Here is a 455,837-nt window from a genome sequence, read left to right on the forward strand (position 1 = left end):
TCCAGCGTTTCCCACTGGGTGACGCGGGTACGGCTTTCATCGCCGGTATACTGATTCACGTGATATTTCCCCGTTTCGGCGTCGTACCAGGTATCAATGCCGACCACGATGCACTGTACGCCAAAACGATCCGCCAGGCGGGTAATCAGCGTCGGATCCGCCAGCGCAGGGGAGTTGATGGATATTTTGTCTGCGCCAAAGGAGAGGATCTGCGCGGCGTCTTCCGCCGATTTAATCCCACCCGCCACGCAAAAAGGAATGTCGATCACTTCCGCGACGCGTGTCACCCAGCTCTTGTCGACAACGCGTCCGTCGCTGGAGGCTGTGATATCATAGAACACCAGTTCGTCGGCGCCTTCGTCCGCATAACGCTTCGCCAGCGGTACAATGTCGCCGATGATTTCATGGTTGCGGAACTGCACGCCTTTCACTACCTGGCCATCACGAACGTCGAGGCACGGGATTATGCGTTTTGCCAGCATTGGATAGCCTCCTTCACGGTAAATTTCCCTTCCAGCAGCGCGCGTCCAACAATCACGCCGCTGACACCGGTGCCGCGCAGGGCGGCCACGTCTTCAATGCCGCCAATTCCGCCAGAGGACTGAAACGCCACCTGCGGATATTTCGCGCACACTTCACGGTATAACGAGACGTTAGACCCTGCCAGCGTACCGTCACGAGAAATATCGGTGCACAGCACGTGCTTCAGGCCGACGGGCAGATAAGTTTCAACCAGCTCTTCCAGCGAAACGCCGGAATCTTCCTGCCAGCCGCTGACCGCCACCTGCTTATTGCCTGCGTCATCAATACGCACGTCGAGCGCCAGCACCAGCGCGTCCGCGCCAAAGCGCTCAAACCAGCCTTTCACCACCTCCGGTGACTTCACTGCGGTTGAGCCGACCACTACGCGGGCAACCCCCGCCGCCAGCAGGGCGGCAACGTCTTCTTCGCTACGCACACCGCCGCCAACCTGGACGGGAACGTTAACGCCCGCCACCAGCGTTTTGATCAGCGGGATCTGGCGTTTTGCCGGATCTTTCGCCCCGGTTAAGTCAACCAGGTGAAGTACCTCCGCGCCCTGCGCCGCGTAATCCTGCAAACGTGGTAACGGATCGTTGCCATAGTCGCGCTGTTTTGCGTAGTCGCCCTGGTGGAGACGTACCACGGTGCCGTCGATTAAATCTAATGCCGGAATAATCATCACATCTCCAGGAAGTTTTTCAGTAACTGCGCGCCTGCAGCACCCGAACGCTCAGGGTGAAATTGTACGCCGTAGAAGTTGTCTTTTTGCACCGCGGCGGTAAACGGTTCGCCGTAATTGCACTGTGCGATAGTCCACGGGTTCACCGGCATGGCATAGCTGTGCACGAAGTAAAAGTACGCGCCGTCCTCAATCCCCTGGAACAGCCGGTTTCCGGCCTGCGGATAAACCCTATTCCAGCCCATATGCGGCAGCGGCAGTCCGAAATCGGTCATTTTCGGCACGTCCTGCTCAATAATTCCCAGCAGATCCACGCCCTGCGTCTCGTCGCTGCGACGTCCCAGAATTTGCATCCCCAGGCATATGCCCAGCACCGGTTGCGTACAGGCTTTGATCAGCTCGATAAGTTCGCGCTCGCGCAGCTGGTCCATCGCCGCCTGGGCGGTGCCGACGCCGGGCAAAAACAGTTTGTCCGCCATCAGCACCACGTCCGGGTCGCGGCTGACCTGCGGGTTGTATCCATGCCGCGCCACGGCGGATTTCACCGAATGGAGGTTGGCGCAGCCGGTATCCAGAATCACTACGTTCATCACAACACTCCTTTGGAGGAGGGGAGCGTATCACCTTCCACGCGGATAGCCTGGCGCAGCGTGCGGCCAAAGGCTTTAAACAGGCTTTCCACACGATGATGGTCGTTTTTGCCCTTGGTTTTCAGGTGCAACGTCACGCCCATGGTGTAAGAGAGCGAGCGGAAGAAGTGTTCAATCATCTCGGTGCTCAGATCCCCCACGCGCTGATAAGCGAATTCGGCTTTATATTCCAGGTGCGGACGCCCGGAAATATCCAGCGCGCAGCGTGCCAGGCATTCATCCATCGGCAGGACAAAACCAAAACGGCAGATCCCGCGCTTGTCGCCGAGCGCCAGCTTTAATGCTTCACCCAACGCCAGGCCGGTGTCTTCAACGGTGTGGTGATCGTCAATATAGAGATCGCCCTTGACCAATATCTCCATGCGAAAACCACCGTGGGTGGCGATCTGGTCCAGCATGTGGTCGAAAAAGCCGACGCCGGTGTTGATTTTGCTGTCGCCTTCACGATCCAGCCACACCTTCACATCAATCTGCGTCTCTTTGGTCTTACGTTCCACGTGGGCGTAACGGTCGCGTTTCGTCAACTGCTCACCGATCATGGCCCAGTTTAGGGTTTCCCGGTTGTAGCGTAAGCCGCGAATGCCCATGTTGTCGGCAAGCTGAAGATCGGTTTCCCGGTCGCCGATAACATAGCTGTTGGCGCTGTCCATTGCCTGACTGGCAAGATAACGCTCAACCAGCCGGGTTTTCGGCTTCCGGCAGTCGCACGCGTCGGCTGGCAGGTGCGGACAAATCAGCACCTCGTCAAACTGCACGCCCTGCGAGGTGAAAATCTGCATCATCAGGTTATGTGGACCCTCGAAGTCGGCCTGAGGGAAACTCTGGGTTCCCAGACCGTCCTGGTTGGTGATCATCACCAGCGTATAGCCCGCTTTTTGCAGTTTCAGCAGGACCGGCACCACCTCTGGCTCAAAGGCCAGTTTGTCGAAGCGATCCACCTGAAAATCGCTGGGCGGTTCGGTGATCAGGGTTCCGTCACGATCGATAAAGAGATACTTCTGGCTCATACTTGCTCCGCACGTAAAGCGTCAATGACGCGCTGGCTTTCTTCCCGTGTTCCAACCGTAATGCGCAGACAGCCGCTTAATGAAGGTTGTTTGTTCTGGTCTCGTAAGATAATGCCCTGATCCCACAAAGATTTAAATACGCGGCTGGAGGCCGTAAAACGCGCGAGAATATAGTTGGTTTGCGAATCGAACACCTGCTCCACGCAGGCGATATCGCGCAGGGCATTAACCAGGTACTGACGCTCCAGCAGAATCTGCGCCACGCGCTCGCGCATCGCGTTTATTCCCTGCGGACTAAGCGCCTGAGCGGCAATGTCGGCGACCGGCGTTGAAAGCGGGTACGGGGCGATCACTTTCAACAGCAGGTTGATGACCTCTTCATTGGCCAGCGTAAAGCCGCAGCGCAGTCCGGCCAGCGCGAACGCTTTCGACAGGGTGCGCAGAATGACAAGGTGAGGGTACTCAGACAGCCAGCCTGCCAGCGTCGCCTGTGGGCAAAACTCAATATAGGCTTCGTCGGCGACGACAATCGCTTTGCCACGCGTCAGTTCCAGCAGCGTGCGCAAGTCCTGCGGATGGATCAACTGGCCGGTCGGATTATTTGGGCTGCACACGTAAACCACTTTAACACCGTCGAGTTTGTCCGAAATGCCCTGCATATCGAGCTGCCAGTCGGCAAGCGACGGTACGGTACGGCATTCGACGCCGATTGTCTCCGCGCTGACGCTATACATACCGTAGGTCGGCGGACAGTAGAGGATCGCGTCTTTACCCGGCTCGCAGAAGGCGCGAATTAACAGTTCAATGCCTTCGTCCGCCCCGCGGCTAACCAGCACCTGTTCTGGCTTAACGCCCGCGTACTGGGCGTAGTTTTCAATCACCGCTTTGGGCTGGCATTCCGGATAGCGGTTGAGCGTTTGCTGCGTCAGTTGAAACTCGACTGCCGTCGGGAATTCGTTGGCATTTAACCAGACATCACCGTTGCCACCCAGGCGACGGGCAGACTGATACGGCGTAAGATTGCGGACATTATCACGGGCTAACTCGCTGACGCTAAAACGGTTTTCAGTGCTCATGCTTGCTCCTTAAGGGCGTTGACGCGCAGGGTGACGGCATTTTTGTGAGCGGTCAGGCGTTCTGCCGCCGCCAGCGTTTCGATGGTGGACGCCAGAGCGGAAAAGCCCGCTTTCGACAGCTCCTGCACCGTCATACGCTTCTGAAAATCCGCCAGTCCAAGGCTGGAACAGGTCGCGGTATAACCGTAGGTTGGCAGCACGTGATTGGTGCCAGAAGCGTAATCCCCGGCTGACTCTGGCGACCAGTCGCCAAGGAAAACCGAACCGGCGCTGGTGATATCATCCACCAGATCGCGGGCGTTACGTGTCTGCACGATAAGGTGCTCCGGACCATACTGATTCGAAATCTCGACACACTGGGCCAGATCGCGGGTGACAATCAGGCGGCTGGCGCTGAGCGCCTGGCGTGCGGTTTCCGCGCGCGGCAGTTCCGCCAACTGGCGTTCTACCGCGTCGGCAACGCGTCTGGCGATGTCTGCGTCCGGGGTCAGTAAAATTACCTGTGAATCCGGGCCGTGTTCCGCCTGCGAAAGCAGGTCGGAGGCGACAAAATCCGGCGTTGCGCCGCTATCGGCAATCACCAGCACTTCAGACGGACCGGCAGGCATATCGATCGCCGCGCCATCCAGACGCTGGCTGACCTGCCGCTTCGCTTCCGTGACAAACGCATTACCCGGACCGAAAATTTTATCCACCTTTGGCACCGACTCGCTGCCAAACGCCAGCGCGGCAATGGCCTGCGCGCCGCCGACGTTGAATATTTCCTGCACCCCACACAGTTGCGCCGCATACAGAATTTCGTCGGCGATCGGCGGCGGCGAGCAGAGCACCACTTTTTTGCAGCCCGCAATGCGCGCCGGCGTTGCCAGCATCAGTACGGTTGAAAACAGCGGCGCGGACCCGCCCGGAATATATAAGCCGACTGAGGCGACCGGGCGCGTGACCTGCTGGCAACGTACGCCGGGTTGGGTTTCCACATCCACGGTCTGCAGTTGCTGCGCAGTGTGGAACGTCTCAATATTTTTCACCGCGACTGCCATCGCCTGTTTTAAATCGTCGCCCAGTCGGGCGCCGGCAGCGGCAATTTCATCAGCGGACACGTTCAGCGCGCCAACGTCGGTTTTATCAAATTTCGCGCTGTATTCACGCAGGGCAGCGTCACCGCGCGCCTTTACGTTATCCAGGATCTCGCTCACGGTGCGGGTAATACTGTCCGACGCGGAGATCGCCGGGCGCATCAGTAAGTTGCGCTGTTCTTCAACGCTGCATGCGTTCCAGTCAATGATTGTGCTAAAGCTCATGGCCATCACTCCATCATCTTCTCAATCGGCAGCACCAGGATCGAACTGGCGCCAAGCGCTTTCAGTTTTTCCATGGTTTCCCAGAACAGCGTTTCGCTGCTGACCATGTGCATAGCCACGCGCTGCTGGTCGCCTGCCAGCGGCAGAATCGTTGGGCGCTCTGCGCCCGGCAGCAGGGCGATCACTTCTTCCAGGCGTTCGCTTGGCGCGTGCATCATGATGTATTTCGATTCGCGTGCCTGAATCACGCCCTGAATACGGGTGAGCAGCTTGTCGATTAACTGCTGTTTGGCGTCGGCCATGTCGCCGTCGCGTTGGATCAGGCAGGCTTTTGAGCGGTAAATGACTTCCACTTCGCGCAGTCCGTTAGCTTCCAGCGTGGCGCCGGTAGAGACCAGGTCGCAAATGGCATCGGCGAGGCCCGCGCGCGGCGCGACTTCCACAGAACCGTTTAACAGACAGGATTTAAAGGAGACGCCTTTCTGGTCGAGATAACGCTTCAGCAGGTGCGGGTAAGAGGTGGCGATGCGTTTACCGTCGAGAGCGGCCGGGCCGTCCCAGGCTTCGTCAACCGGGGTCGCCAGGGAAAGGCGGCAGCCGCCAAAGTCGAGGCGACGGAGGGTAAAGTAACGCGGATCCTCACCCTGAGCGCGGCGGTTGAGCAGTTCCTCTTCCAGCACGTTCTCGCCAATAATGCCAAGATCGACCACGCCATCCATCACCAGACCCGGGATATCGTCGTCACGCACGCGCAGAATATCGATCGGCATATTCTCGGCCATCGCAATCAGACGCTGGGTGTGTAAGTTAATTTTAATGCCGCAGCGTGCCAGCAGTTCGCGTGAATCATCACTCAAACGGCCTGATTTCTGAATAGCTATGCGTAAACGGGTGTTATCTAACATTCTTATTTCCTCTTTATCCTGTCTGAACCGGTCTGAAACGCGCGCCAAAAAAAAGCCCCCGGAAGATGATCTTCCGGGGGCTTTCTCATGCGTTCATGCACCACTGGAAGATCTGAATGTCTCCCAGCACACATCGCCTGAAAGACTAGTCAGGATGATGGTGATGATGGTGGTGTTTAAACTGAACGCGTGTCATAAAATTCTCGATGAATGCTTATTCATTTGATGTCTTTTAACCTAAACCACTTTGGCGTGATAAAGCAAGCGCTTTTTTACATTCCTATTTATAGTATGAATTGTCAGTCTGAATACGCAGGCGTAGCCTTATATAAATAGTGCCGGAGTCAGGAGAAAACGGATGAAAAAGGTCGCAATTGTCGGTTTAGGATGGTTGGGCATGCCGCTGGCAATGTCGCTGACGGCCAGAGGCTGGCAGGTGAAGGGGAGCAAAACCACCCTGGATGGGGTGGAAGCGGCCAGAATGAGCGGTATTGAAGGGTATCCACTGCGTCTGGAGCCCGAGCTGGTCTGCGAGGCGGACGATCTGGAGGCGTTGATGGACGTCGACGCGCTGGTGATCACGTTACCGGCTCGTCGTAGCGGTCCTGGAGAAGAATTCTATTTACAGGCAATGCAGGAACTGGTCGACAGCGCGCTGGCCTGGCGCATTCCGCGCATTATCTTTACCAGTTCGACCTCGGTGTATGGCGATACATCGGGAACGGTGAAAGAAAACACGCCGCGTCATCCGGTCACAGCCAGCGGGCGAGTATTGAAGGAGCTGGAGGACTGGCTGCATCATCTGCCGGGCACCTCAGTGGATATTCTGCGCCTGGCGGGGCTGGTCGGACCCGGGCGGCATCCGGGGCGTTTCTTCGCCGGAAAAACCGCGCCAAATGGCGAACACGGCGTCAATCTCGTCCATCTTGAAGATGTCATTGCCGCCATCACGCTTCTGCTTCAGGCGCCGAAAGGGGGGCACATCTATAATATCTGTGCCCCCGTCCACCCTGCGCGAAAAGTGTTTTATCCGCAAATGGCGCGACTGCTGGGCACCGAGCCGCCGCAATTCCTGGACTCGCCGGACAACGGTAAAGGCAAAATTATTGACGGTAGCCGGATCTGCAATGAGCTAGGATTTGAATATCAGTATCCCGACCCGCTGCTGATGCCGATGGAGTAATGCATATCGCCAGCGGTCTTTTGCCATCCATCGCAAGGGGGCGTGTATGAAACCACTGCTGGACGTGCTGATCATTCTTGATGCGCTGGAAAAAGAGGGCAGTTTTGCCGCAGCGTCGGCGCGGTTATATAAGACGCCGTCGGCGCTCAGCTATACCGTTCACCGCCTCGAAAGCGACCTGAATATTCAGATTCTCGATCGCAGCGGCCATCGCGCCCGCTTCACCCGCACCGGACAGATGCTGCTGGAAAAAGGGCGTGAAGTGCTGCATACCGTGCGGGAGCTGGAAAAACAGGCGGTGAAACTGCACGAAGGCTGGGAAAATGAGCTGGTCATTGGCGTAGACGACACTTTTCCGTTTTCCCTGCTTGCCCCGCTGATCGAGTTATTTTATCAACATCACAGCGTCACGCGGCTGAAATTTGTTAACGGGGTGCTGGGCGGCTCGTGGGATGCGCTGACCCAGGGACGGGCGGATATTATTGTCGGCGCCATGCATCAACCGCCGTCATCCAGCGAATTTGGCTATACGCGTCTTGGCGATCTGGAACACGTTTTCGCGGTTGCGCCTCATCATCCGCTTTCGGAAGAAAGCGAACCGCTGAGCCGCGGCACCATCAGACGCCACCGGGCGATTGTGGTCGGTGACGGCGCACATCCCGCCTGTTCAACGGCAACGCAGCTACTGGACGATCAGGACGCGATAACCGTTTTCGATTTTAAAACCAAACTGGAGCTGCAAATCAGCGGCCTGGGTTGCGGTTATCTGCCGCGCTATCTGGCCCAGCGATTCCTTGAAAGCGGCGCGCTCATCGAAAAGAAAGTGGACGCGCAGGTACTGTCTGAACCTGTGTGGGTTGGCTGGAATGTGCGCACCGCCGGGCTGGCCAGCGCCTGGTGGCGGGACGAGATTTTAGCAAATAGTGCTATCGCTGGTGTTTACACAAGCGGCGAGTCCAGCAAATCAAGCAGTTAAGAAAAAATTTTTTATGACAAGGCTCTCATTCTCTTGTCATTTCGCCTCAATTTAAGGCACAATGCGCCGCTTGCAAAAAATGACATTAACCGACGTTTTACTACGCGTCGGTTATTTTTTTGCATCAAACCAATCATTCATACCAAGAGGCCGGGCTTCGTACCGGATAGATATTTACTAAAAACCGACAGTTGTTGTCGCTGAGGAATCCAGAAAATGGGGCAATTTTTTGCTTACGCGACGGCATTCGCCGTAAAGGGGAATGACCATGTCGCATAACGTTACTCCAAACACCTCTCGCGTGGAATTACGTAAAACCCTTACGTTGATTCCGGTTGTAATGATGGGTCTTGCCTATATGCAGCCGATGACGCTGTTCGATACATTCGGTATCGTTTCGGGCCTCACTGACGGTCACGTGGCAACGGCGTATGCCTTTGCGCTGGTCGCGATTCTTTTTACAGCGTTGAGCTACGGTAAACTGGTTCGCCGTTTCCCGTCCGCTGGCTCGGCGTACACCTATGCCCAGAAATCCATTAGCCCGACCGTTGGCTTTATGGTGGGTTGGTCATCTCTGCTGGACTACCTGTTCATGCCGATGATCAACATCCTGTTGGCAAAAATCTATTTCGAAGCGCTGGTGCCGTCAGTACCGTCATGGATCTTTGTTGTCGCGCTGGTGGCCTTTATGACCATCTCTAACCTGCGCAGCATCAAAACGGTAGCGAACTTCAATACCTTGATCGTGATCCTGCAGATGGGCATCGTGGCGGTGATTGTCGGCCTGATTATCTACGGTGTTTCCCACGGTGAAGGCGCGGGTACGCTGGTAAGCTCACGTCCGTTCTGGTCTGAAGGCGCGCACGTGGTGCCGATGATCACTGGCGCGACCATTCTGTGCTTCTCGTTCCTCGGCTTTGACGGCATCTCTTCGCTGTCTGAAGAGACCAAAGACGCAGAGCGCGTGATCCCGAAGGCGATCTTCCTGACCGCGCTGATTGGCGGCCTGATCTTCATTGGCGCCTCTTACTTCCTGCAGCTGTACTTCCCGGATATCTCCCGCTTCAAAGATCCGGATGCGTCTCAGCCGGAAATCATGCTGTACGTGGCGGGTAAAACCTTCCAGTGGGGCGTGCTGATCTTCTCCAGCGTAACCGTACTGGCCTCCGGTATGGCGGCGCACGCGGGCGTGTCTCGTCTGATGTACGTCATGGGCCGTGACGGCGTGTTCCCGACGCGCTTCTTTGGCTACGTACACCCGAAATGGCGTACCCCGGCATGGAACGTGCTGCTGGTCGGCGCCATCGCGCTGCTGGCGATCAATTTTGACCTGGTGACGGCGACGGCGCTGATCAACTTCGGCGCGCTGGTGGCGTTTACCTTTGTGAACCTGTCTGTGATTTCACAGTTCTGGATCCGCGAAAAACGTAACAAGACGCTGAAAGACCACTTCAATTACCTGATTCTGCCGACCTGCGGCGCGCTGACCGTGGGTGCTCTGTGGATTAACCTGGAAGAAAGCTCGATGGTTCTGGGGCTGATCTGGGCCGGCATTGGTCTGGTGTATCTGGCTTGCGTGACCAAAAGCTTCCGCAACCCGGTTCCGCAATACGAAGATATCGCTTAATCGTGTAATCCAATCAAACCGGAGACCTGTTCTCCGGTTTTTTTATGCCTGCGTTTTATTTCCTGTCTGGCTTAATAACCTTTCGTTCTAATTTAGAGAATTTGGTTATTGGTTATGAACAACCGCGTCATGAATAATTTCCTGACAAATGTTCTTCAGGCTAATTAATTTATGCTTTCAATGATAATAAGCGGACTGTTCTGCGGTGCGCTGCTGGGTTTTGTCATGCAGCGCGGACGGTTCTGTCTGACCGGCGGATTCCGCGATATGTACATCGCAAAAAACAACCGTATGTTTTATGCCTTGCTGATTGCGATCTGCGTTCAGAGCGTGGGCGTGTTTACGCTGATCCAGACCGGGGTTGTCAGCTATGACGCGGGGACGTTTCCGTGGCTCGGCACCGTGGTGGGCGGCTACATTTTTGGCATTGGTATTGTCTATGCGGGCGGTTGCGCCACCGGTACATGGTATCGCGCGGGCGAGGGGTTGATCGGCAGCTGGATTGCGCTGTTTACCTATATGGTAATGAGTGCGGTAATGCGTTCACCGCACGCCAGCGGACTTAACCAGACGCTGAAAACCTACAGCACTGAACACAATTCGATTGCCGACACGCTCAACCTTTCCGTGTGGCCGTTGATTGCCTTATTGCTGGTGCTGACGCTGTGGGTGGTGGCGAAAGAGCTGAAAAAGCCGAAGCTGAAGGTAGCGACGCTACCGCCGCGCCGTCGCGGGTTGGCGCACATTCTGTTTGAAAAGCGCTGGCATCCGTTTGTCACCGCAGTCCTTATCGGGCTGATCGCGCTGCTGGCATGGCCGCTGAGCGAAGCGACCGGCAGGATGTTTGGCCTGGGCATTACCTCGCCGACCGCCAATATTTTGCAATTCCTGGTGGCAGGCGACAGCAAATTCCTTAACTGGGGCGTGTTCCTGGTGCTCGGTATCTTTCTTGGCTCGTTTATTGCCGCAAAAGCCAGCCGGGAATTTCGCGTACGCGCTGCCGATGCGCCAACCACGCTACGCAGCGGGTTTGGCGGTATCCTGATGGGCGTTGGCGCCAGCATCGCCGGAGGATGCTCGATCGGTAACGGCCTGGTGATGACGGCGATGATGACCTGGCAGGGCTGGATTGGTCTGGCCTTTATGATCCTTGGAGTGTGGACCGCATCCTGGATAGTGTATGTACGACCGCAGCGTAAAGCCCGACTGGCGACCGCTGCGGCGAATTAAACGTAAGGATAAATGATGGCGATTAAAAAACTGGACGTGGTAACGCAGGTTTGCCCGTTCCCCCTGATTGAAGCAAAAGCGGCGCTGGCGGAAATGGCGAGCGGCGACGAACTGGTGATCGAGTTTGACTGCACCCAGGCCACGGAAGCCATCCCGCAGTGGGCGGCGGAAGAGGGGCATACTATTACCGATTACCAACAGGTTGGCGATGCCGCCTGGAGCATCACCGTACAGAAAGCGTGACCCATGCTTCCCTCTGCGTTCGCGCAGAGGGAAACCTTCAGACGATCTCTTGCGCGTACTGCCACAACGACTTCAGTAACGCCTGCTTCTCACTATCATTCGCATATTCCTGATACAGCATCTGTAACTCTTCGGCATAGCATTGCAAAAATTCCGGCGTAAAGACCTGGCGACGATGATCAAGCCAGCGTTGCTGCTCCGCTTCATCCAGCGTGCCGGGGAAATTGCGCGCGCGGTAATTGAACAGCAGCTTCTTAATACGCGGGTCGACAAAGGTGATGTCCAGCGCAGGTAAATTTTGTGGGTCCGTTTCCAGCACAATCTTCATGGCCGCGCGATCGGCATCGCTGAAGAAGCCATTGTACAACTGGGTATCGACGTTATCGGAAACTGCGAACGGTTCCGCTTCGGCAAAAATAGCCACCACTTTGTCACGCACCTGCGGGTTGTCGCGCAGCACTTTCAGGTTATCGAGGCAGTGCTGACGATTAATCCCTAACCGGTCGGCATCTTCCGGACGCAGCGTATTCGCCTGCGCCAGCACCGGACATTTATTGATGTGCACCAGTTTCACCGGCACGGCGGCGTTATCGCCGAGATCGGCTTTGGCGGTGTACAGCCGCTCACGAAGGGCGTCGCTGTCGAGTTCGAGGAGCGGTGAAATATCCCCCGCCAGATCCACCATAATCACTGCGTTGCGGTTCTCGGGATGCCATGCCAGCGGCGCGACCCAACTGGTGTTGCCGCGCCATGCGCCAAACATACCAGAGACATGCACCAGTGGTTTCATTTGCGGCACATCGATCAGCGCCGCCAGCTTGTGCTTGCTGCGGTGCGTGTAGAGGTAGTCAAACAATCGCGGCTGCCGCGCCTTCACTAACTGCGCCATCGCTATCGTCGCATACACGTCCGCCATGGCGTCGTGGGCGTTGCTGTGCTCAATCCCGTTTGCTTTTGTCAGGTGTTCCAGGCGAAAGCTCGGCAGGCCTTCCTCGTTTTCCGGCCAGACGATCCCTTCCGGGCGCAGGGCGTAACAGGCGCGCATCACGTCCAGCAAATCCCAGCGCGAATTATCATGCTGCCAGCTCCAGGCGTAGGGATCGTAGAAATTGCGGTACAGGACGTTACGCGTGACTTCGTCGTCGAAGCGCACGTTGTTATAGCCAATAATGCAGGTTTTTGGCACGGTGAACAGCGCGTGGATGCGGGCGGCAAACGCCGCCTCGTTTTCGCCTTTCTCCCGCGCTTCCTGTGGCGTAATACCCGTAACCATCACGGCCCCTGGCTGCGGCAGATAGTCGTCTGCAGGCTTGCAGTAAAACACCTCAGGTTCGCCGATAACGTTAAACTCGCTGTCTGTGCGAAGAGCGGCAAATTGCGCGGGTCTGTCGAGCGCCGGATGCGTGCCGAAGGTTTCGTAGTCGTGAAAGAGAAAGGTGGGTTGCTGCTGACCGTCATTCATAAAAAAATGTATTCCGTGGCTGAAAGTTGCGCGCTGCCTGAACGCAACAGAGTAGCAAAATTCGGCGGAGCGATCAGCCAGAGCTGTTGTCAGGAGGCGAATAAAATGGCGGGAGGTAAAAATGCGGACCCCGCCTGAGTGGAAAAATGTGTCTTACGTCACATTTTCTTGCAATTAATCCCTGTTCGTTTATCAGATTTTCCGTAAAAAGGACGGCTCTTTTGTCACACCTGAGGATATGCTGTTGAAACGCCGTCTGTTTATTGCCGCTTCGCTACTCGCTACGCACCTTTCTTCCGCGCTTGCGTCAAGCACTGTCGACTTCGCGCCGCAGCCACCTGCGGTAGAGGCCGCTTCATGGGTGCTGATGGACTACACCACCGGGCAAATCCTTACCGCCGGAAATGAACATCAGCAGCGCAACCCGGCGAGTCTGACCAAGCTGATGACTGGCTACGTGGTTGACCGGGCCATCGACAGCAAGCGCATTTCTCCTGACGACATGGTTACGGTTGGGCGCGACGCATGGGCCAAAGATAACCCGGTGTTTGTCGGCTCCTCGCTGATGTTTCTCAAACAAGGTGAACGCGTCTCGGTGCGCGATCTCAGCCGTGGTTTGATTGTTGATTCCGGTAATGACGCCTGCGTTGCGCTGGCGGACTATGTGGCTGGCGGGCAGCCGCAGTTCGTGGCGATGATGAACAGCTATGTCAGGAAGCTGCATTTGCAGGACACCCATTTCGAGACGGTTCACGGCCTGGATGCGCCGGGACAACACAGCTCCGCGTACGATCTGGCCGTGCTTTCACGGGCGATCATTCACGGCGAACCTGAGTTTTATCACATGTACAGCGAGAAAAGCCTGACCTGGAACGGCATCACCCAGTACAACCGCAACGGTCTGCTGTGGGATAAATCGCTGAACGTCGACGGCCTGAAAACCGGACATACTTCTGGCGCGGGCTTTAACCTGATTGCTTCCGCGGTGGATGGCAAGCGGCGTCTTATTGCGGTCATTATGGGGGCAGAAAGCCCGAAGGGGCGGGAGGAACAGGCGCGTAAACTGCTGCATTGGGGACAGCAGAATTTCGATACGGTGCAGATCCTGCGCAGCGGTAAGCAGGTAGGCGCTGAGCGGATCTGGTATGGCGATAAAGAGAAGATTGCGCTGGGCACCGAGCAGGATTTCTGGATGGCCTTACCAAAAGCGGAAATTCCTCACATCAAAGCGAAATATGTGTTGGATAAAGCAGAGCTTGAAGCGCCGCTCACCGCCCATCAGCGGGTCGGGGAAATCGAGCTGTATGATCGCGACAAGCTGATTGCCCACTGGCCTTTGGTGACGCTGGAAGCGGTTGACAAGGGCGGCCTGTTCTCGCGACTGAGCGACTACTTCCACCATAAAGCCTGACAGGAGACTGGCAGGAGTTCGCCTCTGCTCACATAATAATCACAAATAACTTGTGGCTGTTATTTCGACTTCGTTACACTGTATATAAATACAGTGTAACAATGGAGGCAACATGAACTACGAGATCAGACAAGTCGATAAGCGAACCGTAGCGGGTTTCCACCTGGTGGGACCCTGGGAACAAACGGTGAAGCAGGGCTTTGAGCAACTGATGATGTGGGTGGACGGCAAACAGATCGTAACGGATGAATGGATCGCCGTGTATTTTGACAATCCGGACGACGTTCCCGCAGAGAAACTGCGCTGCAGTACGGTGGTGTCCGTCCCGACCGATTTCGTTATCCCGGAAAACAGCGAAGGCGTTACGCTGAGCGAAATCGAGGGCGGGCAATACGCTACGGCGGTTGCCCGTGTAACGGACACGGATTTCGCCACGCCGTGGTATCAGTTCTTCAATAGTTTGTTGCAGGACAAAGCGTATGAGATGGCCTGCAAACCGTGCTTTGAAGTCTATCTTAACGATGGCTGCAAAGACGGCTACTGGGACATTGAGATGTATATCGCCATACAACCTGCCGTCAAATAAGCGCGAAAACCTGGCGGACTGGCGCTAAGTGAGACTACGCTTAGCGAGATGTCCTGTCCGCTACGGTGAAATTTTCAGTGTAAAAGCAGGTACAATCCGTTTATTGTTTTTCTGACGGAGTGCATGAGTGCGTGCCGACAAGTCGCTGAGTCCCTTCGAAATCCGCCTGTATCGCCATTACCGTGTCGTGCATGGCATCCGTATTGCGCTGGCCTTTATCCTGACCTTTCTCCTCGTCCGGTTGTTTAACATTCCGGAAGGCACCTGGCCTTTGATCACGCTGGTGGTGATCATGGGGCCGATCTCCTTTTGGGGAAACGTGGTTCCCCGCGCCTTCGAGCGAATTGGCGGCACAATTCTTGGTTCGGTACTCGGGCTGGTGGCGCTGCGTCTTGAGCTGTTTTCCTTACCGCTGATGCTGTTATGGTGCGCAGCGGCGATGTTTCTCTGCGGCTGGCTGGCGCTGGGGAAAAAACCGTATCAGGCGCTGTTGATCGGCATTACGCTTGCCGTGGTGGTTGGCGCGCCAGCCGGGGATATGGAGACCGCGCTGTGGCGCGGCGGCGATGTCATTCTCGGCTCGCTTCTGGCGATGTTGTTTACCGGCATCTGGCCGCAGCGGGCCTTCATTCACTGGCGTATCCAGTTGGCGCACTGCGTGACAGCATACAACCGGGTTTATCAGGCGGCGCTGTCGCCCAATCTGCTGGAACGTCCGAGGCTGGAGAAGCACCTGCAACAGCTGCTGAGCGATGTGGTGAAAATGCGCGGGCTTATCACGCCGGCCAGCAAAGAGACGCGCATTCAGAAATCGATTTTCGAAGCCATTCAGACCGTGAATCGCAATCTGGTCTGCATGCTGGAGCTGCAAATCAACGCCCTGTGGGCAACGCGCGCGAGCCACTTTGTGATGCTCAACGCCCACACGTTGCGGGAAACTCAGCAGATGACGCAGCAGGCGCTGCTGACCATCACCCACGCACTGTTTGAAGGGAACCCGCAGCCGATCCTTGCCAATACCGAAAAACTGAATGATACCGTTAATGAACTGCGGACGCTTATCCGCCAGCATGATGAGCGCAATGTAGCGGAAACGCCGATCCACGGTTATGTGTGGTTGAGTCTGGAAACCGCACGCCAGCTGGAGCTGCTTTCACATCTTATCTGCCGGGCGCTGCGCAAATAATCAGCAGATGAGGAGAATGAACCGGGTGCTGCTTCGATTCAGCAACGAATAAGGGTATGATGAAAACAAGGACGTCGCCATTGTCATTTATGGCTACGAAAAGTAATGTAAGCCCTATAGTTTAAACGAATCCGAATCTCACATTATCAGGGGTGTAAAAATGGAAACTACCAAGCCATCTTTCCAGGACGTGCTGGAATTTGTCCGTCTGTTCCGTCGCAAAAATAAACTGCAACGTGAAATCCAGGACGTTGAGAAAAAGATCCGTGACAACCAGAAACGCGTTCTGCTGTTGGACAACCTGAGCGACTACATCAAGCCAGGTATGAGCGTTGAAGCCATTCAGGGCATCATCGCCAGCATGAAAAGCGACTATGAAGATCGCGTTGATGACTACATCATCAAAAATGCTGAAATCTCTAAAGAGCGCCGCGATATTTCTAAAAAGCTGAAAGCGATGGGCGAACTCAAAAACGGCGAAGCGAAAGCAGAGTAACGTCTTGACGCAGTGAGGATCGTCTGGTCCTCACTGACATGTCACGCCACCGCGCACCATCCGTAGCAAATGCTGTTCCGGCCAGTGTTCAGCTAATCTCTTTTTCTTCAGCAGCCACGTCACGTATTCGACGTCATGTTTATGCCTGTCGAGCATCAACCCGACTACGCTGCCGCTGTGTGCGACGTTCACGCCATACAAATCACACTCTTCCATGAGCGACAATAGCGCGTCAAAGTCGGGCTTCGGCAGCAGCGCCTGGCTGGCGATGGCGCTCAACGTTGCCGCTTCGCCCATCCGGTACGGATTTTGCTCCACACAGGCTTGCTGAACCTTCTCCCAGGCTCTTTTCAACGCTGGCGCGCCAGCGTCCAGCCCCGCCTGACGTGGGATACGGTGATAATCCGCCGTGCGCAGCGTCTGCGGGCTTTCCAGTACAAGGAGGTCCAGTTCCGGTTGGCATTCACAACCGATGCGCACTGACGCATCGTTATGATCAAACAGGGTTAACTGGTGAAAAACGGTACTGTCGGTGGGTTCCAGCGACACGCAAAGCTGCGCAAGGGTGGTCTCGTCCAGTGCGCGCCCCAGATAGCGCGCAGTCGCTACGGCAGTGGCGGCGATGTCTGCTGTACTGCTTGCCATCCCCTTGGCGATGGGGATCGTGGAATGAATATCAATGCGAATGTCCTGACTGAGTTCGTCCGGGTATTGCCAGTGCGCAAGCAGGGTATTCACCATGGCCCGTGACAGAGGGCGCTCATCCGCCAGCGGCGAACCGGCGCTGATTTCAACGGTGCTGTACCAGTCAACAGGGCAGGAGACTAGTTTCTCGCTGCCCATAATCCAGCCCTGAATGAGTTCTCCGCACGAAGCGGGGCATTGCGCAACAGCCACATTTTCACCTTTCTGCTCTGTCATCCCCGGCGCATAGTGTCATGGCGATTGCGCTATTACCATGATTTACCGCAATGTGCGCGGCGCGCCTCAGGCGGAAACCGCCAGCGTGGACGTTTCGGCGAGGGCAATCCGCATGACGTCCTGCGCTATCATCAACTCTTCGTTGGTATTGATGACCGCGACCTTTACCAGCGCATTTTCAGCCTGAATGAATGTGGCGTTGCGCTGGTTTTTCTCCTCATCAATATTCAGACCGAGGAAGTGAAGGTTGTGACAAATCGCCGCCCGGGCGCGCGCCGAGTTTTCGCCAATACCGCCGGTAAACACCAGCGCATCCAGACCGCCCATCTGCATAATATAGCTGCCGATGGTCGCACGAATACGTTCGGCGAATAACGTGAGCGCCAGTGCCGCCCGTTGATTTCCGCTGTCGGCGGCTTGCTCAACGTCGCGGTAATCGTGGGATACGCCGGAAACGCCAAGCAGACCGGATTCATTATTCAGCAACTGGTTAAGCTGCTGCGGCGTTTTGCCTTCCCGCTGGGCTATCCAGGGCAAAATGGACGGATCAATATCGCCGCTGCGGGTTCCCATCATCACACCGGACTGCGGGGTAAAGCCCATCGACGTATTGACCGACTTACCGCCTTTGATGGCGCAGAGGCTGCTGCCGTTGCCAAGATGACAACACACCACCCGCAGGGCGCTGAGCGGCACGCCGAGTTTCTCAGCCAGCGCGGCGCTGACATACTTGTGGCTGGTCCCGTGAAAGCCGTAGCGGCGGATACCAAACTCTTCATAGTAGCGCCACGGAAGCGGATAAATATAAGCGGATTCGTCCAGCGTTTGATGAAAGGCGGTATCAAAAACGGCTACCGCAGGTACGTTCGGTAGCAACTGGCGAAACACATTAATACCCAGCACATTGACCGGATTGTGCAGCGGCGCCAGTTCAGCCAGTCGTTCAATTTCCGCGATGGAATCATCCGTGATCCGCACGGCGTCTTTAAAGGCTTCACCGCCGTGCGCCACGCGATGGCCTACGCCATCGATATCCTCAATGCTGCGGATCACGGCGTGGCTGATTAACATTTCCAGTAACAGGGTCACCGCGTCGCGGTGGTCGGCCACCGGCGCAGTCTGCTGCCATTTTTGCTCTTTCGCCTTCAGCGTGATCCGGGCATCGGGCATACCGATGCGTTCAATTAATCCCTGACACAACAGGTCGCCCTGCGGCATATCCAGCAACTGGAATTTGAGCGACGAACTTCCCGCGTTAATCGCCATTATTTTGTGAGACATGAAAGTTCCTTTTGATTCAGAAAGGCAAACAGTTCATCAAGTCCGCTGTTGTTTACGGCACTGGTGACAAATACCGCTTGCGCGCCCGCCAGCGTCAGCCACTGCGTGACGCGGGTGATGCGCTGCGGGTTAGCTAAATCGGCTTTAGTAAGAATGCCGATCACCGGGCGGTTCATCGGTCCGGTAAATCCGGGCGAGAAGGGTGACCATCCCGCATCGCTGTTCAGCACCAGGGCGATGACGTCAGCCTCGCAGGCGCTGGCCAGCAGTGCGCTGTACAGACAGCGGTTTTCCAGGTATTCCCCGGGCGTGTCGATGGTCTCTGCGGACCAGACAATAGCCTGGGTTTTCTGGTACTGAAGCGCTTCCCCTCGTAACGCCTGGGTGAGGGATGTTTTCCCGCACTGACTCGGGCCGATTAACATCATGCGTTTCATAACGTCAGGTCCGGGTGATCGGGCAGGCCGTGAAGCGCATCAGTTCGCCGAGGGTGCGCGTCACCTGTTTCAGCGCATATTCAACCGCTGAAACGTCGCCGGTTATCACGACTGCCCCGGTAAAGCGGTCAAGAAAACCAATCTCCACCGCCCCGGATTTGGTGGCGATATCGCAGGCGATAATGGATGCTTCGCTGGGTGTTATCGTGAGAATGCCGATGGCGGAAACGCCATCCTGTAATCCCAGCTTTTTGAACAGATCTTTACCAGGGTTTGCAATCAAATGCGCCAGCGTGACCTGTTTACCCGGCACGTACTCCTGGATCATGCGTTCTGTGGTCGGCTGTCTTTCCATCATCCCTCCACCATCTGACGCCACATGGCTTCATGCGGCCGCGGGATAACCGAGCGGTAAACCAGCAGTCCTTTTTCCCCCGCGCTTTCGCTGGCTACCGTCACCGCGTTGTTCACATCAGAAACGTCGCCCGCCACCACCATGTAACATTTACCGCCGATGCCGAACGCCATATGGACGCGAACCAGCGTCACGTTTGAGGCTTTCACCGCGCGGTCGGCGGCGCTGATGCAGGCCGCGACGCTCCAGGTTTCGACAATGCCGACAGCCTGACGGCGATCGACGCTGTTGAGGCCGCTAATGGCAGGCAGCACGCTGGCATGAATGTTTGGCAACACCAGGCTGTCTACCAGCATTTCGCCTGCGAGCGATGTCCCGGTTTCGATAGCCTGCTGTACCGCTCCGACATCGCCACCGAGCATCAGCAGAAATTTACCCGGACAAATCGTTTTGCTGACCAGCAGATCCACGCTGGCGCTTTTCAGCATTGCGTCGCCGGTTTCCATTCCTTTGGCAATGCTGGTGAGTTCTAAAATACCTATGGCCTGAGACATGGTTAACCTCTTACAACGATGATGGCCTGCTCTGTGATTTCAGAGACAATACCGTCCATACTGGCGTGAATGCGGGCGCCTGGCGCGCCTTGCGGAACATCGGCAACGCACTGGCCGCGCGTTACGCGTTCGCCTTTTTGCACGCAAGGCACCGCGCTGGCGCCGATATGCTGACGCAGCAAAAGCGTGGTTTTTTCTGTGACCGGTTCGTCTTCACGTAGCGGCGCTTCCCGATACCAGGACGTCAGCCCGAGTTTGGCGATGAGGCGTTTCACCGGCACCAGGCGATACTTCGCCATTTCATCCGCCGGATTAAGCGGACCTTCATACCGCTGGTTTTGCGCGCGCAGTTCGCGCTTGAGCATCCGGTTAATGCGCATCGGTGAAATACCAACCGGACAGGCCACGCTTTCGCAGACATTACATTCCGAGCAGGTCAGGGCGCTGAGCAGTAACTGCGGCGTCGCCGCCTGGTGAAAATTCACGGCGCGCACCAGCAGATGTGGAGACAGTTCATGACCAATGAGGTGTCTCGGACAGAGATCGGTGCATAAGCGACACTGTTCGCACACGGTTCTCGCTACCGACAAGACGGTGCGCTCGTCCTGCATACGACGCTGAATCAGCGGATGGGTTTTCGGCAAAACCAGCAGGCCGCCAGTAGTTTTGGTTACCGGCGTGTCCAGCGAGGTCAGCAGGCCGCCCATCATCGGCCCGCCATTAATAAAACCCGGGTCGTCAATTGTGGCGCCGCCCGCCAGCGCCAGCACGTCGCGCAGCGACATGCCGATGGGGACGGTCAGCGTTTGCGGATGGGCCACTGCGCCGTTAACGGTGAGCGTGCGGCGCGTCACCGGGTACTGCTGTTCTACCGCACGGGCAATATTCAACACGGTCTGAACGTTATTAACCACCACCCCGACGCTGACGGGCAGCGCCGCCGGAGGTACGCGTCGACCCGTCGCCATCCAGATGGTCAGCACCTCATCCCCTGCCGGATAAACGTCCGGCAATATGTGTAAACGCATCGCCGGAGGTAAAAGCGGGCGTAGAGCCGCAATAGCAGGCTGGTACTTCTCTTTCAGGGCGATAATTCCTTCCCGCGCGCCCGTCGCTTTCATCGCGTACTGCACCCCGCGCACCAGACGAGCCGCCTGCTGCGCCATTAACTGCTGGTCAACTTTCAGCATCGGTTCGCATTCCGCGGCGTTCACCAGGAAAATTTCTACCTGCGCCTGAAGCTTAACGTGCGTTGGAAAGCCCGCGCCGCCTGCGCCAACGATTCCCGCTGCGCGCACGCGTTCGCGAACAGTATGCGCATCCACTTCATTCATGTCGGCCATCTGCGCGGTGTTCATAGCATCTCCTCAAGCAGTGCCTGAATGGCGCGGGCATCGGCTGCTTTCGGGTTTGTTTTCAGCGTGACGTCTGCCAGCGCGGCCTGCACCATTGCCGGGATCCGCCGGGCCCAGTTCTGTTTCTCTTCTTTCAGCGCATCGGCGAGAGAAGGGATCGCGCACGCTTTTTTTAACTGCTCAATGTGCTGCGCCAGCGCATTGATGCAGGCGGCGTCATTGGCGCTGTCCGGACAGAGATGGCAGGCTCTGGCAAAGCGCGCGTAGCGTTTCGCCGCCCGCGGATCGTGGGCGTTAAACCGGATGACCGCGGTAAGCAGGAGCGCATTCGCTAATCCATGCGGCAGGTGGAACTGCCCGCCAAACTGATGTGCGATGGCGTGGTTAAGGCCCAGTCCCGCCTGGCTAAAGGCCATGCCGGCAAGCGTTGAGGCGTTATGCATTTTGCCGCGCGTGGCAAGGCAGTCCCCTTTACGCACCGCGACCGGCAGATACCGGAAAACGCTCTGCGCCGCTTTTTCGGCCAGCGCATCGGTGAAGTCGCTGGCACGCGTTGAAACATAGGCTTCCAGCGCGTGGGTCAGGACATCCATGCCGGTATTGGCGGTAATTGCTGGCGGTACGCTGACCACCAGTACCGGGTCGAGGATCGCCATATCCGGATAGAGCGCATTGTCAAACAGCGGATACTTAATGCCCTTGTCCGGATCGCCGATCACGCAGGCGCTGGTCACTTCCGAACCGGTGCCGCTGGTGGTCGGGATCGCCACGCAGGTTTCTATTTCGATGTCGAACTGACGGCTGAACCAGACAATGGCCTTGGCGGCATCCAGCGCCGAGCCGCCGCCGAAACCAATCACAATGTCTGGACGCAACGACTGCATATGGGCGATGCCCTGCGCCACGGTGGCGATGGTGGGATCGGGGGTGATCTCACTGAACACGCTAATACGGTTGTTCGCCGGTATCGCGTCGCGCAGAGCTTCAATCAGCGGCGAACGCGCCAGAAAACCGTCACAGATAATCCAGATGTGCTTATGGGTAAATCGACCGAGCACCTTCAGGCTTCCCGGCCCGCTGTATAAACGCGTTTGCAGCGAAAAGGTTTTCATCACCACCTCATTAGCGGATTGAGAAGCCATTGGTGAGTACGCACCGACGAGAACGAGCGAAGGTGCGCGCCGAAGTCGTGCCTTCGCCGGTTGGCGTGGCAATCGTGAAGGTGGTGAACCCTTCGCCACCGACGCCAATCCCCGCGTAGGACGGGCCATTTTTCACGAAAATGGAGGTCTGCAGCGTCCGCGCGGCGAGATTCAGTCGCGACACGTTTTGCGAGTGCATAATGGCGGTGTGGTGCAGTCCTTCTTCCACTTTCAGAGCCAGCGATAATGCGGCGTCAAAATCCTTAACCTTTACGATCGGCAGCATCGGCATCAATTGTTCGCAGGTGACCCAACTGTCATCCGCGCTAACGACGCCTGTCAGCAGTCGCGGCGCTTTAGCCGGAACGGCGATACCGGCGGCTTCCAGCATCGCCGACGGGCTCTTGCCGACCAGTTTTTTATTGGCAACGCCTTCCGGCAGGCAGACAGCGCGCAGTTTTTCGATCTCTGACGGACTGAGCAGCAGCGCGCCAAAACTCTGCATCTGCTGAATAAGCTGTTCAGCGACCGACTCAACCACGATCAGGCTTTTCTCGGCAATGCAGGGAAGGTTGTAGTCAAACGAGGCGCCGTTGATGATATCTTCCGCGGCTTTAACAATATCCGCGGTTTCATCCACGATGCACGGCGGGTTGCCCGCACCGGCGCCGATGACTTTTTTCCCGCTCTTCATGCCCATTGCCACAATGCCAGGACCGCCGGTGATCGCCAGGACGGCGATCTTAGGGTGCGCCATCATTTGCTGAGTGGCTTCAAAGGTCGGTTCGGCAACGGTAACCACCAGGTTGCGAATACCGCAGCTGCGAAACACGATCTCTTCAATCATGGCGATCAGCTTCAACGATACGGTTTTTGCGCCGGGATGTGGGCTGAAGTAGACGCTGTTGCCCGCCGCCAGCATACTGATGCTGTTGTTGATAATAGTTTCGGTTGGATTCGTGCTTGGGGCGACGGAACCGATCACGCCAAATGGCGAGTATTCGAACAGCACCATGCCGCCGTCGCCAGTGAGCGCGGTGGTGGTGAGATCTTCAATCCCCGGCGTATTTTCCAGCGCCGCTTTGTTTTTAAGGAATTTATCTTCTTTATTACCCATCCCCGTCTCTGCGGCGCTTTCTGCCGCCAGGTCCGCAAGATGCGGCGTAAGCTCTTCCCGTATCGCGCTAATAATGGCGCTGCGCGTTTTCAGCGGAGACTGCTGATAACGTAAAAAGGCCTGGTGGGCGGCGTCGATGGCTTCACCCACGGACTGAAAAATACCGTTGCCCTTTATGTCGGTTTTCGCAGGCGTCAGTTGTTCAGTCAGAATGGTCCGGATGAGGGTTTCCAGTTCAGAAGTATTCATTGATGTGTTCTCACGTTAATTGCCGCAATTGCAGCCTGTGCAATGTCCATGTCCTGTTCAACGCTGCCTCCGCTGATCCCAAGACCCCCAATAAGTTTTCCGTCACGCCATAGCGGAAAACCGCCGCCAAAGGTGACCACTTTTCCCTGCATATGCGTTTCCAGTCCGTAAAGCGGCGCGCCGGGCTGGACTGCGGCGGCAAGCGCGTGCGTTGCGCTTTTCATCGCGACCGCTGTCCAGGCCTTTTTCGGCGCCAGTTCATTGCTCACCAGCAATGCATCCGGCATCCGCCACGTCACGGTTTCGGTCCCGTTGGCATCGACTATGCTAATCACCACCGGGACGTTGATTTCTTCTGCCCGCGCCACGGCGGCGCGGGTTAACTGATGAAGATCGCCAAACGAAAGCGACATAACATGTTCCTTTTGGGCAGGCGGCTGAGCCGACGCCAGATAGCGCTTCGTCACCTCCTGGATAATTTTTGTCTGATGCGCGTCGTGATCTTCGGCGCGGGCCAGCGCGTATAAACAATCCGACAGGCGATTGATGTAGCGCATCAGCACGTGCCTGACGGTGAATGCTGCGGAAAGCTCAACCAGACGACGTTCCGCCCGGCGCGCCAGCGTGCGCGCGAAGTGAAGTCGGCTGGCGGCTTCGCAACGGCCGGGCAAAATAAAACTGCGCAGCGGCGCGACACGTCCCATCGCGGTGTCGATGGCGGCTTCCAGCGCGGCGATTTCTTCCGTGCTGATGTAGCGCTGCTGCGCAGGCGGTTCATCACTTTCGCTTGCCAGCTCCGCGCTGAACCAGAATATTTGTTGCTGGATTGCCTCCAGCAGGGCGCGGTGCTGTACGCTCTGGCTGGCGCAAATGCACAGGCTGAGCGCGGCGTTAAGCTCGTCTAAGGTGCCGTATGCCTCCACGCGCGGGTGTGTTTTACTGACACGTTGCCCGGTAAACAGCGCGGTAGTGCCTGCGTCGCCAGTACGGGTATAAATCGCCATGCCGTCTCCTTAACGCGAAAGCGTGTCGACAATGCCGACGACGGCGAGGTCAATGGCCTCGTTCGGGCCGGAAAAAACATGTCTGGCGCTGGAACCGCTGCTCAGCAGCACCAGTTCGCCAACCCCTGCGCCAACGGAGTCAACGGCAACTTCATCTCCCGCCGTTGGATTCGCAGGCAGTTCGCCGTCGGCGCTTACCCGGCGCACCAGCAGAAGTTTTTTCCCGACCAGAGAAGGCGATTTTTGCGTGGATACCACCGCGCCTGTTACGCGTGCCAGATGCATGGTTCACTCCTGCTTAATGAATTGGATGTTGCGAGAGCTCGCGGCATCGCGAGCCAGCGCGGTGACAACACATTTTCGACACAGCACGAATACGCCACCGGAGAAGCGGACGACATCGGCATAGCTGACCAGCCGGGTCGGATGCAGCACGATGCGCACACCTTGCTCGTCACAGAACGTCAGCGGTAATCGGGCGAGTTTTTTCACCGGCAGGGCAGGCAATAGCGCCCGGCGTAGCGAGAGTCGCACCTGCAGACCAAACGCCAGCGCGTCGTGAAGGATGACGGCTGCGCTATCCGTTGCGTCGTTTTCGGCAATCTTCTCCAGCAGGGGCAGGTCGACCTGCAAAACATGCAGAGAGGAATACCGGGAAAACAGCGTTCGGGAAGGCGTTTCCCGCAGTTGCGCGACGCTCAACGTCAGCGTGCTTTCGGCACGACGCTGCAGGCGGGTGACCACCTCCTCGACGATTCGCTGCAACAGCTCGCCGTTCATCGCGGCGTAACCAGCGTGGCGTACGCGTTGGGGCTGTCGGCCCCGGCGGCGTTGGCTTCGTCGGTATCGATATGCATTTCCAGACGCATATCGGGCGACACGCGAATCGCGACGTTATCGAAAATGAGCCGACGCTCACTGCCTTCGATCGCCACGCAGACGTTGTCGCCATGTGCGACGCGCAGGATCAGCGCATCCAGCGGCGACATGTGAATATGACGCTGGGCGACAATAACGCCGGCAGCGAGCTCAATCTCGGCGAAGGGGCTCACAAGGCGGATACCCGGAGTGCCGTTGAGGTTTCCGGACATCCGCAGTGGTGCGGCGATCCCCAGCGTTCTTGCGTCTGTTCGCGATATTTCAACCTGACTGGTGCGGCGAAGTGGTCCCAGTAGACGCACATTCTTAATCTGACCTTTAGGACCCACCAGCGTGACGGTCTGTTCAGCGGCGTACTGCCCCGGTTGCAGCAGCGCTTTCTTCTCGCTTATCGGCTGTCCCGGAAAAAGACGGGCATAGTCTTCGGCGCTCAGATGAATATGACGATTAGACACGCCCAACGGAATTGGGCGCTCCCGCATCTCATCCAGCACTTTGCTGACCGTCGTCTCCAGAAGGTGTTTATCCATTACGCTTAACCTCGTTTACCTGAATGCAGGCAGAGCGACCGGGGTTCGCCTTTCTGACGCGGACAGGCCGGGTCGAGGCACAAATTGCAACTGATGATTCCGTCGTCAGATGCGGTTACCGGTGCAGACTCTTCTGCAACAACGTCAGTTTCGGGTTCCTCGATGATCGCTGGCGCGGGGGCAGGTGCGGCTACCGTCGCACGGGCAAGAATGCCCTCGCCAGGTCTGGCGATAACTTTGTGCGCCACCAGACCATCGCGCTGTTCGGCAAAGCTGGCACCGGTGATAATGGCGGACTGAACCGAGGCCACATCACCGGTGATTTTGATCACCGTCCAGCCTGAACCGTTGGTTTTCTCAAGGCCAACCAGCGTGATGGAAGCGGCTTTCGCCATGACATCCGCGCAACTGATGGCTAATGCCAGACCACTAACTTCAAGTAATCCCAGTGATTGCTTCACGCTGTGCTCCTTTTCGGCAGTGCTTAGGCAGACTTCGGTAAAATGGCCTCAACGTCGCTGTGCGGACGCGGGATAACGTGGCAGGATTTGACCTCGCCGACGGCGCTTGCTGCTGCGCTGCCTGCGTCAACCGCCGCTTTAACCGCGCCAACGTCGCCGCGCACCATGACAGTCACGAGGCCGGAGCCGATTTTCTCGTAGCCGACCAGTTGTACGTTGGCGGATTTCACCATCGCATCTGCGGCTTCAATGGCGCCGACCAACCCTTTTGTTTCAACCAGCCCTAATGCGTTATTCATACTGCGATTCTCCTGTGGATTAAGCATTGAGATCCCGGAAGGGGATCCCTTTGACTAACCTTGCCGCGTTGTTTCCAGTACTTCGCCGGTCAAGGCTGTTTTGGCGATACGTCAGCGTAAACAGCGGCGCTGAAGTGGGTAAATTCTTGTAATGCACCACCAGTTTTTCCCGGTCGCAGGCGATGCCGACGAGCAGTGGCGACAGGCATGCCGCCTGCCAGGCGCTGTGGACGACGTCTCCGACACTCTGGGGCTGAATGACAAACGGAATGCCTTCTTCTTCAATACCGAGCAGCACCTCTTGCCAGACGGTAAGACAGTCGCCGATGGGGGCGATCACAATGGCTGGCGTGCTGATGTTACTGTCCACGGGCGAACTCCTTATGCCAGGAAAGGATCAGGCCCGTGGCGACGGCATTTCGCGGACCTTCAGTTCCGCGAATGTTGCCGCGCCCGGCGACTAACCGGTAATGCGCCAGCGCATCAGTTACCAGTTGCGGTACCTCGAAGTCCAGAGACGATCCGCCCACCAGCACCACAAATGGAATATCGCGAATGTTGCCGGTAGGGCTGACCTGACGCAGCGCACGAAGGGCGTTGGTGACAAAAACACGCTCTTTAGCGCTGCGGCGAATCGCACGCACTTTTTCCAGGGCCAGTTCACCCGGCAGCGGCACCAGTTCGTCGGGTTTGACAACGCAAACGCGGGCAAACACGGCTGGAGGGAGCGGGGAAGGGAAGAACTGGACGCTGCCATCTTCGTGACGCAGATGGAACAGGCTTTCCACTTTCGCCAGCGGATATTTTTTGATCTCTTCCGCCAGGTAACGGTCTTCGAGTCCAAGCTCTCTGGCAATGATCATCGTCACCATATCGCCTGCGCCGGCGAGGTGGGTGGCGATAATTTCCCCTTTCGGATTAATGATCGAAGCGTCGGTAGATCCCGCGCCTAAATCGAGAATGGCCAGCGGACGAGTGGTGCCTGGCGTGGTTAACGCGCCAAGAATGGCGGCTTCGGCTTCTGCGCCGCCAACCTGAACGTCAACGTTTAGCTTTCCTTTGATCTCCCGGGCGATCATCGCCATTTGCAGACGGTCGGATTTCACCATAGAGGCAATGCCAACGGCCTGTTCCAGCGAAAACTCGCCGGCCAGTCCGCCCGTGACGCTAACCGGCACGGAGGTGTCGACGGCGAGCAAATCCTGAATGAAAATTTCGTTGCTGGGTTTGTTGGTCAGTTCCGCCATGGTCTGGCGAACGTGTTCAAGCATACCGCCAATATTGGTGCCAGCTTCACCGGTGACGTTATCCAGTTTCGGGCAGTCGCCAACCGCTTTCATAATGGCGTCAGCCCCTGCGGCGACGTCAACGCGCACTGTACGGCCTTGCGAATGCAGCTCAATATTCCCGGCGGGAATGGCGCGTGCCTTCACGTCTCCCGAGGGGGTTTTAACGACGACGGCGGAGCGGTTGCCAATCAGGGCGCGCGCCATCGGTACAATGTTTTTAGTTTCGTCCGCGTTCAGGTTGAAGACGGTGGCAATGCCGTACGGGTTAGACAGGGTTTCGATGACTTTGCCCGGTACGGCGACTTCGATAGCCGCCAGCATGCCGAGTGGAATTCGGTCGATGTACAGCACTTCGTCAACGATAGGCAGCGGTTTTTCCAGTCGGTTACTGACCAGTACGCCATCATCCTGCTGTAAAATGACGCCGGTTAACTGATAGCCCGCGCGAACAGCGGCGTTGATCATGGTGGCGACATCGGCGAAGTCGAATGCCGACGATACCACCAGAATGTAAGGTGCATCTGCCGCGCGTGTCAGAAGCTCTTCCGGCGTGATAGTCATACCCACCCCCAGACCAACGCCGCCTGGCGTCTTGGGGTTATGACCGATCATAGTGGACTCGGTGATGATGGTTTCCGTAATGGTTTCCATCGCCACATCGCCAATCACCGGCGTGGCTTCGTTTATGCGAATGAGCGAAATATCGCTGACAGTGATGCCGGCGTTTTTGGCCGCAAGCGTAAGCGCCTCCTGAATGCCAAACACATTACGTAATGTGCCTTTTATTCCGGTGGTTTCCGCCAGCGCACTGCCGGTAATGGTCAGCGTGCCAGTATCATCGAGGGTCGCCAGAGCGACTTCTGTTGATGAGTTGCCGATATCAATGCCAGCTATATATCGCATCGCGTTTCCTTAACGTTAATCGTCGCCTTTCAGTTTTTTACGCTCGACGTACAGCGTCGCGGCCTCGCGCACAAAGGCGGCGCAGATCTTCGCCTGATAGCGGTTTTCGAGATCGTCCGCGATGGCCATCAGCTCATCTTTCGTTGAGCGGTAAGGACGCAGTGCGTTGTAAATCTCAAGAATGCGATCGTCAGGTACGGCGGTCAGTTCGGCAGCGCGTTCAAAGTTCATCGCCAGGCGGTCGCGTCCGGCATCCCGGGCGATAGCGGCCTGAATACGCAGCGTTTCCGGTGTGATACGCATATCCTGGGCGGTGACTTTATTGCTGAGGACGTTTTCCAGGGTGAAATCATCCAGCGTTTTATTGGTGGCCGTTTTCACCCATTCCGGATGTTTGTTCGCCAGCGGGTAATCGGTCACTTTAACGGTCTGAGTTGAATGGCTTACCGCCGCCGCCGGGGCAGGCGCGTCGCCCTGCAGGCTGTTCATGCGGCTCAACACGTCCCGAACCATCGATTCAATTGCATCGGTATTCATAAAGGGATCCTTATTAAAGCGCCACGCGCAGTTCCTGCGGGTTTTTGCCTGTTACGACGTACTTCGTCTCTTTAATATGCAGAATGGCCGACTTCGCCTGATACTTCGGACGCGCCATCTGGTCGTTCAGCGTCGGCACCGGTTGCGGCGATTCACGCTTGGCATAGCGCGCGGCGTTTTTACCGATCTGCCGGTAGGTCGCCAGCGTCAACAGCGGCGCCTGCGGGAACAGCTCCAGGTTAGAAAGCGGCGGCAACCCCTGCTGGTGGATCACGGTGGTGCCTTTCGACTGAATGCCGATAGAGATACCGGAGCCGCTCAGTCTGTTGCCTTCGACCGCGACAAACGCCACGTCGGAGGATTTAAAGCAGCGAATCACGCGCGCTTTGATGCCTTCTTCTTCAATGCCGGCAATCACTTCGCGCAGGATGCTCTTATGCGGCAAGCCAACAATGTTGACTGTCTGAGAGAGACCGAACGCCGGACCGACCGCAATGACCACTTCGTCCTGTTGCGTGCCCTGTTTCGCCTCGCCGATTTCGGTCAGAAAGCTGTCTCCTGTTGGAGCGGCAGAAGCGGCAGCGCTACCCGGCGCGCGAAAGGAGACCGGCTTATCGCTGGTCTGCATTTCAGACAGCACGTCTTCGATAATCTGGCGCAGCAGTTTTTCATTGATTTCCATTGTTCACCCCTTAGCCAAGCTCGTTGGGATCAAGTGCGCCAGGGATGTTTTTAATCTCTTCCCAGCGTTCGCCCTGCAGGCGATAACCTGTTGCCGGACCGGCATAATCGTTGACGTCATTGACCGCAGAGAGCACTTGTCCGTCGCCGACGATGATGGCGGAGGTGTGCAGATAGTCCCCGGTTAACTTCGCTTTCTGGATGTTAAGCATGTCCTGCGCCACGTCGGTAAAGCCGCCCTGAGCCAGCGCTTTCACGACTTCCAGACCATTTCGGTTCTTATTGATGATCTCCTGAGCGAACTTAATGTCTTCAACGATGTTACGTTCCGGCATATCCTTCGAGCCGTGCGCGTAGGTGGCGGCTTCCACTTCTTCATCGGTGATCGGCGGCAGGCCCATCCCGGCGAATACTGCCTGCAGCGCGCGCGCCGCTTTGTTACGAATGGCGATAACGTCTTCTTCGCGGACCGGACGCAGACCGCCGTCGACCTTCAGGTCACGTTGAATAACGTTGTAGTCATCGAAGTCCTCTGCGTCTTCGTTGGAGCCGGCAAACATGTTGTCGTAGTTCGGCACCGCGGAATAACCGGACGAGATAAAGTCCGTTCCCGGCAGAAACTGCATCAGCAGGCGGGCGGTCCGGCGCATATCGGAGTGGGTAAAGGTCTGGTCATTACTGGAGGCGCATTCCAGATCCAGTGACGAACAGATCAGGTTTTCAGCCAGTACCGCACGGATCCCGGAAGGAACGGCGGACGGAACGCCGATGCAGCTCACCGAACCGTTTTGCAGTCCCTGAACGCCAGCCGCTTTGGTGATGTAAATGCAGCGCGCTTCGAGATAAAGCATGGATTTCCCTTCCGCGTAGCCCATCTGCACTTCTGAGCCGGAACCGGAGGTGAAGCGCATTTTCAGTCCGCGAGAGGCATAAGAGGAAGCGAGAAACCCTTTCGACCACGGCGTATCGTCACCGTCGGTAAATACCGGTTCGGTACCATAAACAGAGATGGTTTCGGCGTAGCAGGTGTGGCCCAGCATACCGAGCTTTAACTCTGTGGCTTCTTCCAGTGAACACTGGGTGAGAACCCCAGGACGCCCCACCTGCGAACCTACGAGCAGAGCGATAGCGTTGAACGGCGCATAGCGCGCGACGGCAACGGTGGTTTCCTGTTCGTCAAAACCGCGCCATGCCCCTTCGGCGGCGTCAGCGGCGATCTGTACCGGGTTATCTTTAACGTTGGTGACGTGGGCCTGCTGAGACGGCGTGCGACGGGCGCGCATTTTCTGCATTGCCATCATCATCTCAACCACGTTCATGTGGGAGACCACTTCGACAATTTTCGCTGGGGTCATTGCGGTGGTGAGCGGCACAATATCGCTGCGCTTCACGTTTGGATCGCACAGCATATTGGCGAGCTTGACGGAGTCCATCGCCATCACCTCTTCCGCGCGCGCCAGGTTAATGCCGTAGCGGGCAATGAAGTGGTCGATCAGGTCAAACTCGCTGACGGATTTGCCATCCAGTTCGGTTACTGCGCCGTTAACGATTTTAATCGAGGGTTTCGGATCGTTCGGGCTTTCCATCGCAATGAAGCCTTCTTCGATCCACTCCTTAACGAACCCGTCCTGGTTAACAGGGCGTTTCGCCAGTGCTTCAAATCTTTTCGATCTCATGAATGAGCCTCACGGATATCAGATATAGGACGGGCGATCGTTTTTCGGTTCGCTACCGAGTGTCGCCAGCACGGTTTTGCCGATTTCACGCGCGGAGATAACCGCCTGACGCACCGCGCCGGAGTCGCCGGAAATCACCAGAATCGCTTCGTTACTGAAGCTGGTGCCATGCGCTGGCGAGCTGTACGCGACAACGTCGACATTGGCGGATTTCAGGGCGGTATCCGCCATCAGTACGCCGACCGATGCCGGCGCGCCGACAATCACGCCGCAGGCGCGGCCAACAGGAGCGCCGAAGGCTTTTTCCAGCGCATAGCTGGCGCGGGCGGTATACTGAAGCTCGATGTGCCCGGCCTCGTTGCCATAGACATCGCCAAAAGTGCGGTCGAGTTCTTTTAATGCGACTTCGATCCCCCGCTTGACGTCAGAAACGTCATTCCCGCCCAAAATGATCAGCGAACCGTGACCGGCGCCGCCTTTGGTGTCGCGCGGCAGTTCAATGCTGACCACTTCGGTGTTGGTGGCTTTTACCGCTTCGTCTGCCGCCATAATGTGCGGACCCGCGCCGGTACGCGCCCCCAGAATGCCGATGGAGCGATAGCGCTTTTCAAGCTTCATTGCTTCAAGTAGAGCGCTGTCGACGTTAGCGATAACCAGACCGACGGTGTCGCCAATCGCGGTGCCTACAAATTCCGTTAAACTGCAGCTTTTCTCTGCCATAGCCGTCTCTCGTTTTGGATGGGGTGTATCAGGGGTACCCGTTTGCGCAGGCGTCGCCACACGGGCGATTACCTGTGCCATGATCTGTTCAACCAGTTCATTGCTGCTCATGGGTTAATTCCCTTCGGTAAGATTTTTTCAACATCGGTATGCGGGCGCGGAATCACGTGTACGGCTTTCACTTCTCCCACGTTGCCTGCCGCGGCAGCACCGGCATCGGTCGCCGCTTTTACGGCGCCGACGTCACCGCGAACGATGACGGTTACCAGGCCTGAGCCAATTTTTTCGTAGCCGACCAGCATGACATTGGCCGATTTCACCATGGCGTCTGCGGCCTCTATGGCGGCAGTCAAGCCTTTGGTTTCTACCATTCCTAATGCTTCTTGTTGCATAAAGACCTCGCGTGGGTTGTCCCGATATTCATGACTATAAAAAGAAGCGAAGAAAAAGAATGGCTGACTTGACAGTATGCGTGGAAAAATAGTTGGCGCTGAATGTGATTAATTTGGTGTGAATTGTTTTATGTGACTGTTTTTAAAGGGTGTTGATATTTTTATGAATAGTAAAAATTGGTTTTTGTGATTCCATTTTTACATTTTCAGGCGTGACATAAATAATTTATTTTGTTATGGGCGGGAAAGGGAAGTGTGACCTTTATAGAAAAAAGGAAACCTGCAAATAACGAATTTTTATTATCTTTAAGTTTGCGGTTTAAATGCCTGACTGCGTGGTTAATGCCTGTTTGTGAATAATGCAATGGCAAAAATTTGTTATCTCAACACGATTTTTCAGAGCCCCGGCAGGTTCAGTTTGCCAACAATTTTCAGCCAGCCGTTTTTATAGTAAGTGTCGTTGTACTCTACGGCCAGCAAGGGTCCGCTGGTCAGACACGAACGCTTCTAAGAAGGTGTCACAATGAATGATTCACTGAAAGCGCAATGTATTGCCGAGTTTTTGGGCACCGGGCTGTTTCTGTTTTTTGGCATCGGCTGTCTTAGCGCTCTGAAAGTCGCTGGCGCCAGCCTCGGTCTCTGGGAAATTTGCATCATTTGGGGTCTGGGTATTTCCCTGGCGGTGTACCTGACAGCGGGGATCTCCGGGGCGCATCTCAACCCGGCGATTACCGTCGCGCTCTGGCTTTTTGCCTGTTTTCCGGGGCGCAAAGTGTTGCCTTACACCGTTGCCCAAGTGGCAGGGGCGTTTGGCGGCGCAGTATTGGCCTATCTGCTGTATGGCAGTTTGTTCACCGAGTATGAAACCGCCCACAACATGGTGCGCGGTAGCGTCGACAGTCTGTACCTGGCCAGTATTTTCAGTACTTATCCGGCGGCTGCGCTGAACGTGTGGCAGGCGGCTGGCGTCGAAGTGGTTATCACCTCGATTCTGATGGGACTGATTATGGCGTTGACGGACGACGGCAACGGTGTGCCAAAAGGGCCGTTGGCGCCGCTGCTTATTGGGATCCTGGTTGCCGTTATCGGCGCGTCCACCGGGCCGCTGACTGGCTTTGCGATGAATCCAGCCCGTGATTTTGGCCCTAAGCTGTTCACCTGGATGGCTGGCTGGGGGGATATTGCGATGACCGGCGGGCGGGATATTCCTTACTTTATTGTGCCGATTATTGCGCCGGTGATTGGCGCATGCGGCGGCGCAGCCATTTATCGCTTTTTCATTGGCAAAAATTTGCCCTGCAATGCCTGTAAAATTGAGGAAACGAACGCCTCTTCCTGAGCAACAAGGTTATTATCACGAAATCAATAACGATTTCGTGATCTGCTTTCCCGAACTGACTAAAAAGTCTCCCCAGCCCGGGAGACTTTTGTTATTGTCATTTGGCTTTCAGTCATTAACTAAGGACAGCCGATGACAAAAAGTAAATGTAAAAAATATGTTTTAATTATAACAATGGATTAACTGAGGGATTTTATCATGATTTCTGCGAGTACCCTGAACTCAGAACTCATTAATAAAATCGCACAGGATTTTGCGCAAGCCACAAGCCTGGCCGTTGTGGTTGTCAATATTCACGGTGATGAGATTTCTGAGCTATTTAATTTCACGCCTTTTTGTCAGCTGATGCGTCAACATCCTCAGCACAGCACCCGCTGCCGGATGAGCGATCGCTGCGGAGGGCTGGAAGCCTCGAAATCGGATCAGCCCTGTATCTACCGTTGCCATGCCGGGTTAACCGATTTTTCTATCCCCCTGGTTATCGCCGGGCATCTGGTTGGGTTCGTATTGTGTGGTCAGGTGCGTCTGCGTAACGATGAGGGGGTTGATTTGGTCGATATTCTCAACGTTGACGACCGCTGGCAGGCCGACCCGGAACTGCTCAATGAATTTCGCAACGTCCCGGAAATGGACTACTCGCGAGTGATGGCATCTGCGGATTTGTTGAAGCTAATTGTCGAAAACTGTCTGAAAAAACAGCTGAATTTTGTGGTAATCAAAGACAGCGAACAGAGCGCGGAACCGTCGCGTCCGGCGCGTGCGCCCAGCCCGCATGACAGCAAAATGAAAAAAGCGCTGCGCTATATTGATGCCCATTTGTCCGACGATTTACGCCTTGAAGATGTGGCTTCACACGTCTACCTCAGCCCGTACTATTTCAGCAAGTTGTTCAAAAAATATCAGGGGATCGGCTTTAACGCATGGGTGAATCAACAGCGTATGGCCAGCGCGCGGGAACTGCTTTGCCACAGTGACTGGAGCATTGCCAGTATTGCCCGCAATTTAGGTTTTTCTCAAACCAGTTATTTCTGCAAAGTATTTCGTCAGACTTATCAGGTGACGCCGCAGGCATATCGGCAGCAGGCCGCAGAAAATTTACCGGTAGAATCAGCGTAAATAGCAATATTTTGCTATTGCCGATTTTTGATATTTCCCGTGAACGAGGCATTATTCGTGGTTTATTTTATTTGGCGCAGCAATAAATTGTCATAGCGCAATAAAATATCAAAATTTGCAGCGTAAACTTCGCCAGTTTTTATTTTTGTGATGAGATACAGTTTCATTGTGAAGGGTTTTCATTATTCTTCTGCGTGTCTTTTCAGAAAGAAGCGTGTTAATCCGGCATTGTTTTGCCGTTGAGGGTTGCAATACCCGCGCGAAAAAGAATGCGTTAAAAAAGAGTTTAAGATGATGAGCAGATGCCAGTCTGTTCATCATTGAAGCCGACAGGTTAGACACATTTGTGTCAGGGAAGGGGGTGAAAATCCCCCGCAGCCCCCGCTGCTGTGATGCTGACGACCCCGTAAAGACCACTGATCGCAAGATTGGGAAGGACGGGAGAGGATGACGCTAAGCCAGAAGACCTGCCTGTCGGATACATTCAACAACTTCGGTGGGAAGTGGGTTGCTTTAAAACAGACAGTCGAAAGACTGGATGTCAGTACATCCCTACCACCCTGAACAGGATCAGGGTCATGGCGGCACAGCAGTATGCGTTTGTTCTGGCAGGTACCGGGAGTGGCTGTGGAAAAACCACAGTTACGTTGGGTCTGCTTAGCGCGCTAAAACAACGAGGGCTTCGCGTCCAGCCCTGTAAAGTCGGCCCTGACTACCTGGATACTGCCTGGCATACGGCGGTCTGCGGTACACCTTCCCGTAATCTCGACAGCTTTATGCTTCCCGAACCCGTCCTCAATGCGCTGTTTTGCGAGCAGATGCAGGGGGCGGATATCGCCGTTATCGAAGGAGTGATGGGACTCTACGACGGATACGGCACCGATCCCGGCTATTGCAGTACCGCGGCGATGGCGAAACAGCTGGGGTGTCCGGTGATCCTGCTGGTGGATGGCAAGGCCGTTTCGACCTCCATTGCCGCGACGGTAATGGGATTTCAGCAATTCGACCCGACGCTTAACCTCGCGGGCGTGATGGTGAATCGCGTCAACAGCGAAGCGCATTTTCACTTGCTTAAAACGGCGATTGAGCGCTATTGCGCAGTGCCCGTGCTGGGTTATGTGCCGCACGTTGAGGGCGTTACGCTGCCGGAGCGCCATCTTGGACTGGTGACTGCCCGCGAGTCGGTGGTGACACAGCAACCCTGGCTGGATTTTGCCGCTACGCTGGAGCAGACGCTCAATATCGACCACCTTTTAGCGCTAAGCGAAATAGCAACCTTACCACAGGGCGCATGGCCGGAATTGCCCGCACAGGACGCCGGAAAGGGACTCACGCTGGCGATGGCCGACGACGAAGCGTTTAATTTTTACTATCCCGATAACGTGACGTTGCTGGAGCGTACCGGCGTGAAGATCGTCCGCTTCAGCCCGCTGCATGACCGGGTTTTACCCGACTGTCAGATGGTCTGGCTGGGTGGCGGTTATCCTGAACTGCATGCCAGCGCGCTGGCGGCTAACGGCACGATGCTGGGGAGTCTGCGCGAAGCGCACCAGCGTGGCGTCGCCATTTATGCCGAGTGCGGCGGGTTAATGTACCTCGGTACGCAACTGGAGGACGCCGGTGGATTCGTGCATTACATGGCGGATATCCTTCCCGGTTACAGCAAAATGGGGGAACGGTTGACCCGCTTTGGCTACTGCGAAGCGCAGGCGCTGCAGCCAACCCTGCTGGCGGCGGAAGGTGAAATCCTGCGCGGCCATGAATTTCACTACTCCGATTTTTTCCCGCAAATTTCCGCCGTGATGGCCTGTCGCAAGGTGCGCGACGGTAAAACGCTGCAGCAGTGGTCCGGCGGCTGGCAGGCAGGTAATACTTTCGCCAGTTATCTGCATGTCCATTTTGCCCAACGTCCGCTCATGCTGACCCGCTGGCTGCAGGCGGCGAGGGAGGCGTTATGACACTGCTTGCGTGGTGTGTCGCCTGGCTCCTCGACGTTATGATTGGCGACCCGCAGCACTGGCCGCACCCGGTGCGCTGGATAGGCAACCTGATTACCGTCGTACAGCGGACGGTTCGTCGTCATTGCCACATCGAGCGTGCGCTGCGCATCGGTGGCGGCGTGATGTGGCTGGTGGTGGTGGGGGTGACGTGGGCAGTGGCCTGGGGCGCGTTGACCGCCGCCCGGCTGATCCATCCGTGGCTGGGCGGGTTGGTGGAGGTGTGGATGATTTTCACCGTGCTGGCCGGTCGCTGTCTGGCCAATGCCGCCAGAGACGTGGAGCGCCCGCTGCGCGCGGGGGATCTCGCCGCCAGCCGGGAAAAATTGTCGTGGATTGTCGGTCGTGACACCTCGCAGCTGGCTCCACAACAAATAAACCGGGCGGTGGTGGAAACCGTCGCAGAAAATACCGTCGACGGCATTATTGCGCCGCTGTTCTTTCTTATGCTGGGCGGCGCGCCGCTGGCGATGGCCTATAAAGCGGTCAACACCCTGGACTCGATGGTGGGCTACAAGCACGAAAAGTACCGGGCGATCGGCATGGTCAGCGCCCGTCTTGATGACCTCGCAAACTTCTTTCCCGCCCGGTTGAGCTGGCTGCTGCTGAGCGCCGCGGCATTTTTGTGCCGCAACGACGGCGCGCGCGCCCTGCGTATTGGTTGGCGCGATCGCTATAACCACAGCAGCCCCAACTGCGCGTGGGCGGAAGCGCCCGTGGCCGGCGCGCTGGGCATTCGCCTCGGCGGTCCAAATGACTATTTTGGCGAGCGCGTTGAAAAGCCGTGGATTGGCGACGCGCAGCGCGAGATTACCGTAAATGACATTCCCCAAACGATTCGACTGATGTGGGTTGCGTCCACGCTGGCTCTGGCGCTGTTTATGTTGACGCGCTGGCTGGTGGTTGGCATGGCCTGAGGATTAAACAATGCATTACATCCAACAACCGATGGCGATAGAGGCCAAAAGCTTCGACATCATTGGCGAGATCATCCATGAAACGCGCCCGGAATACCGCTTCGCCAGCCCACTGCATGAGGCCATTATCAAGCGTGTCATCCACACCACCGCCGATTTTGACTGGCTCGATATTCTCTGGTTTTCCGATGATGCACTCTCCCGACTTTGTGCGGCGCTGCGTCGTCCGTCAGTGATCTACACCGATACCACGATGGCGCTGTCGGGGATCAACAAAACGCTACTGGCGAAATTCGGCGGTGAGTGCCGTTGCTACATCAGCGATCCGCGGGTGGTGGCGCAGGCGAAAGCACAGGGGATCACTCGCTCAATGGCGGCCGTGGATATTGCCGTGACGGAAGAGAGCGAGAAAGTGTTTGTTTTCGGCAATGCCCCCACCGCGTTATTTCGTCTGCTTGAACATGATGCGGCGGTGAACGGGGTGGTCGGCGTACCGGTTGGATTCGTCGGAGCGGCGGAATCAAAAGAGGCGCTGACGCGCAGCCCATTACCCGCGATTGCCGCCCTCGGTCGTAAAGGCGGCAGCAACGTCGCAGCGGCAATTATCAACGCCATCCTTTATCACCTTGAGGGGGCGCGATGAGCGATCAGACGTTTGATGCTCCCGTCTGGCACAACGGTAAAGCGCTGCGAAAAGGTTATACCACCGGTTCGTGCGCCACGGCGGCGGCAAAAGTCGCGGCGCTGATGGTGCTGCGCCAGCATTTGATCCATCAGATTTCCATCGTTACGCCGTCCGGCGTCACGCTGTGCCTCAATGTGGAATCACCGCACATTGAAGGCCAGCAGGCGATTGCCGCGATCCGCAAAGACGGCGGGGATGATGTCGACGCTACACACGGCATGTTGATTTTCGCCCGCGTGACGCTGAACGACAGCGGTGAAATAACGCTGCTGGGCGGGGAGGGGGTTGGCACCGTTACGCGTAAAGGTATTGGTCTGCCGATTGGCAGCGCCGCTATTAACCGCACGCCACGCCATACCATTGAATCGGCGGTGCGAGAGGCGATAGGCCCGGCGCGCGGCGCGGAAATTGAAATATTCGCGCCGGAAGGCGAAGTGCGGGCGCAAAAAACCTACAACTCGCGGTTGGGGATCGTTGGCGGCATTTCCATTATCGGCACCACCGGCATCGTGACGCCAATGTCGGAGGAAAGCTGGAAGCGATCACTGTCGCTGGAGCTGGAGATTAAGCGCGCCGAGGGGCTTGAACGGGTGGTGCTGGTGCCGGGCAATCATGGCGAGCGCTTCGTGCGCGAGCAAATGGGGATTGACAGCAAAGTGGTGGTCACCATGAGTAACTTCGTCGGTTACATGATTGAAGAAGCGGTGCGGCTCGGTTTCCGCCACATCGTTCTGGTCGGTCATCCGGGGAAGCTAATCAAAATCGCCGCCGGGATCTTCCATACCCATAGCCATATTGCCGATGCGCGAATGGAAACGCTGGTGGCGCACCTGGCGCTGCTCGGCGCACCGCTGGCGCTGTTGAGAGAGGTCAGCGACTGCGACACTACCGAGGCGGCGATGGAACATATCGACGCGTATGGCTATCAGCGCATTTATGACCATCTTGCGGAACGCATCTGCCTGCGCGTGAAGCAGATGCTGCGCTTTACCAAAACCCCGCCGACCTGCGACGCCATTATGTTCTCGTTCGATAACCAGGTACTGGGAAGCAACCGTCCTCTCGGGGCGATAGCTCAGGAGTTGCAATGTTAACGGTGGCAGGAATGGGGCCTGCGGGCTTGCATCTGATGACGCCTGCCGCGCGGGACGCGGTGGCGAATGCCGACGTGCTGGTGGGGGGTAAACGTCATTTGCAGCAGTTTCCGGCGTTTCAGGGGGCAAGGTTTACGCTCGGCGCCAATATTCCGGCGCTGCTGGCATGGATTGAGACGCAGCAGGATAAAAATGTGGTGGTCCTCGCCTCTGGCGATCCGTTGTTTTATGGCATCGGTACGCGGCTGGTCGCGCACTTTGGCATTGAGCGGGTACGCATTATTCCCGGGATCAGCGCCGTGCAGTATCTCTGCGCCCGGTCAGGTATCGACATGAACGACATGTGGTTAACCAGCAGCCACGGGCGCAGCGTCTGTTTCGATACGCTGGCGGCGCATCGCAAAGTGGCGATGGTCACCGACGCGCAGTGCGGGCCGCGGGATATCGCCGCGCAGCTGGTGGCGCGCGGCAAAGGCGATAGCTGGATGGTGATTGGCGAGAACCTGGCGATGGACAATGAACGGATCCACTGGCTGCGCGCCAGTGAGGTTCAGGCCGACTACGAGATGAATGCGGTGGTGATCTTAGATGAAAGATGAGCTTTTTCTGCGCGGCGGAAACGTGCCGATGACCAAAGAGGCGGTACGGGCGATTGCGCTGGCAAAACTGGAGCTACACCGGGCCAGTCACCTGATTGATATTGGCGCGGGAACGGGCAGCGTCTCTATAGAGGCGGCGTTACGCTATCCCTCTTTGCACGTGACGGCCATCGAACGTAACCCGGCGGCGCTACGGCTGCTGGACGAGAATCGTCAACATTTTGCCTGTCCGAATATCGATATCCTGCCGGGGGAAGCCCCCATGATGTTGACCGAAAAAGCCGACGCGGTGTTTATGGGCGGCAGCGGCGGCCATTTGACCGGGCTTATTGACTGGTCGCTGCGTCAGTTGCACCCGCGCGGACGTCTGGTAATGACCTTCATCTTGCAGGAAAACCTCAACGCCGCGCTGGCGCATTTGCAGCAGTTGGACATACACGACGTTGACTGCCTGCAACTGCAAGTGTCGTCCCTGACCGCGCTCGGCAGAGGCCATTTTTTCAAACCGAACAACCCTGTGTTTGTCATCGCCTGTCAGAAGGAAGAACGCTATGTCTGAGACATTTGATCCCCGCTGTGTGTGGTTCGTTGGTGCCGGTCCGGGCGACCGCGAGCTGATTACTCTCAAGGGCTACCGCTTACTGCAACAGGCGCAGGTGGTGATTTATGCCGGTTCGCTGATCAACACCGAACTGCTTGAGTATTGTCCTGAGGGAGCCGAGTGCCATGACAGCGCGGCGTTGCACCTTGAGCAGATCCTCGATCTCATGGAAGCGGGCGTGAAGGCCGGGAAAACGGTGGTACGTCTGCAAACCGGGGACGTTTCGTTATATGGCTCGGTGCGTGAGCAGGGTGAGGAACTGACCAAACGCGATATTCCCTGGCAAGTGGTGCCGGGCGTCAGCGCGTTTCTTGGCGCGGCGGCGGAACTGGGCGTTGAGTACACCGTGCCGGAGGTGTCCCAGAGTCTGATCATCACCCGGCTTGAAGGACGTACGCCAGTGCCGGAGCGGGAGCAGCTTGAGTCCTTCGCCAGCCACCGTACCTCAATGGCGATTTATCTTTCGGTACAGCGCATTCATCGGGTGGCGGAACGGCTGATTGACGGCGGCTACCCGGCGACCACCCCTGTGGCGGTGATTTACAAAGCCACCTGGCCGGAAAGTCAGACCGTGCGCGGCACCTTAGCGGACATCGCAGACCGCGTGCGTGACGCCGGGATCCGCAAAACGGCGCTGATTCTGGTCGGGGATTTCCTGGGTGAGGAGTACCACTACTCAAAACTGTATGCGGCGGACTTTAGCCATGAATACCGTAAAGCCTGAATCCATTGCCCTGTTTTGCCTGACGCCCGGCGGGGTGCAACTGGCGAAACGGCTGGCGGCGATGCTGCCGCTGACCTGTTTTACCAGCGAGAAGCTGCTTGAGGACGGTTTTTTGCCGTTTGACGGCGGTTTCGCCCAGGCGGCGTGTGACGCGTTTAGTCATTATTCAGCGCTGATTTTTATTGGCGCGACCGGCATTGCGGTCCGCGTACTGGCGCCGCTTGTGAACGACAAGTTCAGCGATCCGGCGGTGGTGGTTATTGACGAACGCGGCCAGCACGTTATCAGCCTTCTTTCCGGCCATGCGGGCGGAGCAAATGCGCTGACCCGCTATCTGGCGGGGATGCTGGGCGCGGATCCGGTGATTACCACGGCGACCGACGTTAATGACATGGCGGCGCTGGATACCCTCGCTTTTCAACTTAACGCGCGCATGAATGATTTCCGCGCGGCGGTCAAAGTGGTCAACCAGATGCTGGTGAGCAATCAGCGGGTCGGTTTGTGGTGGGATACCGAACTGGACGAAGACGTGCGCCACTGCGACCGCCGCGGATTTATCACCGTGACCGATCTCAGGCAGTTACCCGAGCTGGATGCGATGGTGTGTATCACCTTGCGTGACGAACTGCCTGATATTCCAGTGCGTCACTGGAAGCTGGTGCCGCAGCGTGTGGTGGCCGGAATCGGCTGTCGTCGGGATACGCCGTTTCCGCTGCTGGCGGCGCTGCTGGCGCGTCAGCTCGCCGCGCAGCGTTTTGACCCGCTCGCCCTGAAAGCCATTGGCAGCGTGTCGCTAAAAAAAGATGAAGAAGGGTTGATTCAGCTCGCGTCATGCTGGCGCGTGCCGTTTGAAACCTTTAGCGCTGACGTGTTGCGTGAACATGAGCACCGCTTTCCGGCATCGTCGTTTGTTCGCCAGACGGTCGGCGTCGGAAGTGTGTCGGGGCCGGCAGCCTGGCTGCTGAGTCATGGGCAGTTGTTAGGCGAAACCCTGCGGGAACAGGGCGTCACTATTACTTTAGGAGTTTCACACTGATGTTAAGCGTAATTGGAATCGGCCCTGGCTCACAAGCCATGATGACCATGGAGGCGGTGGAGGCGTTGCAGGCGGCGGAGATCGTCGTGGGCTACAAAACCTACACCCATCTGGTGAAAGCTTTTACCGGCGACAAGCAGGTCATCAAAACCGGAATGTGCAAGGAGATTGAACGCTGCCAGGCGGCGATTGAGCTGGCGCAGGCCGGACATAATGTGGCGCTGATCAGTAGCGGCGACGCGGGCATTTATGGCATGGCGGGACTGGTGCTGGAACTGGTCAGCAAGCAGCAACTGGACGTAGAGGTGCGTCTGATCCCAGGGATGACCGCCAGCATTGCCGCTGCTTCGCTGCTTGGCGCGCCGCTGATGCATGATTTCTGCCACATCAGTCTGAGCGACTTGCTTACGCCGTGGGAGGTGATTGAAAAGCGCATCGTCGCCGCCGGGGAAGCTGACTTTGTTATTTGCTTCTATAACCCACGCAGCCGGGGCCGTGAGGGGCATCTGGCGCGGGCGTTTGAACTGCTTTCCGCCAGCAAAAGCGCGCAAACGCCGGTCGGGGTCGTGAAGTCAGCGGGCCGCAAAAAACAGGAGAAATGGTTGACCACGCTCGGTGAAATGGATTTTACGCCGGTGGACATGACCAGCCTGGTGATTGTGGGCAACAAAGCCACCTATGTGCGGGAGGGGCTGATGATCACGCCAAGGGGCTACGCACTGTGAGTGGCGGCGAGGTGCTGGTGGTAGGGGGAACCAGTGACGCCCGGGCGATCTGCCAGCAACTGGATGCCGCCAACGTGGCGTACACCCTGTCAGTGGCGACACCGACCGGGAAACAGTTGGCGGGGGATATCAAAGGTCAGGTGCGCTGCGGACGGCTGGAGCAGGAACAGATGGTCAACTGGCTGAAGGAAAACGGCACGCGCTGGGTGATAGACGCTTCTCATCCGTATGCCGAAATAGTGAGCCGCAACATCATGCGCGCCTGCGAGCAGGCTGGCGTCTTGCTGAGTCGGTATCAGCGTCCCGAACAGCTCCGTGACTTAACGCATCCGCTGCTTTACACCGTAAACAGTATCGCCGACGCCTGTGAAGTGGCAGGACGGTTGGGCGAGCGCGTTTTGCTGACGACCGGCAGTAAAGATTTGGCGAACTGGCGTGCGGGGTTACCGGAGAAAACCCTGCTTGCCCGGGTACTGCCGGTGCCTGAAGTGATAGCGCAATGCGCAGAACTTGGCTTTGGCGTCGGGGAAATATTCGCGCTTTGTGGCCCATTCAGCGCAGAGTTTAACGCCGCATTTTACCGCCAGTGTCAGGCTGACGTCGTGATAACCAAAGCCTCAGGCGCTGAGGGGGGGTATCAGGAAAAAGTTCAACCCTGTCTGGATGCAGGGATCCCTTGCATCGTCATTACCCGCCCGGCGCCGCTGGTGACGGGAGAAGAATTACTGGAAAGTCAGGCCGCATTTGCTCAGCGTCTGTCACGCTGGCTGGCCGCTGCTAAAGGAGTCATACAATGAAAAAAGCGCTTCTGGTGGTCAGCTTTGGCACCAGCTATCACGATACCTGCGAGAAAAACATTGTCTCCTGCGAACGCGATCTTGCCGCAAGTTGTCCCGATCGGGATCTGTTTCGCGCGTTTACCTCGGGATTGATTATTCGCAAATTGCGCCAGCGGGACGGCATCGACATCGACACGCCGTTGCAGGCGCTGCAAAAGCTTGCCGAACAGGGCTATCAGGACGTGGCGATTCAGTCGCTGCACATTATTAACGGCGACGAATACGAGAAAATTGTTCGCGAAGTGCAGACGATGCGGCCACTGTTTTCCCGTCTGACGCTGGGGGTGCCGCTGCTGAGCAGTCATGACGACTACACGCAGTTGATGTGCGCCTTGCAGCAGCAGATGCCCACGCTGGGCGAGGGTGAAAAGGTGGTATTTATGGGCCACGGCGCCAGTCATCATGCCTTTGCCGCCTATGCCTGCCTTGACCATATGATGACCGCGCAGGGCTTTCCGGCCCGCGTCGGCGCGGTAGAAAGCTATCCGGAAGTGGGGGTGCTGATCGACAGTCTGCGTAAAGAAGGCATCCGTGCCGTTCATCTCATGCCGCTGATGCTGGTGGCGGGGGACCATGCGATTAACGACATGGCTTCTGACGAAGAGGATTCATGGAAAACCCTGTTCAATGCGGCCGGTATCCCGGCGACACCGTGGCTGAGTGGACTTGGCGAAAATCCGGCGGTACGTGCGATGTTTGTCGCGCATCTGCACCAGGCGCTGAACATGGCGATGGAGGCGGCAGCATGAGCGGAAAACTTTACGCGCTGAGCACCGGGCCGGGCGCCGCGGATCTGATTACCGTTCGCGCCGCCCGTATTCTGGGGTCGCTGGATATCCTCTATGCTCCGGCGGGGCGGAAGGGCGGTGACAGCCTGGCGCTTTCCATTGTTCGCGAATATGTCGGCGCGAAAACTGAAATCCGCTGTTGTCACTTTCCCATGAGCGCGGACAGCGCGGAAAAAGAGGCGGTCTGGGACGACGTCGCCGCTGAGCTGGTTCAGGCGGTGACCGCCGGAAAACAGGTGGGTTTCATTACCCTTGGCGACGCTATGCTGTTCAGCACCTGGGTCTTTTTGCTCCAGCGCATCGGCTGCCCGGACTGGCTCGACATTGTTCCCGGCGTCACGTCATTCGCCGCCATCGCCGCGCGGTCGAAAACCCCGCTGGCGATGGAGCAGCAGTCGCTGGCGGTAGTTTCGTGCACGGCGCCGGAAGCGGACATTCTCCGCGCCTTACATCAGCATGACAGCCTGGTACTGATGAAGGTATATGGTCGCTTCGCACGCATTAAGGCGCTACTGAAGCAGGCCGGGTTGCTGGAGTGCGCGCTGATGATGTCGGAAGCCACCCTGCCTGGCGAACAGTGTTGGCGATATCTCAATGAGGTTAACGACGACCAGCCGTTGCCTTATTTCTCGACCATTCTGGTCAACAAACAGTGGGAGAATGCACAATGAAACGTGAACAACAGCTGAAAAAGCTGTCATTCAGTGGTCTGGCTGCGGCGCTATTGCTGATGCTCGTGCCCGAGCAAGCGTTCGCGATGCACATTATGGAAGGCTTTTTACCGCCGATGTGGGCGCTCGCCTGGTGGCTGCTGTTTTTACCATGTCTGTGGTACGGGCTGGTGCGCCTGCGTCAGATTGTGATGGAAGACAGCCATCAGAAGGTTCTGTTGGCGCTGTGCGGCGCGTTTATTTTTGTGCTGTCCGCACTGAAGATCCCCTCTGTGACAGGCAGTTGTTCTCATCCTACCGGCGTCGGGCTGGCGGTGATCCTCTTTGGTCCGGGGGTGGTAGCCGTGCTTGGCGCCATTGTGCTGCTGTTCCAGGCGCTGCTGCTGGCGCACGGCGGCCTGACGACGCTCGGCGCAAACGGCATGTCGATGGCGGTGATTGGCCCGGTTGTTGGCTATCTGGTGTGGAAAATGGCCTGTCGCGCCGGGCTGCGTCGTGATGTCTGCGTCTTTCTTTGCGCCATGCTGGCGGATCTGGTGACGTATTTTGTCACGTCGGTCCAGCTTGGCGTGGCTTTCCCGGATCAGCAGGTGGGGGCCACCGGATCGGTCATTAAATTCATGGGGATCTTCTGCCTGACGCAAATCCCGATTGCTATCGCTGAAGGGCTGTTGACCGTCATGATTTATGACCAGTTGACGAAACGGCAACTCATAACCGCACAAGGACATTAAGATGAAAAAGACGCTGATACTGCTGGCGATGGTCGTTGCCCTCGTTATTCTGCCGTTTTTTATCAACCACGGCGGAGAATACGGCGGCTCGGATGGCGAAGCGGAAAGCCAGATTCAGGTCGTCGCGCCGCACTATGAGCCGTGGTTCCAGCCGCTGTACGAGCCGGCCAGCGGTGAAATTGAAAGCCTGCTGTTTACGTTGCAGGGGTCACTTGGCGCGGCGGTGATTTTTTATATTCTTGGTTATACCAAAGGCAGACAACGCCGTGATGACCGGGCTTGACAGACTAAGCTACCAAAGCCGTTGGCTTCATATAGCACCGGAGCGTAAGTTTGTGCTCTGGTTGCTGATGATGGTGCTGGCCTTTACCCTGCCGCCCTGGGGGCAGGGTATTGAACTGGCGCTGATAGCCGGTTTAACCTGCTGGCTGCTGCGTATTTCGTTTGGTCGTTGGTGTCGCTGGATGGCGCTGCCGTTTGGTTTTTTAGCGGTGGGTGTGATTACCATTCTCCTCAGCATTAGCCGCGATCCGCAGACGTTGCTGGCGGCGTTTCCGGTTGGCGACTTCTGGCTTGGGGTCAGCGCCCAGGGCTTACAGACGGCGAATGAGACGTTCTGGCGCAGCCTGGCTGCGCTGGCCGCTACCTTCTGGCTGGTGCTGAATCTGCCGTTTCCCCAGTTGATCACGTTACTCAGGCGGGCGCATGTCCCCCGCCTGCTGACCGAGCAGATCCTGCTGACCTGGCGCTTCATTTTTATTCTGTTAGACGAAGCGCTGGCGATTCATCGCGCGCAAACGCTGCGTTTTGGTTATAAAAGTTTGCCAAAAGGCTACCGTTCGCTGGCGATGCTGGTGGGGTTACTGTTTACCCGGGTGCTGATTCGTTATCAGCAAATGACTGCGACGCTGGATATCAAACTGTATCAGGGTGATTTTCACCTGTAAGGAATCACATGCTTGCCACCGCCGATCTCTGGTTTCGCTACCAGGAAACGCAGGTACTTAAAGGACTGACGCTGGATTTTTCAGCACACGCTGTCACCGGGCTGGTGGGGGCGAACGGTTGCGGGAAATCGACGTTATTCATGAACCTGAGCGGCCTGCTGCGGCCGCAGCAGGGGGCGGTACTTTGGCAGGGGAAACCGCTGGACTACAGCAAACGCGGCCTGCTGGCGCTGCGTCAGCAGGTGGCGACAGTGTTTCAGGACCCCGATCAACAAATCTTTTATACCGATATCGACAGCGATATCGCCTTCAGCCTGCGTAATCTTGGCGTCGCGGAAGATGAGATCGCCCGCCGGGTTGATGATGCGCTAACGTTGGTGGATGCCCGGCATTTTCGCCAGCAGCCGATCCAGTGTTTAAGCCACGGGCAGAAGAAGCGCGTGGCAATCGCCGGAGCACTGGTGCTGCGCGCGAAATATCTGTTGCTGGATGAGCCGACGGCGGGGCTGGATCCCTCTGGTCGTCGCCAGATGATCGCCATCATTAAACGTATCGTGGCGCAGGGGAATCATGTGGTGATTTCGAGTCATGATATCGATCTCATTTATGAAGTTAGCGATGCCGTCTATGTGCTTAACCGTGGTGAAGTGCTGGCGTACGGTGCGCCGGGCGACGTTTTTGCCCAAAGCGCGTTAATTGAACTCGCCGGATTAACCCCGCCCTGGCTGGTCAAACTGCACGCGCAGTTGGGGCTGCCGCTGTGCAAAACCGAAGATGAATTTTTTAGCCGCATGCGGCAACACACTTTTCATTCCATCAAGGAGGCGTCATGACGCAGGCGATTATGTTGCAGGGGACGGCGTCTGACGTCGGTAAAAGCGTGCTGGTAGCGGGACTGTGCCGCATCTTTTATCAGGACGGTCTGCGCGCCGCGCCGTTTAAATCGCAGAATATGGCGCTAAATTCCGGCATCACGCCGGACGGTAAAGAGATGGGCCGCGCACAAATTTTCCAGGCGGAAGCTGCTGGCATTTCCCCTGATGTACGGATGAACCCGGTGCTGTTAAAACCGACCAGCGATCGCAAGGCCCAGATAGTGTTGATGGGGCAGGTGGCGACTGACATGGATGCCGTAAGCTATCACGACTATAAACCGCGCCTGCGCGAGCAGATCCTCTCGGTGTATACCAGTCTGGCGCAGGAATTTGACGTCCTGGTGTTGGAAGGCGCGGGCAGTCCGGCGGAAATTAATCTCCGTGACCGGGATATCGTCAATATGGGCATGGCGGAGATGGCGAAGTGCCCGGTGATCCTTGTTGCGGATATCGACCGGGGCGGGGTTTTCGCCTCAATCTTTGGCACGCTGGCGCTGCTGCGCGAACATGAGCGCGCGCGGGTGAAAGGGGTGATCATTAATAAATTTCGCGGCGATGTGGCGCTACTTTATTCCGGCATTGAGCAGATCGAAAACCTGACCGGCGTCCCTGTGCTGGGCGTGATGCCATGGCTGGATGTCGATCTGGAAGATGAGGACGGTGTGGCGCTGCAAAAAGGAAAGTATCTGCGTACCGACAGACGCGACATCAACATTGCGGTGATTCAGGTACCGCACATCTCCAATTTTACCGATTTTAATGCGCTGGCGGCGCAGCCGGACGTCAGAGTGCGCTACGTTCGTCAGCCGGAGGAACTGGCTGATGCTGACTTGCTGATCCTGCCTGGCAGCAAAAACACGCTCGGCGATTTAGTGTGGTTACGGGAAAGCGGCATGGCGCACGCGGTGATGCAGGCGCACCGGAGAAATGTACCGGTCTTCGGGATCTGCGGCGGTTACCAGATGCTTGGGGAAAGCATTATTGACGAGGTGGAGTCGGGGCTGGGCACCCTTCCGGGGCTGGGACTGCTTGGCACTGTGACCCATTTTGCCTGGCATAAAACCACCACCCAGGTGGACGCGACACTGTCGGCCTCGCTGCCCGGGTGGCTGTCAGCAGCGGCGGGGCTGCCGCTGCGCGGTTATGAAATTCATATGGGCGAAACGACGCTGACCGGAGACAGCCAGCCGGTGATGCAACTGCATAAGAACGGGGAGCACGTGGCGGATGGCGCAGTAACCGCTGACGGGCTGGCGTTTGGCACATACCTGCACGGCCTTTTTGACAGCGATGATTTTACCCGCGCGCTGATTAATGGGTTGCGTATGCGTAAAGGGCTGGAACCGCTGGATTCCACCTTTCAGTACGCGCAATATAAATCGCAGCAGTTTGATCTGCTGGCGGATGCGATGCGGCAACACATCGATATTGAGAAAATCTATACCATCATGCAAAACCATCAGGAGCCCGTATGATTCTCGTCACCGGCGGCGCGCGCAGCGGGAAAAGCCGTCATGCGGAAGCCTTGATCGCCGAATGCCCCCACGTATTGTACATCGCCACCTCGCAAATCGTTGACGAGGAGATGGCGACTCGCATTCAGCATCATCGCGACGGGCGTCCAGCGCACTGGCGTACGGCCGAACGCTGGCAGCGTCTGGATGAGCTGATTGGCGCAGATAACGCGCCTGACGACGCTATTTTGCTGGAGTGCATTACGACCATGGTCACCAATCTGCTTTTTGCCTGTGGCGGCGACAGCGATCCCGACGGCTGGGATTATGCCGCGCTGGAAAAGGCGATTGACGCGGAGATCCAGACGCTCATTAGCGCCTGTCAGCGCTCACCTGCAACGGTTGTGCTGGTGACGAACGAAGTGGGGATGGGGATCGTTCCGGAAAACCGGCTGGCGCGCCATTTTCGGGATATTGCCGGGCGCGTTAATCAGCGTCTTGCGGCTGCGGCGGATGAAGTCTGGCTGGTGGTATCAGGCATTGGAGTCAAAATTAAATGAGTAAGTTGTTCTGGGCGATGCTCTCTTTTATCACCCGTTTACCGGTTCCGGCGCGCTGGTCGTCAGGGCTGGAGTTTGAGCACTATTCGCGCGGGATTATCACCTTCCCGGTCATTGGCCTGTTGCTTGGGGGACTGAGCGGTGCGGTGTTTTTGCTGTTTGAGAAATGGTGCGGTATTCCGTTGGCGGCGCTGTTCAGCGTGTTAGCGCTGGCGTTGATGACCGGCGGCTTTCATCTTGACGGTCTGGCGGATACCTGTGACGGCGTTTTCTCCGCGCGCAGCCGCGAGCGGATGCTGGAAATCATGCGTGACAGCCGCCTCGGCACCCACGGCGGGCTGGCGCTGATTTTTGTTCTGCTGGCGAAAGTGCTGGTGGTCAGTGAGCTGGCGCTACGGGGCACGCCGATGCTGGCGGCGCTGGCGGCTGCCTGTGCGGTGGGACGAGGTTCAGCCGTTCTGCTGATGTACCGCCACCGCTATGCCCGGGAAGAAGGCTTGGGGAATGTGTTTATCGGCCACGTCACCGGGACCCAGACCTGTATCACTCTCGGCCTGTCAGTGATTTTTGCCGCTGTTCTGCTCCCGGGAATGCACGGCGTTGGGGCAATGATTGTGGCTGCCGCGGCTATTTTCCTGCTTGGACAACTGTTGAAACGCACGCTGGGCGGGCAAACCGGCGACACGCTTGGGGCAGCCATCGAACTGGGTGAGCTGGTCTTCCTGCTGGCTCTGCTGTGAGTCAGCCAACATAACGAGAACCCTTATGCAGACGTTAACCTCTTTACTTCACCACATTCCGCCGACAGACCGTGATGCAATGGCGCGTGCCCAGCAGCATATCGATGGCCTGCTTAAGCCGCCGGGCAGCCTTGGTCGCCTGGAGGCCCTCGCTGTGCAACTGGCGGGGATGCCAGGCCTTAAGGGCGTACCGCACGTCGCGGATAAAGCGATGCTGGTGATGTGTGCCGATCATGGTGTCTGGGACGAAGGGGTAGCGGTTTCGCCAAAAGCGGTGACCGCTATTCAGGCGGCTAATATGACGCGGGGTACCACGGGCGTGTGTGTGCTGGCGGCGCAGGCAGGGGCGAAGGTACATGTGATTGACGTGGGTATTGACGCCGACCCGATCCCCGGCGTGGTAAATATGCGCGTGGCGCGCGGATGCGGCAACATCGCCAGCGGCCCGGCAATGAGTCGCGGCCAGGCAGAGGAACTGTTGTTGGAGGTGATTCGTTACACCCGGGAGCTGGCGCAAAACGGCGTGACCTTATTTGGCGTCGGCGAACTGGGAATGGCAAACACCACGCCTGCCGCGGCGATTGTCAGCGTGATAACAGGTAGCGAGGCCGAAGCTGTGGTGGGCATTGGCGCGAATTTGCCGCTTTCGCGCATTGGCAATAAGGTGGCGGTGGTTCGCCGCGCCATTGCCGTTAATCAGCCCGATCCGCGAGATGGCATCGACGTATTAGCCAAAGTCGGCGGCTTTGACCTTGTCGGCATGGCGGGAGTGATGCTGGGGGCGGCGTCCTGTGGATTACCGGTGCTGCTGGACGGCTTCCTTTCCTATTCCGCCGCGCTGGCTGTTTGCCAGATCGCCCCACAGAGTAAGCCCTATCTGATCCCTTCGCATTTTTCGGCTGAAAAGGGGGCGCGGATAGCACTGGGGCATCTGGAGCTGGAACCTTATCTTAATATGGGAATGCGGCTGGGCGAAGGCAGCGGCGCGGCGCTGGCGATGCCGATTGTCGAAGCTGCCTGCGCGATGTACAGCAATATGGGACAGTTAGCTGCCAGCAATATTGTTTTACCCGACGGCAGATAATCTGCTCTGCGCCAGCATTGACGTTCTCCGGCCTGAACATCTGTGGTGTCAGGCCTTTCTAATGTCGATCAACAAAACACTCCCGCGAGCCATATCGCAAAGATTCTGTACTTTTGTATCGGGGCGCTGGCCGTGCGGGATCGCCAGGAATTAGATAATACAGTTATAAAAGCTATAATTTCCCGATATCTGTCGTGATTGAGGAAAGGGAAATGAGACCTCGAGTGAAAGGCTTCTGTTCGTTATTACTGCTGCTGGTCGGGCAGAGCGCGCTGGCGGTGACTTATCCGTTGCCGCCGGAAGGCAGCAGACTGGTGGGCACACCGCTGACGATAACGGTGCCGGAGAATAATACCCAACCGTTGGAGGCGTTTGCCGCTCAGTATGGGCAGGGCTTAAGCAACATGCTGGAAGCGAATCCGGATGTTGACGTCTTCCTGCCGACGTCTGGCTCTACGCTGGTGGTGCCGCAGCAGCTCATTCTGCCCGCCACGGTGCGTCAGGGGATTGTGGTTAACGTTGCGGAAATGCGGCTGTACTATTATCCGCAGGACAGCAATACGGTTGAAGTCCTTCCGATTGGCATTGGTCAGGCGGGACGTGAGACGCCGCGTAATTGGGTGACCACCGTGCAGCGTAAGCAGGAAGCGCCGAGCTGGACGCCGACGGCGAATACCCGGCGCGAATACGCAAAGCGAGGGGAAACGCTGCCAGCGTTCGTGCCAGCCGGGCCGGACAATCCGATGGGGCTGTATGCGATCTATATCGGTAAGCTGTATGCCATTCATGGCACAAATGCGAATTTCGGTATTGGTCTGCGCGTGAGTCAGGGCTGCATTCGCTTACGTAATGACGATATTAAGTATCTGTTTGATAATGTTCCGGTTGGCACACGGGTACAAATTATCGATCAGCCGATAAAAATGACGGCTGAACCGGATGGAAGCCGTTGGGTTGAGGTGCATGAACCGCTTTCGCGTAATCGTGTGGAATTCGAGTCTGACAAAAAAGTTCCGCTGCCTGTCACCCCTGCCATGCGCACCTTTATGGCGGGCGAGGGCGTGGATGTACATCGGGTCAGCGAGACGCTTGAACGCCGCTCAGGTATGCCGGTGAAGATCACTCACGAACACGTCGGTATCTGAAGCTAAACAGACGAAAACGGAAAAAGCAAAAAGCCCGCTAAAAAGCGGGCTTTTTTAAATTTGGCTCCTCTGACTGGACTCGAACCAGTGACATACGGATTAACAGTCCGCCGTTCTACCGACTGAACTACAGAGGAATCGTGTGAACGGGGCGCATATTAGCGACGCTGAATGTTAATGTCAAAGCCTGAATACGCTTTTGCGTTTGTTTGCCGAAATATTCTTCATTTCGCTGTTTATTCCGCCGCGACCGGCGTTTTTGTCGCCTTTTCGCGTTCCGGACGTGGGTATTTCCATAGCCAGCGACCGCTGACCATACGCCAGTAAAACAGCGCTGCGCGTACTGCCCAGTCAAAAAACATCCCCATCCACACACCGACCACGCCCCAGCCCAATACGATCCCAAGCGTATAGCCCGCCACAACGCGACAGCCCCACATTCCCAGCATCGATACCCACATAGCAAAGCGTGCGTCGCGTGCTCCTTTAAATCCGGAGGGTAACACCCACGATGCTGCCCAGATAGGCATAAACGCCGCGTTGAGCCAGATAAGAACCACGACAACGTCTTTGACGTCCTGATCGTGGGTATAAAATGATGCCATAAGTCCAGCAAACGGGGCGCTCAGCCAGGCGATGGCGGTTAAGCCAATGGTTGAAAGCCAGAACACGTGGCGCAACTGGATTTCCGCCTGCGCGATCTGACCATTTCCCAGACGTCTGCCGGTAATAATCGTCGATGCTGACCCCAGCGCGTTACCGGGCAGGTTGATCAGCGCGGCAATAGAAAAGGCAATAAAATTACCCGCGATGACGCTGGTGCCCATGCCAGCAACAAACATTTGCGTTAGCAGTTTGCCGCCGTTAAACAACACTGACTCAATGCTGGCAGGGATGCCAATCCCCATCACTTCCCAGATAATGGCGAAGTTAAGCGGTTTGAAATAGCTTTTGAGCGGAATGCGTAGCGCAGGATTAAAGCCAATCATCAGCACCCAGATAATGGCCGCCGCGCCAATATAGCGTGAGATCGTTAATCCGAGCCCCGCACCGACAAAGCCAAGACCTTGCCATGAAAAAATACCGTAAATAAGGATGCTGCTGATAATGATATTGAGGATGTTCATCCCGCCATTAATCAGCAGTGGGATTTTTGTGTTGCCCGCGCCGCGTAGCGCGCCGCTGCCAATGAGGGCAATGGCAGCGGCAGGGTAGCTGAGGACGGTTAATTCAAGGTACGTCAGCGCCAGCGCTTTAACTTCCGTTGTCGCCTCTCCGGCGACGACATTGATAATCTGCTCGCCAAAATAGTGAATCACCGCCGCCAGTATCACCGCGAACAGCGTCATGATGACCAGCGACTGCCTGGCTGCTGCCCGGGCGCGTCGGCGGTCGCGCTTACCGAGGCTAAACGCCACTACAACCGTCGTACCCAGGTCGATAGCCGCGAAAAACGCCATAATGACCATATTGAAACTGTCGGCAAGGCCGACGCCCGCCATGGCTTCTTTACCCAGCCAGCTAACGAGGAACGTACTGAGTACGCCCATGAGCAGTACGCAGGTATTTTCAAGAAAAATGGGGACGGCAAGCGGGGTAATTTCTCGCCAAAAAAGCACCTTATAACTCTTGCGTTTAGCGTACCAGGGCGTGCGGGCGACGGCCTGGCGTAGAGCAGTGGAGACGTTCAAAATTGACCTTAGAGAAGAAAGTTGAAACCACATTTCAAATGATGAGGGAGAAAGTAAAAAGCTGCAAAGTTTTTTCCCTGGAAAATGGCCGTAATTGCAACAAATTGTTGAGAGAAACGGCAACTGAACGTTGTTGTTGGAAATGGGGTTTGACAAAAGATTTTTCGCCGTTAAGATAAGCCTCCACAACGATTCCTCTGTAGTTCAGTCGGTAGAACGGCGGACTGTTAATCCGTATGTCACTGGTTCGAGTCCAGTCAGAGGAGCCAGATTTAAAGAAGCCCGCTTTTTAGCGGGCTTTTTGCTTTTCAGATTCAGAAGAAAATCAACGGAACGGTGGTTCGTTGAAGGTACGCAGCTTGCGTGAGTGCAGGCGGTCGCCTTCCGCGCGCAACAGGTCAATGGCGCGAATGCCGATTTGCAGGTGCTCTGAGATCGCGCCCTCATAGAAACGGTTCGCCTGGCCGGGCAGTTTGATCTCGCCATGCAGCGGTTTATCTGACACGCACAGCAGCGTTCCATACGGCACCCGGAAGCGATAACCCTGTGCGGCGATGGTCGCGCTTTCCATATCAATCGCGACTGCGCGGCTCAGGTTAAATCGCAGCGCCGAGGCTGAATAACGCAGCTCCCAGTTGCGATCGGAAGTGGTGACCACGGTACCGGTACGCAGCCGCTGTTTCACCTCTTCACCCGGCATACCGCTGACCAGCTTCGTGGCGTCATACAGCGCGCGCTGGACTTCCGCGATGCTTGGGATTGGAATATCCGGGGGCAGTACCGCATCCAGCACCTGATCGTCGCGCAGGTAAGCATGCGCGAGCACATAATCGCCTATAGCCTGACTTTCGCGCAGACCACCGCAGTGGCCAATCATCAACCAGACGTCAGGGCGCAGCACCGCCAGGTGATCGCAAATGGTCTTGGCGTTTGACGGACCCACCCCAATATTCACCAGCGTAATGCCTTGCCCATCGGCGGTGATAAGGTGCCAGGCGGGCATCTGATGCTTTTTCCACGCCAGATCCGAAATCGCTTCTTCGGGCGCTTCTGTTTCTGCCGTAATCCAGATACCGCCCGCGCAGGAAAGAGCAATATAAGGACTGTCCGGATCGAGGATCTGACTGCATCCCCATCGGACAAACTCATCAACATAACGGGTGTAGTTGGTGAACAAGACAAACGGCTGAAAATGCTCCACCGGGGTACCCGTATAATGGCGTAGCCGCGCGAGGGAAAAATCGACCCGGCGCGCATCAAAATGCGACAGCGGCGAAAATTCTGCCGGATGATAAATACCGTCTGCCGTTTCATCACCAATCTGCGCCAGCTCAGTGGTGGGGAAGTGTCGGGTTAACCCGGCGCTCATGGAACGGTCCAGCGTCAGCTCGGATCCGTCAATCACGTAGGGGTAGGGGATCTCATGCTGTGAAGGCTCTACGGTGATATGCGCGTCGTAATCCTGATAAAGCAGTGTAAGCTGTTCTTCAAGATAGCGACGAAACAGCGTCGGGCGAGTGACGGTAGTTGAGTAACATCCCGCGTGAGTGAAGCGACCATAGGCGCGCGTTTTTGGCGGGTTGGTGGCATTACCGTCCCAGCTCACGGAAAGCGACGGATAAACAAAAAGACCTTTATTGCGGGCGGTGATATCGGGAAGCTCCCCGGTTTCAATGTACTGGCCAATGGCACTGCGCAACGCCTGAACCGACTGCTCATATAGCGCGTCAAGTTTTTCCAACGCTTGCGCTGGCGTCAGGCTGGAGCCCTTACTCTTCATCTGTGTCTCCTTGTTTTACAGGTGTACTGCTTACCCGATAGTATGTCAGGCGTTTATGAAACAAAAGTGAGAGTTTTTGAGAGGATGCGAGAGCCGAATGGCCCTCGCAATACGATCAGGCGTGTTGCTTATCTTTCATAAATAATGCGGTGAGGGCTGAAATCAGGCAACCTGCCAGTAAATAGAGGGCGACACTGTGCCAGCTCCCACCAAAGAAGGCGACCAGCGCAGCGGCGATGAAAGGCGTAAAGCCGCCGCCCACCACGCTCGCCACCTGGTAACCGACTCCCGCCCCGCTGTAGCGATAACCTGCGCCAAACATGCCGGTAAACATCGGCTGCTGTACGCAAACCACCATGTCATGCGCGATGTTGGCAAGCATGATGGAAAAGAACACGATCCAGAACAGAGATTGCGCTTCAAGCGCCATAAAGAAGGGAAACGCGCTGAGCGTCCCTATCAACGCTCCGGTAATATAGACGCGACGACGACCAAAACGATCGGCCATCCAGGCGAACAGAGGGATGGTCAGGCAGCTTAATCCACCGACCAGCAGGCCGATATTCAAAAAAAGCTCACGTGGCAGACCGAGATTCTGCGTCGAATAGTTCAGCGCAAACGCGGTAACGATATACATCGTCAGAAGCTCACACAGGCGCAGAGCGATAATTTTCAAAAACGCGCCAGGATGTTGTGCGAGCGCTTCGAGAACCGGCAGCCGCTTTTTCGCCTCGGGCGCTTGTTCTCTTTGTTGCTCAAATTCGGCGGATTCTTCCATTCCGTTTCGCACCCACAGCGCGCCCAGCACCAGAACGATGCTGAACAGGAAGGGAATACGCCAGCCCCAACTCAGAAACTGCTCATCGGTAGTCAGATAGCTGATTAACGACACCAGCCCCGTCGAGAGCAACAGACCGACGCCGTATCCCACTTGTACGCCACTGCTGTAAAACGCTTTTTTGTGTTCTGGCGCACTTTCAACGGAGAGTAACGCCGCGCCGCCCCATTCGCCTCCCACGGCAAAGCCCTGAATCGCGCGCAGCACGACCAGCATAACTGGCGCCCACCAGCCGATAGTGGCGAATGAAGGCAGGATACCGATTAGCGCAGTGGCAATCCCCATCATCCAGACGGTGAGCATCAGCATCCGTTTGCGCCCCAGACGATCGCCGAAGTGGCCGAAAATCACCCCACCAAGCGGGCGGAACAGGAACCCGACGCCAAAGGTCGCAAAGGCAGCGAGCGTACCCATCGCCGGACTGACCTGAGGGAAAAATTCGCTATTAAAGACCAGCGCGGCGGTGATGCCATAAAGCAGAAAGTCATACCAGTCGACAACCGCGCCGGCAAAACTGCCCAGCGCAGCGCGCCGGGCACGATGAAGTGAAGGTGTTTGCTCCTGCGCGGAAGCGGAGATGAGGGTGGAATCCATAGTAATCCTGTCAGTACTGTTTTTATTATTAGTATGGGAATCAAGGTCACACACATTGCGGCCGACGTATAAGTGGCTGTTATGAGACTACCGCGACAGGCTGAAAGAGAAAACGATTTTTATTCTTGTTTGGCGAAGAACAGGAAAATATAGGCTTTATGGCGAGAAGGAAAGCAAAAAGCCCGCTAAAAGCGGGCTTTTTTAAATTTGGCTCCTCTGACTGGACTCGAACCAGTGACATACGGATTAACAGTCCGCCGTTCTACCGACTGAACTACAGAGGAATCGTGTGAACGGGGCGCATATTAACGAGGGTGCCCGATGTTGTCAAAGGGGGAAATACGATTGTGCGTTTGTTTGTCGACAAAACCAGCAAAGCGGCGAACTTCTGATCGTTGATCTTTGCCCTTTTCTGGTGCAGTGCTACCCCGAATGGGGCAGATCAAAAAGTGCTGACGGCACAGGGCCATAAGCGGAACAATCATAAGCGCTTATTTTTTGGGAGGTTAAGACGCGCGAAAACCTTGATAAGAAACTGGCAAGTATCTTGCAGTTCTCTCCTGACATCACTGCCAGCATAGGTTCTGGCATTCCCGACAGGAGGCAAAATGAACTTCAGACGACTGAAATATTTCGTGAAAATTGTCGATATTGGTAGCCTGACCCAGGCCGCTGAAGTATTGCACATCGCCCAGCCTGCTTTGAGTCAACAGGTCGCCACGCTGGAGGGTGAACTGAACCAACAGTTATTGATACGCACCAAGCGGGGTGTAACCCCGACCGAAGCGGGGAAGATCCTTTATACTCATGCCCGCGCGATCCTGCGTCAATGCGAGCAGGCGCAACTGGCGGTCTATAACGTGGGCCAGACCCTGACGGGGCAGGTGTCGATTGGACTGGCGCCGGGAACGGCGGCCTCGTCGGTGACCATGCCGCTGCTCCAGGCCGTACGCGCGGAACTGCCTGAAGTACTGGTTTATTTACATGAAAACAGCGGCGCAGTGCTCAACGATAAGTTACTCAGCGGTCATCTTGATATGGCTGTATTGTATGAGCGTTCACCGCTGGCGGGTATTTCCAGCCAGCCACTGCTGAAAGAAGATCTGTTTCTGGTCGGCACCCGAGATTGCCCTGGCCCGAGTGTCGACCTCACCGCCGTCGCTCAGATGAATCTGTTCCTGCCGCGCGACTACAGTGCCGTGCGTTTGCGGGTCGATGAGGCTTTTTCACTGCGTCGCTTAACCGCGAAGGTCATCGGAGAGATAGAATCGATCGCCACCCTGACCGCCGCGATTGCCAGTGGAATGGGGGTCACCGTATTGCCGGAATCCGCTGCACGTTCATTATGCGGTGCGGCAAATGGCTGGATGGCGCGGATCACAGCGCCGTCCATGAATCTGTCCTTGTCGCTGAATATATCGGCACGAGGCAGTTTGTCGCCACAGGCGCAGGCGGTGAAAGAGATCCTGCTGTCATTGGTCAGTAGCCCGGCACTGGCAAATCGCGAGCTGCAACTGGTCAGTTAGGCCTTATTCCCTGACGGAATAAGTTGCGGGTTTTTATTATTTGTTATGCCGGACGTCAGACTTTAACAATAGCGTAATGTCTGATGTTTCCGGAGCAACACGTGAATTTCCAGCAGCTAAAAATTATTCGGGAGGCGGCCCGTCGGGATTTCAACCTGACCGACGTTGCCAATATGCTGTATACCTCGCAGTCAGGCGTCAGCCGACATATTCGGGAACTGGAGGATGAGTTAGGCATCGAAATCTTTATCCGCAGGGGAAAGCGTCTTCTAGGCATGACCGAACCGGGTAAGGCGCTGTTAGCGATCGCTGAGCGGATCCTTAATGAAGCCAGTAACGTCCGGCGTCTGGCGGATCTGTTTACCAACGACACGTCCGGTGTGCTTACTGTCGCCACAACCCATACCCAGGCGCGCTATAGTCTGCCAGACGTGATCAAAGCGTTCCGCGATATTTTTCCGGAAGTTCGTCTGGAGTTGATTCAGGGCACGCCACAGGAAATTGAAACCTTACTGCACAATGGTGAGGCGGACATTGGTATCGCCAGCGAGCGGCTGAGTAACGATCCGCTATTGGTCGCATTTCCGTGGTTTCGCTGGTATCACAGTCTGCTCGTGCCTGTCGAACATCCGCTGACGCAGTCCTCTCCGCTCACGCTTGAAGCCATCGCACAGTGGCCGTTGATTACTTACCGTCAGGGCATTACCGGGCGTTCGCGTATTGATGAGGCGTTCGCACGTAAGGGGCTGCTGACGGATATCGTGCTTAGCGCGCAGGATTCCGACGTAATTAAAACCTACGTCGCACTGGGGCTGGGCATTGGTCTCGTGGCGGAACAGTCCAGCGGCGAGCGGGAAGAGGGGACGTTGGTGCGCCTGGATACCCGGCATCTCTTCGACGCGAATACCGTTTGGCTGGGGTTGAAACGTGGGCAGTTACAGCGCAATTACGTCTGGCGATTTATTGAGTTATGTAACGCGGGCCTGTCGGTTGAGGAGATTAAACGGCAGGTGATGGAACCGGACGAGGTAGTGATTGATTACCAGATATAAAGCAAAAAGCCCGCTAAAAAGCGGGCTTTTTTAAATCTGGCTCCTCTGACTGGACTCGAACCAGTGACATACGGATTAACAGTCCGCCGTTCTACCGACTGAACTACAGAGGAATCGTGTGAACGAGGCGCATAATACTGGCCGCACTACAGCGTGTCAACTGTAAAATTAACACGCTTTTTCAATTGGTTAATTAATCTTCAAATCAATGAATTAATGAACCTGCGAAGGTGGAGGCGCGTCCTCTTCCTGGCTGTCGCGTAGCCGTTGCAGCGGGTCCTGCTGATAGAACTGGCAAAACCGTTGCCAAAGTGCAGGGAAGCGTGGGGCGAAAAGCTCCGGCGCGCTGAAAAAGTACTCCGACAAAACAGCAAAACACTCGGCGGGATCGCTCGCTGCGTAAGCGTCGATGCTTGATGCTGTTTCGCCCACCAGATCAATTTCATCCTGAATATTGTTCATTGCCGCGTGCAGGTCATGCTCCCAACTGGCCACTTCGCGCAGTGGGATGAGCGGAATGCCACTGGCGCGATCGCCATTACGCATGTCCAGCTTGTGCGCCACTTCGTGAATGATCAGATTGAAACCGGAAGCATCGAATGAGTCTTGAATATCCAGCCAGTTCAGAATAATCGGCCCTTGCTGCCAGCTTTGTCCAGACTGCACGACCCGCTGGTTATGCACCAGACCAATGTCGTCTTCCCATTCATCATCGACGACAAACGGAGCAGGGTAGATGAGCACCTCATGGAAACCATCGAGCCATTCGATGCCCAATTCCAGTACCGGAAGACAAAAAAGCAGGGCAATACGCGCGCTTTTCAATGCGTCGAGTTCGAATCCCTGAAGTGCGACCAGCCTTTTTTGCTGTAAGAATCGTTCCGCCAGCGCGATCAGTCTGGCCTGTTCCTGCGCGGTTAGGGTCATCAGCAAGGGGATAGCGAGGGCTTCCTCCCACTGAGCGGACGCATTTTGCGCGTTATCTTGTGCTTTCCAGGGCCACTTTATCATCGTTTTGCTCGCAAACTCGTCACTTGAACAAAATTGAAGGGACAGGGTCTGTTAAAATGCCAAATTACCTGGCATCATGGCAACCATCAAAACGGAGAGATGCCGGAGCGGCTGAACGGACCGGTCTCGAAAACCGGAGTAGGGGCAACTCTACCGGGGGTTCAAATCCCCCTCTCTCCGCCACTATTCAAGCACTTACCCCACCCGCTGTCAGTGACGCAACTCTCGTTGAGCAAAATGAATTGACGAACTAACGTTTTTTACGCCTTGATGTGCGTCATGTTTTTCTACCGTGTCTGGACAATTTCGGACATATCAAAGACGTGAGACTGGTATAGCAGGCAACAAAAAGCCCGCCAGAGGCGGGCTTGGGCGAGGCGGTGGGATTAGAACTGATACACTAAGCCCACTGCAACGATATCATCGGTTGCGATACCGTTATCCGCGTAGAAATTATCGTCTTCGTCCAGCAGGTTGATTTTGTAGTCAACGTAGGTGGACATGTTTTTGTTGAAGTAGTAAGTCATACCCACGTCAACATATTTCACCAGATCTTTGTCGACATAGCGCCAGTGACCACGATGAATATCCTGGCCGCCTAAGTCGACGCCTTTAGATTGCAGGTACGCGATAGACGGACGTAGACCGAAGTCGAACTGATACTGTGCGACAACTTCGACGTTTTGGGTCTTGTTAGCGATGCCGCCTTCAAAATCTTCACCACTTCCGTAAGAAGTCATATTGCGGGTTTCTGCATACATGGCTGCCAGATAAACGTTGTTAGCATCGTATTTCGCGCCAACGGTCCAGGCTTCAGCCGTTTCGCCGCCAGCATATTTGTTAGCCTGACTGCGATCGCCATAACCGCGACGAACCTGATTATCGGTACGATCGGAAGTAGAGTAAGCAGCCCCCAGGCTCAGCCCGAAGTCAAAGTCGTAAGACGCGGACATACCGAAACCGTCGCCATTCTCACGTGCCAGTTTACGATCGCCGCCATTACCTGTGCCTTCACCTGAACCCGGGTTTTCATTGTTACCCTGATACTGCAGCGCAAAATTCAGACCGTCTACCTGTCCAAAGAAACCGTTATTACGGTAGGTGGCAACGCCGTTGGTACGACCGGTCATGTAGACATCGGTCTGCGTCCAGGTATCACCGCCGAACTCCGGCAGCATATCGGTCCATGCTTCAACGTCGTAAACCACACCGTAATTGCGACCGTAGTCGAAGGTGCCATTCTGACCGAAGCCTAAACCCGCGAAACCCAGACGGGTCCAGGAGTTAGCGCCTTCGCCTTCAGTGGTATTTGCCTGGATATTGTATTCCCACTGACCGAAGCCCGTTAACATGTCGTTAATCTGCGTTTCGCCTTTGAAGCCTAAACGCGCATAAGACATATCGCCGTCGTTACCCGTGTCATCAGAGAAATAGTGCAGACCATCAACTTTGCCGTACAGGTCCAGTTTATTACCGTCTTTATTATAGATTTCCGCTGCATTTGCTGCGCCCGCAACCAATAATGCCGGGACAAGCATTGCCAATACTTTTCTTTTCATTATGTATTCCCTTATGATAATAACCATCATGAATAAGTGCTTTTTTCACGAAAGCACATTTGGATACTATTCTAAAGAGTTCATTTTATTTTAAATATTACATGTAACAAATGTATTTAAAATATTTCAATATGTGTCTATTAGGGAATTTAAAATTCATGATATATGAGTCGATTACAATGTATTCATGATTGTTATCTATTTATATCAGATAGTTATTGGTTTTTGAGGTTGATTTTTACAATGAATATTTTATGCCTTCTCAAACACGATGTTTCAGGGGGTAAGCATAAAAAAAACCGACATAAATGCCGGTTGTAAATGAGGGGGGTAAATAAACGATAAAAAGGCTAATAACCTAATGATAATGCCATGTTTGATCTAAAGTGAAAAGGGAGGGGATAAAACACAATTATTATTATTGTCATCAATGTATTCACTCGGAATAAACCTGACAAAAGCGGTAAAATAGGGTTGATATGCGAGATTTTCAGGCGCAAGGGTAATTTGCGCCGGATCAAAACATATGCAAAATAAATGGTTGGTTTTTAGACAATCACCTCCACACCCGCATAATGTGACTATACTCACAAACAGTTAAGTGAAATTTTTTCTGCATCAGATCACAAAACTGGAGATTTCTTTGAGTCGTCTGGAAGTAAACGCAAGCCGTAGCCTGGGGGGCAAACTGGCGCTGTGGGTATTTTATGTCTTTTGCCTCTATTTCATCTGGGCAATGTTGCATTATGTATGGGTTATCAGTCATGTCGAATCTGCTCCGGTTGCCGGATTCGACAGCAGCCCCGGTTCAACCAGCGGGAAATGGCTGGGGGCGTTGCTCGGCTTTGTGGTGCTAAGCGTCGTGGGTGCCATTCTCGGCGCTATCGCCTGGTATACGCGCCCACGCACCTCGTCAGAGTGAACGCGGCGCTAAAAATTGCTACTGTAGCGGTTTCAAACGCACGGGAGGCAATGTGGATCTTCAGCACTGGCAGTCACAATTTGAAGCGTGGTTAGCCAACCACCATAACCAACAGGACGCCGCCCACGATATCTTCCATTTCCGCCGGGTCTGGGCGACTTCTCGTCAGCTCAGTCGTGGGCTGGCTGTGGATGAACTCGTGGTACTGACGGCTTGTTATTTCCATGACATTGTCAGTCTTGCTAAAAATCATCCTGAACGCCACCGCTCGTCTGTCCTTGCTGCCGCTAAAGCGCGCCGTATTCTTATTCATGACTTTCCCGGCTTCCCGGCAGCACGGTTAGCGGCGGTTTGTCACGCCATTGAAGCTCATAGCTTCAGCGCCAATATAGCCCCCGTTACCCTGGAAGCGAAAATCGTACAGGACGCCGACCGGCTTGAAGCGCTGGGGGCGATTGGCCTGGCGCGTGTCTTCGCCGTTTCGGGATCGTTAGGCGCGGCGCTATTCGATGCGGAAGATCCGCTTGCCCGGCGGCGAGCGCTCAACGATAAACAGTTCGCGCTCGATCACTTCCAGACCAAACTGCTGGCGCTGCCCAACACCATGCAAACCGCCCGGGGGAGGGAACTGGCGCGACACAACGCAGATTTCCTGGTGACCTACATGGCGAAGCTCAGCGCCGAGCTGAAAGGCGAGTATGCGTCGCTGGACGCCACGGTGATTGCTGCGTTTAGCCCCAACCACGCGTGACGCCAAATTTATGTTACTCTCACATCACTCTTTTTTGGCCGGTTAAAGATATGCAGCACACTCTCTCAGTAGCGGACTCGCTGATTCCTGCGACAGACAATAGCGCGGAGTCGATACAGGCGATGCTGGCGAAGTTAATGGAAATCTATGATGTCAAAACGCTGGTGGCGCAGCTGAACGGGGTTGGCGAACACCACTGGAGCCCGGCCATCTTAAAGCGTGCGGTGGCGAACGCCTCGGTCTGGCACCGGCTGAGTGAACGTGAAGCGGCGCATCTGCGTACGTTGCTTCCCGCGCCGCCAGCGCATCATCCCCATTATGCTTTTCGCTTTATCGATCTTTTTGCGGGCATAGGCGGGATCCGCCGCGGGTTTGAAGCGATCGGCGGGCAGTGTGTTTTTACCAGCGAATGGAATAAACATGCGGTACGCACGTATAAAGCTAACTACTACTGCGACCCGGACAGCCATCACTTTAATGAAGATATCCGCGATGTCACGCTGAGCCACCGCGAAGGCGTGAATGACGCTCAGGCGGCAGAGCACATTCGCCAGCATGTGCCGGAACACGATGTACTCCTGGCGGGCTTCCCCTGTCAGCCGTTTTCTCTGGCTGGCGTGTCGAAGAAGAATGCGCTCGGTCGCGCTCACGGTTTCGCCTGCGATACGCAGGGCACGCTGTTCTTTGATGTCGTGCGCATCATTGACGCGCGGCGTCCGCCGATCTTTGTGCTGGAAAACGTGAAAAACCTGAAAAGCCACGATCAGGGTAAAACGTTCCGCATCATTATGCAGACGCTTGACGAGCTGGGTTATGACGTGGCGGATGCAGAGGACAATGGCCCTGACGATCCGAAGATCATTGATGGCAAACATTTTCTGCCTCAGCACCGCGAACGCATTGTGCTGGTTGGGTTTCGCCGCGATCTCAACCTCAAGGGCGATTTTACCCTGCGGGACATCACCACGCGTTATCCGCAGCGGCGTATCACCCTTGGCGAACTTCTTGAACCTGTCGTTGAGGCGAAATATGTTCTGACGCCTGTGCTGTGGAAGTATCTCTACCGCTATGCGAAAAAACATCAGGCGAAGGGGAACGGTTTTGGTTATGGCATGGTATACCCGGCCAACCCGGACAGCGTCACGCGAACGCTGTCCGCTCGTTACTACAAAGACGGCGCGGAAATTCTGATCGATCGCGGCTGGGATATGGCGAAAGGCGAAGCCCATTTCGACGATCCGCAAAACCAGCAGCATCGTCCGCGTCGCTTAACGCCCAGAGAGTGCGCACGGCTGATGGGCTTTGAATCGCCGCAGGGATACCAGTTCCGCATTCCGGTTTCCGACACCCAGGCCTATCGTCAGTTTGGCAACTCGGTCATCGTGCCGGCCTTTGCCGCGGTGGCGAGTCTGCTGGAGGAGAAAATCAAAGCCGCTGTCGCCCTGCGTCAGCAAGGGATGGCCAGTGGCGGACGTTCACGATAAGGCCACGCGCAGTAAAAACATGCGGGCCATAGCGACCCGCGATACCGCTATTGAAAAACGTCTTGCCGCGCTGCTGACGGAACAGGGGATCGCCTATCGCGTGCAGGATGCCGGGCTGCCGGGGCGGCCTGACTTTGTGATCGACGATTATCGCTGCGTCATTTTCACCCACGGCTGCTTCTGGCATCAGCACCACTGCTATCTGTTTAAGGTGCCGGCGACGCGGACCGCGTTCTGGCTGGAAAAAATTGGCAAAAACGTAGAGCGCGATCGTCGTGATGTTCAGCGTCTAAAGGCGCTCGGCTGGCGGGTATTGGTGGTCTGGGAGTGCGCCCTGCGCGGGCGGGAAAAACTCAGCGACGCCGCTCTGTCCGAACGTCTTGAAGAGTGGATCTGCGGGGATGGCGCCCCCGCGCAGATCGACACGCAGGGAATACACCTACTGTAGCGTTTTATCTTTTACCGTCGTCGCCACAACCGGTTTAGCCGGGAACAGATACTTACCCAGCGTTACCAGCACGACCGCAAAGACGATAACCCCCAGCGCCAGCCATTCAATCGGCGCCAGACGTTCGCCGCCAAGTCCGGTGCCCAGCAATACCGCCACTACCGGGTTCACATAGGCATAGCTGGTTGCCAGCGCCGGGCTGACGTTGCGGATAAGATACATGTAGGCGTTAATCGCGATGATTGACCCAAACACCGCCAGGTAACCGACGGCGAAGAAGCCGGAAAGCGAGGGCAGCGCGGTAAGCTTTTCACCACTAAGAAACGACGCGCACATCAGCACCACGCCAGCGGCCAGCATTTCAATGGCGCCCGCCATCATGCCCACCGGTAGCGTAATACGCGAGCCGTAAACGGAGCCGAACGCCCAGCTAATGGAGCCAATCAAAATCAACATCGCCCCCCACGGATTACCGCTTAAATTGCCGCCGCTGTTAAGCATGACAATCCCCGCCAGACCAATCGCAATCCCCATCCACTCGAGCTTACGGGTCCTGATGCCGAAGAAATGGCTGAAACACAGGGTGAACAACGGGACTGTCGCCACGACTACGGCGGCGATACCCGAAGGGACATTCTGATGTTCAGCCACGGTAACCAGTCCGTTGCCGACGGCTAACAGGAGAATGCCAATCAGCGCGGCGTTGAGCAGGGGCCGTAGCGGCGGGAGTTGATGTCCCCGAAGCAGTAAAAAGGCGGTTAACAGCACGCCAGCGGCCAGGAAGCGCACGCCGGCCATCATCAGCGGCGGCCAGCTCTCCACGCCGATACGGATAACGAAATACGTGGAACCCCAAATGATATACAGGGCGAATAACGCACTGAAAAGCGGTAACAACTGCCGAAAACGCATAATCCCTCACGGGCGAAAGAGTCAGAATCAATAGAGTAAACGCGAAAATACCTGCCTGGCGAGCACTATACTCGCAGCATGTTGTTAAATAAATGTTGACGAGCAACATCTGTTTCCGCTCTGCGTGTTTTACTCCATACTTAATGCTTCAAGAAGAAAAATCGAGGGACTTATTTTGGCAGGAAGTAGTTTACTGACGTTACTTGATGATATCGCCACGCTGCTTGACGATATCTCTATGATGGGAAAACTGGCCGCAAAAAAAACCGCGGGCGTACTGGGCGACGATCTGTCGCTTAACGCCCAGCAGGTCACTGGCGTCAGAGCGAACCGCGAGCTGCCGGTGGTCTGGAGCGTGGCGAAAGGGTCATTTATCAACAAAGTGATTCTGGTGCCGCTGGCGCTGCTGATCAGCGCCTTCATCCCCTGGGCGATCACCCCTTTGCTGATGATCGGCGGCGCTTTCCTGTGCTTTGAAGGGGTAGAGAAGGTGCTTCATACTCTTGAGTCACGCAAACACAAGGAAGATCCGGCTGAGCGTAAGAAGCGGCTGGAAGCGTTGGCGGCGCAGGATCCACTGGCCTTTGAGAAGGATAAAATCAAAGGTGCGATCCGAACCGATTTTATCCTGTCGGCTGAAATTGTAGCGATTACGCTTGGGATCGTGGCTGACGCGCCGTTGCTGAATCAGGTGCTGGTACTTTCCGGCATCGCGTTAGTGGTGACGGTGGGCGTTTATGGCCTGGTGGGGATCATCGTTAAGCTGGACGATATGGGCTACTGGCTGGCAGAAAAATCCAGCGCGCTGGCGCGGGCGGTCGGGAAAGGGCTGCTGATTGTCGCGCCGTGGCTGATGAAATCGCTGTCGGTGATTGGCACGCTGGCCATGTTCCTGGTCGGGGGCGGCATTGTGGTGCATGGCGTCGCGCCGTTGCATCACGCCATCGAACATTTTGCCAGCCAGCAGAGTGCCGCGATAGCGTTAATGTTGCCAACGTTGGCGAACCTGGTGCTGGGCTTTATTATCGGCGCCATTGTGGTTGCGTTGGTGAAGATGGTGGCAAAAGTGCGTGGCGTCGCGCACTAATTATCTTCTGTCCAACCAGGCAAAACTCGCCATTCTCGTCTAAGGTGAAAAAGTTTCACATGATACAGGAGGCAGGTATGCACTTTTTGGTCAGTGATGAAGTTACCGTGAAAGGGGGCGGACCACGCATGATTGTCACCGGGTATTCCAGCGGAATGGTGGAGTGTCGGTGGTATGACGGCTTCGGCGTTAAGCGGGAGGCATTCCATGAGAATGAGCTGGTTCCCGGTGACGCAAGGCGCCAGCGTGAAAATGCCAGATAATAAAACGCCCGGTGAATGCCGGGCGTTTTATTAGGCAGAAAAAAAAGCATCGCGTCAGCGATACGTAACGTACTGAATTATGCCAGGATTAGGAAAGCAATTGCGAGTAGGGAGTGGTCAGCGTGCCGCACGAAACAACGATCGAAAACTGGGGCTGGCTGAAAATGTTAGCGCGGCGATTCGGGCCCGGTCACGTCGTCAACCTCTGTTTTCTGATCGTGATGATTTTTTCCACTCTGCTGACCTGGCGGGAAGTGGTCGTGCTGGAAGAAGCCTATATTTCCAGCCAGCGCAATCACCTGGAGAATGTCGCCAACGGGCTGGATAAGCAACTGCAGTATAACGTCGATAAACTGCTTTTTCTGCGTAACGGTATGCAGGAAGCGCTGGCAATGCCGCTTGACTTTCCCGCGCTCCGGGACGCCGTCTCCCGTTTCGAACAGCAAAGGGATTCGCGATTCTGGCAGCTTGAACTGGATAAGCGTCGAACCTTGCCGCTGAACGGCGTGTCTGACTCTTTTGTTAACCAAACCCACATTCTTTCCCGTGACAGCGACACGCTGGATAATGAGCTGACCGCCGCGCTGGAGGTGGGGTATTTGTTGCGTTTAGCCCAGACCCGTTCTTCACTGACGCAGCAGGCGATGTACGTCTCCCGCGCCGGGTTTTATGTTTCCACCCAACCCTCCGCCCTCTCCAGCGAAATTACCGCCCGTTATTATGATTATGTCATCCAGCCGTGGTTTAAAGAGCAGTCGCAGCGGCAGAACCGGATGCGCGGGGTACGCTGGTACACCGGCCAGACCACGCAGTTGCGCGATGAGCTGCAACGGGTCACCGTCAGCGTTCCGCTGGATAACGGTCAGTACTGGTATGGCGTGCTGGCGATGACGATCCCCGTCTCCTCGGTGGAACGGTTTATGGAAGACGCCATCGACAAGGATGTGGAAGGGGAATACCAGCTGTATGACAGTAAATTGAAGATGCTGGCGGCATCGACGCCGGCATTGCGCAACATCAACACCTTTGACGCGCGTGAGCAGGCGACGCTTGCCCACGAGATTGAACAGGACACCGAAGGCGGCTTGCGAATGGGAAGTCGCTACATCAGCTGGCAGCGGCTGGACCACTTCGACGGCGTGCTGGTCCGCGTTCATACGCTCAGTGAAGGGGTGCAGGGAGACTTCGGCAGTATCAGTATTGCGCTGGCCCTGCTGTGGGCGCTGTTTACCAGTATGTTAATCATCTCGTGGATTGTCATCCGCCACATGGTGAGCAACATGTTTGTGTTGCAAAGCTCGCTACAGTGGCAGGCCTGGCACGACACGCTAACCCGTTTGTACAACCGTGGCGCATTGTTTGAAAAAGCCCGCCAACTGGTACAGCGCTGCCGGGCGCAAAAGCAGTCGCTGTCGGTGATTCAAATCGATCTTGATCACTTTAAAAGCATTAACGACCGCTTTGGCCACCAGGCGGGCGATCGGGTGCTGGCTCACGCCGCGAGCTTAATCAGCGGCACTCTGCGGGCGAACGACGTCGCCGGGCGCGTCGGGGGAGAGGAGTTCTGTGTGGTACTCCCGGACACGACGCTGGCGCAGGCGGAACGTATCGCAGAGCGGATCCGCCTGCGCCTGAATGAAAAAGAGCTACTGATAGCGAAAAGCACCACGCTGCGGATCAGCGCCTCGCTGGGGGTGAGTGGCACGCAGGAAACCCATGAATACGATTTTGAACAGCTGCAGTCGCTGGCCGATCGCAGGTTATACCTGGCGAAACAGGCTGGCCGCAACCGGGTTTGTGCGAGCGAGAGGGGCTAGTCAGGGGTAAACAGATGCGACATGCCTTCACTCCAGCCTGCCGGACCTTCTGAACGGGTGCGGTAGACGTAGGGCGAAGCCTGATCGGGTAACACCACCCCTTCGCGGCTCAGTCCTTTCACCACCACGGCGTAATTCATGACCTTAAGCAGCGGCGCATCGTTTGGGCCATCGCCCAGGCCGACAGTAACAGGGCGTTGCCCCCACTGGCGCTGATAACGTGCGATTAACCCGTTTGCCGCCTGATCTTTTCCCGCGCTGGCGTCAAGTACGTGCCAGAAGCGTGCGCCGTGAACAAACTGCAACCCCAACGCGTTTAGCTGTTGGCTGAACGCCGCCATGCGCGCATCGCTGTCACGCCAGATCAGAGTGACAGAGGCTTCATGCAGGCGGCTTAAGCTGACCTGGGCGTGGGGCAGGCCTGTCCATTCGCTAATGGTCGCCTCATCGACATCGTCGAAGGTTGTGAATTTATACTGTCCTTTTTCGCGAAGCTTATTGAGCACCGCGCTAACTTCATCGTGCGGCACGCCGCTCATCAGACGCGGAGAGTCAGATTCAGTTTGCCAGCGACTGTCATATTCGATGACGGCGCCGTTTTCGGCAATCAGCGGAAGGCCGTGCAGATTGAGTGATTTCTGGATGTAAAGCATTTCTGCGGCGGTTTTGCTGCTACATAGAATGACGGGAATCTCGTGCTCACGCAGACGGGCGAGCCAGCCAGCGGCAGGTTGCCAGTCATAGGTTTGATTGTCCAGTAACGTGCCATCCAGATCGGTAAAAACCAGCACCGGATCGTTCAGTGAAAGCATAATGATTTCCCGTGTTGTAAAAAGCTATTACCAGGAAAAATCCTAAAGCCAGGAGGCGTAGTCCACGCTGAAGACGGGATCGGTCCCGTCGCCATGAGGCCTGCAGCCGTGTTCACCTTAACCATTAGTAGTATTAATCATTCATCGCAAAAATATTTGCTTGTCATACAAAAAAATTGCAGATAAGGTTTAACGCACATCAGATTTCCTGGTGTAACGAATTTTCAAGTGCTTCTTGCATAAGCAAGTTTCATCCCGACCCAACTGGGTCGGGATTTTTTTCCTCTGCGGGTTAGCGGTTGATTTCCGTCACGCTGAAATCGTGTATATCCAGCTCAAAGGCTTCCGCTAATTCATGCCAGGTATGGTATTCACGCCCATCAACGCTGACCTTTTCCGGATCGCTTCCACTGCGATGAATTTCGCTCTCACTGATTTCATTGATTGCGGCCAGCAGCGCGTCGACATCGACGCTGACTTCGCGTTTCGCGGTATCGCTGTAGTCTTTTGCGGTCTTCATCATTAACCTCTCCCGTTAGCGTGCTTCAGCCTAAGTATAGACCGTTGAGAAAAGCCGCAATCGCGCCGGGTGAACGCTGCCAGGAATGGATTTTTGTTCTACACTGGCACAAAGCCACAGGAGGAGAAAAATGAACGTAAATGATCGGGTTACAGTCAAGACGGATGGCGGTCCTCGTCGTCCTGGCGTGGTACTGGCGGTAGAGGAGTTTAACGAAGGCACAATGTACCTGGTATCGCTGGAAGACTACCCGCTCGGCATCTGGTTCTTCAATGAGTCGGGGCACCAGGACGGCATTTTTGTGGAAAAGGCGGAATAGGGCGGCAACGGGGTTGTTATCCCGGCTGGTGGACGCCCCACCAGTCGGGAGGTCTTAGCGCATGTTAACAAATATGCCGTTGGTCACGTTATCGGTCAGGCGAACAACATGATAGATAACTTGTTTGTTATGCGTTTTTATCTTTCGTTTTATATTCCCCTTATGGGAGGAGACGGTTTTCGCTTTGATGTTCATCCGATCCGAAATTTGAATCGTTCCTTGTCCTTCCATCCACATGCGTAACATGCTTGATTCCGTTCGACTCAACGATAACGTTGGTAAATTTATTACGCTGGCAGTATCGGTCTCTTTTTTCAGAATATCGCCAAGAAGATCGTCCAGTGATTGGGGTTTTATAGATTTAGAACTGATCAATAAGTTTTTTCTGACTAATAAATATTCATCAAAATGGACATTAGCAATGGCCATGAAAACAATAAATAACGTATTGGGATGCTGATTAATGATTTGCTTTATATGTTGACTGTCGTCAGGATCGTGGATGAAACAGTCCTCATTAATAAACACCACAGAAGGTCGGTGGGTCTCACACGCGATGTCGAGTTCGTCAACGGTCTCGATGTCGTTGATTTCCCTTTTTTTCACCCCTCTGCTTACAAGATACCCGGTCAAACCCAGCCGGGTGTAACTGCATAAATCCATAATAATCGTTGACATGGCATACCCTCACTCAATGCGTAACGATAATTCCCCTTACCCGAATATCTCATCACAACTTAACGGAACGTAACTTTCACCCAACGAGACGCTAATGCGATTTCCAGGCGGACTTACTATCCCGTAAAGTTACGTATAATTTGCCTGGAATTGTCTTAAAGTAAAGTAAATGTTGCGTTATGTGAGTGAGATAAAAACAAATAACGCGCGTCAGAGTTATCCTGGTAGATGTTTTTGACTGGTCAATTTAGGATAATCCTTAGAATAACTGGATAAACATTATGGAATATTATTTGCGGGTAATTCACTAACGATATCAGCTAATAAATTGAAAATTTCACTAAATAAATGTTCGCAAAAAGGGGCGATAAGCGGCATTAAGGCCGCAATTAATGTCATACCGACCGTCAACGTTAACGGGAAACCAATAACAAATACTGATAGCTGAGGCGCCATTCGATTCAATAATCCTAGCGCCAGGTTCAGCGTTAATAACATCGTGATCACCGGCAGCGCCAGCATTAAGCCGTTCAGAAAGATCAGACCGCCCGCTCTGGCAAGCGCCAGAAACGCATTGCTGTTAACCGGATTGCCGCCGATGGGCAGGGTATGGAACGTATCGACCAGCAGTGAAATCAGCCACAGATGACCGTTAAACGTTAAAAACAGCAGCATCGCCAGCATATCAATGATGCGGGCCAGCACCGGCATGTTGAGATGACTGCCTGGATCGACAAAGGTGGCGAAGGACAAACCCATTTGCAGACCAATGATCTCCCCGGCAGTCCGCACCGCCGCGAAGGCAAACTGCATGGTAAAGCCCAGCGCGATGCCGATCAGAATTTGTTGCATCGCTATCCATAAGGCGTCAAACGAAAAAATCGGCACGTTATGCGTTGGAAGCGACGGCGCGATCACCACGGTAATGAGGAGCCCCAGTCCCAGCTTAATCCGTTTTGGGATCGCGCGTTCGCTGAGTATGGGGGCGGTAGAGATCAGCGCCAGCACGCGCAGCAGCGGCCAAAAATACAGGTTAAGCCACTGAAGCCATTGATCGCTGGTTACCTGCAGCATCCCTGTTATCCGATGATATATGGCAGGTTAGTGAACAGCGTACGCACGTAATCCAGCAGCAGATTCAGCATCCAGGGGCCAGCGATAATGATGGCGGCAAACACCGCCACAATTTTCGGAATAAACGACAGCGTCATTTCGTTAATCTGCGTGGCGGCCTGCAATATGCTGATGATCAGACCCGTCACCAGCGCGACCAGCAGCAGCGGGGCAGCAAGCGCCAGGGCAACCTTCATCGCCTCGGTGCCAATCATCATGACCGATTCAGGTGTCATTTCTGGCCTCTAACTGTAAAAGCTTTGCGCAAGCGAGCCGACCAGCAGTTGCCAGCCGTCGACCAGCACAAACAACATGAGTTTAAACGGCAGGGCGATAGTAGCAGGCGGAACCATCATCATCCCGAGCGCCATCAGCACGCTGGCGATAACCAGATCGATGATCAAAAATGGAATGAAAATGGTAAAGCCGATCTGAAAAGCGGTTTTCAGCTCGCTGGTGACATAAGCGGGCAGCAGAATACGCATCGGAACCGCTTCCGGTCCCTGTAACGGCCCGCTGTTCGCCAGACGCGCAAACAGGGCGAGATCGGCTTCGCGGGTCTGGCGCATCATAAACTCGCGCAGCGGCTGCGCCCCTTTTTCCAGCGCTTCCTGCATGGATATTTTTTCTTCGCTGAACGGCTGATAGGCGTCAACGTAGATTTTATCGATCACTGGCGACATGATGAAAAAGGTCAGAAACAGCGCCAGCCCGAGCAGAACCTGGTTGGGTGGGGCAGACGGCGTGCCGAGCGCGTTACGCAGCAGGCCGAAAACGATGATGATGCGGGTAAAGCTGGTCATCATCAGCAAAATCGCCGGAATAAAGGTCAGTGAGGTGATAAACACCAGCGTCTGAACGGAAAGCGACCAGCTCTGGCCGCCGCCGGGCAACGGCTGAGTGACCAGACCGGGCAGTTGCGCCAGCGCGGCTGGGCTGAAAAGCCATAAACCGGCAAGTGTAAGGGACAACAAACGGCGCATCAGGATCTCCCGGAACGCTTTAACAAATTCGCCATCAGGCTGTGAAAGTTTTCAGGCGTGGAAGAGGTCTCTTCAGGCACGACGGGGGACGGCGGCAGGGTGTGCAGCACGTTGATGTGTGATGCGGTGACGCCGAGCACCAGACGCGCGTCCTCTACATCGACAATCACCACCCGCTCACGGGGACCCAGTGAGGTGCTGGCTGACACTTTCAGCCCGCGCGTGTTGCCGCTTTTGGGCGCAAGGCCCAGACGTTTAATGACCCAGGCGGCCGCCAGAATCAGCACAATAATTCCCAGCAACGCGCCGCTGACCTGAAGCAAAGGGGAGCCGGGAACCGCGGAGGGCTGTTGAACGGAAGCCTGGGTTTGCATGTTTAGCGGCTCAGGCGACGCATACGTTCAGACGGCGTAATGATGTCGGTAATGCGCACGCCGTACTTGTCGGCAACGACCACAACTTCGCCTTGGGCGATCAGATAACCGTTGATCAGAATGTCCAGCGGCTCGCCTGCCAGACCGTCCAGCGCGACCACGGAACCTTGCGTCAGGCGCAACAGTTCTTTGATGGTCATACGTGTGCGGCCTAATTCCACGGTCAGTTTAACCGGGATATCCATAATCAGATCGATATCCTGCAGCGTGCCGCTGACGTCGCCACCGCCTAGCTGCTGGAATACCGCGTCCGCCGGGCTTTTCGCCGTCGTCGTTTTTTGCTCGTTTAACGCGTCAGCCCACAGATCGTCCAATGCGCCAGTGTTCTCATCAGACGGATTATTCATGTCACTCATTTGGGCTGTTCCTCATTCAGCGAATTCAAAATCGGGTTAATCAGATGTTCTACGCGTAACGCGTACTGACCGTTAACGGTGCCATACTGGCTGGTCAGGACAGGCACACCGTCCACATGAGCAATAATGCGGTCTGGTTTTTCAATCGGCAGCACATCGCCGGGTTGCAGTTTTAAAATCTGCGAAAGACGCAGCGGAATGTCGGCGAAATTCGCTACCAGCTCCAGCTCGGAATGCTGAACCTGACGCACCAGGTTGTCGCGCCAGTTCTGATCCTCATGGCGGGAGTTTTCCAGCGGCGGGTTGACCAACAGTTCGCGCAGCGGTTCGATCATGCTGAACGGCAGGCAGATGTTGAATTCGCCGGTCAGGTTGCCAATTTCGACGTGGAACGGCGTGTTCACCACGATATCGTTCGGTGAGGTGGTGATATTGGTAAACTTCACCTGCATCTCGGAACGCACATACTCGACTTCCAGCGGATTAATCGCTTTCCACGCGTCGCTGTAGCCTTCAAGCGCCAGCTTCAGCATGCGGTTGATCACCCGCTGCTCGGTATGCGTGAACTCACGGCCTTCCACTTTGGTCGGGAAACGACCGTCGCCGCCGAACAGGTTATCGACGGCGATAAACACCAGACTCGGCGAAAAAACCACCAGACCCGTTCCACGCAGCGGCTTCAGGTGGATCAGGTTGAGGTTGGTGGGCACCGGCAGGTTGCGCGCAAATTCATGGTACGGCTGAATGCGGATCGCCCCGACGGTAATATCCGGGCTACGTCGCAGCAGGTTAAACAGCCCCATCCGGAACTGGCGCGCGAAACGCTCGTTGATGATCTCCAGCGCCTGAAGACGCTCGCGTACCACGCGACGCTGGGTATTCGGATCGTAGGGACGAATATCGCTTTCACCCGCGATCCCCGCTTTCGGTTCGTCTTTCGTTTCGCTGTCACCGTTGAGCAGCGCATCGATTTCAGCCTGAGAGAGAATACTGTCGCCCATGTCGTTACCGCAGAATGAAAGCTGTGTACAGCACGTCGGTCACGTCCTGTTTAGGTTGTCCGGCAACAAGCGGAGGGGAAAGCGTCTCTTTAATCGCCGCGATCAGCTTTTGTTTACCGTCTTCGGTAGACAGCACTGCGGCATCCTGACGTGAGAACAGCAGCAGCAGGCGGCTACGGACTTCCGGTAAATATTCGTTAAGACGCGCGCGCGTCGCCTCATCTTTCAGACGCAGCGTCACGCCGATATACAACACGCGATCGGCATCACCGAGATTCACCGTAAAGGTGTCGAGGGCAAAAAAGACCGGCGCAGGCGGAGGCGGCGGTTCGTTCGCCGCGGTTGTCGGCTTCTGCTGCATACGCCAATAGCTATAACCCGCAGTGGCGCAGGCGGCGAGGGTAATGATTACCAGCAGTGGGATCCAAATTGAGCGCTTGCTCTTTTTGTTAAGTGCGGAATCAGTCATCTGATACGGGCTTCCTGTTTCGGTACAGCTTATGGGCTGATTATCCCGTGTCCTGACCACGGCAAAGCGTGGAAAAGACGCGGATAATCGTGCTACCTCTGGCGTTAGGCGAAGATATCGACGGCGCCATTACCGCGCGCGGCAGACTGCAGCGAGGCCGGAACCGCCAGTTCGCTCTCATCATCGCCCAGCGCCAGCGCCTGTCCCGGTGTACGAGATGCATGCTGCTGCGAGGAAGAGTGCTGCTGACCGGCGAAGCTTTCGCTGCTGATGTTGCTTTGGCCCAGTTGAATCCCGCTTTCCGCCAGTTGGGTGCGCAGAACCGGCAGGGCGGCTTCCAGCGCGGCGCGAACGTGGCTGTGCGCGGAAACCATCTGCAACTGCGCGTGGTTATCATCCAGCTTAAGCGAGATCTGCACCTGGCCCAGATCTTCAGGATGCAAACGTAACTCCGCGCTCAGCTGACCCTGGCGGGTGAACAGCGTGATGTGCTGGCTCAGCGATTGCTGCCATTCGTGGCTGCCGAGCGGGGCGCTCAGCACTGGCGCGGGGCTGCCAGGCTGCGCTGTTTGCGGGGTGGATGGCGCGTTGGCGCTCATTGCCAGACCCGGCGCGACGGGCGTCGGCGTGCTCTCTGCGTCAACATGAGCCGTTGCGCCACCTGTTATGACTGGCGCGGCAACCGCCTGGCTTTTGGCGTTATCCGCCGCTATGCCCGGTATTGCAGCCTCTTTTTTAGCGTCTTTTAGCGTATCGCCATCGAAAGGAGTGGCGCGCTCTTGCGACAGAGAACGGGGATCTACCCGCAGGGATGTCCCTGGTGCGCTGAGCTGCGCATCTGTCGGGGCGGTGGTGAATCCGGGCTGGCCGGGCAGCATCGCGAACAGCGCGCTCAGGCTGGCGAGATCGTCGTCGCTGAGTGCGCTTTTCTTCTCACCTTTTTGTTCTGCCTGACTCAGGACGGCCAGCGCGCTGGTTTTCTGTGACGGCGACAGGGCCGAAAACAGCGCTCCGGCGTCGTTTAGCCCTTTGAGCGACTCATCGGTTTGCGCATCTTTGGCGGCGAGGAGCGCCGTCAACTTATCGCGCGGCAACGCGTCGCCGTCCTGCGCCAGCAGCGCTTTCTGCAGTTTGCCGCCCGCAGCCCGCAGGTCGGCAAGCGTAAGCGGCGCGCCCTGACCCTGCGTGTCGCCAGCGCCAAGCGCGCCCGCCAGCAGAGCCAGGAAATCCTGCGCAGAATCCGCCGCTTTCCCGGACGGCAAGCCGGTGGTCAGATCGGTGTCGGTGGTGACCAGTTGGGGCAAGGTGATCATTCGGGTTTCCTCATTGCTGCACGCTGAGCAAATTCATCCATTTTTTTCTGATCCAGGCGGTTTTCAGCCAGTAGCGCCGCCGCGTTTTGTCTGTCCTGCAACGTCTGCCAGGCCTGCAGGCGTTGCTTTTTTTCCCGCCAGTTGTTCAGCGCCACGTCGACCTTTTGCGTCCATTGCGTTAACTGCTGACGGTGCTGTTCAACGGCTTTTTCCAGCGTCTGAATAAACTGCTGATAGTTGATCCAGCGATTACTGGCGATCCCCTGGCTCATGTCGTTATTCAGGTTGCTGCGATACTCATTCTGGTAGTCAATCAGCATCTTGAGTTGTTCTTCCGCCTGCTGAAATCCGCGACGCATTTCCCCTAACAGTTGGGCAGCGTCATCGACCTCTTTTTCAGCGAGATCTTTGAGTGTTGCCAGTGCACCGTGTTCTGCCATGACGCATCTCCTCCTGCGTTATCATCCCGCCGGGAAAAGTAGATCCAGCGCCTGCAGGGAATCCTCCCAGTCGGCCCGTTCAAAAATACCTTGCTGAAGAAACGCCTCCAGCTGTGGCCAGAGTGCGATCGCTTTGTCGAGCATCGGGTCGCTGCCCTTAGCATAAGCCCCGACGCTAACGAGATCGCGGTTACGCTGGAAGCTCGACAATAACTGCTTAAACTGGCGTACTTTGGCGTAATGCTGCTCGCTAATCAGCGCCGTCATGGCGCGGCTGATGGAGGCTTCGATATCGATAGCAGGGTAGTGTCCGGCTTCCGCCAGCCGCCGCGACAGCACAATGTGTCCGTCAAGGATTGCACGCGCCGAGTCGGCAATCGGATCCTGCTGGTCGTCGCCTTCGGTCAGTACCGTATAAAACGCAGTGATCGAACCGCCGCCGTGGATACCATTGCCCGCGCGTTCCACCAGCGCAGGCAACTTGGCGAATACCGATGGCGGATAGCCTTTGGTCGCGGGCGGTTCGCCTATAGCCAGCGCGATTTCACGCTGCGCCATCGCATAACGGGTCAGGGAGTCCATGATCAGCAGAACATGCTGACCCCGGTCGCGAAAGTCCTCTGCGATCCGGGTGGCATAGGCGGCGCCCTGCATCCGCAGTAGCGGCGACACGTCCGCCGGCGCGGCAATGACCACCGAACGCGCGCGTCCGTCTGCGCCAAGAATGTTTTCGATAAAATCTTTTACTTCGCGGCCACGTTCGCCGATCAGCCCGACCACGATCACATCGGCGCGGGTATAGCGCGCCATCATGCCGAGCAGCACGCTTTTACCGACGCCGGAACCGGCAAACAGGCCCATACGTTGGCCGCGTCCGACGGTTAACAGCGCGTTGATAGGACGCACGCCGGTATCCAGAACATGCTCAATCGGCGTGCGCTGTAGCGGGTTAAACGGCGCGGTGATCAGCGCGCCGGTTTCGGTGGTGTCGGGGGAGGGCAGACCATCGAGCGGCTTACCGCTGCCGTCCAGCACGCGACCCAGCAGCGGCGGACCAAGCGGTAACTGTTTGCCGCTCTGCAGTCCCTCTCCGGCAATGTTCCTGGCGTAAACGCGCGCGCCGGGCAAAATGCCTTCGACCTCTTCAAGCGGCATCAGAAACAGGCGCTGGCCGTTAAAGCCGACGACTTCACTTTCCACTTCATGGGTTTCGGTCCCTTCCTGACGTTCAATGACGCAGGTGGCGCCCAGCGGAAGCTGCAGACCGGTCGCCTCCAGCACCAGTCCGGTGGCGCGCGTCAGCCGGCCATAACGGCGCACTGCCGGAAGCTGCGCCATTTTGGCTTCGAAATTATCCAGCGTCGTCAGCCAGCGGGTGAGACGGGTCGTCATCAGACAACTCCCGGCGCAGCCAGGCGGCAAAGTTCCTGCCAGCGGGTGGCGACGCTGGCGTCCAGATCGCCTTCATCCGCAGAAACCTTGCAGCCGCCATGATGCAGCGTCGGATCGCCGCGCAGTCGCCAGCCGTGGAGGCTGAGGGTTGCGCCGAGCATCTCTTCCACGCGCTGTAAATCATCCGGATGCACGCGAAGCTGCGGTTTGCCGCTGAACAACGGTTCCTGTTGCAACAGGTGTTGAATTTGTTTAATCAACGCCGAGTTGTCTACGGCTGGCGTCTGTCCGATCACCTGGCGGGCGGCTTCCAGCGCCATCTGCATCAGACGTGACGCAATGACGCTATCCAGCGCATCCAGCGTATTCTGAAACTCATTGACCAGTTGTTGCATCCGCGCGTGAAGGGGCGCCTGCTGACTGCGTGCCTGCGCCTGGCCCTGTTCCAGACCTTGCGCCAGACCCTCCTGGTAGCCCTGCTCATGACCCGCTTTGCGGCCTTCCGCAAGACCGGCGTTATACCCCTGTTCGTGCGCCTGGATCTTCAGTTGCGCCAGCTGCTGTTCAAGCTGTTGTTCCGCGCTCAGTTCCGGTTCGCCGCCGTCTTCAGACGGCAGTGCTTCGCAGTGATCCACGGGCGTAAACTCCGCCAGCGGCGGGGCGAGGTCGTCTGGCGTCCAGACTTTCCACGGCAGCGCATCAGACATAGGTATCCTCGCCGCTGCCGATCACCATTTCGCCGGTTTCCGCCAGACGACGCACAATAAGCAGAATCGCTTTCTGTTCGTTCTCCACCTGCGACAGACGCACCGGACCACGGTTGGCCAGGTCGTCGCGCAGGATGTCGGCGGCGCGCTGGGACATGTTGCGCAGGAACTTCTCGCGCAGCGGCTGCTCCGCTCCTTTCAGGGCGATCAGCAGCGACTCGGAATCCACTTCCTGCAGCAGGCGCTGAATGCTGCGGTCGTCCACATCCACCAGGTTTTCGAACAGGAACATCTCGTCGATAATTTTTTGCGCCAGCTCGCCGTCGAATTCACGCACGGCGGTAATGACAGCCTCTTCCTGCTGCGTTTTCATCAGGTTGATGATTTCCGCCGCCGTTCTTACGCCGCCCATTTTGCTGCGTTTGAGGTTCTGGCCGTCGAGCAGACCATTGAGCACTTCGGTCAATTCCGCCAGCGCGGCAGGCTGGACGCCGCTGAAGGTGGCGATACGCAACATCACATCGTGGCGCAGGCGTTCGTCGAACAGCGCCAGAATGTCGGCGGCCTGGCCGCGTTTGAGGTGCACGAGAATGGTGGCGATAATCTGCGGGTGTTCGTCGCGGATAAGATCGGCGGCGCTTTGCGGCTCCATAAAGTTGAGCGTCTCAATGCCGCTGGCGGTATCGCGGGTTTCGAGAATATCTTCCAGCAGGCTCGCGGCGCGCTCTTCGCCCAGCGCTTTGACCAGCACGGAGCGCAGGTACTCGTTGGCGTTAATGTTGAGCGCCGCAAACTGCTCGGCCTCTTGCTCAAATTCCGCCAGCACTTCCGTAAGCTGCTGATTGGAGATTTGGCGAACGTTCGCCATCGCCGCGCTCAGGGTCTGTACTTCCCGTTGGGAGAGGTGCTTGAACACCTCAGCCGCGCGATCTTCGCCAATGGTCATCAGCAGGATGACGCTTTTATCGGTACCGGTAAGGGCATTACTCATGATCGTTACTCATCCACTGACGAATGACCAGCGCCACCACGCGCGGATCGTTATCTGACATTTCGCGAATACGTTGACTCATCACTTCCGCGCCCAGACGCTGGTTCGCGCGACGCTGCTGAGTCTGTTCATCCTTGCTGAGACGAACTTCAACGGCTTCCTGCGTTTCCTGACGCAGTTGTTCACGTTCCTGAGCGGCTTTGGCCTCCTCAGCGCGACGCGTCAACTGTGGACGCACCGCTTTACGCCAGAGGATCCAGGCAACCAGCAGCACCAGCAGCCAGCGACCCGCCGACATTAACTGTTCGATAAAGGCCTGTTGTTTCCAGAACGGCAGCTCGGCGCTGTCGTCATCGGTGGCGGTAAACGGTGAGTTAACGACGTTCAGGGTGTCGCCGCGTTTATCCGAGAAGCCCATTGCCTCGCGAGTCAGATCTTCCAGCTGTTTCATCTGTTCAGCGGTGAGCGGCAGCGGCTTGCCATCCGGCAGGGTTTTGTAATTCACGACCACCGCCACGGAAAGACGCTGGATGTCGCCGACGTTCATTTTGGTATGGCGAATGGTGCGGTCGACTTCGTAGTTACTGGTTTCGTTACGCTGGATGCTGCGCGGCCCGGCGTTGGAATTGGTGGTCGTCTGCTGGGCGTTTTGCCCGTTTTGCGCATTCTGCTGATTAGCCGGCGGTGTGGTAATTGGCGCGGCGTTCGCTGGCGCAGGCTGGTTGGACAGCGCGCCCGGTACGCCGCCTGGCAGACCGGAACCGATTTGTTCGCTTTCATTCACCTGACGTGAACGCAGCACCGCCTGCGACGCGTCGCCGTTCGGACGGTACTGCTCTTCCGTCTGTTCTTTATTGGCGAAGTCCAGTTGCGCGGTCACCTGTGCGTGAACATTACCGTTACCGACGATCGGCGAGAGGATCGATTCGATGCGGCGCTGAATACGGCCTTCCACGTCGCTGGCGTATTTCAATTGCGCGTCGTTGAGGTCGCGTCCGCTGGTGTTCGACTGGGTAAGCAAATGCCCGCCCTGATCGACCAGCGTTACATTACCCGGCGGCAGCCCGGCGACAGCGCTGGAAACCAGATGCACCACCGCGCTGATTTGCCCTTCGTCCAGGGCGCGGCCCGGTTCCAGATTCACCGTGACGGAGGCGGAAGGGGATTTTTGTTCACGCACGAACAGCGACGGTTTGGGCATCGCCAGATGCACGCGGGCGCGCTTGACCGGACCGAGGGTTTCGATGGTGCGCGCCAGTTCGCCTTCCAGCGCGCGCTGGTAGTTCACCTGCTCGCTGAACTGGCTGATGCCGAATTTTTCCTGATCCAACAGTTCAAAGCCTACCGCGCCGCCTTTCGGCAGCCCCTGCTGAGCCAGACGCAGGCGCAATTCATGCACTTTATCCGCCGGAACTTCGATCGCGCCGCTGCCTTCCGTAAAACGGTAGGGGATATTCATCTGGGTTAGCTGGGTGACGATCGCGCCGCCGTCCTGATCGGACAAATTGCTGAACAACGTGCGATAGTCCGGCGACTTCGCCCAGAGCACCATCGCCACGATAATCGCGACGGCGGCGGAGCCAGCGACAATCAAAGGAATTTTAGGGTTCGCGCGCAGGCGATTAAGCCACTCGAGAGGTTTAGGTTGGGTTGCAGCCGATGCAGTCGCGTTCATCTCGCACCTCGTGACTGTTCGTGGACGGCTTTATTTGCAAAGTGGAACAAGACTCACTCCCGGGTCAGCAAAATCGAAAAATTGACGGTCTCATTATTTGTGCTTTCGTTTTTTTCTATGCGGCAAAAACCGTGGTTTTTTAGCGTTATTTAACGCCTTTATCTTATTGACAAACTGGTAATCTCTGCTGCGTAAAAAATCATCCAGAGGATTATCATGTCAGCGATACAGGGGATTGAAGGGGTCATCAGCCAACTGCAGGCGACCGCGATGGGCGCGCGTGCGCAGGAGGCTTCGCCGCAGTCGACCGTCAGTTTTGCCGGCCAACTCCACGCGGCGCTGGACCGCATCAGCGACAGGCAAACCGCCGCACGCGTTCAGGCCGAAAAATTCACCCTCGGCGAGCCGGGCATCGCGCTGAACGATGTGATGACCGATATGCAAAAGGCGTCCGTGTCCATGCAGATGGGCATTCAGGTGCGTAACAAGCTGGTGGCGGCGTATCAGGAAGTCATGTCGATGCAGGTGTAGGTTTGATGCCTGAGGGTGAGAGGTGTCAGGCCGGACGGTGACGCTTGCGCCGCCATCCGGCAACGTTTTATTTCTGAATTAAATAACGGATTGTGGGACCGTCCTGCTGAATGTCCAGTACCGTGTAGCCATGGTTACGCGCATCCAGCGGGATGTTATTGATCGATTGCGGACAGTCGCTCACCACTTCCAGAATTTCCCCTTTTTTTAACTGCGGCATCGCCTCAAGCGTGGCGACGGCAGGGTAGGGGCAGGGTTCACCAACCATATCAAGACGGTAATCAGGTACGATATTTTTCATGCGGTTTCCTTAGCGGGGGTTAACCCGGCGCGACGGAAGAAACGTTTTTCCCAACCGATAATCAGCATCAGCGCGGTAAACAGCAGCAGATAAGTCACCAACAGACCGCCAAGCGGACCAAAGGTTGTGAGCAGATTAATTTTGTCCCAGTTGGTTGCCAGCGCCGGGGCGAAGTCATCCCAGTAGTACGCCAGAATTGTAGAGCCGATGACATTACCCAGCCCAACCCACCAGTAGTGCACCTGGCCTTCCACGGCGCGGTACATCCAGCCGGTTTCGCAACCGCCGGCCAGCACGATGCCAAAACCGAACAGCAGCCCGCCGATCACGGCGTTCGGGCCAGCCCACATGATCTTCGCTTCCACGCCCAACTGCACGTAGCTGAATATCCCGATAGCGCTTACCGCCATCCCAAAGATGATCGCTTTCGCCATATGGGTACGTCCGGTGATCCACAGATCGCGAAACGCCGAAGTAAAGCAAATCTGCGCGCGTTCAATCAGCAGCCCAAATCCCACGCCGAACAGCATCGCCAGACCCAGCTTCGGTTGGTTCATCGCCGTTAACAGCGCCCAGCCAATCATGCCGATAAACACCAGCATCCCTAAGCGGAAGCGGCGACGCGCCTGATCCGGCTTTTGCGTCAGCGGCGAGGCGGCGGAGACTTTTTGCATTTTGACCGGAATGCGGAAGATTGGCAGTAGCGTAAAGCGAGCGCCGAACCAGGAGCCGATGGCGGTCGCCAATGCAAAGAACCAGGCATGAAGAGAGAACTGCGGGATGCCGGTAAAGAAGGCCGCCAGATTACAGCCCATCGCCAGACGCGCGCCGAAACCGGCGATCATCCCGCCAATGATTGCCTGCATGATGCGCACCCGGCTGCGTGGAATACGCAGCTTAACGTTGTTGGCCCACAGCGCGGCGGCGAAGCAGCCACCGAACATGCCGAGGATCATCATTCCGTCGATGCGCGTCAGCGGAGAACCGTCGAGATGAATCAGCTTGTAATAGCCCCATTCTTCGGCATGGACGCCAAACAGTTGCAGGATTTGTCCGCCCCAGCGGGTAAATTCGCCGGTGACGGCCCAGAAGGTGCCGGTGATGCCAAAATAGTAAGTGGAGAGAATACCCGCCGCGATGACCGCGGGAACGGGCGCCCAGAATTTAATTAACCAGGCGTGTTTGAAATGTTGCCATGACATGTGTTTTGCCTCTGAACTCAGAAGGTATGAAACAAGAGTGCGGATAGTACACCACAACCGTTTTTTTGCCTGGTACTATTAAGCGGTAATACCGACTGGATCAAACTTCGCCGTTCTGTGGGAAAGGCTGGCGACATCAGGGCTTTAATGCCACAATCCCCTTTTCTTCGCATGCAGGATGAATGATGAAAAAAGTAGCAATCATTGGGGCGTTACTGATGTTAGCGGGATGCGCCGAGGTGGAAAATTACCATAACGTGGTGAAAACGCCCGCGCCGGCCGGACTGGAAGGGTACTGGCAGACGAAAGGCCCGCAGCGCAGTCTGGTGAGTCCGGAAGCGATTGGCAGCCTGGTGATTACCCACGCCGGGGATACCCTCGACTGCCGTCAATGGCAGCGCGTGATTGCGCTACCGGGTAAACTGACGATGTTATCGGGTGAGTTAACCAACGTGACGGTAAACCGCGATCTTTACGCGATCGAGCGCGAAGGCAGCACGTTAGAATATGATGGAATGACCCTGCAGCGCGTCACGCGTCCCACCGCAGAGTGCGCCGCCGCGCTGGAAAAATCGCCGCTGCCGACCCCGCTGCCCTGAACACTCCCCCGACAGGTCGCCCTGCCGGGGTATTTTTATATCGCTTCTTCTATCACCCACACGCTCACGCTGCCGCCGTTGCAGTAAAAGGTCGCTACGCCATTTGCGTCGGTTGTCACGGTTTCCTGACGATTTCCTAAAAAGTCGCGCCAGGTTTTGTTGCCGTAGTTTTCACCCAGCGTGAGCGTTTTTTCGCCGTCGTCGCCGTTCGACAGCACCACCACACAGCCGGGATCCTCTTCAGTGCCGCTGCGGCTGAAAGCGATACAGTTTGGATGGTCGAAGTAGAGTGTCTGCACGCCGTGGGCGAAACGCTGGCGCGCCAGAATAAGCTGATCGAGCTGATTAATGATCGGCATGTCGATGGGGTAGGTTCCGCCGTCGTTGCCGGTATCTTCGTAATGCGCGCCGTAGAGATCGGGATAAAAAACGGAAGGGACGCCGTTTTCCCGCAGCAGGATCAACGCATAGGCCAGCGGTTTAAACCACGGCTCGACCGGGGCTTCCAGCGCCTGCAACGGCTGGGTATCGTGGTTGGCAACCAGCGTAACGGCATGAAAAGGATCGGCCTCCACCAGCGTACCGGTAAAGATCTGGCTCATATCATAGTCGCTCCCCTGACGGGACGCTTCATGAAATTTCATTTGCAGCGGGGCGTCAAACAGCATCGTCTTGCCGTCAACCTGATTGATGTAGTTTTGCAGCGTATCAACGTCGTGCGACCAGTATTCCGCCACGATAAACAGCGGCTTCGGCGCGACCTCCTGTACGTGCTCAATCCACTCTTTATAAAACCAGGCCGGAATATGTTTTACCGCGTCCAGCCGGAAACCGTCGCAGTGGGTTTGTTCCATCACCCAGCGCGCCCAATATTTGATCTCCTCGGTCACGGCATGATTGCGGAAGTCGATATTTTCGCCCATCAGATAATCAAAATTGCCCATTTCGTCATCGACCTGGTCGTTCCAGCCGTCGCCGGTATAGTCGTTGACGATTTTGAAAATCCCGTCCTCGGTGGGGTTTTCAATGTGGTCGATACCGCTGAAACATTTAAAGTCCCAGATAAACTGCGAATATTGCCCGGCGCGGGCAGGGAAGGTGTAGCGGGTCCAGCCTTCGCATTCGATGATTTCGTCATCTATTTGCGTGCGGTCGTCTTCATTCACCCGCTGAACGCGAATCGACTCTTTTTCGTCTGCGCCCATTTTATGGTTCACCACCACGTCGAGCAGAACCGCAATTTCGTTCTTTTGCAGCGCGTCGATGGCCGCCAGCAGCTGCGTCTTGTCGCCATATTTGGTGGCGATCGATCCTTTTTGATCGAACTCGCCGAGATCAAATAAATCGTAACAGTCATAACCGACGGAATAGCCGCCCGATGCGCCTTTATACGCCGGGGGAAGCCAGACCATGTTTATCCCGATATCGTTAAGGCCGTCCGCGCGCGCTGCGACTTCCTGCCAGAGTTTGCCACCGTCGGGGTAATACCAGTGGAAGAACTGCAAAAGGGTAGGATTTTTCATCTTCCGTGCTCCAGAAATCAAAAGACAACTTCTGGAGTATGGAAGATATTTTTAAACGTGGCGGGAATTATTGCGGCGCGCTGGGAGCGTCCGGCACCAGAAGCATGCCGGAAAGGCGACCGTAAGCATTGTTGAGGGACTGCTGTCGCGTGCTCTGGCCAATCAGACCGCTCAGCTCATCGAGTCTTTTTTGCAGCAAAACCTTGAGGTGCTGTTCGTTATCCAGCGTTTGTTTAATGTATCCGGCAACAATATCCTGAATACTGCGCGTAATGTCCGGTGGAGTTTGCGTTTCAACGACCGTTTCAATACTTTGCAGATAGGTGACTTCCTGTTCCAGTAAAAGGTCCCATTCACCTCGCTGCGCAAGTTCGAGCAGCGACTGGCTTAGCAGCGCAATGCGCTGCCAACGGTTGATAAACTCCACGGCTGAGGTCATTAACGAGACTCCTGGGATGATGCTTTCGGTGAAATCTGTTTCCAGGCATCCGCGATGTTGCCGAGTAACCCTTCCACTTCTTCGATGGCCTGACTGTCATTGCGCAGATTAGCGAGCAGTAAGCGGCGGATCATATAGTCATAGAGATCGGAAAGATTGGCGGCGATGTCACCGCCATTCTCCAGGTCCAGACCAGCCTTCAGCCCGTTATCGATGATATTGATGGCTTTGCTGAGCGCTTCGCCCTTGGCGACAAGGTCGCCTTGCTCGAGAAAAAGACGAGCGCGTACCAGGGCGCTGTTAGCCCCATCAAACAACATTTCTATCAGCTGGTGCGGATTCGCACTCATTACGCCGCTTTCCACGCTAACTTGCGCGTAGGCTTTGGTACCGCTCGCGGTATACATGTTTACCTCGTGTTATCAGGAGCTGCTCATCGCAGTAAATTGCTGGCTCAGGTAGCTGCTGGTGCTATTGAGCTTGCTCATCATGGTGTCCAGTTGCGTAAACTGTGCCTGGTAGCGGGCGATGGTATCGTCGATGCTGTTGCTCACGGCTAAATATTGTTTCGTCAGCTTTTTCAGCGTGGCGTTAATGTTGTCCTGTGCGCTATCGATAATGCCATCATCGGCAAGATAATCTTTTACCTGAGCGGCAATTTTCGTTGTAATACCTGTTTCTTTGCCGTCGCCGACCAGCAGTTCGCGGGTACCTGCCGTGTTTTCATCCAGCGCTTTCTTGAGCTTGGTTTCATCAATCTTGAGTTTACCGGTCGCGCCATCTGAGGTAATGCCAATCTCATTCAGGGTCTTAAACGCTCCCGTGCTGCCTGCATTGGCGAACTGAGCGCGAATACCCGTCTGGATGGTGCGGACCACGCTGTCACCCAACAGGGCACCGTTGTTTTTATCCTGCTCTTCCGCGCCCGGATCGACTTCCGTATATTTGGTCAGCGTAGAAAAGGTATCCAGCAGCGAGTTGTAGGCGTCTACCCAACCTTTGATCGCCTCTGTTGCTTTGCTGTTGTCTTTGGTCACCGTCAAACGCGCATCGGTTACTTCTTTCGTCAATGTCAGCGTGACGCCCTGCGGCGCATCGGTGATCGTGTTGCTCGGACGCTCAATATCAATACCGTTGACGGTGAGCTGTGCATTCTGAGCGCTTACCAACTGCTTCATTTTTCCGCTGCCGGCGGTGCTGTCATACGCTAATAAATCGTTTAGCTTGCTGTCTCCTTCAACCGAAATGGTCATTTTATTTTCGGTTCCGGAGTCAGCGGTGAGCACCAACTGATAATCGCCTTCTTTCACTTTAACGATGCTGGCAGAAATACCGCTGTCCGCATCATTAATGGCGTCACGAATCCCTTCCAGCGAGGTTTGATCTTTCGAAAGCTTAATTTCCAGCGGCTCTTTGCGTCCGGCCTGCTCAATTTTAATGGTACGGCTTTCGGCAGAAGTATCACCCAGCGCATCTTTTGTTGAACTGATATCAACGGTGGTACTTAAGGACTGCGCCTGCGCCAGCTGTTTCACGGTGACGGTATAAGTGCCTGCGGCAGCGCCGGCCGTGGTTGAAGCTGTTAAATCTTCCGTGCTGCTGGTAATCGTTGTGCTTTTGAAAAGATCGGCGCTGTTCAGCGTGGTGTTCGCTGTCTGGAATTTTTCCAGCGCACTTTTCAGCGTGCCATAAGCGGTCAGACGCGCGGTATTGGCACTCTGCTGTTGAGTGATCGGGTTTAAGCGCTTTTTCTCAGCAGTGGTCAGGTTCGTCAGCAATGTGTCCAGCGGTAAGTTTGAGCCTACGCCCAGGGATGTAAACGAAGCCATGCCTTATTCCTTTTGATTGCAAACAGTAGTTACACGCGTTATCGGCAATCCTGAGGCAAAGTTTAATAATAGTTTTCGAAAAATAATGCGCGGAATAATGGCGTATAAAGAGGGTATTTCAGTGGCTAAGAAAAAATCCCGATTCACTAAAAATTTTCTAAAGTTCGAAATTCAGGTGCCGATACAAGGGTTACGGTGAGAAACCGTGGGCAACAGCCCAATAACATCAAGTTGTAATTGATAAGGAAAAGATCATGGCACAAGTCATTAATACAAACAGCCTGTCGCTGTTGACCCAGAATAACCTTAACAAATCTCAGTCCTCCCTGAGCTCCGCGATTGAACGTCTGTCCTCTGGTCTGCGCATCAACAGCGCGAAAGACGACGCAGCGGGTCAGGCGATCGCTAACCGCTTTACGTCCAACATCAAAGGCCTGACTCAGGCTTCCCGTAACGCCAACGACGGTATCTCCATTGCGCAGACCACCGAGGGTGCGCTGAACGAAATCAACAACAACCTGCAGCGTGTACGTGAACTGACCGTTCAGGCAACTAACGGTACTAACTCCGACAGCGACCTGACCTCCATCCAGAACGAAATCACTCAACGTCTGAGCGAAATCGACCGCGTGTCCGGTCAGACTCAGTTTAACGGCGTGAAAGTGCTGGCTCAGGACAACACCCTGAAAATCCAGGTAGGCGCGAACGACGGCGAAACTATCTCCATCGATCTGAAGAAAATCGACACTCAGAGCTTGGGTGTAGCAGACTTCCGTGTAAACGGCGCAGAGAAAGCGACGGCAAGCGATCTGGTGTCCAAGTTTGGTGCGACCGGTACTGATAACTACACCGCTATGGTTAGTGACGGTGCAACCTCAACATCTTCCGATAAGATTACTGTTGATGTAAAAACTCAGACAGTACAGGTTGACGGCGCAGCATTATACGTTAGCGCAAAAGACGGTGCTCTAACTGATAAAGCAACTGTAACTAATACTGCTGTCAGTGACTACAGCTCCGCCGCTGGTGGAGCACAAAATGATCGTGCGGAAGATTTGGCTGCATTGGGCGCAAGCGCGAAAGTCGGCGATAAATTTACCTATGACGGTCTGGAATTTACTAAACAGTCGTCTACTGATGCCGGCACTCAGTTCGGTAATGGTACATATAGTGCAGTAGTAGACGGGAAAACGGTAACTTTTACGATTACTGACAAAGATGCTAATGCAGATACTGCTAAGGTGATGACCTCAAGCAATATCTATACCTCTCAGAATGGCACGTTTACCACTAATTCAACTACAGCAAATAAAGCAGCAACAGTCGCTGATTTGCAACAAGCGAATGCAACCAAAACAGGTAGCACTTTGAAAGTTAGCGGTGCAACTTATAACGTTGATGTTGACGGAGTTGTTACTAATGATGCTGACGATAAAGTGATGTACCTGACTACCGACACCAACGGTAGCGCGAAACTGGTTAACGAAGATGTCGCGAAAGCGAGCACCAGCACTGAAGATCCGCTGGCTGTTATCGATAAAGCGCTGGCACAGGTTGACGCGCTGCGTTCTGACCTGGGTGCGGTACAAAACCGTTTCGATTCCACCATCACTAACCTCGGCAACACTGTAAACAACCTGACTTCTGCTCGTAGCCGTATCGAAGACGCTGACTACGCGACTGAAGTGTCCAACATGTCACGTGCGCAGATCCTGCAGCAGGCGGGTACCTCTGTTCTGGCGCAGGCGAACCAGGTTCCGCAGAACGTTCTGTCTCTGCTGCGTTAATTTACGCGTCCTTCTCAAACCCCGCTACGGCGGGGTTTTTTCTCTCTGGCTGTCCCGGTAACCCCTAAATAACCCCTCATTTCACCCATTATTCATCCAATTAAAACCCCTGCAGAAACGGATAATCATGCCGATAACTCATTTAACGCAGGGCTGTTTATCGTGAATTCACTGTATACCGCTGAAGGTGTAATGGATAAACACTCGCTGTGGCAGCGTTATGTACCGCTGGTGCGTCACGAAGCGTTGCGCCTGCAGGTGCGTTTGCCCGCGAGCGTGGAACTGGACGATCTGCTACAGGCGGGCGGCATCGGGTTATTGAATGCAGTTGACCGATATGACGCTCTGCAAGGAACGGCATTTACCACTTACGCAGTGCAGCGTATTCGTGGCGCAATGCTGGATGAACTACGCAGCCGTGACTGGGTGCCGCGTAGCGTCCGGCGTAACGCCCGCGAAGTGGCGCAGGCGATGGGGCAACTGGAGCAGGAATTAGGACGCAACGCGACGGAAACGGAAGTGGCGGAGCGTCTGGGGATCCCTGTCGAAGAATACCGTCAGATGTTGCTTGATACCAATAATAGCCAGCTTTTCTCGTACGACGAATGGCGGGAAGAACATGGCGACAGTATTGAGTTGGTGACTGAAGAGCATCAGCAGGAAAACCCGTTACAGCAGCTCCTCGAGAGCAATTTGCGCCAGCGCGTGATGGATGCCATTGAAGCCCTTCCGGAGCGTGAACAACTGGTTCTGACACTCTATTACCAGGAAGAGCTGAATCTCAAAGAGATTGGCGCGGTTCTGGAAGTCGGGGAGTCGCGGGTGAGCCAGTTGCACAGTCAGGCTATCAAACGGTTACGCACTAAGCTGGGTAAGTTATAGGAGGCGACCATACTGCCTCTGCAAAATGCCGCACAACCTACTGACTACCAGGAGTTCTCATGACGGTGCAGCAATCTAAAAGACGGCCATTAAGCCGCTACCTCAAAGACTTTAAACACAGCCAGACGCATTGCGCCCATTGCCACAAATTACTCGACCGCATCACGCTGGTGCGTAAAGGGCAAATCGTCAATAAAATCGCCATATCCCGACTGGACACGCTGATGGACGAGGCTGCCTGGGAGCAAGAGCGGAAAGAGTGGGTCGCGCTGTGCCGCTTCTGCGGCGATCTGCACTGCAAAGCGCAGAGCGACTTCTTTGACATCATCGGTTTTAAGCAGTTTTTATTTGAACAAACTGAGATGAGCCACGGCACTGTGCGCGAATACGTTGTTCGCTTGCGCCGCCTCGGCAATCACCTTAGCGAGCAGAAGATTTCTCATGATCTGCTGCAGGATGGTTTTCTTGATGAAAATCTGGCGCCGTGGCTGCCGGAAACCAGTACCAACAACTACCGCATTGCGCTGCGCAAGTATGAACAGTACAAAGCGCAGGTCCACCCCGGGCAGATGCAGAAATCCTCCTTCAGAGCGACTTCTGATATATATTAAAAATGAATAAGATGTAGCAGAGTGGATTATGGCGTGACGCGTAATCGCTCTACACTACGGTCATTCATAATAACATTCGGGGTAAGTATGAAATTAGCACTTCTGGGTCGTCAGGCGCTGATGGGCGTGATGGCTGTTGCACTGGTCGCTGGGATGAGCGCAAAAACGTTTGCGGATGAAGGATTGCTTAAGAAGGTCAAAGATCGCGGAACCCTGCTGGTGGGGCTGGAAGGCACTTATCCGCCGTTCAGCTATCAGGGTGACGACGGTAAATTAACCGGCTTTGAAGTGGAATTTGCCGAAGAGCTGGCGAAACATCTTGGGGTGAAAGCCTCACTGAAACCGACCAAATGGGACGGGATGCTGGCCTCGCTGGATTCAAAACGCATTGACGTGGTGATCAATCAGGTGACCATCTCTGACGAGCGTAAGAAGAAATACGATTTCTCTACCCCGTATACGGTGTCTGGTATTCAGGCGCTGGTGAAAAAGGGCAATGAAGGGGCGATCAAGACCGCGGCCGATCTGAAAGATAAGAAAGTCGGCGTCGGCCTGGGCACCAACTACGAAGAGTGGCTGCGTCAGAACGTACAGGGCGTGGATATCCGCACCTACGATGACGATCCGACCAAATACCAGGATCTGCGCGTAGGGCGTATTGATGCGATCCTCGTCGACCGTCTGGCCGCGCTGGATCTGGTGAAGAAAACCAAAGACTCGCTGGCGGTGACTGGCGAAGCGTTCTCCCGTCAGGAAGCGGGCGTTGCGGTACGTAAAGGCAACGAAGATCTGCTGAAAGCGGTAGACGCTGCTATCGCTGAGATGCAAAAAGACGGTACGCTGAAGGCGCTTTCTGAGAAGTGGTTTGGCGCTGACGTGACGAAATAATCAGCTAAATAGCAAAAAAAGGCGCTTTAATCAGCGCCTTTTTTATTTCATCCGCCTGAACGTGCATAATAAAAAGAACATCACAACAACAAAAAACGGAGGCTTTATGCCACTGCACAACCTGACGCGCTTCCCACGCCTGGAATTTATCGGCGCGCCCACGCCGCTCGAATACCTCCCACGTTTATCTGATCATCTTGGACGCGACATTTTTATAAAGCGGGACGACGTCACGCCAATGGCGATGGGCGGCAATAAGCTGCGTAAACTGGAGTTTCTAGCCGCTGACGCGCTGCGCGAAGGGGCGGATACGCTAATTACCGCTGGCGCTATTCAGTCCAACCATGTGCGTCAGACGGCGGCGGTGGCGGCGAAGCTCGGTCTGCATTGCGTCGCGCTGCTGGAGAACCCGATCGGCACCACGGCGGAAAACTATCTGAGCAACGGCAACCGGCTACTGCTGGATCTGTTCAACGTGCAAATCGAAATGTGCGACGCGTTAACCGATCCGGACGCCCAGCTACAGGAATTAGCCACCCGGCTCGAAGCGCAGGGCTTCCGGCCTTACGTTATCCCGGTGGGCGGTTCAAACGCCCTCGGCGCGTTAGGTTACGTTGAAAGCGCGCTGGAGATCGCCCAGCAGTGTGAAGGGGCGGTACAGCTCTCTTCGGTGGTGGTGGCTTCCGGCAGCGCTGGCACTCATGCCGGTCTGGCGGTGGGCCTTGAACAACTGATGCCAGAAGTGGAGCTGATTGGCGTCACGGTATCGCGTAGCGTCGCCGAACAAAAACCAAAGGTGGCGGCGCTGCAGCAGACCCTTGCCAAAACCCTGGAACTGACCGCGTCGGCAGACATTGCGCTGTGGGATGACTATTTTGCGCCCGGTTATGGCATGCCGAATGAAGAGGGGATGGAAGCGGTAAAACTGCTGGCGCGCCTGGAAGGCATTCTTCTCGATCCGGTGTATACCGGGAAAGCGATGGCCGGGCTAATCGACGGCATCAGCCAGAAGCGTTTTAAAGACGAAGGTCCCGTTCTCTTTATTCATACCGGCGGTGCGCCTGCGCTCTTTGCCTACCATCCCCACGTGTAATATCGGATAAGCTTATGCAAGAAAGTATCCAACTGGTTATTGATTCCCTGCCGTATTTGCTTAAAGGCGCGGTGTTCACGCTGCAGTTAAGCATCGGCGGGATGTTTTTCGGCCTGCTGCTGGGATTTATCCTTGCGCTGATGCGCCTGTCGCCGCTGCTGCCGCTTCGCTGGCTGGCGCGGTTTTATATCTCTATTTTTCGCGGTACGCCGCTTATCGCCCAACTGTTTATGATCTACTACGGCCTGCCGCAGTTCGGTATTGAACTGGATCCGATCCCGGCGGCGATGATCGGTCTGTCGCTTAATACCGCCGCCTATGCCGCGGAAACCCTGCGGGCGGCGATCTCGTCCATTGATAAAGGTCAGTGGGAAGCGGCGGCCAGTATTGGCATGACGCCGTGGCAAACGATGCGGCGCGCGATTTTGCCGCAAGCTTCGCGGGTGGCGCTGCCGCCGCTCAGCAACAGCTTTATCAGTCTGGTGAAAGACACCTCGCTGGCGGCGACCATTCAGGTGCCGGAGCTGTTCCGTCAGGCGCAACTGATCACCTCGCGCACGCTGGAAGTGTTCACCATGTATCTGGCGGCCTCGCTTATCTACTGGGTGATGGCGACCGTGCTGTCAACGTTACAGAACTACTTTGAAAATCAACTCAACCGCCAGGAGAGAGAGCCGAAATGAGCGCGATCGAAGTGAAAAACCTGGTCAAAAAGTTTCATGGTCAGACCGTCCTGCACGGTATCGATCTGGAGGTTAAACCCGGCGAAGTGGTCGCCATCATCGGCCCCAGCGGGTCGGGTAAAACCACGCTGTTGCGCAGTATAAACCTGCTTGAACAGCCGGAGGCCGGGACAATCAAAGTGGGCGAGATCACCATTGATACCGCACGCTCGTTGAATCAGCAAAAATCGCTGATTCGCCAGCTACGACAGCATGTCGGCTTCGTGTTTCAGAATTTCAATTTGTTTCCTCACCGGACGGTGCTGGAAAACATTATTGAAGGGCCGGTTATTGTGAAAGGCGAACCTAAAGACGCCGCAACGGCGCTGGCGCGGGAACTGCTGGCGAAGGTGGGCCTCGCTGGCAAAGAGACCAGCTATCCGCGACGTCTCTCCGGCGGTCAGCAGCAGCGTGTGGCCATTGCCCGGGCGCTGGCGATGCGCCCGGAGGTGATCCTGTTTGATGAGCCGACCTCGGCGCTCGATCCCGAACTGGTGGGTGAGGTGCTTAACACCATTCGCCAGCTGGCGCAGGAAAAACGCACAATGGTCATCGTCACCCATGAAATGAGTTTTGCCCGCGACGTGGCGGACCGGGCGATATTTATGGATCAAGGGCGAATAGTAGAGCAAGGGCCGGCGAAATCGTTATTCAGCGAACCGCAGCAGCCGAGAACGCGTCAGTTCCTTGAGAAGTTTCTCCTGCAATAATTCTCTCGCCAGGCACGCAATGATTCACGCCGGTCGGCGCGTGCCATTTTGCATAATTATTTATGGTTATTGCATGACGGGATTCTTATTTCTTTCGCCCTGTTCTGAATAACACTTTACGGTTCAAGTAATTTGCGTTCTGACCGATATTTCATTAATGAAACATGTCATTATGTGTTAGCTTATTTCATACATTAATAATGATTATCAATCACAAGAGCCCAGCGACTGAGTATGCAGGATACCGATTTCTTTACCTGGCGGCGGACGATGCTGTTACGCTTCCAGGAAATGACCCGCGCAGAAGACGTTTACAACGAATTACAGCTTCAGACGCAACGCCTGGAATTTGATTATTACGCGCTGTGTGTCAGACATCCCGTTCCGTTTACCCGGCCCAAAATTACCCTTCATACCACTTACCCGGCGGCGTGGGTTTCGCACTATCAGTCCGAGAACTATTTCGCCATCGATCCGGTGCTCAAGGCGGAGAACTTCATCCAAGGGCATCTGCCGTGGAATGACGCCTTATTCAGTCATGCCCAGACGATGTGGGACGCGGCGCGCGCGCATGGTCTGCGCAAAGGCGTTACACAGTGCTTAATGCTGCCCAACCGGGCGCTGGGTTTTCTCTCCGTTTCTCGTGCAAGCCTGCGCCACACGCCTTTCGACACCGATGAAGTAGAACTTAAGCTACAACTGCTGGTGCGGGAAAGCCTGACGGCGCTGACTCGTCTGGAGGATGACATGGTGATGGCGCCGGAAATGCGCTTTAGCAAGCGGGAAAAAGAGATCCTGAAATGGACCGCAGAAGGCAAAACGTCGGCTGAAATCGCGATGATCCTGTCGATATCGGAGAATACCGTCAACTTTCACCAGAAGAATATGCAGAAGAAATTCAACGCCCCCAATAAAACGCAGATTGCCTGCTATGCCGCCGCGACGGGGCTCATCTGAAACGTTGAGCGTTCTGCGTGTCAGACGATAAACCGGCTGAAAGCTGTGCTCTCAGCCGGTTTTGTTTTACTGGCGGTAAGCTTGTTTAATCTGCTTAACCGTACTGGAAAATACGGCGGCCTGGGTTTCGTCTTCGACCAGTGCGATCTGTTTTTCCATCTTAAGAATCACACGGCCCGCATCGGCCTGGCCCATCGCCTGGAGCATCAGCGTTAACAGCGCCTTCAGGCAGGTGACTTCGGTAGCCAGTTCTTGATTATTTTCGGCAGTGGAAAAATCAGGCGTACTCATTTATTTTCCTCGTTATGTCTCAGTAAAAATGTGCGATGGTAAATGGTGAGGCCGCGGAGTATACCATAAGCCAGGCAAAAAATAGCAGCGGTTGTTTTTTGATCAAAAAAAAGGGGTTGGGGTTAATTTAAACCACAACCTCAGCCGCGTATATTTACGCGCATTATTGTTTATTAGGCGTATTTGACCCGTTAATTATTGTTACAAACTTGCTGTGTAATTAGCATCTTTTTGCGCCGTATCGTTTTCTGTCGCCATTCTGAAACGACTTTCCGAAATAAGACATGTAACAGATTGTTAGTACATGGAGTTTCCACTCCACGTACACACTAATTTCCAAAAACGAGAGCAAAATCGGTCGCGGAGCGTTTTTTACGTTTCAAAGTTGAGATAAAACCCGCTAATATAGGGATGTTTTATTATCAGTAGCGTTATCCCTATTCTGGAGAAATTCCTTTGATCAACGTTCTTCTTGTTGATGACCACGAACTGGTGCGCGCAGGGATACGACGCATTCTTGAAGATATTAAGGGTATAAAAGTCGTCGGTGAGGCGAACTGCGGTGAGGATGCCGTCAAATGGTGCCGCACAAACACCGTCGACGTCGTGTTGATGGACATGAACATGCCCGGTATTGGCGGTCTGGAAGCCACGCGTAAAATTGCGCGTTCAACGGCTGATATAAAAGTCATCATGTTAACCGTCCATACGGAAAACCCGTTACCTGCGAAAGTGATGCAGGCGGGAGCCGCTGGCTATCTCAGCAAAGGCGCGGCGCCGCAGGAAGTGGTTAATGCAATTCGTTCGGTGTACACCGGTCAACGCTACATTGCTTCAGACATTGCCCAGCAGATGGCGTTGAGTCAGATTGAGCCGGAAAAAACGGAAACGCCCTTTGCCAGTTTGTCTGAACGGGAATTGCAGATTATGCTGATGATCACCAAAGGTCAGAAGGTTAATGAGATTTCAGAGCAGCTGAATCTCAGTCCTAAAACGGTGAACAGCTATCGCTATCGTATGTTCAGTAAATTAAACATTCATGGTGATGTCGAGCTGACTCACCTGGCAATTCGCCATGGCCTGTGTAATGCGGAGACGTTAACAAGCCAGTGAGTGTTCAGTTTGATTCAAAAGCATTTTTAAAAACCGTCACCAGCCAGCCCGGCGTGTACCGGATGTATGATGCCGGTGGTACGGTAATTTATGTGGGAAAAGCGAAAGACCTGAAAAAACGGCTTTCCAGCTATTTCCGCAGCAATCTGGCGTCGCGTAAAACGGAAGCGCTGGTGGCGCTCATCCAGCAAATAGACGTGACGGTGACCCACACCGAAACGGAAGCGCTGCTGCTTGAGCACAACTACATCAAGCTTTATCAGCCGCGTTACAACGTACTGCTGCGCGACGACAAATCCTATCCCTTTATTTTCCTCAGCGGCGACACGCATCCCCGACTGGCGATGCACCGTGGCGCCAAACACGCCAAAGGCGAGTATTTTGGACCTTTCCCGAATGGCTATGCGGTACGTGAAACGCTGGCGCTGCTGCAGAAAATCTTTCCGATTCGTCAGTGTGAAAACAGCGTATACCGCAACCGCTCGCGTCCCTGCCTGCAGTATCAGATTGGTCGCTGCCTCGGCCCCTGCGTCGAAGGGCTGGTGAGTGAAGAAGAATATGCGCAGCAGGTGGAGTACGTGCGCCTGTTTTTATCCGGCAAAGACGATCAGGTGCTGACGCAATTGATCGCACGGATGGAAAAAGCCAGCGAGAATCTTGCCTTTGAAGAAGCCGCGCGCATTCGCGATCAGATCCAGGCTGTGCGCCGCGTGACGGAAAAACAGTTCGTCTCGAATACCGGGGACGATCTTGACGTCATCGGCGTGGCGTTCGACGCCGGTATGGCTTGTGTGCATGTGCTTTTCATCCGGCAAGGAAAGGTGCTGGGTAGCCGCAGTTATTTCCCGAAAGTCCCTGGCGGTACGGAACTGGGCGAAGTCGTGGAAACCTTCGTCGGCCAGTTCTATTTACAGGGTAGTCAGATGCGTACCTTGCCGGGCGAGATCCTGCTTGATTTTAACCTTAGCGATAAAACGCTGTTGGCCGACTCGCTATCTGAACTGGCGGGGCGTCGTATTCATGTACAGACGCGCCCCCGAGGCGATCGCGCGCGCTACCTCAAGCTGGCGCGCACAAATGCCGCGACCGCGTTGACCACCCGGTTGTCTCAGCAGTCGACCATTAACCAGCGTCTGACCGCGCTGGCGACGGTGCTGAACCTTCCAGCTATCAAGCGCATGGAGTGTTTCGACATCAGCCATACGATGGGCGAGCAGACGATGGCCTCCTGCGTGGTGTTCGATACCAACGGGCCGCTGCGCGCGGAGTATCGCCGTTACAACATTACCGGTATCACGCCGGGTGATGATTATGCGGCGATGAATCAGGTGTTACGTCGCCGCTACGGGAAGGCTATCGAAGAGAGTAAGATTCCGGACGTGATCCTGATCGATGGCGGCAAAGGACAACTGGGCCAGGCGAAAGCGGTTTTTGCCGGGCTGGACGTGACCTGGGATAAAAATCACCCGCTACTGCTGGGCGTGGCGAAAGGCGCTGACCGTAAAGCCGGACTGGAAACCCTGTTCTTTGAGCCGGAAGGCGAGGGCTTTAGCCTGCCGCCGGACTCGCCAGCGCTGCATGTGATCCAGCATATTCGCGACGAATCGCACGATCATGCCATCGGCGGACACCGTAAAAAACGGGCGAAGGTGAAAAATACCAGCACGCTGGAGACGATTGAAGGCGTGGGGCCAAAACGTCGCCAGGTTTTGTTGAAATATATGGGCGGTTTACAAGGATTACGTAATGCCAGCGTAGAAGAAATTGCAAAAGTGCCGGGTATTTCGCAAGGTCTGGCAGAAAAGATCTTCTGGTCGTTGAAACATTGAGGTCTCTGTAGCAACATAGGGGTAATTTCTCTGACAACAGATAGTTACCCGTCACTATGCAATTTAATATCCCAACGTTGCTAACGCTGTTCCGTGTCATCCTCATTCCATTCTTTGTCGTGGTGTTTTATCTGCCGTTTAGCTGGTCGCCCTTCGTGGCGGCGCTGATCTTTGTGGTGGCTGCCGTCACCGACTGGTTTGACGGCTTCCTGGCGCGCCGCTGGAACCAGAGCACCCGGTTTGGCGCTTTTCTCGACCCGGTGGCGGATAAAGTGCTGGTTGCCATCGCGATGGTGCTGGTGACCGAACACTATCACAGCTGGTGGGTGACGCTGCCTGCGGCAATCATGATCGCGCGCGAAATTATTATTTCTGCGCTGCGTGAATGGATGGCTGAACTGGGTAAACGCAGTAGCGTGGCGGTTTCATGGATTGGTAAAGTTAAAACCACCTCGCAAATGGCGGCCCTGGCGTGGCTGCTGTGGCGACCCAATATTTGGGTCGAGTATGCGGGCATTGCGCTGTTTTTCGTCGCGGCAGTCCTGACGTTGTGGTCAATGTTTCAGTATCTGAACGCTGCGCGCGGGGATTTGCTTGATCAGTGATCGTTTCGCCGCAAATTTCAGCAAACGAGCGGAAGTGGCGAAAAATATCGTTGACTCATTGCGTCAGGTAAGTAGAATGCAACGCATCGAACGGCAGCACGGTTTGCCAGACGATAGCAAAATCAAGTGATTAACAACGTACTTGATTATGCGGGAATAGCTCAGTTGGTAGAGCACGACCTTGCCAAGGTCGGGGTCGCGAGTTCGAGTCTCGTTTCCCGCTCCAGATTAACGGCACCGGCGATAGCGGGTGCGGGTCGAAAGACAAAGAATTAAGGCGCGTTAGCAAAGCGGTTATGTAGCGGATTGCAAATCCGTCTAGTCCGGTTCGACTCCGGAACGCGCCTCCACTTTTTCCCGAGCCCGGATGGTGGAATCGGTAGACACAAGGGATTTAAAATCCCTCGGCGTTCGCGCTGTGCGGGTTCAAGTCCCGCTCCGGGTACCATGGGAACAGAAGAATAATCAAAGCAATAAGCAGTGTCGTGAAACCGCCCTTCAGGCGGTTTTTTTATTTCTACGGCATGGCTGACACGTGCTGAACATTTCCTCCTGCGTAGAAATAACGTCTCATAATGTATTCCGCCTGATTATGACGGAACACAAGATTACGGCGACATTATCCTTTTCGTTTCAGTAAACCGTATGGACAGATAGCAATCACGCACAGATGAGCTAAATGACAATATTTAGGATGATTTTCATCATTGCCTGGGCATAAGCTATTTGTTTTCATCGCATTCCATAATTCTTTATTGTAGCGTGTCACATTATAGACGGTAATGGGATAGGGTTTGTGGTCTATTAATACACCGTCCTGAAACGGCTCAATAATGCTGCCGCTGGATAAAAATATATCTGCCTGATACCAGATCGTTAATTTTAAATTTTTCAGACTACAAATGCATGAGAAACACATACCCGTTGTCGGGCTGACAACGGTGTCAATGACAGTCCATTCCATACTCACCTTCACGTCAATATTAAATACATTTTTTAAGGCCAGATTTAGCCTAGTAGAAAATGCAAGTGACGCATAACTTATTGAAAATGATCAACTTTTTAATTAACCTACTGAAGGTGTTGTTTTTTAATAAATTATTAAGTTTGTATGATGTTTTTATTTACATTATATTACATTTTAGTCTTATAGATGCATAGCTATTATTGATCGCGAGCAATTGTTATACATTTCAATTATTAAAAAATGCTAATGCATACTGCCTGACTGCAATGCTTACGGATTATTCTTCACTCCCGCGCGGAACGTGACAGATTACGCCAGTAAATTGTGTCAGAAGCGTTTTCTTTTCTTGCGCGCGCAGGGTGTATCCGCCGCTCCTTTCAACCTGTAAGATAGCCACAGTTAAGCATTCAACGAGGACAAGCATGATGAAAACGGGACCGTTAAACGAAAGCGAACTGGAGTGGCTGGACGATATATTGACCCAATACAACACCGATCATGCCATACTGGACGTCGCAGAGCTGGATGGGCTGATCACCGCTGTTCTCAGTTCGCCGCGCGAAATTGAGCCAGATGAGTGGCTGGTTGCCGTGTGGGGCGGTGCGCAATATGTGCCGCGCTGGTCTTCAGAAAAAGAGATGACGCGTTTTATGAATCTCGCTTTCCAGCACATGGCGGATACCGCTGACCGACTCAATGCGTTTCCAGAGCAGTTCGAGCCGCTGTTTGGCCTGCGGGAAGTCGATGGCCATGAGCTCACCATCGTAGAAGAATGGTGCTTCGGTTATATGCGGGGCGTGGCGCTGTCTGACTGGTCAGCGTTGCCTGACACGCTGAAACCGGCCCTGGATGCCATTGCGCTTCACGGTACGGAAGAGAATTTCAGCAAAGTCGAGAAACTTAGCCCGGAAGCGTTTGAAGAGAGTGTCGATGCCATTCGCCTTGCGGCGCTGGATCTTCATGCTTACTGGATGGCGCATCCGCAGGAAACGCCGGTGCAGGTGAAAGCAGAGGTGAAACCAGGACGTAACGATCCATGTCCGTGCGGCAGCGGCAAAAAATATAAGCAGTGCTGCCTGCATTAAAATTTACGGCCTGGCGACGTTTCGCCCGTCAGGCCGTTTGTCGTCTCTCTGACCGACCTATCCCACCTCAGGCAACAGCCCGGCGGCAATACAGAACTGCACCCCGATGACGGCAATACCGCAGAGAAACACCAGGGCCAGCGCAGGACGCCCGCCCGACACGCGGTAGTCAGCTTGCGGATTTTGTTTTCTGCTCTGCCATGCGAGCAGCGAGGGCACGATCAGCGCCAGCACCGCCAGTGCGACGCCGGCATAACCCAGCGCCATCACAAAACCACGCGGATAGAAGAGGGCGAATGCCAGCGGAGGCAGAAAGGTAATCGCCCCGGTTTGCAGTCGGCCTGACGCCGTATTGCGGCGCTGGAACAGATCCGCCAGATAATCAAACAACCCGAGGGCCACCCCGAGGAACGAGGTCGCCAGCGCCAGATCAGCAAACAGATGCACAGCCAGCTCAACGTGCGCCGAGGCCACCACTTCCCGCAGGGCCTGCAGCAGGCCGTTCAAACCCGCATGATCCGCCAGCAGCCCCATAAACGTTGTCGAGTCGATGCTGCCAAGCGTGGCCAGTTGCCAGAAAATGTAGGCCACCAACGGAATCGCGCTGCCGATAATAAATACCCGCCGCAATTTACGAGTATTGCCGTTCATATAGCTGACAATGCTGGGAACGCTGCCGTGAAACCCGAAGGAGGTAAAGATCACCGGAATGGCGGAAAGGGCAAGGCCCTGTTCCAGCGGCAGGGTTAACAGGTTAACTTTGTGAATATGGGGCATCAGCAGCGCCAGCATGACGACCAGGAAAATGATTTTGGCGCTGAAGAGAAAACGGTTAAACAGATCGACCAGCGAGGTGCCGACACATACCACGCCACCGGCAACAAAGGTGAACAGCAAGACACCCGCGGTGGGGGACATTTGCTTTCCGCTCCAGTCGCTGATACTGGCTGCCAACAGTTCGCCAGCGCCGCTAATGTACGCTGCAGTGAGGGCATACATCAAAAACATCATACTGAAGCCAGTCGCCCACTGACCGTATCGGCCAAGATAACGCTTCGCCAGCGATCCGAGGCCGGTATCCGCCGGAACGTGTTGATAAACTTCAAGCAGTAGCAGCGCGGTATAACACATTAAGGCCCACAGACCCATCAGCAGCGCAAAAGTCACGCCAAAACCGACGCCAGCGGCCGCCAGCGGCATGGCCAGCATCCCGGCGCCAATCGTGGTGCCAGCCACGATAAAAACACTTCCCAGAGTTCTATTTTTCACGCTTTACACTGTCCTGCAGATAAACAACGGTAAGATCTGCGGCGCAGGGTAAGGCAAAACGTTATTTTCGTCAAATCACCGTTACAATCTGTGTAAACATAATTATACATCCATTCCCGCATTGAATCTGCGCTAGCGCAAGGCGAAGAACGCGCGTGCCGCTTAGGCTATCCGTTTTGATTCAGGAGGACATATGACATCCATTCATGGGCACGAAGTGTTGAATATGATGATAGAGTCGGGCGAACCGTATTCAACGGCAAGTCTGGAAGCGGCGATAAAAAATCGCTTCGGCGAACAGGCGCGTTTTCATACCTGTTCCGCGTCAGATATGACCGCGGGGGAACTGGTGGCGTTTCTGGCAGCGAAAGGAAAATTTGTTGCCCAGGATGACGGCTTTTCCACTCATGAAAGTAAGATCTGCCGTCATTAACAGAACGGTGAGGATAACCTCACCGTCAGACATTAATTTGCGGTATCAAGAGTCGAAAGTTCTTTATCAATAAAATACAACCCTTCGCCGCTTTTGCCCGCCAGGGTTAATTTATCAATAACGGATTTAAACAGTTTTTCTTCTTCATGCTGTTCAGCGACGTACCATTGCAGGAAATTAAAGGTCGGATAATCCTGGCTGGTCATTGCGGCATGAGCCAGTTCATTTATTTTCTGCGTAATTAATTGTTCGTGCTCATACGTGGCGTGGAATAATTCGTCCAGCGATGCGTACTCCGCAAAAGGCGAGGAGACGGTATTAATGCGCGGCAGGCTGCCGGTATCGGTCAGATAGTCGAACAGGCGCTGCATATGGGTCATCTCTTCCTGCGCATGGCGACGCAGAAACGCGGCGGCGCCTTCAAAACTGTGGTAACTACACCAGGCGCTCATCTGCTGATAGAGCAGCGAAGAATATAACTCCAGATTCATTTGCTCATTGAGTTTATCGATCATTTCTGTTTTCAGCATGGTTACGCTCCACAAAGGTGAGAATTATTTTGATGTGGCGTCACTATAATTTGTTATTTAAATATTTGCAAAAGGTAAAATAATAAATTTAATTATTAAAAATACGAATGGGAATAAAACGCATTTACGCTATATGCCCGATATAATAGGGATAAAGGCCAGCGGTACCCTGGCCGTTATTTTAATAAGTAGGGGAACGCGTTTGTGACAAGGCGACACCCTGGCACTGGTATGAAAGGATAACCTGACTGTTAATACAGAGCGAACCTGCAAATACACGACAGGTTTTAACCGGCTGCCCGAAGCGTACGGCATTGGCATAGCCTGTCTGTTGACACGCTTTCGTCGCGGTGCCGTGGGCGATATACTCATCGGTTACCGCATTTTGTAACATGGCTTCACCGTAGCTCAGACGTACCACACCCGTGGTCGCGCTGACCTCGCTCACCTCAGCGTGCCTGTTTATCGTACATCCTGTCAGTGCCGTCAATGAAAGGGCAAGTAAAAGCGTCTTCATGGTTTCACTCTGATAGATCGGGGATAGGCTATCCTACTCTATGCCCGCGAATTTCAATGGCCGGAATAGCTTACAGATCCGCTATCACTAATTTCTACGGCCAGGGTTGCGCCTTTCGTTCTGCAAAAATGTGAAGCTTACTCTGTTTTTTAAAATCGTTTTTCACAAAATTTGAAAGTGCGTTTGGGAAGTAGTACTGTTCCTGAAACGTCATTGACTCATGGCGGGACAACCCGCACGCATTTCAGGAGAAGACAGAATGAAAATTGCACTCATGATGGAAAACAGCCAGGCCAGCAAAAACGCCATCATTCATAACGAGCTTAAAGCGGTTGCGGATGAAAAAGGCTTTCCGGTATTCAACGTTGGTATGAGCGATGAAAACGATCATCATCTGACCTACATCCATCTGGGTATCATGGCCAGCATTCTGCTGAATGCCAAAGCAGTTGACTTTGTCGTGACTGGCTGTGGTACCGGTCAGGGCGCGCTGATGTCGCTGAACATCCATCCGGGCGTGGTGTGCGGTTACTGCATCGATCCGGCTGACGCCTTCCTGTTTGCGCAAATCAACAACGGTAATGCGCTGTCTCTGCCGTTTGCTAAAGGATTTGGCTGGGGCGCAGAACTGAACGTACGCTTCATTTTCGAGAAAGCCTTTACCGGTCGTAACGGGGAAGGATACCCGCCGGAGCGTAAAGAGCCGCAGGTACGTAACGCAGGTATTCTGAACCAGGTGAAAGCGGCAGTTGTGAAAGACAACTACCTCGACACCTTGCGGGCGATCGACCCGGAACTGGTCAAAACCGCCGTGTCTGGCCCGCGCTTCCAGCAGTGCTTCTTTGAGAACTGCCAGAACAAAGAGATCGAAGCCTTTGTTCGCGAAATCCTGGGCTAATCACCGCGACGAAACCGGATGGCCCTGCGCCGTCCGGTAACTACCCTGATTTCTTTGCCGACACCGCACTTCCCGCATCGTTCGCCAGCCTCAACGTATCCACCATCCCCACCAGACAGATCGCCGCAATCGTCACAAACGCCAGGCGAAAGCTGATGCCGGGCGTCGCGCTTATTTCCAGCCATTCGCTGATGCTTGCGCCGATCCGGATCCCAATTGCGCCCAGCGAAATGCCCAACCCAACGGCCAACTGAGTGGCGGTACTGAATAGCGTATTGGCATAACTCATCTGTTCAGCAGGAACGTCCGCAAAGGCGAGGGTGCTGATGCCGGTGAACTGTACCGAACGGAATACGCCGCCAAGGTAAAGCACCAGTAATAGCAACCAGACGGGGGTGTCGGGCGTCAGGCACGCACAGGCGAGCAGCGCCAGCACATTGAGCGCGCCATTAATCAACAACAGCTTTTTAAAGCCAAGCCAGCGGATCAGCGGAGTGGTGGCGGGTTTGATCGTTAAATTACCGACAAAAACCGCCAGTACCAGCGAGCCCGCCTGAAAAGCATTCATGCCAAAACCAACCTGAAACATCAGCGGCAGCAAAAACGGAACGGCGCTAATCGAGGCGCGAAACAAAGAGCCACCGTACATCGTGACGCGAAACGTCGGCACCTGCATAGCGTCCAGACGAATCATCGGATGTGCGGCTTGCTGAAAATGACGCAGTGAATACGCCAGGGTGATCCCGCCCAGTAGCAGCAGCGTGAGGGGCAAGCCCGGCGCAAATTGCTGCGCGCCCATCAGTTCCATCGCGTAAACCAGACTGACCATCGCAATGGCGGTAGCCATAAAACCCGGCACATCGAAAGGACGGCGAACCTCCTCTTTTATGTCGGGGATAAAACGCAGCGCCAGCGTCATTGCCAGCAGCCCTGCCGGTACGTTAATAAAGAAAATCCATCGCCAACTGGCATAGCTGGTAATAAATCCACCCAGCGGCGGGCCGATGATGGGCGCGACCAGGGCGGGCCAGGTTAAGGTGGCGATGGCGGTAATGAGCTGATGCTTCGGCGTGGTGCGCAGTACGGCCAGACGTCCGACGGGCACCATCAGCGCGCCGCCGACGCCCTGAAAAATACGCATCGCCAGAAAGCCTTCCAGCGTGGTGGCAAGGCCGCAAAGCACTGAGGCCAGCGTAAAAATGGCCAGGGCAAGGGTAAACACTTTGCGCGCGCCAAAGCGGTCGGCTATCCAGCCGCTGGCGGGTATCAGTACCGCCAGGGTTATCAGATACGCGCTGATACCGATATTCAGATCCACGGCCTGAACACCGAAAGTACTGGCCATATCCGGCAGGGCAGTCACGATCACCGTGCCGTCAATGAACTCCATAAAAAATGCGCCAGCAACAAGCAAAGCGGCAGGAGAGATGCCCCGTTTGCTTTCTGTGACCCAATCGTCTCGCATGTGGTCCTTGCCTTCAAAAAAATTTTAAATTTTTACTGGAACTGAACGTGATACAGGCCTTTGAAAAGACAGCAATAAGGGCAAATTTGGAAAGAAAATGTTAATTTAATTATGTGATGCGCATCACATAATGGTTGATTTTTGTGATGAGTGTCATATTATACGCGCATAGGCAATAACACCTGCATAACAATACCTTTGGAGTCATGCCATGAAACTGCGTAAAATCCTCAAAAGCATGTTTGAAAATTATTGCAAAACATTCAAAGACGTACCGCCTGGCGCGATGTTCTGATAAAAAACCTGCTTCGGCAGGTTTTTTTATGCCCGCGATCCGGGTACCCGTATGACTATCGTTTCTGCGACGTAATCGGTACTATGGCGGCCTTTCTTTTTTCAGGAGCCCAAGCAATGTCCCAACCGATGAATGCCGATCAGGAACTGGTATCTGATGTTGTCGCCTGCCAACTGGTGATCAAACAAATCCTTGATGTACTTGATGTGATCGCGCCCGTTGAAGTACGTGAAAAAATGTCCAGCCAGCTAAAGAATATCGATTTCACCACGCATCCGGCGGCAGCCGACCCTATCACTCTGCGCGCCATTCAAAAGGCAATCGCGCTCATTGAGCTCAAATTCACGCCGCAGGGCGAAGCACATTAAAATAAACCGTTGTTTCAGAATTTAGAAATGTTTTTTGCGATGCCTCCTGTTTATGGGAGGCATCCGGGAACACGGACTTGCGTAATGGCCTGCGGGGAAGGAAACGGCAGGCCAGTGCGGGGATATTAATGCTGCTGATAATTCACCACGTTAAGGACATGCTGGTCGGTCTGGGCTGGACATAGTCCCGCGCGTTTCGCGTTGCGCACTTCCTCAAAGATGGTCTGCAATAACAATCCGTCCTGCTGCTGTTCTTTCTCCAGATCGTGCAGGAAAGTGAGCGTCTGTGCGTCGTTCAACGCCTGCGCTTCATCGGCCAGACGCGACAGCGTACTGGCGCGCTGTTGGTACTCTTCGAGTGTTTTTTGAAACAATTCTTCCAGGGAATGCAAATCACTGCCCGGCACGTCAACCGCCTTCACGATCGGGTTCGCGCCGGCGTTTTTCATAAAATTAAACATCCGCATCATATGGGTGACGTTACTTTGCGCCTGGGTGCGAAGAAATGTTGCCGTTCCCATCAAACTTTGCTCTGAGCACCATTCGCTCAAATGGAGATAAAAATTCGAGGCGTAAAACTCAAGGTTCATTTGGGTGTTGAGTTTGTGAGCCATGCCTGCTGCAGCCATAACAATATCCTTATTTACTGAAAGAGACGGTGTGCGGGATAAACGGCACACTTAACTGTTAGCAGAATAAAACCCCTTCTGCCGGTCCATGAGTGATCGTAGTATCAATTCAGTTGCTGATCGAAATAAGCATAGCGCCGAATGCAAATTAAGAAAATCCTTAATGCTGTATGTTTATAAATTTTTACATGTTGCTGAAAGCAATGTCCGAATGCCTAAAATATTACCCCGCGTGATTAAAATGTATCCTTTTTATTATCAATGGTTTAAATTTTGAATGTATTTTTGAAATGACGTTTCAGATCACAAAAGAGATCCCTCGGCCATGGTAGGATCGGATTATTGATAATTCTTTTTTACGTTGGCGCATTAATTTACGAATGACACTGTTTAGTCAGAAATTATCGGCTCGCCATTTTTGCGCCAGATCAGTTTCACTAAAAACTATTTTATTTTACCGAATGATAACGTCGTTATTTCGGTTCATTTGGCATCATTGGCATGAGGTTGTGGAAATGAAAAAAGTTGCTGTCCTGTTGGCGCCTGGCTTTGAAGAAGCGGAAGCGATTGTCACCATTGATATTTTACGCCGTCTGCACATTGAGGTGGACACGCTGGCCTGCGCGGAGTCGCGGGCGGTGGTAAGCTATCACGATGTTCCGATGGTGGCGGATCAAACCCTGGCAGAAAGTCTGGAAACACTCTATGACGCCGTGGTGCTGCCGGGTGGACCGCAGGGTAGCGTCAATCTGGCGGCCAGTCCCCAGGTTGTGGCGTTCATCGCTCGCCATGACGCGGCGGGTAAATTGATCTGCCCGATTTGTTCGGCGGCGGCACGAGTGTTGGGTGGCAATGGGTTACTGAAAGGACGTCGCTACGTCTGTTCCGGCGATCTCTACGAGACAGTCACCGATGGCGTGTATGTCGACGCCCCGGTAGTGGAAGACGGAAATCTGCTGAGCGGAAAAGGGCTGGGACACATCTTCGACTTTGCGCTGGCGCTGTCGGCCCGTTTACTCGGCGATGACGCGCCGGTACGCGACCACGCCGACCATATTTATTATCGCTGGTAATTTTCGTGTCCCCAAATATGCCGTATTTGGGGACTAGGATTTGCTGGCTGGCGTTATGGATTAATTGGCTATCTTGTTTTTTATTTGTCAGACAATACTCCCCATTCTTATGTCATTTTCCGCTGAATTTATGTACGCAATTACTGTAATTCTGCGGTGTGATGCCGCTCTCCTATGGAGAATCAATTTCCCGCTACAACTATTCCAGAACCGGCATTTACCAGGCGAATAAATGGTAATGCCTTGTTTTACGTCTGAATTACAAAGAATCGTTCGATTTTACCCTACATAAAATGACGCTAAAGCTGGAGTTAACCATGCACAAATTCACTAAAGCGCTGGCGGCCATCGGTCTGGCTGCCGTTATGTCACAATCCGCTATTGCTGAAACCATGAAGTTAGGTTTTCTGGTCAAACAACCCGAAGAGCCCTGGTTTCAGACAGAATGGAAATTTGCCGATAAGGCCGGGAAAGATCTGGGCTTTGAGGTAATAAAAATAGCGGTCCCGGACGGGGAAAAAACCCTGAATGCGATCGACAGTCTGGCGGCCAGCGGCGCGAAAGGGTTCGTCATTTGCACGCCTGACCCGAAACTCGGTTCGGCGATTGTCGCCAAGGCGCGCGGGTATGACATGAAAGTCATTGCCGTCGATGACCAGTTCGTTAATGCCAAAGGTAAACCCATGGACAGCGTCCCGCTGGTGATGATGGCGGCGACCAAAATCGGCGAGCGTCAGGGCCAGGAACTGTTTAAAGAGATGCAGAAACGCGGCTGGGACGTCAAAGAGACCGCGGTGATGGCGATTACCGCCAACGAGCTGGATACGGCGCGCCGTCGTACCTCCGGATCCATGGAAGCGCTGAAAGTCGCCGGCTTCCCGGAAAAACAAATTTATCAGGTGCCCACCAAATCAAACGATATCCCGGGCGCGTTTGACGCCGCCAACTCAATGCTGGTGCAGCATCCGGAAGTCAAACACTGGTTGATCGTCGGCATGAACGATAACACGGTGCTCGGCGGCGTCCGGGCGACAGAAGGCCAGGGCTTTAAGGCGCCGGACGTTATCGGTATCGGCATTAACGGGGTTGATGCGGTAAGCGAGCTGTCGAAAGCGCAGGCCACCGGCTTTTACGGTTCGCTACTGCCAAGCCCGGACGTTCACGGCTATAAGTCCAGCGAAATGCTTTACAACTGGGTGACTAAAGATGCAGAACCGCCAAAATTCACTGAGGTCACAGACGTGGTGCTGATCACCCGCGACAACTTCAAAGAAGAACTGGCGAAAAAAGGCCTGGGCGGTAAATAACCTGACAGACAGCGAATGCCGGACAAGGCGCAGCGGCCCTCCGGCATTCGCTGTGAACGAGGAGTCGTTATGCAACAGTCTACCCCGTATCTCTCATTTCGCGGCATCGGTAAAACGTTCCCCGGCGTCAGGGCGCTCTCGGACATCAGTTTTGACTGCCATGCCGGTCAGGTGCATGCGTTGATGGGAGAAAATGGCGCCGGGAAATCCACTCTCCTGAAAATTCTCAGCGGCAACTATGCGCCTACCACGGGCTCTTTGGCGATTCGCGGTCAGGAGATGTCGTTTTCTGACACCACCGCCGCACTGAACGCCGGTGTCGCGATTATTTACCAGGAATTGCATCTCGTCCCGGAAATGACCGTGGCGGAGAACATTTATCTCGGCCAGCTTCCGCACAAGGGCGGAATCGTAAACCGCAGCCTGCTTAACGACGAAGCGGGGCTGCAACTGAAGCATCTTGGAATGGATATTGATCCCGATACCCCGCTGAAATACTTGTCCATCGGCCAGTGGCAAATGGTGGAGATTGCCAAAGCGCTGGCGCGCAACGCCAAAATTATCGCCTTTGATGAGCCGACCAGTTCGCTTTCAGCGAGGGAGATTGAGAATTTGTTTCGGGTGATCCGCGAACTGCGCAAAGAAGGCCGCGTCATTTTGTACGTTTCACACCGCATGGAAGAAATTTTTGCCCTTAGCGACGCCATTACTGTGTTTAAGGATGGACGCTATGTCACCACCTTCACCGATATGACGCAGGTGAACCATGACATGCTGGTTCAGGCGATGGTGGGGCGCGATCTCGGCGATATCTATGGTTGGCAACCGCGGCAGTATGGTGCGGAGCGTCTGCGTTTGCATGAGGTAAAAGCGCCTGGCGTGCGTATGCCAGTCAGCCTGACGGTGCGCAGCGGAGAAATCGTCGGTCTGTTTGGTCTGGTCGGCGCAGGCCGAAGCGAACTGATGAAAGGGCTGTTTGGCGGCACGCGGATCAGTAACGGGCAGGTGTATATCGACGGTCAACAGATTGATATTCGCAAACCCGCGAACGCCATTGCCGCCGGTATGATGCTGTGCCCCGAGGACCGCAAAGCCGAAGGAATCATTCCAGTGCATTCCGTTCGTGACAATATCAATATCAGCGCCCGCCGCAAGCATGTGCTTGGCGGCTGCCTGATCAATAACGGCTGGGAGGAAACCAACGCCGATCACCACATTCGTTCCCTGAACATCAAAACGCCTGGCGCGGAGCAACTGATCATGAACCTTTCCGGCGGGAACCAGCAGAAGGCGATTCTGGGGCGCTGGCTGTCGGAGGAGATGAAGGTCATTTTGCTCGACGAGCCGACGCGCGGCATTGATGTTGGCGCGAAGCACGAAATTTACAACGTAATCTATGCCCTGGCCGCCCGCGGCGTCGCGGTGCTTTTCGCCTCCAGCGATCTGCCGGAAGTGCTCGGTGTCGCAGACCGCATCATCGTCATGCGGGAAGGGGAAATTGCCGGGGAACTGCTTCATGAACAGGCGGATGAGCGCCAGGCGCTGAGCCTCGCTATGCCTAAAGTCAGCCAGGCAGTCGCCTGAGAAAGGAGAGAAAGATGTCTTCCGTAACAACGTCTGGTTCTGGCGCGCCGAAGTCGCCGTCGTCGTTTAGTCTGGGTCGCATCTGGGATCAGTATGGCATGCTGGTGGTCTTCGCCGTTCTGTTCCTCGCCTGCGCGATTTTTGTGCCTAACTTTGCCACCTTCATCAACATGAAAGGGCTGGGGCTGGCTATCTCTATGTCGGGGATGGTGGCATGCGGCATGTTATTCTGCCTGGCGTCAGGGGATTTTGACCTCTCTGTCGCCTCGGTGATCGCCTGTGCCGGGGTAACCACGGCAGTGGTGATCAACATGAGCGAAAGCCTGTGGATTGGCGTCGGCGCGGGGTTGCTGCTTGGCGTGCTGTGCGGGCTGGTTAATGGCTTTGTAATCGCCAGGCTGAAGATTAACGCGCTGATTACCACGCTGGCGACGATGCAGATTGTCCGCGGGCTGGCCTATATCATCTCTGACGGTAAAGCCGTAGGGATTGAGGATGAACGCTTTTTCACCCTCGGCTACGCCAACTGGTTCGGCCTACCGGCCCCCATCTGGCTGACGGTCGCCTGCCTGATCATTTTTGGTTTACTGCTGAATAAAACCACCTTTGGACGCAATACGCTGGCGATTGGGGGAAATGAAGAGGCGGCGCGTCTGGCAGGGGTACCGGTCGTTCGGACCAAAATCATCATCTTCGTGCTGTCGGGGCTGGTGTCTGCGGCGGCCGGGATTATCCTCGCGTCGCGCATGACCAGCGGACAGCCAATGACCTCTATCGGTTACGAGCTGATCGTCATTTCCGCCTGCGTGTTAGGCGGCGTTTCCCTCAAAGGCGGCATCGGAAAAATCTCATATGTGGTCGCCGGAGTCCTTATTTTAGGCACCGTTGAGAACGCCATGAACCTGCTGAATATTTCGCCTTTCGCCCAGTACGTGGTACGCGGCTTAATCCTGCTGGCAGCAGTGATCTTCGACCGTTACAAGCAAAAAGCGAAGCGCACCGTTTGATAAAAATATCCTCAACTTTTTAGTCTAGTTCCTCCCTTTTGCCAGCCGCTACCCCGGCTGGCAACTGTCTTTCTAAATGGCGAGCAGGGTCACACTGTCTATACTTACATGACTATGGGGCGCGATCCGCGCGTTGCCGGAAATAATGATAAGGAGGAGAACCGGGTGGCAGAACCGTTAACCGCAATCCCTGAACAATCCGCTCTCTACGCTTACTTTTTTGATCTTGATGGCACCCTGGCGGAGATCAAACCGCATCCTGACCAGGTCGTTGTGCCACCAACGATTCTTCAGATGCTTCACCGTCTTGCCGAGAACAGCGCTGGAGCATTGGCACTGGTTTCAGGGCGTTCCATGGCGGAACTTGATGCGCTGGCGAAACCCTGGCGTTTTCCGCTGGCGGGGGTCCACGGCGCCGAGCGGCGCGACATTCATGGCCGGACGCATATCGTTCATCTTCCGCAAGCCATAGAGCGTGAGGTGAGCCTGCAACTGCATACCGCGCTGGCGAATCTGCCAGGCACTGAACTCGAGACCAAAGGCATGGCCTTTGCGCTGCACTATCGTCAGGCACCAGAGCATGAGGCGACCCTTCAGGCGATAGCGAGCCGCATTACCCAGACCTGGCCGCAACTGGCCATTCAGCAGGGTAAATGCGTTGTAGAGATAAAACCGAAGGGGACCAACAAAGGAGAGGCGATCTCTGCGTTTATGCAGGAAGCGCCGTTTGCCGGGCGAATCCCGGTATTTTTGGGAGATGACTTGACCGATGAAACAGGATTTGCCGTGGTGAACAACGCGGGGGGTATGTCAATCAAAGTGGGTGAGGGAGAAACCCTGGCGAAATGGCGTCTCGCAAGCGTTCCCGACGTATGGCGTTGGATCGAAACTATTCACACTTCACAACAACAAGAAAAAAACACGAATGACAGGAGAGATGGCTATGAGTCGTTTAGTCGTAGTATCTAATCGAATTGCTCCCCCGGACAATAAAACCAGCGCAGGCGGACTGGCCGTCGGCGTGCTGGGCGCGCTGAAAGCCGCAGGAGGATTATGGTTCGGTTGGAGTGGCGAACTGGGGAACGAGGATCAGCCGTTAAAAAAGGTGACCCGGGGCAACATTACCTGGGCGTCGTTTAATCTGAGCGAGCAGGATCATGAAGAGTATTACAACCAGTTTTCCAATGCCGTGTTATGGCCGGCCTTTCACTACCGTCTGGATCTGGTGAATTTCCAGCGTTCGGCGTGGGAAGGTTATCAGCGGGTCAATGCGCTGTTAGCGGACAAGCTGCTGCCGCTGCTAAAAGAGGATGACATCATCTGGATCCACGATTATCACCTGCTGCCGTTCGCCAGCGAGCTGCGTAAGCGTGGGGTAAATAATCGCATCGGCTTCTTCCTGCATATTCCGTTCCCGACGCCAGAAATTTTTAACGCGCTGCCGTGTTCAGAAGAGCTACTGGAACAACTGTGCGACTTCGATCTGTTGGGATTCCAGACGGAAAATGACCGACTGGCGTTCCTGGACAGCTTGTCCAGCCTGACGAGAGTCGCGACCCGTGAAAGCCGAAGCCACATCGCGTGGGGCAAAAGCTTCCGTACCGAGGTGTATCCTATCGGCATCGAGCCAGATGAGATCGCTCAGCAGGCCTCGGGTCCGCTGCCGCCGAAACTGGCGCAGCTTAAGGCTGAACTCAAAAATCTGAAGAATATTTTTTCTGTCGAGCGCCTCGACTACTCGAAAGGGTTGCCGGAGCGTTTTCAGGCTTATGAAGCGCTGCTGGAGAAATACCCGCAGCACCACGGCAAAATTCGCTATACCCAGATAGCCCCCACCTCCCGTGGCGATGTTCAGGCCTATCAGGACATCCGTCATCAGCTTGAGACCGAAGCAGGACGCATCAACGGTAAATATGGTCAACTGGGCTGGACGCCGCTGTTCTACCTGAATCAGCATTTTGATCGCAAGCTGTTGATGAAAGTCTTTCGCTACTCTGACGTAGGGCTGGTGACGCCGCTGCGTGATGGTATGAACCTGGTGGCGAAAGAGTTCGTGGCCGCGCAGGACCCGGCGAACCCCGGCGTGCTGGTGCTTTCACAATTCGCCGGCGCGGCGAACGAGTTGACGTCTGCGCTGATCGTCAATCCTTACGATCGTGACGAAGTGGCCGCGGCGCTGGATCGCGCGTTAACGATGCCGCTGGCGGAGCGCATATCCCGCCACGCGGAAATGCTGGAGGTGATTGTTAAAAATGACATTAACCACTGGCAGGAGCGCTTTATCTGCGATTTAAAGCAGATCGCGCCGCGCAGTGCTGACAGCCTGCAGCAGAACAAAGTGGCGACCTTCCCGAAACTGGCCTGATGGCGGCTGCGAGGCGGTTATTCGCCATCCAGCGGGACGAGCAGGACGTCCACCAGGCTTGAACTGACAACGCTTTTCGCCGAGCAGGACGCTCGCGAAAAGAAACTTTGATTATGATTGCCGCAAACCACCAGATCGACGTCGTGTTTGCGGCACACGTCCAGAATATGCTCGCTCAGTTCGCCGTAAGTGATAAAAGTTTGGGCGATCGGGTAACCGGCATCTTTTCCTAACTTTTTCAGAAAATCATGGGTTTCTTCATGCATCACGGCGCGTAAATCTTCCAGCATCGGCGCAGCGAACTGATTATACAGTTCCGGATCGGAGGCAAGGGTGATAAGGCTGATACGCGCATTGACGGGTTGGGCAATCGAAACCGCTTTTGCCAGAAGCTGCTGGCTTTCCGGGGTGACCGCGACGGCAACCAGGATGTGACGGTAACTCATAACTCGCTCCTTATTGCAAGAATATGAGAGGGTTCTTCAGCATTACTCCGAAATGAGGACAACTGCAATGCTTTACGATGACAATAATGTGAAGGCAATCATAATTATTCATTAAGTTTTCTTATAAATATTCTGAAGGAATAACCAAAATTATGTCCGAAATGGGATGACTTAAATCAAATTTCGCGCGCATCAATTTTTCCTCTTAACAAATTTACGAAAGTTATTAATTTCTTTATAGGCATAAATAGCACGCATTGATAAAAATTAGAAAACAATTAACTCATTGTTTATAAACGATAAAAATATCCATCCCTTTATGGTGAAATTAATGGAAATCGAGTATTTTCTCACCGTTATTTTAACTTCTGTGTCGTAATATTTTTGTCTGTATCCGGCTCTTTTTTTAATGACCCTGGAAACAAAAAGGGGTTTTGCTGGCTAATTATTCATCAAAATAAAAGCTCAACTGATGGATTTATGTTATCGAATAAGTTAATTTATGTGATGTGCATCACATATTTTCCAAATTCGCAGCGTGGCTTTGTTGTATGTCTTGGGAGTGACGAGTACAGTTGCGTCGATTTAGGAAAAATCTTAGGCATTTGTAAGAAATCATGTTCGTCTGTAAGCGCCTGACAAGGTTGTCATGACGTTCGCAGCGTGCATATTTCTGTCTGAGATCTGCTATGTATTTGACCTATTTGCTTTTATTTACCGGGATTTCCCGGCGACATCACGGGGTGCGGTTACGCCGCATAAAAAATAAAGTTGGTTATTCTGGATGGGAATAATGCATACATCCGAGTTGCTGAAACACATTTATGACATCAATTTGTCATATTTACTCCTTGCACAGCGTCTGATCGTTCAGGACAAAGCGTCCGCCATGTTTCGTCTCGGGATCACGGAAGAGATGGCGACCTCGCTGGGTGCCCTGACCTTGCCACAGATGGTCAAACTGGCGGAAACAAACCAACTGGTATGTCACTTCCGCTTCGACAATCATCAGACCATCACCCGGCTGACTCAGGACTCACGGGTAGACGATCTCCAGCAAATTCATACCGGTATCATGTTGTCCACGCGTCTGTTGAGTGATGTCGAACAGGCTGATGAAACCGCACGGAAAAAAAGGGCCTGACGATGAGTGAAAAAAGCATTGTTCAGGAAGCTCGCGATATCCAGTTAGCGATGGAATTGATCACTCTGGGCGCCCGTTTGCAAATGCTGGAAAGCGAGACGCAGTTAAGTCGCGGCCGCCTCATCAAATTGTACAAAGAACTCCGCGGTAGCCCCCCGCCTAAAGGCATGCTGCCGTTTTCTACTGACTGGTTTATGACCTGGGAGCAAAATATTCATGCTTCCATGTTCTGTAATGCCTGGCAGTTTTTACTCAAAACCGGTCTGTGCAGCGGTGTGGATGCGGTGATCAAGGCCTACCGGTTGTACCTCGAACAGTGTCCGCAAGGGGAAGACGGTCCGCTGTTGGCGCTGACCCGCGCCTGGACGCTGGTGCGTTTCGTCGAAAGCGGATTGCTGCAACTGTCGAGCTGTAGCTGTTGCGGCGGGAATTTTATTACCCATGCGCATCAGCCTGCCGGGAGTTTTGCCTGCAGTTTGTGCCAGCCGCCTTCCCGCGCGGTAAAAAGACGTAAACTTTCCCAGGATGCTGCCGATATTATTCCACAACTGCTGGATGAACAGGTCGAACAGGCTGTTTAACCGATACGGTGTGGACAAGACACTCCAGCAGCGGTAAGCGATTACCGCTGCTTTTTTTTGCCTCGCCGACGCGTTAACGCCCCCCGACTGCGCATCCTGTCATAGTCAACAGCGGAAGGATGATGTCGTGCTTATCTTATTAGGTTACCTGGTTGTTATCGGTACAGTTTTCGGCGGTTATATGATGACCGGCGGGCACCTTGGGGCACTCTATCAACCGGCTGAATTTGTGATCATCGGCGGCGCGGGGGTCGGGGCGTTTATTGTCGGCAACAACGGTAAAGCGATTAAGGGAACGCTGAAGGCGCTGCCGCTGCTGTTTCGCCGATCCAAATACACCAAAGCGATGTACATGGATCTGCTGGCGCTGCTCTACCGCCTGATGGCTAAGTCACGCCAGCAGGGGATGTTCTCCCTTGAGCGTGACATTGAGAACCCGAAAGAGAGTGAAATTTTTACCAGCTATCCGCGCATTCTTGCCGATGCGGTCATGCTGGATTTTATTGTCGATTACCTGCGTCTGATTATTAGCGGCAATATGAATACTTTCGAAATTGAAGCGCTGATGGACGAGGAGATCGAAACCCACGAAAGCGAAGCGGAAGTTCCGGCGAACAGCCTGGCGCTGATGGGCGATTCGCTACCGGCGTTTGGTATCGTCGCCGCGGTGATGGGGGTGGTTCACGCGCTGGCTTCCGCCGACAGGCCCGCTGCCGAACTGGGGGCGCTGATCGCCCACGCGATGGTCGGCACCTTCCTCGGTATTTTACTTGCCTATGGTTTCATCTCGCCGCTGGCCAGCGTGCTGCGTCAGAAAAGCGCCGAGACCACCAAGATGATGCAGTGCGTCAAGATTACGCTGCTTTCAAATCTGAATGGCTATGCCCCACCGATCGCCGTCGAATTTGGCCGCAAAACCCTCTATTCCAGCGAGCGCCCGTCATTCATTGAACTGGAAGAGCACGTGCGGGCGGTCAGAAACCCTAATCAGCAGACGACGACTGAGGACGCATGAAGAATCAGTCCCATCCTATCGTCGTCGTCAAACGACGCAAACATAAAGGGCACGGCGGCGGCGCTCACGGTTCGTGGAAGATTGCCTACGCTGATTTTATGACAGCCATGATGGCCTTTTTTCTGGTGATGTGGCTCATTTCCATCTCCAGCCCTAAAGAACTGATTCAAATTGCCGAATATTTCCGTACGCCGCTGGCGACGGCGATCACCGGCGGCAACCGGATCGCCAACAGCCAGAGCCCGATTCCCGGCGGTGGTGATGACTTCACCCAACAACAGGGAGAAGTGAATAAACAGCCTGACATCGAGGCATTACGGAAGCGGATGGAGCAAAACCGGTTGAGCAAACTGCGTGGCGACCTCGATCAGCTGATTGAATCCGACCCGAAACTGCGGGCGTTGCGTCCGCATCTGAAGATCGATCTGGTGCAGGAAGGGCTGCGTATTCAGATTATCGACAGTCAGAATCGCCCGATGTTTAAAACCGGCAGTGCCGAGGTCGAGCCGTATATGCGCGACATTCTGCGGGCGATCGCGCCCGTGCTGAACGGGATTCCAAACCGAATCAGCTTGTCCGGGCATACGGATGATTTTCCCTATGCCAACGGGGAGAAAGGCTACAGCAACTGGGAATTGTCCGCCGACCGCGCGAATGCGTCGCGGCGTGAACTGGTGCAGGGCGGTCTGGATGATGGAAAAGTGTTACGGGTGGTGGGGATGGCCGCCACGATGCGCCTGAGCGATCGCGGCCCCGATGACGCCATTAACCGCCGGATCAGCCTGCTGGTACTGAATAAACAGGCTGAACAGTCAATTTTGCATGAAAACGCTGAAAGCCAGAACGAGCCGGTAAGTGTATTACAACAGCCTGCGGCGGCACCGCAGGTAAGCGTTCCCACATCGCCACCAGCCAATCCGAGGTGATAGCGTGAGCATGGATATTAGCGATTTTTATCAGACCTTTTTTGATGAAGCTGACGAGTTGTTGGCTGACATGGAGCAACACCTGCTTGACCTTGCGCCCGACGCGCCGGACGCCGAGCAGTTGAATGCCATTTTCCGCGCCGCGCATTCCATTAAAGGCGGCGCCGGAACCTTCGGCTTCACCATTTTGCAGGAAACGACTCATCTGATGGAGAACCTGCTGGATGAAGCGCGCCGTGGTGAAATGCAGCTCAACACCGACATTATCAACCTGTTTTTGGAAACGAAAGATATTATGCAGGAACAGCTCGACGCCTATAAAAGCTCCCAGGAGCCGGATGCCGCTAGCTTCGAATATATCTGCAATGCATTGCGCCAGCTGGCGCTGGAAGCGAAGGGCGAAACCGCGCCTGCGGTGGTGGCAAACGCCCGGCTGAGCGTCGTGGACACAACGCCTGATGAGGGCGGCGCGCCGACAGTAGAAGAAAAATTGCGCATTAATCTGTCCCGCCTGAAAGCCAGTGAGATTGATCTGCTGGAGGAAGAACTGGGCAATTTGAGCACCTTAACCGACGTGGTGAAAGGCGCCGATTCGCTTGCCGCCACCCTGGACGGCGGTGTCGCCGAAGAGGATGTGGTGGCAGTGCTGTGCTTTGTGATCGAAGCCGATCAGATTTCCTTCGAAAAAGTCGTCGCGCCGAACGCCCCTGCGGTCGCGGCTGAACCGCCCGCCGCTGTTGCGCAGCCTGTCGCTGTGGTCCCGGCCGTTAAATCGCCCGCTGCCGACGCGCATGCCGGACGTGCGGAGCGCGAAAAGCCCGCGCGCGCCAGCGAATCGACCAGCATTCGCGTGGCAGTGGAGAAGGTCGATCAGCTCATCAACCTGGTGGGTGAACTGGTGATCACTCAGTCGATGCTGGCCCAACGTTCGAACGAACTTGACCCGGTTAATCATGGCGATCTCATCACCAGCATGGGGCAGTTACAACGTAACGCCCGCGATTTGCAGGAGTCGGTGATGTCGATTCGCATGATGCCGATGGAATACGTTTTCAGCCGCTTCCCGCGTCTGGTGCGGGATCTGGCGGGCAAGCTCGGCAAACAAGTGGAACTGACGCTGGTGGGCAGCTCCACCGAACTCGATAAAAGTCTGATTGAACGCATTATCGATCCGCTGACGCATCTGGTGCGCAATAGTCTCGACCACGGCATCGAGCTGCCGGAAAAACGCCTTGAGGCCGGTAAAAATGCGGTCGGAAATCTGATCCTGTCCGCAGAACATCAGGGCGGCAACATTTGCATTGAAGTGACCGACGACGGCGCGGGGTTAAACCGCGAGCGGATCCTCGCAAAAGCGATCGCCCAGGGGATGGCGGTAAACGAAAATATGACCGATGACGAAGTCGGTATGCTGATTTTTGCCCCTGGCTTCTCTACCGCCGAACAGGTGACTGACGTTTCCGGTCGCGGCGTGGGCATGGATGTGGTGAAACGTAACATCCAGGAGATGGGCGGCCATGTGGAGATCCAGTCGAAACAGGGCGCCGGTACCACCATCCGTATTTTGCTGCCGCTGACGCTGGCGATTCTCGACGGCATGTCCGTTCGCGTCGCTGATGAAGTCTTTATTTTGCCGCTGAATGCGGTAATGGAATCGCTGCAACCGCGCGAGGACGATCTGCATCCGCTGGCCGGTGGCGAGCGCGTGCTGGAAGTGCGTGGAGAATACCTGCCGCTGGTGGAACTGTGGAAAGTCTTCGACGTTGAAGGGGCGAAAACGGAGGCCACCCAGGGCATTGTGGTGATCCTGCAAAGCGGCGGTCGCCGTTACGCGCTGCTGGTTGATCAACTGATTGGTCAGCACCAGGTGGTGGTAAAGAACCTGGAAAGCAACTATCGCAAAGTGCCGGGGATTTCCGCCGCGACGATCCTCGGCGATGGTAGCGTCGCGCTGATTGTGGATGTCTCTGCCCTGCAGAGTTTAAATCGCGAACAACGTATGGCGATCACCGCCGCCTGATTGAGTGAGAAAGGAAAAATATGACCGGTATGACTAATGTAACCAAACTGGCCGGCGAGCCGTCAGGTCAGGAGTTCCTGGTGTTTACGCTGGGAGACGAAGAATACGGTATTGATATTCTGAAAGTGCAGGAAATCCGCGGCTATGATCAGGTTACCCGGATAGCCAACACCCCTGCGTTTATCAAAGGAGTGACCAACCTGCGCGGTGTGATCGTGCCAATCGTCGATCTGCGCGTGAAGTTCTGCGAGGGTGACGTTGAGTACAACGATAACACGGTCGTGATCGTGCTTAACCTGGGGCAGCGCGTGGTCGGCATTGTCGTTGATGGCGTTTCCGACGTGCTGTCGCTGACCGCGGAACAGATTCGTCCTGCGCCGGAGTTTGCCGTCACCTTGTCAACGGAATACCTGACGGGACTGGGCGCGCTGGGCGAACGTATGCTGATTCTGGTGAATATTGAAAAACTGCTGAACAGTGACGAAATGGCGCTGCTGGATATTGCCGCTTCGCATATGGCGTAAGGCGCGCAGGCCCGGCGGCGATGCCGCTTCCGGGCCTGCGTATCAACGGTATCCGTCAGCATAAACCGTTACGCGTTAACTTCCTGCTCTGCCACTTCTTTTTCGCTTTCCGTCAGTAATCCTTCATCCTGCGCCAGCATCGCGGTGGCAATGCCGTTACCTAACACATTGATGGCGGAACGCCCCATGTCGAGGAAATGGTCGATACCCATCAGTAACAAAATGCCCGCCACCGGGATATTGAAGCTCGGAATGGTTGCCGCCAGCACTACCAGCGCCGAACGCGGAACGCCGGCAATCCCTTTTGAGGCCAGCATCAGGGTCAGCATCAGCACGCTGATCTCAGCCAACGACAGGTGAATATTGTACGCCTGGGCGATAAACATCGACGCAAACGAGCAGTACACCATCGAACCGACCAGATTAAAGGAATACCCGATCGGCAAAACGAAAGAAACAATATTGCGCGAGCAGCCGAATTTGGTCAGCAACTCCAGGGTTTTCGGGTAAGCGGCTTCAGAACTGCTGGTGGTAAAGGCGACCAGCACAGGTTCCTTCAGCAGACTGACCAGCCGGAACACCTCTTTTTTCAGCACCAGATAACCCGCGGCCAACAGCACCAGGCAGGTCATCAGAATGGCGACGTAATAGCCGCCGATAAACGAGGCGTAGTTGAGTAAAATCCCCACTCCTTCGGTGGCGATCACCGAAGAAATCGCGGCAAATATCGCCAGTGGAGCCACATACATCACGTAGCCCGTCACCTTCAGCATAATATGCGAAACCACATCCAGCGCGGCAACCAGTGGGGTGTTGAGTTTCTCGCCCAGCGACGCGCCGCCGATACCAAAGAACATTGAGAACACCACGATCTGCAAAATTTCATTATTCGCCATCGCTTCGGCAATGCTGGTGGGGATCGTATGTGACAGAAAGCCTTTCAGGCTCATACCGCCCACCGCCAGACCGGTTTCCACCGCGTCTTTTGGAATGGTCAGGTTCAGGCCGCTGCCGGGCTGTTCAAGGGTAACAATAAACAGCCCTACCAGAATCGACAGTATCGAGGAGCTGATAAACCAGATCATCGCCTTACCGCCCACGCGCCCGATGGTGGCGGTCTCGCCCAGACGCATAATGCCAACGGTCAGCGTACTGAAGACTAACGGCGCAATGACCATTTTTATCAGGCGCAAAAAGATATCGGTAAGAAGGGTGATGTTCTCTGCCCAGGCGGTAATCACGCTTTCGGATGTCCAGGAGTGAATAACCGCGCCTGACACAATGCCTGCCAGCATGAAAATCACGATGAATATCGTGAGTTTATTTGCATTTGCCACTGAAAATCCCTCGGGCTGAATTTAACAATTTGTTATCAGCGATATATTTGTTTTGTGAATTTATTGGTGAAGATTTATTTACTACCTAAATTGGCGTATTCCCGCCCGGCTTACAACTATTTTTTATTAATTACGCATTTTGTTGTGTTCTTCGAAGGGTGTTTTCGTGACCTGGATCGCATAAGAATGAATATATCCTTCGACGGAGCAGGGTAAATGAGATGTAATGAAAGTTAATGGACTGATATATATGCTGTTTTTACGTCAATCACCCCTCTGTATGAACAAGCGTAACGCCAGTGGTTGTTTTCCGCGCCGTAAACTAAATTTCTGATTATCGGTTTGTTTTCTGAACGTGTGCGAACTTTCTCGCTACGTCGGTGCTGGCTTTCGTCAACGTGACGGTATTTCGGAGGTGGAGTCATGAACACATTTTCTCGGTTCCTGGGTATAGCTGGCATTTTTCTTGTTCCCTTGCCTTCGACGATGGCGGTAACCAGCAGCGGCACGGTCGGGGTGTCACTGACGTTAACCAATGGCTGCCTGATAAACGGCTCGCCCAGTCAGAACGGTATCAACTTTGGTACGTTGAATTTCGGGACGCATCCCGCCACCTTTTCTGAACTGACCACCCAGCTCACCGGCGCCGCAGGGGGCAACAGTTTTGGTATCCAGTGCACCACCACCGACTACACCGTACAGATTACCGGTAATACCAATTCTTCCGCGCCGGGCTCGGTGGTCGGTACGCCGGGAACGCCAGCCCGTTATCTGGTGAACGCCGCGAATACCACTCAGGGCGTGGCGTACAGCCTCTACAGCGACAGCGGCTTCAATAACGTGATCGCTAACAATACTCCTATTCCTAAAGTCTCCACTACAGCCGGGGTCGATAACTATACGATCTTCGGTCGGATCCAGGGCGGTGGTAACAGCGTGACCGTGGTTCCCGGTACGTACACGGACACCATCAACGTCAGCGTTATTTACTGATACGTCTCTTTAAATGAGAACACGGTTCAGGCGCTTCCTGTGGGGAGGCGGGGGAAAGCGACGACTTTTTTTGACGGTTCTCGCGCTGATGGCTTTCCCGGCCTATGCCATTACCACGCAATCCTTTCAGGTGAATGCCACCATCGTGCCGGGCTGTTCGGTTACCACGGGGAGCGGAGCGGCGATGGGGAATCTGAACTTTGGCAGCTACAGCGGCGTGGAGAACCGCCAGGTGAACGCCCAGTTTGTGCCAAACGCCGCGCTGGCGCTGGCCTGTACGCCAGGCGTGGCGCTGAGCATGACGGTGGATGGCGGACGCTATTACGGTACGGTGCGTAATATGCAGCGTGACGGCGGGACGCAGCGCGTGGGGTACCGTTTGTACCGTACCGCCTCGCTGGCGGCGAACAGTGAGATTGGCGTCAACCAGCCGGTCTCTGTCACCTATACCAACAGTAACAATATTGCGCTACCGCTGTTTGGCGTCGCGTTTTTAACGGGTTTTAGCCCGGCAGGTAATTATTCAGATCAGCTTACGGTGACCTTGTCATGGTAGCGAAGGGAGAAGTGAAATGAAGGTGCGAACGTCGTTCGGACTGTTGTCGGTACTCACGGCAGCACTGGCCTCACCCGGGGCCAACAGCGCCGCCACAATACTGCTGTGGCCCATCGATCCCTGGCTGGCGGCGGAGAATAATGCCACCGAACTGTGGATCCAGAATCAGGGCGACACGCCCACGACGATGCAGGTACGCATTGTGCGCTGGCAGCAGGAAAATGGATATGAACGCTATAAGGCCCAGCAGGAGGTGGTCGCCAGCCCGCCGATTGTCCGTATCGAAAAAGGCAGTAAGCAGCTCATTCGACTGATTAAACAGACGACCGTTCCTGCCGGTGTGGAGCAGGCTTACCGGATCATCGTGGACGAGATCCCCCAGCCGGACCCCGTCAGTACACCCCAGATGGGACTGAAGGTGCAGATGCGCTATTCGCTACCGCTGTTTGTTTACGGACAGGGGGTGCAGACCTGGGCACAAGGGGAACATCACGCGCAGGTGAAGCCTTCGCAACTGCACTGGCGGGTGGTGCGCAGCGAAGGGCAACCACAGCTGGAAGTGCGCAATGACAGTGACGTGCATGTCCGGCTGAGCAAAGTGTCACTGCAACAGGGCGGGTCTCAACACACGATGGCCGAGGGGCTGCTCGGGTATGTGTTGCCGGGGAGTTTCCGCCGCTGGCCGTTACCCACTGGCGCAACCCGTCCGGACCGATTAACCGCGGCAATCAACGCGCAGGACGGCAAATGGTTGTCTGGTCCCGCCAACTAAGCGGCGTGTTTGTGACGGCCATACTGACCACCAGCGGGCTTTGCCGCGCCGGGAGCGGCGATGATGTATTGCCGCCGCCACCGGATGCGCGCGCGCTCGATCGGCAAACGGTTTTTCATCTGGCGCTGGTTGTTAACCATTACGAGACGCAAAAGGTGGTGGCGGTAACCCGGCGCGGCGGCGACTTCTTTGTCGCCAGCGCCGATCTGCAACAGGCTGGCCTGCCTGCCGAACAGCTGGCGGCGGGGGAGGTGAATCTCTCCCGGATGACGCAGGTGAAAGTGGATTACGACAGCAGCGGTCAGCGACTGCTGCTCAGCGTGCCGCGCGAATGGTTACCGGTACGCAGCACGCCGTTTGGCGGTGAATCCCCGACGTCTGTGGCGAGAAACGGCAGCGGGGCGTTGCTGAATTACGACGTATACGCCAGCAGTACCCAGGATGGCGACAGCCAGGCCTCCGTCTGGCATGAGCTGCGCTTTTTTAACGATGCGGGTTCGCTCTCTTCAACCGGGTACGTGCGACAAAATCTGGCGGGGGACGATGACTGGCAGGATGGCTATGTGCGTTACGATACGGTTTTTACCGCAACCCATGAGGAAAATGCGACCCAGTGGCAGGTGGGGGATGTGATTACTGACGCCCTGAGCTGGAGCAACAGCGTCCGCGTCGGCGGGATCTCCTGGGGACGCGACTTCTCGCTGCGTCCGGATCTGGTGACCTGGCCGCTACCGGCATTCTCCGGTGAAGCCGCGGTGCCGACCGCTGTGGATCTATTCATCAACGGTTATCGCGCGGGGTCGACTGAGCTGCAGCCCGGGCCGTTTACGCTGACGAACCTTCCTTATATAAACGGTGCGGGAGACGCGGTGCTGGTCACCCGTGACGCGCTTGGCAGACAGGTCAGCACCACCTTACCGTTTTATGTCGCCAGCAATTTGTTGAAATCGGGCGTCAGCGACGGCGCCGTTACGCTCGGCAGCCTGCGGCGCAACTACGGCATTGATAATTTTGATTACGGCCCGGCGGTGGGCAGCGCGAGCTATCGCTATGGCTTCAATGACGCTCTGACGCTCGAAGGTCATGGCGAAGGCGCCGAAGAACTGGCGCTGGGCGGGGTGGGCGCACTGGTGAAAGTGGGCCGCTTTGGCGTTGTGAACGGCGCATGGACGGAAAGCAAAATGCGCGGTCACCACGGTAATCAGCTTAACTGGGGGTATCAGTACAGTACCGCAGCCTTTAGCGTCGCCACGCAACATTCCCGCCGCGAGCGCGGTTTCGGCAACCTGGCGTTATATGACCAGACCGCGCTGGTGGATGACGACAACCGCCCGCTGGCCTCTTTAAGTCAGCGCAGCGATCAGTATTCGTTAACCGTTAATATGGGAACCTTCGGCAATATTGGCGCGGCGTGGATTGGCATCCGCAGCTTCGACGCGCAAAAAACGGAGCTGCTCAATCTCTCCTGGAGCCGCAATTTATGGGGAAGCAGCAGTATCTATCTGGCTGCCAGTCGTGACAACCAGCAGGGTGACTGGACGCTGGCAATGTCGGTGCAAATTCCACTGGGCGATCGCGACAGCGTGGCGCTGAGCGCCGAGAAAACGCCGGATGCCGGGCAGACGCAGCGTATCAACTATAACCACTCGATGCCGACGGACGGCGGGTTCAACTGGAATCTGGCGTGGGCGCGACAGACCCAGGCGCGAAACTACCAGCAGGCGACGCTGGGCTGGCGCAATAATAACGTTGAATTACAGGGGGGCGCTTACGGCGAAAGCAACGCCATGACCTGGTGGGGAGAGGCGATGGGATCGCTGGTGTTGATGGAAAATCAGCTGTTCGCCGCCAATAAAATCAACGATGCATTTGTGGTGGTCAGTACTGACGGTCAGCCTGAAGTGCCGGTGAACTATGAGAACCAACCGGTCGGCAAAACCAATGAGAACGGCTTTTTGCTGATAAGCGGCGTATCCGCTTATTATCCTGCGAGCTACAGCATTAATACCCTCAACCTGCCCGCGGATACCCGCCTGAAGGAGACCGAGCGCAAAGTCGCGCTACGTCGTCAGAGCGGTTATCTGGTCGATTTCCCAATGGAACAGGAGCGGGTGGCCAGCGTGATTTTGCACGACGCAGAGGGGCAGCCGCTGCCGCTGGCAAGCCAGGTGCTGCGCGACAACAGTGCGCCTGCGGTGGTGGGATATGAGGGTATCGTCTGGCTGGAAAATCTTGCCGAGGTGAACCGACTCCGGGCGATAACCCCGGCCGGAGAGCATTGCACGGCCATATTCACTCTTGCGCCTAATCCCGGGCATAAGCTGCAAACCTACGGGCCGCTGGTCTGCCGTAAGGGGGCGCCATGATGGGACGGGCGTTGTGGGGGATCCTGTTTCTGCTGGTTACGCCGGGGGCCTGGGCCGCCTGTGCCGTCACCACCACCAGCGGCGCGTTTGGCAGCGTGTCATCTTTTACCGTGAACAGCAGCGAGCAGGCCACCAGCGCTAATCTCGTGGTCCAGTGCGACGTGGTGTTGGGATTGTTGAACAACGATACCATCACTCTGACCTATACTGGCGCGACGCTTTCGGTCAGCAACAGAGCGGCTCTCAGGCGAAGCGATAACGCAGCGGTGACGGATGCCATTCCGGTACGCATGTGCGCGCAGTCCGGTTGCGCCAGCAACAGTGAGATCCCGATTGGCGGCAGCTACACCTGGAGCGGCAGTTCATTGCTGGCGCTGTTAGGCTCTTCACGCTTTACCCTGCCGCTTTACTTCCGCACCCTTACGGGCCAGAACGTTAGCGCCGGGCCGTATCAGGTGACGCTTAACTTCAGCGTCTATTTTAATGTCTGCCAGGTGGGGGCGCTTGGCTTATGCGTTACCGCGCAAACCGGCACGGTGGCGGCTAACCTGCAGGTAAACCTGACCGTCACCAATGACTGTATTACCCTTACTGCGCCGAACGTGAACTTTGGCAGCGCGCCGCTGGTGAACAATTTTCCCGCCGTCTCGCAGGCGGTGGCGATCACCTGTACCAAAGGCAGCGCCTACACGGTAGGCATCAATAATGGCAGCTATGCCAACGGCAATGTACGCAACATGGCAAGCGGTAATAACCGTCTGAGCTATGAAATTTATAAGGCAGGCACCACCAGCCGCTGGGGAAGCGTCGGCGGCGATCGCTGGGCCAGCAGCGCGTCGTCTTCTCTTAGCAGCGACGGCCTGCTGCGCACCTACAACTACACCGCCAGAGTGTTAACCACGCAGACCACACCGCCCGCCGGGACCTACACCGACACGGTGGTTGTGGATATCGCCTTCTGATCTGTTTTTCCCTTTCGCAAACGTAAAGTTCTCAACCGGGTTGCCGATAACGTTGATAACTCGTTTTAAGGAAGGTGCCTTATGTTTAACCGTATCCGCGTTGTCACAATGCTGATGATGGTGCTTGGGGTTTTCGCACTGCTACAGCTTGTATCCGGGGGGCTGCTGTTTTCATCTTTACAGCAGAACCAGACCAGTTTTGTTATCTCAAACGATCTGCGCCAGCAGCAAAGCGAACTGACCTCAACATGGGATCTGATGCTGCAAACGCGTATTAACCTTAGCCGCTCTTCCGCTCGCATGATGATGGATGCGGCGAACCAGCAAAGCAGCGCCAAAACCGAATTGCTGAAGAATGCGAAAAATACCCTCGCGCAGGCCGCGGTGCACTATAAGGCATTTAAAGCGATCAGTCCGCTGCCTGACATGGAAGAAGCCAGTCTTGAGGTGGAGGCGAAGTACCAGGCCTACTTTGCGGCGTTAACCGAACTGGTGCAGTTTCTGGAAAGCGGCAACATGGACGCCTACTTTGCCCAGCCGACTCAGGGAATGCAAAACGCGCTCGGCGAAGCGCTGGGCAAGTATGCCAGCGTCAGCGAAAAACTTTACCGCCAGGCCTTTAATGAAAGCGCCCGCGATTATCAGTTCGCCCAGTGGCAGCTTGCCATTCTCGCGGTCGTGCTGGCGCTGATTCTGGTGGTGGTGTGGTACGGCATCCGTCACACCTTGTTGAATCCGCTGGGGCGCGTCATTGCGCATATCCGTGATATCGCCAGCGGCAATTTAACCACTACCCTGACCGTGGCTGGACGCAATGAGATTGGCGAACTGGCCGACAGCGTCGATCACATGCAGCGTTCGCTGGTTGAAACCGTCACGCAGGTGCGGGAAGGGTCCGACGCCATCTATGCTGGCACCAGCGAGATTGCCACTGGCAATACCGACCTCTCTTCGCGAACCGAACAGCAGGCTTCGGCGCTGGAAGAGACCGCCGCCAGCATGGAACAACTGACCGCCACCGTGAAACAGAACGCCGACAATGCCCGCCAGGCGTCGCAACTGGCGCAGAGCGCCTCGGAAACGGCCCAGCACGGCGGCAAAGTGGTGGATAACGTTGTTAAAACGATGCACGACATTGCCGACAGTTCGAAGAAAATCGCCGACATCATTAGCGTGATCGACGGTATTGCGTTCCAGACCAATATCCTGGCGCTGAACGCGGCGGTTGAAGCGGCGCGCGCCGGTGAGCAAGGCCGTGGGTTTGCCGTGGTTGCCGGAGAGGTGCGTAATCTCGCCAGCCGCAGCGCGCAGGCGGCAAAAGAAATCAAAGCGCTGATCGAAGATTCAGTGGCGCGTGTGGATACCGGCTCGGTGCTGGTCGAAAGCGCGGGTGACACGATGAATGACATTGTTAACGCGGTGACCCGGGTGACTGACATCATGGGGGAAATCGCCTCGGCGTCCGACGAGCAAAGCCGCGGTATCGATCAGGTGGCGCTGGCGGTGTCGGAAATGGATCGCGTGACGCAGCAAAACGCCGCACTGGTACAGGAGTCCGCCGCTGCCGCCGCCGCGCTGGAAGACCAGGCCAGTCGCTTAACCAGAGCGGTGTCGGCGTTTCGTCTCGCCGCTCGCCCATATACCACGCAAAAAACCGAAGAACGCGCCTCTGCGCCGTCGCCTCGCGAGCCGCAGAAGGCATCGCCCGGCGCTGAACCCGACACCCACTGGGAAACATTTTGACGGCAAATAAACACGTTGTAACACACCAAGAATCGGCGCCGCAGCAGGCGGCGCCCGTTGTATCCTGAATGTGATTGAGAAGGCGCTATGACATCATCTCTGCCCAACGGGCAAACGTCATTATTGTTACAGATGACACAGCGCCTCGCGCTGTCCGACGCGCACTTTCGTCGAATATGTCAGTTAATCTATCAGCGCGCGGGGATCGTGCTGGCGGACCATAAGCGGGATATGGTTTATAACCGCCTGGTTCGCCGTCTGCGTACGCTGGGGCTGGATGATTTTGGTCGCTATCTCAGCATGCTGGAAGCGAATCAAAACAGCGCGGAATGGCAGGCTTTTATCAACTCGTTGACCACCAACCTGACCGCCTTTTTTCGCGAAGGTCATCACTTTCCGGTGCTGGCTGAGCACGCCCGCCGTCGCAATGGCGAATACCGGGTGTGGAGCGCGGCGGCGTCAACCGGTGAAGAACCTTACAGTATCGCCATTACGCTGGCCGATACGTTAGGCACAGCGCCAGGGCGCTGGCGGGTCTTTGCCAGTGATATCGACACCGAAGTGCTGGAAAAAGCCCGCAGCGGCATCTATCGGCTTGATGAGTTAAAAACCCTGTCGCCACAGCAACTGCAGCGCTATTTCATGCGCGGCACCGGCCCCCATGAAGGGTTGGTGCGCGTGCGCCAGGAGCTGGCAAGTCACGTGGAGTTCGCCGGGATAAACCTGCTTGACAAACAGTACAACGTACCGGGGCCGTTTGATGCGATTTTCTGCCGCAATGTGATGATCTATTTCGATAAAACGACGCAGCAGGACATTCTGCGCCGTTTTGTTCCCCTCCTTAAGCCTGACGGCCTGCTGTTCGCCGGGCATTCAGAGAACTTTAGCAACCTCGTGCGCGACTTTAGCCTGCGCGGACAGACGGTGTATGCGCTGAGTAAGGATAAAGCATGAGTAAAATCAGGGTGTTATCGGTTGATGATTCCGCGCTAATGCGCCAAATCATGACTGAAATTATCAACAGCCATAGCGATATGGAGATGGTGGCAACCGCACCCGATCCGCTCGTTGCCCGTGATTTAATCAAAAAATACAACCCGGACGTTTTGACGCTGGACGTCGAAATGCCGCGGATGGACGGCCTCGATTTTCTTGAAAAATTGATGCGCTTGCGTCCGATGCCGGTGGTGATGGTGTCATCGCTGACGGGGAAAGGCTCCGAAGTGACGTTGCGCGCGCTGGAGCTGGGGGCCATTGATTTTGTCACCAAGCCCCAGTTAGGGATCCGCGAAGGGATGCTGGCCTACAGCGAGATGATTGCCGAAAAAGTGCGCACCGCGTCGCGCGCGCGGTTGGGCGCGCATAAGCCACTGGCCGCGCCAGCGACCCTGAAAGCCGGGCCGTTGCTCAGTTCAGAAAAGCTGATCGCCATTGGCGCGTCGACGGGCGGCACCGAAGCGATTCGTCACGTGTTGCAGCCGCTGCCGCTTTCCTGCCCGGCAGTGATTATTACGCAGCATATGCCGCCGGGTTTTACCCGTTCGTTTGCCGAGCGTCTGAACAAACTGTGTCAGATCAGCGTGAAAGAAGCGGAGGACGGCGAGCGCGTGCTGCCAGGACATGCCTACATCGCGCCCGGCGATAAGCACATGGAGCTGGCGCGCAGCGGGGCAAACTATCAAATCAAAATTCATGACGGGCCGCCGGTTAACCGGCACCGGCCGTCTGTGGATGTGCTGTTTCATTCGGTGGCGAAACACGCGGGGCGCAACGCCGTGGGGGTGATCCTGACGGGGATGGGCAACGACGGCGCCGCCGGAATGCTGGCGATGCACCAGGCGGGCGCCTGGACGATTGCGCAGAATGAAGCAAGTTGTGTGGTGTTCGGCATGCCGCGCGAGGCCATCAATATGGGTGGCGTGAGCGAAGTGGTCGATCTCAGCCAGGTAAGCCAGCAGATGCTGGCGAAAATCAGTGCCGGACAGGCAATACGTATTTGACTCAGGAGTAATTTTTTATGGCGGACAAAGAGCTTAAGTTTCTGGTTGTGGATGACTTTTCCACCATGCGTCGCATCGTGCGTAACCTGCTTAAGGAACTGGGATTTAACAACGTCGAAGAGGCCGAAGACGGCGTGGACGCATTGAATAAACTGCAGATGGGCGGCTTTGGTTTTGTCATTTCTGACTGGAACATGCCGAATATGGACGGTCTGGAACTGTTGAAAACCATTCGCGCAGACGGCGGCATGTCTTCATTGCCGGTACTAATGGTGACGGCGGAAGCGAAGAAAGAGAACATTATCGCCGCGGCGCAGGCCGGTGCCAGCGGCTACGTGGTGAAGCCGTTTACCGCCGCGACATTGGAAGAGAAACTCAACAAAATCTTTGAGAAACTGGGCATGTAAGGGGCGGACAATGATGCAACCAACCATGAAACCCGTAGATGAACACTCTGCCGGGGATATTATTGCGCGCATTGGCAGCCTGACCCGTATGCTGCGCGACAGCCTGCGGGAGCTGGGTCTGGACCAGGCCATCGCCGAAGCGGCAGAAGCCATTCCGGACGCCCGCGACCGTCTGGACTATGTGGTGCAGATGACCGCCCAGGCCGCCGAGCGCGCGCTGAACAGCGTCGAAGCTTCACAGCCGCACCAGGACGAAATGGAGAAAGGGGCGAAAGCGTTAAGCAAGCGCTGGGACGCGTGGTTTGAAAACCCGATCGAGCTGGCAGACGCCCGGGAACTGGTGACCGACACGCGCAAATACCTGAGCGATGTGCCGGAACACACCAGCTTCACTAATGCGCAGTTGCTCGACATTATGATGGCGCAAGATTTCCAGGATCTGACCGGTCAGGTGATCAAGCGCATGATGGATGTCATCCAGGAAATTGAACGTCAACTGTTGATGGTGCTGCTGGAGAATATTCCGGAGCAGGGCGCGCGACCGAAGCGTGAAAACGACAGTCTGCTCAACGGTCCGCAGGTGGATACGACCCGGGCGGGCGTGGTCGCCAGCCAGGATCAAGTAGACGACCTGCTGGACAGCCTCGGTTTTTAACCAGGTCGCCCGATGGCGTCACGCCATCGGGCTTAATGACAGATTAGCTGCGACTGCATTGCTATCCGCTTATCCTCCTTAACGGCATAAACCCGACCTTTTTTGCCGTTTACTCTGCCCATTGGCGGCAGGCGCTTCTGGCATCATTCTCGCTCATAAGCCCATCCAGGATCTGATGCGTGTCTGAAGAGAACGACGACAAAACAGAAGCCCCCACACCCCACCGACTGGAAAAAGCGCGGGAGGAAGGGCAAATCCCCCGATCCCGGGAGCTGACTTCTCTGCTGATTTTGTTAGTGGGGGTCTGCATTCTCTGGATTGGCGGCGCGTCGTTGGCAAGGCGCCTGTCGGGAATGCTGTCGGCGGGGCTGCGATTTGATCACAGCATGGTCAACGACCCCAATCTGATCCTCGGGCAAATCATCCTGTTAATAAAAGAAGCGATGATCGCGCTGCTGCCGCTTATCACCGGCGTGGTGCTGGTGGCGCTGATCTCGCCGGTGCTACTCGGCGGGCTGGTGTTCAGCGGCAAATCGCTACAGCCGAAATTTTCCAAACTTAACCCGCTGCCGGGCATTAAGCGTATGTTCTCCGCGCAGACCGGCGCGGAGTTGCTGAAGGCGATACTGAAATCGTCGCTGGTGGGCGGCGTGACAGCGCTTTATTTGTGGCATAAGTGGCCGGAGATGATGCGCCTGATGGCGGAATCGCCGATTACGGCGATGGGTAACGCGCTGGATCTCGTCGGACTCTGCGCATTGCTGGTGGTGCTCGGTGTGATCCCGATGGTCGCCTTTGACGTGATCTTTCAGATCTTCAGTCACCTGAAAAAGCTGCGCATGTCGCGTCAGGACATCCGCGATGAATTCAAACAGAACGAAGGCGACCCGCACGTGAAAGGGCGTATCCGTCAGATGCAGCGAGCGGCGGCGCGCCAGCGCATGATGAGCGACGTACCCAAAGCGGATGTCATTGTCACCAACCCCACCCACTATTCGGTGGCGTTACAGTATGACGAAAACAAAATGAGCGCGCCGAAAGTGGTCGCCAAAGGGGCGGGACTGGTGGCGCTGCGCATTCGCGAGATTGGCGCGGAAAACAAAATCCCCACGCTTGAAGCGCCGCCGCTGGCGCGCGCGCTCTATCGCCATGCTGAAATTGGTCAGCAAATACCCGGTCAACTGTACGCCGCCGTGGCGGAAGTGCTGGCCTGGGTCTGGCAGCTTAAACGCTGGCGTCTTGCTGGCGGGGAACGTCCACCACAACCTGCAAATCTTCCGGTGCCTGAGTCACTGGATTTTATGAACGAGAAGACTACCGATGGCTAATCTGGTCGCGATGTTGCGCCTGCCCAACAACATGAAAACCACGCAATGGCAGATCCTTGCCGGGCCGATCCTCATCCTGTTAATTCTGTCGATGATGGTACTGCCGCTACCCGCGTTTATCCTCGATCTGCTGTTTACCTTTAACATTGCGCTGTCGATCATGGTGTTACTGGTGGCGATGTTTACCCAGCGTACGCTGGAGTTCGCCGCCTTCCCGACCATCCTGCTGTTCACTACCTTACTGCGTCTGGCGCTGAACGTGGCGTCCACCCGTATCATTCTGATGGAAGGACACACCGGCGCGGCGGCGGCAGGGAAGGTGGTCGAAGCGTTCGGGCATTTCCTGGTGGGGGGCAATTTCGCCATTGGGATCGTGGTGTTCGTCATTCTGGTCATCATCAACTTTATGGTGATTACCAAGGGCGCCGGGCGTATCGCTGAGGTTGGCGCGCGCTTCGTGCTAGACGGCATGCCGGGTAAACAGATGGCGATTGACGCCGACCTCAACGCCGGACTGATTGGCGAAGATGAAGCGAAAAAACGTCGCGCCGAAGTGACCCAGGAAGCGGACTTCTATGGTTCTATGGACGGGGCGAGTAAATTCGTTCGCGGCGATGCCATCGCCGGTATTTTGATCATGGTGATCAACGTGGTCGGCGGTCTGCTGGTCGGTGTGTTGCAGCATGGCATGAGCATGGGCGATGCGGCGGAAAGTTATACGTTGCTGACTATCGGTGACGGCCTGGTGGCGCAGATCCCGGCGCTGGTCATTTCGACCGCTGCGGGCGTGATCGTCACCCGCGTCAGTACCGATCAGGACGTGGGCGAGCAGATGGTGGGGCAGCTTTTCAGCAACCCCAGCGTCATGCTGCTCAGCGCAGGGGTTCTGGGCCTGCTCGGGCTGGTGCCGGGCATGCCAAACCTCGTTTTCCTGTTGTTTACGGCGGCGCTGTTGGGGCTGGCCTGGTGGATCCGTGGCCGGGAACAAAAAGCGCCCAGCGAACCGCAACCCGTAAAAATGCCGGAAAACAATTCGGTGGTGGAAGCGACGTGGAACGACGTCCAGCTTGAAGATTCGCTCGGTATGGAGGTGGGCTACCGCCTGATTCCGATGGTCGATTTCCAGCAGGATGGCGAGTTGCTCGGGCGCATCCGCAGTATCCGCAAGAAATTCGCCCAGGACATGGGCTTCCTGCCGCCAGTGGTGCACATTCGCGACAATATGGATCTGCAACCGGCGCACTATCGTATTCTGATGAAAGGGGTGGAGATTGGCAGCGGCGACGCGTATCCGGGGCGCTGGCTGGCAATCAACCCGGGAACGGCCGCGGGTACGCTGCCAGGCGAGCAAACCGTGGATCCGGCGTTTGGCCTGGATGCAATCTGGATCGAAAGCGCGCTGAAAGAACAGGCGCAGATCCAGGGCTTTACGGTGGTGGAAGCCAGTACCGTCGTGGCGACGCACCTCAACCATTTGATCGGCAAATATGCCGCCGAACTGTTTGGCCGTCAGGAAGCGCAGCAGTTGTTGGATCGCGTCTCCCAGGAGATGCCGAAACTGACTGAAGATTTGGTCCCCGGCGTGGTCACCCTGACCACGCTGCATAAAGTGCTGCAGAATCTGCTGGATGAAAAAGTGCCGATCCGCGATATGCGCACCATTCTTGAAACGCTGGCGGAACATGCGCCGCTGCAAAATGATCCCCATGAACTTACCGCCGTGGTGCGCGTGGCGCTGGGGCGCGCAATTACACAGCAGTGGTTCCCCGGTAGCGATGAAGTCAGCGTTATTGGCCTGGATACGGCGCTCGAACGCTTGTTGTTGCAGGCGTTGCAGGGCGGCGGCGGTCTGGAGCCTGGGCTGGCCGATCGCCTGCTGGCGCAAACGCAAGAGGCGCTGTCTCGTCAGGAGATGCTTGGCGCGCCGCCAGTGTTGTTGGTCAACCATGCGCTGCGCCCATTGCTGTCGCGCTTTCTGCGTCGCAGTCTGCCGCAGCTGGTTGTCCTGTCGAACATGGAGCTTTCCGACAATCGTAACATTCGCATGACCGCAACCATTGGAGGTAAATAATGCGCAGACTTCTTTGGCTGTTGCTGTTCCCGCTGGCGGCGCAGGCCGCCGGGGAAGGCGCATGGCAGGCCAGCAGCATCGGCATTACTTTAAACCATCGCGGTGAATCCGCCTCCTCGGCGCCGCTTTCCGCTGGTCAGCCGGTGTCCGGGCTGATGACCCTGGTGGCCTGGCGTTATGAGCTGAATGGCCCGACGCCCGCCGGTTTGCGGGTGCGCTTATGCTCCCAGTCGCGCTGCGTCGAGCTTGATGGACAAAGTGGGACAACCACCGCTTTTAGCAACGTGCCTGCCGTGGAGCCGCTGCGTTTTATCTGGGAAGTACCCGGTGGCGGCCGTCTGATTCCCGCCCTAAAAGTACAGCGCAATCAGGTAATTGTGAACTACCGCTAACGGTTATTTCCTCATCAGGCGGCAACGTAATGTGCTGCCTGACTCGCATTTTTGACCCCCTCTTTTGATTCAAAAGAAACGCTGTTTTATAAATCGGTGACACGCGTTGCCGGTCTCTTTGCGTTTTTGCCATTTCGCCAGGACAGGTGGCAAAAACGAAAAGGTATCCCGCCTGGTAAGCTTTTACTGTAGCCGTGTAAGTACTCCCTCTGGCGTAGCCACAGGTCGGAGTCCCCCAACTGATTGCAGGGTTAACGGCAATGAAAACACGTAAAATTGGATTGGCGAATTATTTAGCCTACGGTTCAGGCGATTTTTTAGGTGCAGGCACCACGGCGCTCACAGCCGCCTGGTTACTGTATTTTTATACGACGTTTTGCGGTCTTTCGCCCATCGAGGCGACGTTTATCTTTGCGGCGGCGAGGGTGCTGGACGCAGTCGTCAGCCCACTGATGGGCTTTCTGACGGACAACTTCGGCTCAACCTGGCTGGGTAAACACTTTGGCCGCCGTAAATTCTTTATTTTGCTGGGGATCCCATGTGTCTTTAGCTACTCATTAATGTGGGTGGGGGATATGGGGTTCTGGTACTACCTGCTGACCTACCTGATTTTCGATATCGTCTACACCATGATCCTGGTGCCATATGAAACGCTGGTGCCGGAAATGACCGATGATTTCAAACAGAAAACCAAATTTTCCGGCGCGCGTATTTCCATGGCGCAGATGTCCGCGATCCTCGCTTCCTTCCTGCCGGGTATCCTGTTGACCGCGTTTGGCAAAGACAACCCCATCTCCTTTTTCTACGCCAGCCTGGTGTTCTCGGTGCTGTGCGCCCTGATGCTGACGTTCGTCTGGTTCTTCACCTGGGAGCGTCCACGCGAGGAATGGACGGAAGCAGCGCTACGCGCGGAAGAAGAGAAAAAGAGCCTGACGTTCAGCCAGAGCATGCGCCGCCTGTTTGTTGAGCTGAGCTCTACGTTGCGGATTAAAATTTTCCGCCAGCATCTCGGCATGTATCTGGGCGGCTACATCGCGCAGGATGTTTTCAACGCGGTCTTTACCTATTACGTGGTGTTCGTCCTGATGCAGGAAGCGTCGATGGCGTCAAACCTGCTTGGCACCATGGCGATTTTCCAGTTTATCGCGGTTATCGGCATGATCCCGCTGTGCATCCGCTTCGGACCTGCGCCTTCTTACCGGATGGTGGTGGTGCTGTTTGGTCTTAGCTCACTCTCTTATGCCCTGCTGTATTACGCCGGATTAAGCGATATTTATTCCCTGTTGCTGCTGGTGTCCGCCATTGCTGGTCTGGGGCGTGGGGGGATTAACTATGTGCCGTGGAACACCTACACCTACATTGCCGATGTGGATGAAGTGATTACCGGTCAGCGTCGTGAAGGGATCTTCGCCGGGATCATGACCCTGACGCGCAAAGCCTCGCAAGCTGGAGCGGTCATGCTGGTGGGGATTGTCATGCAAACGTCTGGTTTCGTTTCCGGGCAAAGCACCCAGCCGGAGGCGGTCAGCCACACCATACTGTTAATCCTCAGCTGCGGTACGCTGCTGGTGCTGGCCTGCGGTTTCCTGGTCTCTCTGCGTTTCAAACTGAATTTGCAAACCCACAGCACGCTACGCGAAGAAACAGCGAAAATGCGTGAGTCGGGCCGGGCGATGCCGGAGAACATCACGCCGCAGGCGCGCGCCACCGTCGAGATGCTGTCGGGTCTGCCGTATGAATCACTTTGGGGTAACAACAATATTGGTTACCTGAATCGTAATAAACCTGCTGCACCCTCGCTCAAGCGGGCAGCAACGTTGAATTCGACTTATAACAGAGGTTAGAAATATGAAAGTTTGGCCCGTCAAACATAGCGCGTTACTACGACAGCCGGAGCGTTTTATCTCCCGGGAAGAGCTGAAGGGTTTGATTCAGACGGTGACGAACAATCTGGTCAACATCAAGGACGAGACTGGCCAATTCCTGCTACGCCTGGATGACGGACGTGTGATTGACACAAAAGGGTGGGCAGGATGGGAATGGACGCACGGCGTCGGTCTGTATGGAATGTATCAGTATTATCAGCAGACCGGTGATGAGTCGATGCGCGACATTATCGACAATTGGTTCGCCGACCGCTTTGCGGAAGGCGCCACCACCAAGAACGTAAACACCATGGCGCCGTTCTTAACGCTGGCGTATCGCTATGAGGAGACGCGTAATCCGGCGTACCTGCCCTGGCTGGACAGCTGGGCGGAATGGGCGATGAATGAAATGCCGCGTACCGACCATGGCGGAATGCAGCATATCACGCTGGCGGAAGAGAACCACCAGCAGATGTGGGACGATACGCTGATGATGACGGTGTTACCGCTGGCGAAAATTGGCAAGTTGCTCAACCGGCCGGAATATGTCGAAGAGGCAACCTATCAGTTCCTGCTACACGTCCAAAACCTGATGGACAGGGAAACCGGCCTGTGGTTCCACGGCTGGAATTATGACGGGCACCATAACTTTGCCAACGCCCGCTGGGCGCGCGGCAACAGCTGGTTGACCATTGTGATCCCGGATTTCCTGGAACTGGTCGATCTGCCGGAAAACAATGCGGTGCGTCGTTATCTGGTGCAGGTTCTGAAGGCGCAAATCGCCGCGCTGGCAAAATGCCAGGATGAAAGCGGACTGTGGCATACGTTGCTGGACGATCCGCAGTCCTACCTGGAAGCGTCTGCGACAGCGGGTTTTGCCTACGGCATACTGAAAGCGGTACGTAAACGTTATGTTGGCGCGGAATATGCCGGGGTTGCGGAAAAAGCCATTCGCGGCATTGTGCAGAATATCTCGCCGGAAGGGGAGTTGTTGCAGACCTCCTTCGGGACCGGAATGGGCAGCAATCTCGATTTCTATCGTGCGATCCCGCTCACCTCTATGCCGTATGGCCAGGCGATGGCGATGCTGTGCCTGACGGAATATCTGCGGAAATATTTCTGATTCAGAAGTAAAAACAAAACCCGGCGATAGCCGGGTTTATTCTGCTGGTAACCTTTTATTTTGCCAGTGTCATTCTCGTAAGGAATTACATCCGCTCTACGGTTTCGATACCCAGCGTATCGAGACCCAGCTTCAGGGTTTTAGCGGTCAGCAGCGCCAGTTTTAGCCGGCTGTTGCGCACATCGTCGTTCTCTGCGCTCAGAATCGGGCAATGTTCGTAGAAACCGGAGAACAGACCTGCGACATCATACAGATACGCGCACATGACGTGTGGCGTCCCTTCACGCGCGACAACGGTCAGCGTCTCTTCAAACTGCAACAGACGCGCGGCCAGCTGCGCTTCGCGATCTTCGCTAAGCACCACTCTCGCGCTGGCAAGGGCGCGCTCATCCAGACCAGATTTACGGAACACCGACAGTACGCGGGTATAGGCATACTGCATATACGGCGCAGTGTTACCCTCAAAGGCCAGCATGTTGTCCCAGTCAAAGATATAGTCGGTGGTGCGGTTTTTCGACAGATCGGCGTATTTCACCGCACCGATACCGACGGCGTTCGCCAGTTTCTCCAGCTCGTCGGCGGGCATATCCGGGTTCTTTTCCGCCACCAGACGGCGGGCGCGCTCAAGCGCTTCATCCAACAGATCGGCCAGCTTGACGGTGCCGCCAGCGCGGGTTTTGAACGGCTTGCCGTCTTTACCCAACATCATACCGAACATGTGGTGCTCCAGCGGGACGGAATCCGGAACGTAGCCCGCTTTACGGACGATAGTCCATGCCTGCATCAGATGCTGATGCTGACGGGAGTCGATGTAATACAGCACGCGGTCAGCATGCAGGGTCTCATAACGGTATTTGGCGCAGGCGATATCCGTGGTGGTGTACAAATAACCGCCATCTTTCTTCTGAATGATAACCCCCATCGGTTCGCCTTCCTTGTTTTTATACTCATCAAGGAATACCACGGTGGCGCCTTCGCTTTCGACGGCCAGACCTTTGGCTTTCAGATCGGCCACGATGCCCGGCAGCATGGGGTTGTACAGGCTTTCACCCATCACATCATCGCGGGTCAGCGTGACGTTCAGGCGATCGTAGGTGATCTGGTTCTGCGACATGGTGATGTCGACCAGCTTGCGCCACATTTGCAGGAAATAGTCGTCGCCGCCCTGCAGTTTTACCACGTAGCTGCGCGCGCGCTCGGCAAAGGCTTCATCTTCGTCGTAGTGTTTTTTGGCTTCGCGATAAAAACCTTCGAGGTCCGCCAGCGCCATTTCACCGGCGTTTTCCTGTTGCTGTTTTTCCAGATAAGCGATCAGCATCCCGAACTGAGTGCCCCAGTCGCCTACGTGGTTCGCACGAATCACATGATGACCAAGAAACTCAAGGGTACGCACCGCGGCGTCGCCGATGATGGTGGAACGCAGGTGGCCGACATGCATCTCTTTCGCGACATTTGGCGCGGAGTAATCGACCACCACGGTCTGTTTCTCCGGCTTCGCTACGCCGAGGCGATCTGAGGTCAGCGCTTGCTCCACGCTTTCAGCGAGAAACGCGGGGTCGAGGAAAATATTAATAAAGCCCGGGCCAGCGATTTCAACCTTACTGGCGATACCGCTGAGATCCAGATGAGTCAGCACCTGCTCGGCCAGTTGTCGCGGCGCCATGCCCAGTTTTTTCGCCACCGCCATCATGCCGTTGGCCTGATAGTCGCCGAACTGTACTTTTGCTGACTGACGAACCTGCGGTTCGCAATCCGCAGGCGCGCCTGCGGCAATCATGGCCTGACTGACTTTTTCTGAGAGAAGAGCCTGAATATTCACCTGAATACCTTACGTTGATGAAGCGGGTTGAAATTTACCGCCGCAGTTTAAGAATCAAGGGCGGGAGTATACTGCAAATGGCCCCTTGCGTCAGCACTGCGCGGCCTGAACAACGTGCAGAAAATAAGCGATAAAAGCGTGCATAACCATGCATTCGGCAAATCCCGCAATCTGCGGTTGGTTGTGTCGGACCAACAGAGTAAATTAGCGGCTTTGAAACCTGTTAAGAGCTGACATTATGGCGAACTGGCAAACCCTCGACGAACTGCATGATATTTCCGCCGACCTCCCGCGATTCACGCGGGCGTTCACGGAACTTTCCACTCGCCTCGGTCTGGATATTACGCCGCTTGATGCCGACCATATCTCTTTGCGTTGTCATCAAAACGCCACTGCGGAACGCTGGCGGCGAGGCTTTGAACAATGCGGCAAACTGTTGTCGGAAAATATCATCAATGGCCGACCGATTTGTCTGTTTAAACTGGATGAGCCCGTCTGCGTCGCGCACTGGGCATTTAGCGTTGTTGAGCTGCCCTGGCCGGGCGATAAGCGCTATCCCCACGAAGGATGGGAGCATATCGAAATCGTTTTGCCGGGAGAGCCGGATACCCTGAACGCGCGTGCGTTGGCGCTGCTCGCCGATGACGGACTGAGCCAGCCGGGGATTGTCGTTAAAACCAGTTCACCGAAAGGCGCGCATGAGCGTCTACCGAATCCGACTCTGGCGGTTACCGACGGTCACGTCACCGTTAAATTCCACCCGTGGTCAATTGAAGCGATCGTGGCAAGCGAACAGCAGGAGTGACAATGGCATTACTTGAGATCTGTTGTTACAGCATGGAATGCGCGCGCATCGCGCAGCAAAACGGCGCGGATCGTATTGAGCTTTGCGCCGCGCCGAAAGAAGGGGGCTTAACGCCTTCGCTGGGCGTGCTGAGTACGGTTCGCCAGCAGGTGACGATCCCTGTTCATCCTATCATCCGTCCGCGCGGCGGCGATTTTTGTTATTCCGCAGGGGAGTTCGCCGCCATGCTTGAAGACGTGCGACAGGTGAGGGAGATGGGATTCCCGGGGCTGGTGATCGGTGTGCTGGATGCGGACGGCCACGTCGACATGCCGCGCATGCAGCAAATTATGCAGGCGGCAGGGCCGCTGGCCGTGACATTTCATCGCGCCTTCGACATGTGTGCTAATCCATTAAAAGCACTTAACAATCTCGCGGAACTGGGCGTCGCCAGAGTGCTGACTTCGGGACAAAAATCAGATGCGGCGCAAGGTTTATCAATAATTTTGGAACTTATTGCCCACGCCGATGTTCCAATCATTATGGCCGGAGCTGGGGTTCGTGCAGCAAATCTGCAGCGCTTCCTCGATGCCGGGGTACGGGAAGTACACAGCTCAGCCGGAACGACACAGCCCTCGCCGATGCGTTATCGCAACCCAGGGTTGTCAATGTCAGCCGATAAGCAGGCGGACGAATACTCCCGCTATGTGGTTGACGGCGCCGCGGTTGCTGAAATGAAAGGAATCATTGCTCGCCATCAGGCCAAATGATTTTTACCGTTGCATCATGTCGCCCAATATGATGCTTGCTCGTACCAGGCCCCTGCCATTAACAGGGGCCTTTTTTTCTCCTGCATATTTCAGGCTGCCGCTGTGTTGGCCGCCTTGCTGCAACCTGAACTATTTTGGCGAAAACATGCTACGAGTAGGCCGGGTAAGGCGTAGACGCCACCCGGCAAAATACTACGGCTTCGTGGCAATCAACACCGCACGCATCGGCGCCGGATAGCCTTCCACGGTTTTGCTGTGGTCGGTTGGGTCGAGGAACTGCTCCAGCGATTCGGTGATCATCCAGTCGGTGCGGCGCTGCTCTTCTGTGGTGGTGACGCAGACGTCAGCGATGCGCACGTCGACAAAACCACACTTCTCTAACCAGTTTTTCAACGCCAGCGCAGACGGAATAAAGTAGACGTTGCGCATCTGCGCGTAGCGATCACCCGGTACCAGCACGGTGTTCTCGTCACCGTCGACCACCAGCGTTTCCAGCACCAGTTCACCGTCTTTCACCAGCTGATCTTTTAACTGCCAGAGATGCTCCAGCGGCGAGCGGCGATGATACAGCACGCCCATGGAAAAGACGGTATCGAAGGCGTTAAGCGCGGGCAACTGTTCAATACCGAGCGGCAGCAAGTGGGCGCGCTGATCGTTGCCCAGCAGTTTACGAACCGCTTCGAACTGGCACAGGAACAGCTGCGTCGGGTCAATGCCGACTGCCAGATGCGCGCCTGCGCCAATCATGCGCCACATGTGATAACCGCTGCCGCAGCCCACGTCGAGAATAGTCCGCCCGGTCAGGTCGGACAGGTGCGGCAGAACGCGATCCCATTTCCAGTCTGAACGCCACTCGGTGTCAATGTTCACGCCATACAAAGAGAATGGACCTTTGCGCCATGGCATCAGGTTGCGCAGCAGGGTATCGATACGCTTGAGCTGGCCCGGGGAAAGCGGTGTTTCGCTTTCTGCCGTAACGCTGTGCAGCAGATCCAGCCGGTCAGGCGTCAGGGCCGGAAGAAACGCCACCGCGTTGGCCCATTGCTTATACAGGCCGTGTTGTTCGCGCTGCCAGGCGGCAATCTGCGCGGGCAAGGTTTCCAGCCAGTGGGAAAGCGCGTTTTTGGCAATCAGTTGATAAAAGTTACCAAAGTCGATCATGCCGGAACCTCAGCTTTCAGCGCCACCAGGGAACCAAAGTTAAAGCACTGGAACCAGAGTTCACTGTGTTCGAAACCCGCCTGGCGCAGACGCGCCTTATGGGTTTCGACCGAGTCGGTGAGCATCACGTTTTCCAGCATGCTGCGCTTCTGGCTGATCTCCAGCTCGCTGTAGCCATTCGCGCGCTTAAAGTCATGGTGCATGTTAAACAGCAACTCGCCGACTTTCGCATCTTCGAAGCTGAATTTTTCCGACAGCACCAGCGCGCCGCCCGGCATCAGCCCCTGGTAAATCTTATCCAACAACGCCTGGCGCTCAACTGGCGCAAGGAACTGCAGGGTAAAATTCAGTACCACCATTGAGGCATTTTCGATGGCGATGGTGCGGATGTCGCCCTCCACCACGTCCACAGGCGTCGGCGCTTTATACGCGTCAATATGACGGCGACAGCGTTCAATCATTGCCGGAGAGTTGTCGACGGCGATGATTTTGCAATTTTGATGTTGAATATTACGCCGCACAGAGAGCGTCGCCGCGCCAAGAGAGCAGCCCAGGTCGTAAACCTGCGTGTCAGGCTGCACAAAACGTTCGGCGAGCATGCCAATCATCGAAATGATATTGGAATAGCCGGGAACGGAGCGCTGGATCATATCCGGGAAGACTTCAGCTACCCGTTCATCAAAGGTCCAGTCGCCCAGACTGGCGATTGGCGCAGAAAAAAGCGTGTCGCGGTGAGACATAACGTAAAAATCCGGGAAAAATAAAGGGGCGTATTGTGCGCTAATGCAGGGAGAAAACCAACTCCCACGGCATATACCACAGGTTCGCCAGCACCATTAGCAACAGCGCGCACCAGGTGGCGCTCATGCCTGACCGACGCCAGCGGAACAGCCGCTGATGGAAACCGTAGTAATGCATCAGCCGACCGGCAAGCAGAATGATGCCGCACAGGTGCACCATCCACGTTTCTGCGCCGTTCATTTCCATAAACAGCAGGAGCACCATCGCGATCGGAATATATTCTACCGCATTGCCATGGATACGAATGGCGCTCTGCAGTTCGCTAAAACCACCGTCGCCATAGGCAACGCGGTACTGCATTCGCAGACGGACGACATCAAATGAAAACTTAATTAACAGCAACGCACCTAATACGGCATATAGCGCGCTTACCATACAATGTCCCTTTTTGGCAGATGGCACGCCCTTATGATAGGGGGCAATTTCAGAAAAGAGAAGATTGCTGTGGGATGGAGGGTGCTGATCCGATCACTGGCAACACCGCGCGCAAATCTTCCCACAGGGTGTCGACCAGCTCCGGCGCCTGCGCGATATCCGGGGTGTGCAAAAAAAGATACGGCGTGGTGGTTTGCTCCCAGCGTGGCAGTTTCGTCAGCCAGTCGGCGAAAAACGATTGATTCTGCGCCATATCATCGCTGCCGATGAATCTCACCATCGGAGTGTTTGCCGTCACCAGCGCATGAACCGGCACTTTCGGCTTCTTGCGTTGGGCGTCGCGTATGGCTTCGGTGTGCGGGCGCGCCGCGTGGACCGGTCGGCTGTCGAGAATAACCCGGTTAACGCCGCGCTGATGCAGACCGCTGTTCAGCAACTGTTCCGCGTCGCCTTTGGCGAAAAATTCCGGATGACGAACCTCCACGCCGTAAGTGAAGCCCTTTGGCAGCGCGTCGAGAAACGACCAGAGGGCAGGAAGGTCCTGCGGGCCAAAGGTCGCGGGAAGCTGCAGCCAGTACTGCCCGATGCGCGTCTCCAGCGGGGACAGGCGGCTAAAAAACGCATGCGCCAGATCATCACAGTGGCGAAGAGCCGCCTGATGCGAAATGGTCGCCGGAAACTTAAAGCAGAAGCGAAAATCATCCGTGGTTTGCGCGTACCAGCGTTCGACAATCTCCGCCCTGGGAAGCGCGTACAGGGTGGTATTGCCCTCCACGCAATTAAAGTGGCGGGCATACTCTTCCAGACCGTTGATCCCCAGCCGCACCCACTTGGGGTGCGACCATTGCGGCAGGCCGATGTATATCATAAGGCGCGAACGATCTCGTCCACGCTACGCACACGGGCGATACGCGGGAAGATGTGGGTCATGCTGCCCTGATGCTGTTCGGCGTTGGCCGCGCTGCAGGCGTCTTCGGCGATGATCAGGCTGAAACCCAGTTCCCAGGCGTTGCGGGCAGTTGATTCTACGCCGATATTGGTGGAGATACCGCACAGCACGACAGTGTCGATACCCCGACGGCGCAGTTGCAGTTCAAGGTCGGTCCCGTAAAAAGCGCCCCACTGGCGTTTGGTCACTTCCAGATCGCTTTCGGCTTTACCCAGCGCCTGCGGGTACGTCCACCAGTTTTCCGGCAGCGGGTGCGCGGGCGCCACGGCGTCAACGGGCTGTTTAAGCGCTTCGGCATAATCGTCGGACCAGCCAACGCGAACCATCACCACCGGCGAACCGTTGGCGCGAAACGCCTCCGCCAGGCGGGCAGCGCGCGTCACGACGTCAGTGGCGGAATGCGGGCCGCCAGCGAAGGGTAAAATCCCTTCCTGCAGGTCAATGACCACCAGGGCGGTGGTTTTAGCGTTCAGTTGCAGCATGATAACTCCCGTCGAAATTCAAAATTCCGTTACACCTTAATCGCGATTGCCCGTGTGACGGACGACAATTTTTGTTATTTTTTGTGAGAATACGCAATACCCGCGTACGAAACACGCGTACAGTCTGTAGCGGACTTATCGTCAGGCGGAATTTCCAGTATAATAGCCGCCTTTTTTCATCCAGTTGTGACATACAGTTAAAGCTGCGACAAAACAGCCTGCGGCTTATTAAGGGATATCTCATGCGTACAGAATATTGCGGACAGCTCCGTCAGTCCCACGTGGGGCAGCAGGTGACTCTGTGTGGTTGGGTCAACCGTCGTCGTGATCTTGGCAGCCTGATCTTTATCGATATGCGCGATCGTGAAGGCATCGTGCAGGTCTTTTTCGACCCGGATCGTGCGGACGCATTAAAGCTGGCCTCTGAACTGCGTAATGAGTTCTGCATTCAGGTGACGGGCACCGTGCGTGCGCGTGACGAGAAAAACATCAACAGCGAGATGGCCACCGGCGAGATTGAAGTGCTGGCCTCCGATCTGACTATCATCAACCGCGCAGAATCGCTGCCGCTTGATTCAAACCACGTCAACACAGAAGAAGCGCGTCTGAAGTACCGTTATCTGGATCTGCGCCGTCCGGAAATGGCGCAGCGTCTGAAGACCCGCGCGAAAATCACCAGTCTGGTGCGCCGCTTTATGGACGATCACGGCTTCCTCGATATTGAGACGCCGATGCTGACCAAAGCCACGCCGGAAGGCGCGCGCGACTACCTGGTCCCGTCCCGCGTGCATAAAGGCAAATTCTACGCGCTGCCGCAGTCGCCGCAGTTGTTTAAGCAGTTGCTGATGATGTCCGGCTTTGACCGCTATTACCAGATCGTGAAATGCTTCCGCGACGAAGACCTGCGCGCTGACCGTCAGCCGGAATTTACCCAGATCGATGTGGAAACCTCCTTCATGACCGCCGAACAGGTGCGTGAAGTGATGGAAGCATTGGTACGTAGCCTGTGGCTGGACGTGAAAGGCGTGGATCTGGGCGATTTCCCCATTATGACCTTTGCGGAAGCCGAGCGCCGCTACGGTTCCGACAAGCCGGATCTGCGCAACCCGATGGAGCTGGTGGACGTTGCCGATCTGCTGAAGTCCGTCGAATTCGCGGTATTCTCCGGCCCGGCGAACGATCCGAAAGGGCGCGTAGCCGCGCTGCGCGTACCCGGCGGCGCGGCGCTGAGCCGTAAGCAGATCGACGACTACGGTAACTTCATCAAGATCTATGGCGCAAAAGGTCTGGCCTACATTAAGGTCAATGAGCGCGCGAAGGGACTTGAAGGCATCAACAGCCCGGTCGCGAAATTCCTCAACGCGGAAATTGTTGACGCGATCCTCGAGCGCACCGCCGCTCAGGATGGCGATATGATCTTCTTCGGCGCGGACAACAAGAAAGTGGTGGCCGATGCGCTGGGCGCGCTGCGTCTGAAGCTGGGTAAAGATCTGAATCTCACCGACGAAAGCAAGTGGGCGCCGCTGTGGGTGATCGACTTCCCGATGTTTGAAGACGACGGTGAAGGCGGTCTGACCGCAATGCACCACCCGTTCACCTCGCCGAAAGACATGTCCGCCGCTGAGCTAAAAGCCGCGCCGGAAAATGCGGTCGCCAATGCCTACGACATGGTCATTAACGGTTACGAAGTGGGCGGCGGTTCCGTACGTATTCATAACGGTGAAATGCAGCAGACCGTGTTTGGCATTCTGGGGATTAACGAACAGGAACAGCGTGAGAAGTTCGGCTTCCTGCTGGATGCGCTGAAATACGGCACGCCGCCACATGCGGGTCTGGCATTTGGTCTGGATCGTTTGACCATGCTGCTGACCGGTACCGATAATATTCGTGACGTTATTGCCTTCCCGAAAACGACCGCCGCAGCCTGTCTGATGACCGAAGCGCCGAGCTTCGCGAACCCGGCAGCGCTGGCTGAGCTGGGTATCGACGTGGTCAAAAAGGCTGAGAAAAACTGATATGGCATACAAACAGCCTGTCTCGGTGTTAGTCGTAATCTATGCAAAAGACACCGGGAAAGTGCTGATGTTGCAGCGACGCGACGACCCGGATTTCTGGCAGTCGGTAACCGGAAGCCTTGAAGACGGTGAAACCGCGTCGCAAGCCGCCGTGCGTGAAGTAAAGGAAGAGGTCGCCATTGACGTTGCCGCTGAGCAACTGACCTTAATCGACTGTCAGCGCACGGTGGAGTTTGAGATTTTTTCACATTTACGTCATCGCTATGCGCCGGGCGTGGCGCGCAATACAGAATCCTGGTTCTGCCTTGCGTTGCCGCATGAGCGGCAGATTGTGTTCACCGAACACCTGACCTACCAGTGGCTTGATGCGCCCGCGGCGGCGGCGCTCACCAAGTCGTGGAGCAACCGGCAGGCGATTGAAGAATTTGTAATTAACATCGCCTGAAAAGGCATGCTTTTTGAGGAAATATTTATGGCAGGTCATAGTAAATGGGCCAACACCAGACATCGTAAAGCGGCGCAGGATGCTAAGCGCGGTAAAATCTTCACCAAAATCATTCGTGAACTGGTGACGGCTGCCAAACTGGGCGGTGGCGATCCGGACGCTAACCCACGTCTGCGCGCAGCGGTTGATAAAGCGCTGTCCAATAACATGACCCGTGACACCCTGAACCGCGCGATTGCCCGCGGTGTGGGCGGTGATGATGATGCCAACATGGAAACCATCATCTATGAAGGTTACGGTCCTGGCGGTACGGCAATCATGGTGGAATGCCTGTCTGACAACCGTAATCGTACTGTTGCGGAAGTGCGTCATGCGTTCAGCAAATGCGGCGGTAACCTGGGTACCGACGGTTCCGTGGCCTATCTGTTCAGCAAAAAAGGCGTGATCTCCTTTGAGCAGGGCGATGAAGACACCATTATGGAAGCGGCGCTGGAAGCGGGTGCGGAAGATGTGGTGACCTTCGACGACGGCGCGATTGACGTCTACACCGCGTGGGAAGATATGGGTAAAGTGCGTGACGCGCTGGAAGCCGTTGGTCTGAAAGCAGACAGCGCGGAAGTGTCTATGATCCCGTCAACCAAAGCGGACATGGATGCGGAAACCGCGCCAAAACTGCTGCGTCTGATCGACATGCTTGAAGATTGTGACGACGTGCAGGAAGTTTACCACAACGGTGAAATCTCTGATGAGGTTGCAGCTACCTTAGAATGATGTGGCTTAATCCCGTTACCACCGGAGGCGCGTGATGTCCATCATACTGGGTATTGACCCGGGCTCTCGCGTGACCGGCTATGGCGTAATTCGCCAGGTCGGCAGACAGCTGACCTATCTCGGTAGCGGCTGCATCCGTACGAAAGTGGACGACCTTCCGTCGCGCCTGAAGCTGATATACGCGGGCGTGACGGAAATCATCACCCAGTTTCAGCCAGACTACTTCGCTATTGAGCAGGTGTTTATGGCGAAGAATGCGGATTCCGCGCTCAAGCTGGGGCAGGCGCGCGGCGTGGCGATTGTCGCAGCGGTCAACCAGGCGCTGCCGGTATTTGAGTATGCGGCGCGCCAGGTGAAGCAGACCGTGGTGGGCATCGGTAGCGCTGAGAAAAGCCAGGTGCAGCATATGGTGCGCACCTTGCTGAAACTCCCGGCCAATCCACAGGCCGATGCGGCGGATGCGCTGGCAATTGCCATCACTCACTGCCACGTCAGTCAGAATGCGATGCAAATGAGCGAGTCGCGTCTCAATCTTGCGCGAGGTCGCTTGCGATAATGACAAATGAGGCTGGATATCTATCCAGCCTTTTTTTATGATACAGCTTTATTTTTCGGCCCCAACGCAGGAGCGTAATGTGATAGGCAGACTCAGAGGCATTATTCTGGAAAAACAACCCCCGCTGGTGTTGCTTGAAGTGGGCGGCGTCGGTTACGAAGTGCATATGCCGATGACCTGTTTTTATGAGCTCCCGGAATCCGGAAAAGAAGCGACGGTCTTTACCCATTTTGTGGTGCGCGAAGACGCGCAACTGCTGTACGGTTTCAACAACAAGCAAGAGCGTACTCTGTTCAAAGAGTTGATTAAAACCAACGGCGTGGGGCCAAAACTGGCGCTGGCAATTCTCTCCGGGATGTCCGCACAGCAGTTCGTTAACGCCGTCGAGCGTGAAGATCCCGCCGCGCTGGTGAAGCTGCCCGGCATTGGCAAAAAAACCGCCGAACGCCTGATCGTCGAAATGAAGGACCGTTTCAAAGGTCTGCACGGCGATCTGTTTACCCCTGCGGCCGATCTGGTGCTGACCTCTCCGGCCAGCCCGGCGGTGGAAGACGCCGAGCAGGAAGCGGTTGCGGCGCTGGTGGCGCTGGGCTATAAACCTCAGGAAGCCAGCCGTATGGTGAGTAAAGTCGCTCGCCCGGACGCCAGCAGTGAAACACTGATCCGCGAAGCCCTGCGCGCCGCGTTATGAGGTAAAGGATGATAGAAGCAGATCGCCTGATTTCGGCAGGCGCCACCATTGCAGAAGAGGTGGCCGATCGTGCCATTCGCCCGAAATTACTGGATGAATATATCGGTCAACCGCAGGTGCGTTCGCAAATGGAGATATTTATCCAGGCGGCGAAACTGCGCGGCGACGCGCTTGACCATCTGCTGATTTTTGGACCGCCGGGGCTTGGCAAAACCACGCTTGCGAATATCGTGGCAAATGAAATGGGCGTGAACCTGCGTACCACATCAGGCCCGGTGTTGGAGAAAGCCGGTGACCTGGCGGCGATGCTCACCAACCTGGAACCGCATGACGTACTGTTTATCGATGAGATCCATCGACTGTCGCCGGTGGTGGAAGAGGTGCTGTACCCGGCGATGGAAGACTATCAGCTGGACATTATGATCGGTGAAGGACCTGCAGCGCGCTCTATCAAAATCGATTTACCGCCGTTTACGCTGATTGGCGCGACGACCCGCGCCGGATCGTTGACTTCGCCGCTGCGCGACCGCTTTGGTATCGTCCAGCGCCTTGAGTTTTATCAGGTGCCCGATCTTCAGCATATTGTGGGCCGCAGCGCTCGCTTTATGGGGCTTGAGATGAGCGATGACGGGGCGCTGGAAGTCGCGCGACGCGCGCGCGGTACGCCGCGTATTGCCAACCGCTTGCTCAGACGCGTCCGTGATTTCGCCGAAGTGAAGCATGATGGCACGATTTCAGCGGATATTGCCGCCCAGGCGCTGGACATGCTGAATGTCGATGCGGAAGGGTTTGATTATATGGACCGCAAGCTGTTGCTGGCGGTGATTGATAAGTTCTTTGGCGGTCCGGTCGGTCTCGATAACCTGGCGGCGGCAATCGGTGAAGAGCGCGAAACCATTGAAGATGTGCTGGAGCCGTATTTAATTCAGCAGGGCTTTTTGCAACGTACGCCACGCGGAAGAATGGCGACGGTGCGGGCCTGGAACCATTTTGGAATCACCCCGCCGGAAATGCCTTAAATCTGCTGAGTGACGCCTGATGGCGTCACCCTTATCAGGTCTGGAACGGCGAAATAAAGCCTGTGCTTTTGTGCGGTGTTTTTCCTGAAGATGGCGGGAGCTTACTGCGCCCGTTGTCGACCCCCGGTCGGGGGTTCTCATCCCCCCGGAGTGTGCAATATGCGAAAAAAAAGCCCGTACTTTCGTACGCGCTCTTTCTCAAATATGGCGGTGAGGGGGGATTGACTCGCTTCGCTCGCCCTGCGGGCAGCCCGTTCGCTGCGCGTCCGGTCTGTCCAACGGGCTGCGCCCGTTGTCGACCCCGGTCGGGGGTTCTCATCCCCCCGGAATGTGCAATATGCGAAAAAAAAGCCCATACTTTCGTACGGGCTCTTTCTCAAATATGGCGGTGAGGGGGGGATTCGAACCCCCGATACGTTGCCGTATACACACTTTCCAGGCGTGCTCCTTCAGCCACTCGGACACCTCACCAAATTGTCGCTCCGCGTTACCGGAACGGGCGCTAATTTAGGGAAATACCGCGCCTGCGTCAATCAACTTTTCGCAAAAACCGTGCGTTTACACAAACTTCCACCAACATGCAGCTTAATTGAGCGGAAACTGCTTTTTTTGCCAGCGTCCGGGAATTTGCTATGCTGAACGTCCTTTTGAAAACGATGATAATAAGTGCGCCCGATGCCGCACAACAACCCGCAGGAGTCAGTATGGATATCATTTTTTATCACCCTACGTTTGATACCCCCTGGTGGATCACCGCACTGGAAAACGCTATCCCAAACGCAAAAGTGAGGGCATGGAAACCGGGCGATAACGATCCGGCGGACTACGCCCTGGTCTGGCATCCGCCTGTCGAAATGCTTGAAGGTCGCAGACTGAAGGCGGTATTTGCACTCGGTGCGGGAGTGGACTCGATACTCAGCAAACTCAAAGCCCATCCCAACATGCTTGACCCGGCAATCCCGCTATTTCGCCTGGAAGATACCGGAATGGGCCTGCAAATGCAGGAATATGCGGTCAGTCAGGTGCTGCACTGGTTCCGACGTTTTGACGATTACCAGGCGCTAAAAAATCAGCGCCAGTGGCAACCGCTACCGGAATACAGCCGCGAGGAATTTACCGTCGGCATCATGGGGGCGGGCGTGCTGGGGGCGAAAGTCGCCGAAAGCCTGCAGGTCTGGGGATTTCCGCTACGCTGCTGGAGCCGCAGCCGCAAATCCTGGCCAGGCGTGGAGAGCTTTGCCGGAACAGAAGAGCTCGGCGCGTTTCTCAGCCAGACGCGCGTGTTAATCAACCTGTTGCCCAATACCGCAGAAACGGTCGGCATTATTAATGGCGAACTGCTGGATCAATTGCAGGACGGCGCTTATGTACTTAACCTCGCGCGGGGCGTGCATGTCAATGAAGACGATTTGTTAGACGCGCTGAACCGCGAAAAATTGAAAGGCGCCATGCTCGATGTGTTCAGTCGTGAACCGCTACCTGCCGATAGCCCGCTATGGGCGCATCCCCGGGTGGCAATGACGCCGCATGTGGCTGCAGTGACACGTCCGGCGGAAGCCGTCGCGTATATCTCGCGCACTATTCAGCACCTCGAAAATGGCGAAGCGGTCAGCGGACAGGTCGATCGCACGCGAGGTTATTAACGCCAGCCCGGCTTGCGCCGGGTTAACGCTAATAAACGTGGGCGATTCCTGCTATCCTTGTCGAAAAATGACTACAGGAGAGAGACATGTATCCCGTTGACCTGCATATGCATACCGTTGCCAGCACCCATGCCTACAGTACCCTCAGTGATTATATCGCGCAGGCGAAACGCCAGGGGCTGAAGCTGTTTGCGATCACCGATCATGGCCCGGATATGGCGGATGCGCCGCACCACTGGCATTTTATCAACATGCGTATCTGGCCGCGGCTGGTGGATGGGGTAGGGATCCTGCGAGGCATTGAAGCGAATATCAAGAATGTCGACGGTGAAATTGACTGCACCGGCCCCATGCTCACTTCACTGGATCTGATCATCGCCGGGTTTCATGAGCCGGTTTTTGCGCCACATGATGAAGCCACGCATACCCAGGCAATGATCAACACCATGGCCAGCGGCGTGGTGCATATCATTAGTCACCCGGGTAACCCGAAATATCCGGTCGATATCACCGCCATCGCCGAAGCCGCGGCAAAGTATCAGGTGGCGCTGGAAATTAACAACTCCTCCTTCCTGCACTCCCGGAAGGGCAGCGAAGCCAACTGTCGCGCCGTGGCTGCTGCGGTACGCGATGCCGGAGGTTGGGTTGCGCTGGGGTCCGATTCCCATACCGCTTTTACCATGGGCGACTTCGGTGAGTGCCGTAAGATCCTGGATGATGTGGGCTTCCCTGAAGAGCGCATTTTAAACGTGACGCCGAGACGGTTGCTGAATTTCCTTGAGACCCGCGGAATGGCGCCCATTCCAGAGTTTGCAGACCTTTAATCACCACTGACTGGACGATTTTGATGAACGAGTTTTCTATCCTGTGCCGCGTGCTGGGATCGTTGTATTACCGCCAACCCCAGGATCCGTTGCTGGTTCCGCTTTTTACCCTTATTCGCGAGGGCAAGCTGTCGTCTAACTGGCCGCTTGAGCAGGACGAACTGTTAAGCCGTTTGCAGAAGAGTTGCGACATGTCGCAGCTGGCGGCGGATTATAACGCGCTGTTTGTCGGCTCGGAGTGTTCGGTGCCGCCATACCGTAGCGCATGGGTGGAAGGGGCAACGGAAGCGGAAGTGCGCGCATTTTTGTCTGCGCGCGGGATGCCGCTTGCCGATACGCCCGCCGATCATATTGGAACTCTGCTGCTGGCGGCCTCATGGCTGGAAGATCAATCAGCGGAAGATGAAAGCGAAGCGCTGGAAACCTTGTTCGCTGATTACATCCTGCCGTGGTGCGGCACTTTTCTGGGGAAAGTGGAAGCCCATGCGGTTACCCCGTTTTGGCGGACAATGGCGCCCCTTACCCGTGACGCTATCGGTGCGATGTGGGATGAATTAGAGGAAGAGTCTGACGAGTAATGTGATCTAAATCACTTGGTTTTGTAACATATGAATCTCGTTGCATGATTTGTGTGCGCGATCTCATTCATCATGTCGTTTTCTGCTATGATGCGCGGCATGAACATACTTCTCTGTATTGCAATTACGACGGGCATCCTCTCCGGGATTTGGGGATGGGTGGCCGTTTCTCTTGGTTTACTGAGCTGGGCCGGTTTTTTGGGCTGTACAGCCTATTTTGCCTGCCCGCAGGGCGGACTGAAAGGCCTCGTTATCTCGGCCTCAACGCTGTTAAGCGGGGTGGTGTGGGCGTTGATCATTATTCACGGCAGCGCACTGACGCCGCATCTTGAGATCGTTGGCTACGTCATGACTGGCGTCGTGGCGTTTCTGATGTGCATCCAGGCGAGGCAAGTGCTGTTATCGTTTGTGCCGGGTACCTTTATTGGCGCTTGCGCCACGTTTGCCGGACAGGGCGACTGGCGACTGGTATTGCCCTCGCTGGCGGTGGGGCTGCTGTTTGGCTTCGCGATGAAAAACAGTGGATTGTGGCTGGCTTCGCGCCGCGAAAGGCAGAATGTGCAAACGGTCATCAGTAAATGAGCAGCGCCTGATGGCGCTGCGCTGTCATCCATCAGTGAAATGTTCATCATGACTCTGGCGGTACCGACATATGTCGATATTTCACCAGAATATCATTCTGCCTCTCCGCTTTATTCTGCAAATCCCAAAGCCCACGGTCGATGCCATCGTTTATCAGGAAAATGACGCCGGTCTCTATAGCTGACATCAGACACAGCATCACCGGTTCATTGGAGGTATAGCCGATTTCGCCCTCCAGCAACCGCTGATAGTCAATGAAGCGGAATACGCCCGCCTGGACTTCATAAGACAAAATCGTCTTGCTGGTATTAACAGAAGAGAGGATCTCGCCGGTGCTGACGTTAACCACCCGCAGATTCACGGCAATCTGATCCAACTGATACTGCGTATCGGCGCCAATACCAAAATAGCGCGCCCCCGCGCCGCCCGACTTCACGTTACTCTCATAGCCGATAATCGAACCTTCAACCATAATATTCGCGGCGGTTAACGACTGAAGCGGGATCCGGTTATTGATCGCGACGGTACCGTTTTCCTGTGCGGCGCGAATGATCTTGCGTTCGTTAAGCAGATTCTGCAGCCCCTGGCGCTCAAGCGGGATAAACCAGCGGGAATCCTTTAAGGCCGTTACCAGCATTGCAGTGGCGCTCTGGGGGACCGCGGTGGAAAAGTTACTGGCCGGGTAGGGTTTAAACTGACCGGTTTCATCCTGAATGTTATAGACCGAGACGTAAATTTTGCCGGTGGGCACAGGTAAATGCGTTAAGTCCTTATAGCTCTGCGCACGGGGCATTAATGTCGGCTTCGCCGCTTCTTTGGGCGGCGCGGTTAAACACCCGCTGAGCAATGTCACGGCGATCAAAATTATTAAGCGCTGCATGATGAATTCCTTACGCGGCTAATGCCTAGAAGTCGGTGGATTGCGACTGTAAACCTGACACTTCGATGGTCGAGGTTTTGCCTGTTTTTCGGTCCGTGACGTTTAGCTGCAATTGCCCATCCCGGTTGGCGATATCCACAATAAAATCGTTGGTCACCATTCTTCCGGGCTTACCGGTATTGATATTGGTAAGTAAGCCACCTAAAATTTGCGACTGAATTGCCTGCGTGAAATTATCCAGCGCGGACGGCGTTTCTATTCCGAAATCATCATCATAACTTGGGTCTTTGTATGAATTCTGCGCCTGTGCGCTGTTCAGTAAAAAAGAACCGTTATTAGGGTTTCCACCAAAATTGGGATTACGGAATTGAAATGTCATATTTCCGGCCCAACTTAAGGGTGAAATAAGCATGAGTGCAACTACTGCATGTTTGACAGACATGACAGCCTCCGGACAAGAAAGTTATTTAGAATTCATCGTGTGTTAAATCGCTGGTGCTCAATAGCGTTTTATCTATTTGCCGACGGTTTAACGCTTCTTCCGTTTGCGCAAGGGCAAAGACCACCGTTTTTTCAAAATCTCTTTTCGTTGGAAATAAAAAAGTCTGAAAAATAACGTCCTGATTAACCGTTATGGTGATCCAGCTTCCCCAGCGCGCGCTGGGACGCTCGTTAATGGTTAAATTGCCTGTATACTCGCTTTCCCATTTTTCGCTGAATGCGCGATAAAAATCGTGCCCGACAGACGAAACGGTATGGTCCGTGATCAGGCCGGGCACTTCCACTTCAACAGCCTGTAGGTTCGCGTTAGCAAGCAAAAGTTGTGCGATAATCAGCCAGCTTATTGCGCGTTTCATGGGCTAGCGCCTGAGGTTATCGTTTGCCCACGACACCGCCTGAGTCCGGTTTTTAACAGCTATCTTTTTGAAAAGATTATAAAGATGCGTTTTCACCGTGTTTTCACTGATGAACAATGAGCGGGCGATTTCGATATTAGAAGCGCCAATTCGCAGCTTGTTGAGGATCTCTTTTTCACGATGCGTTAGCAGCGTTGACTCGGTACCGTTATAGCGGTAATGACCGGAATGGGTAATGAGGTAACTGGCCAGTTTCTGCGAAAAATAGCATTCGCCCCGAAGAATACATTGCAGACCGTGCACCACGCGTTCTTGATCGTCGGAGATGTAAAACACACCGTTAATATGCGGCCAGCTTTCGATATCCCGGAAAGGATATTCGTCAGGCGTGTTTAATAAGAGCGTTTTTATCGCGTTGTTTTTCCTGCTTAAATTATCCTGCCAATAGTGAATAAGCTTCTTATCCGCTTCCATCATATCCACTAACACAATACCGTTAGACGAAATATCTTCCAGAGAACGCTGTATATTATGCAGTTTCCCGTTTATCGCCAGCGACTGCTTTAAATGTTGCAATAAAGCTGTTGCCTGCAGGGACGGTTTGGTTATTAACAATAATGTAGGACTATGAATACTATGGACTTCATTAAACATGATGAAACCCCACTTTTATTAGTCGCACATCTGACAGCTGCCTGATAAAAATTGAAGGCACCAGAAGTACTGACAGATGTTGCACTGCTGTGTGTAGAAAAAGAGTAGAATCAGCCCGAATGGGACAAAATAGTAATACCAATGAATGACTGCTGGATTTCAATCTAGCTATTACAAATCTTAAAGCAAGTGTTAAACGTGTAACAGGATGTAAAATTATATATTAATTTATGATCTACTGCTGAATTATACGTTCAGAATTGAGAGGAAAGTTGTACAGGGGAAAATAATTGCACACATTTAAAAAATCATACAAATTAGCTTAATCCGTTGTTTTTTAGTGATATGAACTCGGATATGACGGATTGTTTCTTTCTGCGTCAATTCCAATTTGACGATCGCGCTTGCCGATTAACGTAAACCACAGAAAAACGGCGGGCCTGTAACGACTTGTTCAGCTTTTTCTGTGCCTAACGGTTTACAACGCCAGTAATGGGATCACCAGAGCGATGAATGCCAGCACCATTCAGGGTGCCGAAATGAAGCAAAAAATAATCTACGAAGCAAAACACCCGACGCAATGCGAATTCATACTTTGGTGTGAGCGAGGATAACAAAATACAACTGGTGGGTGAGTTATTTAAAATGTTTCCCCGGACATACTCTTCATCGTAACGCGGCGTTAACAAATTAGGTTTGGCGTTAACAATAATCCCTGCGGGTATTATTGAATTGATATAACGCCAGGTCCAGGGTGATAACATGAAGAAGACAGTCTTATTTGCGATATTAACAATGCTGGGCGCGCCTGGGATTGCCACCGCGACCAGTTATGACTTAGCTGGTTCGGAATATAACTTTGCGGTGAATGAATTAAGCAAATCTTCATTTAATCAGGCTGCCATAATTGGTCAGGTCGGTACGGAGAACAATGCAAAGATACGCCAGCAGGGATCTAAACTTTTATCGGTTATTTCGCAAGAAGGCGGAAATAACCGCGCAAAGGTGGAACAGTCCGGAGCGTATAACATTGCTTATATCGATCAGACGGGACAGGGCAATGATGCCAGTATTTCGCAAAATCAATACGGCAATAGCGCGATGATTATCCAGAAAGGCTCGGGTAATAAAGCGAATATTACGCAATACGGTACGCAGAAATCAGCAGTTGTTGTGCAGAGACAGTCGCATATGGCTATTCGCGTGACTCAACGCTAATACCTGAGCGACAATTAAATCAATCCGATGGGGGTTTACCATGAAACTTGTACAAGTGGCAGCATTTGCAGCAATCGTCGTTTCTGGCAGTGCGCTGGCGGGTTCCGTTCCACAATGGGGTGGCGGCGGTAATCACGGCGGCGGCAACGGTAACAGCTCTGGCCCGGAATCGACCCTGAGCATATATCAGTCCGGGGTGAATAACGCTGCGCTTGCTCTGCAAAGCGATGCGCGTAAATCGGATACCACCATTCATCAAAATGGCGTTGCTAACGGCGCCGACGTCGGCCAGGGGGCTGACAACAGCACCATCGATCTGACCCAGAGTGGATTCCGTAACAACGCGACCATCGATCAGTGGAACGCCAAAAACTCGGATATTACTGTCAGCCAGTATGGTGGGCAGAACGCTGCGCTGGTGAACCAGACGGCGTCTGATTCCAGCGTGCTGGTGTCACAGGCTGGCTTTGGCAACAACGCGACGGCCAACCAATACTGATTCAGCCAGTCGCTGAACAATAAACAGGGCGTAAGCCCTGTTTTTTTTGCGAGGTCTCTATGCAAACGGTTCTTCTTCTGGCCGCCTTGTCCAGCCAGATCACCTTTTCCACCCATCAACAGGGCGAGATGTACACCATTATTCCGCAGGTCACATTGACGCAACCCTGTCTCTGCCAGATACAAATTCTGACCCTTCGGGAAGGCCTCGCCGGGCGAAGCCAGTCAACGCAAAAAAAGACGCTTTCTTTACCAGCTAATCAAGCCATTGATTTGACGAAACTGAGCTTAACTATTTCACCACAGGACACCGTTAAAATAGTTGTTACTGTTTCTGACGGACAGTCACTGCATTTATCACAACAATGGCCGCCCTCTGCGACATCGTCATAAATTGCTGATTATTTGTACATTTTTGAGTGGCGGAGGTGAATTTGCTGGACTATGAATAGAGTAACGCAGATGGCGTTACTCCCGTACCCGGCAATCGCAGCAGTAAGGGAAAACATAACCCTCAAGGATGAATGATCATTGAGGAAATCACAATGCAGCTTTCTGTCACTGTACTAAAAACCGTTTTAACTCTTAGTCTCTTTTCTCTCTTTTCCGCCGTCGCGATCGCTGATGCAGACCACCAGGGGGGCGTCATACGTTTTACCGGTCAGATTGTCGAGCCGCCATGCGAGGTGGATCGCGTTCAACACCGCTTTGCGCTGTCCTGCAATCGCGGAGGGCAAATCCACACTCAGTACTATTCACCACAGGAATTGATCAACGCCCCTCACCATTTTAAACAGATCGCGTCTGTCAACATGCAGTACATTGATAAAAACAAAACGCTCGCGGTGATGAACATCAATTACCGTTAACAATGACAACGGAATCTCTGCACGAAAAAGGCGATTTCACTGGGTGGCCTGCTGTACACTTGAAAAAGAACGTTCTGCAAGGAGAACCTATGGAATCGCGTATTCATGTTATTCACGGCGATATCACCACCGTCGCTGTTGATGTGATCGTTAACGCCGCTAACGCGTCGCTGATGGGCGGCGGCGGGGTTGATGGGGCCATTCACCGTGCAGCCGGTCCGGAACTGCTGGAGGCCTGCATGAAGGTCCGGCAACAGCAGGGCGATTGTCCAACCGGACACGCGGTCATTACCGCTGCAGGACGTCTACCGGCGAAGGCGGTGATACATACGGTCGGCCCGGTCTGGCGCGGCGGTGAGCATAATGAAGCGCAACTGCTGCATGACGCTTACTTCAACAGTCTGAATCTGGCGCTGGCGAATGGGTATCAGTCGATTGCCTTTCCGGCCATCAGCACTGGCGTCTATGGCTATCCGCGGGCGGCGGCGGCAGAAATTGCGGTGAACACAGTTTCAGACTTCATCACCCGTCGCGCTTCACCGGAGCAGATATACTTTGTCTGTTATGACGAAGAAACTACCCGACTTTACCAGCGTTTACTCACCCAACAAGGCGACGAATGAGTTGACCCGGCTCGCGCATGCCATTATCCCTGTATGTGAGCGTCATCCGGGGAAGTGCGGCATCCTGGCGCTGGACGACAGCCTTGATGCGTTTGCGGCCCGTTATCGGCTGGCCGAAATGGCGGAGCGCACGCTCGATATCCAGTATTACATCTGGGAAAATGATATGTCAGGGCGACTCCTGTTCGCAGTCCTGCTGGCGGCGGCGAGACGCGGGGTTCACGTCCGCCTGCTGCTGGACGATAACAACACGCCTGGCCTTGACGATACGCTGCAACTGCTTGACGGCCATCCGAATATTGAAGTCCGCCTGTTTAATCCTTTCTCCTTTCGCATGCTGCGGGCGCTGGGCTATCTGACCGATTTCGCCAGACTTAACCGCCGGATGCATAATAAAAGCTTCACCGTGGATGGCGTTGTGACGCTGGTCGGCGGGCGTAACGTTGGCGATGCCTATTTTGGTGCCGGGCAGGAACCGCTGTTTTCCGATCTCGACGTAATGGCTATTGGCCCGGTGGTGCAGGATGTTGCCGATGATTTCGAGCGCTACTGGCGCTGCGGATCGGTTTCGACGCTCAAGTCTGTGCTTTCGCTTTCCGAGCAAGAGATCACTGAACGGATAGAGCTTCCGGAATCCTGGTATAACGATGAGATCACGCGCCGTTATCTGCATAAGCTGGAAACCAGCCAGTTTATGTCGCAGCTTGAACACGCCTCGCTCCCGCTGATTTGGGCGAAAACCCGGCTGCTTAGCGATGATCCGGCAAAAGGAGAGGGAAAAGCGCAGCGTCACTCGCTGTTGCCGCAGCGATTATTCGACGTGATGGGATCGCCCGAGGAGCGGATTGACATTATATCCGCCTATTTTGTGCCGACCCGGGCGGGTGTCGCCCAACTGCTGCAACTGGTGAGAAAAGGCGTCAGGATAGCGATTCTGACGAACTCGCTGGCGGCCAATGATGTTGCCGTGGTCCATGCCGGTTACGCCCGCTGGCGGAAAAAACTGTTGCGCTATGGCGTCGAATTGTACGAACTCAAGCCTACGCGGGAGCACGAAACGGTGGTGCACGATCGGGGGTTGACCGGTAATTCCGGCTCCAGCCTGCACGCTAAAACCTTCAGTATTGACGGGCGCAACGTGTTCATCGGCTCTCTCAATTTTGACCCGCGCTCGACGCTGCTGAATACCGAGATGGGGTTTGTTATCGAAAGCGAGTCGCTGGCGACCCTGATTCATAAACGCTTTACTGAAAGCCAGCGCAACGCCGCCTGGCAGTTGCGCCTCGATCGCTGGGGGCGCATTAACTGGGTCGACCACCAGAACGACCGGGAAGTCGTGCTAAAAAAAGAACCCGCAACCGGGTTCTGGAAGCGGGTTCTGGTGCGACTGGCGACCATTTTGCCTGTCGAATGGCTGCTGTAACCGGGCGGGTTTTAATTCGCCACGCTGGCGTTTTTACTCTGTTTTACCGCAGGCTTACCCGAAAAAAGGAACTTCAGCAGCGGTATGCGTAAATGAATTTCGTAGAGCGCCAGCGCAATACCTATCACAAATACCAGACCGCAAAGGAACCCGAGCAGATTGGAGGTGATATGCGGGGTAATATACGCGCCAAAGAACAGGGTCAACGGATGATGCACCAGATAGATAAACAACGAAGCATTAACAAAGTAAGTCACACGGGCGGATTGAAAATTGAGTAAGCGATGCCCTAATGAAAACACCACGTTAACCATCCACAGTCCCATCACCATGGTGATCACGTACTCCGTTTCGTACATCCAGGCGTCGCCGCTGCCGTAGCGCTGGTTCAACAGATAGGCCGCGAAGGCGAAGGCTGCGCCCAGCGTGCAGCCCCGAGACGGCCTGGTGAACAGCGCTTTGAGTTCCGGCGAAATAAACGTCAGCGCGCCGAGGAGAAAGAAAGGCACATAAAATAGCGTTTGCATGACGACGAAATTGAACATGCCATCACTGAGAATCGACGGATAAACACTAAAAATCGTTCGTCTGATTGCCGCATAACCGACTCCGGTGAATAAAAAGATCAGCGTCAGTTTTGACATCGAAAGGGTGGTGAGGCGATTTTTATTCGCCGCTGTCCATTTATTGCGCAGCAGGCTAAATAGCCACAGGCTTACGGTTGTTAATATTATCAGAACCAGTAAAAACCACAGGTGGGAAATTAACTCCCAGGCCAGCGTATTATATTTGTCATACAAAGAGAGCGAGTGCCAATTTTCCGCTTTCCCTTTCACATATTGCAACATAATAAATTGCGGCAGCGTCAGCAACGGAATAGCGGTCAGCATGGGAATGCCGACCCGCTCAACGCGCACTTTCCACCAGCGTTTAAGCGGATAACGCAAAAATAACATGTATGAAAAATACCCTGAAATAACGAAAAAAACCTGCATACGGAATGCATGGATAAAATCGTTAAACACGGTGAGCCACCATGACGAGTCGGCGCTGTTCACGTGCCAGGTGTGGCTGGAATAGATTAACGAGATATGGAAAGGGATACCCAACAACATCAGCCAGGCGCGGATGGAGTCAAGAAAATATTCACGCTGCGCGGGTACGGAATTCATAGAGGTTTCGTATTCTCAGATTCTCAGACTAATCGCCTTATCCCTAAGACGAATAATAGTTACATTCGGGGGCAACCCTACACGAAGGACAGCAGCCTGTCTCCAGGATAAGCACGCAAAGTGAAAAAGGCTCAGACGGATGCTTAAAGCATGAGCCAGCGTGCTGAACAATACAGGGATTCAGTTGTCCTAATGCCTGATTATCCATTAAAATAGATCGGATCGATATAAGCACACAAAGGGGGAAGTGCTTACTTATTATGAAACATAAACCACAAATGATGAAAATGCGTTGGTTGGGTGCAGCCGTCATGTTCGCGTTGTCCACCACGTCTGGTTGGGCTTTCACCATCGATGACGTCGCAAAACAAGCGCAATCCTTAGCCGGTAAAGGCTATGAGGCGCCAAAAAGCAACTTGCCCTCCGTTTTCCGCGATATGAAATACGCGGACTATCAGCAGATCCAGTTTAATCGCGATAAAGCCTACTGGAGCAATATCAAGACCCCATTCAAGCTCGAGTTCTACCACCAGGGTATGTACTTCGACACCCCAGTCAAAATCAACGAAGTGACCGCGACGACGGTTAAAAGAATCAAATACAGCCCGGATTACTTCAATTTTGGCAACGTACAGCATGACAAAGACACGGTAAAGGATCTCGGATTCGCCGGTTTTAAAGTGCTGTACCCGATCAACAGCAAAGACAAAAACGATGAAATCGTCAGCATGCTTGGCGCGAGCTATTTCCGCGTACTGGGCGCCGGACAGGTTTATGGCCTGTCTGCCCGTGGGCTGGCGATTGATACCGCGCTGCCTTCAGGCGAAGAATTTCCCCGTTTCCGTGAGTTCTGGATCGAACGTCCAAAACCGACGGACAAACGCCTGACCATTTACGCGCTGCTGGACTCCCCGCGTGCGACCGGCGCCTATCGTTTTGTCATCATTCCTGGGCGCGACACCGTGGTCGACGTCCAGTCAAAAGTATATCTGCGCGACAAAGTCGGCAAACTGGGCGTTGCGCCGTTAACCAGTATGTTCCTGTTTGGGCCGAACCAGCCGTCGCCGACCACCAACTACCGCCCGGAACTGCATGATTCTAACGGATTGTCGATCCACGCGGGTAACGGCGAATGGATCTGGCGTCCGCTGAACAACCCTAAACATCTGGCGGTGAGCAGCTTCGCGATGGAGAACCCGCAGGGCTTTGGCCTGCTGCAGCGCGGTCGCCAGTTCTCCCGTTTTGAAGATCTCGACGACCGCTACGATCTGCGTCCGAGCGCCTGGATTACGCCGAAAGGCGAATGGGGCAAAGGGAAAATTGAGCTGGTTGAAATTCCGACCAACGATGAAACCAACGATAACATCGTGGCGTACTGGACTCCGGATCAACTGCCTGAAGCGGGCAAAGAGATGAACTTCAAATACACCCTGACGTTCAGCCGCGATGAAGACAAACTTCATGCGCCGGATAACGCGTGGGTGCAGCAGACGCGCCGTTCTACCGGCGACGTCAAACAGTCGAATCTCATTCGCCAGCCTGACGGCACCATCGCGTTTATCGTGGATTTTGCCGGCACCGACATGAAAAAGCTGCCGCAGGATACCCCGGTTACCGCGCAAACCAGCATCGGCGACAACGGCGAGATCGTAGAAAATACCGTGCGTTATAACCCGGTCACCAAGGGGTGGCGTCTGACGCTGCGCGTAAAAGTGAAAGACGCGAAGAAAACCACGGAAATGCGTGCGGCGTTGGTCAACGCCGACCAGACGCTGAGTGAAACCTGGAGCTACCAGTTACCTGCCAATGAATAAGACAACTGAGTACATTGATGCAATGCCGCTCTCGGACATCGAGAAAGCGGCGCTGCCGAACACTGACATCCGCGCAGTGCATGAAGCGCTGGATGCCGAGCATCGCCGTTACTCGCGAGAAGACGATTCACCGCAGGGGTCTGTGAAAGCGCGCCTGGAGCAGGCCTGGCCGAATTCGCTGCCGGAAGGGCAACTGATCAAAGACGATGAAGGACGCGATCAGCTCCAGGCCATGCCGAAAGCCAAACGTTCGTCTATGTTTCCCGACCCGTGGCGCACTAACCCGGTTGGACGCTTCTGGGATCGTCTGCGTGGCCGTGACGTCACGCCGCGCTACCTTTCTCGTCTGACCAACGAGGAGCAGGAAAGCGAGCAGAAATGGCGTACCGTCGGTACGATTCGTCGCTACATTTTGCTACTGCTGACCCTGGCGCAGACCGTCGTCGCCACCTGGTATATGAAGACCATTCTTCCTTATCAGGGCTGGGCGCTGATCAATCCGATGGATATGGTCGGGCAGGACCTGTGGGTTTCCTTTATGCAGCTGCTGCCGTATGTGCTGCAAACCGGGATCCTGATCCTGTTCGCGGTGCTGTTCTGTTGGGTATCTGCGGGTTTCTGGACCGCGCTGATGGGGTTCCTGCAACTGTTAATTGGCCGCGATAAGTACAGTATTTCCGCGTCCACAGTTGGCGATGAGCCGCTGAACCCTGAACACCGTACCGCGCTGATTATGCCGATCTGTAACGAAGACGTGGACCGCGTCTTTGCCGGTCTGCGGGCGACGTGGGAGTCGGTAAAGGCGACCGGCAACGCGGCGCATTTCGATGTTTACATTCTGAGCGACAGCTACAACCCCGATATCTGCGTGGCAGAGCAAAAGGCGTGGATGGAGCTGATTGCCGAAGTGCAGGGCGAAGGGCAGATCTTCTATCGTCGCCGTCGTCGTCGTGTGAAGCGTAAAAGCGGTAACATTGACGACTTCTGCCGTCGCTGGGGAAGCCAGTACAGCTATATGGTGGTGCTGGATGCTGACTCGGTCATGACCGGGGAGTGTCTCAGCGGGCTGGTGCGTCTGATGGAAGCGAACCCGAATGCCGGGATCATCCAGTCATCGCCGAAAGCCTCCGGAATGGATACCCTGTACGCCCGCTGCCAGCAGTTTGCGACGCGCGTCTACGGACCGCTGTTTACCGCCGGTCTGCACTTCTGGCAACTGGGGGAATCGCACTACTGGGGCCACAATGCCATTATTCGCGTGAAGCCGTTTATCGAGCATTGCGCGCTGGCGCCGTTGCCGGGCGAAGGGTCGTTTGCGGGCTCCATTCTGTCTCACGACTTCGTGGAAGCGGCGCTAATGCGTCGTGCAGGCTGGGGCGTGTGGATCGCCTACGATTTACCCGGTTCGTATGAAGAGCTGCCGCCGAACCTGCTTGACGAACTGAAACGTGACCGCCGCTGGTGTCACGGCAACCTGATGAACTTCCGTCTGTTCCTGGTAAAAGGGATGCACCCGGTGCATCGCGCCGTGTTCCTGACCGGGGTGATGTCGTATCTGTCGGCGCCGCTGTGGTTTATGTTCCTGGCGCTGTCAACGGCCCTTCAGGTGGTGCACGCGTTGACGGAACCGCAATACTTCCTGCAACCGCGTCAGCTGTTCCCGGTGTGGCCGCAGTGGCGTCCGGAACTGGCGATTGCGCTGTTTGCCTCCACGATGGTGCTGCTGTTCTTACCGAAGCTGCTGAGTATTCTGCTTATCTGGTGTAAAGGCACCAAAGAATACGGCGGGTTTATTCGGGTCACGCTGTCGCTGCTGCTTGAGGTGCTGTTTTCGGTGCTGCTGGCGCCGGTGCGTATGCTGTTCCATACCGTGTTTGTGGTCAGCGCCTTCCTGGGATGGGAAGTGGTCTGGAACTCGCCGCAGCGTGATGATGACTCTACCCCGTGGGGCGAGGCGTTTATGCGCCACGGTTCGCAACTGCTGCTCGGTCTGGTCTGGGCGGTGGGCATGGCGTGGCTGGATCTGCGCTTCCTGTTCTGGCTGGCGCCGATTGTGTTCTCGCTGATCCTGTCGCCGTTCGTGTCGGTGATATCCAGCCGTTCGACGGTCGGTCTGCGCACCAAACGCTGGAAGCTGTTCCTGATCCCCGAAGAGTATTCACCGCCGCAGGTGCTGGTCGATACCGATAAGTACCTGGTGATGAACCGTAACCGTTCGCTGGATGATGGCTTTATGCATGCGGTGTTTAACCCGTCGTTTAACGCCCTCGCCACCGCTATGGCGACCGCGCGTCACCGCGCCAGCCAGGTGCTGGAGATCGCCCGTGACCGCCACGTTGAGCAGGCGCTGAACGAAACGCCGGAAAAACTCAACCGTGACCGCCGTCTGGTGCTGTTGAGCGATCCGGTGACGATGGCGCGCCTGCATTATCGGGTGTGGAATTCACCTGAGCGATATTCCTCTTGGGTAAATTATTATCAGGGGATTACGCTTAACCCGCAGGCGCTACGTAAACCGTAATGCGCTGTTGCCGGATGCTGCTTCGCGTATCCGGCATCATGCAGTGTTAAATACCGGCTTGCGCCGGTATTTTTTTCCACGAAGAATAAGGGTGGGGAGGGAGATTATGCGCGTCATTGCGGTGGCTATGATGGTGATGCTGTTGTCTGGATGCGGTAGCGTCATCAGCCGGACCATCCCCGGACAGGGGCACGGTAACCAGTACTATCCGGGTGTTCAATGGGACGTGCGGGATTCAGCCTGGCGCTACCTTACCATACTCGATCTGCCGTTCTCGCTGGTGTTTGACACCCTGCTGCTCCCGCTCGACATGCATCACGGTCCCTATGACTAATTAACGCGCGTTCCACTCATCGGCCGCAGCCTGACCTTCTTCGGTATCCAGCGGCGGTTCAAGCTGAAACTCACCCTCATCCCATTCGTGAAGCGTATTTTCTTCCAGCCATTCCTGACGGATTTCAATCTCATCATAATCGCCGTCAAAAACACTTTGCGCGGCTTCACCGCTGAGCAACGGCAGACATTCCCCTTCTTCGCCTTCGTCGGCAAAAAATTCAACCTGCCACATGATGTCGCCATCCTGAAGCACATATTTTTGCACGTTGAACTGTTGGACACTGGCGTCATCTTGTTCCAGGCCTGGATTGTCAGCCAGAAACTCTTCACGGGCGGCGTCAATGGCTTCTTCCAGCGTTGCGTACATAGTCATCATGTTTCTCCCTTTAATGCGATGAAGTATTCAGGGAAAGAATAGCTGATTCTGGGATTTTGCAAGGATGAATCCTGAAAAATCATCCAGTCACGCGCGACACGGCGCGACGGCGCAAACTGTACCAGGAATAAACGGCATTAAACAGCACCACGCCCGCCGTGACCAGAAAGACAGCGCGAAAACCGTAGCTGGCGGAGATCGCCGCGCCCATTAATGGCCCGGTCACGTTTCCGATATCACGAAATGACTGATTGTAGCTGAAGATGCGCCCGGCGATTTGATTGGTCGAATTATAGACAAGCAACGTTTGTACTGCGGGTAACAGCGCGCCGTCTGCGGCGCCGAGTAAAAAGCGCAGGATCGCTAACTGCCACGGCGTCTGTACGAACGACATTGGGATCAGCAGCAAAACGGAGATAATTAACGCGACGATCAGGATTTTTTCCGGACCGATACGGTCGCCCAGTTTACCCAGGCGCGGAGCGCTGAGCAGAGCCGCAACGCCTGGCACCGAGGCGATCATCCCGCTGATAAACGCGATATTACTGACGTTGCCCGCCAGTTCGCGTACGTATAGCGTCAGAATTGGCGCAATTGAGCCGGTCGCGACCTGAATAATCAGCGTGGTGACGAACAGGCTGAGCACCAGTCTGGGATTCTTCAGCGAGGCGACAACCTCACGAACGTGAAGCATCTCTTTCCTGCTGACGGGCGTGAAGTTTTCACGAATAAAAAACAGCGTCAGTAGAAAGCAGACCAGCAGGACGCTGGCGGTGATAAAAAACACCGGACGCAGGCCATACTGATCGGCAAGGAGACCGCCCGCCAGCGGGCCGAGCAGCGCGCCGCTGACGCCGCCGGTTGACAGCGTGCCCAGCGCCCAACCGCTTTTGTTGCGCGGCACCTGGGTGGCAATCAGCGCGTTGGCGTTAGGAATAAACCCGCCAAGCAGACCCAGAAGGGCGCGCAGTGCCAAAAACTGCCAGATATTTTGCGCCATGCCCATCAGCAGCATGACGATCGCCATGCCCAGCGCAGAACGCAGCAGCATCATCTTCCTGCCCTTGCGATCGGCGAGTCTTCCCCAGAACGGCGAGGCGATGGCGGAAAACAAAAAGGTGATGCTGAACACCAGGCCGGACCACATATTCAGCGCACTATGGCCCGTTACGCCGAGCTGTTCGACGTAGAGCGGCAGAAAGGGCATCACCAGGCTGAAGGCGGCGCCGGTCAGGAAGCAGCCGAGCCAGGCGACGGTGAGATTGCGTTTCCAGTTTATTGGTGTATCTGAGGGTGACATAGCGATCCGCAGTTTGTTGCGCGGCAGCGCAGGATGAAAAAACAATTTATTCTAACGTGACTTAAGTATGCTCCGGACCCGGAAACCCTGCAATGTGAGGCGCTTTTAAAGCTAAAAGAGGGGGGGAAGGCAGCCCATAGCGGGCTGCGAAAAGAACACTCAATAACGGGAAGGGACACCTTCAGGGCGCGTTTTAAAGCGGCGATGCAGCCACATATATTGTTCAGGCGCCATCATGATGCACTTTTCCACAATTTTGTTCATCCAGGCGGCGGTGGTTTCCGCATCATCCAGCGGCGGCGAGCATTCCGGCGGCAGCATGATAAGCTGATACCCTTTACCGTCAGGTTTCCGTCGCGGCACAAACGGCACCAGGCAGGCGTTGGACATGCGCGAAAGCATCCAGGTGCCCGAAGTGGTGGCGGCCTGGTCGACGGCGAACAGCGGCACAAACACGCTGGCGCGCGGGCCGTAGTCGTGATCCGGGGCGTACCAGACCACTTCCCCTTTCTTCAGCGCTTTGATCATGCCTTTCAGATCTTTGCGATCGAGCATAGATTTATTGGAGCGCATCCTGCCCCAGGTTTGCAGCCAGTCAATCAGCGGATTATCGTTTGGTCGGTAAACGCCAATTCCTGGCTCCTGTAGACCAAACTGCCGCGCGCCCAGCTCCAGCGTCAGAAAGTGCAGCCCCACCAGCAGAATGCCACGTTGCTGTGCCTGAACGTCGCGAATATGTTCCATACCGATCACTTCCGTCCAGCGTGATACGCGGCGATCGGGCCAGAACCACGCCATGCCGGTTTCCATCACACCCATGCCGACTGATTCAAAGTTTTTGACCACCATCTCGTGGCGTTCCTGTTCGCTCATCTGCGGAAAGCAGAGCTCAAGATTGCGATACGCAATTTTCGCACGGCGCTTCATCAGGCGAAGCGCCAGACGTCCCATCGCGTGTCCTGTACGATAGATCAGCGGGTAGGGCAACTGCACGACCAACCAAAGTGCGCCAATACCGAGCCAGGTTAACCAGTACCGTGGATGCAGTAATGCAGCGGAGAACTTAGGTAAATTCGTCATCTTATTCCTGTTGTGAACGTAAAACGGGCAATTATCTGTATTGTCGCACTTTTTCGCGTCCAGCAAAAATTTGCGCCCTGAGAGTGGTGACAAAAAGAACAAATGTTGTGAATTTTTTAGCGTGAAGCATGAAATGTAGCGCAAAATGTGTGGATGTAAATTGGCAGCGATTGCTATATGATGCCGCCCGATTTTGTTTTTCACCTATTGCAGGAACCGTACACCATGCCAGTGTTACACAACCGCATTTCCAATGATGTGCTCAGAGCCAGGATGCTGGCGGAAACTGAACCCCGCACGACGATCTCATTCTATAAATATTTTACCATTGAAAACCCCCAGGCCACCCGTGATGCGCTGTATCAAACCTTAACGTCGTTGAACGTTTTTGGTCGCGTCTATCTGGCGCACGAGGGGATCAATGCCCAGATCAGCGTGCCGCAAAGTCAGGTTGAGCGCTTCCGCCAGCAGTTGTACGCCTTCGATCCCGCGCTGGAGGGGCTGCGTCTGAACATCGCACTGGATGATGACGGCAAATCCTTTTGGGTTCTGCGCATGAAAGTGCGTGACCGCATTGTGGCTGATGGCATTGAGGATCCGGACTTTGACGCCAGCAACGTTGGAGACTACCTCAAGGCCGCCGAGGTGAACGCCATGCTTGACGATCCGGACGCTGTGTTTATCGACATGCGTAATCACTATGAGTACGAAGTGGGCCACTTTGAGAACGCACTGGAAATCCCGGCTGACACGTTCCGCGAGCAGTTGCCAAAAGCGGTTGAGATGATGCAGGGGCACAAAGATAAAAAGATTGTGATGTACTGCACCGGTGGGATTCGCTGTGAAAAGGCCAGCGCCTGGATGAAGCATAATGGCTTTAATAAGGTGTGGCACATTGAAGGCGGTATTATCGAATATGCGCGTAAAGCCCGCGAGCAGGGGTTACCGGTGCGCTTTATCGGTAAAAACTTCGTGTTTGACGAGCGTATGGGTGAGCGTATTTCCGATGAGGTGATTGCGCACTGTCACCAGTGCGGCGCGCCTTGCGACAGCCACACCAACTGCAAAAACGACGGTTGTCACCTGTTGTTCATTCAGTGCCCGGATTGCGCAGAGAAGTTTAAGGGGTGCTGCAGCGAGCTGTGCTGTGAAGAGAGCGCACTGCCGGAAGACGAACAACGTCGCCGCCGCGCGGGGCGTGAAAATGGCAATAAGATTTTCAATAAGTCTCGTGGCCGTTTGAATACCGCTCTCGGTATTTCAGACCCTGCCGAATGACCCTGGCCGGATGGCGATGAAACGCCTCATCCGGCCGACCCTGGATTGCCATTTTTCAGGCCCGACAAGTGTAACCCCATCGGGCTTCTCGCCAGGTTTATTTTTGCTGCACGCCCTCCACGGAGATAATCAAATCTACCTCCTGTGATGCCGGACCCAAGTCCTTAGTAATATTGAAGTCTTTCAGCTTAATTTTGCCTTCCGCTTCAAAGCCCGCGCGTTTCCCCCCCCACGGATCATCCCCCTGACCGATCAGCTTCGCTTCCAGGGTGACGGGTTTGGTAACGCCGTTTAAGGTCAGATTACCGGTGATATCCAGTTCATCGCCGTCTTTCTTCACGCTGGTGGAGGTAAAGGTGGCCTGCGGGAACTTCGCCACGTTCAGGAAATCAGCGCTGCGCAGGTGCTTATCACGCTCGGCGTGGTTGGTATCAACGCTATTGGTGTTAATGGTGACATTGACTTTATCCGCAGTAGGATCCTTCTCATCGAAGGTAAAGGTGCCGTCAAAGTCTTTAAACGTCCCGTACAACCAGCTGTAGCCTAAATGCTGAATACGGAAATTAACAAAGGCATGTTGTCCTTCTTTGTCAATCTTATAGTCGGCCGCCACGGCGGAACCGGTAGTAAACAGCAAAGAGGCGAGGGTTAAACCCAGCAGGCTTTTTTTCATTTTTGAGCTCCATAGTCAGATGACGATTTCCCCAACATGCGTTTCAGGGTGTCGTCTTTATCGATAAAGTGGTGTTTGAAGGCCATCAGGCCATGCAGAACGGAAAGAATGACAACCGTCCAGGCCAGCCAGAGGTGTACGCTACCGGCGAGGTCAGCCTGGACGCCTGCGTCGGCGAAGGTCGCCGGAATCTCAAACCAGCCGAATACGCTGATCGGCTTGCCGTCAGCGGTTGAGATCAAATAACCGCTGATGACAATGGCAAACAGCAGCAGATACAGCGTGATATGACCCAGCGTTGCGCCAATACGGGTGAGAGTAGAGTAGCTTTTCAGCGCGGCAGGCGGCGGCGAGATAACACGCCACACGACGCGCACCAGCAGACCGAACATCAGCAAAATGCCGATACTTTTGTGCAGTTCCGGCCCCTGGTGATACCAGCTATCGTAATAACTGAGCGACACCATCCACAATCCAAGGCCAAACATCCCGTAGACCACCACGGCGGTGAGCCAGTGCAGCGCAACGGAGAGATAACCATAACGTTGAGGAGTATTTGATAACTGCATAAACACACCATTTAATATTTCGGGATTGAATGAAAATGGCGTGGAATAGACATTATTGCAACTAAAAAATAACAACTCTGGCGTTATTTTAAATTCAATCAATAATTTTGATTTAACTTTTAAGAATCAATCAAGGAATTCGCGCAGAATGCTTTTTTATAACCGCAGAGCTGCGTCATGAGAGAAAGGATATCATTCAAAAAATCCCAATGAGAATCCGCTTCACTTCAGTTTTTGTCAAAAATTGTCAAGCATCGCGCTTAGAAGAACAGGATATAAATAATATCCAGAACGAGCAGTAGCGACCACAAAATAACGTAGAGCACCAGGTGTTCGCGAATATTGTTAGCAAGGTAATGAATCAGACGACGCATAATGTTGTTCACCACATAAAAATGGCCTCAGGGTGAGGCCATGGGGGAATTATGCCGTAAAGCGAGACAGCCGGAATGGCGTAAGGTCAAAACAGGATGGTTTATCCTGCGCGAAATCGGCGGCGATCTCGCCGAGGACCGGGGCAAATTTAAAACCATGTCCGCTAAGACCGGTGACAATCAGCGTGTTGTCGTGACCAGGCAGGGTGTCGATGATGAAGTCTTCATCCGGCGAGTTGTCATAAGTACAGGCGGCGCCATGCAAACAACAACCAATGCCGGGCAGCACGTTACGCAGAAACGGAAACGCCTCTGCGCCATCGCTGGCGACGCTGGCAAACGGTGTACGCTCATCTTCTGACTGGATACGCTGACCACCGTTGTGCTTGCCGATCTTCAGCGCGTCGTTTTCTGCCGGGAAACCGTAATACTGGTCGCCGTTCGGCAGTTCCCCGGTAAACGCCGGAAAGTTGTTTTTGCCGCTGTAGCGTCCGTCAGCCTGGTACCAGGCGAAGACTTTGCGCACCGGTTGGATCGGCAGTTCGGGGAGCAGCGAGCGCACCCAGGTGCCAGTGCTGACCAGCGCTTTTTTCGCGCGGTACTCGCCGTCGGCTGTTTCAACCGTGACGCCGCCGTCTTCGTCATGACGGATTGCCGTGACCGGGCAGTTGAACAGCTGTGCGCAGCCAGCTTCTTTCGCCAGGCGTATCCAGGTGGCGATAGCCAGCTCGCTACGGACAAATCCGGAGTCTGCTTCAAACAGACCAATATAGTCATCCGGAACGCGGATTTCCGGCCAGCGCGCCATGACAGCGGCAGCGTCCATACGCTCGACGTTAAGCTGCCACTGTTTCGCACTGTGGGCGACGTTTGCTAAAAATGGGGAATCGACCGGGCCAAGATTAATGACGCCGGAACGGACAAAGATCGGCTCGTCGCTATGGGTGGAAAGCGCATCCCAAAGCGCCTGGGCGCGCAGCACCAGCGGCACGTACTTCTCGCCTTCGCCGTAAGCGTGTCGGATCAGTCGCGTGTCGCCGTGGTGGCTGCCTTGCTGATGCGGCGGCATATGGGCATCCGTCATCAGCACGTTTAGCCCGGCGCGAGTGGCATAATAACCGGCGGCCGCACCGACGGAGCCGCTGCCAATGATGATTAAATCGTAATTCATGGGGTTCTCTCTGCTGTCGCGATAGGGGCAGGGTAATTAAGTGAACGCCGTTATACAACCCATGTGATACAAACCAGAAACGGCAAAGGCACCATGAAGGTGCCTTTTGTGAGTGGTCATCACCGTCTCGTTAATGACGACGGTACTCATTTTCCTGGTAATCGCCAGATTCTATTTTGGCGATACCCGCTTCTAAGATCGAAATGAATTGTCTGGCAACATCGGTGGTTAACCAGAGCGTTTGGCCTATTTCCGTTCCGTCCGTTTCAGGGCGATTTGGGGTCTGGTAGTGCAAACGCAGCATCAGCGCATCATAGCTATCCACGGTGCTGATGTCCCATCCCACAAGCGGATGAGTCTGAATGACTTCATTATTCTTTTCCATCATGCCCCCTAATTCGTGTTACAAGACAACGGTTTTCGAGGTTCAATGCGTTTTTATCTGAAGCAACTTCAGTATATCAATAAATAAGGGTATTCACGGTAAATTTAAAGGGGGAAAAGGATAAATTTCTCCTTTTTAGGAATATTGTGGGGAATTAATCACCATCTTGTTCATTAATTTTAAGTAAGTTGTCCAATTATTTTGAGTATAGGTGAAATTATAACCGTTTATCGGTTCAGGAAAGATAGCGTGGTAAAAAAAGCCGGGGCGACCCGGCAAACACACAACAGCACAGCTTTTTTAGTCGGTAATAAACCAGTCGTCCGCGCTCTCCCAGGTTTCCTGGAGGATTTCGCTGATACGCTGTTTATCTTCTTTTGTCGCGCCAATCACGGACAAATTATTCGCGGCGGCATAACGCACGGTGACGTTTCCGTCGTTATCGGGAAAATGATGGGTGATACGGCGGGAGAGTTCGCCAGCCAGCGCGTCGATAGCGCCTGCTGGCAACGGAGAAGTTTTTGCAATAGTGACTTCAATACGCATAATGACCCCCTGTTGAATACACTGGTTATTTATACAGTTAAAATAACCCACTGACAACAGGCGGCGCTGATTTTTTTATGCTTTAACGGACCAGCGTACTGTTTCACCCCCGAGGAACGGCACCAGCGTGTCATCCGCAACACGGATGCTTTCCGGCACTAACCGTTCTTCGCGTACCAGTTCAACAAAAGTGTCGTTAACCGGCAGCCCGTAAAAGCGCGGTCCGTTCAATGAACAAAATGCCTCAAAATGCGCTAGCGCGTTCATCTCTTCAAAGACAGTGGCATAGCTCGCCAGCGCCATCGGCGCGTTAAAGCAGCCTGCGCAGCCGCAGCTCGACTCTTTGCGGTGCCGTGCGTGGGGAGCGGAGTCGGTTCCAAGGAATGCGCGCGCAAAGCCGCTGGCAACCAGTTCACGCAGCGCCTGCTGATGAACGTTACGTTTCAGGATGGGCAGGCAGTACAGGTGAGGGCGAATCCCACCCACCAGCATATGATTGCGGTTGAACATAAGATGTTGGGGAGTAATTGTCGCCGCCAGCAGTTCGTTGCCCTCGCGGACATAGTCGGCGGCATCTTTGGTGGTGATATGTTCAAAGACTACCTTCAGCGCGGGCAGCCGCTGCCGCAGCGGTTCCATGACGGTCTCGATAAAACGCGCTTCGCGGTCGAAAATATCAATATCCGCGTGGGTGACTTCACCGTGGACCAGCAGCGGCATACCGAGTTTTTCCATCCGTTCCAGCACCGGCATAATGGCGTCGACGGAGGTCACCCCGTGGCTGGAGTTGGTGGTGGCATTTGCCGGATACAGTTTTGCCGCGGTGAACACCCCTTCGCGGAAGCCGCGTTCCAGCTCATCCGGATCCAGTGTGTCCGTTAAATAGCAGGTCATCAGCGGGGTAAATGAATGCCCGGCAGGCACCGCATCAAGAATGCGCTGACGGTAGGCGATAGCCGCATCCACCGTGGTGACCGGCGGCGCGAGATTCGGCATCACAATGGCGCGAGCATAAATTTCACTGGTGTACGGCACGACCGTTTTCAACATGTCGCCATCGCGAAGGTGAAGGTGCCAGTCGTCTGGGCGGCGGATTTTTAAAACCTGGGAGGGTGCTGTCATCAATATGCTCCGGCTGGGGAATGTCATTTTTGCCGGACACAAAGGATAAGCGGAAACGTTTTCGTTTGCACGTAAAAAAAGGCGCCGGAGCGCCCTTGTCGTTTAGTCCGTGAACGGGATAATGATTTCGCCCGGTTTCACCTCAATGCCTTTGGCATATTTTTTCGCCATCGCCTCGCCTTTGCTGGCGTCTTCACGCAGTACATAAGCCGGCTGCTGATTAAAATAGTTGCGCAGCGACTGATTCAGATAGGGCATCAACGTTTGCATGACGCTCTGCATTTTCTCCGGCGTGACGGTAGCATCCACCACTTCCATCTCCTGCAGGAAGATGGCGCCTTTATCCTTGTTGAATACCGGTAGCGCTTTCAGTTTCAACTTGATGGTCGCTTTCTGACTGCCAAACAGCGAATTCATGTCCAGGTTCGCATCGCCGGTGAGGGTGACTTTATTCGGTTCTTCGCGACCGATCTGGCTCGCCAGATTATTCAGCACGATATGGGCGTCGGCGACGCCAGGTAAGCCAATATCTTTAGAAAAATTGTTATGTTTTTCAAGTGCCTGATTAATTTCCTGTTCGCTTACCGTGTACTGCGTGAGCTGGTTACAGCCGACCAGCAGGCCGCCAACCATCAGCGCAGCGGCAAAAAAAATCGTCTTCATGAGGTTCCTCGACATGTTGCCATTGTCAAAATCCTGACCTGAGCAGCATGTGTTACCGGCACAAACCGCGCCAGTAGAAAAAACTGAAAATAGCGGCGACATGCGAAACGATGCCGCCGCCAGCGAAGGTTATATCGCCATGGATGATAACAGATTGACCTGTGTCTGTTTTGCCATATTGTCGCGATAGTCCGCCACACGCGTCGGCCAGTTCACGCCTGCCACCAGCGTCAGGTTGCGCAGCAGGGGAAAAAGCTGAATATCGTCTTCGGACAGTTCGCCGTTGACGGCGTTGGGCTGAACGATCAGCTTATCCAGCGCCCGGAGGTCGTCGCTGATTTTTTTCGTCAGCCCCGCAGAGTGAGCCAGATGGTCGGCAAAACTGCCGATCATTGCCTCTTTCTTTTGCGTAAAGTACTGACGGGCTGATGGCGTGGAAAATTCGTCAAAGGCTGATTTAGCAAAGCGCGGCAGGAGCAGATGGTTAGCGTAGCTGTTCACTTTACGCAGCCATTCGTCAATAGCCGGATCCTTCTTGCCGGTCAGCAGCGGCTTGCCATCAATGTTGTCGACGTAATGCACAATGTCCATGCTTTCCGCCATATAGCGGCTGTCGTCTTTTTGCAGAATCGGCACCATTTTCTGACCAACCATACGGGTCGGCGTGGCATCGTCATCGTTGGCCAGGACGTTCAGTTCGACGGGAATGTTTTTGAGGCCGAAAATCATGCGGGCTTTGACGCAGAAAGGGCAGTGATCGTAAATATAAAGCTTCACGTTTCTCCTCCATTTTACTGTCGGTTCTTTGTCAGTATGGAGGAGACGCGAGCAGGTATCAAATCAGGCGCCCGGTTCGAGCATACCTCGCGGTGTGCGTTTATGGCTGAACTGCCAGCCTAACGCGAGGAAGGTGATACCGCCAATAATGCCGAGCATCATCCACGGCAGCTCCGGCTGCTGGAGCAATTTTCCCATATCAAACAGCCAGCCGCCGCCGATATAGCCTATCGCGCCGCCAATGGCTAAACCAAGACGGCTAAAGCCCATGTAACTGCCGCGCGCCCGGGCATCCGCCAGCGACGCGCTCAGCGTTTCCCGCGCCGGTTCAGCGATTATCGAACCAATGTAAAAGGTGCAAATCAGGGTGAACAACTGCTGCAAATCGCTCACCAGGCCGACAGGCAGCATGCTGAGCGACATCAGCAGCAGCCCGGCCATCAACCGGTGCTCAAGACGAAAACGTTTTTCGCTCCAGCGGGCGATGGGGTAGAGCAACGTCAGCGACAGGCAGGCTTCAATGGCGTACATCCATTTTACCGCTGCCGGTGAACCGGCTATGTCATTGACCATTATCGGCAGCATGAGCATGACCTGAACCGCCAGCATATAATAGCCCGCCAGTGTGAGCACATAGGTGACAAAGCGCTTGTCATTAAGTACGCGGCGCATCCCTTCACGCACCGGAATACGCACAGTCGACAGCTTCCACGCGGGCAGCAGCCAGGCATTAAAGCCCGCGCATAAAACAAACAGCACCGCGCCTACCACGCACACCAGACGAAAATCATACTGTAACAGCCAGCTACCTAACAGCGCGCCAATTACCGCGCCTGCGCTGTCCTGCATCATCAGCAGTGAAAAAAAACGACCGCGTTGCTGCGGGCGGATCAGTTTAACCACCAACGCAGAGCGGGGCGGATCGAAAAGTGTCCCGCCGAGACCGGAGAGAAAGCAGGAAAACCACAGCAGCCAGGGTTCATGGGCGATTCCCATAGTGGCGAACCCGGCGGCGCGCATCAGCATACCGGTGACGATCATGGGCTTGGCGCCAAAACGGTCGGCAATCGCGCCGCCAAAAATGCCCAGTCCCTGCTGAATGAACTGACGCAGACCCAGGGCAATCCCGACCATGACGGCGGCCCAGCCCATTTGGTCAACAAAGCGAATGGAGATCAGCGGGAACACGACGAAAAAGCCTAACACGACCAGCATGTTATCGATGAGCAGGAAATATTTACCCAGGTTCCTGGCCTGCGAGGTGCGCGACATTTTCCCCTCCCGGGAAAATACTCTCAATATTCCGAGTAGACAGAGCGAAGAGGATCCTATTTTGCGGCTTTGCTCTCTTTTTGCCCACCCCTGACCGGGACAATATTTTTTTATCAAAAGTCCGTCTTGATAGAGAGTTTTTATCAAAATGCAGGAATAATTCAAATAATGGCAAATCGTGCTTTTCACAGGGCGGTTTTGCACAGGTATAGTAAGTGAATCAGGGTGTCATGACGATTCGGGAAGGAGTTGAAATATCTATGTTTGGCTATCGCAGTAACGTGCCAAAAGTGCGCTTAACCACTGACCGTCTGGTCGTGCGTTTAGTGCATGAGCGTGATGCCTGGCGTCTGGCGGACTATTACGCGGAAAATCGTCATTTTTTAAAGCCCTGGGAACCGATTCGCGATGAAAGCCACTGCTATCCTTCCGGATGGCAGGCACGGCTGAGTATGATTAGCGAATTTCATAAGCAGGGCTCGGCCTTTTACTTTGCGCTGCTTGACCCGGAAGAAAAAGAGATCATCGGCGTGGCAAACTTTTCAAACGTAGTCCGCGGTTCATTTCATGCCTGTTATCTGGGCTATTCGATTGCGCAAAAATGGCAGGGACAAGGGCTGATGTTTGAAGCGCTCAGCGCCGCTATTCGCTATATGCAGCGCACGCAACATATTCATCGCATTATGGCAAACTACATGCCGCACAATAAACGCAGCGGTGATTTACTGGCGCGACTCGGCTTTGAGAAAGAGGGCTACGCCAAAGATTATCTGTTGATTGACGGGCAGTGGCGCGACCACGTGCTGACGGCGTTAACGACAACGGAATGGACCCCCGGACGGTGAGGAGAAAATAATGAAATACGAATTAACCGCCACGGAAGCCCGCGTGATTGGCTGCCTGCTGGAAAAACAGGTCACGACACCAGAACAGTATCCGCTTTCCGTGAACGGCGTGGTCACCGCCTGTAACCAGAAGACCAACCGCGAACCGGTGATGAACCTGTCGGAACACGAGGTGCAGGAACAGCTTGATAATCTGGTTAAACGTCACTTCCTGCGCACGGTGAGCGGTTTTGGCAATCGCGTCACCAAATATGAACAGCGCTTCTGTAATTCCGAATTCGGTAACCTGAAGCTGAGCCCGGCGGAAGTGGCGCTGGTCACGACGTTGCTGCTGCGCGGGGCGCAAACGCCAGGGGAATTGCGTAGCCGCGCCTCGCGGATGTATGAGTTTAGCGACATGGCTGAAGTGGACGCTACGCTGGAACAACTGGCGACGCGCGAGGATGGCCCTTACGTTGTTCGTCTGGCGCGTGAACCGGGTAAGCGCGAAAGCCGTTTCATGCATTTGTTTTGCGGCGAAGTGGATGAACTGGCATTGGCAAGCGACGCGGGCGTCTCCGCGGCGTCAGGCGATCTGCTGGCGCGGGTAGAGGCGCTGGAAAGTGAGGTTGCGGAGCTCAGGCAACGACTCGAGTCACTGTTGGCGCACCTGGGGGAGTAACGTGAAAAAATTACGCATCGGGGTGGTTGGATTGGGCGGTATCGCGCAAAAAGCCTGGTTGCCGGTTTTAGGCGCATCCGCAGACTGGACGCTCCAGGCTGCGTGGTCGCCATCGCGCGAAAAAGCAGAGAAAATCTGTGCAAGCTGGCGCATCCCTTACGCGGGCTCGCTGACCAGCCTGGCAAGCGACTGCGACGCGGTTTTCGTCCACTCAAGCACCGCAAGCCATTATGCGGTCGTCAGTGAATTGCTGAATGCGGGGGTGCATGTTTGTGTCGACAAGCCGCTGGCTGAGAACCTGCGTGATGCTGAGCGACTGGTGGCGCTGGCGGCGGAGAAAAAGCTCACGTTGATGGTTGGCTTTAACCGCCGCTTTGCACCGCTGTACCGCGAACTGAAAGCGGAGCTCGGCAACGCCGCTTCGCTGCGCATGGATAAACACCGTACCGACAGCGTGGGACCACACGACCTGCGGTTCACCCTGCTCGATGATTATCTGCACGTTGTCGACACCGCGCTGTGGCTGGCGGGCGGGACTGCCGCGCTCAGCAGCGGGAGTCTGCAAACCAACGACGCAGGCGAAATGCTGTATGCGGAACACCATTTCGCCACCAGCCGACTCCACATCACCACCAGTATGCACCGTCGGGCGGGAAGCCTGCGGGAATGGGTGCAGGCGGTGACCGACGGCGGCCTGATTGATGTTACCGATATGCGCGAATGGCGCGAGGAGCGCGGGCAGGGGGTGGTGCATAAACCGATTCCCGGCTGGCAGAGCATCCTTGAACAGCGCGGTTTCGCCAGTTGCGCGCGTCATTTTATCGAATGCGTGCAGAATCAGACGGTTCCGGAAACCGCTGGCGAGCAGGCGATCCTGGCCCAGCGGGTAGTGGAAAAGCTCTGGCGCGAGGCGATGAGCGAATAATCATCTGTCACAACTGCCGGTAGTAATTCAGCATAATCACGGTAGACTAAGCGCCTCTTCCAACGCCTGCACTGCAGGCGTTTTGCCGTAGGGTGTGGAATAACAAGAAATGAACTTATTGAAATCGCTGGCGGCCGTCAGCTCAATGACCATGTTTTCGCGCGTGCTTGGCTTTGCGCGTGATGCGATTGTCGCCAGAATCTTTGGCGCAGGTATGGCGACCGACGCCTTTTTTGTGGCATTCAAATTACCTAATCTGTTACGCCGCATTTTTGCCGAAGGCGCATTTTCTCAGGCTTTTGTGCCGATCCTGGCGGAATACAAAAGTAAGCAGGGCGAAGATGCGACCCGGGTATTTGTCTCGTATGTGTCGGGACTGCTGACGCTGGCACTGGCGGTGGTGACAATCCTCGGGATGCTGGCCGCGCCGTGGGTGATCATGGTGACCGCGCCTGGCTTTGCCGATACTGCCGATAAATTCGCGCTGACCACCAAACTGCTGCAGATCACCTTTCCCTATATTTTGCTGATTTCACTGGCCTCGCTGGTGGGGGCGATCCTCAATACCTGGAACCGCTTCTCGATCCCGGCGTTTGCGCCGACCTTTCTGAACATCAGCATGATCGGCTTCGCACTGTTCGCGGCGCCTTATTTTAACCCACCGGTACTGGCGCTGGCGTGGGCGGTGACTGCAGGCGGGGTGCTGCAACTGGTGTACCAACTGCCTCACCTGAAGAAAATCGGCATGCTGGTACTGCCGCGCATTAATTTCCGCGATGCGGGGGCGATGCGGGTAGTCAAACAAATGGGGCCGGCGATCCTGGGGGTGTCGGTCAGCCAAATCTCTCTGATTATCAACACCATTTTCGCCTCGTTTCTGACGTCGGGATCGGTATCGTGGATGTACTACGCGGATCGTCTTATGGAGTTTCCGTCCGGCGTACTGGGCGTGGCGCTGGGGACCATCCTGCTGCCGTCGCTGTCGAAAAGTTTTGCCAGCGGCAATCATGACGAGTATTGCCGCCTGATGGACTGGGGGCTGCGTCTGTGCTTTCTGCTGGCGCTGCCAAGCGCGGTGGCACTGGGGATCCTCTCCGGGCCGCTGACCGTCTCGCTGTTTCAGTACGGTAAATTTACCGCCTTTGACGCGCTGATGACGCAAAAAGCGTTGATAGCCTATTCGGTGGGGCTGATGGGATTAATCGTGGTAAAAGTGCTGGCGCCGGGCTTCTACTCTCGTCAGGACATCAAAACGCCGGTTAAAATCGCGATTGTGACGTTGATCATGACCCAGTTAATGAACCTGGCGTTTATTGGCCCGCTGAAGCACGCGGGGCTGTCTCTTTCGATCGGTCTTGCCGCCTGCCTCAATGCTTCCCTGCTGTACTGGCAGTTACGCAAGCAGGACATTTTTACGCCGCAGCCGGGCTGGCTGGGCTTTTTCTCGCGTCTGGTCATTGCGGTGCTGGTGATGTCCGCTGTGCTGGTGGGAATGCTGCACATCATGCCGGAATGGTCCCAGGGCACGATGCCGTGGCGTCTGCTACGCCTGATGGCGGTGGTGGTGGCTGGCGCTGCCGCTTACTTTGCCGCGCTGGCGGTGCTGGGCTTTAAAGTGAAAGAGTTTGCGCGCCGGACGGCGTAATGGTGGTCATTGCCGGAGGGCGGCGTTCCGCCTTTTCCGGCCTGTGCCGATCGTCATTGCGAATGCCTGAAACGTCGGGCGACATCGGGCAGCGCTAAATAGAGAATTTTTTCCCACCGCGGTGGGCTGAGGCAGTTTGACCGTTCGCGCCGTAAAGCGTCGGTTCCTGATACGGTTTCAGCACGTCGAGCGCCTGTCGGTTGCGAACAATCTGATCCTCCAGCAGCCAGCCGTTATGCTGGTTCAGGTCGCGCAGATGCTGTGTTTTTTCGGTAATCGCCTGCCAGCGCGCGCTGATATCATCATCGCCGCCATGCCCGGCATTCTGCTCAATGCGTCGCTGCTGTTCAAGGTAGTCAAGGGTCGCCAGCAGAGAACTTTTTTCTTCTGTAATCCGCTGCAGCTGGCTACCGTTAATATGGCCGACGGAAAGCTGTTGTTGTTCGGCATCCATTACCCTTTTCAGGTCATTGAGTACCGCCGTCATGTGGTCAAGTATTTCTGCCAGACGAGTCATACGTTTATTTACTCTGGAGATAGCTCTGCGCCTCGCGGATCAGCGCGTCGGCAATATTGCCAGTGTCCATTTTCAGCTCGCCGTTGCGAATCGCCGTTTTTAACGCTTCAACGCGCTCCATGTTGATATCGCTGGCGCCGGGCTGCATCAGTTTGGCCTGAGCATCGCTTAACGTCACGCTGGTGCTGTTTGCCGTCGAGGTTTTTTCCTGACGGGTCTTTTGTACCGGCGTATCGCTGGTTTCACGCGGTTGCACGGTGCTAACGGGTTTCAATGGTGAGGTACGGTCAATGCTCATTTTATCATCCTCATCGAGGGGCTACGCTGTCGCGGCCAGCTATCATCAAATGTTTCTTCACTATCGGCAGCCGCCACAAAATCTTTAACTGATTACAGGTTAATAAGAATATTCCCATCAGGACCAACGGTACCGCTGACGACCTGACCCGATAACATCCTCACTCGCGCATTCTGGGCTACCGCAGCGTTGTTCAGCGCCTGCCCTTCGGCATTAACGCTAAATCCCTCGCCGCTGGCAACCACCAGCACGCGCTGACCGGCCTTGATTCGCCAGGCCTGGCGCAGCATCGTAAGCTGAATCGGTTGTCCAGGCGCGAGATCGCGCAGGCTGACCGCGTCCTGAATCTGATTGATATCCAGCACGGTGCGCGGAGGCAACTGATCCAGCCGTCCACGCTTTAACGTGACGCTGGCAGGTCCGAGCTTGCCGCCACGCGCAACGGGCCCCGCGGCGGCCACATAGTTTCCCGTCGCCTGCACATTGACTTGCAAATAACGCTTTTCGTTGGCGCATCGCGTGAGCACGTTAACGTTTCCCCATAGCTTCGCGCTGCCGGTTACGCTAAAGGCGGGGGATTCACAACGTGGCAACAGATTCGGCGCGGTACGAAGTGTCACAACCACCTCATCGCTAAACCCGGCCAGCCGCTGGGTAAACCAGTCAGTCAACTGGGCGTTTAAATCCTGCGCCAGCGTCAGGGGACTGAACAACAGCGCCGCCAGGGCTATTCCACGCTTTAACGTTTGCATTGTCATCTCCCGCTGTTTCAGCAATGACAGGATTCTACCCGTGTGACGCAACCATCAACGCAATAAATAGCGACGCATTTTGCGTTTATTCCGGCGATAACGCGCGCGTAATGGGATTTAAGCTGTCGGCTGAATTTTGTCATCCGCGGGGGAGATATGCTCGATAAGCTCGATGCCGCTTTACGTTTTCAACAGGAAGCGCTGAATCTGCGCGCGCAGCGGCAGGAGGTACTGGCTGCCAACATCGCGAACGCGGACACGCCGGGTTACCAGGCGCGCGATATGGATTTTGCCAGTGAGTTAAAAAAAGTCATGGTACGGGGAAGGCCGGAAACCAGCGGCATTTCCCTGGCATTGACCTCTGCGCAGCACATTCCCGCCCAGACCTTCTCGTCACCGTCTACGGAATTGCTTTACCGCGTTCCCGACCAGCCGTCGCTGGATGGCAATACCGTTGATATGGACCGCGAGCGCACGCAGTTTGCAGATAACAGCCTGAAATACCAGATGAGCCTGACCGCATTGAGCGGACAGATTAAAGGCATGATGAACGTGCTACAGGGAGGGAACTAATCCGTGGCGCTGCTGAATATTTTTGATATCGCCGGTTCGGCCTTAACGGCGCAATCCCAGCGCCTCAACGTGGCGGCCAGTAATCTGGCGAACGCCGACAGCGTGACGGGACCGGACGGTCAGCCGTATCGCGCGAAGCAGGTGGTTTTTCAGGTGGATGCGGCGCCCGGTGCGCCGACGGGCGGCGTGAAGGTGTCCAACGTGATTGAAAGCCAGGCGCCGGACAAGCTGGTCTATGAGCCGGGTAATCCTCTGGCGGACGCCAATGGCTACGTGAAAATGCCGAACGTGGATGTGGTGGGCGAAATGGTCAACACCATGTCCGCCTCCCGCAGCTATCAGGCAAACGTAGAAGTTCTCAACACCGTTAAAAGCATGATGCTTAAAACGCTGACACTTGGCCAGTAAAGGAGACGGCAATGTCTATCGCGGTAAACGTTAACGATCCGACTAACACCGGTGTGAAGAGTACCGGTAGCGGCAGCTCGCTGACCGGCAGCAACGCTTCCGATCTGCAAAGCAGCTTTCTGACGCTGCTGGTGGCGCAACTGAAAAACCAGGATCCCACCAATCCGATGCAGAACAACGAGCTGACCACTCAGCTTGCGCAGATCAGTACCGTCAGCGGTATCGAAAAGCTTAACACCACGCTGGGCGCTATTTCGGGCCAAATCGATAACAGCCAGTCGCTGCAGGCCAGCGCGCTGATTGGTCACGGGGTGATGATCCCCGGCACCACGATTCTGGCGGGCAAGGGAACGGAAGAGGGCGCGACCACCACGACCACGCCGTTTGGCGTTGAGCTACAGCAGCCCGCCGATAAAGTCACCGCCACGATCACCGATAAAGACGGCAAAGTGGTGCGCACTATTGAGATCGGCGCGCTGAAAGCGGGCGTTCATACCTTTACCTGGGACGGCACACTGACCGACGGCACCACGGCGCCAAACGGTTCGTATAACGTGGCGATCAACGCCAGCAACGGCGCGACGCAACTGGTGGCGCAGCCGTTGCAGTTTGCGCTGGTGCAAGGGGTGATCCGCAGTAACGGCGGCAATACGCTCGATCTCGGCACTTACGGAACCACCACCCTCGACGATGTACGGCAGATCATTTAAGCCTTCTCACTTATCAGGAGTCAACATGGCCTTTTCACAAGCGGTTAGCGGTCTGAATGCCGCAGCCACCAACCTCGATGTCATTGGTAACAATATCGCTAACTCCGCCACGTACGGTTTTAAATCGGGTACCGCCTCGTTTGCGGATATGTTCGCCGGTTCCAAAGTCGGGCTGGGGGTAAAAGTGGCGGGTATCACCCAGGACTTTACCGACGGCACCACCACCAATACCGGACGCGGCCTTGATGTCGCCATCAGCCAGAACGGTTTTTTCCGTCTGGTGGACAGCAACGGCGCCGTTTTCTACAGCCGCAACGGCCAGTTCAAACTGGACGAAAACCGTAATCTGGTGAATATGCAGGGGATGCAACTGACAGGTTACCCGGCAGCCGGCACGCCGCCGACCATTCAGCAAGGGGCGAACCCGGGGCCGATTACTATCCCGAACACGCTGATGGGCGCGAAAAGTACCGATACCGCGGCGATGCAGATTAACCTCAACTCGTCAGATAAAGTGCCCGCTAACAAGCCGTTTTCACCGACCGATGCTGACAGCTATAACAAGCGCGCGCCGCTGACCGTGTTCGACAGCCAGGGCAACCAGCACGACATCAACGTGTTTTACGTGAAAACCGGCGATAACACCTGGGACGTCTGGACTCAGGATTCCAGCGTAGCCAACTCGCCGCTGGTGAAAGCCGCCCAGATGAAGTTCGACGAGAACGGCGCACTGGATAACGTAGAAGAATATACCCCAGACGCTGGCGTACCGGCCCAGGACTGGGTGCTGAGCGGCACGCCGAATGCCACGCCAACCTTCCGGATCACCTCCGGCACGGTTAACGGCGCGGAACCGGCGGAATTCACCTTAAGCCTGCAGAACTCCATGCAGCAGAACACCGGTGCGAACAACGTCATTGCCACCACCCAGAACGGCTACAAGCCGGGGGACCTGGTCAGCTACCAGATTAACGACGACGGTACCGTGGTGGGCAACTACTCCAACGAGCAAAAGCAGGTGCTGGGGCAGATCGTGCTGGCGAACTTCGCCAACAACGAAGGGCTGTCGTCACAGGGCGATAACGTTTGGGCGGCGACCCAGGCATCCGGCGTTGAGCTGCTGGGTACGGCGGGCACGGGTAACTTCGGCAAACTGACCAACGGCGCGCTGGAGTCCTCGAACGTGGATCTCAGTAAAGAACTGGTGAACATGATCGTCGCGCAACGTAACTATCAGTCGAACGCGCAGACCATCAAAACCCAGGATCAGATCCTCAATACGCTGGTTAACCTGCGCTAAGCGCCTGACGGGATAGCTTAATGGATCACGCAATCTATACCGCAATGGGGGCAGCGAGCCAGACCCTGAATCAGCAGGCGGTAACGGCCAGCAACCTGGCAAATGCCTCGACGCCGGGCTTCCGCGCCCAGCTTACCGCACTGCGAGCGGTTCCGGTTGAAGGGCTGTCGCTGCCCACCCGGACGCTGGTAACGGCCTCCACGCCGGGGGCGAACATGACGCCGGGCCAAATGGACTACACCTCGCGTCCGCTGGACGTGGCGCTGCAGCAGGACGGCTGGCTGGCGGTGCAAACCGCCGACGGCGGCGAAGGGTATACCCGCAACGGCAATATTCAGGTGGGCCCCACCGGTCAGTTGACTATTCAGGGGCATCCGGTAATTGGCGAAGCCGGGCCGATAGCGGTGCCTGAAGGGTCGGAGATAACCATTGCCGCCGACGGCACTATCTCGGCGCTGAATCCGGGCGATCCGGCGAACACGGTGGCCCCGGTAGGACGTCTGAAGCTGGTAAAGGCTGAAGGGAATGAAGTACAGCGCGGCGACGACGGAATGTTCCGTCTGACCGCCGCGACTCAGGCCGCCCGTGGTCCGGTATTGCAGGCTGACCCGACGATCCGCGTCATGTCAGGGGTACTGGAAGGCAGTAACGTCAATGCGGTGGCCGCGATGAGCGACATGATCGCCAACGCCAGACGTTTTGAAATGCAGATGAAGGTTATCACCAGCGTGGATGACAACGCCGGGCGCGCTAACCAACTGCTGTCGATGAGTTAATACAGGACATTTTATGATCAGTTCATTATGGATCGCCAAAACCGGCCTGGACGCGCAGCAAACCAATATGGATGTGATTGCCAACAACCTGGCAAACGTCAGCACGAATGGTTTTAAACGCCAGCGCGCGGTATTTGAAGATCTGCTCTACCAGACGATTCGCCAGCCTGGCGCACAGTCTTCCGAGCAGACTACCCTGCCTTCGGGTCTGCAAATCGGTACCGGCGTACGACCTGTCGCGACCGAACGCCTGCACAGCCAGGGCAACCTGTCGCAGACTAATAACAGTAAAGATGTGGCGATTAAAGGTCAGGGCTTCTTTCAGGTAATGCTGCCGGACGGCACGTCGGCGTACACCCGCGACGGTTCGTTCCAGGTTGACCAGAATGGTCAACTGGTGACGGCGGGCGGCTTCCAGGTTCAACCTGCGATCACCATTCCGGCGAACGCGCTGAGCATTACTATTGGTCGCGACGGCGTTGTCAGCGTGACCCAGCAGGGACAGGCAGCCCCGGTGCAGGTGGGGCAGCTCAACCTGACCACCTTTATGAATGACACCGGCCTGGAGAGTATCGGCGAAAACCTGTACACCGAAACCCAGTCTTCCGGCGCGCCGAATGAGAGCACGCCGGGGCTGAACGGCGCGGGCTTGCTGTATCAGGGCTATGTCGAAACCTCAAACGTTAACGTCGCGGAAGAACTGGTCAACATGATCCAGGTTCAGCGCGCTTACGAAATCAACAGCAAAGCGGTCTCAACGACCGATCAGATGCTGCAAAAACTGACGCAACTCTAAGGTGATGCCCGGTGAGGCGAAAGCGTCACCGGCTCCCGGTTTCAGAAGATAAAGGCAATGCAAAAAAACGCTGCGCACGCTTACCCGATCATGGCCCTGCTGGTGGTTTCGCTGTCAGGATGCGCCTGGATCCCTTCCACGCCGCTGGTACAGGGCGCGACCTCGGCCCAGCCTGTTCCGGGACCGACGCCGGTGGCGAATGGTTCGATTTTTCAGTCCGCGCAGCCCATCAACTATGGCTATCAGCCACTGTTTGAAGACCGTCGCCCGCGCAATATTGGCGACACGCTGACCATCGTATTGCAGGAAAACGTCAGCGCCAGTAAAAGCTCGTCGGCGAACGCCAGCCGCGACGGCAAAACCAACTTTGGTTTTGACACCGTGCCGCGTTATCTGCAAGGACTGTTTGGCAATGCCCGTGCCGACGTAGAAGCGTCCGGCGGTAACACCTTTAACGGTAAAGGGGGGGCAAACGCCAGCAACACCTTCAGCGGCACGCTGACCGTGACCGTCGATCAGGTACTGGTCAACGGTAATTTACATGTCGTGGGTGAAAAACAGATCGCCATCAATCAGGGGACTGAATTCATCCGCTTCTCCGGCGTGGTTAATCCACGCACCATTAGCGGCAGTAACTCCGTTCCGTCAACCCAGGTGGCGGATGCCCGTATCGAATATGTCGGAAACGGCTATATCAACGAAGCGCAAAATATGGGCTGGCTCCAGCGTTTCTTCCTTAACCTGTCCCCGATGTAAGCGAGGTCTTCCATGTTTAAATCTGTAGTTGGACTGGTCCTGGTTCTCGCCGCCACGCTGGCCCATGCCGATCGTATTCGCGATCTCACCAGCGTACAGGGCGTACGTGAAAACTCGCTCATTGGCTACGGGCTGGTGGTAGGGCTGGACGGTACTGGTGACCAGACCACCCAGACGCCGTTCACCACCCAAACGCTGAACAACATGCTTTCCCAGCTCGGCATCACGGTGCCAACCGGCACCAATATGCAACTGAAAAATGTGGCGGCAGTTATGGTGACCGCCACCTTCCCGGCGTTTGGTCGTCAGGGGCAAACCATCGACGTGGTGGTGTCTTCGCTGGGTAACGCCAAAAGTCTGCGGGGCGGCACGCTGCTGATGACCCCCTTAAAAGGGGTCGACAGCCAGGTGTATGCGCTGGCGCAAGGGAACATTCTGGTCGGCGGCGCGGGCGCCTCTGCGGGTGGCAGCAGCGTGCAGGTGAACCAGCTTAACGGCGGGCGCATCACTAACGGGGCGATTATCGAGCGCGAGCTGCCCAGTCAGTTTGGGGCGGGCAATACCCTGAATCTGCAGCTTAATAATGAAGATTTCACCATGGCCCAGCAGATCGCGGACACCATCAACCGCGCCCGTGGCTTTGGCAGCGCCACCGCGCTGGATGCGCGAACCATTCAGGTGCGGGTGCCGAGCGGCGGCAGTTCGCAGGTCCGCTTCCTCGCCGATATTCAGAACATGGAGGTCAACGTCACCCCGCAGGATGCGAAGGTGGTGATCAATTCACGTACCGGCTCGGTGGTGATGAATCGTGAAGTGACCCTCGACAGCTGCGCCGTGGCTCAGGGGAATCTCTCTGTAACGGTTAACCGTCAGGCGAACGTCAGCCAGCCGGATACACCGTTCGGCGGCGGGCAAACGGTAGTGACGCCGCAGACGCAGATCGACCTGCGCCAGAGCGGCGGCTCGTTGCAAAGCGTGCGGTCCAGCGCCAACCTGAACAACGTGGTGCGGGCACTCAACGCGCTGGGCGCGACGCCAATGGATCTGATGTCGATCCTCCAGTCGATGCAGAGCGCGGGCTGCCTGCGCGCCAAACTGGAAATTATCTGATGATTAGCGACAGCAAACTGCTGGCCAGCGCCGCCTGGGACGCGCAGTCCCTGAACGATCTGAAGGCCAAAGCGGGCCAGGACCCGGCGGCGAACATGCGTCCGGTGGCGCGTCAGGTGGAGGGGATGTTTGTACAAATGATGCTGAAAAGCATGCGTGAAGCGCTGCCGAAGGATGGCCTGTTCAGCAGCGATCAGACGCGTTTGTATACCAGCATGTACGACCAGCAGATCGCCCAACAGATGACCGCCGGTAAAGGGCTGGGTCTGGCGGAAATGATGGTTAAACAGATGACCCAGGGGCAGGCGCAACCGGTGGAAGAGGTGCCGCAGGTACCGATGAAATTCCCGCTGGAAACGGTGACCCGCTATCAACATCAGGCCTTGACCCAACTGGTGAGCAAGGCAATGCCGAAAGCGCCGGTCAGCAGCGACGAACCGCTCTCCGGCGACAGCAAAGATTTTCTGGCGCAGCTTTCGCTGCCGGCGCGACTGGCCAGCGAGCAAAGCGGCGTGCCGCATCATCTGATTCTGGCGCAGGCGGCGCTGGAGTCTGGCTGGGGGCAGCGGCAAATTCGCCGCGAGAACGGCGAGCCGAGCTTCAACCTGTTTGGCGTGAAGGCGTCCGCCAGCTGGAAAGGGCCGGTGACAGAAATCACCACCACCGAATACGAGAATGGCGAAGCGAAAAAGGTGAAGGCGAAGTTTCGCGTTTACAGTTCGTATCTGGAGGCGCTGTCGGATTATGTCGGTCTGCTCACCCGCAATCCGCGCTATGCCGCCGTTACGACGGCCGCCACGGCCGAGCAGGGCGCTCAGGCGCTGCAGAAAGCCGGTTATGCGACCGACCCCCACTACGCGCGTAAACTGACCACCATGATCCAACAGCTGAAGTCGATGAGCGAGAAGGTAAGCAACGCCTACAGCGCAAATCTCGACAATCTCTTCTAAATGGCTCAAGTCCCGCGACCTGCTGCCGATAATGGTTTGTAACTGAAGGATTAAAAGGAACCTCCATGTCCAGCTTGATTAATAACGCCATGAGCGGGTTGAATGCAGCCCAGGCGGCGCTGAATACTGCCAGTAATAATATTTCCAGATATAACGTGGCGGGATATACCCGACAAACCACGATTATGGCGCAGGCCAACAGCACGCTGGGCGCTGGCGGCTGGGTAGGTAACGGCGTGTATGTGTCCGGCGTACAGCGCGAATACGATGCGTTTATTACTAATCAGTTGCGCGCCGCGCAGAACCAGAGCAGTGGCCTGACGACCCGTTACGAGCAGATGTCGAAAATCGATAACCTGCTGGCGAGCAAAACCAGCTCCATTTCGACCTCAATGCAGGACTTTTTCACCAGTCTGCAAACGCTGGTGAGCAACGCCGAAGATCCGGCGGCGCGCCAGACGCTGATTGGCAAGGCGAACGGTCTGGTGAATCAGTTTAAGACCACCGACCAGTATCTGCGCGACCAGGACAAACAGATCAATATTTCGCTTACCTCCAGCGTCGATCAGATCAATAACTACAGTAAGCAAATCGCCAGTCTGAACGACCAGATTTCGCGTCTGACCGGCGTGGGCGGCGGGGCATCGCCGAACGATCTGCTGGACCAGCGCGACCAGTTGGTCAGCGAACTGAATAAACTGGTTGGCGTGGAAGTCAGCGTGCAGGATGGCGGCACCTATAACATCACAATGGCGAACGGCTATTCGCTGGTACAGGGCAGTAATGCGCGTCAACTGGCGGCGGTTCCGTCCCATGCCGATCCGTCGCGTATTACCGTGGCGTATGTTGACGAGCAGGCCGGGAATATTGAAATTCCGGAAAAACTGATTTCAACAGGTTCGCTGGGGGGACTGCTCAGCTTCCGTACCGAAGAACTCGACAAGACGCGTAACACGCTGGGACAGCTGGCGCTGGCGTTTGCGGACGCATTTAACCAGCAGCACCGCAAGGGCTATGACGCCAACGGCAATACCAATACGGATTTCTTTACCATCGGTAGCCCGGCAGTACTGAAAAACGACAAGAATACCGGTAGCGCAGCCGTGAGCGCTGCGGTGACCGATGCCTCAGCGGTACAGGCAACCGACTATAAAATGGTCTACGACGGGGCAAAATGGCAAATCACTCGCCTGGCCGATAATACCCGCTTTGAAGCGACCGCCACCAATGGAAAACTGACCTTTGACGGTCTGGAAGTGACGGTGGGAACCGGGGCGAATGCTAACGACAGTTTCACGCTGAAGCCAGTCGGCGACGCCATAATGAATATGAGCGTTAAGGTGACCAATGAATCGCAAATCGCCATGGCGCAAGACGCCACGTCAGGGGCGAGCGATAACCGTAACGGCCAGGCGCTGTTAGATCTGCAAAACGACGGCACCACCGTGGGCGGGTCAAAATCGTTTAACGACGCTTATGCCACCCTGGTGAGCGATGTTGGCAGTAAAACTGCGACGCTGAAAACCAGCAGCACCACTCAGAACGATGTGGTTACGCAGTTGACCCGACAACAGCAATCGATCTCCGGGGTCAACCTTGACGAAGAGTATGGCAACCTGCAGCGCTTTCAGCAGTACTATCTTGCCAATGCCCAGGTGCTGCAAACGGCGAACTCATTGTTTGATGCTCTGTTGAACATCCGCTAAGGGAGAAGGAACTCATGCGTATCAGTACCCAAATGATGTACCAGCAGAACATGCGTGGTATCACCAATGCTCAGGCCGAATGGATGAAATACGGTGAGCAGATGTCGTCGGGGAAGCGGGTTATTAATCCTTCAGATGATCCTATTGCGGCATCCCAGGCCGTGGTGCTTTCACAGGCGCAGGCGCAAAACAGCCAGTTCGCGCTGGCCCGTACTTTTGCCACGCAGAAGGTCTCGCTGGAAGAAAACGTGCTGAATCAGGTGACAACGGCGATTCAGACGGCACAGGAGAAAATTGTCAGCGCGGGAAACGGCACCTTAAGCGACGACGACCGTGCCTCGCTGGCGACCGATCTGCAGGGGATCCGCGATCAGCTTATGAACCTGGCGAACAGCACCGACGGCAATGGTCGCTATATTTTTGCTGGCTATAAAACCGAAACGCCCCCGTTCGCTCAGGCGGACGGGACCTATAACGGCGGCACCGAAAGCATTAAGCAGCAGGTGGACTCGGCGCGCTCGATGGTCATTGGTCATATTGGCAGCGACATCTTCAATTCCATTACCAGCAACGCGGTACCGGAGCCTGACGGTAAACCATCCGAAACGAACCTGTTCAGAATGCTGGACTCAGCCATCGACTCGCTCAATACCGCGGTAGGCGACGATGAAGCGTTGAAAGAGCAAGCTCAGGCGGTGATTGATAAAACCAACCGCGGGCTGAAAAATTCACTGAACAATGTGCTGAGCGTACGGGCGGAGCTGGGTACGCAACTGAGCGAACTCAGTTCTCTCGACACGCTAGGCAGCGACCGCGCGCTGGGACAAAAGCAGCAGATGAGTAATCTGGTCGACGTTGACTGGAACGAGGCGATCTCCTCGTACGTCATGCAACAGGCGGCGCTGCAGGCCTCGTATAAAGCCTTTACAGACATGCAGGGAATGTCGCTGTTTCAGCTCAACCGTTAACCGCTCGTTTTGAAACATATCAAGAAACTGGGTATGTTTTGTCTGCCCGCTCCAGTACACCCCGGGGCGGGCATTTTTTTAGCGTTCTGTCTGCGGCTGTGCAGGCTGGCGTTTTGCCGTCATGCGGATAGCCAGCGCAACGGCACCGCATAGCGTTGCCAGCGTCACGACACCTGGCCAGTTTGCCCGCGCGTAAACCTGACTGCCGACCACCGACCCCAGCGCCATACCGATAAACACGACCGTGAACAGCAGGGCGTTGAGGCGACCCCGGGCCTGAGGCTCAAGGCTGTACACCAGATTCTGATGCGCCACCAGGCTTGACTGCAGCCCCAGATCGAACCCGACGGCGCAAAGCGCGATCAGAACCCATTGACCCGGCGCGGACAGAAACGGTAAGGCATACATTACGGCGAAAGAGAGTGTCACCAACAGTGCGCCGAGTTGCGCAACTTTCTCCACGCCCATTTTATCCGCCAGATGGCCTGCCAGCGGGGCCGCCAGCGCGCCTGCCGCGCCGGCGATGCCGAACGCGCCCGCCGCAGCGCTGCCCATCCGGTAGTGTTCCGCCAACATCACGGCAAGCGTTGACCAGAAGGCGCTAAAGGCGACAGAAAGCGCACCCTGCGCCAGCGCCGCCCGGCGCAGGGCTGGGTAACGCCGCCATAGCTGCGCCATGGTGCCTAACAGCGCCGGATAGTTCAGGGTGGAGTGGGCGGCAAACGGCGGCAGCGCTTTCCATAGCAGCAGACCTGCCAGCGCGATGCTGACAGCGGCAAGCTGATACATCTCACGCCAGCCAAACGCTTCGCCCACCAGGCCGCTGACGGTACGTGACAGCAGGATCCCCAACAACAGGCCGGTCATCACTGTGCCTACGGTCTTTCCCTGTTTCCCTTCCGGCGCCAGGATCGCCGCCGCCGGAACAATATCCTGCGCCATGGTGGCCGCCATGCCAATGAGAAGGCTGACCAGCAGCAGGAAAGAGGCGGATTCGCTCACGCTACAGATCAGTAGCAGCAGGGCAAGGACGACGCTCTTTATCAGAATCAACATCCGGCGGTCAAAACGGTCGCCCAGCGGCAATAAAAACAGAATGCCTGACGCGTAACCGGCTTGCGTCAGGGTGGGAACCAACCCCATGCCGGTGATGCTCATGCCAGGATCTTCCCCCATTAACGGCAACAGCGGCTGGGAATAATAAATGGCGGCAACGCTAAATCCGGCGCCCAGCGCCAGTACTAAAATAAGCCAACGGGAAGGTGTGTTCATACTGCTGTCCTCAATGACGGGTGTGAGGCTATTTTTCTCTCATACACCGTGGTCGGGTAGCAGGCGAAATGGTAAAACAGTTATACGTTTAACGTATGGGTAAAAGCACATGCTAAAAAATGAACGTATAGACAGGGTGGAGCTGATGCGGACGTTTGTGCGTATTGTCGAAGCCGGATCGCTCTCGGCAGCGGCAAGACAGTTAAATACCACCCAGGCCACTATCAGCCGTCGTTTACAGTCGCTTGAAGCCATGCTGGGCGTCAAACTGTTGTTACGCACCACTCATGCAATGAAGCTGACAGACGACGGCGAGCGCGGTTATCAGCACGCGAAACACATCATTGACGCCTGGCTGGCGCTTGAGGACGGGCTTAACGCGGCGGAAGACGAACCCGTAGGTACGCTGCGGGTACGCGCGCCGCATGCTTTCGGCCAGCAGCAGCTCCTGACGCCGTTACTCCATTTTTTGGCCCGTTACCCGAATCTGTCAGTGGAGTGGATGCTCAACGACAAAACGGTCGACTTCCTGAGCGACAACATTGATTGCGCTATTCGGGTGGGGGCAGAGGTTGATCCGGACACGGTGTCGGTGCTGCTGGCGGAAGTGCCGCGTAGCGTGGTGGCGACGCCAGAGTTACTGGCGGAATTTGATCCTGTCAGCGAACCGCATCAGTTGTTTGCGCTGCCCTGGATCGCGCTCAACACTTTCTATCAACATAACGTCTCGCTGAGCCATCAGATTAGTCGCCAACCGGTGAGCTTCCCGATTACGCCACGGCTGAGTACTGACAGTATTTACGTCGCACGCAATGCGGCGCTGGCGGGGCTGGGCGTTGCGATTGTCTCCAGCTGGACGGTGGAAGAAGATATCGCCAGCGGGCGTCTGGTTGAACTGGTTGCCGACTGGCAGGCTGCGCCGTTACCGGTACATCTGGTCTATCCGTGGGCGCGTTATTATCCTTCCCGACTGCGCCGTTTCCTGGAATTAATGAAAGAGGTGATGCCAGAACTGGCGGGAATGCGCCAACCGCAGGGGGAATAAAAAAGCCGACCCGGAGGTCGGCTTTCTCAGACAGTCCGCCTGTTATTCGACAGGCTGAGGGCGGGTCGGACCCGCAGACGCGTGATGCGTCGCGCTGTGGCCGCCAGCGGCGCCTTTACCTTCAAAGGCGAAGGCAGGACGCTGCCAGTCGCTGTGGCGCGGTGCTTCCGGCACGTACTCCGGCGCAGGCGCGCGGGTCATCGGTGCGGTAGCGTGGCTGTGCTCAACCGGCGCGGCGACAACGGCAGGTTTTTCCTCTTTTGCCGCTTCAACCTGGACGGCAACAGGCGCGGGGGAAACGACCACTTCCACTTCGTCCTGTGCTTCAACGTCCTGTTCGTTAACCGGTTCGGCAATGACTTCAGGCTCAACGACCACGACATCGGCGGGTTGTTCTGCGACCGGCGCAGTCTCCTGCGTTTCGGCGACCGGCTCTGCTTCGGCGGCGACGTTTTCAGCAACGGGCGCATCGGCGTCGGCAATGATTTGCGGCTGTTCGTCAACCGGGGCGGCAATCACCTCCGGATGCGTCGTTTCCACGGTATCCTGCGGCTGAACAGGCGCGTCGGCAATCGTCTCCGCCATGGCCTGAACCGGCTCAACGGCAGCGGCTACGGCCTGCGCTTCAGTTACCGCTGGCTGCGCCTGAACCTGCTCGAGTTCCTGCTCTTGCTGCTCAATATCCTGAGGACGGGCCACCGGGTAGCGGATCCACACTTTACCGGACGCCATCTCCGGCGATGCGCAGGCAACGGTCAACGGCATGGGTGACTGGAGCGGATAGCGTTCGTCACGGTAGCGACGACGGCGTTGACCGCTTACACGCAGATGACGTGGAGAACGACGGGAGCGACGCGGCATACCGGCGTTATCACGCGCGTCGCCATTATCTTCCTGCTCCTGAGCAACCTCGGCAACGACTGGCAGCGGGACTTTTGCCAGCTCGGTGCTCTGCGCAGGCGCGGTCTCTGCCACGACCGGCGCGGCAACGGTATCTTCGTTTGCTGCCGTACTTACCGCATCCGCTTCCATCGCATTGTCGGTGTAACGCACTTTTTGACTCAGCTGGCGTTGTTTACGGCGCGGCTGCGCCTGACGAACACGTTCTTCCTGCTCGGTATCCTGAGTCTGCTGCTCGTCCAGATTCAGCGCTTTCACTTCCTGCTGGGCCTGGCGTTTTTCTTCGCTACGGCGACGATTACGTTCGCGACGCTGCGGCTGTTGCGGCTCATCACCTGCCTTCGCTTTTTCCGCCACGTCACTGGACTGCTGACGGCTATCGCGTTCGGTATTCTGCTGGGCCTGACGACGATTACGGCGGTTCTCGTCACGGCTTTCACCGTTTTCTGAACGGTCGCCGCGTTCGCTGCGATTATCGCGGTTGTCACGGCGCTCGCTGCGATCGTTACGGTCGCGGCGGTTGTTCTGACGTTTACGACGATCCTGCTGGCGTTCCGGTTTTTCTGCCGCTTTTGGCGCGGGTTGCTCTGCAGGCTTCGCTTCTTCACTGCCGCTGAACAGCGACTTCAGCGCGCCAAAGAAGCGGCTGAGCAGACCCGGTTCTGCAGGCGTAGCCGGTGCGGCTGCGGCTTTCGGCGCGGCAGTTTTGACCACCGGTTCGGCAGCCGCCGGCGCTGGCGCAGGCGGAACATCCGGCATTGCAAAAGTCGCAAGGGCAGGTTGTTCCGGACGTTTACGCTCGGCGTATTCTTCTTCAGACGGCAACGCCATCGCTTCTTCATGCAGTTTTGGCAGCATGTAGCTCAGGGTTGGTGTCTCTTCGCCTTTACGTACGCGCAGTACGGAGTAATGCGGCGTTTCCATCTGATCGTTAGGGACGATCACACAGCGCACACCGTTCTGACGCGTTTCAATTGCGTTAACGGCAGTACGTTTTTCGTTAAGCAGGTAGGACGCAATCGGCACTGGAACAATCGCATGAACTTCCTGAGTGTTCTCTTTCAGCGCTTCTTCTTCGATCAGGCGCAGAATGGACAGCGACAGCGACTCGTTGTCACGAACGGTGCCGGTACCGCTACAGCGCGGACAAACGTGATGGCTGGATTCGCCCAGTGACGGACTCAGGCGCTGACGGGACATTTCCAGCAGGCCAAAGCGCGAAATATGGCTGATCTGAATGCGGGCCCGGTCCTGACGCACCGCTTCACGCAGACGGTTTTCCACCGCGCGCTGGTGGCGAACCGGCGTCATGTCGATGAAGTCGATAACAATCAAGCCGCCAAGATCGCGCAGACGCAACTGGCGAGCGATTTCATCGGCCGCTTCAAGGTTGGTGTTAAACGCGGTTTCTTCGATATCGCCGCCGCGGGTGGCGCGAGCGGAGTTGATGTCGATAGCGGTTAACGCTTCGGTGCTGTCGATTACAATGGAACCGCCGGACGGCAAGCGCACTTCACGCTGGAATGCGGACTCAATTTGCGACTCGATCTGGTAATGGCTGAACAGGGGAATTTCACCGGTGTACAGTTTAATTTTGCTGCTGAAGTCCGGACGACCCAACGCGGCGATATGCTGGCGCGCCAGTTCAAGCACTTTCGGGTTATCGATGAGAATTTCACCGATATCCTGACGCAGGTAGTCGCGAAACGCGCGAACAATCACGTTGCTTTCCTGATGGATCAGGAATGGCGCCGGGCGGCTTTCCGCTGCTTTCTGGATGGCTTCCCAGTGCTTCAGACGGAAGCTTAAGTCCCACTGCAACGCGTCGGCAGACTTGCCGACGCCTGCGGTGCGCACAATAAGTCCCATGCCGTCGGGCAGCTCAAGGCTTGCCAGCGCTTCTTTCAGTTCGGTGCGATCGTCGCCTTCAATACGACGAGAGATGCCGCCCGCGCGCGGGTTGTTTGGCATCAGCACCAGATAACTTCCCGCCAGGCTGATAAAGGTGGTCAGCGCAGCGCCTTTGTTGCCGCGTTCTTCTTTATCAATCTGAACAATGACTTCCTGACCTTCGCGCAACACATCTTTAATGTTGGGACGACCATGCGCGTTGTAACTGGCGGGGAAATATTCGCGGGCAATTTCTTTTAACGGGAGGAAACCGTGACGTTCAGCGCCGTAATCAACAAAAGCCGCTTCCAGACTCGGTTCAATACGGGTAATTTTGCCTTTATAGATGTTCGCTTTTTTCTGCTCGTGTCCAGGACTTTCAATATCCAGATCGTACAGACGCTGCCCATCTACAAGGGCAACACGCAACTCTTCCTGCTGAGTTGCGTTGATTAACATTCTTTTCATCGTAACTTACTCATTATTCTTACATTGACGACTAAGCTGCGGGCAGAGTATCGCCTTTCCGGGTGTGAACCGATGGCCTCGTGTCTATTCGCGTCGCCAACCTCACGGTTATCGTCAGCTCAAAGAGGCGCAGAGTGTCGGTTGCCTGTATTTCATACGGAAACACAGCGCAATTATCAGGGGAACTGCCTGGGTGTTACTCTCCAGAGAAGATCCGATCTACCGGTAAGGACTGCAACCCGCAGCCCGCTAACTGCCTGAAAGATCAATACGTCTTACGCCATTGCTGCGTGGATGATCGTTCGGGCAAAATGGGTCATTCCGTAAAATTGCTTGTTCTAACAAGTTTTGACACGGAAACGGTGACATTATTCCACTGCTAACCTTGTTATAGCAAGATGACTTTTACCATTTATCTCCCACTTACTCACAGTTTTTTCACTTATCCGCGGTGATTGGTTTAATAACCACCAAATCTGTGATGAATACGCTGTGCGGCGGCAGATAAAGATAAATATAAGCATAGAAAAATGAGTGGCGCGAATCCTTGCCGCTATTTAGAATCGGCCCCCATGAAAACAGAGACTCCATCCGTAAAAATTGTTGCTATTTCCGCTGACGAAGCAGGGCAACGCATCGATAACTTTTTGCGTACGCAGTTAAAAGGCGTGCCGAAAAGTATGATTTATCGCATTTTGCGCAAAGGCGAAGTGCGGGTGAATAAAAAACGCATCAAGCCCGAATATAAACTCGAAGCGGGCGATGAAGTGCGTATTCCGCCTGTTCGCGTGGCCGAGCGGGAAGACGACGCCGTGTCGCCACACCTGCAAAAGGTGGCGGCGCTGGCCGATGTCATCCTGTACGAAGATGACCATATCCTGGTGCTCAATAAGCCCTCGGGCACGGCGGTGCATGGCGGCAGCGGCCTGAGCTTCGGCGTGATTGAAGGATTGCGCGCTCTGCGTCCGGAGGCGCGGTTCCTCGAACTGGTGCACCGCCTCGACCGCGACACCTCTGGTGTGCTGCTGGTGGCGAAAAAGCGCTCGGCGCTACGTTCGCTGCATGAGCAACTGCGTGAGAAAGGGATGCAGAAAGACTATCTGGCGCTGGTTCGCGGCCAGTGGCAATCGCACGTGAAAAACGTGCAGGCGCCGCTATTAAAGAACATCCTGCAAAGCGGCGAGCGTATCGTACGTGTGAGTCAGGAAGGTAAGCCTTCAGAAACCCGCTTTAAGGTCGAAGAGCGTTATGCGTTTGCCACGCTGGTGCGCTGTAGCCCGGTTACCGGCCGTACGCACCAGATCCGCGTGCATACCCAGTATGCCGGGCATCCGATTGCGTTTGACGATCGCTACGGCGACCGCGAATTTGACAAGCAACTGGCGGGAACCGGGCTTTCGCGCCTCTTCCTGCATGCTGCCGCGCTGAAGTTTACCCATCCGGGAACGGGGGAGATACTGCGCATTGAGGCGCCGATGGATGAGCAGTTAAAAAGATGTCTCCAGACATTGCGTAAATGATTCTGATCGCGTCGCTGACGTGTTTTATCAGACGACGCTTGCCTCCTGCGCCTTTCCGCGGGTCTGAAAGTGAAGCGCCATCAGGCGCTTCACTGCGTTAGGCTTTCAGCGGGTTCATCTCTTCCCGACGCAACATCTGGCACAGGGCGATCAGTGGTAAGCCAATCAGCGTATTGGGGTCCCGACCCTCTAAGCGCTCAAACAGCGCAATGCCCAGTCCTTCGCTTTTAAAACTCCCGGCACAATGCAGCGGACGCTCTTTGCGCACGTAGTCTTCTATCTCTGCTTCGCTCAGATGACGAAAATGGACGTCAAACGGTTCCACTTCCGTCTGTAAATGGCCGGTCGCGGAATTATACAGCGCCAGCCCCGTATAGAAGGTGATGATGTTGCCGCTGGCTTTCGCCAACTGCTGGCAGGCTTTTTCTTCTGTTAACGGCTTGCCGGCGATTTCGCCATCCAGCACGCATACCTGATCGGAGCCAATAATCAGGTGAGCAGGGAAGCGGTGGGCCAGCGACTGCGCCTTTTCTTTCGCCAGACGACTGACCAGGTGACGGGGACTCTCGCCAGGCATCGGCGTTTCGTCAACGTCCGGCGCGGCGCATTCAAAGGGGATCGCCAGTTTTTCCAGCAGGGTGCGACGCCAGGGCGAAGTAGAAGCGAGAATAAGATTAGGCATATTTTTTCTACCAGATATAGCGTATTGATGAGACCCATTTTAAACTATGTCTTTCGTCATTCAGACGCGCAAGCAGGGCGTCTGCTGAGCGAAAATAAGTCTGTTAACCGCAATGTGTGCGAATTATTGGCAAAAGGCAACCGCAGGCTGCCTTTTTCTTTGACTATATGACGTTACAAAGTTAATATGCGCGCCCTATGCAAAAGGTAAAATTACCCCTGACTCTGGATCCGGTTCGTACGGCTCAAAAACGCCTCGATTATGAAGGTATCTATACTTCCGATCTGGTAGAGCGCGTCGCCGATTCTGTGGTCAGTGTGGACAGTGATGTGGAATGCTCGATGTCGTTCGCTATCGACAACCAACGTCTCGCCGTAATTACCGGCGACGCTGCGGTTTCGGTCACGCTCGAATGTCAGCGTTGCGGTAAGCCGTTTACCCATCAGGTTCACACAACGTATTGTTTTAGTCCGGTTCGTTCTGACGAACAGGCTGAAGCACTCCCGGAAGCGTATGAGCCGATTGAGGTTAACGAATTCGGTGAAATCGATCTGCTTGCAATGGTTGAAGATGAAATCATCCTCTCCTTGCCGGTAGTTCCGGTGCATGATTCTGAACACTGTGAAGTGTCCGAGGCGGACATGGTCTTTGGGGAACTGCCTGATGAAGCGCAAAAACCAAACCCATTTGCCGTATTAGCCAGCTTAAAGCGTAAGTAATTGAGGAGTAAGGTCCATGGCCGTACAACAGAATAAACCAACCCGTTCCAAACGTGGCATGCGTCGTTCCCATGACGCGCTGACCGCAGTCACCAGCCTGTCTGTAGACAAAACCTCTGGTGAAAAACACCTGCGTCACCACATCACCGCCGACGGTTACTACCGCGGTCGCAAGGTCATCGCTAAGTAATCACGCGTTATTCGCGTGATGAAGCTTAGTGAGGAATTTCCCCGTTCAGGCGGGGAATGACCAAACCAGGCGGCGAAGATACCTTGACACGTCTAACCCTGGCGTTAGATGTCATGGGGGGAGATTTCGGCCCTTCCGTGACAGTGCCTGCAGCATTGCAGGCACTGAATTCTAATTCACAACTCACACTTCTTTTAGTCGGGGATCCCGATACAATCACGCCATTACTTGCTAAAGCTGACTTTGAACAACGTTCGCGTCTGCAGATTATCCCTGCGCAGTCAGTTATCGCCAGTGATGCCCGGCCTTCGCAGGCTATCCGCGCCAGTCGCGGTAGTTCCATGCGGGTGGCGCTGGAACTCGTGAAAGAAGGGCGAGCGCAGGCCTGTGTGAGCGCCGGTAATACTGGGGCGCTGATGGGGCTGGCAAAATTATTGCTCAAGCCGCTGGACGGCATTGAGCGTCCCGCGCTGGTCACGGTGTTGCCGCATCAGCAAAAAGGGAAGACGGTAGTCCTGGATTTAGGGGCTAACGTCGATTGCGACAGCACGATGCTGGTGCAGTTTGCGATTATGGGCTCGGTGCTCGCGGAAGAAGTGGTTGGCATTGATAACCCTCGCGTGGCCTTGCTCAACATCGGCGAAGAAGAAACTAAGGGTCTCGACAGTATTCGGGACGCTTCGGCTGTGCTAAAAACGATCTCCTCCATCAATTACATCGGCTATCTCGAGGCCAATGAATTATTGACGGGAAAAACGGATGTGCTGGTATGTGACGGTTTTACAGGCAATGTCACATTAAAGACGATGGAAGGGGTTGTCAGAATGTTCCTTTCACTGCTGAAATCACAGGGTGAGGGTAAAAAACGGTCGTGGTGGCTGCTGATAGTAAAACGTTGGTTACAAAAAAGCCTGACGAGGCGATTCAGTCACCTCAACCCCGACCAGTATAATGGCGCCTGTCTGTTAGGATTGCGCGGCACGGTGATTAAGAGTCATGGTGCGGCCAATCAGCGAGCCTTCACAGTCGCGATTGAACAGGCAGTGCAGGCGGTGCAGCGACAAGTTCCTCAGCGAATTGCCGCTCGCCTGGAATCTGTATACCCGACTGGATTCGAACGGCGGGACGTGGGTCATGGCGACACATCGCAGCCACACTGACAGCGATGTGGCTAACGCGCCCAAGCCTCTTCGTCGTTGTTGATCCGCGGTATATAACCAAAAAGTGACTGAGCGTACATGTATACGAAGATTATTGGTACTGGCAGCTATCTGCCTGAACACGTGCGGACTAACGCCGATCTGGAAAAAATGGTCGATACCTCTGACGAGTGGATTGTCACTCGCACAGGTATCCGTGAGCGCCATATTGCCGCCCCGGATGAAACCGTCTCAACGATGGGATACACCGCAGCGCAGCGGGCGCTGGAAATGGCGGGCATTGATAAAGATCAGATTGGCTTGATAGTGGTGGCGACCACCTCAGCGACTCATGCTTTCCCCAGCGCGGCATGCCAGATCCAGAGCATGCTGGGCATTAAAGGATGCCCGGCGTTTGACGTCGCGGCGGCCTGTGCGGGCTTCACCTATGCGCTCAGCGTGGCCGATATGTACGTGAAATCCGGCGCCGTTGACTATGCGCTGGTCGTCGGGTCCGACGTGCTGGCTCGCACCTGCGATCCGACCGATCGCGGCACTATTATTATTTTTGGCGATGGCGCAGGCGCGGTTGTGCTCGGCGCATCCGAAGAGCCGGGCATTATCTCCACCCATCTACATGCGGATGGCAGCTACGGTGAATTACTGACGCTGCCCAATGCCGATCGTGTGAATCCGGACAACCCGATTCACCTGACGATGGCGGGTAACGAAGTGTTCAAAGTGGCGGTAACCGAGCTGGCGCATATCGTTGACGAGACGCTGGCGGCCAATAATCTGGACCGTTCGCAGCTCGACTGGCTGGTTCCTCACCAGGCTAACCTGCGTATTATCAGCGCGACGGCGAAGAAACTGGGTATGTCGATGGACAACGTTGTGGTCACGCTGGACCGTCACGGCAACACGTCTGCGGCTTCCGTACCGTGCGCGCTGGATGAAGCCGTGCGCGACGGGCGTATCAAAGCCGGGCAACTGGTTCTGCTTGAAGCCTTCGGCGGTGGTTTCACCTGGGGCTCCGCGCTGGTTCGTTTCTAGTATAAGGATTTAAACATGACGCAATTCGCATTTGTGTTCCCTGGACAGGGTTCGCAGACCGTTGGGATGCTGGCCGATATGGCGGCAAGCTATCCGGTTATAGAAGAAACGTTTGCTGAAGCTTCAGCGGCGCTGGGCTACGACCTGTGGGCGCTGACTCAACAGGGGCCAGCGGAAGAATTGAACAAAACCTGGCAGACTCAGCCTGCGCTGTTAGCGGCGTCTGTCGCACTGTACCGCGTCTGGCAGCAGCAGGGCGGTAAAGCGCCTGCGCTGATGGCGGGTCATAGCCTGGGCGAATACTCTGCGCTGGTGTGCGCGGGCGTCATCAATTTTGCTGATGCGGTGCGTCTCGTGGAACTGCGTGGTAAATTCATGCAGGAAGCGGTACCGGAAGGCACAGGCGGCATGTCTGCTATTATCGGTCTGGATGATGCTTCTATCGCTAAAGCCTGCGAAGACGCGGCGGAAGGCCAGGTGGTTTCGCCAGTGAATTTTAACTCGCCGGGACAGGTGGTTATCGCCGGGCACAAAGAGGCGGTAGAGCGCGCGGGCGCCGCTTGTAAAGCTGCCGGCGCGAAACGTGCGTTGCCGCTGCCGGTAAGCGTACCGTCGCACTGTGCGTTGATGAAACCCGCTGCGGAAAAACTGGCCGTTGAATTAGCGAAAATCACCTTCAGCGCGCCGACAGTGCCGGTAGTGAACAACGTGGATGTGAAATGTGAAACCGAGGCTGACGCGATTCGTGATGCGCTGGTTCGCCAGCTGTACAGCCCGGTTCAGTGGACCCGTAGCGTTGAGTTTATGGCCGCGCAGGGCGTGGAACACCTTTACGAAGTCGGTCCGGGTAAAGTCCTCACCGGTCTGACGAAACGCATTGTCGATACCCTGACCGCCTCGGCGCTGAATGAACCGGCGGCGGTATCTGCGGCGCTTGAGCAATAAAAGAGGAAAACCATGAGTTTTGAAGGAAAAATCGCGCTGGTTACCGGTGCAAGTCGCGGTATTGGCCGCGCTATTGCAGAGACGCTCGTTGCCCGTGGCGCGACCGTTATCGGTACAGCGACCAGCGAAAATGGCGCTCAGGCCATTAGCGATTACTTAGGTGCGAAAGGCAAAGGTCTGATGTTGAACGTGACCGATCCTGCATCTATCGAATCCGTTCTGGAAAAAATTCGCGCAGAATTTGGTGAAGTCGATATCCTGGTCAATAATGCCGGTATCACTCGCGACAATCTGCTGATGCGAATGAAAGATGATGAGTGGAACGATATTCTCGAAACCAATCTTTCATCTGTTTTCCGCCTGTCAAAAGCGGTAATGCGCGCTATGATGAAAAAGCGTCATGGACGTATTATCACTGTCGGTTCTGTGGTTGGTACCATGGGAAATGCGGGTCAGACCAATTACGCTGCGGCGAAAGCAGGTCTGATTGGCTTCAGTAAATCGCTGGCGCGCGAAGTTGCGTCACGCGGCATTACTGTAAACGTTGTTGCTCCGGGCTTTATTGAAACGGACATGACGCGTGCGCTGACCGATGAGCAGCGTGCGGGTACGCTGGCGGCAGTACCTGCGGGTCGTTTAGGCGATCCAAAAGAAATTGCCAGCGCGGTTGCATTTTTAGCTTCTGACGAGGCGGGTTACATCACTGGTGAAACCCTGCACGTCAATGGCGGAATGTATATGGTTTGACCACGAGCTACGCAAATTCGGCCAGGCTGGAGCAGTCTGAAGGAAAATGCGTAGAAAAATATTTGCGTTATTTGGGTGAAAAGCCGCAAAATAGCGTAAAATCGTGGTAAGACCTGCCGGGATTTAGTTGCAAATTTTTCAACATTTTATACACTACGAAAACCATCGCGAAAGCGAGTTTTGATAGGAAATTTAAGAGTATGAGCACTATCGAAGAACGCGTTAAGAAAATTATCGGCGAACAGCTGGGCGTTAAGCAGGAAGAAGTTACCAACAATGCTTCTTTCGTTGAAGACCTGGGCGCAGATTCTCTTGACACCGTTGAGCTGGTAATGGCTCTGGAAGAAGAGTTTGATACTGAGATTCCGGACGAAGAAGCTGAGAAAATCACCACCGTTCAGGCTGCCATTGATTACATCAACGGCCACCAGGCGTAAGTGAACATCTCCAGGCGGTCATTCGACCGCCTGAGTTTTATCTTTTTGTCCCACTAGAATTTTTTTCCCTCCCTGGAGGACAACCGTGTCTAAGCGTCGTGTAGTTGTGACCGGACTGGGCATGTTGTCTCCTGTCGGCAATACCGTAGAGTCTACCTGGAAAGCTCTCCTTGCCGGTCAGAGTGGCATCAGCCTGATCGACCATTTCGATACTAGCGCCTATGCAACGAAATTTGCTGGCTTAGTAAAGGATTTTAACTGTGATGACATCATCTCGCGTAAAGAACAGCGCAAGATGGATGCCTTCATTCAATATGGAATTGTCGCTGGCGTCCAGGCCATGCAGGATTCTGGCCTTGAAGTAACGGAAGAGAACGCAACCCGTATTGGCGCCGCTATTGGTTCCGGTATCGGTGGTCTCGGTCTGATTGAGGAAAACCACAGTTCTCTGGTGAACGGTGGACCGCGTAAGATCAGCCCATTCTTCGTTCCGTCGACGATTGTTAACATGGTGGCAGGCCACCTGACCATCATGTATGGCCTGCGTGGGCCAAGCATTTCTATCGCAACCGCCTGTACCTCAGGCGTACACAACATCGGTCATGCCGCGCGTATCATTGCTTACGGCGACGCGGACGCGATGGTTGCGGGCGGTGCTGAAAAAGCCAGTACGCCGCTGGGCGTGGGGGGCTTTGGCGCAGCGCGTGCGTTGTCCACACGTAACGACAACCCGCAAGCGGCAAGCCGCCCGTGGGATAAAGAGCGTGACGGTTTTGTGCTCGGCGACGGTGCCGGGATGGTTGTACTCGAAGAGTATGAACATGCGAAAAAACGCGGCGCGAAAATTTATGCTGAAGTCGTTGGCTTCGGGATGAGCAGCGATGCATACCATATGACGTCGCCGCCGGAAAATGGCGCAGGCGCGGCGTTGGCGATGGTCAACGCACTGCGTGATGCGGCGATTGAACCGGGCCAGATTGGCTATGTCAACGCGCACGGGACCTCTACCCCGGCAGGCGATAAAGCTGAAGCGCAGGCGGTTAAGTCTGTCTTTGGCGAAGCGGCAAGCCGTGTGATGGTCAGCTCTACCAAATCCATGACCGGCCACTTGTTGGGTGCGGCAGGCGCGGTAGAATCCATCTACTCCATCCTGGCGCTGCGCGATCAGGCTGTTCCGCCAACCATTAACCTGGATAATCCGGATGAGGGTTGCGATCTGGACTTCGTTCCGCACGAAGCGCGTCAGGTCAGTGGAATGGAGTATGCGCTGTGTAACTCCTTCGGTTTTGGCGGCACGAACGGTTCTTTGATCTTCAAAAAGATCTAACCGCCTGTCCGTTGTTGCTTAAAGGTCCGCTCGTCGGGCCTTTTTTATTGCGTTTTCTTCCCTTGTCCTGCACTCGTCATCCTGCCACACTAACGGGCCACCGATGAGGAGCCACTATGTTCTTGATAAATGGTCGTGAACAGAAATCGCTTGCTGCAAGCGATCGCGCAATACAGTTTGGCGATGGCTGCTTTACTACCGTACGTATTTTCGACGGTCAGCTTTGCCATCTGGCTGCGCATCTCCGGCGTTTGCGGGATGCCTGTAATAAACTGCTGATCGCCTTTGAGTTCTGGGATGAGCTTGAACGTGAAATGAACACGCTTGCCATGGGGCATTCCCGTGGCGTGCTGAAGGTGATCATCAGCCGCGGCAGCGGCGGTCGAGGCTACAGTGCGGCAAACTGCTCGCAGCCTACCCGAATTCTGACCGTTTCGCCGTATCCGACGCATTTCGATGACTGGCGAAATCGAGGAATCACGCTAACCCTCAGCCCGGTTCGTCTTGGTCGCAACCCGCTGCTTGCCGGGATCAAACATCTTAACCGTCTTGAACAGGTCCTGATTCGTTCTCATCTTGAGCAGACGGAGGCGGATGAGGCGCTGGTTCTTGACAGCGAAGGTTGGGTTACGGAATGCTGTGCGGCTAATGTGTTCTGGCGAAAAGACAATGTGGTCTATACACCGCGTCTCGATCTGGCAGGTGTCAACGGCATAATGCGACAATTCTGTTTGCAGCAGCTGGCACAATCGTCTTTTCGGGTTGTCGAAACCAGTGCCCGTGAAGAAGATGTCCGCCGCGCTGACGAAATCGTGGTTTGTAACGCGCTGATGCCGGTTATTCCTGTGGGCGCTTTTGACGCTGTGCCGTTCTCTTCACGCGCGCTCTATGAATTCCTGGCCCCACTGTGTGAGTATCCGAATTAGTCATGAAAAAATTGTTATACGCTGTCCTCTTATTGGGTGTGGTATTAGGCATTGCTGGGGGAGTGGGCTTGTGGAAGGTTCGCCAACTGGCGGACAGCAAGATCCTGATTAAAGAAGAAACCATTTTTACCCTCAAACCGGGAACGGGTCGTCTGGCGCTCGGTGAGCAACTGTATGCCGACCGGGTTGTGAACCGCCCCCGGGTATTTCAGTGGCTGCTGCGCGTTGAACCGGCGCTTTCGCACTTCAAAGCGGGCACGTATCGCTTAACGCCAGGAATGACCGTGCGGGAGATGCTGCAACTGCTGGAAAGCGGAAAAGAGGCACAATTTCCGCTGCGCTTTGTGGAAGGGATGCGGCTTAGCGACTATCTCAAACAGCTGCGCGATGCGCCTTACGTCAAGCATACCCTGACCGACGATAGCTACGCGAGCGTGGCGAAGGCGCTCGAACTGAAAGAAACCGACGGTCTCGAAGGCTGGTTCTGGCCTGATACCTGGATGTACACCGCCAACACAACCGATGTGGCCTTGCTTAAGCGCGCGCGTCAAAAAATGGTGAAAGTGGTTAATGAGGTTTGGGAAGGCCGCGCGGAGGGGTTACCGTATAAAGATCAGAATCAACTGGTCACCATGGCCTCGATCATCGAAAAAGAGACGGCGGTTGCCAGCGAACGCGATCAGGTTGCGTCGGTATTTATCAACCGACTGCGCGTCGGAATGCGACTGCAGACCGATCCTACGGTGATTTACGGGATGGGTGAGCGCTATAATGGCAAGATCTCACGTGCAGATCTGGAAACCCCGACGGCCTATAACACCTATACCATCACCGGGCTGCCGCCGGGACCGATCGCCATGCCGGGCGAAGCCTCGCTGAAGGCGGCGGCGCATCCGGCCAAAACGCCGTATCTCTATTTTGTCGCCGACGGCAAAGGGGGCCATACGTTTAATACCAATCTTGCCAGCCATAACCGGTCTGTGCAGGACTACCTGAAAGTGCTTAAGGAAAAAAATGCGCAGTAAGTATATCGTCATCGAGGGGCTGGAAGGCGCCGGTAAAACGACCGCGAGAAATATCGTGGTTGAGACGCTCGAACAGCTCGGCATCCGCGACATGGTTTTTACCCGCGAGCCGGGCGGCACGCAACTGGCGGAAAAACTGCGCAGTCTGGTGCTGGACATCAAATCTGTCGGCGATGAGATCATCACCGATAAAGCCGAAGTGCTGATGTTTTATGCAGCGCGCGTCCAGCTTGTGGAAACGGTCATCAAACCCGCGCTGGCAAAGGGGACGTGGGTGATTGGCGACCGTCACGATCTTTCCACCCAGGCGTACCAGGGCGGCGGACGCGGTATCGATCAGCAGATGCTTGCCACACTGCGTGACGCAGTACTCGGCGATTTCCGGCCGGATTTGACGCTTTATCTGGATGTTACGCCTGAAGTTGGGCTGAAACGCGCGCGCGCGCGCGGCGAGCTGGACCGTATTGAGCAGGAGTCTTTTGACTTCTTTAATCGCACCCGCGCCCGCTATCTGGAGTTGGCGGCCCAGGATGCAAGCATTCGCACGATTGATGCGACGCAGCCGCTGGACGTTGTAATGAATGCTATTCGTACCACTGTGACCGGGTGGGTGAAGGAGCAGGGCGCATGAAATGGTATCCATGGTTACGACCGGACTTTGAAAAACTGGTAGCAAGCTATCAGGAAGGACGGGGTCACCATGCGCTACTGATCCAGGCACTGCCGGGAATGGGCGATGATGCCCTGATCTACGCGCTCAGCCGATTTCTGCTCTGTCAGCAGCCGGACGGTCATAAAAGCTGTGGCCACTGCCGCGGCTGCCAGTTGATGCAGGCGGGCACGCATCCGGACTATTATTCCCTGTTGCCGGAAAAAGGGAAAAACGTGCTGGGCATCGACGCGGTTCGCGAAGTGGGGGAGAAACTCTACGAGCGGGCGCGTCTTGGCGGGGCGAAAGTGGTGTGGATCCCCGACGCGGCGCTGTTGACCGATGCCGCGGCGAACGCCTTGCTTAAAACCCTGGAGGAACCGCCTGAGCAAACGTGGTTCTTTCTCGCTACGCGGGAGCCTGCGCGTCTTCTGGCGACGTTGCGCAGCCGCTGTCGTTTGCATCACCTTGCGCCACCTGCGGAAAACTATGCGGTCACGTGGCTCGCGCGAGAAGTGACGGTGTCACAAACGTCGCTGTTGACCGCGCTGCGCCTGAGCGCAGGCTCGCCGGGCGCGGCGCTGGCGTTACTGCAATCCGACGGTTGGGCGCAACGCGAAGCGCTGTGCCAGTCGCTTTCAGGCAGCGTGTCTGGCGGTGACTGGTACAGCCTGCTGCCGGTGTTGAATCATGAGCATGCGCCCGCGAGACTACACTGGTTGGCGACCCTGCTGATGGATGCGCTGAAGCGCCAGCATGGGGCGACATGGTTAACCAATGCGGATGCCGGAGAGCTGGTGGCAATGCTTGCCGGGCAATTGTCTACAAACCGGATCCAGGCGATCCTGAGCGCCGTCTGCCATTGCCGTGAACAGTTGCTCAGTGTGACGGCAATAAACCGTGAACTGGTCTTAACCGATCTCCTTTTACAAATTGAGCATTACCTGCAACCTGGCGCTGTATTGCCAGTTTCCCATCTTTAAGAGAGACATTATGTTTTTAGTCGACTCGCACTGCCATCTTGATGGCCTGGATTATCAATCTCTGCATAAGGACGTGGACGATGTGCTGACGAAAGCCGCCGCACGCGATGTGAAGTTCTGTCTGGCGGTGGCGACCACGCTGCCAGGCTACCGCGCGATGCGCGAGCTGGTGGGTGAGCGCGATAACGTGGTGTTCTCCTGCGGCGTACATCCGCTTAACCAGGATGAGCCGTTCGAAGTGGAAGAACTGCGGCGACTGGCGGCAGAAGAGGGCGTTGTGGCGATGGGGGAAACCGGGCTGGACTATTATTACACCCCCGAAACGAAGGTTCGTCAGCAGGCGTCATTTATTCATCATATTCAGATTGGCCGTGAGCTGAACAAACCGGTGATTGTGCACACTCGTGACGCCCGCGCCGACACGCTGGCGATTCTGCGTAATGAAAAGGTGACGGATTGCGGTGGCGTACTACACTGTTTTACTGAAGACAGAGAAACGGCGGGTAAATTACTGGATTTAGGCTTTTATATCTCCTTTTCCGGTATTGTGACCTTCCGTAACGCCGAGCAGTTACGCGATGCCGCACGCTACGTGCCGTTGGATCGCCTGTTGGTGGAGACGGATTCTCCTTATCTCGCTCCGGTTCCGCACCGTGGCAAAGAGAACCAGCCGGCAATGGTACGTGATGTTGCGGAATACATGGCCGTATTGAAGGGTGTTGCCGTTGAAGAACTGGCGCAAATCACCACCGATAACTTTGCCCGCCTGTTCCATATCGACGCGTCCCGCCTGCAATCCGCCTCTTAAGCGAGTTTTTTTAAAGCTCGTAATTAATCAGCAAAGCGAGTAAAGTTCACCGCCACAAACTGGGCGGTGAATGAACAGCTTGACACATTATGAAACGATTTTTGTCAAAATGTGCAACTTATGGCACCGGGCGGAGTTGAAACGTGATGGTCGTCAAACAAAAATAAGCTGATTTATTTTACTCTGTGTAATAAATAAAGGGCGCTTAGATGCCCTGTCCACGGCGAGGCTCTCCCCCCTTGCTAATGCGTGAAAACGTAGAAAAACACCAATACTCAGGAGCACTCCTAATTATGTTTAAGAATGCATTTGCTAACCTGCAAAAGGTCGGTAAATCGCTGATGCTGCCGGTATCCGTATTGCCTATCGCAGGTATCCTGCTGGGCGTCGGTTCCGCAAACTTCAGCTGGCTGCCAGCCGTTGTCTCGCATGTCATGGCAGAAGCAGGCGGTTCTGTTTTTGCAAACATGCCGCTTATTTTCGCTATCGGTGTCGCGCTTGGTTTTACCAACAACGACGGCGTGTCCGCTCTGGCGGCGGTGGTTGCCTATGGCATCATGGTGAAAACCATGGCCGTGGTTGCGCCGCTGGTTCTGCATTTACCGGCTGAAGAGATCGCAGCAAAACACCTTGCGGATACCGGTGTTCTCGGGGGGATTATCTCCGGTGCGATTGCGGCGTACATGTTCAACCGTTTCTACCGCATCAAGCTGCCTGAGTATCTTGGCTTCTTTGCTGGTAAGCGCTTTGTGCCAATCATCTCCGGCCTGGCGGCAATCTTTACCGGCGTGATCCTCTCCTTTATCTGGCCGCCTATCGGCACGGCTATCCAGACGTTCTCGCAGTGGGCGGCTTACCAGAACCCGGTTGTGGCGTTTGGTATCTACGGCTTCATTGAGCGTTGCCTGGTGCCGTTTGGTCTGCACCATATCTGGAACGTTCCTTTCCAGATGCAGATCGGCGAATACACCAACGCGGCAGGTCAGGTCTTCCACGGCGATATTCCTCGCTATATGGCGGGCGACCCGACGGCGGGCAAACTGTCCGGCGGCTTCCTGTTCAAAATGTATGGTCTGCCGGCGGCGGCTATCGCCATCTGGCACTCGGCTAAACCGGAAAACCGCGCGAAAGTGGGCGGTATCATGATCTCCGCAGCGCTGACCTCGTTCCTGACCGGTATCACCGAGCCGATCGAGTTCTCCTTCATGTTCGTTGCGCCGATCCTTTACATTATCCACGCGATCCTGGCTGGTCTGGCGTTCCCAATCTGTATCCTGCTGGGTATGCGTGACGGTACTTCCTTCTCGCACGGTCTGATCGACTTTATCGTCCTGTCCGGTAACAGCAGCAAACTGTGGCTGTTCCCGATTGTCGGCGCAGGTTATGCGATCGTTTACTACACCGTCTTCCGCGTTCTGATCAAGGCGCTGGACCTGAAAACGCCGGGTCGTGAAGACAGCACTGACGACGCGAAAGCGGGCGCGACCAGCGAAATGGCTCCGGCACTGGTGGCGGCATTTGGTGGTAAAGAAAACATCACCAACCTGGACGCGTGTATTACCCGTCTGCGTGTCAGCGTGGCTGACGTCGCGAAAGTGGATCAGGCTGGCCTGAAGAAACTGGGTGCGGCAGGCGTGGTTGTTGCGGGTTCTGGCGTTCAGGCGATTTTCGGTACAAAATCCGATAACCTGAAAACGGAAATGGATGAATATATCCGTAACAGCTAAGCAGTAAGACGTTGGGGAGAACTAAGGCAGCCGCATGGCTGCCTTTTTTACATCCTGATCGGTGCGTATGAAAAGCCGAACAGGGTCCGGCAGCTACATCAGAACTGATACGTGGCGGTGATGCTCACGTTACGCGGTTCGCCGTACACGATAGACCCTTCGATGTTGGTGTCGTAGGTTTTATCAAACAGATTGTTCACGTTACCCTGCAACGAAAAGTTTTTGGTCACCTGGTAGCGGGTGAAAAGATCCACCAGCGCATAGCTGCCCTGTTCCGCGCGGAAAGTGCCGTATGGCGTGACAGTATCGCTGTAGACGCGGTTCTGCCAGTTAACGCCGCCGCCAACGGTCAGTTCTGGCATCGCCGGCAGGCGATAACGGGTGAACAGTTTGACCGACGTGCGCGGCAGATACGGATTCACCGCATTGCCTTCGTTATCGTCAGCGAGGTAGCGCGTTGCGCCAAAGGTCATCTGCCAGTTATCGGTGATCGCGCCGTTGATCTCAAATTCGACCCCTTTGCTGACGGTGCCGTTCGCGGCTTTATACGCGGTCTCTCCGTTGCTCCCGGCGATAGGTGAACCGGTGGACTGAGCAAGGTTGTCCTGCTCGATGCGGAACAGAGACAGGGTGGTGGTCAGACGGCTATTCATCCAGTCAGATTTCAGGCCCACCTCATAGTTATTTCCGGTGATGGGGGAAAGGTATTTACCCGAGCTGTCGCGCTTGTTCTGCGGCTGGAAGATCGATGTGTAGCTGGCATAGGTAGACCAGTTATCGTTAATGTCATAAACCAGACCGGCATACGGCGTGGTATGGTTTTTCTCCATGCTGTAGGTCAGGGTGTCGATACGCCAGTTAGTGTAGCGCGCGCCGAGGATCAGATGCAGCGGGTCAGCCAGAGAAACACGGGTCGCGGCATACAACGACTTCATATGCGTGGTGTCATCCTGGGCCAGCGACTGCGGCGTCCATTGAGTTTGTGGGAAATGGCCGTCGAAGTCAGCGAAATTGCCAATTTCGTCCGGGAAAACATTCGCCCACGAGCTGAAATAGCGGTTATTTTGCTTACTGTAGCTACCACCGAACATCAGGTTATGCTGACGACCAAACAGGTCGTAGCCGCCGTCGGCAAACAGATCCACCGCGTCGACCTTACGCTTACCGCTGTTCCAGCCGGTACCGCCTACGTAGTCAAAACCGGGGCCATAGCTGGCGTAAGGGCCAACCAGCGTACCGTCGGCTTTATTGACTAACGCATCGATATACATTGTCTTACTGTCGAATTTCACTTCAGAGTGAGTGGCATTCATTGTTGCCTGCCAGGTATCGGCAAAGCGCTGCTTGAGTGTGACGAAAACCTTGTTGATCTCTTTATCGTTGTAAGCCCAGTCCGGCGCTGTGCTACGGGCGCGATCGTAGCTGTTTTTGCTGCCGTCGGTGTTCCAGCGCGGCAGGCCGCCCCATGTCGGGCTGTTCACATCGATTTTTTGATATTCATAACCTGCCGCCAGGCTGGTGCTCTCGCCCAAATCCGCGTCGAGAATACCGGAGAAGAAGGTTTTTTCGCTATTGTAGCGATCCAGCCATGAGTCATTATTTTGATAACCGGCCACGACGCGCGCGCGAACATTTCCGTCATCCGTAAGCGGACTTTGCAGATCCATCACGTAACGCTGTTTATTCCAGCTGCCGTATTCCGCAGAAACATCTCCCGTAAACTCCCGACGGGTGGCATGCTTGCGGATCATATTGATGGAGGCCGACGGGTTGCCGGTTCCTGTCATCAGACCGTTGGCGCCGCGCACCACTTCCACGCGTTCAAAAAGCGCGGTGTCGGACAACGCGTCACCGAGGTTCCAGCGCGATTCAAAGTACGTAGGAATACCGTCGACCATATAATTGTCGATCTCAAACCCGCGCGAATAATAGCTGCTGCGGTCTGAATCCGCCTGGCTTCGGCTAATTCCCAGCGTGTTATCCATCACGTCGCCGAGAGTGTGCAGTTGTTGGTCTTCCATACGCTGCTGGCTGACGATGCTTACCGATTGCGGAATATCGCGCTGCGTCATTGCCATTTTCGTGGCGGCGTTGGTGGTTTTTACGCTGTAATCGTGTTCATCGCTGGCATCAGAAATGTCCGGGACGGAACCGTCCACAATGACGGTATCTTCGGTAACGGAAGCTGCGAAACTTGCGGAGGGCATCATTGCCACTGCGATACAGGCTGCCAGCAACGATGGGGTTGCGGCAGGTTGGCGCTGTTCGTCCCTACGGTGTGTGATGAAAGACATGAGAAAACCCTTAATAGTGAAGATAGTGATTCAGGCTGCGCGGGGCGGCGATGAACCCTTTTTTATTGTCTGGCTTATCATTGCGCATGAAAATGCAAATGCGAAATATACGCATTCATATTCACTGTGTAAACAGAGGTTACAGGCTTTCTGAAATCTTGTTTCAGAACTTTTAGACGACGCGGGGAGGGGAAAGCAGAGAACCTGTACGGCGATGCGCGTTTTTTGCTTAAGAAATCGTGGCTTAAGGTTGAAAGAGCGGCTTTAAGTCGATCATACTCTATACTGGCAGTGTGGCTCAGCGTAGCATGGCATCACGCATGGCAATTTTAAGAAAAGGAAAACGTCGTGGCAGAAGAAACTATATTCAGCAAAATTATTCGTCGTGAAATCCCGTCAGACATTGTCTACCAGGATGAACTGGTTACCGCATTCCGGGATATTTCACCGCAGGCGCCCACCCACATCCTGATTATCCCCAATATTCTGATCCCGACGGTCAATGATGTCACTGCCGAGCATGAACAGGCGCTGGGACGGATGATCACCGTAGCGGCGAAAATTGCTGCGCAGGAAGGCATCGCAGAAGATGGCTATCGCTTGATTATGAATACTAACCGTCACGGCGGCCAGGAGGTGTATCACATCCACATGCACCTGCTGGGGGGCCGCGCGCTGGGGCCTATGCTTGCGCATAAAGGGCTGTAATGATGAAAAAAGGATGCCTTGCGCTTTCGCTGGGACTGCTGCTGCTGGCGGGGTGTCGTTCGCATCCTGAAATACCGGTCAGCGACGAGCAGTCTCTGGTGATGGAATCAACGCTGCTGGCTGCGGGGATCACGGCGCAGCCGCCGTCGTTGAGGACCTCTGATCTTCAGCCTTCCGCGTCCTCAGTGCTGTACAACGAAAGGCAAGAGCCCGTTACCGTTCATTATCGTTTTTACTGGTATGACGCCAGAGGATTAGAAATGCATCCTCTGGAAGCGCCACGCAGCGTGACAGTTCCGGCGCGTTCGTCGGTCACGCTCTATGGCAGCGCCAATTATCTGGGGGCGCACAAAGTCAGACTTTATCTTTTTTTGTAAGGGGTGAATCTTGAAGAGTAAATTGAGTCGCTATGCGCTGTTAGTCGGGCTGGCGATAGTGCTTTCCGGCTGTGTGGCGCAGCGAGAGCCTGCGCCAGTGGAAGAAGTCAAACCGGTGCCGGAGCAGCCCGCGCAGCCTCAGCAGCCTGCGCCTGTCGTACCTTCTGTGCCGGAAATCCCGGGTCAGCCTGGTCCAATTGAGCATGAAGATCAGACGGCGGCGCCTGCGCCCCGCGTTCGTCACTACGACTGGAATGGTGCCATGCAGCCGATGGTGGCTAAAATGCTGCAGGCCGATGGCGTAACCTCGGGCAGCGTGCTGCTGGTGGACAGCGTCAACAACCGGACAAACGGGTCGTTGAACGCGAGCGACGCCACGGAAACCCTGCGCAACGCGCTGGCTAACAACGGCAAGTTTACGCTGGTCTCCGCCCAGCAGTTGTCGATGGCGAAACAGCAGCTAGGCCTTTCTCCGCAGGACAGCCTGGGAACGCGCAGTAAAGCCATCGGTATTGCCCGCAACGTTGGCGCGCACTATGTGCTGTATTCCAGCGCCGCCGGCAACGTCAATGCGCCATCGCTGCAAATGCAATTAATGCTGGTACAAACTGGCGAGATAATCTGGTCAGGTAAAGGTGCCGTTCAGCAACAATAACGCGCTGTCGCGCGACGAGGTCTTGTCGCGCTTCTTTCCGCATTATCGCCCCGTTGCTGACGGTCAGACCGGTCTCAGCGGCGGGAGCGTTATCCTGGCCCGCGCCGAAACGCGTCTGGTGCTTCGCCGCCATCACGATCCCGATGCGCGCGGATACCCATTTTTGCGCCAGTACCGTGCTCTTAATCGCCTACCTGAACGTCTTGCGCCGAAGCCGCGTCTGTATATTCCCGGCTGGATGGCGGTGGACTATCTGCGCGGCGAGGTAAGATCGCAATTGCCGGATACCGACGAACTCGCGGGCTTGCTGTATCATCTGCATCAGCAGCCGCGCTTCGGTTGGCGTATTCACCTTCTGCCGCTGCTTGAACAGTACTGGCGAGGCAGCGATCCGTCACGCAGAACGCCGCGCTGGCTGAGGCGGTTAAAACGTTTGCGTCAGCAAGGGGAGCCACAACCGCTGCGTCTGGCGCCACTGCACATGGATGTCCACGCCGGGAACATCGTACACACTGAGTCGGGGCTGAAGTTAATCGACTGGGAGTACGCCGGGGACGGCGATATCGCGCTTGAGCTGGCGGCGGTGTGGATGGACGATGTGGCCCGGCGCCGGCAACTGGTGAACGACTATGCGGTGCGCGGCAATATGTCGCCGGAAAGCCTGTGGCAGCAGGTCCGACGCTGGGATCCGTGGGTACAGATGCTGAAGGCAGGATGGTATGAATACCGCTGGCGACAGACCGGCGAACAACACTTTATCGGGCTGGCCGACGCAACCTGGCGGCAGCTTTTAACGAAGGATTAAGGAGAGCAGTGTGGGTCCAGTTATGTTGGATGTCGAAGGGTTTGAACTGGATGCGGAAGAACGGGAAATTTTGGCCCATCCGCTGGTCGGTGGTTTGATCCTCTTCACGCGTAATTATCACGATCCGGCGCAGCTGCGCGAACTGGTGCGTCAGATCCGCGCGGCGTCGCGCAATCATCTGGTGGTGGCGGTGGATCAGGAAGGCGGCCGCGTACAGCGCTTTCGCGAAGGCTTTACCCGACTGCCTGCCGCTCAGTCTTTTGCCGCGCTACACGGGATGGAAGAGGGCGGCAAACTGGCGGAAGACGCAGGCTGGCTGATGGCCAGCGAAATGATAGCAATGGATATCGACATCAGTTTTGCGCCGGTACTTGATGTCGGGCATATCAGCGCCGCGATTGGCGAGCGATCCTATCATGCCGATCCGGCAAAAGCGCTGGCGATGGCGACGCGCTTTATCGACGGGATGCATGCCGCGGGCATGAAAACCACCGGTAAACATTTTCCGGGTCACGGCGCGGTGACCGCCGATTCGCATAAAGAGACGCCGACCGATCCGCGTCCGGAAGCGGAAATTCGCGCTAAAGATATGTCCGTGTTCCGTTCGCTGATTACCGACAACAAACTTGATGCGATTATGCCTGCGCATGTGATTTACAGCGAGGTTGATCCGCGTCCGGCAAGCGGCTCGTCGCACTGGCTGAAAACGGTCCTGCGTCAGGAGCTGGGTTTTGACGGGGTGATTTTCTCCGACGATCTCTCGATGGAAGGGGCGGCGATCATGGGCAGCTATGCCGAGCGCGGCCAGGCGTCGCTGGATGCAGGTTGCGATATGATCCTGGTCTGCAATAATCGTAAAGGTGCGGTCAGCGTGCTGGATAATCTGTCGCCGATCAAAGCAGAACGTGTTACACGTTTGTATCATAAAGGTTCATTTTCTCGTCAGGAACTGATGGACTCGGCACGCTGGAAACAGGTCAGCGCGCAGCTCAACCAGTTACACGAACGCTGGCAGGAAGAAAAAGCAGGTCATTAACGCAAGTTTGGTGAGGGTGCGATGATTATCTATTTACACGGTTTTGACTCTAACAGCCCGGGTAACCACGAAAAAGTGTTGCAGTTGCAGTTTATCGACCCGGACGTCAGGCTGATCAGCTACAGTACGCGGCATCCGAAACATGACATGCAACATCTGCTGAAGGAAGTGGACAAAATGTTGCAGCTTAACGTTGACGATCGTCCGCTGATTTGCGGTGTGGGTCTGGGAGGCTACTGGGCCGAGCGCATCGGCTTTCTGTGCGACATCCGTCAGGTGGTGTTTAATCCGAACCTGTTCCCGTATGAGAACATGGAAGGCAAAATCGACCGCCCGGAAGAATACGCCGATATCGCCACCAAATGCGTGACGAACTTCCGTGAAAAGAACCGCGACCGCTGCCTGGTGATTCTTTCCCGTCATGACGAAGCGCTTGACAGTCAGCGCTCTTCTGAAGAACTGCACCATTTTTACGAAATTGTATGGGATGAAGAACAGACGCATAAGTTCAAGAATATTTCACCCCATCTGCAGCGCATCAAAGCGTTCAAAACGCTGGGTTGACCGTCAACCACTGCGTATGCGCGTCCTGACCGCCAGCCTTCGGGCTGGTTTTTTTTTGGCGAAATGGCAGAAGGTGTCTATCTTTTCAGCATCAAAACTTGATGCACATCAATTTTGGTATGACCAATGCACCGCATGTGTTATTCTCACTCTCGAAGAACATTTTCATTGTCGTAACCTGTTGTTAATTAAAGGCTATGTTAATAACTTTTAATTAACAAATGGTTAATCATTTAAGGGGGTCGCGTTGACTACACCATTGAAAAAGATCGTGATTGTCGGCGGGGGTGCTGGCGGGCTGGAAATGGCTACGCAACTGGGGCACAAACTGGGCCGCAAGAAAAAAGCGAAGATTACGCTGGTTGACAGAAATCATAGCCATCTGTGGAAACCCCTGCTGCACGAAGTGGCGACGGGGTCTCTTGATGAAGGCGTGGATGCGCTGAGCTACCTGGCGCACGCGCGGAATCACGGCTTCCAGTTCCAGTTGGGGTCGGTAATGGATATCGATCGCGAGGCCAAAACAATTACCATTGCCGAACTGCGCGACGAGAAAGGCGAACTGTTGGTGCCGGAGCGCAAAATCGCATACGACACGCTGGTGATGGCGCTGGGCAGTACTTCTAACGATTTCAACACGCCGGGCGTGAAAGAGCATTGCATCTTCCTCGACAACCCGCATCAGGCGCGCCGTTTCCATCAGGAAATGCTTAACCTGTTCCTGAAGTATTCCGCTAACCTCGGCGCGAACGGCAAGGTGAATATCGCCATTGTCGGCGGTGGGGCAACCGGCGTTGAGCTTTCGGCTGAACTGCATAACGCAGTGAAACAATTGCACAGCTATGGCTACAAAGGGCTGACCAACGAAGCGCTGAACGTCACGCTGGTGGAAGCGGGCGAGCGCATCCTGCCTGCGCTGCCGCCACGCATTTCTGGCGCGGCGCATAATGAACTGAGCAAACTGGGCGTCCGCGTACTGACCCAGACAATGGTGACCAGCGCCGACGCGGGCGGTTTACACACGAAAGACGGCGAATACATTGAAGCCGACCTGATGGTCTGGGCGGCAGGGATTAAAGCGCCGGACTTCATGAAGGAGATCGGCGGGCTCGAAACCAACCGTATTAATCAACTGGTGGTGGAGCCCACGCTGCAAACCACCCGCGATCCTGACGTGTATGCGATTGGCGACTGTGCTTCCTGCGCGCGTCCGGAAGGCGGATTTGTTCCACCGCGCGCCCAGGCTGCGCATCAGATGGCGACCTGCGCGATGAATAACATTCTGGCGCAAATGAACGGTAAACCGCTGAAGGCATACCAGTATAAAGACCATGGCTCGCTGGTTTCGTTGTCTAACTTTTCTACCGTTGGCAGTCTGATGGGGAACCTGACCAAAGGTTCGATGATGATCGAGGGGCGCATTGCCCGCTTCGTGTACATCTCTTTGTACCGGATGCACCAGATTGCACTGCACGGTTACTTCAAAACCGGGTTGATGATGCTGGTGGGCAGTATTAACCGCGTTATCCGTCCGCGTCTGAAGCTGCATTAATTACCTTCCTCCCAGTGTCGCCAATGGCGGCGCTGGGCGTCTGCGCCGTTCTGCACACTGGATATTCCTGTTGCTCTCCTCAGAGTTCTCTGAATCATGCTGTTTTAAGGTCAACCCACGATATTTTCATCCGCAATCTGATGGGCTTCTGCTTGCTTTAGTTGCAATATTGTTACCAATAGCAAAGAAGGAGGATTTCCCGTGAATAAATCAATGTTGGCGGGTATAGGGATTGGCGTAGCTGCTGCGCTGGGCGTGGCGGCGGTGGCCAGTCTGAACGTCTTTGATCGCGGCCCGCAGTATGCGCAAGTGGTTTCTGCAACACCTATCAAAGAAACCATTAAGACCCCACGTCAGGAGTGCCGTAACGTCACGGTGACCCACCGCAGACCTGTCCAGGATGAAAACCGTATCGCCGGTTCTGTTCTTGGCGCAGTGGCTGGCGGAGTGATTGGTCATCAGTTTGGCGGGGGCCGTGGCAAAGATGTCGCCACTGTTGTCGGGGCGCTGGGCGGTGGTTACGCGGGTAACCAGATCCAGGGATCAATGCAGGAAAACGACACCTACACCTCTACGCAGCAGCGTTGCAAAACCGTCTATGACAAATCGGAAAAAATGCTCGGCTACGACGTGACCTACAAGATCGGCGATCAGCAGGGCAAAATCCGGATGGATAAAGATCCGGGTACACAAATTCCGCTGGATAACAACGGCCAGTTGATTCTGAATAACAAAGCATAAAAAAGCTGTACTCTGCTGATTAGCCCCTCATTCGCTCAGGCTGAGGGGCTTTTTTTATCAGAAAGTTAACGCGTAGTTCAGGCCAAAGGTCCGCCCGCGGCCCTTGTATTTATACTGCGATGGGCTGCCGTAGGTTGGGCTGTACAGCAGCGGCGCGCGCTGTCCCCAGAGGGTGGTGTAGTCTTCGTCCAGCAGGTTTTCGATGCTGAAGGTCAGTTTACCCAGCGGGAGCTGATAACTGCTGATAACGTCAACGGTATTGTATCCATCCAGTTTATTACCGCTGGCATCCGTCAGATCGAAAGACTGTTGGGTTTGCACCCGCAATGACCACGGCTCTGGCGCCCAACCCACCCAGGCGGTGGCTTTTGACGGCGAGGCCAGCGTCACATCCCATTTTTCCCATTTCCCGTTTTGCTTCACTTCAGACTTCAGTACGTTGAAGTTTGCGCCGAGGCTCCAGTCGCTGTCAGGAATGAAATAGTCCACAGCGCCTTCCACGCCGTAAATCCGGCGGTCGTCAGGTTCCACGCGAATGGTCATATCGCTGCGGTTAATCACAATGGATTTGTCGGAAGTAGAGTAATAGGCCGCCAGTTGCGTGCGCAGACTGTCGCCGGTATAGCGCCATCCCAGTTCATAGGAGTTGACTTTGATCCCTTCCAGACGCGAGTCAGCGACGTTTACGCTGCGCTGAAGCTGGTAATGATCGCCTACCAACTGATAGGTGCCGTTACCATAGTATTTCCCCGGATCCGGCAATTCGACGCCCTGGGAAAAGTTGAACCACGCCTGCTGGCGTTCGGTCAGATGCGCAAGCAGCCCGGCGTTGAACAGGACGTTATCGTAATCGGTTTTGCCGCCCGGTATCGCATCGGCAGAACTCGCCAGCCCATTGGCGATCCCCTGCTGCTGCGCGTAGCCGATGAAATCATCAACCCGGTTTTCAGTCCATTGATAGCGGATGCCGCCGCTCAGGGTGAAAATATCGTTGATGTCATAACTGCTTTGCAGGAACGGCGCGAAATTAGTGATGCTGTAGCCGGGGTAACGTCCGGTGGTATAGGCCGTACGGTTGTCCATGCCGCCGGAGGGAAGCGACCATGCGAGGTCGAAAAATTTCTGAGTAGCGTCGAAGGTCTCGTGATCCGCATCGATACCCCAGGTCAGTTCCCAGTTATCCATCAACTGACTGTTGAGGGTAATTTTGGCGCCGTACTGATCGGTGTCCTGCTGCGAGGCAGAAAAGCTGGTGACCTGACCCCTGGTCAGCGACGGGAAGGGGTAAAATTTCAGCGATTCATCACGGTAATAAATTTGGCTGACCAGATTTTGACCGAAGAAGTCGGCGTCTGAATATTGCAGGCTAATCAGATGACGCTCTGTTCCGGGGATGCGATCGGCGCTGAGTCCGCTACGGGTGCTGGCTTTACCGTCACCAGTGACGGCAGACATATTTTCGCCCAGATACAGGCCGTAATCGTCATCGCCCTGGCTTTTATAATATTGGGTCACCAGCTGTAGCTGACGGTTGTCGTCAATCTCAATAGTGCCCGTACCCATCACATCCAGACGATCGGAGTGCTGCAAGCCGGTTTGCGTATTGTCGAGCATTAGCGCATCGCCGTTGCCATCGTACCAGCCGCCGAAGCGCTGCCAGGCGACAGAGAGACGGCCAGAGGCGCGATCCGTCCCCCCGCTGACCGCGGCGGCAACGCGCTCGTCACGATCGTTACTGTTATTGAAGCCCGATTTAGCACCCAGTTCTAGTTCCACTTCGCGTTCCGGCTGGCCTTTTTTGGTCACGATGTTGATCAGGCCGCCAGTACTGCCGCCGCCATAGAGCGACGTCGCGCCGGAAATCACTTCAATGTGGGCAATGTTGAACGGATCGATGGCGTCCAGCTGTCGGCTGTCGGTACGCGAAGAGTTAAGGCGTACGCCATCAATCAGCACGACCAGCGCGCGCCCGCGCATATTCATACCATAGTTGGTTCGTCCCTGGCTGCTGACATCAATACCGGGGATCAACTGCGCCAGCACATCTTTAAACTCTTTGCCGCCCTGAACCTGTTGTTCAATTTCCTGACCCTCGATCACCCAGGTGGTCTGCGCCATTTCCGCCACCGTTTTTTGACTCCGGTTAGCGCTGACGATGAGGTTTTCTTCTTCTGTTTGCGTCGCTGCCGTTGCAGGCAGGGTTAACGCAAGCAGGACTGGGTTGAGCACCCAAAGACGCTTATTCATTCGCATTCCCTTCTGAAAATATCTGTAAAAGTGGTGTTCTTCTTGCCGGGCAGGCTCCGGCTGTTACATTGTGAAACAGATAGAAAATCAAATGCGAATATTGCTGATAATGGTTTCTATTATCAAATAATATTTTAAGAAATTTGAGTCTAACCCGGTGAAAACATTACTTTTTGTAGGGGAAAGGTGAGAGAAGGACCGGGAAACGCATTCCCCGGCCAGCAGGATCAATCAGGCTTTTACCAGCTCGGGCCACAGGCGAAGAGTGGTACGGGTGATCTGCATCAGTGTGTCAAACGACGCGCCTTCGCGGGCGCTGATCGACATCCCCTGTAAGATGCAGTTCAGGTATTCGGCAAGGTGCTGTACGTTGCACTGCGCCGGGATCTCTGCGCGCATCTGGCGCTGTTGCAGGAAACGGGTCAACGTTTGCTCCTGCATGGCGTGGCGTGATTTCACCGTATGCGCAATATCCCGTGACGCGGCAGCAAGCGTCGCGGAAGTGTTGATCATAAAACAACCCGCCGGGGTGTCTTTACTGGTAAAACAGGTCGCCACGGCGGTGAAGTAATCCTCCAGCGCGGCCTCCACGCTTTTTTCTTCGCAAAATAGCTGCGCTTCATGCTTTGCGGCGAAACGGGCGATGTACCTGTCGAGCACCGCGCGAAATAGACCTTCTTTATTGGTGAATTCTGCGTAAAGCGTGGGGGCTTTCGCCCCTGTCGCTTCAACAAGATCAGAGAGCGACGTCGCCTCATAACCGTGCTGCCAGAAGAGTGTCATGGCCTTATCAAGCGCGGCTTCCCTGTCGAACACTTTTGGTCGGCCACGGCTTTTTTTTACACAACCTGTCGAGTCAGTTGTCATGATGCCGGTGTACCTGTCTGGGTTTAATGAATAACCATTATAAAAATAAAACCGTCCAGTCTCCAGCGCATTCCTGTGAAAAATAATTACGTTGCATTGTCATGAAAGATAAGTGCTTTTTAATTTATATAACGACCGTTATAAAAAAGAGTTGACGTGTGACCTGGATCACATCTATCATTTACCTATCGATCGTTAAGTAAATGCTTACGACCCCGTTCATCTGCAAAAGGTTACTATTATGAAAAACGTCAAAGCCCTCATCGCTGCTGCTGTACTCAGCTCTCTTTCATTCGCCAGCTTCGCTGCCGTTGAAGTGCAATCTACGCCTGACGGCCAGCAAAAAGTTGGGACCATCTCTGCCAGCGCAGGTACTAACCTGGGTTCTCTGGAAGAACAACTGGCGCAAAAAGCAGATGAAATGGGGGCGAAATCTTTCCGCATTACCTCGGTTACTGGCCCGAACACGCTGCACGGTACCGCGGTAATTTATAAATAAGCATTAACCCCTCATTAATGCCTGATTAAGATTTGCCACTGCACAAAAAAGCCCCGCTGAACTAGGGTTCAGCGGGGCTTTTTCGTTCAGGCTTACAGGGATTGCTGTTTAACGTCGTGATGTCGAGTGACGTCGACCGGCATGCCGGAGCGGACATCCATTACGTGCTGCATCAGTGGCGCATCGGTTTGCGCGGCATCTTTAAATGCCTGCAATGTGCTGTTCAGGACGATAGGCAAAACCTGCGGGTCATCATCAATATTTTTTGACAGCGGCTGATGTACCTCAACCAGACGTACGCCGCCTGGCTCGACTGAGGCTTTGATCGGCGTATTAATAATGTTGACTTTGGTTCCCAGGGTAACCTGCTTAAACAGCGTTTCAATATCGCCATCACGCAGGCGAATGCAGCCGGAACTGACCCGCATTCCGATGCCGAAATCGGCGTTGGTGCCGTGCAGCAGATACACGCCGCCGTAGGCGGCTAAACGAATCGCGTGGTGACCCATCGGGTTATCCGGCCCGGCAGGGACAACCGCAGGCAAATCGATCCCCTGTGCTTTATAGCGGGCGCGAATATTGGCCGTCGGCGTCCAGGTCGGATTCGCACGCTTGTCGGAAACGGTGGTTACCATGGTGGGCGTCAGCGTATCGCCTCCCAGTTGACCAATGCCGATAGGGTAAACCGTGACCACGTTTTTACCCGGTGGATAATAATAAAGGCGCAGTTCAGCAAGGTTAATGACGATACCTTCGCGCGGCGCATCCGGCAGGAGGGTTTGCAGCGGAATGGTCAAGACGCTGCCAGCGCGCGGCACGTAGGGGTCAACGCCGGGATTTGCCTGTAACAGCGCCAGGAATCCAACGTTGTATTTCTTCGCAATGGCCTCCAGGGAACCGCCGTTGTTTTCGACAACGTGATATTTATTTTCGCCCACCAGTTTGCTGCCGGGCGGCGGAAGTGGCCAGGTATTCGCCTGCGCAGGTAGCGCAAGCGCCATGCCGGCGGCAAAGGTGACAAACGCCAGCCAGCGGGAAAGTCGCAGAGTTTTCATTATCATCATAAATCAAAGGGTTATTGGAATAAAAAACGCCAACGATCATTATGGCGGGTTGGCATGTCCTGAAATGCAAGGGAAGTGCAAAGAGTTGTAAAGATCTGCGAGGCGGGGGAGATCATGCCGGACGGCGGTTTCGCCTTATCCGGCATCGGGTTATTACGCGACCGCGTTTTCTTCCAGTTGCGCCATAAACTGACGCACCCAGTCCATACGCGTTTTCCGCTCCGTCAGATCCTGCATAAACTTCAGGCGGGTCGGACCGTCGAGGCGGAAGTGCTGAGGCTGCTTTTGCAGCAGACCGATAAGCCAGCCCGGGTTCACGTGATTTTTCTCGGCGAATTCAATGGTGCCGCCTTTCTCGTTACCTTCGAGTTTGCGGATCCCCAGCTTTTGCGCCTGCTGACGCAAACGGGCGATATCCAGCAGATTACGCGCGGGATCCGGCAGAAGACCAAAGCGATCGATAAGCTCCACTTTGATCTCTTCCAGCTCGTTTTCGCTTTTGGCGCTGGCGATTCGCTTGTAGAACGACAGGCGCGTATTGACGTCGGGGATATAATCATCCGGTAGCAGCGACGGCATTCGCAGTTCGACTTCTGTCTGCTGGCTGGTAAGATCTTCCAGCGACGGTTCCCGTCCGGCTTTTAGCGCATCGACGGCGTTTTCCAGCAGTTCCATATACAGCGAGAAGCCAATGGTTTCCATCTGCCCGCTCTGGTCTTCGCCAAGCAGTTCGCCCGCGCCGCGAATTTCCAGATCGTGTGTCGCCAGCGCAAAGCCCGCGCCCAAATCTTCCAGTGACGCAATCGCCTCCAGACGCTTTTGCGCGTCGGTGGTCATCGCTTTCGGATGCGGCGTCAACAGCCAGGCGTACGCCTGATGATGCGATCGGCCCACGCGTCCGCGCAACTGATGCAACTGCGCCAGTCCAAAGTGATCCGCGCGTTCGATGATAATGGTGTTGGCGGTCGGGATGTCGATCCCGGTCTCGATAATCGTGGTACACACCAGCACGTTAAAGCGCTGATGGTGGAAGTCGTTCATTACCCGTTCCAGTTCGCGCTCGCGCATCTGCCCATGACCAATCGCGATGCGCGCTTCCGGCACCAGTTCCGCCAGGCGGTCGGCGGCTTTCTGAATGTTTTCGACGTCGTTATACAGGTAATAGACCTGGCCGCCGCGCAGGATTTCACGCAGGATCGCCTCGCGCACGACCAGGTTATCGTATTCACGGACGAAGGTTTTCACCGCCAGCCGTCGCGCCGGTGGGGTGGCAATGATCGACAGATCGCGCATCCCGCTCATCGCCATATTGAGCGTGCGCGGGATGGGCGTGGCGGTCAGGGTCAGAATATCGACGTCGGCGCGCATCGCTTTGATACGCTCTTTATGACGCACGCCGAAACGGTGCTCTTCGTCGACAATCAATAAGCCCAGATCTTTCAGTTTGACATCGCTTTGTAACAGCTTGTGCGTGCCGATCAGGATATCGATTTTCCCTTCAGCCGCCTGTTCGAGGATCTGCGCCTGTTCTTTGGCGCTACGGAAGCGGGACAGCATTTCGATACGCACCGGCCAGTTGGCAAAGCGGTCGCGGAAGTTGTCGAAGTGCTGCTGGGCGAGCAGGGTGGTCGGCACCAGAACGGCCACCTGCTTATGGTTTTCAACGGCGAGAAACGCCGCGCGCATTGCCACTTCGGTTTTGCCGAAGCCCACGTCGCCGCAGACCAGACGATCCATCGCCAGCGGCTGACACATGTCGCTGAGTACAGCGTTAATGGCCTGGGCCTGGTCGGGCGTGGTCTCGAACGGGAAGCTGTCGCAAAATAGCTGGTACTGCTCGCGGTCGTGCTTAAAGGCAAAGCCTTCTTTCGCCGCACGTTGGGCATAAATATCCAACAGTTCCGCCGCCACGTCGCGGACTTTTTCCGCTGCTTTTTGCCGCGCGCGGGACCAGGCGTCGCCGCCAAGCTTATGCAGCGGCGCGTTTTCCTCGGCTCCGCCTGCATAGCGGCTGATGAGATGCAACGAGGAGACCGGCACATACAGTTTGGCGTCGTTGGCGTAGGTGAGCATCAGATATTCACCCTTGATGCCGCCCGCTTCCAGGGTCGTCATTCCGGCATAACGACCAACGCCGTGTTCCAGATGAACCACCGGCTGACCCGGATGCAGTTCGGCCAGGTTACGGATCAACGTGTCCGGATTAATGGTGCGGCGTGAATCCTGGCGGCGACGCGCCACGCGCTCGCCGAGCAGGTCGCTTTCGCAAATCAGCGCCAGGTTGCGCTGGGTATCGACAAACCCGCGTTCCGCGGCGCCGATCATCAGATAGCGCCCGTTACCACTTGCTTCATCAAGACGCAGAATGCGCTTCGGCGCGAGCTTAATTCGCGCGAGCAGTTCGCCGAGCGCCTCGCGGCGGCCTTCGCTCTCCACGGAAAAGACAACCGGACCCGTGAACGACTCGAGGAATTTGCGCAAAGCGTCAAGCGGCGCTTTTTGCTGCGCCTGTACCGCCAGATCGGGCAATTGCTGGAAACCCAGATTGGTATTGGCCGCTTTGTCCGGCAGGTGCTCCGTTTTAAGCTGAATGCGCGGCCAGCGCTTCAGTTCCGAGAACAGCGCGTCAACGCGCAGCCAGAGCGATTCTGGCGGCAGGAGCGGGCGCATCGGGTCAACGCCCCGGTTCTCGAAACGCGCCAGCGTGTCGGCCTGGAAGCGTTCGGCGCTGGCTTCCAGATCGCCGGTATTGACAAGTAAGGTGTTGGCCGGGAAGTAACTGAACAGTGGGGGCAGCGGTTCGCTGAAAAACAGCGGTTGCCAGTATTCAATCCCCGCAGGCAGCGTGCCTTTACTGACCTGCTGATAAATATGTTCAGCGTCGCGTTTCACTTCAAATGTATCGCGCCACTGGCTGCGGAACAGCTCGATGGCGGTTTTATCCGTCGGAAACTCATGCGCTGGCAGCAGGTTGATGGCTTCCACTTCTTCCAGCGTGCGCTGGGTATCCGCATCAAACAGGCGAAGGCTGTCAATTTCGTCGTCAAAGAAATCCAGACGGTAGGGTTGTTCGCTACCCATCGGGAAGAGATCCAGCAGCGCGCCGCGCGTCGCGTATTCGCCGTGTTCCATTACCTGATCAACGTGCCGATAGCCTGCGCTGTCGAGCTGCGCGCGCAGGGCGTCGCGCGATAATCGCTGACCTTTTTTCATTACCAGCGCATGGCCGTGCAAGTAACTGTGCGGGCAGACGCGCTGCATCAGCGTATTCACCGGCACAATCAACACGCCGCGTTGCATAGAAGGCAACTGATACAGGGTTGAAAGGCGTGATGAGATGATTTCCTGATGCGGCGAGAAGCTGTCGTAAGGAAGCGTTTCCCAGTCCGCGAGGTTCATCACCATCTGGTCGGTAAACTGGCGGATTTCGTCGTGCAGGCGCAGGGCGTTTTGCATATCCGGGGCGATGAGTACGACGGGGCCGGGATGGCGTTCAGCAATGTCCGCCACCAGCGTGGCGCAGGCAGCCCCGGTCAGTTCGCCCAGCAGGCGCTGATCGCCCGCTTTGACGGGCAGCGTGTAACGTTGTTGTTCAGGCATTCGGTTGTCAGAATCTCTTTTAGGTATACGTCTGATAAGCAATGCTCTTTATTATCCGCGATCGTTTCTCTTTAGCAAATTGAATCGCCCTCGGTATCGTCATGCGTAATATTCTTCATTTGGATGATTCAGGAGAAAGATCAGAACGGTAAGCGCGCCGGGGAAAGAATATATTTAGCATATCGATTTCTCATCCCCTCTCGCGGGTACGCTGACGAACACTTACGGTTCAGACGTTTACCCATTCCGCTTTCGCTTATATACTCGTGACTTTGCTAATCGCAACCAGACGGATTTCATGTACCAACCTGTCGCTCTATTCATCGGCCTGCGCTACATGCGTGGGCGTGCAGCAGACCGCTTCGGTCGCTTCGTCTCCTGGCTTTCCACCATCGGCATTACCCTTGGGGTGATGGCGTTGGTCACGGTTTTGTCAGTGATGAACGGCTTTGAACGTGAACTGCAAAATAACATTCTGGGCCTGATGCCGCAGGCCATTCTTTCCGCTGAGCAAGGCTCGCTGAATCCCGGCCAGTTACCGGAAAACGCCATCAAGCTCAACGGCGTGAGCCGTGTCGCGCCGCTGACCACCGGCGATGTGGTTCTGCAAAGCGCGCGCAGCGTGGCGGTGGGCGTAATGCTGGGTATCGATCCGGCGCAAAACGATCCGCTGACGCCGTATCTGGTCAATGTCAGACAAACCGATCTCCAGCCGGGTAAGTATAATGTCATCCTCGGCGAACAGCTTGCGGGGCAGCTTGGTGTTAATCGCGGCGACCAAATCCGCGTGATGGTGCCCTCAGCCAGCCAGTTCACGCCGATGGGGCGTTTGCCGAGCCAGCGTCTGTTTACCGTCATTGGCACGTTTGCGGCGAACAGTGAAGTCGACGGCTATCAGATGCTGACCAACATTCAGGATGCGTCGCGTCTGATGCGCTATCCGGCGGGAAACATTACCGGCTGGCGTTTATGGCTTAACGAGCCGCTGAAGGTGGACTCCCTCAGTCAGCAGACGCTGCCGGAAGGCACGAAATGGCAGGACTGGCGCGAGCGCAAGGGCGAACTGTTCCAGGCCGTAAGGATGGAAAAGAACATGATGGGACTGCTGCTTAGCCTGATCGTGGCGGTGGCGGCGTTCAATATTATTACCTCGCTGGGTTTGATGGTGATGGAGAAGCAGGGCGAAGTGGCGATTCTGCAAACGCAAGGGCTGACGCCGCGCCAGATCATGATGGTCTTTATGGTGCAGGGAGCCAGCGCCGGGATTATCGGCGCAGTGTTGGGGGCGGCGCTTGGCGCGTTGCTTGCCAGTCAGTTAAACAACCTGATGCCGGTTATCGGTGTGCTGCTGGATGGCGCTTCGCTGCCGGTGGCGATCGAGCCGCTACAGGTGATTGTGATTGCGCTGGTGGCCATGGCCATCGCGCTGCTTTCTACGCTTTATCCTTCCTGGCGCGCTGCCGCCACTCAACCCGCTGAGGCTTTACGTTATGAATAAGATCCTGTTGCAATGCGACAAATTGTGCAAACGCTATCAGGAAGGCGCCGTGCAGACCGACGTGCTGCACGATGTCAGCTTCAGCGTGGGCGAAGGAGAGATGATGGCGATTGTCGGTAGCTCCGGCTCCGGCAAAAGTACGCTGCTGCATCTGCTGGGCGGGCTGGATACGCCGACCTCTGGCGATGTGATTTTCAGCGGTCAGCCGATGAGCACACTTTCCCCGGCGGCGAAAGCGGAACTGCGAAACCAAAAACTTGGCTTCATTTATCAGTTTCACCACCTGCTGCCGGACTTCACCGCGCTGGAAAACGTAGCGATGCCGCTGCTGATCGGCAAGAAAAAACCGTCGGAGATCGACCAGCGGGCGCGTGAGATGCTAAAAGCGGTAGGGCTGGATCATCGTGCGAACCATCGTCCGTCTGAACTTTCCGGCGGTGAGCGTCAGCGCGTGGCTATCGCGCGCGCGTTGGTGAATAACCCGCGTCTGGTGCTGGCGGATGAACCGACCGGTAACCTCGATGCGCGCAATGCGGACAGCATTTTCCAGTTGCTCGGGGAACTGAATCGTTCGCAGGGCACCGCGTTTCTGGTGGTGACGCACGATCTGCACCTGGCAAAGCGCATGAGTCGCCAACTGGAAATGCGTGACGGACGCCTGACCGCGGAACTGAGCCTGATGGGGGCGGAGTAATGGCGTCGCCTTTATCGTTATTGATTGGTTTGCGCTTTAGCCGGGGACGTCGGCGTGGCGGTATGGTGTCATTGATTTCGGTGATCTCCACCATCGGCATTGCGCTGGGCGTGGCTGTGCTTATCGTTGGCTTAAGCGCGATGAACGGCTTCGAGCGTGAGCTGAATAACCGCATTCTGGCGGTGGTGCCGCACGGTGAAATCGAGGCCGTCAATAAGCCATGGAACAACTGGCGCGACGCGCTGGAAAAAGTTCAGAAGGTGCCGGGCATCACGGCGGCGGCCCCTTATATCAACTTTACCGGTCTGGTGGAAAGCGGAGCCAATCTGCGCGCCATCCAGGTCAAAGGCGTCGATCCGCAGCAGGAGCAGCGGCTGAGCGCGCTACCGTCCTTTGTGCTGAATAACGCCTGGACCGGCTTTAAGGCCGGAGAGCAACAGATCATCATTGGCAAAGGCGTCGCCGATGCGCTGAAAGTGAAGCAGGGGGATTGGGTGTCGATCATGATCCCCAACGCCAGTGCCGATCATAAACTGATGCAGCCAAAACGCGTCCGCCTGCATGTTGCCGGCATCCTGCAACTGAGCGGTCAGTTGGATCACAGCTTTGCAATGATCCCGATGGCGGATGCCCAGCAGTATCTCGACATGCCTGACACGGTTTCCGGTATTGCGCTGAAGGTTAACGACGTCTTTAACGCGAACAAATTGGTTCGCGCCGCGGGCGAAGTCACCAACAGCTACGTTTACATCAAGAGCTGGATTGGCACTTACGGCTATATGTACCGCGATATCCAGATGATCCGCGCGATTATGTATCTGGCGATGGTGCTGGTGATCGGCGTGGCTTGTTTTAACATTGTTTCAACATTAGTGATGGCGGTTAAAGACAAGAGCGGCGATATTGCGGTATTAAGAACGCTGGGGGCGAAAGATGGTCTTATTCGCGCCATTTTTGTCTGGTACGGCCTGCTGGCGGGACTGTTTGGTAGCCTGATTGGCGTGGTGATTGGCGTGGTGGTTTCGCTTCAGTTGACCCCAATTATCAACGGCATTGAGAAACTGATCGGCCATCAGTTCCTCTCCGGCGATATCTATTTTATTGACTTCCTGCCATCGGAGTTGCACTGGCTGGATGTGATTTACGTGCTGGTCACGGCATTGTTGCTGAGCCTGTTAGCAAGCTGGTATCCGGCGCGGCGCGCCAGCAATATTGACCCGGCAAGAGTGCTCAGCGGCCAGTAACGCCAAAAGAAAAAAGACAAGGAGCGGCAATGTATTACGGGTTTGATATTGGCGGTACAAAAATTGCGTTAGGCGTGTTTGACAACCAGCGCAAACTCCAGTGGGAAAAACGTATACCTACGCCACGCGACGGTTACGCGGCCTTTTTAGACGCCGTATGTCAGTTGGTGGCGGAAGCTGACCAGCGCTTTGGCGTCAAAGGATCGGTCGGTATTGGTATTCCGGGCATGCCGGAAACTGAAGATGGCACCCTGTATGCCGCGAACGTTCCTGCCGCCAGTGGCAAACCCTTGCGTGCCGACCTTAGCGCGAGTCTTGACCGTGATGTTCGCCTCGATAACGATGCGAACTGCTTTGCGCTATCTGAAGCCTGGGACGATGAATTCACCCAATATCCGTTGGTGATGGGGTTGATCCTCGGCACCGGCGTAGGCGGTGGTTTGATCCTTAACGGAAAACCGATCACTGGCCGCAGTTATATTACCGGCGAATTTGGGCATATGCGTCTGCCGGTTGATGCCCTCACGCTGATGGGGTTCGACTTTCCGTTGCGTCGCTGCGGCTGCGGTCAACTGGGCTGCATTGAAAATTATCTTTCCGGGCGGGGATTTGCCTGGCTGTATCAGCATTATTATCATCAACCGCTGGAGGCGCCTGAAATCATTGCGCTGTGGGAGCAGGGCGACGAACAGGCGCGGGCGCATGTTGAACGTTATCTGGACTTACTGGCCGTTTGTCTGGGAAATATCCTGACGATTGTCGATCCGGATCTGGTGGTTATTGGCGGCGGCCTGTCGAATTTTACCGCCGTCACCACGCAGCTGGCAGACAGACTGCCGCGCCACTTATTGCCTGTCGCACGCGTACCGCGTATTGAACGTGCGCGTCACGGCGACGCGGGCGGAATGCGCGGTGCTGCCTTCTTACATCTTACCGATTAATCAATAGAGGTTGCTATGCTGTCGCGTCGGGGTCATCGGTTAAGTCGATTTCGTAAAAACAAACGCCATCTACGCGAACGTCTGCGTCAGCGGATCTTTTTCAGAGACAGAGTGGTGCCGGAAGTGATGGAAAAACCGAGAGTATTAGTGCTTACAGGGGCTGGCATTTCTGCGGAGTCCGGAATTCGCACCTTCCGCGCGGCGGACGGTTTATGGGAAGAACATCGCGTCGAAGACGTAGCGACGCCGGAAGGCTTCGCCCGTAACCCGGAGCTGGTGCAGTCATTCTATAATGCGCGTCGTCGACAGCTGCAACAACCTGAAATTCAGCCGAATCCCGCGCATCTCGCACTGGCGAAGCTGGAAGAGGCGCTGGGCGATCGTTTTATGCTGGTAACGCAAAATATCGATAACCTGCATGAACGGGCGGGTAATCATAATATTATTCATATGCACGGCGAGCTGTTGAAGGTGCATTGTTCGCAGAGCGGGCAGATTCTGGCGTGGACCGGTGACGTTACGCCGGACGATAAATGCCATTGCTGCCAGTTTCCGGCGCCGCTGCGCCCGCATGTCGTCTGGTTTGGTGAAATGCCGATTGGCATGGATGAGATCTATATGGCGCTGGCCATGGCGGATGTCTTTATCGCCATTGGCACTTCCGGGCACGTTTATCCGGCGGCCGGTTTTGTCCACGAAGCGAAACTGCACGGCGCGCACACGGTTGAGCTGAACCTTGAGCCCAGTCAGGTCGGCAGCGAATTCGATGAGAAGTATTACGGCCCCGCAAGCCAGGTGGTGCCTGAGTTCGTCGAGAAGTTACTGAAAGGACTGTGACGCGTTACTGCCCGGAGAGAATGCCGGGCAGCATTTCTCCGTTTTAGCGCAACAGCACCTTGCCCGTCAGATAGGTCGTTGCCTGCCCACCGATGTAAACCCGATCCCCCTTTAGCTGGCAGCGTAGTTCGCCGCCGCGTTCACTCCCCTGATACGCGAGCATCTGCGTTTTATGCAATTTTTCAGCCCAGTAAGGGATGAGCATGGTGTGCGCTGAACCGGTGACCGGATCTTCTGCAACCGCTTCACCGGGGCAGAAGAAACGGCTCACAAAGTCGTATTCCCCGGCACCGGGCGCGGTGACGCACACCATTTTCCCAAGAGGCAGCATGGCGCTGATATCCGGGCACAGCGCTTCCACCTCGCGTTGATGTTCCAGGACAACCAGATAATCTCGTGCGGCGCGCACTTCTGTGTACTGCGTAATGCCTAATGCCTCGAGCAATAAAGGCGGTGGCGTGACGGGGTCCGTCTGCCAGGCCGGAAAATCCAGCGTCAACCACTCGCCGCTGCGGGTGACGGTCAGCGGCCCGACAAATCGGGTATCGAAATGAATGGTCGCATAAGGATAATTCAGATGTTCGAAGATGACGTGCGCCGCCGCAAGGGTGGCATGTCCACACAGATTAATTTCCCCCTGAGTGGTAAACCAGCGCAGCGTAAAACCCTTGTCGTTGACCACAAAGAAAGCGGTTTCCGATTGATTATGCTGCTTCGCCATTTTTAAAAGTGTCTCATCGGGCAGCCATTCGGTAAGCGGGCAGACCGCCGCGGCATTACCGCCAAAGGTGGTGTTGGCAAAGGCATCTATCATGTAGAAATCAATTTGTTGCATAGCGTCAACCTCACGGCATATCCGGAAAACTCACACCTTATCATGACACGGCAGTGCGCAGTTTGATTCTCTTTCCCGAGACCGAAGCGCGGCCTGCAATTTAAGGTAGGTATTGTTTCAGTTGCTTTGCCTTTGCATACATACCGATAACATTCTGACTTCCGGGAGTGGGGGCTGGTGCGTGAATCACTGGCATGGCGCTGCTCCTGAGATGGCCATGTCGCATATCGCCATTGCCGGGGCGCAGGAAGGCAAGGGTGTTGACTGGATGGAACACGGGGCCAGCGAAATGGACATACATGTGAAAAATGAAGCGAAGCGTCAGCATGACGTGTAATGTGTGTATGTCGCTTTATTCCGTTGACAGATAATTTGTATTCCCACGGGGACCAACACAATGAAGATGGATGCGTTTGCTTTTGGCACAACGAACTGGAACGAAGTTGAAAGAACAGAGTACCCTGGAGAAACGGGCATCGCTTACTGGCGTACACAATACTTTGGTAACAAACCCAATCAAATCCGTGTACGTATGGTTGAGTATACGCCTGGCTACCTTGCGGACCATTGGTGTCAAAAAGGGCATATCCTTTTCTGCATTGAAGGCGAGTTAAAAACCGTGCTGGAAGATGGACGAGAATTTGTCCTGAAGCCCGGAATGAGTTATCAGGTTGGCGATAACGCTGAGCGGCATCAATCCAGCACAACGACAGGCGCAACGCTGTTTATTGTTGATTAACGTGCCTGCAAACCTGGTTGCCATAAAACGTGCTTTCGCTTAAAAGGGCTGAATATAACTTACTGATATATTTACCGATTGAATGAAACTGCCATCCCTCACGTTGTGTTCTGTCAGGGCAATCATCCAAAAAAATCCACGCTAAGGCGTGGATTTTGCAGAGTGTGAATGAACAGGAATTAGCGCTTCCTGATGCATCAATGCCGTTAGACGTTAAACAAGAAGTTCATCACATCACCGTCTTTAACGATGTAATCTTTACCTTCGGCGCGCATCTTACCGGCTTCTTTCGCGCCCTGTTCGCCCTTATAGGTAATGAAATCATCAAACGCAATAGTCTGCGCGCGAATAAACCCTTTTTCGAAGTCAGTATGGATTTTTCCTGCCGCCTGCGGGGCCGTTGCGCCGACAGGGATAGTCCAGGCACGGACTTCTTTTACGCCAGCGGTGAAATAGGTCTGCAGGTTAAGCAGGCGATAGCCCGCGCGAATCACGCGGTTCAGACCCGGTTCTTCCAGCCCCAGTTCCTGCATGAACTCGTCACGTTCTTCATCGTCCAGCTCAGCGATATCGGCTTCAACAGCGGCACAAACCGGAACAACCACAGAGCCTTCTTTCGCTGCGATTTCACGAACCTGATCCAGGTATGGGTTGTTCTCGAAACCGTCCTCGTTGACGTTGGCGATGTACATGGTAGGTTTCAGGGTCAGGAAGCTCAGGTAACGGATTGCCGCTTTATCTTCGTCGGTCAGATCCAGAGAGCGCAGCATCCCCGCTTCGGCCAGGTGCGGCAGACATTTTTCCAGCGCCGCCAGTTCGGCTTTAGCGTCTTTATCACCGCCTTTCGCTTTTTTCTGCACACGGTGAATCGCACGTTCACAGGTATCGAGGTCCGCCAGCGCCAGCTCGGTATTGATAACGTCGATATCTTCCGCCGGGTTAACTTTACCTGCAACGTGAATGATGTTGTCGTTCTCGAAGCAGCGCACGACGTGGCCGATCGCTTCGGTCTCACGAATGTTGGTCAGGAACTGGTTACCCAGACCTTCACCTTTGGACGCGCCTTTTACCAGACCCGCGATATCCACGAACTCCATGGTCGTCGGCAGAATTCGTTGCGGTTTAACGATCTCAGCCAGTTGATCCAGACGCGGGTCAGGCATCGGTACGACGCCGGTATTCGGTTCGATCGTACAGAACGGGAAGTTGGCCGCTTCAATACCGGCTTTGGTCAGCGCGTTGAACAGGGTGGATTTCCCGACGTTGGGTAAACCAACGATACCGCATTTGAATCCCATGATTTAAATCACCTTAATAACTTGATAATCAACCTGTTACAGAAAACAGATTGTAGAAATGAAAACAACTTTGCCTATTATACACAGCGTACGGCAAAAATGCCGCACATCCCGGTTTATTGTGCCTTAAAGGTATGCAAGCGGCTTGTCGCTTTGGTCAGACCGTCTTTAAACCAAATCTCCGTACAGCGAGCCGCTTCGTCAATCGCGTCGTCAATCAGCTTCTGTTCAGAGACCGGTGGCTTTCCTAACACAAAGCCTACAACTTTATTTTTATCGCCCGGATGGCCAATTCCGATGCGTAAGCGATGAAAGTTAGGGTTATTGCCAAGTTTGCTGATAATGTCCTTCAGGCCGTTATGACCGCCATGCCCACCACCCAGCTTAAATTTGGCAACCCCTGGCGGCAGATCCAGCTCATCATGCGCCACTAAAATCTCATCAGGATTAATGCGATAGAAACCGGCCATCGCGCTGACCGCTTTCCCGCTCAGGTTCATAAACGTGGTAGGGACCAGCAGGCGAACATCTTCACCCTCAACGGTTACCCGGGACGTATAGCCAAAGAACTTCGGCTCTTCGCGTAACGGCGCTCGCAGCCGCTCAGCCAGTAAATCGACGTACCATGCGCCCGCATTGTGTCGTGTTGCTGCATACTCCGCGCCGGGGTTTGCCAGGCCGACAATCAGTTTAATCGTCACGTTTTCTATCCTGCATAGGTCAATCACTGGCGCGTAGTGTACTGTCTGCAGCCCCGCTTGACAAAAAACAGCGTCAGAGGAGAGGGAAATGAATAGTTGCCGCTGTCGACTATTAGAAAGTCAAGGGCTTCAGGGGCTTATTTGTAAAGTTTTGTTGAATGCGACGTTGTATTTGTGATCGCACCCGCACTCAGAATGGTGCGTGTTGTCTATACTTTACACATAAGGATTAGGGGTATTCCCTGAAACAACCCAAAAGTTCCGGAGGTGACATATGAAACGCAAAAACGCTTCGTTACTCGGTAATGTGCTAATGGGGTTGGGGTTAGTGGTGATGGTTGTTGGCGTTGGTTATTCAATTTTAAACCAACTGCCGCAATTTAACCTGCCACAATTTTTCGCACATGGTGCAGTGCTGAGTATTTTCGTCGGTGCCATTCTCTGGCTTGCAGGGGCACGTGTTGGCGGGCATGAACAAGTTTGTGACCGCTACTGGTGGGTACGCCACTACGATAAACGTTGCCGCCGTAACGACAATCGCCGTCATAGTTAACGCTGATTGCCGGATAGCGAGCCAAATGTCGTCTCCGGTCTGACAGTTGGCAAGAAAGGGAGGCCCGGTAAGCGTGAACGCTACCGGGCTTTTGCTTATTTATGTCAAATCCGCCAGGGCGGCGTCGCGATTCGGGAAAAACGCCAGGCGTCCCGGAATCGGCTGGATGCCGGCGCGCGCCATGGTGCGCAGCGGCTGAAATTCAAGATTGCTCACCCGCAGTTCGCATCCCTCCGGCAGCCTTTTGACAAAGCGCTGGAACGCATCCAGTCCGCCCGCATCCAGCACAGGTACTGCATCCCACTTCAGTACGACAACGCGCTTGCCTTCAATACGTGATTCCAGATCGGTAAACAGCCCTTCAGCGGCGGCAAAAAACAGCGGGCCAATTACGCGCAGCACCAATACATCCTCCGGCACGTCCACGTTAACCGCCGCCAGGCGCGTCATACGCGCGATACGCCGCATAAACAGCAGGGATGCCAGCACAATGCCCACGCTGATGGCGATCACCATATCAAACAGTACCGTCAGCGACATACACATCAGCATCACGATAATGTCGTCTTTCGGCGCGTGGCGCAGCAGGTCCACCACTTTATGCGCTTCGCTCATATTCCACGCCACCATCAGTAGCAGCGCGGCCATCGCCGACAGCGGCAACCAGGAGAGCAGCGGCGCCAGCACCAGCAGCGCGAGGATCACCAGAATCGCGTGAATGACGGCGGAGATCGGCGACGTCGCGCCAGCGCGTACGTTTGCGGCGGAACGGGCAATCGCGGCGGTGGCGGTGATCCCGCCAAAGAACGGCGCGACAATGTTGCCAAGTCCTTGTCCGATCAATTCGCTATTGGCTTTGTGCTTGGTGCCGGTCATTCCGTCAAGCACCACGGCGCACAGCAGCGACTCGATAGCCCCGAGCATCGCCATTGAAAAAGCCGCAGGCAGCAGGGCGCGCAGCGAGTCCCAGCTTAACGTAAAATCGGAATCCGGCAGGTTCCATGGCAGCACCAGCTGAGGTAACAACTGTGGGATCCCGTTGCCCTGCGAACCGTCGGCGAGGATGTAATGAAACTGCGAACCGATGGTCGCGACATGACCGCCGAACAGGTTAACTATCCCCATCACCGCGCAGCCCAGCAGCAGGGCCGGAAGGTGACCGGGCAGACGAATACCCAGCCGTGGCCAGAAAATCAGAGTGCCCAGCGTCACGATGCCAATGGCGGCGTCGCCGAGGTTGATCGTTGGCAGCGCCATAAACAGCGCGCCCACTTTCTGCAGATAATGCTCGGGAACGTGCGCCATCTGCAGACCCAGAAAGTCCTTGATTTGCATGGTACCAATGGTGATACCAATCCCTGACGTAAAGCCTAACGTCACGGAAACCGGAATGTATTCGATCAGGCGGCCAAAGCGGGCCAGGCCAAAGAGGATCAGAAATATGCCGGACATCAGGGTCGCGACCAGCAGGCCTGCCAGCCCAAACTGTTGCGACACCGGGTAGAGGATCACCACAAAGGCGGCGGTAGGGCCAGAGACGCTAAAGCGCGAGCCGCCGGTTAAGGCTATGACAATACCCGCAACCGCCGCGGTGTAGAGACCGTATTGGGGAGCGACGCCGCTGCCTATAGCCAGCGCCATTGCGAGCGGAATCGCAATAATCCCGACCGTTATCCCGGCGATGAGATCACGGGTAAACCGTGAAGCGGTATATTTTTCTTTCCAACAAGCGTCGATGAGGGCGCGGAAAGGCATCACATGTGAGGAAAAGATTCTGTTCACAATAATGTTTCATCCATGAGCGCATCATCTGTCAACTAAATGGCAGGTGAAGGAGGCATAAGTCATACAAATAGTGGTTAAAGATAAAAAAACCGCCGTAGCGGAAGTTCTGAAATGACAGGCCGTGTGCATCGCCCAAAAACGTTGCCGCTTACCGGGCTGATTCATCATCAAAAAAACCCGCCGCAGCGGGTTTTTGCGCCGGGTTCGATTAATGTTCGAACATGGCAGAGATGGATTCTTCATTGCTGATACGACGAATCGCTTCGGCCAGCATACCCGACAGGGTCAACGTACGTACGTTCGGCAGCGCTTTGATTTCATCGGTCAGCGGAATGGTATCGCAGACGACGACTTCATCAATCACGGAATTACGCAGGTTGTTAGCCGCATTGCCAGAGAAGATCGGATGCGTTGCGTAAGCGAATACGCGTTTTGCGCCACGCTCTTTCAGGGCTTCTGCGGCTTTGCACAGCGTACCGCCGGTGTCGATCATATCGTCAACCAGCACGCAGTCACGGCCCGCAACGTCACCGATGATATGCATCACCTGAGAAACGTTTGCACGCGGACGACGTTTGTCGATGATCGCCATGTCGGTGTCATTCAGCAGCTTAGCGATAGCGCGGGCACGCACGACGCCACCGATATCCGGAGAAACCACAATCGGGTTATCCAGATTCAGCTGCAGCATATCTTCTAACAGAATTGGGCTACCGAATACGTTATCAACCGGTACGTCGAAGAAGCCCTGGATCTGTTCAGCATGCAGGTCAACGGTCAGGACGCGGTCCACGCCGACGCTGGACAGGAAGTCCGCGACAACTTTAGCCGTGATTGGCACACGCGCGGAACGGACGCGACGGTCCTGGCGCGCATAGCCAAAGTAAGGGATAACGGCGGTGATGCGGCCTGCGGAAGCACGGCGCAGGGCATCAACCATAACGACCAATTCCATCAGGTTGTCGTTAGTGGGGGCACAAGTGGACTGGATGATGAAAATATCACCACCGCGTACATTTTCGTTGATTTGTACGCTGACTTCGCCGTCGCTAAAGCGACCTACAGCGGCGTCGCCGAGAGAAGTGTACAGGCGGTTGGCAATACGTTGTGCTAGTTCCGGGGTGGCGTTACCAGCAAAAAGCTTCATATCAGGCACGAGAAGAACCTCAGGCATGCGTCCATTGGTGGAAAGAATCTGCCAAAAACTGTGCGGGCCAGGCAGGATTCTCTCCATGCGGTGTATTAAAGAGCGCGATGCAACGTCTGGAACAGGGTGACGTTGTCACCGAAACTCAGCTTGCCCGGCTTACTCGCCATCATTCCTCTCTCATGTATGTTGGCTCTAATGCTTCACACCCGTCACATACTGAAGTACGCGGCTGGTGATTCGTCATCTCGCCATCTTCCTGAAACGTGGATGATTTAGAGTAACGCCCGATGCAAAGGGGAGAGGTTGACGCCTTTCGCCACAAAGCCTTCGAGCCATTCCGGGGCTTGCTCAAGCACCTGGCGAGCACGAGACTCTGTATCGAATTCAGCAAAGACACAGGCCCCTGTACCAGTCAGGCGCGACGGCGCGTATTCTAACAGCCAGGAAAGCGCGGCATCAACCTCGCGAAAACGTTTTCTTGCGATAACCTCGCAATCATTGCTGAATTCACAATTTAATAACGTTTCTATTGACCTTTTTGGCGTGTTACGGGGCAAATCCGGATCGTTGAAGATCGCCGGAGTCGGAATACTGACGCCCGGATGCGCCACCAGATACCATTTTTCGGGCGGATTAACCGGCGTGAGGATTTCTCCCACGCCTTCGGCGAAGGCGGCATGGCCACGAACAAATACCGGGACGTCCGCGCCAAGCTGGATCCCCAGTTCCGCCAGTTCATCCACCGACAGGCCGCATTGCCAGAGGTGGTTAAGCGCCACAAGGATCGTCGCAGCGTTAGAGGAACCGCCGCCGAGTCCGCCGCCCATCGGCAGGCGCTTGTCGATGCGAATATCCGCGCCGCTGCCGGTCGGCAGACGACCGTGTTGCGCGGCTGTTTTCATCAGCAAACGCGCGGCGCGAACGATCAGGTTATCCTCATGCGCCACGCCGTCTACCGGCGTCAGCAGACGAATCTCGCCGTCGCTGCGCGGCGTAATGTCGATCGTGTCGCCGTAATCGAGGAACTGAAACAGGGTTTGCAGCGTGTGATAACCGTCCGCGCGCTGGCCGGTAATGTATAAAAACAGATTCAGTTTTGCCGGGGATGGCCAGTGGGTCATCATTTCACAATCCAGTTATCCATTTTCAACTTGATGCGCAGGTCGCCATCCGAAAGTTCCATATTGGCAGGCATGGCCGGTTGCGTTTTACTGTCATAGGCGCTGTAAACGACCTTCCAGTTTTTGCCATCCTGACGATAATTCACTTCGCGCAGGCGGTACTGATCGTCAAGTTTATAGTCGGTAGCGTCACCCGGCAGGCCCAGAATCCACTGGCGCAGGCTGTTCAGCGGAATCGGCATCCCGGTCAGCTTGCCGATCATCTCTTCGCCGTCTTCGGCGGTATAGCGCTGGCCCTTGTTATCCACCAGTTGAACGTGACGTGGCTGCGCGTTCAGCTCCAGCTCAGTGCTGCCCAGCGGGTTCGTCAGCAGCAGGCGATAGCGGTCCTGGCCGGTTTGCTGCCAGAAGAAGCGGGCATAGACCTTCTGATCGTCAGAAATAAAGGCAAACGCCCCGCGGGTCTGATACTGATTTAACTGAAGCACAGCCTGCTGGTGCTGTCGCCACTGCGGGGAATCGGGACTTTTGCCCGGTCCTTTTGGCGCGTTGATCGTACAGGCGGTGAGTACCAGGCTTGCCAGCGGAAGCAGGCGGATCAGGCGAAAGTCAGGCAGGGTCATAGTGATGACGAATCCTTGTGATACGTTGCAATAATAACCCTTAATGCTAGCGCCGCGCGGGTATATCGTCTACGTTCACGTTATCTTAATTTAAGCGTTAAGCGATTACTCCAAAAGGGGGCGCTCTCTTTTATTGATTACGCGCATCCTGTATGATGCGAGCAGACTAACCATATCAACGCTGGTACTACTCCCGCAGACATGACCCTTTTAGCGCTCGGCATTAACCATAAAACGGCACCTGTATCGCTGCGAGAACGTGTAACGTTTTCGCCGGACACGCTCGATCAGGCGCTGGACAGCCTGCTCGCGCAGCCTATGGTGCAGGGGGGGGTGGTGCTGTCGACCTGTAACCGTACAGAGCTGTATCTCAGCGTTGAAGAGCAGGACAATTTGCAGGAGGCGCTGATTCGTTGGTTATGCGACTACCATAACCTTAACGAAGACGATCTGCGCAGCAGCCTCTACTGGCATCAGGATAACGCCGCCGTTAGCCATCTGATGCGCGTCGCCAGCGGGCTCGACTCGCTGGTACTCGGCGAACCGCAAATCCTCGGCCAGGTGAAAAAAGCCTTTGCCGATTCGCAGAAAGGCCACCTCAACGCCAGCGCGCTGGAACGCATGTTCCAGAAATCCTTCTCCGTCGCGAAACGCGTGCGCACTGAAACCGACATCGGCGCCAGCGCGGTATCCGTCGCCTTCGCCGCCTGTACGTTGGCGCGCCAGATCTTCGAATCACTGTCTACTGTCACCGTACTGCTGGTCGGCGCAGGAGAAACCATCGAGCTGGTGGCGCGTCATCTGCGCGAACACAAGGTGCAGAAGATGATCATCGCTAACCGTACTCGCGAACGGGCGCAGGTGCTGGCCGATGAAGTCGGCGCCGAGGTCATCGCGCTGAGCGACATCGACGCGCGTTTGCAGGAGGCGGACATTATTATCAGTTCCACCGCCAGCCCGCTGCCGATCATTGGCAAAGGGATGGTGGAGCGCGCGCTGAAAAGCCGCCGCAACCAGCCGATGCTGCTGGTGGATATCGCTGTCCCGCGCGATGTCGAGCCGGAAGTCGGCAAGCTGGCGAATGCCTATCTCTACAGCGTTGACGATCTGCAAAGCATCATTTCGCATAACCTGGCGCAGCGTAAAGCCGCGGCCGTGGAAGCCGAAACCATCGTGGCGCAGGAAACCAGCGAATTTATGGCCTGGCTGCGCGCGCAAGGCGCCAGCGAGACCATCCGCGAATACCGCAGTCAGTCTGAACAGGTGCGCGACGAGCTGACCGCCAAAGCGCTGGCTGCGCTGGAGCAGGGCGGCGATGCCCAGGCGATTATGCAGGATCTGGCCTGGAAGCTGACCAACCGCTTGATCCACGCCCCAACCAAATCTCTACAGCAGGCTGCCCGTGACGGGGACGACGAACGCCTGAATATTCTGCGCGACAGCCTCGGGCTGGAGTAGCAGCACACCCCTCTTTTTTTACAAGGTGCATTTACGCCTATGAAGCCTTCTATCGTTGCCAAACTGGAAGCCCTGCATGAACGCCATGAGGAAGTTCAGGCGTTGCTGGGTGATGCGGGAACCATCGCAGACCAGGAACGTTTTCGCGCGCTGTCGCGTGAGTATGCACAATTAAGCGATGTTTCTCGCTGTTTTACGGACTGGCAACAGGTTCAGGAAGATATCGAAACGGCACAGATGATGCTCGACGATCCTGAAATGCGTGAAATGGCGCAGGAAGAACTGCGCGAAGCAAAAGACAAAAGTGAACAACTGGAACAGCAGCTCCAGCTTTTGCTGCTGCCCAAAGATCCGGACGACGAGCGCAACGCGTTCCTCGAAGTGCGCGCCGGCACCGGCGGCGACGAAGCGGCGCTGTTTGCCGGCGATCTGTTCCGCATGTACAGTCGCTACGCCGAAACCCGTCGCTGGCGGGTAGAGATCATGAGCATGAGCGAAGGCGAACACGGCGGTTATAAAGAGATCATCGCCAAAATCAGCGGCGACGGGGTTTATGGGCGACTGAAGTTTGAGTCCGGCGGTCATCGCGTCCAGCGCGTACCGGCAACGGAGTCACAAGGACGTATCCATACCTCCGCCTGCACCGTCGCGGTGATGCCGGAACTGCCGGAAGCAGAACTACCGGATATTAACCCGGCCGATCTGCGCATTGATACCTTCCGCTCCTCGGGGGCGGGTGGTCAGCACGTTAACACCACCGACTCGGCGATCCGTATTACTCACCTGCCGACCGGCATTGTGGTGGAGTGCCAGGACGAACGTTCGCAGCACAAAAACAAAGCGAAAGCGCTCTCTGTGCTCGGCGCGCGTATTCGCGCGGCGGAAGTGGCGAAGCGCCAGCAGGAAGAGGCCTCCACCCGCCGAAACCTGTTAGGCAGCGGCGATCGCAGCGACCGTAACCGTACCTACAATTTTCCACAGGGGCGGGTCACCGACCACCGTATCAACCTGACGCTGTATCGCCTGGACGAAGCGATGGAAGGCAAGCTGGATATGCTGATCGAGCCCATCGTGCAGGAATACCAGGCTGACCAACTGGCGGCGCTGTCCGAGCAGGAATAATGAATTTTCAACACTGGTTGCGTGAGGCCATAAGCCAGCTACAGGAAAGCGATTCGCCACGTCGTGACGCCGAGATCCTGCTTGAATATGTCACCGGCAAGGGGCGCACCTGGATTCTGGCGTTTGGCGAAACGGAATTAACCGACGCCCAGCGCCAGCAACTGGCTGCGCTGCTGGCGCGCCGTCGCCGTGGCGAACCGATCGCCCATCTGATCGGCGAACGGGAATTCTGGTCGCTGCCGCTGTTTGTCTCGCCAGCTACTCTGATCCCGCGCCCGGATACCGAATGTCTGGTTGAACAGGCTCTGGCGCGTCTGCCCGCTGCGTCATGCCGGATCCTGGATCTGGGCACCGGTACCGGGGCGATTGCGCTGGCGCTGGCTTCCGAGCGCCCTGACTGCGATGTCACGGCAGTGGACCGGATGCCGGAGGCCGTTGCACTGGCGCAGCGAAATGCCACCCGACACGCCATCACAAACGTCAGAATCCTGCAAAGCGACTGGTTCAGCGCCTTAGCCGGGAACCAGTTTGAGATGATTGTCAGCAACCCGCCGTACATCGATGAGCTGGATCCGCATCTTTCGCAGGGCGACGTTCGCTTTGAGCCGCTGACGGCGCTGGTCGCGGGCGATCACGGGATGGCGGACATCAAGCACATCATCGACCGTGCGCGCGGCGTTCTGATGCCGGAGGGCATGTTGCTACTGGAACACGGCTGGCAGCAGGGGACCGCGGTGCGCGACGCTTTTGTCCGCGCGGGCTATCACGACGTGGAGACCTGCCGGGACTACGGCGATAACGAGCGGGTGACGCTGGGACGCTGGCGGCCGTGAGTAGCTTTACGCTTTTGCTTACCCTCCACTTGCTGAGCATCGCCCTCTCAGTCAGCCTGTTTGTGCTGCGTTTCTGGTGGCGGGAAAGCCATTCTCCGCAGGCTGATGCCCGCTGGACGCGAGTTGTACCGCCCGTTGTTGATACGTTCCTGTTACTCAGCGGTATCGGCTTAATCGCTAAAACGCACATCCTGCCATTCACCGAACAGGGCTCATGGCTGACTGAGAAGCTGTTTGGCGTTATCATTTACATCGTTTTGGGTTTTATCGCGCTTGATTACCGTCGGGCGCGCAGTCGGCAGACGCGGTGGATCGCGTTTCCGCTGGCGTTGGTGGCGCTGTACATCATCGTTAAACTCGCCACCACAAAAATATCGTTACTGGGGTAAGTCATGAGATCGTTAGCTGATTTCGAATTTAATAAAGCGCCACTGTGCGACGGAATGATTCTGGCGTCGGAAGCTATCCGCCTGGATTTTCCCTCACAAACTGTCTACGACGAGCTGGAACGTCTGGTCAGCCTGGCGCAAGAAGAAATTAGCCAGCTCCTGTCTCAGGATGAGCAACTGGAAAAATTGCTGGCACTTTTTTACGGCGAATGGGGCTTTACTGACAGCCGCGGCGTCTACCGTTTGTCCGATGCATTATGGCTTGACCAGGTCCTGAAAAACCGTCAGGGCAGCGCGGTGTCGCTGGGCGCGATCTTACTGTGGGTCGCCAACCGCCTGTCATTACCGCTGGTGCCGGTCATTTTCCCGACGCAGCTTATTTTGCGCATTGAGTCGCTGGAAGGGGAAATGTGGCTGATTAACCCCTTCAACGGTGAAACGCTGAATGAGCATACGCTGGAAGTCTGGCTGAAAGGCAATATCAGTCCGGTCGCGGAACTGTTTAACGAAGATCTGGACGAAGCCGATAACGCGGAAGTCATTCGCAAACTGCTCGACACGCTGAAATCCTCTCTGATGGAAGAACAGCAGATGGAACTGGCGCTGCGGACCAGTGAAGCGTTGCTGCAATTTAATCCGGAAGATCCGTATGAAATACGCGACCGGGGATTAATCTATGCGCAACTGGAATGTGAACACGTGGCGTTGACCGATTTAAACTATTTCGTTGAACAGTGTCCGGAAGACCCGATCAGCGAAATGATTCGTGCGCAGATTAATAACATCTCGCACAAGCAAATTGTTCTGCATTAATTTATCGACACTCTTACTCACCATTAAGGCGATCCTATGAAACAAAAAGTGGTTAACATTGGCGACATCAAGGTAGCGAACGATCTGCCGTTCGTGCTGTTTGGCGGCATGAACGTGCTGGAATCCCGCGATCTGGCGATGCGCATTTGTGAGCACTACGTAACCGTGACCCAAAAGCTGGGTATCCCTTACGTGTTCAAAGCCTCTTTTGATAAAGCCAACCGTTCCTCTATCCACTCTTACCGTGGTCCTGGCCTGGAAGAAGGGATGAAAATTTTCCAGGAACTGAAGCAGACCTTTGGCGTAAAAGTGATCACCGATGTTCACGAAGCGAGCCAGGCGCAGCCTGTTGCTGATGTGGTGGATGTCATTCAGCTGCCGGCGTTCCTCGCCCGTCAGACCGATCTGGTGGAAGCGATGGCGAAAACCGGCGCGGTGATTAACGTGAAAAAACCGCAGTTTGTTAGCCCGGGCCAGATGGGAAATATCGTGGATAAGTTCCACGAAGGCGGTAACGATAACGTTATTCTTTGCGATCGCGGCGCTAACTTCGGCTATGACAACCTGGTCGTGGATATGCTGGGCTTCAGCGTGATGAAAAAAGTGTCCGGTAACAGCCCGGTGATTTTTGACGTGACGCACGCGCTGCAGTGCCGCGACCCGTTTGGCGCGGCAAGCGGCGGTCGTCGCGGTCAGGTGACCGAACTGGCGCGTGCCGGTATGGCAGTGGGTCTGGCCGGTCTGTTTATTGAAGCGCATCCGGATCCGGACAACGCTAAATGTGACGGTCCGTCCGCGCTGCCGCTGGCGAAGCTGGAACAGTTCCTGGTACAGATGAAGGCGATTGACTCCCTGGTGAAAAGTTTCGACGAACTGGATACCGAGAGCTGAGTTTCGCTGAGAGAAAACCGCAAGCGCAATGCCGTTCCGCTGACGTGAACGGCATTGCGGTATTCAGTACGGGCGCCGTCAGAAGGCTATCGCCACGTTGAGCTGGCCCGCGACGCCATCATCGCTGTGCGTATCGGCGGTGAGATAATCCACCCGAGTGCCGACGGTGATAGTGTTAAAGGTCGCGCTCAGTTGCAGGCCCGCTTTATAAAGCGCTTTGCTGCCGAAGGCCGAGGTTTGATCGACGCCCAGCCCATAGAGCGTGGCATGACTGCTCGTCGATTTATCATTCAGCATCCGCTCATAGCCCAGCGCAATGCCCGGTTTCAGCGTCCAGTTTCCCACCTGCTGCGGCAATATCCCGATCCCTAAGTCAGCCGTCAGGCTGGTTTGCGTCTGGTTCACCCCATCCACGTCGAGCGCCGCTTCACTGCCGCGTTCACGAAAGCCGTCGAGGGTTAAATGCGTCACCTGCACGCCGATGGCCGGGTCGAGAGTCAGCGTTGAAACGGTACTGAACCAGCCGAGAGAGGCTCGTCCGCTGTAGAACTGGCCGTGGGTATCGCCCGATGCGGCGCCCAGCCCGCCGCCGAGACGGCGGTCGCTCTGGTAGTCGATATACCCGGCGCTGCCCTGCAGACCGACCCAGGGGCCGCTGTCCAGCGAGGAGAGCGCGTAGCGTGCGCCGAGTCCCAGCGTCGGGGTATGGGTTTTCACCTTGCCGCCTGCCGAAGAGATACTGCCGTCGCCATAGCCAATCGAGGCGTTTGCTGCGCTGCGCGCGTTGAAGCGATGAGTGACGCCGACCAGCGTTCCCCAGCTGTGTTCGCTGCTGGAGCTGGCTTCACTGCTCGCATCCGTTCCCAGATAGGTCGCCAGCCCCTGCAACCAGACCTGAGACTCTTCGTCCTGAAGGCCGCGGGCGGAAATCACCGGGGCGAGCGCATCGTACAGGCGTGACGGCTGGCGCAGCAGATAGCTGCTGGCGTCGGCGAAAACCTGTCCGCCAATCTGTTTTTCAACCCCGCCGAGGGAGCCTTGATCGATAGCGCTTTGCAGATAGTAGTTATATGCCGTGTCACGTCCCGACAGCGGGGAGTCCTGCAGGGCGTTCAGCAGCGACGCCCCCTGCGCGGCGTTGCCGCTGAAGCCGGATTCGCCGGGCAGCGTCTGATAGCGCACCATTTTGCCGCGCAGTACATAGATCGTCGCCTGATCGAGGCCTAGGCCCTTTTTCAGATAGTTGTCCATCGACCCGTAGCTGGCGATAACGCTATCCAGCCCGGCCTGCAGCCAGCTGGCGCGAACGCCCATCAGCGCGCCGTAAGTATCGCGCATGGATGTCGGCATCGTGGCAAGCGTCGCACTGATACGATCGGCGGTGTAGTCGTTGGTCGCCAGATAGTTTGCCATGATATCCCTGTCGCTGACGCCTGCGATGGTTTGCAGCACGGCGCTGACCCAGCCGGTACGATCTTTGCCCGCGGTGCAGTGGAACAGGGCGGCGTCATCTGCGGCGGCAAGCTCGCGGAAAACCTTGCCCAGTCCCTGACGGGCGTAGTCGCTGGTAACGAAGCTGCGCTCGCCGTCCTGCATCATTTCGTCGATGTCGCTGACGTTCATATTGTTGAGATCGATGACGAAGGCGCCGTTATTACCGATTAAATCGACGGCGACATAACGGCTGCCCGCCGGCAGTGTGTCGGCCTGAGCGGTGATTTCTGCCGGGGAGCGCAAATCAACGACCGTGGTGACCTGCAGATCCTCCAGTGCCGCCAAATCGTTTCCTGTCGGCGTCAGGGCGTTTGAGCGATAGAATACACCCGCGCGCATTACGCCGTTATGGGCGGTGGTATAGGCGGTGGTTAGCCCGGCGATATCGCGGAAGTTGTCGATACCGCTTAGACGTGGGGTATTGAGTAAAAGATCTGCAGCCTGCGCGTTGACGCAGGTGAAAAGAACAAGTGCTGTAAGCGGGCTCAGGGATGCTTTCATGACCAAACTCCTTGTCTGTTAACGTTAACAGGCGCGGAGTATAGGGAGCATGCGTGAACAATTTGTGACGGTTCGGCAATTTAACTGCGAAAATAGATTAATGATTACAGTCGGTTAATGGGTGATACAGCAGTCGTTAACCCTCAGGCCAGGCGATATCGCGAAACATCGGCCCGGCCGTCGCTGGGCTGTCAGGCGAAAATCGTCATCAGATAGGCGGCAAACAGCGCCAGGTGCGCCGCGCCGTTCAGCACATTCGTTCTTCCCGTTGAGAACGAGATTTGGCACAGCAGCAAAGAGGCCACCATCACCACCATTTCCGGAGCGCCTAAGCCGAACAGCAGCTCGTTACCTGTTGCCCACGCAATCAGCGTCACGACGGGTACCGTCAGTGAAATGGTCGCCAGCACCGAGCCGAAGAACAGGTTCATCGCCCGCTGTACCTGATTATTCAGCACCGCTTTCAGCGCGCCAAGCCCTTCCGGGGAGAGGATCAGAAGCGCCACGAGGAAGCCGGTAAACGCCACCGGGGCATTCATTTCCGTCAGCAAGGTTTCCAGCGGATTCGCGTTCATTTTGGTCACGGCGATCACGGCAACCAGATGTACAATCAGCCACGCCGCATGCCATATGTTGCTGTGTGCGGACGGTTTACCATGGTGCGGATCGTCGTCATCGCCTTCGTCTTCATGCTCATAAACAAACAGGCTCTGGTGCGTCTTGGTCTGAATCAGCAGGAACACGCCGTACATCGCCGCGGAAATCAGGGCCACGAGCAGCGCCTGACTGGTGGAGAAGTTGGCGCCGGGCAACGCCATGGGAAAGACCAGCACAATAATGGCCAGCGGAAACAGAGCAATCAGATACTGCTTGATGCCATAGAGATTCATATACTGCGTGGCGAATTTACGTCCGCCGAGCAGCAGAGAAAAACCGACCAGGCCGCCGGTGACGATCATAATGATGGAATAAAGCGTATCGCGCATCAGCGTTGGCGCAGCGTCGCCGGTGGCCATTAATGCCGATATCAGGCTGACTTCAAGAATAACTACCGACAGGCTTAAGATAAGCGAGCCGTAAGGCTCACCGAGGCGGTGGGCTAATACATCGGCGTGACGAACCACGCTAAACGCGCTACTCAAAATCCCAATCAGGGCAAGAATATTAATACCGATCACCGCTGGTAGTGACTGGCTGCTCCCCCACAGGAACAGCACTACCAGCGCCAGAACCGGGAAAATAAGCGATGTCTCCTTGTGGCGGGTTTTCACCGCCTCCTGTGCATGTGTCATTCATACTCTCCATTAAAGTGATGCAGGCAAACTGTCGTTATAAATGTAATAAAGATGATAAAAAATAACAGAAAACGTAAGGTTGTAGGGGCATTTTTACGAAATTTTACCCCAACTCTCCGTTTAAATTGTGAAACGATAAAAAGAAGCGCTTTTGTTTATAGAATAATTCAATAACAGTAAGTTAGATAAAGTGTTTTAGCAAAACATCCACCTGGGTGGCGAAATAAAGGGGCGTTGACCACACTTAAGGTTTAGCCGAAAGAGGAGGCAACCATGCCGTATAAATCGAAAAAAGATTTGCCGGACAGCGTACAGAATGTGTTACCCGCTCATGCTCAGGATATTTATAAAGAGGCTTTTAACAGCGCCTGGGATCAGTACAAAGACAAAGCGGATCGGCGGGATGACGCCAGCCGCGAAGAGACAGCGCATAAGGTTGCGTGGGCGGCGGTCAAAAATGATTATGAAAAGGGCGATGATGATAAATGGCATAAAAAATCATAAGCGCTTCAAATGTAAGGTTTAACAAAATGACCGTGTTCAGTCGCTTCGCGAATCGTGCTGCCTGACCCTGTCGCCGCCTTGCAAGCGGCCCGCGAATTGCATATTGTCCTGCTGTTGGTTTCAAAATGAGCAGTTAGAAGGCCCGGAAGGCGTCAAAAGTTGTCGCAGGGAAGTAGGCAGTGGCGGAGGTGTAAGGTGTTAACGCGTGATTTCTTGATGAATGCCGATTGCAAAACGGCATTTGGCGCTATTGAAGAATCACTCTTATGGTCGGCAGAGCAACGTGCGGCGTCCCTTGCGGCGACGCTGGCCTGCCGACCGGACGACGGACCGGTGTGGATCTTCGGGTATGGATCATTGATGTGGAACCCGGCGTTGGAGTTCGATGAGTCGTGTACCGGTACGCTGGTGGGCTGGCACCGGGCCTTTTGCCTGAAGCTGACCGCCGGACGCGGGACTGCCTGCCAGCCTGGGCGGATGCTTGCACTGAAAGAGGGCGGACGCACCACTGGCGTGGCCTATCGCCTGTCGGATATCTCGCTTGAACAAGAATTGACTCTGCTATGGAAGCGCGAAATGATCACCGGCTGTTACCTGCCAACCTGGTGTCAGCTGGCGCTGGACGATGGTCGCACGGTGAACGCGCTGGTGTTTATTATGGATCCGCGTCATCCGTTGTATGAGTCGGACACTCGCGCGCAGGTGGTTGCGCCGCTGATCGCCAAAGCCAGCGGTCCGCTTGGCACCAATGCGCAGTATCTGTTTTCGCTGGAACTTGAGCTGAAGAAGCTGGGCATGCAGGATGATTGTCTGATCGATCTGGTGGCGAACGTGCGGGGGCTGTTAGAGGAAACGCTGCCCGAAGGGGTAATGCGTCCCGGCTTCGCGTAGCGCCAGGTTATTTTGCCCGGTCAGCGTCAGCGCGGCCGGGCTTATAATTATCAGGCTGCGATATAGCTGATGGAATGTTCCAGCGACTGGCTGTGGCTGTCGATTAGCACATTCCAGACGCCGGTGTAAGGGACGGTCAACCATGCGTTATCACGATCCTGCACGCTTAAAATGTCGGTCTGCGTGTCTTTGACGTGTTTTTTCTCGCTCATCAGGTGGATGTGACAACGCTCCGAGCAGCGCACCACTACGGTATCCCCACCAAATAACTTCAGACTTGCTTTCACTAATGCCATTTTTCACCCCGTTATTGAAAACAACCTACTTCCTCGCGGAAGTATTGCGTGATGTTGTTCACATTTCACTCAGTGCATAACACCAAAGAGTGAGTTGGGGAATGCTGATTTTGATCAAAAAATGGCATAACGATTAAACAAAAATGACAAAATCGGGCGAAAAAGCGTGATCGGGCGCACTTACTTTTGCGGGAAATGCGCCACGGGAAGATTAAATTCGGCAATTCCCGGTCGTTACAGCAAGCCGGGCTGCGCAACCGTCAGAAGGTGAGTACTTTATCGGCAGCCAGCGTCCACTGCGCCAGCTCCACCAGCGTGCCGACTTCCACGCCGTCGATCAGCGGCAGATCGGTGATCCCGCGCCCGTCGGCGCAGGTTTTGCACAGCTTCACCGGTACGTTCTGGGCGGTGAGGATCTCAATCATCTGCTGAATATTATACCCTTCCGCCGGTTTCTGGCTGCGCAGTCCTGCCGTGACGGCATCTGACATCAAAAACAGTCGGAGGTCGAGTTCGGGCGACTGTTCACGTAACGCAATGGCGAGACGCAGGCTGTTAAACAGGGACTCACTTCCGTAGGCCGCACCGTTGGCGACGATCGCTATCTTTTGCATTTTAACTCCTGTTGTCTGAAGGGGCATGGATATTGCTTACTCCTGAATAAATCTGTTATCCGGGAGAGCTGACATGATGACAAACGTGGAAACGCCAGGGGCGACGCAATGGTTCCGCTACGCGCGCCAGCTTGAAAACACGCAGCTTCGGCAACTGGCGCAGTCCGGAAAACTGGTCTCGCGCATCAGCCATCTGGTGCATATGCTACAGTGCGAACGCGGGGCTTCCAACATTTGGTTATGCTCGCAAGGCACGCTGTATGTGGCAGAAATCCGTGCCAGCCGGGCGCTGGTGGATGAGGAACACCGGCGGTTGCAGCACCTGTTACAGGACTATTTGCCGACAGCCAACAGCGCGCTGTGTCATCGCATTGCCAGCGCGGTATGGTGTCTTGAGCAATTACCGGCGCTGCGCGATAGCGTCAGCGGACGCAATCAGCCCGCGCTACAGGCGATGGAACAGTACAGCCGACTGTTACGCCATTTACTGAGTATCGTGCCGGAGCTTAACGACAGTATCGATCAGCCGCACGTCGCCGGAGGTTTAGTCGCCCTGTACAGCTTTATGCAGGGAAAAGAGCTGGTTGGCCAGGAGCGGGCGCTGGGGGCGATAGGCTTCACCCAAGGTGAATTTAGCCCGCAGATGCGTCAGGAGCTGGTTGATCGCATCGATGGTCAGCAGCTCTGCTTTGACACCTTTCTTTCACTGGCGTCCCCGGCGGTGGTGCATCAATTCCACCAGTATGGCGAGGCGGAAGGGGCGGTCGAACAACTGCGACGCCATGCCTGTACCCGCCAGCCTGACGCCGACAACGGCACAAGCGCGTTACGCTGGTTTACCCTTCAGACTCAGCGCCTCGAGCAGTTGCGCGCTATCGAAGAAATGCTGATTGCTGAGTTGATGAACGCGGTAGAGCGTCGACTGAACCAGCAAGAGTGCGCACTGCCGCTGGAAAGCTGGCTCAACGACGCCGCCGCGGATACCTTCTCGCTGCGGCGCGATAAACAGTTACTGCTGGTGGTGCGCCAGCAGGCGCGACAGCTGGAGCAGCTCAGTGGGCAGTTGGCTTCGCTACAGGATTCGCTGGAAGAGCGCAAGGTGATTGATAAAGCGAAAAGCGTGTTAATGAATCACCAGCAGCTCAGCGAAGAACAGGCCTGGCAAACGCTGCGCAAAATGGCGATGGATAAAAACCAGCGAATGGTGGATATCGCCCGCGCAGTGCTCACCGTGAAATCGCTGATGCAAAGCGCGCGCTAAGACACGCTGCACGGTGAATGGGCAAACGTTGCCTGTTTGCGGTGCAGCGCGGCGACACACTACACCGTTTGTCCGCCAGACAGGCCTCTGCAAAGTTGGCATCTGAATTGCAAATCGTATTACAGACATTTTAGCGACGGACCAACGGCGGTCTGTTCGTTTTGAGGATAAAGGCGTCCTGCAATGCGTTGGCATTGCCGGGCGCTTTTTTTTTGCCATGGGGAGCGGATATGGAGAACAACACGGTTTCGTTAACGCGCAGGCGACTGCTTCAGGCCAGCGCTGTGCTGGGCGCAACCTGCCTGCTGCCGGGGGCGATGTCAGCGGTCTGGGCGGCAGGGTCGGACAAGCCCGAGCAGGCGACAGTGAGAGTGGGATTTATTCCGCTGACTGACTGCGCGCCGGTGATTATCGCCGCCCTGAAGGGCTTTGATAAAAAGTACGGTATTACCCTCGTACCCACCAAAGAAGCCAGCTGGGCAGCTGTACGCGACAAGTTGGTTTCCGGCGAACTGGACGCCGCCCACGTGCTGTATGGCCTGCTGTACGGGCTTGAACTGGGAATAGCCGGCAAAGCGCAACCGATGGCGAACCTGATGACGCTGAATCAGAACGGTCAGGCGATCACGCTTTCTGCGGAATTACAGGCGCAGGGCGTCACCGATGCGGCGGCGCTGAAAAAGAGGATCGCCGCGCAGGCGCCCGGTACGTTTACCTTCGCGCATACCTTCCCGACAGGCACCCACGCCATGTGGCTGTACTACTGGCTTGCCAGCGCGGAGATTAATCCGTTTACCGATGTCCGGACTGTGGTTGTTCCACCGCCGCAAATGGTGATGAACATGCGCATCGGAAACATGAGCGGTTTTTGCGTCGGCGAACCGTGGAACGCACGGGCGATTAACGATCGGATCGGGTTTACCGCCGCCACCTCGCAGGCGATCTGGCCCGATCATCCGGAAAAAGTGCTTGGCGCGCGCCGCGCATGGGTGCAACAGAACCCACATACCGCGCGGGCGCTGGTCAGCGCGGTGCTGGAGGCTTCGCGCTGGATTGACGCGTCGGAAGGGAATAAACGCGAAACGGCGCAGATCCTCTCTCGTCGGGCGTGGCTGAATACCAAAGAACAGTATCTGACCGGGCGCATGCTGGGGGAATACGACAACGGCGCAGGGCGTCGCTGGCAGGATCCGCATCCGATGCGTTTCTTCCGGGAGGGTGAAGTGAGCTTTCCCTGGCACTCCGACGGCATGTGGTTTCTGACCCAATTCCGTCGCTGGGGATTGCTGAAGGACGCGCCCGACTACGCCGCCATTGCCGCGCGCGTCAACCGTACCGACATCTGGCGCGACGCCGCCACCGCCATTGGCGGCGGCATAACCGCGCCTTCTGGCCTGTTGCGCAGCAGCACGCTGCTGGACGGTTCCGTCTGGGACGGGCGCGAGCCGGAAACCTACGCCACCCGCTTCTCGCTTAACCGTATGGGAGTCTGATATGCAGAACAACACACAAAAGAAAGTGGCTGAACCCGTCGTGGCCGACGTGGTCGTCCTGCCGCCAGTACAGGTCCGCAGGCGCGCGTCTCCGCTTTCCGGCTGGTTGCGTCATGGGGTGCAGCGAACGGTGCCGGCGGGGCTGGGTATCGGCCTTCTGCTGTTCTGCTGGCAACTGGCGGCCATCAACAGTAAAGGCTTTCCCACGCCGCTCAGCACCCTTGACTCGGCGCTGACGCTATTCGCCGACCCCTTTTACAATGGCGGACCCAACGACATGGGGATTGGCTGGAACGTGCTGGCGTCGTTACAGCGGGTGGCGACGGGCTTTGGCCTTGCCGCGCTGGTCGGGATCCCGCTGGGCTTTCTGATTGGCCGCTTCACCTTCTTCTCAAACATGTTTTCGCCGCTTATCGCGCTGCTGCGCCCGGTCAGTCCGCTGGCCTGGCTGCCTATCGGCTTGTTGTTGTTTCAGAAAGCGGAACCCGCCTCAAGCTGGACCATTTTTATCTGCTCGATCTGGCCGATGGTCATCAACACCGCAGAAGGCGTGCGGCGCATTCCCGCTGACTATCTCAATGTCGCCCGGGTGCTACAGCTTTCCGAGTGGACGATCATGCGCCGCATTCTGTTCCCCGCCGTTGTGCCTGCCGTTCTGACCGGCGTTCGACTGTCTATCGGCATCGCCTGGCTGGTGATTGTCGCCGCCGAAATGCTGACCGGGGGGCTGGGTATCGGCTTCTGGATCTGGAACGAGTGGAACAACCTCAATGTGGAAAACATTCTCATCGCTATCGTGATCATCGGCGTGGTTGGCCTGCTGCTGGAGCAGGGTCTGATGCTGATGGCGCGGCGTTTTAGCTGGCAGGATAAATAGGAGGCAAGCATGAAACCGTTAATACAGATACAGGCGGTCAGCCAACGCTTTTCAACCGCCAGCGGCGAGTTTCTGGCGCTGCAAAATGTCTCCTTTGACATTCACGAAGGGGAAACCGTCAGTTTGATCGGCCACTCCGGCTGCGGTAAATCCACGCTGCTGAACCTTATTGCCGGCATCACATTGCCCAGTGAAGGCGGGTTGATTTGCGATAACCGCGAAATTGCCGGACCAGGGCCGGAGCGGGCGGTGGTGTTTCAGAATCATTCACTGCTGCCGTGGCTGACCTGTTTCGACAACGTGGCGCTGGCGGTGGATCAGGTTTTTCGTCGCACCATGAGCAAAGCCGAGCGGCGCGACTGGATCGAACACAATCTGGCCCGCGTTCAGATGGGCCACGCCATGCGCAAACACCCCGGCGAAATTTCCGGCGGCATGAAGCAGCGCGTGGGGATCGCAAGGGCGCTGGCGATGAAGCCGAAAGTGCTGCTTATGGATGAGCCGTTCGGCGCGCTTGACGCACTGACCCGCGCGCATCTGCAGGACACGGTGATGCACATCCAGCAGTCGCTCAACACCACTATCGTGCTGATTACCCATGACGTCGACGAGGCGGTACTGCTGTCTGACCGTGTGCTGATGATGACCAACGGTCCGGCGGCGACGGTAGGCGAGATTTTAGCGGTGGATCTGCCGCGTCCGCGCCATCGCGTGCAGCTGGCGGACGACAGCCGTTATCACAGCCTGCGTCAGCGGGTGCTCCATTTCCTCTACGAAAAACAGCCGAAGGCGGCGTAAGGAGGAGCAGATGACGCGACTGGTGATTATCGGCAACGGTATGGCGGCCACCCGACTGGTGGAAATACTCGTTGCCGACGAACGGCGTCGGTATCGCATTACTCTGATTGGCGATGAGCCGCAGCCTGCTTACAACCGTATCCTGCTGTCGCCGGTGCTCGGTGGCGAAAAGCCCTTTGCCGAAACGGTGCTGCACGCGCCGCAATGGTATCGCGACCACGGTATTACGGTACTGAACGGGGAGGCGGTGATCGCCGTCGATGTCCACGCCAGAACGCTTACCACCACCCGGCGCAGCCTGGGCTGGGATGAGCTGGTTTTTGCCACCGGTTCCGACCCTTTTATCCCGCCGGTTGAGGGGGCTGACCAGGCGCATGTCATGGCGTTCCGCACCGTCCAGGATGTAGAAAAGATCCGTCAGGCAGGTGGCCCCGCGATAGTACTGGGCGGCGGGGTGCTAGGGGTAGAAGCCGCCGCGGCGTTACGCTATTCGTGTGACAACGTCACGTTGGTGCACCGGGCAGATCGTCTTATGGAACAACAGCTTGACCATCAGGCCAGTGCGCTACTGGAAGCGCAGCTCACCACCCGCGGGATCCACTGTTTCCTTTCATCCGGCATCGCGCGTATTGCAAAACAGACCGTGACGCTACAGGACGGGCGAGTATTGGCGGCAAATCGGGTGATTATCGCCACCGGCGTGAAGCCCAATATTCGTCTGGCGCAGGAAAGCGGCATTGCGTGTCAGCGCGGCATTGTTGTTGATGCGCAGTTACGTACCAACATAGCGAATGTCAGCGCCATGGGCGAGTGCTGTGAAATCAACGGTCAGACATGGGGGCTGGTCGCGCCATGTCTGGCGCAGGCGGCGGTGCTGGCGGCCCGTCTTTGTGGCGCGCCGCAGGACGATTTTCGCTGGCAGGAGTCGGGAACCCGCCTGAAAGTGACCGGCATTGACCTGTTCAGCGCAGGCGCGGTGGATACCCTTCCCGGCGACGAGGTGTATTCCAGCCTTGATCCACTCAGCGGACATTATCGGCGTCTGCTTATTCGTGGCGGCAAACTTGCCGGCGCGTTACTGATGGGCGATTGCCGCAGCGCCGCGCCGTTTACCGAACTGCTGGCGCAGCGCGCGACGGCACATCCTGACTGGTTATTCGACCACTTTGACACGCAACCGACGGTTGCAGGACTGAAGACGATGACAAAACCGACGCTGGCCGTTGTGGGACACGGAATGGTAGGCCACCATTTCCTTGAGCAGTGCGTAAGCCGCAATCTGCATGAGCAGTATCAGATTGTGGTATTCGGTGAAGAGCGCCACGCCGCCTATGACCGGGTACATTTGTCGGAATACTTTGCCGGACGTAGCGCGCAGTCGCTGTCACTGGTGGAGGAGGGCTTTTTTATCCGCTACGGCATTGAGTTACGACTGTCGCAGCGCGTCGTCGCTATCGACAGGGAGAGGCGGATAATTCGTACCGCCAGCGGTCATGAAACCCACTGGGATAAGCTGGTGCTGGCTACCGGATCGTATCCGTTCGTGCCGCCGGTCATGGGCAATGATTCGCCTGGCTGCTTTGTTTACCGCACGCTGGACGATCTGGACGCCATTGCGGCGAAGGCCAAAGCGGCGCGTCGTGGGGTTGTGATCGGCGGCGGGTTGTTGGGGCTGGAAGCGACAAACGCGCTGCGCCAGCTTGGGCTGGAAACGCACGTTGTTGAATTTGCGCCAAACCTGATGGCGGTACAGCTGGATGACGCTGGCGCGGCGATGTTGCGCGAAAAAATCGACGCGCTGGGCGTAGGCGTGCACACCGCGAAAGCCACCACCGGGATTGTGACCACGGCGGACGGTCTGATCCTGCATTTTGCCGATGGCGAGTGTCTGGAAACCGATATGGTGGTCTTTTCTGCCGGGATCCGCCCGCAGGATGCGCTGGCGCGCGACGCCGGATTAGCCGTCGGTGAACGCGGGGGGATCCGCATAGACAGCCGGTGTTTGACCTCTGATGACGCCATCTACGCCATTGGCGAATGCGCGCTCTGGGAAGGGCGGATTTATGGACTTGTTGCGCCGGGGTATCAGATGGCGCGAGTGGTTGCCGCCGGACTGGCGCAGGAGTCGGCGTGTTTTAGCGGCGCGGACATGAGCACCAAACTGAAACTTCTGGGCGTGGATGTCGCCTCGTTTGGCGACGCGCAGGCCCGCACGCCAGGCGCAAAAAGCTACCAGTGGACCGACGGTCCTGAGCAAATCTATAAAAAAATCGTCGTTAGCGCCGACGGCAAAACGTTGCTCGGCGGTGTGCTGGTGGGGGACGTGGGCGACTACGCCACGCTGTTGCCGATGATGCTGAACGGGATTGCGCTTCCCGCCCGGCCGGAGTCGCTGATTTTACCTGCGCTTTCCGCTGGCGCGCCTGCTGCCCTCGGCGTGGCGGCGCTTCCGGACAGCGCGCAGGTTTGCTCCTGTCATAACGTCAGCAAAGCGGATATCTGCCAGGCGGTCAGCGCGGGCGCAACCGATATCCCCGCGCTTAAGCAGTGCACCAAGGCGGCGACTGGCTGCGGCGGCTGTAGCGCGCTGGTTAAACAGGTGATGGAACATCAGCTTGCCGCTCAGGGCGTGGAGGTCAAAAAGGATATCTGCGAACACTTTTCGTATTCGCGTCAGGAGATCTACCACCTGGTGCGGGTTAACCGGATCCATACCTTTGAGCAATTGATTAGTCGCTACGGACAGGGCCACGGCTGCGAAATTTGTAAGCCGCTGGTCGGTTCGGTGCTGGCCTCGTGCTGGAACGACTATCTGCTGAAGCCTGCGCACAGGCCGCTACAGGATACCAACGATCGTTTTTTCGCCAATATTCAGAAAGACGGTACCTATTCAGTTGTGCCAAGAATGGCGGCGGGAGAAGTGACGGCTGACGGGTTGATCGCGATGGGCGAGATCGCCAAACGCTATCGGCTGTACAGCAAAATCACGGGCGGTCAGCGCATCGATCTCTTTGGCGCGCGACTGGAGCAACTGCCGGATATCTGGCGCGACCTGATTGCCGCCGGATTTGAAACCGGGCACGCCTACGGCAAGTCGCTGCGGACGGTGAAATCCTGTGTTGGCTCGACCTGGTGTCGCTACGGCGTACAGGACTCCACCGGACTGGCGGTGAGGCTGGAGCATCGCTATAAAGGGCTGCGCGCGCCGCATAAAATCAAAATGGCGGTGTCCGGCTGTACCCGAGAATGCGCCGAAGCACAGGGCAAAGATGTCGGGGTTATTGCTACCGATAAGGGCTGGAACCTGTACCTGTGCGGCAATGGCGGCATGAAGCCGCGTCACGCCGATCTGTTTGCCAGCGATATGGACAGCGACACGCTGATACGCACCATCGATCGCTTTCTGATGTTCTACATTCGCACGGCCGACCGCTTACAGCGTACCAGTACCTGGATGGATAATCTCGAAGGCGGCATTGCTTACCTCCGCGAGGTGATCCTCAACGATAGCCTCGGCATTGCCGACGAGCTGGAGCAGGAGATGGCGCGCGTGGTGGAAAGCTACCAGTGTGAGTGGCAAACCACGTTGAACGACCCGCAGCAGTTGGCGTTGTTCCGGTCAACCCTCATCAGCCAGCCGCAGGAGGAAAACCAGCGACCCTGGCAGGCGGTGTGCGACGTTGAGGCGATCCCGGAACGCCTGGGCGTCGGCGCGCGACTGGGTGAGCGGCAGATTGCGCTGTTCCGCTTTGGCGAAACGGTGTTCGCGCTGGACGATCGCGAGCCGGGCAGCGACGCCAACGTGCTTTCCCGCGGCATTCTGGGCGACGCCGGCGGCGAACCGATCGTCATTTCACCACTGTATAAACAGCGTATTCGCCTGCGCGATGGCCGTCAGTGCGACAGCGGCGAACCGATGGTACGCGCGTGGCCGGTGAAAGTGGAAGGCGGGACGGTATGGGTCGGCAATCAGGCGCTGCTGCTGCGCGCGGAGGCATCATGAGCGAAACCCGAACCACCTGTCCCTACTGCGGCGTCGGCTGCGGGGTAATTGCCGAGGTAAGCGAAAAGGGCGTCACCGTAAGAGGCGATCCGTCGCATCCGGCAAACTATGGGCGGCTGTGCGTGAAAGGCGCAGCACTCGGCGAAACCACCGGGCTGGCGGAACGTTTACTGCACCCGACTGTGGACGGTGAAGTCACCGACTGGCAGCAGGCGCTGGATACCGCAGGCCATCGGCTGCAGGCGATTATTGACCGTTACGGTCCGAAGGCGGTCGCGTTCTATGCCTCAGGTCAGTTGCTCACCGAAGACTATTACGCGGCGAACAAGCTGATGAAAGGTTTTATCGGCGCCGCCAATATCGACACCAACTCCCGACTTTGCATGTCGTCGGCGGTAACCGCCTACAAACGCGCCTTTGGCGCCGACGTGGTGCCGTGCAGTTACGAGGACGTCGAGCAGAGCGAACTGGTGATCCTGGTCGGCTCAAACGCCGCCTGGACGCATCCGGTACTCTACCAGCGCCTGGCGCAGGCAAAGGCCGACAACCCGTCGATGCGGGTGGTGGTGATCGATCCGCGCCGTACGCCCACCTGTGACATCGCCGACCTTCATCTTCCTCTCGCGCCGGGCAGCGACGGCGGGCTGTTTGTCGGTCTGCTCCACGCGCTTCAGCAAAGTGGGCTGGCGAACAGCGACTTTGTCGATGGTCAGGCGGCGCTGGCGCTGGCTGACGAATGGCCGCTGGCGCGGGTGGCGGAATATTGCGAGCTGGAACGGCAGACCGTCGCCACCTTCTATGACTGGTTTCTCAGCGCCCGGACCGCCATCACGCTTTACTCCATGGGCATTAACCAGTCGGCCAGCGGCAGCAACAAGTGTAATGCTATTATCAACGTTCACCTCGCCAGCGGAAAGGTCAACCGCGCAGGCTGCGGCCCCTTTTCGCTGACCGGACAGCCAAACGCGATGGGCGGTCGCGAGGTCGGCGGACTGGCGACCCAGCTTGCCGCTCATATGGATTTTGAACCCGCTGACGTGTCGCGCGTCGCCCGTTTCTGGGGGACGGAACGCCTGGCGCAAACGCCGGGGCTGATGGCGGTCGATTTGTTTGCGGCTATCGCCAGCGGCGAGGTCAAAGCGGTGTGGATCATGGGCACCAATCCTGCGGTGTCGCTACCGGACAGCCATGCGGTATGTCAGGCGCTGGCGGCGTGCCCACTGGTGATTGTCTCTGAGGTAATGGAAAAGACGGATACCAGCCGTTATGCGCATATCCGTTTTCCGGCGCTGGCGTGGGGGGAAAAAGACGGCACGGTAACCAACTCCGAACGGCGGATCTCGCGCCAGCGGGCGTTTTTACCCGCGCCCGGCGAAGCGCGCGCCGACTGGTGGATTGTGGCGCAAATGGCGAAACGACTGGGATTCGCCAGCGCATTTGCCTGGCAGGACGCGTGGCAGGTCTTTCGCGAACATGCGGCGCTTTCCGGGTTTGAAAATAACGGTGAGCGGGCATTTGATATCGGCGCGCTGGCGGCACTCAGCCGTGAACAGTGGCAGGATCTGACGCCTGTACGCTGGCCGGTAAGCCGCACGCAAGACGTGCCGCCGGCATGGCGGCGTCAGCGGATGGTGCCGGTTGCGCCGCAGGGCATGAATACCTGCGGCGATCCGCTGTATCCGCTGGTGCTCAATACCGGGCGCATTCGCGACCAATGGCATACGCTGACCCGCACCGGAAATGTCCCACGCCTGATGCAGCATATCAGCGAACCGACCGTCGAGCTGTCGCCGCAGGATGGCGCGCGACTTCAGCTTGTTGACGGCGCTCTGTGCCGGATCCATTCGCCGCGCGGCGTGATGGTCGCAAGGGTGATGATACACCCCGGTCAGCGCGAGGGGAGCGCTTTTGCACCTATGCACTGGAACAATCAGTTTGCCCGTCAGGGGAGGGTGAACGCGCTGGTCGCGCCGGTGTGTGACCCGCATTCCGGTCAGCCGGAAAGCAAACAGACGGCGGTGCGTATCACCCCGTGGCAGCCGCGCTGGCAGGGGGAGTTGTTCTGCCGCGATCCGCTGACGCTACCGCCTTATGTTCACCGCTGGCGAAAAGCCACGCGATGCGGGCTGCGCTATACGCTGGCTGCCGATCGTCCCGTTACCGACTGGCTGGAAAATCACTACACTGAGCAGGGCTGGCAGATACAGCGGGCCACGACGCCGTACGGGCAGCATCTGCTCGCCTGGCATCAGGGAAGGCTGATGTCCGGGTTCTGGTCAGGAACGGTACTGCCTGCGCTTGATGAGGCGCTGATCGTCTCCGCTTTTCGCCAGCCGCCGGAAACCGCCAGGGCGCGCCATGCGCTGCTGAGCGGAAACGCTGACGGCGAGCAAGCCGATCCGGGGGCGATCGTCTGCAGTTGCTTTAGCGTCGGGGAGAAAACCATTGCTCAGGCCATAGGTCAGGGTTGCGACTCGGTGGCGGCGTTGGGGTTAAGCCTGCGTTGCGGTACGCACTGCGGCTCCTGCGTACCGGAGCTAAAAGCGATTCTGGCGCGGATGCTTCCCTGCAAAGCGTAAGGATTATCCTGAAAGTGTGAGAAAGCCTGCAAAACGGCGAAAAATCGGATAGGCTTTTACCGTGTTTTATTGATCGATAGACGTAAGAAGCCGCCGCTGATTTGAGCCGTTTTGTTTCTCATCCCACGCTGTTCTCCCTGTTCCTGCTGCTGGCGGGCGGTCACGCCTGCGCGCAATCTACGTTTATCCATCAGGCCGAGAATCCGTTCGATAATAATCAGGATGGTTTGCCCGACCTGGGAATGACCCCAACGTCAAACGAGGGGGAAAAGCATTTCGCGGAAATGATGAAGGCCTTTGGCGAAGCAAGTATGACCGATAACGGCCTGGATGCGGGAGAGCAGGCGAAACAGTTCGCCTTCGAACAGGTGCGCGACGCCCTCAGCGAGCAGGTGAACCAGCAACTGGAAACCTGGCTGTCGCCGTGGGGCAATGCCAGCGTCAATGTCCAGGTCGACAACGAAGGCAATTTCAACGGTAGCCGCGGAAGCTGGTTTATCCCCTGGCAGGATAACACCCGCTACCTCACCTGGAGTCAACTGGGCCTGACGCAACAGGACGATGGGCTGGTGAGCAATGTCGGTATCGGACAGCGTTGGGCGCGCGACGGCTGGTTGCTGGGCTATAACACCTTTTACGACAATCTTCTCGATGAAAACCTGCAGCGCGCAGGGCTGGGAGCGGAAGCGTGGGGGGAATATTTACGTCTGTCCGCGAATTATTATCAGCCGTTCGCCTCCTGGCAGACGCACACGGATACGCTGGAACAGCGGATGGCGCGCGGATATGACCTCAGCGCGGAAATGCGTATGCCTTTCTACCAGCACCTCAATACCCGGGTCAGTGTGGAACAATATTTTGGCGACAGCGTCGATCTGTTTGACTCCGGGACGGGCTACCATAATCCGGTGGCGGTGAGTCTGGGGCTCAATTACACCCCGGTGCCGCTGGTCACGGTGACCGCCCAGCACAAGCAGGGCGAGAGCGGCGTCAGCCAGAACAATCTTGGTCTGAACCTCAACTATCGCTTCGGCGTACCGCTGAAAAAGCAATTGTCTGCCAGCGAAGTGGCGGCCAGTCAATCACTGCGCGGCAGTCGCTATGACAATCCACAGCGTAACAACCTGCCTACCATGGAATATCGCCAGCGCAAAACGTTGAGCGCGTTTCTGGCGACGCCGCCGTGGGATCTGCATGCCGGAGAAACGGTAGCGCTGAAACTCCAGGTGCGCAGTCTGCACGGAGTGCGCCACCTGACCTGGCAGGGCGATACCCAGGCGCTGAGCCTGACCTCCGGGCCTGATCCTGACAGCATTGATGGCTGGACGATCATTATGCCAGCATGGGACAACAGCGAAGGGGCGACCAACCGCTGGCGGCTGTCGGTGGTGGTGGAAGACGAAAAAGGTCAGCGTGTCTCCTCCAATGAGATCACGCTTGCGCTAACGGAGCCGTTTATGGCGATGCCGGATGGCGATCCGCGCTGGCGACTGCTCCCGGAGGAGTAATCAGAAGATGCGTTCCTGATGCACCCATACCGCGGCTTCTACACGCGATTTCAGCTTCATTTTTTTCAGCATATGTTTGACGTGAACTTTTACCGTGCTTTCGGTGATGTCCAGACGGCGGGCGATCATTTTATTTGGCAGACCCTGGGCGATGAGCTTCAGGATATCGCGCTCGCGCGGGGTAAGCTGGGTCACGTCGCGGTCAGAAGTGGCGCGGTTGGCGCGCAGGCTGGCGGCCAGCACTGGCGTTAACGCTTCGCTCAGCACCATTTCGCCGGCGGCGGCCTGCTGTAAGGACTTCAACAGATCTTCCGGCTCCATATCTTTTAGCAGGTAGCCATCCGCGCCGCGTTTGAGCGCGGTGACCACGTCTTCTTCATGGTTTGAGACGCTGAACACCACGATACGGCCGGACAACGCCTTTTCACGTAGCTTGTCGAGGGTTTCCAGACCGTTCATGCCAGGCATATTCAGGTCCAGCAGGATCAGGTCCGGGTCAAGCGATTCCGCCAGTTCAATACCCTGTTCGCCATTGCTGGCCTCGCCGACCACGGTAATGTCCGCAGCCATGCTGACAAGCTGTTTGACGCCGGTCCGCAGCATCGGATGATCGTCGATGAGCAGGATGGTTGCCTGTTCCGGATTATTCATGGGTATCTCCTTGCACTTCAGTGAAGTATTTTTCGGGAATAAAGGTGACAGCGACTTCAGTGCCTCCCGTCTCGCGACGGCGCACCCGGCAATCACCGCGCAGGCTCTGGGCCCGGTCACGCATAATGATCATGCCATAGTGATTGCTGCGTTCGGCGTTTTCAGGCACGCCGCAGCCGTTGTCCTGGACGGTTAATCTCACCTGCTTACCTTTTAGCGCCGCAGTGACGACCACTTCATCGGCCTGCGAATGTTTGAGCGCGTTGCTTAACGCTTCGCGGGCAATTTGCAGCAGGTGAATAGCCTGATGCGACGGCACCAGGCGGGGCGGCAACTGGTAATCCAGTTTTACCGTAAAGCCAAAGCGGGCACTGTATTCCTGGCAACTGGCTTCCAGCGCAGGACGCAGTCCAGGCTCGGTCAGCTGTAGCCGGAAAGTGGTTAACAGTTCGCGCAATTGCGCCCACGAGGCGTTCAGTTCTTTGCGGATCTGGCTCAGCAACTCGCTGCTGCTTTCCGGTAACATGTCACCCTGCATTTGCAAACAACTGACCTGCATCTTCATACAGGACAGCGATTGGGCAATGGAATCATGCAGTTCGCGCGCAATGGTTGCACGCTCTTCCATGACAATCAACTGCTGCTGGCGTTCCTGATGACGATCCAACGCCAGCGTAGCGGTAAGCTGTTCGACTAACGTGTCGACCAGTTGCTGCTGATCGTGGCTCAGGTGTCCGCCCGGCGGCAGGGTTGCCAGCAGAATGCCGTACTGGGTGTGGGTGTCGGTCAGACGCCATTTCAGGGTCATGCCGCCGTCACTCTCCGGCAATGTTCCGCGCGGACACAAATGGCAGCCCTTGTCGTCGCAGCTACTGTCAGACTGACAGGTAAATTCCTGATGATTATCTTCATCTTCCTGGTCATAAACTCGCAGCTCAATGTCGTGCAGCAGCGTTAAGTTTTGCAGTCCGTTCAGCACTGGCGAGAGACGCTCGCACAGCGGCGCCTGCGAGTGCAGACGGCGGTTTGCCTGCCAGAGGAACGAAAGGATTTGATTCTTTTGCTCCAGCCCGGCGGTTTTCTCTTTTACCCGCTGCTCGAGAACTGAATAGCTTTCCGCCAGTTCGTCAGACATGTTGTTCAGCGCATCGCCGAGCATTGCCATCTCGTTACGTCCGCTGATGCGTGCGCGCTGGGTAAAGTCACGATGGCTGACGGCGCGGGCCATCGACAGCAGCTGTTTCCAGGGTTGAAGCAAGCGCGCGCGTAACCAGATGATGGTAAAGACCAGCAGCAGCGCCATAAAAATCGCCATCATCCGATGTACCATCACCACGCGTTCGATACGCATTTCCGTGGTATGGTCAAACGCCGAAACCAGATTATCCAGACCGGTAACGAAGCGTCCGACGTCAGCGGCGACCGCCTCGCGGCTGTTGGCCTGTTGCAGACCGGGCAACAGCTCGCTGCGCCAGTACGCCTGTAAGGCCTTAAGCTGCGCCTGCTGGCCGTCGCGCTGCGCGGCGCGGGTGAGCTCCGGGCTAAATGCCGTCTGTTCCATCTCGTCCAGCAATTTCTGATCGTTACCCTGTAGCGGCACCGCGGCGAGCAGGCGATAGCTCTGCATGCGCAACGAACCGGCTTTGTTGATGGCGTGGGCGCTGCCCTGAACGCCCTGTACCAGCCAGCCGGAAACAGCCATTCCCGCCATCCCAAGAGCCGTGGAGAGCATGACGATAAGCGCTACCTGGTTGACCAGCGTGAGCGGAGAGAGACAACGTTTAAGCATAAAACCTTCTTCCTTCAGGTCACTGGCTGCGGGGAGTCGTGACCCCAATGAATGACGATACTGCGGTTGAGGGCGGGCAGTGGCGTTATTCTCGGCTATCACCTGGAGTATACCCATACCTAAAACGAGTTACCTCTTAATTGCCGCGAGTGGCAGGGGTTTTGCGAAGGAGGGAGTAGGGTGACTCAGTATGGTGAAAAACCACATATTTTTTACCGATACGCGCTACTCACTTAGGGTGATCATCATTTTTTGGGCCGCAGAATGACGGCTTTTCCTTTGATTTATATCAACTTACCAAATCCCGTAAACCCTAAGGTGGCAGACATTAAATCGAGTATCAGAGGTGTCTATGAGTCATTCATCCGTCCCTGAAAGGGCATCTGGAGCAGTAATTACAGAATGGCGTCCGGAAGATCCGGCATTCTGGGCGCAACGGGGTCATCGCATCGCCAGTCGCAACCTGTGGATTTCCGTCCCTTGTCTGCTACTGGCGTTTTGCGTATGGATGTTGTTCAGTGCTGTGGCGGTCAATTTGCCGAAGGTAGGATTTAACTTCACCACCGATCAGCTGTTTATGCTGACTGCGCTGCCGTCAGTTTCCGGCGCGCTGCTGCGTGTGCCGTACTCTTTCATGGTGCCGGTATTTGGCGGACGCCGCTGGACCGCCTTCAGCACCGGGATTTTGATTGTGCCATGCGTATGGTTAGGATTTGCGGTACAGGATACCTCCACGCCGTTCAGCACTTTTATTCTGATCTCTCTGCTGTGCGGTTTTGCCGGGGCTAACTTTGCCTCCAGTATGGCGAACATCAGCTTTTTCTTTCCAAAACAGAAGCAAGGTGGCGCGCTGGGTCTGAACGGTGGTCTCGGCAACATGGGCGTGAGCGTCATGCAACTGGTTGCGCCGCTGGTGGTTTCGCTGTCCATTTTTGCCCTCTTCGGCAGTCACGGTGTTGAACAACCCGACGGTTCGCAGCTGTACCTGGCGAACGCCGCGTGGATTTGGGTGCCGTTCCTGGCCATTTTCACCCTGGCCGCATGGTTTGGTATGAATGAACTGGCGACTTCCAAAGCGTCTCTGAAAGAGCAGCTACCGGTCCTGAAACGCGGCCACTTGTGGATCATGAGCCTGCTGTATCTGGCGACGTTTGGCTCGTTCATCGGCTTTTCTGCCGGGTTTGCGATGCTGTCGAAAACTCAGTTCCCTGATGTACAGATTCTGCATTACGCCTTCTTTGGGCCGTTTATTGGCGCGCTGGCGCGCTCGGCGGGCGGGGCTATTTCCGACCGTCTCGGCGGTACCCGCGTCACGCTGGTGAACTTCGTGCTGATGGCGATATTCAGCGGTCTGTTGTTCCTGACACTGCCCACAAACGGTACCGGCGGCAGCTTTATCGCCTTCTTTGTGGTGTTCCTCGCCTTGTTCATGACCGCCGGGCTGGGGAGCGGTTCAACGTTTCAGATGATCTCGGTGATTTTCCGTAAGCTGACGATGGACCGCGTAAAAGCGGAAGGCGGTTCGGAAGAGAAAGCGATGCGAGAAGCGGCTACCGACACGGCGGCAGCGCTGGGCTTTATCTCGGCCATTGGCGCGATTGGCGGTTTCTTTATCCCGAAAGCGTTCGGCACATCGCTGGCGTTAACCGGTTCGCCGGTTGGTGCAATGAAAGTGTTCCTGTTCTTCTATATCGCCTGCGTGGTTATCACCTGGCTGGTATATGGGCGCCATTCCAATAAATAAAAAAGTCGTTATTGATTATCCTTTGCGCGGTGTTAGACCGCGCTTTTTTTATCCTGCAATTAGTTACAACATACTGATAAATTTTTTGACGTTTAGCCTGTCGGTTACATCGGCGTAAAGGGGTCATGCAGGGGGCATACCCCTTAATACCCACCCCGGTAAAATTTAACATTTAGCGTATCAATGCCTGAAAATATTTTCATTAAAAACAGTGGCTTATTTATCTTTGTTAAATCCCCCCAAAGGGGTATAACCAAATTTACCCGTCGTTTTGTTCCCGGTCTGCCTTGATCGTTATCAATTCCCACGTCCTTTCAGCGCGTTACCGTCAGCAGCAATTAAGCAATGTCGATTTATCAGAGAGCCGTCAGGCTCCCACAGGAGAGAACCGATGAGTAAATTCCTGGATCGGTTTCGCTACTTCAAGCAGAAGGGCGAAACCTTTGCCGATGGGCACGGCCAGCTTCTCGAAACTAACCGGGACTGGGAAGATGGATACAGAAGCCGCTGGCAGCACGATAAAATCGTGCGTTCGACGCACGGGGTAAACTGCACCGGCTCATGCAGCTGGAAAATCTACGTCAAGAACGGTCTGGTGACCTGGGAAACCCAGCAAACCGATTACCCGCGTACCCGTCCCGACATGCCGAACCACGAGCCGCGAGGCTGCCCGCGTGGGGCGAGCTACTCCTGGTATCTCTACAGCGCTAACCGACTGAAATATCCGCTGATGCGTAAACGTCTGATGAAGATGTGGCGTGAGGCGAAAAAACTGCACAGCGATCCGGTTGATGCCTGGGCATCCATCATTGAAGACGCCGACAAAGCAAAAAGCTTCAAGCAGGCGCGCGGTCGCGGTGGCTTCGTGCGTTCTTCCTGGCAGGAAGTGAATGAACTGATTGCTGCCTCGAACGTCTATACCGTTAAAACCTACGGCCCGGACCGCGTTGCGGGCTTCTCGCCGATCCCGGCGATGTCGATGGTCTCTTATGCCTCTGGCGCGCGTTATCTCTCTTTGATAGGCGGCACCTGCCTGAGCTTCTACGACTGGTATTGCGACCTGCCTCCGGCGTCTCCGCAGACCTGGGGCGAGCAGACCGACGTGCCGGAATCCGCCGACTGGTATAACTCCAGCTACATCATCGCCTGGGGATCCAACGTTCCGCAGACCCGTACTCCGGATGCTCACTTCTTTACAGAAGTGCGCTACAAAGGCACCAAGACCGTTGCGGTCACGCCGGACTATGCCGAGATCGCCAAGCTGTGCGACCTGTGGCTGGCGCCGAAGCAGGGTACCGATGCGGCGATGGCGCTGGCGATGGGCCACGTTATGCTGCGCGAATTCCATCTCGACAACCCGAGCCAGTATTTTACTGACTATGTGCGTCGCTACACCGACATGCCGATGCTGGTGATGCTGGAAGAGCGCGACGGTTATTACGCCGCAGGCCGTATGCTGCGCGCCGCCGACCTCGTCGATGCGCTGGGCCAGGAAAACAATCCGCAGTGGAAAACAGTCGCCATGAACAGCAACGGCGACATGGTGGCGCCGAACGGCTCAATTGGTTTCCGCTGGGGCGAAAAAGGCAAATGGAACCTCGAGCAGCGCGATGGGACGACCGGCGCTGAGACAGAATTGCAGCTGAGCCTGCTGGGCAGCCAGGACGAGATCGCCGAAGTTGGCTTCCCGTACTTTGGCGGGGAAGGCACAGAACATTTCAACAAAGTTGAACTGGAAAACGTTCTGTTGCATAAACTGCCGGCCAAACGTCTGCAACTGGCGGACGGCACCTCTGCGCTGGTCACCACCGTGTACGACCTGACGATGGCCAACTATGGTCTGGAGCGTGGCCTGAACGACGCCAACTGCGCAACCAGCTACGACGACATTAAAGCGTACACTCCGGCGTGGGCTGAGCAAATCACCGGTGTCCCACGCGCGCACATCGTGCGCATCGCCCGTGAATTTGCCGATAACGCCGATAAAACCCACGGTCGTTCAATGATCATTGTTGGCGCCGGGCTGAACCACTGGTATCACCTCGATATGAACTATCGCGGTTTGATCAATATGCTGGTGTTCTGCGGTTGTATCGGCCAGAGCGGCGGCGGTTGGGCGCACTATGTCGGCCAGGAAAAACTGCGTCCGCAGACCGGCTGGCAGCCGCTGGCCTTTGCACTCGACTGGCAGCGTCCTGCGCGCCATATGAACAGTACCTCTTATTTCTACAATCACTCCAGCCAGTGGCGCTACGAGACGGTCACCGCGCAGGAATTGCTGTCGCCGTTGGCGGACAAATCCCGCTATAGCGGGCATCTGATCGACTTCAACGTGCGCGCTGAGCGTATGGGGTGGCTGCCGTCGGCACCGCAGTTGGGCACCAACCCGCTGACCATCGCAGAAGAAGCCAAAAAAGCAGGCATGACGCCGGTCGATTACACCGTTAAATCGCTTAAAGACGGCTCAATCCGCTTTGCGGCTGAACAGCCGGAAAACGGTAAAAACCATCCGCGTAACCTGTTTATCTGGCGCTCCAACCTGCTGGGGTCCTCCGGTAAGGGCCATGAGTACATGCTCAAGTATCTGCTCGGTACCGAAAACGGGATTCAGGGGAAAGATCTGGGACAGCAGGGCGGCGTGAAGCCGGAAGAAGTCGAATGGCGGGACAATGGCCTCGACGGCAAGCTGGATCTGGTGGTGACGCTGGATTTCCGTCTGTCGAGCACCTGTCTGTACTCCGACATCGTGTTGCCGACCGCGACCTGGTACGAAAAAGACGACATGAATACCTCGGATATGCATCCGTTTATTCATCCGCTTTCCGCCGCCGTCGACCCGGCCTGGGAATCGAAAAGCGACTGGGAAATCTATAAAGGCATCGCGAAAAAATTCTCTGAGGTCTGCGTCGGCCATCTCGGCCAGGAAACAGACGTCGTCACGCTGCCGATCCAGCATGACTCAGCCGCCGAGCTGGCGCAGCCGCTGGACGTGAAGGACTGGAAAAAAGGCGAATGCGACCTGATTCCGGGCGTCACCGCGCCGCACATCATGACCGTGGAGCGCGACTATCCGGCAACCTATGAGCGTTTCACCTCTATCGGCCCGCTGATGGAGAAAATCGGTAACGGCGGTAAAGGCATCGCGTGGAATACCCAAAGCGAAATGGATCTGCTGCGCAAACTCAATTACACCAAGGCAGAGGGACCGGCGAAAGGCCAGCCGATGCTCAACACGGCGATTGATGCGGCAGAGATGATCCTGACGCTGGCACCGGAAACCAACGGTCAGGTGGCGGTTAAAGCCTGGGCGGCGCTCAGCGAGTTTACCGGGCGTGACCATACGCATCTGGCGACGAATAAAGAGGAAGAGAAAATTCGCTTCCGCGATATTCAGGCGCAGCCGCGTAAGATCATCTCCAGCCCGACCTGGTCTGGCCTGGAAGATGAGCACGTGTCCTATAACGCCGGTTACACCAACGTTCACGAGCTGATTCCGTGGCGAACCCTGTCTGGTCGCCAGTCGCTGTATCAGGATCACCAGTGGATGCGTGATTTTGGCGAAAGCCTGCTGGTTTACCGTCCGCCAATCGACACCCGTTCGGTGAAAGCGGTCATGGGCGAGAAATCCAACGGTAACCCGGAAAAAGCGCTCAACTTCCTGACGCCGCACCAGAAGTGGGGTATCCACTCCACCTACAGCGACAACCTGCTGATGCTGACGCTTTCACGCGGCGGTCCGATTGTCTGGATGAGCGAAATCGATGCGAAAGATCTGGGGATTGAAGATAACGACTGGATCGAAGTGTTTAACAGCAACGGTGCGCTGACCGCGCGCGCAGTCGTTAGCCAGCGCGTGCCTGCGGGGATGACCATGATGTACCACGCGCAGGAACGTATCGTGAACCTGCCAGGCTCGGAAATCACGCAGCAGCGCGGAGGGATCCACAACTCGGTTACCCGTATTACGCCGAAACCAACCCATATGATCGGGGGTTATGCGCAACTGGCCTACGGTTTTAACTACTACGGCACTGTCGGCTCTAACCGCGATGAATTTGTGGTGGTACGTAAGATGAAGAACATTAACTGGTTGGATGGCGAAGGCAATGACCAGGTACAGGAGAGCGTAAAATGAAAATTCGTTCACAAGTCGGCATGGTGCTGAATCTCGATAAGTGCATCGGCTGCCACACCTGTTCAGTGACCTGTAAAAACGTCTGGACCAGTCGTGAAGGCATGGAATACGCCTGGTTCAACAATGTGGAAAGCAAACCGGGCGTCGGCTTCCCGAACGACTGGGAAAACCAGGAGAAATGGAAGGGCGGCTGGATCCGTAAAATCAACGGCAAACTGCAGCCGCGCATGGGTAACCGTGCGATGCTGCTCGGTAAAATTTTCGCCAACCCGCATCTGCCGGGCATTGATGATTACTACGAGCCGTTTGACTACGACTATCAGAATCTGCATACCGCGCCGGAAAGTAAACACCAGCCGATCGCCCGTCCGCGCTCGCTGATCACCGGCCAGCGGATGGACAAGATCACCAGCGGCCCGAACTGGGAGGAGATTCTGGGCGGCGAGTTTGAAAAACGCGCCAAAGACCAGAACTTCGAAAACATGCAGAAGGCGATGTACGGCCAGTTCGAAAACACCTTCATGATGTATCTGCCGCGCCTGTGCGAACACTGCCTGAACCCGGCATGTGTGGCGACCTGTCCGAGCGGCGCCATTTATAAGCGTGAAGAAGACGGCATCGTGCTGATCGACCAGGACAAGTGCCGCGGCTGGCGTATGTGCATCACCGGCTGCCCGTACAAAAAAATCTACTTCAACTGGAAGAGCGGCAAGTCAGAGAAGTGCATCTTCTGTTACCCGCGTATCGAAGCCGGTCAGCCGACCGTGTGCTCTGAAACCTGTGTCGGTCGTATCCGCTACCTCGGCGTGCTGTTGTACGATGCCGATGCGATTGAGAATGCCGCCAGCACCGAAAACGAGAAGGACCTGTATCAGCGTCAGCTTGATGTGTTCCTCGATCCGAACGATCCGGCAGTGATCGAACAGGCGCTGAAAGACGGCGTGCCACAGAGCGTGATTGACGCGGCGCAGCAGTCGCCGGTGTACAAAATGGCGATGGACTGGAAGCTGGCGCTGCCGCTGCATCCGGAATACCGTACGCTGCCGATGGTCTGGTATGTGCCGCCGCTGTCGCCGATTCAGTCTGCCGCGGATGCGGGCGAACTGGGCAGCAACGGTATTCTGCCGGACGTGGAGAGTCTGCGTATTCCGGTTCAGTACCTGGCGAATCTGCTGACGGCAGGGGATACCCAGCCGGTGCTGCTGGCGCTGAAACGTATGTTGGCGATGCGTCATTACAAACGTGCGGAAACCGTAGACGGCAAAGCGGATACCCGCGCGCTGGAAGAAGTGGGCTTAAGTGAAGCGCAGGCTCAGGAGATGTATCGTTATCTGGCGATCGCTAACTACGAAGATCGTTTTGTGGTGCCGAGCAGCCACCGTGAACTGGCGCGTGATGCGTTCCCGGAGAAAAGCGGCTGTGGCTTTACCTTCGGCGACGGCTGCCACGGTTCTGACAGCAAGTTCAACCTGTTCAACAGTCGCCGCATTGATGCCATCGATGTGACCAGCAAAACGGAGTCGCACCAATGATTGAACTCGTCATTGTTTCGCGTCTGCTCGAGTACCCTGATGCTGCCCTGTGGCAGCATCAGCAGGAGCTTTACGAAGCACTCGCGTCATCGGAAAACCTCGATAAAGAGGATGCGCATCAGCTCAGCGTTTTCCTGCGTGATTTAACCGCACAGGACATGCTGGATGTGCAGGCCAGGTACAGCGAACTGTTTGACCGCGGGCGCGCCACGTCGCTGCTGCTGTTTGAACATGTGCACGGCGAGTCACGCGATCGTGGTCAGGCGATGGTTGACCTGATGGCGCAGTATGAGCAGCACGGGTTGCAACTCGACAGCCGCGAATTGCCGGATCATCTGCCGCTGTATCTCGAATACCTGGCGCAGTTGCCGAAAAACGAGGCGCTGGGCGGTTTGCAGGATATCGCGCCGATTCTGGCGTTGCTGAGCGCGCGCTTGCAACAGCGTGAAAGCCGCTATGCGGTGCTGTTCGACCTGCTGCTGAAGCTGGCGAAGACCACCATCGACAGCGACAAAGTCGCCGAAAAAATTGCGGATGAAGTGCGCGACGATACGCCGCAGGCGCTTGATGCGGTCTGGGAAGAAGAGCAGGTGAAATTCTTTGCCGATCAGGGCTGCGGCGAGTCGGAAATCGCTGCTCACCAACGTCGTTTTGCTGGCGCCGTCGCGCCGCAATACCTGAATATCACCACCGGAGGACAGCAATAATGCACTTCCTGAATATGTTCTTCTTTGATATCTACCCGTACATCGCCGGGTCGGTCTTTCTGATTGGCAGTTGGCTACGCTATGACTATGGTCAGTACACCTGGCGTGCCGCATCCAGCCAGATGCTGGATCGCAAGGGGATGAACCTGGCGTCTAACCTGTTCCATTTCGGCATTTTGGGGATCTTTGCCGGTCACTTTCTCGGTATGTTAACGCCTCACTGGATGTATGAATCCTTCCTGCCCGTCGACGTAAAGCAAAAGATGGCGATGATCGGTGGCGGGGCGGCGGGCCTGATGACCCTGGTCGGCGGCGTACTGCTGCTGAAACGCCGTCTGTTCAGTCCACGCGTACGGGCAACGACCACTGGCGCAGATATTCTGATCCTGTCGCTGCTGGTGATTCAGTGCGCGCTGGGGCTGCTGACGATACCGTTCTCCGCTCAGCATATGGACGGTAGCGAGATGATGAAGCTGGTCGGCTGGGCGCAGTCTGTCGTGACTTTCCACGGTGGCGCCTCGGCGCATCTTGACGGCGTGGCGTTTATTTTCCGTCTGCACCTGGTACTCGGGATGACGCTATTCCTGCTGTTCCCGTTCTCCCGTCTCGTGCATATCTGGAGCGCGCCGGTAGAGTACCTGACGCGCAAATACCAGATTGTGCGTGCACGTCGCTGATGTGCTAATTTCTCGTACTGAACCCTGCTCCGGCAGGGTTTTTTGTTTTCAGTGAAAGCGTCGGATGGCGGCTGCGCCTCGCCCTTCGGGTCGTTGCCTGCGGCAACGCTTTCTCGCTGCGCTCGAATCGAACCTTAGTCGAAGCTTCTCATCCTTCCCGCAATGGAAGAACATAAGGCATTGTGCTTTAGGGTAGTATTGGGATATTTGGAAGTGATGGTGGTGGGGGAAGGATGATCCGGCGCATAGCGCCTCGCCCTTCGGGTCGTTGCCTGCGGCAACGCTTTCTCGCTACGCTCGAATCGAACCTTAGTCGAAGCTTCTCATCCTTCCCCGCAATGGAAGAACATAAGGCATTGTGCTTTAGGGTAGTATTGGGATATCTGGAAGTGATGGTGGTGGGGGAAGGATGACTCGGCGCATAGCGCCTCGCCCTTCGGGTCGTTGCCTGCGGCAACGCTTTCTCGCTACGCTCGAATCGAACCTTAGTCGACGCTTCTCATCCTTCCCCGCAATGGGAGAACATAAGGCATTGTGCTTTAGGGTAGTATTGGGATATTTGGAAGTGATGGTGGTGGGGGAAGGATTCGAACCTTCGAAGTCTGTGACGGCAGATTTACAGTCTGCTCCCTTTGGCCGCTCGGGAACCCCACCAGGGGTAATTCATCGTTTGAGGTACAGCTCGGAAATGGTGGTGGGGGAAGGATTCGAACCTTCGAAGTCGATGACGGCAGATTTACAGTCTGCTCCCTTTGGCCGCTCGGGAACCCCACCACGGGGTAAAGCGTTTACTGGCCTGCTTCCTTTTGGGAAGCGGGGCGCATCATATCAAATGACGCGCCACTGTAAAGCATTCCGGTGACAAAAATGAACTGGTTGCCTGATTTTTGCCCGTAAAGACGCAAAGGTAACCAATTCATTTCGCTGCCGATTAAAGAATGATCGTTCGGTTACCGTACACAAAGACGCGCTGGGCCAGCACCTGATATAACGCGCGGCTCAGCACGTTCTTCTCTACGTCACGACCCGCGCGCATCATATCCTCCGCGGTATAGGTATGATCCACGTGGATTACGTCCTGCATGATAATAGGGCCTTCATCCAGATTGTCGTTGACATAGTGCGCTGTCGCGCCAATGATTTTTACGCCGCGCTCGTAGGCCTGATGGTACGGACGCGCGCCGATAAAGGCAGGCAGGAACGAGTGATGAATATTGATGATCTTGTTCGGGAAACGCGCAACGAACGCTGGCGTCAGTACCCGCATGTATTTTGCCAGCACGACGTAGTCCGGCTGGTGCGCGTCAATGGCGTCCGCCATCTGCTTATCATGCTCTTCACGAGTCAGGCCCTCATGGCTGACCAGCTCGAAAGGAATCTCAAAACGCTCCACTAAAGAACGCAGGGTCTCGTGGTTGCCTATCACAGCGGCAATTTCAACATCCAGTCCGCCATAATTGGCTTTCATTAGCAGATCGCCCAGACAATGCGCTTCTTTCGTGACCAGAATCACCACACGACGACGTCCTGCCGGATTCAACTCGCGAATGGAGCCTTCAGGCAATGCGCTGTCGAGATCGGCCAACAGCGTGGCGTCGTTAAAAATGCCTTCCAGTTCGGTACGCATAAAAAAACGTCCGGTGCGGTGGTCTACGAACTCATTGTTCTGCACAATGTTCAGTTCGTGCTTGTAGCAAATATTAGTAATACGCGCGATAAGGCCCTTTTGATCCGGGCAAATAGTACGAAGCACTTTGCGTTGTAATGAATGCATTTGCAGCGGTAATCCTGTTGAGAATGTTTGCATAAGGAATGCTGTCGGGCGTTACTGACCGCAGCATTTTTTGAATTTTTTACCTGATCCGCAGGGGCAGGCGTCATTTCGTCCAATTTGTGGGCGTGTGCCGTCTATATAGTACCACCGACCGTTTTCTTTTAAAAAACGAGAACGTTCAAGGATGACGCCCGCTTTGCCGTTTTCACGAAAACGGGCGACAAAGCTGACGTAGCCGGGTTCATCGCTTTCGGCGCCGCTCTGTTCAAACACGGTTAAGCCGAGCCATTCGGTACTGGCGAACCCGGCGCTTATCTCTTCGCGGAACGCCGCGGCATTGCAGTCCGGATGCCAGGTTTTGATTAAATAATCTGCGTCTTTCATCACAAAAGCGCAGTAGCGAGAACGCATGAGATGTGACGGATCGGGCGCAACTTGCTCGCCAGACACATATTGGTGGCAACATAGGCTATACTCGACAGCGCTACCGCAGGGACAAAGCTGTGACACGAATAGTCTCCCTGATAAAAAAACAGCGGATAAAAAGTCCAGGTGGCGCTATGTTAACTGAGCGATGGAGATGTTGCTACGCTCGAAAGCCAGGGGAAGTTTGTAGGTCACATGAGAAAGATGAAAATAGGTCTGGCGCTGGGGTCTGGTGCGGCGCGGGGCTGGTCACATATTGGTGTCATCAAAGCGCTCAGGCACATGGGCATTGATATTGACATCGTCGCCGGCTGTTCCATCGGTTCGTTAGTCGGCGCGGCGTATGCCAGTGATAAATTACCTGCGCTGGAAAAGTGGGTTTGCTCGTTCAGCTACTGGGATGTCCTTCGCCTGATGGATCTCTCATGGCGACGGGGAGGACTGCTGCGCGGCGAGCGCGTGTTCAATCACTATCGTAATATCATGCCGGTGGAGACTATCGAACAGTGCTCGCGGCGTTTCGCCACAGTCGCCACTAACCTCAGTACCGGTCGCGAACTGTGGTTTACCGAAGGCGATCTGCATCTTGCGGTACGGGCCTCCTGCAGTATTCCTGGTCTGATGTCTCCTGTCGCACATAAGGGATACTGGCTGGTGGACGGCGGTGTGGTGAATCCCGTTCCTGTTTCACTGACCCGCGCCATGGGCGCCGATATCGTGATTGCCGTTGATCTGCAGCACGATGCGCACCTGATGCAACAAGATCTCCTCTCACCCAATGTCAACGGCGACGGCGCTGAGACTGACGTTGAAGGCCTGTCCTGGCGTGCGCGCTTAAAAGAACGTTTGGGCAGTATGACGGCACGACGAGTAGTGTCCGCGCCAACCGCGATGGAAATCATGACGACGTCTATCCAGATTCTGGAAAATCGTCTTAAGCGTAACCGCATGGCGGGCGATCCGCCTGACATATTAATACAACCGTTCTGTCCACAAATATCCACACTGGATTTTCATCGTGCCCATGCCGCCATTGAAGCAGGGCGGCATGCGGTGGAAAAAAAGATGGACGAACTATTACCTCTGGTGCGTGCTGAAGTTTGACGCATCTTTTTTATCTACACTTAAGCAAATTCTGACAGGCAGGTGTGGCAATACCATGCCACTATTGATCAAAGCCAGTCAGGGGAGAGAACATGACGCAGCCATTGGTCGGGAAACAGATTCTTATCGTTGAGGATGAGCCGGTATTTCGCTCGCTTCTGGATTCGTGGTTTTCCTCATTGGGAGCGACAACGGCACTGGCGAGTGATGGGGTTGAGGCACTGGAGCGTTTTGATGAATTCACGCCCGATCTCATGATATGCGATCTTGCGATGCCGAGAATGAACGGACTCAAACTTGTCGAGCAATTACGTAACCGTGGGGACCAGACGCCGATACTGGTTATCTCCGCGACGGAAAATATGGCCGATATTGCTAAGGCGTTACGGTTGGGGGTCGATGACGTATTGCTAAAGCCGGTAAAGGATCTCAATCGTCTTCGCGAAACCGTCTTCGCCTGTCTTTATCCCAATATGTTCAATTCGCGGGTGGAAGAAGAAGAAAGGCTGTTCCGCGACTGGGATGCGATGGTTGGCGATCCGACTGCCGCCAGAAAATTACTGCAGGAGCTGCAGCCGCCGGTGCAGCAGGTTATTTCTCGCTGCCGGGTGAATTACCGGCAGTTAGTCTCAGCGGATAAACCGGGGCTGGTTCTGGATATCGCACCGCTGTCGGACAACGATTTGGCGTTTTATTGTCTGGACGTAACACGCGCAGGGGATAATGGCGTACTGGCGGCATTACTCCTGCGGGCCTTATTTAATGGTCTGTTGCAGGAGCAGCTCGGGCATCAGAATCAACGCCTGCCTGAATTGGGCGCAGTGCTAAAACAGGTCAACCATCTGCTCCGCCAGGCCAATTTACCCGGTCAATTTCCGCTGCTGGTGGGGTATTACCATAGCGGGATTAAAAATCTGATACTGGTTTCTGCCGGGTTGAACGCAACATTAAATACCGGCTCACATAATGTACAAATCAGTAATGGCGTTCCGCTTGGGACGTTAGGAAATACTTATCTCAACCAAATTAGCCAGCGCTGCGAGTCGTGGCAATGTCAAATTTGGGGAGCAGGCGGCAGGTTGCGTCTTATGTTGTCTGCGGAATGAACAATCGGGCAGGCGCAAGCAAATTGCTTTACCCTGCCTTTCTCTGCCGGTGTTACTATCGGCGCCAGTTTTATACGTATTTGTCTTAATTATACGCATGCGCATCCTTTTCGGACCTGAGGCTTCTGTCAGTGCTGATATACTCGATGCGGTACAGATTGATGAACACGTTCAATACATGAACAGTCCAGGAGAATTTAAATGGCTGCCATTAACTCGAAAGTCAAAAAAGCCGTTATCCCGGTAGCGGGATTAGGAACCAGGATGTTACCGGCGACAAAAGCGATCCCGAAAGAGATGTTGCCGCTGGTTGATAAGCCATTAATTCAGTATGTCGTTAACGAATGTATTGCTGCGGGCATCACTGAAATTGTGCTGGTGACTCACTCTTCGAAAAATTCGATCGAAAACCATTTTGATACCAGTTTTGAACTGGAAGCGATGCTGGAAAAACGTGTTAAGCGTCAGCTGCTCGAAGAGGTACAGTCTATTTGCCCACCGCACGTCACGATTATGCAGGTACGTCAGGGGCTGGCAAAAGGGTTAGGCCATGCCGTATTGTGCGCGCATCCCGTCGTGGGCAACGAGCCTGTCGCGGTTATTCTGCCGGACGTTATTCTGGATGAGTACGAATCCGATCTCTCTCAGGATAACCTGGCCGAAATGATTCGCCGTTTTGACGAAACCGGTAATAGCCAGATTATGGTGGAACCGGTCGATGACGTAACCGCTTATGGTGTCGTAGACTGCAAAGGCGTTGAATTAACCCCGGGCGAGAGCGTTCCGATGGTTGGCGTGGTAGAGAAGCCGAAAGCGGACGTCGCGCCGTCTAATCTGGCGATTGTGGGCCGTTATGTCCTGAGCGCAGATATCTGGCCACTGCTGGCGAAAACGCCTCCGGGAGCCGGTGACGAGATTCAGCTGACCGATGCAATCGACATGCTGATCGAAAAAGAAACCGTTGAAGCTTACCATATGAAAGGCAAGAGCCATGACTGTGGCAATAAATTAGGCTACATGCAGGCGTTTGTGGAATATGGTATCCGCCATAATTCTCTGGGTAGCGAATTTAAGGCCTGGCTTGAAGACGAAGTGGGTATTAAGCGGTAACCGGACGTTATAATTAACGTGATTAAGCGGCGCGGCACTCCAGCGCCGTTTTTTATGCGCCGCGTCTGGGGATTTTGGGAAATTACAGGCAAAAAAAATCCCGCGAGACGCGGGATTTCAGGCAAGTAAATACCGATTATTCCTTGATCAGGAAGTCTTCCAGCTGTTTACCTTGCTCTTCCATTGCTTTTTTGATCACTGCCGGAGTACGGCCCTGGCCGGTCCAGGTTTTGGTTTCGCCGTTTTCGTCTACGTAGCTATATTTAGCCGGACGTGCTGCACGTTTAGCTTTAGTGCCGGATTTAACCGCAGCCATGCTATTCAGCAGTTCATTCGGGTCAATGCCATCAGCAATCAGCATTTCGCGGTATTGCTGCAGTTTACGAGTGCGTTCTTCAACTTCAGCCGCTGCCGCGCTTTCTTCTTCACGACGCTCGTTAACAACAACTTCTAATTTTTCCAGCATTTCTTCCAGCGTTTCCAGGGTGCATTCTCTTGCCTGCGCACGAAGAGTACGGATGTTGTTCAGAATTTTAAGTGCTTCGCTCATTTTAGTAATCTCAAACTTATATTGGGGTGGTTTGTTGAGCTAATAATAGAGCGTTAAATTCAGATGTGCAATAGCCAGGAATGTAAGGAATTCAAAATTGCGCTTTATTTTTTGCCCCCAATTAATATCCGAACTTAAAATTTTCTTGAAGGAACGCACAAAAAAGAGCTTATTGGCAGAGCGGTTACTCCTTTTTTTACCCGACGGCGGACGGATTCAGCTCACATTTTATGTGGCGAAATAGTTACGCAATTCAGTGATTTCAACCTTTTGTATTAGTTTCCCACGGGGCTATACGCTATTACTTTGCAAGAGTTATGTAGAACAGTAACAATAAGTACAGGGTTTCCATTTAGCTGGCGTTGATAAGCGCTATTGATGTATATCGCGTCTGCAATATCGCAACAATGGGATTTGTCGCCTGATGTTTGTTCAATTGTTAATTCGTATTTTCCTTACGGTCGCCGTCGCAACGTGAACGCGCGGAAGGCGGAAGCGCGCATTCCGCATCCCGTTAACGCGCTATCCGACGCTGAACAACGGGAAATTATGGTACACTCGGCCCCGTCTTTATTCACTCTGGTGAGGGTCTGTGGCCGATGGCGCAGCTATATTTCTACTATTCAGCAATGAATGCAGGTAAGTCGACTGCCTTACTGCAATCTTCCTACAATTATCAGGAACGTGGGATGCGCACCGTCGTATATACCGCGGAAATAGACGACCGTTTTGGCGCAGGAAAAGTCAGTTCGCGTATAGGGTTGTCATCTCCTGCCAAATTGTTTAATCAACAATCATCTTTGTATGCAGAGATTGCCGCTGATAATACGCGCGAGCCGATACACTGTGTGCTGGTTGATGAATGTCAGTTTTTAACTCGCCAGCAGGTTTATGAATTATCGGAAGTTGTTGACCAACTCGACATTCCGGTGCTGTGTTACGGCTTGCGCACCGATTTTCGCGGTGAACTGTTTACGGGCAGTCAGTATCTGCTTGCATGGTCAGATAAGCTGGTTGAATTAAAAACGATCTGCTTCTGTGGTCGTAAGGCGAGCAGGGTATTACGCCTTGACCAGGCGGGCAGACCGTATAATGAAGGGGAGCAGGTGGTGATTGGCGGCAATGAGCGCTATGTCTCCGTTTGCCGTAAGCATTATAAAGAGGCGCTGGAAGAAGGCTCTCTGACGGCGATACAGGAACGTCACTGCCACCGTTAAGCTGCCCGCAGAGGGCGACTGAGGAGCCCTGACGGCATTCTTGTGAGCATGCGTGTGCAGTTGTGGATCAGCCATAAAAAAGCGGCCTCATCAGAGGCCGCTTTTAGTATGCTTTCGCAGAACTGCAATTAGGCGGATTTCTTCGCTTTTTTGTCAGCTTTTGGAGCCACAACGGCTTCAGCTTTTGCGGTTACGCCTTCGCTGAACTCACGACCGTAGTAGGTATCCAGCAGGATCTGTTTCAGCTCGGAGATCAGCGGGTAGCGCGGGTTAGCGCCGGTGCACTGGTCGTCGAAGGCATCTTCAGACAGCTTGTCAACGTGAGCCAGGAAGTCTGCTTCCTGAACGCCGGCTTCGCGGATAGACTTCGGAATACCCAGTTCAGCTTTCAGGCTTTCCAGCCAGGCCAACAGTTTCTCGATCTTCGCCGCTGTACGGTCGCCCGGTGCGCTCAGACCCAGATGGTCAGCGATTTCAGCATAACGACGACGCGCCTGCGGACGGTCGTACTGGCTGAATGCCGTCTGCTTGGTCGGGTTGTCGTTGGCGTTATAACGGATAACGTTGCTGATCAACAGGGCGTTCGCCAGACCGTGTGGAATGTGGAACTGGGAGCCCAGTTTGTGCGCCATGGAGTGGCACACGCCGAGGAAGGCGTTAGCAAACGCGATACCGGCAATGGTCGCGGCGCTGTGTACGCGTTCACGGGCAACCGGGTTTTTCGAACCTTCGTTGTAAGACGCCGGCAGGTTTTCTTTCAGCAGTTTCAGCGCCTGCAGCGCCTGACCGTCAGAGAACTCAGACGCCAGCACGGAAACGTAGGCTTCCAAGGCGTGAGTCACCGCATCCAGACCACCGAACGCACACAGTGACTTCGGCATATCCATCACCAGGTTAGCGTCGACAATCGCCATATCCGGCGTCAGCGCGTAGTCTGCCAGCGGATATTTCTGACCGGTCGCGTCGTCGGTTACCACCGCAAACGGCGTCACTTCTGAACCGGTACCGGACGTGGTGGTGACAGCGATCATTTTCGCTTTCACACCCATTTTCGGGAACTTATAGATACGTTTACGGATATCCATAAAGCGCAGCGCCAGTTCTTCGAAGTGGGTTTCCGGATGTTCGTACATTACCCACATGATTTTCGCCGCATCCATCGGGGAGCCGCCGCCCAGCGCGATGATCACGTCTGGTTTGAAAGAGTTGGCCAGTTCAGCGCCTTTACGTACAACGCTCAGGGTTGGGTCAGCTTCCACTTCAAAGAACACTTCGGTTTCAACGCCAGCCGCTTTCAGCACAGAGGTGATCTGGTCTGCATAGCCGTTGTTGAACAGGAAGCGGTCGGTCACGATGAGCGCACGTTTGTGGCCATCGGTAATCACTTCATCCAGCGCGATCGGCAGGGAGCCACGGCGGAAGTAGATAGATTTCGGAAGTTTGTGCCACAACATGTTTTCAGCTCGCTTAGCAACGGTTTTCTTGTTGATCAGGTGTTTTGGACCAACGTTTTCAGAGATGGAGTTACCACCCCATGAACCACAACCCAGCGTCAGGGACGGTGCGAGTTTAAAGTTGTACAGGTCGCCGATACCGCCCTGAGAAGCCGGGGTGTTGATCAGGATACGGGCGGTTTTCATCATCTGACCGAAGTAAGCGACGCGTTCCGGCTGGTTGTCCTGGTCGGTGTACAGGCAGGAGGTATGACCGATACCGCCCATTGCCACCAGCTTCTCGGCTTTGTCCACCGCATCTTCGAAATCTTTCGCGCGGTACATTGCCAGGGTCGGGGACAGTTTTTCGTGTGCGAACGGCTCGCTTTCGTCAACCACTTTGACTTCGCCAATCAGGATTTTGGTGGTTGCCGGTACGGAGAAGCCTGCCAGTTCAGCGATTTTATACGCTGGCTGACCCACGATAGCGGCGTTCAGCGCGCCATTTTTCAGGATAACGTCCTGAACGGCTTTCAGCTCTTTGCCCTGCAGCAGGTAGCCGCCGTGGCTGGCGAAGCGTTCGCGAACCGCATCATAAACAGAATCAACAACAACGACTGACTGCTCAGACGCACAGATTACGCCGTTATCAAAGGTTTTGGACATCAGCACGGACGCAACGGCACGTTTGATGTCGGCGGTTTCGTCGATAACAACAGGCGTGTTACCCGCGCCCACGCCGATGGCCGGTTTACCGGAGCTGTAGGCCGCTTTCACCATACCCGGACCGCCGGTCGCGAGAATCAGGTTGATGTCCGGGTGGTGCATCAGGGCGTTGGACAGCTCTACCGAAGGCTGGTCGATCCAGCCGATCAGATCTTTTGGCGCACCGGCAGCGATGGCCGCCTGCAGTACGATATCCGCCGCTTTGTTGGTGGCGTCTTTGGCACGCGGGTGCGGAGAGAAGATGATGGCGTTACGGGTCTTCAGGCTGATCAGCGATTTGAAGATAGCTGTGGAGGTCGGGTTAGTGGTCGGTACGATACCGCAGATGATACCGATCGGTTCAGCGATGGTAATCGTCCCGAAAGTGTCGTCTTCAGACAGCACACCACAGGTCTTTTCATCTTTATAGGCATTGTAGATGTATTCGGAAGCAAAGTGGTTTTTGATCACTTTATCTTCAACGATACCCATGCCGGATTCGGCTACGGCCATTTTGGCGAGGGGGATACGGGCATCTGCGGCTGCCAGAGCGGCGGCGCGGAAGATTTTGTCGACCTGTTCTTGAGTGAAACTGGCATATTCACGCTGGGCTTTTTTGACGCGCTCGACGAGTGCGTTAAGTTCAGCGACATTAGTAACAGCCATAATGCTCTCCTGATAATGTTAAACTTTTTTAGTAAATCATCTGCGCGATACGTGAGTATAGACAGAGGGCATAAGTTTGTATAACAACCGAAAAATCAAATGGTTACTTAACGTCCAGTTCGCTCTGATTTACTAAAAGAGCTTATACGTCAGCGTCATCTAACTCTAACGCGTTACTTCCAGGTGGCGTAAGCAAGGTTACTCACTTCTGAGTAGCGATTACGTGATCCAGATCAAAATTTCGCAAAGCTGACACCTTTCAGCAGGGCATTTTAGCGCTAAACGTTAAGTGTTGATTAATTGTATAGGTGAATGCTCTTTAAGTTAGCATAATTAATACATATTAATAACACTCAGGAAAGGGAGCAATTTTGCGTGAAGCAGGTGAAAAGTGCTGTGAAAAGGCGTATCTTCAGCACGGTTTTTACCCTTTACTCTTTGATTAACTTTTTACGGCTAACGCTGCGGAGCTAACCGTGACTCAAACGCTGTTTGATTTTCCTGTTTATTTTAAATTTTTCATAGGGTTATTTGCGTTAGTGAACCCAGTCGGGATTATCCCCGTTTTTATCAGCATGACCAGCTACCAGACGGCGGCGGCACGTAATAAGACCAACCTGACGGCGAACCTGTCCGTTGCCATCATTTTGTGGACCTCTTTGTTCCTTGGCGATGGCATTCTCCAGGTCTTTGGCATTTCTATCGACTCATTCCGTATTGCTGGCGGCATTCTGGTCGTGACCATCGCCATGTCGATGATCAGCGGTAAGCTGGGGGAAGATAAACAGAACAAACAGGAAAAATCAGAAACGGCGATTCGGGAAAGCGTGGGCGTAGTGCCGCTGGCGCTGCCGTTAATGGCGGGGCCGGGGGCGATCAGTTCCACTATCGTCTGGGGAACCCGCTACCATAGCCTGATGTATTTGTTTGGCTTCTTTATTGCCATTGCGCTCTTCGCGCTTTGCTGCTGGGGATTGTTTCGCATGGCGCCGTGGCTGGTGCGCGTCCTCGGGCAAACCGGAATTAACGTGATTACGCGTATTATGGGTCTGCTGCTCATGGCGTTGGGCATCGAATTTATCGTTACCGGTATTAAGGCGATATTCCCCGGTCTGTTAAGTTAATACCTTTCAAATGAAAGAATAGGCGGAGCATTAATGGCTCCGTTTTTCTCCCGTCATTATTTTCACTTTCCGTTGCGCTTGTACTGCAGTCGTTCGTCTGCGGTATAGATACCATTTATTTATTGCATTGATTTAGCAGAGATTCTCTACAAAAGGCTGGTGCACAAGGTGTAAATTTTTTCACATCACAATCCGGGACTTGATGAAGGATTATTGAAATGTTATTAGTTATTTCAATGACCTCTCAGATGAATGTGCTAAATAATAAACAATTGTTAATTTTTTGTGCATTTGAGTTCATGGGTGAAAGCGCAGGATGTCAAAATCAGTTAATTATAGATTACGTGTTATTTAACAGTAAGTTATGCGTTAATTCGCGGTTTTGATACGTTCTCTTGGGGCGGTTTTTTTTCTACAAAAGAGAATTGCTTAACAAATCTGTAAATTGTATTGGCGGACGAGAAACGCATTTGTTACTTTCCGACACTCTATTTCTCAGCAGAATGTGCGTTGATGAGAATTAATATCAACACGCTTTTTGCCCGAATACGGCGCGCGTTTCTGACAGGGGAGGCGCGCAAAAAGAATCGACGTAAGGCGGTCGTTCGAATCGCCAGAATAAATAAAGTCGGTGATAGCAGGCAGTAAAGCACCTGACAGCAGAAAGTCTCCGGGGCTGATCAGGGATCCTTAGCGGGATTAACAGGCTGGTAATAAAACCAGTAATTATAATGAGGGAGTACAAACACAATGACCAACACGAAAAAAAGTTTAGTGGCCGCAGGGGTTCTCTCTGCGCTCCTCGCCGGTAATGCGGCAATGGCTGCGGTCGTTCCCGCAGGCGTGCAGCTGGCGGAAAAGCAAACGCTGGTGCGCAATAATGGCTCGGAAGTTCAGTCTCTCGATCCGCATAAAATCGAAGGGGTACCGGAATCCAACATCAGCCGCGACCTGTTCGAAGGGCTGATAATAAGCGACGTAGAGGGCAAACCCTCTCCCGGCGTGGCGGAAAAGTGGGACAATAAAGACTTTAAAGTCTGGACGTTCCATCTACGTAAAGATGCAAAATGGTCCGACGGCTCCCCAGTGACCGCTCAGGATTTCGTTTATAGCTGGCAGCGTCTGGCCGATCCCAACACCGCTTCGCCTTATGCCAGTTATCTGCAGTACGGACATATCGTGAATATTGACGATATCGTCGCCGGTAAAAAACCGGTGACCGATCTGGGCGTTAAAGCCCTCGACGATCATACTTTTGAAGTGACGCTGAGCGAGCCGGTGCCTTATTTCTATAAGCTGCTGGTGCATTCGTCCGTTTCTCCGGTACCGAAGGCGGTGGTTGAAAAATTCGGTGATAAGTGGACGCAGCCAGCGAATATAGTCAGTAACGGCGCTTACAAACTGAAGGACTGGGTGGTTAACGAGCGTATCGTCCTTGAGCGTAACCCCCAGTACTGGGATAACGCCAAAACCGTTATTAATCAGGTCACCTACCTGCCGATCTCCTCAGAAGTCACTGATGTTAACCGCTACCGTAGCGGTGAAATCGACATGACCTACAACAACATGCCGATTGAACTGTTTCAGAAGCTGAAGAAAGAGATCCCGAACGAAGTACACGTTGACCCGTATTTGTGCACCTACTATTACGAAATCAATAACCAGAAAGCCCCGTTTACGGATGTGCGCGTGCGTACCGCGCTCAAGCTGGCGCTGGATCGCGATATCATCGTCAACAAAGTGAAAAACCAGGGCGACTTGCCAGCCTACAGCTTTACGCCGCCGTATACCGACGGGGCAAAACTGGTGGAGCCGGAATGGTTTGGCTGGACGCAGGAAAAGCGTAACGAAGAAGCGAAAAAACTGCTGGCTGAAGCCGGTTATACCGCCGATAAACCGCTGACCTTTAACTTGCTGTACAACACCTCCGATCTCCATAAGAAACTGGCCATTGCCGCCGCATCTATCTGGAAGAAAAATTTAGGCGTCAACGTGAAACTGGAAAACCAGGAGTGGAAAACCTTCCTGGATACGCGTCATCAGGGGAATTATGACGTTTCCCGCGCCGCCTGGTGTGCGGATTACAACGAGCCGACCTCTTTCCTGAATATGGTGCTGTCTGACAGTTCGAACAACACCACGCATTATAAGAGCCCGGCGTTTGACAAGATCATTGCCGATACGCTGAATGCACAAGATGACGCGCAGCGTTCTGAACTTTATGCTCAAGCCGAGCAGCAGTTGGATAAAGACTCTGCAATAGTGCCGGTGTTCTATTATGTCAACGCTCGCCTGGTTAAACCGTGGGTAGGGGGTTACACCGGTAAAGACCCGATGGATAATATTCACGTTAAAGACTTGTATATTATCAAGCATTAATGGCAAAGGGTGGGGCAGAATAGCGTGCCCCACTGTGTCTTTTATCGTCGACTATTACTACCTCGCTGCACACGTTCAGCATGGCGAGGTATAAAGGCACACGCCAGAAGGTACGGGCAATGTTGAAATTTATCTTACGCCGCTGTCTGGAAGCGATTCCGACGCTATTTATTCTTATTACCATTTCGTTCTTTATGATGCGTCTGGCGCCGGGGAGTCCTTTCACCGGCGAGCGCGCATTGCCGGCAGAAGTGCTGGCGAATATTGAAGCGAAATATCATCTCAACGATCCCATCATGACCCAATATTTCAGCTATCTGAAACAACTGGCGCATGGGGATTTTGGTCCTTCATTTAAATACAAAGATTACACCGTTAACGATCTGGTGGCGTCGAGTTTCCCGGTTTCGGCGAAACTGGGCGCGGCGGCGTTCCTGTTAGCGGTGATCCTCGGCGTTAGCGCGGGCGTTATCGCGGCGCTTAAGCAAAATACGCGCTGGGATTACATGGTGATGGGGGTGGCAATGACCGGCGTCGTCATCCCGAGCTTTGTGGTCGCGCCGCTTCTGGTGATGATATTTGCCATCACGCTGCACTGGCTGCCGGGCGGCGGCTGGAATGGCGGGGCGCTGAAATTTATGATCCTGCCAATGGTCGCCTTATCGCTGGCCTATATCGCCAGCATCGCCCGTATTACCCGCGGTTCGATGATTGAAGTTCTGCACTCCAACTTCATTCGCACCGCACGGGCGAAAGGGCTGCCGATGCGACGCATCATTTTTCGCCATGCGCTGAAACCGGCGCTGTTACCGGTGCTTTCATACATGGGACCGGCCTTTGTCGGCATCATTACCGGCTCAATGGTCATCGAAACTATCTATGGCCTGCCTGGCATCGGCCAGCTTTTTGTGAATGGCGCGCTGAACCGTGACTATTCGCTGGTGCTAAGCCTGACGATTCTGGTAGGGACGTTAACCATCGTATTCAATGCGATTGTCGATGTGCTGTATGCCGTGATCGACCCGAAAATCCGTTACTGAGACTGGAGCTCGCGATGATGTTAAGTAAGAAAAACAGCGAGGCGCTGGAGAATTTCAGTGAAAAGCTGGAGGTCGAAGGGCGCAGCCTGTGGCAGGATGCCCGCCGACGCTTTATGCATAACCGTGCGGCGGTTGCCAGTCTGGTTGTTCTGGTCATTATTGCCTTGTTCGTCACGCTGGCGCCAATGCTGTCATCGTTCACCTATTTTGATACCGACTGGGGAATGATGTCGAGCGCGCCGGACGTTGAGTCCGGACACTATTTCGGCACTGACTCGTCCGGTCGCGACCTGTTAGTGCGCGTGGCGATTGGCGGACGTATTTCTCTGATGGTGGGGATCGCCGCTGCGCTGGTGGCGGTGATTGTGGGGACGCTATACGGCTCGCTTTCCGGCTATCTCGGCGGCAAAGTGGATTCGGTGATGATGCGCCTGCTGGAAATCCTCAACTCCTTCCCGTTTATGTTCTTCGTGATCCTGCTGGTCACCTTCTTTGGACAAAATATCCTGCTGATTTTTGTGGCTATCGGCATGGTCTCCTGGCTGGACATGGCGCGTATCGTGCGCGGTCAGACGCTGAGCCTGAAGCGTAAAGAGTTTATCGAGGCCGCTCAGGTGGGCGGCGTTTCCACGCCGAATATCGTTATCCGCCACATTGTGCCCAACGTGCTTGGGGTGGTGGTGGTCTACGCGTCGTTGCTGGTGCCAAGCATGATCCTGTTTGAATCTTTCCTCAGTTTCCTGGGATTGGGAACCCAGGAGCCGCTGAGCAGTTGGGGCGCGTTATTAAGCGACGGCGCGAACTCAATGGAAGTTTCGCCGTGGTTGCTGCTGTTTCCGGCAGGATTCCTGGTGGTGACGTTGTTTTGTTTTAACTTTATTGGCGATGGCTTGCGTGATGCCCTCGACCCGAAAGACCGTTAAGGAGCGCAGCCATGAGCGTAATTGAAACAGCAACCGCGCCGCTCGCGGAGCAACGGGCTAACGCACTGCTGGACGTACAGGATCTCCGCGTGACCTTCAGTACGCCGGACGGTGACGTCACTGCCGTAAACGATCTGAACTTTACCCTGCGTGCCGGGGAAACCTTAGGAATTGTCGGCGAGTCCGGCTCAGGCAAATCGCAGACCGCGTTTGCGCTGATGGGGCTGCTGGCCCCCAATGGCCGGATTGGCGGATCGGCAAAGTTCAATGGCAGTGAGATCCTTAATCTACCCGAACGGGAACTGAACAGACTGCGCGCCGAGCAAATTTCGATGATCTTTCAGGACCCAATGACCTCGCTGAACCCTTATATGCGCGTTGGGGAGCAGCTAATGGAAGTGCTGATGCTGCATAAAGGAATGCGCAAAGCTGAGGCATTTGAAGAGTCGGTGCGAATGCTGGATGCCGTCAAAATGCCGGAAGCCCGCAAGCGCATGAGAATGTTTCCCCATGAGTTTTCCGGCGGCATGCGTCAGCGCGTCATGATCGCGATGGCGTTGCTGTGTCGACCAAAACTGCTGATTGCCGATGAACCGACCACCGCGCTGGACGTGACCGTGCAGGCGCAAATCATGACCCTGCTCAATGATCTGAAGCGGGAATTCAATACGGCAATCATTATGATTACCCACGATCTTGGCGTTGTGGCGGGTATTTGCGACAAAGTGCTGGTGATGTATGCGGGGCGCACTATGGAGTACGGCGCAGCGCGCGACGTCTTTTACCGTCCCGTTCACCCCTATTCCATCGGCTTGCTTAACGCGGTGCCGCGTCTGGATGGCGAAGGCGAAGAGATGTTAACGATTCCCGGCAACCCGCCAAACCTGTTGCGTTTGCCGAAAGGCTGCCCGTTTCAGCCGCGCTGTCCCTACGCGATGGAGATATGCAGCAGCGCGCCGCCGCTCGACGAGTTCAGCCCGGGTCGCCTGCGCGCCTGCTTTAAACCGGTGGAGGAACTGGTATGAATGCTGTAGATGAAAAACGTAAAGTCCTCCTCGAAATTGCCGATCTGAAGGTTCATTTCGCGATTAAAGACGGCAAGCAGTGGTTCTGGCAGCCGTCAAAAACGCTGAAGGCGGTGGATGGCGTGACGCTGCGGCTGTACGAAGGCGAAACGCTGGGCGTCGTGGGGGAGTCGGGCTGTGGAAAATCGACCTTCGCAAGGGCGATTATTGGTCTCGTGAAAGCGACCGACGGCAAAGTGGCCTGGCTGGGAAAAGATCTGCTGGGTATGAAAGCGGAAGAGTGGCGCAACGTGCGCAGCGATATCCAGATGATTTTTCAGGATCCACTGGCGTCGCTGAACCCACGCATGACCATCGGAGAAATTATCGCTGAACCGCTGCGCACCTATCATCCGGCGCTACCGCGGCAGGACGTACGCGAACGGGTCAAGGCGATGATGATGAAAGTGGGGTTGCTGCCAAATCTCATCAACCGCTACCCGCACGAGTTTTCCGGCGGTCAGTGCCAGCGTATCGGTATTGCGCGTGCGCTGATCCTGGAGCCGAAGCTCATTATCTGCGACGAGCCGGTTTCGGCACTCGACGTCTCCATCCAGGCGCAGGTGGTGAATCTGCTGCAACAATTGCAGCGTGAAATGGGGTTGTCGCTGATATTTATCGCCCATGACCTGGCGGTGGTGAAGCATATCTCCGACCGCGTACTGGTGATGTATCTGGGGCATGCGGTAGAGCTGGGGACCTACGATGAGGTGTATCACAACCCGCTGCACCCCTATACTAAAGCGTTGATGTCTGCCGTGCCGATCCCCGATCCCGATCGGGAAAAAAACAAGACCATCCAACTGCTGGAAGGGGAATTGCCTTCGCCAATTAACCCGCCTTCCGGCTGTGTATTTCGCACCCGTTGCCCGATCGCCGGGCCGGAGTGCGCAAAAACACGCCCGGTGCTGGAAGGCAGTTTCCGACATGCTGTTTCCTGCCTGAAAGTAGACCCGTTATAATTGCCAGGGCTGATATCACGTCAGCCCTGTTTTTTATTGTGAGGTTACCGTGTCACTTTCTTTATCGTCGATTCGGCGTCGTCTTTACCACACCTTATTTGATCTGAATACCCGCTCGGGGCGGCGCTTTGAAGGTCTGTGCGCGCTGTTTGCGCTGATCAGCGTGGTCATTATTTTTGTCGAATCGGGACTGGGAACCCAGTATCACCTGACCTATGACGAATGGCATCTTTTTGTCTGGCTGGAACTGTTCGTCACGCTCATTTTCACCGTCGAATATTTGCTGCGTCTGATCAGTTGGCCGAACCCGGCAAAATATGTGTTCAGTTTTTGGGGAATAATTGATTTAGCCACCATACTGCCGCTCTACGTTATGTGGCTATGGCCGGAGATCAGCCTGAATTATGTCTTTGCCTGGCGCGCCATGCGGGCGATCCGCGTATTGCGTATCTTAAAGCTGCTGCGCTTTATGCCTTCTTTGCGCGTATTCTGGCAGGCAATTGTCAGCGCGCGGCATCAGTTGATTCTGTTTTATTCTTTTATCGCCATCGTCATGATTATTTTCGGCACGCTGATGTATCTCATCGAGGGGCCGAAATACGGTTTTACTACGCTGAACGCTTCTGTCTACTGGGCGATAGTGACGGTCACCACCGTCGGATATGGCGATATCACGCCACATACGCCGCTTGGGCGGATTGTTGCCTCGCTGTTGATCCTGATTGGCTATTCGGTGATTGCTATCCCAACCGGCTTAATTACTACCCATATGAGTACCGCGTTTCAAAAGGATAATCAGCCGCGCAAGTGTCCGCACTGCCAGCAAAGCAAGCACGAAAACAGCGCGCGGTATTGCAACCACTGTGGCAGTAAATTACCGGAGTAAGGGAGGAACGCCGGAAAGCGGGCGGCTTTCCGGCATGACGGAGGGTTATTCGCGCCAGAGAATATGGCAGAGCTTATGGTCTTTTTCGCGACACAGGAGAACGCGGGCAAAAATATCGTTAATCTCGCCGTCTTCACTGTCGGCAAGCCCAATCACTACCTCGGCAAAGAAATCAGGATTCAGGTCGTAATCGACGTGTTCCTGCCAGTCTTCAGACGGATCAAACAATTCCGCTCCACCGCGTTCTTCGAACTGTAAATTGAACAGAATAATGTCTGCCGGGTCGAGGTTATCGGCCGCCAGTTCGAGAAAAATATCGTAAGCCTGCTCAAGCGTTTCATCTTCAGTCAGGCGATTGTTCAGATCCATATCCATAATGACTACCTGTTTACCCACTATTGGGCACGTTTTACAGCAATGGACTGAAGAAGTAAAACAGTCGCTCGGCAATCCGCTGCCAGAGTGGGCGTTTTACCCACAAACGGGCATCCAGCAACCGCGAGCGGGAGATATAGTCGTCCTGCACCGCGGCGAGATCGCCGCCGAATCCGGCATCATCGATCACCAGCGTGATTTCGAAATTCAGCCACAGGCTGCGCATATCCAGATTGACCGTACCGACAAGACTCAGCTCACCGTCCACCAGGACGCTTTTGGTATGTAACAGGCCGCCTTCGAACTGATAGATTTTGACGCCTGCCGCCAGCAGTTCGCTAAAGAACGCGCGGCTGGCCCAGCCAACCAGCAGGGAATCGTTCTTGCGGGGAAGAATTATGCTGACGTCCACGCCGCGCTGGGCGGCGGTACAGATGGCGTGCAGCAAATCGTCGCTGGGCACGAAGTAGGGCGTCGTCATGATCAAATATTCACGCGCGGAATACGCGGCGGTCAGCAGCGCCTGATGAATCAGATCCTCCGGGAAGCCGGGGCCGGATGCAATGGTGTGGATCGTGTGACCGCTGGCCTGCTCGAAAGGCATAATATTGACGTCCGGCGGCGGGGGCAAAATGCGCTTGCCGGTTTCGATCTCCCAGTCGCAGGAGTAGACGATGCCCATCGCAGTCGCAACCGGACCTTCCATGCGCGCCATTAAGTCCACCCACTGGCCGACGCCGGCGTCTTGTTTGAAGTAGCGCGGATCCACCATATTCATGCTGCCGGTATAGGCAATGTAGTTGTCAATCATCACCATTTTACGGTGCTGACGCAGGTCCATGCGCCGCAGGAAGACGCGAAGCAGGTTAACCTTGAGCGCTTCAACCACTTCTATCCCGGCGTTACGCATCATCGCCGCCCATGGGCTGCGGAAGAACGCCACGCTGCCAGCGGAGTCGAGCATCAGACGGCAGTGAATGCCGCGACGCGCGGCCGCCATCAGCGACTCCGCAACCTGATCGGCCATGCCGCCCGGCTGCCAGATATAAAAGACCATCTCGATGTTATGCCGCGCCAGCTGGATGTCCCGGATCAGCGCCTGCATCACATCGTCGGTGTCGGTCAGCAACTGGAGCTGGTTGCCCTTGACGCCGGCAATGCCCTGGCGACGTTCGCAAAGTTTAAACAGCGAGGACGCCACGCTGCTGTTTTCTTCGGCGAAAATGTGTTTGCAGGATTTGAGATCGTTTAACCATTTGGCCGTGGAAGGCCACATTGCCCGTGCGCGTTCAGCACGACGTTTGCCTAAGTGAAGTTCTCCAACGGAAAGATAAGCGATGATCCCGACCAGCGGCAGTATATAAATGATCAGCAGCCAGGCCATGGCGGAAGGCACCGCGCGTCGTTTCATTAATATACGTAATGTTACACCGGCAATGAGCACCCAGTAGCCCAGAATGACCAGCCAACTCACCACCGTGTAGAAGGTTGTCATAGTTTAAAAATCCTTTTGAAAGCGCATTGTTAAGAGTTTACGCGTCAGGATTAATCTGGCAAATAAAAACGCGGGAAAAGCGCTAGCCTGCCTGGCGACGAGGCGTATAATGCAGACTCTTGCACTGTAAGAGTAAGTCACATGAAGCGGAGTAGAACGGAAGTGGGACGCTGGCGTATGCTGCGTCAGGCCAGTCGCCGAAAAGCGCGTTGGCTTGAAGGGCAGTCACGTCGCAATATGCGGATCCACTCAATCAGAAAGTGTATCCTCAACCATCAGCGTAACGCGCTGCTGTTTGCGATCCACAGCGTCTGAGCAACACGGGCACCGCCTGCGGTGCCCAAAGAACCGCGGTTTAAAACGTTTTCTTATAGGGCTTAACCGACACCTGGGCATACACCCCGGCGGCCACATACGGATCGGCTTCCGCCCACTTTTGCGCGTCTTCCAGTGAATCAAATTCTGCAATGACCGTTGAGCCGGTAAAACCCGCCGCACCCGGATCGTTGCTGTCGACCGCGGGCATTGGACCTGCGGTCAACAAACGACCTTCATCGCGAAGCAACTGCAGACGCGCCAGATGAGCAGGGCGGACGGAAAGGCGTTTTTCCAGCGAATCGGCGTGATCCTGAGCATAGATAACATAAAGCACGTATAAGGCTCCTTAATCAGAAACGTCATGGGACGCAAACAGGCAAATCGAGTGTGTAAATACGTTATTGGAAAGGTCACCTGACTGCAACGCAAAGATGTCAGCTTTGTTAAGGCCACAGCGTTAGCAAGGTTTTTTTCGCCAGAATTTGGTTTTTAAATGCCGCCGACTGTGATGCCTTATTGAATATGATTGCTATTTGCATTTAAAATTGAGGTCTGGTTTTTCAACTGAAACGATTATGACTTCAATGACCCTTGATTTACCTCGTCGCTTCCCCTGGCCGACGCTGCTCTCTGTTGCCATTCATGGCGCGCTGGTTGCGGGACTCTTATATACCTCGGTACATCAGGTTATTGAACTGCCCGCGCCTGCGCAGCCTATCTCCGTAACGATGGTCTCTCCGGCAGACCTGGAACCGCCTCAGGCGGTTCAGCCGCCGCCGCAACCGGTCGTTGAGCCTGAACCCGAGCCGGAACCTGAAATTACCCCCGAACCGCCAAAAGAAGCGCCGGTGGTGATCGAAAAACCGAAACCCAAGCCAAAGCCAAAACCGAAACCCAAACCGAAGCCGGTGAAAAAGGTCGAGGAACAGCCGAAACGGGACGTTAAGCCCGCAGAGCCGCGTCCGGCATCACCGTTTGACACTAACGCGTCTGCGCGTCCGACGACCCGTACCGCGGCGGCAACCAGCAAACCTGCCGTCGCCGTGCCGTCAGGACCGCGCGCCCTGCGCCGTAATCAGCCACAGTATCCGGCGCGCGCGCAGGCGTTACGTATTGAAGGGCGGGTGAAGGTGAAATTTGATGTGACTGCAGACGGTCGGGTGGACAATGTGCAAATTCTTTCTGCCCAACCTGCCAATATGTTCGAGCGTGAAGTGAAGAATGCGATGCGCAGATGGCGCTACGAAGCGGGTAAACCCGGTTCCGGGCTGGTGGTCAATATTGTCTTCCGTCTGAACGGCACCACACAGATCGAGTAATGAATCGTATAAATCCGCAGCCGGAGGACAGTACACCGTCCTCCGGCACTGTTGAGGCAGGTTTCCGATATCAGTCCTGAACCGGCAGCGGGCGCGGCTTTCCGTCCGGATCAACCGCAACATAGATAAACAGCGCTTCGGTTGCTTTGTAGCGCTGGCCAATGGGCTCTGACGCCACTTTTTTCACCCAGACTTCAATATTAATACTCACCGAGGTGGTTCCGCGCTTCACGCAGCGCGCGTAACAGCACACGACATCGCCCACGGCTACCGGGCGCAGAAAGCTCATTCCTTCCACGCGGACGGTTACCACGCGGCCATGAGCAATCTCTTTCGCCTGAATCGCGCCGCCAATATCCATTTGTGACATCAGCCAGCCGCCAAAAATATCGCCATTGGCGTTTGTGTCGGCGGGCATGGCCAGTGTGCGTAAAACCAGTTCGCCCTGAGGGACGTTAGTTGTTGTTGTCATGGTAAAACCGAGTAGAGAGAAAAAATTCCAGCCGCGATGCTACTATGATTTTCGCATGGATAACAGAGGGGAAACGCCCGCGAGGCGGGCGTTGGAGAGATTAAAATGACATGGTGACGCCAGCGTAATATGCCCGGCCTGGTTCGTTGTAGGTCGACGCGCCGTCGTTTTCACGATAAATCTGCTTATCGAACAGGTTACTGATGCCCGCATTGAGTCGCAGATTCTTTGTCATCTGATAATTCGCGCCAATGCCGACAATCGCGTAGGCGCCGATTTCTTTATCCGACATTGCGCCGGTTTCGTTACGCGTTTCGGCGTACTCACGCGGTTTCTGACGGCCATACTGCGTCCACTGGAGGTTTGTCGAGAATTTATCGTTAACCTGCCAGTCCAGCATGGTATTGATCGTGTACTTAGGAATAACCGACAGTGGGTTACCGGTGTCCTTATTTTCCGATTTGATCATGTAGGTCGCATTGGTGCGCCAGCTCAGGGTGTCCGGCAGCAGCGGGATCACCACGTTACCTTCCAGACCTTCGACTATTGCTTTGCCGCCGTTTTCCCACTGCAGAATGTTGTTGCCGTTAGAGGCGTAGCCGATGATGTCGGTTCCCGAAACAATCTTATTTTTGTAGTCGTTACGGAACCAGGTTATGCCCGCATCCCAGCCGTCATAGTTAAATTCAAGACCGATCTCTTTATTGATGCTGATTTCCGGATCCAGGTCCGGGTTGCCCAGCAGGTAGCAACTGCCCGTGGCGATATTATTCGGGCAGCCGTTGCCGCGTGTGGACAGCAGATAGCCTTCGCTGGACTGATACAGGTTTGGCGCTTTGAAGACCCGCGCAATCCCGGCTTTTAGCTTAAACATGTCGCCAAGCTCCTGGGACATGTTCAGGCTGGGGCTCCAGTTACTGCCGAAGTCATTGTGATAGTCAAAGCGGAGCCCCGGGATGATGTCCGTTCCTGGGCGCGCCTGGATGTTATCTTCAAGATAAATACCGGTCAGGGTGGCGCTGTTTTTCGTGCTACGGTCAGAAGCGTCGCCGGAGACATTGCCAATCTGCACGCCGGATGCGCTGGTCGCCTGCATCGATGCCGGATCGTTTAGTTCATCGCGGCTCCATTCGGCCCCAAGGGTCAGGGTTTGATCGAACAGCCAGAAGACCGGAATGTTCAGTTCGCCAGAAGAACGATACGACTCCAGGCGGCTGGTGGAGTAATCGGTATTATTGATCATTCCCTCCACTTTCCCGGTCGAGCCTTCCTGCATCCGCGTATTATTGGTTTTTTCGTAATAGACGCCGAATTTTGACTGTCCCCAGTCCCAGATCCCGTTATGGGTTAAGCCCCATGACTGACGGTACATCCGGTTAGTTTCTTCACCGTATAGCGTGTTGACCAGACCATTAGGGCTGACGTTACTGTTACTGTACTGAGTGTCGCCTGCGTAAATATTCCCCTGGCGGCTGTAGCTGTAGTCAAAATCGACAATCTGCTGCGGCGTCAGTTTCCAGGAGAGCAGGGCATTAATATCTTTGTTGCGTACCCCTTCACGTCCGGCGGCATAGGAGCCGTTTTGTTGGGTATTGATGTCCGCGGCGTCGGCGTCGGTTTTGTTAATGTTTCCGTACAGGCGCATCGTCAGTACATCGTCAATGAGCGGCCCACTCAGGTTGAAGTTTGCGCGCTTGGTCGCGCCTTCTTTATTGTTCTCGGGCTGGTTGGTATAGAGAGAAAGCGAGCCGTGCCAGTCGTTTGTTGGCTGTTTGGTGATGATATTCACCACGCCGCCAGCGGCGCCAGAGCCGTAGCGTGCCGCCGCCGGGCCGCGCAGAACCTCAATACGCTCAACCATTTCCGCAGGCACCCAGTTGGTATCACCCCGGGTGTCCCGCTCGCCGCGCCAGCTATAGCGTACCGAGTTTCTGGACGTTACCGGTACGCCGTCAATCAAAATAAGGGTGTTTTCCGGACCCATACCGCGAATGTCTATCTGACGGTTATTGCCCCGGCTGCCGCTGGCGCTGTTACCCGTCAGGTTAACCCCCGGCATAGTGCGAATAATATCGGAGAGATCGTTAACAGGAGGGTGTTTTTCAATGTCTTTGGCGGTAATGACAGACACCCCTGGCTGTTGCTTAAGGGCTTCTTCGGCGGTGGCCTGAACGACCATGGTTTCACCGTCATTCATCGCGTCGTCTGCAGCGAACGCATTTCCACTCAATGCTGCGGCAATCAAGAGCGCCAGAGGGCGCGGAGAGCTTTTTATTATCGAAATCATCAACGGACATCCCTATTGTTAAAAATGCGATACGGAATATCAATGATAAGCATTCTCATTACAATATCAGGAAGGCAATCTCCACAATATCTTCATGATTCACCCAATTTATGGATCGATAACAAAGGAAAAGTGCAGAACAGGTGATACCGGGAGGGGAGAAAAAAAGCCAGGTTTTCAGGCCTGGCATCGAAAGCGGTTCAGGATTTGTCTTCCTGCGGCATATGTCGATAAATATAGACGCCGCTGAGCAGGGTAAAAATCAGCGTCAGCGCGGTCAGGCCAAACACTTTAAAGTTCACCCAGATATTTTGCGGTAGCCAGAACGCGATATAAATATTCGCGAGGCCGCACAGAATAAAGAACACCGCCCATGCGAGGTTGAGCTTCGACCACACTGCTTGCGGCAGCGTCAGTTCTTTACCCAACATGCGCTGAATCAGCGGTTTTTTCATTACCCACTGGCTGATCAGCAACGCGCTGGCAAACAGGCCATAAATGACCGTGACTTTCCACTTAATAAACTCATCGTTATGGAAGAAGATCGTCAGCCCACCAAACACGGCGACCAGAATAAAAGTAATCAGCGCCATTTTCTCTACCTTGCGGTAGCGAACCCAACTGTAGATAAGCACGATGGCCGTTGCCACAATCAGCGCGGAGGTGGCGGCATAGATGTCATAGACTTTGTAAAAAACAAAGAAGACCACCAGCGGTAAAAAATCGAGAAACTGCTTCATTGTTCATTTCCGTAATCAAAAGCGTCGGGCGAAAAGGCCTGCGACGCGTAAGGGGTTATTGGCGAATCAACATATACAAACGGAACAGGTAGATGAGCAATACGGCAGAGATCAAATTGCTCAACGTATTTGCGATCACCGCGCCAACGTTCGGGTCAAAGGCGGCAAAGCTCGATGCGAACAGTAACAGCAGCGTTTTTGCCAACAGCCAACCGATGACGGCCGGGGCCACCAGTCGCATGTTCGCCCACGCCAGACGCATGCTGTTACGCATGGTCTCAAATATGCCCATCTTATCCTGCACCAGCATCACCGGGGCCAGAGCCAATACGATGGCCAGCAGAATGCCGGGCACCACAATCAGCATAATCCCGAGTTGCACCAGCAGCGTGGTCAGCAAAATTAGAATGAACAGCTTTGGCAGCGCCGGCGCGCTGGCGCCAATAGCACGCAGCGCGCTCACGCGGTGGCCTGCGGAAATGAGCTGGATCATTAACAACACGCCACCGGCGAGGACGGCATTACCGATAAGGCCGGAGAACGTGGACGCCGCCGACGCACGCAGGAGGATCTGCTGCTGCTCTGGCGTCATATTTTGCACCAGCTCGAACAAGCCAGCGCTCCCGGCCAGATGATCCCCTTCACTCAACTGCGCGATTTGCGCATCGCTGGGTGAGAAGGCATGCCCTAATACCACCGTGATAAACGCGCACAGCAGCGAGATCAGCAGGATGGTTAAAAATTGATTACGGAAAAAATTCCCGGTGTCACGGTATACGGACTTCGCCGTGATAGACATGCACTCTCCTTGAGTTTTGCAGGTGTTATTAAGCGGGCAATTGTACCCTGGATAAAGGCGCAGTGGCAGCATCAACGGTTGTATGGAAAAGCATATCTTTGTAAAGCAGGAAGCAATAAACAGGCGCTGGCTTTGACGATTGCTCAAAAGATATTCACTTTATGAAAATATTTCAAATTTGATCTGAATGACAATAACCAGGATTTTGAATGCTACTTCTAAATTAATCTGGATCAATAAATGTTAAATTACACGACGTAATGTGATCCAGGTTAGATCACTTATTACTCCAATGTGGGTATATTCGTCACGCAGTTATAACCATAACGATGGAGCGGATATGAAAAAGTTAACAGTGGCGGCGTTGGCAGTAAGTACACTTCTCTCTGGCGGCGTCTATGCGCATGAAGCTGGCGAGTTTTTTATTCGGGCAGGCTCGGCGACGGTTCGTCCGACAGAAGGCGCAGACGGCACATTAGGCCATCTGGGCGGTTTTAATGTCAGTAACGATACCCAACTCGGCCTGACCTTTACCTATATGGCGACCGACAACATTGGTATTGAACTGCTTGGCGCGACGCCGTTCCGCCATAAAGTCGGAACCAAAGCAACCGGCGATATCGCGACCGTGCACCACCTACCGCCAACACTGATGGCGCAATGGTATTTTGGCGATTCCAGCAGCAAGCTGCGTCCTTATGTCGGGGTAGGCGTAAACTACACAACCTTCTTTGATAATGACGTCAATGAAAATGGGAAAAATACCGGGGTTTCCGATCTTAGCCTGAAAGATTCCTGGGGCGCGGCGGGGCAGGTTGGGATGGATTATCTCATCAACCGTGACTGGCTAATTAACATGTCCGTCTGGTATATGGACATCGATACTACCGCAGACTATAAGCTCGCCGGTGTCAAACAGCATGATGACATTCGTCTCGACCCGTGGGTATTTATGTTCTCCGCCGGTTATCGTTTCTGATGCCATAAAAAAAGACCCCGTATTTACGGGGTCAATAAGGACATGACACACACGGAATTATTTCTTCACGCTATTACTGCTTTTCCTGCGGCTCGCCTTGACCGAGTTCTGCACTGGTGAGCGGGTCGGCCGACGGATCGGACTTGGTTCTTTCCGCCATCGCTTTTAACAGCGTTTGCTGCTGTTTCGTCAGTTTGACGGTAGCCAGACCGTCACCGCCGTCAACGGCTGGCATCGGTTCGGCAACATATTCAAAGTTCTCGTCACTGTTCCAGCTACCGCGCGGATCGTCGCCCTGAGACATGTTGTAGTACACGTTGGTGTACTGCTCGACAGGCGGCAATTTACCCGGCGGGAAGTTATTGCGAATTGAGTACAGCGCCTTTTCAAACGACAACTGGTGCGCAGCTTCACGGGTCATCAGAAACGCCAGCGCGTCTTTAACGCCGGGATCGTCTGTGACGTTAATCAGCCGCTCGTAAATAATTTTTGCCCGTGCTTCAGCGGCGATGTTGGATCGCAGATCGGCGGTCACTTCGCCGATTGTGTCGATATAAGCCGCTGTCCACGGCACGCCTGCGGAGTTGGTCAGGGCAGGGCCGCCGCCATAGAGCAGGGAAGTAATGTGGCTATCGTTGCCGTTAGCGGTAAGGGAACGATACAGTTCGGCTTCGTTTTCCGTACCTTCAGCCAGCGCGCCCTTTGCGCCTTTATTCAGCATGCCTACCAGCGAACCGATGATTTCCAGATGACTCAGTTCCTCGGTCGCTATGTCCATCAGCATCTCTTTGCGTCCTGCATCATCATCACCCAGACCCTGGGTAAAGTAACGACATGCAGCAGCCAGTTCGCCCTGAGGGCCGCCAAATTGCTCCAGCAAAAGATTTGCTAAACCAGGATTAGGCTCACTGACTCGCACCGTATATTGAAGTTGTTTAACGTGTCGAAACATGCTGCCTCCTGATAATAATTTATTTTTTCGCTTCTACGCCGTCTGCTTCAGAGCGCAGCAGGAATTGTTCTGTTGTGTCAGGAATATGTTTAATCAGCCAGTCAGCCATTTGTTTTTCCTCATTAAGGATGGATTCAATGGCAGGAATAGACGCGGTATCGCCTGCTTTTTGCGCAGCTGCGAGCAGGGAGGTATAGCAGGCAATTTCGAATTGCTCAAAAACGTAGCCGCTAATTGACCCTTTCACGATCTCGTCGGAAGGGAACATACCGCCGATAGACTGACCAAGCGCGGCCATTTTACTCATTGAATCTTTGATAACCGAGCGGGAAATATTATTGCGGTCGAGAATACCTTCCAGAACCGTAATTTGATGCTTGGTTTCGCTAATATGTTGTTCAATTCTTGCACGCAAGTCAGGGTAATTATCGATGCGGCTCGCCATTGATTCGAGCATGGATTCGGCTTGTTTTTCCATAGCATGGGCGTCACGAAGCCAGTCATGATAATGTTCAATCGCATTCATTGGTTATGTCCTCAGAAAATAATTAAAAGCAGTGTGGGTTAAAAACAGGAAATAAAATTATCAGGATTTATTTCCGGCTTTTTTATTCACATTAGCAATTGCTAAATCGGTAAGTTTTAAATCAGTGGCTTTTTCTTCTTCCAGCGTTTCTTTAAGCAGTTTGACCGCTTTGGTATAGCCCAGTTGTTCGGCAAGCGTTACCAGAGTGCCGTAGCTTGCAATTTCGTAGTGTTCAACTTTTTGCGCAGCAGCAATCAGGGCGGCGTCACGCACTTCGTTTTTCTCAGTGCTTTCAATGACCTCATTCGCTTCTTCAATCAGGCCTTCCATCGCCACGCACTTCATGCGCTTCACTTTAATACCGGCTTCAGATTCAACGACCTGATCGATACGCTCAATCTGACCCTGCGTTTCTTCAAGGTGAGCCTGAAACGCCTGGATTAATTTTTCGTTAGAGGCGGCTCTGGATAATTTCGACAGAGCACGAGTCAATTGTTTTTCTGCGCTGTAGGTGTCTGAAAGTAGATGGATAAAAACGTCTTCAACAGTCTTCATATTCATTGGTATTCTCCTGAGATTAATACTGCGAGCCCGAAGACTCGCAGCATGCTTCGAGAAATCATGTTGTTGTGGAAACAATTAAATCATGATTTGTCGGATTTATTTCCGCCGTGGCTATTCTGGCCACCTTTTTTACCTGCTTCAGAAGCACGTTGCGGGTCATTTTTAAAATTCCCGCCGCTATGCTGACCGCCTTTGCGGCCTGCTTCTGATGCTTTTTCACGATCTTCGGCGAAATTTCCTGAACCACCACGATGTTCGGCCATGTTATTTCTCCTGTTTCGTTAATATATATAAATGTTAATTTGTGACCGTTGTCGTCACCCTTCTAAAATTAGTCGCTATCAGCAGATAGTCAAATTTAAGCGGCTGTTCTGGTTGCGGTGAAAATAATTTTGCTGCGATATTAATTATTTAATAGTAGCCCGTTAAAAATGAGTGGCTTAGCGACATATCGTTAACCTTTCAACTAATAACTTACGTTACCATAATGTGTGGTTATGTTAATGATAAACGTAATGCTGACATTAACTTACGTTAACTGCGGCTAACTGACGTTTAAGCGTTGACTGGACTCAGGGCTTTAGGATTAATCCTGGCAAACTGTGAGTGTTCAAAATCCATGAAGGAAAATTTTCTATTGATGCAGATTTTTTGAGGGTGCAGGTCGTATAAACGCGGCTGCAGGCAGCAGACGGGTGGCGTAACCAACCAAAAAAACCTGCTATTACAGCAGACTGAAGGAAAAGTTATGGAAACCTGTTCATGGCTTGAGTGCGTTGACGTCACGCAACGGAGCAGGCCGCCAGCATGAATCTGGCGGCCTGGGATGTGTTAACGGCGGGTGGCCGCTTTCATATCGCTGACGAAGGTTTTTAGTTCGCTGAGCATCTGCTCAGGAGTGTCGATATTTTTCTCGATGATTTTTACAATCGCTGAACCCGATATCGCACCTGCCGCACCGGCGTCAATGGCGGCGGATACTTGTTCCGGCGCCGAGATACCGAAACCTTGCAGGGAAGGCGCAGCGTGATATTCCTTCAGCTTTTCTACCAGATGGTGCAATGGCAGCGCCGCCCGGTTCTCGGCCCCGGTCACCCCTGCGCGAGACACCAGGTAAGTGTAGGCGCGACCGTAGGAGGCAATCTGGCGCAGCAGGTCATCGTCCGCATTGGGCGGGCAGATGAAAATTGGCGCGACATTGTGGCGTAGCGCAGCCTGACGGAAGGGGGCGGATTCTTCTACCGGCACATCGGCAACCAGTACCGAATCCACGCCGACCTTTTCACACTGCGCATAAAATTCATCAATGCCCTTACTGAATACCAGATTCGCGTACATCAGCAGACCAATCGGGATCGTTGGATGCTTAGCGCGAATGGCCGCCAGCATCTCAAAACACTGGCCTGGCGTAACGCCTGCGGCAAAAGCGCGCAGGGTTGCGCTCTGAATAGTCGGGCCATCGGCTAACGGATCGGAGAAAGGGATCCCCAGCTCCAGCGCGTCAGCGCCAGCCTCTATCAGGGTATCGATAATGCTGAGCGACTGTTCCACGCCGGGGTCGCCGAGAGTCACGAAGGGGACAAAGGCGCCTTCCTTGCGATCGTTCAGTTGTGCAAACAGCGTTTCGTAGCGTTCCATCAGATTTCCCCTCGCGCTTTCAGAATATCGTGTACCGTAAAGATGTCTTTGTCGCCGCGTCCGGAGAGGTTTACCACCAACAGTTGCTCTTTCTCCGTGTTCTCACGCATCATTTTCAGCGCATGGGCCAATGCGTGGGAGGATTCCAGCGCCGGGATAATCCCTTCATGACGGCACAGCGTTTTGAACGCATCCAGCGCTTCGTCGTCGGTAATCGACACATAATCGGCACGCCCGGTGCTGTTCAGATAAGCGTGCTGCGGCCCCACCGACGGGAAATCCAGACCCGCGGAAATTGAGTAAGACTCTTCGATTTGACCCTCTTCAGTCTGCATCATTGGCGCTTTCATACCGAAGTAAATCCCGACGCGGCCATGCTTAAGCGGGGCGCCATGTTCGCCTGTTTCTATTCCGTGACCGCCTGGTTCAACGCCAATCAACCCGACGCTGGTTTCATTAATAAAGTCAGCAAACATCCCGATAGCGTTGGAACCGCCACCGACGCAGGCAATAACGGCGTCCGGCAAACGTCCTTCTTTTTCAAGGAGTTGCGCTTTGGTTTCTTCGCCGATCATGCGCTGGAATTCGCGTACAATGGTCGGGAAAGGATGCGGGCCTGCCGCAGTGCCGAGCATATAGTGGGCGGATTCGTAGCTGCCAGACCAGTCGCGCAGCGCCTCATTACAGGCATCTTTCAGCGTCGCGGAACCGCTGTGAACGGGAATGACCTCAGCACCCATCAGACGCATACGAAACACGTTGGGCGACTGGCGCTCAACGTCCTTCGCGCCCATGTAGATACGGCATTTCAGGCCGAGCAACGCGCTGGCCAGCGCCGACGCAACGCCATGCTGTCCGGCGCCGGTTTCCGCGATGATCTCGGTTTTGCCCATTCGCTTTGCCAGTAGCGCCTGGCCTAATACCTGGTTGGTTTTATGCGCGCCGCCGTGCAGCAAATCCTCGCGCTTCAGATACAGCGTGGTGCGGGTGCCCGCCGTAATGTTCTGGCACTTCGTTAGCGCGGTGGGACGACCCGCATAGTTTTTCAGCAGGTCGGTAAACTGGGCCTGAAACGCCGGGTCTTTCTGCGCGCTGACGAACGCCTCTTCCAGTTGGCGCAGCGCGGGCATCAGTATCTGCGGCACGTACATGCCGCCAAATTCACCAAAATAGGGATTAAGTAATGTTGTCATGTCCTTTTCCTTAATATGCGCGCAGTGTCGAAAATACCGATGCCAGAAGGCGTGCATCTTTGATGCCCGGCTGTGACTCTACACCTGAATTGAAATCGAGACCGGCGCAGCCGGCTTTCGCGGCCTCGACGCAGTTATCTGCGCCAAGCCCACCTGCTAACAGAACGTTATCCAGCGCCTGTCCCTGCAATAGCGACCAGTCGAAACGCTGGCCGCTGCCGCCCTGGCCGTTATCCAGCACGTATTTGTCGACAGACCGATAATCCCGCGCCGGGAGCGTTTCGCCAACGCTCAGCGCCTTCCAGATCTGCACCTGTGCAGGCAGCGCGGCGCGTAGCGCATCAACGTAAGCCTGGTCTTCGCCGCCATGCAACTGGACGGCAGCCAGCATCAGTCGACTCGCTTTGTCGCAAACGTCGGCGATTTCAGCGTTGCGGAACACGCCCACATACTGCAACGGCGCGGCGGCTTTCACCTGCTGTGCCTGTTCGTCAGTAACGAAGCGGGGGGAGGTAGGAACGAAAATCAGCCCGCCGTAGATCGCGCCCGATTCATAAGCCGTTTTCGCATCTTCCGGGCGCGTCAGCCCACAGACTTTATTTTCCCCCAGCAGGACGCGACGTACAGCGGCGTTGAGATCGTCATATGCCATTAACGCAGAGCCAATCAGAAAACCGTTAGCAAAGTGGCTGAGCTCGCGGACCTGACCGTAGGTGTTGATACCCGATTCGCTGATGACCGTCACGCCGTGACCCAGTTTCGGCGCAAGCTGGCGAGTACGGTTTAAATCAATCGACAGATCGCGCAGATCGCGGTTATTAATGCCGACCACTTTCGCCCCGAGCGCAATGGCGCGCTCCAGCTCTTCTTCGTTGCTCACTTCCGTCAGCACCCCCATTTTCAGGCTGTGGGCGACGGCGGCAAGCTGGCGATACTGTTCATCATCGAGTACCGACAGCATCAGCAGGCAGGCGTCGGCCTGATAGTGGCGCGCAAGGTAGATCTGGTACGGATCGATGATAAAGTCTTTGCACAGAATCGGCTGCGGTGCGACCTGGCTGACGAGCGGCAGGAAATCGAAGCTGCCCTGGAAATATTTCTCGTCAGTGAGGACGGAAATCGCCGACGCATAGTGCTTGTACACATCGGCAATGCGCGCCGGATCAAAATCGTCGCGGATCACGCCCTTCGACGGAGAGGCCTTTTTACATTCCAGAATAAAGGCTGTGCGCGCCCCCTGTAACGCGTCGTAGAAATGACGCGTGCTCGGCTGGACATCCTGTTGGAATGTATCCAGCGGCTGTTGTTGTTTGCGGGCTTCTACCCAAATCGCCTTGTCTGCGACGATTTTCGCTAAAACGGTTTGCATCATTTACCCTCTTGCCGCCAGTGCGGTGACTCGGTCATAAGCGGAACCACTGCGCAGAACGTTCAGTACAGTTTGCGCATTAGCTTTCAGATCTTCTTCACCATGCAGTCGCATCAGCATCGCGACATTTGCGGCGACAGCAGCCTCGTGCGCGGCTTCGCCTTTACCTTGTAGCAAGCGTGTCAGAATGTCACGGTTTTCTTCCGGCGTTCCCCCCGCCAGCTGTTCCTGATGGTACGGCGTCAGGCCGAAGTCTTCCGCGGTGAGCTGATAACTTTTGATTTCGCCGTCATGGAGTTCCGCCACAATCGTCGGCGCATGCAGGGACACTTCGTCCATGCCGCCGCTGTGCACCACCGCCGCGCGCTGATAACCCAACACGCGCAGCGTTTCGGCGATCGGCAGCACCAGTTCCGCGCTGTAGACGCCGATCAGCGCCAGGGGCGGATGCGCCGGGTTAATCAGCGGGCCGAGCACGTTAAACAGCGTACGGGTTTTCAACTGCTGGCGTACCGGCATTGCATGGCGGAAACCGGTGTGGTATTTCGGCGCGAACAGAAAGCAGACGCCGAGCTCGTCCAGCGCCTGGCGCGATTTGTCGGCATTCATGTCGAGGTTGATGCCGAAGGCGGCCAGCAGATCCGACGACCCGGATTTACTGGATACGCTGCGGTTCCCGTGTTTAGCAACTTTCAGGCCACACGCCGCCGCGACAAACGCGCTGGCGGTAGAAATATTAATGCTGTTGCTACCGTCGCCGCCGGTCCCCACGATATCCGCGAACGGATAGTTCGGGCGCGGGAACGGGGCGGCGTTTTCCAGCAGGGCTGTGGCCGCGCCGGCAATCTCCAGCGGATGTTCGCCGCGAATTTTCATACTGACCAGCGCCGCCGCCAGCTGTTCTGGTTTCAGTTCACCGCGGACGACCGCAGAGAAAAGCTGATGGCTTTCCTGCTGGCTCAGGGTTTGCGCCTGATACAGTTTTTCCAGAACAGGCTGCAGCGTATTGGTTGGCTCCAGCTTCTGTTGCGCCCAGGCCAACGTTTGCTCGAGCAGCAACGCGCCCTGGGTGGTGAGGATCGACTCCGGGTGGAACTGAAAACCGCAGACCCGGTCAGCATCGTGACGGACCGCCATCACCATGCCGTTAAAATGCGCGTTAATGGTCAGCCCCGCCGGGACATTACTGCCCACCAGCGAATGGTAGCGCGCCACTGGCAGCGGGTTGCTCAGGCCGGCAAACATCGCCTGCCCGTCGTGCTCAATGCTCGACGCTTTACCGTGAAGAATCTCACCGGCCTGACCGACATAGCCGCCGTAGGCTTCCACAATCGCCTGATGCCCAAGGCAGATGCCAATGATCGGCAGTTTACCGCGCAGACGCGTCAGCAGTTCTGGCATGCAGCCCGCTTCGCTCGGCGCGCCCGGCCCCGGAGAGAGCATCAGCACCGGATTTTTCATGGTGGCGAGGCGGTCGATCAGGGTCTGAGCCGGGATATGGTTACGGTAAATCACTACGTTATGGCCGTTGGTACGCAGCTGATCTGCCAGGTTATAGGTAAATGAATCAATGTTATCGAGCAGCAGAATATCAGCCATCAGAACGTCTCCTGTGCGTGATGCGCGGTCGCGATGGCACGCAGAACCGCGCGCGCTTTATTACGGGTTTCATCGGCTTCAGACTGCGGAACCGAATCCAGCACGATGCCGGCACCCGCCTGCACGGTGGCGATCCCGTCTTCAACCAGGGCCGAACGAATCACGATGCAGGTATCCAGATCGCCGTGAGCGGTAAAATAGCCTACGGCGCCGCCGTAGCTGCCGCGTCGCTGTCCCTCGGCGTCGGCAATCAGCTGCATGGCCCGTACCTTCGGCGCGCCGCTCAGGGTACCCATGTTCATACAGGCGCGATAGGCATGCAGCACGTCGAGATCGCGGCGTAGCTCGCCGACGACGCGGGAAACCAGGTGCATCACGTATGAATAGCGATCGACTTTAGTCAGGTCGGCAACATAGCGGCTGCCCGGCGTACAAATGCGAGCGAGGTCATTACGCGCCAGATCCACCAGCATCAGGTGTTCGGAAAGCTCTTTATGATCGGTGCGCATTTCAAGCTCAATACGGCTGTCGAGGTCGCGGTCCAGCGAACCGTCGGCGCGACGGCCACGCGGACGTGTACCGGCAATCGGGTAAATTTCAATCTGACGACTGGTAGCGTCATATTTCAGTGAGCTTTCAGGTGAGGCGCCAAACAGGGTGAAATCATTGTCCTGCATAAAGAACATATACGGGCTGGGGTTGCTTTTCTTCAGCACGTAGTAGGCTGCCAGCGGCGACGGGCAGGGCAGCGAAAAACGACGGGAGGGCACGACCTGGAAAATTTCGCCAGCGCGAATGGCTTTTTGCATCGTGCGCACCACGGCGCCAAATTCTTCATCGCTCTGATTACACTCGCAGCGCATTTGCGCCACGGAGACCACCGGTAACGGCGGCGCGGGTTCGTTGAGCTGCTGGCTCAGATGCGCCAGACGCGCGTTAAGCCGCTGCCGTTCGTTGTCATCGCTGGTGAACAGGTTGGCCTGAATGCGGGTGCTCTTTTTCTGATGGTCGATCACCATCAATGTTTCCGCCAGATAGAAGCAGTAGTCCGGGCAGCGGTTATTTGCCTCAAGCTGCGGTAAATCTTCAAACCCCGCGACCAGATCGTAAGCAAAGAGGCCGCCGAAGAACATGGCTTCGCGTTCTTCTGCCGGAACGGTCACCAGCGTCTGCAGAATGCGAAACGCGTCAAAGACCGACAGTGAGCACAGCCTGGCGTCTTCATCGAGTAAGGGGCTGACGGAAGGGAAGCGAAGCAGGCGGCCATCCGGCAGCGAGGCATTCTCCACGCCTGCGGGCAGGGCGGTATCCATCAGGTTCAGCAACGCGGCGCCGTTCGCGGATAATGCCTGTAACGTGACAGTGTCACCCATTGCGGTGATGCGTAGCGCGCTGTCAACCAGTAGCAGGCTTTTTAAATCGTTTTTGCTGTCAATATCCGCGGATTCCAGCAGCAGCGTCGCTGGCCGGTTGCCGCAAACCTGATGAAACAACGCCGTGGGGTTCTCGCGGTACGCGGCGTCGCAGGTAATCAGCTCAAGTGTAGGTTTTGATGTCTGCATTGTTGTTCTCATTAATTTTGCTCAAAAAAAAGCCCGCTTGCAGGCGGGCCGGGTATCTGGGTGCGGTTAGCATGCACAAGTACACTGCCCGAAATCAGGAAGTGCGCCACCAACCGTGAAGAATGAAACATGCTTGCATTGTGATACCCTTTTCTAAGTGAACTTTCGTACTAGTTAACTAGTTCGATGGCATATTGTCAATACCTGATTTCAGTTAATTTGCTGAAACCGTTATGATGCGCAGGCAAGTCCATTTATATGAAGACGGGAGTTCGCCTTGAGCGACACGAATTACGCAGTGATTTACGATCTGCACAGCCATACCACGGCGTCCGACGGACGATTGACGCCGGAAGAATTAGTCCACCGGGCTGTCGAGATGCGCGTTGGCACGCTGGCGATTACCGACCATGACACCACAGCCGCGATCCCGGCGGCAAGCGAAGAAATTTCACGATCAGCCCTGCCGCTGACCCTGATCCCCGGCGTTGAGATCTCCACGCTGTGGGAGAATCATGAGATCCATATTGTTGGCCTGAATATTGACATCGCCCACCCGGCGATGTGCGCGTTTCTGGCGGAACAAACCGAACGCCGTCAGCAGCGGGCAAAGCGCATTGCCGAGCGTCTGGAGAAAGCCCACATTCCCGGCGCATGGGAAGGGGCGCTGCGCCTTGCTGACGGTGGCGCGGTGACTCGGGGGCATTTTGCCCGCTTCCTCGTGGAGTGCGGCAAAGCGACGACCATGGCCGATGTCTTCAAAAAGTATCTTGCGCGAGGGAAAACCGGATACGTTCCGCCGCAGTGGTGTACAATAGAACAAGCTATTGATGTCATTCATCATTCCGGCGGTAAGGCGGTGCTGGCTCATCCGGGGCGGTATAACCTTAGCGCCAAGTGGCTGAAAAGACTGGTGGCGCATTTTGCTGACCATCGCGGCGACGCGATGGAGGTTGCGCAGTGTCAGCAGTCTCCCAACGAGCGAACGCAACTGGCCACCCTTGCCCGTCAGCATCAGCTATGGGCATCGCAAGGGTCTGATTTTCATCAGCCGTGCCCGTGGATAGAGCTGGGACGTAAGCTCTGGCTGCCGGCTGGCGTGGAAGGCGTCTGGCAGTTGTGGGAACAGCCACAGAACACCACAGTGAGGGAAGTATGAGTCAGTTTTTTTATATTCATCCTGATAACCCGCAGCAGCGCCTGATTAACCAGGCCGTTGAAATTGTCCGCAAAGGCGGGGTGATTGTTTATCCTACCGATTCCGGCTACGCGCTTGGTTGTAAAATTGAAGACAAAGGGGCGATGGAGCGCATTTGCCGAATTCGCCAGCTGCCGGACGGCCATAACTTTACTCTGATGTGTCGCGACCTGTCGGAATTGTCGACCTATTCGTTTGTCGATAACGTGGCGTTTCGCCTGATAAAGAACAACACGCCGGGGAACTACACCTTTATTCTGAAAGGAACGAAAGAGGTGCCGCGGCGCCTGCTGCAGGAAAAACGCAAAACCATCGGTTTGCGCGTGCCGTCGAACCCCATCGCACTTGAGCTGCTGGAGGCGCTCGGCGAGCCGATGCTCTCTACCTCGTTGATGCTGCCTGGCAGCGAATTTACCGAGTCCGATCCGGAAGAGATCAAAGACCGCCTCGAAAAACAGGTGGACCTGATTATTCACGGCGGTTATCTGGGACAGCAGCCGACCACGGTGATTGATTTAACCGACGATGCGCCCGTGGTGTTGCGTGAAGGGGTTGGAGACGTTAAACCTTTCTTATAAGGTCGCAACTCTGTATACTACGCGGCCTTTAAATGGCGCTTAACGGCGCCGTTAATTCTCCTGTTCGACGCCTGTGAAGGCGACACCTGAAGGAAGCTCTATGAGCGAAAAGTTACAAAAAGTGCTGGCGCGTGCCGGCCACGGCTCTCGCCGTGAAATCGAATCCATTATCGAAGCAGGCCGCGTGAGTGTTGACGGCAAGATCGCGACGCTTGGCGATCGCGTTGACGTCACCCCGGGTTTGAAGATCCGTATCGATGGGCACCTGATTTCGGTAAAAGAGTCTGCGGAACAAATCTGCCGTGTGCTGGCTTACTACAAGCCGGAAGGCGAACTCTGTACCCGCAACGATCCGGAAGGGCGTCCGACCGTGTTCGACCGTTTACCCAAGCTGCGCGGCGCGCGCTGGATTGCGGTAGGACGACTGGACGTGAACACCTGCGGTTTGCTGCTGTTTACGACCGACGGTGAACTGGCGAACCGTTTGATGCACCCGAGCCGTGAAGTCGAGCGTGAATATGCGGTCCGCGTCTTTGGCCAGATCGATGACGCGAAAATTCGCGATCTCAGCCGCGGCGTTCAGTTGGAAGACGGTCCGGCAGCGTTCAAAACCATCAAGTTCAGCGGGGGCGAAGGCATTAACCAGTGGTATAACGTCACCCTGACCGAAGGACGCAACCGTGAAGTGCGCCGCCTGTGGGAAGCAGTGGGTGTGCAGGTAAGCCGTCTTATCCGCGTACGCTACGGTGATATTCCGCTGCCAAAAGGCCTGCCGCGTGGCGGCTGGACCGAGCTGGATCTGGCGCAAACAAACTATCTGCGTGAGCTGGTAGAACTGCCGCCGGAAACCACTTCAAAAGTGGCGGTAGAAAAAGACCGTCGTCGCATGAAGGCCAATCAGATTCGTCGTGCGGTGAAGCGTCATAGCCAAATGAGCGGCGGTCGTCGTTCAGGTGGACGGAACAATAACGGCTGATTGCCTGTCGCTATGCCGGAGGGCGTCTACGCCGCCTTCCGGTTCCTTTACCTAGTAATCAATACCCATCTGAGCTTTGACGCCCGCTTCGAAGGCGTGCTTCACCGGACGGAGTTCGCTGACGGTATCGGCCAGTTCGAGAATATCCCGATGACAGCCGCGCCCGGTAATGATCACCGTCTGCTGATGGGGTCGGTCATTCAGCGCCGTAATCACCTCATCCAGTGGTAGATAATCATAGGCCACCATATAGGTCAGCTCGTCGAGAACTACCATATCCAGCGTAGGGTCCGCCAGCATTCGCTTACCGTGTTCCCATACCGCCAGACAGGCGGCGGTATCTGATTCGCGGTTTTGCGTTTCCCAGGTAAACCCGGTCGCCATCACCTGAAACTCGACGCCATGAGGTTCAAGCAGATTACGTTCGCCGTTCGGCCAGGTGCCTTTGATAAACTGTACAACGCCCACCTTTTTACCATGCCCGACGGCGCGGGTTGCCGTACCGAACGCGGCGGTGGTTTTCCCCTTACCATTACCGGTAAACACGATAATAATGCCGCGCTCTTCCTGCGCCTGGGCGACGCGTGCGTCAACGTTGTCTTTTACCCGCTGCTGGCGCTGCTGATAGCGTTCTTCACTCATTGCGCGATTCCTGGTTTACGGCCCGGTTGGGCGTCGAAGGTCATGCCGGTTTTACGACGGCTGTCGTCGCCCATCAGCCACAAATACAGCGGCATAATGTCGGCGGGAGTTTTGAGTTTTTGCGGATCTTCCGTCGGGAAAGCGCTGGCGCGCATGCTTGTGCGGGTACCGCCAGGATTGATGCAGTTAACGCGCAGGGAACGGTTTTGATATTCATCAGCCAGCACCTGCATCATCCCTTCGGTGGCGAATTTGGACGTGGCATAGGCCCCCCAGTTCGCTCGTCCCTGGCGGCCCACGCTGGACGAGGTGAAAACCAGCGATCCGGAATCCGACTTGAGTAATAAAGGAAGCAACGCCTGGGTGAGCATAAACGTCGCGTTGACATTGACCTGCATAACCTGCTGCCAGACCTGTGGGTCCTGTTCGCTCATGGGACAGATGTCCCCCAACAATCCCGCGTTATGCAGCACACCATCCAGTCGCGGATACTGTCCGGCAATGCGCTGTGCAAGCTGGTGACAGTCTGCGGCGGTACAGGTTAACAGATCGAGCGTGAACCACTGCGGCTGGCTGCCCGTTTCAGTGGCAATCAGGCCTGCGACGTGGCGTAATTTCTCCTCATTGCGGCCAAGCAGGATAACGCTTGCGCCGAAACGGGCGTAGGTCAGGGCGGCTTCACGGCCAATGCCATCGCTGGCCCCGGTGACCAGAATAATGCGGCCCTGAAGAAGATCGTGTTTGGGTTGATAATGCATGGCTACTCCTCGGCGACATGCGTGGCCGCTCTGCTTCTCGTTGACTTTTCGGGTTTATGCCTGAATCTCCGCCATAATTCAATCAGCCTGGGGCGATAACGCCTTAAAATGAACACTTTGTCATACTTTTTCCCTCGCGACATCCAACGAGACGACGCATGACGCCTGTTGTACACTGAGCCGAAGCAAAGTTATTTAACCAAGGTGGGTCGTGTGGAATTGTTGTCTGAATATGGGCTATTTCTTGCCAAAATCATCACCATTGTTGTTGCTGTCGCCGCTATTGCCGCCATTATTGTGAACGTTGCCCAGCGCAAACGTCAGCGTGGCGAATTGCGGGTGACCAATCTAAGCGAGCAGTATCAGGAGATGAAGGATGACCTGGCGATGGCGCTGCTCGACGGTCATCAGCAAAAGCTGTGGCATAAAGCGCAAAAGAAAAAGCGCAAGCAGGAAGCGAAAGCGGCAAAGGCGAGAGCAAAACAAGGCGAAACGCGGGACACCGACAAGCCGCGCGTTTGGGTGCTTGATTTCAAAGGCAGTATGGATGCTCACGAAGTTAACGCCTTGCGTGAAGAGGTGACGGCGGTGCTGGCAGTGGTAAAACCGCAGGATCAGGTGGTTTTGCGCCTGGAAAGCCCTGGCGGCGTGGTGCACGGCTACGGCCTGGCCGCGTCGCAATTACAGCGCTTGCGCGATAAAAACATCCCGTTGACGATCGCGGTCGACAAAGTGGCAGCAAGCGGCGGCTATATGATGGCCTGCGTGGCGGACAGGATCGTCTCTGCGCCGTTTGCCATCATAGGATCTATTGGGGTGGTCGCGCAGATCCCTAACTTTAACCGTTTTCTGAAAAGCAAAGACATTGATATTGAACTGCACACCGCGGGGCAGTATAAGCGCACCCTGACGCTGTTAGGAGAAAACACCGAAGAAGGGCGACAGAAATTCCGTGAAGACTTAAACGAAACACACCAGTTGTTTAAGGCGTTTGTCCATCGTATGCGTCCGACTCTGGACATTGAACAGGTGGCCACCGGTGAGCACTGGTACGGTGAGCAGGCGCTGGAGAAGGGGCTTATTGATGAAATCAATACCAGCGATGACGTGATCCTGAACCTGATGGAAGGACGCGACGTGCTGAACGTGCGCTATCTGCAACGCAAAAAGCTAATGGACCGTTTCACCGGCAGCGCGGCGGAAAGCGCTGACCGCTTACTGATGCGCTGGTGGCAGCGCGGACAAAAACCCCTGATGTAAACATCCCGTACCGGCTGGCGCTGTTTCGCCCTGAATGGCGATATGCGCAGCGCCAACCGGCCGCACTGCGCCAGGGTTAATCAATCAGGTGATATTTCTCAGAAAGCACATGGGCCAGATGTTTAAACATATTAAACACGGCGGTGCTTTTCGGCGTCGGTAAGCCTTGTTCGTCTAAAAAATACTCCCCGCTGAAGACTAACACGCCATTTCGCTGCGTTACGCCGGTGGCTTCAATCCCCGCCAGCGTGTCCTCATGCTCACGAATGATTTTATTGGCTTCTTTCAGCAGCGTTTCGCGATCGATCGGTTGCGTCTCTTTATGCATTTTTTACTCCTTAAACAAGAACATTAGTCTACGCCGGGCGCCGCTTATGGGCAAATATTCGCTGATAAAGTCCAGGGTCTTGTCAACCTTCGCTGACTGGCGAGTTTTGGTTTTGCATGCTAATAAAGTTGCGTAACGAATTTTATCAGGTACAGTGTGACGCTTTCGTCAATCTGGCAACAGATTTGCTTGACATTCGACCGAAATTCCGTCGTGCTATAGCGCTTATGTGCGAAAAAACCTGTTAACTCAGTCACCTGACTATTTAGTGCACAGAGTCAGTACAAGGGGTTGATATCCGCAGACGCAGGGACCATATCCGTGTCTCGTCGCCAGTGGAAGGTGAATCAACGTGCGACGCATTCCTGGAAGAATCAAATTAGGTAAAGGTGAATATGGGTAAAGCTCTTGTCATCGTTGAGTCCCCGGCAAAAGCCAAAACGATCAACAAGTATCTGGGTAGTGACTACGTGGTTAAGTCCAGCGTGGGTCATATCCGTGATTTGCCGACCAGTGGCTCAGCAGCTAAAAAGAGCGCCGACTCTACCTCCACCAAAACGGCTAAGAAGCCTAAAAAGGATGAACGTGGCGCGCTCGTCAATCGCATGGGCGTTGACCCGTGGCACAACTGGGACGCGCATTACGAAGTGCTGCCTGGTAAAGAGAAGGTCGTCTCTGAATTAAAACAACTGGCTGAAAAAGCCGACCACATCTATCTCGCAACCGACCTTGACCGCGAAGGGGAAGCCATTGCCTGGCACCTGCGGGAAGTTATCGGTGGCGACGACGCGCGCTACAGTCGCGTGGTGTTTAACGAAATTACCAAAAATGCGATCCGTCAGGCGTTTGAGAAGCCCGGCGAACTGAATATCGATCGTGTTAACGCCCAGCAGGCGCGTCGCTTTATGGACCGCGTGGTGGGGTATATGGTGTCCCCGCTGTTGTGGAAAAAGATCGCCCGCGGCCTTTCTGCCGGTCGCGTACAGTCTGTCGCAGTGCGTCTGGTTGTCGAGCGTGAACGCGAAATCAAAGCGTTTGTTCCGGAAGAGTTCTGGGAGATCGACGCCAATACCAACACGCCATCCGGCGATGCGCTACCGTTACAGGTGACTCACCAGAGCGACAAACCATTCCGCCCGGTTAACCGTGAGCAGACGCATGCCGCGGTTAGCCTGCTGGAAAAAGCGCGTTATACCGTTCTCGAACGTGAAGACAAACCGACCAGCAGTAAACCCGGCGCGCCGTTTATCACCTCCACCCTGCAACAGGCGGCAAGTACCCGTCTGGGCTTTGGGGTGAAGAAAACCATGATGATGGCCCAGCGCCTGTATGAAGCCGGTTACATCACCTACATGCGTACTGACTCTACCAACCTGAGCCAGGACGCAGTGAACATGGTTCGCGGTTATATCAGCGACAACTTTGGCAACAAATATCTGCCTGAGAAACCGAATCAGTACGCCAGTAAAGAAAACTCACAGGAAGCGCATGAAGCGATTCGTCCTTCCGATGTGTCGGTTCTGGCCGACACGCTGAAGGATATGGAATCTGACGCGCAGAAGCTGTATCAGCTGATCTGGCGTCAGTTTGTCGCCTGTCAAATGACGCCAGCCCAGTATGATTCCACCACGCTGACCGTCGGCGCCGGTGACTTCCGCCTGAAAGCGCGTGGACGTATCCTGCGCTTCGACGGCTGGACAAAAGTGATGCCGGCGCTGCGTAAAGGTGATGAAGACCGTACGTTGCCAGCGGTGAACAAAGGTGACGAATTGTCTCTGGTTGAACTGGTTCCGGCTCAGCATTTTACTAAGCCACCGGCCCGCTTTAGCGAAGCCTCGTTGGTTAAAGAGCTGGAAAAACGCGGTATTGGTCGTCCTTCTACGTATGCGTCGATCATTTCAACCATTCAGGATCGCGGCTATGTGCGCGTTGAAAACCGCCGTTTCTACGCGGAAAAAATGGGTGAAATCGTTACCGATCGTCTGGAAGAAAACTTCCGCGAACTGATGAACTACGACTTTACCGCGCAAATGGAAGACAGCCTGGATCAGGTGGCTAACCATGAAGCGGAATGGAAAGCGGTGCTGGACCACTTCTTCAGTGATTTTACTCAGCAGTTAGACAAAGCGGAGAAAGATCCGGAAGAAGGGGGTATGCGTCCGAACCAGATGGTGTTGACCAGCATCGACTGCCCGACCTGTGGCCGCAAAATGGGGATCCGTACGGCCAGTACTGGCGTTTTCCTCGGCTGCTCCGGTTACGCGCTGTCACCGAAAGAGCGCTGCAAAACGACCATTAACCTGGTGCCGGAAAACGAAGTGCTGAACGTGCTGGAAGGCGATGACGCGGAAACGAATGCGTTACGCGCCAAACGTCGCTGTAAGAAGTGCGGCACGGCGATGGACAGCTACTTGATCGATCCGAAGCGTAAGCTGCACGTCTGCGGTAATAACCCGACCTGCGACGGCTATGAGATTGAAGAGGGCGAGTTCCGCATCAAAGGCTATGACGGCCCGATCGTCGAGTGTGAGAAATGTGGTTCCGAAATGCACCTGAAGATGGGGCGTTTTGGTAAGTACATGGCCTGCACCAACGATGAGTGTAAGAATACGCGTAAAATTCTGCGTAATGGTGAAGTGGCGCCGCCGAAAGAAGATCCGGTTCCGCTGCCTGAACTACCGTGTGAAAAGTCGGATGCGTATTTTGTGTTGCGTGACGGCGCGGCCGGGGTTTTCCTTGCTGCCAATACGTTCCCGAAATCCCGCGAAACGCGCGCGCCGCTGGTGGAAGAGTTGTATCGTTTCCGCGATCGCCTGCCGGAAAAACTGCGCTATCTGGCCGACGCGCCGCAGCAGGATCCGGAAGGCAACAAAACGCTGGTACGCTTTAGCCGCAAAACCAGGCAGCAGTATGTTGCGGCGGAAAAAGACGGGAAGGCGACCGGCTGGTCTGCGTTCTTCGTTGACGGTAAATGGGTTGAAGGGAAGAAGTAATTCCCTGTTAATTGCCCGGTAGCGCTGATGTTTACCGGGCCTGCAAGCGGGTCACGTTCCACAGGTCTGTTACGCAGCTGCGCAACGGATAAACCTCCGGGACAGCCATCTATAACAGGGTCGTGTTTGCGACCCTGTTTTTTTATTCCTTTCTTATTAATTTTTCTTCCTGTCTATACACCAATGCTATAAATGATATAGTGGTTATAGTTAACGGCTTTTTTATTATTAAATCGTATTAGCAGTGCGTGTCGCTGCGTAAAGACGATGACCTGATGGCGCTAATCTGGATGGTTTAACATGAAATTACAGCAGCTTCGCTACATTGTTGAGGTGGTTAATCACAACCTGAACGTCTCTTCAACTGCGGAAGGACTTTATACTTCACAACCGGGTATCAGTAAGCAGGTGCGGATGCTGGAAGACGAGCTGGGCATCCAGATTTTTGCCCGTAGCGGCAAGCATCTGACCCAGGTGACGCCAGCGGGGCAGGAAATTATCCGCATCGCACGTGAAGTGCTCTCGAAGGTTGACGCCATCAAGTCGGTTGCCGGTGAACATACCTGGCCGGATAAAGGCTCGCTCTATATCGCCACCACCCATACCCAGGCACGCTACGCGCTACCCGGGGTGATAAAAGGGTTTATCGAGCGTTATCCACGCGTATCGCTGCATATGCATCAGGGATCGCCGACTCAGATTGCGGAAGCCGTCTCTAAAGGTAACGCCGATTTCGCCATCGCTACCGAAGCCCTCCATCTGTATGACGATCTGGTGATGCTGCCTTGCTACCACTGGAACCGTTCTATTGTGGTGACGCCTGAACACCCGCTGGCGAATAAAGCTTCGGTCTCGATTGAAGAGCTGGCGCAGTATCCGCTTGTCACCTATACCTTCGGCTTTACCGGACGCTCCGAGCTGGATACCGCATTTAACCGGGCAGGGCTGACGCCGCGGATCGTCTTTACTGCCACCGATGCCGACGTCATTAAAACCTACGTTCGTCTGGGGCTGGGCGTTGGGGTGATTGCCAGCATGGCGGTGGATCCGATTTCCGACCCGGATCTCGTGCGCGTCGATGCGCATGATGTCTTTAGCCACAGCACGACAAAGATCGGTTTCCGTCGCAGCACCTTCCTGCGCAGCTACATGTATGATTTCATTCAACGCTTTGCGCCGCACCTGACGCGTGACGTCGTTGATACCGCGGTGGCATTACGTTCTAATGAAGAGATTGAAGCCATGTTTAAAGATATAAAGCTGCCGGAGAAGTAATCAAACGGGATATTGGTTTCGGGATTTTTTATCAGCAAGAAACAGCGAAAGTTTTAATTAAATCACATTTTTCTTTTATTCTTAATTTCGGGAATTATTAACCCTGGTATTGCCAGGGTTAATGCCTCATAAAGTAGTGTCTTATTACCCGCCCCGCAAACTTCGTATTTCAATTATTTATTTTTGATCAAAAGATTGATTTATTCACGGCAAACGATTCGTAAATTCACTGGATTTTTGACTAAAGTTTGATTAGGATTTGTCTCATCTGATGATTAATTGTACCGATTGTTTGGTGCCAGAATGATAAGTGATGTCGATTGTATGAGGTTAGCAATGCCGTCTGAAAACCAGGAACCACGTCGGGACCCTGAACTGAAACGCAAAGCGTGGCTTGCGGTTTTTCTGGGCTCAGCGCTGTTCTGGCTGGTCGTCGGCCTGCTGATCTGGAACGCCTGGGGGTAAAGATGAGGGTTCGCGGACAGCAACACACGTCGCTACCGACATGTCAGCCTTGTGACAATACCCGGAAAAGCAAAAGCGTGCGTGTGAAGACAAGCCCTGAAAACTGGAAACTCACGCAACAGCAGCAGGCATTTATTGATTCCTTTGCTGAAGACGATAAACGAAAACAATAATCGACACCATTCTTAATTAGCGCGCAATTTTAAGCACGCTATTAACAGGCGCAATGCCTTTTCTTTTACACCACAGCAATAAGACGTTGAGAATGACTCAACATAACGTGTCAGATAAAAGTTGGTGTAGCCTATGCTTACTTCAAACATGAAATACTGGTCCTGGATGGGCGCATTTTCCGTATCGCTGCTCTTCTGGGCTGAACTGATCTGGATCGTTGCCCGTTAACGATAACGCCAGAGACGCTAAACGCTATCTGGCATCCCTGTTCGATCATGGCCATAAACCTCGCTGCGGCGAGGTTTTTGTTTTCTGCAGCGTCGCCTCTCTGCAAGGTTTCTCCTCTTTTATCCATTTGGGTTGTTATCAAAACGTTACAGCTTGTTTGTGTTATCTTTAATATTCACCCTGAGGAGATTCAGGGCATCGCAACCCCGTCATAAAGGAGGAGCTATGTCGTCAACCCTACGAGAAGCCAGTAAGGACACGTTGCAGGCCAAAGACAAAACCTACCATTATTACAGTCTGCCGCTGGCTGCAAAATCACTGGGCGATATCACCCGTCTGCCCAAGTCGCTCAAAGTTTTGCTGGAAAACCTGCTGCGCTGGCAGGATGGTGATTCTGTTACCGAAGAAGATATCCAGGCGCTGGCAGGTTGGCTGAAAAATGCCCATGCTGACCGCGAAATTGCTTATCGTCCGGCGCGCGTGCTGATGCAGGATTTCACCGGCGTGCCCGCCGTCGTGGATCTCGCGGCAATGCGCGAAGCGGTTAAACGCCTTGGCGGCGATACCGCGAAAGTGAATCCGCTGTCACCTGTCGATCTGGTGATTGACCACTCCGTCACCGTTGACCATTTCGGCGACGATGACGCATTTGAAGAAAACGTGCGCCTTGAAATGGAGCGTAACCATGAACGCTATATGTTCCTCAAGTGGGGGCAACAGGCGTTTAGCCGCTTCAGCGTGGTGCCGCCGGGAACGGGGATCTGCCATCAGGTGAACCTGGAGTATCTCGGCAAAGCGGTCTGGAGCGAGCTGCAAAACGGTGAATGGGTCGCTTACCCGGATACGCTGGTCGGTACGGATTCCCACACCACCATGATCAACGGTCTCGGCGTGCTCGGTTGGGGCGTCGGCGGTATCGAAGCCGAAGCCGCGATGCTCGGACAACCGGTGTCGATGCTGATCCCGGATGTCGTGGGCTTTAAGCTCACCGGCAAACTGCGTGAAGGGATCACGGCGACCGACCTGGTGTTAACCGTCACGCAGATGCTGCGTAAACACGGTGTGGTCGGTAAATTTGTCGAATTCTATGGCGACGGTCTGGATTCCCTGCCGCTGGCGGACCGCGCCACCATCGCCAACATGTCGCCAGAATATGGCGCCACCTGCGGCTTCTTCCCGATTGATGCCGTCACGCTTGACTACATGCGTCTGAGCGGTCGGACGGAAGATCAGGTTGAGCTGGTAGAGAAATACGCCAGGGCGCAGGGCATGTGGCGTAATCCTGGCGACGAGCCGGTATTCACTAGCACGCTGGCGCTGGATATGAACGACGTGGAAGCCAGCCTTGCCGGGCCGAAACGGCCTCAGGATCGTGTCGCTCTCGGCGATGTCCCAAAAGCGTTTGCCGCCAGCAGCGAGCTGGAACTGAACACTGCGCAAAAAGACCGCAAGCCAGTCGAATATGTGCTGAACGGTCAGCAATATCAGTTACCGGACGGCGCGGTAGTTATTTCAGCGATCACTTCCTGTACTAACACCTCCAACCCGAGCGTGCTGATGGCCGCTGGCCTGTTGGCGAAAAAAGCGGTTACGCTGGGGTTGAAACGCCAGCCGTGGGTAAAAGCGTCGCTGGCGCCCGGGTCGAAAGTGGTGTCGGATTATCTGGCGAAGGCGAAACTGACGCCGTATCTGGACGAACTGGGTTTTAATCTGGTGGGGTACGGCTGTACGACCTGCATTGGTAACTCGGGGCCGCTGCCGGAGCCTATCGAAACGGCCATCAAGCAAGGCGATTTAACCGTAGGCGCTGTGCTTTCCGGCAACCGTAACTTTGAGGGGCGTATCCATCCGCTGGTGAAGACCAACTGGCTGGCCTCGCCGCCGCTGGTGGTGGCTTACGCATTGGCGGGCAATATGAATATCAATCTTGCTACCGATCCGCTGGGCCACGATCGCAAAGGCGATCCGGTGTATCTGAAAGATATCTGGCCGTCGGCGCAGGAAATCGCTCGTGCGGTGGAACTGGTGTCCTCGGAAATGTTCCGTAAAGAGTATGCGGAAGTGTTTGAAGGAACGGAAGAGTGGAAGGGGATCCCTGTCGAACGCTCTGACACCTACGGCTGGCAGGATGACTCTACCTATATCCGGCTCTCGCCCTTCTTTGACGAGATGCTGGCGGAACCGGCGCCGGTCACCGACATTCACGGCGCACGGATTCTGGCCATGCTCGGCGATTCCGTGACCACTGACCATATTTCCCCGGCGGGGAGCATTAAAGCGGACAGCCCGGCAGGTCGTTATCTGCAAAACCATGGGGTTGAGCGGAAAGACTTCAACTCCTACGGATCGCGACGCGGAAACCATGAAGTGATGATGCGCGGCACGTTTGCCAATATTCGTATCCGCAATGAAATGGTGCCCGGGGTGGAAGGCGGAATGACGCGGCATCTGCTTGGAACGGATGTGATGTCTATCTATGATGCGGCGATGCTGTATCAAAAAGAGAACACGCCGTTGGCGGTGATTGCGGGTAAAGAGTATGGTTCCGGATCCAGCCGTGACTGGGCGGCGAAGGGGCCGCGTTTGCTGGGGATCCGCGTGGTGATCGCTGAGTCCTTCGAGCGAATTCACCGTTCTAACCTGATCGGGATGGGGATTCTGCCGCTGGAATTCCCGCAGGGCGTCACGCGTAAAACCCTGGGACTGACTGGGGAAGAGGCGATCGACATCGCTGATCTGCAGAACCTGAAACCGGGCGCTACGGTGCCAGTGACGCTCACGCGTCCGGACGGTAAACAAGAAGTCATACCGTGTCGCTGCCGTATCGATACCGCCACCGAGTTAACCTACTACCAGAACGACGGCATCTTGCATTATGTTATTCGTAACATGCTGATGTAAAAACTAAAAAGCCTGCATGTGACGTGCAGGCTTTTTCAATGTGCGTCACCCGCGGCTACCCGCAAGGCAGTGACAACGCATCGGGTTATTTATCCAGCAAATGCCCCATCTTGGCAGCTTTGGTGTCCAGATAATGGGCATTATTCGGGTTACGCCCCACGATCAGCGGTACGCGTTCCACAATATTGATTCCCGCTTCGGTGAGGATTTCCACTTTCTTCGGGTTATTGGTGAGCAGACGAACCTCATCGACGCCAAGCAGCTTGAACATATCCGCACAAAGGGTGAAATCACGTTCGTCGGCGGCAAAGCCCAGCTGGTGGTTGGCTTCTACGGTGTCATAGCCCTGATCCTGCAGCGCATAGGCGCGAATTTTATTCAGCAAACCAATATTACGTCCTTCCTGACGGTGATAAAGGAGGATCCCACGGCCTTCTTCCGCAATATGCGCCAACGCCGCTTCCAGCTGGAAACCACAGTCGCAGCGCAGACTGAACAGAGCATCGCCTGTCAGGCATTCTGAATGGACACGCGCCAGAACCGGCGTCTGGCCTGAAATATCACCATACACTAACGCTACGTGATCGTGTCCGGTTGCCAGTTCTTCAAAACCCACCATCAGGAAATCGCCCCATGGGGTTGGCAGTTTGGCTTCTGCCACTCGTTTAAGCTGCATGTGTTTCTCCAGATAATGCTGGCACGTAATGGCGTGCCGTTGCCTGTTGGCTTATGCGTTTATTTTGCCATAAGGCGACGGCGTTCACCTAATCGCTGCCGTGTAATCGGGCGGGGAATGGCACAAATCTGTCAATTTTCCCGTACTGAGCTTTTTTCAGTTATGATTATGAAACTTATCGTTAAAAGAGGTGTTCATGCTGTCGATTGCAAAACGTACTGCAACTGGTGCGGGATTATTGCTGGTTATGCCCATCGCCGTATGGATTTCTGGATGGCGCTGGCAGCCGGATCACAGTGGCGGGTGGTTGAAAACGCTGTACTGGATAACCGAAACGGTAACTCAACCCTGGGGAATCATCACGCACGTTATTCTCTGCGCCTGGTTTCTGTGGTGCCTGCGTTTTCGTCTTAAGGCAGCGGTGATGCTCTTTGCTATTCTCGCAGCGGCGATCCTGGTGGGGCAGGGTGTTAAGTCGTGGGTTAAAGAGAAAGCCCAGGAGCCGCGTCCTTTCGTTATCTGGCTGGAAAAAACGCACAATATACCGGTCGATGAGTTCTACACTTTAAAACGTAAGGATCGTGGGAATCTGGTGAAGGAGCAGCTCGCGACGCAGGAGAATATTCCGCTGTTTTTGCGTCAGCACTGGCAAAAAGAGACCGGCTTCGCATTTCCTTCCGGACATACCATGTTTGCCGCAAGCTGGGCGCTGCTGGCTGTGGGCCTGTTGTGGCCGCGCAGACGTACCGTCACGATTGCGATACTGCTGGTCTGGGCAACCGGGGTAATGGGGAGCCGCCTGCTGTTGGGGATGCACTGGCCGCGTGATTTGGTGGTTGCAACGCTGATTTCATGGGCGCTGGTAACCGTCGCGACCTGGCTTGCGCAGCGGATTTGCGGCCCGCTTACGCCGCCGCCGGAAGAAGAGCAGGAGATTGCGCAACGTGAGCAGGAAAGCTGATCGCGGTTGAATTTCCGTCATTAGCCCTCAAATCCCTGTATGGCCTGACGCTTTTCCATTTCGCACACGCCGTGAAAATGGTAATTTAAAAGGCTAAATGCGAAACGTTGAACACGATTTATTCGCTTAAACCACATAACGGGAAGTAATGTGAAATATTTACTCATTTTCTTACTGGTGTTGGCGATTTTTGTTATCTCGGTAACATTAGGCGCGCAGAATGATCAGCAGGTGACGTTTAATTACCTGCTGGCGCAGGGGGAGTACCGTATCTCTACCTTGCTGGCTGTGTTGTTCGCCGCTGGTTTCGCTATCGGTTGGTTGGTCTGCGGCCTTTTCTGGCTGCGGGTTCGTGTTTCCTTAGCGCGCGCTGAACGTAAAATTAAACGCCTGGAAAACCAGCTTACGCCTGCCACTGACGTGGTGGTCGCGCCGGGTACACCGGTCGTGAAGGAATAATCGTTTATGCTGGAGTTGTTGTTTCTGCTGTTGCCTGTCGCGGCCGTCTATGGCTGGTACATGGGCCGCAGAAGTGCGCAACAAACAAAACAGGAGGAGGCTAACCGTCTGTCTCGCGATTATGTCGCGGGGGTTAACTTCCTTCTGAGCAACCAACAGGATAAAGCGGTGGATCTGTTCCTCGATATGTTGAAAGAGGATACCGGCACCGTTGAAGCGCATCTCACCCTCGGAAACCTGTTCCGCTCCCGTGGCGAAGTCGACCGCGCTATTCGTATCCACCAGACGCTCATGGAAAGCGCCTCGCTGACCTATGAACAGCGCTTGCTGGCCGTTCAGCAGTTGGGCCGCGACTACATGGCCGCCGGGTTGTACGACCGGGCGGAGGATATGTTCAATCAGTTGACCGACGAAACGGATTTTCGTGTCAGCGCGCTGCAACAACTCCTGCAGATTTATCAGGCCACCAGCGACTGGCAGAAGGCAATCGACGTTGCAGAGCGTCTGGTGAAGCTGGGCAAGGATAAACAGCGGATCGAAATTGCCCATTTCTATTGTGAACTGGCGTTGCAGCAAATGGGCAGCGACGACATGGATCGGGCGATGGCGCTGTTGAAAAAGGGCGCCGCTGCGGACAAAAACAGCGCCAGGGTGTCTATCATGATGGGGCGCATCTGGATGGCGAAGGGCGACTACGCCAGGGCGGTGGAGTCACTCCAGCGGGTCATTGCGCAGGATAAAGAACTGGTCAGCGAAACGCTGGAAATGCTGCAGACATGCTACCAGCAACTGGGCAAAAATGACGAATGGGCGGAATTTTTGCGTCGCGCAGTTGAAGAAAACACCGGCGCTGCTGCCGAGCTGATGCTTGCCGATATTCTTGAAGCCCGGGAAGGTCACGATACCGCGCAGGTCTATATTACCCGTCAACTGCAGCGCCATCCGACAATGCGCGTTTTCCATAAGCTTATGGACTACCATCTTAATGAGGCGGAAGAGGGGCGCGCAAAAGAGAGCCTGATGGTGCTGCGCGACATGGTGGGCGAGCAGGTGCGCAGTAAGCCGCGCTACCGCTGTTCGAAGTGTGGGTTTACCGCGTATACGCTGTACTGGCACTGCCCGTCCTGTCGCGCCTGGTCAACGATCAAGCCAATACGCGGCCTTGACGGTCTGTAATTATTAAAAAAAATCGACTTTAGTTACAACATACTTTTCTGCTTTTACTTGCCACTCCTCCGGCATCGCTGCGCTGAGGCGTTACAGAGGAGTAAAGGCGTCTGTTAATTTCGCCTTTCGGCAGGTAGAATGCACGCCGTTTACCCATTTTCCCCCTCGCAAAAGGTCTGGTTATGACGGTTACTGCATCATCTACATCCCGCGCTGTTACTGATTCTCCCGTGGTTGTCGCTCTCGATTATAATAACCGTGACAAAGCCCTGGCATTTGTTGACCGTATCGATCCGCGCGACTGTCGCCTGAAGGTCGGTAAAGAAATGTTCACGCTGTTTGGCCCTCAGTTGGTTCGCGACCTTCAGCAGCGTGGCTTCGATATCTTCCTCGACCTGAAATTTCATGATATCCCGAACACCACCGCTCATGCGGTTGCCGCTGCGGCAGATCTGGGCGTGTGGATGGTAAACGTCCATGCGTCGGGCGGTGCGAGAATGATGACCGCCGCTCGCGAGGCGCTGTTGCCGTTGGGCAAAGATGCGCCATTGCTCATCGCCGTGACTGTGCTGACCAGTATGGAAGCCAGCGATCTGGCCGATATTGGCGTGACGCTGTCGCCCGCCGAGCACGCGGAGCGTCTGGCGGCGTTGACCCAGAAATGCGGTCTGGATGGCGTGGTGTGTTCCGCGCAGGAAGCGGTGCGCTTCAAACAGGCGTTTGGCGGCGCGTTTAAACTGGTCACGCCGGGGATTCGGCCGCAGGGTAGCGACGCAGGCGATCAGCGCCGCATTATGACGCCAGAACAGGCTTTAGCCGCAGGGGTGGATTTTATGGTTATCGGTCGTCCTGTTACTCAGTCCGCCGATCCGGCGCAGGCACTAAAGGCGATCAATGCATCACTGAAGGCGGGGGAGTAAATGAACGATTCGAACAGCCGGCTGGTCTATTCAACAGACAGTGGGCGGATTGCTGAGCCGAAAACCGCACCCGTACGTCCAAAAGGCGATGGCATTGTTCGTATCCAGCGCCAGACCAGTGGCCGGAAGGGCAAAGGGGTTTGTCTGATTACCGGCATTGATCTGGATGATGCATCTCTGAACAAACTGGCCGCTGAGCTAAAGAAAAAGTGTGGCTGTGGCGGGGCGGTTAAAGAGGGCGTTATAGAAATTCAGGGCGACAAACGTGATTTAATTAAAACGCTGCTGGAAGCCAAAGGCATGAAGGTCAAACTGGCAGGCGGATAATGAAAAAGCCACGACAGAAATATCGTGGCTTTATAATTAATCGTTTACTAATGTGTAGCTCAGACCAGAAAAGATAATCGTATTATTATATCGAGCCGGTCAACCGTAGATATTTTACGATTATTTACCTACCTGATGGCCGATAACACCACCGACTGCGGCGCCGCCCAGCGTGCCCAGCGTGCTGCCATCAGTTAACACTGCGCCGCCTAATGCGCCGGCACCCGCACCGATAGCGGTGTTACGGTCGCGTTTGGACCAGTTAGAGCAGGCGCTCAGAGACATTGCCAGAGTAATTGCCAGAACCGCGGCGGTCATTTTTTTGCTCGTTACTAACATAATACTTTCTCCTGAATTAACGATTCACGAAAGTTAGTTCTTTTTAACTATAGTTTACATATCCAGTTTTCGAAGAACATTCGTGAAACTTTATTGCGCAGGGTAATATCACGCAGGTGATAGTCACTTCCTGTTATATCGCTAATAATAATTTTACCTCGTCTGCCCGCAGGCAACAGGTAAATAGTCTTAATTCAGGTGTCGGAATTGTCTCAAGCGCAAATGATTTGCAGCGACAAATCATTTGCCCACCGATGCGCTAAGCCTCAACAATATTTACACGCAACCCTTTTTGTTCCATCAGCAGGCGATCGTCCTCGCTGATGCCGGAATCAGTGATGACCCGACTAAAGCGCTCAACGGGTCCCAGAGTATAGGGATGGACCACACCGAATTTCGAACTGTCGGTCAGAACAATGGCTTCCGAGCCTTTTTCCAGTACAGCATTGACTACATCCGCACGCATCATATCGCGTCCGGTAAACCCGATATCTGCCAGCCAGCCATCGATGCCGATAAACGCTTTACTGAAATGGACCTGCTGGATGAACTGGCGGGTCAGAGGGCCGACCATGCTTTCGCTTTTTTTCTGGTAAATGCCGCCAAGCAAAATGACCTCGCAAGGCGTCGCCTTTAACAGGTGAGCGATATAACTGCTTACCGTAATGATGGTGACATTTTTTTGCTCGGCCAGCGTTCTTGCTAACAGGGCATTACTGCTGCCGTTTTCAATAAACACCGTTTCGCCGGGATTTACCAGTGAAGCGGCAAACTCGGCAAGCTGACGCTTAAGGGTGAAGTTGGTCATCATTCTTGTTTCGACGTCTTCACTGTCCAGTGAAACCGCGAAGCCGTGGGCACGACGCAAATAGCTTTGCTTTTCCAGGGTATTGAGATCCTGGCGAATGGTCACTTCAGAAACACCGGTGATTTTTGCCAGTTCGGAAACGCTCATCTGGCCTTTATCGATCACCATCTGCAAAATCGATTGTTGTCGGGAATTCATAGTATTCGTTTTAATTGAGGTATGTATACCGGGGTTTAAAAACAGGCGGCGATGGCTCGCTCAGGTCGCCACTGCTTTCACAACGCGCGTAAAGGTCAGATCTCCCACGGCGCTTTGGGTTTGCCTGGTGATAACCCGGTTTCATCCTGCGCCAGGCTAAGTAATTCCGCTTTAAGTATTTCAAGATTGTGGATGGCGGAGTGGTAGTCGCCGGCGACCAGGATATCCAGCACGGTATCAATACGTTCGGCAACCCGTTTGGCGTCGATATCTGACATGGGGGATCCTTCGTGAGTAAGAGTATGGATTCAATGATGCAAAAAATGGCGACAAAAGAGAAGGGAAAATTACGCCGCTGCAGGATAACCGATATCAAGATATATTCTGCCATAACAGGCAGATACGGCGTGATTTCCTGCCGGTCAGCGCTGTGTTTTGTTGCGCCAGCGTTTGTACCAGCGTTCAAATGCCGCGGCGGGCATCGGCTTTGCAAATAAAAATCCTTGTCTTTCATTGATACCGTTTTTAGTCAGGAACGCGTCCTCTTTGGCGCTTTCCACCCCTTCGGCGATGACCTGAAGGTTGAGCGCCTGCGCCACGGCGACGATGGCGCGTACCATGGACTGGGAAGCGGTTTTTTTATGAATATCTCTGACGAACATGTGATCCAGCTTGATAGCGTCAATCGGAAAACGCGTCAGTTGTGAAAGCGACGAGTAGCCGGTACCGAAATCATCAAGATGTACCTGAGCGCCCAGCTGGCTAAACTGCTCAATGACCGACAGGGCCAGCGTCTCGTTTTCAATCAGGCAGCTTTCCGTTAACTCAACGTCGATCGGGCAGTATTCGAAATTCAGCTCGTGTAAAACCTGTCTGAGGTCGGTGAAAATCGTCTGGTCAGCAAGCTGACGCGCCGAAATATTAACCGCCACGCGCAGGTGAATGCCTTTATCGCGCCATTTTGCCACCTGGCGCACCACGTCGAGCAGTACCCACCGTCCAAGCGGTACAATCAGTCCCGACTCCTCGGCATAGGAGATAAATTCTCCTGGCGAAATCAAACCGCGCTCCGGCGACTGCCAGCGCACCAGCGCTTCAAGGCTGCGTACTTCACCGCGCCAGGTAATCTTTGGCTGATAATGGATCAGTAGATGATCGTTTTCGAGCGCTTTGCGCAGATGCGTATCGAGCCAGAGGTATTCAAAGACCCGCTCATTCATTTCCGGTGAGAAGACGCAGAACTGACCGCGGCCCCCTTCTTTAGCCGTGTACATGGCGGTGTCGGCATTGCGGATCAGACTGTCGCTGTCCTCGCCATGCAAGGGCGCCATCGCGATGCCCACGGAGCAGCCGGTAAAGACCTCGATCAGACCGATGCGAAAGGGCTGGCGAAGGCGGGTCAGAATACGCGACGCGACGGCCTCAAGCGCCCCCTGAGAGGTGTGGGTGGCAAGCAGAATGAATTCGTCGCCGCCCAGCCGCGCCAGCAACTGGTTTTCTTCCATACAGCTCAGCAGAGCCAGGGAGACCGCCTGTAATAGCTGGTCGCCGAACATATGCCCATAAGCGTCGTTCACCTTTTTAAAATTATCCAGATCAAAATACACGATCCCGACCTGACCTGCGTGCGCATCCCCGATAGCGTCGTTGATCAGCTCATGGATGGCGTTGCGGTTAGGCAGTCCGGTGATAGTGTCAGTATTCGCCAGTACCCGCAGACGCTCCTGGGCGCGCCGCTCTTCGGTAATGTCGGTACCTGAACAAATGAGAAATATTTCATTCTTCCCGCTACCGCTATGGACGAACTTATTGCGAAATAAAAACAGACGCTGACCCTGGCGGGTTTTTACCCACCGTTCGACCTCATAAGAATTTCCGTTACGAAAAAAACCGCTGATATTGCGTCGCGAAGCAGCGGCTTCACGGCGGCTCATAAACAACCTGAAGACGCTCTGACCAATGACATCCTGCTCTTTAAGTCCGGTATATTCTTCGCACAGGCGGTTGAAGCGCTGAATATTGCCGCGGCTGTCAAGGATCACGATGACCGAATTCGCTTCTGAAACCACCTGTTCGGCGAAGGACAGCCCCTTAGCCAGATCGCGCGCGACGGAGGGCGTGTCATGCCAGGCTGAGGCACTGCCTGCCCACTCGTGCTTATTGATTTTCCGACCCACCAGATGTACCTGCACCTCGCTGCTCTCGAGGGGTAACGTAATCAGCAGGCTGGACGTGATAACGGTCATTTCGCGAATTCGTGCGGCCTGCCCGGGGGCGAGCGCAAGCGCCTCATCATGTTCTGCGGCTTCGGTAAGTGATAAATGCAGAACGTCGGCATCATCTGACAAGCGCCAGTAAGGACAGTGTGTGCCCAGAAAACGATACAACGTCGCGGATTCCCGACTCTCTTTCATGTTGCGCACCATCCCGTTTGACCGCCCGAACTTCGCAATGGAAAGGTTAACCGCGATAAATACAGGGTTTACCGTCTCTGCAGATCTTGTTTTATCTATCTCTTCATTTGTAATTCAGAACCGGGAAAAAGCACAGGCGGGGCGGAAAATATATCCCGAAAGCGTTGATCGCGTGGCACAGGAAAGGTGTTAAGAGGGGAAGGCGAAAACCAGCACACGGCCTTTCTTATTCAGAAAGGCCGTGTGAAAACTCAGGGTCAGGCGGCCGGACGGGCGATGATGCTGCGCGTTTCCATCCGCACTTCGGCGATGGTCACATCGATCACGTCCGTGACTTTATACACGGTCTCGCCTTTAATCTGTACGGTGCCGTTTTCCTGGCTGCAAACCATTTCGTCGCGGACGGCATGGAGGAACGGCGCCGGAATAAAGGCAACCGCGCCGTTATCCACCAGACGAACGCGCATACCGCCACGGCTGACATCAATGATTTCAGCCGCAAAACGGATGTCCGTGCCGGCTTTGTCGTTCAGGAAACGGGCGTACAACCAGTCGCCAACGTCGCGTTCCGCCATACGGTTCAGGCGACGGCGTTCCGCCATCTGCACGGTGGTGTCGTCGTGCGGACGGGCAATGGTTTCACCTTTAATGACCGCTTTCAGCAGGCGATGGTTGATCATATCGCCATACTTACGAATCGGCGAGGTCCAGGTCGCATACGCTTCAAGACCCAGACCAAAGTGCGGACCCGGCTCAATACTGATTTCGGCGAAGGACTGGAAGCGACGAATGCGGCTGTCGAGGAAGCCGGACGGCTGTGCATCCAGTTCGCGACGCAATTTGCAGAAACCTTCAAGGGTCAACACTTCTTGCGGATCGACATGGACGTCATGATTTTTCAGCAGCGCCGACAGCGCTTCCGTATTCGCCGGATCAAAACCGGTATGCACGTTGTAAATGCCAAAGCCCAGTTTGTCACGCAGAACACGGGCGGCGCATATATTGGCGGCGATCATCGCTTCTTCAACGATACGGTTGGCGATGCGGCGCGGCTCTGCCACGATATCCAGCACTTCACCTTTTTCACCCAGGATAAAGCGATAATCAGGACGGTCCTTGAAGACCAGCGCGTGGTGATGGCGCCACTCGCCGCGACGCAGGCAAATTTGCTGCAGCAGACGAATTTGATGCGCGATATCGTCGCTTTCTGGCTGCCAGCTACCGGTGTTTTCCAGCCAGTCAGAGACGCTGTCATAGGCCAGTTTGGCTTTTGACTCGATGGTCGCCGCGAAGAAAACCATATCGTCTTCAAGGGCGCCATCCGCCGCAATGGTCATACGGCAGGCCAGCACCGGACGGACTTCGCGCGGACGCAACGAGCAGAGATCGTCAGAGAGTTCACGCGGTAACATCGGGATGTTGAACCCCGGAAGATAGTTGGTGAACGCGCGTATTTTCGCAGCGTTATCCAGTTTGCTACCTTCAGCGATCCACGCGGTTGGGTCGGCAATCGCAACGGTCAGCTGTAATTTACCGTCAGCCAGTTCTTCGGCATACAGCGCGTCATCCATATCTTCGGTGCTGGCGCTGTCTATAGTGACGAAATTCAGGGCGGTCAGATCCTGACGCGTTAAGCCTTCGTCGAGCATTTCAGTGGCCACGCCGTCCGGGGCTTCTTTTTCCAGATTGTGGCGCGCCAGCGTTACCCACCACGGCACAAAGTGGTCATCTGCGTAGGTGATGTACTGGGTTAACTCGGCATAGAAGGTGCGATCGCCTTTTAACGGATGGCGGCGCATCTCGGCGACCGCCCAGTCACCTTCTTTAAAGTCATGCTCTACGCCACGCGCGGCGCGACAGGGGATAGCATCTTTCAGCAGCGGGTGATCCGGAACAATAGACAGGCGATCGTTTTTGCCCTGAACTTTTCCGACAAAGCGGGTCAGGAAGGGTTCAACCAGTTCTTCCGGCTCAGCGGACTCGCGATCTTTTTCGCTGTGGATCACCGCGACAATCCGGTCGCCATGCATCACTTTTTTCATCTGCGGCGGCGGGATGAAGTAACTTTTTTGCGCATCGACTTCCAGGAAGCCAAAGCCTTTTTCCGTGGCTTTTACCACCCCTTCAGCGCGCGGCGTCTGGGAATGCAGTTGCTGTTTAAGCTGCGCTAGCAGCGGGTTGTCCTGAAACATATTTGTCTATTTTCGTGGCCAAAAGAGCGGCTGACAGTTTTACGCGAAACTACCTGGTGCGGCAAGCGCTCTTTATCTCTTTGCCGAGGTTAATGTGTCTCACCCAACGCGATTTTCAGGCGATTCAGCCATCCGCATAAACCGCACCACCCCAACAGGTTGATAGCCTCAATGACGGACGCGCCGCGCTCGACGAGCGGGGTGAAATGTGCGGCGCTAAAGCGGTCTGGCGCGCGCGTCAGTAATTGTAGCGCCTGAGACAAGGGTCGCTCAATCGGATGTTGTCGCTCCCAGCGTTCAATCTCATGTTCGCTCTGGCGCAGCATGGTGAGAGTCTCTGGCGAGATGCGCGGCGGCAACGCCTGCTCATTGAAGCAGCTTGCGCTACCGTTTATCCTCGCGGCCAGCAGCGCCGCGAAGTTATGCTCTGCGGTATCCGCACGGAGCGTACTGTGCAGCAATTTGCCGAGCAGTGTCAGCAGTACCGGCTGGTGCGCCAGAGCAGGGGCGAGCATCTGTAGCGCGGGCTGTGGTCGATCATGCGACGGATATTCATCTTGCTCCGCGCTGGCGTAGCGCAGTTTCACCAGATCCGGGTTTGCGACCCACACGCTCTCTTCCCGCTGAAACAGGTCTTCAGCGGCAAAGGCCTGAGTATTGAGGTCGGGTATCCAGCGCACAGCCTGACCGGACCAGGCCTGAAAAATCGCCACCATGCGCGCCTGGAAACCGACAAAGCCAATGATCTGATTAAACAGAGCCACATCCCAGGCGGACAGACCGACGTCGGCTAAATGCTGGCGGGCACGCTGGTCGATCACCGAAGGTGAGCAGGCGAGTTGACGCGCATACTGCGTGATCTGCGCCAGCCGATGATTGCTTTCACGCGACGAATCCGGACCCGGCAGCGGCGTCAGGCGCGCGGCGTAATGATTACATAGGCGCTGTACGCCACACGCCTGCGCCACGGTTAAGGCGGTGCTCATGCGTTCATAAGCGCTAAAGGTATGCAGGCGGGTAAGTGGAACGTGATCGGGAAACAGTTCGTTCGCCAACTGGCGGGCGGGTTGCAGCCAGGAGTGAAAAGAATGCAGCATCTCGTCGGGAATCGTCAAATCCAGCAAAAAGCGGTCTTCTACGTGAGCCGCTTCCGGCACCAGTGGCAAAACGTCCTGCGGCCAGGTGCTGGACTGGGTCTCATGATACCACTGGTTTTTGCCGTTGAATTGGCGTTGTTCCATGGGCGTTCCTTGGTCTGTATGTGGCGACCCGGACTCGTCGTGGCTACCTCACGCCGGATCGTTTTTGCTGCTTTATCCTGGCGTAAGCGGGGGAAGGGGAAAAAGATTGTTACGTGATAACAAAGATCAAAAAGGTATATTGCCGGGCAGAACGTGTTCATGGGCGGCAGAACGCCGCCCACAGGAAGGCTGAAAGCTTATTTCAGTTCCAGTTCGTTCATCGCGGCGATGCTGAAACCGCCGTCAACGTGAACGACTTCACCGGAGATACCACCGGACAGGTCGGAGCACAGGAATGCGGCGGAGTTACCGACATCTTCAATGGTGACGGTACGACGAATCGGGGTAACCGCTTCGCAATGCGCCAGCATTTTACGGAAGTCTTTAATGCCGGAAGCCGCCAGTGTACGGATCGGACCCGCAGAGATGGCGTTTACGCGCACGCCTTCCGGACCCATTGCATTCGCCATGTAACGCACGTTGGCTTCCAGAGAGGCTTTCGCCAGGCCCATCACGTTGTAGTTCGGGATCGCGCGCTCTGCGCCAAGGTAGGAAAGGGTCAGCAGGGCAGAACCCGGATTCAGCATAGCGCGGCACGCTTTCGCCATCGCCACGAAGCTGTAGGAGCTGATGTCATGGGCGATTTTAAAGCCTTCACGGGTTACCGCATTGACATAGTCGCCGTCCAACTGGTCGCCCGGAGCGAAACCGATGGAATGAACAAAACCGTCAAATTTCGGCCATGCTTTACTCAGTTCAGCGAACATGGCATTGATGCTTTCATCTTCCGCCACATCGCACTGCAGGACGATGTTCGAACCCAGTTGTGCGGCAAATTCTTCCACGCGGCCTTTCAGTTTGTCGTTCTGGTAGGTGAACGCCAGCTCAGCGCCTTCGCGATGCATCGCCTGAGCGATACCGTAGGCGATGGACAATTTGCTGGCAAGACCGGTGACCAGAATACGCTTACCGGAAAGAAAACCCATAGCTTAAATCCTTATGTTATTGTTGTGGCGCCCAGCCGCGTAAAGGGACGGGGCGTCGTTAAAACGCGGCGATTCTAACACGAGACGCCGGGAGAGTTAATCCGACCACTGCATGAAGCCGTTTTAGCGGTCTTTTCGCCACGCATCCGCGGTGAGCGCTTCGCCAAAATGACCGGCAATCAGTCGCTTTGTCAGGTCGTGGAGCGGTGAAGCCAGCACATCAGCGGTACTGCCGCGCTCCACCACTTCTCCCTGATGCATCACTAAAACCTGGTCGCTGATGTGCTTCATCATGCCAAGATGCTGGGTGACGTAAATATAAGAGATACCCTGTTTCTCCTGCAATTCCAGCATCAGGTTTATTAACTGCGAGCGCATCGACATATCGAGCGACGCCAGCGCCTCATCGGCAATGATCACTTTCGGGCGTAATATCAGCGCGCGCGCCAGTCCCAGACGCTGCTTTTGCCCTGGCGCCAGCATGTGCGGGTAATAACTGACGTGATCGGGCAGCAGACCGACCATGCGCATGGTTTCAATGATCTGTTTACGCCGCTGTTCCGCCTCCAGATTCGTATTCAGACGCAGTGGGAAATCGAGAATTTGCGAAATCCGCTGACGCGGGTTAAGCGACGTTGACGGATCCTGGAAAATCATGCGGATGCGCTGGCTGCGAAACGAATAATCGCCGAATTTCAGCGGGTGATCATCGATCAGCAGTTCGCCGCCGCTCGGCTCGACCATCCCCGCCAGCATTTTCGCCAGCGTCGACTTACCGGAACCGTTCTCGCCGATAATCGCCAGCGTCTGGCGTTCACGCAGGGTAAAACTGAGTGGCTTTACCGCTTCTACCGTCTGGCGACGAAACCAGCCGGTGCGGTAGCGAAAGGTTTTACTCAGGTTGCGCACTTCGAGCAGGGTCTCAACCATGTCACTCTCTCTCCATGTTCAGCGGGAAATGACAAGCGTAGAGATGGTTTTTCGCTCCGGTCAGACGCGGTGTTTCAATACATTCTCGCTGCGCATACGGGCAGCGCGGCCCCAGACGGCAGCCTATCGGTAATTGTTCCAGCAACGGAATCGCCCCGGGCATGGTGTTCAAACGACTTTTATGCGGCATCGCGCTGCCAAAGTCAGGAATGGCGCGGATCAGCGCCTGGGTGTAAGGATGATGGGGAATAGTCACCAGTTCTTTACTTGGCGCCGTTTCCACCGTCTGCCCACAATACAGCACGTTAATTCTGTCTGCCCACTGGCTGAGCATCTGCAGGTCATGGCTGATCAGCAAAATGGTGGTATTGCTGTTCTGGTTCAGACGCGTCAGCAAACGGAAAATTTGCGCCTGGGTGGTCGGCTCCATCGCGTTTGTCGGTTCGTCGGCAATCAGCAGGCGCGGCTGGTTAGCCAGCGCGATGGCAATCATGACCTTCTGACACTCGCCGTCGGTCAGCTCATACGGGAAGCTGCGCATGGCGTCTTTATGATCTTTGATCCCAACGCGGTGCAGCAGTTCAATGGCGCGACGCTTGCGCCAGCCGACACGTTGCCACCAGCGGCCTTTATAGGTCCAGGCCGGAATATTTTGCATCAACTGCCGACCGACGCGTTCTGACGGATCCAGACACGACTGCGGCTCCTGAAAAATCATCGAGACGTTATGTCCCACCAGCTTGCGCCGTTCGCGCGGAGAGAGGCGCAGCAGGTCGATATCGTCGAAGCGCATACGATCAGCGGTCACGCGCCAGTTATCTTTGGCGACGCCGCAGATCGCTTTGGCGATCAGACTCTTACCGGAGCCAGATTCACCCACCAGCCCGCGGATCTCGCCTTCACTTAAGGTCATGCTCACGCGGTCGACGGCTTTTACCCATTCATCACCGGTTTTGAATTCAATGGTCAGGTTGCGGATATCCAGTAACGGCATTATTCGACCCCCGCAATAATCGCCCGGCGTACGCCGTCACCAAGCAGGTTGACCAACAGAACGCTAATCATGATCGCCGCGCCGGGCAGCATGACTGTCCACGGCGCAACGTAAATCAGCTCCAGCGCATCGCCAAGCATCGCGCCCCATTCAGGAGAGGGGAGTTGCGCGCCAAGGTCGAGAAAACCGAGCGCGGCAATATCCAGAATCGCCATCGACAACGCGCGGGTGATTTCCGTCACCAACCCGGCGGTGATATTAGGCAGTACGGCAAACCAGAGAATGTTCAGCGTGGATGCGCCATCGAGGCGGGCGGCAATAACGTACTCTTTTTCCAGTTCGTCGTGCACCATGCTGTAAACCGAACGTACCATTCTGGGCAGCAACGCCAGCCAGACGGCAAACATGGCGTGAACCAGATGCGGTCCTGCAAACGCCACGACGATAATGGCCAGCAGCAGTGACGGAATCGACAACAGCGTATCAAGAATATGGTTCAGCACGGCGGAGCGCAGGCCGTGGGTCGCCCCCGCAATCACCCCCAGCAGCAGGCCGCAAAGCGTCGCCGCCACGGTGACGATAAACGCGCCGCCCACTGTCGGCGCCGCGCCGCTTAACAGGCGACTTAGCACGTCCCGCCCTAAGTCGTCGGTGCCGAGGAAGAACGACACCTCGCCGTAGCGGGACCAGGACGGCGGCAACAGCTGATAGCCGAGGAATTGCTGGTCGATGCCATACGGCGCAAACCAACCGCCAAAGACGCACAGCAGCGCCAGACCCGCACAACCGTACAGGCCTACCATCGCCGTGGTATCGCCATAAAATTTCCGCCATGCGGTGCGCAGCGTACCTGGCGGGCGCTTTTCGCTATAAACGCTATCGTAAGGCATACCATTCCTTATGTTTCAGAGGGTTAGCCATAGCACCCAAAATATCAGAAATCACGTTGACGATAATGACCAGCGATCCTATCACCATTACTCCTGCGGAGATCGCCGCGTAGTCCTGCTGGCGTATCGCATTGATCAGCCAGCGCCCGAGCCCCGGCCAGCTAAAGACCATCTCGGTAATCATTGCCAGCGTCAGCATGGTGGAAAACTGGAGGCCAAGGCGAGGAATCACCGGCGGCAGCGCGTTGTGCAATACATGACGGCGCAAGATCGTGAAGCGGGAAAGACCGCGCGTGGCGGCGGCTTTGACGTAGTTCTGGTCGAATACCTCGATGGTGCTGATGCGCATTAAGCGGATCACTTCCGTGGTTGGCGCGACCGCCAGGGTTAACACCGGCAGCACCATATGGCGCAACGCGCTCATGATCATCTCGTCGCGCCAGGGCGAATCAGAAATCCAGGCGTCGACAATCGCCAGCCCGGTGACGGGCTTCACTTCGTATAGCAGATCAAAACGACCAGATACCGGCAGCCAGCCGAGGGTCAGCGAAAAGAACAGCGTCAGCAACAGCGCCAGCCAGAAGACGGGAATGGAAAAGCCGAGCAGGGCGAGCGCGCTAATCAGTCGATCCTGCCATTTATTGCGCGTGATGCCCGCCAGCATCCCTACCGGGATCCCCACCATCAGCGCGAAGCCAAACGCCAGCGTACACAGCTCCATCGTGGCGGGAAACACCTCTTTAAGCTGTTCAGAGATCAGCTGTCCGTTAATGCTCGATACGCCAAAATCCCAGTGAAGAAGACCGCTGAACCAGAAGACCCACGCATTCCACAACGACGCGCCCTGAAGCGGCGCGTGTGGAGTAAAGTAGCTCAGGCTGAAGCCGATAAAGGTCAGGAAAAAAAGCGTGACCATCAGCAACAGGATGCGGCGTAAGGTGAAAATAATCATGGTTTACTCACCTCAACGGTTTTTTCACGCGAAACGCCCGCGAACGAGGCGTTGCCAAACGGACTCAGCACCAGCCCTTTAATATCGTACCGGTAGGCCTGCAGACGCAACGAAGAGGCCAGCGGCAGAATCGGCAGCTCTTTGGCGAGAATTGTTTGCGCCTCATCGTAGGCGTCAATGCGGGCGGAAAGCTGTTGCGATGACAGGGCCTTACGCAGTACCCCGTCAAACGTCGGATCACACCAGTGGGCGAAATTGGTTTGCGACTGGATTGCCGCACAGCTTAACAGCGGACGGAAAAAACTGTCCGGGTCGTTACTGTCGGTCGCCCAGCCGGACAATGTCAGATCATGGTTCATGTCCATCAACCGCGCCTCCTGGAAACGCCCTTCAACCGGCACAATCACCACTTTCACGCCGACCTGCGCCATATCCGCCTGAATCAGTTCGGCGGTTTTCAGCGGGCTGGGGTTCCATGCCTGAGAGCTGGTCGGCACCCACAGATGCAGGGTGAGGTTTTCCAGTCCCAGCGCTTTCAACTGCTCGCGAGATTTCGCTGGATTGTATTCGGTAATTTTAGCCTCGTTGTCATAGGCCCACGAGGCGCGCGGCAAAATAGAAGCCGCCGTTTCCGCTGTGCCGTAATAAATTGACTGCATCAGACGTTGATTATTGATCGACAACGCCAGCGCATGGCGGACCGCGGGGTTATTCAGCGGCGGTTTATCGGTATTAAACGCCAGATAGGCGATATTCATTCCCGGACGCAGGGTCAGGCGCAGACGGGGGTCATCGCGCAGAATTGTCAGTTGACTGGCGGCGGGCCAGGCCAACACATCACATTCGCCGGTGAGCAGCTTCGACAGGCGGCCAGTACCGCCGGACCCTAAATCCACGACTACCTGTGGCATCAACGGTTTGCCGCGCCAGAAACTGTCGTGCCGTTGCAGACGAATGAACTGGCCGGCGCGGTATTCCGACAGCTGAAACGGCCCGGTGCCGACCGGCTGCCTGTCGAGCAACTCCTGACGATCCTGCTTCGTTAACTGCGCCGCATATTCCGCGGACATCACCGACGCATAATGGGTAGCGAGGTGCCATAAAAACGAGGCGTCCGGCTGCGCCAGGCGAAACTCCACGGTATTACCGTCGATTTTGCGGACGCTCTGGACGTTATCCGCAAACTGCAGACTGTCGAAATAAGGGAAGTTGCCGCCGTTGACGTTATGCCATGGATGCTGGCGATCAAAAATGCGCTGGAAGGTAAACACCACGTCATCGGCGTTCAGCTTACGGGTTGGCGTAAACCAGGCTGTTTTCTGAAACGGGACGTCGCGGCGCAGATGAAAACGGTAGGTTGCGCCGTTATCCAGCACCTCCCAACGTTCCGCCAGCTCCGGCACCAGGCGATAGGTATAAGGATCGACATCCAGCAGTCGGTCATATAACTGCGCGGCAAGCGTGTCGACGATCAGTCCACTGCTCGCTTTTTGAGGGTTGAAGGTGTTGACCTGCCCACTGACACAATAAACGAAGCCGCTGTCGCGGATATCTTCATGCGAAGGCGCTTCAGGCGCAGCAGCAGCCTGACCACGCAGGAGTCCAGCCATCACGATCAGAGACGATATAACCAGGCGCATAATTTTTAAGGTTTTTAGATTCGATTTACAAAGTGTATCGCACTTCGGCCCGTCAGGTAAAAATGGCTGTAGGTAACTGACGCAAAACTGCGCAAATTCGCCGTGAAAACGCTAAATCTGATGCTTTTTAAGCAACGCGCGCAGCTGGTGGTAGGTCAGACCGAGCAGTTCAGCCGCCCGTTTCTGATTAAATTTCGCCTGTTGCAGGCTCAGTTGCAGCAGGTTTTTTTCCTGCTGTTGCTGATATTCGCGCAAATCCAGGGGCAGGGAGGGGACCGACGCGGGAGCGTCAGTCTGTGACGGGAGGCGGCTTTCCTCACGTTTGAACGGATCGAGAACGATCTCATCGAGCGGCGCGTCGCTGGTGCCATGACGGTATACAGAACGTTCAACGACGTTTTTTAATTCACGGATGTTGCCGGGCCAGGCGTAGGTCATCAGCGTTTCTCTGGCGCGGTCGGTGAAACCAGGGAATAACGGCAGGCGTATTTCACGGCACATCTGAATGGCAAAATGTTCCGCCATCAGCATGATATCGGCCTGCCGTTCGCGCAGAGGCGGCAATTGCACAACATCAAACGCCAGGCGATCCAGCAGGTCTGCGCGGAATGTGCCTTCTTTCACCATCGCCGGTAGGTCGGCGTTGGTCGCACAGACCAGCCGCACGTTCACCTGTAATGGCTGGCTGCCGCCGACACGCTCCAGTTCACCGTATTCAATGACGCGGAGCAGCTTTTCCTGCACCAGCATCGGCGCGGTGGCGAGTTCATCGAGAAATAATGTCCCGCCATCGGCGCGTTCAAAGCGACCGGGATGCCGTTTTTGCGCACCGGTAAATGCGCCAGCTTCGTGACCGAACAGTTCACTGTCGAGCAAGTTTTCATTAAGCGCGGCGCAATTGAGAGAAATAAACGGCCCCTGCCAACGGGAAGAGAGATAATGCAGGCGGTTAGCGATAAGCTCTTTTCCGGTGCCGCGTTCACCGATGATCAGGACCGGTTTATCCAGTGGCGCCAGACGTGAAACCTGTTCGAGAACTTCGAGAAAACTGTTGGCCTCGCCTAAAAGATTGTCTTTGTATTCTGCCATGATGAATTTCGCCACTTGTTGGTGTATTTCACCACTTTACGCTGTTTTTGTGCCGAGGTAAAACTGTACGTTACTTGATATTTCAGTGAGTTAAAAAATTGGCACGAGGATTGTATTACACATTCAGCAGGGCATCGCCCGACATCAAAAAATGTGAGGACTGAATTATGGGTATTTTTTCTCGTTTTGCCGACATCGTGAACGCCAACATCAACGCGCTGCTTGAAAAAGCGGAAGATCCGCAGAAGCTGGTTCGCCTGATGATTCAGGAGATGGAAGACACACTGGTTGAAGTTCGTTCCAATTCCGCTCGCGCGCTGGCAGAAAAGAAACAGCTATCCCGCCGTATTGAGCAGGCCACCGCGCAGCAGAACGAGTGGCAGGAAAAAGCGGAGCTGGCGCTGCGTAAAGATAAAGACGACCTGGCGCGTGCCGCGCTGATCGAAAAACAGAAGTTGACCGATCTGATCGTGACGCTCGAGCAGGAAGTGGTGCTGGTGGAAGATACGCTGACGCGCATGAAGAAAGAGATTGGCGAGCTGGAAAATAAACTCAGCGAAACCCGCGCCCGCCAGCAGGCGTTGATGTTGCGCCATCAGGCGGCCAGTTCTTCCCGCGATGTGCGCCGCCAGCTCGACAGCGGCAAGATCGATGAAGCAATGGCGCGCTTTGAATCTTTTGAACGTCGCATCGATCAAATGGAAGCTGAAGCGGAAAGCCACAGCTTTGGGAAGAAACCGACGCTGGACCAGCAGTTCGCTGACCTGAAAGCCGATGATGAGATCGGCGAGCAACTGGCGCAACTGAAAGCCAAAATGCAGCAAGACAAGCAATAATAATACCTGGCGGCGCCCGAACGCGCCGCCGCTCATCACCTGTAAGGAGTACACATGAGCGCGCTATTTCTGGCCATTCCGCTAACCATTTTCGTGCTGTTTGTGCTGCCGATTTGGTTATGGCTGCATTACAGCAACCGTTCCGGTCGCGGCGAACTCTCGCAGAGCGAGCAACAGCGTTTAGTCCAACTTACCGACGACGCCAGGCGAATGCGTGAACGTATTCAGGCGCTGGAAGCGATTCTTGACGCGGAACATCCGAACTGGAGGGAACGTTAATGGGAGGCATTAACCTGAACAAAAAATTATGGCGCATCCCCCAACAAGGGATGGTACGCGGCGTGTGCGCGGGCATCGCGCAATACCTCGACGTGCCGGTGAAACTGGTGCGCATTCTGGTGGTGCTGTCGATCTTTTTTGGTCTGGCATTCTTTACTCTGGTTGCCTACATCGTGCTGTCTTTTGTGCTTGATCCGATGCCGGACAACCTGGCCGCAGGCGAAAACCAGCCTACCAGCGGAGAGCTGCTGGATGCGGTTGATAAAGAGCTGGCGGCGGGGGAGAAGCGCCTGCGTGAGATGGAGCGCTATGTCACCTCGGATACGTTTACGTTACGTAGCCGTTTCCGTCAGCTGTAATGAATTCAGTGAGGGCTAAGATGAATAATCGCTGGCAACGCGCCGGGCAAAAGGTGAAACCCGGTATGAAAATAGCAGGTAAGCTGGTACTTCTGACGGCGCTGCGTTACGGTCCGGCAGGTGTGGCGGGCTGGGCAGTGAAGTCCGTCGCCCGTCGTCCGCTGAAAATGTTGCTGGCGCTCGCGCTTGAACCCTTATTAAGCCGGATGGCTGCAAAAATATCAAAACGTTATTCCAAAAATTAATCCTGTCGATTACGGGCCGCCCGGTCCGTAACAAATAAATCACAATTTAAAAATTAATTTGCGGCAGCTCACAAATACGATTTTTGGGCTGCCAAAATGGTTTTTTTTCGCCGCGAAAACCCCGTGCCCTGCATTGACAGCTAATTTTACCGGGAGTAGTCTCTTGCGTCATGGGACCGCTACCACGGAAAAATCAAGTGAAGCACAAAATTCAGGAATGCCTCAGCTTTGTCTATGAAGATTCATGGACGCATCGTCATGATGAAATGCTCAACGCGCGAATAGATAACGCGCGAAAGGTTATTACGAAAAAGCGTAAGCCACACTGGGATGAAAGTGATGTGGTGTTGATTACTTACGCCGACCAATTTCACAGTGAAAAAGAAAAACCACTGCCTACATTTAATCGGTTCTATTCCCGGTGGTTGGTGTCAATATTCTCCCATGTCCATCTGCTGCCCTTTTATCCCTGGTCTTCTGACGATGGTTTCTCGGTCATCGATTATTATAAGGTCGCCGAAGAAACAGGGGACTGGCAGGATATCGCGGCGTTAAATAAATCCTGTCAATTGATGTTTGATTTTGTCTGTAATCATATGTCGGCGAAAAGCAAATGGTTCGCACATTATTTACAGCAGACGCCGGGATTTGAACAATTCTTTATTGAAATGGATCCGCAGACCGATCTGAGCGCGGTCACGCGTCCGCGCGCATTACCGCTGCTGACGCCGTTTACTCTGAAAGATAATAGCGTGCGTCATTTATGGACCACCTTCAGCGAAGATCAGATCGACCTCAACTATGCCAATCCGGATGTATTGCTGGCGATGGTCGACGTGCTGCTGACTTACCTTGAACACGGGGCTGATTATGTGCGTCTCGACGCAGTGGGCTTTATGTGGAAAACGCCGGGCACAAGCTGCATTCATCTGGAAAAGACCCACCGGTTGATTAAGCTGTTTCGCGCTATCGCCGATGACGTCGCGCCTGGCACGGCAATTATCACGGAAACCAACGTTCCGCATAAAGACAACATTTCCTATCTGGGCAACGGGCTGGACGAAGCTCACATGGTCTATCAGTTTTCGCTGCCGCCGCTTGTTCTGCACGCCGTGCACCGCCAGGACACGCGCGCGCTCAGCCAGTGGGCGCAGTCGTTGACGCTGCCGTCACAGCAGACCACTTGGTTTAATTTTCTTGCCTCTCACGATGGCATTGGTCTGAATCCGCTACGCGGATTGCTGCCGGAAGACGATATTTTAGCGTTAGTCGCCGATCTGCAAAAAGAAGGGGCGTTGGTTAACTGGAAGAATAACCCGGACGGTACGCGCAGCCCGTATGAAATCAATGTCACCTACATGGATGCGTTAAGTTCGCGCGACAGCAGCGATTCACAACGTCTGGCGAAATTTATTCTGGCTCATGCGCTGTTATTGACCTTTCCGGGTGTACCGGCCATCTATATTCAAAGTATTCTCGGCTCACGTAATGATTACGAGGGTGTGGAAAAATTAGGTTATAACCGGGCGATTAACCGTAAGAAATATCAGCGCGAAGCGATTGAAAATGAATTAATGGAAGAGGATTCGCTGCGTCATCAGGTATATCAATCTTTATCGCGGCTGGTGAAGATTCGCCGAAATAATCACGCCTTCCATCCGGAAAGTGATTTTACCATTTGCAGTATTACGCCTGCGGTAATGAAAATCGTTCGCGCGGCGAATACCGACGAAAAAATCACGGCTTTATTTAACTTCAGTGATTGCATTCAGACCGTTGACGCGGGGGTAAACTCCGGCATCGATTTAATGACGGAAACCCTGGTTTCCGGCGAAACATTAACGCTGCAACCCTGGCAGGTTATGTGGATTAAAAAATAAAAGGAACATCTGATGCTTAAAACAAAAATTGTGCTGTTATCAGCACTGGTTTCCTGCGCCCTGATTTCAGGCTGTAAGGAAGATAAACCCGACCATGTGACGATTGAATTTATGCACTCGTCTGTCGAACAGGAGCGTCAGGCCGTTATTACTATGCTTATTGAACGGTTTGAAAAAGCGAATCCTGAGATCACCGTGAAGCAGGTTCCGGTGGAAGAAGACGCCTATAACACTAAGGTCATTACGCTTGCGAGAAGCGGGTCACTGCCGGAAGTGATCGAAACCAGCCATGACTACGCGAAAGTGATGGACAAAGAGCAGCTCATTGACCGGGAAGCGGTGACGAATGTCATCCAGAGCGTGGGCGAAAATGCTTTTTATGACGGGGTGCTGCGGATTGTCCGCACCGAAGACGGCAGCGCGTGGGCCGGGGTGCCGGTGAGCGCCTGGATCGGCGGCATCTGGTATCGCAAAGACGTGCTGGCTAACGCCGGACTCAACGAACCGAAAAACTGGCAGGATCTGCTGAATGTCGCCCAGACCCTGAACGATCCGGCGCATAAGAAATATGGCATCGCGTTGCCCACCGCGGAAAGCGTGCTGACCGAGCAGTCTTTCTCCCAGTTCGCACTCTCAAATAAAGCGAATGTGTTTAACGCTGAGGGACACATCACGCTCAACACGCCGGAGATGACCCGCGCGCTGAGCTATTACCGCGATCTGGCAGCCAATACCATGCCAGGCTCCAACGACATCATGGAGGTGAAAGACGCTTTCATGAACGGCACCGCGCCAATGGCGATGTATTCGACGTATATTCTGCCAGCCATCATGAAGGAGGGCGATCCGCAGAACATCGGGTTTGTGGTGCCAACCGAAGAGACGTCGGCGGTTTACGGCATGTTGACTTCGCTGACCATTACCAGCGGCCAGAAAGAAGAAGAAACCGAAGCGGCCGAGAAATTTGTCGCGTTCATGGAACAAGCCGACAACATCGCCGACTGGGTGATGATGTCGCCGGGCGCGGCGCTGCCGGTGAACAAAGCGGTGGTGGGCACCAAAACCTGGCAGGACAACGGCGTCATCAAAGCGCTGGGCGAGCTGCCGGGGCAACTGATTGCGGAACTGCCGAACATTCAGGTGTTTGGCGCGGTAGGGGACAAAAACTTTACCCGTATGGGCGATGTGACGGGATCCGGTGTCGTCAGTTCGATGGTGCATAACGTGACAGTCGGCAAAGCTGATCTGTCCTCAACGCTTCAGGAAAGCCAGAAAAAACTGGATACCCTGATTGAGCAGCGTTAATGGCTAAGAGGAACGCAGTTATGACCCGATTATTTTCAGGTCGATCCGATATGCCTTTTGCGCTGCTGCTCCTGGCGCCCAGCCTGTTGCTGCTGGGCGGCCTGGTGGCCTGGCCGATGATATCGAACATCGAAATCAGCTTTTTGCGCTTGCCGCTAAACCCGCGCATCGACGCCACCTTTGTGGGGTTGAGCAACTACATTCGCATCCTTTCCGATCCCGGATTTTGGCACTCGCTGTGGATGACGGTGTGGTACACCGCGCTGGTGGTGGCAGGCAGTACCGTGCTCGGGCTGGGCGTAGCGATGTTCTTCAACCGTGAATTCCGCCTGCGCAAGACGGCGCGTTCACTGGTGATCCTCTCCTACGTGACGCCGTCGATTTCGCTGGTGTTCGCCTGGAAGTACATGTTCAACAACGGCTACGGCATTGTGAACTATCTCGGCGTGGATCTGCTGCATCTCTACGATCAGGCGCCGCTGTGGTTCGACAATCCCGGCAGCAGTTTCGTGCTGGTGGTGTTGTTCGCCATCTGGCGCTACTTCCCGTATGCGTTTATCTCGTTTCTGGCGATTTTGCAGACCATTGATAAGTCACTGTACGAAGCGGCGGAAATGGACGGCGCTAATGCCTGGCAACGTTTTCGCATTGTCACGCTGCCAGCGATTATGCCCGTACTGGCGACGGTGATTACGCTGCGCACCATCTGGATGTTCTACATGTTCGCCGACGTGTATCTGTTGACCACCAAGGTCGATATTCTCGGGGTCTATCTCTACAAAACGGCCTTTGCCTTTAATGGCTTAGGGAAAGCGGCAGCGATCTCGGTGGTGCTTTTCATCATTATCTTCGCCGTCATTTTGCTGACCAGAAAACGGGTGAACCTCAATGGCAACAAATAAACGCAAACTCGGACGTGTCGTTTTTTACTGCGGCCTGATCGTCTTTCTTATTATCACGCTGTTTCCTTTTTTCGTGATGCTGATGACGTCGTTCAAAAGCGCGAAAGAGGCGATTTCGCTGCATCCGACGCTGTTGCCGCAGCAGTGGACGCTGGAACACTATGTCGACATTTTTAACCCGCTGATTTTTCCTTTTGTCGATTACTTCCGCAACAGCCTGGTGGTGTCGGTGGTGTCGTCGGTCGTGGCCGTGTTTCTGGGGACGCTGGGCGCGTATGCGCTCTCCCGCCTGCGCTTTAAAGGACGGATGACCATCAACGCCAGCTTTTACACAGTGTACATGTTCTCCGGCATTTTGCTGGTGGTGCCGCTGTTCAAGATCATCACCGCGCTCGGGATTTACGACACCGAAATGGCGTTGATCGTCACAATGGTGACCCAGACCCTGCCGACCGCCGTGTTCATGCTGAAAAGCTACTTCGACACCATTCCGGATGAGATCGAAGAAGCGGCGATGATGGATGGGTTGAACCGTCTGCAAATTATTTTCCGTATTACCGTTCCGCTGGCGATGTCGGGGCTGGTGTCGGTCTTTGTCTACTGCTTCATGGTGGCGTGGAACGACTATCTGTTTGCCTCCATTTTCCTCTCCAGCGCCAGCAACTTCACGTTGCCGGTGGGACTGAACACCCTGTTCAGCACGCCAGATTACATCTGGGGACGCATGATGGCGGCGTCGCTGGTGACGGCACTGCCTGTCGTCATTATGTATGCGCTTTCCGAACGTTTTATTAAGAGTGGTTTGACCGCTGGTGGCGTGAAGGGCTAAGGCGGCCAGTTTTTAATCAAGGAGTTGAAGATGAAAAAGTTAGTCGCAACAGCGCCGCGCGTGGCGGCCCTGGTGGAATATGAAGACCGGGCTATTGAGGCTCATGAGGTGCGGATCCGCGTGCGCTTTGGCGCGCCGAAGCACGGTACGGAAGTGGTCGACTTTCGCGCCGCCAGCCCGTTTATTGACGAAGATTTCAACGGTGAGTGGCAAATGTTTATGCCGCGTCCGGAAGGCGCGCCGCGAGGTATCGAATTTGGCAAGTTCCAGCTTGGCAATATGATCGTTGGCGACGTTATCGAATGCGGCAGCAGCGTCACCGACTATGCGGTGGGCGACAGCGTCTGCGGCTACGGTCCGTTGTCCGAAACGGTCATCATCAATGCAGTGAATAATTACAAGCTGCGCAAAATGCCGGCAGGTCGTTCGTGGAAAAACGCCGTGTGTTACGACCCGGCGCAGTTTGCGATGAGCGGCGTGCGCGATGCGAACGTGCGCGTGGGCGACTTCGTGGTGATCGTCGGGCTCGGCGCCATTGGTCAGATCGCGGTGCAACTGGCGAAAAAAGCGGGCGCGTCCGTGGTGATTGGCGTTGACCCGATCGCCCATCGTTGTGATATCGCCCGTCGTCATGGCGCAGATTTCTGCCTTAACCCAATCGGCACCGACGTGGGGATGGAGATCAAAAAGCTGACCGGTAAGCAGGGCGCTGATGTGATCATCGAAACCAGCGGTTATGCTGACGCGTTGCAGTCCGCGCTGCGCGGACTGGCCTACGGTGGCACTATCTCCTACGTCGCTTTCGCGAAACCATTCGCCGAAGGGTTCAACCTCGGTCGCGAAGCGCACTTCAACAACGCCAAAATCGTCTTCTCGCGCGCCTGTAGCGAACCGAATCCGGACTATCCGCGCTGGAGCCGTAAACGTATCGAAGAAACCTGCTGGGAACTGCTGATGAATGGGTATCTGAACTGCGAAGACCTGATCGACCCGGTGGTGACGTTCGCAGACAGCCCGGAAAGCTATATGCAGTACGTCGACAGACATCCGGAAAAGAGCATCAAAATGGGCGTAACGTTTTAAGGGACAGGACGACAAAAATGAAAATTGGAACGCAGAACCAGGCATTTTTTCCGGAAAACATTCTGGAGAAGTTTCGTTATATCAAAGAAATGGGCTTCGACGGCTTCGAAATCGACGGCAAATTACTGGTTAACCACCTCGACGAAGTCAAAGCGGCAATCAAAGAAACCGGCCTGCCGGTGACCACGGCCTGCGGCGGCTACGACGGCTGGATTGGCGACTTTATTGAAGAGCGTCGTCTGAACGGTCTTAAGCAGATTGAGCGCATTCTGGAAGCGCTGGCTGAAGTCGGCGGGCAAGGGATCATCGTCCCGGCAGCCTGGGGAATGTTCACCTTCCGTCTGCCGCCGATGACCTCGCCGCGCAGCCTGGAAGGCGACCGCAAAATGGTCAGCGATTCACTGCGTTATCTCGACAAAGTGGCAGAACGCACCGGGACGGTCGTTTATCTGGAGCCGCTTAACCGCTATCAGGATCACATGATCAACACGCTGGCGGATGCACGTCGTTACATCGTGGAGAACGACCTGAAGCACGTGCAGATCATCGGTGATTTCTACCACATGAATATTGAAGAAGACGATATGGCGAAGGCGCTGCACGATAACCGCGACCTGCTGGGGCACGTGCATATTGCTGACAACCACCGCTATCAACCGGGGACCGGCACGCTGAATTTCAAAATGCTGTTCGACCAACTGCGCGCGGATCACTATCAGGGCTATGTGGTGTACGAAGGGCGCGTCCGGGCGGATAACCTGCCGGAAGCCTACCGTCAGTCTTTGGCCTGGTTGCGTACCTGCTAAGAGGTTTCCGTGAAAAGTGCAATGACAAGCTCCCCGCTGCGTGTGGCCATTATTGGCGCAGGACAGGTAGCGGATAAGGTTCATGCTTCGTACTACTGCACCCGCGAGGATCTGGAACTGGTGGCTGTCTGTGACAGCCGCCTGTCTCAGGCGCAATCGCTGGCAGAAAAATACGGTCATGCGCAGGTCTGGGACGATCCGCAGCGCATGCTGCAAAGCGTAAAGCCGGATATCGTGAGTATCTGTTCGCCAAACCGTTTTCACTATGAACATACCATGATGGCGCTGGAAGCCGGTTGCCACGTGATGTGCGAAAAACCCCCGGCCATGACCCCGGAACAGGCGCTGGAAATGTGCAATACCGCGCGCCGGATGGGCAAAGTACTGGCGTATGATTTCCATCACCGTTTTGCTCTCGACACGCAACTGTTACGCGAGCAGGTGACGGCAGGCATGCTCGGCGAAATTTATGTCACCAATGCCAGAGCGCTGCGCCGCTGCGCCGCTGCGGCGTGCCCGGCTGGGGCGTCTTTACGAATAAAGCGCTCCAGGGCGGCGGCCCGTTGATCGACCTTGGCGTACATATGCTGGATGCGGCAATGTACGTTCTGGGATTCCCGCTGGTGAAACGCGTTACCGCGCACAGCTTTCAGAAGATCGGCACCCGGAAAAATAACGGTCAGTTCGGCGAATGGGATCCCACGACCTATACCGTGGAAGATTCGCTGTTCGGCACCATTGAATTTCATAACGGCAGTATTCTGCGCCTCGAAACCTCTTTTGCACTGAATATTCCTGAACAATCAATAATGAATGTGAATTTTTGCGGCGATAAAGCAGGCGCAACGCTGTTCCCGGCGCAGGTCTACACCGATCACAACGGCGAACTGGCCATTCTGACGCAGCGGGAGCGCGCCGATGATCAACGCCATTATCGCAGTATGGAAGCTTTCGTGAACCACGTTCAGGGTGAACCGGTCACCATCGCCGACGCCGAGCAGGGCTTTGTGATCCAAGAGCTGGTCGCGGCGCTGTATGAATCTGCCGAAACAGGGATGTGCGTTGAATTATGAGTAAACCAGTGATGTTATCCGATCCGGGTTTTTGCCCGCACAGCCTGAATAAATACGCCTCGCTGATGGCGACAGGCAACGGTTATCTGGGGATCCGCGCCAGCCACGAAGAAGGCTACACGCAGCAGACGCGCGGGATGTATCTTGCCGGACTTTATCACCGGGCCGGCAAGGGGGAAATCAATGAACTGGTGAACCTGCCGGATGTGATTGGCGTCGATATTCAGCTCAACGGGGACATTTTCTCCCTGCTTAGCGGCACGGTTGAAAGCTGGCGGCGCGAACTGGATGTTAGCTGTGGCGAGCTGACGCGCACACTGGTCTGGCGCGCGCCCGGCGGCGCGCGTTTCGCCATCGAGAGCCGCCGCTTCGCTTCCGTGACGCAACTGCCGCTGGTGGCGATGCGACTGTCCATCACGCCGCTGGACGCGGCGGCGACGGTATCTGTGTCCACCGGCATCGACGCCACTCAGACCAACCATGGCCGCCAGCATCTGGATGAAACGCAGGTGCGGGTGTTTGGCCAGCATCTTCTGCAAGGCATTTATTCCACCCAGGATGGCCGCAGCGATATTTCTGTCTCGACCTGGTGTCGCGTGCAGGGCGAGGTGCAGTCCTGTTTTACGGCGAAAGAGCGTCGCCTGTTGCAGCATAACACCGCGCAGGTCGCCCAGGGCGAACGGTTGACGCTGGAAAAGTTCACCTGGATTGAGTGGACCAGCAGTCGCAATCTGTCACTGGATACCTGGGCCCGCCAGGGACGACGCGCGCTGGAGAATTGCGCGCTGCAGGGTTATGAGGCCTTACTGACGGAGTCCGCCGCCAACTGGGGCGACTGGTGGCAGCGCTGTCGGGTCGAGGTCGCCAGCCATGACAATGCGGATCAGCGGGCGCTGGATTTTGCGCTCTATCATCTGCGAAGCATGACGCCAGCCCATGACGAGCGCAGCAGCATCGGTGCGAAAGGCATGACCGGCGAAGGCTACAAAGGCCATGTGTTCTGGGATACCGAAGTCTTTTTACTGCCGTTCCACCTGTTTACCGAGCCGGAAGTGGCGTGCAATCTTCTGCGCTACCGCTGGCACAACCTGCCGGGCGCCCGTGCAAAAGCGCGGCGCAATGGCTGGCATGGCGCGCTGTTTCCCTGGGAGAGCGCCCGCAGCGGCGAAGAAGAGACACCAGAATACGCGGCCATTAACATCCGGACCGGGCTGCGTCAGAAGGTGGCTTCCGCGCTGGCGGAACATCACCTGGTCGCTGATATCGCATGGGCGGTGGTCGCTTACTGGCAGGCAACGGGCGATGACCAGTTTATGGCACGCGAAGGGCTGACGCTGCTCCAGGAAACAGCGCGGTTCTGGATGAGTCGTGCGACAGACGTCAACGGACGGCTGGAAATTCATGACGTGATTGGCCCGGATGAATATACCGAGCACGTCAACAACAACGCGTTCACCAACTACATGGCGCATTACAACGTCGCCCAGGCGCTGCGTTTTTCCCGCCGCTTTGGCTGCACGGATGAGGCGTTTCTTCATCGCGCCGCGCATTTTCTCGCGCACCTTTGGCTGCCGGAAGCTGGGGAGGACGGAGTACTGCCGCAGGATGACACCTTCCTGAGTAAGCCCGTCATCGATCTCACGACATATAAGGCGAAAGCGGGCAAGCAGACTATTCTGCTCGATTACTCGCGGGCGGAAGTCAACGAGATGCAGATCCTCAAGCAGGCCGATGTAGTGATGTTGACCTACATGCTGCCTGAGCGGTTTTCGGCCGACGTCTGCCTGCGCAACCTTAACTTCTATGAACCGCGAACGATTCACGATTCCTCATTGAGCAAATCGATTCACGGTATTGTGTCCGCGCGCTGTGGTGATGCCGAACAAGGTTACCGTTTCTGGCGAGAAGGGACGCTAATCGATCTTGGTGACGATCCGCACAGCTGCGATGACGGCATTCATGCGGCGGCAACGGGAGCGATCTGGCTTGGTGCGATCCAGGGCTTCGCCGGATTAAGCGTACGCGAAGGCGAGTTGCACCTTAACCCTGCGTTACCAGACGCCTGGCGGCAACTGACCTTCCCACTTCGGTGGCAGGGAAGCGAACTGCGCATTTCGCTGTCGAGACAGGAAGCGCGTATCAGTAGCACTCGTCCGGTGACCCTATGGCTGAACGGGACGGCGCTGACCGTTAACGGTGAGCAGACCTGTTCGCTCGCTGACTTTATTTTGCCCACCAATGGGACCGCTACCACACAAAAGGAAGGTGAATGAAACTACAGGCAATAGTGTTCGATCTCGATGGGGTGATCACCGACACCGCGCATCTGCATTTCCTTGCCTGGCAACAGGTCGCCGCAGACATCGGGATCGCGATCGACGAGGAATTTAACGACACCCTGAAAGGGATAAGCCGGGGGGAGTCATTGCTGCGTATTTTACGTCACGGCGGGAAAGAGGGGGAATTCAGCGAGCAGGCGCGCGAGGCGCTGGCGGCACGTAAGAATGCGCTTTACGTTCACTCTCTGCGCGATTTAACCGCCGATTCCATCCTGCCGGGGATCCGTGAACTGCTCGGCGAACTGCGCGCGCGACAGATAGCAATTGGCCTGGCATCAGTCTCCCTGAACGCCCCCACCATTCTCAGGGCGCTGGAAATTGAACACTTTTTTGATTATTGCGCCGATGCCGGAAAAGTAGCCCGTTCCAAACCGGACCCGGCGATTTTCCTCGCCGCATGTCAGGGGCTGGGCATACCGCCGCAGGCCTGTATCGGAATCGAAGACGCACAGGCTGGAATCGATGCGATCAATGCCAGCGGCATGCGCTCGGTAGGCATTGGCTCGGGCTTGACGGGCGCAGGTTTGCTGCTTCCGGCGACAGACTCTCTGACGTGGCCGTGCTTATCGGCTTTCTGGCAACACGACAAGTAAAGGAATCACTATGGCACAGCTCTCGTTGCAACATATTCAGAAGATTTACGACAACCAGGTTCACGTAGTGAAAGATTTTAACCTGGAGATCGAAGACAAAGAGTTCATCGTTTTTGTCGGTCCGTCAGGCTGTGGTAAATCAACCACGCTGCGCATGATTGCCGGACTGGAAGAGATCAGTGCTGGCGATCTGCTGATCGACGGCAAACGGATGAACGATGTTCCGGCAAAATCGCGCAATATCGCGATGGTCTTTCAGAACTACGCGCTGTATCCGCATATGTCCGTGTACGACAACATGGCGTTTGGGCTGAAAATGCAGAAGATTGACCCGACTATTATTGATGAACGCGTCAACTGGGCGGCGCAGATCCTTGGCTTGCGGGACTATCTGAAGCGCAAACCGGGCGCGTTATCCGGCGGTCAGCGTCAGCGCGTAGCGTTAGGACGCGCTATTGTGCGTGAAGCCGGGGTGTTCCTGATGGATGAGCCCTTATCGAACCTCGATGCCAAACTGCGTGTGCAGATGCGCGCGGAAATCAGCAAGCTGCACCAGAAGCTGAACACCACCATGATCTACGTGACGCACGACCAGACGGAAGCGATGACCATGGCGACGCGTATCGTCATTATGAAAGACGGGATAGTACAGCAGGTGGGCGCGCCGAAAACGGTCTATAACCACCCGGCAAATATGTTTGTCGCGGGATTTATTGGCTCACCGGCAATGAATTTTATTCGCGGCGCGATCGACGGCAATCAGTTTGTAACCGAAACCCTGAAATTAACCATTCCGGAAGACAAATTACAGGGGCTGAGAGCAAAAGGCTACGAACATAAAGCGGTGGTGATGGGTATTCGTCCTGAGGATATTCATCCCGAGTCGCAACAGGAAAATAGCGTGGCGGCAAAAATAAGCGTCGCAGAACTGACCGGCGCGGAATTTATGCTGTACACCACCATTGGGGGGCACGAGTTGGTGGTCCGTGCCGGAGCGGTTAATGATTATCACGCAGGAGACAATATCACCATTCATTTTGATATGGCGAAATGCCATTTCTTTGACGCAGAAACTGAATTCGCTATTTAACGAGAAAACTTGCCAGGAGAACCTGTTCTCCTGGCTTTAGCTCATTTTATTTATCTGTATTTATACAAGGAATAATAATGAAAACCTTACTGTCCTCTACTGCGCTGCTGATGTGCGCAGGAATGGCCTGCGCGCAGGCTGCAGAAAATAATGACTGGCATTTTAATGTCGGCGCCATGTATGAAATCGAAAACGTCGAAGGCCAGGGTGAAGATATGGACGGACTGGCTGAGCCCTCCGTCTATTTCAACGCCGCCAACGGGCCGTGGAAAATCTCGCTGGCGTATTATCAGGAAGGGCCGGTTGATTACAGCGCGGGTAAGCGCGGCACCTGGTTTGACCGCCCGGAACTGGAAGTGCGTTATCAGTTTCTGGAAAGCGACGACGTCAATTTTGGTCTGACCGGCGGTTTCCGTAATTACGGCTATCACTACGTTAATGAACCGGGTAAAGACACCGCGAATATGCAGCGCTGGAAAGTGTCGCCGGACTGGGATATTAAGATTAGCGATAACGTGCGCTTTGGAGGCTGGTTGTCCCTGTATCAGTTCGTTAATGATTTATCGACAACCGGTTATTCCGACAGCCGCGTCGAAACGGAGACGGGTTTTACATGGAATATTAACGAAACGTTCTCCCTGGTGACCAATTATTACCTTGAACGCGGTTTCAATATCGACAAGTCGCGGAACAACGGTGAATTCTCGACGCAGGAAATTCGCGCCTATCTACCGGTGGCATTAGGCAACACCACGCTGACGCCATACACCCGTATTGGTCTTGATCGCTGGAGCAACTGGGACTGGCAGGACGATATCGAACGCGAAGGTCATGATTTCAACCGTCTCGGTATGCTGTACGCCTATGATTTCCAGAATGGATTATCCATGACGCTGGAATATGCGTTTGAATGGCAGGATCACGATGAAGGCGAGCGGGATCATTTCCACTACGCCGGTGTCGGCGTGAATTACGCTTTCTAATTGTCAACGCACGGCCGGATGGCGGCGCAGCGCTGACAGGCGTTATGGATAACGCACACACTCACGGGGCAGAATACGCCCCGTTTTTACGCCAGCGATCCCGCAAGAGCGATTTGGGTCGCGACGGTGATATGTTGCAGACCCTTTTTGCCGCGAATTAATTTAAACAGCAAGGCGCAACTTTCTTCCCCTAGTTCCTGCGTTGGCACATCAATACCGCCCGGCGGCGGCGTCAGAATAAACGACAGCATTTCATTATTGTAGCCCACCACGGCGAGCTGCTGCGGAATGGCAATATTCAATTCCGCTGCCGCACGATAAAGGCTCATTAATTTCAGGCTGTCCGTGGCGAAGACGGCATCCGGTAATGTGCTCTGGCTCAGCAAGGCTCTGGCGGCGCATAGCGCGGACTCATGGGTGTAACCGCCGTCGATAATCCACTCATCGCGGATCGTCAACTGGTGCGCCTGAAGGCTGGACTTATAGCCATTCACCCGGTCAACGGAGACGTGATAATCCAGCGGCGCGTGCAGGCAGGCGATAAGCCGGTGGCCGCTGTTGATCAACGCATCGGTTAGCGCAATGCTGTCGCGGTAATTATCGGTATCGACAGAATAGACATGATTGTACTGACCCTCCACTTTGCCAATAACCACCACCGGAATATCGTATTTATCCAGCCGCGCGAAAAAGGACTCATCCGCAGGCGAGCTGAGCATAATAATGCCCTTGATCATTTTCTGCTTAATTTTGCTCTCACATTTTTGCAGGTCGTCTTCACTGCTGCGTGACGTCTGCAAAATCACGTCGAAACCTTCTTCTTCGGCCTTGGCGGTAATGGCATGCAGCACTTCAGAGAAGAACGGATTTCCGGCGGTGGTTTTGGTGGAGCGGGTGGAAATGACCATAATGGCGTCAAAGCCAGAGGAGGTCAGGGCGCGGGCCAGTTTGTTGGGCTGATACTGTAATTCGTCGATGGCGCGCAGGACTTTTTCCCGCGCTTCGGGCGATATATTGGTTTGCTTATTAAGTACTCGGGAAACCGTCGACTTCGACACACCCGCAACGCGGGCAATATCATAAATAGTGGGCGACATAATTCAGGAACTCCATCAGAGAGTTAATGCCACCCATCTTATGGAGTTAGCCAGTCGTTGACAACATAACGTGTTGGATAATCAACAACCTGACCTGAAACAGGAAGGTTTTACGCCCGGTGTTTATGACGGCGCTGCGTTGAGGCCGGATATTGCAACAGGGCCGCTGCGGGACGTACCGGACGTCGAACCAATTCCCCCCCGCAGTTCGGGCAACTGCCGTGAAGCCGCTGAGTCACGCAATCACTGCAAAAGGTACATTCGAACGAACAGATAAAGGCTTCCGTTGATTCTGGCGGCAGATCGCGATCGCAGCATTCGCAGTCAGGGCGAAGTTCGAGCATGGTGTTCTCCGGGTTAAGGGAAAAATCATCGAAAGTATAGATGACCCACAGCCCACGCAGAGTAAAACCTGCCATTACACCAGGATCACCATGAAAAGGATACCACGATCTGTTTATAGCGTTTGCGGGCACCACCTTCTACATCGCTCCGATGCTTAGTGAAAAAGGTGCCTGCGCTGGATTTTGAGGGTTATTTTATAATCAACCATCCGGTTGGAAATGCTGCTGCCTAACTCATTTTGGATCAGAGATTTGCAACGTTATGATAAACTTTTTGAACATCATCGTCATCTTCAAGGGCATCAACAAGCCCTTCAAAAATTGCTAAATCTTCTGGTGAAAGTTCAATTTCTGATTGAGCGATCATTTCTAATGATGTTGTTGTGAATTCAGTGATTCCAGCCGCTTTTAACGCTGCAATGCCTTTGTGAAGGTCTGTGGATTCAGTATAAATAACGATGTTACCGTCTTCTTCGGTGACATCACGAACATCAACTTCAGCATCAAGCAAAATTTCAAAAATACGGTCAGGGTCTGTTCCTTTAAATACAATCACGCCGGTATTGTCAAACATATAACTGACAGAACCTGCCGCCCCGATATTCCCGCCATTTTTATTGAAAATTGTGCGGACATTCGCAATCGTACGATTAACATTTGACGTCAACGTTTCAGCGATAATCATTGAACCATTGGGTCCAAAGCCTTCATAACGTCCCTGGACGAACGTTTCATCTCCGCCACCTTTGGCTTTATCAATGGCTTTATCGATAACGTGTTTTGGAACCTGCGCTTGTTTCGCACGTTCAATAACGAATTTTAGAGATGAGTTTAATTCTGGGTCGGGTTCACCTTGTTTCGCTGCAGCATAGATTTCCACACCGAATTTTGCGTATACTTTAGACGTTGCACCGTCTTTAGCCGTTTTTTTTGCAACGATATTGGCCCATTTACGTCCCACTGGAATTCGCTCCTCGAAAATTTATTTACATTACTTGCAGATTAATAATCTGCGTTTTTTCTACCGTATTATATCATGATATGTAAATATTCGTCTATGAATATTAAAATATGCCGTGTATACGGAGTGTTACTTTTCTTTTGCCAACAGTAAATATGGTGTGAATATTATTTGATAATGTTCTTCTGAATGTTTTTTCTGTTCTTAATACTTAAGCCGTAATAAGAACAGATAAGACACGAACTGATACGAAGCCGACGCCCCGTCCACAGCCGCTTGATAATCAACAACCTGCCCCCATCATAACCGGTATACGTTATAATTTTTTCTGGCCTTCAGGCATAACGGGATGGCGATGAAGAGACTCACCAATGAACTCAATGCGCTGGTCAATCGCGGCGTCGACCGGCATTTACGCCTGGCGGTTACCGGACTGAGCCGGAGCGGAAAGACAGCGTTTATCACCGCGCTGGTTAACCAACTGCTCAACATTCATGCCGGGGCGCGTTTGCCCTTGCTCAGTGCGGTGCGTGAAGAACGCCTGCTTGGCGTAAAACGGGTGCCGCAGCGTGATTTCGGCATTCCGCGTTTCACCTACGATGAAGGGCTGGCGCAGCTGTATGGCGAGCCGCCGACCTGGCCGACGCCAACCCGTGGCGTCAGTGAAATTCGCCTCGCGCTGCGCTACAAATCCAATGACTCGTTACTGCGTCATTTCAAAGACATATCAACGCTGTATCTGGAAATTGTCGATTACCCGGGGGAGTGGCTGCTCGACTTGCCGATGCTGGCGCAGGATTACCTCAGTTGGTCGCGGCAAATGACCGGGCTGCTTCAGGGGCAGCGCGCAGAATGGTCGGCGACGTGGCGCAAGCTCAGCGAAGGGCTGGATCCCCTGGCGCAGGCCGATGAAAATCGGCTGGCGGAGATTGCCGCCGCCTGGACTGATTACCTTCACCAGTGCAAGCAGGAAGGGCTACATTTTATCCAGCCCGGCCGTTTCGTGCTGCCCGGTGATATGGCCGGCGCGCCGGCGTTGCAGTTTTTCCCGTGGCCGGACGTCGATGCCTGGGGAGAGTCAAAACTGGCGCAGGCGGATAAACACACCAACGCCGGCATGCTGCGCGAACGCTTCAATTATTACTGCGAAAAGGTCGTAAAGGGGTTTTATAAAAATCATTTCCTGCGTTTCGATCGCCAGATTGTCCTGGTTGATTGTCTGCAACCGCTGAACAGCGGGCCACACGCATTCAATGATATGCGTCTGGCCCTAACGCAATTGATGCAAAGCTTCCATTACGGTCAACGCACGCTGTTCCGGCGGCTGTTTTCGCCGGTGATTGATAAGCTGCTGTTTGCGGCGACCAAAGCGGACCACGTGACACTCGACCAGCACGCCAATATGGTCTCGCTCCTGCAACAGCTGATTCAGGACGCCTGGCAGAACGCGGCCTTTGAGGGGATCAGCATGGACTGTCTGGGGCTGGCTTCCGTTCAGGCAACCACCAGCGGGCTGATTGACGTGAACGGCGAAAAAATCCCGGCCCTGCGGGGAAATCGCTTAAGCGATGGCGCGCCGCTAACTGTCTACCCGGGTGAGGTGCCCGCACGTCTGCCCGGGCAGGCTTTCTGGGACAGTCAGGGCTTTCAGTTTGAGGCGTTTCGTCCGCAAAAAATGGATGTCGACAAACCGCTGCCGCATATTCGCCTGGATGCCGCGCTGGAATTTTTAATAGGAGATAAATTGCGATGAGCGAGCCGTTAAAACCGCGTATCGATTTCGCCGGTCCGCTTGAGCCGGAGCAGGATCCGGTGTTCAGGGCGCAACAGACGTTTAGTGAGGCGCAGGCGCAAAGCTTCGCTCCGGCTAACATCGACGAACCGCTGGAAGAAGAAGGGCAAGCCGAAGCGGTGATTGACGCAGCATTGCGCCCAAAACGCAGCCTGTGGCGCAAAATGGTCATGGGCGGGCTGGCGCTGTTTGGTGCCAGCGTCGTGGGCCAGGGTGTCCAGTGGACGCTCAATGCCTGGCAAACTCAGGACTGGGTGGCGCTGGGTGGGTGTGCTGCCGGCGCATTGATTATCGGCGCGGGCGTGGGTTCTGTGGCGACGGAATGGCGACGTCTGTGGCGCTTACGCCAGCGCGCCCACGAACGCGACGACGCCCGGGAACTGCTGCACAGCCACGGAACCGGGAAAGCCCGCGCGTTTTGTGAAAAGCTGGCCCGGCAGGCGGGAATCGATCAATCACACCCGGCGCTACAGCGGTGGTACGCCTCGATACACGAGACCCAGAACGATCGTGAGATCGTCAGCCTGTATGCGCATCTGGTGCAACCGGTGCTGGATGCGCAGGCAAGACGTGAAATCAGCCGTTCGGCGGCGGAGTCTACGCTGATGATCGCCGTCAGTCCGCTGGCGCTGGTGGATATGGCGTTTATCGCCTGGCGTAACCTGCGGTTGATTAACCGTATCGCCGCGCTGTACGGCATTGAGTTGGGCTATTACAGCCGTTTGCGTCTGTTCCGTCTGGTCCTGCTGAACATCGCCTTTGCCGGCGCCAGCGAACTGGTGCGAGAGGTCGGTATGGACTGGATGTCGCAGGATCTTGCCGCCCGCTTATCCACGCGCGCCGCGCAGGGGATTGGCGCCGGACTGCTGACCGCGCGTCTGGGCATCAAAGCGATGGAACTTTGCCGCCCGCTGCCGTGGATGGAGGATGATAAACCGCGACTGGGCGATTTTCGTCGTCAGCTTATTGGGCAGGTGAAAGAGACCTTGCAGAAAAACGCCGCTGCCCGGGAAAAATCCTGACCAGACAGGCGTTGACCGCGTATCTTTACGCCGAAACGCCTGTTTTTCCATCATGCTGTCAATATTTGTTGACAGAATCCTTCCTGCTATCCGAATCCTGGCTTATCATCTTATTTAACGTTCTTTATTCAGGTGAAGGTTCTCCCCATGCGTCTGGAAGTCTTTTGTGAAGACCGTCTTGGTCTGACCCGTGAATTACTCGACCTGCTGGTGCTGCGCGGCATTGATTTACGCGGTATAGAGATAGATCCGATTGGGCGAATTTACCTCAATTTTGCCGAACTGGAGTTCAATCACTTCAGCAGCCTGATGGCGGAGATTCGCCGTATATCCGGCGTGACGGACGTGCGAACGGTGCCGTGGATGCCTTCTGAGCGAGAGCATCTGGCGCTGAGCGCGCTGCTTGAAGCCCTGCCGGAACCGGTTCTGTCGCTCGATCTGAAAAGCAAAATCGACATGGCGAACCCGGCAAGCTGTCAACTTTTTGCGCTCAACCTGGAGCGGATGCGCAATCATACCGCTGCCCAACTGATCAACGGTTTTAACTTTCAGCGCTGGCTGGAGGGAAATCCGCAAAATTCGCATAACGAGCACGTGGTCATTAACGGCCAGAATTTCCTGATGGAAATCACCCCGGTGTATCTGCAGGGCGACACCGAGCAGCAGATGCTGACCGGCGCGGTAGTGATGCTACGCTCGACCATCCGTATGGGCCGCCAGCTGCAAAACCTGGCGACGCAGGACGTCAGCGCGTTCAGCCAGATCATCGCCGTCAGCGCTAAGATGAAGCATGTGGTAGAGCAGGCGCGTAAGCTGGCGACCCTCAGCGCGCCGCTGCTGATTACCGGCGATACCGGTACGGGAAAAGATCTGTTTGCCTATGCTTGCCATCAGGCCAGCCCGCGCGCGGGGAAACCCTATCTGGCGCTCAACTGCGCGTCGATCCCCGAGGACGCCGTTGAAAGTGAGCTGTTTGGTCACGCGCCGGAAGGCAAAAAAGGCTTTTTCGAACAGGCGAACGGTGGTTCGGTGCTGCTTGACGAGATTGGCGAGATGTCGCCGCGGATGCAGACTAAACTGCTGCGCTTCCTGAACGACGGCACGTTCCGCCGTGTCGGAGAAGATCACGAAGTGCACGTTGATGTACGTGTGATCTGCGCTACCCAGAAAAACCTTGTTGAGCTGGTGCAGAAAGGGGTGTTCCGGGAAGATCTTTACTATCGTCTTAACGTGTTGACCCTGAATCTGCTGCCGCTGCGCGATTGCCCGCAGGACATCATGCCGTTGACCGAACTGTTCGTGGCGCGTTTTGCCGACGAGCAGGGCGTACCGCGTCCTAAACTCTCTGCCGACTTAAGCACGGTCCTGACCCGTTACGGTTGGCCGGGCAATGTGCGACAGCTAAAAAATGCCGTTTATCGCGCGCTGACCCAGCTTGAGGGTTATGAGCTGCGGCCGCAGGATATTTTATTGCCGGATTACGACGCCTCCGCCGTGGCGGTAGGCGAAGACGCAATGGAAGGTTCGCTGGATGAAATCACTAGCCGCTTTGAACGTTCGGTGTTAACCCAGCTTTATCGTAACTATCCGAGCACGCGCAAACTGGCAAAACGGTTGGGCGTGTCGCATACGGCTATCGCCAATAAGCTGCGGGAATATGGGCTGAGCCAGAAGAAGGGTGAAGAATAAAGGGGAAGGGGAATCGCTCTGGAAGGCCTGATTGCGTTATCCGCATCAGGCCTGTGGGGGCGCCGGTAGGCCGGATTAAGTATCAGCCGCTATCCGGCGCACCCGTTGGCAATTATGCTTTCAGCACGTCCAGCGCCGCAGCATAATCAGGCTCGTGAGTGATTTCGTTTACCAGTTGGCTGAAAATCACGTTGTCGTTCTCATCAATCACCACCACGGCACGCGCAGCCAGGCCTTTCAGCGGGCCATCGGTGATTTCTACACCGTAGTTTTTCAGGAACTCAGGGTTGCGCAGGGTAGAAAGCGTAACAACGTTGCTCAGGCCTTCCGCGCCGCAGAAGCGAGACTGGGCGAACGGCAGGTCCGCAGACACGCACAGCACAACGGTATTCTCGATCTCGGTGGCCAGTTGGTTAAACTTACGTACCGATGCCGCGCAAACGCCGGTATCGATGCTCGGGAAAATGTTCAGCACTTTACGCTTGCCCGCATACTGGCTCAGCGCGACGTCGGACAGATCTTTTGCCACGAGGGTAAAAGGCTGCGCCTTGCTACCCGCTTGTGGAATGGCGTTGGCGACTGCAACCGGGTTGCCCTGGAAATGTACGGTTTGTGACATGGTTATCTTCCTGTTTACATATAGTTAACGTCGTAGCTAGTTTATGCCAACAGCCGATAACACGGCAAACGCTATTTCTGCGTAACGCACAAACGACCACGTTTTCGCATGAGGAGAAAAGATGAGAGCAGTAAAGGTATACGAGGAAGCCTGGCCGTTACACACTCCCTTTGTGATTGCCCGCGGCAGCCGAAGTGAAGCGCGGGTGGTGGTGGTTGAACTGGAAGAAAATGGCGTGAGAGGGATCGGGGAATGCACGCCGTATCCGCGCTACGGCGAAAGCGACGCGTCTGTCCTTGCGCAAATCATGAGTATCGTTCCGCAACTGGAAAAGGGACTGACCCGGCAAGCACTTCAGCAGGTGCTTCCTGCTGGCGCGGCGCGTAATGCCGTTGACTGCGCGTTATGGGATCTTAGCGCTCGCCAGCAGCAGCAAACGCTTGCCGACGCTGTCGGCGTCACGCTGGACGCGGAGATCACCACGGCGCAAACGGTGGTGATCGGTACGCCAGAACAGATGGCCGCCAGCGCGGCGGCACTGTGGGAAACGGGCGCGCGACTGTTAAAGGTGAAACTGGATGACAGGTTGATTAGCGAGCGGATGGTGGCGATTCGTTCGGCTGTGCCGGAGGCGACGCTTATTGTCGATGCCAATGAGTCCTGGCGTGCGGAAGGCCTGGCGGCGCGCTGCCAGCTGTTAGCGGATCTCGGTGTGGCCATGCTTGAACAGCCGCTCCCGGCCCAGGATGACGTTGCGCTGGAGAATTTTATCCATCCTTTACCCCTCTGTGCCGACGAGAGTTGCCATACCCGCAGCAGTCTCAAGGCGCTGCGCGGACGCTATGAAATGATCAACATAAAACTGGATAAAACCGGAGGGCTGACCGAGGCGCTGGCGCTGGCGACAGAGGCTCGCGCGCAGGGTTTTTCGCTGATGCTGGGCTGTATGCTCTGTACATCGCGGGCGATCGGCGCGGCGCTACCGCTCACGCCGCAGGTCACGTATGCCGATCTCGATGGCCCCACCTGGCTGGCCGTTGACGTGGAGCCGTCGCTGCACTTTACGACAGGACAATTGCATCTTTAGGGTGCCAGCGCAGCAGACTGGACATCGCCTGGAGGTAAATCTCGCTGGCCTCATCTGCTGAGATCGGCGGGAATTCCGCAGTGATGCAATGCAAATTCAGGTCCGCGCACCAACTGCCGAAAGACCCGGGCGTTTCATAGCCCACGCTGGTCACCAGCGGCAGGGAAAATGCCTCCGCCAGCCATTCCCCCAGCTCGCTGCTGGCAGGATCTTCAATACAGGCCAGCGGGTCGTGAAACGACACCACCCACGCGGGATGAATCTGATGAATGAGCTGGCAAAGCGCCTGCGTTTCCGGCTCTGAACCCGGATGGTCTCCCGTTAATAGCACCACATCGCGCTCAGAGGCGGCGCTGTTCCAGCGATAGACCGTTTCCCCGGCTTTCCAGTTCGCGGCGGGAAAATTGCGGTTCAGGTCGACGCCGTTGGCGTTGGCGCGCAGCCCTAACTGACAGCCGTCCGGATTCACCGCAAGGATCACATGATGGCGGCGCAGCGACGGCGTCAGCGTACGCAGCGCGCAGGAAAGGGTAACCACCGACGAATTTTCGTCACCGTGCGTTCCCGCAATGATTAAACCGCTTTCACGATCTGCCGCCGGAGCCGGAAACCAGATCAGCGGGGCCCCTAACAGCGATCGACCATAATGTTCAGTGCCGGGCGGAAATGCGCCGCGCTCGGCGCGTGGGCGGGTAACGGTCATAAGCGTCTCGGATTGCTGAGGATAGTCTTCGCAGTGTTGTGCAATTTTTGCCGATAATCAAATTGATTTCACGCGTCCGGATATTTGGTCGTGATATCAATTTTTTGCCGGAAGGTATTTGCATTTCCCTATGGCGAAACAAATAATTACGCCATTAATGATAAGCCGTTTTGAGGGAATCGTATGAAGCACTCTGTTGCAGTCACCTGTTGTGCGCTGATGGTAAGCAGCATCTCTTACTCCTGGGCTGCGGAGGTTCCCGGCGGTACGGTACTGGCAGAGAAACAGGAGCTGGTTCGCCATATCAAAGACGAACCGGCAACGCTCGATCCGGCGAAAGCAGTAGGGCTGCCGGAGATCCAGGTCATCCGCGATCTTTATGAAGGGCTGGTGAATCAGAACGAAAAGGGGGAAATCATCCCCGGCGTCGCCACTCAATGGAAAAGCAACGATAACCGCATCTGGACATTTACCCTGCGTGAGAACGCCCGCTGGGCTGACGGCACACCTGTCACCGCGCAGGATTTTGTCTACAGCTGGCAACGGCTGGTTGACCCGAAGACCCTTTCTCCTTTCGCATGGTTCGCGGCGCTGGCAGGCATCAACAACGCGCAGGCGATTATTGATGGCAACGCGACGCCGGACAAACTCGGCGTTAGCGCCGTGGATGCCCGTACGCTGAAAGTCCAGCTGGATAAACCGCTGCCGTGGTTCGCCAATCTGACGGCTAACTTTGCGTTTTATCCGGTGCAAAAAGCCAACGTCGAAAGTGGGAAGGACTGGACCAAACCGGGTCATCTTATCGGCAATGGCGCTTACGTGCTGAAGGACAGGGTGGTGAACGAAAAGCTGGTGGTCGTGCCGAATACGCAATACTGGGACAATGCGAAAACGGTCCTGCAAAAGGTCACTTTTCTGCCAATCAATCAGGAATCCGCCGCCACAAAACGCTATCTGGCAGGGGATATTGATATCACCGAGTCCTTTCCGAAAAACATGTATCAAAAGCTGCTCAAGGACATTCCCGGTCAGGTTTATACACCACCGCAACTGGGGACCTACTATTACGCGTTCAATACACAAAAAGGCCCTACGGCGGATTCCCGCGTGCGTCTGGCGCTGAGCTTGACCATTGACCGTCGTATTATGGCCGGGAAAGTGTTAGGAACGGGCGAAAAACCGGCCTGGCGTTTCACGCCGGATGTCACCGCAGGCTTTACACCTGAGCCGTCGCCATTCGAACAAATGAGCCAGGAAGAGCTGAATGCGCAGGCGAAAACGCTGTTGCGCGCGGCGGGTTACGGACCGCAGAAGCCGCTCAAGCTGACGCTGTTGTATAACACCTCCGAAAATCATCAGAAGATTGCCATCGCAGTGGCCTCGATGTGGAAGAAAAATCTCGGCGTAGAGGTAAAATTGCAAAATCAGGAATGGAAAACCTATATCGACAGCCGCAACACCGGCAATTTTGACGTTATTCGCGCCTCCTGGGTTGGCGATTACAACGAACCGTCGACATTTTTGTCGCTGCTAACGTCGACCCATTCCGGCAATATTTCGCGCTTCAATAACCCGGCGTATGACAAAGTGCTTACCCAGGCCACGCTGGAAAATACGGCCCAGGCGCGTAACGCCGATTACAATGCGGCAGAAAAAATTCTTATGGAACAAGCGCCCATCGCCCCGATTTATCAGTACACCAACGGACGGCTGATCAAACCCTGGTTGAAGGGGTATCCGATCGCCAACCCGGAAGATGTGGCCTACAGCCGGACGATGTATATCGTGAAGCACTGAATGTAAACATGGCATTTCTGACTGGTCACTCAGGGGCTATTCAGGTACCCGCCCCGGCAGGGAGATGCCATGCCAGTCGCGGCACAGATTGCCCATGCCGCGCAACAGAGAATGGCGCAAACGCTCGCTCCTGTTTCTACAGACAGGTAACACAGTCGTGCAACGCGCCGCACTCCTTCATTATCAAATGAATTCGTTTGCAGAGTTAACGATGCAAGAAAAATAATGCCGACAGCGCAAACAGAAGAAGTTTCCGTTAATCGCTCGCCAGCTAAGCGTAATAAACGCGTCGTAAGAGCACAAAAGAATAACAGTTTAATAATGAACTTCATCTATTTTCAGGCGCGGAAAAAAGAGGCGTTCATATTTGGATGACATGCAAGCACGCCTCAGTGAAAAATCACTGAGGCGGTATATTAATGATAGTGACACCAGTGCCTGACTAGACTCACTTTATTACGCAGTCCCATTTTGCGCATCGCCAGACTTTTATAGGTATAAACCGTTTTACTGTCCAGTTGCATTACGCCTGCGATTCCCCTGACGGAAATGCCGCTGATATACAGTGAAATGATCATGAATTCCTTCCAGTTGAGCATCCTTTGTGGCTCTTTGGGGCTTCTCACCTTGCACAAAGGGATAGCAATTTTTCTTTTACGTAACAGCAGAGACAGTCTGGCTTCAATGGTTACAAGGGGCATATTGATCTCACAATAGAACATCTTGCGATCGTCCACTTTCAGTGACAAAAAATTTAACAGCTGAGGATTGCCAATAATTAAAATACGTTCCGCATTACACGTGGTCAGCGCTTTCAGTTCTGATACGTCAATCCACGATTTTTCAAAGATGAAAACCGCTATGCTGGCACCGGGATTTAACGCTTTTGAATTATGATTTATTATTTTTGCCACCAAATGCTCAACGGCTACTCGGGCGTAATGATCGTCGCCCTGAATAAAAATCTCCGCCATACCCAATCACCCATAGACATAAATAAGATTACATGTGAGACAACTTTAATGAAAAGTTCACCCCGATAGTGATTATTCTGGAGGGTAGAAAATAGGATAGCAATGCTTTAATTATCCAATTATGGACAGACTGTTTGTAACCAAACTGAATATTTGACAGGGATGTAATGTAAAGAGACGGAACATGACAGCAGACTTTAGCACAATGTCATGGTATTGTTACGCACAAGTAACGGAGCTTTCACTTACAGAAGGAGATCGTCATGATCATGAGAAAGCTTAAGACGGCGAGAGGAAAAAAATTCCTGCTTTGCCTGCTTGGCGTATTCATCATCGCTGCGACTGTCGTCACGCGTGCAACCATTGGCGGGGTGATTGAGCAGTACGACATACCACTGGCGGACTGGACGACATCAATGTACGTCATCCAGTCATCGATGATTTGTGTCTACAGCCTGGTCTTTACGATTTTACTGGCGATACCGCTGGGGATTTACTTCCTCGGTGGGGATGACAAACCGTAAAAGAAAAGGCCCGACATTCGGGCCTTTCGCTTATAAATCTTACGGTTAATCGTCTTCGTCGTCGTCGAGTTCTACCGGAGTCTGATACTGGTCGGGTTTGATGACCAGCAGGTCACAGCGCAGATGATCGATAACCTGTTCCGCGGTATTGCCAAGAAACGCGGCGGAGATACCGGTACGCCCCACGGTGCCCAGCACCACAATCCCCGCCTGTAAATGTTCAGCCAGATCCGGGATCACCTCTTCCGGTAATCCTTTCTCTACGTGGGTGACTTTTTCATCGATACTGAATTTCTGGCGCAAAGACTTCATCGCCAACAGGTGCTGACCGCGAATCGCATCGTTATACACGCTGGGGTCGAACTCGGGCAGTTCAATAGCAATGTTGATGGGAGTGACCGGATAGGCGCCAACCAGATGCACTTCAGTATGGTTGACCTGCTCGGCCAGTTGCAGGGTTTCTTTAACCAGTTTCTCGTTCAGCGCATTGTGATAAGGTTCTTCGCTGGCAAGGTTCACCGCCACCAGCGCTTTCCCGCCTTCTGGCCACGGCTGGTCTTTGACCATCCATACCGGGCTCGGACATTTACGCAATAAATGCCAGTCGGTCGGCGTGAAGATCACCGCTTCCAGTTTATCGTGCTGGTGGGCCATTTTTAGCACCAGATCGTGTCCGCCGCTGATGACCTCCTGAATGATGGCTTCAAAGGGACGGTTGTGCCAGACCACTTTAATGTCAATCGGAACGCCTGCTTCGAGATAGTATTTCGCCTGTTCGCGGATCCATGCGGTCCGCTGGCTGATGACGCCCTGACGCATTGCCGTACGCTCGTCTGGCGACAGCAGGGTCGTCATTTCGTATGAAAAGTCATAGATCGGCAGGAAGGCTTTTATGGTGCCACCAATCCGTTGATGCAAATAAACCGCACGCCGTAACGCAGGTTGATCGTCCTGATTCGGATCGATAACCACCAGCATGTTTTGATACATAGCCATACAGGGTCTCCTTACAACTGTCACCGCAGTCTGTAACTAAAAGAGTAACCCAATAACGAGAAATGAAACAGGGAAGAACCTTCTGTCAGATCAATAAATCAGGAAAATTTAGCGATTCGACAGAAGGGTTTCTGGAGAAGTTGCGGAAAGATTAAGCGACGTTACGCGTGTGACCGGCAAGCACCGCCAGCGCCTCGCTGTTCTCGATGGTAATGTATTTGCCTTTTACTGCCAGCATGCCGCTTTTCTGGAAACGCCCCAGCAGACGGCTGATGGTTTCGACAGTCAGACCGAGGTAGTTACCGATATCGCCGCGGGTCATGGTCAGACGAAACTCGCGCGGTGAGAAGCCACGCTGGGCAAAACGACGAGAAAGGTTATAGATAAATGCCGCCAGGCGCTCTTCCGCGTTTTTCTTTGACAGCAGCAGGATCATATCCTGGTCGCCTTTGATTTCGCCGCTCATCAGGCGCATCATCTGCTGACGCAGATTGGGCATTTTGCCTGACAGATCGTCCAGCGTTTCAAACGGGATTTCACAGACCATTGAGGTTTCCAGCGCCTGTGCAAAGCTTGGGTGATGGCCACTGCCGATAGCGTCGAAGCCAACCAGATCGCCCGCGAGGTGGAAGCCGGTAATCTGTTCGTCACCTTGTTCGGTAATGGTGTAGCTCTTGATCGTACCGGAACGAATGGCGTAGAGCGATTTCAGCTCATCACCTGCTTTAAACAGGGTTTGCCCTTTCTGGATCGGCTTTTTACGCTCGATAATATTATCAAGCTGATCAAGCTCATGCTCGTTAAGTGTGAACGGGATGCAAAGCTGGCTGATACTGCAATCCTGGCAATGGATAGCACAACCGCCAGACTGAATGCGCCGTATAATTCGCTTTTCCGGGATCATAGGTCTGCTCAAGCCGTAATTGATATTTGTCAATTTTAACATCTTTTTGGTGGGCACGTAAGTCTGAGCAGAGCGCAATAGCGGATAATTCCGGAAAGTGAGCGGAAAATATTTCTATCTTGTTGAAAAACCTCACCTTGAGTGAGGCATCTTTACGCAAAAGTGTGAGCAAGAAGGCACGAATTGCCTGGACTTAGAGTAACAAATAGCCTTCGTGACGCAGTAACCACTCTTTGCGCTGTACACCGCCAGCGTAGCCGGTCAGGGCGCCATTTCGGCCAATGACGCGATGGCAAGGCACCACAATACTGATGGGATTCGAGCCATTGGCTGCGCCCACCGCGCGCGCCGCGCCGGGGCGACCAAGCTGTTCCGCCATCTGACCATAGTGCATCACCTGTCCTTTTGGAATGGTGCGTAACATCTGCCAGACGTCGCGCTGGAAGGGCGTTCCGCCGGTTGCGGTGGGGAGAGTGTCAATCACATCGATATTCCCGGCAAAATAGTCAGCCAGTTTATCGGCCAGCCCGCCGGGGTTTTTCGCCGAAATGCGGGAATACCCCCCGGCCCGATAATGAATATCCAGCAGTTGTTCCATTCGGTCGCCATGCTGTTCCCATTCCACGGCGCGCAGGTGGAACTGTTCGTCGCAGAGGATCCACAATGGTCCCAGCGGGGTCGCAATTTTATCTTCCAGTAGTGTCAGCATTCGACGCCTCGTATCAGTACCGCTAATTAGCCGTCATCAATCTAGCATGGCGAACTTCCATGCCGCTATACCCCTGATTTGGGATAAAAAAAGAGTCTGTCGACATCGCCAGACTCTGCAGTACACACAGCAGTATTTCCTTAAGTAATCCCGGATGTTTTCCTGAATGCGGGTAATGACTTATAGCAAGAGCGGTGTTGGGGGTCCAGCCGGTATTAGTGATTGATTTTAAAAAATCATAAGTTAAATCAGATAGTTTAATTGCGGATAAACTGGGAGTGTATCACCCGTTAAAATTCTGCGCTGATAGCACGGACAAACAGGGATTCATCGTCGCTTACTGGAAACTTCTGTAAACCATTGTCGCTATTCAGGGGGACGGTTATGATAACGGTTGTCTTAAAAACGGGAGGATGAAGCATGAACCTTGACGACAAAGCGCTGTTTCTTGACGCCATGGAGGATGTCCAGCCTCTCAAACGTTGTACAGACGTTCACTGGCAGCCGGTGCGCAACGCGCGTAAGCCGCAGCGTATCGACACGCTGCAGCTTGATAATTTCCTCACCACCGGTTTTCTGGACATTGTCCCGCTGGCGCAGCCGCTGGAATTTCGCCGCGAGGGGCTACAGCAGGGCGTGCTCGACAAACTGCGTGGCGGAAAATACGGTCAGCAGGCCAGCCTGAACTTATTGCGCCAGCCGGTGGAAGTCTGTCGCCAGCAATTGTTCCGCTTTATTCTCCAGTCTTTGCAGGATGGCTTACGTAATGTGCTCATCATTCACGGTAAAGGGCGGGACGATCACTCGCACGCGAATATCGTGCGCAGCTATGTGGCGCGCTGGCTGACCGAATTTGATGATGTGCAGGCGTACTGTACGGCGCTGCCGCACCACGGCGGCAGCGGTGCCTGTTACGTGGCGCTACGTAAAACCGCACAGGCAAAACAGGAGAACTGGGAACGCCACGCCAAACGCAGCCGTTAATGTAGCAACAGCGACAGCTCCTGCGCGGCTTTTTGCAGTTCAGGCAGTACCCGGGTCCGCAGTTCCTCCGCGGAAACCTGTCCGGCATGGACGCCCACATTCAACGCTGCCTGTACCTGTCCCTGGGCGTTAATTAACGGTACGGCAATTGACCGTAGTCCCATCTCCAGTTCCTGATCGTTAAGCGCGTAGCCCTGTTGCCGCACTTTTTTTAGCTCCGCGCGCAGGGCCGAAACAGAATCGACGGTTTGCGAGGTGTAGCGAATCATGGTGATTCTTCCCAGCATATCATTCAGTTTATCTTCCGAAAGGTGGCTTAACAGTACGCGGCCCATTGAGGTAGACCACGCGGGCAGGCGGCTGCCAATGTCCAGATCGATGGTCATGATCCGCGAACTGGAGGCGCGGGCAATATAGAGAATATCGTCGCCGTCCAGCGTGGCGATGGAGCAGGATTCATTGAGCATATCGCTCAGATGCTTGAGTACCGGCTGCGTGGCGCGCGCCAGCGGCGTCGAGGCGAGGTAAGCATGCCCCAGCGCCAGGATCCGGGGGCGCAGTTCAAAATTTTTACCGTCTTCAGCATAGACAAACCCCAGTTTACCCAACGTATACAGACAGCGGCGTACCGCTGCGCGCGGAATGCCGGTCTTCTGACTGATCTGCGATATCGACATCACCCGGCGCTGCGGCGTAAACGCCTGAATCACCTCCAGCCCGCGTGCCAGCGAGGCCATAAAATTCGGGTCGCCCTTAAACGGGTCGGCTTCGTTGCTCAGACGATCGTCCGGATGTTTTTCCACTGTTTTCCCCTCATTGTTCGCCATCGATCACATTCTTCGCACAAATATACACATCGTTCGATTATCGCACCATATTTCGATTATCGCCCTTGCCTGGCTTCGTTAAGTGGGTCACATTTTGTGCGAACAACGCAAAAAGGTGCGAAATACGCACAACAAGGAGCGACCAGATGATTGATAAGAGTGTGCCTTCGCTGGAGGAGGCCATTGCCGGGATCCCGGATGGCGCCACCATCATGATTGGTGGATTTGGTACGGCGGGGCAGCCCACCCGGCTGATTGACGCTCTGATAGATCAGGGGGCCCGGGATCTCACTATCATCAACAACAATGCGGGTAACGGCGAAGTGGGGCTCGCAGCGCTGCTGAAAGCGAAACGGGTGCGTAAAATGATCTGTTCTTTTCCGCGCCAGGTGGACTCGCAGATTTTTGACGGACTGTACCGTAACGGAGAGGTGACGCTGGAGCTGGTGCCGCAGGGAAATCTGGCGGCGCGGATCCAGGCAGCCGGTGCCGGAATTGGCGCAATTTATACCCCAACGGGCTATGGCACCCCGCTGGCGGAGGGTAAAGAAACCCGCTGCATTGATGGTAAAAACTATGTGCTTGAATATCCGATAAAAGCCGATTTCGCGCTGATTAAAGCGCACCGGGCTGACCGCTGGGGAAACCTGGTGTACCGCAAAGCGGCGCGGAATTTTGGACCGATCATGGCGACGGCCGCGCACACCACTATCGTCGAAGTGAATCAACTGGTTCCGCTGGGCGAACTCGATCCTGAACATATCATTACGCCGGGCATTTTTGTCCAGCGCGTATTTTCGCTGGAAAACCTGGCAGAAACAGCGCTGCGTGCCTGAGGAGGAAAAATGAAAAGATTATCACGGGGTGAAATGGCGAAACGCGTGGCGCAGGATATTCCCGAAGGGGCTTACGTCAATCTTGGTATTGGCCTGCCTACGCGGATCGCCAACTACCTGCCCGCAGATAAAGAAATCTTCCTGCACAGCGAAAACGGTCTGCTCGGCATGGGACCGAAGCCCGCGGAGGGTGAGGAGGATCCCGAACTGATCAATGCCGGAAAAGAGTATGTCACCCTGATGCAGGGCGGCTGTTATTTCCATCATGGCGATTCGTTCGCCATGATGCGCGGCGGTCACCTTGATATCTGCGTACTGGGGGCATATCAGGTTTCTGCGTCAGGGGACCTCGCGAACTGGAGCACCGGCGCGCCCGATGCGATCCCGGCGGTAGGGGGGGCGATGGATCTGGCGATCGGCGCGCGTCAGGTGTTCGTGATGATGGATCACTTAACCCGCGAGGGAGAATGTAAGCTGGTAGAGCACTGTTCCTATCCGTTAACCGGAATGAGATGTGTCAGTCGTATTTACACCGATCTGGCGGTGATCGACATTACCGAAAAAGGCCCCGTGGCGCGGGAAATTTTCAACGGACTCTCTTTTGAAGAGCTGCAGCGTATCACGCCGGTGACGCTGGGGTTTGAACAGCTGGCGCAAAGCGCATAAGGAACTAAGATGAATCAGGCATTTATCTGCGATGCGGTGCGCACGCCGTTTGGTCGCTTCGGCGGGACGCTGGCGAGCGTACGGGCGGACGATCTGGCGGCCATTCCGTTGAAAGCTCTGCTGGCGCGCCATCCGAATCTCGATCCGGCGGCGATTGATGATGTGATCTACGGCTGTGCGAATCAGGCAGGGGAAGATAACCGTAACGTGGCACGAATGGCGTTGCTGCTGGCGGGGTTGCCGGAAAGCGTGCCGGGCAGCACGGTGAACCGGCTTTGCGGCTCCAGTCTTGATGCGATAGGCATTGCCGCGCGGGCGATCAAGAGCGGAGAGACGCAGCTGATGATTGCTGGCGGCGTCGAGAGCATGTCGCGCGCGCCGTTTGTTATGGGGAAGGCGGAAAGCGCCTTTAGCCGCAGCATGAAAATGGAAGATACCACCATTGGCTGGCGTTTTATCAATGCGCAAATGCAGGCGCGATATGGCGTGGATTCGATGCCAGAAACGGCAGAAAACGTCGCACAACAATTTGCCATTTCGCGAGCCGATCAGGATGCGTTTGCCCTGCGCAGCCAGCAACGTACAGCGGCGGCTCAGGAGCAGGGGCTTTTTGACCGTGAGCTGGTTTCTGTGACAGTGTCACAACGAAAGGGCGAGCCGCGGATATTCAGCGCCGACGAACACCCACGCGCCACCTCGGCTGATGCGCTGGCAAAACTGAAGGGCGTCGTGCGGCCTGATGGCTCGGTGACGGCAGGCAATGCCTCCGGGGTTAATGATGGCGCTTGCGCGCTGCTTATTGCCAGCGAACAGGCAATGGCGCAGCAGGGATTGCAGCCGCTGGCGCGCATTGTTGGCGTAGCGACGGCAGGCGTCGCGCCGCGTATTATGGGCTTTGGTCCCGCGCCCGCGGTACGTAAGGTGCTGGCGCTGACCGGATTAACGCTTGCACAAATGGACGTCATTGAGCTTAACGAAGCGTTTGCCGCTCAGGCGCTGGCGGTCATGCGCGATCTGGGTTTGCCTGATGAGGCCGCGCAGGTGAATCCGAATGGCGGCGCGATTGCGCTGGGGCATCCGCTGGGAGCATCCGGGGGAAGGCTGGCGATGGCCGCAGCGTATCAGCTACAGCGAACCGGTGGGCGTTATGGTCTCTGCACGATGTGTATCGGCGTTGGACAAGGCATCGCGCTGATAATCGAAAGGGTTTAAGGAGCAGAAATGCATTTGTTAACCCCGTTAATGCGCGGAACGGCGCTGACGGCAGAATTCTCAGAGCAGCAAGTGATCCAGGGGATGCTCGACTTTGAAGCCGCGCTGGCAAGGGCGCAGGCGGCTTGCGGCGTGATCCCTGCCGCCGCCGCCGGGCCGATCGTCCGTGCCTGTCGCGCAGAACGTATTGATGCGGACACGCTGGCAGAGTCGGCGCGTGCGGCGGGAAATCTGGCAATCCCCTTAGTCAAACAGTTAACCGCACAGGTAAAAGCCGATGATCCTGACGCGGCGCGCTACGTACATTGGGGCGCTACCAGTCAGGACGTTATTGACACCGGGATGGTGCTGCAACTGCGCGCGGCGCTGAACGCAACCCGTGCGCATCTCGCACGGTTAGTGGATACCGTTGCCAGCCAGGCATCGCGTTATCAGCAAACCGTCATGCCGGGACGGACCTGGATGCAGCAGGCGTTGCCGGTGACGTGGGGTCTGAAACTTGCCGGAACGCTCGACGCGTTATTACGCTGGCAGGAGCGCTTACAGCAATTGCTTCCGCGTGTGCTGGTGGTCCAGTTCGGCGGCGCGGCGGGCACGCTGGCGTCGCTCAGGCAGGACGCGCTGCCGGTGGCGTCGCGTCTGGCGCAGGAGCTGGCCCTTACGCTGCCGGATACGCCCTGGCATACGCAGCGCGATCGTATGCTGGAAGTGGCCGCGTGGTATGCCGGGATCGGCGGAACGCTGGGCAAATTCGCTCAGGATTTCGCACTGCTGATGCAGACCGAAGTGGCGGAGGTGAGCGAACCCGTTACCGCCGGACGTGGCGGTTCCTCCACTATGCCGCATAAGCGTAACCCGGTCAGCTGCGCCGCCATTCTGACTGCGATGCAACGAACGCCGGGGCTGATGGCAACCCTCTACAGCAGTCAGCTTCAACAACATGAACGGGCGCTCGGCGGCTGGCAGGCCGAATGGGAAGTCTTGCCGGAAATCATCATGCTGGTCGGTCACGCGATGCAGGAAACGCAACACTTGGTTGAAGGGATGCAGGTCTGCCCGCCAAAGATGCTTGAGAACCTGGAGATCACGCATGGCCTGATGATGGCGGAGTCGGTGACCCTGGCGCTCGCAGCGTTTGTCGGTAAACAAGAAGCGCATCATTTGATGGAAGATCTTTGCCATCGTGCAATCGAAAAGCGGTGTTCTCTGCTGTCGGTGTTGGTCGATGAACCACGCGTGACCGCGCACGTTGATAAATCTCGTTTAACAGCGCTGCTTGACCCGACGCAGGCCACTGGCAGCGCAGAACACTTTGTCCAGCGCGTACTTTCGCGCTATGAGGAGCGGCGGCATGGAACTGAACTTTCAGATTGAAGGGCCGGATAACGCCCCGGTGGTGGTGTTATCGAATTCACTGGGTACGACGCTGACCATGTGGGAACCACAGATGGCGGCGTTAACCGCGCATTACAGGGTGCTGCGTTACGACACGCATGGACACGGCGAAACGCGTAAACGGGGAGAAACGGACCTCGCGCGGCTCGGGCAGGATGTGATTGCGCTTCTGGACCATCTGGACATCCCGACAGCACATTTTTGCGGTATTTCAATGGGCGGGCTGACCGGTTTATGGCTCGCATGCCATCAGCCGCAACGAATGCGCAGTGTGACCGTGATAAACAGCGCGGCGCGGATAGGTAATGAAGCCGGCTGGCGCGACCGGGCGCAGCAGGTCCGCGCCAGCGGTCTCTCCGCGATTGCCGCCAGCGCGCCTGAGCGCTGGTTTAGTCTGCCGTTTCGTCTGGCGTCAGCAGAGACCGTGGCCGACCTGTGTCAGCAGCTCGTAGAATCGTCCGCGCAAGGCTATGCCGCCTGTTGTGATGCGCTGGCGACCGCCGATATGCGTGACGAGATAGCCGACATTCAGCGCCCGGTTTTGCTTATTGCCGGAGATGACGATCCGGTGACCACCGTGGCCGATGCGCAGTATATGCACCAGCGCATTGCGGGTTCAACGATGGTCGTGGTGAAGGCGTCGCATTTATCCACGATTGAAGCGCCAGACGCGGTGAACGCGGCGCTGCTGTCATTCCTGGGAGGACAGAATGCAGGATGAAGACCGTTTTGAACAAGGCATGAAGGTGCGTCGCAGCGTACTGGGCGATGCGCATGTCGATCGCACCGTGAAAAACCTGACCTCGCTTAACGCCGATTTTCAGGATTTTATTACCCGCTATGCCTGGGGAGACATCTGGAGCCGTCCCGGGCTGGAACGCCATACGCGCAGCCTCATCACCATCGCGATGCTGATAGCGCTCAACCGGGAAGCGGAGTTGAAGATGCATTTGCATGCTGCTTTTAATAACGGGGTGACGCGAGAAGAACTGAAAGAACTGATCATGCATTCCGCGCTCTATTGTGGTCTACCTGCCGCCAACGCTACGCTGCATCTGGCGCAGCAGGTTTTCGATGAGCGTGATGCCGCCGGTCTGTAAGACACGCTGCCGGCGACCTGAAGCGTCGCCGGAAATGTCTCTGTCAGGCTGCGAGTACCCGATTGCGCCCTGCGTTTTTGGCCCGGTATAAGGCAGCATCAACGCGTTTAAACAGGTCATCAAGGCTTTCATTTGGTTCATGTTGCGCCACGCCAATACTGACCGTAAATCGTGGCAGGCCCAACAGCGTGAGCTTTGCCACCGACGCGCGAATCGCTTCCGCCAGTAAAAGCGCATCATCCAGCGGCGTGCGTGGCAACAGCAGAATAAACTCCTCGCCGCCCCAACGGAAAACCCGATCGCCCTGGCGCGCGCTCTGCTGAAGGCAGTTCGCCAGCGCGCAGAGTACTTCATCACCCTTTAAATGCCCGTACATATCGTTAATGCTCTTAAACCTGTCAGTATCAATGAGCAGGAGACTGTAATCCTGCGCCAGGGAAAATGGGGTTCTCTGTTCGGGGTCAGTCAGGAGATAAAGCTGGCGGCGATTAAGTAAACCGGTCAGCGCATCGTGTAATGCCGCATAGTGCAGCGCCTCTTCCAGCCGTTTTTGTTCGGTAATGTCGTGGACAATGCACAGCATCAAGCGATCGCCGTAGATTTCGATTGGCCCCGCATAGGTCTGGACATGACGGGGAGAGCCGTCCGCCATCTTGTGCACAAAATGTAATGGCTTATGGCCGCCGGGCAACCGGGCAATTTCATGCATGATGGGTAAGATTTGTCGTCCCAGCATATTAATTTCCCAGGTATGCTTTTGACACATCGCCTCAAGGCTGTAACCGTAGAAATTGAGCGCCGCGAGATTGGCATCGACAATCAGCCCATCGCGCGAGGGATCAATCAGCAGAATAGGCGCCGTGTTGGTCAGAAAAAAACGGGCATAAAATCCCTGTTTCTTGCGCTGGTAGGCCACAGAACGACTCGCTTTTAACCCCTGAACGGTCGAGATATCTATCCCTTCAAACAGAATCACCTCGCGATCGTCAGGCAGTTGTCTCAACGAAAGACGGCACGAGAGGGTGCCCGGCGTATTGTCCCGGCTTACGGTCAGGATTTCGATAATATCCCGGCGGCTGCGTAAATCGGTGATGTAATCTGCGAGCTGGCGGTGCGCATGAACCGAATACGCGCCCTGACGCAGTTGATTGAAGTCATTTTCCGGCATAAGCGCAGCGGCGGCGCGATTAGCAAACAACATTTCCCCCGTGAGCGGAAAGACGATCCAGACAGGCAGGGTCAATAAATCCAGAGCGTTAAAGTTGTGGGTCATTTTTATGGATCCTGTTTTTTAATCATGACATGTTGCGTAAGCGCAAAAAAACAGAACAAGAAGCAAGCGTGGCGAGACGGCGGCAATATGCGAGCCAGATAAGTGCGCAAGTTTTAATCTAGCAGGGTTTCACTCTTACGCATGAGGAAACGGCGTGGCAACGCTTAAAAAAAGCAGCGCTGAAATGGCCGTACGAGGATCGCTGTCTGCAGGCAAAAACAGAAGAGGAATAAAAAATAGTAAAAACTAAACAGTTAAGCGCTGATGAAATTATCTGCGCAGAGATATTGCGTGGCTTAAGTATAAAACAACGAAAAGGAGTAAATAGCAGATTGTCCGTGTTTTATGCGTCCTTACTGCAAATTAAGGTGATGGGGGAGTGGTGTTAAGTGAAATTATCCATCGCATATCGTAAATGTTGGCGCAATGTAAAAAGCGGATGAAAATAGTGTTTCCTGATGCTATATAACTATTCACCCGCAATGTATTTTCTCCCGGAACTGAAATGTTAAAAAACATGAGTGTCAGAACGTTTATTATTGGCTTCCTGGTAGGCGTTTTCCTGTTATTCAATATTGTTCATATACTTTTCTCATCAAATATCCGCTTGGTTGTTTTAACGAATGTGATCTCGCTGACAGCGTTATTGTTTTTATGGTGGTATATGACAATATATCTTGTCACGCCGATCAACACGGTTAAGCGAAGTATTGCCGAAGTTACCGCCGGAAATCTGGGGGTGATAATCCCTGCGTTTGGTAATAACTGTGCGGGAAGACTCATTCCCGGAATTAACAGCCTGTCGGGTAATATCGCGACGCTGGTGCGTGAGATCCGCCATTCTTCTCACACCGCGCTGTCGCTGTCTGAACAGCTCGCCGCCCGCAGTGCGGAACTTTCGGTGAAAACCGAGCAGCAGTCGTCCTCACTGATTCAGACCGCGGCCAGTATGGAAGAAATGGCGGCGAGCACCCGTAATAATGCTGATAACACCCGTCTGGCCAATCATCAGGCCGATACGTCAAAACAGTGCGCGTATCACGGCAGCGAATTAATGGCGCAGGTTTCACATAATATGGAATCCATCGCGCACTGCGCGCAGCAGATGACGGAAATCATTACGCTGATTGACGATATTGCTTTTCAGACCAATATTCTGGCGTTAAATGCTGCCGTAGAAGCGGCACGCGCGGGTGAACACGGAAAAGGATTTTCCGTGGTGGCGACAGAGGTCCGGAATCTGGCGCACCGAAGCGCAGAAGCGGCGAAAAATATAAAAATGCTGATTGAAGAAACCCATAAAAATGTTCGGCAGGGAGCGGAGGTGGTCAGCGAAACAGAAAAAAATATGCAGATCATCGTCCAGGGCGCAGGGCAATTAAGCCAGCTCATGCATGAAATTTCTGCCACTACCGTGGAGCAGGAAAAAGGCATCAACCAGATATCGCAGGCCATGAGCGAACTGGAAAGTGTTACCCAGAGCAATGCGCTGATGGTAGAGGAATTAACGGGTTCTTCTGCAGTATTGAAACGGCAGGTGGTTAAGTTGCAGTCTAAGACGCAGCAGTTTCGTTTATCTGCCACCACTACGTCGGCGCAACAGCACGGGCAGCCCAGGTTTTCATGATAAATATCAGCATTATGGGATAACGAGAAGTTGCTTAACCTACGCCGATAGCTAGACTAACCAGAAAAGCGCGACGTAGGGGAGGCGAAATGGAAGCCATAAAAGGGTCGGAAGTGAGTGTGCCGGATGCGGTGTTTGCCTGGTTGCTGGATGGCAAAGGCGGGGTGAAGCCGCTGGAGGATAACGATCTTATCGACAGCGCGCATCCCTGCTGGTTACATCTTAACTATACGCACCCCGACAGCGCGCAGTGGCTGGCCACAACGCCGTTACTGCCAAACAATGTTCGGGACGCGCTGGCAGGGGAAAGCCTACGCCCACGCGTCAGCCGTCTGGGAGAAGGAACGCTCATAACCCTGCGCTGCATTAACGGCAGCACCGATGAACGTCCGGACCAGCTGGTGGCGATGCGTCTGTACATGGATGAACGGCTGATTGTCTCCACCCGCCAGCGTAAAGTGCTGGCGCTGGATGACGTGGTGAGCGATCTGCAGGAAGGCACCGGTCCCGTTGACTGCGGCGGTTGGCTGGTGGACGTTTGTGATGCGTTAACCGACCATGCCAGCGAATTTATTGAACAGTTGCACGACAGGATCATCGACCTCGAAGACAACCTGCTCGATCAGCAAATACCGCCGCGGGGATTTCTTGCGCTGCTGCGTAAGCAATTGATTGTCATGCGACGCTACATGGCCCCCCAGCGTGACGTCTATGCGCGGCTCGCCAGCGAGCGTTTGCCGTGGATGAGCGATGACCAGCGGCGCCGGATGCAGGATATCGCTGACCGGCTGGGCCGCGGACTGGATGAGATCGACGCCTGTATCGCCCGTACCGGCGTAATGGCGGATGAGATCGCGCAGGTCATGCAAGAGTCACTGGCCCGTCGGACCTATACGATGTCGCTGATGGCAATGGTATTCTTGCCCAGTACCTTTCTGACCGGGCTATTTGGCGTCAATCTGGGGGGTATTCCTGGGGGAGAATGGCGTTTTGGTTTTTCGATCTTTTGCATTCTGTTAGTGGTTGTGATTGGTGGTGTTACTTTATGGTTGCATCGTAGTAAATGGTTGTAAAAACGGGGCTTTTAAGAGATTTCTTCTGCTAAAACGGCTTTAAAATTGAGCGAAGTCAATAAACATCGCGCCCGTTCGCGGCAATATCATTCTCGCAGGTGAATGCAACGTCAAGCGATGGGCGTTGCGCTCCATATTGTCTTACTTCCTTTTTTGAATTACTGCATAGCACAATTGATTCGTACGACGCCGACTTAAATAAGTCGGCTTTTTTTTGCCAGCAGGTTATCAACGACTACCCTAAAAGGGAGCCCACGATCTACCGGAGGCAAAAATGACTCGTCTGATGGTGTCCCTGAAACTGGAAATTCGTTTTTCCGACCCTGTACCGACCGATCCGGTTCCTGTTCCTGACCCGGTGCCGCGTCCGCAGCCCATGCCTGACCCACCGCCCGATGAAGAACCGATTAAATTGTCGCATCACAGGCGCAGATCTGCGAGGATACGCGCCTGCTGACTGTGAGTCGTTACCGCGAGATTAAATTGTGACCGCTTTTTCAACCCTGAACGTTCTGCCCGCCGCCCAGCTCGATAACCTCAACGAGTTGGGCTATTTGTCGATGACGCCTGTTCAGGCCGCCGCGCTACCGGCGATTCTGGCCGGGCAGGATGTTCGGGTTCAGGCCAAAACCGGCAGCGGTAAAACGGCGGCGTTTGGCCTTGGGCTTTTACAGCATATCGACGCCGCTCTGTTTAAAACCCAGTCGCTGGTGTTATGCCCGACGCGTGAACTGGCCGACCAGGTCGCGGGGGAATTGCGCCGTCTGGCACGCTTCCTGCCGAATACCAAGATATTGACCCTGTGCGGCGGCCAACCCTTTGGTGCGCAGCGCGACTCTCTCCAGCACGCGCCGCACATCATTGTGGCGACACCTGGACGGCTACTGGACCATCTGCAAAAAGGCACGGTTTCGCTGGATGCGCTTTCGACGCTGGTGATGGATGAAGCGGATCGGATGCTGGACATGGGGTTTAGCGACGCCATTGATGAGGTGATTCGCTTTGCCCCTGCGTCACGCCAGACGCTGCTGTTTTCGGCGACCTGGCCCGAGGCGATTGCCGCGATCAGCAGCCGCGTTCAGCGAAATCCGGTAACCATTGAGATCGATACGGTTGATGCGCTTCCGGCCATTGAACAGCAGTTCTTCGAAACGGCTCCCCAGGACAAAATTCCGCTGTTGCAAATAATACTCAGCCAACATCAGCCAAAGTCTTGCGTGGTGTTCTGTAACACCAGGAAAGATTGTCAGGCGGTATGCGATGCGCTGAACGCAGCGGGGCAAAGCGCGCTGGCGCTGCATGGCGATCTGGAACAGCGGGATCGCGATCAGACGCTGGTGCGTTTTGCTAATAGCAGCGCACGCGTGCTGGTCGCCACGGACGTGGCAGCGCGCGGACTGGATATTAAGTCTCTGGAACTGGTCGTCAATTACGAGCTGGCGTGGGACCCGGAGGTCCATGTGCACCGTATTGGTCGAACGGCCCGCGCCGGGAATAGCGGTCTGGCGATCAGCTTTTGCGCGCCGGCAGAGGCGCAGCGAGCCAATATCCTTTCGGAAATGTTGCAGTTAACGCTGAACTGGCAGGATGCGCCAACGAACGTGACGCTAATGCCGCTCGAGGCGGATATGACCACGCTGTGCATTGACGGTGGGAAGAAAGCCAAAATGCGTCCTGGCGACGTGCTGGGCGCTTTAACTGGCGAGTTGGGACTGGACGGCGCGGACATTGGAAAAATTACCGTGCACCCGGCGCATGTCTACGTCGCGGTGCGTCAGGCGGTGGCGCATAAGGCGTGGAAGCAGTTACAGAACGGGAAAATTAAAGGGAAGTCCTGTCGGGTTCGCCTGTTGAAGTAAGCCCTTTGGCGTTAACGCCGGATACGGCAAAGCCGTTATCCGGCAGGGTAAAAGCGTCAAACGACGCTTACTTCACCTCAACCACATTCAGCCGTAGCTCAGCAAGCTGATGTTCATCTTCTTCTGGCTGCCAGCCTACAGGCTGTAGCGGGATATCTTCGCGATCGAACGCCAGATCGCCACCGTCTACCACCTCTGCGCCGTGTCTGATCCCTTTGAAGTCAAACAGGTTAATGTCGCTCAGGTGAGACGGCACCACGTTCTGCATGGCGCTGAACATGGTCTCAATGCGACCCGGGTAGCGTTTATCCCAGTCGCGCAGCATGTCGGCAATCACCTGGCGCTGTAAGTTCGGCTGTGAACCACACAGGTTACAAGGAATGATAGGGAACGCTTTCGCCTCGGCAAAACGTTCAATATCTTTTTCCCGGCAGTAGGCCAGCGGACGGATCACGATATGTTTACCGTCGTCGCTCATCAGCTTTGGCGGCATGCCTTTCATCTTTCCGCCGTAGAACATGTTAAGAAACAGGGTTTGCAGAATATCGTCGCGATGGTGTCCAAGCGCAATCTTGGTGGCGCCCAGCTCCGTAGCGGTACGGTAAAGAATACCGCGGCGCAAACGCGAGCACAGAGAGCAGGTGGTTTTGCCTTCCGGAATTTTCTCTTTTACGATCCCGTAGGTGTTTTCCTCAACAATCTTGTACTCAACGCCGAGTTGTTCGAGGTATTCAGGCAGAATATGCTCAGGAAAACCGGGCTGTTTTTGATCGAGGTTCACCGCCACCAGCGAGAACTGGATCGGTGCGCTTTGTTGTAAATTGCGCAAAATCTCCAGCATGGTATAGCTGTCTTTGCCACCTGAAAGACAAACCATGATGCGATCGCCGTCTTCAATCATGTTGAAATCGGCAATGGCTTCGCCCACGTTTCGGCGCAAACGCTTCTGTAATTTATTGATGTTGTACTGCTCTTTTTTACTCATTTCTTGATTTTGCGACATGTAATAGAGGCTCAATTCATTGTGTGGCATCAGAGGGGGCGACATCACGCCGAAGGATCCGCGGACGCTGTCTGATATAAAAACCGTGGAGCGTATGGTACGGATTAGCGAGAAAAATGTCAGCACATTTAACAGGCAAAACGCAGGGGGCAGGTATAGAGAAGAAAAAGCCCGCAGCGGGGTGCGGGCTGAAAGGATTAGCGAACCACCAGTACCGAACATTCAGCGTGACGCACGACAGCCGCCGCGTTCGACCCTAACAGGTAGGTGGTGATATCCGGACGGTGCGAGGCAATAATGACCATATCCGCCGGCAATTTCTTCGCCATTTCCAGAATCTTGTCTTTTGGCGAACCCTCAGCAATATGTACCTGGACTCTGTCCGTCGGGATATTGAACTGCTTTATCATCTCTTCCAACTGAGATTTGGCTTCAGCTTTCAGATCGTCCATGGCGGGCAACTCTGCGGAGTAGGCCAGGCCCAGCGATGCGTAATAAGGCAGTGACGGAATCACGGTCAGAAAATGCACCTGCGCATCGTCAATCCTTGCTTCGGCTTCAACGTGGGAAATCACCCGTTGAGTTAATTCTGAGTCTGAAATATCGATAGGTACCAGAATCGTTCTGCTCATAAAAACCTCCTGTTAATGTATCCATATAAAGTGTAACGCCTTTTAGCTCGGTAAGTATAACGACGACGGTCACATTTTGGCATCACATATTTATGATTTTAATTATATGGTATGCATGTGTCAGCACAGCAAAGCGCGCAACAGAGAAGGAGAGAGGGATTCAGCGCAGAGAATAGCCCGCCGTCGCCAGCGGGCTGAAGAGCTTAGAACTGGTAAACCAGACCCAGCGCTACAACGTCATCGGTGTTGATACCGTTGTTAGCATAGAAGTTGTCGTCTTCGTCCAGCAGGTTGATTTTATAATCAACATAGGTCGACATATTTTTATTGAAGTAGTAGGTCGCGCCGACGTCAGCGTATTTAACCAGATCTTTACTGGTGTCGTTACCCTGGCCGCTCAGGTCTTTACCTTTAGACATCAGGAAAGACACCGCCGGACGCAGGCCAAAGTCGAACTGGTACTGCGCAGTCACTTCCACGTTTTGCGTTTTGTTCGCTACGCCGTCATCGCCGTACGGGGTCATGTTGCGGGTTTCAGAATACATCGTCGCCAGGTAGATGTTGTTGGCATCGTATTTCAGACCCGCAGTCCAGGCATCCGCGTTTTCGCCGCCAGCCACTTTGCCGCCAGCGTTAACCTGCTCGTTGGTCCGGTCAGAGGTTGTGTAAGCAGCGCCAGCGCTGAAGCCCATGCCCATATCATAAGTCGTCGAAATACCGAAACCGTCGCCGTTGGAGTGTTGAAGATCGCGGCCGTTGTTATTGGTGCCTTCCTGACCGTTCTGGTTTTCGTTGTTGCCCTGATACTGAAGCGCAAAGTTCAGTCCGTTTACCAGGCCGAAGAAGTCCGTGTTACGGTAGGTTGCGACGCCGTTTGTACGACCGGTCATAAAGTTGTCAGCCTGGGTGTATGAGTCGCCGCCAAATTCCGGCAGCATATCGGTCCAGCCTTCCACATCGTACAGTACGCCATAGTTACGACCGTAGTCGAATGAACCGTAGTCGCCGAATTTTACGCCCGCGAATGCCAGACGGGTCCAGGAATTTGAACCTTCGCCTTCTGTAGTATTCGCCTGAACGTTATATTCCCACTGGCCGTAACCGGTCAGTTGGTCGTTAATTTGGGTTTCGCCTTTGAAGCCAACACGAACATACGTTTGATCGCCGTCAGACTTATTGTTGTCAGAGAAATAATGCAGACCATCTACTTTGCCATAGAGATCTAATTTATTGCCGTCTTTATTATAGACTTCAGCGGCATGCGCTGCGCCAGCGGCTAACAGGGCAGGGATTACGAGAGCCAGTACTTTTCTTTTCATCGAAATAATCCTTTCGTTTATTATTTACCTGTGACTCCCTCTTAAGGGGAGTAAAAGCATGCTAAAGGAGAAGTTCCGTAAAGAGATAAGTATGAATTGTTACGTCTTAAGTAAAACCTTAATTAAATAATTCTATGGTAACAGTAATAATTAGCGTGAATGTATTAACCAGGAATATATAAAATAAAAATTATACAAGTTAAATTTGATGCGATATTCTGCGCGGGTTATATGCCTTTATTGTCAAACTCTGCTTTTTGTTGGTCCATTGCGAAACGTACTGATTTACCAGCAAACATACTGACAAGCCCGAAACGATGTTCGGGCTTTTTTTTATTTCCGGGTGAATCCCGCCAGGCCGTTATTCACTGTTCGCTTTTTCTGCTTTCCCCGCCAGTTGCGCCAGGAAGTCATAGCGTTTTTGCAGGTCCACGGCGGCATCTTTCCATAGTTGCTCCGCGACCTCGGGCTGCTGCGCATTAAGACGGCGGAAGCGCTGCTCATTAAGCAGGGTTTCCGCCAGCGCATCTGACGGTGGACGAGAGTCAAGCGCCAGCGGCACTTTGCCTTCCTCCGCGCGACGCGGATCGAAACGATAAAGCGGCCAGAAGCCAGTCGCCGTCAGTTGACGCATCTGGTCGTGGCTCAGCGCCAGATCGTAGCCGTGCTCTTCACATGGGCTGTAGGCAATGATCAGCGACGGTCCTGGATACGCCTCCGCTTCCTGTATGGCTTTCACCGTCTGGTTTAGCTGCGCCCCAAGCGAGATCTGCGCGACGTAAACGTGACCATACATCATCATGCTGACGCCGAGATCTTTACGCGCCTTGCGCTTGCCGTGTTCGCCAAATTTTGTGACAGCCCCAAGCGGCGTGGCTTTTGACGCCTGGCCGCCGGTATTGGAATAACACTGCGTGTCCAGCACCAGAATGTTGACGTTTTCGGTCAGGCTCAGCACATGATCGAGACCACCGAAGCCAATATCGTAAGCCCATCCGTCTCCGCCGATAAGCCAGATTGATTTCTCAACCAGCGCATCGGCATCGGCGACCAGCTCGCGCGCACCGTCGACATCTTTCAGATGCTGGCGCAGGGCGGCAACCTGTTCGCGGCGCACGTCCGGTGTCGCTTCGGCGTGCAATGCCTCGTAGAGCGCCGTTGGGATTTGTTCGGCAAACTGCGACAGCAGGCGCATCACCCGCACGCGATGCTGGTCGACCGTCAGACGGAATCCCAGACCGAATTCGGCGTTATCCTCAAACAGCGAGTTAGCCCATGCCGGGCCCCGTCCGTTCGCATCGGTGGTGTACGGCGTTGAAGGCAGGTTACCGCCGTAAATCGACGAGCACCCGGTGGCGTTGGCAATCAACATGCGATCGCCGTACAGCTGGGTCAGCAACTTGATATACGGCGTTTCGCCGCAGCCGGAACAGGCGCCGGAATATTCGAACAGCGGGGTGATCAACTGCGAAGTACGAATATCAATGCGTTCAAGTTTGCTGCGATCAATTTCTGGCAGAGCGAGGAAAAAGTCGTAGTTCACTTTTTCTTCTTCCACATGCTCAAGGCGGGACATCATATTAATCGCCTTGATTTCCGGGTTCTGGCGATCTTTCGCCGGGCACACCTCGACGCACAGGTTGCAGCCGGTGCAATCTTCCGGAGCGACCTGCAGCACATATTTCTGGCCACGCATATCACGAGATTTCACGTCCAGCGAATGCAGACTGGCTGGGGCGTTCTCCATCTCCTGTGGCGACACGACTTTGGCGCGAATCGCCGAATGCGGGCAGGCGGCGACACAATGGTTACACTGAGTGCACAGTTCCTCTTTCCAGATTGGAATTTCTTCGGCTATATTGCGTTTTTCCCAGCGCGTGGTGCCCATCGGCCATGTACCGTCCGGCGGTAAGGCGGATACCGGAAGCGCGTCACCGAGTCCGGCGAGCATCGCGGCGGTGACCGTTTTGACAAAATCAGGGGCTGCGTCCGAAACGACCGGTGGACGGTGGGCGCTTTGCGGATTCACCGACTGTAGCGGCACTTCAACAACCGATTCGCGGGCCAGCGCCAGCGCCTGCCAGTTGCGCTCCACCAGATCCTGTCCTTTGCTGCTGTAGCTTTTGGCGATCGCGCCCTGAAGTTCAGCCAGCGCGCTGTCGCCAGGCAAAATGCGCGTCAGATGGAAAAAGGCCATCTGCATGACGGTGTTGATGCGTGCGGCCAGACCGCATTCGCGAGCGATTTTCGCGGCGTTAATGACGTAGAAACGCGCCTTTTTCTGGTTCAACACCGCCTGGACTTCCTGTGGCAAACGCGCCCAGACCTCATCGGCGTTATAGGGGGTATTGAGCAGGAAAATCCCGCCAGGTTTGAGACGTTCTGCCATCGGGTATTTGTCGATAAACTGCAACTGATGACAGCCAACAAAGTCGGCCTGCGAAACAAGGTAGGCGGAACGGATCGGCTGTTCGCTGACGCGAAGATGCGAAACCGTCAAACCTCCGGCCTTTTTCGAATCGTAGACGAAGTAACCCTGCGCGTACCAGGGGGTCGAGTTACCGATAATCTTGATGTTGTTTTTGGTCGCCGAGACGCTGCCGTCGCTGCCCAGTCCGTAAAACAGCGCTTCCAGCCGGGCGCTGGAGGGGAGGGTGTTTTCCGGTAACGGCAATGACAAATTGGTCACATCGTCGTAAATACCCACAGTAAAACGCGATTTTGGTTGCGTGCTGCTCAGTTCAGTGAACACCGCCAGCACGCAGTCGGGGCCGAACTCTTTCGAAGAAAGGCCGTAGCGTCCGCCGATAACAAGCGGCAGTGTCTCACGCTCGCCGCGGTTAAAGGCTTCCGCCAGCGCGGTCATGACGTCCAGATACAACGGCTCTGCCTGGGATCCCGGCTCTTTGGTACGATCGAGTACGGCGACCGAACGTACCGACGCTGGCAGAGCGCGCAGCAGGTGTTGTGCGGAGAACGGGCGGAACAGACGTACTTTCAGCACGCCAACGTTTTCACCGCGCGTCAGCAGTTCGTCGACCACCTCTTCGCAGGTGCCGATACCCGACCCCATCAGGATAATCACGCGTTCAGCCTGTGGGTGACCGTAGTATTCAAAGGGGCGATATTGACGACCCGTCGCCGCGGCAAAATCATTCATCGCTTGCTCAACATGGTCGTAAACCGCGTTGTACCAGGGGTTTGTCGCTTCGCGCGACTGGAAGTACGTATCCGGGTTTGCCGACGTGCCGCGAATCACCGGATGCTCCGGATTAAGCGCTCTGGCGCGATGGGCGTCGATTTCTGCCTGTGGCATCAGGTTTAGCAGCGTATCGTCAGCCAGCGGCACGATTTTGTTGATTTCATGCGAAGTACGGAAACCATCAAAAAAGTGAATAAAGGGCACCCGGCTTTTCAATGTGGCGATTTGGGCGATCAGCGCGAAGTCCTGCGCTTCCTGAACGCTGGCCGCGCACAGCATGGCGCAGCCGGTCTGGCGGACGGCCATTACGTCGGAATGATCGCCGAAAATAGACAGCGCATGTGTCGCCACGGTACGGGCGGCGACGTGCAGTACGAACGGAGTAAGCTGTCCCGCCAGTTTATACAACGTCGGGATCATCAATAGCAGACCCTGGGAGGACGTAAAGGAGGTCGACAGAGCCCCGGTTTGCAACGCACCGTGCACGGTAGCGATCGCGCCGCCTTCAGACTGCATTTCGACCACGCGCGGGGTATCTCCCCAGACGTTTTTAAGCCCGTTCCCCGCCCAGGCGTCCGCCTGTTCAGCCATTGTTGAACTGGGCGTTATGGGGTAGATGGCGATAACTTCACTGGTGCGGAACGCTACGGAGGCCACCGCGCCATTACCGTCAATTGTGATCATATGACACCCTTACATTGCGCAAAATGAAAGACGCTCTCTACAGCATGGCGTCCCGATAGTTATCTTTTCAGTATAGGACTTTCCTGTATTCCCTTGAAGTTATGCGGCTTTCGAGTGCACAAATTGACACACAGATCGCGAAACAAGATCGGAAATTTAATATTTATTTAACCCCGATGATGCCCACGTTTTTATTTTTTCGGGACAAGGTGTGCAATATATTTTTACGTTGCCATCAAAAAGCCGATTGTTTATTAACGTGGATTTAACAGCTTTATCTTATTTTTTAAGTGAGGTCCAAAATTGGACCGTAATTTTCTTTGAGAAATTTCTTAAGAAAATTATTATCCTTGCCGTTCTCTTGGGATATGACTGTTCTTAATAAGATGATTTAAGTTTGGCTTCAGGTCTACTGTCTCTACACTGGGTGCAGAACAGGGCAGGAAAGCCTTGTTATTTTTTGCTGTTAGCATAGTGATAATAACCAGCCAGTTGCGGATACACGCAGTTTAAACATATTATTTACACGTAATAACGTGAATCTTCTTTGTGCGCAAAAAGTCAGGATGTGATAATGTAATTACTTGTTTTGATTAAATTATGATTCGTTTATTTTTGCTTGCTTTACTTATATCTACCTCATCATCGTCTTTTGCGTTTGTTAAAATTCAGGCTAAAGACTGGGGCTTCAATACCTTTTCTACGTTGTCTTATGCTGATAATTCCGTAAACCGGTCGTCAGCTCAGCGTAACAACAAACAGCTTAAACAACGCATTATGCGTGAATTCGCACAGTGGCAGGGTACACATTACCGCTGGGGCGGGGACAGCCGCCGTGGCATTGATTGCTCCGCCTTTACGCGTCGTATTATTGCCTCGACGATTCATAAACACTTGCCGCGGACTGCCCGTGAGCAAAGTCATATCGGTCGTCGGATACATCAGAATGAACTTAACGTCGGTGATTTGGTGTTTTTCGAAACGAAACCAAACGTTCATCATGTTGGGGTTTATATCGGAAATGATGCGTTTATTCATGCATCCAGTTCGGAAGGTGTGACGTTGTCACATCTTTCAAACCGATACTGGCAGTCGCGTTATGTGACCGCTCGTCGGGTGAGTGTTTAAGGCTCGTGGGGCCGGGTGAGATCAAAAACCGCACGGATAACGCGATAAAATGCGGCTGCGGCGCATAAATGCGCGCGTTGACTCTCGACGCGACAGCTTCGCATGCCTATTATTAGTGCGGTTCGTTTGGCTTTCAGAAGATAAGGGGAGAGAAATGCGCGCAGCGTTTTGGGTAGGATGTGCCGCGTTATTATTGTCGGCGTGCAGCAGTGACAATGAACCTGTTCAGCAGGCGACGGCGGCGCATGTCGCTCCGGGGTTAAGAGCGGCGATGACCAGCTCCGGCGAGGCCAATTGCGCCATGATAGGGGGATCGCTCTCTGTCGCCCGTCAACTGGACGGTTCTGCCATTGGCATGTGCGCGCTTCCCAACGGCAAACGCTGTAGCGAACAATCTCTCGCCGCGGGAAGCTGTGGTAGTTATTGATACTACTGCATTAAGTCGGCCAGTTTATAGCTCAGAGTATGTTCCGCCGTCGCCAGCGTAAGCTGGTTAGCGGTCAGGTCTACCTGTGCACCCTTGCTGAGCATGGCGCTCAGCGTGGCGTCCAGTTGATTAAGTTGCGGGTCGGCGCACATCATCCGCGTCATTGCCAGATTTTTGGCTTTCAGCTCGCCATCTGACAGCGTGGCCTGACCGGTGAAGCGATTACACATCTTGCCTGAGATCGTCATCTTTTCACCGAAGCTCAGCTCGGGAGCCTGCTGGCTTGCCGCGATCGGTTTTCCGTCCACGCTTTCCAGCACGAAGCGATGATGCTGTAGCTGCTCGCGGCTGACAGACACTTTTCCATTACTCACACAACCTGCCATCAGCAGGCTCAGCGCAACCAGCGCGACTACCTTCTTCATATCAACTCTCTGAATCTTATCAATCAATAACAGAATAACGATCTTACCGAATATGGCTTTGGGGAAAATCTGAAAACCCCTCCCAAACGCGGGAGGGATAAGCGTTAAAACAGGGCGTTAGGGCACGATTCACCGTTCATTAACTGCTGCAAATTGTGCAACGTAGTTTCTGAAATGCTGGTCAGCGCTTCCGCCGTGAGGAAGGCCTGATGCCCGGTAAACAGGACGTTGTGGCAGGCGGAAAGCCGACGGAACACATCATCCTGAATGACGTCATTAGACTTATCTTCAAAAAACAAATCGCGTTCGTTCTCGTAAACATCCATACCCAGCGAACCAATTTTCTGATTTTTCAGCGCTTCAATAGCCGCCTGGGAGTCGATCAGCGCTCCACGACTGGTATTGATCACCATCACGCCATCCTTCATCTGGTCAAAGGCCGCGTGGTTAAGCAGATGATAGTTCTCTGGCGTTAATGGGCAGTGCAGGGAGATCACATCCGACTCGGCAAACAACGTGGCGAGATCGACATATTCCACTCCCAGCTCAAGCGCGGTGGCGCTCGGGTAGGGATCGAACGCCAGCAGTCGCATACCAAAACCTTTCAGGATGCGCAGAGCGGCAATACCAATTTTACCGGTACCAATGATCCCGGCTGTTTTACCGTGCATAGTGAAACCGGTTAAGCCCTCGAGCGAGAAGTTAGCATCGCGGGTGCGCTGATAAGCGCGGTGAATGCGACGGTTCAGCGTCATCATCATACCAACGGCGTGCTCAGCGACGGCTTCCGGCGAATAGGCCGGAACGCGCACGACCTGTAAACCCAGCTCCTTTGCCGCGTCAAGATCGACGTTGTTGAAACCCGCGCAGCGCAGCGCGATGAACTTAACGCCTTGTTTCTTCAGCTCTTCAAGTACCGGTCGACTTCCGTCATCGTTTACGAAAATACAGACGGCCTCGCAGCCATGGGCGGTTTTCGCTGTCTTTTCCGTCAGCAAAAAGTCAAAAAATTCAAGATCAAAGCCAAAAGCCTCGTTAACCTGTTGCAGGTACTTCTTGTCGTACTGTTTAGTGCTGTATACGGCGAGTTTCATAAGACTTTCTCCAGTGATGTTGAATCACACGTATTGAATTCAAATTATTTTACAAAATATAAAAAAGTATTGAAAGTGATACATATAATGAATAATTCTAGAGCATCTATCCTTAAACTGGGCATGTTTCGGCAAACATGACACAATAGTGGCCTTATTCGGCTTAATTTAATGCTAAATCAGGATATTAACTGCCCATGAAGGGTAAATACAAAGCCGTTCTGGCGATCGCTTTGCTGGTTATCCTCATACCGCTGACGCTGGTGATGACGCTTGGGTGGTGGGTCCCAACGCTGGCGGGCATTTGGCTGCCGCTCGGGACGCGTATAGCCTTTGATCAAAGCCCACGCCTGACGCGTCAGGGATTGCATATTCCTGAGATGACATATTTAGTCGGCGAATGTCCTTTGGCGCGCGTCACCCAGGCGGACATTTCCCATCCCAGCCGTTGGCAGCTTACGATTAAAACCCTTCAGCTTGATTCCGCCTGCCTGGCTAAACTCCCGCAAAGCGAGTCGTCGCCCGCCGCGCCGCGCACCCTTGCCGAGTGGCAGGCGATGTTGCCGAATACCTGGATCACTATCGACAATGTGGCGCTTTCTCCCTGGCAGGTATGGCAGGGAAAACTGAACCTTTCGCTTACCCCGTCGGTTCAACAAGTGCGCTATCAGGGGGAAAAGGTCACCCTTCGGGCGCAACTGCGCGGCCAGATGCTGTCCGTGAGTGAACTGGACGTGACGGCGTTTGAAGGGCAGCCGCCCGTCAGACTGGTTGGTGAATTCACGATGCCGCTGGTACCGGATGGGCTGCCGACAAGTGGTCATAGCGTTGCGACGTTGACTCTGCCGCAGGCGCCTTCGCTGGTGGATGCGGAACTGGACTGGCGTGACAATACGGGGCAACTGATCGTGATGGCGCGCGGGCAGCATGAGCCGTTGCTCGACCTGCCGTGGACCCTTACGTCTCAGCAACTCTCCATCAGCGACGGCCGCTGGACGTGGCCGTATGAGGATTTTCCCTTAAGCGGGCGTCTGGGCATTAAGGTTGATAACTGGCAGGAGGGGACAGAAAGGGCGCTGATTAGCGGTCGCCTTAATGTCCTTACCCAGGGCGACGCGGGCAAAGGAAACGCGGTGCTGACCTTTGGCCCGGGCAAACTCAGCATGGATAATAGCGCGATGCCGCTTCAGTTAACCGGCGAAGCGAAGCAGGACGATTTGATTTTTTACGCCAGGCTACCCGCCCAACTGAGCGGAAGCCTGAGCGATCCGCAACTGGCCTTTGAGCCTGGCGCGCTGCTGCGTTCGCGCGGGCGGGTCATCGACTCGCTGGACATTGATGAGATTCGCTGGCCGCTGGCAGGGGTGACGGTGACGCAGCGCGGCGTGGACGGTCGTCTGCAGGCCATACTGCGCGCGCATGAAAATCAAATGGGTGACTTTGTGCTGCATCTCGACGGTCTGGCGAACGATTTCCTGCCGGATGCAGGGCGCTGGCAGTGGCGCTACTGGGGGAAGGGCCGTTTTACCCCTATGCATGCCGCCTGGGATGTGGCGGGTAAAGGGGAATGGCGCGATAAGGTCATCACCCTGACCGATCTCTCCACTGGCTTTAATCAGCTTCAATACGGCACCATGACGATCGACTCCCCGCGGCTGATACTCGACAAGCCGGTTCAGTGGGTGCGCGATGAAGCCCAGCCGCGGTTTAGCGGCGCGCTCTCGCTCGACGCTGGCGAAACCCATTTTTCGGGCGGCAGCGTGTTGCCGCCGTCGACGCTCAAGTTCAGCGTTGACGGTAGCGATCCGACGTTGTTCCAGTTCAAAGGCGATTTACATGCCGGGGCGATTGGGCCGGTTCGGGTTAACGGACGCTGGGACGGCATTCGTCTGCGCGGACAGGCCTGGTGGCCGCAGCAGTCGCTAACGGTGTTTCAACCTTTGGTGCCGCCAGACTGGAAAATGACTCTGCGCGAAGGCGAGCTCTACGCCCAGGTCGCGTTCTCTGCCGCGCCGGAACAAGGGTTTGAAGCGGGCGGCCACGGTGTGCTCAAAGGCGGCAGCGCATGGATGCCCGACAACCAGATCAACGGTGTGGATTTCGTGTTGCCATTCCGTTTTGGCAACGGTACGTGGCAACTGGGCACGCGCGGTCCGGTTTCGCTGCGGATCGCCGAAGTGGTCAATCAGGTGACAGCTACCAACCTCAGCGCCGATCTGCAGGGCGCGTACCCCTGGCGTGAAGAGGATCCGCTGTTACTCACCGACGTCAGCGTCGACGTGCTGGGCGGTAAGGTGAGGATGCAGCAGTTGCGTATGCCGCAGCATGACCCGGCGTTGATTCGTGTGGAAAATATTTCGTCCAGCGAGCTGATAAGCGCAGTGAATCCCAAGCAATTTGCCCTGTCCGGCCCGGTCAGCGGCGCGCTCCCACTGTGGCTGAATAATGAAAAATGGATCATTAAAGACGGCTGGTTAACGAATCCGGGTCCAATGACCCTGCGCATCGACAAAGACACCGCCGATGCGGTGGTGAAGGATAATATGGCGGCGGGCGCGGCGATCAACTGGCTGCGTTACATGGAGATCGCCCATTCCTGGACCAAAATCAATTTAGACAATCTCGGCGTACTGACCATGCAGGCGGCCATCACCGGCAACAGTCGCGTAGAAGGTAAGTCGGGGACGGTCAATCTCAACTACACCCACGAAGAAAACGTATTTGCGCTCTGGCGCAGTCTGCGCTTTGGCGACAACCTACAGGCATGGCTTGAACAGAACGCAACGCTGCCCCTGAAACACTGCCCGGAAGGCAAGGAATGTGAGGACTCCCAATGAAAATGATGACAGCCATGCTGGCGCTACTCCTGTCAGGGGTATTGACGGGCTGTACGCCGCGCATTGAAGTCGCGGCGCCAAAAGAGCCAATCACTATCAACATGAATGTCAGGATTGAGCATGAGATCCACATCAAAGTGGATAAAGACTTAGAAAGCCTGCTCAAATCACGTAGCGACTTGTTCTGAGGTTAGGATGAAACGAACATTACTTCTGACGACGCTGATTCTCAGTCTGCTGAGTGGAAATGCGCTGGCGCTGACCCTCAATGAGGCCAGAACGCAAGGACGGGTTGGGGAAACCCTGAATGGCTACCTCGTGGCGCTGAAAGAGGATGCCGAAACCCGGACGCTGGTGAAAGAGATCAACCAGGCGCGAAGCGTTAGCTACCAGCAGCTTGCTGAAAGCCACAATATTCCGGTAGAGGAGGTCGCGAAAATGGCCGGGCAAAAGCTGGTTGAGCGCGCCCGTCCGGGCGAGTACGTGCAGGGAATCAACGGTAAGTGGCTGCGGAAATAACTGATAAATTCTGAAATGTTGTCTGATAGCAGGGGGCGATGGCGCATCAATCGATAAAGTCAGGCATTATTACGCGACTTTTTAATTATCAGGGAATGATAATGACCCTCTATCAAATTAAGCCCGCTTTTCAGGCGCTTTTGCGTCCCCTCATGTTTTGGCTGCACCGACACCGCGTGACGGCTAATCACATTACCCTTGCCGCGATGGCGCTCTCATTCCTGACGGGCGGCGTGTTGGTGTGTTTCCCCCGTCTGGAACTGCTGGTCCTCCTGCCTGTCGTGCTCTTTGTGCGCATGGCGCTTAATGCGCTGGATGGCATGCTGGCGCGAGAGTGCAATCAGCAGTCAAGGCTGGGTGCGATTCTCAACGAAACCGGCGATGTCCTCTCCGACCTCGCGCTTTATCTGCCGTTTATGCTGATCCCGGACAGTAACCCGATGCTGGTTGTGGCGATGCTGTTCTGTGCGGCAATGACGGAATTTTGCGGCGTGCTGGCGCAAACCATTAACGGTGTGCGCAGCTACGCGGGTCCGTTAGGCAAAAGCGATCGCGCGCTGCTGTTTGGCTGCTGGGGATTGCTTTTGACGCTGTGGCCACAGCTGGCGACATGGAATAACGCCGTCTGGTGTGGCGCCATCCTTCTGCTGCTGTGGACGGCGGGTAATCGCTGTCGCAGCGCGTTGCGGGTCGAGGTGGCGAAGTGATGATGCTGGAGAAATCCCTGGCGGCGGTATTCGCGCTGCTGTTGGCGGCGAGCGTGGTCAATGTGCTACTGGTTACGCTGCGTCCGGAGAAAGACTGGCGCGAATTAACGCTACGCATTCGCACATGGTGGGTCATCGTGGTGCTGTTTTCGCTGGCGATCCTGAGTCCTGCCTGGCTGGCGCTGACCTTTTTCGGGCTGGTCAGCTTTATGGCGTTGAAAGAGTTTCTGACCCTGGCGCCGTCCCGTCAGGCTGACCGTATGCCGCTGTTGTGGATGTTTATCGCTATTCCGGTTAACTACGGGTTTATCGGCAGTGGCTGGTACGGCATGTTTGTGGTGTTTATTCCGGTATATGTCTTTTTATTCCTTCCCGCGCGAATGGTGATCGCCGGCGACACGCAGGGCTTTTTGCGTACCGCTTCCCAACTGCACTGGAGTTTAATGACCACCGTGTTTGCGTTCAGCCATGTGGCTTTTCTGCTGGTGCTTCCTGCTGATGGCAAACAGACCGGCGCGCTACTGGTGCTGTTTCTGGTCGGTCTGACGGAATTTAACGACGTTGCGCAGTACATCTGGGGTAAGTCGTTCGGGCGCATTAAGGTCACGCCGACGGTCAGTCCGAATAAAACGCTGGCAGGATTGCTGGGCGGCGTGGCGACAACAGCATTGGTTGCCCTGCTGTTAGGGCCGTTACTGACACCAATGAGCGGGGCGATGGCGCTGCTTGCCGGGGTGATTATCGGCGTTACGGGGTTTTGTGGTGACGTGGTGATGTTGGCGATCAAACGGGATTGTGGCGTCAAAGACAGCGGTACTCTCTTGCCCGGACACGGTGGTATTCTCGACAGGCTGGACTCGCTTATCTTCACTGCGCCGGTCTTCTTTCATTTCATCCGCTATTTTTACTTTTAACTACCATGACGCGACTACTTCGTACTCTGTTTACTCTTTGTGTTGTCTGGCCGGTCATTTGGCTATGGCTGGGGTTGCGTGTCCGGCACCGGGAACGTCTGCCGACACACGGTCCGGCGATTATTGTGGCGAATCACAACAGCCATATGGACGTGTTTGCGCTGCTTTCGCTGTTTTCATTACGTCGTCAGGGTCAGGTGCATCCGGTTGCCGCGGCGGATTATTTTCTGCGTAATAAGTGGATGGCCTGGTTTGCGCTGAATATTCTCAACATTATTCCGGTGATGCGTAAAGGCGGCGACGCTAACCCGTTGGCCCGTTGCGAACAGGCGCTGCGAGAAGGCAAGACGCTGATCCTGTTTCCGGAAGGTACCCGCGGCGAGCCTGGAAAGCTGGCCCCGCTGAAGTCCGGGTTATGGCATCTGAGCCAGCGTTTTCCGGAGGTGCCGATTATTCCTGTCTGGCTGACCGGAACCGAACGGGTAATGGCGAAGGGCAACCGGATACCGCTGCCGCTGTTTATCGATGTGACCATTGGCGGGGCGATGTATGCGGATCCCGACAAGCGCGCGTTCATGGATAATCTCCGGGCGCAGCTGTTGGCGCTTTCGCAATAAAGCAAATTGGCTGATAGCGCACCGTTTTGCGCTATCAGGCACGTTGTCTTGAGCGTTTGTTTCTATACTGTCCACTGCAACGGCGTTATCGACTCATTGCGGGACAACATGATGACAAAAAAATATTCTGCTCAGTGCCACTGCGGCGCGGTCACCTTTACCGTTCAGCTTAGCGACGGGTTTCACACCGTACGCCGCTGTAACTGTTCGTTTTGCCGGATGCGCGGCGCCGTGGTGGTTTCTGCGCCGCTCGACGGTATCGACGTCCTCACCGGGCGCGATAAGCTCACGGAGTACCGGTTTAATACTGGCGAAGCGAAGCATTATTTTTGTTCAGTCTGCGGGATCTACACCTTTCACCAGCGCCGTTCCAGTCCGGATCAGTATGGCGTGAACGTGGCCTGTATTGAAGACGTCTCGCCTTTTGACTTTTCACCGGTTGAGGTAACCGACGGGGTGAATCATCCCAGTGATGGCGCGAGTCGTGGTGTGGTGGGGTATCTGAGTTATCAGCCAAAATGAACACCTCCCGCCGCAGCGGGAGGTGAGCGCTTACGCGGCTACCACGCTGTCGATAGCGGCTTTCGCGTCGGACTGCGCTTTTGATGCCACTTCCGGTCCGTAGGCGATTCCTTCGGCGAACACAAAGTTCACGTCGGTGATCCCAATGAATCCAAGGAACACTTTCAGGTATGGCGCGATCAGATCGGTCGGGGTATCTTTGTGAATACCGCCGCGGCTGGAGAGGATCACGGCGCGTTTACCGGTGACCAGACCTTCCGGCCCTTTCTCGGTATAGCGGAACGTGACGCCAGCGCGTGCGATCAGATCGAAGTAGTTTTTCAGCTGTGTCGGGATGTTAAAGTTGTACATCGGGGCGGCAATGACAATTACGTCGTGGGCTTTCAGTTCAGCAATCAGCTCATCAGACAGCGCCAGCGCTTCCTGTTGACGCGGCGTCAGCGGCGCATCGCTCGGGCGCAGAGCGCCGACCAGTTCGCCATCCAGAACCGGAACAGGGTTTGCCGCCAGGTCGCGTACGGTTACGGCATCAGCGGGATGTTTTTCACGCCATTGTTCAACAAAATAATCAGACAACTGACCAGACTGAGAGTACCCTGCCAGAATACTGGATTTAAGAACTAATACCTTGCTCATGGGTGTTTCCTTATAGGTGTTTGAATGGGCTGTGCCCCGTTGCGTGTTGACACTTTATTCACAATCCTGCCACAGAGATAGCGCAATATATCGAAGCCTATGTTCGAATTTATTGAACGACACACAACATGCGCTGATGTGGTACTCTATACCTATCAATTTAAAGAGATTTAACCAGGCAGAGCACTGCCATCTAACCTTATGACAGAACAACAAAAATTAACCTTCCACCTCCTGCAACAGCAGTTAGATGCGTTGATGCTGCGCGATCGCCAGCGTTTTGCTCGCCGCCTCCACGGCGTGAAGAAGGTTAAAAATCCTGATGCACAACAGGCCATTTACCAGGAAATGGCGAAAGAGATCGAACAGGCAGCCGGTAAAGTCGTGCTACGCGAAGCGTCACGTCCGGCGATCGTGTATCCGGAAAACCTGCCGGTTAGCCAGAAAAAACAGGCCATTCTTGAAGCGGTTCGCGATCACCAGGTGGTGATTGTGGCCGGGGAAACCGGGTCGGGAAAAACCACCCAGCTACCGAAAATTTGCATGGAGTTGGGGCGCGGGGTTAAAGGGCTGATTGGCCATACGCAACCGCGCCGTCTGGCTGCGCGTACCGTGGCGAACCGTATTGCTGAAGAATTGCAAACGGAGCCGGGCGGCTGCATCGGTTATAAGGTGCGTTTCAACGACCACGTCAGCGATAACACGATGGTTAAGCTGATGACCGACGGTATTCTGCTGGCGGAAATCCAGCAGGATCGTCTGCTGATGCAGTACGACACCATCATTATCGATGAAGCGCACGAGCGCAGCCTGAACATCGATTTTCTTCTGGGGTATCTGAAAGAGCTGTTGCCTCGTCGCCCGGACCTGAAAGTTATCATTACTTCCGCGACTATCGATCCGGAGCGATTCTCAAAACATTTCAACAATGCGCCGATTATAGAGGTGTCAGGACGGACCTATCCGGTGGAAGTGCGCTATCGCCCGATTGTAGAAGAGGCGGACGATACCGAACGCGACCAGCTACAGGCTATTTTCGATGCGGTAGAGGAACTGGGACGTGAAAGCCCCGGCGATATTCTGATCTTTATGAGCGGTGAACGCGAAATCCGCGACACCGCCGACGCGCTTAATAAGCTCAATTTACGCCATACGGAAGTGCTGCCGCTGTACGCCCGGCTCTCCAATAGCGAACAGAACCGGGTGTTCCAGTCCCACAGCGGACGGCGCATTGTGCTGGCGACCAACGTGGCGGAAACCTCGCTCACCGTGCCGGGTATTAAGTACGTCATTGACCCCGGCACCGCGCGCATTAGTCGTTACAGCTACCGTACAAAGGTACAACGTCTGCCTATCGAGCCGGTTTCTCAGGCTTCCGCTAACCAGCGTAAGGGGCGTTGCGGTCGCGTCTCGGAAGGGATCTGTATTCGTCTTTATTCCGAGGACGATTTCCTGTCGCGCCCGGAGTTTACCGATCCGGAGATTCTGCGTACCAACCTGGCGTCGGTTATTCTGCAAATGACCGCGCTGGGACTGGGCGATATCGCCGCGTTCCCGTTTGTCGAAGCGCCGGACAAGCGCAATATCCAGGACGGCGTGCGCCTGCTGGAAGAACTGGGCGCGATTACGACTGACGAACAGGCGAACGCCTATAAGCTAACGCCGCTGGGTCGCCAGCTCAGCCAGCTGCCGGTGGATCCGCGCCTGGCGCGCATGGTGCTGGAAGCGCAAAAACACGGCTGCGTGCGCGAGGCGATGATCATCACCTCCGCACTCTCCATTCAGGACCCGCGCGAAAGGCCAATGGACAAGCAGCAGGCGTCGGATGAAAAACATCGTCGTTTCCACGATAAAGAGTCCGATTTTCTGGCATTCGTAAACCTGTGGAATTATCTCGGCGAGCAGCAGAAGGCGCTGTCATCGAACCAGTTCCGCCGCCAGTGCCGCGTGGATTTCCTCAACTACCTGCGGGTGCGCGAGTGGCAGGATATTTACACCCAACTGCGTCAGGTGGTGAAAGAGCTGGGCATTCCGGTCAATAGCGAACCGGCGGAATACCGTGAAATTCATATCGCGCTGCTTACCGGGCTGCTGTCGCATATCGGGATGAAGGATGCCGACAAGCAGGAATATACCGGCGCACGCAACGCGCGTTTCTCCATCTTCCCCGGCTCTGGTTTATTCAAGAAACCGCCAAAATGGACGATGGTGGCAGAACTGGTGGAAACCAGCCGTCTGTGGGGCCGTATTGCGGCGCGAATCGATCCGGACTGGGTGGAGCCTGTTGCCCAGCACCTGATTAAACGTTCTTACAGTGAACCGCACTGGGAGCGGGCGCAGGGCGCAGTGATGGCGACTGAAAAGGTCACCCTGTACGGTTTACCGATTGTCGCCGCCCGCAAGGTGAACTACAGCCAGATCGATCCGGCGTTATGTCGCGAGCTGTTTATCCGCCACGCGCTGGTCGAAGGCGACTGGCAAACGCGGCACGCATTCTTCCGCGATAACCTGAAGCTGCGTGCTGAGGTCGAAGAGCTGGAGCATAAGTCACGCCGTCGCGATATTCTGGTGGATGACGAGACGCTGTTTGAGTTTTACGACCAGCGCATCAGCCACGATGTAATTTCCGCGCGTCATTTCGACAGTTGGTGGAAAAAGGTCAGCAGGGAAACGCCAGACCTGCTCAATTTTGAAAAGAGCATGCTGATCAAAGAGGGGGCGGAAAAGATCAGCAAGCTGGACTATCCCAACTTCTGGCATCAGGGCAATCTGAAGCTGCGCCTGAGCTACCAGTTTGAACCGGGCGCGGATGCCGACGGCGTGACGGTACACATCCCTCTGCCGCTGCTGAACCAGGTGGACGAGAGCGGTTTTGAATGGCAGATCCCCGGCCTGCGCCGTGAGCTGGTGATTGCGCTGATCAAGTCGCTGCCGAAGCCAGTACGGCGCAACTTTGTCCCTGCGCCAAATTATGCTGAGGCGTTTTTAGGCCGTGTAACCCCGCTCGAACTGCCGCTACTGGAGGCCCTTGAGCGTGAGCTGCGCCGCATGACCGGCGTGACGGTTGACCGCGAAGACTGGCACTGGGAACAGGTGCCCGATCATCTGAAAGTCACGTTCCGCGTTGTCGACGAGAAGAACAAAAAACTGCAGGAAGGACGTTCGTTAACGGCGCTGAAAGAGGCGCTGAAGGGCAAGGTTCAGGAAACCTTGTCTGCCGTGGCGGACGACGGTATCGAACAGAGCGGCCTGCATATCTGGAGTTTTGGCCAGCTTCCGGAAAGCTACGAGCAGAAACGCGGCAATTATAAGGTCAAAGCCTGGCCAGCGTTGGTGGACGAGCGCGACAGTGTGGCGATCAAACTGTTCGATAACCCGCTGGAACAGCGGCAGGCAATGTGGTCCGGCCTGCGGCGTTTGCTGCTGCTGAACATACCGTCGCCCATTAAGTACCTGCACGAGAAGCTGCCGAACAAAGCTAAGCTGGGTCTGTACTTCAACCCGTATGGGAAGGTGCTGGAACTGATAGACGACTGTATCTCCTGTGGCGTAGACAAATTGATCGACGCCAACGGCGGCCCGGTCTGGACAGAGGAAGGTTTTACCGCGTTACACGAAAAGGTGCGTGCCGAACTGAACGACACCGTGGTGGAGATAGCAAAGCAGGTTGAGCAGATCCTGACTGCCGTGTTTGCCATCAACAAGCGGTTGAAAGGGCGCGTGGACATGACGATGGCGTTGGGGCTGTCGGATATAAAAGCGCAAATGAGCGGGCTGGTGTATCGCGGCTTTGTCACCGGAAACGGCTTCAAACGTCTCGGTGACACGCTGCGCTATTTACAGGCGATCGAAAAACGGCTTGAGAAGCTGGCGGTCGATCCGCACCGCGACCGCGCCCAAATGCTGAAAGTAGAGAGCGTGCAGCAGGCGTGGCAGCAGTGGCTCAATAAATTGCCCCCTGCGCGACGTGAAGATGAAGATGTGAAGGCGATCCGCTGGATGATAGAGGAGCTGCGCGTCAGTTACTTCGCGCAGCAGCTCGGTACGCCTTATCCGATTTCAGATAAGCGTATTTTACAGGCGATGGAGCAGATAAACGGGTAATTGTTTGCACTGTGACGTGAACGTAGCGCCTCACCCGGCGAATACCGGGTGAGGCTTATGACTATTACAGTTCGTTCGGCTGAGCGTGAATAGCAGAAGACCGTTTTACCCGACTCGCAAAGAAGATGGCGGTGAGGGAGATAGCGACAGTGACGATCAAATACCACGCCACCGGCACCCAGTCGCCGTTATATTTCGCCAGCAGGCCCGTCGCGATAAGCGGGGCAGTGCCGCCAGCCAGTGCCGCGCCAATCTGGTAACCCAGGGTGATCCCGGTATAACGAACGTTAGCGCTGAAAATTTCAGAGCAGAGCGTGCCGAGAACCGCGGTGACGGGGGCCCAGAGAATGCCGAACATCACCACCGTCGCCAGTACGATTCCCCAGGTCGTGCCGGTATTGAGCAGTAGAAACCACGGCACGATAAACAGACCGAGCAGGCAGACGCTGACGGCATACATCCGTTTACGGCCCACTTTATCCGACAACAGGCCCATCAGCGGGATCATTACCGTAGCCACCAGCGCGCCAAGGGTAACGGCTTCCAGCGCTTGCGACTTTTGGTAGGTGAGCGTTGTCGTCGCGTAACTGACCACAAAGGTCGAAAAAATATAAAATGGCGCGGTTTCTACCACTTTGAGTCCTGCGGCGATCAGCACTTCACGCCAGTGATGGGTGAGCGTCTCGCGAAGCGGCGCTTTGGCGACCTGTCCGGATTGCTTCACTTTCTGAAAATCCGGCGTTTCGTCAATATCGCGGCGGATCCATAGCCCCAGCAGCACCAGTACGGAACTGAGCAGGAACGGGATGCGCCAGCCCCAGGAGAGGAAATCCTCTTCGCTGAACAGCGTCATTAACGACACGATAAAGGTCGCCATCAGCATGCCGATGGTGACCCCCGCCTGGGGAATACTGCCAAAAAAGCCTTTACGTTTTTCCGGCGCGTATTCATAGGCCAGCAGCAGCGCGCCGCCCCATTCGCCACCTATCCCCATGCCCTGAATGATACGCATCAGAATCAACAAAATGGGCGCCCAGATACCAATCATCTCGTAGGTTGGCAACAGGCCAATCATCACTGTCGCGCCGCCCATCAGCGACAGCGTTAAGACCAGCGTTTTCTTACGGCCAATCCGGTCGCCGATATGGGCAAAAACAACACCACCGATCGGGCGAATGAAAAAGGTCAGAGAGAAAGACAGATACGAGAGGATCAGACCGATAACCGGGTCAACCATCGGAAAGAAAATCTTGTTAAACACCAGCGCGGCGGCGGTGCCATACAGGAAGTAATCGAACCACTCAATCGCACTGCCGGTCAGGCTGGCGATGAGGACTTTTTTGTTTTTCTTCAGAATGGCAGTGCTACTTTCATGCGTTGTCATTGACGTTAAACCTCAGCCAGAGAGTAGAAAAAGGTGACACCTGGCGGTGCGGAAGGTGCAACCTGAAACAGTCGGTTGGTTGTGAAATTGTTAATCAAACTAGGTAGATTGGTTACATTTGACAAGAGGGAGGCGAAAGACATGCGCCAAAAATAAGGCAATTTACCAGGCGAATTTTCTGTGAGAGCAGAAGATATGACAGGGATGATTTATTAAACGGCTTAAAAACAGGATAATCGACAGGTGCAACCGATACGTTTTTAGACGTTTCTGGTTATTTCATGAATGTGACAAAAAAAGCGGCGAAATTTAACGCTTAACCTTTCAGAGAGATCTGCTGTTTATCCTGTCGGGCTGCGGTAGGCTGCTGAGAAAGAGGAGGAGCCCACTATGCGAACGTTCCTGAACATTTCCGACGCCTCCCTTGAGGCGATTAATACTGTAGGGCAGTGGCTGGCGCAGGATGACTTTCACGGCGGTGCGGCTTATCCGGCCGACTGCGTCGTGCTTGCCGGTAATGCCGTGATCCCCACCATTGATGCCGCCTGCCGCATCGCGAAAGAGCAATCTGTTCCGCTGTTGATTACCGGCGGGATCGGGCACTCAACGACCTTTCTGTATGCCGCCATTGCGCAGCATCCCCGTTACAATACGATTCGTACCACCGGACGCACCGAAGCGGCTATCCTTGCAGATATCGCACGCCAGTTCTGGCAGATCCCGGCGGATAAAATCTGGCTGGAAGAACGTTCCACTAACTGCGGTGAAAATGCCCGTTTTAGCGTCAGCCTGCTTACCGAGGTCACCGATCCCATCAATACGGCGATTGTGGTTCAGGATCCCACCATGCAGCGGCGCACTGTTGCGACGTTTCGCCGGGTAACCCGTGACAACCCGGATGCGCCGCGTTGGTTAAGTCATCCTGGCTTCACACCGCTGCTTTGCCGGCATGACGACGGTCTTGCTTTTTCCAACATTGATGATCGCGTATGGACTATTGAGCGTTATTTAGCGCTGGTGGCGGGCGAAATACCACGCCTGCGTAACGACGAATCGGGCTACGGACCTTGCGGACGCGACTTTATAGTTCACGTTGATTTTCCGGCGGACGTGGAAGCCGCATGGCAAACGTTGCACGACGATGAAGCACTCTATGCGGCCCTCAGCGATCGCGCTTTGCGTTGAACCCTGCCCGTTTAGCCTTGTTTTCTCCCAAACGGGCATTTTTGCTGCCCTTGCCAGCGGCGTTCTTTGCCCCTGAGCGGCCTCTTTTATGAGGCCGCTCACATTATCAAAACACCAGTTGGAATACTGACGGCATGATTGATGTTTATTAACAACAATTTCACTTGTTAAAAACATTTCAATCACAGGAGTAGCGCATGTCAGTACCCGTACAACATCCTATGTATATCGACGGACAGTTTGTGACCTGGCACGGAGAAGCCTGGATTGATGTCATCAACCCGGCGACGGAAGAGGTGATTTCCCGTATCCCGGACGGGCGGGCGGAAGATGCGCGTAAAGCGATTGAGGCGGCAGAACGGGCGCAAATCGGTTGGGAAGCGCTGCCGGCCATTGAACGCGCAGGATGGTTACGCAAAATATCCGCTGGCATCCGCGAGCGAGCTAATGAGATCAGCGCGCTGATTGTTGCCGAGGGCGGCAAGATCCAACAGCTGGCGGAGGTGGAAGTGTCATTTACCGCCGATTATCTTGACTATATGGCCGAGTGGGCGCGCCGTTACGAGGGCGAGATTCTGCAAAGCGATCGTCCCGGCGAGAATATACTGCTGTTTAAGCGCGCGCTGGGCGTGACCACCGGTATCCTGCCGTGGAATTTCCCGTTCTTCCTGATCGCGCGAAAACTGGCGCCCGCGTTGCTCACGGGCAATACCATCGTGATCAAGCCGAGCGAGTTTACGCCGAATAATGCCATCGCCTTTGCGAAGATCGTCGATGATATTGGTCTGCCGCGCGGCGTCTTTAACCTTGTGCTCGGTCGTGGTGAAACAGTCGGACAGGAGCTGGCGGGGAATCCTAAGGTGGCGATGGTCAGCATGACCGGCAGCGTGACGGCGGGAGAAAAAATTATGGCCACCGCCGCGAAGAACATCACCAAAGTATGCCTTGAACTGGGGGGCAAAGCGCCTGCTATCGTTATGGACGATGCGGATCTGGCGCTGGCGGTGAAGGCGATTGTTGATTCTCGCGTCATTAATAGCGGGCAGGTCTGTAACTGTGCCGAGCGGGTGTATGTCCAGAAAGGCATTTACGATCGGTTTGTCACGCGTCTGGCTGACGCGATGAAAGCGGTTCAGTTTGGCAATCCCGCCGAGCGTAACGACATTGCGATGGGACCGTTGATTAATGCGGCTGCGCTGGAACGTGTGGCGCAAAAAGTGACGCGTGCGGTTGAAGAAGGCGCGAAAGTGGTGCTTGGGGGTAACGCGGTGGAAGGGAAAGGCTACTTCTATCCACCGACGCTGTTGGTGGATGTGCGCCAGGAGATGGCGATCATGCATGAAGAGACTTTTGGTCCGGTGCTGCCCGTCGTCGTCTTTGATACGCTGGATGACGCGCTGGCTATGGCGAACGACAGCGACTATGGCCTGACTTCGTCGATTTATACGCAGAATCTCAATGTGGCGATGAAAGCTATCAAGGGACTCAGATTCGGCGAAACCTACATCAACCGTGAGAACTTTGAAGCCATGCAGGGTTTCCACGCGGGCTGGCGCAAGTCAGGTATCGGTGGCGCGGACGGTAAGCACGGACTGAACGAGTATCTGCAAACGCAGGTGGTTTATCTCCAGTCGTAGCGTAAAGGCCGGGGTATTCACAGCGCGGGCGAGCAGAAGAAAAAAGGGCGGAGGAGCCTCTCCGCCTTGTTGTTAAAGCGTAACGTATTTTTCCAGCGTACGAACGAGTTGGGTGACGAATCCGTACTCGTTATCATACCAGGCCACGGTTTTCACCAGTTGCAGATCGCCCACCTCAGTAATCTCTGTTTGAGTGGCGTCAAACACGGAGCCAAAGTGCGAGCCGATAACATCCGATGAGACGATTTCGTCGTCGGTGTAACCAAAAGATTCGTTGTTATCGGTGGCCTGTTTCAGTGCGTTGTTCACCTCTTCGGCGGTAACTTTTTTATTCAGAATGGAGACCAGTTCCGTAACGGAGCCCGTCTTCACCGGGACACGCTGAGCATGGCCCTTCAGCTTGCCACTCAGTGCCGGGATCACCAGACCAATGGCTTTCGCCGCGCCGGTGGTATGGGGAATAATGTTTTCTGCTGCCGCGCGGGAGGCGCGCAGATCTTTTCCTCGGGGACCATCGACCAGTGACTGGGTGCCGGTATAGGCGTGAATGGTGGTCATGGTGCCCACCTGAATGCCAAAGCTGTCGTGGAGCGCTTTAGCCATTGGCGCCAGACAGTTAGTTGTGCAGGATGCGACCGAGACAATCACATCGCTTGCCTGCAGCGTGTCATCGTTAACGTTATAGACGATGGTTTTCATGTCACCAGCGGGGGCGGAAATCAGCACTTTTTTCGCCCCGGCATCAATGTGCGCCTGAGATTTCTCCTTCGAGGTGTAAAATCCGGTGCATTCAATGATAATTTCCGCGCCTTTGGCCTTCCATGGGATATTTTTCGCATCTTTTTCCGCATACACGGCAATCTCTTTGCCATCGACAATCAGCGCATCCTCGGTGAAGTCAACGCTCCACGGGAAAGGACCATAGTTGGAATCATGCTTCAGCAAATAAGCGAGGATTTTCGGCGAGGTGAGATCGTTAATGGCGACGACATCGACGTCGCTTTTGACCTCCAGTAAACGACGCAGTACCAGACGACCAATACGACCAAAACCGTTAATGCCAATTTTACTCATGGTTTACTCCTGTCAGGATGTAGCAGTGCGGTCTCTTTTTCCTTTCCAGGCTTAGTTCACTCTGGCGGGATGAGCAATCGCACTTCTTGCCGTTAAGCCTAACTGACTGAAAAACGATGAAGAAAAGTTAATGAATTTTTAACAAAAGCTCGCTATGTTGACGCTTTACGAATTTACTCAGGACGTATTATGGGCAATAAGTATTCAGGCCTGCAGATTGGAATTCACTGGCTGGTATTCTTACTGGTGATTGTGGCGTACTGCGCGATGGAGTTTCGTGGGCTTTTCCCTCGCAGCTACCGTCCGGTTATCAATATGGTGCATGTTTCATGTGGGATGAGCATACTGGCGCTGATGGTCGCGCGGCTCGTCGTTCGACTGAAATTCCCCGCGCCGCCGATTGAGCCAAAGCCTAAGCCGATGATGACCGGCCTGGCGCATCTTGGGCATCTGATCATTTACCTGTTGTTTATCGCATTGCCGGTGATAGGCCTGATGATGATGTATAACCGCGGAAATCCGTGGTTCGCGTTTGGGATGGTGATGCCGCATGCGGCTCAGGCCAATGCAGATGCCGTGGCTATGCTGAAATCCTGGCATATTGTGCTGGCGAATCTGGGCTACCTGGTCATTGCGTTACACGCCGCCGCCGCGCTGATGCATCACTATATGTGGAAGGACAATACGTTGCTGCGCATGATGCCCCGTAAGCGGGGATAAAAACGGACGCTGATCGTCGAACGCGCGGGGCTGGCGCGCTATGTAAGATGCTGGCTTTGATATTGTCTGCTGTACTTTTCGGCCCCGGTGGAGAAAAAGATCAACCGGGGCCTATGTCTTTCAGGGATCTCTTTATTTCAATGATGGCCTGTACCTGTTACTATACCCCCCTATAGTATGCAGGAGGGCCTATGCCGCATTCACCTGAAGATAAAAAACGGATCCTGACCCGCGTCAGGCGCATACGAGGGCAGGTAGATGCGCTCGAACGCGCGCTGGAGTCTGGCGAACCTTGTCTGGCAATTTTGCAACAGATTGCCGCTGTCCGCGGTGCGTCTAATGGTCTGATGGGCGAAATGGTTGAAATCCATCTCAAAGATGAACTGGTGAGTGGAGAAACCACGCCGGACCAGCGTGCTGTGCGAATGGCGGAAATCGGTCACCTTCTTCGCGCTTATCTAAAATAAACACATCACCTCGCAATAATAGGGAAGAGAGATATGAAATCACGTGCTGCCGTTGCTTTTGGCCCTGGTCAACCGCTTAAAATTGTTGAAATTGACGTTGCGCCGCCCAAAAAAGGCGAAGTACTGGTGAAGATTACCCATACCGGGGTTTGCCATACCGATGCGTTTACCCTGTCTGGCGACGATCCTGAAGGCGTGTTCCCGGCCGTGCTCGGCCATGAAGGCGGCGGTGTGGTGGTCGAGGTGGGGGAAGGCGTCACCAGCCTGAAACCCGGCGATCACGTTATTCCGCTTTACACCGCAGAATGTGGCGAATGTAAATTCTGTAAATCCGGAAAAACCAACCTGTGCCAGGCTGTACGCGCCACGCAGGGTAAAGGTCTGATGCCGGATGGTACTACCCGTTTCTCTTATAAAGGTGAACCCATTTATCACTATATGGGCACCAGCACCTTCAGTGAATACACCGTGTGCGCCGAGATTTCGCTGGCGAAGGTTAATCCCCAGGCACCGCTGGACAAAGTCTGCCTGTTGGGTTGTGGCGTGACCACCGGTATCGGTGCCGTACATAACACGGCGAAGGTAAAAGAAGGCGATACCGTTGCGGTCTTTGGGCTTGGCGGAATTGGTCTGGCTGTCATTCAGGGGGCGGTTCAGGCGAAAGCCGGGCGCATTATTGCCGTTGACACGAATCCGGAGAAATTCACCCTGGCGGGCGAGCTGGGTGCGACCGACTTTATTAACCCGAAGGACTACGATAAACCGATCCAGGACGTGATTGTTGACCTGACCGACGGGGGGGTGGATTTCAGCTTCGAATGTATCGGTAATGTCGATGTCATGCGCGCCGCGCTGGAATGCTGCCACAAAGGCTGGGGCGAGAGCATCATCATTGGCGTAGCCGGTGTGGGTCAGGAGATCAAAACGCGTCCGTTCCAGCTGGTGACTGGCCGTGTCTGGCGCGGTTCCGCGTTTGGCGGTGTAAAAGGGCGTACGCAGCTACCGGGGATGGTAGAAGAGGCGATGGCGGGTAAGATCCAGCTGGATCCGTTTATTACGCACCGTCTGCCGCTGGAACAAATCAACGAGGCCTTTGACCTGATGCATAAAGGCAAATCGATTCGTACCGTTATCCATTTCGGCGATAAGTAATCCCTTTGCCAGCGGAGCCTCCGCTGGCATTTTTCCTTTCTTTAGCAAAAATGTTGTCAAAGTGTGACGAGGTCAGCGCTTTTTGCGATAAGTAAACCTTCCTGAATGCCGATGACTATCTAACGGGCGTGTATCACGCATAAATCCAATAAGAGAGTCGACGGTCATGGACAACACATCATCGATGCAAGCACCGCATAAGCTGGGCTTCCTGCATCAAATCAGGCTGGTTCCGCTGTTTTCCTCCATTCTCGGTGGCATCCTTTTACTTTTCGCGCTGAGCTCCGGCCTGGCCGGTTATTTTCTGATGCAGGCTGACCGCGATCAGCGCGACGTCACGGATGAAATTCAGGTGCGAATGGGGTTATCAAACAGTTCTAACCATCTGCGTACCGCACGGATCAACATGATCCATGCCGGTGCGGCAAGCCGTATTGCCGAAATGGACGACATGAAGGCGAATATCGCGGCGGCGGAAAAGCGGATTAAACAGTCTGAAGATGGGTTTAATACCTATATGGCGCGGGCGGTGAAAACCCCTGCTGATGAAGCGCTGGATGGCGATCTGAACAGCAGTTTTCAGGCATACCTGGCCGGTCTACAGCCTATGCTGAAATACGCCAAAAACGGCATGTTCGAAGCTATCATTAATCACGAAAGCGAACAGGCGCGGCAGCTTGACGCCAACTACAACAAAATCCTTCTGAAGGCCATTGAGATACGCACGGCGCGCGCTACACACTTAAGCGAGCAGGCGCATCAACGCACCCGTTTAGGGGTAATGTTTATGATTGGCGCCTTTGCGCTGGCGTTACTGCTGACGCTGATGACCTTTATCGTCCTGCGTCGCACCGTGATTCGTCCGTTACAACATGCCGCCCAGCGCATTGAGCAAATCGCGGCGGGCGATCTCACCATGCAGGATGAGCCGACAGGTCGCAGCGAGATTGGCCGTCTGAGCCGCCATTTGCAGCAGATGCAGCGTTCGCTGGTAAACACCGTCGGCGCGGTGCGTCAGGGGGCAGAGGAAATCTATCGCGGCACGAGCGAGATCTCCGCAGGCAATACCGACTTGTCGTCGCGTACCGAGGAGCAGGCGGCGGCAATCGAACAGACCGCCGCCAGCATGGAACAACTGACCGCGACGGTAAAACAAAACGCCGACAATGCGCACCACGCCAGTAAACTGGCGGAAGACGCGTCTGGTAAAGCCAGCCGTGGCGGCCAGATGGTGTCCGGCGTCGTGCAGACAATGGGCAATATTTCCACCAGTTCGAAGAAGATTTCCGAAATTACCGCCGTGATTAACAGCATTGCGTTCCAGACGAATATCCTGGCGCTCAACGCGGCGGTTGAAGCCGCCCGCGCCGGTGAGCAGGGACGCGGGTTCGCCGTTGTCGCCAGCGAAGTGCGTACACTCGCCAGCCGTAGCGCCCAGGCGGCAAAAGAGATAGAAGGCTTGATCAGCGAATCGGTGCGTCTTATCGATCAGGGGTCTGGCGAAGTGGTGGCGGCGGGGAACACCATGACCGATATTGTCGACGCGGTGAAACGGGTGACCGATATCATGCTGGAGATTGCGGCGGCGTCGGATGAACAAAGTCGCGGCATCGTCCAGGTAAGCCAGGCGATTTCCGAGATGGATAAAGTCACTCAGCAGAATGCGTCACTGGTGGAAGAAGCTTCTGCCGCCGCCGCGTCACTGGAAGAGCAGGCCGCACGACTGACGGAAGCCGTAGGCGCGTTTCGTTTACAGAGCGGAAGCGGCGTCACGCGGACGATAACGGCCCGCCGCGCGCCGGAACCTGTTCCGACGCCGGTCACGGCTGGCACAGACAACTGGGAAACCTTCTGACGGTTATCAACCACGGGCCGGATAGGGCGCATTCACGCCGCCATCCGGCCAGGCGGTTGCGTTCATAGCGGCATGGATTTACGAATCGCGCCTATCAGCGTTTGCGCGCCGGAAGAAAGCGGTGAGTCCACGCGGGTAAGAATACCAATGGGCTCGCCCGCGCCCTGGGTCGGCACCGGCAGGGAGACCAGTGTCGCCTGGCGCAGATCTTCTTTCACCGCCCCGGATGGCACAAACCACACGTAGTCGTAGTCGACGGTAAGCTGGCGCGACAGCGAGGCCGAAAGCGTTTCGATACAGCCGGTGGGCAACTTGCAGCCCTGGCTTTGCAATAACGCCTCGGCGTTTTGCCGTGGCACGGTGCCTTTCGGCGACACCACCACGGGCCATTCCATGACCCGACTGAGAGTGACATTTTCCTGCAATAGCGGATGGCCGGGGCGGACAACCAGCTTTAATGACTCGAGAAACAGCAGTTCGTAGTTCAGGCCGCTCATCAGTTCCGGATCGGACATCCGGCCAATGCCGATGTCAATCTCGCCGGATTTCAGTCCCGCCAGCAGCATAGTGTTATTCATGGTGGCCACCTGCAGGGTGGTCTCTTTTTGCTGTTGATGAAACGGGCCAATCACCGCAGGCAGGATACCCAGCGCAGCGGTGGGCAGCGCGCCGATTCTCACTACATCATTGTTTAGACCTTCTTTACGGTTTAGCGCCTGTCCGGCCGTATTAAGCGCATCAAGCACTTTTACCGCATGGGTCAGAAACTGCTCCCCCGGAAGGGTCAGTTGGGCGCCAAGTCGTCCGCGTTCAAACAGGCGGGTTCCGGTCAACTGCTCCAGCTCGTTCAGCGTTTTTGACAGCGCGGGCTGGCTGAGGTTAAGGGTTTCGGCTGCACGCCCCAGTGTTCCTTGTTGAGCGACAGCGACAAATGTATGAAGATGGCGCAATCGGATGCGCTGACTGAACAAACTATTTTTTTCCATAAGCGATGTTAAAAACAGAGCCGTGCCGGTGACAAGTAAAGTTGTTTGTTTTTGATAACTTGATTGCAAAATATAATTAACATTTAACTCATTTAAGTAACAGCGATTTCTCTGCGGAGGGGAAAATGATTCATGTCATAGGCCACCTTAATCCAGACAGCGATGCGATATGCTCGGCGTATATGACCGCGTGCTGGCTTCAGATGCGCGGCTTACCGGCCACGGCCTGGCGTCTCGGCGAACCGAATCGCGAAACCCGCTTTATCTTCGAACAGGCGGGGCTGGACATGCCGCCGTTGTTGACCCTGCCGCTCACCGGGCTTGACGTCTGGCTGGTAGACTTTACGGAGCCATCACAAGGGCCGGAAACCCTTCAGTCCAGCAATGTTGTTGGCATTATTGACCATCACCGACTGGGCGGGCTAATGACCCGCCTGCCGCCGGAGGTGTGGATTAAACCGGTTGGTAGCAGCGCCACATTGCTGTGGCAGTTAATGACGCCACAGCACAGGGCGCAGGTCACTTCCGCGCAAGCGCAATTACTGCTGGGCGCCCTGTTAAGTGACACTGTCACGCTAAGATCGCCCACGACCACTGACGACGATCGTCAGGCGGTAGCCGAACTGACGGAACAGGCAGGCGTGACGTTAAGCGCCTTTAGTGAGGGATTATTAAGCGCGAAAACCAGCGTGGAAGGCTTAACCGCCAGCGCGCTTCTGCAAAAGGATATCAAGCGCTTCACTCTTCATGGGTTACAGGTCAGCGTCGCGCAGATCGAGCTTTACTCTCTGGATCAGGTATCCGGCGTGCTGGAAGCCCTGCGAGGCGAGATGGCGGAATACGCTACCCGCAGCGGCGCGGATCTGGTGGCGCTGATGCTGACCGATATTAACGCCGGGCATTCGCAGCTGTGGTTTGCCGGTTCACATCAGCCGGCGCTGTCGCAGCCCGTGACGGTCGAGGGTATGCTGAGTCGCAAGAAACAGATGTTGCCCTGGCTGGAGAAGCATCTGGCCTGATGCAAAACGTCAGCGGGCTGAAGCCCCAGCCCGCTGCTACCGTTAAACGTCAAAAAAGACCGTTTCTTTTTCACCCTGCAGATGAATATCAAAGGTATAGACCGTCTCGTCGCCGCGCTGAACACGCCGGGCAATGAGCGTCTGGCGGCGAACTTCCCATTCGATCAGGTTTAGCACCGGGTCGCGCTGGTTCGCCTCAGGTTCATCGGCAAAGTACATCCGGGTGTGCAGGCCAATATTGATGCCCCGGGCGACAATCCACAGGTTAACGTGCGGCGCCATGACCCTGCCGTCACGCCCGACGACGCATCCCGGTTTGATGGTTTCAAAGCGCCAGACGCCGCTGTCGAAGTCGGAACAGGCGCGTCCCCAACCGCGGAAATCAGGGTCAAGTTTCTTATCTTCCTGATGGTCGGCTGGATGGTTATACCGTCCGTGGGCATTGGCCTGCCAGATTTCCAGCAGCACATCGCGCACCGGTGTGCCGGAACCGTCGATCACCCGGCCTTCAAGGGTAATGCGCTCACCTTCGGTATGGCTATTGGTCAGCGTGGCGCTGACGTTTTTCTCAAAGATATGAAAGCCTGCCGCGTCCGGCGCTAACCCAATATGCACATACGGTCCCGCCGTTTGTGAGGCGGTTTCCGGTAAATAATCTTTCATCGTGCGACCCTCTGAGTCCGGTTTTCAAACAGTGTGGCGCGCTGGCCTCGCAGCACCAGATCGAAACGGTACGCCAGACAGTCCAGCGGAACGGCGGCGTGTGTGTCCAGTTCGGCAATCAGGGTGCGAACAGCGTCGTCGTTGTTGAGGGTTCTGACAATGGGACACTGCCTGATAAGCGGGTCGCCTTCAAAATACATCTGGGTGATCAGACGCTGGGCGAAGGCATCGCCGGACAGTGAAAAATGAATATGCGAAGGACGCCAGTCGCTGGCCTGATTACGCCACGGATAGGGACCTGGTTTGATGGTGCGGAAAAAATAGTAGCCGTTTTCATCGGTTAACACGCGTCCGCAGCCGCCAAAATTGGGGTCGATAGGCGCGAGATACTGATCTTTCTTGTGGCGGTAGCGGCCACCCGCATTCGCCTGCCAGACCTCAACCAGCGTATTTTTCATCGGACGACCGAAGCCGTCACGAACATAGCCATGGACAATAATACGTTCGCCAATCGGTAAACCGTCTTTGGCGTAATTCATGATCAGGTCGTTGTCCAGCGGACCCAGATCGCTATCGCTGAATACCGGACCGGTGATTTCCGATAATGAGTTTTGCAAAGAGATCAGCGCATTGCGCGGCGAACGCAGCACGCTGGTTTTGTAGCCAGGGGCAAAGGCCGGCGGATGGCTGTTGTAGTCGCGATGAATGACCTCGCGGGCGAAACGGTTATCTTGCATAGCGGGCTCCTGTACGGGTAAGAGAATTATTGTTTTCAGGTCGCCTGTCAGAGTTTCTGTAAATACAATGTTAATTAAAAGTGAATTTATGTCGATTATTACATAGCCGTGAGTTATAGAAGGGGGGGCGCAACGCGACGGGCCGAGTTTCGGCGGGATCACACTTTGTAAATTCTTCCCCACGGAATGAACGGCCTTTTCTACACTCCAGGTAACATTCACTGGAGACATGACATTATGGCGAACAGCATCACGGCAGATGAGATTCGGGAACATTTTTCGCAAGCAATGTCAGCGATGTACCAGCAGGAAGTTCCGCAGTACGGCACGCTGCTCGAACTGGTCGCTGATGTCAATCTGGCGGTACTGGAAAATAACCCCACCTTGCACGAAAAACTGGCTAACGCCGACGAACTGGCCCGCCTGAACGTAGAACGGCACGGGGCGATACGCGTCGGGACGGCAGAGGAACTTTCCACGCTACGGCGCATGTTTGCGATCATGGGCATGTTTCCGGTCAGCTATTACGATCTTTCTCAGGCTGGCGTACCGGTGCATTCGACGGCGTTCCGGCCCGTCGATGACGCCTCGTTATCGCGAAACCCTTTCCGGGTCTTTACTTCGCTGCTTCGCCTGGAGCTGATTGAAAATGCGGCGTTACGTCAGCGCGCGGCGGAAATCCTCGCCCAACGTGATATTTTTACGCCGCGTTGCCGGGAACTGCTTGATGTCTGGGACAAGCAAAACGGTTTCGACGCGGCACAGGCGCAGGAGTTCGTCGAGGAAGCGCTGGAAACGTTCCGCTGGCACCGTCATGCTACCGTTGACGCGCAAACCTATCTGGCGCTGCATAATGAGCACCGACTGATTGCCGACGTGGTCTGTTTTCCTGGCTGTCATATTAATCATCTCACGCCGCGCACGCTGGATATTGACCGTGTACAGGCGATGATGCCGGAATGCGGTATCGAACCCAAGATACTGATTGAAGGCCCGCCGCGTCGCGACGTGCCGATCCTGCTGCGCCAGACCAGCTTTAAAGCGCTGGAAGAACCCGTGTTGTTTGCTGGCGAAAAGCAGGGCACACATACCGCGCGCTTTGGCGAAATTGAGCAGCGTGGGGTGGCGCTGACCGTCAAAGGACGGCAGCTTTATGACGCGCTACTCCAGCGCGCCGGGACCGGGAAAGACAATTTGACGCATCAATTGCATTTGCAGGAGGTGTTTAAAGCATTTCCCGACAGCGAATTCCTGTTGCGCCAGCAAGGGCTGGCCTGGTTTCGCTATCGACTGACGCCGACGGGCGAAGCACATCGTCATGCCATTCACCCTGGTGACGACCCGCAGCCCCACATTGAACGCGGTTGGGTGGCGGCGCAGCCCATTACCTACGAAGATTTTTTACCGGTCAGCGCAGCGGGCATTTTTCAGTCAAACCTGGGAAATGAAACCCAGGCGCGCCGTCATGGTAATGCCAGCCGCGACGCTTTTGAGCAGGCGCTGGGATGCCCGGTGTTGGATGAGTTTACGCTGTACCAGGAGGCGGAGGAGCGCAGTAAACGGCGTTGCGGCCTGCTTTAATCAAGGTATGCTGTAGGAATTTGCAATTACCGGGTAAACATGGACATGGTAAATCCCACTATTCCGCTGGCCGATACCGTACAGGGAAAACTGATCGGTGTCGTTGAGAAAGACATTCATATCTGGCGCGGTATTCCCTATGCCGCGCCGCCGGTCGGCGAACGGCGCTGGCGCGCGCCGCAGCCGGTCACCCCCTGGTCCGGTACGCGTCAGGCTGATACGTTTTCCCGTGCCAGCTGGCAGGACATCGAATACTGTAAAGCGCTGGGCGGCGGCGATCCGGGCGCGTTCTCTGAAGACTGTCTTTACCTAAACGTCTGGTCTCCTGCCGGGCGGCGCGCACCGCTGCCAGTGATGGTCTGGCTTCATGGCGGCGGCTATACCCTGGGCGCTGCAAGCCTTCCACCGTATGACGGCCTTGCGCTGGCGAAGCGCGAGGTTGTGGTCGTCACCGTCAATTACCGTCTGGGTCACCTGGGCTTTTTCGCCCATCCGGCGCTGGAAGGGGAAAGCGATGAGCGCGTGAATAATTTTGCGCTGCTCGATCAAATCGCCGCGCTGCGTTGGGTACAGGAAAATATCGCTGCGTTTGGCGGCGATCCGCAGAACGTGACGCTGTTTGGTGAATCCGCAGGCGCGCGCAGCGTACTTTCCCTTTTGGCGTCGCCTAAGGGCAACGGCCTGTTTCACAAAGCGATTGTGCAGAGCGGTTACACCTTACCGGATACGCCGCGCGAGATTGCCCTTGAAAACGGCATTGCGCTGGCGGGGCACTTCGGATTGCAAAACGCGACGGCTGAACAGCTGCGTGCGATTCCGGCAGAGGCTTTCTGGCCGCTCGGCGCGCCGTACAAAATCGCCCCGACGCCGATCTCTGGCGACGCCGTGTTGCCCGAACCGATGCTGGATGTCTTTTTTGCGGCGAAGCAGCATCCGGTCCCGCTGATGATCGGTTCCAACAGTGACGAAGCGAGTGTGATGGCCGTTTTCGGCGTCGATCTGGCTGAACAAATCCAGAAACTGCGCCGCGAACGCAGGCTGGGTCTCGGCCTGATTAAATTGCTCTATCCCGGCGTGAAAGGGGACGAAGAGTTGGGGCGTCAGGTGTGTCGCGACATGGCCTTTACCGCGCTCGGCTATGTGGTGATGCAGGCGCAGCAGCGGGTAGGAGAACCCTGCTGGCGCTACTGGTTCGATTATGTGGCGGAAGCCGAGCACGATACCTACGCCAACGGCGCGTGGCATGGCAACGAGGTGCCTTATGTGTTTGATACCCTCACGCTCGCCGAGCCTGCGCGAGACTACGTGAATGAAAACGATCTGGCCTTCGCCGCGCAGGTCGCCGACTACTGGGTCAACTTTGCCCGTCACGCCAGCCGTACCTGCGATACGCTTCACGGCCCGGTACGCTGGCCTGCCTGTATCAAAGGGCGCGACCGGCTGCTGCGAATCGGCCTGAACAAGCGAGCGGGTTTCAAGATTGAAAACCGGTTTATGCGCGCGCGTCTGGCGCTGTTTAAGCGAGTCATGACCCAACACGTCAGTCTCGACTAGCTTTGCAAAAGTTGAAGGTCGCGAGAAGCAAGTTTACATGGGAATCAGTCAGTTCCGATCGACAGAAAATATTTTACGTTTTGCTCAGATAATCAGCGGCCAACAATTGGATTATTAATGAAATTTGTCTAGAGTGAGCGGTCAGAATTATGCTTCCTCTTGCCGCTGTCGAGCGCCAGCGCGGGACCATTCACGAGACCAGAAGGACTGATTTTCAGGTATGAATCGCAGACGATTTATTAAAGGTTCAATGGCAATGGCCGCCGTGTGCGGTACCGGCGGTATTGCTTCACTCTTTACCCGCGCCGCATACGCAGCCGAATCAGATATCGCCGACGGGCAAACCGTGCGGTTTGATTATTCGGTGCTGCAATCCATGGCCCACGATCTCGCGCAGAAACCGTGGGGCGGCGCGCCACGCGCGTTGCCGGACACCCTGGCGAATCTGACGCCTCAGGCTTACAACAGCATTCAGTATGACGCCGCCCAGTCGCTGTGGAATAACGTCGAGGGCCGCCAACTGGATGCCCAGTTCTTCCATGTGGGGATGGGTTTCCGTCGCCGGGTGCGCATGTTCTCTGTCGACGCCGCCACGCATATGGCGCGTGAAATCCACTTCCGCCCGGAGCTGTTCAAATATAACGACGCGGGCGTGGACACTAAACAGCTTGAGGGCCAAACCGACCTCGGTTTTGCCGGTTTCCGCGTATTCAAAGCGCCGGAACTGGCGCGACGTGACGTCGTGTCATTCCTTGGCGCCAGCTATTTCCGCGCGGTGGACGATACCTATCAGTACGGCCTGTCTGCCCGTGGTCTGGCGATTGACACCTACACCGACACGAAAGAGGAGTTCCCGGACTTTACCGCTTTCTGGTTTGATACAGTGAAGCCGGGGGCCACCACGTTTACCGTGTATGCGCTGTTAGACAGCCCAAGCATTACCGGCGCCTATAAATTCGTGATCCACTGTGAGAAGAGCCAGGTGATCATGGACGTGGAAAATCGCCTGTACGCCCGCAAGGACATCAAACAACTGGGTATTGCGCCGATGACCAGCATGTTCAGCTGCGGCAATAACGAACGCCGCATGTGCGATACCATTCATCCGCAGATCCACGACTCTGACCGACTGGCGATGTGGCGCGGCAACGGCGAATGGATCTGTCGCCCGCTGAACAACCCGCAAAAATTGCAGTTTAACGCCTATACCGACAACAACCCGAAAGGCTTCGGTCTGCTGCAGCTGGATCGGGACTTTAGCCACTATCAGGACATTATGGGCTGGTACAACAAGCGTCCGAGCCTGTGGGTGGAGCCCCGTAACCAGTGGGGCAAGGGCACCATCGGGCTGATGGAGATCCCGACCACGGGCGAAACGCTGGATAACGTGGTCTGTTTCTGGCAGCCGGAAAAATCGATCAAGGCGGGAGATGAACTGACGTACAAATACCGACTGTACTGGAGCGCGCAGCCGCCGGTTCGTTCGCCGCTGGCGCGCGTGATGGCTACCCGTACCGGTATGGGCGGATTTCCGGAAGGCTGGGCGCCGGGCGAGCATTATCCGGAAAAATGGGCGCGTCGTTTTGCCATTGATTTCGTTGGCGGCGATCTGAAAGCTGCGGCGCCTAAAGGCATTGAGCCGGTGATTACGCTTTCCAGCGGCGAAGCGAAGCAGATTGAAATTCTCTACGTCGAACCGTTCGACGGCTACCGCATCCAGTTTGACTGGTATCCTACCTCTGATTCGACCGAACCGGTGGATATGCGCATGTTCCTGCGTTGCCAGGGCGAGGCGATTAGCGAAACCTGGCTGTATCAGTATTTTCCTCCCGCGCCGGACAAGCGTCGCTATGTCGATGATCGCGTGATGCGTTGATCCTCGCGACGCCCTTTGCAAGGCAAGGGGCGTCAGCGTTTCCCCGAAATATCTGTACAAGAACTAAACACGATCCCGTTCGCATTTTTCCCTGACTCAAATGAGTAAGCTGAAGATGTGTATTTCTTATACACGCGTTTGTTCACTAACAGGGAGAGCGTATGTTTCCAGAATACAGAGATCTGATTTCCCGACTGAAAACCGAGAACCCTCGCTTTCTGTCTCTTTTCGAAAAGCACAATAACCTTGATCACGAAATAGCCAGGCTGGAAGGCGCCGATGGTCGGGGATACAATCTCGAAGTCGTTCGCCTTAAAAAACAGAAACTCCAGCTAAAGGACGATATGCTCAAAATATTACAGAAAGAGAGTGCTAACGAGAGTCAGGTATAACCGCTCCCGTTCTCTGAAAAGGGCTTCCCACGCATCGGGAGGCCCTTCTTGTTTTGGCTAAGTGTTTGCATTACCGCTGAAAAATCTGCTAAACAGAATGCTGGGCGGCGGTACGGCAAAACAGGAGTCAATATGACAGAAACAATCAACGCGGGCGAGAACCTGCAACTGCAGGCGGTTGCGGAGCATCATATTGCGCCACTGCATCAGCTGGTACGCAAAAACAGCGCCTGGCTGCAGCAGTCGCTGAACTGGCCTGCGTCAGTGCGCGAGGAAGAAGACACGCGTAAAAGCGTGCAGGGGAATATCCTGTTGCATCAACGCGGCTATGCGAAAATGTACATGATTATGGCCGGCGATGAACTGGTGGGCGTGCTGTCGTTTAATCAGATTGAGCCATTAAATAAAGCGGCTTATATCGGTTACTGGCTGGATGAGTCGCATCAGGGAAAAGGCACGATGTCACGCGCGCTTCAGGCGCTAATGCGCCACTACGCTGAGCGCGGCGAGGTGAGGCGCTTTGTGATTAAATGTCGGGTGGCCAATCACGCCAGTAATCAGGTTGCCCGGCGCAACGGCTTTGAACTGGAAGGCTGTCTGAAACAGGCTGAATACCTGAACGGCCGCTATGACGACGTGAACCTTTATGCCCGTATTATCAGCGCGTCATCAGACTGAGCCAACCAGCGGGGTGCGGGTGATATACTGCTCGCCGTGGTAGACTTTGGGGCCACGCAGATGAATGGCCTCATCGCCTGAAGCCTCGATAATGGTTGAACCGCCAATATCCACGTGATTTTCGATCACTACTTCGCCGTTAATACGCGCATCGCCCTCAATCAACACGTGATCGTCAAGTAATATCGGGCCGCCGCACAGTCGCGCCTTTCCACCCACCATCACGTGATGTTTGAGCACGCAGTTGCCTTCTACCGTCGCCTGTTCGGCAACCTGCGAACTGTAGCGTAGCGTGGGGATCGCGTCTTCCTCGAAACCCGCGATAACGCGCGCGTGACCGTATACTTTGGCGCAATCACACAACCAGACGTTATTTTCAGCGTTGCCTTCAACAAGCGCGAAATCAAACACTTCGGCCCGGTGTTCGATAAACGCATGGGTGACAATGGCGTCCCCATAGATTTGCGCCTGATGTACAATCTGCGAATGAGCAACCGTTGCACGATCGTAAATCTGTAAACGTTGATCGCATTCGGTCGTCATTCCCCGCGCGGCAAAAATTTCTGACTGGTGCAGAATGCGTGCATCGCCGGACAACCGACACTCACCGCGTACGGTGGACGCCTGAACAGTGACGTTGTCACTTATTTCAGCGCCGTGACTTATCTCCGCGTGGTCTATCCAGACATTATCGCCAATACGTGCGCCGTCGCGAATGACGCAGGGCTGGGTGATGCGGGCGTTTCCGCTGATTTTAGCGCCAGAAAAAACCAGCGAATTTTCATCATAGATCCAGCACGTGCCCTCCTGAGACAATGCGCTTTCGTGATCGAGCCAGCCGCCGACATCGCCGGCTTTGACATCGTTGAAGTCAATCAGGGCGATAATCTGGCGCAAAAGGACATGCTGTTTCCGATCGTTTTCCTGATAGCTGAAGGCGCGCGGGATCTCATCAAGGCGGTATTTTTGCATACAAGGTATCCGTGGTTTCGCTCACTATAACCGTAGCAAATTTTACGCCGCTGGCTAAACGCAGAGAAATTACATAAAATGCATTTCAAATATACTTTATAAATTAAACAAAATGCGTAAAGAAAAAGCAGGTGATTGTGTTCTGAATTTGCCCGCCGGCTATTTTGGCATGGTGCTGGGGACTATTGGGATGGGCTTTGCCTGGCGCTATGCCAGTCATATTTGGGCCGTCAGCCACTGGATTGGCGACGCGCTGGTGATCCTGGCGATGGTGATATGGGGACTGCTGACGCTGGCATTTATGACCCGGCTGGTGCGTTTTCCGCACAGCGTGATTGCGGAAATTCGCCATCCGGTCATGAGCAGTTTTGTCAGCCTGTTTCCGGCGACCACAATGCTGGTCGCTATCGGGTTTGTTCCCTGGAGCCGGCCGCTGGCGGTGGCGCTGTTCAGCATAGGCGTGGTGATCCAACTGGCCTATGCCGCCTGGCAAACGGCGGGGCTGTGGCGCGGCGTACATCCACAAGAGGCCACCACGCCGGGGTTGTATCTGCCGACCGTCGCCAATAATTTTATCAGCGCGATGGCCTGCGGCGCGCTGGGCTATACCGATGCCGGTCTGGTCTTTCTGGGCGCGGGGGTCTTTTCGTGGCTCAGCCTTGAGCCGGTGATCCTGCAGCGCCTGCGTAGCGCCGGAGAACTCCCCACCGTACTGCGGACATCTCTTGGCATTCAACTGGCGCCCGCGCTGGTGGCCTGTAGCGCCTGGCTTAGCGTTAACGGCGGCGAAAGCGATACGCTGGCGAAAATGCTGTTTGGCTATGGCCTGCTTCAGTTGCTTTTTATGCTGCGGCTGATGCCGTGGTATTTGTCACAGCCCTTTAATGCCTCCTTCTGGAGTTTCTCGTTCGGCGTGTCAGCGCTGGCCACGACAGGGCTGCATCTCGGTCATGCCAGCGAGTCCGGTTTTTTCCACAGCCTCGCCGTGCCTTTATTCATCTTTACGAATGTTATTATTGCATTATTGCTGGTCCGTACGTTCGCGTTACTGGTGGAAGGTAAACTGCTTATCCGCACTGAACGTTCGGCGCTGTTAAAAACTGAGGATAAAAAATGACCCTTCGCGACGAACATTACTTTACTGAAAAATATGATTTAACCCGCACCCATTCTGAAGTGCTGGATGCTGTCAGGGTGGTTAAGCCGGGTAAAACGTTGGATTTGGGCTGCGGCAATGGCCGTAATAGTCTGTATCTGGCGGCGAACGGTTTTGATGTGACCGCATGGGATAAAAACCCGATGAGCATCAAGAATGTTGAGCGTATTAAAGCGGCCGAAGGGCTGGAGAATCTGCAAACCAACGTGGTGGATCTTAATGCTCTACGTTTTGACGGCGAGTACGATTTTATCCTCTCGACCGTGGTATTGATGTTCCTTGAGGCCAACACGATCCCGGGGCTCATCGCTAACATGCAGCGTTGTACTAAACCGGGTGGGTATAACCTGATCGTCGCGGCGATGGATACGGCAGACTATCCCTGCACCGTTGGTTTTCCGTTTGCCTTCAGGGAAGGGGAACTGCGCGACTACTACGCAGGTTGGGAGCAGCTGAAATACAATGAAGATGTCGGTGAGCTACATCGTACCGATGCGAACGGCAACCGGATTAAGCTGCGTTTTGCCACCCTGTTAGCACGCAAAATGGCGTGATGCCGGAAGGATGAGTACGCCATTTATTTCTGGACAAAAAAGGGTCGGTAAAGTGTGGTTTGCTTACCATTTTTAATGCAACATAAATGATTTCCCTTTGCTATTATTGCGCATGCATATGTGCACATTTAAGGGATCGTTTCATGCGTACTCGTACTTTTTTCAGCGTTGCTATGCTTGCAGGGTTACTGACCTTATCCGGTTGTGCGTCAAAAATCACACAACCGGAAAAATATTCTGGCTTTTTAAAGGATTACTCCAGCCTCGAGGAAACGACTTCGGCATCAGGACAGCCGGTGCTGCGTTGGGTTGATCCTGACTATAATGCCGCCAATTACGACAGCGTTGTCTGGACGCCCATCACGTATTACCCGGTACCCAAGCCGAACACGCAGGTCGGTCAGAAGGTCCTCGACGAGTTGTTGAATTACACCAACACCAAAATGAAAGGCGCCATTGCGCAGCGTAAACCTCTGGTGACCACGCCTGGCCCGCGTAGCCTGATCTTCCGTGGCGCCATTACCGGTGTTGACGCCAGCAAAGAAGGGTTGCAGTTCTATGAAGTGGTGCCGGTTGCGCTGCTGGTGGCCGGAACGCAAATGGCGACGGGACACCGTACCATGGACACCCATCTCTACTTTGAAGGCGAATTAATCGACGCGGCGACCAACAAGCCTGTTATTAAAGTGGTTCGCCAGGGCGAAGGGAAAGATCTGAACAACGAAAGTACGCCGATGGCGTTTGAAACGCTTAAGCAGGTCGTGGATAACATGGCCACCGACGCCACCATGTTTGAAGTTCGCCAGAAATAACGCCGTTCTTCTCGCGCCATCGCCCGATGGCGCTGTGACTACGCCAGCCGCCGACGCAAAAGCGCTGGCGGTTTTGCGAACATCACCAGATTGCCCAGTAAGATCAGCGCCAGCCCCACGACCGCATTCATCTGCCAGACATAGCCTTCGTAGAAAGTGGAGATCGACAGCGCGACCAGCGGAAACAGCAGCGTACTGTAAGCGGCGTTGCCGGGGCCGATACGCCCGACCAGGGTGAAATAAGCGCCAAAAGCAATCACCGAACCAAAAACCGCCAGATACAGCAGGGCGCCCAGGTAACTGACGGTCCACTGCGGCATAAAACTGTCGCCGCGCAGCAGGGCGATGATGGCAATCAAAAGCGTGCCGTACAGCATTGCCCAACTGTTCGTGGTCATGATTTCCAGCCCGTTCTTTTGATGTCGCAGGCTGATCATATTACCGAGTGAAAAGCCGAAGGTGCCCAGTGCGCTAAGTCCAATTCCCCAGAGCAGTTCCTGGCTAAAGCCGCTGCCGACCAGATCCTGCCAGAACAGCGTCACGATCCCCGTCAGCCCCAGCGCGGCAGCGGCAAAGAAGCGAGCTGGCGGCTTTTGTGCGAAGAAAATAAAGCTGTTCACCGCGTTAAACAGCACCGCCATAGAGAAAATCACCGATTCCAGCCCCGTGTTGATCCACGCGGCGGCGGTATAAAAACACCAGAAGTTAAAACAAAAGACACATGCGCCCTGCAACAGACAGAACAGATGGTCGCGGGGCGTCAGTTTGCGCAGTTTGCCCCGCACCAGAAGAATGACCATCATCAGCGCCGTCGCTACGGCAAAACGCCAGAAGATAGACACCGGGGCGGCCACGGGGCCCTGTTGCAGATAAATGGCGATCCACGTCGTGCCCCAAATCATTACCACCAGACAGTACAACAATGCATTCATCACGTTTTACCTCTTATCAAACGATGACTCACTGTCACAAAGTTGCCGGGAATGCGCTTTCATCCCCTTGCGCACACTTGCAAAATCTTGCGCTTTTTTCCTTTGAGGGCATGGTAAGCGCGGCAACCTGCGATAGACTGAGTATCTGCTAAATGTTGTCGATATGGTGATATGTCCCGGTCCTACGATGCGTTTGAAAACCTGCGCAAACATAATGCTGTGCTGCATGAGTCAGTCGCGCTGCATTCTGGCGTCCAGCTGGCGGCCTGGTCGAACAAGCGCGATACCATTACGCAATATTGCGATCATCACACCCTCAGTCTGTACATTGAGGATGGCTATGAGAGTTATCACAAAACGTCCAGCGGCTGGGAAAACGGCGGCGGGCCGGATCGGTTTTGTCTGATGCCAAAAGAGAGCGAATCGACGTGGGATATTCGTGACGACTTATCCTTTGTGCATCTTTACTGCACCGATGCGCACCTGCGCGAAGTGGGCGAAAAAGTGTGGGACAAGAGTCCTTACCGTTTCACTCTTGAAGAACGGTTATTTGGCAACGACCCGGGTATCACCGCCGTCTATCGCCAGTTTTTTCTCGGTAACGACTGGCAGCAGCCCGCCAATCACCTGACGCTGAGCGCGGCCTCGTCGCTGTTGATGACTCACTTGATCCAGCACTACAGCAACGTCCAGTGGCGCCTGCCTACCGTAACCGGCGGACTGGCGCCCGTGACGCTGCGCAACGTGCTGGCGTACATCGATGCCCATCTGGCGGAACCGCTGACACTTGCCGACTTAGCACGCGAGGCGGCGCTCAGCGAATTTCATTTCGCCCGTATGTTTCGCCAGTCGATGAAAATGGCGCCGCATCAGTATGTGATGCAGCGACGCATGGCGCTGGCGAAGCAACTGGTGTGTCACACCCGTCAACCGTTAACCGACATTGCGCTGGCCTGCGGGTTCAGCTCTCCGAGCCATTTCAGCAACCGCTTTAAGCAGGTGACGGGGAAAACACCCTCGCAGCTACGCGCGGCGGGAGAAGGTTAACGTGGCGAAGCAGACACCACCCGCCATCAGCCCCCAGAATGCCGAGCCGATACCCCACAGCGTCACACCGCTGGCGGTGACCAGGAACGTGACGATAGCCGCATCGCGTTCCGCGTCATGGTTCAGCGCCTGATACAGACTGCCGGAGAGGGTGCTTAACAGCGCTAATCCTGCCAGCATCTGCACGCCGCTCACCGGTAGCGCCGCCATTATGCCGGTAATCGAACTGCCGAAAATCCCCGCCAGAAGATAAAACACCCCGGCTGACGCTGCCGCCAGCCAGCGCTTTGACGCATCCGGGTGCGCATCCGGACTTTGACAGATTGCCGCTGTGATGGCGGCAATGCAGATGGAATACACGCCAAATGGCGATAACAGCAATGCCAGCAGGCCCGTCACCACAATCAGCGGTGAAACAGGCACGTCATAGCCGCTGGCCTTCATTGTCGCCACGCCGGGCGCATTCTGTGACGCCATTGTGACCAGAAATAGCGGTACCGCCACGCCTAACGCGTGCGCCAGAGAAAATGAAGGCGCAATAAACGTCGGTATAACCGGAGCGACGCTCAACGTACGGGTCACCACTTCGCCCTCAAGCCATGCCACCAGTGCGCCCGCGAACAGTGCGGCAATGACGGCATAGCGCGGAGCAACTCGCTTTAACGCCAGCCAGGCCAGCAACATACTGCCGCACAGCATCAAATGGCCCTCCAGATTGGTGAAGGCCTGCAAACCAAAACGCAGCAGAATGCCAGCCAGCATCGCGGCGGCGAGCGAGTGGGGGATAATCCTCATCATGCGCGCAAACAGACCTGTTATTCCGCAGATGACAATCAGCGCGTTGGCGACGATAAACACGCCAACCGCTTCCGTCAGCGTTACCCCCTGCAAGCCCGTGACCAACAGCGCCGCGCCAGGTGTAGACCATGCCGTCAATACCGGAGCGCGATACCACAGTGACAGGCCCAGCGTACTGACGCCCATTGCGATGCCGAGCGCGGTCATCCAGCCGGCGATCTGTTCGGCGCTGGCGCCTGCGGCCACGGCGGCCTGCCAGATAATAGCCGCCGAGCTGGCATAGCCGATGAGGACCGCCACAAAACCTGACAGAAGCGTCGGTAGCGGAAGCGAGAAAGCGCGCATAGCAACCTCTTGTGCGTTATAACGGTCGATTGAATCTACCATTTGAGCGTTATAGCGCACAAGTGGTAAACTGATGTTTTTGGGAGAACGCGTATGGACAATCTCACACAGTATCTGGCGAGCACGCTGAAAACGTTGCGCACCCAGCGCGGCTGGAGCCTGTCGCGCCTGGCGGACGCGACAGGGGTGTCGAAAGCCATGCTTGGGCAGATCGAACGGAACGAATCCAGCCCGACCGTGGCGACCCTGTGGAAGATCGCCACTGGGCTGAATGTCCCGTTTTCTACGTTTATTTCACCGCCGGAATCGACGCCTTTGCCGACGTTTGATCCTCAGCAGCAGGAAATGGTGGTGACGCCGCTGTTTCCGTGGGATCCGGAACTTTGCTTCGACCATTTTTCCATTCTTCTGGCGCCCGGCGCGCTCAGCGAATCCACGCCGCACGAGTCGGGGGTAATTGAGCACGTCGTGGTGATCTATGGCGAGCTGGAGATGTGTATTAACGCGCAGTGGCGGACGATCAAAACCGGAGAAGGTGTTCGTTTCGCCGGTGATCACGCCCATGCCTATCGCAACACCAGCGCGCACACTGTCCATTTTCATTCGCTGATTCATTACCCGCGCAGTTAAGCGGGAAAACTATTTCGCAATGCCGCGCTTCTGACTACAATAGCCGCCATTTTGCTGCTACTGGATAAAAACAACGCTATGCGCCAGCACCCACATCGCCTTGAATTGTTAAGCCCGGCACGTGACACCGCCATCGCCCGCGAAGCCATTTTACACGGCGCGGACGCCGTTTATATTGGCGGTCCCGGCTTCGGCGCGCGTCATAACGCCAGCAACAGCCTGAAAGATATCGCCGAACTGGTGCCGTTTGCCCATCGCTTTGGCGCGAAAATCTTTGTTACGCTGAACACCATTCTTCATGACGATGAGCTGGAGCCCGCCCAGCGCCTGATTACCGATCTTTACCAGACCGGCGTCGACGCGCTGATCGTTCAGGATATGGGGATCCTTGAACTTGACATTCCGCCGATTGAACTGCATGCCAGCACGCAATGCGACATCCGTAGCGTCGAAAAAGCGAAATTTTTGGCTGACGTCGGTTTCACCCAGATTGTGCTGGCGCGCGAGCTGAGCCTTGCGCAAATTCAGGCGATTCATCAGGCGACCGATGCCACTCTCGAATTTTTCGTGCATGGCGCGCTCTGCGTCGCATATTCCGGCCAGTGTTATATTTCTCACGCCCAGACCGGACGTAGCGCCAACCGCGGCGACTGCTCCCAGGCGTGCCGTTTACCGTACACCCTGAAGGACGATCAGGGCCGGGTTGTGTCTTATGAGAAACATCTGCTGTCGATGAAAGACAACGATCAAACCGCTAACCTCGGCGCGTTAATTGATGCAGGTGTACGCTCCTTCAAAATTGAAGGGCGTTATAAGGACATGAGTTACGTAAAAAATATCACCGCCCACTATCGGCAAATGCTGGATGCGATCATTGAAGAGCGCAGCGATCTGGCGCGCGCGTCTTCCGGTCGCACCGAGCATTTCTTTATCCCGTCCACGGATAAAACGTTCCATCGCGGCAGCACCGATTATTTTGTCAATGCGCGCAAAGGCGATATTGGCGCCTTTGACTCACCAAAATTCATCGGCTTACCCGTTGGCGAAGTGCTGAAAGTGGCGAAAGATCACCTTGATGTTGAAGCCAGTGAACCACTGGCGAACGGCGATGGCCTGAACGTACTGATCAAACGTGAGGTGGTTGGTTTTCGTGCCAATACTGTCGAAAAAACCGGGGAAAACAGTTATCGCGTCTGGCCGAACGAGATGCCTGCCGACCTGCACAAAGTGCGCCCGCGACATCCACTAAACCGTAATCTCGATCATAACTGGCAGCAGGCGTTAACCAAAACCTCCAGCGAGCGGCGGGTAGCGGTGGATATCGAACTCGGCGGCTGGCAGGAACAGCTGATCCTGACGTTAACCAGCGAGGAAGGGGTAAGCGTGACGCACACGCTGGACGGTCAGTTTGACGACGCCAACAACGCTGAAAAAGCGCTGAGTAACCTCAAGGATGGGCTGGCGAAGCTGGGGCAGACGCTCTACTACGCGCGTGACATTCAGGTTAACCTACCCGGTGCGCTGTTTGTGCCAAACGGGCTGCTCAACGCGTTCCGTCGGGAAGCCATTGAGATGCTGGATAAGGCGCGACTTGCCCGCTACAAACGCGGCGTGCGCAAACCGGTCTCAGATCCCGCGCCGGTCTACCCGCAGACGCATCTGAGTTTTCTGGCAAACGTCTATAACCAGAAGGCGCGTGAGTTCTACCATCGTTATGGCGTACAGTTGATCGACGCGGCGTATGAAGCGCATCAAGAAAAGGGCGATGTGCCTGTGATGATCACCAAGCATTGCCTGCGTTTTGCCTTTAATCTGTGTCCGAAACAGGCGAAAGGTAACATCAAAAGCTGGAAAGCGACGCCAATGCAACTGGTCAACGGTGATGAGGTGCTGACGCTGAAATTTGACTGTCGCCCGTGTGAAATGCACGTTATCGGCAAGATTAAAAATCACATTCTTAAAATGCCGCTGCCGGGCAGCGTGGTGGGTTCCGTCAGTCCGGAAGATCTGATGAAAACGCTGCCGAAGCGTAAACCTTAATCCTTTGCGACATCAGCCCGGTGGCGTTTACCGGGCCTTTGTGTCGGTATTTATTTTCGCCGGTTAACGCCTGGCCCAAAGCCGACATCCGGCGAGGTGTCCGCTTAATGCGCTTTAAACCCCGCCGCGGTCATGAGCAGGCGAAAAAACATGCCCACCGCCGCCAGCGCCAGCACGCTGCCGCCCCAAAGGATGACCAGCCACATCAGGCGTTTCCAGAGAGAATGTTGCATCAGTGATACCCCTCGCCATGTTGCACTTTGCCGCGAAACACATAGTAACTCCAGAAGGTGTACACCAAAATCACCGGAATGATGAGCAGCGCACCGACCAGCATAAACCCCTGACTCTGGGCGGGGGCGGCTGCCTGCCAGAGGGTAACCGAAGGCGGAATAATGTGCGGCCAGATACTGATGCCCAGGCCGCTGAAACCAAGGAAGATTAGCCCGAGCGTCAGCACAAACGGGAACGTGTGGTTTTCCGGACGACCCAGTGTGCGCCATAACCAGACGCTGAACGCGATCACCAGCACCGGCACCGGCAGCAGATAGCCCAGGTTGGGAAGCGTAAACCAACGGTCGGCGATCGCCGGATGCGCTAACGGTGTCCAGAGGCTGATTATCGCGATTGACAACAGCAGGGCCAGCAGCAGTTTTTTCGCGACGCTGCGCATTTTATCCTGCAGCGGATTTTCGCTTTTCATCACCAGCCAGGTTGCGCCTAAGAGCGCATAGGCAACGACCAGTCCGACGCCACAGAACAGAGTGAAGGGGGTTAACCAGTCGAACGGCCCGCCGCTGTAGCGGCGACCGGTCACCGGGAAACCGTTGATCACTGCGCCAACCACGATCCCCTGGGCGAAGGTAGCCAGAATCGACCCGCCGAGAAAAGCATGGTCCCAAAATGGGCGGTGGGCTGGCGTGGCCTTGAAGCGAAACTCGAAGGCCACGCCGCGAAAAATCAGTCCGATCAGCATCAGCGTCAACGGAATGGTCAGCGCATCGATAATAACCGCATAGGCCAGCGGGAAAGCCCCAAACAGCCCCGCGCCGCCCAGCACCAGCCAGGTTTCATTACCGTCCCACACCGGCGCGACGCTATTGACCATCACATCACGATCCTCTGCGTCTCGTGTGACAGGAAACAGAATGCCAATACCCAAATCGAATCCATCCATCACGATATACATTAGCGTGGCGAAGACGATGATCACAAACCAGATAACCGATAAATCAATACCCATTAGCGATGTGCCTCATGTTGAGAATCGAGGACGGCGGCGGAAAGCGGCCTGGCGGGTGTGCCCGGCGGCGGCGCGGAATCATCTTCCAGCGGCCCTTTGCGGATCAGGCGAATCATATAGCTGTAGCCGACGCCAAAGACTGAGCTGTAGACAACAAAGAAAGCGAGCAACGAAATGCTCATATGTAAATCGCCGTGGGCCGACACCGCGTCGGCAGTACGCTGTAAACCGTACACCACCCACGGCTGGCGTCCGACCTCAGTGGTCACCCAGCCCGCGAGAATGGCGATGAGCCCCGAGGGTCCCATCCATAGCGCAAAGCGCAGGAACGGGCGCGAGGTGTAGAGGCGCTGCCTGTAGCGCAGCCAGAGCGCACAGAGCCCCAACAGGATCATTAACATGCCCAGGCCGGCCATGATGCGAAACGACCAGAACACGATCGTCGAGTGAGGGCGATCCTCTTTGGCGAATTCTTTTAGCGCCGGAACCTGTTTATCCAGACTGTGCGTCAGGATCAGGCTTCCCAGCGCCGGGATCGCCAGTCCATAGCGGGTGCGTTCCTGTTCCATATCCGGCCAGCCAAACAGCAGCAGCGGCGTCGGCTCACCCGGCGGGTTTTCCCAGTGACCTTCAATCGCGGCGATTTTGGCTGGCTGATGTTTCAGGGTGTTCAGCCCATGCATATCGCCGATTAACGCCTGCACCGGCGCGACAATAAGCGTCATCCACAACGCCATGGAAAACATCGTGCGAATGGCTGGCGTTGTGTTGCCGCGCAGCAGATGCCAGGCTGCCGAAGCGCCGACAAACAGCGCGCTACTGAGAAATGCGGCGACGGACATATGCAGCAGGCGATAAGGGAACGAAGGATTGAAGATAACGGCGAACCAGTCCACGGGCACAACCTGGCCGTTGACGATCTCAAACCCCTGCGGCGTTTGCATCCAACTGTTAGACGCCAGGATCCAGAAGGTGGAAATGAGGGTGCCAAGCGCCACCATGCAGGTTGAGAAGAAATGCAAACCCGGGCCGACTTTATTCCAGCCAAACAGCATCACCCCGAGGAATCCGGCTTCAAGGAAGAAAGCGGTCAGCACTTCATAGGTAAGCAACGGCCCGGTAATACTGCCTGCGAATTCCGAAAAACCGCTCCAGTTGGTGCCGAACTGATAGGCCATCACCAGACCGGAAACCACGCCCATGCCGAAATTGACGGCGAATATTTTCGACCAGAAGTGGTACAACGAGCGCCAGACCGGATTTTTGCTTTTTAGCCAAAGGCCTTCCAGCACCGCCAGATAACTGGCAAGCCCAATGGTGATCGCCGGAAAGATAATGTGAAAAGAAACCGTAAAGGCGAACTGGACCCTTGCCAGGTGAAACGCATCAAGACCAAACATGCCTGACTCCGCACTAAAAATTGATTCAGCGCAATTCTAGGCGTGTGAAGCTATGAGGGGCAGAAACAGAACAGGCATATTTAACCATAACAGTTTGCAAATCATTGTGAATTTTATTCACTGTTATACACTGCGAGGCTCACCTGCATTGACCGACGAGAAACCAGAATGAAAAAATACCAGCGTCTGGCTGAACAACTTTGCGAACAGATCGCCTCTGGCGTCTGGCAACCCGGCGATCGTCTGCCGTCTCTGCGCGAACAGGTCGCCAGCAGCGGCATGAGCTTCATGACCGTCGGACATGCTTACCAACTGCTGGAAAGTCAGGGGCGAATTATTGCGCGTCCGCAGTCCGGCTATTACGTCGCGCCACGCCCGATTCTCCAGCCGACCGTGCAGCCAGCCCAGGTGATGCGTGACGAGGCTGTCGACATCAATACCTCTATTTTTGAGATGTTACAGGCCAGCCGTGATGCCTCGGTCATGCCGTTCGCCTCGGCGTTTCCCGATCCGCGCCTGTTTCCGCTCCAGCAACTTAACCGCTCGCTGGCGCAGGTGAGCAAAACCGCGACCGCCATGAGCGTGCTCGAAAATCTGCCGCCTGGCAACGCAGAGCTGCGTCATGCCATCGCCCGTCGCTATGCCCAGCAGGGCATAACCGTCTCGCCGGATGACATTGTCATCACCGCCGGTGCGTTAGAAGCGCTTAATCTGAGCTTACAGGCGGTCACCGAGCCCGGCGACTGGGTGATTGTGGAAAACCCCTGTTTCTATGGCGCGCTGCAAGCGCTGGAGCGATTACGGCTTAAAGCGCTGTCAGTGGCGACCGACGTGAAAGAGGGGATCGATCTCGCGGCGCTGGAACAGGCGTTACAGGATTATCCAGTAAAAGCGTGCTGGTTAATGACCAACAGTCAGAACCCGCTTGGCTTTACGCTTAGTCCGGCGAAAAAAGCGCGGCTAGTCGCGCTCCTTGACAAGCATAATGTGATGCTGATTGAAGATGACGTGTACAGCGAACTCTACTTTGGCCGCGAAAAACCGTTACCCGCCAAAGCCTGGGATCGCAGCGACCGGATCCTGCACTGTTCTTCATTCTCGAAGTGTCTGGTTCCGGGCTTTCGCATTGGCTGGGTGGCTGCCGGCAAGCACGCCCGCACTATTCAGCGCCTTCAATTAATGAGCACGCTGTCGACCAGTTCGCCCATGCAGCTGGCGCTGGTCGATTACCTGTCTACCCGTCGCTATGACGCCCATCTTAGACGCTTGCGCCGTCAGCTTGCTGAGCGCAAACAACAGGCCTGGCAATCGCTGCTGCGTCACCTGCCTGCCGACGTGAAGATCCATCATAACAACAGCGGCTATTTTCTCTGGCTCGAACTGCCGGAATCAATGGATGCAGGAGAACTGACCGCGCAGGCGCTGGCGCACCAAATCAGTATCGCTCCCGGGAAAATGTTTTCCACCTCGGACACCTGGAAACGCTTTTTCCGCTTCAACACCGCCTGGCAGTGGGGGGAAAGAGAGGAGAGCGCCGTTAAACAACTCGGTCAGCTTATTCGCGAACAGCTGAAATAGCGCGTCGTAATGTGTAAAGCAGGTTCTGATTATCCATGAGCCTGCTTTTGCCTGTCATTCATAGGAAATATCAATACCCGTCAATTTTGCTTTTGCTCGCTAACGCCTTGTCTATATTAGGGAAGAGAGACTCTTTACCCTTGTCCGCGACGTAATGCGCGTTACGTCACATCCTGGTCAAATTTCTTCTTTCCGGGCGGTGGGCTTTCTGTGCGCCGACTATTCTCTGGAAAGAACAACATTCCGCGGTACGACTGTCGTGACAGCGTCGCCGGAAACGGTAAATAAACAATGACATGGGAAAATGCTATGCAACATCTCTTACTGATTAACGGCGAGCTGGTCTGCGGTGAAGGCGAGAGGCAGCCCGTCTATAATCCGGCGACGGGCAAGGTGCTTCTGGAAATAGCCGAAGCCTCTCCTGCGCAGGTTGACGCCGCCGTTCGCGCAGCCGACAGGGCGTTCAGCGAATGGGGACAAACGACGCCTAAAACGCGCAGTGAACGGTTGCTGGCGCTGGCTGACGCGATAGAGCAGAACGCGCAGGTCTTTGCCGAACTGGAATCCCGCAACTGTGGGAAACCGCTGCATTGCGCGCTCAATGATGAGATCCCGGCGATTGTCGATGTGTTCCGTTTCTTTGCCGGCGCCGCTCGTTGTCTCAACGGTATGGCTGCCGGGGAATATCTGGAAGGACACACCTCTATGATCCGGCGCGATCCGGTGGGTGTCGTCGCCTCAATTGCGCCGTGGAACTATCCTCTGATGATGGCCGCGTGGAAACTGGCGCCTGCGCTGGCAGCCGGTAACTGCGTGGTGATAAAACCCTCCGAAATCACGCCGCTGACCGCGCTGAAACTTGCCGAACTGGCCAAAGATATCTTCCCGGCGGGCGTGCTGAATGTGCTGTTTGGTCGTGGTAAAACGGTTGGCGATCTGCTGACCGGGCATAAAAAAGTGCGCATGGTGTCGTTAACCGGTTCGATTGCCACCGGCGAACACATTATCCGTCATACCGCGCCCGCCATTAAGCGTACACACATGGAACTGGGCGGCAAAGCGCCGGTTATCGTGTTTGATGATGCCGACATTGACGCCGTGGTCGAGGGCGTGCGTACGTTCGGCTTTTATAACGCCGGACAAGACTGTACCGCCGCCTGCCGAATCTATGCGCAAAAGGGGATCTATGACGCGCTGGTGGAAAAACTTGGGGCGGCGGTTGCCAGCCTGAAAACGGGGGCGCCGGAGGAAGACTCTACTGAACTGGGGCCACTGAGTTCACTGGCGCACCTTGAGCGGGTCGCAAAAGCGGTCGAACGGGCCAAAGCGCTTGGACACATTAAGGTGGTTACCGGCGGACAGAAGGTGGACGGTCCCGGCTATTATTTTGCGCCGACGCTGCTGGCGGGGGCCAAACAGGAGGACGAAATCGTGCAGCGGGAAGTCTTCGGCCCGGTAGTGAGCGTGACGCCGTTTGACGACGAGGAACAGGTGTTGACGTGGGCCAACGACTCGGAGTACGGTCTGGCCTCGTCGGTGTGGACACAGGATGTTGGGCGCGCGCACCGGGTCAGCGCCAGGCTCCAGTATGGCTGTACGTGGGTAAACACCCATTTTACGCTGGTCAGCGAAATGCCGCACGGTGGGCAGAAAATGTCAGGTTATGGGAAAGACATGTCGCTTTATGGGCTGGAAGATTACACCGTTATTCGTCACGTCATGGTTAAACATTCATAGCCTTTATGATCAGTGCGGGATCGAACGGGGCGGGAAAAGATCGTACGTTGCAGGCAGAGAGAAAAATCTCTCTGCCAGTCTGCGCCGCAGGGATGTAGAAATTAAATAAACCAACCAAATCTCAATGAGATAAGCGTTACCAGTCCGACGGCAGCAAAAAGATTGATCACTACGACAGTTCTGCTTGAGACATTCATTTAGGCCACCCTGAGTTATTACCCCTTTGTGTATAGTTCGGGATCGCAAATTGCGCAATAGGACAACCCGGGGTTATTCATCGGCAGCGACAAAATCGGAACAGCGCCAGACCAGAGCGATAAAACTTGATGTACATCAAAAAAAAGAGCATATTGCGCGCGTTTCACTTCTCTGGCCGGATGTCCCGTCAATGTCTTTGTATCAAAAAATGCTCGTTTTTTATGCGGTAATGGCCGCGCTGACTTTTCTCATCACCTGGTTTTTATCGCACGATAAAAAACGTATCCGTTTTTTGAGCGCCTTTCTGGTGGGAGCGACCTGGCCTATGAGCTTCCCGGTCGCATTGCTGTTTTCGCTGTTTTAACACGGCTGAACAGGAGGGCGGTGATGCACCTCCTGCCTGTTATTGTCCCCCACTCAACAGCGTGTTCAGCGCGTTTTTATCCTCTGGCGTCACTTCATGTGGTTGGCTGAATCCATTGTTCTCCTGGGCGCGCGTATACAGCGCCACCAGCCAGTCATAGACGTAGCGGCTGGCGGCATGTACCGGCCGGTCGTTTAACGCTGTCAGGCGTGCCATAGGTGGACGTTTTGCCGCGCTGAAAATCGTCTCGCCTTTGGCCATTCGACTGGCAGGGCGTTCGCTTTCCTCAACGTCGGCATAACCGAGCCAGGCGACAAAGTTGGCGATGTTGGCGTGCAACTGCGCGCCGCAGTTCTCGTCCTGTTGCACAATTTGCTGTAACTGCTGCGCAAGCTGCAAGCGGTAGCTGGCGGCGATCAGTATTGCGACCACCTGCCTGAGCGTGGCGGGCTTCAGGCCTAAACGTGTGGCATTGCTGTCGTCGCGGCTCCACTGGCGAAGATGGTTGATCCACAATTTGTGCGCCCGGTCGCCGGTATCATTACCCTCAACCGTTTGAGGCGCGTCGTGAACCTCCGCAAAAAGATCGACAGCGTCGTTGAACAGCCCGCTAACCTGTTCTTCCCTCGGCTGACGTATCTGGAGCAGGCTCTCAAACTGTTGCACCTCGGGAACAAGGCCATCCAGCAGATCGCCGTGATGTGCTGCCTGTTGCTGTAATTCACGGACAACCGTTTCGGCGCTGGACAGGTTGTCAGGCAGCAGGCACAGCAGTTCACGCAGATACTGCCGATGCCGGGCATAAAGCGCCTCAATGCGTGCTTGCCGCTGGGGGAACGACGTGGCGTGGGACAGCCATTCGATCAATCGTTGCAGACTGTTTTTATCCAGTGCCTGAAGGGTGCCCCAGTGCTGACCGGGATTGCCCATCAGTTGCTGGACGGTTTCATCCAGATTCTCTCCGCTTACAAAGCGCGCGTCCTGCGGGGTGATCGCCCATACCACGCCCGGTAGCGCTGTGTCGCGTAAGGGTTGGGTTTCGTGGACCCAGTTCAGTAGCCGCCTGGCGGTAGCGGGTGTTTGCGTGCGGTTAGCGGTGGCATTGCAGATGACTAACACGTCAGGCTGTCGCTGCTGACGATAGTGCTCTAGCAGCCAGCCGAGTTTAGCCTGCCATAAGGGCTGTGGAGAGGTGACGGGCGCCAGCGGAATATCCAGCAGATCGACCTCGTCAAGTACGCCGTCCTCCACGCTCAGCACCAGCTCGCGGGTAAGCAGCGCAAGGGGATCTTGCGGCAGGCTCACGGCCGCCAGCAACGCGCCTTCCACCACGGGATGCACCACCACGTCATTTTGCGCTTCCGGTGAGGCATGGGCTTCCTGGGTGATAAAACGCTCGGACGGTAA

General features: G+C 55.1%; 449 protein-coding genes, 11 tRNA genes, 3 other RNA genes, 5 pseudogenes, 1 riboswitch and 2 other annotated features (2 of these 471 only partly in view). Of the genes and pseudogenes, 274 read left to right on the top strand and 194 right to left on the bottom strand.

Annotated features, from left to right (window positions below; translation table 11 throughout):
• The 8 genes from hisF to hisL all read right to left on the bottom strand — a co-directional run.
• Positions 1-482: the 5' portion of an imidazole glycerol phosphate synthase subunit HisF gene (gene hisF, locus HVX72_RS08120; RefSeq protein ID WP_181822960.1), read on the bottom strand. It extends 295 nt beyond the left edge of the window; only the first 482 of its 777 coding nucleotides appear in the window; it begins with the start codon at positions 480-482; the stop codon falls past the left edge of the window.
• Positions 464-1,201, bottom strand: coding sequence for a 1-(5-phosphoribosyl)-5-[(5-phosphoribosylamino)methylideneamino]imidazole-4-carboxamide isomerase (hisA, locus tag HVX72_RS08125; RefSeq protein WP_060569818.1), 738 nt, complete (start codon positions 1,199-1,201; stop codon positions 464-466). The genes hisF and hisA overlap by 19 nt, the downstream gene beginning before the upstream one ends.
• A complete protein-coding gene (hisH, locus tag HVX72_RS08130; protein WP_042284243.1) occupies positions 1,201-1,791 on the bottom strand; it encodes an imidazole glycerol phosphate synthase subunit HisH in 591 nt (196 codons plus the stop codon). The genes hisA and hisH overlap by 1 nt, the downstream gene beginning before the upstream one ends.
• Positions 1,791-2,858 (bottom strand): bifunctional histidinol-phosphatase/imidazoleglycerol-phosphate dehydratase HisB, encoded by a 1,068-nt coding sequence (hisB, locus tag HVX72_RS08135; RefSeq protein WP_181822961.1) that lies wholly within the window; start codon positions 2,856-2,858, stop codon positions 1,791-1,793. The genes hisH and hisB overlap by 1 nt, the downstream gene beginning before the upstream one ends.
• Positions 2,855-3,934, bottom strand: coding sequence for a histidinol-phosphate transaminase (gene hisC / locus HVX72_RS08140; RefSeq protein WP_181822962.1), 1,080 nt, complete (start codon positions 3,932-3,934; stop codon positions 2,855-2,857). The genes hisB and hisC overlap by 4 nt, the downstream gene beginning before the upstream one ends.
• A complete protein-coding gene (gene hisD / locus HVX72_RS08145; protein ID WP_181822963.1) occupies positions 3,931-5,235 on the bottom strand; it encodes a histidinol dehydrogenase in 1,305 nt (434 codons plus the stop codon). Before hisD ends, hisC begins: the two co-directional genes overlap by 4 nt.
• 5 nt (positions 5,236-5,240) lie before the next feature.
• The gene (hisG, locus tag HVX72_RS08150; RefSeq protein ID WP_042284232.1) at positions 5,241-6,140 is read right to left on the bottom strand and encodes an ATP phosphoribosyltransferase; all 900 of its coding nucleotides are present in this window, start codon (positions 6,138-6,140) and stop codon (positions 5,241-5,243) included.
• 46 nt (positions 6,141-6,186) lie between these two features.
• Positions 6,187-6,310, bottom strand: a sequence feature (His leader region).
• A complete protein-coding gene (gene hisL, locus HVX72_RS08155) occupies positions 6,286-6,336 on the bottom strand; it encodes a his operon leader peptide (RefSeq protein ID WP_001364200.1) in 51 nt (16 codons plus the stop codon). Its footprint overlaps the feature before it by 25 nt.
• Before the next feature lie 162 nt (positions 6,337-6,498).
• Here hisL and HVX72_RS08160 point away from each other — a divergent pair, with 162 nt between their 5' ends.
• The 6 genes and pseudogenes from HVX72_RS08160 (at position 6,499) to tsuB (ending at position 11,399) form a co-directional block, all read left to right on the top strand.
• On the top strand, positions 6,499-7,323 hold the full coding sequence (locus HVX72_RS08160) for an SDR family oxidoreductase (RefSeq protein WP_042284230.1): 825 nt from the start codon (positions 6,499-6,501) through the stop codon (positions 7,321-7,323).
• A gap of 46 nt (positions 7,324-7,369) precedes the next feature.
• Positions 7,370-8,354, top strand: a pseudogene (locus tag HVX72_RS08165) (LysR substrate-binding domain-containing protein).
• 161 nt (positions 8,355-8,515) lie between these two features.
• Complete coding sequence (gene yoeI / locus HVX72_RS08170; protein WP_099433339.1) at positions 8,516-8,578, top strand: membrane protein YoeI; 63 nt, start codon at positions 8,516-8,518, stop codon at positions 8,576-8,578.
• Positions 8,568-9,926 carry an APC family permease gene (locus tag HVX72_RS08175; protein WP_042284225.1) on the top strand — a complete coding sequence of 453 codons (1,359 nt, stop codon included), beginning with the start codon at positions 8,568-8,570 and terminating at the stop codon, positions 9,924-9,926. The genes yoeI and HVX72_RS08175 overlap by 11 nt, the downstream gene beginning before the upstream one ends.
• A 171-nt stretch (positions 9,927-10,097) precedes the next feature.
• Positions 10,098-11,156 (top strand): thiosulfate utilization transporter TsuA/YeeE, encoded by a 1,059-nt coding sequence (tsuA, locus tag HVX72_RS08180; protein ID WP_042284222.1) that lies wholly within the window; start codon positions 10,098-10,100, stop codon positions 11,154-11,156.
• 15 nt (positions 11,157-11,171) lie between these two features.
• Positions 11,172-11,399 (top strand): thiosulfate utilization sulfurtransferase TsuB/YeeD, encoded by a 228-nt coding sequence (gene tsuB / locus HVX72_RS08185; protein WP_042284219.1) that lies wholly within the window; start codon positions 11,172-11,174, stop codon positions 11,397-11,399.
• A 37-nt stretch (positions 11,400-11,436) separates the two neighbouring features.
• On the opposite strand, the gene sbcB is transcribed toward tsuB, so the two are convergent.
• Complete coding sequence (gene sbcB, locus HVX72_RS08190; RefSeq protein ID WP_181822964.1) at positions 11,437-12,861, bottom strand: exodeoxyribonuclease I; 1,425 nt, start codon at positions 12,859-12,861, stop codon at positions 11,437-11,439.
• Between the two features lie 238 nt (positions 12,862-13,099).
• Here sbcB and dacD point away from each other — a divergent pair, with 238 nt between their 5' ends.
• The 4 genes from dacD (at position 13,100) to HVX72_RS08210 (ending at position 16,540) form a co-directional block, all read left to right on the top strand.
• Complete coding sequence (gene dacD / locus HVX72_RS08195; protein ID WP_181822965.1) at positions 13,100-14,272, top strand: serine-type D-Ala-D-Ala carboxypeptidase DacD; 1,173 nt, start codon at positions 13,100-13,102, stop codon at positions 14,270-14,272.
• Positions 14,273-14,384: 112 nt separating this feature from the next.
• Positions 14,385-14,858 (top strand): DNA gyrase inhibitor SbmC, encoded by a 474-nt coding sequence (gene sbmC, locus HVX72_RS08200; RefSeq protein ID WP_181822966.1) that lies wholly within the window; start codon positions 14,385-14,387, stop codon positions 14,856-14,858.
• A gap of 127 nt (positions 14,859-14,985) precedes the next feature.
• On the top strand, positions 14,986-16,044 hold the full coding sequence (locus tag HVX72_RS08205) for an FUSC family protein (RefSeq protein WP_181822967.1): 1,059 nt from the start codon (positions 14,986-14,988) through the stop codon (positions 16,042-16,044).
• 160 nt (positions 16,045-16,204) lie between these two features.
• Positions 16,205-16,540: a DUF496 family protein gene (locus HVX72_RS08210; RefSeq protein WP_032939582.1), complete on the top strand. Its 336-nt coding sequence runs from the start codon at positions 16,205-16,207 to the stop codon at positions 16,538-16,540.
• 30 nt (positions 16,541-16,570) lie between these two features.
• On the opposite strand, the gene HVX72_RS08215 is transcribed toward HVX72_RS08210, so the two are convergent.
• The 21 genes from HVX72_RS08215 to pduA all read right to left on the bottom strand — a co-directional run bounded on the left by HVX72_RS08215 (position 16,571) and on the right by pduA (position 33,322).
• Entirely contained in the window at positions 16,571-17,437 is an 867-nt protein-coding gene (locus HVX72_RS08215; protein WP_181822968.1) for an L-threonine kinase, read from the bottom strand.
• Between the two features lie 90 nt (positions 17,438-17,527).
• Positions 17,528-18,742, bottom strand: a complete 1,215-nt coding sequence (locus HVX72_RS08220; RefSeq protein WP_042284211.1) for an acetate/propionate family kinase — start codon at positions 18,740-18,742, stop codon at positions 17,528-17,530.
• Positions 18,727-19,179 carry a propanediol utilization protein PduV gene (gene pduV / locus HVX72_RS08225; RefSeq protein WP_181822969.1) on the bottom strand — a complete coding sequence of 151 codons (453 nt, stop codon included), beginning with the start codon at positions 19,177-19,179 and terminating at the stop codon, positions 18,727-18,729. Before pduV ends, HVX72_RS08220 begins: the two co-directional genes overlap by 16 nt.
• 4 nt (positions 19,180-19,183) lie before the next feature.
• Positions 19,184-19,534, bottom strand: a complete 351-nt coding sequence (pduU, locus tag HVX72_RS08230) for a propanediol utilization microcompartment protein PduU (RefSeq protein ID WP_042284206.1) — start codon at positions 19,532-19,534, stop codon at positions 19,184-19,186.
• Positions 19,534-20,088, bottom strand: coding sequence for a propanediol utilization microcompartment protein PduT (gene pduT, locus HVX72_RS08235; RefSeq protein ID WP_042284204.1), 555 nt, complete (start codon positions 20,086-20,088; stop codon positions 19,534-19,536). The genes pduU and pduT overlap by 1 nt, the downstream gene beginning before the upstream one ends.
• 2 nt (positions 20,089-20,090) lie before the next feature.
• Positions 20,091-21,446 (bottom strand): 4Fe-4S dicluster domain-containing protein, encoded by a 1,356-nt coding sequence (locus HVX72_RS08240; protein ID WP_181822970.1) that lies wholly within the window; start codon positions 21,444-21,446, stop codon positions 20,091-20,093.
• On the bottom strand, positions 21,443-22,555 hold the full coding sequence (locus tag HVX72_RS08245) for a 1-propanol dehydrogenase PduQ (RefSeq protein WP_181822971.1): 1,113 nt from the start codon (positions 22,553-22,555) through the stop codon (positions 21,443-21,445). The genes HVX72_RS08240 and HVX72_RS08245 overlap by 4 nt, the downstream gene beginning before the upstream one ends.
• A 10-nt stretch (positions 22,556-22,565) precedes the next feature.
• Entirely contained in the window at positions 22,566-23,951 is a 1,386-nt protein-coding gene (gene pduP / locus HVX72_RS08250; RefSeq protein ID WP_181822972.1) for a CoA-acylating propionaldehyde dehydrogenase PduP, read from the bottom strand.
• On the bottom strand, positions 23,948-24,955 hold the full coding sequence (pduO, locus tag HVX72_RS08255; RefSeq protein WP_181822973.1) for a two-domain cob(I)yrinic acid a,c-diamide adenosyltransferase PduO: 1,008 nt from the start codon (positions 24,953-24,955) through the stop codon (positions 23,948-23,950). Before pduO ends, pduP begins: the two co-directional genes overlap by 4 nt.
• 9 nt (positions 24,956-24,964) lie before the next feature.
• Positions 24,965-25,240 (bottom strand): propanediol utilization microcompartment protein PduN, encoded by a 276-nt coding sequence (pduN, locus tag HVX72_RS08260; RefSeq protein WP_012906340.1) that lies wholly within the window; start codon positions 25,238-25,240, stop codon positions 24,965-24,967.
• Positions 25,241-25,243: 3 nt separating this feature from the next.
• Complete coding sequence (gene pduM, locus HVX72_RS08265) at positions 25,244-25,735, bottom strand: microcompartment protein PduM (RefSeq protein WP_181822974.1); 492 nt, start codon at positions 25,733-25,735, stop codon at positions 25,244-25,246.
• On the bottom strand, positions 25,732-26,364 hold the full coding sequence (locus HVX72_RS08270; RefSeq protein WP_181822975.1) for a phosphate propanoyltransferase: 633 nt from the start codon (positions 26,362-26,364) through the stop codon (positions 25,732-25,734). The genes pduM and HVX72_RS08270 overlap by 4 nt, the downstream gene beginning before the upstream one ends.
• A 5-nt stretch (positions 26,365-26,369) precedes the next feature.
• Complete coding sequence (locus HVX72_RS08275; protein ID WP_060570653.1) at positions 26,370-26,825, bottom strand: BMC domain-containing protein; 456 nt, start codon at positions 26,823-26,825, stop codon at positions 26,370-26,372.
• Positions 26,826-26,848: 23 nt separating this feature from the next.
• Positions 26,849-27,124, bottom strand: a complete 276-nt coding sequence (pduJ, locus tag HVX72_RS08280) for a propanediol utilization microcompartment protein PduJ (RefSeq protein WP_004853788.1) — start codon at positions 27,122-27,124, stop codon at positions 26,849-26,851.
• A gap of 19 nt (positions 27,125-27,143) precedes the next feature.
• Positions 27,144-27,494 (bottom strand): glycerol dehydratase reactivase beta/small subunit family protein, encoded by a 351-nt coding sequence (locus tag HVX72_RS08285; RefSeq protein WP_181822976.1) that lies wholly within the window; start codon positions 27,492-27,494, stop codon positions 27,144-27,146.
• Positions 27,484-29,316: a diol dehydratase reactivase subunit alpha gene (locus HVX72_RS08290; protein ID WP_181822977.1), complete on the bottom strand. Its 1,833-nt coding sequence runs from the start codon at positions 29,314-29,316 to the stop codon at positions 27,484-27,486. The genes HVX72_RS08285 and HVX72_RS08290 overlap by 11 nt, the downstream gene beginning before the upstream one ends.
• Before the next feature lie 15 nt (positions 29,317-29,331).
• On the bottom strand, positions 29,332-29,853 hold the full coding sequence (gene pduE, locus HVX72_RS08295; protein ID WP_181822978.1) for a propanediol dehydratase small subunit PduE: 522 nt from the start codon (positions 29,851-29,853) through the stop codon (positions 29,332-29,334).
• Between the two features lie 13 nt (positions 29,854-29,866).
• A complete protein-coding gene (gene pduD / locus HVX72_RS08300) occupies positions 29,867-30,535 on the bottom strand; it encodes a propanediol dehydratase medium subunit PduD (RefSeq protein WP_042284166.1) in 669 nt (222 codons plus the stop codon).
• A gap of 10 nt (positions 30,536-30,545) precedes the next feature.
• The gene (gene pduC / locus HVX72_RS08305; protein WP_181822979.1) at positions 30,546-32,210 is read right to left on the bottom strand and encodes a propanediol dehydratase large subunit PduC; all 1,665 of its coding nucleotides are present in this window, start codon (positions 32,208-32,210) and stop codon (positions 30,546-30,548) included.
• 18 nt (positions 32,211-32,228) lie between these two features.
• Positions 32,229-33,041, bottom strand: a complete 813-nt coding sequence (gene pduB / locus HVX72_RS08310; protein ID WP_042284162.1) for a propanediol utilization microcompartment protein PduB — start codon at positions 33,039-33,041, stop codon at positions 32,229-32,231.
• Positions 33,038-33,322, bottom strand: coding sequence for a propanediol utilization microcompartment protein PduA (gene pduA / locus HVX72_RS08315; protein ID WP_042284159.1), 285 nt, complete (start codon positions 33,320-33,322; stop codon positions 33,038-33,040). The genes pduB and pduA overlap by 4 nt, the downstream gene beginning before the upstream one ends.
• 523 nt (positions 33,323-33,845) lie before the next feature.
• On the opposite strand from pduA, the gene pduF reads away from it, so the two are divergent.
• From pduF to ldtA, 23 genes are all read left to right on the top strand, one after another.
• Positions 33,846-34,661, top strand: coding sequence for a propanediol diffusion facilitator PduF (gene pduF, locus HVX72_RS08320; protein WP_060570649.1), 816 nt, complete (start codon positions 33,846-33,848; stop codon positions 34,659-34,661).
• Between the two features lie 198 nt (positions 34,662-34,859).
• The gene (pocR, locus tag HVX72_RS08325) at positions 34,860-35,777 is read left to right on the top strand and encodes a regulatory protein PocR (protein ID WP_042284155.1); all 918 of its coding nucleotides are present in this window, start codon (positions 34,860-34,862) and stop codon (positions 35,775-35,777) included.
• A gap of 314 nt (positions 35,778-36,091) precedes the next feature.
• A riboswitch (cobalamin riboswitch) is annotated at positions 36,092-36,267 on the top strand.
• Positions 36,268-36,355: 88 nt separating this feature from the next.
• On the top strand, positions 36,356-37,735 hold the full coding sequence (locus tag HVX72_RS08330; protein ID WP_181822980.1) for a cobyrinate a,c-diamide synthase: 1,380 nt from the start codon (positions 36,356-36,358) through the stop codon (positions 37,733-37,735).
• Positions 37,732-38,691 carry an adenosylcobinamide-phosphate synthase CbiB gene (gene cbiB / locus HVX72_RS08335; RefSeq protein ID WP_181822981.1) on the top strand — a complete coding sequence of 320 codons (960 nt, stop codon included), beginning with the start codon at positions 37,732-37,734 and terminating at the stop codon, positions 38,689-38,691. Before HVX72_RS08330 ends, cbiB begins: the two co-directional genes overlap by 4 nt.
• Positions 38,692-38,701: 10 nt before the next feature.
• Entirely contained in the window at positions 38,702-39,334 is a 633-nt protein-coding gene (locus HVX72_RS08340; RefSeq protein ID WP_042284148.1) for a cobalt-precorrin-8 methylmutase, read from the top strand.
• On the top strand, positions 39,331-40,470 hold the full coding sequence (cbiD, locus tag HVX72_RS08345) for a cobalt-precorrin-5B (C(1))-methyltransferase CbiD (RefSeq protein ID WP_181822982.1): 1,140 nt from the start codon (positions 39,331-39,333) through the stop codon (positions 40,468-40,470). Before HVX72_RS08340 ends, cbiD begins: the two co-directional genes overlap by 4 nt.
• On the top strand, positions 40,464-41,069 hold the full coding sequence (locus HVX72_RS08350) for a cobalt-precorrin-7 (C(5))-methyltransferase (protein WP_060570645.1): 606 nt from the start codon (positions 40,464-40,466) through the stop codon (positions 41,067-41,069). The genes cbiD and HVX72_RS08350 overlap by 7 nt, the downstream gene beginning before the upstream one ends.
• The gene (locus HVX72_RS08355) at positions 41,059-41,628 is read left to right on the top strand and encodes a decarboxylating cobalt-precorrin-6B (C(15))-methyltransferase (protein WP_181822983.1); all 570 of its coding nucleotides are present in this window, start codon (positions 41,059-41,061) and stop codon (positions 41,626-41,628) included. Before HVX72_RS08350 ends, HVX72_RS08355 begins: the two co-directional genes overlap by 11 nt.
• Positions 41,621-42,394 carry a cobalt-precorrin-4 methyltransferase gene (locus HVX72_RS08360; protein ID WP_060570644.1) on the top strand — a complete coding sequence of 258 codons (774 nt, stop codon included), beginning with the start codon at positions 41,621-41,623 and terminating at the stop codon, positions 42,392-42,394. The genes HVX72_RS08355 and HVX72_RS08360 overlap by 8 nt, the downstream gene beginning before the upstream one ends.
• Positions 42,375-43,430: a cobalt-precorrin 5A hydrolase gene (cbiG, locus tag HVX72_RS08365; protein WP_181822984.1), complete on the top strand. Its 1,056-nt coding sequence runs from the start codon at positions 42,375-42,377 to the stop codon at positions 43,428-43,430. Before HVX72_RS08360 ends, cbiG begins: the two co-directional genes overlap by 20 nt.
• Entirely contained in the window at positions 43,430-44,155 is a 726-nt protein-coding gene (locus HVX72_RS08370) for a precorrin-3B C(17)-methyltransferase (protein ID WP_042284130.1), read from the top strand. Before cbiG ends, HVX72_RS08370 begins: the two co-directional genes overlap by 1 nt.
• Positions 44,152-44,952: a cobalt-precorrin-6A reductase gene (locus tag HVX72_RS08375; protein WP_060570642.1), complete on the top strand. Its 801-nt coding sequence runs from the start codon at positions 44,152-44,154 to the stop codon at positions 44,950-44,952. The genes HVX72_RS08370 and HVX72_RS08375 overlap by 4 nt, the downstream gene beginning before the upstream one ends.
• Positions 44,949-45,743, top strand: a complete 795-nt coding sequence (locus HVX72_RS08380) for a sirohydrochlorin cobaltochelatase (protein ID WP_181822985.1) — start codon at positions 44,949-44,951, stop codon at positions 45,741-45,743. Before HVX72_RS08375 ends, HVX72_RS08380 begins: the two co-directional genes overlap by 4 nt.
• Positions 45,740-46,453, top strand: a complete 714-nt coding sequence (locus tag HVX72_RS08385) for a cobalt-factor II C(20)-methyltransferase (protein WP_181822986.1) — start codon at positions 45,740-45,742, stop codon at positions 46,451-46,453. Before HVX72_RS08380 ends, HVX72_RS08385 begins: the two co-directional genes overlap by 4 nt.
• Entirely contained in the window at positions 46,450-47,187 is a 738-nt protein-coding gene (gene cbiM / locus HVX72_RS08390; protein WP_181822987.1) for a cobalt ECF transporter S component CbiM, read from the top strand. Before HVX72_RS08385 ends, cbiM begins: the two co-directional genes overlap by 4 nt.
• Before the next feature lies 1 nt (position 47,188).
• On the top strand, positions 47,189-47,470 hold the full coding sequence (locus HVX72_RS08395) for an energy-coupling factor ABC transporter substrate-binding protein (protein WP_042284121.1): 282 nt from the start codon (positions 47,189-47,191) through the stop codon (positions 47,468-47,470).
• Positions 47,457-48,134, top strand: coding sequence for an energy-coupling factor ABC transporter transmembrane protein (locus tag HVX72_RS08400; protein WP_181823254.1), 678 nt, complete (start codon positions 47,457-47,459; stop codon positions 48,132-48,134). Before HVX72_RS08395 ends, HVX72_RS08400 begins: the two co-directional genes overlap by 14 nt.
• Before the next feature lie 8 nt (positions 48,135-48,142).
• Positions 48,143-48,967, top strand: a complete 825-nt coding sequence (locus HVX72_RS08405; RefSeq protein ID WP_042284117.1) for an energy-coupling factor ABC transporter ATP-binding protein — start codon at positions 48,143-48,145, stop codon at positions 48,965-48,967.
• On the top strand, positions 48,964-50,484 hold the full coding sequence (locus HVX72_RS08410; protein ID WP_181822988.1) for a cobyric acid synthase: 1,521 nt from the start codon (positions 48,964-48,966) through the stop codon (positions 50,482-50,484). The genes HVX72_RS08405 and HVX72_RS08410 overlap by 4 nt, the downstream gene beginning before the upstream one ends.
• Entirely contained in the window at positions 50,481-51,023 is a 543-nt protein-coding gene (gene cobU / locus HVX72_RS08415) for a bifunctional adenosylcobinamide kinase/adenosylcobinamide-phosphate guanylyltransferase (protein ID WP_181822989.1), read from the top strand. The genes HVX72_RS08410 and cobU overlap by 4 nt, the downstream gene beginning before the upstream one ends.
• A complete protein-coding gene (gene cobS / locus HVX72_RS08420) occupies positions 51,020-51,763 on the top strand; it encodes an adenosylcobinamide-GDP ribazoletransferase (protein ID WP_181822990.1) in 744 nt (247 codons plus the stop codon). Before cobU ends, cobS begins: the two co-directional genes overlap by 4 nt.
• Before the next feature lie 25 nt (positions 51,764-51,788).
• Positions 51,789-52,847, top strand: a complete 1,059-nt coding sequence (gene cobT / locus HVX72_RS08425) for a nicotinate-nucleotide--dimethylbenzimidazole phosphoribosyltransferase (RefSeq protein ID WP_060570634.1) — start codon at positions 51,789-51,791, stop codon at positions 52,845-52,847.
• Positions 52,848-53,059: 212 nt separating this feature from the next.
• A complete protein-coding gene (gene ldtA, locus HVX72_RS08430; RefSeq protein ID WP_181822991.1) occupies positions 53,060-53,992 on the top strand; it encodes a L,D-transpeptidase in 933 nt (310 codons plus the stop codon).
• A 61-nt stretch (positions 53,993-54,053) separates the two neighbouring features.
• Here the strand turns inward: ldtA and HVX72_RS08435 are convergent.
• Both HVX72_RS08435 and HVX72_RS08440 read right to left on the bottom strand, forming a co-directional pair.
• Positions 54,054-54,129, bottom strand: a tRNA-Asn gene (locus HVX72_RS08435).
• Between the two features lie 99 nt (positions 54,130-54,228).
• Positions 54,229-55,716 carry an EmmdR/YeeO family multidrug/toxin efflux MATE transporter gene (locus tag HVX72_RS08440; protein WP_042284106.1) on the bottom strand — a complete coding sequence of 496 codons (1,488 nt, stop codon included), beginning with the start codon at positions 55,714-55,716 and terminating at the stop codon, positions 54,229-54,231.
• 160 nt (positions 55,717-55,876) lie between these two features.
• On the opposite strand from HVX72_RS08440, the gene HVX72_RS08445 reads away from it, so the two are divergent.
• Positions 55,877-55,952 (top strand) — tRNA-Asn (locus HVX72_RS08445).
• Positions 55,953-56,008: 56 nt separating this feature from the next.
• Here the strand turns inward: HVX72_RS08445 and HVX72_RS08450 are convergent.
• The 3 genes from HVX72_RS08450 to HVX72_RS08460 all read right to left on the bottom strand — a co-directional run bounded on the left by HVX72_RS08450 (position 56,009) and on the right by HVX72_RS08460 (position 59,179).
• On the bottom strand, positions 56,009-57,463 hold the full coding sequence (locus HVX72_RS08450; RefSeq protein WP_042284105.1) for an AMP nucleosidase: 1,455 nt from the start codon (positions 57,461-57,463) through the stop codon (positions 56,009-56,011).
• 115 nt (positions 57,464-57,578) lie between these two features.
• Positions 57,579-58,895, bottom strand: a complete 1,317-nt coding sequence (shiA, locus tag HVX72_RS08455) for a shikimate transporter (RefSeq protein ID WP_181822992.1) — start codon at positions 58,893-58,895, stop codon at positions 57,579-57,581.
• Between the two features lie 208 nt (positions 58,896-59,103).
• Positions 59,104-59,179, bottom strand: a tRNA-Asn gene (locus tag HVX72_RS08460).
• A 324-nt stretch (positions 59,180-59,503) separates the two neighbouring features.
• On the opposite strand from HVX72_RS08460, the gene nac reads away from it, so the two are divergent.
• Positions 59,504-60,421, top strand: coding sequence for a nitrogen assimilation transcriptional regulator NAC (gene nac / locus HVX72_RS08465; protein ID WP_042284100.1), 918 nt, complete (start codon positions 59,504-59,506; stop codon positions 60,419-60,421).
• Positions 60,422-60,522: 101 nt separating this feature from the next.
• Positions 60,523-61,473, top strand: a complete 951-nt coding sequence (gene cbl, locus HVX72_RS08470; protein WP_060570629.1) for an HTH-type transcriptional regulator Cbl — start codon at positions 60,523-60,525, stop codon at positions 61,471-61,473.
• 37 nt (positions 61,474-61,510) lie between these two features.
• Here the strand turns inward: cbl and HVX72_RS08475 are convergent.
• Together HVX72_RS08475 and mtfA are read right to left on the bottom strand one after the other, a co-directional pair.
• Positions 61,511-61,586: transfer RNA gene (locus tag HVX72_RS08475), tRNA-Asn, on the bottom strand.
• Between the two features lie 100 nt (positions 61,587-61,686).
• Positions 61,687-62,484: a DgsA anti-repressor MtfA gene (gene mtfA, locus HVX72_RS08480; protein ID WP_042284095.1), complete on the bottom strand. Its 798-nt coding sequence runs from the start codon at positions 62,482-62,484 to the stop codon at positions 61,687-61,689.
• A 93-nt stretch (positions 62,485-62,577) separates the two neighbouring features.
• Between mtfA and HVX72_RS08485 the strand changes: the two genes are divergently transcribed.
• A tRNA-Ser gene (locus HVX72_RS08485) sits at positions 62,578-62,667 on the top strand.
• 203 nt (positions 62,668-62,870) lie between these two features.
• Here the strand turns inward: HVX72_RS08485 and ompC (HVX72_RS08490) are convergent.
• A complete protein-coding gene (gene ompC, locus HVX72_RS08490) occupies positions 62,871-64,043 on the bottom strand; it encodes a porin OmpC (RefSeq protein WP_060571449.1) in 1,173 nt (390 codons plus the stop codon).
• Between the two features lie 652 nt (positions 64,044-64,695).
• Here ompC (HVX72_RS08490) and drpB point away from each other — a divergent pair.
• From drpB to HVX72_RS08510, 4 genes are read left to right on the top strand one after another with little or no spacing between them, the layout of a single operon-like run.
• A complete protein-coding gene (gene drpB, locus HVX72_RS08495) occupies positions 64,696-64,965 on the top strand; it encodes a cell division protein DrpB (RefSeq protein ID WP_082636905.1) in 270 nt (89 codons plus the stop codon).
• A gap of 52 nt (positions 64,966-65,017) precedes the next feature.
• Positions 65,018-65,716 carry a phosphohydrolase gene (locus tag HVX72_RS08500; RefSeq protein ID WP_181822993.1) on the top strand — a complete coding sequence of 233 codons (699 nt, stop codon included), beginning with the start codon at positions 65,018-65,020 and terminating at the stop codon, positions 65,714-65,716.
• A gap of 50 nt (positions 65,717-65,766) precedes the next feature.
• Entirely contained in the window at positions 65,767-67,200 is a 1,434-nt protein-coding gene (locus HVX72_RS08505) for a DNA cytosine methyltransferase (RefSeq protein WP_181822994.1), read from the top strand.
• Positions 67,181-67,648, top strand: coding sequence for a very short patch repair endonuclease (locus HVX72_RS08510; protein WP_042284083.1), 468 nt, complete (start codon positions 67,181-67,183; stop codon positions 67,646-67,648). Before HVX72_RS08505 ends, HVX72_RS08510 begins: the two co-directional genes overlap by 20 nt.
• On the opposite strand, the gene yedA is transcribed toward HVX72_RS08510, so the two are convergent.
• On the bottom strand, positions 67,640-68,560 hold the full coding sequence (gene yedA, locus HVX72_RS08515; protein WP_181822995.1) for a drug/metabolite exporter YedA: 921 nt from the start codon (positions 68,558-68,560) through the stop codon (positions 67,640-67,642). The two genes, HVX72_RS08510 and yedA, sit on opposite strands and share 9 nt — an antisense overlap.
• A 175-nt stretch (positions 68,561-68,735) precedes the next feature.
• Here yedA and HVX72_RS08520 point away from each other — a divergent pair, with 175 nt between their 5' ends.
• The 3 genes from HVX72_RS08520 (at position 68,736) to dgcQ (ending at position 71,727) form a co-directional block, all read left to right on the top strand.
• Positions 68,736-69,647 carry a DUF808 domain-containing protein gene (locus tag HVX72_RS08520; RefSeq protein WP_060571443.1) on the top strand — a complete coding sequence of 304 codons (912 nt, stop codon included), beginning with the start codon at positions 68,736-68,738 and terminating at the stop codon, positions 69,645-69,647.
• Between the two features lie 77 nt (positions 69,648-69,724).
• Positions 69,725-69,910: a YodC family protein gene (locus HVX72_RS08525; protein WP_181822996.1), complete on the top strand. Its 186-nt coding sequence runs from the start codon at positions 69,725-69,727 to the stop codon at positions 69,908-69,910.
• 122 nt (positions 69,911-70,032) lie between these two features.
• Positions 70,033-71,727 carry a cellulose biosynthesis regulator diguanylate cyclase DgcQ gene (gene dgcQ, locus HVX72_RS08530; protein WP_181822997.1) on the top strand — a complete coding sequence of 565 codons (1,695 nt, stop codon included), beginning with the start codon at positions 70,033-70,035 and terminating at the stop codon, positions 71,725-71,727.
• Here dgcQ and HVX72_RS08535 read toward each other — a convergent pair.
• Entirely contained in the window at positions 71,724-72,539 is an 816-nt protein-coding gene (locus tag HVX72_RS08535; protein WP_181822998.1) for a mannosyl-3-phosphoglycerate phosphatase-related protein, read from the bottom strand. The genes dgcQ and HVX72_RS08535 overlap by 4 nt on opposite strands.
• A 292-nt stretch (positions 72,540-72,831) precedes the next feature.
• Positions 72,832-73,059, bottom strand: coding sequence for a YodD family peroxide/acid resistance protein (yodD, locus tag HVX72_RS08540; protein WP_042284746.1), 228 nt, complete (start codon positions 73,057-73,059; stop codon positions 72,832-72,834).
• Between the two features lie 130 nt (positions 73,060-73,189).
• On the opposite strand from yodD, the gene dsrB reads away from it, so the two are divergent.
• Positions 73,190-73,378, top strand: a complete 189-nt coding sequence (gene dsrB / locus HVX72_RS08545; RefSeq protein ID WP_042284063.1) for a protein DsrB — start codon at positions 73,190-73,192, stop codon at positions 73,376-73,378.
• Positions 73,379-73,432: 54 nt separating this feature from the next.
• Here the strand turns inward: dsrB and rcsA are convergent, their stop codons facing one another.
• The 14 genes from rcsA to fliF form a co-directional block, all read right to left on the bottom strand.
• Positions 73,433-74,056, bottom strand: a complete 624-nt coding sequence (gene rcsA, locus HVX72_RS08550; protein WP_042284059.1) for a transcriptional regulator RcsA — start codon at positions 74,054-74,056, stop codon at positions 73,433-73,435.
• 279 nt (positions 74,057-74,335) lie between these two features.
• Positions 74,336-75,130, bottom strand: a complete 795-nt coding sequence (gene fliR / locus HVX72_RS08555; protein ID WP_042284056.1) for a flagellar biosynthetic protein FliR — start codon at positions 75,128-75,130, stop codon at positions 74,336-74,338.
• Positions 75,131-75,135: 5 nt separating this feature from the next.
• Entirely contained in the window at positions 75,136-75,405 is a 270-nt protein-coding gene (fliQ, locus tag HVX72_RS08560) for a flagellar biosynthesis protein FliQ (RefSeq protein WP_042284053.1), read from the bottom strand.
• A gap of 9 nt (positions 75,406-75,414) precedes the next feature.
• Positions 75,415-76,152, bottom strand: coding sequence for a flagellar type III secretion system pore protein FliP (gene fliP / locus HVX72_RS08565; protein WP_042284050.1), 738 nt, complete (start codon positions 76,150-76,152; stop codon positions 75,415-75,417).
• The gene (gene fliO / locus HVX72_RS08570; protein ID WP_042284048.1) at positions 76,152-76,526 is read right to left on the bottom strand and encodes a flagellar biosynthetic protein FliO; all 375 of its coding nucleotides are present in this window, start codon (positions 76,524-76,526) and stop codon (positions 76,152-76,154) included. The genes fliP and fliO overlap by 1 nt, the downstream gene beginning before the upstream one ends.
• A gap of 2 nt (positions 76,527-76,528) precedes the next feature.
• Entirely contained in the window at positions 76,529-76,942 is a 414-nt protein-coding gene (gene fliN / locus HVX72_RS08575; protein ID WP_042284046.1) for a flagellar motor switch protein FliN, read from the bottom strand.
• Positions 76,939-77,943 carry a flagellar motor switch protein FliM gene (fliM, locus tag HVX72_RS08580; protein WP_042284043.1) on the bottom strand — a complete coding sequence of 335 codons (1,005 nt, stop codon included), beginning with the start codon at positions 77,941-77,943 and terminating at the stop codon, positions 76,939-76,941. The genes fliN and fliM overlap by 4 nt, the downstream gene beginning before the upstream one ends.
• A 4-nt stretch (positions 77,944-77,947) precedes the next feature.
• Positions 77,948-78,412 carry a flagellar basal body-associated protein FliL gene (gene fliL / locus HVX72_RS08585; protein ID WP_042284042.1) on the bottom strand — a complete coding sequence of 155 codons (465 nt, stop codon included), beginning with the start codon at positions 78,410-78,412 and terminating at the stop codon, positions 77,948-77,950.
• Positions 78,413-78,516: 104 nt separating this feature from the next.
• Positions 78,517-79,725 carry a flagellar hook length control protein FliK gene (fliK, locus tag HVX72_RS08590; RefSeq protein WP_181822999.1) on the bottom strand — a complete coding sequence of 403 codons (1,209 nt, stop codon included), beginning with the start codon at positions 79,723-79,725 and terminating at the stop codon, positions 78,517-78,519.
• Positions 79,722-80,165 carry a flagellar export protein FliJ gene (fliJ, locus tag HVX72_RS08595; protein WP_042284040.1) on the bottom strand — a complete coding sequence of 148 codons (444 nt, stop codon included), beginning with the start codon at positions 80,163-80,165 and terminating at the stop codon, positions 79,722-79,724. The genes fliK and fliJ overlap by 4 nt, the downstream gene beginning before the upstream one ends.
• Positions 80,166-80,186: 21 nt before the next feature.
• On the bottom strand, positions 80,187-81,557 hold the full coding sequence (gene fliI / locus HVX72_RS08600) for a flagellar protein export ATPase FliI (protein WP_181823000.1): 1,371 nt from the start codon (positions 81,555-81,557) through the stop codon (positions 80,187-80,189).
• Positions 81,557-82,264 carry a flagellar assembly protein FliH gene (gene fliH / locus HVX72_RS08605; protein ID WP_181823001.1) on the bottom strand — a complete coding sequence of 236 codons (708 nt, stop codon included), beginning with the start codon at positions 82,262-82,264 and terminating at the stop codon, positions 81,557-81,559. The genes fliI and fliH overlap by 1 nt, the downstream gene beginning before the upstream one ends.
• The gene (gene fliG / locus HVX72_RS08610) at positions 82,257-83,255 is read right to left on the bottom strand and encodes a flagellar motor switch protein FliG (RefSeq protein ID WP_181823002.1); all 999 of its coding nucleotides are present in this window, start codon (positions 83,253-83,255) and stop codon (positions 82,257-82,259) included. Before fliG ends, fliH begins: the two co-directional genes overlap by 8 nt.
• Positions 83,248-84,930 carry a flagellar basal-body MS-ring/collar protein FliF gene (gene fliF, locus HVX72_RS08615; RefSeq protein ID WP_181823003.1) on the bottom strand — a complete coding sequence of 561 codons (1,683 nt, stop codon included), beginning with the start codon at positions 84,928-84,930 and terminating at the stop codon, positions 83,248-83,250. The genes fliG and fliF overlap by 8 nt, the downstream gene beginning before the upstream one ends.
• Positions 84,931-85,146: 216 nt before the next feature.
• On the opposite strand from fliF, the gene fliE reads away from it, so the two are divergent.
• Complete coding sequence (gene fliE, locus HVX72_RS08620; RefSeq protein ID WP_060571427.1) at positions 85,147-85,461, top strand: flagellar hook-basal body complex protein FliE; 315 nt, start codon at positions 85,147-85,149, stop codon at positions 85,459-85,461.
• A 67-nt stretch (positions 85,462-85,528) separates the two neighbouring features.
• Here the strand turns inward: fliE and yedF are convergent, their stop codons facing one another.
• Entirely contained in the window at positions 85,529-85,762 is a 234-nt protein-coding gene (yedF, locus tag HVX72_RS08625) for a sulfurtransferase-like selenium metabolism protein YedF (RefSeq protein WP_000790504.1), read from the bottom strand.
• On the bottom strand, positions 85,759-86,964 hold the full coding sequence (gene yedE / locus HVX72_RS08630; protein ID WP_060571425.1) for a selenium metabolism membrane protein YedE/FdhT: 1,206 nt from the start codon (positions 86,962-86,964) through the stop codon (positions 85,759-85,761). The genes yedF and yedE overlap by 4 nt, the downstream gene beginning before the upstream one ends.
• Positions 86,965-87,149: 185 nt before the next feature.
• On the opposite strand from yedE, the gene yedD reads away from it, so the two are divergent.
• Complete coding sequence (yedD, locus tag HVX72_RS08635; RefSeq protein ID WP_042284030.1) at positions 87,150-87,563, top strand: lipoprotein YedD; 414 nt, start codon at positions 87,150-87,152, stop codon at positions 87,561-87,563.
• A gap of 35 nt (positions 87,564-87,598) precedes the next feature.
• Here yedD and amyA read toward each other — a convergent pair whose 3' ends face one another.
• The 4 genes from amyA to fliD all read right to left on the bottom strand — a co-directional run bounded on the left by amyA (position 87,599) and on the right by fliD (position 91,354).
• Entirely contained in the window at positions 87,599-89,086 is a 1,488-nt protein-coding gene (gene amyA / locus HVX72_RS08640; protein ID WP_181823004.1) for an alpha-amylase, read from the bottom strand.
• A 67-nt stretch (positions 89,087-89,153) separates the two neighbouring features.
• Positions 89,154-89,525: a flagella biosynthesis regulatory protein FliT gene (gene fliT / locus HVX72_RS08645; protein WP_181823005.1), complete on the bottom strand. Its 372-nt coding sequence runs from the start codon at positions 89,523-89,525 to the stop codon at positions 89,154-89,156.
• The gene (fliS, locus tag HVX72_RS08650) at positions 89,525-89,932 is read right to left on the bottom strand and encodes a flagellar export chaperone FliS (RefSeq protein ID WP_181823006.1); all 408 of its coding nucleotides are present in this window, start codon (positions 89,930-89,932) and stop codon (positions 89,525-89,527) included. The genes fliT and fliS overlap by 1 nt, the downstream gene beginning before the upstream one ends.
• A 15-nt stretch (positions 89,933-89,947) precedes the next feature.
• A complete protein-coding gene (gene fliD / locus HVX72_RS08655; RefSeq protein ID WP_181823007.1) occupies positions 89,948-91,354 on the bottom strand; it encodes a flagellar filament capping protein FliD in 1,407 nt (468 codons plus the stop codon).
• Positions 91,355-91,608: 254 nt separating this feature from the next.
• Here fliD and HVX72_RS08660 point away from each other — a divergent pair, with 254 nt between their 5' ends.
• The 8 genes from HVX72_RS08660 (at position 91,609) to sdiA (ending at position 99,004) form a co-directional block, all read left to right on the top strand.
• Positions 91,609-93,141 (top strand): flagellin, encoded by a 1,533-nt coding sequence (locus HVX72_RS08660; protein ID WP_181823008.1) that lies wholly within the window; start codon positions 91,609-91,611, stop codon positions 93,139-93,141.
• Between the two features lie 162 nt (positions 93,142-93,303).
• Entirely contained in the window at positions 93,304-94,023 is a 720-nt protein-coding gene (fliA, locus tag HVX72_RS08665; RefSeq protein WP_012906204.1) for an RNA polymerase sigma factor FliA, read from the top strand.
• Between the two features lie 59 nt (positions 94,024-94,082).
• Complete coding sequence (gene fliZ, locus HVX72_RS08670; RefSeq protein WP_060571414.1) at positions 94,083-94,634, top strand: flagella biosynthesis regulatory protein FliZ; 552 nt, start codon at positions 94,083-94,085, stop codon at positions 94,632-94,634.
• 87 nt (positions 94,635-94,721) lie between these two features.
• A complete protein-coding gene (gene tcyJ / locus HVX72_RS08675) occupies positions 94,722-95,522 on the top strand; it encodes a cystine ABC transporter substrate-binding protein (RefSeq protein ID WP_060571412.1) in 801 nt (266 codons plus the stop codon).
• 106 nt (positions 95,523-95,628) lie between these two features.
• Positions 95,629-96,615: a D-cysteine desulfhydrase gene (dcyD, locus tag HVX72_RS08680; protein ID WP_181823009.1), complete on the top strand. Its 987-nt coding sequence runs from the start codon at positions 95,629-95,631 to the stop codon at positions 96,613-96,615.
• Between the two features lie 14 nt (positions 96,616-96,629).
• Positions 96,630-97,298: a cystine ABC transporter permease gene (gene tcyL, locus HVX72_RS08685; RefSeq protein WP_042284001.1), complete on the top strand. Its 669-nt coding sequence runs from the start codon at positions 96,630-96,632 to the stop codon at positions 97,296-97,298.
• Positions 97,295-98,047 (top strand): L-cystine ABC transporter ATP-binding protein TcyN, encoded by a 753-nt coding sequence (tcyN, locus tag HVX72_RS08690; protein WP_060571408.1) that lies wholly within the window; start codon positions 97,295-97,297, stop codon positions 98,045-98,047. The genes tcyL and tcyN overlap by 4 nt, the downstream gene beginning before the upstream one ends.
• 234 nt (positions 98,048-98,281) lie before the next feature.
• Positions 98,282-99,004, top strand: a complete 723-nt coding sequence (gene sdiA, locus HVX72_RS08695; RefSeq protein WP_042283995.1) for a transcriptional regulator SdiA — start codon at positions 98,282-98,284, stop codon at positions 99,002-99,004.
• A 66-nt stretch (positions 99,005-99,070) separates the two neighbouring features.
• On the opposite strand, the gene HVX72_RS08700 is transcribed toward sdiA, so the two are convergent.
• Entirely contained in the window at positions 99,071-99,295 is a 225-nt protein-coding gene (locus HVX72_RS08700) for a DUF2594 family protein (protein WP_042283992.1), read from the bottom strand.
• Positions 99,292-99,402, bottom strand: a pseudogene (locus HVX72_RS22165) (hypothetical protein); the annotation flags it as partial. The pseudogene HVX72_RS22165 and the gene HVX72_RS08700, both read right to left, overlap by 4 nt.
• Before the next feature lie 349 nt (positions 99,403-99,751).
• On the opposite strand from HVX72_RS22165, the gene uvrY reads away from it, so the two are divergent.
• From uvrY to HVX72_RS08730, 6 genes are all read left to right on the top strand, one after another.
• Positions 99,752-100,408, top strand: a complete 657-nt coding sequence (gene uvrY / locus HVX72_RS08705) for a UvrY/SirA/GacA family response regulator transcription factor (RefSeq protein ID WP_042283990.1) — start codon at positions 99,752-99,754, stop codon at positions 100,406-100,408.
• Complete coding sequence (gene uvrC / locus HVX72_RS08710) at positions 100,405-102,237, top strand: excinuclease ABC subunit UvrC (RefSeq protein WP_181823010.1); 1,833 nt, start codon at positions 100,405-100,407, stop codon at positions 102,235-102,237. Before uvrY ends, uvrC begins: the two co-directional genes overlap by 4 nt.
• 56 nt (positions 102,238-102,293) lie before the next feature.
• Positions 102,294-102,842, top strand: a complete 549-nt coding sequence (gene pgsA, locus HVX72_RS08715) for a CDP-diacylglycerol--glycerol-3-phosphate 3-phosphatidyltransferase (protein WP_042283985.1) — start codon at positions 102,294-102,296, stop codon at positions 102,840-102,842.
• Between the two features lie 150 nt (positions 102,843-102,992).
• A tRNA-Gly gene (locus HVX72_RS08720) sits at positions 102,993-103,068 on the top strand.
• 50 nt (positions 103,069-103,118) lie between these two features.
• A tRNA-Cys gene (locus tag HVX72_RS08725) sits at positions 103,119-103,192 on the top strand.
• A gap of 11 nt (positions 103,193-103,203) precedes the next feature.
• Positions 103,204-103,290 (top strand) — tRNA-Leu (locus tag HVX72_RS08730).
• Positions 103,291-103,461: 171 nt separating this feature from the next.
• On the opposite strand, the gene HVX72_RS08735 is transcribed toward HVX72_RS08730, so the two are convergent.
• Positions 103,462-103,806, bottom strand: a complete 345-nt coding sequence (locus tag HVX72_RS08735; protein WP_042283982.1) for an anti-adapter protein IraM — start codon at positions 103,804-103,806, stop codon at positions 103,462-103,464.
• 428 nt (positions 103,807-104,234) lie between these two features.
• Here HVX72_RS08735 and HVX72_RS08740 point away from each other — a divergent pair, with 428 nt between their 5' ends.
• Positions 104,235-104,894 carry a YecA family protein gene (locus HVX72_RS08740; RefSeq protein WP_181823255.1) on the top strand — a complete coding sequence of 220 codons (660 nt, stop codon included), beginning with the start codon at positions 104,235-104,237 and terminating at the stop codon, positions 104,892-104,894.
• Positions 104,895-104,951: 57 nt separating this feature from the next.
• Here the strand turns inward: HVX72_RS08740 and tyrP are convergent, their stop codons facing one another.
• The gene (gene tyrP / locus HVX72_RS08745; RefSeq protein ID WP_181823011.1) at positions 104,952-106,163 is read right to left on the bottom strand and encodes a tyrosine transporter TyrP; all 1,212 of its coding nucleotides are present in this window, start codon (positions 106,161-106,163) and stop codon (positions 104,952-104,954) included.
• 193 nt (positions 106,164-106,356) lie between these two features.
• Here tyrP and HVX72_RS08750 point away from each other — a divergent pair, with 193 nt between their 5' ends.
• Entirely contained in the window at positions 106,357-106,596 is a 240-nt protein-coding gene (locus HVX72_RS08750; RefSeq protein WP_060571401.1) for a YecH family metal-binding protein, read from the top strand.
• 32 nt (positions 106,597-106,628) lie between these two features.
• Here the strand turns inward: HVX72_RS08750 and ftnA are convergent, their stop codons facing one another.
• Both ftnA and yecR read right to left on the bottom strand, forming a co-directional pair.
• Positions 106,629-107,126, bottom strand: a complete 498-nt coding sequence (ftnA, locus tag HVX72_RS08755; protein WP_181823012.1) for a non-heme ferritin — start codon at positions 107,124-107,126, stop codon at positions 106,629-106,631.
• A gap of 181 nt (positions 107,127-107,307) precedes the next feature.
• Positions 107,308-107,643: a YecR family lipoprotein gene (gene yecR / locus HVX72_RS08760; RefSeq protein WP_060571397.1), complete on the bottom strand. Its 336-nt coding sequence runs from the start codon at positions 107,641-107,643 to the stop codon at positions 107,308-107,310.
• A 259-nt stretch (positions 107,644-107,902) separates the two neighbouring features.
• Between yecR and HVX72_RS08765 the strand changes: the two genes are divergently transcribed.
• The gene (locus tag HVX72_RS08765; protein ID WP_042283968.1) at positions 107,903-108,541 is read left to right on the top strand and encodes an RpiB/LacA/LacB family sugar-phosphate isomerase; all 639 of its coding nucleotides are present in this window, start codon (positions 107,903-107,905) and stop codon (positions 108,539-108,541) included.
• A 40-nt stretch (positions 108,542-108,581) separates the two neighbouring features.
• Here HVX72_RS08765 and HVX72_RS08770 read toward each other — a convergent pair whose 3' ends face one another.
• Entirely contained in the window at positions 108,582-110,006 is a 1,425-nt protein-coding gene (locus HVX72_RS08770) for an MFS transporter (protein ID WP_181823013.1), read from the bottom strand.
• Between the two features lie 211 nt (positions 110,007-110,217).
• Between HVX72_RS08770 and azuC the strand changes: the two genes are divergently transcribed.
• Together azuC and HVX72_RS08780 are read left to right on the top strand one after the other, a co-directional pair.
• Positions 110,218-110,301, top strand: coding sequence for a stress response protein AzuC (azuC, locus tag HVX72_RS08775; RefSeq protein WP_014229869.1), 84 nt, complete (start codon positions 110,218-110,220; stop codon positions 110,299-110,301).
• Positions 110,302-110,417: 116 nt separating this feature from the next.
• Positions 110,418-110,669, top strand: a complete 252-nt coding sequence (locus HVX72_RS08780) for a DUF2766 family protein (RefSeq protein ID WP_060571393.1) — start codon at positions 110,418-110,420, stop codon at positions 110,667-110,669.
• 125 nt (positions 110,670-110,794) lie between these two features.
• Here HVX72_RS08780 and HVX72_RS08785 read toward each other — a convergent pair whose 3' ends face one another.
• Complete coding sequence (locus HVX72_RS08785) at positions 110,795-111,298, bottom strand: non-heme ferritin-like protein (protein ID WP_042283961.1); 504 nt, start codon at positions 111,296-111,298, stop codon at positions 110,795-110,797.
• Between the two features lie 515 nt (positions 111,299-111,813).
• Here HVX72_RS08785 and HVX72_RS08790 point away from each other — a divergent pair.
• From HVX72_RS08790 to otsA, 6 genes are all read left to right on the top strand, one after another.
• Entirely contained in the window at positions 111,814-112,371 is a 558-nt protein-coding gene (locus HVX72_RS08790) for a DJ-1/PfpI family protein (RefSeq protein ID WP_042283958.1), read from the top strand.
• 317 nt (positions 112,372-112,688) lie between these two features.
• Complete coding sequence (gene araF / locus HVX72_RS08795) at positions 112,689-113,678, top strand: arabinose ABC transporter substrate-binding protein AraF (protein WP_181823014.1); 990 nt, start codon at positions 112,689-112,691, stop codon at positions 113,676-113,678.
• A 69-nt stretch (positions 113,679-113,747) separates the two neighbouring features.
• A complete protein-coding gene (araG, locus tag HVX72_RS08800; RefSeq protein WP_181823015.1) occupies positions 113,748-115,262 on the top strand; it encodes an L-arabinose ABC transporter ATP-binding protein AraG in 1,515 nt (504 codons plus the stop codon).
• 14 nt (positions 115,263-115,276) lie between these two features.
• Positions 115,277-116,269: an arabinose ABC transporter permease AraH gene (gene araH, locus HVX72_RS08805; protein WP_181823016.1), complete on the top strand. Its 993-nt coding sequence runs from the start codon at positions 115,277-115,279 to the stop codon at positions 116,267-116,269.
• A gap of 165 nt (positions 116,270-116,434) precedes the next feature.
• Entirely contained in the window at positions 116,435-117,238 is an 804-nt protein-coding gene (gene otsB, locus HVX72_RS08810; RefSeq protein ID WP_042284742.1) for a trehalose-phosphatase, read from the top strand.
• The gene (otsA, locus tag HVX72_RS08815) at positions 117,213-118,634 is read left to right on the top strand and encodes an alpha,alpha-trehalose-phosphate synthase (protein ID WP_042283945.1); all 1,422 of its coding nucleotides are present in this window, start codon (positions 117,213-117,215) and stop codon (positions 118,632-118,634) included. Before otsB ends, otsA begins: the two co-directional genes overlap by 26 nt.
• Before the next feature lie 17 nt (positions 118,635-118,651).
• On the opposite strand, the gene uspC is transcribed toward otsA, so the two are convergent.
• Positions 118,652-119,080, bottom strand: a complete 429-nt coding sequence (gene uspC, locus HVX72_RS08820; RefSeq protein WP_181823017.1) for a universal stress protein UspC — start codon at positions 119,078-119,080, stop codon at positions 118,652-118,654.
• Positions 119,081-119,873: 793 nt separating this feature from the next.
• On the opposite strand from uspC, the gene flhD reads away from it, so the two are divergent.
• From flhD to cheW, 6 genes are all read left to right on the top strand, one after another.
• The gene (gene flhD, locus HVX72_RS08825; protein WP_042283937.1) at positions 119,874-120,224 is read left to right on the top strand and encodes a flagellar transcriptional regulator FlhD; all 351 of its coding nucleotides are present in this window, start codon (positions 119,874-119,876) and stop codon (positions 120,222-120,224) included.
• Positions 120,225-120,226: 2 nt separating this feature from the next.
• Positions 120,227-120,805 carry a flagellar transcriptional regulator FlhC gene (flhC, locus tag HVX72_RS08830; RefSeq protein WP_042283935.1) on the top strand — a complete coding sequence of 193 codons (579 nt, stop codon included), beginning with the start codon at positions 120,227-120,229 and terminating at the stop codon, positions 120,803-120,805.
• A 127-nt stretch (positions 120,806-120,932) separates the two neighbouring features.
• Positions 120,933-121,820 (top strand): flagellar motor stator protein MotA, encoded by an 888-nt coding sequence (gene motA / locus HVX72_RS08835; protein WP_042283932.1) that lies wholly within the window; start codon positions 120,933-120,935, stop codon positions 121,818-121,820.
• Positions 121,817-122,746, top strand: a complete 930-nt coding sequence (gene motB, locus HVX72_RS08840) for a flagellar motor protein MotB (RefSeq protein ID WP_042283929.1) — start codon at positions 121,817-121,819, stop codon at positions 122,744-122,746. The genes motA and motB overlap by 4 nt, the downstream gene beginning before the upstream one ends.
• A gap of 4 nt (positions 122,747-122,750) precedes the next feature.
• Complete coding sequence (gene cheA, locus HVX72_RS08845) at positions 122,751-124,766, top strand: chemotaxis protein CheA (protein WP_181823018.1); 2,016 nt, start codon at positions 122,751-122,753, stop codon at positions 124,764-124,766.
• 20 nt (positions 124,767-124,786) lie between these two features.
• Positions 124,787-125,290 carry a chemotaxis protein CheW gene (gene cheW, locus HVX72_RS08850; RefSeq protein ID WP_042283923.1) on the top strand — a complete coding sequence of 168 codons (504 nt, stop codon included), beginning with the start codon at positions 124,787-124,789 and terminating at the stop codon, positions 125,288-125,290.
• Between the two features lie 68 nt (positions 125,291-125,358).
• On the opposite strand, the gene HVX72_RS08855 is transcribed toward cheW, so the two are convergent.
• Entirely contained in the window at positions 125,359-126,627 is a 1,269-nt protein-coding gene (locus tag HVX72_RS08855) for a dicarboxylate/amino acid:cation symporter (protein ID WP_181823019.1), read from the bottom strand.
• Positions 126,628-127,050: 423 nt separating this feature from the next.
• Between HVX72_RS08855 and HVX72_RS08860 the strand changes: the two genes are divergently transcribed.
• The 15 genes from HVX72_RS08860 to HVX72_RS08930 all read left to right on the top strand — a co-directional run bounded on the left by HVX72_RS08860 (position 127,051) and on the right by HVX72_RS08930 (position 143,860).
• The gene (locus tag HVX72_RS08860) at positions 127,051-127,620 is read left to right on the top strand and encodes a spore coat protein U domain-containing protein (protein WP_042283919.1); all 570 of its coding nucleotides are present in this window, start codon (positions 127,051-127,053) and stop codon (positions 127,618-127,620) included.
• 88 nt (positions 127,621-127,708) lie between these two features.
• On the top strand, positions 127,709-128,176 hold the full coding sequence (locus tag HVX72_RS08865) for a spore coat U domain-containing protein (protein WP_229264108.1): 468 nt from the start codon (positions 127,709-127,711) through the stop codon (positions 128,174-128,176).
• Positions 128,177-128,192: 16 nt separating this feature from the next.
• A complete protein-coding gene (locus tag HVX72_RS08870) occupies positions 128,193-128,948 on the top strand; it encodes a molecular chaperone (RefSeq protein ID WP_181823020.1) in 756 nt (251 codons plus the stop codon).
• Complete coding sequence (locus tag HVX72_RS08875) at positions 128,924-131,314, top strand: fimbria/pilus outer membrane usher protein (protein WP_181823021.1); 2,391 nt, start codon at positions 128,924-128,926, stop codon at positions 131,312-131,314. The genes HVX72_RS08870 and HVX72_RS08875 overlap by 25 nt, the downstream gene beginning before the upstream one ends.
• Entirely contained in the window at positions 131,314-132,276 is a 963-nt protein-coding gene (locus HVX72_RS08880; RefSeq protein ID WP_042284739.1) for a spore coat U domain-containing protein, read from the top strand. The genes HVX72_RS08875 and HVX72_RS08880 overlap by 1 nt, the downstream gene beginning before the upstream one ends.
• Before the next feature lie 81 nt (positions 132,277-132,357).
• Positions 132,358-134,019, top strand: coding sequence for a methyl-accepting chemotaxis protein II (gene tar / locus HVX72_RS08885; RefSeq protein ID WP_181823022.1), 1,662 nt, complete (start codon positions 132,358-132,360; stop codon positions 134,017-134,019).
• Positions 134,020-134,106: 87 nt separating this feature from the next.
• A complete protein-coding gene (gene cheR, locus HVX72_RS08890) occupies positions 134,107-134,973 on the top strand; it encodes a protein-glutamate O-methyltransferase CheR (protein ID WP_060571384.1) in 867 nt (288 codons plus the stop codon).
• Positions 134,970-136,019 (top strand): protein-glutamate methylesterase/protein glutamine deamidase, encoded by a 1,050-nt coding sequence (cheB, locus tag HVX72_RS08895; RefSeq protein WP_042283903.1) that lies wholly within the window; start codon positions 134,970-134,972, stop codon positions 136,017-136,019. The genes cheR and cheB overlap by 4 nt, the downstream gene beginning before the upstream one ends.
• Positions 136,020-136,036: 17 nt before the next feature.
• Positions 136,037-136,426 carry a chemotaxis response regulator CheY gene (gene cheY / locus HVX72_RS08900; RefSeq protein ID WP_042283900.1) on the top strand — a complete coding sequence of 130 codons (390 nt, stop codon included), beginning with the start codon at positions 136,037-136,039 and terminating at the stop codon, positions 136,424-136,426.
• Between the two features lie 10 nt (positions 136,427-136,436).
• Positions 136,437-137,081, top strand: a complete 645-nt coding sequence (gene cheZ / locus HVX72_RS08905; protein WP_042283898.1) for a protein phosphatase CheZ — start codon at positions 136,437-136,439, stop codon at positions 137,079-137,081.
• 179 nt (positions 137,082-137,260) lie between these two features.
• Positions 137,261-138,409, top strand: coding sequence for a flagellar biosynthesis protein FlhB (flhB, locus tag HVX72_RS08910; RefSeq protein WP_181823023.1), 1,149 nt, complete (start codon positions 137,261-137,263; stop codon positions 138,407-138,409).
• Positions 138,402-140,480: a flagellar biosynthesis protein FlhA gene (flhA, locus tag HVX72_RS08915; RefSeq protein ID WP_042283893.1), complete on the top strand. Its 2,079-nt coding sequence runs from the start codon at positions 138,402-138,404 to the stop codon at positions 140,478-140,480. The genes flhB and flhA overlap by 8 nt, the downstream gene beginning before the upstream one ends.
• The gene (gene flhe, locus HVX72_RS08920) at positions 140,480-140,872 is read left to right on the top strand and encodes a flagellar protein FlhE (RefSeq protein ID WP_042283891.1); all 393 of its coding nucleotides are present in this window, start codon (positions 140,480-140,482) and stop codon (positions 140,870-140,872) included. The genes flhA and flhe overlap by 1 nt, the downstream gene beginning before the upstream one ends.
• A 260-nt stretch (positions 140,873-141,132) precedes the next feature.
• The gene (locus HVX72_RS08925) at positions 141,133-142,716 is read left to right on the top strand and encodes an MFS transporter (RefSeq protein WP_181823024.1); all 1,584 of its coding nucleotides are present in this window, start codon (positions 141,133-141,135) and stop codon (positions 142,714-142,716) included.
• Between the two features lie 4 nt (positions 142,717-142,720).
• A complete protein-coding gene (locus tag HVX72_RS08930; RefSeq protein WP_042283885.1) occupies positions 142,721-143,860 on the top strand; it encodes a glycoside hydrolase family 105 protein in 1,140 nt (379 codons plus the stop codon).
• A gap of 85 nt (positions 143,861-143,945) precedes the next feature.
• Here HVX72_RS08930 and argS read toward each other — a convergent pair whose 3' ends face one another.
• Complete coding sequence (gene argS / locus HVX72_RS08935; protein ID WP_042283881.1) at positions 143,946-145,679, bottom strand: arginine--tRNA ligase; 1,734 nt, start codon at positions 145,677-145,679, stop codon at positions 143,946-143,948.
• A 238-nt stretch (positions 145,680-145,917) separates the two neighbouring features.
• Here argS and HVX72_RS08940 point away from each other — a divergent pair, with 238 nt between their 5' ends.
• Together HVX72_RS08940 and cutC are read left to right on the top strand one after the other, a co-directional pair.
• A complete protein-coding gene (locus HVX72_RS08940) occupies positions 145,918-146,484 on the top strand; it encodes a VOC family protein (protein ID WP_060571378.1) in 567 nt (188 codons plus the stop codon).
• Between the two features lie 2 nt (positions 146,485-146,486).
• Positions 146,487-147,233 carry a copper homeostasis protein CutC gene (gene cutC, locus HVX72_RS08945; RefSeq protein ID WP_042283875.1) on the top strand — a complete coding sequence of 249 codons (747 nt, stop codon included), beginning with the start codon at positions 146,487-146,489 and terminating at the stop codon, positions 147,231-147,233.
• 192 nt (positions 147,234-147,425) lie between these two features.
• On the opposite strand, the gene cmoB is transcribed toward cutC, so the two are convergent.
• The 5 genes from cmoB to HVX72_RS08970 are packed head-to-tail and all read right to left on the bottom strand — an operon-like array spanning position 147,426 to position 151,001.
• Positions 147,426-148,394, bottom strand: a complete 969-nt coding sequence (gene cmoB, locus HVX72_RS08950; protein ID WP_181823025.1) for a tRNA 5-methoxyuridine(34)/uridine 5-oxyacetic acid(34) synthase CmoB — start codon at positions 148,392-148,394, stop codon at positions 147,426-147,428.
• A complete protein-coding gene (cmoA, locus tag HVX72_RS08955; RefSeq protein ID WP_042283870.1) occupies positions 148,391-149,134 on the bottom strand; it encodes a carboxy-S-adenosyl-L-methionine synthase CmoA in 744 nt (247 codons plus the stop codon). Before cmoA ends, cmoB begins: the two co-directional genes overlap by 4 nt.
• 40 nt (positions 149,135-149,174) lie before the next feature.
• Entirely contained in the window at positions 149,175-149,570 is a 396-nt protein-coding gene (locus HVX72_RS08960) for an MAPEG family protein (RefSeq protein ID WP_042283868.1), read from the bottom strand.
• A 49-nt stretch (positions 149,571-149,619) separates the two neighbouring features.
• Positions 149,620-150,438 (bottom strand): DUF72 domain-containing protein, encoded by an 819-nt coding sequence (locus HVX72_RS08965; protein ID WP_042283866.1) that lies wholly within the window; start codon positions 150,436-150,438, stop codon positions 149,620-149,622.
• Positions 150,435-151,001 (bottom strand): hydrolase, encoded by a 567-nt coding sequence (locus tag HVX72_RS08970; protein ID WP_181823026.1) that lies wholly within the window; start codon positions 150,999-151,001, stop codon positions 150,435-150,437. The genes HVX72_RS08965 and HVX72_RS08970 overlap by 4 nt, the downstream gene beginning before the upstream one ends.
• Before the next feature lie 242 nt (positions 151,002-151,243).
• On the opposite strand from HVX72_RS08970, the gene aspS reads away from it, so the two are divergent.
• The 6 genes from aspS to ruvB all read left to right on the top strand — a co-directional run bounded on the left by aspS (position 151,244) and on the right by ruvB (position 156,498).
• Complete coding sequence (gene aspS / locus HVX72_RS08975; protein ID WP_181823027.1) at positions 151,244-153,016, top strand: aspartate--tRNA ligase; 1,773 nt, start codon at positions 151,244-151,246, stop codon at positions 153,014-153,016.
• Position 153,017: 1 nt separating this feature from the next.
• Positions 153,018-153,461: a dihydroneopterin triphosphate diphosphatase gene (gene nudB, locus HVX72_RS08980; RefSeq protein WP_042283858.1), complete on the top strand. Its 444-nt coding sequence runs from the start codon at positions 153,018-153,020 to the stop codon at positions 153,459-153,461.
• Between the two features lie 27 nt (positions 153,462-153,488).
• Positions 153,489-154,232: a YebC/PmpR family DNA-binding transcriptional regulator gene (locus tag HVX72_RS08985; protein WP_181823028.1), complete on the top strand. Its 744-nt coding sequence runs from the start codon at positions 153,489-153,491 to the stop codon at positions 154,230-154,232.
• A gap of 34 nt (positions 154,233-154,266) precedes the next feature.
• A complete protein-coding gene (gene ruvC / locus HVX72_RS08990; RefSeq protein WP_042283852.1) occupies positions 154,267-154,788 on the top strand; it encodes a crossover junction endodeoxyribonuclease RuvC in 522 nt (173 codons plus the stop codon).
• A gap of 79 nt (positions 154,789-154,867) precedes the next feature.
• Positions 154,868-155,479, top strand: a complete 612-nt coding sequence (gene ruvA, locus HVX72_RS08995) for a Holliday junction branch migration protein RuvA (protein ID WP_042284736.1) — start codon at positions 154,868-154,870, stop codon at positions 155,477-155,479.
• 8 nt (positions 155,480-155,487) lie between these two features.
• Complete coding sequence (gene ruvB / locus HVX72_RS09000; RefSeq protein WP_042283850.1) at positions 155,488-156,498, top strand: Holliday junction branch migration DNA helicase RuvB; 1,011 nt, start codon at positions 155,488-155,490, stop codon at positions 156,496-156,498.
• Positions 156,499-156,881: 383 nt separating this feature from the next.
• Here ruvB and HVX72_RS09005 read toward each other — a convergent pair.
• Positions 156,882-156,969, bottom strand: a tRNA-Ser gene (locus tag HVX72_RS09005).
• A 233-nt stretch (positions 156,970-157,202) separates the two neighbouring features.
• Between HVX72_RS09005 and ghrA the strand changes: the two genes are divergently transcribed.
• From ghrA to HVX72_RS09025, 4 genes are all read left to right on the top strand, one after another.
• On the top strand, positions 157,203-158,141 hold the full coding sequence (gene ghrA, locus HVX72_RS09010; RefSeq protein ID WP_042283841.1) for a glyoxylate/hydroxypyruvate reductase GhrA: 939 nt from the start codon (positions 157,203-157,205) through the stop codon (positions 158,139-158,141).
• A gap of 86 nt (positions 158,142-158,227) precedes the next feature.
• Positions 158,228-158,965, top strand: coding sequence for a phosphatase (locus tag HVX72_RS09015; protein ID WP_181823029.1), 738 nt, complete (start codon positions 158,228-158,230; stop codon positions 158,963-158,965).
• A 23-nt stretch (positions 158,966-158,988) separates the two neighbouring features.
• Positions 158,989-159,543, top strand: a complete 555-nt coding sequence (locus tag HVX72_RS09020) for a molecular chaperone (protein ID WP_181823030.1) — start codon at positions 158,989-158,991, stop codon at positions 159,541-159,543.
• A gap of 99 nt (positions 159,544-159,642) precedes the next feature.
• The gene (locus HVX72_RS09025; RefSeq protein WP_181823031.1) at positions 159,643-160,125 is read left to right on the top strand and encodes a DUF1097 domain-containing protein; all 483 of its coding nucleotides are present in this window, start codon (positions 159,643-159,645) and stop codon (positions 160,123-160,125) included.
• A gap of 46 nt (positions 160,126-160,171) precedes the next feature.
• Here HVX72_RS09025 and csgG read toward each other — a convergent pair whose 3' ends face one another.
• Genes csgG through csgD form a run of 4 tightly spaced genes read right to left on the bottom strand, consistent with a single transcriptional unit; the run spans position 160,172 to position 162,516 of the window.
• Entirely contained in the window at positions 160,172-161,005 is an 834-nt protein-coding gene (csgG, locus tag HVX72_RS09030) for a curli production assembly/transport protein CsgG (RefSeq protein ID WP_181823032.1), read from the bottom strand.
• A gap of 25 nt (positions 161,006-161,030) precedes the next feature.
• Complete coding sequence (gene csgF, locus HVX72_RS09035) at positions 161,031-161,447, bottom strand: curli production assembly/transport protein CsgF (RefSeq protein ID WP_060571367.1); 417 nt, start codon at positions 161,445-161,447, stop codon at positions 161,031-161,033.
• Positions 161,448-161,472: 25 nt separating this feature from the next.
• A complete protein-coding gene (csgE, locus tag HVX72_RS09040) occupies positions 161,473-161,862 on the bottom strand; it encodes a curli production assembly/transport protein CsgE (protein ID WP_181823033.1) in 390 nt (129 codons plus the stop codon).
• Between the two features lie 3 nt (positions 161,863-161,865).
• Positions 161,866-162,516 (bottom strand): biofilm master transcriptional regulator CsgD, encoded by a 651-nt coding sequence (gene csgD, locus HVX72_RS09045; RefSeq protein WP_181823034.1) that lies wholly within the window; start codon positions 162,514-162,516, stop codon positions 161,866-161,868.
• A gap of 762 nt (positions 162,517-163,278) precedes the next feature.
• Between csgD and csgB the strand changes: the two genes are divergently transcribed.
• The 6 genes from csgB to HVX72_RS09075 all read left to right on the top strand — a co-directional run bounded on the left by csgB (position 163,279) and on the right by HVX72_RS09075 (position 167,147).
• Complete coding sequence (csgB, locus tag HVX72_RS09050) at positions 163,279-163,734, top strand: curli minor subunit CsgB (RefSeq protein WP_042283819.1); 456 nt, start codon at positions 163,279-163,281, stop codon at positions 163,732-163,734.
• A gap of 40 nt (positions 163,735-163,774) precedes the next feature.
• Positions 163,775-164,233: a curli major subunit CsgA gene (gene csgA, locus HVX72_RS09055; protein ID WP_042283817.1), complete on the top strand. Its 459-nt coding sequence runs from the start codon at positions 163,775-163,777 to the stop codon at positions 164,231-164,233.
• Positions 164,234-164,292: 59 nt separating this feature from the next.
• The gene (gene csgC, locus HVX72_RS09060; RefSeq protein WP_042283815.1) at positions 164,293-164,625 is read left to right on the top strand and encodes a curli assembly chaperone CsgC; all 333 of its coding nucleotides are present in this window, start codon (positions 164,293-164,295) and stop codon (positions 164,623-164,625) included.
• Positions 164,626-164,777: 152 nt separating this feature from the next.
• On the top strand, positions 164,778-165,101 hold the full coding sequence (locus tag HVX72_RS09065) for a type 1 fimbrial protein (protein WP_042284734.1): 324 nt from the start codon (positions 164,778-164,780) through the stop codon (positions 165,099-165,101).
• Between the two features lie 89 nt (positions 165,102-165,190).
• Positions 165,191-165,724, top strand: coding sequence for an O-acetyl-ADP-ribose deacetylase (gene ymdB, locus HVX72_RS09070; protein ID WP_060571364.1), 534 nt, complete (start codon positions 165,191-165,193; stop codon positions 165,722-165,724).
• Entirely contained in the window at positions 165,666-167,147 is a 1,482-nt protein-coding gene (locus HVX72_RS09075; protein ID WP_082636899.1) for a phospholipase D family protein, read from the top strand. Before ymdB ends, HVX72_RS09075 begins: the two co-directional genes overlap by 59 nt.
• 11 nt (positions 167,148-167,158) lie before the next feature.
• Here the strand turns inward: HVX72_RS09075 and mdoC are convergent, their stop codons facing one another.
• A complete protein-coding gene (gene mdoC, locus HVX72_RS09080; protein ID WP_181823035.1) occupies positions 167,159-168,319 on the bottom strand; it encodes a glucans biosynthesis protein MdoC in 1,161 nt (386 codons plus the stop codon).
• Positions 168,320-168,597: 278 nt separating this feature from the next.
• Between mdoC and mdoG the strand changes: the two genes are divergently transcribed.
• From mdoG to HVX72_RS09095, 3 genes are all read left to right on the top strand, one after another.
• Positions 168,598-170,133: a glucans biosynthesis protein MdoG gene (mdoG, locus tag HVX72_RS09085; RefSeq protein ID WP_082636903.1), complete on the top strand. Its 1,536-nt coding sequence runs from the start codon at positions 168,598-168,600 to the stop codon at positions 170,131-170,133.
• Entirely contained in the window at positions 170,126-172,654 is a 2,529-nt protein-coding gene (gene mdoH, locus HVX72_RS09090; RefSeq protein WP_181826347.1) for a glucans biosynthesis glucosyltransferase MdoH, read from the top strand. Before mdoG ends, mdoH begins: the two co-directional genes overlap by 8 nt.
• Before the next feature lie 106 nt (positions 172,655-172,760).
• A complete protein-coding gene (locus HVX72_RS09095) occupies positions 172,761-172,988 on the top strand; it encodes a YceK/YidQ family lipoprotein (RefSeq protein ID WP_060571361.1) in 228 nt (75 codons plus the stop codon).
• Here HVX72_RS09095 and HVX72_RS09100 read toward each other — a convergent pair whose 3' ends face one another.
• The 3 genes from HVX72_RS09100 to HVX72_RS09110 all read right to left on the bottom strand — a co-directional run bounded on the left by HVX72_RS09100 (position 172,989) and on the right by HVX72_RS09110 (position 175,746).
• On the bottom strand, positions 172,989-173,363 hold the full coding sequence (locus HVX72_RS09100; protein WP_181823256.1) for a MysB family protein: 375 nt from the start codon (positions 173,361-173,363) through the stop codon (positions 172,989-172,991).
• 82 nt (positions 173,364-173,445) lie between these two features.
• On the bottom strand, positions 173,446-174,666 hold the full coding sequence (gene mdtG / locus HVX72_RS09105; RefSeq protein ID WP_181823036.1) for a multidrug efflux MFS transporter MdtG: 1,221 nt from the start codon (positions 174,664-174,666) through the stop codon (positions 173,446-173,448).
• 159 nt (positions 174,667-174,825) lie between these two features.
• The gene (locus tag HVX72_RS09110; RefSeq protein WP_042283799.1) at positions 174,826-175,746 is read right to left on the bottom strand and encodes a Kdo(2)-lipid IV(A) acyltransferase; all 921 of its coding nucleotides are present in this window, start codon (positions 175,744-175,746) and stop codon (positions 174,826-174,828) included.
• Positions 175,747-175,971: 225 nt separating this feature from the next.
• On the opposite strand from HVX72_RS09110, the gene HVX72_RS09115 reads away from it, so the two are divergent.
• Positions 175,972-177,024 (top strand): rhodanese-related sulfurtransferase, encoded by a 1,053-nt coding sequence (locus HVX72_RS09115; protein WP_181823037.1) that lies wholly within the window; start codon positions 175,972-175,974, stop codon positions 177,022-177,024.
• Between the two features lie 97 nt (positions 177,025-177,121).
• Here the strand turns inward: HVX72_RS09115 and HVX72_RS09120 are convergent, their stop codons facing one another.
• The 10 genes from HVX72_RS09120 to mdtH form a co-directional block, all read right to left on the bottom strand.
• Entirely contained in the window at positions 177,122-177,697 is a 576-nt protein-coding gene (locus tag HVX72_RS09120; RefSeq protein ID WP_042283797.1) for a YceI family protein, read from the bottom strand.
• A complete protein-coding gene (locus HVX72_RS09125; RefSeq protein WP_060571358.1) occupies positions 177,694-178,266 on the bottom strand; it encodes a cytochrome b in 573 nt (190 codons plus the stop codon). Before HVX72_RS09125 ends, HVX72_RS09120 begins: the two co-directional genes overlap by 4 nt.
• 260 nt (positions 178,267-178,526) lie before the next feature.
• Entirely contained in the window at positions 178,527-178,640 is a 114-nt protein-coding gene (locus tag HVX72_RS09130; RefSeq protein WP_042284727.1) for a YceO family protein, read from the bottom strand.
• A gap of 49 nt (positions 178,641-178,689) precedes the next feature.
• Positions 178,690-179,811: an N-methyl-L-tryptophan oxidase gene (gene solA / locus HVX72_RS09135; RefSeq protein WP_181823038.1), complete on the bottom strand. Its 1,122-nt coding sequence runs from the start codon at positions 179,809-179,811 to the stop codon at positions 178,690-178,692.
• Positions 179,812-179,941: 130 nt separating this feature from the next.
• On the bottom strand, positions 179,942-180,196 hold the full coding sequence (gene bssS / locus HVX72_RS09140; protein WP_042284725.1) for a biofilm formation regulator BssS: 255 nt from the start codon (positions 180,194-180,196) through the stop codon (positions 179,942-179,944).
• A 300-nt stretch (positions 180,197-180,496) separates the two neighbouring features.
• Entirely contained in the window at positions 180,497-180,742 is a 246-nt protein-coding gene (dinI, locus tag HVX72_RS09145) for a DNA damage-inducible protein I (protein WP_042283794.1), read from the bottom strand.
• Between the two features lie 75 nt (positions 180,743-180,817).
• Positions 180,818-181,864: a dihydroorotase gene (pyrC, locus tag HVX72_RS09150; RefSeq protein WP_181823039.1), complete on the bottom strand. Its 1,047-nt coding sequence runs from the start codon at positions 181,862-181,864 to the stop codon at positions 180,818-180,820.
• A 102-nt stretch (positions 181,865-181,966) separates the two neighbouring features.
• Positions 181,967-182,527, bottom strand: a complete 561-nt coding sequence (locus HVX72_RS09155; RefSeq protein WP_042283790.1) for a lipoprotein — start codon at positions 182,525-182,527, stop codon at positions 181,967-181,969.
• A gap of 129 nt (positions 182,528-182,656) precedes the next feature.
• The gene (grxB, locus tag HVX72_RS09160) at positions 182,657-183,304 is read right to left on the bottom strand and encodes a glutaredoxin 2 (protein WP_181823040.1); all 648 of its coding nucleotides are present in this window, start codon (positions 183,302-183,304) and stop codon (positions 182,657-182,659) included.
• Between the two features lie 63 nt (positions 183,305-183,367).
• Positions 183,368-184,576: a multidrug efflux MFS transporter MdtH gene (gene mdtH / locus HVX72_RS09165; RefSeq protein ID WP_181823041.1), complete on the bottom strand. Its 1,209-nt coding sequence runs from the start codon at positions 184,574-184,576 to the stop codon at positions 183,368-183,370.
• A 260-nt stretch (positions 184,577-184,836) separates the two neighbouring features.
• Between mdtH and rimJ the strand changes: the two genes are divergently transcribed.
• The 4 genes from rimJ to murJ all read left to right on the top strand — a co-directional run bounded on the left by rimJ (position 184,837) and on the right by murJ (position 188,652).
• Positions 184,837-185,421 carry a ribosomal protein S5-alanine N-acetyltransferase gene (rimJ, locus tag HVX72_RS09170; RefSeq protein WP_042283783.1) on the top strand — a complete coding sequence of 195 codons (585 nt, stop codon included), beginning with the start codon at positions 184,837-184,839 and terminating at the stop codon, positions 185,419-185,421.
• A 10-nt stretch (positions 185,422-185,431) separates the two neighbouring features.
• The gene (locus tag HVX72_RS09175) at positions 185,432-186,082 is read left to right on the top strand and encodes a YceH family protein (protein ID WP_181823042.1); all 651 of its coding nucleotides are present in this window, start codon (positions 185,432-185,434) and stop codon (positions 186,080-186,082) included.
• A gap of 1 nt (position 186,083) precedes the next feature.
• Positions 186,084-187,007: a Gfo/Idh/MocA family oxidoreductase gene (locus HVX72_RS09180; protein ID WP_181823043.1), complete on the top strand. Its 924-nt coding sequence runs from the start codon at positions 186,084-186,086 to the stop codon at positions 187,005-187,007.
• Between the two features lie 109 nt (positions 187,008-187,116).
• Positions 187,117-188,652 carry a murein biosynthesis integral membrane protein MurJ gene (murJ, locus tag HVX72_RS09185; RefSeq protein ID WP_042283776.1) on the top strand — a complete coding sequence of 512 codons (1,536 nt, stop codon included), beginning with the start codon at positions 187,117-187,119 and terminating at the stop codon, positions 188,650-188,652.
• 94 nt (positions 188,653-188,746) lie between these two features.
• On the opposite strand, the gene flgN is transcribed toward murJ, so the two are convergent.
• From flgN to flgA, 3 genes are all read right to left on the bottom strand, one after another.
• Complete coding sequence (gene flgN, locus HVX72_RS09190) at positions 188,747-189,169, bottom strand: flagella biosynthesis chaperone FlgN (RefSeq protein ID WP_181823044.1); 423 nt, start codon at positions 189,167-189,169, stop codon at positions 188,747-188,749.
• A gap of 4 nt (positions 189,170-189,173) precedes the next feature.
• Positions 189,174-189,467, bottom strand: coding sequence for a flagellar biosynthesis anti-sigma factor FlgM (flgM, locus tag HVX72_RS09195; RefSeq protein ID WP_042283772.1), 294 nt, complete (start codon positions 189,465-189,467; stop codon positions 189,174-189,176).
• Between the two features lie 92 nt (positions 189,468-189,559).
• Complete coding sequence (flgA, locus tag HVX72_RS09200) at positions 189,560-190,219, bottom strand: flagellar basal body P-ring formation chaperone FlgA (RefSeq protein ID WP_181823045.1); 660 nt, start codon at positions 190,217-190,219, stop codon at positions 189,560-189,562.
• A gap of 156 nt (positions 190,220-190,375) precedes the next feature.
• On the opposite strand from flgA, the gene flgB reads away from it, so the two are divergent.
• The 11 genes from flgB to flgL all read left to right on the top strand — a co-directional run bounded on the left by flgB (position 190,376) and on the right by flgL (position 200,272).
• Positions 190,376-190,792 carry a flagellar basal body rod protein FlgB gene (gene flgB, locus HVX72_RS09205; protein WP_042283766.1) on the top strand — a complete coding sequence of 139 codons (417 nt, stop codon included), beginning with the start codon at positions 190,376-190,378 and terminating at the stop codon, positions 190,790-190,792.
• Between the two features lie 3 nt (positions 190,793-190,795).
• A complete protein-coding gene (flgC, locus tag HVX72_RS09210) occupies positions 190,796-191,200 on the top strand; it encodes a flagellar basal body rod protein FlgC (protein WP_042283764.1) in 405 nt (134 codons plus the stop codon).
• A gap of 11 nt (positions 191,201-191,211) precedes the next feature.
• Positions 191,212-191,910, top strand: coding sequence for a flagellar hook assembly protein FlgD (flgD, locus tag HVX72_RS09215; RefSeq protein ID WP_181823046.1), 699 nt, complete (start codon positions 191,212-191,214; stop codon positions 191,908-191,910).
• 25 nt (positions 191,911-191,935) lie between these two features.
• Positions 191,936-193,210 carry a flagellar hook protein FlgE gene (gene flgE, locus HVX72_RS09220; RefSeq protein ID WP_181823047.1) on the top strand — a complete coding sequence of 425 codons (1,275 nt, stop codon included), beginning with the start codon at positions 191,936-191,938 and terminating at the stop codon, positions 193,208-193,210.
• A 20-nt stretch (positions 193,211-193,230) separates the two neighbouring features.
• Positions 193,231-193,986, top strand: a complete 756-nt coding sequence (locus tag HVX72_RS09225) for a flagellar basal body rod protein FlgF (RefSeq protein ID WP_042283758.1) — start codon at positions 193,231-193,233, stop codon at positions 193,984-193,986.
• A gap of 13 nt (positions 193,987-193,999) precedes the next feature.
• A complete protein-coding gene (flgG, locus tag HVX72_RS09230) occupies positions 194,000-194,782 on the top strand; it encodes a flagellar basal-body rod protein FlgG (RefSeq protein ID WP_042283756.1) in 783 nt (260 codons plus the stop codon).
• Between the two features lie 57 nt (positions 194,783-194,839).
• Entirely contained in the window at positions 194,840-195,538 is a 699-nt protein-coding gene (gene flgH / locus HVX72_RS09235; protein ID WP_042283754.1) for a flagellar basal body L-ring protein FlgH, read from the top strand.
• 12 nt (positions 195,539-195,550) lie between these two features.
• The gene (locus HVX72_RS09240) at positions 195,551-196,648 is read left to right on the top strand and encodes a flagellar basal body P-ring protein FlgI (protein WP_042283752.1); all 1,098 of its coding nucleotides are present in this window, start codon (positions 195,551-195,553) and stop codon (positions 196,646-196,648) included.
• Positions 196,648-197,598, top strand: coding sequence for a flagellar assembly peptidoglycan hydrolase FlgJ (gene flgJ / locus HVX72_RS09245; RefSeq protein WP_181823048.1), 951 nt, complete (start codon positions 196,648-196,650; stop codon positions 197,596-197,598). The genes HVX72_RS09240 and flgJ overlap by 1 nt, the downstream gene beginning before the upstream one ends.
• Before the next feature lie 65 nt (positions 197,599-197,663).
• The gene (gene flgK / locus HVX72_RS09250) at positions 197,664-199,304 is read left to right on the top strand and encodes a flagellar hook-associated protein FlgK (RefSeq protein ID WP_181823049.1); all 1,641 of its coding nucleotides are present in this window, start codon (positions 197,664-197,666) and stop codon (positions 199,302-199,304) included.
• 14 nt (positions 199,305-199,318) lie between these two features.
• Positions 199,319-200,272 carry a flagellar hook-associated protein FlgL gene (gene flgL, locus HVX72_RS09255; RefSeq protein ID WP_042283746.1) on the top strand — a complete coding sequence of 318 codons (954 nt, stop codon included), beginning with the start codon at positions 199,319-199,321 and terminating at the stop codon, positions 200,270-200,272.
• Between the two features lie 78 nt (positions 200,273-200,350).
• Here flgL and HVX72_RS09260 read toward each other — a convergent pair whose 3' ends face one another.
• The gene (locus tag HVX72_RS09260; RefSeq protein ID WP_181823050.1) at positions 200,351-201,544 is read right to left on the bottom strand and encodes an MFS transporter; all 1,194 of its coding nucleotides are present in this window, start codon (positions 201,542-201,544) and stop codon (positions 200,351-200,353) included.
• Between the two features lie 109 nt (positions 201,545-201,653).
• Here HVX72_RS09260 and HVX72_RS09265 point away from each other — a divergent pair, with 109 nt between their 5' ends.
• Positions 201,654-202,589 carry a LysR family transcriptional regulator gene (locus tag HVX72_RS09265; protein WP_181823051.1) on the top strand — a complete coding sequence of 312 codons (936 nt, stop codon included), beginning with the start codon at positions 201,654-201,656 and terminating at the stop codon, positions 202,587-202,589.
• A gap of 42 nt (positions 202,590-202,631) precedes the next feature.
• Here HVX72_RS09265 and rne read toward each other — a convergent pair whose 3' ends face one another.
• A complete protein-coding gene (rne, locus tag HVX72_RS09270; RefSeq protein ID WP_181823052.1) occupies positions 202,632-205,847 on the bottom strand; it encodes a ribonuclease E in 3,216 nt (1,071 codons plus the stop codon).
• A 572-nt stretch (positions 205,848-206,419) separates the two neighbouring features.
• Here rne and rluC point away from each other — a divergent pair.
• Positions 206,420-207,367, top strand: a complete 948-nt coding sequence (rluC, locus tag HVX72_RS09275) for a 23S rRNA pseudouridine(955/2504/2580) synthase RluC (protein ID WP_042283737.1) — start codon at positions 206,420-206,422, stop codon at positions 207,365-207,367.
• A 97-nt stretch (positions 207,368-207,464) separates the two neighbouring features.
• Here the strand turns inward: rluC and HVX72_RS09280 are convergent, their stop codons facing one another.
• Positions 207,465-208,049, bottom strand: coding sequence for a nucleoside triphosphate pyrophosphatase (locus tag HVX72_RS09280; protein WP_181823053.1), 585 nt, complete (start codon positions 208,047-208,049; stop codon positions 207,465-207,467).
• A gap of 197 nt (positions 208,050-208,246) precedes the next feature.
• Between HVX72_RS09280 and yceD the strand changes: the two genes are divergently transcribed.
• From yceD to ptsG, 14 genes are all read left to right on the top strand, one after another.
• Positions 208,247-208,768 carry a 23S rRNA accumulation protein YceD gene (gene yceD / locus HVX72_RS09285; RefSeq protein ID WP_042283732.1) on the top strand — a complete coding sequence of 174 codons (522 nt, stop codon included), beginning with the start codon at positions 208,247-208,249 and terminating at the stop codon, positions 208,766-208,768.
• 16 nt (positions 208,769-208,784) lie between these two features.
• The gene (gene rpmF, locus HVX72_RS09290; protein ID WP_000290727.1) at positions 208,785-208,958 is read left to right on the top strand and encodes a 50S ribosomal protein L32; all 174 of its coding nucleotides are present in this window, start codon (positions 208,785-208,787) and stop codon (positions 208,956-208,958) included.
• Positions 208,959-209,041: 83 nt separating this feature from the next.
• Entirely contained in the window at positions 209,042-210,118 is a 1,077-nt protein-coding gene (plsX, locus tag HVX72_RS09295; protein WP_072014948.1) for a phosphate acyltransferase PlsX, read from the top strand.
• 78 nt (positions 210,119-210,196) lie between these two features.
• Positions 210,197-211,150 carry a beta-ketoacyl-ACP synthase III gene (fabH, locus tag HVX72_RS09300; RefSeq protein ID WP_042283728.1) on the top strand — a complete coding sequence of 318 codons (954 nt, stop codon included), beginning with the start codon at positions 210,197-210,199 and terminating at the stop codon, positions 211,148-211,150.
• Positions 211,151-211,165: 15 nt separating this feature from the next.
• Entirely contained in the window at positions 211,166-212,095 is a 930-nt protein-coding gene (gene fabD / locus HVX72_RS09305) for an ACP S-malonyltransferase (RefSeq protein WP_042283726.1), read from the top strand.
• 12 nt (positions 212,096-212,107) lie between these two features.
• On the top strand, positions 212,108-212,842 hold the full coding sequence (gene fabG, locus HVX72_RS09310; protein ID WP_042283724.1) for a 3-oxoacyl-ACP reductase FabG: 735 nt from the start codon (positions 212,108-212,110) through the stop codon (positions 212,840-212,842).
• Between the two features lie 200 nt (positions 212,843-213,042).
• Positions 213,043-213,279, top strand: coding sequence for an acyl carrier protein (acpP, locus tag HVX72_RS09315; protein ID WP_000103754.1), 237 nt, complete (start codon positions 213,043-213,045; stop codon positions 213,277-213,279).
• Positions 213,280-213,364: 85 nt separating this feature from the next.
• Positions 213,365-214,606 carry a beta-ketoacyl-ACP synthase II gene (gene fabF / locus HVX72_RS09320; protein ID WP_042283721.1) on the top strand — a complete coding sequence of 414 codons (1,242 nt, stop codon included), beginning with the start codon at positions 213,365-213,367 and terminating at the stop codon, positions 214,604-214,606.
• A 116-nt stretch (positions 214,607-214,722) separates the two neighbouring features.
• On the top strand, positions 214,723-215,532 hold the full coding sequence (gene pabC / locus HVX72_RS09325; RefSeq protein WP_181823054.1) for an aminodeoxychorismate lyase: 810 nt from the start codon (positions 214,723-214,725) through the stop codon (positions 215,530-215,532).
• Between the two features lie 2 nt (positions 215,533-215,534).
• Positions 215,535-216,557 (top strand): cell division protein YceG, encoded by a 1,023-nt coding sequence (yceG, locus tag HVX72_RS09330; protein WP_042283716.1) that lies wholly within the window; start codon positions 215,535-215,537, stop codon positions 216,555-216,557.
• Positions 216,547-217,188 (top strand): dTMP kinase, encoded by a 642-nt coding sequence (gene tmk, locus HVX72_RS09335; RefSeq protein WP_042283713.1) that lies wholly within the window; start codon positions 216,547-216,549, stop codon positions 217,186-217,188. Before yceG ends, tmk begins: the two co-directional genes overlap by 11 nt.
• A complete protein-coding gene (gene holB / locus HVX72_RS09340) occupies positions 217,185-218,189 on the top strand; it encodes a DNA polymerase III subunit delta' (RefSeq protein ID WP_181823055.1) in 1,005 nt (334 codons plus the stop codon). Before tmk ends, holB begins: the two co-directional genes overlap by 4 nt.
• A gap of 10 nt (positions 218,190-218,199) precedes the next feature.
• Entirely contained in the window at positions 218,200-218,997 is a 798-nt protein-coding gene (locus HVX72_RS09345; RefSeq protein WP_060571342.1) for a metal-dependent hydrolase, read from the top strand.
• Between the two features lie 293 nt (positions 218,998-219,290).
• The gene (gene ptsG, locus HVX72_RS09350; protein ID WP_042283707.1) at positions 219,291-220,724 is read left to right on the top strand and encodes a PTS glucose transporter subunit IIBC; all 1,434 of its coding nucleotides are present in this window, start codon (positions 219,291-219,293) and stop codon (positions 220,722-220,724) included.
• 98 nt (positions 220,725-220,822) lie between these two features.
• On the opposite strand, the gene fhuE is transcribed toward ptsG, so the two are convergent.
• A complete protein-coding gene (gene fhuE, locus HVX72_RS09355) occupies positions 220,823-223,018 on the bottom strand; it encodes a ferric-rhodotorulic acid/ferric-coprogen receptor FhuE (protein ID WP_181823056.1) in 2,196 nt (731 codons plus the stop codon).
• A gap of 348 nt (positions 223,019-223,366) precedes the next feature.
• Here fhuE and hinT point away from each other — a divergent pair, with 348 nt between their 5' ends.
• From hinT to HVX72_RS09395, 8 genes are all read left to right on the top strand, one after another.
• Entirely contained in the window at positions 223,367-223,726 is a 360-nt protein-coding gene (gene hinT, locus HVX72_RS09360) for a purine nucleoside phosphoramidase (protein WP_042283701.1), read from the top strand.
• 2 nt (positions 223,727-223,728) lie between these two features.
• Positions 223,729-224,103 (top strand): YcfL family protein, encoded by a 375-nt coding sequence (locus tag HVX72_RS09365; protein WP_042283698.1) that lies wholly within the window; start codon positions 223,729-223,731, stop codon positions 224,101-224,103.
• A gap of 10 nt (positions 224,104-224,113) precedes the next feature.
• On the top strand, positions 224,114-224,758 hold the full coding sequence (gene lpoB / locus HVX72_RS09370) for a penicillin-binding protein activator LpoB (RefSeq protein ID WP_181823057.1): 645 nt from the start codon (positions 224,114-224,116) through the stop codon (positions 224,756-224,758).
• A complete protein-coding gene (thiK, locus tag HVX72_RS09375; RefSeq protein ID WP_181823058.1) occupies positions 224,739-225,563 on the top strand; it encodes a thiamine kinase in 825 nt (274 codons plus the stop codon). Before lpoB ends, thiK begins: the two co-directional genes overlap by 20 nt.
• Positions 225,564-225,573: 10 nt before the next feature.
• Positions 225,574-226,599 carry a beta-N-acetylhexosaminidase gene (gene nagZ, locus HVX72_RS09380; protein ID WP_042283690.1) on the top strand — a complete coding sequence of 342 codons (1,026 nt, stop codon included), beginning with the start codon at positions 225,574-225,576 and terminating at the stop codon, positions 226,597-226,599.
• A gap of 21 nt (positions 226,600-226,620) precedes the next feature.
• Positions 226,621-227,163: an alpha/beta hydrolase YcfP gene (ycfP, locus tag HVX72_RS09385; protein WP_042283688.1), complete on the top strand. Its 543-nt coding sequence runs from the start codon at positions 226,621-226,623 to the stop codon at positions 227,161-227,163.
• Positions 227,164-227,410: 247 nt separating this feature from the next.
• Positions 227,411-228,715, top strand: a complete 1,305-nt coding sequence (ndh, locus tag HVX72_RS09390) for an NADH-quinone dehydrogenase (protein WP_042283686.1) — start codon at positions 227,411-227,413, stop codon at positions 228,713-228,715.
• A gap of 201 nt (positions 228,716-228,916) precedes the next feature.
• Positions 228,917-229,456: a glycine zipper 2TM domain-containing protein gene (locus tag HVX72_RS09395; RefSeq protein WP_060571338.1), complete on the top strand. Its 540-nt coding sequence runs from the start codon at positions 228,917-228,919 to the stop codon at positions 229,454-229,456.
• A 57-nt stretch (positions 229,457-229,513) separates the two neighbouring features.
• On the opposite strand, the gene HVX72_RS09400 is transcribed toward HVX72_RS09395, so the two are convergent.
• Both HVX72_RS09400 and comR read right to left on the bottom strand, forming a co-directional pair.
• Positions 229,514-231,703 (bottom strand): TonB-dependent siderophore receptor, encoded by a 2,190-nt coding sequence (locus HVX72_RS09400; RefSeq protein ID WP_181823059.1) that lies wholly within the window; start codon positions 231,701-231,703, stop codon positions 229,514-229,516.
• A 231-nt stretch (positions 231,704-231,934) separates the two neighbouring features.
• Positions 231,935-232,570: a TetR family copper-responsive transcriptional repressor ComR gene (gene comR / locus HVX72_RS09405; protein ID WP_181823060.1), complete on the bottom strand. Its 636-nt coding sequence runs from the start codon at positions 232,568-232,570 to the stop codon at positions 231,935-231,937.
• Positions 232,571-232,811: 241 nt separating this feature from the next.
• Between comR and bhsA the strand changes: the two genes are divergently transcribed.
• A complete protein-coding gene (bhsA, locus tag HVX72_RS09410; RefSeq protein WP_042283675.1) occupies positions 232,812-233,069 on the top strand; it encodes a multiple stress resistance protein BhsA in 258 nt (85 codons plus the stop codon).
• Positions 233,070-233,161: 92 nt separating this feature from the next.
• Here bhsA and HVX72_RS09415 read toward each other — a convergent pair whose 3' ends face one another.
• Both HVX72_RS09415 and mfd read right to left on the bottom strand, forming a co-directional pair.
• On the bottom strand, positions 233,162-234,124 hold the full coding sequence (locus HVX72_RS09415) for a L,D-transpeptidase family protein (RefSeq protein ID WP_233459217.1): 963 nt from the start codon (positions 234,122-234,124) through the stop codon (positions 233,162-233,164).
• Between the two features lie 162 nt (positions 234,125-234,286).
• Complete coding sequence (gene mfd, locus HVX72_RS09420; protein WP_181823061.1) at positions 234,287-237,733, bottom strand: transcription-repair coupling factor; 3,447 nt, start codon at positions 237,731-237,733, stop codon at positions 234,287-234,289.
• A 298-nt stretch (positions 237,734-238,031) separates the two neighbouring features.
• Between mfd and lolC the strand changes: the two genes are divergently transcribed.
• Genes lolC through cobB form a run of 5 tightly spaced genes read left to right on the top strand, consistent with a single transcriptional unit; the run spans position 238,032 to position 242,947 of the window.
• A complete protein-coding gene (lolC, locus tag HVX72_RS09425) occupies positions 238,032-239,231 on the top strand; it encodes a lipoprotein-releasing ABC transporter permease subunit LolC (protein WP_181823062.1) in 1,200 nt (399 codons plus the stop codon).
• Positions 239,224-239,925, top strand: a complete 702-nt coding sequence (lolD, locus tag HVX72_RS09430; protein WP_060571334.1) for a lipoprotein-releasing ABC transporter ATP-binding protein LolD — start codon at positions 239,224-239,226, stop codon at positions 239,923-239,925. Before lolC ends, lolD begins: the two co-directional genes overlap by 8 nt.
• Positions 239,925-241,169: a lipoprotein-releasing ABC transporter permease subunit LolE gene (lolE, locus tag HVX72_RS09435; RefSeq protein ID WP_181823063.1), complete on the top strand. Its 1,245-nt coding sequence runs from the start codon at positions 239,925-239,927 to the stop codon at positions 241,167-241,169. Before lolD ends, lolE begins: the two co-directional genes overlap by 1 nt.
• Positions 241,170-241,198: 29 nt before the next feature.
• Entirely contained in the window at positions 241,199-242,110 is a 912-nt protein-coding gene (gene nagK, locus HVX72_RS09440; RefSeq protein ID WP_181823064.1) for an N-acetylglucosamine kinase, read from the top strand.
• 15 nt (positions 242,111-242,125) lie between these two features.
• Positions 242,126-242,947 (top strand): Sir2 family NAD+-dependent deacetylase, encoded by an 822-nt coding sequence (gene cobB / locus HVX72_RS09445; RefSeq protein WP_042283663.1) that lies wholly within the window; start codon positions 242,126-242,128, stop codon positions 242,945-242,947.
• A gap of 43 nt (positions 242,948-242,990) precedes the next feature.
• Here cobB and HVX72_RS09450 read toward each other — a convergent pair whose 3' ends face one another.
• A complete protein-coding gene (locus HVX72_RS09450) occupies positions 242,991-243,782 on the bottom strand; it encodes a PhzF family phenazine biosynthesis protein (RefSeq protein ID WP_181823065.1) in 792 nt (263 codons plus the stop codon).
• Between the two features lie 181 nt (positions 243,783-243,963).
• Between HVX72_RS09450 and HVX72_RS22170 the strand changes: the two are divergent.
• Together HVX72_RS22170 and HVX72_RS09460 are read left to right on the top strand one after the other, a co-directional pair.
• A pseudogene (locus HVX72_RS22170) lies at positions 243,964-244,119 on the top strand (hypothetical protein); the annotation flags it as partial.
• Between the two features lie 60 nt (positions 244,120-244,179).
• Complete coding sequence (locus HVX72_RS09460) at positions 244,180-244,521, top strand: DHCW motif cupin fold protein (protein WP_181823066.1); 342 nt, start codon at positions 244,180-244,182, stop codon at positions 244,519-244,521.
• A 206-nt stretch (positions 244,522-244,727) separates the two neighbouring features.
• Here HVX72_RS09460 and ychF read toward each other — a convergent pair whose 3' ends face one another.
• Together ychF and pth are read right to left on the bottom strand one after the other, a co-directional pair.
• A complete protein-coding gene (gene ychF, locus HVX72_RS09465; protein WP_042283652.1) occupies positions 244,728-245,819 on the bottom strand; it encodes a redox-regulated ATPase YchF in 1,092 nt (363 codons plus the stop codon).
• Positions 245,820-245,935: 116 nt separating this feature from the next.
• Entirely contained in the window at positions 245,936-246,520 is a 585-nt protein-coding gene (gene pth / locus HVX72_RS09470; RefSeq protein ID WP_060571327.1) for an aminoacyl-tRNA hydrolase, read from the bottom strand.
• Positions 246,521-246,794: 274 nt separating this feature from the next.
• Between pth and ychH the strand changes: the two genes are divergently transcribed.
• On the top strand, positions 246,795-247,073 hold the full coding sequence (gene ychH / locus HVX72_RS09475) for a stress-induced protein YchH (RefSeq protein WP_012906045.1): 279 nt from the start codon (positions 246,795-246,797) through the stop codon (positions 247,071-247,073).
• A gap of 99 nt (positions 247,074-247,172) precedes the next feature.
• Here the strand turns inward: ychH and dauA are convergent, their stop codons facing one another.
• The 4 genes from dauA to lolB form a co-directional block, all read right to left on the bottom strand.
• Complete coding sequence (gene dauA, locus HVX72_RS09480) at positions 247,173-248,855, bottom strand: C4-dicarboxylic acid transporter DauA (protein ID WP_181823067.1); 1,683 nt, start codon at positions 248,853-248,855, stop codon at positions 247,173-247,175.
• 211 nt (positions 248,856-249,066) lie between these two features.
• Positions 249,067-250,014 (bottom strand): ribose-phosphate diphosphokinase, encoded by a 948-nt coding sequence (prs, locus tag HVX72_RS09485; RefSeq protein ID WP_001518537.1) that lies wholly within the window; start codon positions 250,012-250,014, stop codon positions 249,067-249,069.
• 266 nt (positions 250,015-250,280) lie between these two features.
• Positions 250,281-251,132 (bottom strand): 4-(cytidine 5'-diphospho)-2-C-methyl-D-erythritol kinase, encoded by an 852-nt coding sequence (gene ispE, locus HVX72_RS09490; RefSeq protein WP_042283642.1) that lies wholly within the window; start codon positions 251,130-251,132, stop codon positions 250,281-250,283.
• On the bottom strand, positions 251,129-251,752 hold the full coding sequence (gene lolB / locus HVX72_RS09495) for a lipoprotein insertase outer membrane protein LolB (protein WP_181823068.1): 624 nt from the start codon (positions 251,750-251,752) through the stop codon (positions 251,129-251,131). Before lolB ends, ispE begins: the two co-directional genes overlap by 4 nt.
• 201 nt (positions 251,753-251,953) lie before the next feature.
• Here lolB and hemA point away from each other — a divergent pair, with 201 nt between their 5' ends.
• Genes hemA through kdsA form a run of 6 tightly spaced genes read left to right on the top strand, consistent with a single transcriptional unit; the run spans position 251,954 to position 257,258 of the window.
• Positions 251,954-253,210, top strand: coding sequence for a glutamyl-tRNA reductase (gene hemA, locus HVX72_RS09500; protein ID WP_042283635.1), 1,257 nt, complete (start codon positions 251,954-251,956; stop codon positions 253,208-253,210).
• A 39-nt stretch (positions 253,211-253,249) separates the two neighbouring features.
• Complete coding sequence (gene prfA / locus HVX72_RS09505; protein ID WP_042283633.1) at positions 253,250-254,332, top strand: peptide chain release factor 1; 1,083 nt, start codon at positions 253,250-253,252, stop codon at positions 254,330-254,332.
• Positions 254,332-255,165: a peptide chain release factor N(5)-glutamine methyltransferase gene (gene prmC / locus HVX72_RS09510; protein ID WP_181823069.1), complete on the top strand. Its 834-nt coding sequence runs from the start codon at positions 254,332-254,334 to the stop codon at positions 255,163-255,165. The genes prfA and prmC overlap by 1 nt, the downstream gene beginning before the upstream one ends.
• Positions 255,162-255,554 (top strand): invasion regulator SirB2, encoded by a 393-nt coding sequence (sirB2, locus tag HVX72_RS09515; protein WP_042283628.1) that lies wholly within the window; start codon positions 255,162-255,164, stop codon positions 255,552-255,554. The genes prmC and sirB2 overlap by 4 nt, the downstream gene beginning before the upstream one ends.
• A 3-nt stretch (positions 255,555-255,557) precedes the next feature.
• Positions 255,558-256,367 (top strand): invasion regulator SirB1, encoded by an 810-nt coding sequence (sirB1, locus tag HVX72_RS09520; protein ID WP_181823070.1) that lies wholly within the window; start codon positions 255,558-255,560, stop codon positions 256,365-256,367.
• A gap of 36 nt (positions 256,368-256,403) precedes the next feature.
• On the top strand, positions 256,404-257,258 hold the full coding sequence (gene kdsA / locus HVX72_RS09525; protein ID WP_060571320.1) for a 3-deoxy-8-phosphooctulonate synthase: 855 nt from the start codon (positions 256,404-256,406) through the stop codon (positions 257,256-257,258).
• A 78-nt stretch (positions 257,259-257,336) separates the two neighbouring features.
• On the opposite strand, the gene HVX72_RS09530 is transcribed toward kdsA, so the two are convergent.
• Together HVX72_RS09530 and chaA are read right to left on the bottom strand one after the other, a co-directional pair.
• On the bottom strand, positions 257,337-259,253 hold the full coding sequence (locus HVX72_RS09530) for a tyrosine-protein phosphatase (RefSeq protein ID WP_181823071.1): 1,917 nt from the start codon (positions 259,251-259,253) through the stop codon (positions 257,337-257,339).
• Between the two features lie 191 nt (positions 259,254-259,444).
• Entirely contained in the window at positions 259,445-260,545 is a 1,101-nt protein-coding gene (chaA, locus tag HVX72_RS09535; RefSeq protein WP_181823072.1) for a sodium-potassium/proton antiporter ChaA, read from the bottom strand.
• A gap of 276 nt (positions 260,546-260,821) precedes the next feature.
• Between chaA and chaB the strand changes: the two genes are divergently transcribed.
• Together chaB and HVX72_RS09545 are read left to right on the top strand one after the other, a co-directional pair.
• Positions 260,822-261,052, top strand: a complete 231-nt coding sequence (chaB, locus tag HVX72_RS09540) for a putative cation transport regulator ChaB (RefSeq protein WP_042283612.1) — start codon at positions 260,822-260,824, stop codon at positions 261,050-261,052.
• Between the two features lie 195 nt (positions 261,053-261,247).
• Entirely contained in the window at positions 261,248-261,943 is a 696-nt protein-coding gene (locus tag HVX72_RS09545; protein WP_181823073.1) for a gamma-glutamylcyclotransferase, read from the top strand.
• A gap of 50 nt (positions 261,944-261,993) precedes the next feature.
• On the opposite strand, the gene HVX72_RS09550 is transcribed toward HVX72_RS09545, so the two are convergent.
• A complete protein-coding gene (locus tag HVX72_RS09550; protein ID WP_042283606.1) occupies positions 261,994-262,239 on the bottom strand; it encodes a DUF1883 domain-containing protein in 246 nt (81 codons plus the stop codon).
• Positions 262,240-262,499: 260 nt separating this feature from the next.
• Positions 262,500-262,853 (bottom strand): DsrE/DsrF/TusD sulfur relay family protein, encoded by a 354-nt coding sequence (locus HVX72_RS09555; protein WP_181823074.1) that lies wholly within the window; start codon positions 262,851-262,853, stop codon positions 262,500-262,502.
• 73 nt (positions 262,854-262,926) lie between these two features.
• Between HVX72_RS09555 and nasR the strand changes: the two genes are divergently transcribed.
• The 7 genes from nasR (at position 262,927) to HVX72_RS09590 (ending at position 275,372) form a co-directional block, all read left to right on the top strand.
• Entirely contained in the window at positions 262,927-264,114 is a 1,188-nt protein-coding gene (gene nasR / locus HVX72_RS09560) for a nitrate regulatory protein NasR (RefSeq protein WP_181823075.1), read from the top strand.
• Between the two features lie 230 nt (positions 264,115-264,344).
• Entirely contained in the window at positions 264,345-265,607 is a 1,263-nt protein-coding gene (locus HVX72_RS09565) for a CmpA/NrtA family ABC transporter substrate-binding protein (RefSeq protein WP_181823076.1), read from the top strand.
• A gap of 1 nt (position 265,608) precedes the next feature.
• A complete protein-coding gene (ntrB, locus tag HVX72_RS09570) occupies positions 265,609-266,484 on the top strand; it encodes a nitrate ABC transporter permease (protein ID WP_060571315.1) in 876 nt (291 codons plus the stop codon).
• 9 nt (positions 266,485-266,493) lie between these two features.
• On the top strand, positions 266,494-267,282 hold the full coding sequence (locus tag HVX72_RS09575) for an ABC transporter ATP-binding protein (RefSeq protein WP_181823077.1): 789 nt from the start codon (positions 266,494-266,496) through the stop codon (positions 267,280-267,282).
• Between the two features lie 10 nt (positions 267,283-267,292).
• Positions 267,293-271,285 (top strand): nitrite reductase large subunit NirB, encoded by a 3,993-nt coding sequence (nirB, locus tag HVX72_RS09580; RefSeq protein ID WP_181823078.1) that lies wholly within the window; start codon positions 267,293-267,295, stop codon positions 271,283-271,285.
• Positions 271,282-273,864, top strand: a complete 2,583-nt coding sequence (locus tag HVX72_RS09585; protein WP_181823079.1) for a nitrate reductase — start codon at positions 271,282-271,284, stop codon at positions 273,862-273,864. The genes nirB and HVX72_RS09585 overlap by 4 nt, the downstream gene beginning before the upstream one ends.
• Positions 273,865-273,965: 101 nt before the next feature.
• Positions 273,966-275,372: a YchO/YchP family invasin gene (locus HVX72_RS09590; protein WP_181823080.1), complete on the top strand. Its 1,407-nt coding sequence runs from the start codon at positions 273,966-273,968 to the stop codon at positions 275,370-275,372.
• On the opposite strand, the gene narL is transcribed toward HVX72_RS09590, so the two are convergent.
• Positions 275,373-276,023, bottom strand: a complete 651-nt coding sequence (gene narL, locus HVX72_RS09595) for a two-component system response regulator NarL (RefSeq protein WP_012906023.1) — start codon at positions 276,021-276,023, stop codon at positions 275,373-275,375.
• Complete coding sequence (gene narX, locus HVX72_RS09600) at positions 276,016-277,812, bottom strand: nitrate/nitrite two-component system sensor histidine kinase NarX (RefSeq protein ID WP_181823081.1); 1,797 nt, start codon at positions 277,810-277,812, stop codon at positions 276,016-276,018. The genes narL and narX overlap by 8 nt, the downstream gene beginning before the upstream one ends.
• A gap of 352 nt (positions 277,813-278,164) precedes the next feature.
• On the opposite strand from narX, the gene HVX72_RS09605 reads away from it, so the two are divergent.
• The 5 genes from HVX72_RS09605 to narI all read left to right on the top strand — a co-directional run bounded on the left by HVX72_RS09605 (position 278,165) and on the right by narI (position 286,607).
• The gene (locus tag HVX72_RS09605; protein WP_042283584.1) at positions 278,165-279,556 is read left to right on the top strand and encodes a NarK family nitrate/nitrite MFS transporter; all 1,392 of its coding nucleotides are present in this window, start codon (positions 278,165-278,167) and stop codon (positions 279,554-279,556) included.
• Positions 279,557-279,947: 391 nt separating this feature from the next.
• Positions 279,948-283,691 (top strand): nitrate reductase subunit alpha, encoded by a 3,744-nt coding sequence (locus tag HVX72_RS09610; protein WP_042283581.1) that lies wholly within the window; start codon positions 279,948-279,950, stop codon positions 283,689-283,691.
• Entirely contained in the window at positions 283,688-285,223 is a 1,536-nt protein-coding gene (gene narH / locus HVX72_RS09615) for a nitrate reductase subunit beta (protein ID WP_181823082.1), read from the top strand. Before HVX72_RS09610 ends, narH begins: the two co-directional genes overlap by 4 nt.
• Entirely contained in the window at positions 285,220-285,930 is a 711-nt protein-coding gene (gene narJ / locus HVX72_RS09620) for a nitrate reductase molybdenum cofactor assembly chaperone (protein WP_042283577.1), read from the top strand. The genes narH and narJ overlap by 4 nt, the downstream gene beginning before the upstream one ends.
• On the top strand, positions 285,930-286,607 hold the full coding sequence (narI, locus tag HVX72_RS09625) for a respiratory nitrate reductase subunit gamma (RefSeq protein ID WP_042283575.1): 678 nt from the start codon (positions 285,930-285,932) through the stop codon (positions 286,605-286,607). Before narJ ends, narI begins: the two co-directional genes overlap by 1 nt.
• Before the next feature lie 48 nt (positions 286,608-286,655).
• Here the strand turns inward: narI and HVX72_RS09630 are convergent.
• From HVX72_RS09630 to HVX72_RS09660, 7 genes are all read right to left on the bottom strand, one after another.
• Positions 286,656-286,780, bottom strand: a non-coding RNA gene (locus HVX72_RS09630) — RtT sRNA.
• A 44-nt stretch (positions 286,781-286,824) separates the two neighbouring features.
• Positions 286,825-286,955: non-coding RNA, RtT sRNA (locus HVX72_RS09635), on the bottom strand.
• Between the two features lie 45 nt (positions 286,956-287,000).
• Positions 287,001-287,131: non-coding RNA, RtT sRNA (locus HVX72_RS09640), on the bottom strand.
• Between the two features lie 45 nt (positions 287,132-287,176).
• Positions 287,177-287,261, bottom strand: a tRNA-Tyr gene (locus tag HVX72_RS09645).
• A gap of 35 nt (positions 287,262-287,296) precedes the next feature.
• Positions 287,297-287,381 (bottom strand) — tRNA-Tyr (locus tag HVX72_RS09650).
• A gap of 157 nt (positions 287,382-287,538) precedes the next feature.
• A complete protein-coding gene (gene purU, locus HVX72_RS09655; RefSeq protein WP_042283572.1) occupies positions 287,539-288,381 on the bottom strand; it encodes a formyltetrahydrofolate deformylase in 843 nt (280 codons plus the stop codon).
• Between the two features lie 51 nt (positions 288,382-288,432).
• Positions 288,433-288,891, bottom strand: coding sequence for a YchJ family protein (locus HVX72_RS09660; protein WP_181823083.1), 459 nt, complete (start codon positions 288,889-288,891; stop codon positions 288,433-288,435).
• Between the two features lie 111 nt (positions 288,892-289,002).
• On the opposite strand from HVX72_RS09660, the gene rssA reads away from it, so the two are divergent.
• The 3 genes from rssA (at position 289,003) to galU (ending at position 292,127) form a co-directional block, all read left to right on the top strand.
• On the top strand, positions 289,003-289,911 hold the full coding sequence (gene rssA / locus HVX72_RS09665) for a patatin-like phospholipase RssA (RefSeq protein WP_181823084.1): 909 nt from the start codon (positions 289,003-289,005) through the stop codon (positions 289,909-289,911).
• 92 nt (positions 289,912-290,003) lie between these two features.
• Complete coding sequence (rssB, locus tag HVX72_RS09670; protein ID WP_042283560.1) at positions 290,004-291,017, top strand: two-component system response regulator RssB; 1,014 nt, start codon at positions 290,004-290,006, stop codon at positions 291,015-291,017.
• A 201-nt stretch (positions 291,018-291,218) separates the two neighbouring features.
• Positions 291,219-292,127: a UTP--glucose-1-phosphate uridylyltransferase GalU gene (gene galU / locus HVX72_RS09675; protein WP_042283556.1), complete on the top strand. Its 909-nt coding sequence runs from the start codon at positions 291,219-291,221 to the stop codon at positions 292,125-292,127.
• A gap of 136 nt (positions 292,128-292,263) precedes the next feature.
• Here the strand turns inward: galU and hns are convergent, their stop codons facing one another.
• Positions 292,264-292,677: a histone-like nucleoid-structuring protein H-NS gene (hns, locus tag HVX72_RS09680; protein WP_012906011.1), complete on the bottom strand. Its 414-nt coding sequence runs from the start codon at positions 292,675-292,677 to the stop codon at positions 292,264-292,266.
• Between the two features lie 599 nt (positions 292,678-293,276).
• Between hns and tdk the strand changes: the two genes are divergently transcribed.
• The gene (tdk, locus tag HVX72_RS09685) at positions 293,277-293,894 is read left to right on the top strand and encodes a thymidine kinase (RefSeq protein WP_042283545.1); all 618 of its coding nucleotides are present in this window, start codon (positions 293,277-293,279) and stop codon (positions 293,892-293,894) included.
• A gap of 128 nt (positions 293,895-294,022) precedes the next feature.
• Here tdk and adhE read toward each other — a convergent pair whose 3' ends face one another.
• Positions 294,023-296,698, bottom strand: a complete 2,676-nt coding sequence (gene adhE / locus HVX72_RS09690; protein WP_042283542.1) for a bifunctional acetaldehyde-CoA/alcohol dehydrogenase — start codon at positions 296,696-296,698, stop codon at positions 294,023-294,025.
• Positions 296,699-297,174: 476 nt separating this feature from the next.
• Between adhE and HVX72_RS09695 the strand changes: the two genes are divergently transcribed.
• From HVX72_RS09695 to HVX72_RS09725, 7 genes are all read left to right on the top strand, one after another.
• The gene (locus HVX72_RS09695; RefSeq protein WP_042283539.1) at positions 297,175-297,822 is read left to right on the top strand and encodes a YchE family NAAT transporter; all 648 of its coding nucleotides are present in this window, start codon (positions 297,175-297,177) and stop codon (positions 297,820-297,822) included.
• 750 nt (positions 297,823-298,572) lie between these two features.
• On the top strand, positions 298,573-300,201 hold the full coding sequence (gene oppA / locus HVX72_RS09700; RefSeq protein WP_181823085.1) for an oligopeptide ABC transporter substrate-binding protein OppA: 1,629 nt from the start codon (positions 298,573-298,575) through the stop codon (positions 300,199-300,201).
• Positions 300,202-300,320: 119 nt separating this feature from the next.
• Complete coding sequence (gene oppB, locus HVX72_RS09705; RefSeq protein ID WP_042283529.1) at positions 300,321-301,241, top strand: oligopeptide ABC transporter permease OppB; 921 nt, start codon at positions 300,321-300,323, stop codon at positions 301,239-301,241.
• Between the two features lie 14 nt (positions 301,242-301,255).
• Complete coding sequence (oppC, locus tag HVX72_RS09710; protein WP_181823086.1) at positions 301,256-302,164, top strand: oligopeptide ABC transporter permease OppC; 909 nt, start codon at positions 301,256-301,258, stop codon at positions 302,162-302,164.
• Positions 302,165-302,175: 11 nt separating this feature from the next.
• Positions 302,176-303,189, top strand: coding sequence for an ABC transporter ATP-binding protein (locus HVX72_RS09715; protein WP_060571307.1), 1,014 nt, complete (start codon positions 302,176-302,178; stop codon positions 303,187-303,189).
• Positions 303,186-304,190 (top strand): murein tripeptide/oligopeptide ABC transporter ATP-binding protein OppF, encoded by a 1,005-nt coding sequence (gene oppF / locus HVX72_RS09720; RefSeq protein ID WP_042283516.1) that lies wholly within the window; start codon positions 303,186-303,188, stop codon positions 304,188-304,190. Before HVX72_RS09715 ends, oppF begins: the two co-directional genes overlap by 4 nt.
• Before the next feature lie 49 nt (positions 304,191-304,239).
• Positions 304,240-305,076, top strand: coding sequence for an ion transporter (locus HVX72_RS09725; RefSeq protein ID WP_181823087.1), 837 nt, complete (start codon positions 304,240-304,242; stop codon positions 305,074-305,076).
• Positions 305,077-305,121: 45 nt separating this feature from the next.
• On the opposite strand, the gene HVX72_RS09730 is transcribed toward HVX72_RS09725, so the two are convergent.
• A complete protein-coding gene (locus tag HVX72_RS09730) occupies positions 305,122-305,451 on the bottom strand; it encodes an HI1450 family dsDNA-mimic protein (protein WP_042283511.1) in 330 nt (109 codons plus the stop codon).
• A gap of 34 nt (positions 305,452-305,485) precedes the next feature.
• Entirely contained in the window at positions 305,486-306,946 is a 1,461-nt protein-coding gene (cls, locus tag HVX72_RS09735; protein ID WP_042283506.1) for a cardiolipin synthase, read from the bottom strand.
• A gap of 141 nt (positions 306,947-307,087) precedes the next feature.
• Between cls and HVX72_RS09740 the strand changes: the two genes are divergently transcribed.
• Positions 307,088-307,261: a YciY family protein gene (locus HVX72_RS09740; protein WP_131729057.1), complete on the top strand. Its 174-nt coding sequence runs from the start codon at positions 307,088-307,090 to the stop codon at positions 307,259-307,261.
• A gap of 40 nt (positions 307,262-307,301) precedes the next feature.
• On the opposite strand, the gene HVX72_RS09745 is transcribed toward HVX72_RS09740, so the two are convergent.
• Positions 307,302-307,598 (bottom strand): YciI family protein, encoded by a 297-nt coding sequence (locus HVX72_RS09745; RefSeq protein WP_042283503.1) that lies wholly within the window; start codon positions 307,596-307,598, stop codon positions 307,302-307,304.
• A 250-nt stretch (positions 307,599-307,848) separates the two neighbouring features.
• On the opposite strand from HVX72_RS09745, the gene tonB reads away from it, so the two are divergent.
• Complete coding sequence (gene tonB, locus HVX72_RS09750) at positions 307,849-308,583, top strand: TonB system transport protein TonB (RefSeq protein WP_181823258.1); 735 nt, start codon at positions 307,849-307,851, stop codon at positions 308,581-308,583.
• Positions 308,584-308,653: 70 nt separating this feature from the next.
• Here the strand turns inward: tonB and yciA are convergent, their stop codons facing one another.
• The 5 genes and pseudogenes from yciA to HVX72_RS09775 all read right to left on the bottom strand — a co-directional run.
• Positions 308,654-309,055, bottom strand: a complete 402-nt coding sequence (gene yciA, locus HVX72_RS09755) for an acyl-CoA thioester hydrolase YciA (RefSeq protein ID WP_042283498.1) — start codon at positions 309,053-309,055, stop codon at positions 308,654-308,656.
• A gap of 100 nt (positions 309,056-309,155) precedes the next feature.
• The gene (locus HVX72_RS09760) at positions 309,156-311,342 is read right to left on the bottom strand and encodes a TonB-dependent siderophore receptor (RefSeq protein ID WP_181823088.1); all 2,187 of its coding nucleotides are present in this window, start codon (positions 311,340-311,342) and stop codon (positions 309,156-309,158) included.
• A 200-nt stretch (positions 311,343-311,542) separates the two neighbouring features.
• Positions 311,543-312,082 carry a septation protein A gene (locus HVX72_RS09765; RefSeq protein WP_181823089.1) on the bottom strand — a complete coding sequence of 180 codons (540 nt, stop codon included), beginning with the start codon at positions 312,080-312,082 and terminating at the stop codon, positions 311,543-311,545.
• Positions 312,083-312,137: 55 nt separating this feature from the next.
• Positions 312,138-312,881 (bottom strand): YciC family protein, encoded by a 744-nt coding sequence (locus HVX72_RS09770; RefSeq protein ID WP_181823090.1) that lies wholly within the window; start codon positions 312,879-312,881, stop codon positions 312,138-312,140.
• 28 nt (positions 312,882-312,909) lie between these two features.
• Positions 312,910-312,987, bottom strand: a pseudogene (locus HVX72_RS09775) (YkgJ family cysteine cluster protein); the annotation flags it as partial.
• Between the two features lie 234 nt (positions 312,988-313,221).
• Between HVX72_RS09775 and ompW the strand changes: the two are divergent.
• A complete protein-coding gene (ompW, locus tag HVX72_RS09780; protein WP_181823091.1) occupies positions 313,222-313,860 on the top strand; it encodes an outer membrane protein OmpW in 639 nt (212 codons plus the stop codon).
• Positions 313,861-313,933: 73 nt separating this feature from the next.
• Here ompW and HVX72_RS09785 read toward each other — a convergent pair whose 3' ends face one another.
• From HVX72_RS09785 to trpE, 9 genes are all read right to left on the bottom strand, one after another.
• Complete coding sequence (locus HVX72_RS09785) at positions 313,934-314,812, bottom strand: manganese catalase family protein (protein ID WP_181823092.1); 879 nt, start codon at positions 314,810-314,812, stop codon at positions 313,934-313,936.
• Positions 314,813-314,831: 19 nt separating this feature from the next.
• The gene (locus HVX72_RS09790) at positions 314,832-315,338 is read right to left on the bottom strand and encodes a ferritin-like domain-containing protein (protein ID WP_060571304.1); all 507 of its coding nucleotides are present in this window, start codon (positions 315,336-315,338) and stop codon (positions 314,832-314,834) included.
• Between the two features lie 60 nt (positions 315,339-315,398).
• On the bottom strand, positions 315,399-315,899 hold the full coding sequence (locus HVX72_RS09795; protein ID WP_181823093.1) for a ferritin-like domain-containing protein: 501 nt from the start codon (positions 315,897-315,899) through the stop codon (positions 315,399-315,401).
• A gap of 83 nt (positions 315,900-315,982) precedes the next feature.
• Positions 315,983-316,165 (bottom strand): general stress protein, encoded by a 183-nt coding sequence (locus HVX72_RS09800; RefSeq protein WP_042283472.1) that lies wholly within the window; start codon positions 316,163-316,165, stop codon positions 315,983-315,985.
• Between the two features lie 568 nt (positions 316,166-316,733).
• The gene (trpA, locus tag HVX72_RS09805; RefSeq protein ID WP_042283468.1) at positions 316,734-317,540 is read right to left on the bottom strand and encodes a tryptophan synthase subunit alpha; all 807 of its coding nucleotides are present in this window, start codon (positions 317,538-317,540) and stop codon (positions 316,734-316,736) included.
• Positions 317,540-318,733, bottom strand: a complete 1,194-nt coding sequence (trpB, locus tag HVX72_RS09810) for a tryptophan synthase subunit beta (protein WP_181823094.1) — start codon at positions 318,731-318,733, stop codon at positions 317,540-317,542. Before trpB ends, trpA begins: the two co-directional genes overlap by 1 nt.
• Before the next feature lie 10 nt (positions 318,734-318,743).
• Positions 318,744-320,105 carry a bifunctional indole-3-glycerol-phosphate synthase TrpC/phosphoribosylanthranilate isomerase TrpF gene (gene trpCF / locus HVX72_RS09815; RefSeq protein ID WP_233459216.1) on the bottom strand — a complete coding sequence of 454 codons (1,362 nt, stop codon included), beginning with the start codon at positions 320,103-320,105 and terminating at the stop codon, positions 318,744-318,746.
• Positions 320,106-321,701, bottom strand: a complete 1,596-nt coding sequence (gene trpD, locus HVX72_RS09820) for a bifunctional anthranilate synthase glutamate amidotransferase component TrpG/anthranilate phosphoribosyltransferase TrpD (protein WP_060571302.1) — start codon at positions 321,699-321,701, stop codon at positions 320,106-320,108.
• Complete coding sequence (gene trpE, locus HVX72_RS09825; RefSeq protein WP_181823095.1) at positions 321,701-323,263, bottom strand: anthranilate synthase component I; 1,563 nt, start codon at positions 323,261-323,263, stop codon at positions 321,701-321,703. Before trpE ends, trpD begins: the two co-directional genes overlap by 1 nt.
• Positions 323,264-323,286: 23 nt before the next feature.
• Positions 323,287-323,381, bottom strand: a sequence feature (Trp leader region).
• Between the two features lie 159 nt (positions 323,382-323,540).
• On the opposite strand from trpE, the gene rnm reads away from it, so the two are divergent.
• The 3 genes from rnm (at position 323,541) to rluB (ending at position 326,015) form a co-directional block, all read left to right on the top strand.
• Complete coding sequence (rnm, locus tag HVX72_RS09835; RefSeq protein ID WP_042283459.1) at positions 323,541-324,422, top strand: RNase AM; 882 nt, start codon at positions 323,541-323,543, stop codon at positions 324,420-324,422.
• Complete coding sequence (locus HVX72_RS09840) at positions 324,419-325,039, top strand: L-threonylcarbamoyladenylate synthase (protein WP_042283457.1); 621 nt, start codon at positions 324,419-324,421, stop codon at positions 325,037-325,039. Before rnm ends, HVX72_RS09840 begins: the two co-directional genes overlap by 4 nt.
• A gap of 100 nt (positions 325,040-325,139) precedes the next feature.
• On the top strand, positions 325,140-326,015 hold the full coding sequence (gene rluB, locus HVX72_RS09845; protein ID WP_042283455.1) for a 23S rRNA pseudouridine(2605) synthase RluB: 876 nt from the start codon (positions 325,140-325,142) through the stop codon (positions 326,013-326,015).
• A 51-nt stretch (positions 326,016-326,066) separates the two neighbouring features.
• On the opposite strand, the gene cobO is transcribed toward rluB, so the two are convergent.
• Positions 326,067-326,657, bottom strand: a complete 591-nt coding sequence (gene cobO, locus HVX72_RS09850; protein WP_042283454.1) for a cob(I)yrinic acid a,c-diamide adenosyltransferase — start codon at positions 326,655-326,657, stop codon at positions 326,067-326,069.
• Positions 326,654-327,415 (bottom strand): YciK family oxidoreductase, encoded by a 762-nt coding sequence (locus tag HVX72_RS09855; protein WP_042283452.1) that lies wholly within the window; start codon positions 327,413-327,415, stop codon positions 326,654-326,656. Before HVX72_RS09855 ends, cobO begins: the two co-directional genes overlap by 4 nt.
• A 213-nt stretch (positions 327,416-327,628) precedes the next feature.
• Between HVX72_RS09855 and sohB the strand changes: the two genes are divergently transcribed.
• Complete coding sequence (gene sohB / locus HVX72_RS09860; RefSeq protein WP_060571296.1) at positions 327,629-328,675, top strand: protease SohB; 1,047 nt, start codon at positions 327,629-327,631, stop codon at positions 328,673-328,675.
• A 76-nt stretch (positions 328,676-328,751) separates the two neighbouring features.
• Here the strand turns inward: sohB and HVX72_RS09865 are convergent, their stop codons facing one another.
• Entirely contained in the window at positions 328,752-329,003 is a 252-nt protein-coding gene (locus tag HVX72_RS09865; protein WP_042283446.1) for a YciN family protein, read from the bottom strand.
• 395 nt (positions 329,004-329,398) lie between these two features.
• Here HVX72_RS09865 and topA point away from each other — a divergent pair, with 395 nt between their 5' ends.
• The 5 genes from topA (at position 329,399) to acnA (ending at position 337,039) form a co-directional block, all read left to right on the top strand.
• Positions 329,399-331,996: a type I DNA topoisomerase gene (topA, locus tag HVX72_RS09870; protein WP_181823096.1), complete on the top strand. Its 2,598-nt coding sequence runs from the start codon at positions 329,399-329,401 to the stop codon at positions 331,994-331,996.
• 300 nt (positions 331,997-332,296) lie between these two features.
• On the top strand, positions 332,297-333,271 hold the full coding sequence (gene cysB / locus HVX72_RS09875) for an HTH-type transcriptional regulator CysB (protein ID WP_181823097.1): 975 nt from the start codon (positions 332,297-332,299) through the stop codon (positions 333,269-333,271).
• Positions 333,272-333,595: 324 nt separating this feature from the next.
• A complete protein-coding gene (locus tag HVX72_RS09880; protein WP_217997760.1) occupies positions 333,596-333,736 on the top strand; it encodes a YmiA family putative membrane protein in 141 nt (46 codons plus the stop codon).
• Positions 333,737-334,042: 306 nt separating this feature from the next.
• Positions 334,043-334,138 (top strand): small membrane protein YmiC, encoded by a 96-nt coding sequence (gene ymiC / locus HVX72_RS09885; protein ID WP_131729056.1) that lies wholly within the window; start codon positions 334,043-334,045, stop codon positions 334,136-334,138.
• 225 nt (positions 334,139-334,363) lie between these two features.
• Positions 334,364-337,039, top strand: coding sequence for an aconitate hydratase AcnA (gene acnA / locus HVX72_RS09890; RefSeq protein WP_181823098.1), 2,676 nt, complete (start codon positions 334,364-334,366; stop codon positions 337,037-337,039).
• 85 nt (positions 337,040-337,124) lie between these two features.
• Here the strand turns inward: acnA and ribA are convergent, their stop codons facing one another.
• Positions 337,125-337,715, bottom strand: coding sequence for a GTP cyclohydrolase II (gene ribA, locus HVX72_RS09895; protein ID WP_060571293.1), 591 nt, complete (start codon positions 337,713-337,715; stop codon positions 337,125-337,127).
• Between the two features lie 196 nt (positions 337,716-337,911).
• On the opposite strand from ribA, the gene pgpB reads away from it, so the two are divergent.
• The 5 genes from pgpB (at position 337,912) to yciH (ending at position 341,549) form a co-directional block, all read left to right on the top strand.
• Positions 337,912-338,676, top strand: a complete 765-nt coding sequence (gene pgpB, locus HVX72_RS09900; protein WP_181823099.1) for a phosphatidylglycerophosphatase B — start codon at positions 337,912-337,914, stop codon at positions 338,674-338,676.
• Between the two features lie 150 nt (positions 338,677-338,826).
• Entirely contained in the window at positions 338,827-339,135 is a 309-nt protein-coding gene (locus HVX72_RS09905; RefSeq protein ID WP_042283431.1) for a LapA family protein, read from the top strand.
• A gap of 6 nt (positions 339,136-339,141) precedes the next feature.
• The gene (gene lapB / locus HVX72_RS09910) at positions 339,142-340,311 is read left to right on the top strand and encodes a lipopolysaccharide assembly protein LapB (protein ID WP_042283429.1); all 1,170 of its coding nucleotides are present in this window, start codon (positions 339,142-339,144) and stop codon (positions 340,309-340,311) included.
• Between the two features lie 173 nt (positions 340,312-340,484).
• Positions 340,485-341,222 carry an orotidine-5'-phosphate decarboxylase gene (gene pyrF, locus HVX72_RS09915; protein WP_181823100.1) on the top strand — a complete coding sequence of 246 codons (738 nt, stop codon included), beginning with the start codon at positions 340,485-340,487 and terminating at the stop codon, positions 341,220-341,222.
• Positions 341,223-341,549: a stress response translation initiation inhibitor YciH gene (gene yciH / locus HVX72_RS09920; RefSeq protein WP_181823101.1), complete on the top strand. Its 327-nt coding sequence runs from the start codon at positions 341,223-341,225 to the stop codon at positions 341,547-341,549.
• Between the two features lie 120 nt (positions 341,550-341,669).
• On the opposite strand, the gene osmB is transcribed toward yciH, so the two are convergent.
• The 13 genes from osmB to pspF form a co-directional block, all read right to left on the bottom strand.
• A complete protein-coding gene (gene osmB, locus HVX72_RS09925; RefSeq protein ID WP_042283417.1) occupies positions 341,670-341,888 on the bottom strand; it encodes an osmotically-inducible lipoprotein OsmB in 219 nt (72 codons plus the stop codon).
• 259 nt (positions 341,889-342,147) lie between these two features.
• Complete coding sequence (locus HVX72_RS09930) at positions 342,148-342,894, bottom strand: DNA-binding transcriptional regulator YciT (RefSeq protein WP_060571289.1); 747 nt, start codon at positions 342,892-342,894, stop codon at positions 342,148-342,150.
• A 95-nt stretch (positions 342,895-342,989) separates the two neighbouring features.
• Positions 342,990-343,172 (bottom strand): hypothetical protein, encoded by a 183-nt coding sequence (locus HVX72_RS09935; RefSeq protein WP_181823102.1) that lies wholly within the window; start codon positions 343,170-343,172, stop codon positions 342,990-342,992.
• Positions 343,173-343,316: 144 nt separating this feature from the next.
• A complete protein-coding gene (gene pdeR, locus HVX72_RS09940; protein WP_181823103.1) occupies positions 343,317-345,308 on the bottom strand; it encodes a cyclic di-GMP phosphodiesterase in 1,992 nt (663 codons plus the stop codon).
• A gap of 257 nt (positions 345,309-345,565) precedes the next feature.
• Positions 345,566-347,500, bottom strand: a complete 1,935-nt coding sequence (locus tag HVX72_RS09945) for an exoribonuclease II (protein ID WP_181823104.1) — start codon at positions 347,498-347,500, stop codon at positions 345,566-345,568.
• An 89-nt stretch (positions 347,501-347,589) separates the two neighbouring features.
• A complete protein-coding gene (locus HVX72_RS09950; RefSeq protein WP_181823105.1) occupies positions 347,590-348,741 on the bottom strand; it encodes a carboxymuconolactone decarboxylase family protein in 1,152 nt (383 codons plus the stop codon).
• A gap of 197 nt (positions 348,742-348,938) precedes the next feature.
• Positions 348,939-349,727, bottom strand: a complete 789-nt coding sequence (fabI, locus tag HVX72_RS09955) for an enoyl-ACP reductase FabI (protein ID WP_181823106.1) — start codon at positions 349,725-349,727, stop codon at positions 348,939-348,941.
• 123 nt (positions 349,728-349,850) lie between these two features.
• Positions 349,851-350,657, bottom strand: coding sequence for a peptide ABC transporter ATP-binding protein SapF (gene sapF, locus HVX72_RS09960; protein ID WP_042283394.1), 807 nt, complete (start codon positions 350,655-350,657; stop codon positions 349,851-349,853).
• 1 nt (position 350,658) lies between these two features.
• The gene (sapD, locus tag HVX72_RS09965) at positions 350,659-351,651 is read right to left on the bottom strand and encodes a peptide ABC transporter ATP-binding protein SapD (protein ID WP_060571283.1); all 993 of its coding nucleotides are present in this window, start codon (positions 351,649-351,651) and stop codon (positions 350,659-350,661) included.
• The gene (gene sapC, locus HVX72_RS09970; RefSeq protein WP_060571282.1) at positions 351,651-352,541 is read right to left on the bottom strand and encodes a peptide ABC transporter permease SapC; all 891 of its coding nucleotides are present in this window, start codon (positions 352,539-352,541) and stop codon (positions 351,651-351,653) included. The genes sapD and sapC overlap by 1 nt, the downstream gene beginning before the upstream one ends.
• Positions 352,528-353,493 carry a peptide ABC transporter permease SapB gene (sapB, locus tag HVX72_RS09975; RefSeq protein WP_042283384.1) on the bottom strand — a complete coding sequence of 322 codons (966 nt, stop codon included), beginning with the start codon at positions 353,491-353,493 and terminating at the stop codon, positions 352,528-352,530. The genes sapC and sapB overlap by 14 nt, the downstream gene beginning before the upstream one ends.
• Complete coding sequence (gene sapA / locus HVX72_RS09980; protein ID WP_181823107.1) at positions 353,490-355,133, bottom strand: ABC transporter substrate-binding protein SapA; 1,644 nt, start codon at positions 355,131-355,133, stop codon at positions 353,490-353,492. The genes sapB and sapA overlap by 4 nt, the downstream gene beginning before the upstream one ends.
• A 111-nt stretch (positions 355,134-355,244) precedes the next feature.
• Positions 355,245-356,222, bottom strand: coding sequence for a phage shock protein operon transcriptional activator (gene pspF, locus HVX72_RS09985; RefSeq protein WP_181823108.1), 978 nt, complete (start codon positions 356,220-356,222; stop codon positions 355,245-355,247).
• 167 nt (positions 356,223-356,389) lie between these two features.
• Between pspF and pspA the strand changes: the two genes are divergently transcribed.
• The 15 genes and pseudogenes from pspA to HVX72_RS10060 all read left to right on the top strand — a co-directional run bounded on the left by pspA (position 356,390) and on the right by HVX72_RS10060 (position 370,824).
• Complete coding sequence (gene pspA / locus HVX72_RS09990) at positions 356,390-357,058, top strand: phage shock protein PspA (RefSeq protein ID WP_181823109.1); 669 nt, start codon at positions 356,390-356,392, stop codon at positions 357,056-357,058.
• Positions 357,059-357,112: 54 nt separating this feature from the next.
• The gene (gene pspB / locus HVX72_RS09995) at positions 357,113-357,337 is read left to right on the top strand and encodes an envelope stress response membrane protein PspB (RefSeq protein ID WP_042283359.1); all 225 of its coding nucleotides are present in this window, start codon (positions 357,113-357,115) and stop codon (positions 357,335-357,337) included.
• The gene (pspC, locus tag HVX72_RS10000) at positions 357,337-357,696 is read left to right on the top strand and encodes an envelope stress response membrane protein PspC (protein ID WP_060571274.1); all 360 of its coding nucleotides are present in this window, start codon (positions 357,337-357,339) and stop codon (positions 357,694-357,696) included. The genes pspB and pspC overlap by 1 nt, the downstream gene beginning before the upstream one ends.
• A 20-nt stretch (positions 357,697-357,716) precedes the next feature.
• Entirely contained in the window at positions 357,717-357,941 is a 225-nt protein-coding gene (gene pspD, locus HVX72_RS10005) for a phage shock protein PspD (RefSeq protein ID WP_042283355.1), read from the top strand.
• A 197-nt stretch (positions 357,942-358,138) separates the two neighbouring features.
• Entirely contained in the window at positions 358,139-359,821 is a 1,683-nt protein-coding gene (locus HVX72_RS10010; RefSeq protein ID WP_181823110.1) for a sugar phosphorylase, read from the top strand.
• 12 nt (positions 359,822-359,833) lie between these two features.
• Positions 359,834-361,126: an ABC transporter substrate-binding protein gene (locus HVX72_RS10015; protein ID WP_181823111.1), complete on the top strand. Its 1,293-nt coding sequence runs from the start codon at positions 359,834-359,836 to the stop codon at positions 361,124-361,126.
• Between the two features lie 20 nt (positions 361,127-361,146).
• On the top strand, positions 361,147-362,028 hold the full coding sequence (locus tag HVX72_RS10020) for a sugar ABC transporter permease (RefSeq protein ID WP_181823112.1): 882 nt from the start codon (positions 361,147-361,149) through the stop codon (positions 362,026-362,028).
• Positions 362,015-362,857 (top strand): carbohydrate ABC transporter permease, encoded by an 843-nt coding sequence (locus HVX72_RS10025; RefSeq protein ID WP_042283344.1) that lies wholly within the window; start codon positions 362,015-362,017, stop codon positions 362,855-362,857. Before HVX72_RS10020 ends, HVX72_RS10025 begins: the two co-directional genes overlap by 14 nt.
• Before the next feature lie 30 nt (positions 362,858-362,887).
• Entirely contained in the window at positions 362,888-363,940 is a 1,053-nt protein-coding gene (locus tag HVX72_RS10030; RefSeq protein WP_181823113.1) for a zinc-binding alcohol dehydrogenase, read from the top strand.
• 17 nt (positions 363,941-363,957) lie between these two features.
• Positions 363,958-364,746: a sugar phosphate isomerase/epimerase gene (locus HVX72_RS10035; RefSeq protein WP_181823114.1), complete on the top strand. Its 789-nt coding sequence runs from the start codon at positions 363,958-363,960 to the stop codon at positions 364,744-364,746.
• A gap of 9 nt (positions 364,747-364,755) precedes the next feature.
• Positions 364,756-365,819, top strand: a pseudogene (locus HVX72_RS10040) (Gfo/Idh/MocA family oxidoreductase).
• Positions 365,816-368,092 (top strand): glycoside hydrolase family 65 protein, encoded by a 2,277-nt coding sequence (locus HVX72_RS10045; RefSeq protein WP_181823115.1) that lies wholly within the window; start codon positions 365,816-365,818, stop codon positions 368,090-368,092. Before HVX72_RS10040 ends, HVX72_RS10045 begins: the two are co-directional and overlap by 4 nt.
• Positions 368,089-368,751 carry a beta-phosphoglucomutase gene (gene pgmB, locus HVX72_RS10050; protein ID WP_042283331.1) on the top strand — a complete coding sequence of 221 codons (663 nt, stop codon included), beginning with the start codon at positions 368,089-368,091 and terminating at the stop codon, positions 368,749-368,751. The genes HVX72_RS10045 and pgmB overlap by 4 nt, the downstream gene beginning before the upstream one ends.
• A gap of 10 nt (positions 368,752-368,761) precedes the next feature.
• Positions 368,762-369,841, top strand: a complete 1,080-nt coding sequence (locus tag HVX72_RS10055) for an ABC transporter ATP-binding protein (RefSeq protein ID WP_181823116.1) — start codon at positions 368,762-368,764, stop codon at positions 369,839-369,841.
• A gap of 77 nt (positions 369,842-369,918) precedes the next feature.
• Positions 369,919-370,824, top strand: coding sequence for an OmpG family monomeric porin (locus tag HVX72_RS10060; protein ID WP_042283326.1), 906 nt, complete (start codon positions 369,919-369,921; stop codon positions 370,822-370,824).
• An 86-nt stretch (positions 370,825-370,910) separates the two neighbouring features.
• On the opposite strand, the gene HVX72_RS10065 is transcribed toward HVX72_RS10060, so the two are convergent.
• From HVX72_RS10065 to HVX72_RS10075, 3 genes are all read right to left on the bottom strand, one after another.
• Entirely contained in the window at positions 370,911-371,921 is a 1,011-nt protein-coding gene (locus tag HVX72_RS10065) for a LacI family DNA-binding transcriptional regulator (RefSeq protein WP_181823117.1), read from the bottom strand.
• Between the two features lie 110 nt (positions 371,922-372,031).
• Positions 372,032-372,265, bottom strand: a complete 234-nt coding sequence (locus HVX72_RS10070; protein ID WP_072014946.1) for a DUF1272 domain-containing protein — start codon at positions 372,263-372,265, stop codon at positions 372,032-372,034.
• 244 nt (positions 372,266-372,509) lie between these two features.
• A complete protein-coding gene (locus HVX72_RS10075; protein WP_042283320.1) occupies positions 372,510-373,226 on the bottom strand; it encodes a YebC/PmpR family DNA-binding transcriptional regulator in 717 nt (238 codons plus the stop codon).
• 355 nt (positions 373,227-373,581) lie between these two features.
• On the opposite strand from HVX72_RS10075, the gene HVX72_RS10080 reads away from it, so the two are divergent.
• The 3 genes from HVX72_RS10080 (at position 373,582) to tyrR (ending at position 377,729) form a co-directional block, all read left to right on the top strand.
• Positions 373,582-374,979 carry a YcjX family protein gene (locus HVX72_RS10080; protein ID WP_181823118.1) on the top strand — a complete coding sequence of 466 codons (1,398 nt, stop codon included), beginning with the start codon at positions 373,582-373,584 and terminating at the stop codon, positions 374,977-374,979.
• A complete protein-coding gene (locus HVX72_RS10085) occupies positions 374,976-376,040 on the top strand; it encodes a YcjF family protein (RefSeq protein ID WP_181823119.1) in 1,065 nt (354 codons plus the stop codon). Before HVX72_RS10080 ends, HVX72_RS10085 begins: the two co-directional genes overlap by 4 nt.
• 147 nt (positions 376,041-376,187) lie before the next feature.
• Positions 376,188-377,729: a transcriptional regulator TyrR gene (gene tyrR / locus HVX72_RS10090; RefSeq protein WP_181823120.1), complete on the top strand. Its 1,542-nt coding sequence runs from the start codon at positions 376,188-376,190 to the stop codon at positions 377,727-377,729.
• 112 nt (positions 377,730-377,841) lie between these two features.
• Here tyrR and tpx read toward each other — a convergent pair whose 3' ends face one another.
• Positions 377,842-378,348, bottom strand: a complete 507-nt coding sequence (tpx, locus tag HVX72_RS10095; protein WP_042283311.1) for a thiol peroxidase — start codon at positions 378,346-378,348, stop codon at positions 377,842-377,844.
• Between the two features lie 121 nt (positions 378,349-378,469).
• On the opposite strand from tpx, the gene ycjG reads away from it, so the two are divergent.
• A complete protein-coding gene (ycjG, locus tag HVX72_RS10100) occupies positions 378,470-379,435 on the top strand; it encodes an L-Ala-D/L-Glu epimerase (protein ID WP_042283308.1) in 966 nt (321 codons plus the stop codon).
• Here ycjG and mpaA read toward each other — a convergent pair.
• Positions 379,410-380,138 carry a murein tripeptide amidase MpaA gene (gene mpaA, locus HVX72_RS10105; RefSeq protein ID WP_181823121.1) on the bottom strand — a complete coding sequence of 243 codons (729 nt, stop codon included), beginning with the start codon at positions 380,136-380,138 and terminating at the stop codon, positions 379,410-379,412. The two genes, ycjG and mpaA, sit on opposite strands and share 26 nt — an antisense overlap.
• Before the next feature lie 183 nt (positions 380,139-380,321).
• Between mpaA and HVX72_RS10110 the strand changes: the two genes are divergently transcribed.
• The gene (locus tag HVX72_RS10110; protein WP_181823122.1) at positions 380,322-381,935 is read left to right on the top strand and encodes a peptide ABC transporter substrate-binding protein; all 1,614 of its coding nucleotides are present in this window, start codon (positions 380,322-380,324) and stop codon (positions 381,933-381,935) included.
• A gap of 416 nt (positions 381,936-382,351) precedes the next feature.
• On the opposite strand, the gene HVX72_RS10115 is transcribed toward HVX72_RS10110, so the two are convergent.
• Complete coding sequence (locus HVX72_RS10115; RefSeq protein WP_181823123.1) at positions 382,352-382,909, bottom strand: LuxR C-terminal-related transcriptional regulator; 558 nt, start codon at positions 382,907-382,909, stop codon at positions 382,352-382,354.
• A gap of 263 nt (positions 382,910-383,172) precedes the next feature.
• Between HVX72_RS10115 and HVX72_RS10120 the strand changes: the two genes are divergently transcribed.
• Positions 383,173-383,433, top strand: a complete 261-nt coding sequence (locus HVX72_RS10120) for a DUF2534 family protein (protein ID WP_042283301.1) — start codon at positions 383,173-383,175, stop codon at positions 383,431-383,433.
• Between the two features lie 45 nt (positions 383,434-383,478).
• Here HVX72_RS10120 and uspE read toward each other — a convergent pair whose 3' ends face one another.
• The 3 genes from uspE to ogt all read right to left on the bottom strand — a co-directional run bounded on the left by uspE (position 383,479) and on the right by ogt (position 386,042).
• Positions 383,479-384,429 carry a universal stress protein UspE gene (gene uspE, locus HVX72_RS10125; protein WP_042283298.1) on the bottom strand — a complete coding sequence of 317 codons (951 nt, stop codon included), beginning with the start codon at positions 384,427-384,429 and terminating at the stop codon, positions 383,479-383,481.
• Between the two features lie 151 nt (positions 384,430-384,580).
• Positions 384,581-385,333 carry a fumarate/nitrate reduction transcriptional regulator Fnr gene (fnr, locus tag HVX72_RS10130; protein ID WP_060571260.1) on the bottom strand — a complete coding sequence of 251 codons (753 nt, stop codon included), beginning with the start codon at positions 385,331-385,333 and terminating at the stop codon, positions 384,581-384,583.
• Between the two features lie 193 nt (positions 385,334-385,526).
• Positions 385,527-386,042: a methylated-DNA--[protein]-cysteine S-methyltransferase gene (ogt, locus tag HVX72_RS10135; protein ID WP_181823124.1), complete on the bottom strand. Its 516-nt coding sequence runs from the start codon at positions 386,040-386,042 to the stop codon at positions 385,527-385,529.
• Between the two features lie 420 nt (positions 386,043-386,462).
• On the opposite strand from ogt, the gene smrA reads away from it, so the two are divergent.
• Complete coding sequence (gene smrA / locus HVX72_RS10140; protein ID WP_042283291.1) at positions 386,463-387,026, top strand: DNA endonuclease SmrA; 564 nt, start codon at positions 386,463-386,465, stop codon at positions 387,024-387,026.
• Here smrA and HVX72_RS10145 read toward each other — a convergent pair.
• Entirely contained in the window at positions 387,023-387,829 is an 807-nt protein-coding gene (locus HVX72_RS10145; protein ID WP_042284694.1) for an IclR family transcriptional regulator C-terminal domain-containing protein, read from the bottom strand. The genes smrA and HVX72_RS10145 overlap by 4 nt on opposite strands.
• A gap of 170 nt (positions 387,830-387,999) precedes the next feature.
• Between HVX72_RS10145 and HVX72_RS10150 the strand changes: the two genes are divergently transcribed.
• Genes HVX72_RS10150 through pcaC form a run of 6 tightly spaced genes read left to right on the top strand, consistent with a single transcriptional unit; the run spans position 388,000 to position 393,062 of the window.
• A complete protein-coding gene (locus tag HVX72_RS10150; protein WP_042283288.1) occupies positions 388,000-388,689 on the top strand; it encodes a 3-oxoacid CoA-transferase subunit A in 690 nt (229 codons plus the stop codon).
• A 9-nt stretch (positions 388,690-388,698) separates the two neighbouring features.
• A complete protein-coding gene (locus HVX72_RS10155) occupies positions 388,699-389,355 on the top strand; it encodes a 3-oxoacid CoA-transferase subunit B (protein ID WP_181823125.1) in 657 nt (218 codons plus the stop codon).
• 9 nt (positions 389,356-389,364) lie between these two features.
• Complete coding sequence (gene pcaF, locus HVX72_RS10160; protein WP_181823126.1) at positions 389,365-390,567, top strand: 3-oxoadipyl-CoA thiolase; 1,203 nt, start codon at positions 389,365-389,367, stop codon at positions 390,565-390,567.
• 9 nt (positions 390,568-390,576) lie between these two features.
• Positions 390,577-391,941 (top strand): 3-carboxy-cis,cis-muconate cycloisomerase, encoded by a 1,365-nt coding sequence (locus tag HVX72_RS10165; RefSeq protein ID WP_181823127.1) that lies wholly within the window; start codon positions 390,577-390,579, stop codon positions 391,939-391,941.
• Positions 391,919-392,683, top strand: a complete 765-nt coding sequence (gene pcaD / locus HVX72_RS10170) for a 3-oxoadipate enol-lactonase (protein ID WP_042283279.1) — start codon at positions 391,919-391,921, stop codon at positions 392,681-392,683. The genes HVX72_RS10165 and pcaD overlap by 23 nt, the downstream gene beginning before the upstream one ends.
• Entirely contained in the window at positions 392,673-393,062 is a 390-nt protein-coding gene (gene pcaC / locus HVX72_RS10175; RefSeq protein WP_042283278.1) for a 4-carboxymuconolactone decarboxylase, read from the top strand. The genes pcaD and pcaC overlap by 11 nt, the downstream gene beginning before the upstream one ends.
• 43 nt (positions 393,063-393,105) lie before the next feature.
• Here pcaC and HVX72_RS10180 read toward each other — a convergent pair whose 3' ends face one another.
• Positions 393,106-394,335, bottom strand: a complete 1,230-nt coding sequence (locus HVX72_RS10180) for a sensor domain-containing diguanylate cyclase (RefSeq protein WP_181823128.1) — start codon at positions 394,333-394,335, stop codon at positions 393,106-393,108.
• Positions 394,336-394,840: 505 nt separating this feature from the next.
• On the opposite strand from HVX72_RS10180, the gene HVX72_RS10185 reads away from it, so the two are divergent.
• From HVX72_RS10185 to dbpA, 4 genes are all read left to right on the top strand, one after another.
• The gene (locus HVX72_RS10185; protein WP_181823129.1) at positions 394,841-395,962 is read left to right on the top strand and encodes a methyl-accepting chemotaxis protein; all 1,122 of its coding nucleotides are present in this window, start codon (positions 394,841-394,843) and stop codon (positions 395,960-395,962) included.
• Positions 395,963-396,051: 89 nt separating this feature from the next.
• The gene (gene zntB / locus HVX72_RS10190) at positions 396,052-397,035 is read left to right on the top strand and encodes a zinc transporter ZntB (protein WP_042283273.1); all 984 of its coding nucleotides are present in this window, start codon (positions 396,052-396,054) and stop codon (positions 397,033-397,035) included.
• A 274-nt stretch (positions 397,036-397,309) separates the two neighbouring features.
• On the top strand, positions 397,310-397,492 hold the full coding sequence (locus HVX72_RS22315) for a hypothetical protein (protein WP_042283271.1): 183 nt from the start codon (positions 397,310-397,312) through the stop codon (positions 397,490-397,492).
• A gap of 28 nt (positions 397,493-397,520) precedes the next feature.
• Positions 397,521-398,894 carry an ATP-dependent RNA helicase DbpA gene (gene dbpA, locus HVX72_RS10195; RefSeq protein WP_181823130.1) on the top strand — a complete coding sequence of 458 codons (1,374 nt, stop codon included), beginning with the start codon at positions 397,521-397,523 and terminating at the stop codon, positions 398,892-398,894.
• Between the two features lie 67 nt (positions 398,895-398,961).
• On the opposite strand, the gene ttcA is transcribed toward dbpA, so the two are convergent.
• From ttcA to nifJ, 4 genes are all read right to left on the bottom strand, one after another.
• Positions 398,962-399,897, bottom strand: a complete 936-nt coding sequence (gene ttcA / locus HVX72_RS10200) for a tRNA 2-thiocytidine(32) synthetase TtcA (RefSeq protein WP_042283261.1) — start codon at positions 399,895-399,897, stop codon at positions 398,962-398,964.
• Positions 399,898-400,094: 197 nt separating this feature from the next.
• Complete coding sequence (gene uspF / locus HVX72_RS10205; protein WP_181823131.1) at positions 400,095-400,529, bottom strand: universal stress protein UspF; 435 nt, start codon at positions 400,527-400,529, stop codon at positions 400,095-400,097.
• 203 nt (positions 400,530-400,732) lie between these two features.
• Complete coding sequence (ompC, locus tag HVX72_RS10210; RefSeq protein ID WP_042283255.1) at positions 400,733-401,848, bottom strand: porin OmpC; 1,116 nt, start codon at positions 401,846-401,848, stop codon at positions 400,733-400,735.
• Between the two features lie 361 nt (positions 401,849-402,209).
• The gene (gene nifJ, locus HVX72_RS10215) at positions 402,210-405,734 is read right to left on the bottom strand and encodes a pyruvate:ferredoxin (flavodoxin) oxidoreductase (protein WP_181823132.1); all 3,525 of its coding nucleotides are present in this window, start codon (positions 405,732-405,734) and stop codon (positions 402,210-402,212) included.
• Positions 405,735-406,334: 600 nt separating this feature from the next.
• On the opposite strand from nifJ, the gene HVX72_RS10220 reads away from it, so the two are divergent.
• On the top strand, positions 406,335-406,862 hold the full coding sequence (locus HVX72_RS10220; protein ID WP_072014930.1) for an NlpC/P60 family protein: 528 nt from the start codon (positions 406,335-406,337) through the stop codon (positions 406,860-406,862).
• A 154-nt stretch (positions 406,863-407,016) separates the two neighbouring features.
• Positions 407,017-407,289 carry a DUF333 domain-containing protein gene (locus HVX72_RS10225; RefSeq protein WP_042283247.1) on the top strand — a complete coding sequence of 91 codons (273 nt, stop codon included), beginning with the start codon at positions 407,017-407,019 and terminating at the stop codon, positions 407,287-407,289.
• A gap of 2 nt (positions 407,290-407,291) precedes the next feature.
• Here HVX72_RS10225 and hslJ read toward each other — a convergent pair whose 3' ends face one another.
• Both hslJ and HVX72_RS10235 read right to left on the bottom strand, forming a co-directional pair.
• Complete coding sequence (gene hslJ, locus HVX72_RS10230; RefSeq protein WP_042283246.1) at positions 407,292-407,714, bottom strand: heat shock protein HslJ; 423 nt, start codon at positions 407,712-407,714, stop codon at positions 407,292-407,294.
• A gap of 104 nt (positions 407,715-407,818) precedes the next feature.
• Entirely contained in the window at positions 407,819-408,808 is a 990-nt protein-coding gene (locus HVX72_RS10235) for a 2-hydroxyacid dehydrogenase (protein ID WP_181823133.1), read from the bottom strand.
• Between the two features lie 197 nt (positions 408,809-409,005).
• Between HVX72_RS10235 and HVX72_RS10240 the strand changes: the two genes are divergently transcribed.
• The 7 genes from HVX72_RS10240 (at position 409,006) to HVX72_RS10270 (ending at position 414,924) form a co-directional block, all read left to right on the top strand.
• On the top strand, positions 409,006-411,645 hold the full coding sequence (locus HVX72_RS10240; protein WP_181823134.1) for a YdbH family protein: 2,640 nt from the start codon (positions 409,006-409,008) through the stop codon (positions 411,643-411,645).
• Positions 411,642-411,833 (top strand): YnbE family lipoprotein, encoded by a 192-nt coding sequence (locus HVX72_RS10245; protein WP_181823135.1) that lies wholly within the window; start codon positions 411,642-411,644, stop codon positions 411,831-411,833. The genes HVX72_RS10240 and HVX72_RS10245 overlap by 4 nt, the downstream gene beginning before the upstream one ends.
• Before the next feature lie 7 nt (positions 411,834-411,840).
• Positions 411,841-412,164, top strand: a complete 324-nt coding sequence (locus tag HVX72_RS10250) for a YdbL family protein (RefSeq protein WP_042283235.1) — start codon at positions 411,841-411,843, stop codon at positions 412,162-412,164.
• 101 nt (positions 412,165-412,265) lie between these two features.
• Positions 412,266-412,871 carry a CDP-alcohol phosphatidyltransferase family protein gene (locus HVX72_RS10255; protein ID WP_181823136.1) on the top strand — a complete coding sequence of 202 codons (606 nt, stop codon included), beginning with the start codon at positions 412,266-412,268 and terminating at the stop codon, positions 412,869-412,871.
• Positions 412,871-413,785, top strand: coding sequence for a phosphatidate cytidylyltransferase (locus tag HVX72_RS10260; RefSeq protein WP_181823137.1), 915 nt, complete (start codon positions 412,871-412,873; stop codon positions 413,783-413,785). The genes HVX72_RS10255 and HVX72_RS10260 overlap by 1 nt, the downstream gene beginning before the upstream one ends.
• Before the next feature lie 5 nt (positions 413,786-413,790).
• The gene (locus HVX72_RS10265; RefSeq protein ID WP_181823138.1) at positions 413,791-414,402 is read left to right on the top strand and encodes a lysophospholipid acyltransferase family protein; all 612 of its coding nucleotides are present in this window, start codon (positions 413,791-413,793) and stop codon (positions 414,400-414,402) included.
• Between the two features lie 108 nt (positions 414,403-414,510).
• Complete coding sequence (locus tag HVX72_RS10270; RefSeq protein WP_082636892.1) at positions 414,511-414,924, top strand: GFA family protein; 414 nt, start codon at positions 414,511-414,513, stop codon at positions 414,922-414,924.
• A gap of 30 nt (positions 414,925-414,954) precedes the next feature.
• Here HVX72_RS10270 and azoR read toward each other — a convergent pair whose 3' ends face one another.
• The gene (gene azoR, locus HVX72_RS10275) at positions 414,955-415,560 is read right to left on the bottom strand and encodes an FMN-dependent NADH-azoreductase (protein WP_042283223.1); all 606 of its coding nucleotides are present in this window, start codon (positions 415,558-415,560) and stop codon (positions 414,955-414,957) included.
• A 201-nt stretch (positions 415,561-415,761) separates the two neighbouring features.
• Here azoR and hrpA point away from each other — a divergent pair, with 201 nt between their 5' ends.
• On the top strand, positions 415,762-419,664 hold the full coding sequence (gene hrpA / locus HVX72_RS10280) for an ATP-dependent RNA helicase HrpA (RefSeq protein WP_042283221.1): 3,903 nt from the start codon (positions 415,762-415,764) through the stop codon (positions 419,662-419,664).
• Positions 419,665-419,728: 64 nt separating this feature from the next.
• Here the strand turns inward: hrpA and HVX72_RS10285 are convergent, their stop codons facing one another.
• Complete coding sequence (locus HVX72_RS10285; RefSeq protein WP_181823139.1) at positions 419,729-421,048, bottom strand: MFS transporter; 1,320 nt, start codon at positions 421,046-421,048, stop codon at positions 419,729-419,731.
• Positions 421,049-421,438: 390 nt separating this feature from the next.
• Here HVX72_RS10285 and HVX72_RS10290 point away from each other — a divergent pair, with 390 nt between their 5' ends.
• Together HVX72_RS10290 and aldA are read left to right on the top strand one after the other, a co-directional pair.
• The gene (locus HVX72_RS10290) at positions 421,439-422,233 is read left to right on the top strand and encodes a YdcF family protein (protein ID WP_181823140.1); all 795 of its coding nucleotides are present in this window, start codon (positions 421,439-421,441) and stop codon (positions 422,231-422,233) included.
• A gap of 197 nt (positions 422,234-422,430) precedes the next feature.
• Positions 422,431-423,870 carry an aldehyde dehydrogenase gene (aldA, locus tag HVX72_RS10295; protein ID WP_181823141.1) on the top strand — a complete coding sequence of 480 codons (1,440 nt, stop codon included), beginning with the start codon at positions 422,431-422,433 and terminating at the stop codon, positions 423,868-423,870.
• 72 nt (positions 423,871-423,942) lie between these two features.
• Here aldA and gap read toward each other — a convergent pair whose 3' ends face one another.
• A complete protein-coding gene (gene gap / locus HVX72_RS10300) occupies positions 423,943-424,944 on the bottom strand; it encodes a type I glyceraldehyde-3-phosphate dehydrogenase (RefSeq protein ID WP_042283212.1) in 1,002 nt (333 codons plus the stop codon).
• Positions 424,945-425,133: 189 nt separating this feature from the next.
• Here gap and cybB point away from each other — a divergent pair, with 189 nt between their 5' ends.
• The 4 genes from cybB (at position 425,134) to HVX72_RS10320 (ending at position 429,138) form a co-directional block, all read left to right on the top strand.
• Complete coding sequence (cybB, locus tag HVX72_RS10305) at positions 425,134-425,664, top strand: cytochrome b561 (RefSeq protein ID WP_060571241.1); 531 nt, start codon at positions 425,134-425,136, stop codon at positions 425,662-425,664.
• 191 nt (positions 425,665-425,855) lie between these two features.
• Complete coding sequence (locus tag HVX72_RS10310) at positions 425,856-426,131, top strand: metal/formaldehyde-sensitive transcriptional repressor (RefSeq protein ID WP_003833178.1); 276 nt, start codon at positions 425,856-425,858, stop codon at positions 426,129-426,131.
• A 33-nt stretch (positions 426,132-426,164) separates the two neighbouring features.
• Entirely contained in the window at positions 426,165-427,283 is a 1,119-nt protein-coding gene (locus HVX72_RS10315) for an S-(hydroxymethyl)glutathione dehydrogenase/class III alcohol dehydrogenase (protein ID WP_181823142.1), read from the top strand.
• A 166-nt stretch (positions 427,284-427,449) separates the two neighbouring features.
• On the top strand, positions 427,450-429,138 hold the full coding sequence (locus HVX72_RS10320) for a methyl-accepting chemotaxis protein (protein ID WP_233459213.1): 1,689 nt from the start codon (positions 427,450-427,452) through the stop codon (positions 429,136-429,138).
• Positions 429,139-429,200: 62 nt separating this feature from the next.
• On the opposite strand, the gene HVX72_RS10325 is transcribed toward HVX72_RS10320, so the two are convergent.
• Positions 429,201-430,124, bottom strand: a complete 924-nt coding sequence (locus HVX72_RS10325; protein WP_060571238.1) for a LysR substrate-binding domain-containing protein — start codon at positions 430,122-430,124, stop codon at positions 429,201-429,203.
• Between the two features lie 125 nt (positions 430,125-430,249).
• On the opposite strand from HVX72_RS10325, the gene HVX72_RS10330 reads away from it, so the two are divergent.
• Positions 430,250-431,143 (top strand): manganese-dependent inorganic pyrophosphatase, encoded by an 894-nt coding sequence (locus HVX72_RS10330; RefSeq protein ID WP_181823143.1) that lies wholly within the window; start codon positions 430,250-430,252, stop codon positions 431,141-431,143.
• Between the two features lie 42 nt (positions 431,144-431,185).
• On the opposite strand, the gene pcaG is transcribed toward HVX72_RS10330, so the two are convergent.
• Both pcaG and pcaH read right to left on the bottom strand, forming a co-directional pair.
• Positions 431,186-431,806, bottom strand: a complete 621-nt coding sequence (gene pcaG, locus HVX72_RS10335; protein ID WP_060571236.1) for a protocatechuate 3,4-dioxygenase subunit alpha — start codon at positions 431,804-431,806, stop codon at positions 431,186-431,188.
• The gene (pcaH, locus tag HVX72_RS10340) at positions 431,803-432,543 is read right to left on the bottom strand and encodes a protocatechuate 3,4-dioxygenase subunit beta (protein ID WP_181823144.1); all 741 of its coding nucleotides are present in this window, start codon (positions 432,541-432,543) and stop codon (positions 431,803-431,805) included. The genes pcaG and pcaH overlap by 4 nt, the downstream gene beginning before the upstream one ends.
• A gap of 237 nt (positions 432,544-432,780) precedes the next feature.
• Here pcaH and HVX72_RS10345 point away from each other — a divergent pair, with 237 nt between their 5' ends.
• From HVX72_RS10345 to rimL, 5 genes are all read left to right on the top strand, one after another.
• The gene (locus HVX72_RS10345) at positions 432,781-434,124 is read left to right on the top strand and encodes a VOC family protein (protein ID WP_042283188.1); all 1,344 of its coding nucleotides are present in this window, start codon (positions 432,781-432,783) and stop codon (positions 434,122-434,124) included.
• Positions 434,125-434,169: 45 nt separating this feature from the next.
• Complete coding sequence (locus tag HVX72_RS10350) at positions 434,170-435,678, top strand: carboxylesterase/lipase family protein (protein ID WP_181823260.1); 1,509 nt, start codon at positions 434,170-434,172, stop codon at positions 435,676-435,678.
• 220 nt (positions 435,679-435,898) lie between these two features.
• Entirely contained in the window at positions 435,899-437,554 is a 1,656-nt protein-coding gene (locus HVX72_RS10355) for a glucan biosynthesis protein (RefSeq protein WP_181823145.1), read from the top strand.
• Between the two features lie 161 nt (positions 437,555-437,715).
• Positions 437,716-437,946 (top strand): YdcH family protein, encoded by a 231-nt coding sequence (locus HVX72_RS10360; protein WP_042283183.1) that lies wholly within the window; start codon positions 437,716-437,718, stop codon positions 437,944-437,946.
• Positions 437,947-438,078: 132 nt separating this feature from the next.
• Positions 438,079-438,624, top strand: a complete 546-nt coding sequence (rimL, locus tag HVX72_RS10365; RefSeq protein ID WP_042283180.1) for a 50S ribosomal protein L7/L12-serine acetyltransferase — start codon at positions 438,079-438,081, stop codon at positions 438,622-438,624.
• Here rimL and ydcK read toward each other — a convergent pair.
• Positions 438,616-439,596: a YdcK family protein gene (gene ydcK / locus HVX72_RS10370; RefSeq protein WP_181823146.1), complete on the bottom strand. Its 981-nt coding sequence runs from the start codon at positions 439,594-439,596 to the stop codon at positions 438,616-438,618. The two genes, rimL and ydcK, sit on opposite strands and share 9 nt — an antisense overlap.
• A gap of 112 nt (positions 439,597-439,708) precedes the next feature.
• Here ydcK and tehA point away from each other — a divergent pair, with 112 nt between their 5' ends.
• The 3 genes from tehA (at position 439,709) to HVX72_RS10385 (ending at position 442,118) form a co-directional block, all read left to right on the top strand.
• Entirely contained in the window at positions 439,709-440,713 is a 1,005-nt protein-coding gene (gene tehA, locus HVX72_RS10375) for a dicarboxylate transporter/tellurite-resistance protein TehA (RefSeq protein WP_181823147.1), read from the top strand.
• Positions 440,710-441,306: a tellurite resistance methyltransferase TehB gene (gene tehB / locus HVX72_RS10380; RefSeq protein WP_042283172.1), complete on the top strand. Its 597-nt coding sequence runs from the start codon at positions 440,710-440,712 to the stop codon at positions 441,304-441,306. Before tehA ends, tehB begins: the two co-directional genes overlap by 4 nt.
• A 143-nt stretch (positions 441,307-441,449) precedes the next feature.
• Positions 441,450-442,118, top strand: a complete 669-nt coding sequence (locus tag HVX72_RS10385) for a DUF3313 domain-containing protein (protein ID WP_042283170.1) — start codon at positions 441,450-441,452, stop codon at positions 442,116-442,118.
• 38 nt (positions 442,119-442,156) lie between these two features.
• On the opposite strand, the gene HVX72_RS10390 is transcribed toward HVX72_RS10385, so the two are convergent.
• Complete coding sequence (locus tag HVX72_RS10390; RefSeq protein ID WP_042283167.1) at positions 442,157-443,050, bottom strand: DMT family transporter; 894 nt, start codon at positions 443,048-443,050, stop codon at positions 442,157-442,159.
• Positions 443,051-443,221: 171 nt separating this feature from the next.
• Here HVX72_RS10390 and HVX72_RS10395 point away from each other — a divergent pair, with 171 nt between their 5' ends.
• Positions 443,222-444,097: a helix-turn-helix domain-containing protein gene (locus HVX72_RS10395; RefSeq protein ID WP_181823148.1), complete on the top strand. Its 876-nt coding sequence runs from the start codon at positions 443,222-443,224 to the stop codon at positions 444,095-444,097.
• On the opposite strand, the gene HVX72_RS10400 is transcribed toward HVX72_RS10395, so the two are convergent.
• Complete coding sequence (locus HVX72_RS10400; protein WP_181823149.1) at positions 444,074-445,240, bottom strand: benzoate/H(+) symporter BenE family transporter; 1,167 nt, start codon at positions 445,238-445,240, stop codon at positions 444,074-444,076. The genes HVX72_RS10395 and HVX72_RS10400 overlap by 24 nt on opposite strands.
• Positions 445,241-445,333: 93 nt before the next feature.
• Between HVX72_RS10400 and HVX72_RS10405 the strand changes: the two genes are divergently transcribed.
• Together HVX72_RS10405 and HVX72_RS10410 are read left to right on the top strand one after the other, a co-directional pair.
• Positions 445,334-445,870, top strand: coding sequence for an XRE family transcriptional regulator (locus HVX72_RS10405; protein ID WP_181823150.1), 537 nt, complete (start codon positions 445,334-445,336; stop codon positions 445,868-445,870).
• Between the two features lie 78 nt (positions 445,871-445,948).
• Positions 445,949-447,910 carry a U32 family peptidase gene (locus HVX72_RS10410; RefSeq protein ID WP_042283157.1) on the top strand — a complete coding sequence of 654 codons (1,962 nt, stop codon included), beginning with the start codon at positions 445,949-445,951 and terminating at the stop codon, positions 447,908-447,910.
• A 104-nt stretch (positions 447,911-448,014) separates the two neighbouring features.
• On the opposite strand, the gene HVX72_RS10415 is transcribed toward HVX72_RS10410, so the two are convergent.
• From HVX72_RS10415 to HVX72_RS10425, 3 genes are read right to left on the bottom strand one after another with little or no spacing between them, the layout of a single operon-like run.
• The gene (locus tag HVX72_RS10415) at positions 448,015-448,143 is read right to left on the bottom strand and encodes a DUF2474 domain-containing protein (protein WP_001164804.1); all 129 of its coding nucleotides are present in this window, start codon (positions 448,141-448,143) and stop codon (positions 448,015-448,017) included.
• Entirely contained in the window at positions 448,143-449,153 is a 1,011-nt protein-coding gene (cydB, locus tag HVX72_RS10420; protein ID WP_042283154.1) for a cytochrome d ubiquinol oxidase subunit II, read from the bottom strand. Before cydB ends, HVX72_RS10415 begins: the two co-directional genes overlap by 1 nt.
• Entirely contained in the window at positions 449,153-450,553 is a 1,401-nt protein-coding gene (locus HVX72_RS10425; RefSeq protein WP_181823151.1) for a cytochrome ubiquinol oxidase subunit I, read from the bottom strand. The genes cydB and HVX72_RS10425 overlap by 1 nt, the downstream gene beginning before the upstream one ends.
• 168 nt (positions 450,554-450,721) lie before the next feature.
• On the opposite strand from HVX72_RS10425, the gene HVX72_RS10430 reads away from it, so the two are divergent.
• Together HVX72_RS10430 and patD are read left to right on the top strand one after the other, a co-directional pair.
• Complete coding sequence (locus tag HVX72_RS10430; RefSeq protein ID WP_181823152.1) at positions 450,722-452,131, top strand: PLP-dependent aminotransferase family protein; 1,410 nt, start codon at positions 450,722-450,724, stop codon at positions 452,129-452,131.
• 309 nt (positions 452,132-452,440) lie between these two features.
• Positions 452,441-453,868 (top strand): aminobutyraldehyde dehydrogenase, encoded by a 1,428-nt coding sequence (gene patD, locus HVX72_RS10435; protein ID WP_181823153.1) that lies wholly within the window; start codon positions 452,441-452,443, stop codon positions 453,866-453,868.
• Positions 453,869-453,969: 101 nt separating this feature from the next.
• Here the strand turns inward: patD and yncL are convergent, their stop codons facing one another.
• Positions 453,970-454,065, bottom strand: coding sequence for a stress response membrane protein YncL (yncL, locus tag HVX72_RS10440; RefSeq protein WP_072014929.1), 96 nt, complete (start codon positions 454,063-454,065; stop codon positions 453,970-453,972).
• 191 nt (positions 454,066-454,256) lie between these two features.
• On the opposite strand from yncL, the gene ortT reads away from it, so the two are divergent.
• The gene (gene ortT / locus HVX72_RS10445) at positions 454,257-454,430 is read left to right on the top strand and encodes an orphan toxin OrtT (protein ID WP_042283144.1); all 174 of its coding nucleotides are present in this window, start codon (positions 454,257-454,259) and stop codon (positions 454,428-454,430) included.
• Between the two features lie 39 nt (positions 454,431-454,469).
• Here the strand turns inward: ortT and HVX72_RS10450 are convergent, their stop codons facing one another.
• Positions 454,470-455,837, bottom strand: partial view of a virulence factor SrfC family protein gene (locus HVX72_RS10450; protein ID WP_181823154.1) — the 3' portion only. Its footprint extends 786 nt past the window's final position; the window shows 1,368 of its 2,154 coding nt (coding positions 787-2,154); the start codon falls outside the window, past its right edge; the stop codon is at positions 454,470-454,472.

The organism is Citrobacter sp. RHB21-C05 (assembly GCF_013889015.1).
GTDB classification, from domain to species: Bacteria; Pseudomonadota; Gammaproteobacteria; order Enterobacterales; family Enterobacteriaceae; genus Citrobacter_A; species Citrobacter_A sedlakii.

Coding starts and splice junctions, on each gene's coding strand:
- hisA (WP_060569818.1), bottom strand. CDS start 1,201: ATGATTATTCCGGCATTAGATTTAATCGACGGCACCGTGGTACGTCTC.
- hisH (WP_042284243.1), bottom strand. CDS start 1,791: ATGAACGTAGTGATTCTGGATACCGGCTGCGCCAACCTCCATTCGGTG.
- hisB (WP_181822961.1), bottom strand. CDS start 2,858: ATGAGCCAGAAGTATCTCTTTATCGATCGTGACGGAACCCTGATCACC.
- hisC (WP_181822962.1), bottom strand. CDS start 3,934: ATGAGCACTGAAAACCGTTTTAGCGTCAGCGAGTTAGCCCGTGATAAT.
- hisD (WP_181822963.1), bottom strand. CDS start 5,235: ATGAGCTTTAGCACAATCATTGACTGGAACGCATGCAGCGTTGAAGAA.
- hisG (WP_042284232.1), bottom strand. CDS start 6,140: ATGTTAGATAACACCCGTTTACGCATAGCTATTCAGAAATCAGGCCGT.
- HVX72_RS08160 (WP_042284230.1), top strand. CDS start 6,499: ATGAAAAAGGTCGCAATTGTCGGTTTAGGATGGTTGGGCATGCCGCTG.
- HVX72_RS08175 (WP_042284225.1), top strand. CDS start 8,568: ATGTCGCATAACGTTACTCCAAACACCTCTCGCGTGGAATTACGTAAA.
- tsuA (WP_042284222.1), top strand. CDS start 10,098: ATGCTTTCAATGATAATAAGCGGACTGTTCTGCGGTGCGCTGCTGGGT.
- tsuB (WP_042284219.1), top strand. CDS start 11,172: ATGGCGATTAAAAAACTGGACGTGGTAACGCAGGTTTGCCCGTTCCCC.
- sbcB (WP_181822964.1), bottom strand. CDS start 12,861: ATGAATGACGGTCAGCAGCAACCCACCTTTCTCTTTCACGACTACGAA.
- dacD (WP_181822965.1), top strand. CDS start 13,100: ATGCTGTTGAAACGCCGTCTGTTTATTGCCGCTTCGCTACTCGCTACG.
- sbmC (WP_181822966.1), top strand. CDS start 14,385: ATGAACTACGAGATCAGACAAGTCGATAAGCGAACCGTAGCGGGTTTC.
- HVX72_RS08210 (WP_032939582.1), top strand. CDS start 16,205: ATGGAAACTACCAAGCCATCTTTCCAGGACGTGCTGGAATTTGTCCGT.
- HVX72_RS08220 (WP_042284211.1), bottom strand. CDS start 18,742: ATGTCTCACAAAATAATGGCGATTAACGCGGGAAGTTCGTCGCTCAAA.
- pduV (WP_181822969.1), bottom strand. CDS start 19,179: ATGAAACGCATGATGTTAATCGGCCCGAGTCAGTGCGGGAAAACATCC.
- pduU (WP_042284206.1), bottom strand. CDS start 19,534: ATGGAAAGACAGCCGACCACAGAACGCATGATCCAGGAGTACGTGCCG.
- pduT (WP_042284204.1), bottom strand. CDS start 20,088: ATGTCTCAGGCCATAGGTATTTTAGAACTCACCAGCATTGCCAAAGGA.
- HVX72_RS08240 (WP_181822970.1), bottom strand. CDS start 21,446: ATGAACACCGCGCAGATGGCCGACATGAATGAAGTGGATGCGCATACT.
- HVX72_RS08245 (WP_181822971.1), bottom strand. CDS start 22,555: ATGAAAACCTTTTCGCTGCAAACGCGTTTATACAGCGGGCCGGGAAGC.
- pduP (WP_181822972.1), bottom strand. CDS start 23,951: ATGAATACTTCTGAACTGGAAACCCTCATCCGGACCATTCTGACTGAA.
- pduO (WP_181822973.1), bottom strand. CDS start 24,955: ATGGCGATTTATACCCGTACTGGCGACGCAGGCACTACCGCGCTGTTT.
- pduN (WP_012906340.1), bottom strand. CDS start 25,240: ATGCATCTGGCACGCGTAACAGGCGCGGTGGTATCCACGCAAAAATCG.
- pduM (WP_181822974.1), bottom strand. CDS start 25,735: ATGAACGGCGAGCTGTTGCAGCGAATCGTCGAGGAGGTGGTCACCCGC.
- HVX72_RS08270 (WP_181822975.1), bottom strand. CDS start 26,364: ATGGATAAACACCTTCTGGAGACGACGGTCAGCAAAGTGCTGGATGAG.
- pduJ (WP_004853788.1), bottom strand. CDS start 27,124: ATGAATAACGCATTAGGGCTGGTTGAAACAAAAGGGTTGGTCGGCGCC.
- HVX72_RS08290 (WP_181822977.1), bottom strand. CDS start 29,316: ATGCGATATATAGCTGGCATTGATATCGGCAACTCATCAACAGAAGTC.
- pduE (WP_181822978.1), bottom strand. CDS start 29,853: ATGAATACCGATGCAATTGAATCGATGGTTCGGGACGTGTTGAGCCGC.
- pduD (WP_042284166.1), bottom strand. CDS start 30,535: ATGGAAATCAATGAAAAACTGCTGCGCCAGATTATCGAAGACGTGCTG.
- pduC (WP_181822979.1), bottom strand. CDS start 32,210: ATGAGATCGAAAAGATTTGAAGCACTGGCGAAACGCCCTGTTAACCAG.
- pduB (WP_042284162.1), bottom strand. CDS start 33,041: ATGAGCAGCAATGAACTGGTTGAACAGATCATGGCACAGGTAATCGCC.
- pduA (WP_042284159.1), bottom strand. CDS start 33,322: ATGCAACAAGAAGCATTAGGAATGGTAGAAACCAAAGGCTTGACTGCC.
- pduF (WP_060570649.1), top strand. CDS start 33,846: ATGAATGATTCACTGAAAGCGCAATGTATTGCCGAGTTTTTGGGCACC.
- pocR (WP_042284155.1), top strand. CDS start 34,860: ATGATTTCTGCGAGTACCCTGAACTCAGAACTCATTAATAAAATCGCA.
- HVX72_RS08330 (WP_181822980.1), top strand. CDS start 36,356: ATGGCGGCACAGCAGTATGCGTTTGTTCTGGCAGGTACCGGGAGTGGC.
- cbiB (WP_181822981.1), top strand. CDS start 37,732: ATGACACTGCTTGCGTGGTGTGTCGCCTGGCTCCTCGACGTTATGATT.
- HVX72_RS08340 (WP_042284148.1), top strand. CDS start 38,702: ATGCATTACATCCAACAACCGATGGCGATAGAGGCCAAAAGCTTCGAC.
- cbiD (WP_181822982.1), top strand. CDS start 39,331: ATGAGCGATCAGACGTTTGATGCTCCCGTCTGGCACAACGGTAAAGCG.
- HVX72_RS08350 (WP_060570645.1), top strand. CDS start 40,464: ATGTTAACGGTGGCAGGAATGGGGCCTGCGGGCTTGCATCTGATGACG.
- HVX72_RS08355 (WP_181822983.1), top strand. CDS start 41,059: ATGAAAGATGAGCTTTTTCTGCGCGGCGGAAACGTGCCGATGACCAAA.
- HVX72_RS08360 (WP_060570644.1), top strand. CDS start 41,621: ATGTCTGAGACATTTGATCCCCGCTGTGTGTGGTTCGTTGGTGCCGGT.
- cbiG (WP_181822984.1), top strand. CDS start 42,375: ATGAATACCGTAAAGCCTGAATCCATTGCCCTGTTTTGCCTGACGCCC.
- HVX72_RS08370 (WP_042284130.1), top strand. CDS start 43,430: ATGTTAAGCGTAATTGGAATCGGCCCTGGCTCACAAGCCATGATGACC.
- HVX72_RS08380 (WP_181822985.1), top strand. CDS start 44,949: ATGAAAAAAGCGCTTCTGGTGGTCAGCTTTGGCACCAGCTATCACGAT.
- HVX72_RS08385 (WP_181822986.1), top strand. CDS start 45,740: ATGAGCGGAAAACTTTACGCGCTGAGCACCGGGCCGGGCGCCGCGGAT.
- cbiM (WP_181822987.1), top strand. CDS start 46,450: ATGAAACGTGAACAACAGCTGAAAAAGCTGTCATTCAGTGGTCTGGCT.
- HVX72_RS08395 (WP_042284121.1), top strand. CDS start 47,189: ATGAAAAAGACGCTGATACTGCTGGCGATGGTCGTTGCCCTCGTTATT.
- HVX72_RS08400 (WP_181823254.1), top strand. CDS start 47,457: ATGACCGGGCTTGACAGACTAAGCTACCAAAGCCGTTGGCTTCATATA.
- HVX72_RS08405 (WP_042284117.1), top strand. CDS start 48,143: ATGCTTGCCACCGCCGATCTCTGGTTTCGCTACCAGGAAACGCAGGTA.
- HVX72_RS08410 (WP_181822988.1), top strand. CDS start 48,964: ATGACGCAGGCGATTATGTTGCAGGGGACGGCGTCTGACGTCGGTAAA.
- cobU (WP_181822989.1), top strand. CDS start 50,481: ATGATTCTCGTCACCGGCGGCGCGCGCAGCGGGAAAAGCCGTCATGCG.
- cobS (WP_181822990.1), top strand. CDS start 51,020: ATGAGTAAGTTGTTCTGGGCGATGCTCTCTTTTATCACCCGTTTACCG.
- cobT (WP_060570634.1), top strand. CDS start 51,789: ATGCAGACGTTAACCTCTTTACTTCACCACATTCCGCCGACAGACCGT.
- ldtA (WP_181822991.1), top strand. CDS start 53,060: ATGAGACCTCGAGTGAAAGGCTTCTGTTCGTTATTACTGCTGCTGGTC.
- HVX72_RS08440 (WP_042284106.1), bottom strand. CDS start 55,716: ATGTGGTTTCAACTTTCTTCTCTAAGGTCAATTTTGAACGTCTCCACT.
- HVX72_RS08450 (WP_042284105.1), bottom strand. CDS start 57,463: ATGAAGAGTAAGGGCTCCAGCCTGACGCCAGCGCAAGCGTTGGAAAAA.
- shiA (WP_181822992.1), bottom strand. CDS start 58,895: ATGGATTCCACCCTCATCTCCGCTTCCGCGCAGGAGCAAACACCTTCA.
- nac (WP_042284100.1), top strand. CDS start 59,504: ATGAACTTCAGACGACTGAAATATTTCGTGAAAATTGTCGATATTGGT.
- mtfA (WP_042284095.1), bottom strand. CDS start 62,484: ATGATAAAGTGGCCCTGGAAAGCACAAGATAACGCGCAAAATGCGTCC.
- ompC (WP_060571449.1), bottom strand. CDS start 64,043: ATGAAAAGAAAAGTATTGGCAATGCTTGTCCCGGCATTATTGGTTGCG.
- HVX72_RS08505 (WP_181822994.1), top strand. CDS start 65,767: ATGCAGCACACTCTCTCAGTAGCGGACTCGCTGATTCCTGCGACAGAC.
- yedA (WP_181822995.1), bottom strand. CDS start 68,560: ATGCGTTTTCGGCAGTTGTTACCGCTTTTCAGTGCGTTATTCGCCCTG.
- HVX72_RS08525 (WP_181822996.1), top strand. CDS start 69,725: ATGCACTTTTTGGTCAGTGATGAAGTTACCGTGAAAGGGGGCGGACCA.
- HVX72_RS08535 (WP_181822998.1), bottom strand. CDS start 72,539: ATGCTTTCACTGAACGATCCGGTGCTGGTTTTTACCGATCTGGATGGC.
- yodD (WP_042284746.1), bottom strand. CDS start 73,059: ATGAAGACCGCAAAAGACTACAGCGATACCGCGAAACGCGAAGTCAGC.
- dsrB (WP_042284063.1), top strand. CDS start 73,190: ATGAACGTAAATGATCGGGTTACAGTCAAGACGGATGGCGGTCCTCGT.
- rcsA (WP_042284059.1), bottom strand. CDS start 74,056: ATGTCAACGATTATTATGGATTTATGCAGTTACACCCGGCTGGGTTTG.
- fliR (WP_042284056.1), bottom strand. CDS start 75,130: ATGCTGCAGGTAACCAGCGATCAATGGCTTCAGTGGCTTAACCTGTAT.
- fliQ (WP_042284053.1), bottom strand. CDS start 75,405: ATGACACCTGAATCGGTCATGATGATTGGCACCGAGGCGATGAAGGTT.
- fliP (WP_042284050.1), bottom strand. CDS start 76,152: ATGCGCCGTTTGTTGTCCCTTACACTTGCCGGTTTATGGCTTTTCAGC.
- fliO (WP_042284048.1), bottom strand. CDS start 76,526: ATGCAAACCCAGGCTTCCGTTCAACAGCCCTCCGCGGTTCCCGGCTCC.
- fliN (WP_042284046.1), bottom strand. CDS start 76,942: ATGAGTGACATGAATAATCCGTCTGATGAGAACACTGGCGCATTGGAC.
- fliM (WP_042284043.1), bottom strand. CDS start 77,943: ATGGGCGACAGTATTCTCTCTCAGGCTGAAATCGATGCGCTGCTCAAC.
- fliL (WP_042284042.1), bottom strand. CDS start 78,412: ATGACTGATTCCGCACTTAACAAAAAGAGCAAGCGCTCAATTTGGATC.
- fliK (WP_181822999.1), bottom strand. CDS start 79,725: ATGATCACCTTGCCCCAACTGGTCACCACCGACACCGATCTGACCACC.
- fliJ (WP_042284040.1), bottom strand. CDS start 80,165: ATGGCAGAACACGGTGCACTGGCAACACTCAAAGATCTCGCTGAAAAA.
- fliI (WP_181823000.1), bottom strand. CDS start 81,557: ATGACGACCCGTCTCACCCGCTGGCTGACGACGCTGGATAATTTCGAA.
- fliH (WP_181823001.1), bottom strand. CDS start 82,264: ATGTCTGATGCGCTGCCGTGGAAAGTCTGGACGCCAGACGACCTCGCC.
- fliG (WP_181823002.1), bottom strand. CDS start 83,255: ATGAGTAATGCCCTTACCGGTACCGATAAAAGCGTCATCCTGCTGATG.
- fliF (WP_181823003.1), bottom strand. CDS start 84,930: ATGAACGCGACTGCATCGGCTGCAACCCAACCTAAACCTCTCGAGTGG.
- fliE (WP_060571427.1), top strand. CDS start 85,147: ATGTCAGCGATACAGGGGATTGAAGGGGTCATCAGCCAACTGCAGGCG.
- yedF (WP_000790504.1), bottom strand. CDS start 85,762: ATGAAAAATATCGTACCTGATTACCGTCTTGATATGGTTGGTGAACCC.
- yedE (WP_060571425.1), bottom strand. CDS start 86,964: ATGTCATGGCAACATTTCAAACACGCCTGGTTAATTAAATTCTGGGCG.
- yedD (WP_042284030.1), top strand. CDS start 87,150: ATGAAAAAAGTAGCAATCATTGGGGCGTTACTGATGTTAGCGGGATGC.
- amyA (WP_181823004.1), bottom strand. CDS start 89,086: ATGAAAAATCCTACCCTTTTGCAGTTCTTCCACTGGTATTACCCCGAC.
- fliT (WP_181823005.1), bottom strand. CDS start 89,525: ATGACCTCAGCCGTGGAGTTTATCAACCGTTGGCAGCGCATTGCGCTG.
- fliS (WP_181823006.1), bottom strand. CDS start 89,932: ATGTATACCGCGAGCGGTACCAAAGCCTACGCGCAAGTTAGCGTGGAA.
- fliD (WP_181823007.1), bottom strand. CDS start 91,354: ATGGCTTCGTTTACATCCCTGGGCGTAGGCTCAAACTTACCGCTGGAC.
- HVX72_RS08660 (WP_181823008.1), top strand. CDS start 91,609: ATGGCACAAGTCATTAATACAAACAGCCTGTCGCTGTTGACCCAGAAT.
- fliZ (WP_060571414.1), top strand. CDS start 94,083: ATGACGGTGCAGCAATCTAAAAGACGGCCATTAAGCCGCTACCTCAAA.
- tcyJ (WP_060571412.1), top strand. CDS start 94,722: ATGAAATTAGCACTTCTGGGTCGTCAGGCGCTGATGGGCGTGATGGCT.
- dcyD (WP_181823009.1), top strand. CDS start 95,629: ATGCCACTGCACAACCTGACGCGCTTCCCACGCCTGGAATTTATCGGC.
- tcyL (WP_042284001.1), top strand. CDS start 96,630: ATGCAAGAAAGTATCCAACTGGTTATTGATTCCCTGCCGTATTTGCTT.
- tcyN (WP_060571408.1), top strand. CDS start 97,295: ATGAGCGCGATCGAAGTGAAAAACCTGGTCAAAAAGTTTCATGGTCAG.
- sdiA (WP_042283995.1), top strand. CDS start 98,282: ATGCAGGATACCGATTTCTTTACCTGGCGGCGGACGATGCTGTTACGC.
- HVX72_RS08700 (WP_042283992.1), bottom strand. CDS start 99,295: ATGAGTACGCCTGATTTTTCCACTGCCGAAAATAATCAAGAACTGGCT.
- pgsA (WP_042283985.1), top strand. CDS start 102,294: ATGCAATTTAATATCCCAACGTTGCTAACGCTGTTCCGTGTCATCCTC.
- HVX72_RS08735 (WP_042283982.1), bottom strand. CDS start 103,806: ATGGAATGGACTGTCATTGACACCGTTGTCAGCCCGACAACGGGTATG.
- HVX72_RS08740 (WP_181823255.1), top strand. CDS start 104,235: ATGAAAACGGGACCGTTAAACGAAAGCGAACTGGAGTGGCTGGACGAT.
- HVX72_RS08750 (WP_060571401.1), top strand. CDS start 106,357: ATGACATCCATTCATGGGCACGAAGTGTTGAATATGATGATAGAGTCG.
- ftnA (WP_181823012.1), bottom strand. CDS start 107,126: ATGCTGAAAACAGAAATGATCGATAAACTCAATGAGCAAATGAATCTG.
- yecR (WP_060571397.1), bottom strand. CDS start 107,643: ATGAAGACGCTTTTACTTGCCCTTTCATTGACGGCACTGACAGGATGT.
- HVX72_RS08765 (WP_042283968.1), top strand. CDS start 107,903: ATGAAAATTGCACTCATGATGGAAAACAGCCAGGCCAGCAAAAACGCC.
- HVX72_RS08770 (WP_181823013.1), bottom strand. CDS start 110,006: ATGCGAGACGATTGGGTCACAGAAAGCAAACGGGGCATCTCTCCTGCC.
- azuC (WP_014229869.1), top strand. CDS start 110,218: ATGAAACTGCGTAAAATCCTCAAAAGCATGTTTGAAAATTATTGCAAA.
- HVX72_RS08780 (WP_060571393.1), top strand. CDS start 110,418: ATGTCCCAACCGATGAATGCCGATCAGGAACTGGTATCTGATGTTGTC.
- HVX72_RS08785 (WP_042283961.1), bottom strand. CDS start 111,298: ATGGCTGCAGCAGGCATGGCTCACAAACTCAACACCCAAATGAACCTT.
- HVX72_RS08790 (WP_042283958.1), top strand. CDS start 111,814: ATGAAAAAAGTTGCTGTCCTGTTGGCGCCTGGCTTTGAAGAAGCGGAA.
- araF (WP_181823014.1), top strand. CDS start 112,689: ATGCACAAATTCACTAAAGCGCTGGCGGCCATCGGTCTGGCTGCCGTT.
- araG (WP_181823015.1), top strand. CDS start 113,748: ATGCAACAGTCTACCCCGTATCTCTCATTTCGCGGCATCGGTAAAACG.
- araH (WP_181823016.1), top strand. CDS start 115,277: ATGTCTTCCGTAACAACGTCTGGTTCTGGCGCGCCGAAGTCGCCGTCG.
- otsA (WP_042283945.1), top strand. CDS start 117,213: ATGAGTCGTTTAGTCGTAGTATCTAATCGAATTGCTCCCCCGGACAAT.
- uspC (WP_181823017.1), bottom strand. CDS start 119,080: ATGAGTTACCGTCACATCCTGGTTGCCGTCGCGGTCACCCCGGAAAGC.
- flhD (WP_042283937.1), top strand. CDS start 119,874: ATGCATACATCCGAGTTGCTGAAACACATTTATGACATCAATTTGTCA.
- flhC (WP_042283935.1), top strand. CDS start 120,227: ATGAGTGAAAAAAGCATTGTTCAGGAAGCTCGCGATATCCAGTTAGCG.
- motB (WP_042283929.1), top strand. CDS start 121,817: ATGAAGAATCAGTCCCATCCTATCGTCGTCGTCAAACGACGCAAACAT.
- cheW (WP_042283923.1), top strand. CDS start 124,787: ATGACCGGTATGACTAATGTAACCAAACTGGCCGGCGAGCCGTCAGGT.
- HVX72_RS08860 (WP_042283919.1), top strand. CDS start 127,051: ATGAACACATTTTCTCGGTTCCTGGGTATAGCTGGCATTTTTCTTGTT.
- HVX72_RS08865 (WP_229264108.1), top strand. CDS start 127,709: ATGGCTTTCCCGGCCTATGCCATTACCACGCAATCCTTTCAGGTGAAT.
- HVX72_RS08870 (WP_181823020.1), top strand. CDS start 128,193: ATGAAGGTGCGAACGTCGTTCGGACTGTTGTCGGTACTCACGGCAGCA.
- HVX72_RS08875 (WP_181823021.1), top strand. CDS start 128,924: ATGGTTGTCTGGTCCCGCCAACTAAGCGGCGTGTTTGTGACGGCCATA.
- HVX72_RS08880 (WP_042284739.1), top strand. CDS start 131,314: ATGGGACGGGCGTTGTGGGGGATCCTGTTTCTGCTGGTTACGCCGGGG.
- tar (WP_181823022.1), top strand. CDS start 132,358: ATGTTTAACCGTATCCGCGTTGTCACAATGCTGATGATGGTGCTTGGG.
- cheR (WP_060571384.1), top strand. CDS start 134,107: ATGACATCATCTCTGCCCAACGGGCAAACGTCATTATTGTTACAGATG.
- cheB (WP_042283903.1), top strand. CDS start 134,970: ATGAGTAAAATCAGGGTGTTATCGGTTGATGATTCCGCGCTAATGCGC.
- cheY (WP_042283900.1), top strand. CDS start 136,037: ATGGCGGACAAAGAGCTTAAGTTTCTGGTTGTGGATGACTTTTCCACC.
- cheZ (WP_042283898.1), top strand. CDS start 136,437: ATGATGCAACCAACCATGAAACCCGTAGATGAACACTCTGCCGGGGAT.
- flhA (WP_042283893.1), top strand. CDS start 138,402: ATGGCTAATCTGGTCGCGATGTTGCGCCTGCCCAACAACATGAAAACC.
- flhe (WP_042283891.1), top strand. CDS start 140,480: ATGCGCAGACTTCTTTGGCTGTTGCTGTTCCCGCTGGCGGCGCAGGCC.
- HVX72_RS08925 (WP_181823024.1), top strand. CDS start 141,133: ATGAAAACACGTAAAATTGGATTGGCGAATTATTTAGCCTACGGTTCA.
- HVX72_RS08930 (WP_042283885.1), top strand. CDS start 142,721: ATGAAAGTTTGGCCCGTCAAACATAGCGCGTTACTACGACAGCCGGAG.
- HVX72_RS08940 (WP_060571378.1), top strand. CDS start 145,918: ATGGCGAACTGGCAAACCCTCGACGAACTGCATGATATTTCCGCCGAC.
- cutC (WP_042283875.1), top strand. CDS start 146,487: ATGGCATTACTTGAGATCTGTTGTTACAGCATGGAATGCGCGCGCATC.
- cmoB (WP_181823025.1), bottom strand. CDS start 148,394: ATGATCGACTTTGGTAACTTTTATCAACTGATTGCCAAAAACGCGCTT.
- cmoA (WP_042283870.1), bottom strand. CDS start 149,134: ATGTCTCACCGCGACACGCTTTTTTCTGCGCCAATCGCCAGTCTGGGC.
- HVX72_RS08960 (WP_042283868.1), bottom strand. CDS start 149,570: ATGGTAAGCGCGCTATATGCCGTATTAGGTGCGTTGCTGTTAATTAAG.
- HVX72_RS08965 (WP_042283866.1), bottom strand. CDS start 150,438: ATGATATACATCGGCCTGCCGCAATGGTCGCACCCCAAGTGGGTGCGG.
- HVX72_RS08970 (WP_181823026.1), bottom strand. CDS start 151,001: ATGCTGCAACTGAACGCTAAAACCACCGCCCTGGTGGTCATTGACCTG.
- aspS (WP_181823027.1), top strand. CDS start 151,244: ATGCGTACAGAATATTGCGGACAGCTCCGTCAGTCCCACGTGGGGCAG.
- nudB (WP_042283858.1), top strand. CDS start 153,018: ATGGCATACAAACAGCCTGTCTCGGTGTTAGTCGTAATCTATGCAAAA.
- HVX72_RS08985 (WP_181823028.1), top strand. CDS start 153,489: ATGGCAGGTCATAGTAAATGGGCCAACACCAGACATCGTAAAGCGGCG.
- ruvC (WP_042283852.1), top strand. CDS start 154,267: ATGTCCATCATACTGGGTATTGACCCGGGCTCTCGCGTGACCGGCTAT.
- ruvB (WP_042283850.1), top strand. CDS start 155,488: ATGATAGAAGCAGATCGCCTGATTTCGGCAGGCGCCACCATTGCAGAA.
- ghrA (WP_042283841.1), top strand. CDS start 157,203: ATGGATATCATTTTTTATCACCCTACGTTTGATACCCCCTGGTGGATC.
- HVX72_RS09015 (WP_181823029.1), top strand. CDS start 158,228: ATGTATCCCGTTGACCTGCATATGCATACCGTTGCCAGCACCCATGCC.
- HVX72_RS09020 (WP_181823030.1), top strand. CDS start 158,989: ATGAACGAGTTTTCTATCCTGTGCCGCGTGCTGGGATCGTTGTATTAC.
- HVX72_RS09025 (WP_181823031.1), top strand. CDS start 159,643: ATGAACATACTTCTCTGTATTGCAATTACGACGGGCATCCTCTCCGGG.
- csgG (WP_181823032.1), bottom strand. CDS start 161,005: ATGCAGCGCTTAATAATTTTGATCGCCGTGACATTGCTCAGCGGGTGT.
- csgF (WP_060571367.1), bottom strand. CDS start 161,447: ATGTCTGTCAAACATGCAGTAGTTGCACTCATGCTTATTTCACCCTTA.
- csgE (WP_181823033.1), bottom strand. CDS start 161,862: ATGAAACGCGCAATAAGCTGGCTGATTATCGCACAACTTTTGCTTGCT.
- csgD (WP_181823034.1), bottom strand. CDS start 162,516: ATGTTTAATGAAGTCCATAGTATTCATAGTCCTACATTATTGTTAATA.
- csgB (WP_042283819.1), top strand. CDS start 163,279: ATGAAGAAGACAGTCTTATTTGCGATATTAACAATGCTGGGCGCGCCT.
- csgA (WP_042283817.1), top strand. CDS start 163,775: ATGAAACTTGTACAAGTGGCAGCATTTGCAGCAATCGTCGTTTCTGGC.
- csgC (WP_042283815.1), top strand. CDS start 164,293: ATGCAAACGGTTCTTCTTCTGGCCGCCTTGTCCAGCCAGATCACCTTT.
- HVX72_RS09065 (WP_042284734.1), top strand. CDS start 164,778: ATGCAGCTTTCTGTCACTGTACTAAAAACCGTTTTAACTCTTAGTCTC.
- ymdB (WP_060571364.1), top strand. CDS start 165,191: ATGGAATCGCGTATTCATGTTATTCACGGCGATATCACCACCGTCGCT.
- HVX72_RS09075 (WP_082636899.1), top strand. CDS start 165,666: ATGACGAAGAAACTACCCGACTTTACCAGCGTTTACTCACCCAACAAG.
- mdoC (WP_181823035.1), bottom strand. CDS start 168,319: ATGAATTCCGTACCCGCGCAGCGTGAATATTTTCTTGACTCCATCCGC.
- mdoG (WP_082636903.1), top strand. CDS start 168,598: ATGATGAAAATGCGTTGGTTGGGTGCAGCCGTCATGTTCGCGTTGTCC.
- mdoH (WP_181826347.1), top strand. CDS start 170,126: ATGAATAAGACAACTGAGTACATTGATGCAATGCCGCTCTCGGACATC.
- HVX72_RS09095 (WP_060571361.1), top strand. CDS start 172,761: ATGCGCGTCATTGCGGTGGCTATGATGGTGATGCTGTTGTCTGGATGC.
- HVX72_RS09100 (WP_181823256.1), bottom strand. CDS start 173,363: ATGACTATGTACGCAACGCTGGAAGAAGCCATTGACGCCGCCCGTGAA.
- mdtG (WP_181823036.1), bottom strand. CDS start 174,666: ATGTCACCCTCAGATACACCAATAAACTGGAAACGCAATCTCACCGTC.
- HVX72_RS09110 (WP_042283799.1), bottom strand. CDS start 175,746: ATGACGAATTTACCTAAGTTCTCCGCTGCATTACTGCATCCACGGTAC.
- HVX72_RS09115 (WP_181823037.1), top strand. CDS start 175,972: ATGCCAGTGTTACACAACCGCATTTCCAATGATGTGCTCAGAGCCAGG.
- HVX72_RS09120 (WP_042283797.1), bottom strand. CDS start 177,697: ATGAAAAAAAGCCTGCTGGGTTTAACCCTCGCCTCTTTGCTGTTTACT.
- HVX72_RS09125 (WP_060571358.1), bottom strand. CDS start 178,266: ATGCAGTTATCAAATACTCCTCAACGTTATGGTTATCTCTCCGTTGCG.
- HVX72_RS09130 (WP_042284727.1), bottom strand. CDS start 178,640: ATGCGTCGTCTGATTCATTACCTTGCTAACAATATTCGCGAACACCTG.
- solA (WP_181823038.1), bottom strand. CDS start 179,811: ATGAATTACGATTTAATCATCATTGGCAGCGGCTCCGTCGGTGCGGCC.
- bssS (WP_042284725.1), bottom strand. CDS start 180,196: ATGGAAAAGAATAATGAAGTCATTCAGACTCATCCGCTTGTGGGATGG.
- dinI (WP_042283794.1), bottom strand. CDS start 180,742: ATGCGTATTGAAGTCACTATTGCAAAAACTTCTCCGTTGCCAGCAGGC.
- pyrC (WP_181823039.1), bottom strand. CDS start 181,864: ATGACAGCACCCTCCCAGGTTTTAAAAATCCGCCGCCCAGACGACTGG.
- HVX72_RS09155 (WP_042283790.1), bottom strand. CDS start 182,527: ATGAAGACGATTTTTTTTGCCGCTGCGCTGATGGTTGGCGGCCTGCTG.
- mdtH (WP_181823041.1), bottom strand. CDS start 184,576: ATGTCGCGCACCTCGCAGGCCAGGAACCTGGGTAAATATTTCCTGCTC.
- rimJ (WP_042283783.1), top strand. CDS start 184,837: ATGTTTGGCTATCGCAGTAACGTGCCAAAAGTGCGCTTAACCACTGAC.
- HVX72_RS09175 (WP_181823042.1), top strand. CDS start 185,432: ATGAAATACGAATTAACCGCCACGGAAGCCCGCGTGATTGGCTGCCTG.
- murJ (WP_042283776.1), top strand. CDS start 187,117: ATGAACTTATTGAAATCGCTGGCGGCCGTCAGCTCAATGACCATGTTT.
- flgN (WP_181823044.1), bottom strand. CDS start 189,169: ATGACTCGTCTGGCAGAAATACTTGACCACATGACGGCGGTACTCAAT.
- flgM (WP_042283772.1), bottom strand. CDS start 189,467: ATGAGCATTGACCGTACCTCACCATTGAAACCCGTTAGCACCGTGCAA.
- flgA (WP_181823045.1), bottom strand. CDS start 190,219: ATGCAAACGTTAAAGCGTGGAATAGCCCTGGCGGCGCTGTTGTTCAGT.
- flgB (WP_042283766.1), top strand. CDS start 190,376: ATGCTCGATAAGCTCGATGCCGCTTTACGTTTTCAACAGGAAGCGCTG.
- flgD (WP_181823046.1), top strand. CDS start 191,212: ATGTCTATCGCGGTAAACGTTAACGATCCGACTAACACCGGTGTGAAG.
- flgE (WP_181823047.1), top strand. CDS start 191,936: ATGGCCTTTTCACAAGCGGTTAGCGGTCTGAATGCCGCAGCCACCAAC.
- HVX72_RS09225 (WP_042283758.1), top strand. CDS start 193,231: ATGGATCACGCAATCTATACCGCAATGGGGGCAGCGAGCCAGACCCTG.
- flgG (WP_042283756.1), top strand. CDS start 194,000: ATGATCAGTTCATTATGGATCGCCAAAACCGGCCTGGACGCGCAGCAA.
- flgH (WP_042283754.1), top strand. CDS start 194,840: ATGCAAAAAAACGCTGCGCACGCTTACCCGATCATGGCCCTGCTGGTG.
- HVX72_RS09240 (WP_042283752.1), top strand. CDS start 195,551: ATGTTTAAATCTGTAGTTGGACTGGTCCTGGTTCTCGCCGCCACGCTG.
- flgJ (WP_181823048.1), top strand. CDS start 196,648: ATGATTAGCGACAGCAAACTGCTGGCCAGCGCCGCCTGGGACGCGCAG.
- flgK (WP_181823049.1), top strand. CDS start 197,664: ATGTCCAGCTTGATTAATAACGCCATGAGCGGGTTGAATGCAGCCCAG.
- flgL (WP_042283746.1), top strand. CDS start 199,319: ATGCGTATCAGTACCCAAATGATGTACCAGCAGAACATGCGTGGTATC.
- HVX72_RS09260 (WP_181823050.1), bottom strand. CDS start 201,544: ATGAACACACCTTCCCGTTGGCTTATTTTAGTACTGGCGCTGGGCGCC.
- HVX72_RS09265 (WP_181823051.1), top strand. CDS start 201,654: ATGCTAAAAAATGAACGTATAGACAGGGTGGAGCTGATGCGGACGTTT.
- rne (WP_181823052.1), bottom strand. CDS start 205,847: ATGAAAAGAATGTTAATCAACGCAACTCAGCAGGAAGAGTTGCGTGTT.
- rluC (WP_042283737.1), top strand. CDS start 206,420: ATGAAAACAGAGACTCCATCCGTAAAAATTGTTGCTATTTCCGCTGAC.
- HVX72_RS09280 (WP_181823053.1), bottom strand. CDS start 208,049: ATGCCTAATCTTATTCTCGCTTCTACTTCGCCCTGGCGTCGCACCCTG.
- yceD (WP_042283732.1), top strand. CDS start 208,247: ATGCAAAAGGTAAAATTACCCCTGACTCTGGATCCGGTTCGTACGGCT.
- rpmF (WP_000290727.1), top strand. CDS start 208,785: ATGGCCGTACAACAGAATAAACCAACCCGTTCCAAACGTGGCATGCGT.
- fabH (WP_042283728.1), top strand. CDS start 210,197: ATGTATACGAAGATTATTGGTACTGGCAGCTATCTGCCTGAACACGTG.
- fabD (WP_042283726.1), top strand. CDS start 211,166: ATGACGCAATTCGCATTTGTGTTCCCTGGACAGGGTTCGCAGACCGTT.
- fabG (WP_042283724.1), top strand. CDS start 212,108: ATGAGTTTTGAAGGAAAAATCGCGCTGGTTACCGGTGCAAGTCGCGGT.
- acpP (WP_000103754.1), top strand. CDS start 213,043: ATGAGCACTATCGAAGAACGCGTTAAGAAAATTATCGGCGAACAGCTG.
- pabC (WP_181823054.1), top strand. CDS start 214,723: ATGTTCTTGATAAATGGTCGTGAACAGAAATCGCTTGCTGCAAGCGAT.
- yceG (WP_042283716.1), top strand. CDS start 215,535: ATGAAAAAATTGTTATACGCTGTCCTCTTATTGGGTGTGGTATTAGGC.
- tmk (WP_042283713.1), top strand. CDS start 216,547: ATGCGCAGTAAGTATATCGTCATCGAGGGGCTGGAAGGCGCCGGTAAA.
- holB (WP_181823055.1), top strand. CDS start 217,185: ATGAAATGGTATCCATGGTTACGACCGGACTTTGAAAAACTGGTAGCA.
- HVX72_RS09345 (WP_060571342.1), top strand. CDS start 218,200: ATGTTTTTAGTCGACTCGCACTGCCATCTTGATGGCCTGGATTATCAA.
- ptsG (WP_042283707.1), top strand. CDS start 219,291: ATGTTTAAGAATGCATTTGCTAACCTGCAAAAGGTCGGTAAATCGCTG.
- fhuE (WP_181823056.1), bottom strand. CDS start 223,018: ATGTCTTTCATCACACACCGTAGGGACGAACAGCGCCAACCTGCCGCA.
- HVX72_RS09365 (WP_042283698.1), top strand. CDS start 223,729: ATGAAAAAAGGATGCCTTGCGCTTTCGCTGGGACTGCTGCTGCTGGCG.
- ycfP (WP_042283688.1), top strand. CDS start 226,621: ATGATTATCTATTTACACGGTTTTGACTCTAACAGCCCGGGTAACCAC.
- HVX72_RS09400 (WP_181823059.1), bottom strand. CDS start 231,703: ATGAATAAGCGTCTTTGGGTGCTCAACCCAGTCCTGCTTGCGTTAACC.
- comR (WP_181823060.1), bottom strand. CDS start 232,570: ATGACAACTGACTCGACAGGTTGTGTAAAAAAAAGCCGTGGCCGACCA.
- bhsA (WP_042283675.1), top strand. CDS start 232,812: ATGAAAAACGTCAAAGCCCTCATCGCTGCTGCTGTACTCAGCTCTCTT.
- HVX72_RS09415 (WP_233459217.1), bottom strand. CDS start 234,124: ATGAAAACTCTGCGACTTTCCCGCTGGCTGGCGTTTGTCACCTTTGCC.
- mfd (WP_181823061.1), bottom strand. CDS start 237,733: ATGCCTGAACAACAACGTTACACGCTGCCCGTCAAAGCGGGCGATCAG.
- lolC (WP_181823062.1), top strand. CDS start 238,032: ATGTACCAACCTGTCGCTCTATTCATCGGCCTGCGCTACATGCGTGGG.
- lolD (WP_060571334.1), top strand. CDS start 239,224: ATGAATAAGATCCTGTTGCAATGCGACAAATTGTGCAAACGCTATCAG.
- lolE (WP_181823063.1), top strand. CDS start 239,925: ATGGCGTCGCCTTTATCGTTATTGATTGGTTTGCGCTTTAGCCGGGGA.
- nagK (WP_181823064.1), top strand. CDS start 241,199: ATGTATTACGGGTTTGATATTGGCGGTACAAAAATTGCGTTAGGCGTG.
- cobB (WP_042283663.1), top strand. CDS start 242,126: ATGCTGTCGCGTCGGGGTCATCGGTTAAGTCGATTTCGTAAAAACAAA.
- HVX72_RS09450 (WP_181823065.1), bottom strand. CDS start 243,782: ATGCAACAAATTGATTTCTACATGATAGATGCCTTTGCCAACACCACC.
- HVX72_RS09460 (WP_181823066.1), top strand. CDS start 244,180: ATGAAGATGGATGCGTTTGCTTTTGGCACAACGAACTGGAACGAAGTT.
- ychF (WP_042283652.1), bottom strand. CDS start 245,819: ATGGGATTCAAATGCGGTATCGTTGGTTTACCCAACGTCGGGAAATCC.
- ychH (WP_012906045.1), top strand. CDS start 246,795: ATGAAACGCAAAAACGCTTCGTTACTCGGTAATGTGCTAATGGGGTTG.
- ispE (WP_042283642.1), bottom strand. CDS start 251,132: ATGATGACCCACTGGCCATCCCCGGCAAAACTGAATCTGTTTTTATAC.
- lolB (WP_181823068.1), bottom strand. CDS start 251,752: ATGACCCTGCCTGACTTTCGCCTGATCCGCCTGCTTCCGCTGGCAAGC.
- hemA (WP_042283635.1), top strand. CDS start 251,954: ATGACCCTTTTAGCGCTCGGCATTAACCATAAAACGGCACCTGTATCG.
- prfA (WP_042283633.1), top strand. CDS start 253,250: ATGAAGCCTTCTATCGTTGCCAAACTGGAAGCCCTGCATGAACGCCAT.
- prmC (WP_181823069.1), top strand. CDS start 254,332: ATGAATTTTCAACACTGGTTGCGTGAGGCCATAAGCCAGCTACAGGAA.
- sirB1 (WP_181823070.1), top strand. CDS start 255,558: ATGAGATCGTTAGCTGATTTCGAATTTAATAAAGCGCCACTGTGCGAC.
- kdsA (WP_060571320.1), top strand. CDS start 256,404: ATGAAACAAAAAGTGGTTAACATTGGCGACATCAAGGTAGCGAACGAT.
- HVX72_RS09530 (WP_181823071.1), bottom strand. CDS start 259,253: ATGAAAGCATCCCTGAGCCCGCTTACAGCACTTGTTCTTTTCACCTGC.
- chaA (WP_181823072.1), bottom strand. CDS start 260,545: ATGACACATGCACAGGAGGCGGTGAAAACCCGCCACAAGGAGACATCG.
- chaB (WP_042283612.1), top strand. CDS start 260,822: ATGCCGTATAAATCGAAAAAAGATTTGCCGGACAGCGTACAGAATGTG.
- HVX72_RS09550 (WP_042283606.1), bottom strand. CDS start 262,239: ATGGCATTAGTGAAAGCAAGTCTGAAGTTATTTGGTGGGGATACCGTA.
- HVX72_RS09555 (WP_181823074.1), bottom strand. CDS start 262,853: ATGCAAAAGATAGCGATCGTCGCCAACGGTGCGGCCTACGGAAGTGAG.
- nasR (WP_181823075.1), top strand. CDS start 262,927: ATGATGACAAACGTGGAAACGCCAGGGGCGACGCAATGGTTCCGCTAC.
- HVX72_RS09565 (WP_181823076.1), top strand. CDS start 264,345: ATGGAGAACAACACGGTTTCGTTAACGCGCAGGCGACTGCTTCAGGCC.
- ntrB (WP_060571315.1), top strand. CDS start 265,609: ATGCAGAACAACACACAAAAGAAAGTGGCTGAACCCGTCGTGGCCGAC.
- HVX72_RS09575 (WP_181823077.1), top strand. CDS start 266,494: ATGAAACCGTTAATACAGATACAGGCGGTCAGCCAACGCTTTTCAACC.
- nirB (WP_181823078.1), top strand. CDS start 267,293: ATGACGCGACTGGTGATTATCGGCAACGGTATGGCGGCCACCCGACTG.
- HVX72_RS09585 (WP_181823079.1), top strand. CDS start 271,282: ATGAGCGAAACCCGAACCACCTGTCCCTACTGCGGCGTCGGCTGCGGG.
- narL (WP_012906023.1), bottom strand. CDS start 276,023: ATGAATAATCCGGAACAGGCAACCATCCTGCTCATCGACGATCATCCG.
- narX (WP_181823081.1), bottom strand. CDS start 277,812: ATGCTTAAACGTTGTCTCTCTCCGCTCACGCTGGTCAACCAGGTAGCG.
- HVX72_RS09605 (WP_042283584.1), top strand. CDS start 278,165: ATGAGTCATTCATCCGTCCCTGAAAGGGCATCTGGAGCAGTAATTACA.
- HVX72_RS09610 (WP_042283581.1), top strand. CDS start 279,948: ATGAGTAAATTCCTGGATCGGTTTCGCTACTTCAAGCAGAAGGGCGAA.
- narH (WP_181823082.1), top strand. CDS start 283,688: ATGAAAATTCGTTCACAAGTCGGCATGGTGCTGAATCTCGATAAGTGC.
- narJ (WP_042283577.1), top strand. CDS start 285,220: ATGATTGAACTCGTCATTGTTTCGCGTCTGCTCGAGTACCCTGATGCT.
- narI (WP_042283575.1), top strand. CDS start 285,930: ATGCACTTCCTGAATATGTTCTTCTTTGATATCTACCCGTACATCGCC.
- purU (WP_042283572.1), bottom strand. CDS start 288,381: ATGCATTCATTACAACGCAAAGTGCTTCGTACTATTTGCCCGGATCAA.
- rssA (WP_181823084.1), top strand. CDS start 289,003: ATGAGAAAGATGAAAATAGGTCTGGCGCTGGGGTCTGGTGCGGCGCGG.
- rssB (WP_042283560.1), top strand. CDS start 290,004: ATGACGCAGCCATTGGTCGGGAAACAGATTCTTATCGTTGAGGATGAG.
- galU (WP_042283556.1), top strand. CDS start 291,219: ATGGCTGCCATTAACTCGAAAGTCAAAAAAGCCGTTATCCCGGTAGCG.
- hns (WP_012906011.1), bottom strand. CDS start 292,677: ATGAGCGAAGCACTTAAAATTCTGAACAACATCCGTACTCTTCGTGCG.
- tdk (WP_042283545.1), top strand. CDS start 293,277: ATGGCGCAGCTATATTTCTACTATTCAGCAATGAATGCAGGTAAGTCG.
- adhE (WP_042283542.1), bottom strand. CDS start 296,698: ATGGCTGTTACTAATGTCGCTGAACTTAACGCACTCGTCGAGCGCGTC.
- oppA (WP_181823085.1), top strand. CDS start 298,573: ATGACCAACACGAAAAAAAGTTTAGTGGCCGCAGGGGTTCTCTCTGCG.
- oppB (WP_042283529.1), top strand. CDS start 300,321: ATGTTGAAATTTATCTTACGCCGCTGTCTGGAAGCGATTCCGACGCTA.
- oppC (WP_181823086.1), top strand. CDS start 301,256: ATGATGTTAAGTAAGAAAAACAGCGAGGCGCTGGAGAATTTCAGTGAA.
- HVX72_RS09715 (WP_060571307.1), top strand. CDS start 302,176: ATGAGCGTAATTGAAACAGCAACCGCGCCGCTCGCGGAGCAACGGGCT.
- oppF (WP_042283516.1), top strand. CDS start 303,186: ATGAATGCTGTAGATGAAAAACGTAAAGTCCTCCTCGAAATTGCCGAT.
- HVX72_RS09730 (WP_042283511.1), bottom strand. CDS start 305,451: ATGGATATGGATCTGAACAATCGCCTGACTGAAGATGAAACGCTTGAG.
- cls (WP_042283506.1), bottom strand. CDS start 306,946: ATGACAACCTTCTACACGGTGGTGAGTTGGCTGGTCATTCTGGGCTAC.
- HVX72_RS09740 (WP_131729057.1), top strand. CDS start 307,088: ATGAAGCGGAGTAGAACGGAAGTGGGACGCTGGCGTATGCTGCGTCAG.
- tonB (WP_181823258.1), top strand. CDS start 307,849: ATGACCCTTGATTTACCTCGTCGCTTCCCCTGGCCGACGCTGCTCTCT.
- yciA (WP_042283498.1), bottom strand. CDS start 309,055: ATGACAACAACAACTAACGTCCCTCAGGGCGAACTGGTTTTACGCACA.
- HVX72_RS09760 (WP_181823088.1), bottom strand. CDS start 311,342: ATGATTTCGATAATAAAAAGCTCTCCGCGCCCTCTGGCGCTCTTGATT.
- HVX72_RS09765 (WP_181823089.1), bottom strand. CDS start 312,082: ATGAAGCAGTTTCTCGATTTTTTACCGCTGGTGGTCTTCTTTGTTTTT.
- HVX72_RS09770 (WP_181823090.1), bottom strand. CDS start 312,881: ATGTCTATCACGGCGAAGTCCGTATACCGTGACACCGGGAATTTTTTC.
- ompW (WP_181823091.1), top strand. CDS start 313,222: ATGAAAAAGTTAACAGTGGCGGCGTTGGCAGTAAGTACACTTCTCTCT.
- HVX72_RS09785 (WP_181823092.1), bottom strand. CDS start 314,812: ATGTTTCGACACGTTAAACAACTTCAATATACGGTGCGAGTCAGTGAG.
- HVX72_RS09790 (WP_060571304.1), bottom strand. CDS start 315,338: ATGAATGCGATTGAACATTATCATGACTGGCTTCGTGACGCCCATGCT.
- HVX72_RS09795 (WP_181823093.1), bottom strand. CDS start 315,899: ATGAATATGAAGACTGTTGAAGACGTTTTTATCCATCTACTTTCAGAC.
- HVX72_RS09800 (WP_042283472.1), bottom strand. CDS start 316,165: ATGGCCGAACATCGTGGTGGTTCAGGAAATTTCGCCGAAGATCGTGAA.
- trpA (WP_042283468.1), bottom strand. CDS start 317,540: ATGGAACGCTACGAAACGCTGTTTGCACAACTGAACGATCGCAAGGAA.
- trpB (WP_181823094.1), bottom strand. CDS start 318,733: ATGACAACATTACTTAATCCCTATTTTGGTGAATTTGGCGGCATGTAC.
- trpCF (WP_233459216.1), bottom strand. CDS start 320,105: ATGATGCAAACCGTTTTAGCGAAAATCGTCGCAGACAAGGCGATTTGG.
- trpD (WP_060571302.1), bottom strand. CDS start 321,701: ATGGCTGATATTCTGCTGCTCGATAACATTGATTCATTTACCTATAAC.
- trpE (WP_181823095.1), bottom strand. CDS start 323,263: ATGCAGACATCAAAACCTACACTTGAGCTGATTACCTGCGACGCCGCG.
- HVX72_RS09840 (WP_042283457.1), top strand. CDS start 324,419: ATGAGTCAGTTTTTTTATATTCATCCTGATAACCCGCAGCAGCGCCTG.
- rluB (WP_042283455.1), top strand. CDS start 325,140: ATGAGCGAAAAGTTACAAAAAGTGCTGGCGCGTGCCGGCCACGGCTCT.
- cobO (WP_042283454.1), bottom strand. CDS start 326,657: ATGAGTGAAGAACGCTATCAGCAGCGCCAGCAGCGGGTAAAAGACAAC.
- HVX72_RS09855 (WP_042283452.1), bottom strand. CDS start 327,415: ATGCATTATCAACCCAAACACGATCTTCTTCAGGGCCGCATTATTCTG.
- HVX72_RS09865 (WP_042283446.1), bottom strand. CDS start 329,003: ATGCATAAAGAGACGCAACCGATCGATCGCGAAACGCTGCTGAAAGAA.
- topA (WP_181823096.1), top strand. CDS start 329,399: ATGGGTAAAGCTCTTGTCATCGTTGAGTCCCCGGCAAAAGCCAAAACG.
- cysB (WP_181823097.1), top strand. CDS start 332,297: ATGAAATTACAGCAGCTTCGCTACATTGTTGAGGTGGTTAATCACAAC.
- HVX72_RS09880 (WP_217997760.1), top strand. CDS start 333,596: ATGAGGTTAGCAATGCCGTCTGAAAACCAGGAACCACGTCGGGACCCT.
- ymiC (WP_131729056.1), top strand. CDS start 334,043: ATGCTTACTTCAAACATGAAATACTGGTCCTGGATGGGCGCATTTTCC.
- acnA (WP_181823098.1), top strand. CDS start 334,364: ATGTCGTCAACCCTACGAGAAGCCAGTAAGGACACGTTGCAGGCCAAA.
- ribA (WP_060571293.1), bottom strand. CDS start 337,715: ATGCAGCTTAAACGAGTGGCAGAAGCCAAACTGCCAACCCCATGGGGC.
- pgpB (WP_181823099.1), top strand. CDS start 337,912: ATGCTGTCGATTGCAAAACGTACTGCAACTGGTGCGGGATTATTGCTG.
- lapB (WP_042283429.1), top strand. CDS start 339,142: ATGCTGGAGTTGTTGTTTCTGCTGTTGCCTGTCGCGGCCGTCTATGGC.
- pyrF (WP_181823100.1), top strand. CDS start 340,485: ATGACGGTTACTGCATCATCTACATCCCGCGCTGTTACTGATTCTCCC.
- yciH (WP_181823101.1), top strand. CDS start 341,223: ATGAACGATTCGAACAGCCGGCTGGTCTATTCAACAGACAGTGGGCGG.
- osmB (WP_042283417.1), bottom strand. CDS start 341,888: ATGTTAGTAACGAGCAAAAAAATGACCGCCGCGGTTCTGGCAATTACT.
- HVX72_RS09930 (WP_060571289.1), bottom strand. CDS start 342,894: ATGAATTCCCGACAACAATCGATTTTGCAGATGGTGATCGATAAAGGC.
- HVX72_RS09935 (WP_181823102.1), bottom strand. CDS start 343,172: ATGTCAGATATCGACGCCAAACGGGTTGCCGAACGTATTGATACCGTG.
- pdeR (WP_181823103.1), bottom strand. CDS start 345,308: ATGAAAGAGAGTCGGGAATCCGCGACGTTGTATCGTTTTCTGGGCACA.
- HVX72_RS09945 (WP_181823104.1), bottom strand. CDS start 347,500: ATGTTTCAGGACAACCCGCTGCTAGCGCAGCTTAAACAGCAACTGCAT.
- HVX72_RS09950 (WP_181823105.1), bottom strand. CDS start 348,741: ATGGAACAACGCCAATTCAACGGCAAAAACCAGTGGTATCATGAGACC.
- fabI (WP_181823106.1), bottom strand. CDS start 349,727: ATGGGTTTTCTTTCCGGTAAGCGTATTCTGGTCACCGGTCTTGCCAGC.
- sapF (WP_042283394.1), bottom strand. CDS start 350,657: ATGGTTGAGACCCTGCTCGAAGTGCGCAACCTGAGTAAAACCTTTCGC.
- sapD (WP_060571283.1), bottom strand. CDS start 351,651: ATGCCGTTACTGGATATCCGCAACCTGACCATTGAATTCAAAACCGGT.
- sapC (WP_060571282.1), bottom strand. CDS start 352,541: ATGCCTTACGATAGCGTTTATAGCGAAAAGCGCCCGCCAGGTACGCTG.
- sapB (WP_042283384.1), bottom strand. CDS start 353,493: ATGATTATTTTCACCTTACGCCGCATCCTGTTGCTGATGGTCACGCTT.
- sapA (WP_181823107.1), bottom strand. CDS start 355,133: ATGCGCCTGGTTATATCGTCTCTGATCGTGATGGCTGGACTCCTGCGT.
- pspF (WP_181823108.1), bottom strand. CDS start 356,222: ATGGCAGAATACAAAGACAATCTTTTAGGCGAGGCCAACAGTTTTCTC.
- pspA (WP_181823109.1), top strand. CDS start 356,390: ATGGGTATTTTTTCTCGTTTTGCCGACATCGTGAACGCCAACATCAAC.
- pspB (WP_042283359.1), top strand. CDS start 357,113: ATGAGCGCGCTATTTCTGGCCATTCCGCTAACCATTTTCGTGCTGTTT.
- pspC (WP_060571274.1), top strand. CDS start 357,337: ATGGGAGGCATTAACCTGAACAAAAAATTATGGCGCATCCCCCAACAA.
- pspD (WP_042283355.1), top strand. CDS start 357,717: ATGAATAATCGCTGGCAACGCGCCGGGCAAAAGGTGAAACCCGGTATG.
- HVX72_RS10015 (WP_181823111.1), top strand. CDS start 359,834: ATGCTTAAAACAAAAATTGTGCTGTTATCAGCACTGGTTTCCTGCGCC.
- HVX72_RS10020 (WP_181823112.1), top strand. CDS start 361,147: ATGACCCGATTATTTTCAGGTCGATCCGATATGCCTTTTGCGCTGCTG.
- HVX72_RS10025 (WP_042283344.1), top strand. CDS start 362,015: ATGGCAACAAATAAACGCAAACTCGGACGTGTCGTTTTTTACTGCGGC.
- HVX72_RS10030 (WP_181823113.1), top strand. CDS start 362,888: ATGAAAAAGTTAGTCGCAACAGCGCCGCGCGTGGCGGCCCTGGTGGAA.
- HVX72_RS10035 (WP_181823114.1), top strand. CDS start 363,958: ATGAAAATTGGAACGCAGAACCAGGCATTTTTTCCGGAAAACATTCTG.
- HVX72_RS10045 (WP_181823115.1), top strand. CDS start 365,816: ATGAGTAAACCAGTGATGTTATCCGATCCGGGTTTTTGCCCGCACAGC.
- pgmB (WP_042283331.1), top strand. CDS start 368,089: ATGAAACTACAGGCAATAGTGTTCGATCTCGATGGGGTGATCACCGAC.
- HVX72_RS10055 (WP_181823116.1), top strand. CDS start 368,762: ATGGCACAGCTCTCGTTGCAACATATTCAGAAGATTTACGACAACCAG.
- HVX72_RS10060 (WP_042283326.1), top strand. CDS start 369,919: ATGAAAACCTTACTGTCCTCTACTGCGCTGCTGATGTGCGCAGGAATG.
- HVX72_RS10065 (WP_181823117.1), bottom strand. CDS start 371,921: ATGTCGCCCACTATTTATGATATTGCCCGCGTTGCGGGTGTGTCGAAG.
- HVX72_RS10070 (WP_072014946.1), bottom strand. CDS start 372,265: ATGCTCGAACTTCGCCCTGACTGCGAATGCTGCGATCGCGATCTGCCG.
- HVX72_RS10080 (WP_181823118.1), top strand. CDS start 373,582: ATGAAGAGACTCACCAATGAACTCAATGCGCTGGTCAATCGCGGCGTC.
- HVX72_RS10085 (WP_181823119.1), top strand. CDS start 374,976: ATGAGCGAGCCGTTAAAACCGCGTATCGATTTCGCCGGTCCGCTTGAG.
- tyrR (WP_181823120.1), top strand. CDS start 376,188: ATGCGTCTGGAAGTCTTTTGTGAAGACCGTCTTGGTCTGACCCGTGAA.
- tpx (WP_042283311.1), bottom strand. CDS start 378,348: ATGTCACAAACCGTACATTTCCAGGGCAACCCGGTTGCAGTCGCCAAC.
- ycjG (WP_042283308.1), top strand. CDS start 378,470: ATGAGAGCAGTAAAGGTATACGAGGAAGCCTGGCCGTTACACACTCCC.
- mpaA (WP_181823121.1), bottom strand. CDS start 380,138: ATGACCGTTACCCGCCCACGCGCCGAGCGCGGCGCATTTCCGCCCGGC.
- HVX72_RS10110 (WP_181823122.1), top strand. CDS start 380,322: ATGAAGCACTCTGTTGCAGTCACCTGTTGTGCGCTGATGGTAAGCAGC.
- HVX72_RS10115 (WP_181823123.1), bottom strand. CDS start 382,909: ATGGCGGAGATTTTTATTCAGGGCGACGATCATTACGCCCGAGTAGCC.
- HVX72_RS10120 (WP_042283301.1), top strand. CDS start 383,173: ATGATCATGAGAAAGCTTAAGACGGCGAGAGGAAAAAAATTCCTGCTT.
- uspE (WP_042283298.1), bottom strand. CDS start 384,429: ATGGCTATGTATCAAAACATGCTGGTGGTTATCGATCCGAATCAGGAC.
- fnr (WP_060571260.1), bottom strand. CDS start 385,333: ATGATCCCGGAAAAGCGAATTATACGGCGCATTCAGTCTGGCGGTTGT.
- ogt (WP_181823124.1), bottom strand. CDS start 386,042: ATGCTGACACTACTGGAAGATAAAATTGCGACCCCGCTGGGACCATTG.
- smrA (WP_042283291.1), top strand. CDS start 386,463: ATGAACCTTGACGACAAAGCGCTGTTTCTTGACGCCATGGAGGATGTC.
- HVX72_RS10150 (WP_042283288.1), top strand. CDS start 388,000: ATGATTGATAAGAGTGTGCCTTCGCTGGAGGAGGCCATTGCCGGGATC.
- HVX72_RS10155 (WP_181823125.1), top strand. CDS start 388,699: ATGAAAAGATTATCACGGGGTGAAATGGCGAAACGCGTGGCGCAGGAT.
- pcaF (WP_181823126.1), top strand. CDS start 389,365: ATGAATCAGGCATTTATCTGCGATGCGGTGCGCACGCCGTTTGGTCGC.
- HVX72_RS10165 (WP_181823127.1), top strand. CDS start 390,577: ATGCATTTGTTAACCCCGTTAATGCGCGGAACGGCGCTGACGGCAGAA.
- pcaD (WP_042283279.1), top strand. CDS start 391,919: ATGGAACTGAACTTTCAGATTGAAGGGCCGGATAACGCCCCGGTGGTG.
- pcaC (WP_042283278.1), top strand. CDS start 392,673: ATGCAGGATGAAGACCGTTTTGAACAAGGCATGAAGGTGCGTCGCAGC.
- HVX72_RS10180 (WP_181823128.1), bottom strand. CDS start 394,335: ATGACCCACAACTTTAACGCTCTGGATTTATTGACCCTGCCTGTCTGG.
- HVX72_RS10185 (WP_181823129.1), top strand. CDS start 394,841: ATGTTAAAAAACATGAGTGTCAGAACGTTTATTATTGGCTTCCTGGTA.
- zntB (WP_042283273.1), top strand. CDS start 396,052: ATGGAAGCCATAAAAGGGTCGGAAGTGAGTGTGCCGGATGCGGTGTTT.
- HVX72_RS22315 (WP_042283271.1), top strand. CDS start 397,310: ATGACTCGTCTGATGGTGTCCCTGAAACTGGAAATTCGTTTTTCCGAC.
- ttcA (WP_042283261.1), bottom strand. CDS start 399,897: ATGTCGCAAAATCAAGAAATGAGTAAAAAAGAGCAGTACAACATCAAT.
- uspF (WP_181823131.1), bottom strand. CDS start 400,529: ATGAGCAGAACGATTCTGGTACCTATCGATATTTCAGACTCAGAATTA.
- ompC (WP_042283255.1), bottom strand. CDS start 401,848: ATGAAAAGAAAAGTACTGGCTCTCGTAATCCCTGCCCTGTTAGCCGCT.
- nifJ (WP_181823132.1), bottom strand. CDS start 405,734: ATGATCACAATTGACGGTAATGGCGCGGTGGCCTCCGTAGCGTTCCGC.
- HVX72_RS10220 (WP_072014930.1), top strand. CDS start 406,335: ATGATTCGTTTATTTTTGCTTGCTTTACTTATATCTACCTCATCATCG.
- HVX72_RS10225 (WP_042283247.1), top strand. CDS start 407,017: ATGCGCGCAGCGTTTTGGGTAGGATGTGCCGCGTTATTATTGTCGGCG.
- hslJ (WP_042283246.1), bottom strand. CDS start 407,714: ATGAAGAAGGTAGTCGCGCTGGTTGCGCTGAGCCTGCTGATGGCAGGT.
- HVX72_RS10235 (WP_181823133.1), bottom strand. CDS start 408,808: ATGAAACTCGCCGTATACAGCACTAAACAGTACGACAAGAAGTACCTG.
- HVX72_RS10240 (WP_181823134.1), top strand. CDS start 409,006: ATGAAGGGTAAATACAAAGCCGTTCTGGCGATCGCTTTGCTGGTTATC.
- HVX72_RS10245 (WP_181823135.1), top strand. CDS start 411,642: ATGAAAATGATGACAGCCATGCTGGCGCTACTCCTGTCAGGGGTATTG.
- HVX72_RS10250 (WP_042283235.1), top strand. CDS start 411,841: ATGAAACGAACATTACTTCTGACGACGCTGATTCTCAGTCTGCTGAGT.
- HVX72_RS10255 (WP_181823136.1), top strand. CDS start 412,266: ATGACCCTCTATCAAATTAAGCCCGCTTTTCAGGCGCTTTTGCGTCCC.
- HVX72_RS10260 (WP_181823137.1), top strand. CDS start 412,871: ATGATGCTGGAGAAATCCCTGGCGGCGGTATTCGCGCTGCTGTTGGCG.
- HVX72_RS10265 (WP_181823138.1), top strand. CDS start 413,791: ATGACGCGACTACTTCGTACTCTGTTTACTCTTTGTGTTGTCTGGCCG.
- HVX72_RS10270 (WP_082636892.1), top strand. CDS start 414,511: ATGATGACAAAAAAATATTCTGCTCAGTGCCACTGCGGCGCGGTCACC.
- azoR (WP_042283223.1), bottom strand. CDS start 415,560: ATGAGCAAGGTATTAGTTCTTAAATCCAGTATTCTGGCAGGGTACTCT.
- hrpA (WP_042283221.1), top strand. CDS start 415,762: ATGACAGAACAACAAAAATTAACCTTCCACCTCCTGCAACAGCAGTTA.
- HVX72_RS10285 (WP_181823139.1), bottom strand. CDS start 421,048: ATGACAACGCATGAAAGTAGCACTGCCATTCTGAAGAAAAACAAAAAA.
- HVX72_RS10290 (WP_181823140.1), top strand. CDS start 421,439: ATGCGAACGTTCCTGAACATTTCCGACGCCTCCCTTGAGGCGATTAAT.
- aldA (WP_181823141.1), top strand. CDS start 422,431: ATGTCAGTACCCGTACAACATCCTATGTATATCGACGGACAGTTTGTG.
- gap (WP_042283212.1), bottom strand. CDS start 424,944: ATGAGTAAAATTGGCATTAACGGTTTTGGTCGTATTGGTCGTCTGGTA.
- cybB (WP_060571241.1), top strand. CDS start 425,134: ATGGGCAATAAGTATTCAGGCCTGCAGATTGGAATTCACTGGCTGGTA.
- HVX72_RS10310 (WP_003833178.1), top strand. CDS start 425,856: ATGCCGCATTCACCTGAAGATAAAAAACGGATCCTGACCCGCGTCAGG.
- HVX72_RS10315 (WP_181823142.1), top strand. CDS start 426,165: ATGAAATCACGTGCTGCCGTTGCTTTTGGCCCTGGTCAACCGCTTAAA.
- HVX72_RS10320 (WP_233459213.1), top strand. CDS start 427,450: ATGGACAACACATCATCGATGCAAGCACCGCATAAGCTGGGCTTCCTG.
- HVX72_RS10325 (WP_060571238.1), bottom strand. CDS start 430,124: ATGGAAAAAAATAGTTTGTTCAGTCAGCGCATCCGATTGCGCCATCTT.
- HVX72_RS10330 (WP_181823143.1), top strand. CDS start 430,250: ATGATTCATGTCATAGGCCACCTTAATCCAGACAGCGATGCGATATGC.
- pcaG (WP_060571236.1), bottom strand. CDS start 431,806: ATGAAAGATTATTTACCGGAAACCGCCTCACAAACGGCGGGACCGTAT.
- pcaH (WP_181823144.1), bottom strand. CDS start 432,543: ATGCAAGATAACCGTTTCGCCCGCGAGGTCATTCATCGCGACTACAAC.
- HVX72_RS10345 (WP_042283188.1), top strand. CDS start 432,781: ATGGCGAACAGCATCACGGCAGATGAGATTCGGGAACATTTTTCGCAA.
- HVX72_RS10350 (WP_181823260.1), top strand. CDS start 434,170: ATGGTAAATCCCACTATTCCGCTGGCCGATACCGTACAGGGAAAACTG.
- HVX72_RS10355 (WP_181823145.1), top strand. CDS start 435,899: ATGAATCGCAGACGATTTATTAAAGGTTCAATGGCAATGGCCGCCGTG.
- HVX72_RS10360 (WP_042283183.1), top strand. CDS start 437,716: ATGTTTCCAGAATACAGAGATCTGATTTCCCGACTGAAAACCGAGAAC.
- rimL (WP_042283180.1), top strand. CDS start 438,079: ATGACAGAAACAATCAACGCGGGCGAGAACCTGCAACTGCAGGCGGTT.
- ydcK (WP_181823146.1), bottom strand. CDS start 439,596: ATGCAAAAATACCGCCTTGATGAGATCCCGCGCGCCTTCAGCTATCAG.
- tehA (WP_181823147.1), top strand. CDS start 439,709: ATGCGTAAAGAAAAAGCAGGTGATTGTGTTCTGAATTTGCCCGCCGGC.
- tehB (WP_042283172.1), top strand. CDS start 440,710: ATGACCCTTCGCGACGAACATTACTTTACTGAAAAATATGATTTAACC.
- HVX72_RS10385 (WP_042283170.1), top strand. CDS start 441,450: ATGCGTACTCGTACTTTTTTCAGCGTTGCTATGCTTGCAGGGTTACTG.
- HVX72_RS10390 (WP_042283167.1), bottom strand. CDS start 443,050: ATGAATGCATTGTTGTACTGTCTGGTGGTAATGATTTGGGGCACGACG.
- HVX72_RS10395 (WP_181823148.1), top strand. CDS start 443,222: ATGTCCCGGTCCTACGATGCGTTTGAAAACCTGCGCAAACATAATGCT.
- HVX72_RS10400 (WP_181823149.1), bottom strand. CDS start 445,240: ATGCGCGCTTTCTCGCTTCCGCTACCGACGCTTCTGTCAGGTTTTGTG.
- HVX72_RS10405 (WP_181823150.1), top strand. CDS start 445,334: ATGGACAATCTCACACAGTATCTGGCGAGCACGCTGAAAACGTTGCGC.
- HVX72_RS10410 (WP_042283157.1), top strand. CDS start 445,949: ATGCGCCAGCACCCACATCGCCTTGAATTGTTAAGCCCGGCACGTGAC.
- HVX72_RS10415 (WP_001164804.1), bottom strand. CDS start 448,143: ATGCAACATTCTCTCTGGAAACGCCTGATGTGGCTGGTCATCCTTTGG.
- cydB (WP_042283154.1), bottom strand. CDS start 449,153: ATGGGTATTGATTTATCGGTTATCTGGTTTGTGATCATCGTCTTCGCC.
- HVX72_RS10425 (WP_181823151.1), bottom strand. CDS start 450,553: ATGTTTGGTCTTGATGCGTTTCACCTGGCAAGGGTCCAGTTCGCCTTT.
- HVX72_RS10430 (WP_181823152.1), top strand. CDS start 450,722: ATGAAAAAATACCAGCGTCTGGCTGAACAACTTTGCGAACAGATCGCC.
- patD (WP_181823153.1), top strand. CDS start 452,441: ATGCAACATCTCTTACTGATTAACGGCGAGCTGGTCTGCGGTGAAGGC.
- yncL (WP_072014929.1), bottom strand. CDS start 454,065: ATGAATGTCTCAAGCAGAACTGTCGTAGTGATCAATCTTTTTGCTGCC.
- ortT (WP_042283144.1), top strand. CDS start 454,257: ATGTCTTTGTATCAAAAAATGCTCGTTTTTTATGCGGTAATGGCCGCG.